Consider the following 446,812-nt stretch of genomic DNA (forward strand, 5'->3'; position numbering starts at 1 on the left):
CCGGGTTGCTTCGCTGCGCTCGCAATGACGAGCAACGGGCAGCCTACCCCGTCTTCCCCACCCGATAACCTGCCGCCGGATGCGGTGCGCCGAGCCTTGCGCGACCATCGCCGAACAGCTTCTCCCGCAGCGTGCCCTTCGCATATTCCGGCTTGTACCGTCCGCGCCGCGTCAGCTCCGGCACCAGCATGTCCGAGATATCCTCGAAATCGCCGGGCGAGATCGCGAACGCGACGTTGAGCCCATCGACGTCGGTCTGCTCGAACCAGTCCTCGATCTTGTCGGCGACGCTCTCGGGCGTGCCGACCACGACGGGGCCGGCGCCGCCGATGCCGACATGCTCGATGACGTCGCGCACGGTCCAGACGCGATCAGGGTCGCCGCGGGTGACGTTATCGAGCGCGCTGCGGCCGGCGTCGTTCTGGACGTGACGCACCTGCTGGTCGAGCTCGTAGCCGGAGAAGTCGATGCCGGTCCACCCCGACATCAGCGCCAGCGCGCCTTCGGGGCTGATGTGGCGGCGATAGTCGGCGTACTTTTCCTTCGCCTCGGCTTCGGTCCGGCCGAGGATGATCGTCATCATCGAGAACATCAGGATCTCCGCCGGGTTGCGGCCGATCCTGGCGGCTTCCTCGCGGATTGCCGCCACGCGCGGCGCGATGATCTTGGCCGACGGTCCCGACATGAACACGCATTCGGCATGCCTGGCCGCGAACTGCCGGCCGCGCGGCGAGGTGCCGGCCTGGTACAGCACGGGCGTGCGCTGGGGCGAGGGCTCGCTGAGATGGATGGTGTTGTTGATGCGGTAGTTCGCGCCCTCATGATTGACGCGATGAACCTTCGTGGGGTCGGTGAAGATGCCGCGCTTGCCGTCGCGCAGCACGGCGTCGTCCTCCCAGCTTCCTTCCCAGAGCTTGTAGACCACCTCCATATATTCGTCGGCGATGTCGTAGCGGTCGTCATGTCCGGTCTGCTTGTCCTTGCCGGCCCCGCGGGCGGCGCTGTCGAGATAGCCGGTGACGACGTTCCAGCCGATCCGGCCCTCGGTGAGATGATCGAGCGTCGACATTCGCCGTGCGAACGGGTAGGGCGGCTCGAACGACAAATTGCTGGTGACGCCAAAGCCGAGATTCTGCGTCACCGCGGCCATCGCCGAGAGCAGCAGCAGCGGCTCGTTCGACGGCGTCTGTGCTGCGTTGCGCAAGGCTGCGTCAGGGCTGTTGCCAAAGACGTCGTAGACCCCGAGCACGTCGGCCAGGAACAGCCCGTCGAAGCGGCCCCGCTCCAGCGTCCTGGCGAGATCAATCCAGTAGGGCAGGCGGTTATACTCGGCGGTGCGATCGCGCGGATGGGTCCACAGACCCGGCGACTGGTGCGCGACGCAATTCATTGCAAAGGCGTTGAGCCTGATCTGCTTGGCCATGATCGTTCCCCGGCGCTCTGTACTGCGCGCTCTTCGAATGGTAGACGTGCCGCCCGAACTTGGCGGAGTTCTTGCATATAACCTGCGCATGGCAAGGCCAAATCAGGTCCGCTGCTGCACTTGGCAAGCCGATCTCAAGAGAGCAAGAACGAAATCCCGAGAGAACTAGAAGCGAACGACCAGAGAACTACAAGAACGATCGAACTCCCCACCACTTTCGAAGGCCAACCCGTGCGGGTAAAGTCCTTCGTCTCAAAGTCTCGAAAAGCAAGTCATGACCAGAGCCGACGCCATCGCCCGCGCCCGTGAGGATTTCAAGTCCGGCGCGTTTCTCACCGAGCTCGACCGTCGCGTCGCCTTCAAGACCGAAAGCCAGAACCCCTCCCGCGACGCCGAGCTGCGCGCATATCTGGAGCAGGAGATGCAGCCGGCATTTGCTGCGCTGGATTTCACCAGCCGTATCGTCGAATCCCCCAGCGGCAAGGCGCCGTTCCTGTTCGCCGAGCATCACGAGAGCGCAACGGCGCCCACCGTGCTGATTTATGGCCATGGTGACGTCGTCGACGGCATGGAAGGCGAGTGGCGCGAGGGGCGCGATCCCTGGCGCACGACGGTTGCCGGCGCGCGGCTCTATGGCCGCGGCACCGCCGACAACAAGGGGCAGCACAGCATCAACATGGCGGCGCTCCGCGCGGTCCGCGACGCCCGTGGCGGCAAGCTGGGCTTCAATGCCAAATTCATCGTCGAAATGGGCGAGGAGATCGGCTCGCCCGATCTCGGCAAGGTCTGCGACCTCAATCGCGACGCGCTCAAGGCAGATCTGTTCATGGCCTCCGACGGGCCGCGCCTGTCCGCCGACCGCCCGACGCTGTTCCTGGGCTGTCGCGGCGGCATCCGCATTCATCTGGATGTGAACCTGCGCGATGGCGGCCACCATTCCGGAAATTGGGGCGGCGTGCTGTCCAATCCCGCGACCATTCTTGTCAATGCGATCTCGACGCTGGTCGATGGCCACGGCCGCCTCCGGCTCGACGCCCTGAAACCACCGCGGCTCACGAACCAGATCCGCAGCTATCTGGCCGATGTGCAGGTGGTCCCTACCGAGGACGAGCCGGCACTCGCGGAGGACTGGGGCGAGGAGGGATTGTCGGCGGCCGAGCGGCTCTACGCCTGGAACACTCTGGAAGTGCTGGCGATGTCGTCCGGCAATATCGAGAAGCCGGCCAACGCCATTCCCGGGCATGCCAATGCCGTGCTGCAATTGCGTTTCGTGGTTGGCACCAAGATCGACGGGCTGATCGAAGCCATCCGCGCGCATCTGGTTGATAAGGGTTTTCCGATGGTCGAGGTGCGGGCGGCCCAGAGTTTTGCTGCATCGCGCACAGACTTCGACAGCCCCTGGATCAAATGGGCGGCGGATTCGGTGCGAGAGACCACCGGCAAGCCGCCGGCGGTGCTGCCGAATTTCGGCGGCTCCTTGCCCAACGACGTATTTTCCGAGATCCTCGGCCTGCCGACGATCTGGGTCCCGCATTCCTATCCCGGCTGCTCCCAGCATGCGCCCAATGAGCACATCCTGCTGCCTCTGACCGAAGAAGCCTTGACGGTGATGGCCGGCCTGTTCTGGGATCTCGGCCAATTGCCAAAACCCCTAACCTGAGCCGTTAACCTGAGCCGCGATCCAGCCAAAAGTCACATTCTAATCCGGGCCGATTTGTGCTTGCATCCGGCCGCATCATCCTGAAAGGGGACAAAAAAGTGAAACATTTCCGTAGCATTGGGCTCGCGCTCGCCGCGACCTTCGCCGTCAGCCAGGCCGGAGCCCAGGAGCTGACCGGCACACTGAAGAACATCAAGGACACCGGCGCCATCACGCTCGGCTTCCGCGACTCCTCGATCCCGTTCTCCTATCTCGATGACAACCAGAAGCCGGTCGGCTTCGCCATGGACATCTGTTACAAGATCGTCGACGCCGTGAAGAAGGAGCTCAAGCTCGACAAGCTTGAGGTCAAGCTCAACCCGGTGACCTCGGCGACACGCATTCCGCTGATGGCGAACGGCACCATCGACCTCGAATGTGGCTCGACCACCAACAACGCCGAGCGTCAGAAGCAGGTCGCCTTCACCAACACCCACTACCTGACCGCCAGCCGCTACGTCTTCAAGAAGTCGAGCGGCCTGAAGTCGATCGACGATCTCAAGGGCAAGACGGTGGTCTCCACCGCCGGGACCACCAACATCAAGCAGCTCACCGAGGCCAACGTCGCCAAGAGCCTCGGCGCCAACATCATCCCGGCCAAGGACCACGCCGAGGCCTTCCTGATGGTCGAGACGGACCGCGCGGTCGCCTTCGTGATGGACGACATCCTGCTGGCGAGCCTCGTCGCCGGCTCGAAGTCGCCGGACGACTACGCCATCTCCAAGGATGCGTTCTCCAAGCCGGAGCCCTACGGCATCATGCTGCGCAGGGACGATGCGCCGTTCAAGAAGGTGGTCGATGCGGCAACCGCTGCGCTCTACACCTCCGGGGAAGCCCAGAAAATCTACGACAAATGGTTCACCCAGAAGATCCCGCCGAAGGGGCTGAACCTCAACACGCCGATCTCGGCCGAGTTGAAGAACGAGTTCGCCAAGCCGACGGATTCGCCGAACCCGGACGACTATAAGTAAGCAAAACCTCGAACTTTCGATCGAAATCATGTCCGGCCACTCTTGACACCAGGGTGGCCGGACATTTGCATAGGCGTCCGGGTCGTCCAATGACGGGCGCGTTCGCGCGGGGGATACGTGAACTACAACTGGAACTGGGGAATCTTTTTCCAGCCGAACCCGATGGGGACCGGTACCTATCTCGACATGCTGCTGTCGGGCCTGGTGCTGACCCTCAAGACCGCGGCGTTGGCCTGGGTCATCGCGCTGATCACCGGCTCGCTCGTCGGCGTGATGCGCACGCTGCCGTCGAAGGGGGCGAACTGGTTCGGCTTTGCCTATGTCGAGTTCTTCCGAAACATGCCGCTGCTCGTGCAGCTCTTCCTGTGGTACTTCGTGCTGCCGGAATTGCTGCCGAAAGCCGCCGGCACCTGGCTGAAACAACTGCCGAACGCCCCGTTCTGGACGGCGGCGATCGGCGTCGGCTTCTTCATGTCGGCGCGCGTTGCCGTGCAACTGCAGGCCGGCATCGGCTCATTGCCGCGCGGGCAGAAGATGGCCGCAACGGCGCTGGGCCTGACCACCGCGCAGGGCTATCGCTACGTGCTGCTGCCGATGGCGTTTCGCATCATCCTGCCGCCGCTGACCTCCGAATTCCTCAACACCATCAAGAACACCGCGGTTGCGATCACAATCGGTCTGCTCGAGCTGACGGGGCAGGCGCGCTCGATGCAGGAATTCTCGTTCCAGGTGTTCGAGGCCTTCACCGCCGCAACCATCCTTTATCTTCTCGTCAACGCCGTCGTCGTGACCGCCATGCGCTTCCTTGAGCGCTGGGTCGCGATCCCCGGCTACATCACGGGGAAATAAGCGATGTTCGGCAATCTCGATTTCGACGTCATCCGCCGCGCGCTGCCTTATCTGTTCTTCGAGGGCATGACGTTCACGCTGACGCTGACGGGCCTTGCAGCGCTCGGTGGTCTCGTGTTCGGCACAGCACTCGCCCTGATGCGGCTCTCCGGCTTCAAGATCCTTGGCCGGGTCGCCGGCGTCTACGTCGACTTCATGCGCTCGCTGCCGCTGGTGCTGGTCATCTTCTGGTTCTACTTCCTGGTGCCCTATATCGGGCAGTGGGTGACCGGTGCCTCGCGCCCGATCAGCGTCGGCGCCTTCGCCTCCTCGCTCATCACCTTCATCATGTTCGAGGCGGCGTATTTCTCCGAGATCATGCGTGCCGGCATCCAGTCGATCTCGCGCGGACAGCCGGCCGCCGCCAGCGCGCTGGGGCTGACCTACGCCCAGACCATGCGCTACGTCGTGCTGCCGCAGGCCTTCCGTAACATGCTGCCGGTTCTGATCACGCAGACCATCGTGCTGTTCCAGGACACTTCGCTGGTCTACGTCCTGTCGATCACGGACTTCCTAGGAGCGGCGAGCAAGGTGGCGCAACGCGACGGGCGTCTGGTCGAAATGTATCTGTTCGCAGCGGTCGTCTACTTCACCATTTCCTGTATCGCGTCCTTCGGCGTCCGCCGCCTGCAGGCGCGCATCGCCATCATCCGCTAGGGCTAGCCGCTCATGATCGAAATCAGCCACGTCAACAAATGGTACACGCCGAGCTTCCAGGTGCTGACCGATTGCACGACCAGCGTCACCAAGGGCGAGGTCGTGGTGGTCTGCGGTCCCTCAGGCTCGGGCAAATCGACGCTGATCAAATGCGTCAACGCGCTGGAGCCGTTCCAGAGCGGCGACATCAGCGTCGACGGCACCAAGGTCAACGACCCCAAGACCGACTTGCCGAAACTCCGCTCGCGGGTCGGCATGGTGTTCCAGCATTTCGAGCTGTTCCCGCATCTGAAGATTATCGACAACCTCTGCCTCGCGCAGCAGAAGGTGCTCGACCGGCCGCGCGACAAGGCGATGGCGAAAGGCATGCAATTGCTGGAGCGCGTGGGCCTCAAGGAACAGGCGCAAAAGTATCCCGCGAACCTGTCCGGGGGACAACAGCAGCGCGTTGCGATCGCCCGTGCGCTCGCCATGGATCCGATCGTCATGCTGTTCGACGAGCCGACCTCGGCGCTCGACCCTGAAATGGTCAGCGAGGTGCTCGACGTCATGGTGGACCTCGCTCATGAGGGCATGACCATGATGGTCGTCACCCACGAGATGGGCTTTGCCCGCAAGGTGGCCAATCGCGTGATCTTCATGGACCGCGGCGAGATCGTCGAGGACGCGGCGAAGGAAGACTTCTTCGGCCAGCCGCGCAGCGACCGCGCGCAGAAGTTCCTGTCGAAGATATTGTCGCATTAACCGGTCGTCATCCCGGGGCGCGCGTAGCGCGAACCCGGGATCCATCAGGCCGCGTGCGCGGGGCGAAATGGATTCTCAGGTGCGCAATTGCGCACCATAGCTCGTCGCTTCGCGCCGCCCCGGAAATGACGGGTTGAGGGTTTCGTGGCCCCAACAAATCCCGTATACGGGCAGGCAAATCCCTTTCCCTCCTCAGGAGATCTGCCTTGGACCCGATCGCCTACGTCAACGGCTCGTTCGTCCCGCTCTCGGACGCCAAAATCTCGGTCCTCGATCGCGGCTTCCTGTTCGCCGACGGCATCTATGAGGTCTCGGCCGTGCTCGACGGCAAGCTGGTCGACAACGCCTCGCATCTGGCGCGGCTCGAGCGTTCGGTCGGCGAGATCAAGCTGAAGCTTCCGGAGACGGTCGAGCGCATCACCGAGCTCCAGAAGGAGCTGATCGCACGCAACAAGGTCGAGAACGGCCTCGTCTACCTCCAGGTGACACGCGGCGCCGACACGGGCCGCGACTTCGCCTTCCCCAAGGGCGACATCAAGTCGAGCCTGGTGATGTTCACCTCGGAAAAGGACATCGTCAACGCGGCGTCGGCGAAGACCGGCATCAACGTGATCACCGTGCCCGACATCCGCTGGGAGCGGCGCGACATCAAGAGCGTGGCGCTGCTGGCGCAGGTATTGGCGAAGCAGGCGGCGGCCGAAGCCGGAGCGGGCGAGGCCTGGATGCTGGAGGACGGTTACGTCACCGAGGGCGGCTCGTCCTCGGCGTTCATCCTGACCAAGGACGACGTCATCGTGACGCGCAAGAACTCCAACGCCATCCTGCCCGGCTGCACCCGCAAGGCGGTGGTGGCGCTCGCCGAAGAGCGTCAGCTTCGCGTCGAGGAGCGCTCGTTCACGGTCGCCGAGGCACTGGCCGCCAAGGAGGCCTTTGCGACCTCGGCGTCGTTGTTCGTCCAGCCGGTGGTTGCGATCGACGGCAAGAAGATCGGCGACGGCAAGCCCGGCCCGATGGCAACGCGCCTGCGCGAGATCTACGTGGAATTCGCCAAGGCGACGGCGGTTTGAGCCGCAGGTGCAGCTGTCATCGCCCGGCTTGACCGGGCGATCCGTACGTCGTGACGACAGTGATGGGCCCGATGGGCCGCGGCGCACTGGATGCCCCGCCTTCGCGGGGCATGACAGGTGCGGATGCCTCACGCCGCCGACGCCTTCACCTTCACCGGATGGAGCGCACGGAACGCGATCGCGATCCTGTTCCAGGCGTTGATGGCGCCGATCAGCATGGTCAGGTTTACCGTTTCCTCCTCGGAGAACTGCGCACGGACCTGCTCATAGACATCGTCGGGCGCATGCGTCTGCGAAATCAGCGTTACCGATTCCGTCCAGGCCAGCGCGGCGCGCTCGCGGTCCGAGTAGAGCGGGGATTCGCGCCAGGCATTGAGCAGGTAGATGCGCTGCTCGGTCTCTCCGCGCTTGCGCGCGTCTTCGGTGTGCATGTTGATGCAGAAGGCGCAGCCGTTGATCTGCGATGCCCGGATCTTGACGAGTTCGATCAATGATTTCTCCAGGCCCGTCGACTGGATCTGCGTCTCTAGTGCCATCAGTGCTTTGATCGTTTCGGGCGCGGCCTGGTAGTAGTTCATGCGGGGCTTCATGGTCGTTCTCCTTGCTCTCTCTGGTTGGGATCAGTGGGCTCCGCCGGCCGAGGCCTGGCCGGGTTTCTTCAGGAAGAGGACGGCGGCCAAAGCCACGATTAGCGCCATGCCGAGCAGATAGAAGGTGTCGCTGAAGGCGAAGATATAAGCCTGCTTCTGCACGATACGCCCGATCGCGACATAGGCGCGATGCGCGGCGTCTGCACGGTCGAGGATGCCGTGATTGACGAAATACTGGGTGAGCTGCTCCAGCCGCGTGCGCGTCGCCTGCTCGAACACCGAGACCGACTGCATCAGCACGTTGGAGTGATACTGCTCGCGCTTGGTCAGTACGGTCTGGAGCAGTGCGATGCCGACGGCGCCGCCGAGATTGCGCATCATGTTGAACAGGCCGGAAGCCGAGCCCGCGTTCTCCGGCTCGATGCCTGCGGTTGCGACGGCCGACAGCGGCGCCATCACCAACGCCTGGCCGATGGCGCGGACGATGTTGGGCCACAGCAGCTGGTCTGCGGCATAGTCGCTGGTCATATAGATGTTCATGAAGTTGGAAGCGGCGAACAGCACGAAGCCGACACCGATGATGATCCGCGCATCGAACCTCTGCATCAGGCGCGGCACGAACGGGATCAAGAGGAGCTGCGGCAATCCAGTCCAGGCCAGCACCATGCCGATCTGTTCGGCATTATAACCCTGAATGCGCGAGAGATATTGTGGGAGGATGAACACGGAACCGTAGAGCGCAATGCCGAGCAGGAAATTTGCGAGCATGCCGAAGCCGAAATTGCGGCGAACGAGCAGGCGCAGATTGAGCAGCGGCTTCTTCACCGTCAGTTCGATGATAAGGAAGGCGGCCAGCGCAACGGCCGCGATCACTGACAGCTTGACGATGAAGGGTGAGCCGAACCAGTCGTCCTTGTTACCTTCCTCGAGCACGGTCTGGAGCGCGGACAGCCCGATCGCCATGGTGATGATGCCGGCCCAGTCGCCCTCGCGCAGCAGCGACAGCTTCATGGGCTGTGCGTCGAGCGCGTACCAGAGCATGCCGACCATGATCGCGCCGGGGACGAGGTTGACGTAGAAGATGTACTCCCAGCCGAAATTCTCGGTGAGATATCCCCCGATGGTCGGGCCGATCGCAGGAGCGAACGTCGCGGACAGCGCGAACAACGCAAGGCCGACCGGCTGTTTTCCGCGCGGCAGCAGCGTGATGATCAGCGTGAACGCCATCGGAATCAGAACGCCGCCGGTGAAGCCCTGCACGGCGCGCAGCACGATCATCTGCGGCAGGTCCTGAGCCAGGGCGCAGGCCGCCGACAGCAGGAGGAACAGGATCGCGTTGGTGAGCAGATAGATCCGGATCGAGAATACCTGTGCGAGCCAGCCGGAGAGCGGAATCACCACGATCTCCGCGACCAGATAGGAGGTGGAAATCCAGCCGCCGTCGTCGATGCCGGCGCCGATCGCGCCCTGGATGTCGGCCAGCGAGGCGTTGACGATCTGGATGTTCAGCACCGCCATGAAAGCGCCGAGCGTGGCGCCGATCACCGCGATCCAGGTCTTGGCCGACACCGCCGGTGCGGCGGGCGCTGCGGAGGCGGAGAAACCGGTAGCATTGACGGTCGGTTGGAGCGTGCTCATGGATTTCAGCCGCCATTGGCGCGAGACGTGGTGTCGGCCAGACGCTTGGCCGTCTCGCGCTCTGTCAGAACCGCCTGCTTGGTGTTCACGGTCGGCACCGCCGACATGCCGGGGCGCAGCAGGCCGGTGAGGCTGTGGTCGTCGAGCACGATCTTCACGGGAACGCGCTGCACGATCTTGGTGAAATTGCCGGTGGCGTTGTCCGGCGGCAGCAGCGCGAATTCGAGCCCGCTCGCCGGCGACAGGCTGTCGACATGGCCGCGCAGCGTCTTGTTGCGGAAGCTGTCGACGTGCAATTCGACCGGCTGTCCCGGTCGCACATGCGTGAGCTGGGTCTCCTTGAAATTCGCGACGACATAAACCGCATCGAGCGGCACCACCGCCATCAATTGCGTGCCGGCTTGCACATACTGGCCGACTCGCAAGCTCCGGGCGCCGACAGTGCCGTCGACCGGCGCATTGATCTCGGTATAAGACAGGTTCAGCGCCGCCTGCTGCGCGACGGCGCGGGCGCGTTCGAGCTGAGCGGTGGCCTGGGCGCGCTGGGTGGTGAGCACGTCGATCTTGCGCTGTGCGGCCAGAAGGCCGGATTTCGCGTGCTGCAATTGCGCGCTGCTGGCGCGCAACGCCGCGTCGGTCTGCTGCGCGCGCTGGATGGTGCCGGAGCCCGACTTCATCAGGTCGTCGTAGCGGGCGCGCTCCTCCTGAGCGAATTTCAGATTGGCGCCGGCGGAGGTGACATCGGCCGTGCTCTGCTCGATGATCGGCTGCTGCAGTTCGAGCTGGGCGTCGATATTGCGCACCGAGGCTTCGCCGGCGGCGACGTCGGCTTCCGCCTGGTCGAGCGCCGCCTTGAAGTCGCGGTCGTCGATCTTGGCCAGCGCCTGGCCTGCCCGAACCTTCTCGTTGTCGCCGACCAGCACCTTTGCGATGTAACCGGACACCTTGGGTGCGATGATCGTGGAATCGGCCTTCACATAGGCGTCGTCGGTGGATTCGAGGTAGCGGCCCGTCGTCAGATAGTCATAGCCGTAATGGCCGGCGGCGGCGACGCCGAGTGCCAATGCCAGGCCAAAGGCTGCGCGCTTGATGGCTTGGCGGGATGGGCGAAGGCTGGTTTGTTTATTGGTTTCAGCGACATAAGAGGCGTTCGACATGGCATCCTCAAGAACTTCACGGACGCCGAAAAGCGTCTGGACGACCCTAAGATGAGTTGTCCAGCCAATTGTGATAATCCCGGAATTGATGGAAGCATTATCCAGTCTTAGCGGATAATTGGAGCGTCGAGCCTTGGACCGCTTTACCAGCCTCACCGCCTTTGTCCGGGTGGTCGAAACCGGCGGCTTCTCCGCCGCAGCCCGTAAGCTCGACATGTCGACCACCATGGTGAGCAACCACGTGCAGGCGCTGGAGGACCGGCTCGGCGTGCGCCTGCTCAACCGCACCACGCGCAAGGTGAGCCTCACCGAAATCGGCAAGGCTTATTACGACCGTTCCACCCAGATTCTCGCCGATCTCGAACAGGCCGACGACATCGCCAGCGAATTGCAGTTGGTGCCGCGCGGTACATTGCGCATCCACGTGGCCACGCACATGGTGCCCTTCGTCGCGCCCGTCGCGGCAAAGCTCCTGTCGGCCTATCCGGAACTCAAGATCGATCTGCGCATGGGCGAAGCCGAGGTGGACCTCATCGAGGAGGGCTATGACGTCGCTCTGCGCATGACCTCGCCCCCGGACTCCAGCTTGATCGTCCGCAGCCTCGCCACCTGGCGCCACGTGCTGTGCTGCTCGCACGACTATCTCGAAAAGCATGGTCGTGTTCACAAGCTCGGCGAGCTTGCCGCGCACAATTGCGCGCGACATCTGAACTATCCCTTCGGTGACGATTGGCGCTTCTTCGATCGCAAGGGCTCGCCGGCATCGGTGCGCGTCTCCGGCAGCTTCATCACCAACAGCGGCGAAGCGTTGCGGAAGGTGGCGCTGGAGGGCGCGGCCGTCTGCCTGATGGCCGGCTTTCTCGTCCAGGGCGATCTCGACGCTGGGCACCTCGTTCGGCTGCTGCCCGAATATCGTCCGGTCGAGATGTCGATGAACGCGGTCTATCCACACCGGCATCACCTGTCGGCGAAGGTCCGGACCTTCATCGACATGCTGGTGCATCACAGCGCCGAGCAGAAGAAGCTGATCAATCCGTACGCATGAAGTCGTTATGTTGCAGCGCGACGCCGCCGGAAGGCTAGGCGTTTGAAAGCCCGCGCCTCGCGCTATTTCCCTCAGGAAGGCGGCGGCAGCCGGCCGAACACGCCGTCGAGCGCCATGCCGATCGCAAGCAGGTGGCGATCGCTTCCGGCAGGGCCGTCGAGCTCGAGTCCGACCGGCAATTTGCTGCTGGCGCCGAGCGCGATCGGGATCTGGATTCCGGGAATACCGGCATTGCTGCCGGGATCGGTGTTCTGGATGAAGAGTCCGAAGTTCTCGAGGCTGCTGGAGTCGGGGTTGGAGGCGATCGCGACCCGCGGCGTGGTCGGGAAAGCGATCGCGTCGAGCCCGTTGCTCGAAAATGTATCGCGGTAGAGCGCCTGAAGCGCGGGACGCGCCGTCTTGACCGCGGTATCATAGATCGGCCCGGCATCAACCAGCGTGCCGTCCGGACCCGGCAGCTTGCGCGGGATGACGAGGCCGTCATAGGTGCCCTTCACGTCGGGACTCGCGATTTCGCTCGCCAGCGCTTCGATGGTGATGCCCGTGCCGGTGTGCTTCAGATACAGGACCATGTCGTCATAGGCTTCATACAGGGCGACGGGGAAGCCGATCTGGCCGTTGAGTTCGGCGAGCTGTGGCATCTCGACCTCGACGATCATGACGCCACGTGCCTTCATCTGCACGATAGCGGCCTGGAATGCGGTTTCAGTATCGGCATCGAGATTGGTCAACATCGACTTCACGACGCCGATCCGTACCTGCTTCAGGTCGGCCGGCGCGAGCACATCGCCACCCGCGATCACGCGATCGATCAGCGCGACATCGGCCATGGTCGCAGCCATCGGGCCTGCGGTGTCCCGCGTATGCGAGATCGGCGCGATGCCCTCTTGCGGATAGCGCCCGACGGTTGGGCGCAGCGAAGCGCATCCGTTCAGCGCGCCCGGCACCCGGACCGATCCGCCGGTATCGGTGCCGAGCCCGCCCGCGACGATCCGCGCGCCGATGGCCGCACCCGTTCCGGACGAGGAGCCGCCCGCGATCAGGGCGCGGTCATAGGCGTTACGTACGCCGAACTCGGCGCCGGTCCTGAATGCGGTGTTGTAGCCCGAGATGCCAAAGGCCAGCTCGTGCATGCTGGTCTTGCCGATGATGACCGCACCCGCCGCGCGCAGCCTTGCCACGACTGGCGCATCGGCTTTTGGAACGTAGTCCTTGAGCGCGGGCGTGCCGGCGCTACAAGGCAGTCCCGCGACCTCGATGTTGTCCTTGATCACGACGGACACACCACCGAGCGGCTTGCTCGTGTCGCCCGTCGCATCGAATGCCGCGGCGGCCTTCAAGGCGCCGGCCTCGTCCAGCGTGACGAAGGCATTGAGATCGGGGTTGGCCTTGGCGCGGGCGAGAGCCTCCGTCGTCAGCGCGGTGCTCGTGACTGTCCCGGCCCGGAGCTCCGCGGCGGCCTGGCTGAGGGTCAACTGGTCGAAATCCATGATGCATCACCCGATGAGCGGGGCATCGGTGCCCCTCGGGCCTTGAAGCTGAAGCCTCGGCGGCTTCGCGTCAACCGGTGGCGGTCATCTTTGTCGGCGATGGCGTGTGGAGTTCGTCAAACAGCCGCTCGACCTCTGTCTTCACAGCCTTGATCGCGGTGTCCTTGACCGGGCCGTAGCCGCGGATCTCCATCGGCGCCTTTGCAATTGCGATGAGAGCCGGCAGCCGCGCGGGTTCGAGCTCGCCGAGCATCCGCTCGATTAGGCCTTGATACCACGGAATCAATTCGCGCTCGGTGCGCCGCTCCGCGGCGTAGCCGAACGGATCGAACGGCGTTCCGCGCAGCCCCTTCAACCGCGCCAGCAGGGTGAGAGGCGTCTGGATCCACTGACCGAACGCGCGCTTGCGCGGGCGTCCACGAGCGTCGTTGCGCGACGGCAGGAACGGCGGGGCGAGGTGATACTGGATCTTGAAGCCGTCCTCGAATTCGCGTTTGAGCTCGTCGAGGAATCCGCTCTGCATGTGCAGCCGCGCCACCTCGTACTCGTCCTTGTAGGCCATCAGCTTGAACAAGGCGCGGGCGACTGCCTCGGTCAGAGCCTCGCTGTTCAGAGCAGCTTCGGCCCGGCGGACCCTCGCGACGATCGTCCGGTACCTTGCCGCATAGGTACTGTCCTGATAGGCGGTGAGAAAGCCGGCGCGACGGTCGATGATCTGGTCGAGTGTCTCGGCCGCGAGCGTTTCGTTCACCTTTGGCAGGAAGTCCGGATCGGAAGCCGCAATCCGGCCCCAGGCAAAGGCCTGCTTGTTGTGCTCGACGGCGACGCCGTTGAGCTCGATCGCGCGCAGCAGCGCTGCAATCGAAATCGGAACCAGCCCCCGCTGCCAGGCAAAGCCGAGCATGATGATATTGGCATAGACGGCATCGCCGAGCAGCCGTTCGGCCAGCGCGTTGGCGTTGATCGTGCTGAGATTGTCTGCACCGATGACCCAGCCGATCGCGCGCAGGCGGGCAGGGGAGGCGAGATCGGCGTCACGGAAGCGGACGACGTCGCCGGTCGGCATTTCCGCGGTATTGACCGCGGCCCGCGTACCCTTGCGGAAGGTGCCGGACGCCTTGGGCGAAGAGCTGACGACGAGATCGCAGCCGATCAGGGCATCGGCGGCGCCCTGGTCGATACGCACCTGCTGCAGGGCCTCGGGACTTGGTGCAAGCCGGATATAGCTCAGCACAGGCCCGAATTTCTGCGCAAAGCCGGTGAAGTCCAGCACCGAGACGCCGCGACGTTCGAGGTGTGCGGCCATGCCGATCAGCGCGCCGACGGTGATGACGCCGGTGCCGCCGACGCCGGTCACGAGCAGGTCGTAGGGCCGGTCGAGCGTTGCGGTCGCAGGGAGGGGAAGCGTCGCGGCGTGGCCTACCGCGTCGATCCGACTCGCAGTCTTTTTCCGGCGCGTCGCGCCTTCGACAGTCACAAAACTCGGGCAGAAGCCGTTGAGGCAGGAAAAATCCTTGTTGCAGGATGAGAGGTTGATCTGGCGCTTGCGGCCGAACGGCGTCTCCTTCGGCTCGACGCTGAGGCAGTTGGATTCCACCGAGCAGTCGCCGCAGCCTTCGCAGACGAGGTCGTTGACATAGGCAAAGCGCTTGGGGTCGGCCATCTGCCCGCGCTTGCGACGGCGCCGCTTCTCGGTGGCACAGGTCTGCTGATAGATCAGGACGGAGACGCCGGAGACCTCGCGAAGCTCGCGCTGCACGGCATCCATCTCCTCGCGCGGATGGACGGTGACGCCGGACGGCAGGTCGCCAGGCGAGAACTGCGCGGGATCATCGGACACCAGCGCGATGCGCGTCACGCCTTCCGCGCGGACGCTGTGCGCGATCGCATGGACGCTGACGGGACCGTCGACCGGCTGGCCGCCGGTCATGGCGACGGCATCGTTGAACAGGATCTTGTAGGTGATGTTGGCCTTGGCGGCGATCGCCTGCCGGATCGCCATCGAGCCCGAGTGATAGTAGGTGCCTTCGCCGAGGTTCTGGAAAATGTGCTTATGGCCGGTGAATCGCGACGAGGCCGCCCAGTTGACGCCTTCACCGCCCATCTGGATCAGCGACGAGGTCTCGCGGTCCATCCAGCTCGCCATGAAATGGCAGCCGATGCCGGCCAATGCCTTCGATCCCTCAGGCACCTTGGTCGATGTGTTGTGCGGGCAACCCGAGCAGAAATAGGGCGTGCGGGTTGCGCCAGAGACGTTGATGGTGCGTGCTGCCTCCGGCAGGAGCGCGGCCGCGCGCGCGGCGAGGTTGAGGCCCGGGAACATCGGATCGAGCCGCCGCGCGAGCACGCCAGCCAGCGCGCGCGGCGACAATTCGCCGATCCACGAGATCAACCGCGCCCCTTGCTCGTCGTGCTTGCCGACCATGCGCTCGGGCTTCGCTCCCGGATAGTCGTAGAAATACTCCTTGAACTGGCTCTCGATGATGCCGCGCTTCTCCTCGACCACGAGGATCTCGCGCTTGCCCTTCACGAAATCCATGGCGTCATGCAACGCCAGCGGCCAGACCATGCCGACCTTGTAGACGTCGATGCCGATGCTGCGGCAGGCGGCTTCATCGAGACCCATCAGCCGCAGCGCCTCCATCAAATCGAGATGCGCCTTGCCCGTCGTAACGATCCCGTAGGTCGCGTTCGGAATGTCGTAGATGTGTCGGTCGATCGGATTGGCCTTGGCGAAAGCGTAGACCGCGTGCTTCTTCGCCTCGAGCCGCTCCTCGATCTGCGGGCCCGGCAAATCGGGCCAGCGATAGTGCAGTCCACCAGGCGGCGGCGTGAAGTCGGGCGTGCGGAAGCTTCGGGGCGAGCTCAGCGAGACGGAGGCGGCTGACTCTACGATCTCCGAGATCGCCTTGAAGCCGACCCACATGCCGGAGAAGCGGCTCAGCGCGTAGCCATATTCGCCGAACGCGAGATATTCACCGACGCTTGCGGGATGCAGCGTCGGCATGAACCAGCTCATGAAGGCGACGTCGGACTGGTGTGGCATTGAGGAGGAGACGCAGCCATGATCGTCGCCGGCGACCACCAGCACGCCGCCATGCGGCGAGGAGCCGTAGGCATTGCCGTGCTTGAGCGCGTCGCCGGAGCGGTCGACGCCCGGGCCCTTGCCGTACCAGAGCCCGAACACGCCATCGACCTCGCGGTCTCCTTGCGTTTCGACCTGCTGCGAGCCGAGCACGGCGGTCGCAGCTAAGTCCTCGTTCACGGCGGGCAGGAATTCGATGCGGTCCCGCTTCAAACGTTCCTGGATGCGCCATAGCTCGAGATCGATGCCGCCGAGCGGCGAGCCGCGATAGCCAGAGATGAAGCCGGCGGTGTTCAGCCCACGCGCGCGGTCGCGCCTCGCCTGGTCGAGCGCGATGCGGACGATGGCTTGCGTTCCCGTGAGGAAGACACGGCCGTGTTCGCGATCGTAGCGATCGGACAGTTCATAGGGGTCGAGTGACGGAATGGCGTCCATACGGACCTCCCGCGGCATCCCTGGATGGAGGAAGGTTAGGCCCGGGCGGCTGGTAGGTCTTACCTATCTTTCCTGAAAAGGCAGCCGTTCTGGTAGATCTTCCCGATTTGTCATATGGTACGGTAGAATCGTCCGATTTGGTGAAGTTCATGATCGAAGAGCAGGACAGGCGGATTCTCGCGCACCTCCAGAAGGACGGTCGCGCCACCAACCAGCAACTTGCGGACGAGGTCGGAATGTCGACCTCTGCCTGCTGGCGCCGGGTGCGCGCGCTGGAGGAGGCTGGGGTCATTCAGGGTTACGCGGCACTGGTCGCGCGCGAGCAGGCGGGCTTTGCGATGTCCGCCATCCTCCATGTCTCGCTGGAGCGGCACGACGCCAAATTCGTCGACGAGTTTGTGTCCCGCGTCACCAAACGTCGCGAGGTGCTGGAGTGCTTTGCGACCACGGGCGATGCCGATTATCATCTGCGCGTCGTCGTGCAGGACATGGCCGCCTACAACAGGTTTCTCGACGAGTTCATGTTCCGCATCCCCGGCATCCGCTACGTCCGCAGCAATGTGGTGCTGAAGGAGATCAAGACGGGGGTCGCGTTGCCGTTTTGAGTGCACGGCGCACACAAATCCATCTCCTCTCCTTGAGGGGCCGACACGACCGGGTCTTCGTTGTTGTCACTCCGCGGCGCCGCGCCGCTGCACCTTCCAGGCACCGGCGGCCGGCCGCTTCAGCCCGAGATTTTCACGCAATGTCTTGCCGCGGTATTCCCTCTGGAACAATCCGCGCCGCTGCAACTCCGGCACGACGTGCTGCACGAAATCGGCGTAGGAGCCGGGTACGTAAGTCGCGGCGATGACGAAACCGTCGGAGCCGCGTTCCACGAACATCTCCTCGAGCTTGTCCGCGATCTCCCTGGGTCCGCCCACCATCGCGTCCTGGACCTGGCCGCGGCCGGAAAAGGTGACGAAGTCGCGCGCACTCGGGTTGCTCTTGCCCGAAGTCTTCAGCACGCCATCGCGGATGCCCAGAATCCCCTGCATGCTCTTCAGCTCGTCCGTCGTCAGCGGCTCATCGAGGTCCTTGGAAGCGAAATCATAGTTGAGCGCTTCGGCAAGCAGCGACAGCGCGTCGATCTGCAGCGGCAGCTTGTTGATCAGCGCCATCCTGTCCTCGGCCTCGGCTTTGGTGGCCGCGCAGACCGGCGTCGTCAAATTGCAGAGAAACATCTGGTCGGGGTCGCGGCCGGCCCTGGCGGCTTCGTTACGCACGGAGGCATAGCCTTCCTTGGCCGCAGTGAGATTGCGCGCGGCGGTGAAGATCACCTCGCCCCATCGCCCCGCGAAACGCTGGCCGCGGCCGGACGCGCCGGCCTGGATGATCACGGGATGGCCCTGATCCGACCGCGGTACGGTGAAGGGCCCGCGCGACTTGAAAGCTGGTCCCTTGTGGTCGAGCCGCTTCACCTTGGTCGGATCGGCAAAGCGGCCGCTTTGCTTGTCCATGATGAGCGCACCGTCCTCCCAGGTGTCCCAATGACCGAGCACCACGTCCATGAACTCGTCGGCGCGGTCATAGCGGGAGTCGTGTTCGGGATGCGAATCCCGGCCCATGTTGAGAGCTTCGCCGTCGTTGAGCGAGGTGACGACGTTCCAGCCCGCGCGTCCCCCCGACATCAGGTCGAGCGTTGCGAAGCGGCGGGCGACGTCGAACGGTTCGTAATAGGTGGTCGAGCAGGTCGCGCCGAGGCCGAGCTTCTCGGTGACCATGCCCATCGTGGTCAGCACGATCAGTGGGTCCATCTTTACGCAGCGGATGCCGTATTCGACGGTGTGGGCGTGGTCGTTGCCGTAGCGGTCCGGCATTGCCAGGCGGTCGTCGAAGAAGGCCATGTGGAACTTGCCTGCTTCGAGGATCCTGGCGATCTCCTGATAATAGTTCGCCGACATCCAATCATTGCGCGAGTCCGGATGGCGCCAGGAGCTCGGCAAATTGGTGCAGTTCTGCGCCTGGAGAAAGCCGACCAGGACCATCTGTCGATTCATACTGCTGTTCTCCTGATGCCGCCGGGCCGGATCGAGGACCGGCCGGGCCTGTGCGCGCGCCAGCGGGCGCAGCCCGTTCCGGAAGCTCCGGCGGCACGGAGCAGAGCGGCGCCGATGCGCGTGGGGCGGTCGGCTCCGGCGATCGGCATGGCGTTCCCTCGGCCTGGTACCCTTGGCGGGCTGCTCGTTGGCTGCCATCGTCTCAAAGCGCCGCCGCGATATCAATCTCCCGTAAACCAATACAGCGCTGCAAGTTTGTACGGAGAAGGCGCCTTTGGCCAAAGATTCGTCCCGCGCGGCGGCATTTTCGAAAGTTTCGCACCCGTCGTTCGCAGCTCGTTCACTTTGATCGACGGTTTGCAGCGCGCAATAACGACCACTTAGGCGATCGCGCTTCATAAAGGCACCCGGGAGAAATAGGCAGAATGCCCGGGAGCTGAGATCGTGCCGACGACACTCGCGCGCACATTTGCGGCGTTGAGCGCCATTAACGAAGCGATCCTCTACGCGAAATCGCCGGACGAGCTGTACCAGAAGGTCTGCGACGCCGGGTTTTCGAGCGGGGACTTTTTGGCGGTCGCCGTGTTCCTGGTGGAGCGGGACGGCAATCGATTGCGGTTCGCGGCCGGCTGCGGTGACGACATTCCGCGACTGCGCTCGATCGTGATCACGACGGAAGCCGATACCCCCGAGGGATCAGGCGTCGGAGGCGAGGCGTTTCGCGAGCAGAAGCTGTGCATCAGCAATGATTATCTGAACGACCCGCGTTCGCTGGCGTGGCGCGCGGGCGCGGCTTCGGCCGCCATCGGCGCGGCTGCGGCGCTGCCGCTGCTCTGCAACGGCAAGAGTGTCGGCGTCCTCTACGTGACCCGCCGCGAAGCCGGCTCGCTGAACGAGCAGATGGTGTCGCTGTTCGAGCGAATGTCGGCCAACATTTCCTATGCGCTGGACAATTTCGAGCGAGAGGAAGCGCGCCGGGACAGCGAAGCGGCGATGCGGCGGCTCAATCGCATGTTTCGGGCGCTTAGCGCGACCAACGAGGCAATCCTCAAGGCCAATACCGAGTTGGACCTGTATCAGCGCGTCTGCGACGCGGCCGTGCACGGCGGCAAATCGCTGGCGACTTTCGTGCTGCTGCGCGAGCAGGAGTCGCACTGGCTGACGCCGGTGGCGGCGACCGGACAAAATCTCGACCTGATCAGGCAGGCGCGCTACTCGATCGATCCCGAAAATCCCCACGGGCGTGGCATCTCCGGCCAGGTCTTCCGGACGCAGAAGGCGATGGTCGAAGACGACCTTGTCAGTCGGACCAAGGGAACGACCTGGGAACAGGCCAACATCAACGCCGGGGCGGTCGCGTGTGTCGCGGCGCCGCTGATCAAGCGCGGAACCAGCATCGGGGTGATGTACTTCTTCGTCAGCAAGTCCTGGGCGAAGGACGAGGGCGTCGTCGCGCTGTTGTTGCGCATGACCGAGAACGTGTGCTTTGCGCTCCAGAACTTCGATCGCGACGAGGAGAAGGCGCAGATCGCGCACGAGGAGGAGCGGCTGGCGCGCATGTACGCCGCGCTGAGCGCTACCAATGAAGCGATCATCCGGGCGACGTCGCGTGCGGAACTGTTCGACCTCGTATGCGAAGCGTCCGTGCAGGGCGGCAAGTTCGGCTCGGCCACGATCGCGCTCGCCGAGCCTGCCTCCGAACTGCTGCGCGTCGTCGCCTCCGCAGGGCCGAATTCCGACGAAGTGCGAAGGCTCAAATTCGCCACGACCGACGAGGTGCCGGAAGGACGAGGCCTGACCGGCACGTGTTTCCGCACCAGACAGCCTTGCCTGACCAACGACCTGCTGTCCGATGATCGCCTCAAGCCCTGGTACGACAGCGCGCGCCGCACCGGCGTCAAGTCCTCCGCCGCGCTGCCGTTGCTGAACGGCGATCGCGCAGAGGGCGTGTTCCTGTTCAATTCCCTCGAGACCGGCACGTTCACGCCCGAGCTGGTCGAACTGCTGGAGCGCCTTGCGCGCAACGTGTCATTCGCGATTGCAAATCTCGACCGCGCCGAGGAGAAGGCGAAGGCCGACAAGCAGCGAGACCGGCTGAGCAGCATGTTCGCGGCGTTGAGCGCCACCAACGAAGCCATCATGCGCGCCGAGACTCGGGATGAGCTGTTCGACGTCGCATGTCAGGCGGCCGTGCTGGGCGACGTGTTCGCCTCGGCGACGATTGGAATCATCGACGAGACATGCGAGATGGTCCGGGTCGTCGCCGCGAAGGGGCGGCTTCAGGAGCGGATGGTCGGGCGCAGCTGTGCGATTTCCCCGGATCATCCCGAGGGCCAGGGAATCATCGGAACCTCGGTGCGGACGCGCCGGCCCAGCGTGATCAACGACTACATGAACGACCCACGCTCGGCACACTGGCACTCCAAGGCAGTCGAGGACGGGACCCGCGCCGCCGCAAGCTTTCCGCTTCTGCGCGCCGGTCAGGAGCCGGTCGGCATCCTGCTTTTCCTTGCTCCGGAGGAAGATACATTCACGCCCGATCTGGTCGAGCTGCTGGCCCGCCTCGCGGAAAACGTCTCGTTCGCGCTCGACAATTTCGATCGCGCCGAGGAAAAGGCCCGCACCGAGGCGCAGAAGGAGCGGCTGAGGCGCATGTTCGCCGCCCTGAGCGCGACCAACGAGGCGATTATGCGGGCGAAGTCGCGCGCCGAATTGTTCGACCTCGTGTGCCTCGCGGCGTCGGACGGCGCCAAGTTCACTTCGACCACGATCGCGCTCACCAGAGCCGGTACGGACCAGCTCGAGATCGTGGCCGCCGCCGGCCCGTCCGCCGACACGACACGCAACGTCCGTCTCTCCATCGATCCCGAGCGGCCCGAAGGGCGCGGGATGAGCGGTACGGCGTTCCGCACACGCCGGCCCTGCATCAGCAACGACTACCTCAACGACGATCGCGTACGCGCCTTCCATGCCGTCGTCCGCAGCGACGGCGCGCGGTCGGGCGCGGCATTTCCGCTCATCGTGCACGACCAGGCCGTCGGCGTCATGATCTACATGTCGACCGAGCCAAGTACCTTCACGGCCGAGTTCGTCGAGTTGCTGCAGCGTCTCGCCGACAACGTGTCGTTTGCGATGGAGAATTTCGATCGCGCCGACGCCAAGAGCGAGGCGGACGAGCGGATCGAATACCTCGCTTCGCATGACAGTCTGACGGACCTTCCGAACCGCGAGACCTTCAACGGGCTCTTGCGCGAGGCGATCAACAGGGCAGAGCGCCGCGATCGACATTTTGCGGTGCTGTTCATCGATCTCGACCGCTTCAAGGTCATCAACGATTCGCTGGGCCACGAGGCCGGCGATCTGCTCCTACTCGAAGTGGCGAACCGGCTGCGCAGCGCGCTGCGGGCAAGCGACGTCGTGGCGCGGCTCGGCGGCGACGAGTTCGTGGTGATCCTCGATCAATGCGGCGAGATCGATGACGTCCAGCGGATCGCGACCGGGCTCCTGACGGCACTCGCCGAGCCCATGGAGCTGGCGGGGCACGAGTGCCACACCACGGCTTCGATCGGCATCGCGATGTATCCGGCGAACGGTTCCGACGCACAGACGCTGACCAAGAACGCCGACATGGCGATGTATCTGGCCAAGGAAGACGGCAAGAACGGCTACCGCTTCTTCTCCAACGAAGTGAAGACGCAGTCGATCGAACGGCTCTCGCTGGAGAGCGCGCTGCGCCGGGCGCTGGAGCGCGAGCAGTTTTCCCTGAACTACCAGCCCAAGGTGGAGATGGAGACCGGTCAGATCACCGGCGTGGAAGCGTTGCTGCGCTGGACGCATCCCGACCTGGGCAACGTCTCGCCGGCCCAGTTCATTCCGCTTGCGGAGGAGACCGGCCTGATCGTGCCGATCGGCCGCTGGGTGCTCAACGAGGCCTGCGCGCAGGCCATGGCCTGGCAGCGCCGCGGCCTGTTGCCGTTGTCGATGGCGGTCAATTTGTCGCCGCGCCAGTTCGCCGACGAGCATCTGTTGCAGGACGTCGACGAGGCGCTGGCGGCCTCTGGCATGTCGCCGGTGCTGCTCCAGCTCGAGGTCACCGAGAGCATGATGATGCGCAATGTCGGACGCGCGCTCAAGGTGCTCGACGCCATCCAGAGCCGCGGCATTCGTCTTGCCATCGACGATTTCGGTACCGGCTATTCGTCGATGTCGCTGATGAAGCACTTCCCGATCGACACCATCAAGATCGACCGCTCCTTCGTGCGCGACCTGCCGCAGGATTCGGAGGATCAGGCGATCGCGCAGGCGATCATCAGCATGGGCAAGGCGCTCGGCATGACCGTCGTCGCCGAAGGCGTCGAGAACGTCGAGCAGGAAGCGTTCCTGCGCAGCCATGGCTGCGACGAGATGCAAGGCTTCCTCATCTCCAAGCCCTTGCCGGCGCGGCAGATGGCCGAGCTGCTGCGGCCGATGACGCTGCCCGTGGCGCCGCCGCTCCAGCCGGAGCAGGACCTTGTCGCGACCGAAGCCGTAGCGTTACGGCCGAAACGCGCTGTCGTCTGACGGCAGCGGGTGCAGCTCGCGAGTCTCGTCATCCTTGCTTTCCGACTTGCGCGGAAACTCTTCCGGCCAAGACACGAAGGTCTGATCCTCGAACAGCGCGAGAAGCAGGCGCGCGCCCCCGGCAAAGGTCGATCCGTCTTCGAGGCCGAGCGCGTGCGACCACGCAGCGGGCATCGGCTGGCGCAGGTCGAGCACCGCGATCGCGGGTCCCCACCACCAGGCCGGCGCCGGCGAGCGCTCGTCCTCGGGCACGGCGAGCCAGCGGGCGAACTCGTTCACCACGCGCTCGAATTGCAGGCTTGCTGCCTGATGCATTCGCTCGGTGCTCCTTGTCGCGCCTGAAACCAGGCCGATGCGCGCACTCGGTCGTGGTCGTGAAGTTTGGAAGAACGGCGTCTCTCGGAGGCCGTATGCCGCCCAATCGGGGTCACGAGCTAGCGACGGCCGGATAAGCGGCCAGCGTAGCTGTCATAGTCTCTTCATTCTCTTTAGCGGCTGAAGGTGCCTACCGGCAAGGAACAATATGGCCGACTAGCGCGGCCGGAACGGATGCGCCTTCTGGTGCCAGGCCCAGGCGGTGCGGATCACCGTCGGCAGGTCGGAGTGACGCGGCACAAAGTTCAGCACCTTTCGCGCCGCGGAGGGGTCGGCGACCAGATAAGTGGGATCGCCGGCACGGCGCGGCTTGACGCTGTGAGGCACCTCGCGCCCGGTCTCCTGCCTGATGGCATTGAGGATCTCGCGCACGGAAAAACCCGAGCCGGTGCCGAGATTGAAGCTGCCGCCGGCATGTCCGTCTTCGAGAAGCTTCAGGGCCGCCACATGTGCTGCGGCGAGGTCCGTGACGTGGATGTAATCGCGGATCGCGGTTCCATCGGGCGTGTCGTAGTCGTCGCCGAACACCGCGAAGTCGACATGGCCCTGTAGCGCCATCATGGCGCGAGGAATGAGGTGGGTTTCGTTGTCGCGCAGCTCGCCGATGCCGCCTGAGGGATCGGCGCCGCTGGCGTTGAAATAACGCAGGCAGAACGCGCCGAAGCCGTAGGCCGTGCGATAGTCGGAGAGCATGCGCTCGATCATCAACTTCGACGCGCCGTAGGGATTGATCGGGGTGCAGGGAAAGTCTTCCGGCAGTTCCTTGGAGTCGGCATTGCCGTAGACGGCGCCGGTCGAGGAGAACACGATGCGATGGCAGCCGGCGTTGCGCATCGCCTGCAACAGCGACAGCGTTCCCTGCACATTGTTGACGTAATATTTCTGCGGATCGGTCATGGATTCGCCGACCAGGCTCGCCGCCGCGAAATGCATCACCGCCGTGATTTTGTGGTCGGCGAAGGCGCGGGCCAGCGCCGTGCCGTCGAGCAGATCGCCCGTCACCAGGGGGCCGGTCACGAAGCTGCGATGGCCTGTCGAGAGATTGTCATAAACGACGGGCTGATAGCCGGCAGCAGTCAATGCGCGGCTGGCATGCGAGCCAATATAGCCCGCGCCCCCTGTGACGAGGACGGTCGGTCGGTCGGTCATGTCGTCTTCTGCTCTTCTCTTAGCGGAGGGGCCGTTTGCGGCTGAAGAGAAGATAGAGCGCGCGGGGGTTGGTGGTCAAATAGCGCCAGAACAGGCGGCGTGGCTCGAGCCAGGTGCGCCAGACCCATTCGAGCCCGATTCGTTGCATCCATTCCGGCGCGCGCGCGCGGCTGCCCGACAAGAAATTGAACAGGCCGCCGGATGTCTTGATGACGCCAACATTGGTGAGATGCGGCGTGAAATCTTCCACGAATGCCTGCTCGTTGGGCACGCCGAGCGCGACCCACAGGTAATCAGGCGCAAGCGCGTTGATCTCCTCGACCTTGGCGCGTAGCGCCTCGCCGCGCAGATAGCCGTGGCTGCGCCCGACGATCTTGAGCTTCGGATACATCTTCTGGACGTTCTCGACCGCAGCGAGGTTCTCGGCCTCGCTGGCGCCGAACATGTAGAAGGTGCGGCCGACCGCCTCCGCCTTGCGCGCGACGATGTGGAACAGGTCCGTGGTCGCGACGCGCTCGGGCAGCGGAAACCAGGATTGGAGCTTCGAGGCCGCGACCAGCGGCTGACCGTCGGCGTTGATGAGGTCGGCAGCACGGAACAGGCGTTCGGTCTGCGGCTCGGTCGAGCAGCGTGCCAGGACCTCGCCATTGGCCGAGGTCAGGAACAACGGACGGCCGATGCGATGATCCGGATTGGTCGCCTCGATCATGAAATCGGCGGTGGCTTCCAGGTCGAGCGCGGCCATGCGAAGCCCGCCGACGGTGGTCCGCGGCACGTCGGCAGTCGCTGCCCGTCCGTCGAGGTTGACGCGGCGCTCAAGCATATTGTCTGCCTCGCTGGCGCGTTTCGATTGCGGGGGTGAGCTCGTCGAGCACGACGCCGACGAGCTTGCGCTCGGCGCTGCCGAGCGCGGTCAGTATCTCTTCCAGGCTGTCGTTGATGTCGTGGCTGGTCGGCAGCACCGCCACCAGCGCGTCGGTGTCTTCGAGCAGCTTGCGGCCGGCGGCCGAGAGGGGCATCGCGGGGCCGTCGAGGACCACTAGGTCATAGCCGCCCGCGGCGCGCGCCTGTGCAATCGCCTTGCGGATCGCGTCGGCAGCCTTGCCGGCATCGCCGTCGCCGGCCGGCAACACCGAAATGCCGTTGATCGTCTTGATCTCACGCGCGGCCTTGCTGCCGATGGAGAGCCAGCCGAGCTTGCTCGGCTCGCTCTTGCCGGGACGGCTGACCTTGTTCGACAGCGCGTGGGCCTGATGGTCGGCGTCGATCATCAGCACGCGGACGCCGTCGCGCGCAGCCGCGAGTGCGAAATTCAAGGCGCTCACGTTGCGTCCGGTGGTCTCGCCGCCGCCGACGAGCGCGATGACCGGCATCGCCTTGCCGCCGGCACGCCGGGCCATGGCACTGCGCATGTCGCGCCAGGCGTTGAGTAGCCTCGTCATGGGAAAGCCCGGCCGCAATGTCGGCCAGCCCAGCCTTGTGAGATCGACGCCGCCGCCGGTGGCGAGAATGGCGCCGAGCGTGTGAATGACGTCGGCTTCCTGGAGACGCGCGATCAGCGGCTTTTCGATCAGGGGCCTTTCGACCATCGCGGGTTGCAGCGGCGGCGCGGCAAGTTCGGGCGGGATCTGCGCGACTTCCGGGCTTCGCGACACCTGCTCGAGCCGCGAGGCTTCCTGCGCCCGCGAAACTTCGGGAGCGCGCGGTTTCTCCGGCATCGGCTTGCGCGCGCGGCGGGCTGGTGCGGGTGCCGGTGCGGCTGCGCCGGCGAACAGGAGTTCGGCCGCAACGAACCAGCCCGACGCTGCGAGCGCGCCGAAGATGAAGCCGATCATGGCGAACATGCTCATCGCCGGCGGGAACGAGCGCCGTTGCGGCACCGTCGCCTCGCCGATGACCCGAGCCGCCGAGGTATTCAGGCTCTCCTGCTCTTCTGTCTCGCGCGAGCGCTTGAGGAAGGATTGATAGACGTCGCGGCTGGCGTCGGCTTCGCGCTCGAGCTCGCGCAGCCGCACGGCGGCCTGGCTGAGCTGGACGCTCTGCCGTTTCTGGGCTTCCAGCGCCCGGTTGAGCGAAGCTTCGTAGTCGCGGGCGCGCGTCAGATCGTTCTTGGCGGACTGGGCGAAGCGGTCGATCTCTTCGTTGATGGTGCGCTTGAGGTCCTCGACCTGCTTTTCGGTCTGGCGCAGCGCCGGATGACGCGGCCCGAGCTCGCCGGCCTGCTCCGCATATTTCTTGCGGGCGTCGGCATATTGCGCGCGCAGATTCGCAATCGTCGGCGACTGCAGCGCTTCCGAATTCGCGCCGGCATCGGCCGCGGTGCGGCGGCTCGCCTCGATCTGGTCGAGCCGCGCCTGCGCGTCCATCGTCGCCGCGCGCGCCGCGGAAAGCCGCTGGTTGCTGGCGGAGAGCTGCTGGTCGCTGATCAGCGCGTCCTGGGTGCCGACGAAATTGTTCTGGGCCTTGTAGGTGGCGAGCGCGGTCTCGGCGCCGCGCAGCCGCTCGCGCAGCTCCTTGAGGCGGCCGGAGAGATCGCTGGTGGCGCGCCGTGCGGCCGAGGCCTGCGAGTTGCGGGATTCGGCGAGATAGGCGCTGGTCAGGGTGTTGGCGAGCATCGCCGCCTTCGCCGGATCGATCGACCAGACCTCGATGTCGACGATGAAGCTCTTCTCGGTCTTGCGGATCGTGATGTGCCTGTTCAGCGCCTCGAGCGCCGCAAGCTGCACCTCGTTGTTGGCCGCAGCGAAGGGCGCCCGGGGCTGCAGGCCGATCAAGCCGAGCAGCGACGACATCAGGCTCCTGGCATCGCTGCCGCCGAATTCCGGATCCTTCTCGAGACCGGCCTGCTGGATCACCTTGAGCAGCACGCTGTTGGCGGTGATCAGGCGCGCCTGGCTCTCCACCACCATGGACATGCCGGAGACGTCCTGGGCGCGCGGCGTGAGCTCCCGGTCGACGAGCTGAAGCTCGCGCGGATCGACATAGAGCTGGGCGGTGGCGGTGTAGCGGGGCGTCAGGCTCTTGCCCACGGTGACGGCAAGCGTTGCGCCGAGCAGAGCGGCCGCGGCAATCGCAATCTTGCGCCGCCAGAGCAGGTTGGCGAGCTCCAGCACGTTGAAGCCGGCTTGAGGACTCTGTTGCTGGGGCTCCGGTCCGGTCCGATCTATCGGCTGGTTGTAGTCAAGCATGATCCCCAGCTTTCATTCCAATTGCCGCAGGCTGAGGGGTTACTCTTCGCTCTACGCCATGCACCCGGGATATAGGTGCCCAATCAACGCAACAGGGAAAATTAACCATACTCACTGAGGGACTATTCACCGAAATGGCAAACAAAGCGTTTAAGCCCATGCCATTCCGCGCTGCGTCCCCATGCCCCTCGGGGCGCGTGAGATTCCTGGAGATTAACGGTTCGTTACCGCGCACGGCGTGGCCGCGAGGCTCCGCTTGCTCCGTGATGGGCTGCGCACGCGCCATGATGATCAGCGTTTCCGCAGGATGACGTGGTAGTCGCCGCGGCGGACGTCGATGCCGCGCGGAAGCACGGCGTTCAGCATGGCGGCGCCGGTGTCCACGAGAGAGGCGAACAGCGGCTTGCGCCGACGCATCTCGGGATAGCGCGGGCTCTCGACCTCGCGGCGGTAGATCATCTCGAGGCCGTTGGCGGCCGCGAATGCTTCGAGCCGGGACAGCGTGACCAGCGGGTGAAAGAAGGTCGGGAATGGCGGCTCGCCGGGCAGGCCGGCGTCCTTGATGCCGCGGATGTGCCGGTAGAACCAGACGTGAAACCAGTGCGGCGAATATTTGGTGACGACGCCGGACAGCGAGCGCGGATTGGGCGCGCCGATCAGCACCATGCCGCCGCGCTTGAGCGCATCGCGGAAATTCAGGAGCGCGGCGTCGACGTTCGGCAGATGCTCGATCACGTTATAGCAGATCACCAGATCGAAGGTCTCGGGCTCGAAACGGTAGGTCTGCACGTCGCCGAGGATCGCCTCGTCCGCGTAACTGTTGTTGCGGACCTGGTCCTCGTCGATATCGACGACGGTGACCTTGCTGCGGTCAAGCATTTCCGGCGGCAGGACGCTGCATGAACCGCCGCCGGCTTCGTAGATGGCGAGCTGGCCTTTCGGCAGCTCGCGGCGCAGCGCGTCGTGAACGGCGAGCAGGCTGTCACGGGCTTCGCCGGGGACGAGGTCGTGGAGCGCCTGGACGGGTGCAACGGCCGTGGGGATATGGATCGCGGTGGCAGTCGCGAAATCGATCGTGGCTGGCTTGTTCATGTTTCTTGTCCGCGCTTGTTCTAATCAAATTTACAGGAAAAAACTCGCCTGGCCGAAGAGCAAATCTGATGCCGCGTCGTCTCACCGGTCGCAGTGCTTACGGCCGGGTTAATGCGCATGCGCATTAACTACGGCATTGTCCATGTTGGGTCGTCGTTCGCACATGGACCGCGAATTGCAGTATCACGCACGCATGATTTCGCGGGAGAAGCCGGTTAAAGCGCATGATGTCGGTTCAAGACGGCCGGGAGATCGGCGCGGGGCGCAGGCACGCGCTTCCGCTCATCCGTTCATTTCGGGACGCATCTGTCCCGCGGCGATGTGCCGTCGTGGGACGTGTGATGAAGCAGGGCTTTCTCAACATATCTCGGACATCTAGAGCGTCATGACATTGATCCCGACAGACCTGTCCGCCATGCGTATCTCGGATGCCGTGCGCGATCCCGACCGGGAGATCGTGGCGAGCTCCCGCGTCATCGACCTGTCGGTCGGCATCGTCGTCTGCATTCCCTGCTTCCGCCGGCCGCAGCATTTGCGGCTGACGCTGGAATCCCTGGTGAACCAGCGTACCCCGCGTTCCTTTGCCGTCGTCATGGTCGAGAACGACGCCGCACTGCGCGAAAGCGCGCCGGTCGCGGCTGAATTTCTGGTCGAAGGCAGGCTGCAGGGCATCTGTCTCGTCGAGAAGCGGCAAGGTAATTGCCAGGCGATCAACGCTGCGTTCGAGACCGCGCAGGCGCTGTTTCCCGCCGCGACCCGCTTCCTGATGATCGACGACGACGAGATCGCATCACCCGACTGGCTCGAGCTGATGGTCCGTACCGCGGAAGCAACCGGCGCCGAAATCGTCGGAGGGCCGGTGCTGCCGGTCTTCGACGACGACAGCAAGCCCTGGCTTTCGCGTCATCCCGCCTTCTGTCCGGCCTACGACTATTCCGGCGCGGTGCCGCTGATCTATGGCTGCGGCAATTGCCTGATCACGCGCGCGGCCTTCGAGCGTTTCGAGCGTCCCGCCTTCGACCTGCGTTTCAATTTCCTCGGCGGCGGCGATTGCGACTTCTTCGTGCGGTGCCGCGATGCCGGCGTGATCTTCCACTGGACGGCCGAGGCGGTGATCACCGAGACCGTGCCAACAAGCCGTACCACGTTCGGCTGGATCGCAAAGCGTGGCCTGCGGATCGGCGCGATCAACTATCGTGTGCAATACAAGGCCGCGCAGAGCCCGGCCGCGCGGGCGCGAGTGTTCGCGCAGATGCTCGGACGGTTGCCGCTGTCGCTGGTTCGCGCCGCAGGCCTGTTGACGTCGTCGAAGGCCGTCGTCGCAATGCATCCGGTCATGGTTGCATTTGGTGCCGCCCTGGCGGCGCTGGGTGTCGAGCCGAAGCCCTACGAGGCCTCGAAGATCGTGTCCTGACGCCGAAGCTGCCGGTCAGATGCCGAAACGGGCGAGGGCGACCCTCACCGTGGCACGCGGCAGCGATTTGAGCGATCGCCGGCCGATCATCGCGAGGTAGGCGAAGGCGTCGCGATATCTGCTGAAGCGGACCGCCTGCATCGCCGAATAGGTGACGAGATGAATCTCGGCGGCGAGGCGCAGCCCGGCCGTCATGCGCTCGGGCAGTCTCGCCAGGATCAGCCCATCATCGAACACCCGTGCGATTGCCGGGAAGAAATCCTTCGGCGTTCGCAGCGCCGCGTTCATGGTGTTGGCCGTGTGCAGGCGATAGTCGAGCAGCAGCTTCGGAGCGAACTCGAACTCGCCGATCGCGGCAAGCCGGCACCAGCAGTGCCAATCCTCGCAGTATCTGAGCGAGGTGTCGAAACCGCCGATGGCGCGGAAGGCCTCGGCACGCGCGAGCGCGATACCGCCGTTGACGATGAAGTTGCCGGCCGCGAGCCGGGCCAGCACGTCGCCCGACGGCTTGCGGCGCCCCTTCAGCAGGCCCCGCCGGCCGATCTGCCGTCCCTCGCTGTCGATCGTGTTGTAGTCGCCGTAGACGAGAACCGCGCGGGGCGCGCCGCGTGCGGCCGCCAGCAGTGCAGCCACCGCGCCGGGACGCAGGCGGTCGTCAGCATCGAGGAAGAGCAGCCACTCGCCGCTGGCAGATCGCGCGCCGAGATTGCGCGCCGCTGATACGCCGGCGGAATCATTCGTCATCAGGCGCAGTCGCGGGTCGCGAACCGCGCGGACGATCGCGGCGGTCTCGTCGGTCGAGCCGTCGTCCACCACGATCACTTCTCCCACCCCGCTTTGCGCCAGCGCGCTGGCGAGGGTTTCGCCGACATAGGCCGCAACGTTCTTGGCGGGAATGACGATGGATACCGACGTGCTCGAGCTCGACGGCAGCGGCTGGCGGGCCGGCGTAACGACGCGCGTGTTGGCCGGCAAATCGAGAACGTCTTCGGCGGTGATCTGAGCCACGGCTCGCCTTTAAGAGTCTGTTAACCAGGGCGCATCTGTTGAATGGACGATGCGATCGATCGCAACGTTGGTTGCTTGCGAATGATACCTGCATTGCGGCGAGATCGTTGCCGCGAAGGCACGCGTGAGCGTGGTTTCGTCAATTAGCGTTAAGCCGCTGGCATTAAGCCTGTGGCAAATTTGGAAGAGTGCGACAGCCGGTCCCATGCGAGAATGTGCATCCGGCTGCCGTGGATGGAATCCAGTGCCCGCAAAGACATTCAAACCCGACCCCGACGCGATGATCCTCAACCTGTTCTATGAGGACAAGGACGACCGCTGGTTCCCCGGCGACCGGCATCTGCGGCGCGTGGCGCGCCGCTTGCTGCTCGGCGAGCCGCGCATGAGCGGACAGCTTCGCGTGTTCCTCAATCTCTGCGCGGGGCTCGATCGGCTCGGCATCCGCTACCGCGTCAACGATTACGGCTACATCGCGCAGCACCCGGACGAGCTCGCCTGCATCGTCGGCCGCACCTTCCTGCTCGACAGGTTCGCATGGAAGAACCCGATCCTGCTCGGTGTCGCCGCCCATAATCATCCGCTCGACGACCCCGATTTGTTCAAGCGTCTGCCGGTCAGGAAGGTTGTGGTGCCCGGCCCCTGGTACGTCGACATGTACCGGCCGTATTGGCCCCAGACGGAGGCATGGCCGGTCGGCATCGACACCGATCTCTGGACACCGTCCGAGCGATCGCAGAAGACGGTCGACGTGCTGATCTACGACAAGGTCCACTGGGACCGCGAGCGCTATGCGGCGGAGCTGATCGAGCCCGTCCGCGCCCGTCTGCGAAAAGAGGGGCGCTCGTTCACGGAGCTGCGCTACGGCAGCTACAAGGAGGAAGACTATCAGGCGGCGCTGGCGCGCTCGCGCGCGATGATATTCCTGTGCCAGAACGAAAGCCAGGGCATCGCCTATCAGCAGGCCTTATCTTGCGGCGTTCCAGTGTTCGCCTGGGATCCGGGCGGTCCTTGGCGTGATCCCGATTACTATCCGCACCGCGTGCAGTTCGCGCCGGTCTCGTCGGTGCCCTATTGGGACGACCGCTGCGGAGCCAAGTTCCTGGACATCGCGGGATTCGAGGCGGGCTGGGACAAGTTCTGGGCCGGGTGTGCTGCCGGCGGATTCGATCCGCGCGGCTTTGTCCTGGACAGCCTCACGCTGGAGCAACGCGCGCTGCAGTATTACGAGATTGCGCGGAGCATCATGCGGCAACCGGCGGAGCAGACCCCCGGCACGCCTGTTGAGGAACGCTCAGCAGGGTTGAGCCAGGACCTGGAGCTTCACCGGCGTCATCAGATGTCTTGAGCCATGGACCGGAGCATCGACCGCAGCGCCGCTGACATGATGGACCTCAAGGCCCGGTCGTTCGGCCATGTCCTGCGCGATGGCCTGGAGCGGCTCAATGCCGGGCAGGCTGCGCGCTGTCTCGTCGCCGTCGCGTCGCTGCTGCTGGTGCTGGTGACGCTCGATCCCTTCCCCGACTTGCGCAACCCTGACATCAGCAATGTCGTCGGCGGACGAATGGCGCTGACCTATGTGTCCTGGGGGCTCCTGGCTGCGATTGCGGTGCTGTTCGTCGCCGCAACGGATGGACCGGCGCTGAAGAGCCTGGTGACGCCGCTTCACCTCTGTCTCGTGGGCTGGCTGATCATCAGCATCGTTCTCTCCGAAAGCCGAGGCGTTTCGATCCAGCGGTTCGTGCTCCTCGCAAGCGTGACGTCGCTCGCCGTCGTGCTGCCATTGCTGCCGCCGACGCAGCGCAGCTTCAACATGTGTCTGGGCGCCGCCGCGCTGGTGCTGCTCGCGCTCTGCTATCTCGGCGTCTTCCTGGCGCCGCAATATTCGATCCACACCGCGCTCGATATCGCCGAGCCGCAGCTCGCCGGCGACTGGCGCGGCAGTTTTGGCCACAAGAACGTCGCCTCACCCGTGATGACGATCCTGGTCTATGTCGGCATCTATCTGTCGGCCGTCGGATCGTTCGTGATGGGGCCCGTGATCGCGGCGCTCGCCGGCATCTTCCTGATCTTCACCGGCGGCAAGACGTCGTCGGTGCTGTGCCTTGCGATCTACGCTCTCGCATCGCTGGTCTACGTCACACCCGGCCTGTGGCTGAAGCGGATCATGTGCTTCGTGCCGCTGATCGCGATGAACCTGCTGACGGTCGGCAGCGTGTTGAGCCCCGCGCTCGGTGCCATGACGCGGCTGCTTCCGCTCGATCCCACCTTTACGGGCCGTTCCGCGATCTGGGAGTTCGCCCTCGCGGCCGTCGCCGAAAAGCCGATGATCGGTCACGGCTATGCGGCCTTCTGGGACGACGTGACGGCACGGCAAACCACCCAGGGCGCCGAATGGGCGACATCGGCGGCCCACAGCCACAACAGCTATCTCGACCTCGTGGTCACCATCGGCCTGCCGGGACTGCTGCTCGTGATTCTCGTCTTCGTGCTCGCACCGCTCGGCAATTTTCACGCAGCACAGGCTCACAACCGCAGTGGCGCTCTGGCAAAGCTGTTCCTGACCGTGTGGCTGTTCGGCCTCTATTATGGAGCGACCGAGACCTTTCTGCTCGAACGGCAGAATCCGATCTGGTTCCTGTTCGCTCTGGCGGTGGCCGGCCTGCACTACCTGGCGAGGTTCCAGTGCGTCACGCGGACGGAACCAGAGCAATGACGGCTTGCCCCATTCAGCGCTGTCCGCCGTGGCAATCGCTTAACGATAAGCGCCATTCCCCATGGTCTGCGACAAAACACAATCTATCTGGCTACATTCAGTAATCGTATGCCCCGCGGATGACGGTCCTCAGCGTCGAGCAACCAGATGGTCGGGTGTCCAGCACGTCGGGCATCGCGGTCGATTTCGTGCGTGACTGGGGCCAGGCTGCTTCGCGCCTGAACGCCGGGCATCGCACTGCTTTCCAGCATGGCTGCTGGCTGGGAGCCTGGTACCAGGCGTTCGATGACGTCGCGCCGTTGATCGCCGTGATCTCCGATGCCGCCACCGGCAAGGACATCGCGATCGTGCCGATGATCAGTCACGTCAGGCGCGGCATCCGCATCGTCGAATTCGCCGATCTCGGCGTCTCCGACAACAACGCGCCGATCCTGGCGCACGATGCGGTGGCGACGGATGCGATCGGCAAGGCGCTGGTCGAGGCGTTGCGTGCCTTGCCTGATGGCCTCGATCTCCTCCGCCTGAGGAAGATGCCGGCAAAGGTCGGCGGCAAGGCGAACCCGCTGGTGTCGCTCGGCCGGATGGGATCCTCCTCGCTCAACTGCAATCTCGTGCTGACGGGCGACGACTATCGAGTCTACCAGGCGTCGATCAAACGCATGCAGATGCCGCGCTGCTGGCGCGTCTTCACCCGCCACGCGGGCGCGCGGTTCGAGATCGCAACGGATGTCGCGCGCGCACATGAGCTGATGGATGTGATGGACGAACAGCAGCAGGCACGCATGCGAAAGCTCGGCTCGCCGTTCGTCCTCAACGATAAGGCCCATGCGCGGTTCTATCGCGAGGTCGCCCGCCAGGGCATTGCGGAAGGCTACGCCGTCGTCTCGGCCTTGGTCTGCGACGAGGGCATCGTCGCCACCACGCTCGGTGTCATGCACGGCGCGACCTATTACCTGTTGCGCATCAGCCATGGCGGCGATTCATGGTCGAGCTGCTCGCCGGGGCTGCTGGTCGCCGAGCGCACCATAGCGGGGCTGCATGCACGGGGCGTGCGCCGCTTCGACCTCAGCATCGGCAATCTGGACTACAAGCGCCGCTTCGGCGCCGAGCGGGTGCCGCTGACCGATGTCAGCGTCGCGCTGTCCTGGCGGGGCTTGCCCTTTGCATGGCGCGATCATGCCGCGCAGGGCCTGCGCCGCCACCCCAGGCTCGCCGCCCTCGCGGCGCGGGCCATGGGCAAGGGGAAACGTTGATCCGAGCGAGACTTGCGTGTGTCATCTTGGAAGGCCCGCACGAAAGGCCTCCAGCAGCGCGCGACCCTGCGGCCAGTCGCCGAGCCCGCTCGACGCATTGATGTGGCCTAGTGGGCCGAGCGCGACCAAACCGGACTGCCAGATGCGTGCCTGTCGCTGCGTGAACTCGATCGCGCCATAGGGATCGTTCGTGCTCGCGATGATCAGCGAAGGAAAGCGCAAGACGCGCTCCGGGACGGGCTTGAACGTGGCGGCTTCCAAAGGAAAATTGGCGCCGTCGGGATCGGGGACGGCGACCAGACATGCGCCGGAAATTGTGGTCGGGAAGCGAGCGGCCCAATGCGCCACCAGCAGGCATGCGAGGCTATGGGCAACCAGGACAGGCGGCTTCGGGCTGCGCACGATCGCTCGCTGCAGCGATTGCTCCCAGTCGTCGAGCTCCGGGCGGTCCCAGTTCGCCGGTCGAAATCGCGTGAAGCGCGGCTCGGAGCGTTCCCATAGCGTCTGCCAATGGGCGTCGCCTGAGCCGCCGAGGCCGGGCAATGTGATGATGTCGTGCATGATCGTCCCGTGATATCTGAGTTGAGGCCGCAGTGTGACGGATCCCGGTCCTGCATCACATGGCAAGTCATCGGCGCAATCGGCCGTTTACCGATGATCTCAAGGTGAAATGGAGAATTCGGTTGGATCGCTTCGGGAGCATCGATGCCAAGGACCTGAAGATCCTGGAGGCGCTGCAGGTCAACGCGCGCGTGCCGCTGTCCGAGCTTGGCCGTTCCGTAGGGTTGTCCCAGCCCGCGGTGTCCGAGCGCGTCAGACGGCTCGAGGACGCCGGGATCATCGAGGGCTACGGCGCTCGCATCAATCCGCGCGCACTCGGGCTTGGTCTGATGGCGCTGGTGCGTCTGCGGACCACGCATGAGCACATCAAGACATGCCTCAAGAGGTTCGCGGAGATTCCCCACATCATCGAAGTCCATCGTGTGACCGGTGATGACTGTTTCGTGCTCAAGGTGCTCGTTCCCGCTCCTGAGGATCTCGAGACGATCGTGGATCGCATTGCCGGATTCGGTGCCGTCACGACATCGCTGGTGCTGCGGAGCGAGCCGGTGCGGCCGATCGGCCGCGAGCTTGTCAGGAAGAAGAGCGTCTGAATGTCGGGCGGCGGCAATGCCGCCGCTGCACCAAACGGTGCGGCATTCCCGAACGGGAATGCCGCGATCCCCGTCAACCGTGCAGTTTTTTTGCCGTCTCCGCGATCTGGCGGCCCTGGTACCGCGCGCCGGCGAGCTCGTTGGCGCTGGGCTGGCGGCTGCCGTCGCCGCCGGTGATCGTGGTGGCGCCATAGGGCGCACCGCCTGTGACCTCGTCGAGCTTCATCTGACCGGCGAAGCCGTAGTTCAAGCCGACGACGACCATGCCGAAATGCAGCAGGTTGGTGATGATCGAGAACAGCGTCGTCTCCTGGCCGCCATGCTGGGTCGCGGTCGAGGTGAAGGCGCCGCCGACCTTGCCGTGCAGCGCACCCTTGGCCCAGAGGCCGCCGGCCTGGTCGAGGAAATTCGCCATCTGCGAGGCCATGCGGCCGAAACGGGTGCCGGTGCCGACGATGATCGCGTCGTAATTGGCGAGGTCCTCGACCTTGGCGATGGGAGCAGCCTGATCAACCTTGTAATAGGAGGCTTTGGCGACCTCGGCCGGCACCAGCTCCGGCACGCGCTTGATGTCGACGGTGGCGCCGGCCTCGCGTGCGCCCTCGGCGACGGCGTTGGCCATCGCCTCGATATGGCCATAGGCGGAATAATAGAGGACGAGAACTTTGGTCATGGTGGTCTCCGTTTCAGATTTGATGGATTGATCTTGTTGGGGTCGTCAGGCCGCGTCGACGAGCACGATCTCCGAATCTTCCAGCGCGGTGATCGTCAGCCTGGCCTCGTCGCGGATCGCGGCGCCGTCGCGGGCGTTGACGCGGACGCCGTTGATCTCGACGGCACCCGCCGCCGGCACGAGGTAGAGGTGCCGTGACGTCTGCGGCGCGTACTCCGCGCTCTCGCCCGCCTTCAGCGTGGTGGCTAGCACCCGCGCATCGGCGCGGATCGGCAGCGCGTCGGCATCACCTTCGATCCCGCTTGCGATGGTGACGAGCTTGCCGGAGCGGTCCGCCTTCGGGAACGGCTTGGATCCCCAGGTGGGCTGTCCCCCGCGCGCCGTGGGCTCGATCCAGATCTGGAAGATCCGCGTCTGCGTCGGCTCGAGATTGTACTCGGAGTGCCGGATGCCGCTGCCGGCGCTCATCACCTGCACGTCGCCCGCTTCGGTGCGGCCCTTGTTGCCGAGACTGTCCTGGTGGGTGATGGCACCCTCGCGCACATAGGTGATGATCTCCATGTTGGCGTGGGGATGGGCGGGAAAGCCGGTGTTCGGCGCGATCTCGTCGTCGTTCCACACCCGCAGGGCGCCATGACCCATGTTGTTGGGGTCATAATGGCCAGCGAAGGAGAAATGATGCTTGGCCTTGAGCCAGCCGTGGTCCGCGCCGCCGAGCTTTGCGAAAGGTCTGAGTTCGATCATGGACATGTTCCTGATTGGAGGAGAGGGCTCGGCGTCACGCGCCAAATCCGCCGTCGACATTGAGCACGGTGCCGGTGACGAAGGAGGCTTCCGGGCTTGCGAGAAAAACGACGCCGGCGGCCACTTCCTCGGGACGGCCGAAGCGTTGCAGCGCGTGCTGCTTGCGCTGGGTCTCGGCGAACTCGCCGCCATCCTTCGGATTCATGTCGGTGTCGATCGAGCCGGGCTGCACCACGTTGACGGTGATGCCGCGCGGGCCGAGATCCCGTGCCGCACCCTTGGTGTAGCCGACCACGGCTGCCTTGGTGGCGACGTAGTCGGCAAGGCCGGGGAACGAAGCGCGGTCGGCCAGCATCGAGCCGACAGTGACGATGCGGCCGCCTTCACCCATCAATTGCGAAGCGGCGCGGATCGCCGCGATCACACCATGCACATTGACCTGGTCCTGACGGGCGAGCGCTTCCGTGTCGGCATTGGCATCGTCGATCGCACCTCCGGCGGCGACGCCGGCATTGTTGACGAGGATATCGAGCTTGCCGAATTCCCTGGCGACGTCGTTGACCAGTTGCGTGACCTCCCTCGCGGAAGCCTGGTCGGCCTTGAAAGCGCGGGCCCTGACGCCCTTGGCCTTGAGGTCGGCGACGACGGCCTCCGCCTTGTCCGGCGAAGCGACATAGCTGATGGCGACATCAGCACCTTCATCTGCGAGCGCGCGGGCCGAAGCGGCGCCGATGCCGCGCGAAGCGCCGGTGACGAGGGCAACCTTGCCCGAGAGCTTCTTGGTCATTGGATTTCTCCATTCCTGAATGTCTGATGACCCCTTGGATAAGCCTCCGCCTGTGGTATAGAAATAGAAACTATCGAAACACATTGTTTCCTAAATTTCAGATCGGACCGGCTGCCATGGCAAAACTCCCCGATTTCGAGGCGCTCGCGATTTTCGCGAAAGTCGTGGAGTTACGGTCATTTGCGGGGGCTGCGAGCGAGCTCGCGATGTCGAAGGCGACGGTCTCGAAGGCCGTGACCCGGCTCGAGGAGCGGCTCGGGGCCCGCCTGTTCAACCGCACCTCGCGCCGCCTCGCGCTGACGGATGCCGGCCACAAGCTCGCCGACCGCGCCACGCGCCTTCTGGCCGACGGCGAGGCCGCCGAGAACGAGGCGCTGGCGCAATCGGTGGCGCCGCGCGGCCTGGTGCGGCTCGCCGTGCCCATGACGTTCGGCATCAAGGCGGTGGCGCCGCTGCTGCCGGAGTTCTTCGAGGCCTATCCGGAAGTCTCGGTCGATCTGCATTTGAGCGATGCGACCGTCGATCTGATCGGCGAAGGTTTCGACATGGCCGTGCGGATCGCGCGCCTGCCGGATTCCTCACTGATCGCGCGGCAGCTCTTCACCATGCCGCGCTACACCGTGGCCGCGCCGTCCTACCTGAAGCAACACGGACGGCCGACGCATCCGATGCATCTGGCCGAGCACAAATGCTTCAGCTACGCCTATCTGTCCACGCCCAACGTCTGGCACTACACCAATTCGGCCGGCGAGCAGGCCAGCGTGCGCCCGGGCGGCCAGCTTCGCGTCAACAATGGCGAGGCGTTGATGCCGGCGCTGCTCGCAGGCCTCGGCATCGCCGAGTTGCCCGAGTTCATCGTTGGTGAAGCGATTTCGTCCGGCGAGGTCGAAGTGATCCTGAAGGACTGGAAGCAGGCCGAAGGCGCCGTGCATCTGGTGTCCCCGCCCGGCGGCCCGCGCCCCGCGCGCGTCGAAGCGCTCGGTGATTTTCTCGCGGCCAAGCTGCCGGGCACATGCAAGCGGCGGACGCGCGGGAAAGCCAAGATGTCGTAGGAGCGCGCGCGGCTTCAACGCTCTCCGCCATTGCGAGCGCAGCGAAGCAATCCAGAATGTCTCCGCGGAGGGATTCTGGATTGCTTCGTCGCAAGGGCTCCTCGCAATGACGGTGTGTTTGACTACGACACCTTCACGCCGTCGATCGCGACGATGCGCAGGCTCGGCTTCAGCGTTTCCTCCAGCTGCGCCTTCAATTCGTGAACGCGCGGGTCGCTCGAACGCTTGGCGCAAACTGCATATTGATGGACCGATTGCGCCAGGGCGCGCCGCGCTTCCGGCGTCTGCGTCAATTCGGGCTTTGAAAGCCGCAACACGATCGCCGCGAGATTCACCAGCATCTCGTCCAGCGCAACGTCGATGGTCGCCAGATTCCGCATCATCCACTCTCCCTGAAAGGGCAACAGCGGGTCCGGACATGCGTTCCGGAAGGAGCCCGACATGGCTAACATTTCGTAAACGTCTTGTTCTTGCCGCCTGGCGCGTTAGGCTGGCAGCGAAAACAAGAAGAATCAGGGAGGGCATCATCATGGATCGACGCGGTCTCTTGCGTGCGGCTGCGGCATTGCCGTTGTTGGGGATTGCAGCACCGGGCCCGGTCTTCGCGCAAGCCTATCCGGCACGCAACATCACCCTGATCGTGCCGTTTCCGGCCGGAGGCCAGGCCGACCTTGCCGCGCGCCCCGTCGCCATGGCGCTGGAGCGTATCCTCGGCAAGCCCGTGATCGTCGACAACAGGGCCGGGGGCGGCGGCGGCTCGGTCGGCAATGCCGCGGCGGCACGCGCCGAGCCGGACGGCTACACGCTGCTGATGACGCTGTCCTCGCTCGCGGTGCTCCCCGAGGCCGACCGGCTGTTCGACCGCCCCGTCGCCTACGAGGTCTCGCAGTTCATGCCGATCGCGCGCGTGCTCGCCGATCCCACGCTATTGGCGGTGCCGGCCTCCGCGCCGTGGAAGACGGCGCAGGATTTCGTCGAGGATGCGAAGAAGCGCCCGGGTCAGATCCCCTACGGCTCGTCAGGGCCCTATGGCACGCTCCATGTGGCGATGGAGATGTTCGCAAGCAATGCCGGCATCAAGCTGCTGCACGTGCCGTTCCGCGGCGCAGGTCCGGCACTCACCGCGATCCTCGGCGGCACCGTGCAGGCGATCGCCGCGGCACCCGGCACGCTGAAGCCGCAGGTCGACGACGGCAAATTGCGCGTGCTCGGCAATTGCGGCGCGCAGCGCATCGCGAGCTTCCCCGACGTGCCGACCTTCCAGGAGCTCGGCTACAAGGACGTCGAGTTTTACATCTGGGCCGGGCTGTTCGCACAGAGCTCTCTTCCCGCGCCGGTCGCGACACGCCTGCGCGAGGCGATGGCGCAGGTGATGACGAGTCCCGACGTGCTCAAGGCGTTCGAGACCTCGGGCAGCCTCGTCGCCTATCAGGACGCGCCGGCCTTCGCCGAGTTCGTCGCGCTGGACAGCACGCGGCTGATCGCGGCCGTGAAGAAGATCGGTAAGGTGGAGTAGGTTCCAGCCCCGATTTCACATTTTTTTGTTGGTCCAAAACCGGCTCCCGCCTCATTGATTGATGAGAATTCGCGGGAATCGAGAAGGACTGAACATGCGAACAGAGCGGATTGCGCTGGGTGTGGCGCTCGCTGTCGGCGGCATCGTCGCGCAGGGCGCAGCATTCGCCGAAGAATATCGTGGAACCATGGAACAGCAGATGGCCTGCACACCGGATGTGTGGCGCCTGTGCAGCGACCAGATTCCGGACGTGAGCCGCATCACGGCCTGCTTGCAGCAGAACACGCCGCAGCTCTCGAGCGGCTGCCGCGCGGTGTTCCAGTCCAACAATCAGATGCCGCCGCAGCAGATGCCGCCACAGCAGATGCCACGCAATCGCGCCGCGCCGCCGCCGCGCTATAACAATGCGCCGCCGCCACCTTCCCAGGTGCAACCGCGTCCCTATGACGATAACGACGACTAGACTCTATTGAATGCATGATCCGGAGGCACGCGCAGCGCCAGGACGCTGTCGTGCCGCCTTGTTCAGCGCTCGCTTCTGCTGTCCGATTCAGGCCTGCTTCCAAGCACCATCCGCATGGCCATACCGAAGAGAATGGCTGCCACTGGCCAGTGGAACCAGATCTTGTTGCTGGTGAACAGATTGATCGCAATCAGGAAGGCCGACACGGTGAGGGCTGCTGCAACCGGGCGAGGCAGCTTTGCGAACCAGTTCAAGACGACGTTCGTCGGCGAAGATGGCACCCGCCTGTCGTCGATCCGCTGAGCACGCGCTCTCTCTGGGGACGTTGCGCTCTCCTCGATGGCGAAGCTCCCTGGTCCGGTGGCCTGGCTACCCAGGGTCAGCCGGTAACTGGTCAGGGGGGCGATGTTCTTCATCGGGCGCTGACCGAGGCAGTCGAAGCCCACGGACAGCTTGTTGTGCACCTGATCGTAGACGGAGCTCGAGATCACGACGCCGCCGGGCTCGGCAAGCTCTTGCAGCCGCGATGCGATATTGACCCCGTCGCCGTAGATGTCGGAGCCGTCCACCATGACATCGCCGAGGTTGATGCCGATGCGAAACTGCATGGGGGGCGTTCGGGGCGCGTCCGACGAGATTTCCTGCTGAATCTCGACTGCGCATTGCACGGCCTCGACGACGCTGGCGAACTCGGCGATTACGGCATCGCCCCAGGTATTCACGATGCGGCCGTCATGACGCTCGACCAGTCGCGCAATGGCCGCGCGGTAGCGGCGGAGCGTCTCCAGCGTCCCGGTCTCGTCTGCTTCCATGAGACGAGAATAGCCGTACACGTCAGCGCACAGCACGGTGGTCAGTCGTCGTTTCACCTTGTCGTCGGTCATCGCCGCCATGCTAGCCTGCCTCGCGGGCAAATGCATCAGGCATCGTATCCGGTGCCGCTTTACGGCCTGACCTCGCAGACATCGACCCATTCGGCCGCGGTGAGCTCGGCCATCCGCTCCGGCGTGATGCGCACCGCGCTGTGGGTCGAGCCCGCGGCCGGCACCACGACGTCGAAGGCCTTCAGCGAGACGTCGCAATAGACCGGCAGCGGCGCCTTCAGCCCGAACGGGCAGACGCCGCCGACCTCGTGGCCGGTGATCTCGGCGACCTCTTCCAGCCCCAGCATCTTCGGCTTGCCGCCGAATTGCGCCTTGACCTTCTTGTTGTCCATCCGCGAGGTGCCGGCGGCCACGATCAGGATCACGCGCTCGCCGACGCGCAAGGACAGCGTCTTGGCGATCATTCCGGGCTCGACGCCATAGGCTTCGGCGGCCAGCGGCACGGTGGCCGAACTGATCGGGGATTCGATGACGGAGATGTCGGGGGCTTTCTCGGCGAAGAAGGCGCGAACGGATTCCAGGCTCATTCCGGGCAGCTCATGTCAGACTTGCGGGCGGCGATGCCTAAGCAATCATTGGCAACTCGGACAGCGCCCTGACGCGGTGGTCCGGCGCAAAGCCAAGCTCGTCCATCTGGGTGCGGATCGCCCTGAACATCGTTAGCGGTGCCACGAGTTCGTTCTCGACGCAAGCCAGAGCCATGGCTTCCGGCGTCACCCGCTCGATCCAGGCGACATTCAGCCCAAACGACTTTGCGCCCGCCACGTCCCAGGGATTGGAGGACACGAACAGAACCTCGTTCGGCGCGGTCCCGAGCTCCTCGCCGATCAGCGAATAAGCTTCCGGGCTCGGCTTGAAGATCTTCCTGGCATCGACGCTGATGGTGGCATCGAGCAGGGCATCGAGGCCGGAGTTGCGCACCAGCGCATCGAGCATGGCCGGACTGCCGTTGGACAGGATCGCGAGTTGTCGCGGCTTCAGGGCCGCAAGCGCCGTTGTCGCGTCCGGATAGAGATCGAGATTCAGATATTTCTCGATCACACCCTCGAACGCCTCGCTCTCATAGGCAAGCCCGAGCACGCGCAGCGTATAGGCGAGCGAGTCGCGGGTGACCGCGGCGAAATCCTGGTAGCGCTGCATCAACGAGCGCAACCAGGTGTATTCGAGCTGTTTGATCCGCCAGACCTGCGTGATGATCTCGCCATAGCCCGGAAACGCATCCTCGGTGACCTCTGCGACGGACTGGATGTCGTAGAGCGTCCCGTAGGCGTCGAACACGACGGCTTTGGTGGGCATCGGCTGTCCTTCCAGGCAGTTGTGGTCACAACAAACTCCGCTTGGGGGAGTTCGTAAATCATCAGCTATACCATTAATTGCCCGTTCGCACTGGCGGTCTCATCGCAAAGTGCTAGGCTTTGGAGATCGACCGGCGTTTACTCCGCGGTGCTCAATGCGACGACGCGAGTTCATGGGGCTGATCGGCGGCGCGGCAGCAACGTGGCCGCTCGGCGCGCGTGCGCAGCAACCGGCAAGATGGGTCTACAGGATAGGATATCTCGCGAGCGCGTCGCGGGAGCAAACACTTCGCAATGTTAAAGCCTTCGAAGCCGGCCTGCGGAGTCTTGGCTATCGCGTCGGCGAGAATGTCGTCATCGAGTACCGCTTTGCCGACGGAGACGTGGGGCGGCTGGCGGCGCTTGCCGCAGAGGTGGTGGGGCTCGGCGTGGACGTTATCGTGTCCGGAACCAATGCGACCACGGTTGCAGCCATGAAGGCGACCCGGACGATCCCGATCGTGATGGCCAACAGTGCCGAGCCGGTCAGTGCAGGACTCGTCGCCAGTCTGGCGCGTCCGGGTGGCAATATCACTGGGTTTAGCTCCGAGCCCGGCGATGAGATCAACGGCAAGCGGCTCGAATTTCTGAAGGACACTCTGCCGAACCTCTCGCGTGGGGGCATTCTATGGAATCCGGACTTTCCGCCCAATCAGGACCGGCTGGCGTCGCTGCGGGAAGCTGCCAAGGCGCTGGGGTTGACGCTTGTTCCGGCCGAGGCGCGCGGCTCGGACATACTTGAACAAGCGTTCTCGACGATGGTGAGTGAACGCGCGCAGGTGCTCATCGTGCTGAGCGATGGAGTGCTGTTCAACCATCGCGGCCTGATTGGCGTCATGGCCATCAGACATCGGCTGCCTGCAATCTCTGCGGTGAGAGAATACGCCGAAGCGGGCTTCCTCTTGAGCTACGGAACTGACTTGTCAGATCAGTTTCGTCGGTCTGCGACCCTCATCGACAGGATTCTCAAGGGTACGAAACCTGGCGATCTGCCGGTCGAGCGGCCGACCAAGTACGAACTCGTAATAAACCTCCAGACTGCCAAAGCACTCGGCCTCAACATGCCACCGGCCCTGCTGACGCGGGCCGATGTGGTGATCGAGTAGGCGCTCCGACGTCGCTTATTGGCCCAATCCGAACTCAGGACAGTGGCAGGCGCGCAGTTCGGCTACTCGGGCAGTCCTGCTTTACGCATGGCGCTGATAAATTTCTCAAAGTGCTCCGGCCTCTTGAGGAATATCTGTTCATGAAGGTTCGATAGCCGCAATGTAGGTTGCATCGCTCGTAGCCGCGTCATCACTTCTTCTCTTGCTCGCTCACGGCCGGCCAGGGCGTGGCTCATCGCCAGGACACGCAGTGCAGCTGGCCAATCGGGTCGCATCTGCAGCGCACGATCAGACCAGGCGGAAGATTGATCGAGATCTCCAAGAAAGAAATATCCGTAAGCGATGGCGCAGTGTGCGAGATGCATCAGGGGGTCTAGTGGGCTGAGGCGCATGGCATTGCGGACGTGCTGGATCGCCACCTCGGGCTCTCCGGCATAGACGTGGATCCAACCGCTTCGCTGCCACGCAACCGACAGGTTCGGGTTCAATTGCAGGGCATGATCGATCAGGGCGATACCTGCCTTGATGTCACCGACGACGTGAGCAAGCGCGTGTGCGCACCAAGCGAGCGCGACGGCATCCGTGCGGCCCAGGTCTGCGCCCAGTCTCGCCAGGCGTTCGGTCTCGGCCATCTCCGTCTTGCGATCAACGACCCACCCGTTCGACTTCCGCATGAGATAGCACCCGGCGGCAAGCGCATGCGGCCTCGCGAAGGTCGGGTCGAGTTCAGTCGCGCGACGGAAGTGCTTGAGCGCCGCATCGTGACCGGACCTGGTCCAATCGTGCCAGTCCGCCATGCCGCGCAGGAAGCAATCATAGGCGGTCAGGTTTTCCGTGGGCTTTCGCTTCGCCCGTTCGATTTCTGCCTGTTCCAGCCGGGGCGCGATCGCGCCCACGACGCTATGCGCCATCTGATCCTGCATCGCGAAAATGTCCTCGACCGAGCTCTCGAAACGATCGGCCCAGATATGCTTTCCGCTTTCGGCGTCGATCAGCTGCCCGGTGATGCGAACGCGCTTTGCGGCCTTGCGTACACTTCCTTCCAACGCATACCGCACGCCCAGGTCGCGTCCCACGGTCCGGACATCGACGGCTTTGCCCTTGTAGGTGAAGCTCGAGTTGCGCGCGATGACGAACAATTCAGAAAATCGGGACAACTCGGTGATGATGTCGTCGACGACACCGTCAGTGAAATAGTCCTGCTGCGGATCACCGCTCAGGTTCGTAAAGGGCAGAACGACGATCGATGGCTGTTCCAGCGAGGCCGTGCCGGCGACCGGCGTTGGCGCAGTCGGAGTGACCGCCGGCTGCTTTTCCTCTCTTACCTCGCCTACAAAACGGACTCCTGCGCGGCGCAGAGTCTTGATCAGTCGCTGTGCCTCGCCCGTGTCGCCGATTGCCTTGCGAGCGCCGTTCAGCCGCGTCGTCAATGCGCTTTCCGATACAATGCGGCCGCCCCAGACCGCGCCGATGAGCTCGTCCTTGCTTACGACGCGGTGGCGATGGTGAATCAGAAAGACAAGGATATCAAAGACCTGAGGCGCCAGCGGTACCAGCTCGTCGCCTTTCCGAAGCTCCCGGCGGTCCGTGTCGAGCACGTACGTTTCGAACCGGTACAGCAAGTTTCACTCCGATATTCGCGGGAGCGGCCTGCCCCTCGAAATGAAGCTTAAGGTAAGGATAAAGTAAGCCAGCCGCAAAGCGGCAAACCAAGGCGCATGACACTGTCACAGCCATCAGTTGCAGCACAAGGACAGGAGTCATGACGGTCACCCGCCGCAGATTGCTTCAACTTGCCGCAGGACTTGCCACCCTCCCGGCTGTGGCCCTGACCGCGCGAGCGGAGACCTACCCGGCGCGGCCAATCCGCGTGATCGTCCCGCAAGCTGCGGGAGGCGCCGCCGACATCAGCGCCCGACTGATCGGTCAATGGTTGGGCGAACGCCTGGGGCAGCCCTGCACCATCGAGAACCGGCCGGGCGCGGGCGGCAACATCGGGACAGAGGCCGTCGTCGCGTCGGATCCTGACGGCTATACTCTCCTGCTCGCCGGATCGTTCAACGCCATCAACGCAACGCTGTATGAGAAGCTCAGCTTCAACTTCATCCGGGATGTCGCGCCGGTCGCTGGAATCATGCGAATTCCGCTCATCATGGTCGTGAATCCTTCGCTTCCAGTCAGATCCGTGGCGGAACTGATCGCGTATGCCAAGGCCAACCCGGGCAAGCTGAATTTCGGGTCTGCGGGCAACGGCAGTCCCCAACACATGGCTGGCGCGCTGTTCAAGATCATGGCGGACATCGACATCGTGCATGTGCGGTATCGAGGATCGGCGGCGATGTTGACCGACCTTCTGCGTGGCGAAATTCAGTTGGCGTTCGACCCGATTCTCTCGTCACTCGAGCATATCAAGTCGGCGAAGCTGCGCGCGCTGGCAGTAACAACGGCGACAAGGTCTCCCGCTCTGCCGGATATCCCGCCCGTGGGGGAGGTGGTGCTCGGCTACGAGTCGGTTGGCTGGGTCGGCATTGGAGTGCCCCAACGCACGCCGGTCCAAATAGTCGAGAAGCTCAACGTCCAGATAAATGCGGCTCTCGCAGATCCAGGCATCAAGGCCCGGCTGGCGGACCTCGGCGGAGCGCCGCTGCCCGGCTCACCGGCCGATTTCGGCGCGCTCATCGCCGAGCAGACCGAGCGCTGGGGCAATGTGATCCGTACGGCGCAGATCAAACCCGAATGACACCAAGGCATCGGAGATGTCCATTTGGCGCAGCAAGGACTGGCCAACTCGGTCCCCCCGCGGAGTCTAGGTGTCTGTCATGCTCGAGTTGGTGGAAACAATCGTGATCGGCGGCGGGCAAGCCGGACTGGCATTGAGTTATTACCTGGCGAAATCCGGAAGAGAGCACGTCATCCTGGAGCGCGGCCGTGTCGCCGAGCGATGGCGCAGCGAGCGTTGGGATTCCCTTCATTTCCAATTCCCCAACTGGATGATCCGGCTTCCGGGGAGGGCCTATGATGGAGACGACCCCGATGGCTTTTCTGAACGAGATGACATCGTTCGGTTTATCTCGGACTACGCTGCCCGCAATGTAGCGCCCCTGCGTTGCGGGGTGAATGTTACCGGGTTGAATCGAGACGAGAGTGGTCGTCTGGTTGTGAGCGCAGGCTCGATGTCCATGGCGGCGGCTAACGTCGTCGTAGCAACCGGCCCATATCAATTGCCGACACTGCCGCCCTGCGCTGCACATCTGCCGGCGAGCGTCCGCCAAATCACGGCGAGCCGCTATACCCGTCCGTCCGATCTGCCGCCCGGCAATGTCCTGGTCGTGGGGTCCGGCGCGTCCGGCTTTCAAATCGTAGAGGACCTGCTTCTCCAGGGACGGGGCGTATACTACTCCCTGCGCGGACACCGGCGTGTTCCAAGACGCTATCGTGGGCGTGACACCGGCAGATGGAACGAAGAGATGGGCCTCAACAATCGGACTGTTGACGTGCTCCAACCGGGTTTCAGGCCGCCTCTGGTTACTGGTTACAAGGGAGGCGCAACGGTTGATTTGCGTGACTTGGCGGAGCGCGGTGTGACGCTTCTCGGCAGTCTTCAGCATGTTGAAAAAACGTGCGTCTTTTTCGCAACGGATCTGAATGCAAACCTCGACGCTGGTGACGAGACGTTCCGACAAGCGGTTAGTGCCATCGACGCGCATATCGAGACTAATGGTATCGATGCCCCACCCGCTGGCGAGTTCTCAGATCTGATGGCCAAGCAGCCAAAGAGTCTTCCAGAAATCGCGATGCTCGATCTGAATTCCGTTGCGATAACCACTGTCATATGGGCGGTCGGCTACAGCTATGATTTCGGATGGATCAACTGCGATGTGCTGGACGCGCGTGGAGCACCCATCCAGCGTCGGGGAGTTACCGCAGTTCCCGGCGTTTATTTTCTCGGTTTGCCTCGAATGCACAAGGTCCAGTCGGCATTTCTCTGGGGTGTCGGTGAGGACGCCGAATTTTTATCTCAACACATCGACGGGTCGACGGGTGTCTCCTGATCAGCCTTGGCGGACCTGGCTGATCGGTACCGGCGAGGCTGCTGCTGATCCCAAGCCGGCATTGGCTAACGCATGAGGGTCAATTAGCATCTCCCCCAGCTTCAGTTGCTTTGGGTCTCTCTCAATGATCGGACGAAGCTTCAAACAGCTACTTCGCGTCGCCAGTGCGGTGGCATTTCCCCTCCTTCTGGAGGTGCTTACGCTGAATTCGCAGCGCGCCTTCGCCCAAGCAGAGCCGGCAACACAAGCCGCCGGTCCCCGCTTTCGTGCGGATGGACCGACTGCAGACGAATTTGGCCAGCAGGACGGATACCCGGCTTGCAAGGGTATCGACTATGTCGACCAAAAGCGCTGCCGGGTAGGCGCGCTGAGCCGCTATGACACGCTGTTTCCCGCACGCACCATCAGTGCTCCGAAACAGTCAATCCCGCTGGCTCGCGCAGCGCACGAACCCGTCATTCACTATGCCTTCGCCGGACTCAAGCTGACGCTCGATGACTACCTCGATCGGCAACCGGTCACCGGCCTGTTGATTGCGAAAGACAATACGATTCTGGTCGAGCGTTACCAGTACGGACGCACCGATCGGGATCGCCTGGCGTCGTTCTCGATGGCGAAGACCGTGCTTTCGCTGCTCATCGGGATCGCGGTCAAGGAGGGCGCCATCCGGTCCGTCGACGATCTCGCGGAAAGCTATGTCCTTGACCTGAAGGACACCGAATACGGCCGGACGCCGATCAAGGCTCTGCTGCTGATGTCTTCAGGTGTCGCGTTCTCGGAGGATTACGGCAGCAGATCCAGCGATATCAACAAGCTGGCCCGTATGACGGTTGAGCCGGGCTCTCCCGGCAGCCTCTTCGCGGTGAAGCAGTTCAATACGCGTCTCTCCCCGCCCGGCGTGCGTTTTTCTTATTCGTCCGCTGAATCGCTGGTGCTGGGCCTTGTGCTCGCGGCCGCCACCAAGCGCACCGTGTCCGACTATGCCGCCGAAAAACTCTGGCAGCCAATGGGGGCGGAAGCCGATGCGACGTGGATCGTCGATGCGACCGGGCAGGAAATCACGTTTGCCTATGTCAACGCGGTGCTGCGCGATTGGGCGCGCCTCGGCCTGATGCTGGCCAATCACGGCAACTGGAATGGCAAGCAGATCGTGCCTGCAGACTGGCTCACGGCATCGGCTGCTGATGCGCTTCCCACGGACTCCCCCCTGGCGAAGTACGGTTATCAAGTCTGGTTTTCCGCAGACACCAGGCGCTTCTCGCTCCAGGGTTTCCGCGGACAATTTGTCTTTGTCGATCCGGACCTGAAGCTTGTTCTCGTGCAGACCGCGCTCAGCGGTGACCGACCCGCGCCCGCTGAGCTGTTTGCTCTTTGGATCGCGCTGCGAGCGCAGGTTCGGTAGGGCGCGGGTGGCAAGTCGGCATTTCGGCTTGTGGCCCACCGCGCAAGCTAGATAGTCGGCTGACGTCCTCGCCGCGTCCACGTCGCCCGCTCGGCGAAGACTTGGCTGACCTCCGCCATGTGCTCCGTGCCCCACGTGCAGAGCGGCACGAGAGCCTGGGCGAGGCTATGGCCCAACGGGGTGAGGCTATAGTCCACCCGCGGCGGCACCTCCTTGTAGTCGGTCCGCTTCACGAGACCGTCGGCTTCCAATTCCTTGAGTTGCTGGATCAGCATCTTGTCGCTGACGTCGCGCACGGCGCGCCGCAGCTCGCCGTAGCGGGTCGGGCCGTCCTGGGCGAGGAAGTACAGGATCAGCGGCTTCCACTTGCCGGCGATGACCCGCAAGGTCGCATCGAGGCCGCATGTGAAGCCGGGCAAGGTCGGCGTGCAACGCTGGACATCCGGTGGAGACTGCGTGGGCGGAAAGGCTGGATCTGACATTTTTGGGCACTTACCAAAAGGTGCATACTTGTCGATAGGTGGGTACGCCGCCAGCTCAGTGCAACCTCAGTGAAGGAGCACATCATGAGCAGACTACAAGGCAAGACGGCAGTGGTGACCGGCGGCGGAACCGGCATCGGATTGGGAGCAGCGAAACGGTTCATTGAGGAAGGCGCGTTCGTCTATCTCTTCGGGCGGCGCCAGGAGCCGCTCGACGCCGCGGTGGCGCAACTCGGGTCCTCGGCGCGCGCGGTCAGGGGATCGGTCACAGACCTCTCCGATCTCGACCGGCTGTACGCGGCGGTGAAGGCCGAACGGGGAGGGCTCGACATTCTGTTCGCCAATGCCGGAACGGGGCTGTTTGCGCCGCTCGGGGAGATCACGGTCGAGCACTACGATCACATCTTCGACGTCAACGTGAAGGGGCTGGTGTTTTCGGTGCAGAAGGCGCTGCCGCTGATGAGAGAAGGCTCGTCGATCATCCTGACCGGTTCGAGCACGGGCGTGATGGGCACGCCGCAGTTCAGCATCTACAGCGCGACCAAGGCCGCGATCCGCAATCTGGCACGAAGCTGGGCGCTGGATCTGCGCGGCACCGGCATCCGCGTCAACGTGCTGTCTCCGGGGCCGATCAAGACGGAGCTGGCGCTGGAGATCGTCGGCGAGGAGGCATTTGATGCGCTCGGAAGCACCACGCCCATCGGGCGTGTCGGCGATCCCTCGGAGACGGGTGCGGTGGCCGCGTTCCTGGCGTCCTCGGACAGCAGCTTCATGACCGGCGGCGAAGTGTTCGCCGATGGAGGCCTGGCGCAGGTCTGAGTCTTGAGCGTTGAGGGCTTCGGTCATTCGATCGAAGCCCTCGATGCGCGACGCGATGAGGGGATGCGTTTAAATCCCCAGAATCTTCCTCGCGTTGGCCTTGAGCACCTTCGGCCGGATCTCGTCGCGGATGTCGATCTTGGCGAAATCCGACAGCCAGCGGTCCGGCGTGATCACCGGCCAGTCCGAGCCGAACAGCATCTTGTCCTGCAGAATCGAGTTGATGTAGCGCACCAGGATCGGCGGGAAGTACTTCGGCGACCAGCCCGACAGGTCGATATAGACGTTGGGCTTGTGGGTCGCGACCGACAGCGCCTCCTCCTGCCAGGGGAAGGAAGGGTGGGCGAGGATGATCTTGAGGTCGGGGAAATCGGCCGCGACGTCGTCCATGTACATCGGGTTGGAATATTTCAGCCGCATCCCCATGCCGCCCGGCATGCCCGAGCCGACGCCGGTCTGGCCGGTGTGAAACAGCGCGATCGCGCCGCCATTGTTGATCTCTTCGTAGAGCGGATAGGCCATGCGGTCGTTGGCGTAGAAGCCCTGCATGGTCGGATGGAATTTGAAGCCGCGCACGCCGTATTCCTCGATCAGCTTGCGCGCTTCGCGGACGCCGAGCTTGCCCTTGTGCGGGTCGATCGAGACGAAGGGGATGAGGACGTCGAGATGCTCGGAGGCGACCTCCAGCATCTCGTAATTGTTGTAGCGGCGGAAGCCGGTCTCGCGCTCGGCATCGACCGGGAAGATCACGGCGGCGATGTTCTTGGAGCGGTAATAGGCCGCGGTCTCCGGCACGGTCGGCGGATGCTTGTTCGGCGACTTGAAGTACTCCGCCATCTGCGCCTGGAAGTCGTCATAGCCGTCGTCGGCATGGCAGCCGCAAGGCTCTTCGGCATGAGTGTGGATGTCGATGGCGACGACTTTGTCGATATCAGGCAGCTTCAGCTTCGGCATGGGTGTCCTCCCGACGGGTTGCCGAATTGATTATATGATATAACGAATTTGGCAAGGTGTCCTTGAACGCCTTGGAACCCCCGGGATAAATCAGGCCGATCCGGCCCGTTCGACTGTGCATGGGGTTGTTTTCGCGAATTTGCCGGTTCGGGAGGCGGCAGTTAACATTGACAGCACCTGCCGCCATGCCTTAAGAACCGCCCCGTCCCGGGCGGTCGGTCCGCCAGCGGGAAAAATCTCATTTTGCCACATTCGCGCGTGCCGAAACGGTAGTGTCGAACACGGCCTTTCGAACGTTCAGGATTCTGCCATGAAGGTCCGTAACTCGCTGAAATCGCTGCGCGGTCGCCATCGCGCCAACCGCCTGGTCCGCCGCAAGGGCCGGGTCTATGTGATCAACAAGGTGCAGCGCCGTTTCAAGGCACGTCAGGGCTGATCTCGCCCTGCCGGACGCCCGCGCGCCCGCAAGACCACGATCTCACACGAGTTTGACGCCGCCCTGCTTTGCAAGGGCGGCTTTGCGCGTTTAGACTTCGGCCATGGCTTTGAGATTCCCGCATCCGCGCACCCTGTGTCTGGCACTTGTGCTGGGAAGTGTCGGCCTCGCTCCAGCTCTGGCGCAGCAGGTCGAGCCGCCCGGCAAGCAGAAGAAGCTTCCCGAGGCACCGGCCAAGCTGCCCAAGGTCGATCGCAGCAAGAATCTCGAGTTTCTGTTCGGCGCGCTGAAGGCGGCACCCGACGAGGCCAGCGCCAAGCATGTCGAAGCGCGGATCTGGGCAATCTGGATCCAGACCCCGAGCGACACTGCGGCGCTGCTGATGGCGCGCGCCAAGACCGCGGTCGACGCCAAGAAGATCGAGGTCGCGATCAAGCTGCTGGATTCGGTCATCAAGCTCAGGCCCGACTACATCGAGGCCTGGAACCGGCGCGCCACGCTCTATTACATGCAGAACGACTATGGCCGTTCGCTCGCCGATATCCAGCAAGTGCTGGTCCGGGAGCCGCGCCATTTCGGCGCGCTCGCAGGCCTCGGCATGATCATGCAGGAGGTCGGCGACGAGAAGCGCGCGCTCGAGGCCTATCGCAAGGCACTCGCGGTCAACCCGCACCTCGAAAAGATCCCCGACCAGGTCAAGGCGTTGACCGAGAAGGTCGAAGGTCGCGACATCTAGCGGATAAGTTGATCATTGCCTGAATGATTGCGGCCGGCGCGGGTTAACCACGTTCGAAGGCGCGGCGTCTTGCGGACTATTGCCGATGCCGCCGCAGGCCTACCTGCAATGGCAGGAGCCAAAGCCATGAAGCGTTTGATCTTTGCAGGGTGCTTGCTGCTGGCGTCGGGGGCGTCGAGCTTCGCCGACGGACTGTTCTGGGTGGTCGGCAACCGCGCCACCGGAAAATGCAATATCGTGACCAGCAATCCGGTCATCATCGGCGACATCTGGTTCGGCGACGGTCCCTACAAGTCCAGGGCCGATGCCAAGCTTGCCCGTTCGACGATCCGCGCCTGTCCCGCGCCCACGCCCGACGAGGAAAAGGCCGAGGACGGCTCGAACTAGGCTGCGCTTAATGCAGGACGCTGCCGCCGCGCTCGACCAGGCCGCGATCGGCGGCGGCGGCGTAAGCCTTTGCAAGCTCCGTCTCGAGGTGCTCGTTGATCAGGAGCAGTGCCCGCACGGCGCCGCGCAGGTCGCCGTTGCAGCTTGCGACGATCTCGTCGATCGCGCTGTCGTTCGATCTGATGCTCATCGAAAATCCTCCGGTTCAAACCAGGACAAATTCTGCCGGTCTTTCCCACATCCCCTGGGGCCTGCGAGGAGGATCGGCGCCCACCCGCGCCTAGATGGCGGAACCGACCATGGCGATTATATGGAAGCAGCGATGACGGCTGCATGAAGCTGTTCCGAGGCTTGCGTGTCGACTGAGAATACTGTTGATTCCATTGAGTTTTTACGTTCCTCAATTTTGCACATATCCACAGCCCCGGCGCTTTTGGTGGACATATGGAAAGCCGGTGGATCGAAACTGCCGCCGATCGGACCCGTAACTCCCCTGTGCCCAGGCTCTCCCGGATTCTCTCCATGATCGTAATGTCAGTCGTGGCGGCGCTGGTTCTGCTGGCGCTGGTCACGCAGGCCGGAATCGTCGCGGTGCAGCGGGCCTTTCCGCCGCAAGGCGGGATGGTCGAGGTCGACGGGGCGACGCTTCACGTCGTCGATATCGGTCCGCGCGATGCAGGCCTGCCGATCGTGATGCTGCACGGCGCAAGCTCCAATCTCGAAGCGATGCGGCGCCCGCTCGGCGATCTCCTCGCCAAAGACCATCGCGTCATCCTGGTCGACCGTCCCGGCCACGGCTGGAGCACGCGCGCGCGGCGCCAGGATTCCACCCCGCAGGTCCAGGCGCGGATGATCGACGATGCGCTTCACAAGCTGGGGATCGAGCGTGCGATCTTCGTCGTGCATTCCTGGAGCGGCGCGCTCGGTGCGCGGATTGCGCTCGATCATCCCGGCCGCGTCGCGGGCCTCGTCATGCTTGCGCCCGTCACCCATCCCTGGCGCGGCGGCGTCGGCCGTTACAACGAGATCATTGCAACGCCGGTGATCGGCCCGCTGCTCGCCTACACCGTCACGCTGCCGCTCGGCTATTTCGTCACTGAGGCCGGCGCGCGCAACGTGTTCCTGCCGCAGACGATGCCGGACGGTTTCGTGAAGGATTCCGCAACACCGCTGCTGTTGCGTCCGCGCGAATTCATCGCCAATGCCTATGATCTGGTGACGCTGAAGGAAGCGGTCGCCGCGCAAGCTCCGCGCTACGGCGAGATCAAAGCCCCGGTCACGGTCATCGCCGGCGAGCCCGACAAGACGGTTAGGACCAACATCCACGCCCGCCCGTTCGCGGCCATGGTGCCGAATGCGAAGCTGATCGTGCTGCCCGATCTCGGCCACATGGTGCAGAACGCGGTGCCGGATCGCGTCAAAGCGGAGATCGAGACGATGATCGGAAAAATCGCCTCGGCACAGGCGGCCGCCGATTAGAGCGTCTTCGAGCTCTCTTGGGGTGGGCAAAGGCGCATTTGCGCCGTGCCCACGATCTCTCGGCGACGGCAAAACACATGGACACCTTGGCTGTGTCGCCCGCTGTCAATCCATTCGCGCAAAAATATTCCACTTTACCGAAATTCGGTTTCGGCGTATGTGTCGCCCATCCCGGCTCACTCAAGAGGGGCGATCATGTGTCGTTACTTTCGCGAGCCGGGTCTGCGGTGGACGCGGCAGCGTCGGGCGCGAGAGGTGCGGGCAGGGAGGGTAGTCCCCGGTGAGCCCGTGGCCGCGCGCGGACGAACGGCGCTGCTAGGTTCGTCTCGACTGCAAGTTTTCGGCTTCGTCGACAGGGCCGGGAAAACTGCGGGCGAAATGGCGGGCCGTGCGTACGGCAAAACCGTGTGGTCCTGGCCGTCGTTGCTACGGTCAAGCTCTTGCGGAGGCGGCATCTGCGTCAACCGGCGCGGGTACCGGTGAATTCCGCGAGGACGAGGGAGGCCAAAGGAAAGTTCGGCTCCCGGGAGAGCACGGCATAAGCCGTCCGACCACCGCCCAGGGAAGGCCGAGTGATCGGCACCACCTGTATGCTGCTGTGCGGTTCTTCCTGCGTGTGCATTTCGCGCAGCGGACCGCGGGTGCGTTGTCGGCACCCGGCCTTCCCTGCGCCCTCTTGGATTAGAGGGTGAGAGATGACGCAAAGCTCGGGTGAATTCAGCCGCGAGAACGATAAGGCGTGTCTGCAAGCGAGATGTAGCGGGAAGAGCCATGCCCTTGCGTCATACTCCGTCATTGCGAGCGCAGCGAAGCAATCCAGAAGCCTCCGCGGAGAGGTTCTGGATTGCTTCGTCGCAAGAGCTCCTCGCAATGACGTGGAGAGAGTGAGACTATGCGTCACAAAAAATGCTGCAGCTTCGATCCTGATCCGATCAGAACCGAAGCTGCCGCGGCTACCTTGTGCAGGCTTACTGCTTGACCTTCCCGTCCTTGTCGTATTGGGCAATGAAGGCCCAGAGATTGTTGATCTCGGTCTCGTTCTTGATGCCGGCGAACGCCATCTTGGTGCCGGGGATCTTGGCCTTGGGGTCCTTGATGTATTCCTTGAACACGGCCTCGTCCCAGGTGATGCCGGAATTCTTGTTCGCATCCGAATAATTGTAGCCCTCGGTGGTGCCCGACTTGCGGCCGTTGAGACCGTTGAGCTCGGGACCGACCTTGTTCTTGGCGCCTTCGCCGATCGCGTGGCAGGCCAGGCATTTGTTGAACGATGTCTTGCCGGCCGCGACATCCTGCGCCATCGCGGCGGGTGCGGTGGCGATGAGGGTGAGGATCGTCAGCGCGCCGTAAGTCAGTTTTGTCATAAGTGTGCTCTTCGTCTCTTCCCGGGTCAGATGGAGGGTCGTGGTTTTGGCAGGTCCGATGTAAGTGGACAAGCCGCGAAACTTTGACAGGTTTCATGATAGCCGACTTGTCCCAGAGAGAACTTGCGCTGCAACAAAGCAATGCGACCTTCGGAGGACCTACCCAAAGACGGCAAGACATGATTGATTTGCCGAGACAATTCCATCCGTCGGACGAAGGCTTCTCAAAATGGCCATCATGATGCCAGCAAGCGACCAGGCCGTTTTGGCGCGTCGCAGCGAAATCGTCGCCGCCTTGCGCGCAATCGTGCCCGGCGAGGGCGTGATCGATACGCCTGCCGAGATGCGGGCCTACGAATCCGACGGCCTGACCGCCTATCGGCAGCCGCCGATGGTCGTGGTGCTGCCTGATACCACCGAGCAGGTCTCGCTGATCCTGAAATATTGTGCGGGGCAGAACATCAAGGTGGTGCCGCGCGGCTCCGGCACCTCGCTGTCAGGCGGGGCGCTGCCGCTCGAAGACGGCGTGCTCCTCGGCCTCGGCAAGTTTAAGCGCATCCGTGAGATCGATTTCGACAACCGCGTCGTCGTCACCGAGCCCGGCGTCACCAATCTGGCGATCAGCCAGGCGGTCGCCCATGCCGGTTTCTACTATGCGCCCGATCCGTCCTCCCAGATCGCCTGCTCGATCGGCGGCAATGTCGCGGAGAATTCCGGCGGCGTGCATTGCCTCAAATACGGCATGACCACCAATAACGTGCTCGGCTGCGAGATCGTGCTGATGAGCGGCGAAATCCTGCGCATCGGCGGCAAGTCCGCCGAGAACGCAGGCTATGACCTCATGGGCGTCATCACCGGTTCAGAAGGTCTGCTCGGCGTCATCACCGAGGTCACGGTCCGCATCCTGCAGAAGCCGGAGACGGCGCGCGCGCTGATGGTCGGATTTGCGCAAGTCGAGGCCGCCGGCGAATGCGTGGCGCGGATCATCGGTGCCGGCATCATTCCCGGCGGCATGGAGATGATGGACAAGCCCGCGATCCACGCCGCGGAGGCCTTCGTCCACGCCGGCTATCCGCTCGATGTGGAGGCGCTGCTCATCATCGAGCTCGACGGTCCCAAGATCGAGGTCGACGAGCTGATCACGCGAGTCGAGAGCATCGCCAATGCCTGTGGCTCGACCACCTGCCAGATCTCGACGTCCGAGGCCGAGCGCAACCTGTTCTGGGCCGGCCGCAAGGCTGCGTTCCCGGCGGTGGGCCGCATCTCGCCCGACTATCTCTGCATGGACGGCACGATTCCCCGCGGCGCGCTGCCGAAGGCGCTCGCGCGCATCCGCGAGCTCGGCGAAAAATACCAGCTTGGCTGCGCCAACGTGTTCCATGCCGGCGACGGCAATCTGCACCCGCTGATCCTCTACGATGCAAACAAGCCGGGCGAGATCGAGCGCGCCGAAGCCTTCGGCGCCGACATCCTGCGCGCCTGCGTCGAGTTCGGCGGCGTGCTCACCGGCGAGCACGGCGTCGGCATCGAGAAGCGCGACCTCATGCCTGATATGTTCAGCGAGATCGATCTCAACCAGCAGCAACGCCTCAAATGCGCCTTCGACGCGCAGGGCCTACTCAATCCCGGAAAGGTGTTCCCGACCCTGCATCGCTGCGCCGAGCTCGGCCGCATGCATGTGCATGCGGGCAAGCTGGCGTTTCCGGATTTGCCGCGGTTCTAGCGTCAACGCCAGATTTGCTTTCCGCTCTAAACTTGGATACCGGCTCAGTCGTGGATACGCTCAAGGTCAGAGACGCCAAAGACGTCGAAGAGGTGGTGCGCGCGGCGATTGCCAATGAGCAGCCGATCGAGATCATCGGTCATGGTTCCAAGCGCGGCATCGGCCATGCGATGGCGACCAATGCCGTGCTCGACGTCTCCGCGCTCAATGCGGTTACCTCCTACGAACCGAACGAACTGATCGTCACGCTCCAGGCAGGTGCGCCGCTAGACGACGTGCTGTCGCTGATCGACGCCAAGAACCAGCAATTCGCCTTCGAACCCGTCAACACCGCCCCGCTGCTCGGCACGCCCGTATCAGGCACCATCGGCGGCATGATCGCGGCGGGGCTCGCCGGCCCGCGGCGCATCAAGGCGGGCGGGGCGCGCGATCACCTGCTCGGGGCGCATGCCGTCTCCGGTTTCGGCGACAGCTTCAAGACCGGCGGCAAGGTGGTGAAGAACGTCACCGGCTACGACCTCTGCAAGCTGCTCGCAGGGTCCTGGGGCACGCTGTCCGTCATGACCGAGGTCACGCTGAAGGTGATGCCCAAGCCCGAGGCCGAGCGGACGCTGCTGCTGCGCGGGTTGGATGATGCCGTCGCCAACAAGGCCATGACCGCGGCGCTCGGCTCGCCCTTCGACGTCTCGGGTGCCGCGCATCTGCCGAAATCGATGCTCCGGGCCAAGACCGAGGGGCTTGGCGATCTCGGAGGGGAGGGCGAGGCGCTGACCATGCTGCGGCTCGAGGGCATCACGGCTTCCGCCGCCCACCGCGCCGGATCGCTGCGCGAATTGCTGGCGCCGTTCGGCACCGCGACGCTGGTCGAGGACATGGCATCCGCGGCACTGTGGGCGGCGATCCGCGACGTGCTGCCGTTCGCGGCCGGCGGCACGCTCGGCGCCTGGCCGGTCTGGCGCATCGTCTGCCCGCCGGCCTCGGGCGCCATCCTCGGCGCGCAATTGGCGCGCGAGACGGGGGGCGATGTGATCTACGATTGGGGCGGCGGTCTGATCTGGGCGGCGCTGCCGCCGAAGCCGGACGCGCATGCTCCGGCCGTACGCGCGCATGCGAACGCTGTCGGAGGGCACGCCACGCTGATCCGGGCGGCCGAGGATGTCAGGCGGGAAGTCGACATCTTCCATCCGCAAGCACCGGGGCTTGCTGCGCTGAGCGAGCGGGTGCGCGCCAGTTTCGATCCAAAGACCATTCTCAACCGGGGACGCTTGCGGCGGAGCGTTGGGGCATGAAGACCGAATTCTCACTGGCGCAACTCGCCGACCCCGATATCGCGGAAGCCGACAAGATCCTGCGCGCCTGCGTTCATTGCGGCTTCTGCACCGCCACCTGTCCGACCTATGTGCTGCTCGGCGACGAGCTCGATAGCCCGCGCGGCCGCATCTATCTGATCAAGGAGATGCTGGAGAAGGACCAGGCGCCGACGGCCGAGGTGGTCAAGCATGTCGACCGCTGCCTGTCGTGCCTGGCCTGCATGACGACCTGCCCCTCCGGGGTGAACTACATGCATCTCGTCGACCAGGCCCGGGTCAGGATCGAGCAGCGCTATCAGCGGCCGCTCACCGAGCGGCTGCTGCGCCAGGTGCTGGCTTTCGTGCTGCCGGATCCCCAGCGTTTTCGCGCGAGTATGGTGCTGGCCCGGCTCGCCCGTCCGCTTGCCGTGTTCCTGCCGACGCCTCGTCCCTCGGCCACGCCCGGCCTGATCGCGCGCCTCAAGGCGATGCTGGCGCTGGCTCCAGACCGGCTGCCGGCGCCGGGCCCTGCCGGCGGCAGCGTGTTCGCGGCGCTCGGCAAGAAGCGCGGCCGCGTTGCGCTGCTGCAAGGCTGCGCCCAGCAAGTGCTGGCGCCGCGCATCAACCAGGCTGCCATCAGTCTTCTCACCCGCCACGGCATCGAGGTTGTCCTGGTCCGGGACGAGCAGTGCTGCGGCGCGCTGACCCATCACCTTGGCAACGACCAGGATGCATTGGCGCGGGCCCGGGCCAATATCGCGGCGTGGCGGAGCGAAGCGGCCGGCGAGGGGCTCGACGCCATCCTCGTGACCGCGTCCGGTTGCGGCACGGTGATCAAGGACTATGGCTATCTCCTGCGCGAGGATGCTGCGTTCGCGGCCGACGCGGCGAAGGTGTCTGCGCTCGCCAAGGACATCACCGAATACATCGCCGGACTCGGACTCGAACCGACCGCGCGGCAGGACAACATCGTCGTTGCCTATCACTCAGCATGTTCGTTGCAGCATGGGCAGAAAATCACGAGCCTTCCGAAAGAATTGCTTTCCAAGAATGGATTCGTGGTGAAAGATGTGCCGGAGAGCCATTTGTGTTGCGGTTCGGCGGGGACCTACAACATTCTCCAGCCCGAGCTTGCGGGCCGGTTGCGCGATCGCAAGGTCGCCAACATCGCGAGCGTCAAGCCGGACATGATTGCCGCGGGCAATATCGGCTGCATGGTGCAGATTGCCAGTGGCACGTCAGTTCCGGTCGTACACACGATTGAGCTTCTCGATTGGGCTACGGGCGGGTCGCGGCCGGCATTGAACGCGCAAGTTTGAGCTTTCAAAGGCTTTGGCTTTCGTCCGGAGGTGACGGCTGAAATCGCCCGATCGACCATTGTTTGGCGGCAACAGGAGGACCACGATGGCGAAAGCGAAAAAGAAGAAAAGCAAGAAGGCCAAAAAGGCGAAGAAGGCTGTAGCGGCGAAGAAATCCGCCAAGAAGGCAGCCAAGAAGTCCGCGAAGAAGTCCGCGAAAAAATCGGCCAGGACGTCGGCCAAGAAAGCAACGAAAAAGGCAGCCCCGAAGAAGGCCGCCAAGAAGGCCGTGAAGGCCAAGGCCAAGAAGGCTGCGCCGAAGAAGGCCGCGAAGAAGGCGGCACCGAGGAAGGCGAAGGCAGCTCCCGCGCCGAAGCCGTCAGCGCCGGCGGCAAGTCCGGCTCCCGAGCCGGCGGCCGAGACGAGTTGGGCGATGCCTTCGTCTTCTGCGGAAGCGGCGCCGGCCGAGGGGCAAAACTAGGTCCTATCCAGCGACCGCGATCGACAACAGGAAGGCCGCTGCGGTGACGCTGCGGCCTTTTTGCATCGGCCAAGTACCCGCCGGAAGCCGCCTCTTTCCCGCGCCTGTCCGATTCGTAGCCCGGCTGCCACGTGACCCGCCTTGCCCGTACTTGCACGGTCCCTTCGTGCAGTTTGGAATGCAAATAATGTGATCGAGAAGACACACAGGCTGATAACCTTTCGTGGAAACGTCAAAACGCCTAAAAAGTCGGCAGATGCCCGCGCTTTTTGCTTCACGGATCGTGGCCTCCAATCCAGATTGTCGCAGTAACGCAATTTTGCACACAGGTCGTTCGCCCCGGGGGGCTTCCGGGATCCGACTAGTAAGAATTTGGCGATGGGGATCGAAATGAAAAAAGTGGCTTTGTTGGCAACGGCGCTGGCAATGGTGGCGACGGGTTCGGCTTTCGCGGCAGACATGCGGGTCAAAGCGCTGAAGGCCCCGCCGCCGCCGGCGTTCGATCCCTGGGATATCGCCTTCGGCGGCGCGATCATGAGCAACTACGTCTTCCGTGGTATCACTCAGTCGAACAACAAGCCGTCGGTCGCCGCCTATTTCGAGCCGCGCTACAACGTCACCAAGGACCTCCAGCTCTATATCGGCGTGGCCGGCGAGAGCATCTCCTTCCCGAACCGCGCCGCTGCCGAAATCGACGTCTACGGCGGTATCCGCCCGACCTTCGGCGCGTTCGCCTTCGACATCGGCGTCTGGGGTTACCTGTATCCGGGTGGGACCTGCTACTACGGTGCGCCTGCCATCGACTTCGCCGGCAACTTCCAGGGCGCCGAGTGCGCCGAGAAGGCCCTGTTGAACACCAACGTCATCAAGCGGGACCTGAGCTTCTTCGAAGTCTACGGCAAGTTCACCTACACGGTGAACGACAACTGGTCGTTCGGTGTCACCGAATACTACACCCCGAGCTTCCTGAACTCGGGCGCCTGGGGCAACTACACCTCGATCGTCGGCAAGTATACCGCGCCCAGCACGGTGTTCGGCTCGAGCGGCGTCGGCATGTACGTGTCGGGTGAGTTCGGCCGTCAGTGGCTCGGCACCTCCGACAGCTTCTATGGTACGGCGGCTTTCCCGAACGGCATCAACTACGCCGATTACAACACCTGGAACGTCGGCATCGGCTTCACCTACAAGGTGATGACGCTGGACCTGCGCTACTCGGACACCGATCTGTCGAAGGGCGACTGCAACGCCTTCACCAGCGATTATTCGGCGCGCGGCAACCTCACCGCTTCGACCGGCACGTTCCTGACGCCCATCAATCCCTCGGGCGTCGGCTCCAGCTGGTGCGGCGCTGCCGGTATTGCCAAGCTGTCGTTCGACCTGACGGCGATGACCAACCTGAAGTAAGTTTCTTCCGGAAACCATCTACGAGGGCGGCAGAGCAATCTGCCGCCCTTTTTGCTTTGGGGCTGGTGCCTGGCGCGACGCGAGGCCGAAATGCGAAGGGCTACGAGGCTTTGCCGAGGACGTGGATCTCGCCGTCCTCCACCAACGCCACCTTGCGGGTATGGAAAGCGTCCAGCGTCGAGCGGTGGCCGATCGAGACGATGGTGGCCTGTGGCAGCTTCTCCGTCAGCAGCCGATAGAGCCGATCCTCGGACGGCTCGTCCAGCGAAGCCGTCGCCTCGTCCAGGAAGAGATAGTCGGGCACGTGCAGCAGCGCGCGGGCAAGACCAAGGCGTTGCTGTTCGCCGAGCGACAATGTCCTGTTCCAGTGACCGTCCTCGTCGAGCCGGTCTGCCAGCCGCTTCATGCCGACCGCGACCAGGGCGTCGCGGATCTGCTCGGGCGGGAAGGTGCCGTGCTCGGCAGGGTAGATCACGGCGTCGCCCAGCGGGCCGATCGGGAAATACGGCCGCTGCGGCAGCATCATCAGCCTGGACTTCTCGGGAACGGTGATCGTGCCGGTGCCGAACGGCCAGACCCCGGCGATGGCGCGGAATAGTGTGGACTTGCCGGAGCCCGACGCGCCGGTGACCAGCACCCGCTCCGACGGCTGGATCGTGAAGCCGGCGGCTGCGACCAGAGGGGTCCCGTTCGGTAGCTTGACGAGGAGCCGCTCGAGCGCGATGGCCGTGCCCTTCGAGGGCGCGACCTCGATGGTCGGCTCCTGGGTCGCGCCGCGGGCGGCTGAGCTGACCGACATCTCGAAGCCGTCGAGGCGGGCGATCACCGCGCGCCACTCGGCGAGCGAACGATAGGCGGTGACGAAGAAGGACAGCGCATCCTGAACGCTTCCGAACGCCGAGCCGGTCTGCATCATGTCGCCGAGCTGGATGCGCTTGGCGAAGTAGGCAGGCGCGACCACCACATAGGGAAAGAGCGTTGCGGCCTGACCGTAGCTTGCCGTGAACGCGGTCAGGCGCTTGGTCCGGCTCATGATCTCGTACCAATTGCCGATGACGAAGCCGAAGCGCCGCAGCAGCCGCCCTCGCTCCGCGCTCTCGCCCTTCAATAGCGCGATCTGCTCGGAATTCTCGCGCACGCGGATGAGGTTGAAGCGGAAATCCGCCTCGAAGCGCTGCTGCTCGAAATTCAGGTTGACGAGCGGGGCGCCGATCCAGTGCGTCAGGGCGGTGCCCGCGATCGCGTAGGCCACCGCGCACCAGACCAGAAAACCGGGGACGATGATGTCGGTGCCGTAAATGTACAAGGGCGCCTTGTAGGACAGGCCCCAGAGGATGACGATGAACGAGGCCAGCGTCACGATCGAGGACAGAAGGCCGAGGCCGATGCTCAGCGTCTGTTCGACGAAGGTCTTGACGTCCTCGGTGATACGCTGGTCCGGATTGTCGGCGGCGTCGCCCTTGAGCTGCATGCGGTAATGCGTGGCGCCGTCGAGCCATTCGCCGAGATAGTGTTGCGTCAGCCATTGCCGCCAGCGGATCTGGAGCCATTGGTTCAGGTAGAGCTTGTAGACGGCCAGCGCGACGAAGGTGAAGGCGAGGCCAAGAAAGATCCAGACCTCCTTGACGAACTCGGGCAGATCGTAAGCCTGCAGCGCGCTGTAGAAGCGGTTCTGCCACTGATTGAGGAGCACATTGATCGCGACCAGCACCAGCTCCATGGCGACGACGACGGCGAGCAAGCCGCGGCCGGCCCATTTGTCCTCCGACCAGAAATAGGGAGCGGCGATTCGCCAGACGATCGCGAGCGTGGCGCTGATGTTCTTCACAGAGCAGGGTCTCCTAGGGGGATGTGCACAACCACCCGGAGCCAAGGACTTGAGGCCATGGCGGAAATGGGCGCGCTCAGACTAAAGTCGCAAGTTTCTGCAATTTGCGTTGCCTTGCCGCAGCTTGCAACCCTAGCACGGGGCTCCGCGGCGCGGGGTGGGCTGCTCCGCGATTTCGCGAGCTTGTGAGTGGACGGGAACCGCTGCATTCGCGAGGAATTCATATCCATCCTGGGGTTATCGCTTCGAGCATCAAGCAGGTTCGGCCGTCCACGCGGGCCGACCGCCATAACATGCGTGGGGAGAAGACTATGTGGAATCAAATCTATGATCCGTTGCACAGCCCGGTGTTGTCGACGATTGCGGCGGCGGTGCCGGTCGTCACGCTGCTGATCCTGATCGCGAGCGGACGCGTCCAGGCCCATATCGCCGCGGTCATCGCCGTGATCGTGACCAACCTGATCACCATCTTCGTCTTCACCATGCCGGCGAACATGTCGATCCGCGCTTCGGTGCTTGGCATCGTGACCGGCTTCTTCCCCATCGGCTGGATCGTGCTCAACGTCATTTTCCTCTACCAGGTAACGGTGAGAACCGGCCGCTTTGAATTGCTCAAGCGGGCGGTCGGCGGCGTCACCGAGGACCGGCGGCTGCAATTGCTGCTCATCGCGTTCTCGTTCGGCGCGTTCTTCGAGGGTGCTTCCGGCTTCGGCACGCCGGTCGCGATCACCGGCGCCGTGCTGATCGGCCTCGGCTTCTCGCCGCTCGCGGCATCCGGCCTGTCGCTGATCGCCAACACCGCACCGGTTGCCTATGGCGCGCTGGGCACTCCGATCCAGGGACTATCCTCGGTCACGGGGCTCGATCCCTACATTCTCGGCGCCATGGTCGGCCGGCAATTGCCGCTCTTCTCACTGATCGTGCCGTTCTGGGTGGTATGGGCATTCGCGGGCTGGAAGGGCATGAAGGATGTCTGGCCGGCGATCCTCGTCACGGGCCTGTCGTTCGCGATCCCGCAATTCGTGATCTCCAACTTCATCAATCCCTGGATCGTCGACATCGGTGCGTCGCTGATCTCGATGGGGGCGCTGATCCTGTTCCTGAAGGTCTGGCAGCCCAGGCAGCTCTGGCTGTCGCCTGCGTTGCGCGGCAACGATGAATCGGCCGCCACCATGACGGCGGCAAAGCCGCTCGACAAGACGCCGCTGACGCAGAGCGAGCTGTTCAGCGCGCTGCTGCCGTGGATCATCGTCTGCATCGTGATGCTGATCTGGGGCAACGGCGCCTTCAAAGGGTGGGCGAATTCGATCTTCGTCTGGAACTATCCGATTCCCGAGCTGCATCAGATGATCAACAAGATGCCGCCGGTCGCGCCAGGGCCGACCAAGGAGAGCGCGGTGTTCGCTTTCACTTACCTGTCCTTCACCGGCACGGGCATGCTGATCGCGGCGATCATCTCCGGCTTCCTGATGGGCGTCGGTCCCGGCAAGCTCGCGATCGAGTATGGCCGCACCATCCGGCTGTGCGCGATCTCGCTGATCACGATCTCGGCGATGCTCGCGATCGGCACGCTGACGCGGCTGTCCGGCGTCGACGCGACGCTTGGCCTCGCCTTCGCGGCCACCGGCGTGCTCTATCCCTTCTTCGGCACGCTGCTGGGCTGGCTCGGCGTGGCGCTGACGGGATCGGATACGTCGTCCAATATCCTGTTCGGCAACCTGCAGAAGATCACCGCCGAGCAGCTCGGCCTGTCGCCGATCCTGATGGCCGCGGCGAACTCGTCCGGCGGCGTCATGGGCAAGATGATCGATGCGCAGTCGATCGTGGTCGCTTCCACGGCCACCAACTGGTACGGCCATGAAGGCACGATTCTTCGCTTCGTGTTCTGGCACTCGATCGTGCTGGCCTGTCTCGTCGGCCTGTTCGTGACGTTGCAGGCCTATGTATGGCCGTTCACGGCGATGGTGCTGAAGTAGCAGGTCGCGCCAGGCTTCGACGCAAATCCCCGCGAGGCTCGCCTCCGCGGGGATTTTTGCATCTACGGCTGCAGCGGGAGAACTTCTCAAGGACGCCGCCGTCTTATAGAAGGTGCGGCAAATCAGGTCGGACGAGAGGTCTCATGGTTTTGCTCAAGCGATTGGTGTGTGCGGCAGTTGCAGTGCTCGCGATGTCCACGCTCGCGGGAGCGCAGGAGGGGTTCCCCTTCGGCACGGAGATGACGCTGGAAGCGCTGCCGCAAGCAGGCTCGAAGCGGATTCCGAACATCGAGATCGGCGACCATGGCGAAGTCGTGCTGGAGCTCTGGTGCAAGGGCGGCAAGGGCCAGTTCTCGGTCGCCGGCAACACCGTGATCTTCGTCCCCGGTCAGATCCAGGACCGTTCCTGCCCGCCGGCAAGGGCGCAGGCCGACGACGAGCTCGTCGCTGCGCTCTCCAGTGTCGAGACCTGGAAGCGCCAGGGCGACGTGCTGACGCTGATCGGCCCGAAGTCGCTGCGCTTTCGCACGACGGGGAATTAGACCTCTCGTGTCCCGGACAAGGCGCATCGCGCTGCGTCCGGGGCACGATTGATCAGCGGGTCACTTCCACACCGACTTGTCGGCATCCCAGCGCTGCCCCCTGAGCTCCCTGGTGAGCGCTTCGAACGAACCGTTGTCGTCGGGCTGCTCGCCTTCCTCGTCGATCGAGGCGTCGTCGGAGAGATTGAGCTTGGCGCCGCTGCTCTCGTCGGCGGTGGTCGTCGCGGGGCTGCCGATCCAGAGCATGAGCTTGTCGGTCGTGCCCGGCTTGTCGGGCGAGACGAGCCCCGCGACCTCGATCGTGTCGGTCAGCTCGAGCGCCGGAAAATCCTGGTTCGGCCGCTTGAAGACCAGCTTCAGCTTGCCCGTGGCGGGATTGAAGTTCTGCGAGACCGGCTTTGCCGCGAGCGTTCGGCTCAAGACGTTCGAGACCGCGGCTGCGAGCTTGTTGCGGTTGATCTTGTCGCCCTCGCGCCAGTCGGCCGCGGGAAAGCGGATGGTGCGGTCCATCTCGGTCATGCCGGCGGTCCAGCCCGCGGCGGTGACGCCCGGCATCGCCTTGAATTTCGCCAGCAGCGCGCTGGCGCGCTCGGGATCGACCGACATGTTGATGGTCTGCTCGCCTGCGCGCAGCGCGTCGCAGCCGACACTGAGGCTCGCCAGCGTGACCTCGATCTCCTGGCCCTTCAGGCTCTTCAGGAAGTCGGTCGCCGCATCGAGCTTGACCTTGACCGCGATCGCCTCCGGCGAGACGTCGGTGAAATCCTTCGGCTGCGGCGTGATGCCGTCGTCGGAGGTCTGGTTGTCCTGAAATTCCTTTTCGCTGAGGTCGGAATTATCGGGCGAGGTCACCTCGGTCACCACCTGGCCGATGCTGATCTGGCCGCGGAACTCGACGCTGTCCCCGCTCTGCTTTCGCAGCAGCTTGACGCTGACCGGAGCCTTCTCGCCGGTGCTCTGCGTGGTGCCGGTCAGCGTCTGGCCCGCGACCTGGAGATTGACGACGAAGCGGTCCTTGCGGTCGGAGTTCTTCGCGACGGGATAGCAGACGTCCAGCACCGCCGCCGTGACCGTCTTGCCCTGGCGCGTTTCCTTGAGGATCACGTCGGCATTGCCGTCCATCAGCCCGTCGATCGAGGTGAAATAGCGCGTCTCCACGCCACCGGGCGCCGCAGCCTTGGGCGACAGCTTCATCTGGGCGGATGCGGGTTGGGGCGCCACCGCAAGCAGCGCCGCCAAAACGACTGTCGGACAAACCAGAAGCGCGCGCATCGCGGAAATCCCTGATCAAGAATCGGCGCGCCACCGTAGTGGGTTTTCGCCGTCGGTTGAATCGGAAAGCGAAAGAGCAGGATGGGCAAAAAGAAGGCCGCCCAGAGGCGGCCTTCGCACAAAGCTACCCGCCTGGATTTCGAGCCGCCTCCTTGTGCCATTAAGGTATCGATAGGAGATTGGGATATTCGGCCGTCGCCCAATCCACGATATGTGCGGCATAGCTTGCATAAGACGTAGGGCCGTAACCACCTATTAGCATTCCGAACCACTCGTCTGGTAGTCCTGGGCGAAGAACCGCCGCTCCAGAATCGCCGGGGCGACTCAGTGAGGTTTGAAAATAGACTGGCTCGCGGAACCCAAGCTCAAAAATATCGCCGCAACAATACATTGTGCCGGTCTTAAATAGATCAATCTGCTTCCAGATTGTTGCTGAAATCACTTGAGCTTGCTTGGGGCCGCCCCTTCCTCTGATCTCGACCAGATCTCCCTGACTAATTGCAGCAACCGGATGTACTGTCCTGGGTGATCCTGCTTCAATTGAAACGTGCGGATCAATTTTGATCAATGCCGCATCAACACCGTTTGCGGTGGGGTCTGCATATCTATTGCACGGCCCTCTTCCCGTGGGAACGATCAAGGAATCAACCTTACCTAGTTTGATTGCTTTTCGTCGTTCAGGACTAGTAATGGACACGCCCTTTCTATGTCCAACGTGGCCGCACGTTAGGGCGTATGTTCTCTCTCCAGCCGTGTCACGAAAAAATCCACATATTGTACCGTAGCCCTTGGTCGCGCCCACCTTGATTGAATCTCCGCACATGTAGTGCGGTTGGATTGGCCCTGCGGCGCGGTACTTGATACGATAACCTTCGTATTGTGTCGGGCCCTCGGAAAAGAGTGGATGTTTCGGATCGGCTACATCGACGAGTATATTGATTGATTTCCGCTTTTCTCCGTTGTTTCGTTCGTACCACTGGCCCAGTGAATATCGTCGATGTTCAAAGATCGCTTTGCGATCCCCGTTCCAAATTTCTTGGATAGCCAGTGACACGAGTGTGCTCACCGGCCTGCCTTGGTACCAGTTCGTTATCGGTTCATATGAGGATTCTCGGGCACCCTCGAACGCGGCTCTCATAAAGTCATCGTCGAAACGTAGTTGAATCCCGTTTGCACCTCGCTCGATCAATGAAAGAGGGTCTTCGCGAAAAAACGAGGTTAGTTCGCCTGAAAAGGCCAGCGCCCGGAGAAAATCGAGTGACATTGAGAATCCGCTACTGAGCTACTGTTTTTACTGCCGCTTGAAATACCGACTGCCAGCCGAGGCCGGATACGAATAGCGCGCACAGCTGTACTGAGATTGGCCGGCTTGGGTCAAAGGCGTTTCTATAGACGGCGGGAAGCAAGACAATTGCGATCAGTAAGGCAAATATTGATCGTGCGCCGAGCGTTTGAAATGAAACGTTAAATGCTCCTGATGCGATGTAATTTCGGAGGAGTGGATCGACTAGAACACCGAGCGTAAGCGCGAAATACTGTGGCAATACTGGAGCATGGCCAGAGCCATCATCACTAAAGCCCGTTGGCCCCCGGGCACGTTTTTCGGATTGCAAATCAAAATAAGCGATTATGTTGTTTAGCATGCGCCCGCCCCTCCCGTTCGCAATCATAAGTTGCTGAAACTAAAAAGCAACTGCTCATGAAAAGGGGCGCGGCTCAGCCGCGCCCCTTCGAGCTTCCTCAATCGCCTAGCGGTATGGCTCAGAAGCCGCCCATGCCGCCGCCGGCGGGCATGGCGGGCGGAGCTTCCTTCTTCGGGGTCTCGGCGACCATGGCCTCGGTGGTGACCAGCAGGCCGGCCACGGAGGAGGCGTCCTGCAGCGCGGTGCGCACCACCTTGGCGGGATCGATGATGCCCTTCGCGACCATGTCGACATAGTCCTCGTTCTGGGCGTCGAAGCCGAAGGTCTCGGACTTGTTCTCCAGGATCTTGCCGACGACGATCGAGCCTTCCACGCCGGCGTTCTCCGCGATCTGGCGGATCGGGGCTTCAAGCGCCTTCAGCACGATGTTGATGCCGGCCTGGACGTCGTCATTGGCGTTGGTGAGACGGCCCACGGCCTTCTTGGCGCGGAGCAGCGCGACGCCGCCGCCGGGGACGATGCCTTCCTGCACCGCGGCGCGGGTGGCGTTGAGGGCGTCCTCGACGCGGTCCTTCTTCTCCTTGACCTCGATCTCGGTCGCGCCGCCGACGCGGATCACCGCGACGCCGCCCGCGAGCTTGGCGAGGCGCTCCTGGAGCTTCTCACGGTCGTAGTCCGAGGTGGTTTCCTCGATCTGGGCCTTGATCTGGCCGACGCGGGCCTCGATCTCCGGCTTCTTGCCGGCACCCTTGACGATCGTGGTGTTCTCCTTGTCGATCACGACCTTGCCGGCGCGGCCCAGCATCTTCACCGTGACGTTCTCCAGCTTCATGCCGAGGTCTTCGGAAATGAGCTGGCCGCCGGTCAGGATCGCGAGGTCCTCGAGCATGGCCTTGCGGCGATCGCCGAAGCCCGGCGCCTTCACCGCGGCCACCTTGAGGCCGCCACGGAGCCGGTTGACGACCAGGGTGGCCAGCGCCTCGCCCTCGACGTCCTCCGCGATGATGACGAGCGGCTTGCCCGACTGCACCACCGCTTCCAGCACCGGCAGCATGGCCTGCAGGCCCGAGAGCTTCTTCTCGTGCAGGAGGATGTAGGCGTCCTCGAGCTCGGCGGTCATCTTTTCGGGATTGGTAACGAAATAGGGGCTGAGATAGCCGCGGTCGAACTTCATGCCCTCGACGATGTCGACTTCGGTGTCGAGCGACTTGTTCTCTTCGACGGTGATGACACCCTCGTTGCCGACCTTCTGCATCGCCTGGGCGATCATCTTGCCGATGAAGGCATCGCCGTTGGCGGAGATGGTGCCGACCTGGGCGACCTCGGAGGAGGCGGCGACGGGCTTGGCGCGCTTCTCGATGTCCTTGATGACGGCCGCCACCGCGCTGTCGATGCCGCGCTTGAGGTCCATCGGGTTCATGCCGGCGGCAACCGCCTTGGCGCCTTCGCGCACGATGGCCTGGGCCAGCACGGTCGCGGTGGTGGTGCCGTCGCCGGCCAGGTCGTTGGTCTTGGAGGCGACCTCACGCACCATCTGGGCGCCCATGTTCTCGAACTTGTCCTCGAGCTCGATCTCCTTGGCGACGGTGACGCCGTCCTTGGTGATGCGGGGCGCGCCGAACGACTTCTCGATGACGACGTTGCGGCCCTTCGGGCCGAGCGTCACCTTGACGGCATTGGCGAGAATGTCGACGCCGCGCAGCATGCGTTCGCGCGCGTCTCCGGAAAACTTGACGTCTTTGGCAGCCATGTCTGCAATCCCTCGTGTTTCGTGCTGTGTCTTGTTTTGTGCTGTACAGCGGAATGATGGATGCCCGGATCGCGTGATCCGGGCATCACATTCAGCGGCTGTTCAGGCGGATGGCCTTAGGCCAGAACGCCCATGATGTCCGACTCCTTCATGATCAGGAGGTCTTCGTTGTCGATCTTGACCTCGGTGCCCGACCACTTGCCGAACAGCACGCGGTCGCCGACCTTGAGGTCGATCGGGGTCAGCTTGCCGGCTTCGTCCCGGCCGCCGGGGCCGACGGCGACGACCTCGCCCTGGGACGGCTTTTCCTTGGCGGTGTCCGGAATGATGATGCCGCCCTTGGTCTTTTCCTCGGCGTCGATACGTTTGACCACGACACGGTCATGCAGCGGACGAAATTTGGATTTAGCCATGACGTTTCCCTTTGGAGGCTCGCTTCGGAAGTAGTGGAAGTGGGTGGGGCGGCGCTTCCGTCCATCCCCTATCCCGAGAATCGAACGGCGCGCTTAGCAATCGGGCTTTCCGAGTGCTAATAGTGGGCTCGGAAATATGGCTTGGCCGCGATCCTGTCAAGCAAAGGTGGTTAAGCGATTGGTGAGGCGGATATAGGATGGTGGCATTGGAAACGTGTTCGGGGCGCCGGCGTGTCAAAGGACGTCATTGCTCCGGCAGCGGTTTTGCGCTTGGCTGCGGGAGGGGTGCGGCCATGGTTTTGTTCGGGGGAATGCCATGATCAGTTCGGCTCACGCGCGCACGGTTGCCAATCTGGCGGCCGCCTCTTGTCTGGCGCTGCTGCTGGGCGCTTGCGGCGGCGGCTTCAGCCTGCCATCTCTCACGTCGTCCGCGCCGCCGCCCGAAGCCGAGCCGGGAGTAGCCCCGGAAATGCCCGCGACCATTCGCGCCGACGAGATCGTGGGCCGCTGGGGCCTGGCCTCGTTCCAGAACCCGGCCGACCGCGCCCGCACCGAGGCTGCCGCCCGGGCCCAGTGCAAGAATCCCTATGTGATCACCGCCGGCTCCTCCGGCGGCGTGATCATGCATCTGGCCGATCAGGCAACGCCCCAGGAGCTGCGGCTGAAGGGGTCACCGAGCGGCAAGAACTACATCGGACCGGCGGGCCCGACCCCCGGCGACCAGGACCGCGAGATCATCTCCTTCGACGGCCGGGTCCTGATCACCCGCTTCATCGACAAGGACGCCGCCACCCGCTACGGCAACATGGTCTACGTCCGCTGCGCGCCGAGGGCGTAGCGAGGTTCCGGCCTAACCGTTCGTCATTGCGAGCGTAGCGAAGCAATCCAGACTGCTTCCGCGGAGGCAGCCTGGATTGCTTCGTCGCTTCGCTCCTCGCAATGACGGCAAACAAAAAACGCCGGCCTCTCGGCCGGCGTTTTGTTTTCCGTCTGTCGCGTCCGCTCAGTCGAACAGCGCGTCGATGTCGTCCTGCGAGGCATGGCCCACGTCGCCGGCGAGCTTCGGACCGTTGAGAAGCTTCTCGTCCTCGCTGCGGTTGTCGACATGCGCATGCGCAGGCACGTGGGACTTGATCGCGTCGACGCCGCCCCAGATCTCCATCATCGCATTGATGTGCTGCTCGATGAACTTCATCGTGGTCATGACCTTGCTGATGCGCTGGCCGGTCAGGTCCTGGAAGTTGCAGGCCTCGAAGATCGAGATCACGCGTTCCTGGATGTCGTCGGCGAGCCGCTTCTGCTGGTCGACCGAGTCCACCTTGGACATTGCGCTGGCGGCCTGGTCGATCGATTCCGCGGCTTCGAGGATCTGCTGGGTCGCGTGCTCGGTGCCGCCGACGACCGCGCCGAGTTCGCCGTTGACCTTGGCCATCTCGCCGCCGTCAAAGCTCTTGCCGTGCAGCGTGGCGATCTCGCGCTTGGTGCGGTCGATCGCGTCATGGATGAGGTCGAGCTCGACCTTCAGCTTCTCGCACTGCTCGATCTGGGCCCGATAGGTTTCGAGCATGGTGCGAGCCTCGGAGAGCTCGTGGGCGGTGGAGGCGTCGATTGCCGCCATGGCCGCGCTGCCCGATAGCGGCGCGCTGCCCTTCGCCATCTGTGCGCGGATCGCACGTAGCTCGGCCATGATCTCGCTATGCATCGGCATTGCCTCTTCGGTTACGTCCAAAATCGGCATCTCGCCACCAGCGATATCCTCGACGCGAAAACGTTTGCGGTGAACAGCCATCAGGAAACTCCCCCCACCTCACTCACGCGACTTTGTAGTCAGAAGCGATTTAACACGAAGTTCACAGCAGGAACTGTTGTGCGGCGTCGCGCGACCGCGCGCAAAGAAGCGATTAACCATGGCCGCGCCGCGTTCATCGAAAATAAACGCTGATCGCCAAATTGCCCCTCGGTTGACGACGTGGTGAATCCAAACGCCCGATACGTTTACCAAACAAAACGGCTTTTGCTTTTTATTGACCACGTCGAGGGGCGCGGACCGGCCATCAGCCCTCCACGGCGCATGTGATCTAGACGAAACAGTACAGAGTACGTCGATGTTCAAGAAAATGTCTGTTGCGCTGCTCGGCAGCGCTTGCATCCTCATTGCCGGCGCAACCAGTGCCGGCGCCTTCGACAATTCGGTGCCAAACGATCCGCCTGCGGTGCTCTACCAGCCGCGGGTGCCGCCGGCGCCGGTGCGCGTCGCATCCAATTCGAACATGGGCGGCGGCTTCATCGAGTTCCTGTTCGGCGACGGTCCCGGCCGCGGTCCGGCCTACGCGCCGGAGCAACCGGTGTATCAGCAGCAGCCCGGCTATTACGATCAGCGCCGCCTGCCGCCGATGGGCGAGCCGCAACTGCAAGGCGGATATCAGCAAAGCACGCTCCAGCAGGAGGCGGCCGATCCGCGGCAGCGTCCGTTCGATCCGAGGTTCGAGAAACAGTCTGTTGACTATAGCGGCAAGGAAAGTCCCGGCACGATCGTGGTCGATACGCCGAACAAGTTCCTCTATCTCGTCGAAGGCAACGGCAGGGCGATGCGCTACGGCATCGGCGTCGGGCGTCCCGGCTTCACCTGGTCCGGCGTGAAGTCGATCACGGCCAAGCGCGAATGGCCGGCCTGGACGCCGCCGCCGGAAATGATCGCGCGCCGCCCCGACCTTCCCCGGCACATGGAGGGTGGTCCGGACAATCCGCTCGGCGCCCGCGCGATGTATCTCGGCTCGACGCTGTACCGCATCCACGGCTCCAACGAGCCCTGGACGATCGGCACCAACGTCTCCTCCGGCTGCATCCGCATGCGCAACGAGGACGTCATCGACCTCTACGGCCGCGTCAATGTCGGCACCAAGGTCGTGGTGCTCTGACTCTTCACTCGTCTCCCGCAACGGGAGAAGCTGGTCATGAAAACGGCCGCCTCATCGGCGGCCGTTCTCGTTTGCAAAGGTACGGACTGGCCCTTACGCGTAATCGCTATCGCCGTCGTCTCCGCCGCCGAAATCGCTGTCGTCGGCCATGTCCATGTTGCCGTCGTCGTGATTGTCGCCGTAGTTCTGATCGTTGTTGTTCCGATCGTCGTTCGAGGCCTGGTCGAAGAAGCCCTGGCGGGAATCGCCCTTCGAGCCGATGTCGTTGACGCCCGCGTCACGCGCGAGCGATCCGCCGGATGACTGGTCGCCGCTTCCTCCCCAGGGGCTGCGATCGCCCGAGGCGTTGGTATCGCCAAACGCCTGCTGATTCGATCCGCCCATCATGCCGCGGATGCTGGAGAGCAGCAGCGAGCCGCCAACCACGCCGGCCGCCGCCGCCGCCGCCGTGCCGAGGAACGAGCCGCCGCCGCCGACCGGCGATCCTCCAAAGCCCTGACCGGGGCCTTGACCAGGACCTTGGCCATAGGGCTGTCCGTAAGGCGGTTGGCCGTAGCCCGGCTGGGACTGCTGCATGGCTTGGCCGGTGTTCCAGGCCGGCCGCGCGTCGCGCGGCGGCACGTTCGGAACCGAGCCCCGCGACGGACCGCCGCCGAAAAGGGACTCGCGCATGGAATCAAGGAAGCCGCCGGACTGTGCCTGCTCGGGGGCCTGCCCCGCTTCCAGCTCCTGGATGCGAGCATGGGCGCGCTTCAGCGCTTCGTCCTGCAACAGCGTGGTCTGCACCAGCGCGTAGATCGCGCTCGGCGCCTTGCGCAAGCCGCTGGAGATCGCGGCGGTCGCGTCGGGATCGCGTGGTGCGCTTTCCAGCTTTGAAAGCCGGTCGAAAAGGTCGTCAACGAGCTGGCGTTCCTGCGGCGTCATGATCTATCTCCTCTACGCAAACCAAGCGCGAGGCAGATGTAGGGTTCCATTGTGGCCCCAACAGTGCCGGCCGGATTAAATTTCGGTATGCGACAAGCTGCCCTCCCGCACCCTTTTCGCCGGTTTCATCCTAGCGTGGCGCCGCTGTCCGCGAGCAGGCGCGCGAAGGCATCGCCTGAGAGATACGCGTGCTCGCGTTCGCGGACATCGGTCATCGGGTCGAGGCCGGCGAGGACATCGTCGACGAAGCCGGGATGGCACATCACGAGGCCGCCGTCCGGCAGGCCTTCCAGGAATTGCCGCATCAGCTCGCCGAAATCGGCCACCCGCGTGAAGTCATAGGCACCGGCAAAGCCGGGGTTGAAGCTGAGGCCGGCGCTGCCGGCGCGGCGGCGGAATTGCGCGCTGAGGATATCGAGCACCATGGCCTTGGGAGAGGCCAGCCGCTCCCTGAGCGGCAGGTCTCGGCCGCCCTGACGCACCCAGGCGTTTGGCGCGACTTCGGCGACCGCTTCGACAAAGCCGTCGCGCACCTGCGGGTAGAGCTGCACGTGCTGATGACCGTCGACGAAATCAGGCGCGCGGCCGAACGCCTCCGCGAAGGCGGCGAGCTGCGCCTTCACTTCGTTGCGGAAGAATTCAGGGTCGAGCCGCCGCACCAAGCCGGCGCGCAACAGCTTCGGAAACGGCATGAACATGTCGCCGTCGAGCGGACGGAAGTGCATGGTCAGCGGCCGGAACGGCGCCGACAGCGTCACGTGCAATCCGATCGCGCAGCGCGGGCTCGTGGTCGCGGACGCCTGGAGCGCCTCGACCTCGCTGCGCGCGATCGCCGGGCCCACCATCATCACCGAGGTGGCGTTGAGGCGGCCGCGTTCGATCAGGTCGCGGATGGCGCGGTTGACGCCCGGGCTGATGCCGTAATCGTCGGCGCAGAGCCAGATCCGCCGCAGGTCCGCGGCCGCGTTCATTCGGCCGCCGTCCGCTTCGCGGCGTCGTCAGCCTTGTCCGCCTCGAAGTGCTTTTCACTGTGCTCGGCGACGAAGTAGATCGGGCGCGCCTTCAGCTCGGAGAGGATCTTGCCGATATATTCGCCGACGATGCCGATCATGATGAGCTGCACGCCGCCGATCGTCATCAAGCCGATCACCAGCGAGGGATAGCCGGGCACCTGCTTGCCGGTCGTCAACACCTCCCAGAGGATCGAAAGGCCGAACAGGAAGGCGCCACCGGCGAGTATGACCCCGAGCAGGCTCGCGAAGCGCAAGGGGGCGACCGAAAACGAGGTCAGGCCCTCGATCGACAGGCCAAGCAGGCTTGCGGCGTTGAACGTGGTGACGCCATGGGCCCGCGCCGCGGGCTCGTAGTCGACGCGGATCTGGCGGAAGCCGATCCAGCTGGCGAGTCCCTTGAAGAAGCGGTTGCGTTCCGGCAGCTGCCTGAGGGCGGCGACCGCGCGCGGCGAGAGCAGGCGGAAGTCGCCGGCGTCCTCGGGAATCTTCTGGCGCGCGCCCCAATTGATCAGCGCGTAGAAGCCGTGCACGGCAACGCGGCGCAGGAAGCCCTCGTTGTCGCGATGCGCCTTGGCGGTGTAGACGACGTCGTAGCCGTCATCGATCCAGTGCCGCACCAGCTGTTCGATCAGGGCCGGCGGATGCTGGCCGTCGCCGTCCATGAACATGACGGCGCCGAGCCGGGCGTGGTCGAGGCCGGCCATCAGCGCCGCCTCCTTGCCGAAATTGCGCGACAGCGACACCACCTGGACGCCGATCGAATCGGCCGGCAATGACCGCGCGATCGAGAGCGTCGCGTCCTTGCTGCCGTCGTCGACATAGACGACCTCGCAAGCCAGCCGATAGCGCTCCCGCATGGTCTTCGCGAGATCGCAGATTCGCTGGTGCAGGGCGGCAAGGCCCGCCGCCTCGTTGTAGACGGGGACGACGATCGACAGTCCCTTCGCGGCGGCGCTGCCCGCGGTGGTCGTCATGCCTGACACGTCAGAGCCCAGCGTCATCGATCAAGGTTCCAGAAGCGTTCAAAGTCATCTCAACAGCATATGGTAGCTGCCGTTTGCTGTCGCAAAGCTGAACGGAAAAGCCGAACGGACCCGGGGCTCATCGCCGCAGGAACGCCTCGAGCTTGGCGAACAGCGGGTTCTCCCGGTCGAACACATAGTCGAGCGAAACCACCGAGACGGTCTCGGCGCCATGCTCGCGCAGGAAGCTTGCCAGCGCATAGAGCTGCCCCGGGGGGCAGTGCAACGTCAGCATGCCTGACGAGGTCGGTCCGCCGAACGGGGTCTCGACGCCGTACCGGTTGTGGGCTTCGCCGAGCAGGGCAGCGTCGCATTGCCGGAAGCGGGTGCGGACCTCGCGGTATTTGTTGGCCCGCGCCCGCGCTGCGATGTGATCGAGAATGATTCGCGCCGTCTCCCGCGCCTGCGGCGACCAGTCGGCCTCCTTCGACGCAACGAGATTGGCCTGGCTGCGCAGGATCACGCCGTCGTCGAGCACCCGCAAGCCGTTGGCGGCGAGGGTCGCGCCGGTCGTGGTGATGTCGACGATCAGCTCGGCGCTGCCGGCCGCCGGCGCGCCTTCGGTTGCGCCGGCGCTCTCGACGATGCGGTAATCGCTGATGCCGTGGGCCTGGAAGAACGCGCGGGTGAGATTGACGAACTTGGTCGCGACCCGCATCCGCATGTGATGCTGCTCGCGGAAGCCGGTGGTGACGTCGTCGAGGTCGGCCATGGTGCGGACGTCGATCCAGGCCTGCGGCACCGCGACGACGACGTCGGCATAGCCGAATCCGAGCCCTTCGATCAGCGACACGCGCTTGTCGGCGTCCGCGATGGTCTCGCGCACGAGGTCCTCGCCGGTGACGCCGAGATGCGCCAGGCCGCGCGATAGCTGCGCGGCGATCTCGCTCGCCGAGAGATAGGCGACCTCGACATTGTCGAGGCCCGCGATGGTACCGCGATAGTCGCGGGCGCCGCCGGCTTTCGACAGCTTGAGGCCGGCGCGGGCGAAGAAGGCTTCGGTGTTTTCCTGCAGGCGGCCCTTGGAGGGAACGGCCAGAACGAATGGCGCGCTCATGATTTTACGCTCCCACCTTGCGGCCGATCCGGGTCAGCGCGTCCACCCAGACCGAGAAGCCGACCGCCGGGATCGGCTCGACTGAACCGAGCTGGGTCATCAGCCCGTCATAGCGGCCGCCGGCAACCAGCGGCTCGGCGCCGTTGCCCCGATGATGCAGCTCGAATTCGAAGCCGGTGTAATAGTCGAGGCCGCGTCCGAACGCGGTCGAGAAGCGCGTCTGCTTCACGTCGATGCCGCGTGCGGCCATGAAGCCGACCCGGCTCTCGAACTGATCGATGGCCGCGGCAAGGTCGAGCTTGGCATCAGAGGTGAGCGCGCGCAGCGCGGCGATGGCGTCGTCGGGATTGCCCGCGATCGACAGAAAGCGCTTGAGCACGGTGATCGCCTCGCGCGGCAGCGCGCCGCCCTTCAGCGTCGACTGCTCGAGGAAGCGATCGGCGATTTCGGCCGTGGTGCGCCCGCCGACATTGGTGGTGCCGGCGATCGACATCAGATCCGTGACGAAGGCGAGCGCCGCCTTGCGGTCGGAACCGGCGAGCGCGGCGAGCACGCCCTGGTATTCGCTGGGGCCAGCGGTGGTCGCGGCCGCCAGCCGCTCCAGATCCTGCTCCAGGCTGATCTTGCGGTTGAAATCCTTGACCAGGCGGCGGCGCCAGACCGGATAGAGGTCGAGCGCGTCGAGCAGCGCGTTGAACAGAGCCACGTCGCCAGTGCGGATCTCGACGTCGCGGACGCCGAAGGCCGCGGTCGCCTCCAGCGCCAGCGCCAGCATCTCGGCATCGGCCGCGGCGCGGTCCTGGCGGCCGAACGATTCGATACCGGCCTGGAGGAATTCGCTGGCCTGGCCGCTGCGGTAACGAAACACCGGGCCGAGATAGCTGAACCCCGCCGGCTGGCCGGCGCGGTCGGAGGCGAGATAGTCGCGGGCAACGGGAATGGTCAGGTCCGGGCGCAGGCACAGCTCCTCGCCGGACAGATCGGTCGTCAGGTACAGGCTTTTGCGGATGTCCTCGCCGGAGAGGTCGAGAAACGGCTCCGCCGGCTGCAGGATGGCGGGCTCGGCCCTGACGTAACCGGCCTGCGCGAACGACAAGAGCAGCGTATCCGCCCAGGCGGCGGAGCCGGCAGCATTCGTGGTGGCAGTCGCGGTCATAACGGGGTCCATCGTCCCGGTGGAACCGGGCAGGCAAGGGATAAGGACAGGATTGGCGCAGCCCTTAGCATGGCCGATGCGCGGTTTCGACCTCCAAAGGATCAATCGCTTAACGGGTGGGCAATGCCGGGATCAGTTGCCCCAATCGCCCAGCACCGCCTGCACCAGCGCCAGCGCCGCCACCGCGGCGGTGTCCGCCCGCATGATCCGGGGGCCCAAGGCCAGCCGAAGGATCTTGGGCTGCCGCAGCAGCAGGGCCCGTTCCTCTTCGGCAAAGCCGCCTTCGGGGCCGATCAGGACGTCAATACCTTGTCCAGCCGCCGGCGCGGCTTGCAGGCTCTGAACCGGGTTTTCGACCTCGGCCGCCTCGTCGCAGAAGATCAGCAGGCGGTCGGCCGGGCGCTGGCTGAGGAAGCGCTCCAAGGCTACCGGTTCGGCGACGCTGGCGATGCTCAAAATCCCGCATTGCTCGGCGGCCTCGACGACATTGGCCCGCATTCGCTCGGTATTGACCCGGGAGGCCTGGGTGAACCGGGTCAGAACCGGCTGCAGCGTCGCGGCGCCCATCTCAACGGCCTTCTGAACCATGTAGTCAAGCCGGGCGTGCTTGAGCGGGGCGAAGACGTAAGCGAGGTCGGCGAGCCGGTCCTGCGGCCGGGTCTGCTGAAGGATGACGAGGCCGTCCGGCCGCTTGCGGCCTTCAATGGCGGCCTGCCACTCGCCGTCGCGGCCGTTGAACGCCAAAACCTCCGCCCCCGCGGCAAGCCGCAGCACGTTGCCGAGATAATTGCTCTGGTCGCGGTCGAGCGCGACCCTGGCGTCCTGGGCCAGGGGAGCATCGACGAACAGGCGGGGAGCACGAAAATCGTGGGAAGGCATCGTTCAAAAGTCCAATTTGAGGCCGTTATTAACCGAAAGCAGCCATTTCGGGGGTAAATATTGCCAAGCTCGTGCGTCGGCGCGCCGCGCTCTTGCCCTATTCGACGGGTTGTTAAGGGCCGGCGGGAATCGTAAAATCGCGAGCACGCTGGTTGCGCTTCAATTGGGAAGACGCCGGACCCCGTAAGCTCCTGCCGGAGAGACCTTCTTGATGATCCGTCATTTGATGGTTCCGATCACTGCCGCCATGGTCACCCTGAGCGCCGCGGGCGCCTATGCGCAAAGCGCCTTCCCGGCGCCGCTGCCGAATCAGGCTGCCACCAGTTCCGCGTTTCCCCCCGTGAACGGCTCGGCGCCGACCGCTTCGGTCGGCACGGCGCCGTCGCAATCGTCCTTCCCCGTGAATGGCGCTGCGCCCCTCGGGGGCGCTGGCGCGTTCAGCGCAGCTCCGCCGACGCAAGCCGGTCCCGGCGAGGACTGCATGAAGGCGTTCATGCCCCTGCGCGAAGAAGCCGAGAAGCGCGGCAAGCTGATCAAGGCCGCGAGCGACCGTCATGCGGCGCCGGACGAGGCCTGCAAGCTGATCCGCAATTTCAGCCAGGCCGAGTCGAAGATGCTCAAGTACATCGAGGCCAATGCCGCCAAATGCGGAATCCCGGCGCAGGTCGGTGATCAGATGAAGGCCGGCCACAAGAACACCGAGGCCATGGCGACCAAGGTTTGCAACGTCGCGGCACAGATGCAGAACCAGCCTCGCGGTCCGGCCGGCCCGTCGCTGAGCGAGGTGCTGGGGTCGGGCTCCGCACCTGAGGCCAATGCCGGCAAGAAGGGCGGCAGCACCTTCGATACGCTCAACGGCAACGTCCTCACGCGATGATACACGTGCCGCCGATTTGAAGTTCCTACGATGCTCGTCGCGAGATCCTGATAGGAACTTCAAATCGATAAGCGGCACGTGAATTGAGATTTTCTGGCTAGTGCCCCTGTAGTTTTCGAAGTTCGTACCGGGATACGCCGCGATGGAATACGAACTTCGAAAACTGGGCACTAGCACATCCGCCCGCGTTGCCGATTCCACCGGCAATTGGGTCGATACGCGTGCGCCGCAATGGGCGCGGCCTTATTTGCGCCTGTCCCGCTTCGATCGTCCGATCGGCTCCTGGCTGCTGCTGATGCCGTGCTGGTGGTCGGCAGCGCTCGCGAGCGGCATGGCGCATGACGTCCGCGACCTTCCGCTCACCATCGTCCTGTTCCTCGTCGGCGCCTTCGCGATGCGCGGGGCGGGCTGCGCCTGGAACGACATCACCGATCGCGATCTCGACGACAAGGTCGAGCGCACCCGCTCGCGGCCGCTGCCCGCGGGGCAGATCACCGTGAAGCAGGCGCTGGCCTTCCTGGTCGCTCTGGCGCTGGTCGGGTTCGTCGTGCTGCTCCAGTTCAACCGCTTTGCCGTCATGACCGGCATCGCCTCGCTCCTGATCGTCGCCATCTATCCCTTCATGAAGCGCGTCACTTGGTGGCCGCAGGTCTTTCTCGGGCTCGCCTTCTCCTGGGGCGCGCTGATGGGCTTTGCCGTCACCTTCGGACGCATCGACGTCACCGCGCTGGTGCTCTATGCCGGTTCGATCGCCTGGGTGATCGGCTATGACACGATCTATGCGCATCAGGACGCCGAGGACGACGCGCTGATCGGTGTCAAATCCACCGCGCGCCTGTTCGGCGCCCATACGCATCAGGCGCTGATCCTGTTCTATGGCGTCGCGGTGATGCTGATCGGCGTCGCGCTGGCTTCGGGCGATGCGCGCTGGCCGGCCTGGCTCGGGCTTGCCGCCTTCGCCGCGCATCTGGCGTGGCAGATCGCGCGCTTGCGGATCGACGATCCCGAGCTGTGCAAGCGCCTGTTCTATTCGAACAGGGATGCCGGGCTGATGCTGTTCGCGGGGTTGCTGGCCGACGCGGTGATGCGGTCGGCGTAGCTCGCCGTGCCCACGATCTTTCAATGATCGATAGAAAGGTGGGCACGCTTCGCATTGCCCACCCTACGGCACCGTGATTGTCGTTCAATTCCTGGCGATGATCTCGCGCTCGCCCTGATGAACGGTGAGCTCGCGCGCCATCGCAACACGGCGGCGCATCAGGAATTTCGGACGGCGGGCTCGGATCGCATTGGCGCGGCGGCGGCGGGCTGCGGGCTTGCGCGCACCTTCGTCGAGCTGCGGAAGTGCGAAGAGCTCGCTCCAGACCGCCCAGGCTTCCGCGAGTTCTTCGCTATCAACGCCGACCAGCAGCGGCACCGAGAGCGAGGGATCGCGATGCACGAGCACGAGGGCTTGCGCCTCGTCATTGCCGCGCAGCGCGACACCGGTGAAGTCGCTGACGCGGACGTTGATCGCCATCTGCATGCCGCGGACGGCACGACGCAGCACGACACGCTCGCGATGAAGCTCGATCTGCCTCGTGTATCCGTCGGCGCGCGGATCATGCGCATCGAAGCGGACCGGGAGGGAAAGAGGGTCGAGCCGCAGAGAGCGGCTCGACCCGGCGGGACCGACCCCGCATGTTGCTGTTTGACGCCTCACGGCTCTAGTTCTCCCCGCCGGGATTATATTCCCGGTCGATGCGAGGACCTTAGCGCGCGCTCGTCCGAAACCGCTTAAAAAGGCTGGTTAATCCATCCTCACCGCTGCTCATGATTGACAAGAGCTTGGCGCGCATGATTGACGAGACGTTGCGCGCAACCGGCGAATCTGAGCTTTTGGCGGGCTGAAAATGCTTGAAGTCCGCGCCATTAGGGCACATCTGTGGGTTCCGGTCCCGAACCCCGCCCCAACAGGATTTCGTTCGTGAACTCTTCACCAAGCTCAACGCTTTCGCCTAAAGCCAATCGCGACCTGTTCGATCAGTCCGCGCTCTCCGATCTCGCGCAGCGGCTGGTGGAGGCTGCCAGGCGCGCCGGCGCGGACGCGGCCGATGCGGTCGCGGTGCGCGGCGTCTCGCAAGGTGTCGAGGTGCGCGACGGCCGCGTCGAGGAATCCGAGCGGTCCGAGGGCGATGATGTCGGTCTGCGCGTGCTGGTCGGCCAGCGCCAGGCGGTGGTCTCGACCAACGACGTCAGCGGCGATGCCGTCACCAAGCTCGCCGAACGCGCGGTCGCGATGGCGCGCGTTGCGCCCGACGACAAATATGTCGGCCTCGCCGATCCCGCGCTGCTCGCGCGCGACTTCCCCGATCTCGATCTGCTCGATCCCGACGTGCCTGCCACCAGCGAGCTCGAGCGCCGCGCGCTCGCGGCCGAAGCTGCGGCGCTCGGCGTGAAGGGCGTCACGAAATCCGGCGGCGCCTCCGCTTCCGCCGGCATCGGCGGCATGGTGCTCGTCACCTCGACCGGGTTTCACGGCTCTTATCTGCGCTCCAGCCAGGGCATCTCGGCCACCGCCATCTCGGGCGAAGGCACCGGCATGGAGCGCGACTACGACTTTACCTCGGCACCGCATGCCGCCGACCTGTTGTCCCCGGACGCCGTCGGCCGTTCCGCCGGCGAGCGCACGGTGGCGCGCTCCAATCCGCGCAAGGTGGAGACCTGCAAGGTGCCGGTCGTGTTCGATCCGCGCGTCGCCGGCTCCCTGGTCGGCCATGTCGTCGGCGCCATCAACGGCGCCTCGATCGCGCGCAAGACCAGCTTCCTGAAGGACAAGCTCGGCCAGCAGCTGTTCGCGAAGAACATCCGCATCATCGACGATCCCCTGCGCAAGCGCGGCCTGCGCTCGCAGACCTTCGACGCCGAAGGCGTCGCGGTGAAGAAGATCGCGCTGGTCGACGAGGGCGTGCTGACGACCTGGCTGCTCGACTGCGCCACCGCGCGCGAGCTCGGCCTCACCACCACCGGCCACGCCCATCGCGGCGTGTCGTCTTCGCCGTCGCCCGGCCCTTACAATCTTCATCTCGAGCCCGGCACACCGAGCCCGGCCGAGCTGATCTCCGACATCAAGCAGGGATTTTACGTCACCGATCTGATCGGCTCCGGCGTCAACGGCGTCACCGGCGATTACAGCCGCGGCGCCTCCGGCTTCTGGATCGAGAACGGCGAGATCACCTATCCCGTCAGCGAGGTGACAATCGCGGGCCACCTGTTCGAAATCTTCAAGTCGATGCAGCCGGCGAACAATCTCGAGTTCCGCTACGGCATCAATGCGCCGACGGTGCGCATCGAGGGTTTGACGCTTGGCGGACGTTGACGCGAACTCCCCTGGCGAAGCCATCCTGACGCGCGACGCGGCGCTGCTGCAAGACACGGTGCGGGAAGCGGGCGCGCTGGCGCAGTCGATGTTCCGCACCGAGTTGAAGAAGTGGACCAAGGGCGCCTCTTCGCCGGTGTCGGAAGCCGACATCGCCGTCAACGACCTGCTGGAAGCCCGCCTGCGCGCGGCGACTCCGGACTATGGCTGGCTCTCCGAGGAGAGCGCCGACGACGCGGCGCGGCTGTCGCGGCGGCTGACCTGGATCGTCGATCCCATCGACGGCACGCGCAACTATCTGGGCGGCCATGACGAATGGTGCGTCAGCGTCGCGCTGGTCGAGGATGCATCGCCGGTGCTGGCCGCGGTGTTCGCGCCGACGAGCGGGGAGTTCTTCTTCGCCGCGCGCGGCCAGGGCACCACGCTCAATGGCGCGGCCGTGCAGGCTTCGCCGGGATCCGGGCTGGATTTCGCGCGCGTCGCCGGCCCGAAACCGCTGGTCGAACGGCTCAAGCCATCACTCGGCGAGATCAAGCTGCATCCGCGAATCGGTTCGCTCGCGCTGCGCCTGTGCCGGGTCGCCCATGGCGCACTGGATGCGGCTTTTGCGGGCGGCAACAGCCATGATTGGGACCTTGCGGCGGCCGATTTGATCGTGCAGGAAGCGGGTGGTAGAATGAGCGACCTCTCCGGAGAACCCATCCTCTATAACCGCCGGGAAGTGGCGCACGGGGTGCTGGTGGCAGCGGGACGCGATCGTCATGCGGGCATTGTCGCGCATTTTCGAAACCGTCCCTTGGCCTAAGGCGCTTTTTGTCGTGCTTCTCGAACACTGCTTTGCCGGGCAGCCCGTTAGGAACAGAACTCATGCCAGATAGTGCCCCGCAACAACTGCTTCACCTCGTCATCGGCGGCGAGCTCGTCGATCTCACGCAAAACACCTTCAAGAATCTCGACGACGTCGAGATCGTCGGCCTCTATCCGAATTATGCGACCGCCCACGCCGCCTGGCGGGCCAAGGCGCAGAGCACGGTCGACAATGCGCAGATGCGCTACTTCATCGTCCATCTCCACCGGCTGCTCGACCCGAATCAAGAACCGGCACGTTGAAAAAACTGCTTCGCAATACGCTGCGAAGCAGCTGGTTTCAGCGTGCCGTCGGGGTCCTGGCGGCCGAATATCTGCGTCTGGTCTGGCGGACCAACAAATTCACGCTGGATCCGCCCGACGTCTATGCGCGGGTTGAGCCGCAGCTCCCTGCGATCTTCGCGTTCTGGCACGGCCAGCATTTCCTTACGCCCTTCATCAAGAACCAGAACAAGGCCTCCTATCGGGCCAAGGTGCTGATCTCCCGTCACCGTGACGGCGAGTTCAACGCCATCGCGGTGGAACGGCTCGGCATCGGCCTGATCCGCGGTTCCGGCGATCATGGCGGCGCATTCCACCGCAAGGGCGGGGTCGGCGCCTTCAAGGAAATGGTGCGGACGCTTCAGGACGGCTGTAATGTCGCGCTGACCGCCGATGTCCCCAAGCGCGCGCGCGTGGCCGGGCTCGGCATCATCATGCTGGCACGGGAATCGGGGCGGCCGATCATGCCTTTCGCGATGGCGACCAGCCGGTTCATCCGGCTGAAGAACTGGGACCGCACCACCATCAATCTGCCATTCGGGCGCGGCGCATTGGTTGGCATCAAGGAAATTCACGTTCCCCCGGATGCCGACGCCGCCGCGATGGAAGCGCTGCGGCTGGAGCTGGAAGAGACGTTGAACGAGGCGACCCGCCGCGCTTACGCGCAACTCGGCCGCCCGGGGCCTCAAGATGCCTAAATCGCTGCCCATTGCGCTGCCGATCACGCTGCGGATGTATCGGCGCCTGGCCTCTGGCCTCGTGCCGCTCGCGCCTGCGCTGATCAAGCGGCGACTGAAGCAGGGCAAGGAAGACCCCGCGCGCGTCGGCGAGCGCCGGGGCCTGTCCCGGGACGTGCGGCCGCATGGCCCGCTCGTCTGGATCCACGGCGCCAGTGTCGGCGAGGTGCTCGCCGCCGCGGCGCTGATCGAGCGCCTGCGCGATCTCAATTTGCGCATCCTGCTCACCTCAGGGACCGTCACCTCGGCCGCCGTCGTCGCAAAGCGCTTTCCGGCCGACGTCATCCATCAGTACGTGCCGTATGACTCCCCCCGCTATGTCGCGCGCTTCCTCGACCATTGGACGCCGTCGCTGGCGCTGTTCATCGAATCCGATCTGTGGCCGAACCTGATCCTCGCCGGCGCAGCGCGCCGGGTGCCGATGGTGCTGATCAACGGGCGGATGTCGCCGCGCTCGTTCCCGCGCTGGCAGCGTATGCACGGCACCATCTCGGCGCTGCTGTCGCGGTTCGACATCTGCCTGGCGCAGTCGAAGACGGATGCCGAACGCTTCTCCGCGCTCGGCGGCCGCGACGTCGTCACCACCGGCAATCTCAAGCTCGACGTGCCGGCACCGCCGGCCGATCCCGCCAGGCTCGAGCGGCTGATGGCGATGACGCGCGGGCGGCCGATCATCGTCGCGGCCTCGACCCATCCGGGCGAGGACGAGATGCTGGTCACTGCGCATCGCAGCCTCGTCGGTTTCTTCCCGCAGTTGCTCACCGTGATCGTGCCGAGGCATCCCGATCGCGGCTCCTCGATCGCAGGCCAGATCACGGCCTCGGGCCTGAAGCCGGCGTTGCGCTCACGCGAGGAACTGCCGACGGCGACGACCGATATCTATGTCGCCGACACCATGGGCGAGCTCGGCCTGTTCTATCGGCTCTCGCCCATCGTGTTCATGGGTGGGTCGCTGATCCATCATGGCGGGCAGAACCCGATCGAGGCGATCAAGTTGGGTGCTGCGATCGTCCATGGTCCGCACGTGTTCAACTTCGCCGATGTCTATGCGGCGCTCGATGCGAGCGGCGGCGCGCGGCAGGCCGACACGCAGGAGGCGCTGGTCAAGCAGCTCGGCCAGTTGCTGGCCGATCCCGTCACGCGCGACAAGATGCAGCGCGCCGGCAGCGGCGTGGTCGAACAGCTCGGCGGCGCACTGGAGCGCACCATGACGGCGCTCGAGCCCTATCTGCTGCAATTGCGGATCGAGATGGGGGCCGCCAATGCGTGAGCCGGCCTTCTGGTACCGGCCGCGCTCCTTCACGTCCTATGCGTTACAGCCGCTGGCTCTGCTCTACGGCGCGATTACCGAGCGGCGCATGGTGCGCAAAGGCGCGGACGCCGGCATTCCCGTGATCTGTGTCGGCAATTACCATGTCGGCGGCGCCGGCAAGACGCCGACCGTGCTGGCGCTGACCAGACTCCTGCGCGAGCTCGGTGAGACGCCGGTGGTGCTCAGCCGCGGCTATGGCGGCCGCCTCGAAGGCCCGGTCATGGTCGACCGCGCACGCCACACCGCGGCCGATATCGGCGACGAACCCCTGATGATGGCGCGCGACGTCCCTGTCGCGGTCGCGCGTGATCGCCTCGATGGCGCCGCGCTGGCGAAGTCGCAAGGCGCCACCGTTATCCTGATGGACGACGGTTTTCAGAACCCGCGCCTGCTCAAGGACGCCTCGCTGATCGTGATCGACAGCGAGCGCGGCCTCGGTAACGGCAACGTGTTTCCCGCCGGTCCCCTGCGCGTGCCGCTAAAGGCGCAGCTCGGGCGCACCGATGCGCTGGTGCTGATCGGCGATGGCCGCGCCGCCAACGACGTCGCGGCAGAGCTTGCCAAGCGCGACAAGCCGGAGCTGCGCGCGCACCTGAAGCCCGTTGCTGCATCGCTCGCGCAGCTATCCGGCAAGCGGGTCTTCGCCTTCGCCGGCATCGGCGATCCCGACCGCTTCTTCCGCACCCTTCGTGCCGGCGGCATCGACGTCGCGCGCACGCGTGCCTTCGCCGACCATCACAAGTTTTCGAATGAGGAGCTCGCCGCCCTCGCCGTCGAGGCCCAGCGCGAGCAGCTCACGCTGGTGACCACGGAAAAGGATCTCGCGCGTTTGCGCGGCCGTGAAGGCGTGTCCGACGGCATCGTGTCGTTCGCGGTGCAACTCGAGTTCGACGAGCCGGCAAAGCTGCGGCAGTTGATCAGCGATCATCTGTACAGGGCGCGCGAGCGGCGGTTCAGCGCGCGTTGATCTCGTGTATTAGGCAAGCGTCTCTGCCGTAGCTCGTAAAGCGCGGCGGACGAATTCTCTTCCGCACACCTGGCAACTGATGTAGCCTTCCAAGAGAGCCGTCACCAGGACGTGCCGAACTCCCGGCAATCATAGACGGCGTTTATGCCCACGGCGGGCGCGATCTTCATTATTTCAGGTGCGACGGCCGCAACGACCAGTTCGGAGCGGCACGGAGAGTCATTGCCAAAAGCAGAGGAGAACATGCCATGCATTTTTGCCTCACCGGCCAATACACACCACGCGCTCTCAACGCCATCTTGGAAAACCCGGCAACCAATCGCCAGGAGGCCGCCAGGAAGCTCATTGAAGCGGCCGGTGGAAAGCTGATTTCAATGTACAGCGTTGCTGCCGACGGTCCCGGCGTCCTGGTGATCTTCGATGTGCCTGATCCGAGTACGGCTCCGGCCATTTCCGGCCTGACCGTGACGGCGGGCACCCTGCAGAACGTGAAACTGGTTCGGTTGTTCACGCAGGACGAGATCAAGCATGTCCGCCAGAACGCGGCGAAGCTGCGTTCTTCGTATACCCCGCCTGGAAGCTGACGTCCGAATCTAACGCACAGCCGCCGCAGTCGAACGACGCAGCGGCTGTGCTCATGTCGAAATCGGAACCATGTCTGCAAAGAGGCATGGGAACCTGCTCACCACGCCCCGACGGCCATCAAACCGACAATGGTCAGGCACGAGATGCAGGTCGCGATGACGGCATACCACTCGGGTGTATTCATTGCTGACTCCCAAACTGCTGCCAGTTGCTTGGTCACTGCTACGCGGGAGAGATCGCCGTGTCGGGTCGCTTCAACTCGGCAGGACGTGACCGGTCTTGCGATGTGCCTCCGTGATCCCATCGTCATCCTGCTCCGCAGGGCGATGATCTGCTTCGAACGCTTCAGAGCGTTTAGCTGAGATCAGAAGCTGTTTGCGCATTTCAGCGAGACGGGCGCGGCAATATTCACGATAGAGCAGGTCTAATATGGTGGGCATGATCACCCCCATCGTTGCCTTCGATTTACAGATATTCCACCGCGAGTTTCCGAGGCGATCGTAGTCCGCCGATCGGCTCTTCCATATGAGGCCGTTCACAGACGGCGGCAAATCCGAAGCTCGATGGCCGTCCGGTCGCTCGATTCCCCAACGACCTGACCTGCAATATAGCAGTGCTGTGTTTCACCGAGACTTCGTCAAACAACTTAAGGGCGCCAAGGCGCGGCGCAAATCCAACTACAGCGCGAAATGAGTAACCACGGAGTGCACGCGCTCTTCGATGCAACGCAGGCCGATTCGACGGAGACCATTTCGGTCGCAGACGCGCAACCCAGGTGCGCGCGAGCAATGTCCGCATCTCGATGATGCCGAGAGAACTGCACCGCGCGTTCTGGCCGGCCGAAGCGTGCGCGTTGCCGGAGTTGCGGCATCCTCTCATTCAGGGGGCATTCATCGCAAAGAGTCTATCGCTTCCGGACCATCAGGAGAGTTCGATGAAGCTGCCGTCTGCCGCCGTCGCCGCGAGCCTTGTGTGTCTGAGCATTGCGCCGGTGCTTGCACAAGCGAGTCCGCCGACAACTCCGGCAAATCCGGCCGGCACGGTGCCCGTTCCCGCGACCAAGCGGGTCACGTGCCTGGCGACGACACAAGCTCTGCAGGGACAGGACAAGCGCGACCAGATGCAGCTCTGCATGGCGCAGGCGCGCCTGGATTGCCTGAAGCAGGCGATCGATCAGAAGATCGTCGGGAAGGCCCGGAAGGATTTCATCAACACTTGCGTAGGCTCGTCCGATGGCACGGAGCAGCGATAGCCGCGCGCCATGGGCCTCACGGCTGCGGCTTCGGCGCGCCGGGAAAATGCCGCTGCAGCACGGCGGCCGGGGTGGCGTAGGCCTCCTGCAAATCCACGCTCCAGTACTTCAGCTCGTCGAGCGGAATCCGCGTGTCGGTGATGGCACAACGCACGAAGGTCCCCGGCGAGATCACGCGGAAGTCGCCGTCGAGATACTGCACCTGCGCTTCGCCATGGCCCGAGGGGCCGAACTTGTTCAGCACGGTCGAAAGTCTCCGTGGAAGGCCGCTTCCGGGGCAACCCCTGGAGGGCACGATGTGTTGGACGGGATGTAGCATAGATAGGGCGGCTTGTCCGCCCGGTAAACCCACCGGTTTGTGATGTTTTGCAGCCGTTTCCGCGTGATGGCGCGTCGCGCCGGGGATCGCTGGTTCCGGCATCTCCTACGGCAGAGTCCGATGCGCCTTCGATTGACCGCCCTGTTCCTGTCGCTGCTGATGTCGGCCGCGCGCGCCGCGCCGGCGCCGCAAGCAGTCGACATTCCGCTGGCGTCCGGCATCCTCCATGCGCAGCTCTACAAGCCCGCAGGGGAGGGCCCGTTTCCGACCGTGATCGCGTTGCACGGCTGCGGCGGGCTCGGTAGCCATTCCGATCCCGTGCTGCCGCGCTATCGCGACTGGGCCGAGCGGCTGCTCAGGGCGGGCAATGCCGTGCTGCTGCCCGACAGTTACGGCTCGCGCGAGCTCGGGCCGCAATGCCGCGTCAGCGAGATGCACGTCAAGGCGCGGCGCGAGCGCGTCACGGATGTCGCAGCATCGCGTGCCTGGCTGATGAAGCAGTCCTGGGTGGCGCGCGACCGCGTCAGCCTGATGGGCTGGGCCAATGGCGCGAGCGCGCTGCTCTGGGCCGTGCGCCCGCAGAGCGCGGCGCGCGATCCGGGGCCCGATTTCCGCGCCGCGATCGCGTTCTATCCGGACTGCCGCATTTCCGCCGGCCTCGGCTGGAGCACGCGGGTGCCGACCCTGGTGCTGATCGGCGCCGATGACGACGTCTCGTCGCCGCCGGCCTGCCGCCAGATGGTCGAGGGCGCGCGTGGCCGCAGCGCACTGGCACGCATCGTGGTCTATCCCGGCGCCAATCACGATTTCGACCGCGCCAACGCGCCACGGCACGCGGCTGCCGGCAGCGACGATGCCGCCGCGTCCGAACGCGTCCATCTCGGCACGGATGCAGAGGCGCGCACGCAATCGCAGAAAGATGTCGCGGAGTGGCTGGCGCGTTAGGTCGGATGCGGACTTGTCGCGCCGTAGCTCGTTAGAAGCGAAGGCGGAAGCGGGGCCGCCCGAGGAACAACGTTGGGCGGACAGCCCCGCATCGACCACCGCCCTGCACGGAGAATGGCCGACCCAAAACCTACGAGTGGCGAGTGGCGCCGGTTTCAGCACGTGACGGCGCCTTAGTTCGACCACGATGTCGATTCAACGCAATCCTCATGCGCAACCGCATCGTCCTCTTCTCCTCCGCCCTGGTCGTCTTCACCGTCGCGATCTTCCTCTACGAGGCCCACGCCGGCGCCCCCTTGCGCGCGCCGGAACATTGCGGCTTCTGGACCACGATCGACGCGGGATTGTCCTGCCGGTAGGCACGCACGCTCCCTCCCAATACTCCGTCATTGCGAGGAGCTCTTGCGACGAAGCAATCCAGACTCTCTCCGTGGAGAAGATTCTGGATTGCTTCGCTGCGCTCGCAATGACGAGTTTGTGGCTGCACTCGCCCCACACACCCGGCGTCATCGCCCGGCCAGTGCGCAATTGCGCACAAGGCAGGGGATGACAGCGAGGGTGGAATGCCGCCTTCGCAGTCAGAACAAGCTGCCCTGATCCACAGGCTTGGCCACGCGCTTCGGTGCGGCCTTTGCGTCTTGCGCGGCCGGCTTGGCCTGCGACGGCGCGCGCTTGGCGGCAGGCGGTGGCCGATCCGCATCCGCCGTCGCCGCCACACGGCCATCGGCGAACTCGATCTCGAGCCGCGCGTTCGGCCCGACGCTGTCAGCCGCATGCAGCGGATGGCCCGCTTCATCGCGCACCAGCGCGAAGCCGCGCGCGAGCACGCTGCGATAGGACAGCGCGGAGAGCAGCTTGCCGCTGTTCTCGACGCGGGCCTCTAGCCGCTGCAGCAACGTGACGAGCGCGCGGCCGGCGCGCTCGCCGAGGCGATGCGTGCGCTCGCGCTGGCGGGCAATCGCATTGCGCTGCGCCTGCGCGTTGGAGAGCTTTGAGGCGCGCAGGCGCACCTCGAGCCCGGCAAAGCGGTCGCGCCGCCGCCGCAGCAGCGAGCGCGCGGAGAGGCCGAGCCGCTCGCCGCACACTGTCAGGCGATGGTCGGCCTGCGAGATCTGGCCGTGCAGCACCCGCAGCGTCAGCTTCGAACTCGCCGCGGTGAACCTTCGGAAATGCGCGTGCGTGTTGGCCTTGAGACAGCGGGGCAGGGAGGCGCCCGCCGAATCCAGCCGTTGCCGCGGGATCGCGAGCAGATCCCCGGCCGCCGGCAGCGCGCGCGCGGCGGCGCGCAATTCGCTGCGGCGGCTCTCCTGCGCGCGTTGCCAATAGGCGCGGGTGCGACGGCCGAGATCGGCGACCTCGACGAACAGATCGCTGCGCACCGGCACCGCCATCTCGGCCGCGGCCGTCGGCGTCGGCGCGCGTTTGTCGGCGACGAAATCGATCAGCGTGATGTCGGTCTCGTGCCCGACCGCCGAGATCAGCGGGATCATGCTCTCGGCCGCGGCGCGCACCACGATCTCCTCGTTGAACGACCAGAGGTCCTCCAGCGAGCCGCCGCCGCGCGCGACGATGAGCACGTCGGGCCGCGGAATCCTGCCGCCCTCGGGCAGCGCGTTGAAGCCGCGGATCGCGGCCGCGACCTGCTCGGCCGAGCCTTCGCCCTGCACCTTGACCGGCCACACCAGCACGCGGCGGGGAAAGCGGTCTTCCAGCCGGTGCAGGATGTCGCGGATCACGGCGCCGGTCGGCGAGGTCACGACGCCGATCACCTCCGGCAGCCAGGGCAAGAGCTGCTTGCGCGCCTCGTCGAACAGGCCTTCCGCAGCGAGCTTCTTCTTGCGCTCCTCCATCAGCGCCATCAGCGCGCCGATGCCGGCGGGCTCCAGCGCCTCGATCACGATCTGGTATTTCGAGGAGCCCGGATAGGTCGTGAGCTTGCCGGTGGCGATGACCTCGAGCCCTTCCTGGGGCTTGAAGCGCATCCGGCCGTGCACGCCCTTCCAGATCACCGCCTCGATCTTGGCGCTCTCGTCCTTGAGCGCGAAATAGCAATGGCCGGAGGAGTGGGCGCCGCGGAATCCCGAGATCTCACCCCGGACCCGGACATGGCCAAAGGTGTCCTCCACCGTCCGCTTCAGGGACTGGGAGAGCTCGGAGACGGTGAATTCGAACGCGTTGTTCAGTTGTTCCGCAGGCGGCATCTAGCAAACGATTCGGGTTGGGGGGATCGAGCCCGACGTTAAGGATTTTCGCCGCGCCGCGCCAATCGATTCGGTGCCTCGAGCAGGCCCCGGTGAGCGGGGCTTGACTCGTCTTGTATTTCATATATGAAAACTAAAAATCATATATGAATGAGGAAGCGGACCTGATGGCTGTGGTCACCGATCCCAACGACCCGCGCGGACGCATGTTCGGGCCGTACCGGCTCAAGCCGAACAGCGGGGTCAACCCGCCTTATTCGCCGGCCTATCCTGTCGAGTGGGGCTGCACCCTGCGCACCGTCGAGGTCATGACCCGCGTCGCGCCGGGCAAGGTCGCAGCGCTGCTTGCCGACACCCCGTTCGAGATCGCGAGCGATCGCGTCGCCTTCCGCTTCATGCGTTCGCCCGGGCATTCGCTGGCGGTGCACGCCGGCGAGATGTTCGACCTGATGATCTCCGTGCCGGTGCGCTACAAGGGGCTGTTCACCGAGACGCATATCTTCATGTATTGCAGCGATCCCATGGGGATCTGCGCCGGGCGCGAGGTGTTCGGCTACACGAAGAAGGATACCCACTACGCGTTCGATGAGCATCCCGACGGATCGATCACGGGGTGGGTCCGGCGCCGCGGCATTCCGCTCGCCGATTTCTCCTTCACGCCGGACAGTTCGGCACCTGTCATACGCATTGTTGATGGCGACGAACTGCCGGCGGGCGAGATCCACGTGCGTCGCCTGCCGGATCCCGAGCGGCTCGCCACCGCCTATGCCGACATCGTCTATCGCCGCACGCCGTTGAAATATTCCAAGCCGGCGCCGGGCCGCGCCACCATGACCCTGCACGCCAGCGCGTACGATCCCATCGCCGACCTCGATCCGGAAATCCTGGGCGCGCATTTCATGGTGTCGGACGTGTATGGCGGCGGATTCGAGGTCGAAGACCGGCGGCTCATCGAACGGCTCGTTCCGTAACGACAAGATCAGCCTGCGCGCAATGCACGTGCGGGCGGCAAATCAACGTGCAGAAGCACGGGCGAGGCAGGGAGGATTTGAGATGGTCGATCGATATCGGGTGAGCCGCCGTGGGCTGCTGGCCGGCGCTGGTGGCCTTGCCTTGGGCATGACAGGTCTCGGCGCGCAGGCGCAAGAGACGAAATCGCTTCGCATCGGCGTGCTGACGGACATGTCCAGCCTCTATGCGGATGTCACCGGTCCGGGCTCGGTGCTGGGGGCCAAAATGGCGGTCGAGGATTTCCAGGCGGCCCACAAGATGACCCGGCCGATCGAAATCATCAGTGGCGACCACATGAACAAGGCCGATGTGGGTGCCAATATCGCGCGCGAGTGGATCGACCGCCAGGGCGTCGACGTGATCGTCGATGCGCCGAATTCAGCCGTCGCGCTCGCGGTTCGCAACATCGTGCAGCAGAACAACAAGACGCTGCTGGTCTCCGGCGCATCCTCGTCCGACCTGACCGGCAAGGCGTGCTCGCCGAACCTCGTGCACTGGACCTACGATACCTACGCGCTCTCCTCCGGCGTCGCGCGCGCTGTCGTCGAGAGCGGCGGCAAGAGCTGGTTCCTGCTCACCGCCGACTACGCCTTCGGCCATGCCATGGAAGCCGATATCAAGAATGTCGTGCAGAAAGCCGGCGGCAAGGTTCTCGGCGGCGTGCGCACGCCGATCAATACGCAGGACTTTTCTTCGTTCCTGTTGCAGGCCCAGTCGTCGAAGGCGGAAATCATCGCCTTGATCAATGCCGGCGGCGACACCATCAATTCCATCAAGCAGGCGGTGGAATTCGGCATTCCGCAAGGAGGCCAGCGCGTGGTCGCGACGGTGCTGTATCTCAGCGACGTGCACTCGCTCGGCCTGAAGATCGCGCAAGGGCTGCAATTCACCGAAGCCTTCTACTGGGATCTGAACGACGACACGCGTGCCTGGACCAAGCGCTTCGCGCCGCGCAACAACGGCCGCTATCCGACCGCGCTGCATGCCGGCGCCTACGCAACGACGTTGCATTACCTCAAGGCGGTGGATGCGTTCGGCGCCTCCAGCGACGGCAAGGCCGTCGTCGAGCAGATGAAGAAGCTGCCGACGGATGATCCCCTGTTCGGCAAGGGCAGCGTGCGCGCCGATGGTCGCAAGCTGCACAACATGTATCTGTTCGAGGTGAAAAAGCCCGAGGAATCCAGGCAGCCCTGGGATTACTACAAGCTGGTCAAGACCATTGCGCCGTCCGAGGCCTGGCGGCCTCTGGCAGACGGCGGCTGCGAGTTCCTGAAGTCGTGACCGGAAGTGACCGGCGGCCGGTGGCGCTCGTCACCGGCGGCGGCGGCGATATCGGACGCGCCATCGCGCTGCGGCTGGCGCGGATGAGCGCTGCGGTCGCGATCGTCGACCGCGATGAAGCGGCCGCCAACGCTACTGCGCGGCTGGTCGAGCAGGCCGGGGCGAGGGCACTCGCGATTCCCGCCGATGTCTCGCTCGCTCGGGATACGGTCGCTTTCGTCGAGGCGACCGAAGAGCGCCTGGGACCGATCGGCATTTTCGCCAACAATGCCGGCATCGAGGGCGTCGTCGCGCCTCTCCACGAATATCCGGACGAGACATTCGATCAACTGCTGCAGGTCAACGTGAAGGGGGTCTTTCTCGGCCTCAAGCACGTGCTCGCACGCATGATGCAGCGTGGGACGGGCGCCATCATCAACACCGCCTCGACGTCTGCGATCCGGGGGCGTGCAGGGCTTGCCGGCTACGTCGCCTCCAAGCACGCCGTGCTTGGGCTGACGCGTACGGCGGCGCTGGATGTGGCCGGCACGAAAATCAGGGTCAACGCCGTTCTGCCCGGACCTGTGGAGTCGCGCATGATCCGGGAATTGGAAGGCCAGGCGCGCAACGGCGGCATTGCCTTGCGCCGAAGCGATGCGGGGGCTCATGGCCGGCCGCAGGATGTCGCGAACATCGTAGCGTTCCTCGCCTCCGACGAGGCGGCGCACGTGAATGGCGCCGCCTGGGTCGTTGATGGCGGAATGACGCTGGCCTAGGGTCTGTACGCATCAAGGCATGTCCGCCTCCGGAGCGAGGGGCGGAAATCTCATGATCGGCCAGGCATTGCTGCTTGTAGCCCAAGGCGGACCTGGGGGCGGACAGACGCGTTGTGCTCAGGTTGCACTGGCGTTGCAATGGAGCATGAGGAATGTTTGGGAAGTCTGCCGGCGTCTGGTTGAACGAGCCGGGAAAATGGTGCGAAACGGACAACTATCTCGGGCTGGAAACAGACCAGGCCACCGATTTTTGGCGCGAAACTCATTACGGCTTTATCCGCGATAGCGGGCACTTTCTCGCTTTTCAGGCGGGAGATGCGTTCACCGCCGAGCTTCGTGTCAGAGGTGATTTCAAAACGCTCTACGATCAGGCGGGCCTGATGGTGCGAATAGATGAACGACGTTGGCTTAAGGCTGGGATAGAGTTTTCGGACGGGCGCGCCATGCTGTCCAGCGTGCTGACCAACGAGCAATCCGATTGGGCAACAGCCCCCTATGAGCACGACCCCAGTGACTTCCGGCTGCGCGTCACGATTGCGCATGGCGTCCTTCGTTTGCAGGCATCCAACGATGGACAGACATGGCCTCTGATGCGGCTTGCGCCATTCGCCCGGAGTTCCTCCTATCTTGTCGGACCCATGGCCTGCACGCCGGAGCGGTCCGGGTTGGAAGTCGCCTTTTCCGATTTCCGCCTGGCGCCGCCGCTTGGCAAGGAGCTTCATGATCTCGGCTGAGAGCGCCGGCCAACGAGGCTGACGTCCGGGAGCAGGAACCATGTCCGGGTGATCTGATTGGAACGTTGGCACGTCCAATCCGGGATCAACCAGCGAGCTTCCTGGGAGGCGTCTTTATCAGGAAGGAGCCACCAATGGATGACAAACGAAAATCGTCGAAGGCGGGGGAGCAGGCTGCCGAAGACTTGCGAGAAGCAACCTCCAAGGACGAAGCGAAGAACGAGAGCAGGATGGGGCACGATCTGGCCAAGGGGGCCGATCGTTTCGAAGAGCGCTCGAAAAGCTCCGATGGAAAAAGCGCGGAAGACAAACAAAAGGCGTGAAAGCAGTCGAGCACGACCGGTCGACCTGCTTGCGCCATCGCGCGTGTTGGCTTCGGCTGAAGCGATTGCGGCTGGTTGAAAGACCTGAGCGCGCGCCTCGTCCTTCGAGACGACCGCTTTGCGGTCTCCTCAGGATGACGCTTGGCGGCATCGTGCCCGCTCACACTGCGGTCACACACTCCGTCCTCATCCTGAGGGCCCGCCGGAGCGGGCGTCTCGAAGGATGGCCTCAGGCGAGATCGCTCCAAATGCGATCGCCCTGCGCTTGTGGAAGTCGAGCGCCTACGTTGCAGCAATCAAACCTGATCTCATCACGGTTCAGGAAACGCCGCCGATCTTCTCGGAGACAATTTTGGCCGCGCTGCGCAGCTCGGCAGCGATGGTGCTGGCCTCGCTGGCGGGGATCTGATCCTGCCTCACCAGCGGGACGGTCATCGCAGCCACCGCGCGGCCGGAGGCTTCGATGATCGGGCAGCTATAGGCGAGGATGCGCGTATAGCCGTCGTCATTGGAGAAATTTCCTCCCTCCGAGGAAATGCGGTCGAGCGCCGCGAGCGCCTTCTTGGCGCTGATGCGGTCATTGGCGGCGATGACCTGCGCAAGCTCCTGGCGCCGGCCCTCGAGCTGAAAGGCCGTCAGGACCTTCGCCGAAGCATATTGCTGGGTGAGCGGAAACACCGCGCCGACCTTGACCGACCAGCCCATCAGCCATTCCGGCTCGATACGGGCGATCACCATGAACTGTTCGCCGTGCAGCACCGTGAGGTGGCAGGACAGTTGCACGCGGGAGGCCAGCTGCTCCATCACCGGCAGCGCGGCCTTCAATAGCCGCTCGGTCGGCGGGAATTGCGAGGCGATCCGGAACAGTTTCAGCGTCAGAGTATATTCGCCGGTTGCGGGGTCGCGCGCGACATAGCCCCGACGCTCCAGCGCCACCAGCATCCGGAAGATCTCGCTGACGGAGCGGCCGACGGCTTCGGCGAGCTGCTTCTGGCTGAGGCCGCGTGCGGCGCCCGCCAGCGCTTCCAGAAGATCGAGCCCTTTTTCCAGGGCGGGCGCGCCGGGCTGCTGTTTCTCTGGGGGCATGCATCAGGCCTTGTCGATCCGGCCACGTGTGCCGGGAGCGGAATGGCCTTCGATGTACCCGATCGGTCGCGCCGCGAAAAGTCGTCAGTCCGATGCGCGCCGGGAATGACGGGGAGCTCGACGAGTTCGTAGGATGGGTTGAGCCCTTGCGAAACCCATCGCTGCTCGATCCCCGCTCTCCGTAATCCCGGCCGTCATCCGACTGATCGCCGGCCCAATCAACCGGGTAATTGCCAAGCTCGACGTGGCGGTGAAACGAGGAGGGCGCCCAGTCACGCACCCGGTTGACGAGCCCGTGCTTGACCAGATTGATGTGAACAGTTGCGCGCGGTACGCGATCATGACGCGATTTTATCACGAAACAAGCGCGATGGGTTTCGCAAGGGCTCAACCCATCCTACGGCTCTCAGTGAAAACGGGCGGCATGATGCCGCCCGCCAACGCGTAGTTTACGCAGAACGCTTCGATGCTGCGACTTGCTTGCTTCCGATGTGGTCCTTCTCAGTCAGAATCTCGCTAACGCGCCCCGCATTGATGCGGTAGTCGGCAGCAATTTCATGCTGAAGCTGGCCACTCCAATAGCGCAACCAAACGTCTACAGCTTCGTCGGACGTAAACTTCGTCTTTCTCAAATTAGAATCCTTTGTGTTGGACCCCTTGACCGGACTCATACGTTCAGTATTACTGAAGCTACAAGAGACGGCCAAAAAGGGTCGCAGGGAGTTGCTGACATTCGCGAAGCCGGGCGTTCCTTGGGGAAGGGGCTAGCCCGGTTTTTTCGCCTTCAGACGAATCAAGTTCGGCTGACTTGCTCATCCTACAAAAAATTCGGACGTGACGCGGAGTCCAGCGACAAGCCTCCCGCAGTTATTCGACCTATTCACAGCGCCTTGACTCTGCGCGAATCAAATTAGCTCGTAGCTCGTAGGATGGGTTGAGCCCTCGCGAAACCCATCGCTGCTCGATCCCCGCTCACCGTAATCGCGGCCGTCATCCGACTGATCGCCGGCCCAATCAACCGGGTAATTGCCAAGCTCGACGTGGCGATGAAACGAGGAGGGCGCCCAGTCACGCACCCGGTTGACGAGCCCGTGCTTGACCGGATTGATATGAACATAGTCGACATGCCGCGCGAAATCGACGTCGTCACGAATGGTATGCTCCCAATATCTGCGTTGCCAAATGCCCCGCTCACCCTTGGCCGAGCGGCTTCGGGATATCCTCTCATTGCGCGGCAGACCGCGCGAAAAGGTGGATTTGATCAGCTGCCAACGCATTGCAAAAACGGCATCACCTTCCGGTAGCGTCCACACCGTGTGAAGGTGGTCAGGCAGCACCACGATGGCATCGATCGTGAACGGATGGCGCCGGTGCGTCTCGCGAAACGCCCCGCGCAACACCTCGATATGATCCGTCAGCAACGCCAGCCTCCGCTCCGCCAGATTGACGCCACCCGGAACGAAGTCGCGGCGGTACGCGGTCATGACGCGATCTTGTCACGAAACAAGTGCGATGGGTTTCGCAAGGGCTCAACCCATCCTGCGGGCTACTCGCGTGTGGGCAATCTGAGATTGAATTTCGCGTGATGGCGGGATATCCCATACCGGGGTTGGGGAACTAGCATGCGCTCATTCGTTTTCTTGTGTATTGCAGCTTTGTTGTTGTCCGGATGTAAGACGACGCAGGTGGGCGAGGCCACATCTTCGGGCGGTGCGACTGCGGCTCCCGTAACTGAAATTATCTCTCCGAGCGCCAAAGCGTTAATAACGCCAGAAGTAATCAAACAATGCGCTGACGAGATGGTCGAAAAGATTCCGACAGTCAAATTTCTCGGCCCGTTTTTTGTTGGCGCACAGCGGTTCGGCAATCTCTTTGCAAAGGGCGAGGAAGTCTTAATAGCGGTTCCGACGAGCACTGTTGGAGCGTTCAATGGAACGTACCATCAGTACTTGGCGTGTGCTTATGACTTCCATGACAATCAGTTGGAGTTTACGAAGAAGATATTCTCGTTCAAGAGATTAGCTCGTAGGATGGGTTGAGCCTTTGCGAAACCCATCGCTTTCCCAATCTTGGCTCTCCGCCTTCGGGACTATCATCCGATCTATAGTGACGATTAATCGCTCATAGCGCTCGGTCAGCTAGCTTATCGTGCAATGGGTTTCGCAAGGGCTCAACCCATCCTACGGGCTAGGGCCGGAAAATATTGCCGCTCGGCTGCCCGGACAGCGGCGCATCGAGGAAGTAGCTTCCGAGTTTGCGGTTCTCGCCGACGGTCGCCTTCAATTCCTCAACTGTACGAAAATCTCCCGGGAAGAAGCTAACAACCGGAAACACCGGCAGCTTGAGATAATAGATGTCCCAGGTGTTGATCGTCGTTTCGCCGAAGTGCCCAATGTTGCAAAGGTCTTTGTGTACCGGTTCCTCGCTGAAGCTCATGATGAGACCGAATGCGGAAAGGCGATCTCCGAAAAAAGGTGGTTGCTACCGCCCAGCGACATCATGCCTGTTACGCCCGATTGCCGGCTGGACGTCGACTCCGACGGATCATAAAGATAAGCCCAGACGCTGATGCCCCGCGGCAGTAACCGCCGTTCGCGATCAAGCACGAACTTCACCAGATCGGGATAATTCTTTTGCAGGCTCGGCCCGCATGCCGAGAAAAACATGACGCAGATCTGCTTCAATACCCGCAGCGGGAAGGCGCGACCGCTTCACCGAACGGGCAGTCTGTGCAGGGCTGCGGGAGTGTTGGACTTCAAATTGGAGCCCGTCCTCGCCATCAGGTCCTAGGGTGACAGTGCTGGAATGCCGGGGAGTCCGCCCCCACCCCCTTCACACCCGCCCCGATTCGTGCGACCTCCGCCCCCAGCAAACCCCTCATCCTTGAGCCCTCGATGCACATTCTCCTCCTCGGTTCCGGCGGCCGCGAACATGCTCTGGCGTGGAAGATCGCGGCGTCCCCCCTAGTGACCAAATTCTGGTGCGCGCCCGGCAATGCTGGGATCGCGAAGGAGGCGGAATGCGTAGGCCTCGATGTCGCCGACCATGCGGCGGTGATCGAGTTCTGCAAGACCAACAAGGTCGATCTCGTGGTGGTCGGGCCGGAGACGCCGCTGGCGGCGGGCATCGTCGATGACCTCACCGCCGCCGGCATCAAGGCGTTCGGGCCGAGCAAGGTGGCGGCGCAGCTGGAAAGCTCCAAGGGGTTCACCAAGGCGCTGTGCACCGAGTTCGGCATTCCCACCGGCGCCTATGAGCGATTCACCAACGCCAAGGACGCGCGCGACTACGTCAATAGCCAGGGCGCGCCGATCGTCGTGAAGGCGGACGGGCTCGCCGCCGGCAAGGGCGTCGTCGTCGCCAAGACCGTGCGCGAGGCGGAGGACGCCATCGCCATGATGTTCGAGGGCGCCTTCGGCGAGGCCGGCGCCGAGGTCGTGATCGAGGAATTTCTGCCGGGCCGCGAGATCAGCTTCTTCGCGCTGTGCGACGGCGAGACCGCCATTCCATTGGCCTCCGCGCAGGACCACAAGCGCGTGTTCGACCACGATGTCGGCCCGAACACCGGCGGCATGGGCGCCTATTCCCCGACGCCGCTGGTGACGCCCGCCATCCACGACGCGATCATGGCCAAGATCATTCTGCCGACGGTCGCGGGCATGAAGCAGCGCGGCACGCCGTTCCGCGGCATCCTCTATGCCGGGATCATGCTGACGACGCAGGGCCCAAAGCTGTTCGAGTTCAACGTCCGCTTCGGCGACCCTGAATGCCAGGTGCTGATGCTGCGCATGATGAGCGACATCGTGCCGGCGCTGCTCGCCGCCTGCGACGGGCAGCTGAAGAATTTCGACCTGCGCTGGCACAAGGAAACCGCGCTCACCGTGGTGATGGCCGCACAAGGCTATCCCGGCGACTATCAGAAGGGCACGCGCATCGAGGGGCTCGACGACGCGGCGAAGGTCGATACTGTCGAGATCTTCCACGCCGGCACGGTGGCGAAGGACGGCGCGATCCTCGCCAATGGCGGCCGCGTGCTCAATGTCTGCGCGCTGGGCGCGACCGTGACGCAGGCGCAGGCCCGCGCCTACCAGGCCGTCGACCGCATCCGCTGGCCGGAAGGCTTCTGCCGCCGTGACATCGGCTGGCAGGCGGTGGAGGCGGAGAAGGCCAGAAGCTGACAAGACCAGGAGCTGACAAGACCATGAGCTGACAGGCTTTTTTGCTCCCGCGCGTCATTTCGGCCGCGCCCGTCGGCACTCCAAAAAAACGCAGGCAGGGCTTGAACTTAGCTACTGTGCATGGGGTTGTTTTCGCACTTTTGGGGTCGAGGGCCGGCCCCGGCTGACCCAACAAGGATGCAACAAGATGTCCGATCTCGCCGACCTCTATCCGGGCTTTGCCTCCGAATGGATCGATACCTCGTTCGGCCGCATCTTCGCCCGCGTCGGCGGCAAGGGGCCGCCGCTGCTGCTCCTGCACGGCTTCTCCGAGACCAACGTGATGTGGCACCGCGTGGCGCCAGAGCTCGCCGACGCCTTCACGCTGATCATCGCCGATCTTCCCGGCTATGGCTGGTCCGACATGCCCGAGAGCGACGCGCTGCACATCCCCTACAGCAAGCGCGCGATGGCCAAGGCGATGGTGGAGGTGATGGAGCGCCTCGGCCACGTCCACTTCGCGCTGGCCGGCCACGACCGCGGCGGCCGCGTCTCCTATCGCCTCGCGCTCGACCATCCGGGCCGGCTGTCGAAGCTCGCCGTGCTCGATATCCTGCCGACCTATAATTACTGGGAGCGGATGAACCGCGCCTACGCGCTCAAGATCTATCACTGGACCTTCCTGGCGCAGCCCTATCCGCTGCCGGAGACGCTGATCTCAGGGCAGGGCGAGTTCTTCCTGCGCTTCAAGATGGCGAGCCAGACCAAGTCGAGGACGCTGGACGCGATCGACGCGCGCGCGCTCGAGCATTACATAGCCCCGTTCCGCGATCCCGCCCGGATCCATGCGATGTGCGAGGATTATCGCGCCGGCGCCTATTTCGACTACGACCTCGACAAGGCCGATTTCGAAGCTGGCAAGAAGATCACCATTCCCATGCTGGCGCTGTGGGGCAATGCCGGCATCGCGCAAGCCGCGGCGACGCCACTCGACACGTGGCGGCAATGGGCGACGAACGTGGTCGGCATGCCCGTGGATTCCGGCCACTTCCTCACCGAGGAGAATCCGGACGACACCGCGCGCGCGCTGCGCGAGTTCTTCGCGGACTAGCGCCGCTCCCGAAAGAACTCCCGCAGCAGCCGCGCCGCCTCGCTCTCGCCGACGCCGGAATAGACATCCGGCGCGTGATGGCAGGTCGGCGAGGCGAAGAACCGCACGCCGGACTCGACCGCGCCGCCCTTGGGATCGGCCGCGCCGTAATACAGGCGCCTGACCCTCGCAAAGGAGATGGCGCCCGCACACATGGTGCAGGGCTCCAGCGTCACGTAGAGGTCGCAGTCCACGAGGCGCTCGCTGCCGATCTTTTTCGCGGCCTCGCGCAGGGCGACGAGTTCGGCATGGGCGGTCGGGTCATGGTCGGTCAGCGTCCGGTTGGCGGCGGTGGCGATGACCTCGTGATCGCGGACCACCACGCATCCGATCGGAACTTCGCCCGATTTTCCGGCATTTTCGGCCGCCCGAAGCGCCAAATCCATGAAAGAAGGGGCTTTCATGCCTCGTATCATCGCCAGAAACCTGCTAGTAGCTGCGCCTTCAGCAGAAGTGCTTACCGAATTTGCCTGAGCGTGCGGCTCTGAATGAGCGCGCACAATGCTTTCCGGCTATCCCCTGAGTGAGATTATTCATGCCTCGCGACAGCGACAAAGACAACGATTCCCGCGGCCGGCGAGGCCCTCCCAAGGGATCGCCCAAGGGACCACCGAAGGGCCGGTCCGGCAAGCCGCGTGGCCCCGAGAAGAAATTCGCCAAGCGCGGCCCCGAGGGCAGGAGCGACGCCCGTCCGCCTCGTGGCGACCGCGACAGCCGCCCGCCTCGCGCTGATCGTGGCGACCGTCCGTTCCGCCGCCGCGAGGAGGGCGATGCCCCGCGCCGCGACTTCAGCGACCGTCCGAAATTCAAGCGCGACGACCGCGGTGGTGAGGGGCGCGGCGAGCGCAGCTTCAAGCCGCGTGGCGACCGTCCCTTCAAGCCGCGTGAAGACCGTCCGTTCTCCGATCGCTCCTCGCGCGACGGCGAGAAGCGGCCCTTCAAGCCGCGTAGTGATCGCCCGTCTTTTGGCCGTGACGATCGTCCGCCGCGTCGGGATCGCGATGAGTCCCGCCCCGCCGGCCGGAGCAGCGATCGCAAGTTTGGCGACAAGAAGCCCTACGCGTCGCGTGGCGATCGTCCCGAGCGCAAGTTCGACGGCGAGCGGAAGTTTTCGCGTGGCGGTCCCGATCGCGAACGCGACCGGGGGGATCGCGGGCCCCGCGAGGATCGTGGCGAGCGCAGCTTCAAGCCGCGCGGCGACCGTCCGAATTTCGACCGCGGTGATCGCGCGCCGCGCGGCGATCGCCCGGAGCGCAAGTTCGACGGCGAGCGAAAGTTTTCTCGTGGCGCACCGGAACGCGACCGTGGGGATCGCGGGCCGCGCAAGGATTTTGGCGGTCGTGACCGCGGCGAGGACAAGCCCTGGCAGAAGCGCGACGACCGTCGCGATGGTGGCCGCGGCGAAGATCGTCCGCGCTTTTCGCGCTCGCGCGACGACCGTCCGTCGGGTGATCGTCCGTTCCGTGACCGTCCGAAATTCGATCGTCCGCGCGAGCGATCGGAAGGCCGTTCCGACTGGCACGAGCATCCGCGCAGCGAAGGCCGTTTCGGCGATCGCCCGCGCCGTGAAAACGAGGACGACAGCAGGATCTTCGAGAAGCGTCCGGCCTTCGGCGGCCGCGGCGCCTATCGCCAGCGCGACCGCGATTTCGAGGGGCGGCCCCGTCGCGAAGAGGCGCCGAAGCCGAAGAAGGCCGGCGAGCGCATCGCCAAGGCGTTGGCGCGTGCGGGGCTTGCCTCGCGCCGCGACGCCGAGGAGATGGTCACGCAGGGCCGCGTCAGCGTCAACGGTCGGGTCATCAACTCGCCCGCGCTCGACATCACCAAGAACGACGTGGTCCTGGTCGACGGCAAGCCGTTGCCGGAGCGAGAGCGCACACGCCTGTTCCTCTATCACAAGCCGCGCGGGCTGATGACCACGCATGACGACCCCGAGGGGCGTCCGACCGTGTTCGACAATCTGCCGGAAGGCCTGCCGCGGCTGATCAGCGTCGGCCGGCTCGACTTCAACACCGAGGGCCTCTTGCTGCTCACCAATGACGGCGGGCTCGCGCGCACGCTCGAGCTGCCCGACACCGGCTGGCTGCGCCGCTACCGCGTTCGCGCTCATGGCGACGTCACCCAGGCGCAGCTCGACGAGCTCAAGAATGGCATCGAGGTCGAGGGCGTCAAATACGGCCCGATCGAAGCGACGCTGGAGCGCGACCAGGGCGCCAATGTCTGGCTGGTATTTGCCATCCGCGAAGGCAAGAACCGCGAGGTGCGCAACGTCTGCGCCCATCTCGGGCTCGAGGTGAACCGGCTGATCCGCGTCTCCTATGGTCCGTTCCAGCTCGGCGAAGTCCCCGAAGGCCAGGTCGAGGAGATCAAGTCGCGGGTGCTGCGCGACCAGCTCGGCGACAAGGTGATCGAGAAGTCCGGGGCGCAGTTCGACGTGCCGCAGAAGTCCGCTTCGAGCGACGACGATGCGCCGCGTGAGAAGAAGCCCGTCAGCAAGCGCGGCGTGATCAACGACCGCAAGGGCCGCCGCGTGCTGGTGCAGCGCACCGGGAGCGAGGAGGCGCGCGAGCGCAACGAGGAAGAGGCCAGCGGCTACGGCCCGCCGCGCCGTCCCAAGCGCGGCTATCACGGCAAGCGCGATCTGATGCCGCGGGAGGACTGACGTTGCGCGTCGTCGGCGGTCGCTTGAAGGGGCGCAATCTCGCCTCGCCGTCCTCGCGCGACATCCGCCCGACGGCGGACCGCTTGCGCGAGTCCGTGTTCAATATCCTCGCGCACGCCTATGACGATCCGATTTCCGACGCGCGCGTGCTCGATCTCTTCGCCGGCACCGGCGCTCTCGGCATCGAAGCATCCTCGCGCGGCGCGAAGTTCGTGCTGTTCGTCGACAATGGTGCGGAGGCGCGTGCGCTGCTGCGCAACAATGTCGAGACGCTGGGCTTGGGTGGCGTCACCAAGGTCTATCGCCGCGATGCCACCGATCTCGGGCCTGCGCATCCGGTCGAGCCGTTTTCGCTGGTGTTTCTCGATCCGCCCTACGGCAGGGGCCTTGCGGAGAAGGCGTTGGCCTCCCTGCGCGACGGCGGCTGGCTGACGCCGGGCGCGCTGCTGGTAGTGGAAGAGGCCAAGGCCGCGCAGTTCGTGACGCCGGAGGGATACGAGGAATTGGAGCGCCGGGCGTATGACGATACGGAGTTCGTGTTTTTGAAGAGGCCGTAGGGCCGTGCTGCCGTAGGGTGGGCAAAGGCGCGAAGAGCGCGCTTTCGGCCACCCTACCGGAACGTCGGCTCACCGCCGCCCGAACAGCTTCTCCACATCGCTCAGCTTCAGCTCGACATAAGTCGGCCGGCCGTGATTGCACTGGCCGGAGTTCGGGGTGTCCTCCATCTCGCGGAGCAGGGCGTTCATCTCCTCGGGCCGCAAGCGGCGGCCGGCGCGCACCGAGCCGTGGCAGGCCATGGTGGCCGCGACGTGCATCAGGCGGCGCTCCAGCGGCAGTGCCTCGTCCCATTCGGCCATGTGCTCGGAGAGATCGCGCAGGAGCCCGCCGGCATTGGTCTTGCCGAGCAGCGACGGTGTCTCGCGCACCGCGACTGCGCCGGGGCCGAAGGATTCGATGGCGAGGCCGAACGAAGCCAACTCCTCGCTGCGATCCAGGAGGCGCTCCACCGTCGCTTCGTCCATCTCGACGATCTCGGGAATGAGGAGGATTTGCCGCTGCACGCCGTTCGCGGCCAGCGAGGCCTTCAGCCGCTCATAGACGATGCGCTCGTGCGCGGCATGCTGGTCGACGATGATGAGGCCGTCGCGGGTCTGCGAGACGATGTAGGTCTCGTGGATCTGCGTCCGCGCCGCGCCGAGCGGGCGGTCGACGAGGTCAGCCACGGGCTGCGTCTCGAACCGCACGTCAGCGCTGGGCGCCCCGACGTCGAAGGCGGCTTGCGCGCGCTCGGTGAAGGCAGGCGCCGCGGTGCCTTCGAAGGACGGCATCGGCGCGACCGGGGCGGACGGCGAGGCGCGCCAGTCCCAGCTGGCCGGACGCTGTGGCGTGAAGGCGGGGCGGAAAGCGGACAGCGCGCTCTCGCCGCTGTTGGCGGCGGTGCGGCGGCCCTCGCGTGCGAGCGCCTCCTTCAATCCGTGCACGATCAGCGCGCGCACGAGGCCGGCATTGCGGAAGCGCACCTCGGTCTTGGCCGGATGCACGTTGGCGTCGACCTCGCGCGGATCGAGCGTAACGAACAGCGCCAGCACCGGGTGGCGGTCGCGCGGCAGATAGTCGGAATAGGCCGCGCGCACGGCTCCCAGGATCAGCTTGTCGCGCACCGGCCGGCCGTTGACGAAGAGATATTGCCCGAGTGCGTTGGCTTTGGTCAGCGCGGGCGCCGCGGCATAGCCGGCGACGACGATGCCCTCGCGCTCGGCGTGGACCTCGATGGCGTGGCTGCGGAATTCCGCGCCCAGGATGTCGCCGAGCCGGGTCAGCCGTCCCGCCGCGCCGGGCAGCGCTGCGGCCCAGGTCACCGGCGCGCGCTCCTCGCCGGCGAGGGTGAAGGCGATATCGGGCCGCGCCATCGCGAGGCGCCGGACCACCTCGCGGATCGCTTCGGCCTCGGTGCGGTCGGTCTTCAGGAATTTCAGCCGTGCCGGTGTCGCATAGAAGAGGTCATTGACCTCGACCCGCGTCCCATGCGCCAGCGCCGCCGGCATGATCTCGGATTTCTCGCCGCCCTCGACCGAGAGCGCCCAGGCATGGGACTCGCTGGCATGGCGGGTCGTGATCGCCAGCCGCGCCACCGAGCCGATCGAGGGCAGCGCCTCGCCGCGGAACCCGAGGGTGCGGATCTGGAGCAAATCCTCGTCGTCGAGTTTCGACGTGGCGTGACGCTCGACCGCAAGCGCGAGATCTTTCGCGGTCATGCCGCCGCCGTCGTCGGTAATGCCGATCCGCCGCCGCCCGCCACCATCGGTGAAGACGTCGATCCGGCTCGCGCCGGCATCGATCGCGTTCTCGACCAGTTCCTTGACCACGCTCGCCGGGCGCTCGACCACCTCGCCGGCGGCGATGCGGTTGACGACCTGTTCTGGCAATTGGCGGACGGGCATGAGGCTCTGACTTGGGCTTACGATCGGGATTCGCGGACAGCGCTATTCTAGGCCGTGTTGCGTCAAAAGCATGTGTTGGGCAACAGTGGTGTGAGGGCCTGGGGAAGAAGGCTCCCTATCACATTGAAGACATTGGGCGTTCGAGAAAAACGCGCGGTGCAGATGGACCGCCCTTTCGCCGTGGTCGAGATTGTGAGCCGCCGGGCAGCGGTGTAGCATCGTGAAAAAACGGCAACAGGACGGGAGGACGCCATGTGCCATCTCTTCGCGCATCAGCCCCAACGCGATTACGAGTCCCAGACCCGGTCTTTGCGGATCGACGGCCATTGCACCTCGATCCGGCTGGAAATGGCGTTCTGGGACACGCTGGAGGAGATCGCGGCCAAGGAGGGCATGAGCCTCGGCAAGTTCCTGACGACGCTCTACAACGAGGTGCTCGACCATCACGGCGAGGTCAATAATTTCGCCTCGTTGCTGCGTTGCTCGTGCTTGATCTATCGATCAAGGAGCATGGCGCCGGTGCAGGATTTCAAGGCCTCGGTGGCGCCCATCCTCGACGCGGCCGAGTAGCTGCGCCACCCTCGATGTCGTCCCGGCGAAAGCCGGGATACGCAATCTCGCCTCAATGCGTCTCGGCGATCGATGACGCCTACCCTAGATCTCCTTCTTCTGCATCGCGCCCGCGATGTAGTCCGCCTGCCGCATCGCGAGCGCGACGATCGTCAGCGTCGGGTTGCAGGCGGCGCCGCTGGTGAATTGGCTGCCGTCCGAGACGAACAGGTTCTTGACGTCGTGGCTCTGTCCGAACCTGTTGACCACGCCGTCTCGCGGCTTCTCGCTCATCCGGTTGGTGCCGAGATTGTGGGTGCTCGGATAGGGCGGCGTCGGATAGGTTACGGTGGCGCCGACGGCGTCGTAGACCGCGGCGCCCTGCTTGTAGGCGTGCGCGCGCATCGCGATATCGTTGGGATGGTCGTCGAAATGGACGCTCGCGACCGGCTGTCCGAACTTATCCTTGACGACAGGATCGAGCGTGATCCGGTTGGTCTCCTGCGGCATGTCCTCGCCGACCAGCCACATGCCGGCCATCCTGGGATAGCCGTCGAGCGCTGACGTGAACGGACGGCCCCAGGCGCCCGGGTTGAGGAAGGCCGCCATGAACGGCAAGCCGATCGACAGCGTCTCCATCTCGTAGCCGCCGACGAAGCCGCGCTTGGGGTTGTTGGCGGCCTCGTCGCGGATGATGCCGGCCATGGTGGTGCCGCGATACATGTGCACCGATTTCTCGAACACGGCGTAGACGCTGCCCGTCATGTGCCGCATGTAGTTGCGGCCGACCTGGCCCGATGAGTTGCCAAGGCCGTCGGGGAACATGGTCGAGGCGCTGTTGAGCAGCAGCCGTGGACTCTCGATCGAGTTGCCGGCGACCGCGACGATGCGTGCTTTCTGGCGCTGCATCGCGCCTGCAGCGTCGGCATAGACGACGCCGGTCACCTTGCCGCCGGCATCATGCTCGATCTTGACCGCCATGCTGCCGGGGCGGACCTCGAGATTTCCAGTCGCCTCCCCCTTGGGGATCTCGGTGTAGAGGGTCGACCATTTCGCGCCGGATTTGCAGCCCTGGAAGCAGAAGCCGATCTGCTGGCAGGCGCCGCGCCCGTCGCGCGGCTGGCTGTTGATGGCCATGTTGCCGGTGTGCACGGTCTTGTAGCCGAGCTTCTTCGCGCCGGCTTCGAGCACCTTGAAGTTATTGTTGCCGGGAAGCCCGGGAATGCCGTTGGTGCGGGTCACGCCCATCTTGTTCTCGGCCTTGGCGTACCACGGCTCCATCTCCGCAAGCGTGACCGGCCAGTCCAGGAGATTGGCGCCGGGAAGGTTGCCGTAGGTGCTCTTGACCCTGAACTCGTGCTCGTCGAAACGCAGCGAAGCGCCGGCCCAATGGGTCGTCGAGCCGCCGACCGCCTTGACGATCCAGGCGGGAAGGCCGGAAAAATCCTTGGCGACGCGCCAAGTCCCCGACGTGGTGCGGGCATCGGTCCAGGCGAGCTGGGAAAAACTCTCCCACTCGTCGTTGACGAAGTCGTGGTTCTCGATGCGAGGACCCGCTTCGAGGATGGCCACCTTGACGCCCTTCTGCGCGAGTTCGTTGCCCAGCGTGCCGCCGCCGGCACCGGAGCCGACGATCACCACAACGCTGGAATCGTTCAGATCGAATTTTGCCATATGCGTTCTCCTGAACCGTTGGGGTGGGTCTCAAGCCTTCGGCAGCCAGTCGATGTCGGCGAAGCCACGGTTGATGTAGCCGCCGTGCTCGGCCGACGATCCCTCGTAGCCGAACCGCGGCCAGACCTCTTTCTGATTGTAGAGCGAGACGATGAGATCGCCGCGGACCTTCTGGAAGAAGTCGCTCTGCTCGATTTCCTTCAGCAGCACGACCCGGTCGGCTTCCCAGGGCACTGCGGCGTAGGCCACCTTGTGGCGGTCCCGCGCGTTCTGATCGAGCCGCGTGATGCCGTCGCTGATCAGCGACTTGACGGCGGGATCCTTGGCCGCCTTGCCGTCCCACGGCTTGATTGCGGTGATGTAGTAGCTGTCACCGAGAACGTCGTGCGGATAGATGTCGCGCGCGACCTTCAGCAGCGTCTTCATCGTGGCGGGCGAGAGCGCGCTCGCTTCATCGGCCCACGCATCTTCGATGCTGATGGCGACGCTTGTCGCGACTGCAACGACCGGCACTGCGGTTGCGGCGCCCTTGAGAAAAACACGGCGGCTGTGCTTGCTTCGGCGATCGACTTCTCTCATGGCATTCCTCCGTCAATTTTGATTTCATGATTGAATCAGTTGAAACGTCCGCCCCGCTGGATCACCTCGATCTTGTAGCCGTCGGGATCACTGACGAAGAAGAAGCGCGCCAGCGTCCTGCCGTCGTGCTTGAAGTCGCGCAAGGGCCCCGGTGCGAGCTTCTCGCGCTCGAAGCGCGCATGCTCGGCCTCGAGATCCTCCACCACCACGGCGAGATGACCGTAGCCGTCGCCGAGCGCGTACGGCTCCTTGCGATCGAAATTCACGGTCAGCTCCACCTCAAACGACGAGGAGGGATGACGCAGATAGATCAGGGCAAAGTCGGAAAACTTCAGATGGTCGGTGACCTCCAGGCCGAAGGCGCGCCTGTAGAAGTCGAGCGAGCGCGCCTCGTCGATCACGCGGATCATGGAATGAACGGGCTTTGCCATTCAGTTCTGCTCCTTCAGGTAGGTGATGATCGCAGCGCGCGTTTCCGGCTTCGCCTGCCGGTAGACCATGGTCACGCCCGGGATGACTCCTTGCGGATTGGTCAGCCAGGCGTCGAGCTTCGTCTCGTCCCAGGCGAAGTCCGCCTTTGCGAGGCTCTCCGAATAGCGAAAGCCCTCGACCTTGCCGGCAGGCCGGCCCACGATCTTGACCAGCGGCGGACCTTGCCGCACCGGTTCTGACAGGCTCGTGGTGTGGCACACCGCGCATTGCTGCTTGAAGAGTGTCCCGCCATCCGGAGGCTTTGCGGCAGGCAAGGGCATCTGCGCATCGGCAACCCGCACCACCAGCACCATCGCGGTGCACAATCCCAGCACGACTGCGCGCATCGCCAAGAGCTCGCCCATCCAACATCGACATCAGCCTGTGCAAACTCTAGGCGGCGTCAGATGGACGGTGGTAGTAGCGGGCTGTTTTGCCGCGAGCGGAGACGCTCGCGTCGTGTGGGTGTTCCGCGCTGCCATATATGCGGAGCACAATTCCGCGAAACCGCCGTCAAATCCCTAAACGTTCACCACACCATGCGCATTGCATGACGATTGCGCCGCTTGATTTCTTTACGCGATGCGATGGGTCGGCGCAGGCAAGCGGCGTCGGGAACGGCCGAGCCATTCATCGCGAAACAATCCAGGAGAAATGGATGAAGTTGGTGAAGTCCTCGATGATCGCATGCGCTCTGTCGGCTCTCGTTGCCGCGCCTGCTCTCGCTCAAAGCGCGCCCCCCACCGCAAAGCCCGGCGGCACCGTGCAGAGCAAACCCATGCAAGGCAGCACGATGGGCAGCGGCGATGAGGAGATGAACGCTCAGCCGGGCGCGGCGGGCGAGAAGACCGGCATGAAGTCGACCAAGGGCAGCAAAGGCACGGGCACCACGGGCAGCGCCGCGCACAGGGGAACGGCCGACGATTCCACGACGGGCGGTGCAGCTCCGTCCAAGCGTTACTAATCCCGCCGGGAGAACGGCAAGACTCCGGCCGCCTGTCGGCCGGAGTCCTTCGGCTGCGTCTGCCCAAGCGCGATGCGATCAGGATGAATCGTCATCGCGCTTTGGGTTGTTATTGAACATGATCTTTTTGAAGAACCGCTGCGCACTTTTCCGGATCATGCTTTAGTCGTCGAAGCGACCGCCGCGTCCGGCCTTGACGTCGCCGCGGCGCTTCTTGCCGTCGAGCCGGCGCTGCTTGGAGGCAAAAGTCGGCCGCGTGGCGCGGCGGGGCTTCGGCCGGATCATCGCCTCGGACAGGATCTCGACGAGCCGGTCGATGGCATCCTGCCGGTTGCGCTCCTGGGTCCGAAAGCGCTGGGCGTGGATCACGATCACGCCGTCCTTGGTCATGCGCTGGCCGGCGATGCGGGCGAGCCGGATCGCGGCGTCCTCCGGCAGGGTCAGCCTGCGTGTATCGAAGCGCAACTGGGCCGAGGTCGAGACCTTGTTGACATTCTGCCCGCCCGGGCCGGAGGCGCGGACAAAGCCGATCTCGATGTCGTCCTCGTCGATGACGAGATCGCGGGATATCCGCAGCATGATGGCACCATTCGTGATGTCCGGACATATCGTGGACATTCACTTTCGGCAATGGCGCATCCCCGGAAACGCAAATGGCCGGGCGAGCCCGGCCATTTCAGGAAGACGTACCGAACCTGCGGCCGTCAGTTCGACTTCGTCGCCGGTGCTGTCGCCGGCTGCGCCGCGGCCTGCGGGGCGCGGCCGACGACGACAGTCAGCAGCCCCTGGCCCCACAGGCGCCTGGCGGCGGCTTTGGCGTCGTCCAGCGTCACGGCGTCGATGACGGCGTTGCGCTTCTCGATATAGTCGATCGGCAGCTTGTCCTGTTGGTACTGCAGCAGGGCCTGCGCCAGCTTGGAGGAGGTGTCGAGCGCCAGCATCTGCGAGCCCTTCAGGTAGGACTTGGCCTCGTCGAGTTCCTTCTGGGTCGGGCCTTCCTCGGCGATCCGGCGCACCTCCTTTTCGATGGCATCGATGGTGTCGCCGGCGCGGTCGGCGCGCGTGCCGGTGTTGCCGATGAAGAGCGCCGAATGCTCCATCCAGAGCAGCGCTTCGTACACGGAATAGGCGAGGCCTCGCTTTTCGCGGACCTCGCGATAGAGCCGGGAGGACAATCCACCACCGCCGAGGATGTGGTTGACGACATAGGCTGCCATGAAATTGGGATCGTTGCGCTTCACCCCGGGGCCGCCGAACGTGATCACGGTCTGCGGCACGTCGAGAGTCACGAAGGCACGCTGCGGCGGCTTTGCGGCCTCGACGTCGGGGACGGGTGTGAGATTGGCCTTGGCGGGCAGGCTGCCGAAGGTGTGGTCGAGCAGCTTGCCGAGCGTGGCCGGATCGACGTCGCCGACGACCGCGATCTTCAGCCCATCCTTGGCGAGCACGCGGCCCACATAGTCCTTCATGTCGGCGACCGTGATGGTCGGCACGCTGTCGAGGTTGCCGTTGCTCTGCCGGCTATAGGGATGATCGCCGAAGGCGACCTCCAGGAATTTGCGGCTCGCCAGCGATGTCGGGTTTGTGGTCTCGCGGCGCAGGCCCGAGATGACCTGCGAGCGGATGCGCTCGACATCGGCGGGGTCGAAATGCGGCGAGGTCAGCGCGCCCCTGAGCAGGTCGAAAGCCTCGTCCTTGTTGTCGCGCAGCATACGCAGGCTGCCGCGGAAGGTATCGCGGTTGGCGCTGAACGAGAGCTCGATGGCGCGGCGGTCGAGCCGCTCGTGGAACGTCTTGGAATCGAGATCGCCGGAGCCTTCGTCGAGAAGATCGCCGACCAGATTGGCAACGCCCGATTTGTCCTTGGGATCCTGGGCCGAGCCGCCGGCGAAGGAATATTCCATGGCGATCAGCGGCACGGTTGCGTCCTGCACGAACCAGGCCTCGATGCCGCCCGGCGAGACCAGGCGCTGGATCTTTGCGGCTGCATGCGACGGCGAGACCGCAGCGAATGCGAGGGCCGCGCCGGCGACGAAGGACAGCGCGAAATGACGCGCCCGAAGGGGATAGGTCACGAACGCTTCTCCTCGCGCTTGGCCGTGGTGGTGTCCTTGATCAGATAGCCCGTCACCGAGCGCTTCTTCTCGAGCCATTTCTGCGCGGCCGCGCGAACCTGCTCGGCGGTGACCGCGCGGATGCGGTCCGGCCAGCTCCTGATGTCCTCGATCGACAGGCCCGTGGTCAGTGCGCCGCCATACCAGCGCGCCAGCACCGCCTGGTTGTCCTGGGCATAGATCGCTTCCGCAATGAGCTGGGTCTTCACGCGTTCCAGATCCTCGGCGCGGATGGGGTTCTGCGCCACATTGGCGATGACGCCGTCGACCGCCTGCTCGACCTCGGCGAAGCTGACGCCGGGCTTCGGCGCGGCCGAGATCGCGAACTGCGTCGGGTCGAGCGAGATGCTCGAATAGCTGGCGTTGGCGGAGACCGCGAGCGGCTTGTCGACCACGAGCGCGCGGTACAGATAGGAATTGCTGCCGCTGCCCATCAACTGCGCCAGCACGTCGAGGGCGGCGCTCTCACCGGCCGCAGCCGTGGTCGCGGAGGGCACGAGGTAATAGCGCCGCATGCTCGGCTGCTCGACGCGCGGGTCGGCCAGCGTGACGGTGCGCGGCGCGGCCGGCTCGGGCTCCTGCGGACGAACGCGCCGTGCGGGAATTGCGGGCTGCGCCGGGATGGAGCCGAAATTGCGCTCGACCAGCGGGCGGATCTCGGCGGCGTCGACGTCGCCGGCGATCACCAGGATCGCGTTGTTCGGTGCGTAGAAGCGGCGGTAGAAGGCGAGCGCGTCCTCGCGATCCAGCTTCTCGATCTCCTGATGCCAGCCGATCACCGGCCGGCCGTAGGGATGATTGAGATAGAGCGCGGCCATGATCTGCTCATTCAGCCGCGCGTCCGGGTTGTTGGCGACGCGCATATTGTATTCTTCGAGCACCACGTCGCGCTCGGGCAGCACGTTCTCGTCCTTGAGGATGAGGCCGGTCATGCGGTCGGCCTCGAACTCCATCATGGTCGGCAGCTGCTCTTTCGGCACGCGCTGGTAATAGTTGGTGTAGTCGACCGAGGTCGAGGCGTTCTCGTTGCCGCCGACGCGGAGCACGGTCTGGGAGAATTCACCGGCCGGGTGCTTCGAGGTGCCCTTGAACATCAAATGCTCGAGGAAGTGGGCGAGGCCGGACTTGCCCGGCGTCTCGTCGGCCGAGCCGACCTTGTACCAGATCATCTCCGTGACCACGGGCGTGCGGCGATCCGGGATCACCACGACCTGCATGCCATTGCCGAGCGTGAAGCTGGCGGGCGGAGCCGATGTGACGGTGGTCTGGGCAAGGGCCGCGCCTGACGTCAGGACACTGGTCGAAAGCAGCGCGGCAAGGAGGCAGGCAGCCGATCGTTTTGCGGACATCATGATCCCTAGTGAAAGGCCGAGGTCCGGATGTCGGGCTCGGAGGCACGGCATCGTACACCGTGCGGCTGAGGCTTCGCGTCACGAAGCAGAGAACGCATCAACTCGGGAGCCGAGCCAGCAGCCGAAGCCGCACAAGGGCCGGCAGCCAGCTCCCAGCCCGCCGAAACGCCGGGGCGAAGCAGGAGCCCTATTGCTCCTTCTCCTTGCCGGATAGGACGTCGAAATAGGTTCGCTTCGAATTATCCGGCCCGGAGCCGTAGGCGTAGTTCGACGACGGCGTTTGATATCCCGGCGGCGGCTCTACCAGCGATTGGCGTGGCGGCTCCGCTGTGAACTGCTTTGATTCGGGATCGTTCCCCTTGAACAGCTTCCACAGGCCGCCGGTGTATCCGAGTTGGGCGGGGCTGAGCGTCGGATTAGCGGGGTTACTGCCCGGCTGGGCCGGCTCATTGCTCTGGCGGGACGGCGCGGCCGTCCTGGTGGCGTTCATCTCGCTCGGCGAGAGCGGCCGGCCTGCTTGCCAGCTTTCGGTCGGCTTGTTCGCTTTCTTCCGCGCGGCGATAGCTTCCTTGCGGCGCCTCTCGTCGGGATCTTTCGGCCAGTTGGGTGCGACTGCGGCCTCCGTCGCGGCCGGCGGCGGCAGGTCGAGCTTCGGGGGCACGACCAGCGGCGAACGCTCGCGGTACTCGATGCCGGGCTTCTCCATGCTCTTGGCGCCGAGGCCGGACATCAGATTGTCGATGAGCTTCTCTTCGAAGGTCATGTCGTCGTCCTCGTCGTCGTCACCGGCGCGGGCGGCGCCGGTCGACATGACGAGACCAATGCCGAGCGCGACAGCGGACAATTTCAACGCCCGCCAGAACCCCGATTGGGGGTCTCGAACCATCGAACCGCTGGTCTTCGAGCTGCGCATTACTGTACCTGTTCCATATTGTGGCAGATCGCCGCTCAAACGCGGCCCAACCCTCGCAAAAGCCGGGTTCCACCTGCCGGTCCGTATCGGCCGGGATCAGGGCGCTTTTGCGGCGGGTACCCCCAGGAAGGAATCATACAATAGCGCCGCCACCCCAGCAACGATCGCCACGTCCGCGAGGTTAAACACATACCAATTATAGGTATTTCCGCCGATCTCGATGTGGAACAGGGCGAAATCGACGACGGCGCCATAGGCCAGGCGGTCGATGCCGTTGCCGATGGCGCCGCCGATGATCAGGCCGAGCGCGATGGTGGCGAGGAGGGTGTGCGAGCGGGCCATCCAGATCGCCAGCGCGACCACGGCGAGGACCTTGACCGCCATCAGCGCGAGCTGCGCCGCCTGGCTGTCGTGCTGGAGCCAGCCGAAGCTGATGCCGATATTCCAGGCCAGCACCAGGTCGAAGAACGGCGTCACCTTCACCACGCCGCGACGGGCGAGGTCGAAGACGTTCAGCAGCCAGAGCTTTGAGGCCTGGTCGGCCACGAGCGTGATCACGGCCGCGAAGATGCCGGCGCCGAGCGGGGACATGGCGGGGATCAGACCGTCACTCCCAACGCCTTCCATTCGCGCAGCGCCTTCGCATCGCGCGGGGTGACGTCGGGGTATTCAGCGTCGTCGCCGACCATCGCGGAGATCTTCCAGGAGCGGGCGCATTTGGTGCCGACCGCCTTCTCCACCACGACCGCGACGCCGGGCACGGCATCGAGACGGAACGCAGCCGCCGGCGCCTCGCCCTCACGCACCTCGTAATTCGAGGTGATGCAGATCTCGGCGAGATCCGCATCGAACAGCGTGGCGAGCATGTCGCGGTCGGCGACATAGATCACCGGCGAGGCCTCCAGCGAAGAGCCGATATTCTTGGCGGCGCGTTCGAGCTCGAGCGCGCCGGTGACGACGCGGCGGACGTTGCGGATCGTCTCCCACTTCGCGGCGAGCTTGTCGTCGCGCAAGTCTTCGAGATCGGTCGGGAACAGCGTCAGGTGCACGGAGGGCTCGGCGTTCGGCCGGAACATGCGCCAGCCTTCCTCTGCGGTGAAGCTGAGGATCGGTGCCAGCCATTTCAGGACCGAGGCGCACAACAGGTCGATCGTCGTCAGCGCCGCCTTGCGCGTCGGCGACGACGGCGGATCGCAATAGAGCGTGTCCTTGCGGATGTCGAAATAGAACGCCGACAGCTCGCTGTTCAGGAAAGCGGACAGGATCGCGACCACGGTCTTGAAGTCGAACTCCCGATAGGCCTTGCCGATGGCGGCGGCGCGGATTGCGAGCTCGTGCAGCATCAGCCGTTCGAGCTCCGGCATCTCGGCGGGCGCGACCGCGTCGGCCGGCTTGTAATGATGCAGCGTGCCGAGCATCCAGCGCACGGTGTTGCGCAGCTTGCGATAGGTCTCAACCGTGTTCTTCAGGATCTCGGGGCCGATGCGCTGGTCGTCGGTGTAGTCGGCTGACGCCACCCAGAGCCGAAGGATATCGGCGCCGGACTCCTTGATGACCGCCTGCGGCTCGATGGTATTGCCGAGCGACTTCGACATCTTGCGGCCGTCCTCGGCCTGGGTGAAGCCGTGGGTCAGCACGATGTCGTAAGGCGCGCGGCCGCGGGTTCCGCAGCTCTCCAGCAGCGAGGAGTGGAACCAGCCGCGATGCTGGTCCGAGCCTTCGAGGTACATCACCGTGTCGGTGCCGCCGTCGACCTTGCGCTTGATGCCGGCGAGGCCAGGAAACTGCACGGGGTCTTCGAGCACGAAAGCGTGCGTCGAGCCGGAATCGAACCAGACGTCGAGGATGTCGTCGACCTTCTGCCAGTCCTCGCTCGCGCGGGATCCCAGGAAGCGCTCGCGGGCGCCCTTTGCGTACCAGGCGTCGGCGCCTTCCTTCTCGAAGGCGTCGCCAATGCGGCTGTTGACGGCCTCGTCCTGGAGGATTTCGGCGGAGCCGTCGCTCTTCTCGCGCACGAACACGGCGATCGGCACGCCCCAGGCGCGCTGGCGCGAGATCACCCAGTCGGGGCGCGCCTCGATCATGCCGTTGATGCGGTTCTCGCCCGACGGCGGCACCCATTGCGTCACCGAGATCGCGTGCAGCGCGCGGGCGCGCAGCGTGTCGCCGCTCTTCGCCTTGCCGCCCTGCGCGACGTCCTTGTCCATCGCGATGAACCATTGCGGCGTGTTGCGGAAGATCACCGGCTTCTTGGAGCGCCAGGAGTGCGGATATTGGTGCTTGAGCCGGCCGCGCGCGATCAGCATGCCGCGTTCGACGAGCGCCTTGATCACGGCCTCGTTGGCGTCGCCCTTCTCGCCCTTGTCGTTGATGACGCGCTTGCCGGTAAAGCCCGGCGCATGATCGGTGTAGGCGCCGTTCTCGTCGACAGTATAGGGGATCGCCGTGGTGATGCCGCGCGCTTCGAGATCGCGCGCCTGTGCCATCCAGACATCGAAGTCCTCGCGGCCATGGCCGGGCGCGGTGTGCACGAATCCGGTGCCGGTGTCGTCGGTGACGTGATCGCCAGCCAGCAGCGGCACGATGAAGTCATAACCGCCGGCGATGCCCTTGAGCGGATGCGCACATTCCACCGCATCCAGCGTATCGCCGGGGATGTCGCGCACCTTCTCATAGGACGTGACGCGCGCCTGCTTGAACACATCCGCGGCCAGTGCGTCGGCCAGGATCAGGAGATCGCCGGTCTTCGTCCAATTGTCCGCGGGCGCGTCCGTCACCTTGTAGAGGCCGTAGGCGATCTTCGGCGAGAACGAGATGGCGCGGTTGCCCGGCAGCGTCCAGGGCGTGGTGGTCCAGATCACGACGCTCGCGGAGGCGAGCGCGCCATGCGCGGGCGACGTGATGGGGAATTTCACCCACACCGTATCGGAGGTGTGGTCCTCGTACTCGACCTCGGCCTCGGCGAGCGCCGTTTTCTCGACCACGCTCCACATCACCGGCTTGGAGCCGCGATACAGCGTGCCGTTGGCGGCGAACTTCATCAGCTCGCGCGCGATCTGGGCTTCCGCCGGATAGCTCATGGTGGCGTAGGGATGATCCCAGTCGCCGATGACGCCGAGACGCTTGAACTCCTCGCGCTGCACGCCGAGCCAATGCGTGGCGTAGGCGCGGCATTCCTTGCGGAAATCGATCATCGCGGCACTGTCGCGGAAGTCGGGCTTCTGCTTGCCCTTCTTGCGATAGTGCTCTTCCTCGACCTTCCACTCGATCGGCAGGCCGTGGCAGTCCCAGCCCGGCACGTAGTTGGAATCGAAGCCGAGCATCTGCTGGCTCTTGGTGACGAGGTCCTTCAGGATCTTGTTCAGCGCCGTGCCGATATGAATGTTGCCGTTGGCATAGGGCGGGCCGTCGTGCAGCACGAACTTGGCGCGGCCCTTCGCAGCTTGACGCAGCTTCTCGTAGAGGCCGATCTCGTACCAGCGCTTGAGGATCTCCGGCTCGCGCTGCGGCAGGCCGGCGCGCATCGGGAATTCGGTCTGCGGCAGGAACAGGGTCTTGGAATAGTCTTTGGCTTCGGACTTTTGGGACTTCTGCGGCTTTTCGGACATGAGGCTGACTGGCTCGGAAGGGCGCGGGAACGAATGGCGATGCGGAATCGCGGGGTGAAACGACAAAATCCCGGTCTTGCGCCGAGCCGAAAGCTCAGGCGGAAGCCGGGCCGCTAATCCCTATGATGCGCCGCGCAAACATGGGCACTCCATAGCAGGGGGCCAAGGGAAGCGCAAAGGTTCGGGCAGACCGGGTTCGGCCCTCAATCGATCACGCCCAGCCGCGGAAACGCGTCCGGGGCGGCGGCCAGGATGGCGCGGGCGCGGGCGGAATCGTCGTCCATCTGGCGGATCAGGGCGTCCAGGCTGTCGAATTTCAGCTCCTCGCGGATGAAGCCGATGAAGGCACAGTCCAGCGCCTGCCCGTAGAGGTCGCCCTTGAAGTCGAACAGGAAGATTTCGAGCAGGGGAGCGCCATTGTCGAAGGTCGGACGGCGGCCGAAGCTCGCCACCCCGTCCAGCCGTTCAGGTCCGCGGCCAACCCGCACCGCATAGATGCCGTGCTTCAGGCCGCAATTGGCGTCCAGGCGGATGTTGGCGGTGGGATAGCCGAGGTCGCGGCCGCGCTTCTCGCCGTGGATGACCTCGCCGGTGATGAACCAGGGGGCGCCCAGCATGGTGGTCGCCTCATCCAACTGGCCCTCGGCGAGCGCGATCCGGATCGCACTGGAGGACACCGGCCGCTCGTCGATATCGACATGCGGCTGCACGTCGACCTCGATGCCGAGCCGGGGCGCCTCGTTGACCAGCAGGCTCGGCGAGCCGACGCGTCCTTTGCCGAAATGGAAGTCGTAGCCGACGGCGATGCCGCTGACCCCGAGCCGCCCGATCAGGTCATGGTGAATGAAATCTTGCGCGCTGGTTCCGGCGCGTGCCTTGTCGAAGGTCATGACCACGGCGCCGGCAAGCCCCGTGCCGGCCAGAAGCCGCAGCTTGGCCGGCTCGTCCGTCAGACGGAATTGCGGGGTGTTGGGGCTGAAGAACCGCCGTGGATGGGGCTCGAAGGTCAGCGCCAGCGCAGGGCGGCCCTGCGCCCGGCCCATTTCCAGGGCCGCTGCGATCACGGCGCGGTGGCCGAGATGAACGCCGTCGAAATTGCCCATGGCGACCACGGCACCCCTTGGAATGGCGGAGTCCGGCGTGGTGTCGCGGATAACGGTAAAATGCGGAGCCATCAGGGGAATTCTCGAACCGGCGGGACCGGCCGGGACCGTGGCTTGAGCCGCCCGGCGAAGTCAAGCGGGAGGGGGCAACCGTATCGAATGCGATTTCAGTTCTTTGGGGGCGCCCCCAATTAACGCGCTGTTTAACGCCTTGGTGCTAGTCCTTGAGCGTGGAACTGCCGGGCTCCCGGCCTGGCAGGTCCGATCGTAATATTCCTGCGTATGCGTTGGGGGAGTCGAGATGGCGGTTGATTTGTCGATGCCGGTTCTGGTGGTGGATGACTACAGCACCATGATCCGTATCATCAGGAATCTGCTGAAGCAGCTTGGCTTCGAGAACATCGATGATGCCAGCGACGGCTCGGCAGCGCTGAACAAGATGCGCGGCAAGAAGTACGGGCTCGTGATCTCCGACTGGAACATGGAACCGATGACGGGCTACGACCTGCTGCGCGAAGTGCGCGCGGATCCGAACCTCGCCACCACGCCCTTCATCATGATCACGGCGGAATCCAAGACCGAGAACGTGATCGCGGCCAAGAAGGCCGGCGTGAACAACTACATCGTCAAGCCGTTCAACGCGGCGACGCTGAAGACCAAGATCGAGGCGGTCTTCCCGGACATGGCGAGCGCGTAAGCGCGCGCCTCTCCGGATCAACAATTCTCCATCGAGGTCGTCATGCCCGGGCTTGTCCCGGGCATCCACGTTCTTGATGCTAGAAGTAAGACGTGGATGGCCGGGACAAGCCCGGCCATGACGACGTCTGGGCTGACGCGCCCGCGCGGTCAACCGCAGCCATCACCACTTCAATTCGCGCATCAGCGCCTTCGGCGGGTGCCCGAACAACTCCGCCACCGAATTCGGGTCGAGCTGGTCGAGACCCTCGAACTCCTCGGCATGGATGCCGCGGGTGACGAACAGGCAGTCGATGCCGAATTCGCGCGCGCCGGTCAGGTCGGTACGGACGGAATCGCCGATCGCGAGCACCTTTTTTCGGTCGATCTGGTGGCCCTGGCGTTCGCCGGCGAGCGCCATCGCGCGCTCATAGATCGGGCGGTGCGGCTTGCCGTAGAAGATCACTTCGCCACCGAGCTCGCGATAGAGTTCCGCGATTGCGCCGGCGCAATAGATCAGCCGGTCGCCGCGTTCCACCACGATGTCGGGGTTGGCGCAGACCAGCGTCAGCTTTCGCTCGCGCGCCTTCAGCATCATACCGCGATAGTCTTCCGCCGTCTCGGTCTCGTCGTCATAAAGGCCGGTGCAGACGATGTAATCGGCTTCTTCCAGCGGCGCGGTCACGGCATCGAGGCCCCGATAGATCGAGTTGTCGCGCTCGGGGCCGAGCCAGAACATCTTGCGTCCGGGATGCTCGGCCACATAGAGCCGCGTCAGGTCGCCCGAAGACACGATCGCGTCATAGGTCTCGTCGGCGACGCCGAGCTTGCGCAATTGCCGCTGCACCGAGTCGGCCGGCCGCGGTGCGTTGGTGATCAGGATCACCGTACCGCCGCGGCTGCGATAGGTGTGCAGCGCCTCGCAGGCTTCGGGGAAGGATTCGAGGCCGTTATGGACGACGCCCCAGATGTCGCTGAGAACGACATCGACGCCGCCCACGAGCTCGCGCAGGCTTTCGGCGAAATGCAGCGTGGTCATGATGCGCGCGGCCGGTCAGATCCGGCGCGCGAGCGCCGCGTTGCCGCTGATGCGTTGTGCCGGAGCTGCGGCTGATGTCGTGCCAGATGTCGTGCCTTGGCTGGGGGGAGCGGAGCCATTGGATCCCTGAATGTCCTGCGCCTGGTTCGGCGCGGCCCCGCCGGTAGCAGATGCCCCCTCCGGCCGCAATGGCCGGGGCGGTGCGAACAGGAAGCCCTGGCCGAACCGCACGTCATAGTCGAGCAGGTCCACGACCGCGCGCTCGCCTTCGATCCTTTCGGCGATCAGGTCGATGCCGAAGCGGCCGAGTAGGTCGGAGAGGTCGGAGGGATGGATGTCCGAGGCCGAGGACTGCCTGGGGTCGAGCAGCAGCGTGGCCGGAACCTTGATGAAGCGGACCCCGCGGTCGGCCAGCTCGCGCGGCTCGATCCTCAGATCCGTGACATGGTCGATCGAGAAACGGAAGCCGCGCTGGGCGAGCGCTGCGAGATTCTCGGTCTCGGCCGGGCCGAGATTGCGGAATGTCGATTGCTTGAACTCCAGCACCAGCGAGGGCGCCAGCGCCCGGTTGGCTTCGAGGAAGTCGAGGCATTGCGCGAAGATGGTGGAATTGCCGAGCGTTGAAGCCGCGACATTGCAGAACACGCCGACGTCCTTGTTGCGCACCATCAGGCGTCGCAGCACCTGCACACAGCGCAGCATCACCATGTTGTCGATCCGCCCGATCAGCCCGGAGGCCTCCGCGATGCTGATGAACTCCTCGGCTGCGATCAACTGGTCGCGGTCGTCGCGCAGGCGCGTCACCGCCTCGTAGAACCGCACCTTGCGCTGCGGCAGCGTCACCATCGGCTGGAGGAAGATGTCGATGCGGTTCTCCTCGACGGCGTTGCGGAGCGTCGCCAGCAGCTGAGTCTGGTTGCGTCCGGAGGCCGTCTGAGACGGGTTGATGGTCTGGGGCTGGACCGCCGGCGCCGGCCGCGGATGCGCCAGCGGAGGCGGAGGTGCTGCGGGTAGCGGGGGAGGGGCAGCCGGGCGTTCGTCGAGCGGCGCCGCCAGATCGATGGGCGGCTCCGGCTCGGACCAGGCCGCCGGGGCGGCAGCCGGCGTCGGTGCGCCGCCGGCCAGCAAGTCCTCATGGGCCGACACGGTGGTTGCGAGCTGCTTGACCAAGCCGCCGAGTTCATTGATCTCGCCGACCACGGACTGGATGCGGTCGGAGTTGGTCGAATTGGACGAGGCGATGCGTCCCTCGATCGCAGCTAGCCGGCGGCCGAACTCGGCGACCTGGCGGGCGAGATCGGCGGTGCCACGCGACAGATCGGCGATCTGGCCGCCGACGTCGCTGCGGTCGCGCAGCCGCATCGACACTGCGTTGTAGAGGATCAGGAAGGTCAGCACGGTCAGCGCCACGATCGCCGATTCGGTTCCACTGATGCCGGCGACGGCGTAGAGCACAAGCCCGAGCGAGGCCGCGACCAGAACCATGCAGAAGGCGATGAAGATCGTCGAAATGCGAATCATGCCGCGCGTTACGCCTTTAAGAGCTGACTGCCTCCCCCGGGAAAATACGGGTCACGTCGCGATCCCGTCACGCCTCGTGCTCCCCCTAGGCCGCATGACCCTAACATCATTGTTGATTCGAGGGGATAGCGGCCTGGTCGCGGCTCATGTCAATCCCGCCCGGCGAAAGCCATCGATGTAGCGGTCACGGTCGCGGACAAGCTTGACCGGCATGAACTCGGCGAGCCAGGCGAGGGAGATGTTCGGCTGGGCACGGCGCAGCTCCCTCAGCGCCGCCTGGGCGAGATCCGTCTGCCCAGCCATGCCGGCAGCCGCCGTCAGCACCCGGTGCGCGCCGACGAAATCGCTGCGCTGGCGCAGGGCCTCCTGGGCGAGCCGGATCGCCTCCGCGTCATCGCCGCCGAGGAAGCGGGCATAAGCGGCGATGCCGTAATAGACGGGCGCATAGGGATCGCGCGGGCTGAGGCGGATCGCCCGTCGAGCGGCCTCGTCGGCGTCCTGCCAGCGGCCGCAATAGCCGAGCGCCAATCCATAATAGCCCTGCGCCAGGGCGAAATTCGGATTGAGCCGCAACGCGGTCTCGAATTCGGCCAGCGAATCCTCGAACCGGCGTGCAAACAAATTGACGTGCCCGAGCGCGTTGTGAGCCCAGGCATCCTCGTTGTCGGCACGGATCGCGGCTCGTGCGGCGCGTTCGGCGCCGGGGATCGCAGTGCTCATCTCCATCCAGCCCATATGGGCTGTGAACATGTAGCTGGTGCCGAGCAGTCCGAGCGCCTTGCCGTAGTTGGGGTCGAGCGCGATGGCCTTCTCGAGCAGTGCCTGCGCGACGACGTGATCCTGCCGTGTCACACGCCAGTAATGCGAAAGCGCGCGCATCACGAGATCCCAAGCGTCCATGCTGTCCGGCGGCTTGCGTTGGGCGCGATAGCTTTCCGCGGCATAGAGCTGCGGCTCGATCGCGGCGACGATGGCCTCGGTGATCTCGTCCTGCACGGCAAACACGTCGGCGAGCTCGCGATCGTAACGTTCCGCCCAGAGATGACTGCCGGTGGCGACGTCGTTAAGTTGCGCGGTGATGCGCACGCGATCACCGTCCTTGCGGACGCTGCCTTCGACGACATAGCGGACGCCGAGCTCCTCCGCGACCTCACGCAGATGAACCGCGCGGCCCTTGTAGATGAACGAGGAGTTGCGCGCGATCACGAAGAACCAGCGCAGCTTCGACAGAGCGGTAATGATGTCTTCGCTCATGCCGTCCGAGAAATACTCCTGCTCGGCCTCGCCGCTCATATTCACGAACGGCAGGACCGCGATGGCGGGCCGGTCGGGCAGCGGCAAGCCCGCCGGTGTTGCGGTGGCCGGCCGGCTCGCCACTGCCGGCGTCGCCGCCTCCGAGAGCTCGGTGACCTCGCCGACAAACCGGACGCCTTTTCGCGCGATGGTTCGGATCAGCCGCTGCTCCTCACCACTGTCGTCGACCGCGCGCCGCGCGGCGTTGATCCGGCTGGTGAGGGTTGATTCCGAGACGACGCGGCCGTTCCAGACCGCGTCGAGCAGATTGTCCCGCGTCGCCACGCGCTCGCGGTTACGAACGAGATAAAGCAGGAGATCAAACACCTGGGGCTCGAGCGCGATCAGCGCCTTCGCGCGGCGCAGTTCGCGCCGCTCGGCATCGAGCACGAAATCCTCGAAATGAAACGGCACGCCAGTCTCGGCTCCGGCTCGGAAATCAAGGTGATCTCAGCGTAAAATAACGCCGCTCTCAAGGCCAGCGCGTCGCGCACACCCTATCGTCCCGGCGTTTTCAAACCCTGGAGAATTGCCATGTCGACATCCGCCGCACTCAAACAGGCTCCGGCTCAGCCCGATCTAGCCGCCGTCAAGCAGCGCCAGCATGGCGCCTGGTCATCGGGCGACTATGCCGTGGTCGGGACCACACTGCAGATCGTCGGCGAGCAACTCTGCGAATCCCTGGATTTGCGAGCCGGCAGCAAGGTGCTGGACGTCGCTGCCGGCAACGGCAACGCGACGCTGGCCGCGGCCCGGCGCTGGTGTGACGTCACATCCACCGACTATGTTCCGGAGTTGCTCAAGCGCGGGCAGGAGCGCGCGGCGGCGGACCACCTGACGGTCGAATTTCGCGAGGCGGACGCCGAAGCCCTGCCGTTTGCGGACGCGAGCTACGACGTCGTGCTCTCGACCTTCGGGGTGATGTTCACGCCGGACCAGGACAAGGCGGCCTCCGAGCTCGCACGCGTCTGCAAATCCGGCGGCAAGATCGGCCTGGCCAATTGGACCCCGCAGGGCTTCATCGGCCAGCTGTTCAAGACCATAGGCAAGCATCTGCCGCCGCCGGCCGGCGTGAAGTCGCCGGCGCTGTGGGGCACGCGGGCACGACTCGAGGAGATGTTCGCAAGCCAAGCCTCCGACATCTCGGCCGAGCCTCGCATGTTCGTGTTCCGCTACCGCTCGCCCGAGCACTGGCTCGATGTCTTCAAGACCTTCTACGGGCCGACACTGAAGGCGTTTGCCGCGCTCGACGAGAGCGGCCAGGCTGCGCTGAGACGCGATCTGCTGGCGCTGCTCGGCGAATTCAACCATGCCGATGACGGCACCATCGTCGTGCACAGCGAGTATCTGGAAGTCGTGATCACCAAGCGCTGAGATGCCGCTTGATCGGGCCGGGCAAGCTCCGGCCCGATCGTCCTCATCGGCTAGAATGGGGCGCTTGCACCGACCGTGTCGGCAGAGACCGCCTGGCGGGTGCCGAGCGGTTTCGGCTGCCCCTCGGTCGTATCCCGCAGGGTCTGCCGCTCGATCTCCGAATTCAGCTCGGCGCCGAACATGATGACGATCGCCGACATCCACATCCACGTCATCAGGCCGATCGCCGCTCCGAGCGAGCCGTAGGTCGCGTTGTAATTGGCGAATTCGGAGAGATACCAGGACAGGAGCGCCGAGCCGGCGATCCAGAGAAGGGCCGCGATCACCGCGCCGAGGCTCAGCCATTGCCAGCGCGGGGCATCGCGACTGGGCGCGAAGCGGTACAGGATCGCAAGCGCCACCAGCAGGATGAGGAACAGCAGCGGCCATCGCGCCAGCGCCACGATCAGCTTGCTTTCGGGCGCCATGCCGAGGTGATTGAGCGCGAGGGGGAAGGCGACGACGGCACCGACCATCAGCAGCAGCGCCACGATGCCGCCGACCGTGAAGGCCAGCGATACCATGTTGAGCTTGACGAAGCTCCGCTTCTCACGCTCCTCATAGGCGACATTCAGGGCATCGAAGATCGCCTTGACGCCCGCATTGGCGCTCCAGATCGCGAGCAGGAGGCCGAGCAGGAAGGTGGCGCCGAGCGTGGTATTGCCGTTCGAGACCACGCGCGCGACCTGATCCTCGACGATCTGGAACGAACCTTCGGGCAGCATCGTCGCAAGCGTGTGGAGATTGGAGCTGATCGTGGAGGGATCGGCGAACAGGCCGTAGGAGGAGACCACCGCCGTGACGGCAGGGAAAACCGCGAGCAGCCCAAAGAATACGACGCCGCCTGCGGTCGCCAGCAGCCGATCCTCGTCGATGCGTTGATAAGTGCGCCAGAAGATATCCTTCCAGCCCGCCCAGGGAATCGTGAACGGGCTCTTCGCATGACGGCCGCGGCCAGGCTGCACGGCCGCGCCCGCCGGATGGGTTTCCGGTGAATTCGCCTCGCCTTTGCGGCGGTCTTGGGGAGGTCCCGACCGGACCAGGCCGGAGTCCTGAAAGTAGCGCTCCGCCGTCAGCACGAAGACGGCGGTTGCCGCCACCAGCAGCCAGCTGTCGATCTGCTCGGAGCGCCGCACCAGCATCAAGCGTCCAATCGATGGCCGTGACGCCTGCGGCGTGCCGCAGTGAACCCCGCCAGTCCAATTGCCGCGAGCATCAGGCCAAGCTGCACGGGCCGGTTGGTGCGCGCTGGCAACGCTCTTGCGCCATGGCGGCGCTCGCCGGGCGCGAGCGGCGCAAGGGGAATGGCGGTCGCGACCTCCTTCACCGCCTCCTTGACCGTTCCGCGCGGAATTCGCGGGGTCGCTATGGCCACGCGCAAACGGCTGGCAAGTGGCACGATCGGCCTGGCTTTGCGCTTCATCTGAGCGGCCGCCACGCCGGCACAGATCGCGGCCAGCACCAGCAGCACCGCGCCGACGGCACCAAACCCCCAGAACTGCCCGTAAGCGATGGCAACCCAGCGGTACAGAGCCATCAGGCCGACGAAGAATGCCGCCACAACGAACAGGCCCGCGACGGCGAACAGCCCGCCGGCAACGGCGTAAGACGTCACCTTGCCGGTGGCCTGGCTGGTCTGGTCACGCAGATAGGATTGAGCGGCGCGTTTGACGTGGTTGAGCTTCAGCGCCATGCCGGCGCGTAGCAATTCGCCCGATGGCGCGAGCATCTGGACATCCTCCGAGAGCGAGAAAATTCGTCGGGGGATGAACGTGGCCGAATTTGACTTGTTCCGTTCGGGCCCGCGGCCGGGAGCGTTCAGTTGAGATCGGCGGCTGCGATCCAGAACACCTCGCCCTCGGATTCCTCGGTGTCGAGCCAGAGCAGCGGCAGTTCCGGAAAGGCCTCGTCGATCAGATCACGGCCGCGGCCGATCTCGCAGATCAGCCCGCCCTCCGGCGTCAGGTGCTCGGGCGCCTCGCGCAGGATCCGGCGCACCACGTCGAGGCCGTCGCGGCCCCCATCGAAGGCGAGCTTCGGCTCGGCCCGGCATTCCGGCGGCAGCGCCGCCATGCCTTCGGCATCGACATAGGGCGGATTGGTGATGATCAGGTCGTAGCGCGCATCGCCGAGCGGGGCGAACAGGTCGCCGCGATACAGGCTGATCCGGTCCTCGAGCCCGTATTCGCCGACATTTCGCGCGGCGACCTCGAACGCGCCCTTGGAGATGTCGACGGCATCGACGGTGGCGTTCGGAAAATGATGCGCGGCAAGGATGGCGAGGCATCCCGATCCCGTGCACAGATCGAGCACGCGCTCGACGGCCATGGGATCGTCGATCAGCGCGCCGACGCTTTCTTCGCCGCCGAAATGCGACTCCAGCAGCTCGCCGATGAAGGAGCGCGGAACGATGACGCGCTCGTCGACATAGAAGGGCAGGCCGCGCATGTAGATCTTGTTGACGAGATAGGCGGCCGGTTTGCGCGTGGTGACCCGCTGATGAATGAGATCGAGGACGGTCTTGCCCTCCGCGGCCGTGACGCGCGCGTTGGCGAACATCTCGAACTGTTCGGGATTGAGGTGCAGCGCCTCGCTGACCAGGAAGGCGGCCTCGGCAACCGGATCGGTCGTGCCATGGGCAAAGGCTAGCTCGGCTTCGACAAAGCGGCTCACCGCATAGCGGACGTAATCGAGCAGCGTGAGAAGTTCGCCCGGACCGATCTTGGCAAATTTTGGCGCGGCGCGGCCGCGCCCGGACTTTTTGGATGGTTTTGCCATCAGGATCGGGTCCAGCGTGCGGCGGCTTCGTCGTCGCGGGCCTGGGCCTCGACCCAGCCGGTGCCGGCGTCGCTTTCTTCCTTCTTCCAGAAGGGCGCGCTCGTCTTGAGATAATCCATCAGGAACTCGGCCGCCTGGAAGGCGGCCTGGCGGTGCTGCGAGGCGGCCAGCACCAGCACGATGTTCTGGCCCGGCATGAAGCGGCCGACGCGGTGGATCACCGTGACGCCGTTCAGCGGCCAGCGCGAGGTCGCCTCGTCGACATGACGCCTGATCTCTTCCTCGGCCATGCCGGGGTAATGTTCGAGCGTCAGCGCGGCGATGTTCGCGCTGTCCTCGTCGGCGCGGCAGATGCCGGAAAAGCTCACGACGGCCCCGATGTCGGTGCGGCTCCCGGTCAGGAACGCGATTTCGCGGGCGATATCGAAATCATCCTCCTGAATACGAATCGTGACGGGGCAGGTGGAGACAGGGGAGGCCATGGTCTAGCCGCCGGTCATTGGCGGGAAGAACGCGATTTCGCGGGCGCCGGTGATCACAGCGTCCGATTTGACATGGGCGTGGTCGATCGCGGCGCGGATCACCTTCGGCTTCTCGAACGCGTAGGCGTAGGCCTCGCTTTGGCTCGACAGCCAGGCGATCAGCTCCGCGACGGTGTGCACGGTCGCAGGGGGCTCGATGGTCTCCTCCGCCTTGCCGACGCGCTCGCGCACCCAGGCAAAATATTTCACCTTCATCCCTCGTCCTCCTTGATGAGGTGATGGATGCCGGCACGGAAATAGTCGTAGCCGGTATAAATGGTCACGATCGCCGAGGCCCACAGCAGCGCGAGGCCAATCATCGAGACGACGGGCACCACCTCGTCGCCGGCAGGTCCGGCGAGCAGAAAGCCGATGGCAACGAGTTGGACCGTGGTCTTCCACTTGGCAAGCTTGGTCACGGGCACGCTGACGCGAAGCGCGGCAAGATATTCGCGCAGGCCCGAGACCAGGATCTCGCGGCACAGGATCACGATGGCGGCCCACAGCGACCAGCCGTGGATGATGCCGTCGGCGGCCAGCATCAGCAGGCACGAGGCGACCAGCAGCTTGTCGGCGATCGGATCGAGCATCCGGCCGAACGCCGATTGCTGATTCCAGATCCGCGCATAATAGCCGTCGAGGTAGTCGGTCACCGCGGCGCCGATGAAGATGGCTACCGCCACCCAGCGCAGCCACAGCGGCTGATCCAGAATCGATTGCGCGTAGATGCATCCGACCACGACCGGGATCGCGGCGATCCGGCCATAGGTCAGAATGTTCGGGAGGGACATCGCGCGGCTGGTCGTCCCTCGTGTCGTGGCGATGTTCATCCGTCCTACCAATACCGCTGCGGCCTGAAGGTCAACCGTCCCGCTCCCAGATGGGGTGCGGGATGCGACGAGCATATGACCGCGACTCCTTTAGTTCATCCCGGCTGGGGATGGAAATACTCGAAAATCCTGCGGGCGCTCTCGGCGCTCACCCCCGGAACCTTGCCGAGATCGGCAATCGAGGCGCGTTCGATCTCCTTCAGGGTCCCGAAATGATGCAGCAAGGCACGTTTGCGTGACGGGCCGATGCCCGGAATCTCCTGCAAGCCGGCCTCGCGGATGTCCTTCTTGCGCAGCTTGCGGTGCGAGCCGATGACGAAGCGGTGGGCCTCGTCGCGCAAGCGCTGGATGAAATAGAGCACGGGGTCGCGCGGCTCCAGCTTGATGGCCTCGCGTTCCGGCATGAACAGGGTCTCGCGGCCGGCATCCCGGTCCGGCCCCTTGGCGACCGACATCAGCGACACCTGGGTCAGGCCGAGATTTGCGAAGATCTCGCGGACGGCGTTGAGCTGGCCGCGGCCGCCGTCGATGATGACGAGATCGGGCCATTGCGGGAAGTCGTCGTCCTTCGCCTTGACCGTGCCTTCCTCGGGGGGATTGATCAGGCGCTTGAAGCGCCGCTCGAGGACCTCGCGCATCATCGCGAAGTCGTCGCCGGGCGTGATACCTTCCGACTTGATGTTGAACTTGCGGTACTGGTTCTTCACGAAACCATCCGGGCCGGCGACGATCATGGCGCCGACCGCGTTCGTGCCCTGGATGTGGCTGTTGTCGTAGACTTCGATTCGCTTGGGCGAATGCGGCAGGCTCAGGGTTGCCGCTATGGCGTCGAGCAGGCGGCTTTGCGTGGCGGTATCGGCGAGCTTGCGGCCGAGCGCCTCGCGCGCATTGGTCAGCGCGTGAGCGACCAGCTCCTTCTTCTCGCCACGCTTGGGCGCGGCAACCTCGACCTTGTGGCCGGCCTTGATTGCCAGCGCATCGGCGAGCAGATCGCTCTCCTCGATCTCGTGCGAGAGCAGGATGTTCCTCGGCGGCGGCTTGTCGTCGTAGAACTGGGCGAGGAAGGAACCGAGCACCTCTTCCGGGGTGAAGGTCTTTTCCGCGCGCGGAAAATAGGCGCGGTTGCCCCAGTTCTGGCCGGTGCGGAAGAAGAACACCTCGACGCAGGAGAAGCCGCCTTCCTGGTGGATGGCGAACACGTCGGCTTCCTCGACCGTGCGCGGATTGATACCCTGCTGCGACTGGATCGCCGACAGCGCGGCGAGGCGGTCGCGGTAGAGCGCGGCGCGCTCGAACTCGAGCTCACCCGCCGCCTTTTCCATCTCGCCGGCAAGCTCCTGCTTCACCGCATGGCTTTTGCCCGACAGGAAGTCGCTCGCCTCGCGCACCAGCGTCGTATAGCCTCCGAAGTCGATCTCGCGGGTGCAGGGGCCGGCGCAGCGGCGGATCTGGTAGAGCAGGCAAGGCCGGGTGCGGCTCTCGAAGAAGGAATCGGTGCAGGAGCGGATCAGGAACGCGCGCTGCAAGGCCGTGATGGTGCGGTTGACCGCGCCGGCGGAGGCGAACGGACCGAAATAGCGTCCGGGCCGGCTCTGCGCGCCGCGATGTTTCAGGATCTGCGGCGCCCAATGGTCCCCGGTGATCAGGATATAGGGAAACGACTTGTCGTCGCGCAGCTGCACGTTGAAGCGCGGCCGAAGCTGCTTGATGAGGTTGGCTTCCAGCAGCAGCGCTTCGGTCTCGGTATTGGTCGAGACGATCTCCACGGTCACCGTGGCGGCGATCATGCGCAGGATGCGGGCCGGCTGCGGCGCGTTTTGCCGCGCGTAGCTGGACAGGCGCTTTTTGACGTTCTTGGCTTTGCCGACATAGAGCACGTCGGCATTCGCATTGAGCATGCGATAGACGCCGGGCGAGGTGGGGGCGAGGCGGACGGCGCGCTCGATCGCCTCGTGGCCGCTCGCCAGCGGGCCTTCGCCGACTGCGCCGCTCTCTTCCAGGATATCAGGCAGCCGCGCCTCGTCCTCATCGTCGCCGCCCGTGGTGGCAGGATCGAGGTCGGGCGGCGTGTCGCTCGCGGCAGCCCGCGGCAATTTGTGCGCGCGGTCGTCCGGATTGTCGGTGGAATCGTGAGCCATGGAGCGAATTTAGGCGCTGGGGGTGCCGATTTGAAGTTCCGGCCATGCGGCGCGCACAGGCCGCGACGCAGTTCCCGGTAACACTTGCTTAAGCCTGTTAACAGCGCGGTAACCCAGCTTAACAGGCCTTTAACTTAAAACTCTCGATAAATCTTACGCGAAAAGGTGGTGGTTCCGTAACCATGCGGTTTGCCGCGCGCGGCGGCGCGGGCATCGCACCGGTGGCGGCAGTTGCGTTGGAGTTAAGTGATGAAGAGGCTCGTTGTGGGCGCAGCCGCGTTGGTTGCAGCCGGCTGGACAGCTTCGGCAGAGGCCGCCGATCTCAGTTACGGGCAGCGTGCGCCCTATACCGTCAACCAGCCGCTCAATGCGTATAGCTGGGCTGGCCCCTATCTCGGCGGCAACATCGGCTATGAATGGGGCTCGGTCGACAACAATCCTTCAAAGCCGTCCGGCTTCGTCGGCGGCGTGCAGGCCGGCTACAACTTCCAGAACGGCCCGTTCGTGTTCGGCGTCGAAGGCGACATCCAGGCCGCCGGCGCCGACGATACCTTCGCGCCGTGGAAGTTCTCCAATCCGTGGTTCGGCACCCTGCGCGGCCGCGCCGGTTATGCCTTCAACAACGTGCTGTTCTACGGCACCGCCGGCCTCGCCTTCGGCGAGCTGCGCGCGCAGACCTTCGGCTGGTCTGAATCGCACACGACCGCCGGCTGGACCATCGGTGCTGGTGCGGAAGTCGGCCTGGCTCCGAACTGGAGCGCCAAGCTCGAATATCTCTACATCGATCTGTCGACCAGTCAGTTCGCAATTACGGGCGTGTCAAACGGCTATAGCGCCAACGTCGTGCGCGCTGGCGTGAACTATCGCTTCTGATAGCTGAAGAAGAAAATACCGGACAACAACTCCCGGCCGCTCGCGGCCGGGATTTTTTTGCGCGAAATGTTGCGCCGAATGTTGCTCGTCAGGCCCGCTAGGAGAGGATGACAAGGTTGACCGCCTTCGGTCCCTTCCCCTTCTTGTCCGGTTCGACTTCGAAAGTAATACGCTGCCCTTCCGCAAGGTCCTTCAGTCCGGCCCGCTCCACAGCAGTAATATGCACGAAGACGTCGCGGCCGCCGTCGTCAGGCTTGATGAAACCGTAGCCGCGTTCGCCGTTGAAAAACTTGACCGTTCCCGTCATGGCCATCGGGAAACTCCCCCTCATTGCTCCTCCGCCGCGACGCAGACTCACGTCACGACATGACCGGGCGTTACGAAGCCCGGGAGAGCTGGCCATCCTTGGGCGGACCGCTGGCGGTCCGGCCGGATCTTTCTTAGGCCTTCACTCCGCCGCAACCATTCGCGGAAGCGGAACGTAAAGCCAGTCACGGAAACAGCATAATACGGTTCTCTGCAGATTGACTACCGCTCCTGCATATTTTTCCCAAGAATGCCGGAGTGTTACGGCTTGCCTTCAAGGCTTGGGTACCTCCAATCGGAATCTGGCAGCACCGCCCTGGCCGAGCGGCATTTCCAGCTCGGGCAGGATCGTCTTGAGCTCGCTCTGCAGCGTGTAGGGCGGATTGACGATCAGGAGCCCGGTCGAGGCGAGGGCCCCGCCTTCGAGCTGGGGCGCGACACTGAATTCGAGGCGCAGACATTTTCCCGGTGGTTTTGCTGCAGCTGCGAGCCGCGCGACCGTTTCGGCCAGCATGTCGGTGGCACGGCGGTTCTTGGCCGGATACCAAATGACATAGATGCCGGTCGGCCATTTCGCGAAGGCCGTCGAGAAGGCTTCGCCCAGCCGCTCGAACTCGTCCTTTGCCTCGAAGGGCGGATCAATCAGCACGACGCCGCGCCGCTCCTTTGGCGGCACGAAGGCCGGCAGCGCCACCCAGCCGTCGAGGTCGACCACGCGGGCCTGTTCGTCCCGGCGCAGCACGCCGATCAGCGCTTTTCGCGCCTTCGGCTCGAGCTCGCAGGCGACGAGCCGGTCCTGCGGCCTGAGCAGACCGCGCGCGATCAAGGGGGAGCCCGGATAGGCCTTGAGCTCACCCTTCGGATTGAAGGCGCGGACGATGTCGAGATAGGGCTTGGCCAGCGCCGCGCTCTCGTTCGACAGGCGGGCCTGCAACAGCCGCGCGATGCCGGTCAGCCATTCGCCGCTCCTGCGCGCCTCGTCGCTGTCGAGATCGTAGAGACCGGCCCCGGCATGGGTGTCGATGACGCGGAACGCCCCCGGCTTGTCCTGCAGATAGGTGATGATGCGCGCCAGCACGATGTGCTTGATGACATCGGCGAAGCTGCCGGCGTGGAAGGCGTGACGGTAATTCATGGGAAGAGCACTACGCCACGTGATGGCTTGAGCAAAGAGGCACAATCACGTGTCCCGGACGCGGTGCAGCGTGTGACGCTGCGCCGCCGAGCCGGGATACAGCTTTTTCTTCTTGCGTGATGGCCCCCGGATCAGCAGTGCACTATGCCGCGTTCGCCGCGCATTGGACCGCATCCGGGGCAGGAGACCTCGGCCTATCCACCCCTGATCGGCGGCATGGTGACCTGATCGCGGCGGCAGGCGCGGCGTTCGATCTCGTCGCAGGCGCGGAATTGCAGGTCCTTGTTGAGGCAGATGCGGACCTCGGAGAGCCTGGTCCGGTTGCAGGTGACCGAGACCGCGGCGCTGCTCAGCCCGGGATTGGCCTTGATGAAGGCCTCCTCGACCTCCGCCGGCGCCACGGTCCTGGCCTGCGACAGATCGAGATATTCGGCCGGGATCTTGATCGCGGCGCGCGCCTTGCGGATCGTCTCGAAATAGCTGCGGCCCTCGAGGCCGGAGCAGGTGCCGTGCTTGTCCCATTCGTTGAAGATCAGGCCCGGGGCCGGCATCAAATCGAGCATCGAGGAGACGATGTTGCGGTTCAGTCGCGGCGCGGGCCGCTGGCAATATTCCGGAAAGCCATTCTCGTATTGCGGCCACAGCCCATGCACCACGAAGGCGTAGGGCCGTCCGCCGCACTGGATCTGCGACCGGCCGCCACGCTCGGCCGCCTCCTCACAGAACGAGGGCGACCACGACAGGGCCAGCACATAGAAGTCGAATTCGCCCGGCGCGTTCTGCCGTTTGTCCTGGGCCTTTGCGTCACCGGAGAACGAGGCCAGGCCCGCGGCAAGGATCAGGGAAAGGGCCAGTGAGATCACCAAGCGGGAGAACGAATGCAATCTGGAATGAAACATGGCAACGCCCCTCAACTAGACTGTGTGCGGAAGCCTAGCAGGCGATAAGAACATTTCAAGAACAAATTTCGTGCGGCTACTGCTGACGCCGCAAAGGGCCCGAATCAGGGCTCTTCAAGCTAGGGCCTCTCGAACTAAGGCTTGGCGGCTCGGCAGGCCGGATTGTAGGCCCAATTGCGGTCCACGCCGACCACGCACCACTCGACGCCATTGCCGTAAGCGGCGAAGCCGCCATCCTCGATGATCGAGAAGTGCACCTTGCGCATCTTGCCGTCGGTGAGCATGGCTTCGCCGGTGCAGTAGCGGCGCGGGATGTTGTCGGACTGCCAGGGCCGGAATGCGGTTTCGCGAACGGCCGCGAAGCCGGTGATCTTCAACGAGGAATTCCAGAATGTGGATTCCTTTTCGGCGAACTCGTTCGCGATCCGCGGGAGAGCCCAGTCGCAATCGGCAACGGCACCGTCATAGCGAGGGCCGCTCAGCCAGAAATTCAACTCCAGCGGATTGGCGGCCCTGGCCTCGCCGAGCGACAGCGCTCCGAACAGGAGGCCGAGCAAAGCGGCAAAGCGGAGCGATTTCAGGGAGGGGGCGCGCATGGTCAATCCAGACAGCTAAGGTCTTGCGAAGGTTGGACGGTGCCGCGAAGGCCGGGGGAGGTCAAGTGCAGCGCGGCAACACTTCGCCAGGAGTTGACTGCAACGCCCCCGCTGACGGGCCTTCAGTTCTTTTCACGGCGATCCCGGCACCGTAGACTGGCGCTAGCCAATTGGAGTGACGGTAATGCGAATCATTGCGGCCGCGGGTCTTCTCGCCAGCCTGGTTGTCTCGGGCCTGACGGCGAGCCAGTCGGCGCGTGCCGACTACGTGCCGGCGTTCAAGGGCAACGACACCGGCGGCATCGTCGCTTATTCCATGGCAACCCAGGTCGATGCGCGACAGGTCGCGGTCGATCATTGTGCGCGCTACGGCAAGGTCGTCAAATTCCTCGGCGTGCAGGCCTATGAGGGCGGTTACATTTCCTTCTCCTGCCGCTGGGTGCCCTATGGCGCCGCCGCCCAGCCGATCCGCACGCTGTACTGAAGCGCTTCGTAACGCCGCAATCTCTCAGCCGGGAGTCTCCCCCATGACGCGCAAACTCGCTTTGCTCGGCTCGGTCGCTTGTCTTGCGTTCTCGGCAGCCGGCGCCAGCGCCGACGATTTGCCGGTGCGCAAGGCCGGCCTTTGGGAAATGAAGCTGGTCACATCAGGCTCGCCGGTGCCCGAGATGACCATGCAGCACTGCACCGACGAGACAGTCGACAAGGAGATGAGCAACAACGTCTCGCCGATGGCCAAGCAGGTTTGCGCCAAGCAGGAGATCAAGAAGACCGCGACCGGCTATGTCAGCGATTCCGAGTGCAATGTCGCTGGGGTCAACACGACCTCGCATGCCGAGATCACGGGCGATTTCAACTCGGCCTACACGGTGAAGACCTCCTCGCACGCAAAGGGCGGTATCGCAGGTACGGCCGGCCGCGACAGCACCATGACGCTGCAAGCCAAATGGCTAGGGGCCTGCAAGCCGGATCAGAAGCCCGGCGACATCGTGATGCCCGGCGGCTTCAAGATGAACGTGCGCGATATGGACAAGCTGAAGGCACTGCTGCCGAAGTAGGTTCCTTCTCCTCCCAAGGAGAGAAAGGACGAGCGTCGAGTTTGTTGCAGCAGATTCTGCTACACCGGGATCCTCACACTCGCCCTTAGCCCCCCCATCGGACTGTCGCCAAGGGTGATGTCGCCGCCATGCGAGCGGGCGATGTCGCGGGCGATGGCGAGGCCGAGGCCCGTGCCGCCTTCGTCCTGGTTGCGGGCGTTGTCGAGCCGCAGGAACGGCTTGAACACCTCTTCGCGCAAATGCGCGGGAATGCCCGGCCCGTCATCGTCCACCGTGACGGTCAAATAACGGTGATCGCGCTGACCGGCGATGGCGATGCTCTTGCCGTAGCGCGCCGCGTTGGTGACGAGGTTGGCAAGGCAGCGCTTGAACGAGGCCGGCTTCACTGTCACGACGGGCAGGCCGTGGAAGGCAACGGTCGCGGTATGACCGTGGCGTTCGGCGTCGCCGCGCAATTCCTCCAGTGCCTGCGCCATGTCGGTCGGCTGCGACTGCTCGCCGGAATCGCCGCGCGCAAACGCAAGGTAGTCCTCCAGCATCATCGACATCTCGTCGACGTCCTTGCGCATCCCCTCCAGCTCCGGGCTGTCGCCGATCAGCGCCAGCTCGAGCTTGAAGCGGGTCAGGATGGTGCGCAGATCGTGGCTGACGCCGGCGAGCATCGCGGTGCGCTGCTCCATGGTGCGCTCGATGCGCGACTTCATCTCGAGGAAGGCGACCGAAGCGCGCCGCACCTCGCGCGCGCCTCGTGGGCGGAAGTTCGGCGCCTCACGGCCCTTGCCGAAACTCTCGGCGGCGTCCGCAAGCCGCAGGATCGGCTTGATCTGGTTGCGCAGGAACAGCACGGCGACGATCAGCAGGATCGAGGACGTGCCGACCATCCAGAACAGGAAGATCTCCGAATTCGAGGCGTAGGCTGCGCTGCGCTGCGCGAACACGCGCATCACGGCGTCGTCGAGCTGGATTCGGATCTCGACGAGATTGGAGCGGCCGACCGTGTCGATCCAGAACGAGCGTCCGATCTGGCGGCCGAGCTGCACCGACAGGGTCTGGTCGAGCAGCGAGAAGAACGGCTTTGGTCCCGGCGGCGGCATGTCGCCGGCGGGAAGGAAATCGACGACGAGGCCGAGGCGCTGCTGGGCGATGCGGCGGATCTGGTCGCGATCCCGGTCCTGCGGATAACCCTTGTAGACGTCGATCAGCGCGGCAATGTCCTGCACCACCGCGGCGGACAATCTGCGCGTCACCGTGTTCCAGTGCCGCTCCATGAACACGAAGGCGACGACCGATTGCAGCACCACCATCGGCACGATCATGATGAGGAGTGCGCGGGCGTAGAGGCCGGTCGGCATCCAGCCCTTGAACGCATTGCCCATCCAGCCATTGACGGCGGAGACGCGACCGGCCGCGCTCTTCAGAAGCGTGAGGCCGGTATCGATCGTGCTCATCTGGCGCGCTTCACTGTGTTATGGCGAGGCCACCAGCCGGTAGCCAATGCCGCGCACCGCCTGAAGAAACAGCGGATTGGCCGGGTCGGTCTCGATCTTGCGCCGGAGGCGGTTGATCTGCACGTCGACGGCGCGTTCATTGACGCTGCCATTGCCGGTCAGCGCGCTGCGCGGCACGGTCTCGCCCGGAGTCTCCGAAAGAATGCGCAGCATCTCGCGCTCGCGGTCGGTGAGGTGGATGACCTCCTCGCCCTGGCGCAGCTCCCCGCGCTCGAGATGGTAGATGTAGGGACCGAAAGCGATCTTCTCGATCGTAGCGGCCTGCGGCGGCGGGGCGGCGCGCTTGAGGATGTTGTTGATACGCAGCGCCAGTTCGCGCGGCTCGAACGGTTTCGCCACATAGTCGTCGGCGCCGATCTGCAGGCCCTCGATGCGGGCCTCGGCTTCATGACGTGCCGTCAGCATCACTATCGGCACCGAGGAGGATGTCCGGATGAAGCGGGCGAGATCGAAGCCGGTCTCGCCGGGCATCATCACGTCGAGGATCAGCAGGTCGAAATGCAGGCCCAGCAGTTTCGATCGTGCATCGCCGGCGCTTGCGGCGGTGGTGACGCGGTAGCCCTCTGCCGCGAGGAAGCGCGAGAGCAGATCGCGGATGCGGCGGTCGTCGTCGACGAGCAGCAGATGTGGTGCGTCATCGGCCGGGCGCGCCGGCGGGCGGGCGAGAGTGGCAGCGAGCGGCACGGTCACTCCTTGGCGTTGTTGACGGAAGCGAAGATCGTCTCGAGCACCTTGTCGGGATCGTCCCGATCGATCATCGCGCGCAGGAAGCGCTTGACGGTCTCGGCATCCTGCGGACTCATCTCGGCGAGCGCCTTGGTGATCCGCGTGGTCTGCAACCCGGCGAGCTTCTGCACCAGCGCTTCGCCCTTGGGCGTCGCGTAGAGCAGGCGCTGGCGGCGATCATTGTCGCCAGTCTTCTGCACGATGTAGCCCTCGTCCAGCAGCTGCTTGAGCACGCGGCCGAGCGACTGCTTGGTGATGCGCAGGACGTCGAGCAGATCAGCGACCTTCAGGCCGGGATAGCGGTAGACGAAGTGCATGACCCGGTGATGTGCCCGGCCGAAGCCGAAAGCCTCCAGCTCCTGGTCGGGATCGCCGACGAAGTCGCGATAGGCGAAGAACAGTAGCTCGATGATATCCCAGCGCAAATTGCCTCCACCGTCTGTGGCCGGCTTGGGCTCGGCGGCGTCGTGAGAGGAAGTCGCGAAATTTATGTCAGGCATATTGACGTATCTTGGGTTCAATGTTACAAAACGGTCAACCCACACGAAATTTTAGATCGTTTCGCGGCGGGTGGCGTCGAAGCAGGGACGGCGGAAAGGGCCGGACAGGCGACGACGGCCGGAGCAGGTCTACCGTGCGATTGTCGAGCGGCATTTCGGCAAAACATACTGGACTTCCGCGTTCCGCAAAAGCATGTCCTCGGCGACATGCTGGCCACGGGAAACCGGCCGTAACAAGGCTGGCGGTGGTTCAGCCAGACACCTAATGAAGCCAGCCGGCCCGAAACAGGGCGGCCGGCGCCAGAACAGCGCCGATACCGGCAGCGGGAGCCAAGGACATGAGCATGACATTCGACATCCAGCCCGCATCCAATCCGACACCCGAGAAGGATCGTGTCGCCAAGCTGGTGGACCCGGGCTTCGGCCGGGTCTTCACCGACCACATGGCGATCGTCCGCTACAACCAGGCCAAGGGCGGCTGGTACGAAGCGAAGATCGAGGCGCGGGCCAACTTCCAGCTCGATCCGGCCGGCGCGGTGCTGCACTACGCCCAGGAGATCTTCGAGGGCCTCAAGGCCTACAAGCGCGACGATGGCGGCGTGAACCTGTTCCGCCCCGACGCCAATGCGCGGCGCTTCAAGGACTCCGCCGACCGCATGGCGATGGCGCAGCTGCCCGAGGACGTTTTCATCGAGGCGGTCGAACAGGTCGTGCGCATCGACCGCGCCTGGATGCCGGGCGGCGAGGGCAGCCTGTATCTGCGCCCGTTCATGATCGCGAGCGAGACCTTCCTCGGCGTCAAGCCGTCGTCCGAATACATTTTTGCGGTGATCGCCTCGCCGGTGGGCTCGTACTTCAAGGGCGGGCCTGCGCCGGTTTCGATCTGGGTGTCGGAGAATTACACGCGCGCCGCGGTCGGCGGTACCGGCGCCGTCAAATGCGGCGGCAATTATGCCGCCAGCCTGCGCGCCCAGGCCGAAGCGATGCAGCATGGCTGCGATCAGGTCGTGTTCCTCGACGCGATCGAGCGCCGCTACATCGAGGAGCTCGGTGGCATGAACGTCTTCTTCGTGTTCGACGACGGCTCGCTCTCGACGCCGCCGCTCGGCACCATCCTGCCCGGCATCACCCGCGACTCCATCATCGCGCTGGCAAGGGATGCGGGCAAGACGGTGCGCGAAGAGCCGTATACGCTCGACCAGTGGCGCAAGGATGCGGCTAGCGGCAAGCTCAAGGAAGCGTTCGCCTGCGGCACGGCGGCCGTGATCTCGCCGATCGGCAAGGTGCGTTCGGTCAGCGGCGATTTCGAGATCGGCGGCGGCGCCGCCGGTCCCGTCGCCATGGGCCTGCGCAAGCAGCTCGTCGACATCCAGTACGGCCGCACCAACGATCCGCACAACTGGATCCGCAAGGTGTTTTGAGGCCTCGTGTCCCGGACGCGCAAAGCGCGAGCCGGGACCCAGAGTGCAGTTGGCTGGACCCGAGATCAGCAGCGCACCACGCCGCCAAGAGGCGGCGCGCTGCGCAGCATCCGGGGAACGCCGGTGGCGCCTAACTTCATGAACGCGCCGCCACAACTCCGCGACAAAGTCAGGATACATTGAGTCATCCTGGACATCGCGACCATGGCAGCAAAGCTCTCCCAACCCATGAAATGGGTCGTTCTCGCCGCAATCACCGGCGTTTCCGTCTTCGGCATCTGGGCCATCGGCCCCACGCACGAGGTCGTCGCGCAGGATCGCTCGCCGATCGTCGACGTCCGCACCGGCGATCCCGAGATGAATGCCGCGATCGCGCGCGCCCGTGGCTCGCTTCCCACCTTCTGGGCCTCCTATGACGCGCCAAAGCCGTCGGAGACGGGGCATTCCCTCAAAGCTCATTTTTCCACCCGCAAGGGCGGGGAGCACATCTGGATCGCCGAGATCAAGAAGCTACCCAACGGCAGTTATTCCGGCGTGTTCGCCAACGACCCGCGCGACCTGCCGGGCAAACGGGCCGGCGACGAGGTCAAGTTCGCCGAGGCCGACATCTCGGACTGGATGTTCATGCGCAACGGCAAGATCGTCGGCGGCGAAACCATCAAGCCGCTGCTCAAATCCATGCCGAAAGCCGACGCCGACGCGCTCCGGGCGCGGATGGAGCAGCCGTAGGGCAGTTGCCGCCTCGCGCCCCGGCTGGTAAACGCCGCGCATGGCCGAAAAACCCAAAAAACCGCAGAAACTGAAGGCGCGCCTGCCGCGCGGGCTCGAGGATCGCGACCCCGCAGCGATCCGGGCGACGCGCGAGATGGTCGAGAAGATCCGCGCCATCTACGAGCTCTACGGCTTCGAGCCCGTGGAAACGCCGGCGATGGAATACACCGACGCGCTCGGCAAGTTCCTGCCCGACCAGGACCGTCCGAACGAGGGCGTGTTCTCCTTCCAGGACGACGACGAGCAGTGGATCAGCTTGCGCTACGATCTGACTGCGCCGCTCGCCCGCTATGTCGGCGAACGCTACGGCACCGACGCCCTGGTCCTGCCCTACCGCAGCTACCGCGTCGGCTACGTCTTCCGCAACGAGAAGCCCGGCCCCGGCCGCTTCCGCCAGTTCATGCAGTTCGATGCCGACACGGTCGGCTCGGCGACGCCGGCGGCGGATGCCGAGATCTGCATGATGGCCGCGGACACGATGGAGGCGCTGGGCATTGCGCGCGGCTCCTACGTCGTGAAGGTGAACAATCGCAAGGTGCTCGACGGCGTGCTGGAAGCCATCGGTCTCGGGGGCGAGGAGAACGCGGCCCGCAGGCTCACCGTGCTGCGCGCGATCGACAAGCTGGACAAGTTTTCCGCCGACGAAGTGCGCAAGCTGCTTGGTCCCGGGCGGTGGGACGGCGGCGAAGAAGGCAAGGGCGACTTCACCAAGGGCGCCAATCTGAGCGCGGATGAAGCTGACGTCGTTCTCGCCATCACCAAGCCGCGCGAGGATTGGAAAGAGGCCATTGCCGCCGCAGAGACTTACCTCGCCAAGAGCGAAGTCGGTCAGGCTGGGGTGAGCGAGCTGGAAGAGATTGCCAAGCTCGTCACGGCGTCGGGTTACGGCGCGGACCGCATCAAGATCGATCCGTCCGTCGTGCGCGGCCTCGAATATTACACCGGCCCCGTCTACGAGGTCGAACTCCTGCTCGAGACCAAGGACGAGAAGGGCCGCCCGGTGCGCTTCGGCTCAGTCGGCGGCGGCGGGCGCTACGATGGTCTCGTCTCGCGCTTCCGTGGCGAGCCGGTGCCGGCAACCGGCTTCTCGATCGGCGTGTCGCGCTTGCAGGCCGCGCTGACGCTGCTCGGCAAGCTCGACACGCGGCCCGAATTCGGCCCCGTCGTCGTCACCGTGTTCGACCGCGACCGCGTCGCCGACTATCAGAAGATGGTGGCATCCCTGCGCACCGCCGGCATCCGCGCCGAGCTCTATCTCGGCAATCCCAAGAACATGGGCAACCAGCTCAAATATGCCGACCGTCGCAACAGCCCCTGCGTGATCATCCAGGGCTCGGATGAGAAGGCGCGCGGCGAGCTGCAGATCAAGGACCTGATCGAAGGCGCCAAGGCCGCCGCTGCGATCGCCTCCAACCAGGAATGGCGCGAGAGCCGGCCGGCGCAGTTCTCCTGCAGCGAAGCCGATCTCGTCGCCAGGGTGCGCGAGGTCTTGGCCCGCCATGACGTAAAGTGGGGATAGCCATTCCGCCAAGCCGTCATGCCCGGGCTTGTCCCGGGCAGCCACGTCTTGTTTGATGGCGGCCGTCAATGGCCGGTGTTCGGCCGGTAGGGAGAGAAATATGCCTGAGATCACCGTCAGCAGGGCCGAAGGCCGCACCGACGAGCAGAAGGCCGGCATGATGCGCGACATCACCCAGGCGCTGGTGAAGAATCTCGGCGTCGACGCCGATGCCGTCGTCATCCAGATCAACGAAGCCCCGCTCCGCCACAAGATGAAGGGCGGCAAGACGTTCGTGGAACGCGCGGCAGCGGCGAAGAAGTAGCCAGCGCAGGTTCGGCAAGTCCAGGTGTCGTCCCCGCGAACGCGGGGACCCATAACCACAGGGCGTGGTTGTGGGCGCGCCGGTAACGCCGAGTCTTCGTCAAACTACTCCCTGTGGCTATGGGTCCCGGATCTGCGCTTCGCTTGTCCGGGACGACACTGAGCAAGCACCATGGACGCACGCGATTTCATCACGATCGGCATGAGCGCCGAGCGCACGCTGGTGGTCCCGGCGGAGCGCACGGTCGGGCATTTCGTGCCCGGCATGCCGATGGTCTATGCGACGCCGATGATGATCCTGGAAATGGAGATGACGGCGGGCGATGCGATCCGTGTCGCGCTCCAGCCTGGCTGGGTCACCGTCGGCACCGAAGTCGACATCCGTCATCTCGCCGCGGCGCTGGTTGGGGCAACGGTGCGGACCACCGCGAGGGTCGTTGCAGTCGAACGGCGGGTGATCCGCTTCGAGGTCGAGGCGTTCGAGGGCATGCGCAAGCTCGGCGAAGGCCGCCACGCGCGCGGGCTCGTCAATGTCGAGATGTTCAATAAGCGGCTCGGGGCGTAGCCAGGAGTCGGTGCCGTAGGGGGAGCAAAGGCGCAAGCGCCTTGCCCGCGGACTTCTAGTGCGGTCCCTGCGACGCATAGAACGCTTCCTGCTCCTTGCGGATACGCACGGCGGGCAGCGTCTCGTCGATCGCCACATCGGCCCAGGTGATGCACGCGTCCTTTGCGACCGGCCTCGTCAATCGCACATTGTGCGCAAGCCCGAGCGGCAGATAGCCCTTGGCCAGCGACGTGCTCGCCGGCGTCAGCTTGCCGAAGACGGTGTAGCCACCTTCTCCGTCCAGCGAATCTCCCGCGCGCAAATCCTTCTTGGCCGTCGCGACGACATCGGCGTTGAACGTGGTCGCGACCCCCGTCGCCTCCTTGCGCAGCGCGATCGAGGCGACCGAAATTCCGAGCTCCAGACCGATGAGATGCCACTTCTTGTAGGAGCTCATGTAGCGGCCGCTGGGATCGGTGACGACACTGTATTCCTGGAAGCAGTTGCGGATGTACTCGCTGTCGCCCTCGAAACAGACCCAGACTCCCTTGCGGATGTCGTTGGGGATCGGTTTGCCTTCAGCCGTCAGGCAGGACACGACTTCGACCTGGCCCTTGCATTCCAAAATGCCGCCCTCGGAACGGGGACGCATCAGCGTCGGGATGTCGTCGACCGATCCCGGCGGGAACGCAAGGCCTTGCGAGGGCGCCTGCAGCCCGGTTGCGTTCGCGATTGCGGCGGATTCGATCGCCGGCTTGGAGCCGTCGAGGAACGCGTTGAACATTTTTGGATTCATGCCGCCCCGCGCAGCCTGCTCGGCGGTCAATCCCCAATGATCCCAGACGGTTTCGGGCGTCGACTCGCGATAATGCGGCAGCCATTTGTGGCCGCGGCCGGCCGCAACGACCGGGAAACCGCAAGCCCTTGCCCAATCGACGAGGTCGCAGGCGAGCGCCGGCTGATCGCCATAGGCGAGGCTATAGATCACGCCGGCCTGCCTGGCTCTTTGCGCCAGGATCGGTCCGCAGAAGGCGTCGGTCTCGACCGTGACATTGATGACCGCCTTGCCCGCAGCAAAAGCGCCAAGGCAGTGCTCGACCGCCGCCACGGCATTGCCGGTGCACTCGGCGATCATTTCGACGCCTTCGCACTTCACCAGCGCTTCCCAGTCGTCGGTCAGGAAGGTCGTGCCGGTCTTGAGCGCATCCTCGAGCGAGCTTGCTGCGAATTGCTCCGGACGCCAGCCAACCCGGTTCAGGTTTTCACGGGCACGCGACGGGGACAGATCGGCAATTCCGACGAGATGGATGCCCGGCGTGCGCAGAACTTGATGCAGGTACATTGCGCCGAACTTGCCCGCCCCGATCAACCCGATCTTGATGGGACGCCGCTCGGCCTGTCGTTCGAGAAGTTTTGCGTAGAGGTTCACGATCGCTCTCCCTTCCGGCAGCAAGTCGGGATCGGTTCGCGTCCGGCCACCCGGGAGGCCGAATCGCTTGTGATCTGCCTACTTCGCCAATTCCTTCGACCGCTTCGTCGCCGCTGCGATCGCGCGGATCATGAGATCGCGCAGGCCAGGCTCGCCCATCAGCACGCCGAGGGCTGCGGCGGTGGTGCCGCCGGGCGAGGTGACGTTCTGGCGCAGCGTGCCGGCCGGCAGCTCCGACTGGTGCAGCAGCTCGCCGGAGCCGGCGACGGTTTCGCGCGCAAGCTTCGTCGCCAGCGCCTCGGGCAGTCCGGCCTCGACGCCGGCGCGCGCGAGCTCCTCGGCGAGCAGGAACACATAGGCCGGGCCCGAGCCGGACACCGCAGTCACTGCGTCCATCAGGCCTTCATCCTCGACCCATTCGACCGAGCCGGTGGCGCGCAGCAACGCATCGGCCACCGCGCGCTGCGCGGCGCTGACATTGTTCGCGGCGACTGCAACAGTGATGCCGCGGCCGATCGCGGCCGGCGTGTTCGGCATTGCGCGCACCACGGCGCCGCCACAGACCTCCTGGAGCGAGGCAATGGTGGTTCCCGCCATGATCGAAACCAGTGAGGTGTTGTCCGAGACGAGCGCTTTCAATTTGGCGCCGGCCTCGCGGAACATCTGCGGCTTCACCGCGACGACCAGCGTCTCGACCGGGCCGACGGTCTTCATGTCCGGATTGAGTGCTAGGCCCTTGGCGGCAAGCGCAGTGATCTCAGGTGAGATGTGCGGATCGATTACCGCGACGCGGCGCGGGTCGAGCCCGCCGGAAAGCCACCCGGTCAGCATCGCGCCGCCCATCTTGCCGGCGCCGGCGAGGAGGATGGTGCCGGTGATGTTCTGGAGGGGGTTGTTTGCCATCGCTGCTGCCACAAGCTCGGTGTCGTCCCCGCGGAAGCGGGGACCCCCGCGCGAGCGCTTGCTCGTCGCGTTACCACAGGCGGTTCTAGTGGATGGCGGTGTTGGCAACAAGCCGCGTGCCACAAGATGAATCACGCGGTATGGATCCCGGATCTTCGCTGCGCTCGTCCGGGACGGCAGTGGAGAGAGGGCGCGACCTTACGCCTCTCCCACTGTATCGAACATCGCCGCGTCCATCGCCTCGGTCGTGGTCTTGCCGGCCCACACCACGAACTGGAACGCCGGGAAGTAACGTTCGCAGGCGTGGATGGCGCCGGCGAGCATGGCTTCGCACTGTCCGGTCGAGGCCGTGAGGCCGCCCGGCAGCACCAGCGCCTGGCGGTGCATGACCATGCCGGTGGAGGTCCACAGATCGAAATGGCCGACCCACAATTGCTCGTTCACGGCGGCGACGAGCCGCTGCACCTCGCCGCGCCGCGCGACTGGAATCTTCATGTCGAACGCGCAAGCCAGATGCAGCGCCTCGATCTCGCCCATCCAGGTGAAGGAGAGCTGGTAGTCGGTCCATTGTCCCTTCGAGACAATCGTGAGTTCGTCTTCGCCGGAGCGTTCGAACGGCCAGTTGTTGCTGGCAGCGATATCCTCGACCACCGCGAGCGGATGGCTTTTGGAATCGATAGTGCCTTCGAGCAGGGACATGCCGTCTCGACCTCTTGCCTTCTTGTTGTCTTTGATACGCACGCGGTTGGTCCGGCGCGCGCTCCCTAACGTCGCTGCGGCGATCCCTGGGATTGCTGTTGCGCTCCCCTCAGGGTCGCTCTTGCGATCCCAGGGTCGCACTTGCGATCCCTTGGATCAGCGCGGGCCTGTCGCGGATCAAGTGATGTGATTTGCGGAATCTGCGCAACGGGGTCCCGAGTCCGTCCACAAGCCATGACTCGTTCGTCCACAGCTCATCTCTGCCACAATTCTTAACGCCGGGAGTCCCCAATCCGGATGGAGGAGAACAAACCGGAATCGGATCCAAGGGGAGGGCGCCAATCGTTAATTCCGTGCCGCGAGGGCCGCTCCCACGGCGCTGGCATGGGACCATGCGATTTGCCCATGCGGAACGCGCTTGCCGCGACCGCGCGAGAGCTGCATATTTCCCGGTAGGCCGTTCATCCCGAACGGCCGATGTTCTCAGGGCGGGGTGAAAGTCCCCACCGGCGGTAAGGGCCGAAAGGCCTAAGCCCGCGAGCGCCTTCCGCGAGGGTTATCCCGAAGGGAAGGGTCAGCAGATTCGGTGCAACTCCGAAGCCGACGGTTAAAGTCCGGATGAAAGAGAACGGTCGGTGGCAGACGCATCGCAAGATGCGGCTGTTTGTCGTTCCGTGTGCCCTGATTCTGGTCCTTAAACGAGGAAAGCCATGAATCAGATGTTGCAAGATCCCCAAGCCGAAACGTCCGAAGTCGTCCAACCGCCGGTTCCGCAAGGACCCGCAACCGAGCATCCTCGCTTCGCAAAGCCGCAGCGGGTCGCCTTCGTGCAGGCCTGCTGGCACCGCGACGTGGTCGAGGAAGCCCGCATCGCCTTCATCAAGGAGGCCGAGGCGCGGCACCTCACCCATGTCGACGTGTTCGAGGTGCCGGGCTCGTTCGAGATCCCGCTGCACGCGCAGGTCCTCGCCAAGACGCGGCGCTACACCGCGATTGTCGCGGCGGGCCTCGTCGTCGACGGTGGCATCTACCGCCACGAGTTCGTCGCCGACACCGTGATCAAGGCGCTGATGGACGTCCAACTCCGCACCGAGGTGCCGGTGTTCTCGGCGGTCCTGACGCCGCAGCAATTCCACGAAACCGAGGTGCATTACGACTTCTTCCGCAAGCATTTCGCCATCAAGGGCGTCGAGGTCGCCGCCGCCTGTGCTGAGACCTTGCTTGGCCTGGAGCGCCTGCGCGGCCAGGTCGCGGCGGGAATCGTAGGGTAGGCTTGGTCATTCCGGGACGCGCGGAGCGCGAGCCCGGAATCCATCGACACGGATGGCTACGACATGGATTCCGGGGCCGGCGCTGACGCGCCACCCCGGAATGACGATCCTTTGCGTAGAGCAGGCGCGACGTCGATCCTGCGGCGCCGCTTGCTGTCGTCAGCCCAACGACACACCCGCCTTGGCCCGGCTGATCCCGAGGGTCAGGATGCGGTGCAGGAGGTCGGGGTATTCGAGGCCGGCATGCTTGGCGGCCGTGGCGAATTCCTGGCTTTTCGCGATCTCGGGGTTGGGATTGGCCTCGATGAAATAGGGCGTGCCGTCGGCAGCGAGGCGAAAATCGATGCGCGCGTAGCCGTCGAGGCCGAGCGCCCGGTAGATGCGCTTCGCGGCGCGCTGGATGCGTGCGGTGACTTCGGGCGCGAGGTCCTTCGCCGGCCCGTCGACGATGCCGACCTTCTCCTGATAATCGGTGTCGTGCTTGGCTTTCTCGGTGGCGATGTGTCGTGACCTGCGCCCGCCCATGGTGCCGAATTTCAGTTCCCAAACCGGCAAGACGCGCAACCGGTTGTTGCCGAGCACGCCGACATAGAGCTCTCGCCCCTCGATGAACTGCTCGGCGATGGCTGCGGATTCGACCCGCTCGTGGATGAAGGCGACGCGTTCGGCGAGCTTCTCGTCGGTATCGACGATCGAGGCCTGAGAGATGCCGAACGAGCCGTCCATGTTCAGGCTCTTGACGATCAGCGGCAGCGCAAGACGTGTCGGACGTTTCACCTTGCGGCGCATCGGGAAGACGGCGAAAGCCGGCGCCGCGATCCGGCGATGATGCACCAGCGTCTTCGACAAATCCTTGCCGCGCGCCAGGATCAAGCCGCGCGGATTGCAGCCGGTATAAGCGACCTTCATCAGCTCGAGATAGCTCGCGATGTGCTGGTCATAGGCGACGTTGTTGTGGAATTCCTCCAGCAACGTGAACACCACGTGCGGCTTGAACTCCTCGATCGCCTCGCGCACCGGCTTGATCTCGTCCTGTGCGCCGAGGGCGCGAACCTCGTGGCCGGCCGCGCGCAGAGTGCTCACGACGTCGTATTCCGTTTTCCACGTGTTGATTTCCTGCGCGCTGTATCCGTCGCTCGAGTCCGGAGGCATGAAGTCCGGATGCATGAGGACAAGAATCCGCAGGCGTCTCATAGCGCGATCCATTTGCGCCGAGACGGGCCAAACAGCGCGTGCATCGTCTTGGCGGTCACGAGGACTGTGAAATCGAGAACGAGCTTTGGTTCGGGGCCGACGGCGCGCAGGTCGAGCTCGCGGCAGCGGAAAATCATGTCGTCGAGCACGGCATCGAGCGTGAGCTGGTTCTCGCCGGTCCATCGCGCGACCAATTGCCTGATCTTGGCGCGGTGGCGCCTGATCAGGCTCGAAGCCGGCTTTGAGCGGTAATGGCGCGGATCAGCCGAGAACAGCCGGGAGAGGTCGCGGTCGTAAGTCTTCGGCGGCGTAAAGGCGTAGAACGCCTGCTTCTTCTTGTAGTGATCTTCGAGCGTCTGGTTCAGCCGGCTCAGCGGGTCCACGCGCTCCCGCGTCGTGATCTCCGGCCGCTTTCCCGCGATCTCGCCCATCAGCTCGTCGACATATTCGAGCTTCTTGAGCGCCGGCCAGCCGGCATATCGCGTCCGCCAGTTCGAGCGCGGCCGCAGCCACACTGCAAACGTCTCGGCGAAATCCTCGTCCGGGTGGCTCTGCGCGTACCACAGCCGGAGATGCTGAACGTAGCGTCTGCTGGCAGGGTTGGGCCGATAGTAGCGCGGGTAGTGTTTCGACGACGGGCCGAACAGCTGCTGCCATCGGCGTCGGCGCTGCAGCTGGTAGCCGTGTTGCAGGGCATGGCCGGCCTCGTGACGGAGGATAGCCATGCATTCGCGCCACGTCCCACCCTCGACGTCGAACATCATCCTCTTCTCGAGCTTCATCAGGCGCGGATGGGCGAGATAGAAGGGGATGGCGATGCCTGGGACATCGCCCGGACTGAACCACTCGCTCGAGATCCATGTGTGCGGCCGCAGCCGGATGCCCCGCTCTTCGAGCTCCTCATAGAGCGTGCCGACACAGTCCTCGAGCCAGGTGCCTTCGACTTTGACATTCAGGCTGCGGAGGCGTTGCTTGAGCAACGCGTCATCCGACAGCTTTTCCCAAGCATGTTTCCGGCGTGGCATCAGGCATCCAGAGGGCGGCGATGACTCGGCATCCGATGATGTCACGGGCCGCCGCCCGCAACAACCCGCGCGGTCAGTATGGCGGGACGGGGCGAGAGGTAGACGGGCCGTCATTCCGGGACGTGCGTAGAACGCGCCCGGAATTGATCGATCTACAGGATTGCAGATGGGTTTTCCGGCTCACCTCTCTGAGGCAAACCGGAATGACGGCTGTCAGAACAATCAGTCGAAAAGGCTGGACACCGACTCTTCGGCGGCCGTGCGCGCGATCGCGTCCGAGATCAGGCTGGCGATCGGCAGGGTGCGAATGTTCGGCGCCTTGGTCACCGCCTCGGTTGGCAGGATCGAGTCGGTGATCACGAGCTCCTTCAGCTTGGAGTTGGTGATGCGGGCGGCCGCGCCGCCGGAGAGCACGCCGTGTGTGATGTAGGCGTAGACCTCCTTGGCGCCCTTGGCGAGCAGCGCGTCGGCCGCGTTCACCAGCGTGCCGCCGGAGTCAACGATGTCGTCGATCAGGATGCAGGTATAGCCGGCGACGTCGCCGATCACGTTCATGACCTCGGACTCGCCCGCCCGTTCGCGGCGCTTGTCGACGATCGCGAGCGGGGTGTTGATGCGCTTGGCAAGGCCGCGCGCGCGGGCCACGCCGCCGACGTCGGGCGAGATCACCATCGTCTTGGAGAGGTCGAACTTGTCCTTGATGTCGCGCACCATCAGCGGCGCGGCGTAGAGATTGTCGGTCGGGATGTCGAAGAAGCCCTGGATCTGGCCGGCATGCAGGTCGAGCGTCATGACGCGGTCGACGCCGGCCTGCGTGATCAGATTGGCGACGAGCTTGGCCGAGATCGGCGTGCGCGAGCCCGATTTGCGGTCCTGCCGCGCATAGCCGAAATAGGGCAGCACCGCGGTGATGCGGCGTGCCGAGGAGCGGCGCAGCGCGTCGGTGATGATCAGCAGCTCCATCAGGTGATCGTTCGCGGGATACGAGGTCGACTGGATGACGAAGGCATCCGAGCCGCGGACGTTCTCCTGGATCTCGACAAAGATCTCCATGTCGGCGAAGCGCCGCACCACCGCCTTGGTCAGCGGCAGGTCGAGGCCTTGCGCGATCGCCTGGGCGAGGGCCGGGTTGGAGTTGCCGGCGACGAGCTTGATGGAGCCGTTTTTGGCCGACATGGACGCTTCCTCCCGCGCTTTGCTGGATACGACGTTCAACATCTCAGATCCCACTGGAAGCACGGTTACAACGGGCGAGGAAATATCAGGCCGGGGGCTGCAATGGCAACCCGGGATGCTACGTTTTCCCTTCGAAAATCCTGAGTCGGGCCAACGGCTTGGCCGCGACTTGAGGCCGTGGTTTAGCGGGGGTTATCGCTCGGCATAGCCGAGGGCCGAGGTCGGCATGTCCGGCGCGGGCGCAATCGGAATGACGCTCGCCACTGCCGGTCCCCGCAGCCCTGGAGCTGCGCCAGGCGCATCCGGCGTCCCGTTGATCATGTTGGAAAGGCCGCTGAATCCGGCCTGGGCGATCTTCCGCAGCACGAGATCGTCGGCTGCCGTCCATGCATCCCGTCCAGCCTTCGTGGAGGTCGGTTCCTCGCCGGAGAGGCGCAGCGCCCGCTGCTGGTTGGCGTCGTAGACGTCCCAGACCCAGGCGATCACGGTCTTGCCGCGTACCACCTGGGCAGAGAGGTAGCTGCGCACGCGGTAGGCAGCCGCGCCCTCGCGGGAGACGACGGACAGGCTGCGCAGCTTGGATTCGCTGTCGAGCACGCCGACCATGCGGTCGAAAACATGCGGCGGCGGGCCGTCGATCGATTCGAAGGCAACGGTTGCGCCGCTGCCGGTGCTCGACGCCATCGCATAGGAATTGGCAGCACCACCGCCGCCGGCGCAGCCGCCGAGCGCGGTCGCCGCCGCCAGCAGCGTGACCGCCAGCAGGCGCGAGCCCGTGCGGTCGAAGATGAATGACGCGTCCCTCATTATGGAGGGCAGCGATATCGTTAAAATCGATTAAGGTCTAGGGCGGGGGAGCCACAAACACGCTGTCATTCCGGGGCGCGCCACTTGGCGCGAGCCCGGAAACCATTTCGCGGCGTGAGTTGCTGCACGATGGATTCCGGGTTCTCGCTTCGCGAGCCCCGGAATGACGGCGTGTTGCCCGTGTGTTCACCCCTCCAGCGCGATCGCGTGAACGTGGCGGCCATAATCCGGCTCCTTGCGATGGACCGAACGGCGATAGCTGAAGAAGCGCTCGTCGGCGTAGGTGTCCACACCAAGATCGTCGATCATCAGGATGCCGGCGGCGTCCAGGCGCTTGCGGATCAAGCCGGCGAGATCGAACATCGCGTGTCCCTCGCGCACCGACGGAATGAAGAACATGGCGTTGTCCGCATCCGCTTCGATGAAGCGCGCGACGAACTCGTTGCCGACCTCGTAGCTCTCCTGGCGGATCAAGGGGCCGATCGCGGCGATGATGCCGCCGCGTGTGGCGCCGAGCCTCTCCATTGCCGAGATCGTTGCCTCCAGCACGCCAGTCAGCGCGCCCTTCCACCCCGCATGCGCGCCGCCGATCACGCGCGCGTTGGGGTCGACGAACAGCACGGGTCCGCAATCGGCGGTGGAGACGCCGAGCGCGATGCCGGGCGTTTTCGTCACCAGCGCATCGCCCTTCGGTCGCGGTCCACTCGGCCAGGGGGCCTCGGCGACGAGCACGTCGGGCGAGTGGATCTGGTGCAGGCTGAGGAAGCGTTCCGGCGCGACGCCGACATGCTCGGCCATGCGGCGGCGGTTCTCCGCGACCAGGGCCTGATCGTCGCTGGAGCCGAGCCCGCCGTTCAGCGCGGCATAGATGCCGCCGGAGACGCCGCCTTCGCGGGTGAAGAAGGCATGGCGCAGGCCGGGCACCGCCGACAGCAGCGGCGAAACGAGCGTCATGAGGCTTCTCCGGCCTGTTCGAGGTCGCTGAGGCCGGCAAGGCCCGTCAGCCGTGGCTCGGAGATGCCGAGCACCTTGAACATCGAGCCCATGCCGCTGCGCCCGGTGTCCGTCAGCCGCTTGAGGGCGATCGAAATGTCGGTGGCCACTTCCGGCGTTGCCTTCTGCATCAGGGCGGCGGCCCTTGTATCGATGCCGATCCGCTTGAGGAAGTCGCCTTGCGTCACCGGCCCGTGCACGCGTGCGCCGACATCCTCGGCCGCACGCGCCAGCGCCTGGAAGTCGACATGGGCGGTGACGTCGGCCTGACCCGGCGCCTTCAGGGGATCGGCGAAGGTGTGGCGTGCAATCGCCTGAAACGTATCGCCGGCATCGCTGCGCAGATGGCCGTAGTCGATGATCAGCGCCGCGCCGTCCTGGTCGCGCACGCGCGTGGCGAGCTTCATCATCTCGCTGTCGGGCCGCCATTCGAACACGGCGCCGACGGGTGCTGCGCGCACCAAGGGAGGCAGCAGCACGTCGAAGCGTGGCGTCGGCTCGGGCGCGGCGCCGAATTGAAGCTTGCCGTTGGGATCGATCTCGATCACGCGCTCGTGCCAGCCGTTCTCGAGCCTCACCATCTGGTGGATCGGCAGCACGTCGAAATATTCGTTGGCGAGGATGATGCTGGGACCATCGGGCACGTCGTCGATGCTGTCATGCCAGTCGATGTTGCGCACGGCGGACAGCGTCGCGCCTTGCCGTTCTCGCAAGACGGGATTGACCTCGACCATGTGGATATGAAGTGCCTGGTACAGTGGCGGGAGCACCCGGAGCGCGCGCAGCGCGTCCGCCATCATGGTGCCGCGGCCGGGCCCGAGCTCGATCAGCCGCAAGAATTGCGGCGAGCCCATCTGCTTCCACACCGAGGCGGACCATAGTCCCAAAAGCTCGCCGAACATCTGGCTGACCTCGGGCGCAGTGGTGAAGTCGCCCTCACGCCCGAGCGGATCGCGCGAGACGTAATAGCCATGGCGCGGGTGCATCAGGCACAGTTCCATGTACCGCCAGACCGGCATGGGGCCGGAGGATTTGATCAGCGCCTTGATCTCGTCGAGTAGCGGCTGGTCGGTCACGGCGTACTTTCTCGAAATGAATTAACGAACGGCCTCGATGGGCTTCGGAGCACCGCGCCTGACAGCCCATACAATAAGTATGAGGCCGACGATAAGCATCGGGATCGACAACAGCATGCCCATGGTTAATCCGCCCCAGAGGAAGCCGAGCTGCGCGTCCGGCTCGCGGAAAAATTCGCCGGCGATCCGGGCCAGACCATAGATCAGGATGAAGGCGCCGAGGATCATCCCGGGCCGCCTCAGGGCACCGAAGCGGATCATGATTGCGAGCACCGTGAACAGCAGGATGCCCTCCATACCGGCCTGGTAGAGCTGGCTCGGATGACGCGGCAGCTGCGTGGGATCGTTGGGGAAGATCATCGCCCAGGGCAGGCTGGCATCGGTGGCGCGACCCCACAATTCGCCGTTGATGAAATTGGCGATGCGCCCGAGCAGCAGCCCGACCGGGGCGACCGCGGTGGTGATGTCACCAAGCGACAGGATCGAGATGCCGTTGCGATAGGCAAATGCCATCACCGCGACGACGCAGCCGAGGAAGCCGCCGTGGAAGGACATGCCGCCCTCCCACAATCTGAAGATCGCGGCGGGATGATCGATGAAGAAGGGCAGATTGTAGAACAGCACGTAGCCGGTGCGGCCGCCGAGGATGATGCCGAGCGTGACCCACAGGATGAAGTCGTCGATCTGCACCAGCGAGATCGGCGCGGGCCCGCCCCACAGACGCGGGTTCTTCAGCAGCGAGCGCGCATAGAGCCAGCCGAATACGATGCCGCAGATATAGGCCAGCGCATACCAGCGGATCGCGAACGGGCCGATCTCGAGCGCGATCGGCTTGAAGGCCGGGAAGTCGATGAGCAGAAAGGGCATCGCGCCTTCTATGTCTGAGCGAGATTGCGGCGAAGGAGCACCAGCGGACGCCGTCTGATTCTTGTTATGCAGGGACGTTGAACACGATTGCAAGGAAACCGGGGCATGACAAGGATACCGCCGGTCGGCACTTGAACCGGTTTGATCGGATTGCCATTGTCTCCTCGCGAGTTCTCGCAAAGCTTATCGGAAGCCCGCCAGGAGACCGACATGACCCAGACCAACAACCGGTTTTTCGACGAGATCGGCCGCCTGATGAACGACGCCGCCGGTGCCGCCCAGGGCGTCAAGCGCGAGTTCGACACGGTGATGCGCACCCAGGCCGAAAAATTCCTGCGCGACATGGACCTGGTCAAGCGTGAGGAGTTTGAGGCGGTCAAGGACATGGCGCGCCTGGCGCGTGAGGAGAACGAGGCGCTGAAGGCGCGCATCGCGGCGCTGGAAGCCAAGCTCGGCGGGTAAGACCTCTCGGCGTCATTCCGGGGCGCGACGAAGTCGCGAACCATGGTGCGCAATTGCGCACCAATCTCTGGGTTCCGGGTTCGATGCTCCGCATCGCCCCGGAACGATGGATACCGAACGACCCTTACCACCGCAAAAAATCCCTGCATTTCCTTGTCATTTCCGCATCTTCCGGGTAAAAGCCCGCCACGTCCGCGGCCCCCGCACCCCTGGAGGCTTGCTGCGGCGTATGCCATGGGCCGCGTTGCGGCCCATTAACATTTGCAAAAACAAGGACTTAACGACATGGCGACGACCGTCAAGGAATTGAAGGCGACCGCACGTCCGAAGAGCGGCAAGGGGGCCGCCCGGGCTGAGCGTCGCGCCGGGCGCGTGCCCGGAGTGATCTATGGCAACAACCAGCCCCCCGTCACGATCTCGATCGAAGATCGCGAACTGCGCCAGCGCATCCTCGCCGGCCGGTTCCTGACCACGCTGGTCGACATCGATCTCGAGGGCAAGAAGCACCGCGTGATTCCGCGCGACTATCACCTCGATCCGGTCAAGGACTTCCCGATCCATGTCGACTTCATGCGGCTCGGCGAAGGCGCCACCATCCGCATCAGCGTGCCCTTGCACGTGGTGAAGTCGGAAACGTCCCCGGGCGTGAAGCGCGGCGGCACCGTCAACATCGTCGCCCACGCGATCGAGCTCGAATGCGGCGTCGAGAGCATCCCGCAATTCATCGAGGCCGATGTCGGCTCGCTCGAAATCGGTCACTCGCTGCATCTGTCCGACGTCAAGCTGCCGGCCGGCGTGAAGGCGCTGACCCGCGAGGACGCGACCCTCGTCACCATCGTGCCGCCGTCAGGCTACGCCGAGGAGCAGAAGGCCGCGGCTGCGGCTGCAGCTCCTGGCGCTGCCGCGGCAGCTCCGGCGGCTGGCGCTGCGGCTCCGGCCGCTGCGGCTCCGGCCGCTGCTGCCAAGGCTCCCGCCGGCGGCGACAAGAAGAAGTAATCTCTCAAAGAGCTGGCGCGCGGTCCTTGATCGCGCGCCGAGCGAGGGGCGCGCTGCGTCATGCGACTCTTTGTTGGGCTCGGCAATCCCGGCGCGAAATACGCACGCAACCGGCACAATATCGGCTTCATGGCCGTCGACGAAATCGCGCGGCGTCATGGTTTCGCACCATGGCGCCGTCGTTTTCAGGGCGAGACCTCGGAAGGCACGCTTGGACCTGAGCGCGTGATCCTGCTCAAGCCGACGACCTACATGAACGATTCCGGCCGCAGCGTTCAGGAGGCGGCGGGCTTCTTCAAGATCGCTCCTGGCGATGTCACCGTGTTCCACGACGAGCTCGAACTGCCGCCGGGCAAGGTGCGGGTGAAGATCGGCGGCGGCATTGCCGGACACAACGGCCTGCGTTCGATCTCGGCGCATATAGGCAATGACTATCGCCGGGTTCGTCTCGGCATCGGTCATCCCGGCGTCAAGGAACTGGTGCACGGCCACGTGCTGTCGGACTTCGCCAAGGCCGACAACGACTGGGTGGCGACGCTGTGCGAGGCGGTGGCCGAGCACGCAGGCCTGGTTGCCAAGGGCACGGACGCGACCTTCGCCAACAGGGTCCATCTTGCCATGCAGGCGAAGGGATTTTTGACCAAGGACGAGAACGGTAAGGAATAGCGCTCGTGGGATTTAAATGCGGGATCGTCGGGTTGCCCAATGTAGGCAAGTCGACCTTGTTCAATGCGCTGACCGAGACGGCCGCGGCGCAGGCCGCGAATTATCCGTTCTGCACCATCGAGCCGAATGTCGGCGAGGTCGCCGTGCCCGATCCCAGGCTCGACAAGCTTGCGGCGATCGCCAAGTCGGGACAGATCATCCCGACCCGGCTGACCTTCGTCGACATCGCGGGCCTCGTCCGCGGCGCTTCCAAGGGCGAAGGCCTCGGCAATCAGTTTCTGGCCAACATCCGCGAGGTCGACGCCATCGCGCATGTGGTGCGCTGCTTCGAGGATTCCGACATCACCCATGTCGAGGGCAAGATCGCCCCGCTCGCCGACATCGAGACCATCGAGACCGAGCTGATGCTCGCCGACCTCGACAGCCTCGAGAAGCGGGTCGACAACCTCACCAAGAAGGCCAAGGGCAACGACAAGGACGCCAAGGAGCAGCTCGACCTCGTCAACCGCACCCTGGTGCTGCTGCGCGAGGGCAAGCCCGCGCGCCTCGTCGAGCGCAAAGCCGAGGAGGAGCGCGCCTTCGGGATGCTGGGCTTGCTGTCGTCCAAGCCGGTGCTCTACGTCTGCAACGTCGAGGAAGGCTCGGCCGCAACGGGCAATGCGTTCTCCAAGGCCGTTGAAGAGCAGGCCGCCAAGGAAGGCGCCGTCGCCGTCGTCATCTCCGCCAAGATCGAATCCGAGATCGCGACCATCTCACGCGAAGAGCGCGCCGACTTCCTGGAGACGCTGGGCCTGGAGGAGGCCGGCCTCGACCGCCTGATCCGCGCCGGCTACACGCTGCTCGACCTCATCACCTACTTCACCGTCGGTCCGAAGGAAGCGCGCGCCTGGACCATCTATCGCGGCACCAAGGCGCCGGGCGCGGCCGGCGTGATCCACACCGATTTCGAAAAGGGCTTCATCCGCGCCGAGACCATCGCGTATGAGGACTATGTTGCGCTGGGCGGCGAAGCCGGCGCACGCGATGCCGGCAAGCTCAGGCTCGAAGGCAAGGAATACGTCGTCGCCGACGGCGACGTGATGCATTTCCGGTTCAATACGTAAGGCTTGTCATTCCGGGGCGCGCGAAGCGCGAACCCGGAATCCATCGGGCGTCAGAACCAATGGATGAATGGATTCCGGGTTGGCCTCTTCGAGGCGCCCCGGAATGACGGGCTAGCGCATCCCCCCGCCCTGGTCCCGGATCGCGCCGAGATGCTCGTTGATGCGGAACACGATCAGGATCAGCTCCGCGACGATGCGCGAGAACACGATACCGACGACGACGCTGGCGATCGACGACAGCAGCATCAGGAAGCCGCCGAACGGGCTGATCGCCATTGCAGCGAGCCCTGAGAAGATGCCGGAGAGGCCGAACAGGCAGATCAGCGCGATCACCAGCCAATAGAAGGTCTTGATGATCGTCGGCGTGATGAAGCGGTCCCATTGGAAAAGGTCGCTGAATGAAAACATTGCTCTCCCCAGGGCAAATCGGGCCCGCAAAGCGGCCTTAGTAATCGGGTCCTGGCCCTCGATTGGTCCGACTCAAGGCCGCCGCCACCCCGTATGTAGCACGAGCCATGCGGGCCGGCGGGTTGAGATTGCCGCAAAGTGCGGCCACAATCTGTCATTCCCGCAAAGCTTTCCCGAGATGACCCTGACCTTCGAAGATTTCCCGCCCGGCCGGTTCGGCACATTCGGCCCGCGCCATGTCACCCGCGACGAGATTTTGGCCTTCGCCGCCGAGTTCGATCCGCAGCCCATGCATCTGGACGAGGAGGCCGCAGCCAAAAGCATGCTGCGCGGCCTGTCCGGCTCGGGCTGGCACCTCTGCTCGCTGATGATGCGGATGATGGCCGACGGCTTCATCACCCGAGCCGCATCGCTAGGGTCTCCCGGTGTGGATGAGGTCCGCTGGCTGTCGCCGCTCAGGCCGGGTGACGACTTGACACTCGATGTCGATGTGCTGGAAGCGCGTACCTCGAAGAGCCGGCCCGAGCTCGGCATCGTCACGTTCAAATGCACCGCGCGCAACGCGGCGGGGCAGGCGCTCGCCGAGATGACCTCACCGATCCTGATCAAGCGGCGCGAGGGGACGGCCTGATGCGGTTCTTCGAGGACATCGAGATCGGTCAGCGCCGCGAGATCGGCGCCTACACGTTCACGGCGCAGTCGATCAAGAATTTCGCCGCCAGGTTCGATCCGCAGCGTTTTCATCTCGACGAGGAGGAGGGCAAGAACTCGCTGTTCGGCGGGCTCGCCGCCTCGGGCTGGCATGTCGGCTCGGCCTGCATGAGCCTGCTAGTCGCCGACGGCCAGCGTCTGGCGCGCGAGGCCGCGGCGCGCGGCGAGGTGGTTGCGGTGTGGGGCCCGTCGCCGGGATTTCGCGACCTGCGCTGGATCAGGCCGGTGCTCGCTGGCGATGTTGTCTCTTACGTCAATGTCGTCATCGACAAGCGCACCTCCGCCTCGCGTCCCGGCTGGGGCATCCTGACCGCCCGCACCACCGGCACCAATCAGCGCGGCGAGGACGTCTACTCCATCACTGCCAGCGCCTTCGTGCCGACGCGCGTGGAGGCCGGTTAGATCTGTTCCAGGATGAACGGTCCCAAATGTGCGCGAGTGTTGCCCGCGCGCTATGGACGCGTTTTGGGACGGCTGCCATAAGCCTGCGCAACATGGTTAGCGCGAAGCAGTTTGGCGGAACCATCGAGTTGCTAACTAATTATGAACCTGTCGCTGTCTATTTGAAACGAATGGGCAGAGACAGGGGACGAGGACCATGGCAGATCGCGGCGCACTCAAGTTTGTTGGATTCATCTTCGCGACCGCGACGCTGGCAGTGATGCTGGTCGCCGGCATGGTGGTGAAGGGCTATGCCGATGGCGCCTACACCCTGGAAGCCTCGACCGTCGACGCGAGCCGGTAAGAGTTCGTTAATTTTCGCGGCCGGCCTCCGGCCGCACCTCAGCGGCTATAGACGAACGCCAGGATGGCGATCGCAACCGTCAGCAGCCCGACAAAGCGAAGCATGATCGTGCCGATTTGATTCGGCGCGGGCCGCAGCGGTATCGGGTCCGTGGTGTCGGGCCGAATGCTTTGCATGTGAAAATGTCCCCAGGCCCGGCCGAACAGGCCACGGGCGCTTGGCATTGGTCGCCGGGAAGAGGGTGAGGGTTCAAAGGCGCACGGGTGGTGGCCGCGTTGACGATGTGAACGCATGTCCACAGCCGCGATGTAGTCGCCCGTGCTCCGACACCCTCCGCTGTCATGCCCCGGCTTGACCGGGGCATCCAGTACGCCGCGGCGTCTCGGGCCTTGCTTTGCTGTCTCTGGAATACTGGATCGCCCGATCAAGTCGGGCGATGACACCATTGCTGAGGAGCGAGTGCATCCATCGCAGCACTCCCCAGAATCAAAACCGCCGCGCTCCCTTTCGGGAACGCGGCGGTTCGGTGATGCTTTCGTCGAGCGATCAGCTGTTGCGCAGGCCGTCGGCGGCGCGCTTCCACTGCGCGACGTTGTCGGCGATCATGCGGGTCGACTTCATCGCGGCCTGGCTGAGCTGGGCATAGCCGGAGATCTCGCGCTGGACGCGCTGGCCTTCGGCGTGGAGCAGGTCGCGCAGGCTCTCAAGCTCGGAGATCAGGTTCTCGATCTCGGCGAGCGAGGTGCCGGCGACGCGCTGGATCAGCGAGTTGACGTTGGTGACCGTGGCTTCCGCGCTCGGGTCGAGCGGGGGCGCGTCGGCGGTGGTGGTGGCAGCCGGACGACGCAGATAAGCGATATCGTTGCGGACGAAATCGCGGATGCCGGCTTCGACTTCCGTCACGGCGGCGAGGTTGGTGTCGACCGTCTCGGTCTCGGTGGCTTCGATCTTTTCGGGACGCATGGCGTTCATCGTTGTTCCCCTGTTCGCGTTGAGCGCAGCGCGAGTGTCCCCCGCACGACGACGTCTGTGAGGCTTCCCTATCAGGGCGTCCGATTTTGACCGCAAATGGGCCGAGATGCGGCAAGGGCGGACCATTCGGGGGTTTTGCCGTGGCGCATGGTTAGGAGAGTGTGAATGCGGCGGCGACGAGCCTCTATATCTCCTCATGGTGAGGAGCGCGCCCTTCGCGCGTCTCGAGCCATGAACGGCCCGGCTCCCGCAGCAGGGCTCTTTCCTTCGGGACACGCTCCTTCGGAGCGTCCTCCGGATGAGGAGATAGAGCGGGGTTCGCCCTACCAGCTCTTCTTGAAGCCGGCCGTCAGGCTCTTGTTGATCGCGCCTTGCGAGGTTTCGCCGACCGAGCCGGAGACGGTGACGTTGTCGAACAGCTTTTGCTCGGCGCCGACCTTGCGCAGCCATTTGTCGTCGGTGGTCGACAGCGTCTGGCCGGCGGTGATGCTGGTGCCGGTGTCGCCGAGGGTGACCTTGGCGGACTGGTCGGTCTCGTAATTGCGCGTGGTGATGTGGCCGCCGATGCCGGGCACGGCGGTGGTGCCCTGCTGATTGACGCTGTAGCCGTTCTGGAGCGTCAGAGAGGTGTCGCCCGACAGCGGCACCGATTTGATCAGCGACGCCCCGATCTTGCTCTGCTCCGCGCCGGGATCGACGCGGGCTTCCACCGCGGTCTTGTCCCAGATCGAGCCCGCGCCGGGCGCTGTCGCCGCCGCCCAGGCGCTGCCGGAGGATTGCGGCAGGTTGCCGCCATTGGTGGCCTTCTGCGCCAGCAGCTCGGACATCGTTCGCGGCTCGCTGGTCACCGTCATGTCGGCGCCGATCCTCGTATCCCAGAACGAGAATACGGACTGCTTGACCGTCACCGCCGAGGAGCCGTTTGCATTGGCGTTCGACGACCAGTCCAGTCCGTCCTTGGCGGCGGACTGGGCGCGCTTCCTGGCGGCCATCGGATCAATGCCGGTGCCGGCGTCGACCGCGAGCTGACTCCAGTCGAGCTTGTCGACGTCGATGCCTTTGAGCACGTCCGGGTCGTTGACGTCGGGGGCCTCCGCCACGGCCTGGATCTCGGCCTCGTCATCAGGCGCGGCTGCTGGGGAGGAGAAGGGCGGAATGATCTGCGCCGAGACCGTCAGCACCGAGCCCAAAACGAACGCGGCCGCCAGCATCGGCAGCCTTGTCCAGCCAAACCCTGTCGAGAATTCCATCGTCCTGCCCGCAAGCCCCAGCGCATGCTTTCCGATAATATATATCGGCCGTCAGCAAAGACCATGCGCCATTCCGCGCTGAAAATGCTGATGCATCGTTGCGAAATTGTGGCGGGTCTTCGAGGCGGCGAACCAACGGGCCGCGCGCAAGGCGCGCGCCCGATGACGATCTTGTGACGCGACGGCATCCGGCGGGGCTGGAGGCCAGGACGTCGCGGCCGGCATCGTCATCGGTCCCGAACGACGGGGCCCGTTGGCGTCCCCCCTGAAGCGCGATGATCGCGCTTCAGGTTGTTGTTCGCATGATCTTTTCGGACCCTTCGGGTCCGGATCATGCGTTAGCCGACGCTGGTCATCTTCGGCAGATGAATGGCGCGGCCGAGTGCCTGCTCGACCAGGTCGAACGTGTCGATCAGGACGCGCATGCTGACGAGCTTGCCCGCCCTGAACTGGGCGAACTGCGCGACCCGCAAGCTGATCGGCTTGTTCGAATCCAGTGCCGTCAGCGAATAGCGCACCATCGAGGCCGCGGAATCGACGCCGAGCATGATGCTCTCGCGGTCGAAGCGGCGGACCTGGAAATTGTCGGCGAGCTGTCGGATGACCTCGAGCACGGCGTCCTTGCCCTGGCGCGCGCCGAGGAACGGAAACATGTCGATCGGGCCGTAGAGCGCCCATTCGACGTCCTCGTCGATCAGGGCCTCGATATCAGCGAAATGCCTGTCGTTGATCGCGCGGTGCAACGCGCGCGAGAAACGCCAGAGGCTGTGCTCTGTCATTTTGGGCAGTCCTGAAGCTGGCTTGCGAAAGAAACGGAAAACAACCCCATGCACAGTCAGGTGCCGAGGCTCAACTCGTTTGTATACGAACAAAATAGGGGGTTTCGGCCAAAACGCAATTCACGTTTTCGCAATGCACAATTGCGCGCAATTTGTGAGAATTGCAACAGAACCCCGTATTTTCCCGGTTTTGGCCGGCGCGGGTTCCCATCGAGACGGCGGGCTACCCGTCCAGCCCCGCCCCCATGATCAACGGTCCGATCTCGCGTTCCAGCACCTGCTGCACCAGATCGTAGGAATCGATGATCTCGCGGATCTGCGCCACCAGCCCGCCGCGGAAGCTGTAGAACACCGCCATGTCGAACTGCACGACCCGGCCGTTGCTGCGTTTCCTGAAATAGGTCTGTATGTAGGTCGCGACCTCGTCGCCCTCGGCGACGATGACGGGCGCCTTGTAGCGGACTTCCGAATAGCGCGACCAGATCGTCTGCCAAAGTTCGCGCAACTCCGCCTTGCCGTGGCGCGGCACCATGTGCGGCAGGACGTCGATGGGCGCGTGGGTCAGGAAGTCGACGTCGTCGGTGCAGCACGCCAGCGCGGCTTCGAGATCGCCGCGCGCGAAAGCATCGAGCAGTTGCACGACGCGCTGGCGATTCAGCTTCTCGACCGTCATTCCGCCCGTCCTTGTTGGTATTGTGCGTTACGCAAGGCTAACGCGTGGGCTCACGCACCGGCAATCCGGACGATCACCGGGATGTTCCAACCGGTATGACGCGCGAGTGCAATGCCAGGTTCATGGTGTGCAATTGCCGGTTGAGCCGGAGCTTCGTCGCCCGGTTCCCCGTTGCAGTCAGCCGCGTGGCGCGCAGGCGCGCATGGACGAACGCGCAATGCCGGAGCTCACGCATGGACCGGCGACCACCCGCACCCGCCAAGCTTGGGCTGACAAGCGCGGGGCGAGGTGAAGGGGCCGCGTGACCCATCTCACATCACCGCTTCGACGTCCCGCCTAACGTCATTGCCATGTCATCAGGGAGACGTGCCATGGCCGCCATCGCCACCGCCAGAAAGTCCCGCCTGCACAACGCGCTCGAAGGCCTCGCGCTGACCGCGACCCTGCAGAGCTTCCCGACCTTCGCCGCCGCCGCCTTCCTGCTCAAGCTCTGCGGCGACCACGACCTCTCCGGCGATCCCGGCGTCGCCATCTTCGTCGCCGTCGCCTCGTTGACCCACGCCCTGATCGCGGTAGCCCTCGGGCCGAGCTTCCCCGTCTTCTTCAAGACCGTCTATGAGCCGAAGTTCTTCGAGGCCCATCTGTCGCTGTCCGACAAGATCACCGCCTGGCGCACCCAGCCGGTCGCCTCGCTCCAGCTCGTCACCATCGTGCTGCTGCTGTCGGTGATGGCGGTGGTGACGGCGAGCGTGGGGTGAGGGGGCAGCCCTTCCGAAATCCGGCCCCCTCAACTGCCTCGAAGGCTTGGCGCTCACCACAATCCTTCAGAGTTTCCCGATCTTCGCCGCGGCTTTGCTGATAGTGAAGCTCCCGGGAGATGACCACAGCGGCAGTCACGCCATCACGATTGTGTCCTCTACGGCATCCTCGTCGTCTCGAGCGGGCGGCTTTTTCCGAGGTATTTCAAGAACGGCTACGAAGCGCGATTCCCCGACGCGAGCCTGTCATTCTCCGGAAAGATCGCCCGCTGGCGTGCCAAGTCGGCGACGTCGCTGCAGCTCATGGCATCGGTGCTGCTGCTGTCACTGCTGGCGACGGTCGTGGGGTGAGGGAGCCCGTCATGCCGGCACACTCAGCCGGTTGCCTTGCTCCGGCTCATGGCCATCGTGGGATAGAGCCGATAAATGGCGGGGTCGTGAAGGTTGTAAGAACAGTGTTTTTCCTGATAGCTATGCCTTCCTATCCAATCAGGATCAGCGCGCTATAGCCTTGAACGCCTTTCCCAAAGACCTCGCAAAAAAAGTCGTTGATCGCTGGTCGAACATGGTTGCCGGCGACTATGTGACGCCGCCTCTCCCGTCGGCCGGCCTCCTCCGCCAATTATTTGAGGTCGCATATTTGACTGCAGCAGCACCCGAGGAAGCGCGATACCCTCAGTTCAATCTTCTTGCTGTGCCCAAAGAAACCCCAGAAGAGGGGCGGGCCGGAAATACTTGGAAGCTAACTCATCCTCGTCCTCTTTCGATCGATGAGCTAAGACGCATAGCTCCATCAGTAGATTTCAAGAAATCAGCTGTTCTAGTTGAATGGGACAATCGTGATTGGCAGATTACCGGGTTGGTTGACCTAGGCACATCATGGGGACGTGCGCGAATAGGTCTTCAATATGAGTACGATCATCCCAAGGCACTTTTCGTTCAGGTCGAACGTCCGGGCAAGATTAAAGTCTATCAAGGAGAGTTTCTTGTAGCGTCTCTCTCCGACGGAAAACTACCTCGCTTCGATGGCATTGATTCTCATCTTGCGCTGCATAGACCGGTGCACAGGGGGCTCGAGAAACTTGCGGAGCGGATTGTACCGCCTGAGGAAGAGCATCCGCGCGAATACCACAATTTCATTTTTACGGCTCATTGGAACATCTTTGCGGCAATATCGAATTGCATCAGCGATGAGGCACATGGTGGCGCCCTCATCATAATTCCTCCGGGGACCATCCCCTCGGAGCATGAGGTTCGAGTAAAGTACCGCCAGAATTCTGAAAACCTCGCGGACGCGTTTGTTGAATTCATAAATGAGAGAAATCGGTGTGTCGATTTTATCATTCGGGTTGAGAGCGGCCAGTCTTCTGAGGCTCTTCAAGGCGCATGGGCCCAATCAGAATTGAGATTGGCAAAGGCCCAATCGAAGCTTGTTGAAGCAATACGTTTTGTTGCTCGTTTATCGGGATGTGACGGAGCGCTTCTGATTTCAGAGGATCTACGATTCTTGGGATTTGGTACCGAAATTCGAGCTGAGTTCGAACCGAAATCCAAAGTTTGGGAGGTTCTTGAAGAAATGCGGAACACTGGTCGCGAAATGGATGTCGAGCAATTTGGATTGCGTCATCGATCTGCAATTAAGCTAGTCAGCAAGCAACCAGGGTACACGGCAGTAGTCGTTTCGCAGGATGGCCCAATCAGTGTTGTATGGTCCGATCGGGAACGCATTAATGTGAGGAAGGGAGTTCCATTCACCAACCTCAATATGCCATGGGCATAAACGACGAATCCTCCTACCTCTTCTTCCACCCACCCCGTCGCCCCGGCTGCCCACCCGTCGACTTCGGCGCAGGCCCGAACTCCGGGCCCGACTGCCGTGAATCCGTCGGCTGGATGATCCGGCTGTTCCCGCCGAACGGCTTCGCCGGCAGGGTCTGCTTCTCGCGATAGGGCAGCGACTCCGGGCCGTGCATCTCGTCGAGGTGCGGCTTGTGCACGCGTGAGCCCTTGCCGGCGCCGGCCTTGAGTGCCGTTGCGGCGCTCTTGTTCTTCATCGCGCTGACGGGCAGGTTCGCGGCCTCGCCGTACTTCTTGGTGCCGGCATAGGCGCCGGCCTTGCCCGCGACGGTCCGTTGCTTGACCGTGGGGTCGTCGACCACCGCGAGCTCGGTGGCACGCAGGCGCTTGACTTCGTCGCGCAGGCGGGCGGCTTCCTCGAAGTTCAGATCTGCGGCGGCCTCGCGCATCCGCGTTTCCAGATCGGCGAGCACGGCCTCGAAATTGTGGCCGATCGAGATGACGTCGTCGGTCATGTCGTGGCCGCCGACCTCGACCAGCACGTGGTCGCGCTCGTAGACGGAGTTGAGGATGTCGCCGATCTGCTTCTTCACGCTCTCCGGCGTGATGCCGTTGGCGGTGTTGTACTCGACCTGCTTCTCGCGGCGGCGGTTGGTCTCGGCGATGGCGCGCTCCATCGAGCCCGTCATCTGGTCGGCATAGAGGATCACCTTGCCGTCGACGTTGCGCGCGGCGCGGCCGATGGTCTGGATCAGCGAGGTCTCGCTGCGCAAAAAGCCCTCCTTGTCGGCGTCGAGAATGGCGACCAGCGCGCATTCCGGAATGTCGAGGCCTTCGCGCAGCAGGTTGATGCCGACCAGCGCGTCGAAGGCGCCGAGACGCAGATCGCGGATGATCTCGATGCGCTCGATGGTGTCGATATCGCTGTGCATGTAGCGCACGCGAATGCCCTGCTCGTGCAGATATTCGGTCAGGTCCTCCGCCATGCGCTTGGTGAGCACCGTGATCAGCGAGCGGTAGCCCGCCTGCGCCGTGGCGCGGACCTCGCCGACGAGATCGTCGACCTGGGTCCGGGCCGGTCGGATATCGACGGGAGGATCGATCAGTCCGGTGGGGCGGATGACCTGCTCGACGAACACGCCGCCGCTCTCGTTCAGCTCCCAGCCGCTGGGCGTCGCCGACACCGCGATGGTCTGCGGCCGCATCATGTCCCATTCCTCGAAGCGGAGCGGGCGGTTGTCCATGCACGACGGCAGGCGAAAGCCGTACTCGGCCAGCGTCGCCTTGCGGCGGAAGTCGCCGCGGAACATGGCGCCGATCTGCGGGATGGTGACGTGGCTTTCGTCGGCGAAGATCAGCGCGTTGTCGGGGACGTATTCGAACAACGTCGGCGGCGGCTCGCCGGGGCGGCGTCCGGTGAGATAGCGCGAATAGTTCTCGATGCCGGCGCAGCTTCCCGTCGCCTCCATCATCTCGAGGTCGAAAGTGGTGCGCTGCTCCAGCCGCTGCGCCTCCAGCAGGCGTCCCTGATGATGGAGCTGGTCGAGCCGCTGTTTCAGCTCTGATTTGATCGACTTGATCGCCTGCACCAGCGTCGGGCGCGGCGTCACATAGTGCGAATTGGCGTACATCTTGATGAATTCGAGCTCGTCCTGCTTGTGGCCGGTGAGCGGATCGAACTCCTCGATGGTCTCGATGGTGTCGCCGAACAGGTTCACGCGCCAGGCGCGGTCCTCATAGTGCGCCGGGAAGATGTCGATGACGTCGCCGCGCACGCGAAAGGTGCCGCGGGTGAAATCGGCCTGGGTGCGCTTGTACTGCAGCGCGACGAGGTCGGCGATGAGCTGGCGCTGGTCGATGCGCTCGCCCTTCTTCAGGGCGAAGGTCATCGCGGTGTAGGTCTCAACCGAGCCGATACCGTAGATGCAGGACACCGAGGCGACGATGATGACGTCGTCGCGTTCGAGCAGCGCGCGCGTCGCCGAGTGGCGCATGCGGTCGATCTGCTCGTTGATCGAGGAATCCTTCTCGATATAGGTGTCGGTGCGCGGGACGTAGGCTTCCGGCTGGTAGTAGTCGTAATAGGAGACGAAATACTCGACGGCGTTGTCCGGGAAGAAGTTCTTGAACTCGCCGTAGAGCTGGGCGGCGAGCGTCTTGTTCGGCGCCAGGATCAGCGCCGGGCGCTGCGTCTTCTCTATCACCTGCGCCATCGTGTAGGTCTTGCCCGAGCCGGTGACGCCGAGCAGCACCTGGGTGCGGTCGTTGCGACCGATACCCTCGACCAGCTCAGCGATCGCGGTCGGCTGATCGCCGCGCGGCTCGTAGGACGATTTGATCTCGAAGCGCACGCCGCCTTCGGACTTTTCCGGGCGCGGCGGCCGGTGCGGCGTCCACACTTTGGTGGAGCCGTCGTCCTTGCGGAACTCCGGACGGCCCTCGCGGATCAGCGACTCCAGCGCATCGGCGGTCGCCTTGACGCCGAGCGCCTCCATCTTGCTGCGCGGCGGACGCGCCAGCGCCTCGGCGTCGTCTTCCTCCGTGGGCAGTCCGAGCTGCCGCGCCAGTTCCGGATCGAGCGTCGGGATCGTGGCGGCGGTTCCGTAATTGGCCTGCGGCGCTTCCTCCAAGCCCGCCAGTTCGGATGACGAGCGCGCGCCGGGCGGCTGCGGATGGGGCCGCAACGGCATCGGCCGCGTCACATCCTGCGGAAACTCCTTGGGCGTCGAGGCCCGCGCCCGATGCGCCGCGGCCTCGCCGCCGGATCGCCGGTCGCGCGAATTGTCCGGCGGCGGCTGCAGGCCGGTGCCGGATCCAAGCCCCGCATCGCCGCGGTTGATCGCGGGATTGAGCAATTCGGCCAGCGCCGGCCCGATCGGCTGCACATCGGGGCGATGTGCCTTCGAGTTCGGAGCCTTGGTCTTGGGGGATTTGCCGGATTTTTCGGAGGATGCAGGTTTCTTCGCCATGAAGCGAATATGGGACGAGTCCGGCCCGCGATAAAGGGCGAATGCCCGTCGTCATGCAGGCTGCTGACAGCAGGTTGGCAGCAGCCTCGAGCCTCACGCCGCCGGCAGCGGCCCCTCGTCGTCCTGCGCCGTGACATGCGGCTTCAGGACGTCGAGGTGGATGCCGCCGCAATCGGTGCAGCGCATGGTCCAGTACTCGCATCCAGCCCGTCCGCTGATCACGCGGAGCACCGAGAGATCCCCGTCGCATTCGGGGCAGTTGGAGAGCACGGCGCGGGTGTAGATCCTCGGTTGCGAGGTGTCTTCGATTTCGATGACGGACATGACCGGTGGCCCCCTTGTGCTGTCCCTGGTTCGCTTGCCGTTCTGCTCGCTTATTCGTCGTCGCTATCGGCCCGCCGGCGGAAGCGGTCGATATGGTGCTTGGCGTCGGCGATCGCGGCGTTCTGGTCGGGCCAGGCGAAACCGACTTCCATGGCCGGAAACAGGACGCCGTCGATGGCGAGGGGGCTGAGATCGGCGCGGCGGATGCGGGCGTGCCAGAGGCCTTTGCCGGCCTCGAAGGATTCGATGTCAAAGCCGTCGTAGATGGTCGTCATGGTAGTCCCCAAAGTGTTCCGTACGTGTCTTGTTGGAGGGTTAGGGGACCACGAATGCGGAATTTGGGATGTGAAGCCGTTCACAAGTGGCCGGCTTTTTGTCTTTGGACGCAGTCTTGGGACGTCGGTCTTGGGGCGTCAGTTCCGAGCGGCGGTGCGGCCGCTCCGTTTCACGGGGCGGGCCGCGGGTTCCGCCGCCGCGCGCATGATCCAGCGGCGGAACGCGGCAAAGTCGCGCTGCTCGGTCTGGAAGCTGCGATAGAGCAGGTACCAGCGCATGCCCTTGGGGACCGAAAGGTCAAATGGCGCGACCAGCCGGCCGGCGGCGAGGTCGTCGTCGATATAGGGCCGGATCCCCATGGCGATGCCGAGCCCGTCGGCCGCGGCCTGCAGCGCCTGGCCGTAGAACTGGAACTCCGGCCCGCGCGCGTTGATACGAGCGAGGTTCGCGGCTTTCAGCCAGATCGGCCAGTCCTCGGGTGAGTGCGCGACACGGATCAGGCTTGGTCCCTTCAGGTCGGCCGGGCGCTTCAGGCCGCTCGCGAGGCGGGGCACACAGACCGGCGTGAGGTCGCCGGCGAACAGCGGCTCGGCGACGAGGCCGGGCCAGTCGCCGGTCCCGAGCTTGATGCCGCAGCTCCAGTCCTCCCCGAACGGTACTGCCGCGCCGCCGGTGGTGAAGCGAACCTCGATGTCGGGCTCCTCGTTACGGAATTCCGACAGGCGCGGGATCAGCCACCGCATCGCAAAGGTGTGGCCGACGCCGATGGTGAGCACGCGGACGCTCGAGGGCGCCGTCACCTGCGCGGTGAGGCTCGCCAGCGCGTCGAAGATCGGCGTCAGCCCGCTTTGATAGGCGCGGCCGGCCTGGGTCAGCACCAGGCGATTGGCCTTGCGCTCGAACAGCGCGACGCCGAGCCGCTCTTCCAGGAGATGGACCATGCGGCTGACGGCGGCCGCCGACACGCTCAGTTCGAGTCCGGCCGCAGCAAAGCTGCCGGTCCGCGCCGCCGCCTCGAATGCCTTGATGCCATTGAGAAACAGCAACCGCCGCAAATGCCAGACCCTCAGGAAAGCTGATGCCAGGCCAAGATAACTCAGTTTGCGGGAGATGAGCAAGCAAGGCACATTTTCCTTCACCGCACACCGACAGGAGACGTTCGTGACGCCCATCATGACCGCTGCCCTCGGGTTGCTGATGGTCGCCACCGCGTTTCTGTCGGGGCTGTTCGGCATGGCGGGCGGGCTGATCCTGATCGGCGTGCTCCTGGCCTTGATGCCGCTGCCGGCCGCGATGGTGCTGCACGCGATCACGCAGATGGCCTCGAACGGATGGCGTGCGTTTCTGTGGCGGGCGCATATTCGCTGGCGGCCGGTCGCGAACTATCTGGTCGGCGCGGCGGTCGCGCTCGCGGCCTGGTCGCTCACCCGCTACGTGCCGGACAAGCCGATGGCGCTGCTGCTGCTGGGCATCACGCCGTTCATGGCGCGGCTGCTGCCGGCGAGCATCAAGCCGGATCCTGACAGGCTCTGGCAAGGCACGGTCTACGGCACGATCTGCATGGGCCTGATGCTGATGACCGGCGTCTCCGGCCCGCTGCTCGACACTTTCTTCCTCGGCGGCGATTTCGGCCGCCGCGAGAAGGTGGCGACCAAGGCGATGTGCCAGCTCGTCAGCCACTTCACCAAGCTGATCTATTTCGGCGGCATCATCGACCAGGCGGCGAGCCTCGACCCCGTGCTTGCCGGCGTCGCGATTGCCGCCTCGATGCTCGGCACCACGCTGGCGCGACGCATCCTCGAAGCCATGACCGACCAGCAATTCTTGGCCTGGTCGAACAAACTGATCACCACCATCGCCTGCTACTACATCGCCTATGGCGGCTGGCTCATGCTGCGCACGGAGGTAGCGGTCGCCTTCGACAAGGGAGTTTTGCAATGAGCGAGACAGCCGATCCGCTGGTGCTGGACTTCGTCGAATGGGTCGCGCGTGAGCCGCGCGCCTATGCCGAGGTGGTCGCGACCTGGAAAACCTCGTGCCCGCGCCTCACCATCTGGGAAGACGCCAGCGAGCGCGGGCTTGTTACGCGTGAGACACTGCCAGGCCTCGGGCTCGTCATCGCGGTGACCGAGCATGGCGAGAGGTTGCTGCGCACCAACGGGCGGTGACCGGCACTTCCGCTCCACATCGTCATTGCGAGCGCCAGAGAAGCAATCCAGAATGTCTTTCGCGGCGGCAGTCTGGATTGCTTCGCTGCGCTCGCAATGACGGAACAGCATATGTCGCTCAAACTCTACGAACTCGTCGGCACAGACCCCTCGCGCCCGTTCAGCCCGTATTGCTGGCGCACGAGGATGGCGCTCGCGCACAAGGGTCTGTCGGCGGAATCTCTGCCCTGGCGCTTCACCGAGAAGAGCACGCTTGCGCCGCACGGCTCCGAGAAGGTGCCGGTGCTGCTGCATGACGACAAGGCGGTGGTCGATTCCTGGACGATCGCGAACTATCTCGAGGACAGTTTCCCGGACGGTCGGTCGCTGTTCGGCGGGGAGGGCGGCCGCGCCATGGCGCGCATGATCAACGCCTTCGGCGACATCGCCATCGTCGGCGGCATCTTTCCGCTGATTGTTGCCGACATCCCGAAAAATCTGGCCGAGACCGACGCGGACTATTTCCGCAAGTCGCGTGAGGCGCGGTTCGGTGGCAAGAGCCTGGAAGAGGTCATGGCGAGCCGCGACACCGGCGTGGTCGCCTTCCGCAAGTCGCTCGAGATCATGCGGCAGACGCTGAAGAAGCAGCCCTATCTCGGCGGCGAGGCGCCGAACTACGCCGACTACATCGTGTTCGGCGGCTTCCAATGGGCGCGCGTGGTGAGCCCGTTCAAGCTGCTGGAGGCGGACGATCCGGTTTATGCCTGGCGCGAAAAACTGCTCGACGCGTTCGACGGCATGGCAAGGCGATCGCCGGGGCATCCAGTGTAGGGCTAACTCTCTCCCCCCGGTCGTCCCTGCGAACGCAGGGACCCATACCGCGTGATGTATCGAGTGCGGATGGTCGGAGTACTGCACGACCAGTCTTCGCCAAACGTCTCCCCGGGGTTATGGGTCCCCGCGTTCGCGGGGACGACACCGAGGGTGTGGCCCGGGCTCCGGCATCACCCAGAGCGTTACACCCTTACTCCGCGCTCGCTGCCTCTGCCGCCGCCTTTCTCAGACAGTCCCGGCACAGGCAATCCTCGCCCTTGACCGGCATCGGCAGGCGCGCCGTTTCCTCCGCGCACCAGCAGGTGCCCGAGAGGTCGCAGCCGAATTCGGTGCCGCAGCGGGAGCAGGCGAGGCGGCGTGGTTCCTGGGACGAAGATTCTTGCGGATTTGTCATGATTTACGTCGAAGCTTCGCCGTGATTTTCATGTCGGGTTCATCGGTCGTTGCGGTATATTAGGCATCGCGCGCGGACTCGGAAAGCGGCTCCCGCCACGCGAAGGACAAATCGATGGCCCGCGATTCGCAAGCCGCGCTCGTCGCGCTCAACCGTTTTGGCTTCGGCGCCCGCGGCGGCGCCTCGGGCGATCTCGTCAACGCAAGCTCCGATCCGCGCGGCTTCGTGAAGGCCGAGCTCGCGCGTGCGAGCGGCGTGCTGCTGGAGGCGCCCGGCCTGCAATCGACTCAGCAGCTCGGGCAAGCCGTGTTCGCCTATCAGGATCAGGTCAGGCAGGCGCGCGAAGCCGCGAAGGCCGCCGGGCCGGCCGAGACGCCGCCGGTTGCGCCAGCCGAGCAGAAGCCCGCCCTCCGCCGCAATCTCTCGCTGAATGCGGCAGCAACGGAGGTCGCCGGCCAGATGACGGAGGCAAAGCCGGCGGATAACGCGGCGAAGCCGGAGGCGATGCAGCCCAACGCCGCTGCGCCGCCGGCCGCAAAGCCGGCTCCGCAGCCGCTCAACGTCATCCAAAAGACCTTCCGCGCCGAGGCGCTGGCGCGGCTGCAGCGCGCCACGCTGGCCGAATGCGGCTTCACCGAGCGCCTCGTCGTGTTCTGGTCCAACCATTTCTGCATCTCAGCGAGCAAGGGCGAGCTGGCGCGGATCTGGGCCGGCGCGTTCGAGCGCGAGGCGATCAGGCCGCACGTGCTCGGGCGCTTCGCCGACATGCTGAAAGCCGTCGAGCAGCATCCGGCGATGCTGTTCTTCCTCGACAACCAGCAATCGCTCGGCCCGGATTCGCGCGCTGGCCAGAACCGCAAGCGCGGGCTCAATGAGAATCTGGCGCGCGAGATCATGGAGCTGCATACGCTCGGCGTCGGCGGGGGATACACGCAGGACGACGTCACCTCGCTCGCGCGCATCATCACCGGCTGGACTTTCGCCGGCCGGCAAGGGCAGCTCGGCGCCCCCGGCTCCTTCGTGTTCAACTCCAATGCGCACCAGCCCGGGCCGCAAATGCTGCTCGGCAAGACCTATGAGCCGACGGGGCTCGCGCAAGGCGAGGCCGCGCTCGCCGACATCGCGCGGCATCCGTCGACCGCGAACTTCATCGCCGCCAAATTCGTCCGCCACTTCGTTGCCGACGATCCGCCGCCGGCACTCGTCGCGCGCCTGCGCGATGTCTTCGTCAAGACTGATGGCGACCTCAAGGCGCTTGCCATGGCGCTGGTCGATTCCGAGGAAGCGTGGCAAGCGCCGCTGACCAAGATGCGCTCGCCTTACGAGTTCCTCGTCGCGAGCGGCCGGCTGCTCGCGCGGGTGCCGGAAGATCCGAGCCGCTATCTCAATGGCCTCAATCTGCTGGGGCAACCGCTATGGTCGCCGGCCGGGCCCAACGGCTTTCCCGACACCAACGCAGCCTGGGCCGCGCCCGAGGGCATGAAGCTCAGGCTCGACATCGCGGCGCAGATTGGCTCGCGGCTCGGCAGCAATATCGATCCGATCGACCTCCTGGAATTCGCGGCAGCCGATGCGGCCTCCATCGAGACGCGGCGAGCGGTCGAGCGTGCGGAGTCGCGACAGCAGGCGCTGACGCTGCTGTTGATGTCGCCGGAAATGCAACGGAGATGACGATGATCGATTGCGTCGAGAACCGGCTTCTCACCTCGCGCCGCGGTCTGCTGCTCGGCGGCGCCTCGTTCGCGGCCTGGGCTTACCTGCCGAAATTCGCACGCGCCGCCGATGGGCGCGATCCCCGCCTGATCGTGGTGATCCTGCGCGGCGCGCTCGACGGGCTGGCGACCGTGGCGCCGCTCGGCGACCCCGACTATGCCAGCCTGCACGGCTCGATCGCGCTCAGCGCAGATGGGGCGCATCCCGCGATCATGCTCGGTAGCTTCTTCGTGCTGCATCCGGCCATGCCGGAATTTGCGCGCATGTACCGCGACAGGCATGCCGCGGTGATCCACGCGGTGGCGACGCCCTATCGCGACCGCTCGCATTTCGACGGCCAGGACGTGCTCGAAAGCGGCTACGCCGGCCCGGGACGCGTGCAATCCGGCTGGCTCAACCGCGCGCTGGAAGCGCTGCCGCGCGGCGAGCGCGTATCGAGCGGCCTTGCGGTTGGGCCCACCACGCCACTGGTGCTGCGCGGCAATGCGCCGACGGTCGGCTGGGCGCCGGTGGCGCTGCCACAGGCCGACGACGACACCGCGATGCGCCTCGTCGATCTCTACCGCCACCGCGATCCCGCATTGGCCATGGCGCTGTCGCAAGGCCTCCAGCTCGACAAGGCCGCCAGCGGCGACGACATGAAGCGGAAGCCCGGCAATGCCGTCGCGCAGATGCGCCAGGTGGCGCGTGGCGCGGCCAAGCTGATGGCGGCGGACGACGGCCCGCGCATTGCCGCACTTGCTTTCGACGGCTGGGATACGCATGCCAATGAAGGCGGCCCGGTCGGCCGTCTCGCCTTCCTGCTCGGCGGGCTCGACGGCGCAATCGCCGAATTCGAAAGCGGCCTCGGCGATCGCTGGCGCGACACCGTCGTTGTGGTCGCCACCGAATTCGGCCGCACCGCGCGCATCAATGGCACCGACGGCACGGATCACGGCACCGGCACGATCGCGCTGCTCGCCGGCGGCGCCGTGACGGGCGGCCGCGTCATCTCGGACTGGCCGGGCCTCAAGCTCGCCAACCTCCATGAAGGGCGTGACCTCAAGCCCACAACGGATCTGCGTTCGGTCATCAAGGGCGTGCTGCAGGATCAGTTCGGCCTGTCCGACCGCGTGCTGGCCGAGACGGTGTTCCCGGACAGCGCGAGCGCAAGGCCGATGAAGGGATTGGTTGCCTAACCCACTGCCGTCATTCCGGGGCGCGCGTAGCGCGAACCCGGAATCCATCTCCCCGCTGGCTCTGCTGCAAAATGGATTCCAGGTCTGCGCCTTGCGGCGCATCCCGGAATGACGAGATAATCGCCCGAACACCAGGAGAACCACACCCATGTACATCGCCATGAACCGCTTCCGCGTCGCCAAGGGCTCCGAGGCCGCCTTCGAGCAGGTCTGGCTTTCGCGCGACACGCATCTGGACAAGGTGCCGGGCTTCGTCGAATTTCATCTGCTGCGGGGCCCCGAGCTCGAGGACCACACGCTGTATGCATCGCACACGGTCTGGGCGAACCACGCCGCGTTCGAGGCCTGGACCAAGTCGGAAGCATTTCGGGCCGCGCATCACCGGGCCGGTGACAACAAGCCGCTCTACCTCGGCCATCCCCAGTTCGAAGGCTTTGAGGTGATGCAGACGGTCGGACGCGGCGCCAAGTAACGCGCCGCGTCGAAGATCAGCCCAGAGTGATCTTGTCGATCTCGGCCATCTCCTCGGCGCTGAGCTTCCAGGAGATCGCCTTGACGTTCTCCTCGATCTGCTCGACGCGCGTGGCGCCGGCGATCACGCTGGACACCTGCGGGCGCGCGGCAAGCCAGGAGAAGGCGAGCTCGAGCATGCTGTGACCACGGGCCTTGGCAAAGGCCTGGAGCTTCTCGACCATGTCCTCGTTGCGCGGTGTGACATAGCGGTCGCGCAGGGCCGGTGCCTTGGCAAAGCGGGTGTCGGCGGGTGCGGCCGCGCCACGCTGATACTTGCCCGTGAGCAGGCCGCTTGCGAGCGGGAAGAACGGCAGCAGGCCGAGCTTGTACTCTTGCGCCGCCGGCAGCAGATCCTTCTCGATGTCGCGCACGACGAGGCTGTATTCGTCCTGGCACGAGACGAAGCGGCTGACGTTCATCGCGCGCGCGGTGAACTCGGCTTCGGCGATGCGCCAGGCCGGGAAGTTGGAATTGCCGATGTAGCGCACCTTGCCCTGGCGGACGAGGTCGTCCAGCGCGCGCAGGCTCTCCTCGATCGGCGTCAGAGGGTCATAGTCGTGCTGCTGGTAGAGATCGACGTAGTCGGTCTTGAGCCGTTTCAAGCTGGCCTCGACGGCGTCCATGATGTAGCGGCGCGAGGCGCCCTGCCTGGTGCCGTCGGTCGCCATCGGCTTGGCATATTTGGTGGCGAGCACGATGTCCTTGCGGCGGTCGCCGAGCACGGTGCCGAGCACCGTCTCCGAGCAACCCATGCCGGCATAGATGTCGGCGGTGTCGAACAACGTGATGCCGAGATCGAGCGCGCGATGGATCACCTTGCGCGAGGTCTCCAGATCCGTGCGCTGGCCGAAATTGTTGCAGCCGAGTCCGACCGCAGACACGCGAAGGCCGGAGGCGCCGAGATTGCGAATTTCCATGGGAGATCCTGTCGGAGATGAGCAGCCACTCATTGTGACCACCGCGAGCCGCCCCAGCAAGGCGCTCGCCGCGCTGCTGCCATGCCGGCAAGGCGGACAAAAAAATGCGGCCCCTGTCAGACGCGGCGACTGACGGGGACCGCTTTGGGGCGCTTGATCGGTGACGGGGGGGCCAGATCAGACGCAGGTGCAGCGTAGCCGCGCTATGTTACGCGCGGGTGACAGGCGGAGTTATCCACAGGATGCGTGCTGCGATCAGAACAGCTTGCGATAGACGATGAAGCCGGACCGCTCCGCGACCTTGTCGTACAGGCGCTGCGCCGTGAGATTGGTCTCGTGCGTCTGCCAATAGACGCGTGGCGATCCCGCCAGTTTCGCCCGCTCATACACGCCGTGAATCAGCGCCGAGGCGACGCCCTTGCCGCGTGCGGCTTCAAGCGTGAACAGGTCCTGCAAATAGCAGGACGGCTCGATCGCGGTGGTGCTGCGATGAAACAGATAATTCGTCATGCCGAGCAGCTTGCCGTCGCTCTCGGCGACCAGCCCGTGCACCGGCTCATAGGCGTCGAAGAAGCGCTGCCACGTCATCCGCGTGATCTCCGGAGCGAGCGCGGTCGGGCCGGCGCGGCCGTAGAAGGCGTTGTAGCCGTCCCACAGCGGCAACCATTGATCGTAGTCCTGCCTGGCGACGGAGCGAATGGTGAGCGACATGGGAAATTCCGCGATCTCGGGGCACGACGAAGCGATGTCCTTCATACGTGATGATCGCGTTGCCGATCAATCGTGTCGTTACATCACTCCGCGACCCGCAGATACCGGATCAGCTTGCGGCCTGCGGGATCGCGCAGCGAGCGGTAGTAGTCGGCTCGTGACGGCGCGTCGGTGTGGCGGACCAGATCGGTCACCGGCGTGTAGCTCAGCATCCGGCCACCGTTGGGCAGCGCGGCGCAAACGAAGCGCAGCACCTCGCCGTTGCGCAAGGCGATGTTGATTGGCGTAGCATCGCCGATCCGCACCATCTCCATTCGCTGCGCGATGAAGGTCCCGAGCTCGTCTTCGGGCAGCTCGAACGCGCCGGTGTCGCGGCCGTGATACATCAGCGCGATGAAGGGCGGCTTGCCGTCGGCGATCTCGTCCGGCACCGCAAAGTAATCGCGGAACGCGCGGTTGATGAACTCGGCCCGCGTCTCGGCATCGAGCAGCACGATGCCGATATCGACCTGGTCGAGCGCGGCCGACAGCCGTGCGGCGGTGGCGTGGCTTCGGCGCTCGGCCGCGAACGTGCCGAGCAGCCGCTCGCGCATCAGGCCGGTAATGGCTGCGGTGCCGGCAGCGGTGATGGCCAGAAGGCCGAGCCGGACCAGATCGGGGTTGCCATATCCGGCGATGCCGTGCTGGTTGAGGAAGAGCAGCGCGGCGCCGATCACCGCGACGGCTGCGCTGGTCATGGCCGAGGCGAGACCCGACAATGCGCCGGCAAGCGCCACGATGCCGACGAGCAACGGCGAGGGCGAGGGAGTGGGGACAAAGCGATCGAGGAACATCGCCAGCAGCAGGGTTGCTGCCGTCAGCACCGGACCGGAGATCGCACGCCATCCGAACCGCATGGACCAGTCTCGCTCCTCCCGAACGAGGTAAGACCGCAACTCTGACTGATCGTTGCGCCACAGCGGTGCGTTTTCGCGCGGCGTGCTTAAGGCCCGCTTGTCGGCAAGTGTAAGGCTTTCGGATGATTTTAGATCAGATGCGCGAGCTTGAAGGGTTGTTGCGGCGCAGGCGCATTCAGCGTCGACGTTCCCGGGCCCTTGCGGGTGCCGACGACAATCAACAGTGATGCCGCGACCAGGATGGCCGCGGTCAATGTGATTGCAACGACTACCACAGGTGATTTCATCGACGTCCCGTTGCGATGCCGGTCGGCCCGGGGCATGCAGCGCCTTGACGGCTGGACCAGGATGAAACGGGAATCAGACCGGCAGGCCCATCGCCATGGTCGCCTTGGTCGACAGCACCGTCAGGGTGACGATCAGGCACAGCGAGAGCGCGGCGACGGCGAGCGAGGCCGCGACCGCGTTGGTCAGCCGGGAAGACGCGACGGTATCGGGATGGCCGCGAAAGCCTGCCGTGCCGGACGCCCGTATCATGGTCTAAATCCTTCAATGCGCGAGCGAATCACCCGCGACTTTCCACAATTTCCCAGTTTCAACCGGCAACATTGCGGCGGCTCTCGTGCTGAAAATGGCCATATTGCGGCAAATATTACCTTTATACCCGCTATTCCCTGGAGCCGGGTAGGGCGGGCGCCGTCAGGCGCTGGCGGCGATGCTGGCGGGGTCGTCGATATCGGCTGGCCGCCAGTCCATCGATACGAAGCCGGGAGCGGCTTCCACCCGCTTCAGCCAGTCCCGGATCGCAGGGAAGGCCTCGAGATCGAAGTCGCAGCGGTCGGCCAGGTGGGTATAGCCGTACAGCGCGATGTCGGCGACCGTGAGCTGGCGCGCGGCGAAATAGGCGTTGGTCTTGAGGTGGTTTTCCATCACCTGGAGCGCGCCATAGCCGCGCTCCATCCAATCTTCCAGCGAATGGGTCTGGAGGTCGCGGCCGCCCTTGACCAGTGACAGCCAGAAATAGGCGGCGCCGATGTTCGGTTCGAGCGCGTGCTGTTCGAAGAACATCCATTGCAGCGCCTCGGCGCGGTCGATGCGGTTCTCGGGCGCAAGCGGAGTGCCGACGGCGACGTACCAGAGGATGGCGTTGGACTCTGCGAGATAGCGGTCGCCGCCGACCTCGAGCAGCGGCACCTGTCCCGACGGGTTCTTGGTCAGGAAGTCCGGCGTGCGGCTTTCGCCGCGCAGAATGTCCACCTCGATCGCTTCGTAAGGCAGGTTGAGCAGCGCCAGCGCAAGGCGGACCTTGTAGCTGTTGCCTGAGCGTTGCATCGAATAGAGCTTGTACATTCTGGGAAGTTCGGATCCGAGGATGGGAAGGCGCGGCGCTCGTGACCTCGCGACGCGGCTAAACAATGATGCCGATGCGAATCCGCCGCAAGGGCCGGCCAATAGAAAAACTCGAAAACCCTACCGCACTGCAGCGGTGCAGAAGATCATTTTCGCGCGACGCTGCAAATCGGATCACGCTTGCGTCAATGCCCCGGCGCATTGCCCTGCGAGATCGTGAAGCAGGCAGAGCATCGTATCGACGAACGGGCGGGACCAATGCCTCCGCATCGTCATAGCCGGGCTCGCTTCGCCAAAGCGGTATCGCCCGGGCAGGCGGGACCAGCCGGGCAGGACGGCGTGTTGGTTTCTGCGCGCATTCCAACGTGCAAAATTGCTCCGAGGACAGGCCTTGCCGGATATGAGCAAATCCGGAGGCAAAGTTGCGGAAAATTGCGGGAAGTCTCGCCTCGAAACGCGTTCCGCCCGTAAGTTTTTCCGGGATCGGGCCGAAGTTTCTTGCGGTGCAGTGACTCACGTTTTAGGGTAGCTGCATTCCCACAATCGGAGTCGTGAGGCGAAAGGTTTCACGACGCTTGTCAGGAGATGACGATGTCCTTCCTTGCCGCTGCGCTCGACCGTGTGAAGCCGTCCGCGACCATCGCGGTCACGGATAAAGCACGCGCGCTGAAAGCGGCGGGCCGCAACGTCATCGGCCTCGGCGCCGGCGAGCCCGACTTCGACACGCCCGCCAACATCAAGCTGGCGGCGATCCACGCCATCGAGGCCGGCAAGACCAAGTACACCGCGGTCGACGGCATTCCCGAGCTGAAGGACGCGATCATCGCCAAGTTTCAGCGCGAGAACGGCGTCACTTACAAGCCGAACCAGATCATCGTCGGCACCGGCGGCAAGCAGGTGCTGTACAACGCGCTGATGGCCACCATCAATCCGGGCGACGAGGTGATCATTCCCGCGCCGTATTGGGTCAGCTACCCTGAGATGGTGGCGCTCGCCGGCGGCGAGCCGGTGCCGGTGGTCTGTACCGCCGCGACCGGTTTCAAGCTCCAGGCCGAGGCGCTGGAGCGTGCGATCACGCCCAAGACCAAATGGGTGATCCTGTGCTCGCCGTCGAACCCGACGGGAGCCGCCTATACGCGTTCGGAACTGAAGGCGCTCACCGACGTGCTGGTGAAGCATCCCCATGTCTGGGTGATGACCGACGACATGTACGAGCACCTCGTCTATGACGACTTCCAGTTCACCACGGTCGCGCAGGTCGAGCCGAAGCTCTACGACCGCACGCTCACCGTGAACGGCGTATCGAAGGCCTATTGCATGACGGGCTGGCGCATCGGCTATGCCGGTGGCCCCGCGCAGCTGATCAAGGCGATGTCGACGATCCAGTCGCAATCGACTTCGAACCCGTCCTCGATCGCGCAATGGGCCGCGGTGGAAGCTCTGAACGGTCCGCAGGACTTCATCCCCGCCAACAACAAGGTGTTCAAGGAGCGGCGCGACCTCGTCGTCTCCATGCTCAACCAGGCCAAGGGGATCGAATGCCCGCGTCCCGAGGGCGCCTTCTACGTCTATCCGTCCTGCGCCGGCACGATCGGCAAGACCGCGCCGTCGGGCAAGGTGATCGGCAATGACGAGGACTTCGTCACCGAGCTCCTGGAAACCGAAGGCGTCGCCGTGGTGCAGGGTTCGGCCTTCGGCCTTGGACCCGCCTTCCGCATCTCCTACGCGACGAAGACCTCGGACCTCGAAGACGCCTGCAAGCGCATCCAGCGCTTCTGCGGCAATCTGCGGTAAGCACGCTGCAAGGCCTCGCGAAACGGCCCGCCACTGGCGGGCCTTTTTGTTGCGCGCACGCTTATCGCCGCGCGCGATCTGGCACCATTGAGCCTCTTGTGGCATAGACGCTCCACGCGGGGCGGGTGATCTCTGCTCGCATCACATCATCGCCGGAGACATTTCATGCGCCGTTCGTTCATCCTCGCCGGGCTCGCCGCCGCCAGCCTCGTTGTCTCCGTCGCTGCGGCCGGCGCGCAGCAGCGGATGGCGCGGGTCGGTGTGCTCGAATGCCGTGGCGGCGCCAGTGTCGGCTTCATCGTGGGATCGGTGACCCATCTCGGCTGCGTGCTGCGTGCCGACGGCCTGCCCGACGATCGCTACGTCGCGACGATCCGTAAAGTCGGTCTCGACATCGGCATCACCCAGGAGACGGCTTTGGCGTGGGGCGTGTTCGCACCGGTCGACCGGCTCGGCCCCGGCGATCTCTCCGGCAACTACGCGGGCGCGCAGGGCAGCGCCTCGGTCGGCGTCGGCCTTGGCGGCAACGTGCTGGTCGGCGGCTCCAACAATTCGATCTCGCTCCAGCCGCTCAGCGTGCAGGGTCAGGTCGGCCTCAACGTTGCCGCTGGCCTCGAGAGCCTGGAACTTCGTCCGGGCCGCTGACGCCCGACGACGGCAGTGCTGCTTGCCTCTCTCGGGAGAGGTGGAACACCATCGACGCACCGCAGCGACGTTTGATGCTTGCCAAATCTCGGGGACGGGCAGAGCATCTCCGTTTGCCGACCCAATCATGGGCCGAGCTCCACAAGAAGGAGGCGGCGAATGGGACAAGACGTCAGAAGTCCCCGAGGTCCACGGTGCATCGCGCTGGTGGGCCCTTTCCAAAGCGGTAAAACCACACTTCTCGAAGCAATACTGGCGCGAACGGGCGCAATCCCGCGCGCCGGCAGCGTCGACGCCGGAACGTCCGTCGGCGACGCCACCCCGGAGGCCCGTCATCACAAGATGACCGTCGGGCTGACTGCCGCCACCACGAGTTTCATGGGCGACAGCTATACCTTCCTCGATTGTCCCGGTTCCGTCGAGTTTGCCCACGACATGCGCGCCGCGTTGCCCGCGGTCGATGCGGCGATCGTGGTCTGCGAGGCCGACGAGAAGAAGCTGCCGCAGCTTCAGATCATCCTGCGCGAGTTGGAGGAGCTGAAGATCCCGCGTTTCCTGTTCCTGAACAAGATCGACCGCGCGAGCCAGCGCATCCGTGAGACGCTCGCGATGCTGCAGCCCGCCTCCCGCGTGCCGCTGGTGCTGCGCCAGATCCCGATCTGGAAGGGCGAGCTGATCGAGGGCTTCGTCGATCTCGCGCTGGAACGCGCCTTCATCTATCGCGAGCACAAGGCCTCCGAGGTGATCGCGCTCGAAGGCGGCGATCTCGATCGCGAGAAGGAGGCCCGCTTCTCGATGCTGGAGAAGCTCGCCGATCACGACGATGCGCTGATGGAGCAACTGCTCGAGGACATCCAGCCGCCGCGTGATGCCGTGTTCGACGATCTCGCCCGCGAGTTGCGCGAGGGGCTGATCTGCCCGGTGTTGCTGGGCGCCGCCGCGCGCGAGAACGGCGTGCTGCGCCTGATGAAGGCGCTGCGTCACGAGGCGCCGGGCGTCGCGGAGACCGCAAGACGTCTCGGCGTGCCCGAGAGCAAGGATGCGCTCGGCTACGTCTTCAAGACACTGCATTCGCAGCATGGTGGAAAGCTGTCGCTGACGCGGCTGCTTGCCGGCCATCTCGACGACGGTGCCACGTTGCAATCCGCCTCCGGCGGCTCCGGGCGCATCTCCGGCATCCTCGCCGTCAACGGCGCCTACGACACCAAGCGCGCTATGGCCGAAGCCGGTGACACCGTGGCGCTCGCCAAGCTCGATCCCGTCAGGACCGGCGATACGATATCGAACGGCAAGACCCCGCCGGCCGCGCTGGCCGTCACGGAGCCGACGCCGCCGGTGCTTGCGATCTCGATCGCCGCCACCGACCGCAAGGACGACGTCAAGCTCGGCCAGGCGCTGGCGCGGCTGCACGAGGAGGATCCCTCGCTCGTCGTCGTGCAGAACGCCCAGACCCACGACACTGTCTTGTGGGGGCAGGGCGAGATGCATCTGCGCGTCGCCAGCGAGCGGCTGCGCGACCGCTTCGGTATCAAGCTCACCTCGCATCCGCCCGGGATCGGCTATCAAGAAACCATCCGCAAGCCGATCACCCAGCGCGGGCGCCACAAGAAGCAGTCCGGCGGCCACGGCCAGTTCGGCGACGTCGTGCTCGACATCAAGCCGCTGCCGCGCGGCGACGGCTTCAAATTCACCGAGAAGGTGGTGGGCGGCGCCGTGCCGCGCAACTACATCGGCGCGGTGGAGGAAGGCGTCGTCGACGGACTGGCGCGCGGTCCGCTCGGCTTCCCCGTCACCGACGTGCAGGTGACGCTGACCGACGGCTCCTACCACAGCGTCGACTCGTCCGACCTTGCCTTCCGCACGGCGGCGCGGATCGGCCTCAATGAAGGCCTGCCGCAATGCCAGCCGGTGCTGCTGGAGCCGATCCACGTCGTCGAGATCGTCTGCCCGACCGATGCGACCGCCAAGATCAATGCGATCCTGTCGGCGCGGCGTGGCCAGATCCTCGGCTTCGACACTCGCGACGGCTGGAGTGGCTGGGACTGCGTCCGCGCCATGATGCCGGAAGCCGAGATCGGCGAGCTGATCGTGGAGCTGCGCTCGGCCACCGCCGGGGCCGGCAGCTTCACGCGCCAGTTCGACCACATGGCCGAAGTCACCGGCCGCGCCGCCGACCAGATCATCGCCGCGCATCAACACGCCGCGTGATCGGTTTCGCGCGGTAAGGGACGCACCGCCCTCTCACTCCCTCTCCCCGTTCTTACGGTGAGAGGGAAGCGTGAGCGGCTGCCTCCGCGCGTGCGGAGCTTCCTTAAGGCTGCGGTTTCTCCAAGCGTCATTGCGAGCGCAGCGAAGCAATCCAGGGTCTTTCCGGGGAGGAATTCTGGATTGCTTCGCTGCGCTCGCAATGACGGAGGAGGCGCTTGCATTCGTCGTAAGATGATGTATTTTACATCATTGTATATGTTTAGGATATCACTTATACTATCTCATACGTGAGGCCAAGGTGATTACCTCGTTTCAAATGCGGGCAGCCCGCGCGCTGCTCGGCATTGACCAGAAAACCCTGGCCGAGCTCGCCGGCGTTTCGTTGCCGACCATCCAGCGGATGGAGGCCAGCACCGGCAACGTGCGTGGCGTGGTCGAGACCCTGATCAAGGTGGTCGAGGCGTTCGACCGGGCCGGCGTCGAGCTCATCGGCGAGCAGGTCCGCAGCGACAGCGGCGGGCGTGGCGTTCGCTTGAAGGAGCCCGGGCCGCCGCGCCGCGTCGGGGCATGATCGGGACGTTGATCGTGCTCGGGATCAAGATGGGCTAGTGCATCGTCGCACCTCGGCAACAGGGACGCGCACGATGTTTTGGAGCATCGTGGGGCAGCGGAGCACTTTGCCGAGATGAGCATCACAAGCGATCACGCCAGCCGGCTGCATCAGCTGCGTCAGCCGACCTTTGCCGAATTGTATCTGCCCAAGCTCGTCACCGTCTGGCGGGAGGGCTACGGCCTTGCGGATTTCCGCGCCGACGTCTTCGCGGGCCTGACCGTTGCGATCGTGGCACTGCCGCTGTCGATGGCGATCGCGATCGCCTCGGGCGTGACGCCGGACCGCGGCCTCTACACCGCCGTCGTCGGCGGCTTCATCGCCTCGCTGCTCGGCGGCAGCCGGTTTCAGATCGGCGGACCTGCCGGCGCGTTCATCGTATTGGTCGCAGCGACCGCGGAGCGCCACGGCGTCGACGGCGTCATTCTCGCCACCATGATGGCGGGCCTGTTTCTGATCGCCGCGGGCCTGCTGCGGATCGGGACCTACATCAAGTTCATTCCCTATCCGGTGACGGTCGGCTTCACCGCCGGCATCGCCGTGATCATCTTCGCCAGCCAGCTCCGCGATCTCGCAGGCATCACGCTCGCCGGGAAAGAGCCGAGCGAATTCGTGCCGAAGCTCGTTGCGCTCGCCGGTGGCATCAATACCGTCAATCCCTCAGCCGTCGCGGTCGCCATCGTCAGCGTCGCCATCATCGCGATTTTGCGCCGGTGGCGGCCGTCCTGGCCTGGCATCCTGATCGCCGTCGTGTTCGCGGCTGTCATATGTGCGGTGTTCTCGCTCCCGGTCGAGACCATCGGCTCGCGTTTCGGCGGCATTCCGCGCGAATTGCCGTCGCCAGCCTTGCCGGCGTTCTCGATCGCGAAGGCGAGCGCCGTGCTGCCGGATGCGATCGCGTTCGCGCTGCTGGCCGCGATCGAATCGTTGCTGTCCGCGGTGGTCGCCGACGGCATGACCGGGCGCCGCCACCGCTCCAATTGCGAGCTCGTGGCGCAAGGCGCCGCCAATATCGGCTCCGCGCTGTTCGGCGGCATTTGCGTCACCGGACTGATCGCGCGCACCGCGACCAACATCCGTGCCGGCGCGCGCGGGCCGCTCGCGGGCATGCTGCATTCCGTCTTCCTGTTGCTGTTCATGCTGATCGCGGCGCCGCTCGCGAGCTACATCCCGCTCGCCGCGCTTGCCTCGGTGCTGGTCGTGGTGGCCTGGACCATGGCGGAGAAGCACGAATTCGCGACGCTGCTGCGCTCGTCATGGGGCGACGCCGTCGTGCTGCTCGCGACGTTCCTGCTGACGATCTTCCGCGATCTGACCGAGGGCATCCTGGTCGGCTTCGCGCTCGGCGCGGTGCTGTTCATCCATCGCATGGCGGAGATGACGGGCATCGAGGAGCGCTCTCCACTGGTCGCCGGTGATCGTCCCGACGACGGCAATGGCGATCGCGTGCCCTACGATCCTGCGCTTGCGGTCGATCGCGACGTGCTGGTCTATCGCATCACCGGTGCGTTCTTCTTCGGCGCGGCCTCCGCGATCGGAGGGGTGCTCGACGGGGTCGCCGACAAACGCAAGGCCTTCGTGGTCGATTTCTCCGCGGTGCCGTTCCTGGACTCCACGGCGGCCAACGTGCTCGGCCGCGTCGCCGCCAAGGCGCACCGCCAGGGCATCCGGCTGTTCATCACGGGGGCTTCGCCCACGGTCCGCAGGGCGCTGCTCACCCATGGTGTGACCCCGCCGCGCGCGCGCTATCGCACGACCCTCGAGCGCGCGATTGCCGACATCAAGGGCGGCGCGGGCGAGGAGGCGGCTGCGAGTTGACGGCAGGCACCTCCCGCCGCCACCGCGCTTGACAGGCCGGGCGCGACACGAAATGGATCGCCTCGGGAACACGACCCTCGAGGGAAAGATGACCGCGCCCAAAGCTCCTGCAGCCTGTCTGATCGGATGGCCCGCCGCGCATTCGCGCTCGCCGCTGATCCATCATTACTGGCTGCGCACGCTGGGCATTGAAGGCGGCTACGTCATCGAGGCGGTGCCGCCCGACGACTTGCGCGATTTCGTGCTGCGGCTGTCGTTGCGCGGCTTCGTCGGCGCCAACGTCACCATTCCGCACAAGGAGGGCGTGCTGGCGCTGTCGACGCCCGATGCCCGTGCAAAGGCGGTGGGCGCGGCCAACACGCTGTGGTTTGCCGACGGCGAGCTGCGCTCGACCAACACCGATGTCGAAGGCTTTATCAACAATCTCGACGCCAGCGCGCCCGGCTGGGGAGCGGCCGAGGAGGTGCTGGTGCTCGGCGCCGGCGGTTCCTCGCGTGCGGTCATATTCGGGTTGCTCGACCGCGGCATCAAACGCGTCCATCTTGCCAACCGTACCCTCGCGCGGGCCGAGGCGCTGGCAAGGCAGTTCGGGCCAAGCGTGCATCCGCTGCCGTGGGACGGCATCGACGATGTGCTGCCGCGCGCAAAACTTCTCGTGAACACGACCTCGCTCGGCATGCATGGCCAACCATCACTCGATGTTGATGTCGCACGCCTGCCGCCGGCGGCGGTCGTTGCCGACCTCGTCTATGTCCCGCTGGTGACGCCGCTGCTCGCCGCCGCCGCGGCGCGTGGCCTGAGGACCGCCGACGGGCTCGGCATGCTGCTGCATCAGGCGGTACGCGGCTTCGAGCTGTGGTTCGGCCGGCGGCCTGAGGTCACGGCCGAGCTGCGCGCATTGGTCGAGGCCGATCTCACAAAGACTTGAGAGAATAGCGCACGGTGTCTCGGAGTTCTCTATCCGTGGGGACAATCGGAGACCGTCATGTCTGTTCAACGTGCAACTTTCACACGTCCGCTGATCGCCGTCGCGATGGTGGCCGTCTCGACTTACTGCGCCTTCGCCCAGAAGGCGCCGGTGCCGACGCGCGTGCGCGGCACCATCGAAGCCGTCAATGGCGACATCATGCAGGTGAAGTCGCGCAGCGGCGAGGACGTCAAGCTGCGTATCGCTCCTGACGTGAACGTCTCGGGCATTACCAGGATCTCGCTCGCCGACATCAAGCCGGGTTCGTTCATCGGCGCGACCACGGTGCCGGGGCCGGACGGCGGCCAGAACGCCGTCGAGGTGCATGTGTTTCCGGAGAGCATGCGCGGCACCGGCGAGGGCTCGCGACCCTATGATCTCAAGCCCAACTCCAGCATGACCAATGCGACGGTGGCGGAAAGCGTCGTCGGCAATGACGGCCATACGCTGCTGGTCAAGTACAAGGACGGCGAGAAGAAGGTGTTCGTGGCCGACAACACGCCGGTGGTGACCTTCGTGCCCGGCGACAAATCCGAGTTGAAGGCCGGCGCCAAGGTCATCGCCTTCATGAAGCAATTGCCGGACGGCTCGTTCGAGACCAACCGCGTCAGCGTCGGCCGTGACGGCCTGACGCCGCCGATGTGAGCAGGAGCGGGTGTAGCGCGCACACGCGCCCCGATCTCTGCCGTCGTCCCGGACAAGCGCCAGCGCGGATCCGGGACGACAGTGGTGTCGAGGCGGGCCTTTCGCGCCTCAATCCTCACATCGCAATCACATGATCGTCGATCTCGTCGATCCGGTTGACGCCGCACAGGCCCATGGTGGTGAGCAGCTCTTTCTGGATGATGTCGATCGCCTTGGCGACGCCGGCCTGGCCGCCGGCGCCAAGGCCGTAGGCATAGGCGCGGCCCAGCATGCAGGACTTCGCGCCGAGCGCGAGCGCGCGCATCACGTCCTGGCCGGAGCGGATGCCGCCGTCGAACATGATCTCCATCCGGTCACCGACCGCGTCGGCGATCTCGGGGAGCACCTCGATCGAGGAGGGCGCGCCGTCGAGCTGACGGCCGCCATGGTTGGAGACGACGAGGGCCTGCGCCCCGGTCTTGACGGCCTCCTCGGCATCCTCGACGTCGAGGATGCCCTTGATGACGAGCTTGCCCGGCCAGATGCTGCGGACCCACTCGACGTCCTTCCAGTTCAGGGACGTATCGAACTGTGAGGCCGTCCATTCGGCAAGGCGGTTGAGATCCTCGGTGTTCTTCACGTGACCTGCGATATTGCCGAAGGTGCGGCGCTTGCCTTGCAGCACACCGGAGACCCAGGTCGGCTTGCTGGCGAAATCCAGCAGCTTCGACAGCGACCATTCGGGGGGCACCGTCATGCCGTTCTTGATGTCGGCATGGCGCTGACCGATCACCTGGAGGTCGACGGTGAGCACGAGCGCGCTGCACTTGGCCGCGATCGCGCGCTCGATCAATTCCTTGATGAAGCCGCGGTCCTTCATGACGTAGAGCTGGAACCAGAACGGCTTCTCGACATTGGCCGCGATGTCCTCGATCGAGCAGATCGACATGGTCGATTGCGTGAACGGGATACCGGCGGCCTGCGCGGCGCGACAGGCGTGGATCTCGCCGTCACCATGCTGCATGCCGAGCAGGCCCACGGGGGCCAGCATCAGCGGCATGGTCGAGGGCTCGCCGAGGATCGTGGTCGAGGTGTCGCGCTTGGAGACGTCGACCAGGATGCGCTGGCGGAACTTGATCGCCTGCATGTCCTCGCGGTTGGCGCGCAGCGTTTCCTCGGCATAGGAGCCGCGGTCGCAATAGTCGAAGAACGCCTTCGGCACGCGGCGCTTATGCAGGGCGCGAAGATCGTCGATACAGGTAATATGCTTCATGCTCGTTTCCCCGGCCCGTCTCACTCGGAAGTCTTGCATCGGAAGATTTCGAGGTCATCTAGCATGGTTGGATGCACAGCCAAATCGTTTGCAGAACGTTTTGCAGGAGAGCGCCATGACGAGGCCGCACGCTCAACCTTCCCCGGAAGAGATCAAGGAAAAGCGCGATCTCGAGGCTGCGCTGGAAGAGGGGTTGGAGGAGACCTTTCCGGGGTCCGATCCCGTCAACGTCACCCAGCCGGCGCCGAGCCGCGGGGATGGCCATGTGAAGCGCAGCGATTAGCGGGTTCCGCGCTGTTTCGGCGCGATGGGCAGGAAATATAATGTTAACAAGACGTTATCGCGCCGGTGGCAGCCCCGGTTCCGTAACGATTCATCATATTTTTTGAAGCCAAGTTAGCCGCACAGGCATTATATAGGCCCCAGCAAATCAGGGATGCGGGCCCCGTTCGGGCAGCCCGTGGTTGTAGAGGGGATCCCCTGGTTGTTGCTTGGGGGACGATATGAGCCGCAAATATTTCGGGACCGACGGGATACGGGGCCGCGCCAACGGACTGATCACGCCGGAGCTCGCGCTCAAGGTCGGTCAGGCCGCAGGCCTTGCATTCCAGCGCGGTGATCACCGCCACCGGGTCGTGATCGGCAAGGACACCCGCCTGTCCGGCTACATGATCGAATACGCCATGGTCGCGGGCTTCACCTCGGTCGGCATGGACGTGCTGCTGGTCGGCCCGATGCCGACGCCGGCGGTCGCGATGCTGACCAAGTCGATGCGGGCCGATCTCGGCGTGATGATCTCGGCCTCGCACAATCTGTTCGAGGACAACGGCATCAAGCTGTTCGGGCCGCAGGGCTTCAAGCTCTCCGACGACGTCGAGCGGCAGATCGAGCAGCTGCTCGACGAGCCCATCGACAAGCGGCTCGCACAGAGTGCGAGCCTGGGGCGCGCCCGCCGCATCGACGGCGTGCATGACCGCTACATCGAATTCGCCAAGCGCACCCTGCCGCGCGATCTCTCGCTCGATGGCCTGCGCGTCGTGATCGATTGCGCCAACGGCGCGGCCTACAAGGTGGTGCCGGAAGCGCTGTGGGAGCTGGGCGCCGACGTGGTGCCGATCGGCGTCGAGCCCGACGGCTTCAACATCAACAAGGATTGCGGCTCCACCTCGCCGGAAGCGCTGTCGAAGAAGGTGCGCGAGATGCGCGCCGACATCGGCATTGCGCTCGACGGCGACGCCGACCGCGTCATCCTGGTCGACGAGCGCGGACATGTCGTGGACGGCGACCAGTTGCTCGCTGTGATCGCGCAGAGCTGGAAGGAAGACGGCCGGCTGTCGCGTCCGGGCATCGTCGCCACCGTGATGTCCAATCTCGGCCTCGAGCGCTTCCTGAAAGGGCAGGGGATCGATCTCGTGCGCACGCCGGTCGGCGACCGCTACGTGCTCGAGCAGATGCTGAACGGCGGCTACAATCTCGGCGGCGAGCAGTCCGGCCACATCATCCTGTCCGACTACGCCACCACCGGCGACGGCTTCGTTGCCGCCCTGCAGGTGCTGGCGGTGGTGCAGAAGCTGCGCCGCCCCGTCTCCGAGGTCTGCCACCGCTTCGATCCGCTGCCGCAGATCCTCAAGAACGTCCGCCACAAGGGCGGCAAGCCGCTCGACGATTCCCAGGTGAAGTCCGCGATCTCCGACGGCGAAAATCGCCTCAACGGCCACGGCCGTCTGCTGATCCGCTCCTCCGGTACCGAGCCGGTGATCCGCGTCATGGGTGAAGGCGAAGACCGGGTCCTGGTCGAGGATGTCGTCGACACCATCGTCTCCGCGCTGGGCCAGGCGGCGGCGTAAGGTTTTTCAAGCGCGAGCGGGGTGAGGTGATCGCACCCCGCGGGCAGTATCGTACGCAAGAGCGCCTTTGCCCACGTGATACTGGACTCATGGAGAGGGTAGACACGCATCCCAGCCATCAGCGATTGGCGGTGGCCTGGCCGCCGCTTGCATCGTAATCAGCACGTCGCGGCAATCTGCCGCGCCGGGATCGTTGCATTGAACAAGCCTGTCGTCGTCTCCGAGGAAACGCTGACCGAGCCGGTCGTCGTCGCTGACGTGGCACCCGCCGCCAAGGCGGCAGGGCCGGCCTATGTCGTGCTCGCCGGCATCAGCGTCTCGCACTTCCTCAACGATACCATGCAGTCGTTGATCGCGTCGGTGTATCCGATCCTGAAGGACACCTACGCGCTCGACTTCGCGCAGATCGGCATGATCACGCTGGCCTTCCAGTTCACCGCCTCGCTGCTGCAGCCGGTGGTCGGGCACTACACCGACAAGAAGGCGCAGCCCTATTCGCTGGCGATCGGCATGGCCTCGACCTTCTTCGGCCTCTTGCTGCTCAGCGCCGCGCATCAATATCTCGTCATTCTCGTTGCGGCCGCGCTGGTCGGTCTCGGCTCTGCGGTGTTTCACCCGGAGTCCGCACGCATCGCGCGGCTCGCCTCCGGCGGTCGCTACGGTTTTGCGCAATCGGTGTTCCAGCTCGGCGGCAGTTTCGGCACCTCGATGGGACCGGTGCTGGCGGCGCTGATCGTCGTGCCGTTCGGGCAGGGCAGCATCGCCTGGTTCTCCTCGATCGCGTTCCTGGCGATCCTCATCCTCTGGCGCATCGGCCGCTGGTATGCGCCGCAGATCAAGGCGAAGAAGTCGGTGGCGCTTCAGTCCCATCCCGACGCGCCGAGCCCGCGACGCGTCGCCGTTGCGCTGCTCGTTCTGGTCGCGCTGCTGTTCTCAAAGCAGCTCTACGTGTCGAGCCTGTCGAGCTACTATATCTTCTATCTGATCGACCGCTTCGGCGTCTCCACGCAGGCGGCGCAGATGTATCTCTTCATCTTCCTCGCGGCGAACGCGGTCGGCGCGTTTCTGGGAGGTCCCTTGGGCGATCGTTTCGGCCGCAAGATCGTGATCTGGATTTCGATCCTGGGCGCGTTGCCGTTCACGCTGGCGCTGCCCTATGCCGGGCTCGCTGCGAGCGCTGTGCTGTCAGTCGTCATCGGCTTGATCATCTCCTCGACGACGTCGTCGATCATCGTGTTCGCGCAGGAGCTGGTGCCACATCGCTTCGGCATGATCTCCGGCGTGTTCTTCGGCGTCGCCTTCGGCATCGGGGGGCTGGGAGCTGCCGTGCTCGGCAAGCTCGCCGATCACACCTCGATCGAGTTCGTCTACCAGGTCTGCGCCTATCTGCCGGCGATCGGCCTGCTTGCGGTGTTTCTGCCCAGGCTGCCCCGGCACACCCGTTAACAAATCCTGCTTCGCTGCATTGCGGCTTCATCAATCGTTAGCAATTGCGGCGCGCGACCGCCGCATTTTTGCAACGCTCCAGCCGCATCCGCGTGTGAGGTGAGAAAAAATCAACCTTAAAAATTAGGGTTAAGTGGCGCTTAAACATTTGCTGGCATCGTCCCTCCGTGAGTTTCCAGAACGTGAGGCCTGCGTATTTGCCTCACCGGCCAAAAGGACGAAGCCAATGCGTAGCGTTAAGTCTCTCCTTGCCGCGGGTGCGGCAACCCTGATCTCGTCGATGGCGTTCGCCGCCGATATGCCGATCGCGGCGCCCCCTCCCATGTACGCGCCGCCGGCTCCGCCCGCCGATTTTGGCGGCTGGTATCTCCGTGGCGATATCGGCATGACCAACCAGAGCGCCAAGCGCATCGAGAGCGCCCTGCCGGCTGGATTTTCGAAGACAACCGAGGGCGTCGGCTTTGACTCTTCGCCGCTGTTTGGCCTCGGCGCCGGCTACCGCTTCAACAACTGGTTTCGTGCCGACGTGATCGGCCAGTACCGCGGCAAGGCTAACTTGCACGGCAGCGACAACGTGGTTGGACCCGGCTTCGTCGGCGTCAACAATTACAGCGGCAGCAAGTCCGAGTGGGTCGTCATGGCCAACGCCTATGTCGATCTCGGCACCTGGTGGTGCATCACCCCGTTCATCGGCGCGGGTGTCGGTGGCTCCTACAACAAGATCAGCGGCTTCCGCGACGACGGCGTGTCCTACAACCCGCTGCTCAACAACAGCGTTGCCTACTTCGGCGACCACGGAAAGTGGAACCTCGCCTGGGCCGCTCACGCCGGTCTCGCCTACAAGGTCAATCCCGGGTTCACCGTCGAACTCGCCTACAGCTACATGAACCTCGGCGACGCGGCGCCCGGCAACTACCGCTTGTTCGACAACAGCGCCTCGGGCCCGACGTCGATCAAGATCAGGGACATCACCTCGCACGACGTCAAGATCGGCGTCCGCTGGGATCTCAACAGCCCGCCGGCCTACATGCCGCCGCCGCTGGTCACCAAGGGCTGATCGAAACTTCGATCGGTTAGGACTTCTTAACGGCGCGGGATCATCCCGCGCCGTTTTGCTTTGCGGATTTTTCATGGCCTGGTCGCGACGAAGGCGGCCGGCGCAACCATTGGTTAAGGTTAACAGGCGATGATCATCGCAACAGTTCGAGTCCGATGGAGCGTTGCGATGCGTAGGCTGATCTTGGCGGCAGCGATGTTGGGGACGGTGTCTGCCGCGCACGCGGCCGACATGCCGGACCTGCCGATTCTGCGCGGCGGCTTTACCGACGGTCTGTCGAAGTCCTCAGTCAATTGGGAAGGCTTCTATGTCGGTGGTCAATTCGGTTTCGCCACGTCCGAGATGGACTTCAGCCGCGCCCCGAAATCGATGACGGATTTCATGCTGCGCGACAGCATCCTGCAGGCGCCGGTTGGTGGTTGGTCGCTGCTGCCGAAGAACCACGTTCAGGGCACGGGATTCGGTGCCTATGTCGGCCGCAATTGGCAGTTCTATGACGCCGTGATGGGCGTCGAAGCCAACTACAGCTACATGAACAATCACGGGAGCAGCGCGAGCGATTCCATGACGCGGTTGATCCCAGGTGAAACCGCGCCTACGAATCACGTCTACACCTACGATACGACGCTCGGCGGCGGCGCCGCGTTGCAGCTCAAGGACTATGCGACCTTCCGAGGTCGGGTTGGATGGTCCGGCGGAGACTTCATGCCTTATGCGTTCGGCGGCCTTGCGATCGGACGCGTCGATGTGTCGAGGTTCGCGACGGTGTCGTATCTGAAATACGACGACTTTACGGATCCGAACACCGGCGTCACGACGCGCACGACCATCGATTCAGGTACGATGACGCAGACTGAGCGGCGTGCGAACAGCTTCATCTACGGATGGACGGCGGGCATCGGTATCGAATACGCTCTGCTCAACTGCTTGATCCTCCGCGGCGAGTGGGAGCATGTCGGGTTCTCGAACGCCAAGAACATCTCGGTCAACTTGAACAATTTCCGCGTGGGTGCCGGCTACAAATTCTAAGCCCGCGTTCGCAGCCGGTTGACACAGCTTCGTCGTCCTGATGCTCTGTCGCTGCAAAGCGGGGCGGCAGCGATGAAGATCTACGGCGACAGCAATTCCGGCAATTGCCTCAAGGTGAAGTGGGTCTGCGACAAGCTCGCATTGCCCTATCAGTGGATCGAGATCGACACCCGCAAGGGCGAGACCCGCACGCCGCAATTCCTTGGGATGAACGGCGCCGGCCAGGTGCCGACGATCGCCTTCGACGACGGCCGCGCGCTGGCGCAATCCAATGCCATCATCCGCTATCTCGCCCGCGACAGCGCGCTCGTTCCGCGCGATGCCTTCGCTGCGGCCAAGATGGATGAATGGCTGTTCTGGGAGCAGTACAGCCACGAGCCCTATATCGCGGTGTGCCGCTTCGGTCTCGTCTATCTCGGCAAGGATGCGTCCGAGCTGGATCCCGAGAAGGTGAAGCGCGGCTATGCGGCGCTCGACCGCATGGAGCAGCATCTGGCTGCCAGCAGCTTCTTCGCCGGCGAGGATGTTTCACTCGCCGATGTCTCGCTGCTCGCCTATACCCGCGTGGCGCATGAAGGCGGCTTCGACCTCGGCCGTTATGCTTCCGTCCGCCGCTGGATCGGCGAAGTCGAAGCGTTTCTCGGCCTTCCGCCGGCGCGCTGACGTGGAGTTTTCGCCATGAGCGCCGAGTCCGTCTCCATTCGCCGAGCGCGCCGCGACGACGTTCCCGCGATCGTGGCGATGCTCGCCGACGATCATCTCGGCCGCGGGCGCGAGCGTGTCGAGGATCCGTTGCCCGCTGCCTATTACGACGCATTCGCGCGGGTCGCGCGTGATCCGAATCTGGCGCTCGTGGTGGCCGAGATCGAGGGCAGGGTGGTCGGCTGCCTGCAACTCGCTGTTCTGCCGGGCATCAGCTCGCAAGGCGGCGTGCGCGGCCTTCTCGAAGACGTGCGGGTTGCCACTGATTGTCGCAGCCGCGGGATCGGCGAGCGCTTGGTGCAGTGGGCAATCACGGAAGCAAAGGCGCGCGGCTGCAGCCTGGTCGAACTGCTGACGCATCAGACGCGCGTCGATGCGCAGCGATTCTACAAACGGCTCGGATTCACAGCGAGCCACGTCGGCATGACTGTCCGCTTTTGAGCCAGTTGCTTGCGGGCCTTGCGCAATCAGCAAATTCAGGTCGCGCATTCGTTCATGTTAAGAGGCGGTAAACTACCCGTCGGTCGTTCACGTTGATGAAGGAACGATCGGTGCTACGGCGGCATCTAGCCACCGGGCTCGGCTCGGTTCGGGGATTTCAATGACAAGCTATTCGATGGTCAAGGTCGGCAACGACTATGTCGTGCAGGCTAATGACCAGTGCATTTTGAAAGTCGGCAGCCGCCGCAAGGCCGCGCAATTGATCAGTGAAGCCACGGACTTGCTCAATGCGCTCGCCGTCGTTGAATCCCCTGGTATCGCAGCGGAATCACCGTCAAGCCGCCGTGAGGCGCCGGAACTTCCTTGACTGCCCCTCCCGATTCCCGTATCAGCCGCGGCGGGACACCTCCCCCCAACGGGAGGCTTACTATCTGGAAGGGTAGATCATGACTGTAGCGAAGCCCGCTTCGCGGCCGAACGTGCCGCATTTCTCCTCCGGCCCCTGCGCCAAGCGCCCCGGCTGGAACGCACAAAATCTCAAGGACGCAGCGCTCGGCCGCTCGCATCGCGCGAAGGTCGGCAAGACCAAGCTCAAGCTCGCGATCGATCTGACGCGCGAAGTGCTCGAGGTGCCCGCCGATTACCGCATCGGGATCGTGCCGGCATCCGATACCGGCGCGGTCGAGATGGCGCTGTGGTCGCTGCTCGGTGCACGGCCCGTCACCACGCTCGCCTGGGAATCCTTCGGCGAAGGCTGGGTCAGTGACATCGTCAAGGAATTGAAGCTCAAGGACGTCGCCAAGCTGAACGCGGCTTACGGTGAGATTCCCGATCTGTCGAAGGTCGATCCCGCGAGCGACGTCGTCTTCACCTGGAACGGCACCACCTCTGGCGTGCGCGTGCCGAACGCCGACTGGATCAAGGCGGATCGCGAAGGCCTGACCATCTGCGACGCGACGTCGGCCGCATTCGCCCAGCCGCTCGACTGGGCCAAGCTCGACGTGGTCACCTTCTCCTGGCAGAAGGCGCTCGGCGGCGAGGCTGCGCACGGCATGCTGATCCTCTCGCCCCGCGCCGTGGAGCGGCTCGAGACCTACAAGCCGGCCTGGCCGATGCCGAAGATCTTCCGCATGACCAAGGGCGGCAAGATCAATGAAGGCATCTTCGTCGGCGAGACCATCAACACGCCGTCGATGCTCTGCGTCGAGGATTATTTGGACGCGCTGAACTGGGCCAAGTCGATCGGCGGCCTCAAGGCGCTGATCGCGCGTGCCGACGCCAACACCAAGGTGCTCGCCGACTGGAAGGCGAAGACGCCGTGGATCGACTTCCTGGCCAAGGATGCCGCGATCCGCTCCAACACCTCGGTGTGCCTGAAGTTCACCGATCCCGCCATCACCTCGCTCTCCGAGGACGCGCAGGCCGACTTCAGCAAGAAGCTGGTCGCGCTGGTCGAGAAGGAAGGCGCCGGCTACGACTTCGCCTATTACCGCGACGCGCCGGCCGGTCTGCGCATCTGGTGCGGCGCCACGGTGGAGGCCAAGGACGTCGAGCTGCTGACGCAGTGGATCGATTGGGCCTTTGCCGAGACCAAGGCCGCGCTCGCCAAGGCGGCCTGAGTTCTTACCCTCCCCTGGAGGGGGAGGGTCGACGCACCGTTAGGTGCGGCGGGGTGGGGTGATCTCTCCACACGGCGCACCGGCAATTTTCTTTGTTGCAGCTTCACCCCACCCCGGCGCTTCGCGCCGACCCTCCCCCTCCAGGGGAGGGTGTGAAGGAAAACACCCCCCATGACCAAACCCAAAGTTCTCATTTCCGACGCGCTCTCCCCCGCCGCCGTGCAGATCTTCAAAGACCGCGGCGTCGAGGTCGACTTCCAGCCCAACCTCGGCAAGGACAAGGACAAGCTCGCCGAGATCATCGGCAACTATGACGGCCTTGCAATCCGCTCCGCGACCAAGGCGACCGCCAAGATCCTGGAGAAGGCGACCAACCTCAAGGTGATCGGCCGCGCCGGCATCGGCGTCGACAATGTCGAGATCCCCGCCGCCACGGCCAAGGGCATCATCGTGATGAACACGCCGTTCGGCAATTCGATCACGACTGCCGAGCACGCCATCACGCTGATGCTGGCGCTCGCCCGCGAGATCCCGCAGGCCGACGCCTCGACCCAGGCCGGCAAGTGGGAGAAGAACCGCTTCATGGGCGTCGAGATCACCGGCAAGGTGCTCGGCGTCGTCGGCTGCGGCAATATCGGCTCGATCGTGGCCGACCGCGCGCTCGGTCTGCGCATGAAGGTGATCGCGTTCGATCCGTTCCTGTCGCCCGAGCGCGCCAGGGACATCGGCGTCGAGAAGGTCGAGCTCGACGATCTGCTCAAGCGCGCCGACTTCATCACGCTGCACACACCGCTGACCGAGAAGACGAAGAACATCATCGATGGGGCCGCAATCGCCAAGATGAAGAAGGGCGTGCGCCTGATCAACTGCGCCCGCGGCGGTCTCGTCGACGAGCAGGCGGTGGTCGATGCGCTCAATTCCAAGCACATCGCCGGCGCCGCGTTCGACGTCTTCGTCGAGGAGCCCGCCAACAAGAACGTGCTGTTCGGCCATCCCAATGTGATCTGCACGCCGCATCTCGGCGCCTCCACGACGGAAGCGCAGGAGAACGTCGCGCTCCAGGTCGCCGAGCAGATGTCGGATTACCTGCTCACCGGCGCGATCTCGAACGCGGTCAACTTCCCCTCGATCACTGCGGAAGAGGCGCCGAAGCTGAAGCCGTTCATCTCGCTCGCCGAGAAGCTCGGCTCGTTTGCCGGCCAGCTCACCGAGAGCGGCATCCTCAAGGTCGAGATCACCTATGAGGGCCACGTCGCCGAGATGAAGATCAAGGCGATCACCTCCGCCGTGCTGTCGGGCCTGCTGCGGCCGATGCTGGGCGAGGTCAACGTGGTGTCGGCGCCCGTCGTCGCCAAGGAGCGCGGCATGGTGGTGGACGAGATCGTCCGTGCCGCCCAGAGCGACTATGAAAGCCTGATCACCGTCACGGTCACCACCGAGCGGCAGGAGCGGTCGGTCTCGGGCACGGTCTATGCCGACGGCAAGCCGCGCCTCGTCGATATCAAGGGCATCCGCGTCGATGCCGAGTTCGGCAAATCGATGATCTACGTGACCAACGAGGACAAGCCGGGCTTCATCGGCCGGTTCGCGAGCCTGCTCGGCGACGCCAAGCTCAACATCGCGACCTTCCATCTCGGCCGCGTCGCGCCCGGCAGCGATGCCATCGCGCTGGTCGAGGTCGACGGGGCGGTGCCGCCGGATCTGCTCGCCAAGGTGCAGGCACTGCCGCAAGTCAAGCAGGCCAAGGCGCTGACGTTCTGATCAACTCTCACCTTCGTCATGGCCGGGCTTGACCCGGCCATCCACGCCTTGCTCGCGGAACGAAGAACGTGGATGCCCGGGACAAGCCCGGGCATGACGAGCGGATAGAGTGACGCCCGCATCCAAATTCCGACCCGCGGAACATCGCCGCCTCCTTACCGGAGGCGGCGATTTTATTTCTCCCTCAGCCTTCCAACTTTGTGTACCAATGGCGTCAGGACGCTCCGTTCAAATCGTTCGACAAGGGAGAAAACACATGCGTGAAGCCGTCATCGTTTCCTATGCGCGCACGGGCCTCGCGAAGTCAGGCCGCGGCGGGTTCAACATCACGCCGCCGATGTCGCTCGCGGCCCATGCCATTCATCACGCGGTCGACCGCGCCGGCGTCGAGAAGGATTACGTCGAGGACTGCTATCTCGGCAATTGCGCCCATGGCGCGCCGAATATCGGCCGTCAGGCCGCGCTGCTCGCGGGCCTGCCGAAGACCACGGCCGGCGTCTCGGTGAACCGTTTCTGCTCCTCGGGACTGCAGACCATCGCGATGGCCGCCAACTCGATCCGCTCGGACGGCGCCGACTGCATCGTCGCCGGCGGAGTCGAGAGCATCTCGATGCCGGGCGGCGGCACGCCGAAGGAATCGATCGATCCTGAATTGCTCAAGGTCGCGCCTGATATCTTCATGGCGATGATCGACACCGCCGACATCGTCGCCGAGCGCTACAAGCTCAGCCGCGAATACCAGGACGAGTTCTCGCTCGAATCGCAGCGCCGCATGGCGGCATCGCAGCAGGCGGGCAAGTACAAGGACGAGATCGTCCCGATGAAGACCAGGATGAAGGTCGTCGACAAGCAGACCAAGGCGGAGTCGATCGTCGATTACGTCGTCGACCGCGACGAATGCAATCGCCCCGAGACCACGCTGGAGGGGCTCGCCAAACTCGAGCCGGTGAAGGGCCCCGGCAAGTTCGTCACCGCCGGCAATGCCAGCCAGCTCTCGGACGGCGCCGCCGCCGTCGTGCTGATGGAAGCCAAGGATGCCGAGAAGCGCGGCCTCAAGCCGCTCGGCCGTTTCGTCGCCTGGGCGACCGCCGGTTGCGAGCCAGACGAGATGGGCATCGGTCCGGTGTTCGCGATTCCGAAGCTGCTCAAGCGCACCGGCCTCAAGGTCGACGACATCGATCTGTGGGAGCTCAACGAAGCCTTCGCCAGCCAGTGCCTGTACTGCCGCGACCAGCTCGGCATCGACCCCGCCAAGTACAACGTCAATGGCGGCTCGATCGCGATCGGCCATCCTTTCGGCATGACCGGCGCCCGTCTCACCGGCCACCTGCTGCAGGAAGGCGCGCGCCGCAAGGCCAAGTGGGGCGTGGTGACGATGTGCATCGGCGGCGGCCAGGGCGGCGCCGGGCTGTTCGAAATCTACAGCTGAGACGATCCGCTTTCCAAGGAAAGACGACAGGAAACACGGCGCCCGCACGCGCCGTGTTTCTTTTTTGGAACCGGCTTGTGCATCTCACCGTGCACAAGGGCGAGCGCTGTGACGAATACACGTATTCGTACGTGCCCGCAAATTAACGGAAGCTTTCACCCCTTGGGGCTTCATCAACCGCATTTGCCACCATCGGGTTTATCAGATGCGGTTCCTTTCCCTCCGTCTCACTCACAAGATCACGGCAATCGGCGTGATCGGCGTCGTTGGCGTCGTCCTGATCGGCGGCATCCATCTCTATGGCGAGCGCGCGATGGCGGTCTATCGCGATGCGGCCGAGAACGCGCGCGCGATCCAGGAGCTGAACAGCAGGATCGCGATCGAGCTGCTCGAGGCTCGCCGCGCCGAGAAGGATTTCCTGCTGCGCAATGATGCCGGCAAGGCGCAGCGCCAGGTCGAGATCGGCAGGGAGGTTGCCGTCGACATCGAGAAGATGCGCGGCAGGATCGCCGCGCTCGGCAAGCCCGACCTGGTGCGCCAGATCGACGCGATGAATGCCTCGCTGAGGGATTATCAGGCGCAGTTCGTCGCCGTGGTCGAGACCAAGCAGCGGCTTGGGCTCGACGAGAAGTCCGGCCTCGAGGGACGCCTGCGCGCCTCCGTGCACGACATCGAAGCCAGGGTCGATCAATTGCACAATACGCCGCTCCGCGTGACCATGCTGATGATGCGCCGTCACGAGAAGGATTTCATGCTGCGCCGCGACGCCAGATACGGCGAGGACATGAAGAAGCGCGCGGGCGAGTTTCTCTCGGGCCTCGATGCTGCCGATATGTCCGATGCCGCGAAGACGGAGATGCGCGCGAAACTTGCCGATTATCAGCGCGATTTTTCCGCCTGGATGGACGCAGCGCTCACGCTCGCGGCCCGGCAGAAGGCGATGTCCGAGGCGTTCGCCGCCGTCGAGCCGGTCATCGAGCAGGTGTCGAAATCGGTTGATGGGATCCGTGTCGAAGCCGACCGGCTGAACGATGTCGAGCGCGACGGCATTCAATGGTGGATCGGCGTCGCCATCGCGCTGATTGCATCCGGCGTGCTCGGCCTCGGCGTGTTCATCGGGCGATCGGTCTCCAGGCCCCTGTCCGCGATGCGCGCTGCGATGATCGAACTCGCCAACGGCAATTTCGCCGTCGTTCTGCCGGGGCTCGGCCGTCCCGATGAAATCGGCGAGATCGCGCAAGCGGTCGAGACGTTCAAGATCAATGCCGAGCGGAAGGCGCAGGAAGAAGCCGAGGAGAAGATCAGGCAGGACAAGCTCGCCGCCGAGCGCCGCCGTGCCGACATGATCAGGATGGCCGATGATTTCGAGGGCGCGATCGGCGAGATCGTCGAGACGGTGTCATCTGCCGCCAATGAGCTCGAGGCCTCGGCCACGTCCCTGACCACCACCGCCAGCCGCTCGACCGAGCTTGCTACGCTGGTGGAGGCTGCCTCGGAAGAGGCCGCGACCAACGTGCAGTCGGTTGCTTCCGCCGCGGAGGAGCTCACGGCCTCCGTCAGCGAGATCAGCCGGCAGGTGCAGGCCTCCGCCCGCATGGCCGGCGAGGCCGTCAGCCAGGCCGGGCAGACCAACGATCGTGTCGGCGAATTGTCGAAGGCGGCCGCCCGCATCGGCGACGTGATCGAGCTCATCAACGCCATCGCGGGCCAAACCAACCTGCTGGCGCTGAATGCCACCATCGAGGCCGCCCGCGCGGGCGAAGCCGGGCGCGGCTTTGCCGTGGTGGCCTCGGAAGTGAAGGCGCTCGCCGCGCAGACCGCGAAGGCGACGGGCGATATCGGTCAGCAGATCTCGAGCATCCAGATCGCAACGGAGGATTCGGTCGGCGCCATCAAGTCCATCGGCGGCACGATCGAACGGCTGTCGGAGATTTCATCCACCATCGCCGCCGCGGTGGAGGAGCAGGGCGCCGCGACCAGCGAGATCTCGCGCAACGTCCAGAACGCCGCCGCCGGCACCACGCAAGTCAGCGCCAACATCAGTAGCGTGCGCCAGGGCGCGACCGAGACCGGCTCGGCCTCCTCGCAGGTTCTCTCCGCGGCGCAGTCTCTGTCGAACGACAGCAGCCGCCTGAAGATCGAGGTCAGCAGGTTCCTGGATACGGTGCGCGCGGCGTAAGCAACATCCCAACCGGTCGTCATTCCCAGGCGTCGCGGAGCGACGAGCCCGGAATGACGGCTCGGGCGTTTGATCTATTGCATCCGCCCTACGCCCCCGCCAGCGCCGGCGCGAACACCACTTCGATCAGCGTGCCGTGGCCGGCGCTCTTGATGTTGAAGCGGGCGCGGTTGGCTTCGACCAGGGCCTTGGTCAGCGACAGGTTGAGCGCCGCGCTGTCCGCGGCATCGCCCGGCGGCGGGGTGTGGAACGGCTCCATCGCGGCGGCGACCTCGCGCTCGGTGAGGCCATGGCCGGTGTCGCGGATGCGCAGCGCGATCTCGCCGCGGTCGGACAGCGCGGTCGAGACGATGACCTGGCCGCCGGCGCTGGCCAGCCGGATCGAGTTCGAGATCAAATTCATGGCGATCTGCCGCATCGCGCGCGCGTCCACGCTGACCTGCGGCAGCGCATGCGCGAGCGAGGTGCGGATGATGATGCGCTCGCGATTGGCCTGCGGCTGCATGATGGTGACACAGGCTTCGACGAGATCGTTGAGGTTCAGATTCGCAAAATTCAGGTCGAGCTTGCCGGTCTCGATCCGCGACAGCTCCAGCAGATCGTCGATGATGGCGATGACGCGCTCGCCGGAGGCGCGAATGTCCTTCATGTATTCGCCGTAGCGCTCGTTGCCGAGCGTGCCGAAGCGTTCGGAGATCATTACCTCGGCAAAGCCGATGATGGCGTTGAGCGGCGTGCGGATCTCGTGGCTGATCCGCGCCAGCATGTCGGCTTTCGCGTTGGCCGCGCTGTGGACGAGGCGGCGGGCCTGCGTCAGCTCGCTCTCGCCCTTCTTGCTCTGCGAGAGATCGCGGAACACGGCGAAGAAGTTCGGCCCGTCGGGCCGCGTGCGGCCCATGATCATCGCGAGCGGAATGGCGCCGCCCTTCTTCTCGCGCCCCAGCACTTCGCGGCCGTGGTCGAGCAGGCTCGCGATGTCCTGGCTCTTCAGGCTTTCGAAATAGTCGGCGACGATCTGCTGGCTCTCGGGCGCGAACAGCGTCACCAGATTCTGCTCGAGCAGCGCTTCGCCGTCATAGCCGAACAGCGCCTCGGCGCTGCGGTTGCAGGCGTGGATGTTGCCTTCGGCATCGAACATCACGATGCCTTCGGCCGTGGTGTCGAGGATCGCGGCGAGATCTTCGGCCTCGGTCTCGCCGGCGGCGGGCTCGAGCTCGGGCGCGAAAGGGAAGGACTCCGGGGCAATTGGCTCGGCGACGACCGCCGCGGTGACGACGGGCTCGGCAATGCCGGGCGCGGTGACGGCAGGTGCGGCCTGCGGCAGCGCGCAGATCAGCGCATGCGCGCTCTCGCCGTCCCAGTCGATCGTGTGCAGATGCGCTTCGGTGGTCGCGAGCGGCTGCTCGCCGTTCGCCATCGTCGCGCTGATCGTCACCGGCGTGCCGGCTTGCGAGGTGCTGCTCGCGGAGGACACGCCGGGCTCGACATAGAGCGCATCCAGCCCGCCGGCATCCTCCAGCGCATGGATGTCGGCATAACCCATCCGCGCGAGAAACGCCGTGTTGGCGTAGAGCAGGCGGTCGAGCCGGTAGATCAGGATGCCCGTCGGCAAGAGGTCGAGCAGCGTGCGGTCGCGCGCGCTGGCGCCGCGTGGCGGCGGCGCGGGCTCGGTCAGCCATTGGGCCGCAGCTTGCGGCGGCTCGGGCTCGGGTTCGGGCACCGGTGGTTCGGGGGTGATCTCCGCCGTCGTCTCGGCGCTATCTGCCGCGATCGTCTCGCGCTCGCGCTCGAGCCGTTCGGACAATTGCCGGGCGAGCTCGTTGAACGCGCTGTTCTCGACCGGCGTCAGCGTCGGCGCTCTCTGGTCACCTTGTGACCTCTGGTCACCCTGTGACCGGACATCGCCATGCGGGCGGAACGGCACGACATTGGGAGGTGTTTCCAGGGGAGTCTCCACGGGCGTTTCCACTGACATGTCCGGTTCGGTTGGAGGTGAACTCGCGTCGCTTGTGGGTTCGGGCAGTTCGGGCTCGGGACCCGGCTCAGGCTCGGATGCCGGCGGCTCGATCGGCGGAGGCGGCGGTTCGGCCAGCAATTCGAAACGCCTGAGCGAATCGAGCCGGTTGAGGGCATCGAGATCGCGGCAGACGCCAAAGCCCTTGAAGCCGGCAAAGTTGCGCGCGTGATCGTAGACCGGCAAGCCTGCGAGCTCGACCGGCAGATGCTCGCCGCCGTCGGTCGGCCAGTTCACGGTGATTCCGGCCCAGGTGTCGTGGCTCGCCAGCGCCTGCGCGACGCGGCTATCAGGATCGAGCGAGAATTGCTCGGCGATCTCGCGCCAGGGGCGGCCGAAGCCTGCGGCGGTGCGCGCGCCGATCAGGCGGATGAAGTCGTCGGAGAGAAGCACAAAGCGGCCCTCTGCATCCATCTGCCAGAGGAAGCGCAGCGGATGCTGACGCGGTGCGGGCGGCTCGTGGCCCGACGAGTCTTGGCCCGACGGCGGCTCAACCATGACTGATGTGATCGGCGCGGCCTGCGGCGACACAATGGCTGCCGGCGGGTTTTCAACCGGAGTTTTGAGCGCGGTTTCGCCGGCCGCGTCTCGAACAGTCTCCTCGGCCGCGGCCTTAACCGTCGCGGCTGGCTGCGGTTCGCCCGCGATCGCCTCATTGCTCGCGGGCGCCTCGACCGGCTCCGCGAAAGCGTCGAACAGGGCGATGCCTTCCGGCGCCTCGTGCGAGGGCGGTGGCTCGTTTGGCATCGCCGCCGCGGGCTCCGTGATGCTGGCCGGCGTCGCCTCGCTTGGCGCGCCCTCAGCCACATGCTCGGCAGGCGCGGCTTGCGCGGCGGCGGCCGGCTCGATCAACGCGACCAGGCCGACATCGGCGCCCGTGCCGACCCGTTGCAGCACCATCTGGCCGATTCCGATCGGCGTCTCGGCGCGGCCTTCGCGCAGCGCATCGCTGCGGGCACGGTCGAGGCCGGCCTCGCCGAGATCGCGAAAGCCGAGCAGGGAGCGGGCGGCCTCGCTGGCGCCGACGAACAGGCCGTCGGGCGCGAAAGCGGCCATCGGCACCTTGGCGCCGTCGACCAGACGAAGGAGCCGCTCGACCAGCGGCATGGTGCGCAAGCTCGGGTCCATCGCGGTGACGAGCACCGCATGACTGCCGTCGGCAAAGTCGAGCCGTGCGCAGGCGCAGGTCATCAGCGTGCCGAGCCGGGCGCCGAAACCGCGCAGACGTTCGAGCCTGATGGAGCCGTTCGCCGGCAGCTGCCGGGCAAGCCTGATAACCTGACGCCGATGGCTGTCCGCCGGGCCAAACATCCGGTCCGCGAGCGCAGCGCTGTTTGCCGCGCCGAACAGTCTTGCGCCGACCGGATTGGCCCACAGCACGCGCGCGCCGTCGGTCGACCACAGCCAGGCGGGCTGCTGAGAGGTCGCATGCACGGCCAGCCGGGGATCGCCCACACCTCGCAACTGGAAATCCGAACTCGTCATAAGGCCGGCTGTATCTCACGCATGAAGCTGGCGGCTGCCGGGAATGACAGCCTTAAGAAAGGGTTAGTATCGCCCGCGGGCGCGGGCAGGTCCACGGCCCGGCCCTTCGGAGGTCACCCAAAGCCGCGATAACCTTAATCCGGCCAACCCCGCAAGCCGCCGCCCGGTTCATCCAAGGGATTCGAAAGTCTCTCCCCCGTCATTCCGGGGCGCGCTCCTCCGTCATTCCGGGGCGCGCGCAGCGGGAGCCCGGAATCCATCAGGCCGCAGAGACGGTGGAGGAATGGATTCTCAGGTGCGCAATTGCGCACCATAGCTCGCGACTGCGTCGCGCCCCGGAATGACGGCGGAGTGTTCGCCGTGATCCGTCTCCCAAGCCTCAACCCCCGGTTCCCCCATACCGGAACCTCGCCCTCACCTAGATTAAATTTCGCAACGCACCCTGTTGGCGCGTTGCGCTGCACAATGTTGACACGATAGGCTGCCATAATCCTGGGCACTGGGCGAGCCACATCGTTTGTTTCGCGTTGCCAGTCTTCGTTCCCGCCATCAAATGGCCCCGGTTGGCCGGCGGGCGCGCCAGAAGGCTCACTCCATTATTTTCATTATCGTGAGGGACGACCATGACAGGTGCGACTGATCCGTTTTCTGCCTCGATCATTCCGTTCGAGGTTCCCGAGCAGATGCGTGCGTTCGCCGAAAAGGGCGCGGCGCAGGCCCGCGAGAGCTACGCCAAGTTCAAGGACGCGGCCGAGACCCACAACGGCACCGTCGAGGCCGTGTTCACCTCGGCCTCCAAGGGCGCGAGCGAGTACACCGCCAAGCTGGTCGAGTTCATGAAGGCCAACAGCAACGCCCAGCTCGACTTCGCCCAGCAGCTGTTCGGCCTGAAGTCGCCGACGGAGGCGCTGGAGCTGTGGACCGGCCACACCCGCACCCAGTTCGAGACCTTCCAGGCCCAGGCCAAGGAGCTGGTCGAGCTCACCCAGCGCGTCGCCGCCGAGACCGCCGAGCCGATCAAGGCGAGTGCCTCGAAGTACTACAAGCCCGCCGCCTGAGCGGTGAGGCCGGTTTGAGTTGAGAGAAGCCCGGGCCGAAACGCCCGGGCTTTTCTTCGCCTCGCGCGCTTCCAGAAGGTCGTCATGCCCGGGCTTGTCCCGGGCATCCACGTTCTCAGTGCCGCGGGCAAAGGCGTGGGTGGCCGGGGACAAGCCCGGCCGCGAGGTTGTGGAAGCTTGAACGCCCTAAGCGCCAGCGCATAGGGCGATTTCACCCGGTTTTTCACCCCATTGCGGCCTTGCCAAACCGGGCCGTTGCACCTAGTTTCCGCCCCGTCCAGCCCCCTCAGGCGTCAAGCCTTTTCAGGCACCCCTCCAAGGCGGCTCGCAAGGATGCAGTTGTAGCTCAGTTGGTTAGAGCGCCTGTCTGTGGAACAGGAGGTCGGTGGTTCGAGCCCACCCAACTGTACCAGCGATGATTGCGTCCAGACATGACGTAACGGACGGTGCCTGCAAGCTGATACTAGTTGTGCACGATCTGCCTCTAGCCATGGAAGCTCCGGTATTCGTCTTGCGAACCATTGGCCCTTGGTGACGCCGGTCGGATCAACGGATACTTTCATCGAGAGTATGAGTCATTTGCCGCACATAATTAGATCGCGACCCGCGAGCGGAGAACCGCATGGAAATTTCACAAGAAAGGTTCTTGCTTGCTCTAAGTGGGCTCAAGCCAAGCGACTGGGAACGCTTTGAGCGTCTCGCATCCACGTTTCTTGTATCTGAATGGCCAAAACTTAGAACCATGGCGAGTCCAAGTGGGGACGGTGGTCGCGATTCCGAACTGTTCTGTGCCGACGGTGCTCCGAACTTAGCTATTCAATATTCCGTCCAACTAGATTGGGCAGAAAAGATTCGTGCAACAGCAAAACGCCTGGCTGAAACCTTCTCACAAGCTAGCATCTTCGCGTTGTACCATGTCACCCTCCCTGCAACACGTGTCAGGCCTGCCTAGCGACCATAGACAACCAACCCAGGCCGAAAACATCGTGACCTTCTTCGAGCGTCTCAAGACAGCAGCATCCGCTGAGTGGCGGGCCTACACCGAACATCCCTTCACGAACGGGCTCGCGGACGGCTCGCTTCCCGAAGCGGCGTTTCGTCACTATCTCGTTCAGGACTATCTGTTTCTCATCGAGTTTGCGCGCGCCTACGCGCTCGCGGTCTACAAGTCGCCCAGGCTTGACGACATGCGTGAGGCCGCGGCCGGCCTCTCGGCCATCCTCGATGTCGAGATGAACCTGCATGTGAAGCTCTGTGCCGATTGGGGTCTGTCCCCGGCCGACCTCGAACAGGCTCCTCCGGCGGCCGAGATGCTGGCCTATACGCGCTACGTGCTGGATGCGGGAATGCGCGGCGATCTGCTGGCGCTCAAGGTGGCGCTTGCGCCCTGCGTGATCGGGTACGCGGAGATCGCAACGCGGCTTGCCTCGCGACCCCATGCGGACGCCGCGACCAATGCCTATCGCGTCTGGGTCGCCGAGTACGCCGGCGCGCCGTACCAGGAGGTCGCTGCCAAGGCGCGGGCGCACCTGGATCATCTCGCCGATCTCTACGCCACGCCGGCCCGCGAGGGGGAGCTGATCGCGATCTTCAAGGAAGCCACCCGCCTTGAGGCAGACTTCTGGGAGATGGGCTGGCGCGTGGGCCAGCGCACTCAATAGCGCTCGGCAGTCATCAGAATGACGGCGACAGTGTACGCGGGCCCGTGCTTCACCCAATCATCGCCTTGATCTGCGCCGTATCCGCAAATTCAATCAACTCCACGATCTTTCCATCCTGAAATCTGAACAGGTCCAGTATCTCGGTGCCCACCGCTTTTCCGGTCGGGTGGTATCGCACATTGACGCGCGAATGGACGGCGACGCGGTCTCCGTCGACCAGCTCGCTCAGGATTTCGCGGCCTTCGAAGCCGAAGCCGGCGGTGAACTGAGTGAAAGCCTCGCGCAGGGTCGGGTGGCCCTGCATTGTTCCTGTCAATTCGAGCGCGCTCTTGTTGCCCATCAAGGTGAACACGCCCTCGGGATGAAAAGCTGACACCAGGCTATCGGTGTCACCGCCGTCGCGCGCGGCGTAGCCGGCCCTGATCAATGCGAGCATGTCTTCGCGCTGTCCCATGTCAGCCCTCCCTGAAAGACGTATCAGGCAAGCCTAGCGACCTTTGCGTGTAAAGGCAAAATCATCGCGCGGCGCCCAGCGCGCCGAAGCAGGATGGTTCGTTTTCGTTCCCCGGTTTTGGCAGAAAACGGCAGCCGGCATCGGCGAACCTTTTCATGTCCCTGAGTGTTTGTAGCTGCGGCAGGACTGACAACGCTGAGGGAGTGGAGCTATGAACGGTATCATCTATATCATCGGGCTGATCGTCGTGATTGCTGCGGTGCTCTCGTTCTTCGGCCTGCGCTGATTGGCAATTCGACGCGGGGAGGCCGTGCGGCGTTGCCCGCAAAGCCCCGGACGCCTCACCGCGTTACCACCCACACCACCACCGGCAATGTCAGCGCCGCCAGCAGCGTGCCCAGCGCGACCGCGCCTGAGACCGGGTTCACCAGCCGCTGATACTGCACCGCGAAGATGTAGGCGTTGGCGCCGGTCGGCATCGCCGCGAACAGCACGATGACGCCGGCGGCGATCGGCGGCAGGTCGAGCATCCTTGCCAGCACGAACGCGGCGGCCGGCATGGCTGCGAGCTTGAGCGCGCACATCACCAGGATACTCAGCTTCTCGCCCTTCACCTCGAAGCGAAACAGATTGATGCCGAGCGCGATCAGCGCCGTCGGCGAGCCCGCCTGCGCCAGCAGCTCGATGGTGCGGTCCACCACCGGGGTGAGGCCGAGGCCGGTGAAGCGCCAGATCACGCCGAAGCCGATCGCCAGCATCAAGGGGTTGCGCGCGAGGTCGGCGATCACGGGCCAGACGATCGCGAGCGGCGAGCCCGCCTGCTTGCGGCTGACGAACTCCATCTGCAGCGTGCCGCACAGCCAGAGCAGCGGCGTGTTCACCGACAGGATCAGCGCCATCGGTCCCGCGGCCTCGTTGCCGAGCGCGGAGAGCACGAGCGGAATGCCGAGCATCACGATGTTGCCGTAGACCGAGCCGATCGCGAACACGACGCCATCCTCGCTGCCGCCGCGCCCGCGGCGCAGCAGCGCCGAGACGGCCATCGCCGCGATCCAGGTCAGCGTCAGCGCGCCGTAATAGGCGCCCCACATTCGCCAGGGACTGACATCAGGGAATTCCGAGACGACGATGGTGCGGAACAGCAGCGCAGGGATCGCGATGCTGAAGGCGAATTCGCTGATGCCCTTGTGCGCGCCCTCCGAGACGAAGCGAAACAGCACCGAGGCATAGCCGGCCGCGATCAGCACAAACACCGGCGCGACGATCAGCAAGGTTGCCATGCGCGCCTACGATCCCAGCTCGATGATCCGGCGCGCCATCCGCACATTGGCATAGTCGATCATCTTGCCGTCGAGCGTGACCGCGCCCTGGCCTTGCGCCTCCGCGGTTTCCATGGCCTCGACGACGCGCCGCGCCTGCGCCAGCTCGTCCTCCGACGGCGTGAAGGCGCGCAGCGTCGGCTCGATCTGATCGGGGTGGATCACCTGCTTGCCGTCGAACCCCATCGCGGCGGCCTTCTGTGCGCTGGCCTCGGTCAGCCTGGCGTCGCGGAACGCGCCGCAGGGGCCGTCGATCGCGCGCAGGCCAAAGGCGCGCGCGGCCACCAGCACGCGCATCATGGGATAGGCGAACAGGTCGAGCGGCGCTGAGGCGTAGCCGCTCTGCGCCGATCCGAGATGGCGATAGCCGTCCGGCGAGATCCCGATGTCGGAGGTGCGTGCGCCGAGCGAGGCCGCGAGATCGCCGACGCCGAGATGCAGCGCAGCGACGCTTGGGTGCGCGGCGGCCAGCGCATCGACATTGACGAGGCCGAGCGCGGTCTCGATCAGCAGGTCGAGCGCGACGGGCGCGTCGCGGTCCGGCCCGGCGGCGTGTAAGCGATCGGCGATGGCGACGATGTCGCCGGCGCGCTCCGCCTTCGGCACGATCACCGCATCCAGCCGGGGCAGGGCGGCCAGCGTGCGGATCTCGTTCGCGATGAACGGGCTGTCGACCGCGTTCAGCCTGACCGCGACGCGCTTGTCGCCCCAGTCGAGCGATGACAGCGACCGCACCGCTTCTTCCAGCGCGGCGCCCTTCTCGGTTGGCGGCACGGCGTCTTCGAGATCCATGAACACTGCGTCTGCCATGGATGCCGCCGCCTTGGCGACGAGACGGGCGCGATGGGCGGGAACAGCCAGATAGGCCCGGCTCGGCCGCAGCGAGGCCATCGTCAATTCTCCCCGCCGAGGCCGAGCTCGCGCAGGATGGCCTCGTTGTGCTCGCCCAAATCAGGCACCGGGTCCATCCGCGGCGTAAGGCCTGGAATGGTCAGCGCCGGCAGGAAGCTCGTCACCGGGCCGTTGGGAGAGCCGACGCTCTGCACGCGCCCGCGCGCATGCAGCTGCTCGTGCTTCAGGAAGGCCTCGACCGAGTTCAGATGCGCGTTGGCAATCGCGGCCTCGTCGAGCAGCCGCAGCACCTCGTCGCCGGTCATCGCCGCAAAGCGCTGATCGATATGCGCCTCCAGTTCGGTCCGGTTCTGCATGCGCAGCGGATTGGTGCGGAAGCGCAGGTCGTCGGCGAAGCCGGCGTCGCCGAGCACGACGCGGCACAGCGACCGCCATTCCCGGTCGTTCTGGATGCCGAAGAAGATCGTGCTGCCGTCGCCGACCCGGAACGGGCCGTAAGGCGCGATGGTCGCGTGCCGCGCGCCCGTGCGCGGCAGCGGCCGGCCGGTGCTCTCGGTGTAGAAGGCGGGATAGCTCATCCAGTCCGTGATGGAATCGAACAGCGAGGCCTGGAAGGCCGTGCCCTTGCCGGTCCGCTCGCGGCGATACAGCGCCATCAGCACGCCGTTCAGGATGTACATGCCGGTGGCGATATCGACCACTGATAGCCCGACCTTGGCCGGCTCCGCCTCGGTGCCGTTGACGGCGAGCACGCCGGCCTCGCACTGGACCAGGAGATCATAGGCCTTCTTGTCGCTGTAGGGGCCGCCGCTGCCATAGCCCGAGACGTCGCAGGCGATGATGCGCGGATATTTGCGCAGCAGCGATGCGGCATCGAGGCCGAGCCGCTCCGCCGCGCCGGGAGCGAGATTCTGGATGAACACGTCCGCCTGCGGCAGCAGGGCGTCGAGCACCTCGCGGCCGTCCTCGCTCTTGATGTCGATGGCGAGGCTTTCCTTGGAGCGGTTGGTCCAGACGAACTGGCTCGACATGCCGTTCATCACGTGGTCGTAGTCCCGGCAGAAATCTCCAGTGCCCGGCCGCTCGATCTTGATGACCCGCGCGCCCCAGTCCGCCAGGTGCCGGCTCGCCAGCGGCGCTGCGATTGCCTGCTCGAGCGAGACCACCGTGACACCCGCCAGCGGCAGCTCCGCCTCATTCCCGTCCATGCGACCGTCCTCCTCCGTGCGCTTTTCGACAAGCGCAGGAGACGAGCCAACCACCTCACGCGCATCTGCTTGATGACGACATGATGCCCCTGTTTTGCCCGACAAGTCAAACGCGGTTCGCTTAATCCTAAGAGATGAAATGCGAGGGATTACCGTGGCTTGGCTACTGTGCATGGGGTTGTTTTCGCGATTTTTGCGAGGGCGCCCCGGGAACTGCGGAGCCCTAGCTGGTGCCGGGCTGGCCCGCCTGTTGCCGAGACCGCACAGCTCGGACCTTTCGCGTCCCCCCTCGTTGCCAACGAACCGCCGTTCACCCACTATTCCCTCTGACTCGACATGTGGGGGTTTCAATGCCGGCGCTTCGCTTCAAGACATCCTTGGCTGCTGCCACTCTCGGCATGGCCCTCGCCGTGCTGATCCAGCCCGGTGCCGGCTTCGCCTACACCCAGGAGGAGCAGCAGGCCTGCACGCCGGATGCGATGCGGCTGTGCGGCGAGTTTGTGCCGAACGTCGACGCCATCACCGCCTGCATGATCAAGAAGAAGGCGCAGCTCTCGCCGCCATGCGCGGTGTTCTTCCGCCGCGGACCGGAGCCAAGCGAGCAGCGCGCCGGCAGGCCGACCAACATCGCGCCCAAAACCGCGAAGAAGACCGCCAAGCCGGCGGCCAAGAAGAAAAAGACCAGCGACGGCTGAGGCTATCCGCGTTCCTCCTGTGAAACTTGGTAAGGTAACGGACTCCTTTTGTTCGCGCCGACTGGCGTGAGGCCTGCGACGCAAGCGCGACGGAAAAGAGTCGGATGCCGGTTTGCGCGGCGAGGTTGCATTCCGCTCTATCCCGAACGACTGCTCAAGAAACGCACACACGCGCGCGCACGTCCATTGCAGCTCTCGTCGCGCCCCGCACATCACAGTGTGACTCAAAAGCCAGCCCGCCTTGTTATTTCGTGACCGTGGCGCCACTCCCGATAAATTTATCTTTCACGAATCAGCGTCGTGATTCATTTTCGCGGCCTGGGGTCAATCTGGAGGCCGAAGGTATGAACGTTATTGTTTTTGCATCGCGTAAGGGCGGCTCGGGCAAGAGTACCCTGGCTGCACATCTCGCCGCGCAGATCAAGGCGAGTAAACAGGTCATGCTGGTGGACGCGGACCCTCAGGGCTCGCTGACGCTGTGGCACAAGCTGCGTGGTACCAACGAACCGCCGATCAAGGCGGCCGTGAACTCCGTCAGCGGCATCGTCTCCGCTGCCAAGCGCGACGGTTATGAATGGGTCTTGATCGACACGCCGCCGAACCTGTCGGCCGTCGTCGACGACGCGATCCGCAACGCCACCATGGTCGTGATTCCCGCCCGTCCCGGCGTGTTCGACGTCAATGCGGTGCAGGAAACCATCCAGATGTGCCGCGCCGCGCGCAAGCCCTACGCGGTCGTGCTGAATGGTGCGCCGGCCAAGCGCGACGAAGCCGAAAGCCCGATCGTCACCATCGCCCGCGAAGCGCTGGCGAAATTCCGTGCTCCGGTGTGGGGCGGCCAGATCACCAACCGTTCGGATCTGCTGATGGCGTTGAGCCACGGCGAAGGCGCGCGGGAGTATCAGGCCGAGAGCCGTGCGGCTCAGGAAATCGCAAGGCTGTGGGCGGCGATCGAGCGTTCAGTGAAGGCTATTCGCGGCACGGCGTCGGCATCCGGCGCAATGCACAAGCAGGCTGCATAATTTTTTAAATCATTCCCCGGACGAAAAACGCGCGGATGTCCGCGCGTTTTGCGTTTGTGGCCTTCGTCCGCTCCGGAATGACGAAATGAAGGTTACGCCACCATCAGCATGTAGAACACGATGACCGGCGACAGAGTCAGGATCACAGACCAGATGCCGACGGCCCAGAGAATGTCCTCGGTGGTAAAGTTCTGTTCGGTGGACAGCTTCTGGTGTCCGGCGCCGAAATGCGACGCCATTTCATTATGACTATTCACAAACGCCCCCGCGATTTCTTCGCTTATGGGCGTGGACGATACGCGGGATGCTTTAAGATTCCGGCTTGCAATCCCGCTCGCATTTTGAGCGCATTTGCGACCTCCGCTTAACCATCTGCGCGAAGAGCCGCCTCAGGCGAGCCAGACCCGAAACAGCAGCACCGGCATCAGGCCTAGCATCACCGCCCAGAACCCGAACGACGATACGACGAGAATTCCCTGCAAGAGATCGGCGGGCGCGAACTGGCTCGCGGCCGTAGGCCGGGTGCGATGCCCCATGGTCATTCCCCCTATGAGAAGGCTTCGAAGGGACAACGATAGGCACCAGTGCGTAAACGAGGCGTGGATGCACCGTGCGGCGGGAGCGAAGGGCGTTGGGGTCCGGTTAACCAAGGGAGCGCTCACCCTCCCCTGAGGGGGAGGGTGATCGCGCGCAGCGCGAGCGGGGTGGGGTGATCTCTCAACTCGGGCAGCGTTGGACGTGGAGGGACCGTCCCGCCCCGCTACGCATTCCGCTTCGCTGCATGCGTAGCGACCCTCCCCCTCCATGGGAGGGTGAAGGAAGCGCTACGCCGCGACCTGCATGCGTCGCTCGATTTCGCGATCGATCATCGCCGCGAGCTCGCTGCTGACCTCCACCATCGGCAGTCGCACTTCGGGGCTGTCGATCAGGCCGACCCGCCACAGCCAGTACTTTGCCGGCGCCGGGCTCGGCTCGGTGAACAACAGCCGCGTCAGCTCGGCAACCTCCTGCCAGCGCGCCAGCGCCGCGTCGTGATTGCCGCGCTTGTGCTCGGCGTAAACCGCCGCAAACGCCGCGGTCTCGACATGGGCCGACAGCACGATGCCGCCGTCGGCGCCGTCACCAAGCGCCTCGAAATAGTTCGCGTCCTCGCCGGTGAGCACGCGAAATTCCCTCGGCCTGTCGCGCAGCAGCGCGATCGATTGCTCGCGGCTCGCACCGCAATCCTTCAGGCCCACGATATTCTTGTGCTCGGCGAGCCGCAGCATGGTCTGGTTGGTGATGTTCACCGCGGTGCGATAGGGAATGTTGTAGAGCGCGAGCGGCCAGGCGGCGTGATCGGCGAGCGTCTCGAAATGCGCCAGCAGCCCGCGCTGCGAGGGCCGCACGTAGTAAGGGCTTGCGATCAGATAACCGTCGATCGGCCAGTCCGCGGTCTCGTCGAGACGTTCCTTGAGCCGCGAGGTGTCGGCGCCTGATAGTCCGAGGCAGACCGGAACGTTGCGGCGGCCCGCCGCCATCTCGTCGCGCACGACGGCGACGAGCCGTTCGAGCTCGGCCTCGCGCAGCGTCATGCCTTCGCCGGAGGTCGCCCCCAGGATGAAGCCGTCGATGCTTTGCGCGCTGTAGTGCCGCGTCAGCCGCCGCAGCGACCGCTCGTCGAGCGCGCCGCCCTGAAACGGCGTCACCAGCGGCAGCCACAGCCCGTGCAATTGTTCCTGTAGACCAGTCATGTTTCCATCTCCTTCTCGGGAAAAAAACCTGAGACGGAGGGCACATGAAAAAACCCCGTCCAGGCGGCGGGGTTTTCGGGATTTGCAGCGATGACGAAGCTTAGCTAGTGCGCGCAAAAATCCGAGGCCCCGGGATGGGGGCCCTTTTTCGAGATTGCTGCGCACGGCTTCGTGATCATCTGTAAATGATGCGGGGTATGCGTGGAACTGTCAATACACGCGGAAGGCGACGGCCGATTTGAACGAAAAAAAGCCGGGCTCAAAGAGCCCGGCTTAAGGTATTGGCCACGTGAGGCCGACACAATCACCTTCCAAGAGGGATTACTGAACTCCCGCGCCACTGGAGGAGGGGGACAAATGCGCAACGCGAAGGCTCAGCGTGCAAACAGTATGAGCTTGACGAGCGTCCTGCAGCAACAGCCGAGGCCGCATGTCAGTCATGCGGAAATCAGGACGGCCAGCGCTGCGCCTTGCTGACCACGAAGTCGCGGAACACCTGCACGCGCGCCACCGTCTTCAACTCCTCGGGATAGACAAAATAGGTGTCGAGCTGGATCGAATCCGACTCGCCGAACAGCTGCACGAGTTTGCTCTGTTCCTCCACGAGGTAGTCGGGCAGCGCGGCGATGCCGAGGCCCTGCTGACAGGCGCGCACGAGACCGAGGATGTTGTTCACCCTGAAATAGGCCTCGCGTGGACCGGAGCCGTTGCGGCCGGCTTCGACGAGCCAGTTGCGGTTCTGCAAGTGCGGCGCGAAGTTGCCGTCGGCGAGCGTGATGATGCGGTGGGAGTCGAGCTCCTCCAGCGTGCGCGGCGTACCGAAGCGCTTGATGTATTCCGGCGAGCAATAGGCGTGGAAGCCCATCGCGAAAAGCTTGCGCTGGATCAGATCCGGCTGCGTCGGCTTGCGGGTGCGGATCGCGACGTCCGCCTCGCGCATCGACAGATCGAGCTCCTCGTCGGTGACGATCAGCGAGATCCGGATCTCCGGATACAGCGCGGTGAACTCGCCGAGCCGCGGGATCAGCCAGTTGATGCCGACGCCGGGCGTGGTGGTGATCTTGAGGTCGCCGCTCGGCCGCTCGCGGCTGTCGGTCAGCTTGGCGCGCGCCGCCTGGAGCTGCATGAAGACGTCATGCGCGGTGCGGAACAACAGGTCGCCCTGCTCGGTGAGGATCAGGCCGCGGGCGTGGCGGTGGAACAGTGAGACCGAAAGCTCCTGCTCCAGAGCCGAGACCTGGCGCGACACCGCCGATTGCGACAGGCCGAGCTGCTCGCCCGCATGCGTGAAGCTGCCCGCTTCCGCTGCCGCGTGAAACACCTTCAGCTTGTCCCAGTCCATATCCGTAAATCCGTCGCGTGTTCGAGGCATGATCTTTATTCCGCTGCCGCGCGCTCGCTGGCGCGCAGGGCCAAGAAACGTTCGGCCTCGAGCGCTGCCATGCAGCCGAGGCCTGCGGCCGTCACGGCCTGGCGATAAGTCTCGTCGGCGACGTCACCGGCGGCGAACAGTCCGGGCACCGAGGTGGCGGTCGAGTTCGGGGCGACCTCGACATAGCCCGAGGGTTTCAGCTTGACCTGATCCTTGACGAGCTCGGTCGCCGGCGCATGTCCGATGGCGATGAAAACGCCGTCGGTCTTCACGTCGGTGAGCGCGCCGGTCTTGACGTTCTTCAGACGGACATGGGTGACCTTGTTCGGGTTCTCGGTGCCGCAGATCTCGTCGACCGCGCTGTCCCAGATCACCTTGATCTTCGGGTGCTTGAACAGCCGCTCCTGCAGGATGCGCTCGGCGCGGAAGTGATCGCGGCGATGCACGATGGTGACCTGCGAAGCATGGTTGGTGAGGTACAGGGCTTCCTCGACCGCGGTATTGCCGCCGCCGACCACCACGACGTTCTTGTTGCGGTAGAAGAAGCCGTCGCAGGTGGCGCAGGCCGATACGCCGCCGCCCTGGAACTTCGTCTCGGACGGCAGCCCGAGCCAGCGCGCTTGCGCGCCGGTGGCGAGAATTACGCTGTCGGCGAGATAGACGTCACCCGAATCGCAGGTGAGGCGGAACGGCCGCTGCGAGGTGTCGAGCTTGATCACGAGGTCGGAGACGATTTTGGTGCCGACATGGACCGCCTGCTTCTCCATCTGCTCCATCAGCCATGGGCCCTGGATCACGTCGGCAAAGCCCGGATAGTTCTCGACATCAGTGGTGATGGTGAGCTGGCCGCCGGCCTGGATGCCTTGGATCAGGATCGGCTCGAGCATGGCCCGCGCGGCGTAGATCGCCGCGGTATAACCGGCGGGACCGGAGCCGATAATGACGACCTTTGCATGAACAGGAGCGGACATTTCGATGGACGCCTTTCACGGGGGATTTGCAGCGCGGGCGCGGAACATGCCGGGAGGCCTCGCCGAGGCGCTGAAATATCAGAGCTAATCTAAGCCTTCTGGTGAGCTATGCAAGAATTGCATTCCCTATCGGCGGATTTTTCCAACAGGGAACAAAAGTCCCTTGCGGTGCGCGCGCAATAAAATTGCGCTAAGGTTGCGGACTGGGCTATGAGGATTGCGAAAACCCACCAGTACCGCCGTACAGGCCAGGAGTTCCAATCACGTGTCGCGGAACCTAGACGAGATCGACCTGAAGATTCTCACCGAGATTCAGGCCGACGGTCGAATCACGAATGTCGAGCTGGCCAAGCGAGTTGGCATCTCGCCGCCACCTTGCCTGCGCCGCGTTCGGGCGCTGGAGGAGGAGGGCTACATCCACGGCTATCGGGGCCTGCTGGACGCCCGCAAGCTCGGTTTCGACGTCACCGTGTTCGCCGCCGTGCACCTCTCCAGCCAGGCCGAGGCGGATTTGCGCGCGTTCGAGGCGTTCGTCCGCGCCGAGCCCCTTGTGCGGGAATGCTGGATGCTGTCGGGCGAGGTCGATTTCATCCTCAAATGCGTCGCGCCAGACATGGCGACCTTCCAGGATTTCGTCACCCACCTCACTGCCGCGCCCCACGTGCGCAATGTCAGGACCTCGCTGGTGCTCCACAATTCGAAGTATGAAGCCGCCGTGCCGCTTGATGTGAAGGGGCGGCGGTAGATTCGCCGGTCTCGTGCTCCGGCTCCGCGCCGCAACGCTGAAGCATTGCAGCGTGTCCGGGACGGGCAGCTTGCTGCATCAACACCGTCATTGCGAGGAGCCCTTGCGACGAAGCAATCCAGACTGCCTCCGCGGAGGGATTCCGGATTGCTTCGCTGCGCTCGCAATGACGCGCGGTGAGAATGCGTGTCCACTCACGCAGGCAACAGGCGGCAACAAAAAGGCCGCGCAGTGCGCGGCCCTTTCGAAATCTCATCACGTGCGGCGGCAGATCGTTACCGCCACTCCACCTTGGTGATCTCATACGCCTTGGCGCCGCCGGGTGCATTGACCTCGACGGTCGAGCCCTTCTTCTTGCCGATCAGCGCGCGCGCGAGCGGCGAGGTGATGGAGATGCGGCCCTTCTTGGCATCGGCCTCGACCTCGCCGACGATCTGCCACACCGTCTTCTTCTCGGTGTCCTCGTCGACCAAGGTCACGGTGGCGCCGAACTTGATGGTGTCGCCGGACAGTTTCGAGATGTCGATGATGTCGGCGCGCGCGAGCTTGTCCTCGAGCTCGGCGATGCGGCCTTCATTGTGGGACTGTTCTTCCTTCGCGGCATGATATTCCGCGTTTTCCGACAGGTCTCCGTGCGAGCGCGCCTCGGCGATATGCTCGATGATCCGCGGACGATCTTCCGACTGGCGCTTCTTCAATTCTTCCCCGAGCGCGACAAAGCCGGCCTGGGTCATCGGAACCTTTTCCATCTCTTCTCTCGTCCTTCAGCTGCGCGCCCCCAAAGACCGAGGGCGCGGCAACCTTGATTGGTCGGTATTCCCGGGGCTGAACACGCGCCCGCCGGGATGTTATGTGGGCTCTGGCGCCGGAACAGAACCGCCACCTGGCCGGATCAGTTCCTCCGGCCATTGTGGCTTCATTGCCAATCACTTAGCGGAAGCGTTGCCGCCGCTAGCGATCAGGTTTCCGAAAAGTAGCTCTGCAGGGTACGAACCTCAAGGTCCCCGCCAAGATAGGCGCGGATGCCCTGCGCGGCCGCCACGGCCCCGGAAAGAGTGGTGTAATACGGCACTTTATGCAAGAGGGCCGCGCGCCGCAGCGATCGGCTGTCGGCCAGCGCCTGCGGGCCTTCGGTGGTGTTGAAGACGAGCTGAACGTCGCCGTTGGTGATGGCATCGACGATGTGCGGACGGCCCTCCAGCACCTTGTTCACCTTCTCGGTCGGGATGCCCTGATCGGTCAGGAAGCGCTGGGTGCCCGAGGTCGCCAGCACCTTGAAGCCGAGTGAATGCAATTCGCGAACCGCCTCGGCAATACGCGTCTTGTCGCTCTCGCGCACCGAGACGAACACCGTGCCCTTGCGCGGTACTCGCGTGCCGCCGCCGAGCTGGCTCTTGGCGAACGCCACCGCGAACGACCGGTCGATGCCCATGACCTCGCCGGTCGAGCGCATCTCGGGGCCGAGCACCGTGTCGACGCCTGGGAAGCGCGCGAACGGGAAGACCGATTCCTTGACGCCGACGTGCTTGAGCTGCGCCTTCTTCAGCTTGAAATCGGCGAGCTTCTCGCCGGCCATGACGCGCGCGGCGATTTTCGCGACCGGCGTGCCGACCACCTTGGCAACGAAGGGCACGGTGCGCGAGGCGCGCGGATTGACCTCCAGCACGTAGATCTCGCCATCCTTGATGGCGTACTGCACGTTCATCAGGCCGACCACGTCGAGGCCGAGCGCGAGCTCGCGGGTCTGCCGCTCCAGCTCCTCGATCATCTCAGGTTCGAGCGAGTGGGGCGGAAGCGAGCAGGCGCTGTCGCCGGAATGGATGCCGGCTTCCTCGATGTGCTCCATGATGCCGACGATGAAGGTGTCCTTGCCGTCGCAGAGGCAATCCACGTCGATCTCGGTGGCATCGGACAGATAACGGTCGAACAGCAGCGGGTTCTTGCCGAGCACGGTGTTGATCTGCCCGGTCTTGTCGTTCGGATAGCGCGCCTTCACGTCCGCCGGCACCAGCTCCGGCAGCGTGCCGAGCAGATAGTCGCTGAGCTGGTTCTCCTCGCGGATGATCTGCATCGCGCGGCCGCCGAGCACGTAGGAGGGACGCACCACCAGCGGCAGGCCGAGATCGGTTGCGACCAGGCGCGCCTGCTCGACCGAATAGGCAATGCCGTTCTTCGGCTGCTTCAGCCGCAGCTTGTCGAGCACGCGCTTGAAACGGTCGCGGTCCTCGGCAAGGTCGATGGCATCAGGCGAGGTGCCGAGGATCGGCACCTCGGCAGCCTCCAGCGCGCGTGCCAGCTTCAGCGGTGTCTGGCCGCCGAACTGCACGATCACGCCGTGCAGCGTGCCCTTGCTGCGTTCCTTGGCGATGATCTCCAGCACGTCCTCGGCGGTGAGCGGCTCGAAATAGAGCCGGTCGGCGGTGTCGTAGTCGGTCGACACCGTCTCCGGATTGCAGTTGACCATGATGGATTCGTAGCCGGCATCGTGCAGCGCGAAACAGGCGTGGCAGCAGCAATAGTCAAACTCGATGCCCTGGCCGATGCGGTTGGGACCGCCGCCGAGAATGATGACCTTCTTCTTGTCGGACGGCGTGCTCTCGTCCGCCGGCGCGCCCGCAAACGGCGCCTCGTAGGTCGAATACATATAGGCGGTGGGCGAGGCGAACTCGGCCGCGCAGGTGTCGATGCGCTTGTACACCGGGCGAACGCCGAGTGCGTGGCGCTTTGCGGTCACCTCGGCCTCCGTCGTCTCGGCGAGCACCGCGAGCCGGGCGTCGGAGAAGCCCATGGCCTTGAGGGTGTGCATGCCGAAGGCGTTGCCGGGCAGGCCGTTCCTGCGGACCTTCTCCTCCATGTCGACGATGCCGCGCATCTCGCCCAGGAACCACGGATCGATCTTGCAGGAGTTGAAGATGTCCTCGTTCGACCAGCCGAGCCGCATGGCCTGGGCGACCTGGAGCAGCCGGTTCGGCGTCGGCGTGCCGAGTGCGGCACGGATCGCGTTCTTGTCGTCGTCGCGACCGAGCCCCTCGATCTCGATCTCGTCGAGGCCGGTCAATCCGGTCTCGAGTCCGCGCAGCGCCTTCTGCAGGCTCTCCTGGAAGGTGCGGCCGATCGCCATGACTTCGCCGACCGATTTCATCGAGGTCGTCAACGTGGTCGAGGCGCCCGGGAATTTCTCGAAGGCGAAGCGCGGCACCTTGGTGACGACGTAGTCGATGGTCGGCTCGAAAGAGGCCGGCGTGGCGCCGCCGGTGATGTCGTTGGCGATCTCGTCCAGGGTGTAGCCGACCGCGAGCTTGGCGGCGACCTTGGCGATCGGAAAGCCGGTGGCCTTCGACGCCAGCGCGGAGGAGCGCGACACGCGCGGATTCATCTCGATCACGACCATGCGGCCGTCCTCGGGATTGACGCCGAACTGCACGTTGGAGCCGCCGGTCTCCACCCCGATCTCGCGCAGCACCGCCAGCGAGGCGTCGCGCATGATCTGGTATTCTTTGTCGGTCAGCGTCAGCGCCGGCGCCACCGTGATGGAATCGCCGGTGTGCACGCCCATCGGATCGAGGTTCTCGATCGAGCAGACGATGATGCAATTGTCCTTCTTGTCGCGCACCACCTCCATCTCGTACTCTTTCCAGCCGAGCACGGATTCTTCGATCAGCACTTCGTTGGTCGGAGACGCATCGAGGCCGCGCTCGATGATGTCGAGGAACTCTTCCTTGTTGTAGGCGATGCCGCCGCCGGTGCCGCCCATCGTGAAGGAGGGGCGGATGATCGCGGGCAGGCCGATCTCGGACAGCGCCATCATGGCCTGGCCGAACGCGTATTCCTGGTAGCGCTTGCGACGCTCGCTCTCGCCCAGCGTCCACTGCCGGTCGTGCTCATCGAGAGCTGCGCCCGACAGCTTCGCACGTTCGGCCTGGTGCTTGTCGCGGAACGACTTCTTCAGCTCGGACGCGTTGGCGAGCCGCGACTTCGGCGTCTCGAGCCCGATCTTGGTCATGGCCTCGCGGAAGAGCTGGCGGTCCTCCGCCTTGTCGATGGCGTCAGCGGTGGCGCCGATCATCTCGACGTCGAACTTCTCCAGCGTGCCCTGCCGGCGCAGCGACAGCGCGCAGTTCAGCGCGGTCTGTCCGCCCATGGTCGGCAGCAGCGCGAAGCCGCCGGGAATGACGTGACGTTCCTTCTCGATGATCTTGGCGACGATCTCGGGCGTGATCGGCTCGATATAGGTCGCATCGGCCAATTCCGGGTCGGTCATGATCGTGGCCGGGTTGGAATTGACGAGGACGATGCGATAGCCCTCTTCCTTCAGCGTCTTCACCGCCTGGGTGCCCGAATAGTCGAACTCGCAGGCCTGTCCGATCACGATGGGACCGGCGCCGATGATCAGGATGGTGGTGATGTCTGTACGTTTGGGCATCAACTCTCGCCGGACTGGAATTTGGGCACAAAAAAAGGGCGCGCGGCTGCGCGTCCCTGTGGCCGAGAGCGCGGTGGTCTCCCTCGCGCGCGGGTGGGTCTTAGACCAGTTTTTGGGGCGGCGAAACCCCGAAAAACGCCCATCAACCGCCAATTTTGACCGATTAGGGGAGGGGTGGGCTGCTTGGGGGGCGTGGCCGCGCCACGCGTAGCCCCGGATGCGATCAGTGGGGGAACGCCCGTCTTCGCTTCCGCTGCGCTTCAGGCGTACCGAACCACGCCCGGCTTCGCCCTTCGGGCTTCGCCGCGGCAGCCTTCGAACGATACGGCTTGCCGAGCCGAAGCTGGCGGAGCCAGCGAAGGCTGGAGACCCGGCCTGGATTTGAACCAGGATGTAGAGCGTTGCACCGCCCTCGCGTAGACGCTTCCGCCACCGGGCCGCGGCGATCATGTCTGATTGCAGCGCGACAAGCCACAACGGCTAATTGTTATGCTTAACGAACCAGCGGCGGCCGCGCGATGAAGGTCATGCGCCAGCGATTGTGGCCGATATTGGTGTGGGCGCGCTGGACCGCGAACCCGGCCGCCCTCAGCTTGGCGGTGATCTCGTCCTCGCTGTAGCGTTGCAGCCCGATCCGTGTGCGCAGCTGACGGTAATCCGACAGCGCGGTGCTGATCAGCCCGATCAGCGCGTCCTTCAGGAAGCCGTGGCGCAGGCCGAAGCCGAGCAGCGCCATGACGTCCCTGAACATGCCGACATTGGGCTGGAGAATGTCCCCCAGCACCAGCTTTCCGGAGGGCTTCAGGATGCGGTGGACATTGAGGAGCGCGGCATCGAGCTCGTCCGGCGCCATGTATTGCGCGACCGAGTTCATCACCACGAGGTCGATCGACTGGTCCTGCATGTTGCGGACGTCGTCGAGCGAGCGGACGCGGATCCTGGTGTTCGGGGCAAACCGCGCGATCAGCCGGCCGCGGACGCCGGGCGCCGGCTCGGCGAGGATCAGCTTGCCGCAGCGAGCGGCCACCTGGTTCGCCGACAGGGCTTCGCCGCACGCATAATCCAGCACGGTCGCGTCCGGCGAGGAGATGTAGCCGATGATGTCCCGCGCGATGATCTGGAAGTGCAAGTCGCGATGCAGCTTGCTGACATAGATCGTATGCGTGGAGTCGTAATAATCGATCCAATCGTCCATGGTATTCGAGGGCCCCGGCCAAACGGTTCCGTTGGAGGAACCGGCGCTGTCCGCCTTGCGTTAGGGGTGCGACGGCGCGCCGTCAATGTCCGCGTCCTAACAGGAAGGTCTCCCGTGAGCAAAACCAACAATAAGATCTCCCCCGATCTCGATACCCCCACCGATTTGTCGCCCGACGGAGTGAAGAAGGTTTCGGAGGCGCTCAACGTGCTTCTGGCCGACGCCTTCGCGCTATATCTGAAGACCAAGAATTTCCACTGGCACATCAGCGGGCGCCACTTCCGGGACTACCATCTGCTGCTCGACGAGCAGTCGGACCAGATCTTCGCCACCACCGACCAGCTCGCCGAGCGCGTCCGCAAGATCGGCGGCACCACGCTGAAGTCGATCGGCCAGGTCGCAAAGCTCCAAACCATCAAGGACAACAACGAGGACTACGTCCCGCCGCGCGAGATGCTGCGCGAGCTGATGCAGGACAACAAGCATGTCGCCGCCGCGATGCGGAAGGCCCATGATGTCTGCGACGAGGCCGGCGATGTCGCCAGCGCCAGCATCTTGGAAAACTTCATCGACGAGACCGAGCGCCGCACCTGGTTCCTGTTCGAAGCCACCCGCCAGGAGGGCGGCAACGAGGCGTAACCCGGATGTCGTAGCTCTTTGTAGGGTGAGCGAAGCGACTTGTCCGCCGTGGCTCGAAGAGCGAAGGCGGAAGCGTGCCCACCAGCTGGAAGTGGTGGGCACGGCGCGCTAGAGCGCGCCTTTGCCCGCCCCACGGCATCGCGCTTATGGCTGGCTCCACAACCGCATCAGCGCCCCGTCCTTCCCCGTCACGGGATCGGCCGGCGGCAGCGCGACGTGCGGAATCGTCTTCAGCGCCTTGGCGTGGTTCTCCGGCGTTGCCCTCGTGATCTCCATCTTCGCGCCTGGCGGATAGGCGCCGATCACGCAGAAATCGTGGCTCGCCTTGATGCATTGATGCCCGGTGCCGGCAGGCAGGATCGCGACGTCGCCGGCCTTGATGTCCAGCTCCTGGCCGTGGTCGCCGCCGAAGCGGACCCGTGCGCTGCCGCGCGCGACGCCGAGCACCTCGTGCACCGTCGCGTGATAATGCAGATAATCGTAGACGCCGTTGCGCCAGGTGCCGCCCCAGCCGTTCGCCTCGAACAGATCTTCGATGGTCGCTTCCGGCTGCTTCGGATCAAGCTTCACCGCGGCTTGGTAGACCAGGAACGGACGGATGTTGTTCGGCGTAAGGCCGTCGTCCTCGAACACGATGGCGATTGGCTCGGCGTTGTCGCGGACGACGGACATGGCGGGGCTCCTGCGCGAATCTAGCAGGGATCAACGAGGGGCGTGAGGCGGCGTTCCTCGCTCCTCCGTCAATCCGGGGCGACGCGTGAGCCCGGAATGACAAGAGCCCGGGACAAGGCCCGGGCTCGATGTCGTCAAAGCAGTTGCGGAAGAGCGCGCCCTACGCGCTCTTCTTCTGCCGCATCAGGTCCGCAAAGCGCTGGAACAGATAGTGCGAGTCGCGCGGACCTGGTGAGGCTTCGGGATGGTACTGCACCGAGAACACCGGCTTGCCGTCGAGCTGGATGCCGCAATTGGATCCGTCGAACAGCGAGATGTGAGTCTGCGTCGCGCCCTTCGGCAGCGTGGTCTCGTCCACGGCAAAGCCGTGGTTCATCGAGGTGATCTCGACCTTGCCGGTGGTCTCGTCCTTCACGGGGTGGTTTGCACCGTGATGGCCCTGATGCATCTTCTTCGTCTTGGCGCCGACGGCAAGGCCCAGCATCTGGTGACCGAGACAGATGCCGAAGGTCGGCGTGCCCGACTTGATCACGTCCTGGATCACAGGCACGGCATATTTGCCTGTTGCGGCCGGATCGCCCGGACCGTTGGACAGGAACACGCCGTCCGGCTTCATCGCCAGAATGTCTTCGGACGAGGTCGTCGCCGGCACCACCGTCACCTTGCAGCCGACGCCGGCGAGCAGGCGCAGGATGTTGCGCTTGATGCCGTAGTCGATGGCAACGACGTTGAATTCCGGCTTGTCCTGCCTACCGAAGCCCTTGTCCCACAGCCAGGGCGTCTCGTCCCAGGTGAAACGCTGGCCCGAAGTGACCATCGGCACGAGGTCCATGCCCTCGAGGCCCGGCCATTCGCGTGCTTCTTCCTTCAGGCCGTGCAGGTCGAACTCGCCGGTCCTGGAATGCGCGATCACGGCATTGGGCATGCCCTTGCTGCGGATCAGCGCGGTCAGGGCACGGGTGTCGATGCCGGAGAGGCCGATGATGCCGCGCGCCTTCAGCCACTGGTCGAGATGCTTGGTGGCACGGTAGTTCGAGGGATCGGTGATCGCGGTGCGCAGGATCACGCCGCGCGCCCCCGGCGTCGCGGCCATGTTCACCGTCTCGATGTCGTCATCGTTGGTGCCGACATTGCCGATATGCGGGAAGGTGAATGTGATGAGCTGGCCGGCATAGGAGGGATCGGTGAGGATCTCCTCATAGCCGGTCATCGCGGTGTTGAAGCAGACTTCACCGACGGCGTGGCCTTCGGCGCCGAGACCGAAGCCTTCGAGCACCGTGCCATCGGCGAGCACGAGGAGCGCGGTCGGTTTATGGTCCGGCCAGGCGGGATCGTTGTCATGTTGTGTCATGAGCGCGTTTCATAGTCCCCGCGGGCGTCGCCGTCAAAGCGGGAGAGGGCGGATTCACATGCGTTTTTGCATATTTGACAGCCCGTCTCCCGCACTTAAGCTCGGCCGCACAATTTCCGGCAATTTGAGGGGCTTGCGAGGCAATAATGGACCAGACCACCCCACTTCTGCTGGTTCCGGGGCTGGCCTCATCGGCCCGGATCTATGTCCCGGTGATCCCGGCGCTGTGGCGGCTCGGCCCGGTGATGATTGCCAACCATATCCGCGACGACAGCATGGCGGCGATGGCCGCCCGGGTGTTGGCCGAGGCGCCGCCGCGCTTCGCGCTCGCCGGCCATTCCATGGGCGGCTACATCGCACTCGAGATCATGCGTCAGGCACCCGAGCGCGTTTTGAAGCTTGCGCTGATCAACACCCAGGCGCGGCCCGATACGCCGGAGGCGACCGCGCGCCGCCGCGGCCTCATGGAGCGCGCGAGGCGCGGCGAGCTCCGCGCCGTCCGCGAGGAGAGTTTTCCGGAGCTCGTGCATCCGTCGCGGCGCGACGATGCCGATATTCTCGAGCTCGTGCATGCACAGGATGAGGATGTCGGCGTCGAGGGTTATCTGCGGCAGCAGACCGCGATCATCGCACGGGTGGATTCGCGACCGACGCTGCCGGCCATCAGGTGCCCGACATTGGTGCTGACGGGCGATGCCGACAACACCATCCCGAATGCGTTCTCGAGGGAGATGGCGGACGCCATCGCCGGCGCAAGGCTGGTGGTGCTCCAGCGCTGCGGGCACCTGCCGCAAGCCGAGCAACCGGAAGCGACAGCACGAGCGCTGACCGAATGGCTTGGAACCGAGGTTGTCTCAGGGGCGCGAACGGCCTAGATCAGGCCTCGGATATTCCAGGAGAGCACGACCATGCTGCGCGACGACATCAACAATGCGGTCAAGGAGGCCATGAAGGCCAAGGACGAGCGCAAGCTGTCCACGCTGCGCATGGTCAACTCGACCATCAAGAATGCCGACATCGACGCCCGCGGGCAGGGCAAGCCGCCGCTGTCGGACGCCGACCTGCTCGGCGTCTTTCAAAAGATGATCAAGCAGCGCCAGGAGTCCGTGGAGCTCTACGAAAAAGGCGGCCGCGCCGAACTCGCGGCCCAGGAGCGCGAGGAGATCGCGGTGATCTCGGCGTACCTGCCGAAGCAGATGGCCGACGACGAGGTGAAGAAGGCGATCGCGGATGCGATCGCCGAAACGGGCGCGAGCGGCATGAAGGACATGGGCAAGGTGATTGCCGTGCTGCGCGCGAAATACGCAGGCCAGATGGATTTTGGGAAGGCCAGCGGCTTGGTGAAGGCGGCGTTGTCGGGCTAGGCCGTCATTCCGGGGCGACGCGAAGCGTCGAGCCATGATGCGCAATTGCGCATCAGAAAATCCATCAGGCCGCCAGCTCTGTCGCTCAATGGATTCCGGGTTCGTGCTTCGCACGCCCCGGAATGACAAAAGGAAACTGGGAGGCACGATGATCGCGATCAAACCGTTCCGCATCGCCATCAGCGACGACATCCTCTCGGACCTCAAGTCGCGCCTCGCCCGCACCCGCTGGCCGGAAGCCGAGCTCGTCGATGATTGGAGCCAGGGCGCGCCGCTGAAATGGATCCGGGAGATCTGCACCTATTGGGCTGATGGCTACGATTGGCGGGCGCGCGAAGCCAAGCTCAATCGCTTCGAGCAGTTCACCACCGAGATCGACGGGCTCGACATCCACTTCATTCACGCCCGCTCGAAAGAGCCCTCGGCACTGCCGCTGATCATCACCCATGGCTGGCCCGGCTCGATCGTCGAATTCCAGAAGGTGATCGCGCCGCTGGTCGATCCCGCCGCGCATGGCGGCAATCCCGCGGATGCGTTTCACGTCGTCTGTCCCTCGCTGCCGGGCTTCGGTTTCTCCGCCAAGCCGAAGACTACCGGCTGGGGCGTCGATCGCATCGCCGCGGCCTGGGCCAAGCTCATGGAGCGGCTCGGCTATATCAGCTACGGCGCGCAAGGCGGCGACTGGGGCTCTGCGGTGACGACCTCGCTCGGCGCGCAGGATGCGGCGCGCTGCGCCGGCATCCACATCACGCTCGCCTTCAATGCCGCACCAAAGGTCGAGGGCGAGCCGACGGCCGAAGAGAAGCGCGCGCTTGCCGGCCTCAAGCACTATGCCGATCTCGACTCCGGCTACTCCAAGCAGCAGTCGACGCGACCGCAGACGCTCGGCTATGGCCTGACGGATTCGCCGAGCGGGCAGGCGGCCTGGATCCTGGAAAAATTCTGGGCCTGGACCGATTGCGACGGTCATCCCGAAAACATCTTCAGCCGGGACGAGCTGCTCGACAACGTCATGCTCTATTGGGCGACGGAGACGGCGGCCTCCTCGGCGCGGCTCTACTGGGAGAGTTTTGGCAAGCGCCGCACCACGCCGGTCGTCAAGGTGCCGACGGGCGTCGCTGCCTTCCCCAAGGAGATCATCACGCCGGTGCGGCGCTGGATGGAGCCGAACTTCCACAACATCACGCATTGGAGCGAGATGGAGAAGGGCGGCCATTTCGCCGCGTTCGAGCAGCCGGAGCTGTTCGTGCGCGATGTCCGGAAATTCTTTGCGACGGTGAGGTAGCCACCACTTAGTCGTCATGCCCGGGCTTGTCCCGAGCATCCACGGCCTTAAACTGACGGACCAAGCAAGAAGAACGTGGATGGCCGGGACAAGCACGGCCATGACGGAGTTGCTGGGAAGCGCCAAGCCATGCTCACCGAAGCCAAGTCTTACGACGAACTCGCGCGCAACTTCCGCTGGGACATTCCCGCGCGCTTCAACATGGCGGAAGCGTGCTGCGATCGCCATGCCGACGGCACCGGCCGGCTCGCGCTGATCTATGTCGACGAGAACGGCGCGACCAGCCGCACCTCCTTCGACGACGTCGCCGGGATGTCGCGCCGCTTCGCCAATGTACTGAAGGCGGGCGGGCTTTCGCGCGGCGACCGTGTCGCGGTGTTTCTGTCGCAGTCGTTGGAACTGCCGATCGCGCATATGGCGGCGTTCCGCTCCGGGATGATCTCGATCCCGCTGTTCGCGCTCTTCGGCGAGGACGCGCTGGAATTCCGCCTGTCGAACTCCGAGGCCAAGGCCATCGTCACCGACGAAGGCGGCTGGGAGAAGCTCGCGAAGATCCGCGACCGCCTGCCTGATCTGAAGACCGTCTATGTCGTCGGCGAGCGGGCGCCGGCAGGCACGACGTCGTTCTGGGATGCGGTGAAGGCCGCTTCGCCCGACTTCGCGCGGGTCGACACCTCCGCGGACGATCCGGCGCTCATCATCTACACCTCGGGCACCACAGGCAACCCGAAGGGCGCGCTGCACGCGCACCGCGTCGTGCTCGGCCATCTGCCGAACGTGGAGATGTGTCACAACTTCCTGCCGCGCCCCGGCGATCTCATGTGGACGCCGGCGGATTGGGCGTGGATCGGCGGCCTCGTCAACGGCCTGCTCGCGTTCTGGTATCACGGCATCCCGCTGGTCGGTCACCGCGCGCGCAAATTCGAGCCGCAGGCGGCGATGCAGATGATGGCCGATCTCGGAATCCGCAACGTCTTCCTGCCGCCGACGGCGCTGAAGCTGATGCGGCAGGCCGGCGTGAAGCATCCGGACGTCAAGCTCCGCAGCATCTTCACCGGCGGCGAATCTCTCGGCGGCGAATTGCTGGGCTGGGTGCGCGAGACCTTCGGCATCGACGCGCACGAGGTGTTCGGCCAGACCGAGTGCAATCTCGTGATCGGCAGCAACTCCAACCTGTTTCCGATCCGCCCGGGTTCGATGGGCAAGGCGACGCCGGGCTTCGACGTTCGCATCGTCAACGACAAGGGCGAAGAATTGCCGCGCGGTCAGCGCGGCATCATCGGCGTGCGCCAGCCATGCCCCGTCACCATGCTCGAATATTGGCGCAATCCTGAGGCGACGGCGAAGAAATATGCCGGCGAGTTCCTGCTCACTGGCGATCTCGGCGTGCAGGACGAGGACGGCTATTTCTGGTACGTCAGCCGCGAGGACGACGTCATCACCACCGCCGGTTATCGCGTCGGCCCGTCCGAGATCGAGCATACGCTGATGAAGCATCCCTCGGTGGCCATGGCCGCGGTGGTCGGCATCCCCGATCCGATCCGTACCGAATCGATCAAGGCCTGGATCGTGCTGCGCCCCGGCTTCACCGGCACCGACGCGCTCGCGCGCGAGATCCAGGAGTTCGTCAAGGTGCAGCTCGCCGCGCACGAGTATCCACGCTTTGTGGAGTTCGCCGAGACGCTGCCGATGACGGCGACCGGGAAGGTGCTGCGGCGCGAGCTGCGGGCGAAGGGTTAACTGCGACAATGGCAAAGACGCCTCAAGCCGCGGGGCTTCACCGCGCCTCGCTGACGAAGCTGCATGAGCTCGATGCGGCGCTCGAGCTCATGTATTACGGCTGGCGCGGCATGACGCTGGAGGCCGACGCATATCTTGCGAAGCAGGGCCTGTCGCGTCCGCACCACCGCATCCTCTACGTGGTGGCGAGGCGGCCCGATATCGCGATCGGCTCGCTGCTCGAGGTTCTCGGCATTTCCAAGCAGGCACTTAGCCGGCCGCTCAACCTGCTGCTGGAACGCAAGCTGCTGACGTCGAAGCGCTCGCCCGAGCAGCATCGCTCCAAGCTGCTGCGCTTGACGGAGGCCGGGCGTCGCATCGAGCAGCGGGCCTCGGATCACGAGCGCAAGGTCCTGCGCGAGGCGTTTGATCGCGCCGGCGCGTCGGGGGCGGCGGCATGGATGGCGGTCATGGGGGCGATCGCCGACCACAATTGACGAAACCTCAAGTCAACATAGTTGACATGAGGGGCCGGCTTTGCCACCTTCCTCGCCGCGAGGGAGGGTCGTGTCATGAGCGCACAGAAGATGAACCGCGCAGCCGCCGAACGTTTCGTCGCGGCGTGGTGCGCGAGCTGGTGCAAGGTCGATATCGACGCCGTCGTGGCGCATTTTGCCGAGAATGCGCAAATGCGGAGCCCCTTGGCGCTGACGCTGACCGGTTCTCCCGTCATCACCGGCATCGATAATATCCGCGACTATTGGCGCAAAGCCTATGGCCACATCGAAAGTGCCGACCTCAGAATTCTGAGCTGGAGCTGGGACGATGCGATCGCGCGGCTGACGGTGTGGTGGCAGCTCGGTGACACCCGGGCCAGCGAGTTCATGGATTTCGACGATGTCGGCCGCGTCGTCCGCAGCGAAGCCTTCTACGGAAAATGATAATGCGCCTTTCGGATATCGTTCTGCTGCTCAACACGCTCTGGTTCGTCGGCGCATTCGTCCAGTTCAGCATTGCCCAGCGCAACACGCTGAAGATATTGCTGCCGCGGGAAGAGCGCGGCAATCCGATCGCGCCGACCCTTGCGGCCAGCGTTGCGTTCCTCGGCGCGATGAATCTGCCCATCGGGCTCTTGTCGTTCTATCTTCTGGTCGCGCGTCCGACCTTCTTCCAGCCGGTCGAGGCGCAGCTCGCGCTGTTCCTGTTCTTTGCCGCCTGCCATTTCGGCCAGTTCGCCTACAATCTCCCGGTGCTGATGCGCGGAGGCCGGGTCGGGGTTGCGTACTGGCCGGTGCTGAAGGGTCCGATGCTCCGGATCTTCGTGATAGACGCAGGCTTGTTCGCGGCCAATCTCGCAGTGGCTCTCCGGCTCGCGATGGCGTCCTGATCTAGCGCGTTGGCTCCGAGAGGGCGGAGCGCAGCATCGCGGCAAGGTCCTTTCGCCGGAACGGCTTGGTCAGAATGCGGGCCTCGCCGACCCCGTCGGGCGTCTTGACGGGATCCTGGCTGTAACCGGAGGTGAAGAGCACCTTGAGCCCGGGCCGCAGCTTGGTCGCCTGCCTCGCCAGCTCCGGCCCGAACATGCCGCCGGGCATGACGACGTCGGTGAACAGCAGGTCGATGCCTTCGGTCTGGCGCAGCACGTCGAGCGCCGCGGGTCCGTTCGACCTCGTGATGACGCGGTAGCCGAGCGCCTTCAATTCACTCTCGACATAGGCGCAGACCATGTCGTCGTCCTCGACGACGAGAATGGTCTCGTGTCCGTCGGCTGCGGTGACCCGCTCCGGCGGCGGCGGCTCCTCGGTCGGCGCCGTCGCGAGGCGGGGAAAGAACAGCCTGACGACGCTGCCTTGGCCGGGTTCGGACTGCATCTGCACCAGCCCGCCGGATTGTTGGGCAAACCCGTAGACCATGCTGAGGCCGAGGCCTGTCCCCTTGCCGACCTCCTTGGTGGTGAAAAACGGCTCGAACGCGCGCCCCAAGACCTCGCTGCTCATGCCGCTGCCGGTGTCCGTGACGGCGACCATGACGTAGTCGCCCGGCCGCGGTTCGCCGTTGACGTCGAGGTCGGTTTCGCCGAGCGATGCGTTGCGCACTTCGACCATCAGCTTGCCGCCGTCAGGCATCGCATCGCGCGCGTTGAGCACGAGGTTGAGGACGGCGGTCGCCAATTGGCCGGGATCGACGCTGGCGAGCCATAGGTCCGGCGCGAACGTGAAGCTGGACTCGATATGCTCGCCCAGCGTCCGCCGCAGAAGCTGCTTCATGCCGGTCACCTGCTCGGCGATGTCGACCTCCCGCGGCCGCAGCGGCTGCTTGCGCGCGAAGGCGAGCAGGCTTCGCGTCAGGTCGGAGCCGCGCTCGGCGGCGGTCGCAATGTCGTTGGCGATCCGGTGCAGTTCCGTGTTGCCCGCGAGCCTGTCGGCGAGGTGCTCCGAATTGCCGAGAATGACGGTCAGGAGATTATTGAAGTCATGCGCCACGCCGCCGGTGAGTTGGCCCATGGCTTCCATCTTCTGGGACTGGCTGAGCTTTTGGCTGAGATCGGCGATGGCGGCGCGCTGTTGCTCGAGCGATTCGGCCGTGCTGTTGAGCAGCGTCATCAATCCGCCGAGCTCGCCGCCCGGATGGGGCTCTGGAATGCGTGCGCTGAGATCGCCGCGACCGAGCCTTTTTGCCATGGCTGCGAGTCGTCCGATCTGGCGTCCGACGCTTACGGTCGCGAGCATCAATAGGCCGGCCAGAAGCAGCAGCAAGGCCACCGCAAGAATTGCCATGTCCTCGTAGAGCCGGCGGTTTGCCGCCGCGACCAGTCCATCCTTGGATCGTCCGACCATGATGGTGAGGCCGGCCTTGCGGATCGAGGGCGAGCGGGCGACGCCCCAGATGTGCGTGCGGCCCGCGCTGTCAGTGATCTCCCGAAACGGCTCGCCATCGGGTGCTGCCGCGAAGCGGAACAGGTCGGAGCCCGCAATGGATCCGCCGACGGGCACGCTCCAGCCGCCGCCTTTGGGGGCGGCCAGGACCGTTCCCTTGGCGTCGACGAACAGGATGTCCTTCTCGGCGAGCAGCCGCTTGTCGTGGAATTCCGCGAATTTGTTCAGGTTGAAGGACGCGAGCAGCACGAATTTCAGCGCGCCCGCCTCCGATCGCACGGGATAGGCGATCTGCAGTACCGAGAGCCCGGTGAGACGGCCGAACACCGGCTCCACCGCGGCGACGCCTCGAAGATTCTTGACCTCTTTGAAATAGCCGCGGTCGTTCAGGTCGAGCGTGCGGTTGGTCCGCAGCGAGTCGCAGAACAGTCTGCCGTCGGGATCGATGGTCAGGATGCCCGTGAACTGCGGGTATTCTTCGCGCACTTCCGACAGAAACGCCGAGCACGCCGCCTTGTCGCGCGTGTCGAGGTCGCGGGCACGGGCGAGACCATAGTGAAGCTGGGTGGTGCCCTGAATCTTCTCGTCCAGATCGCTCGCGATGTCGTCGGCGGCTGCGGCCAGATTGGCCAGGGCGGCGTTGATTTCGCTGGACCTGTTCTGCACGAAGCGCAGCCCGACGAGGGTCGCCGGCACCAGCATGGCCGCGATGACGAGGATCAGTAACCGGGTACGCAGGCTCATCGATGGGTGGTCCGCTCAGGTCGTCGCGTGTGCTGGTCCGAAGGTACAATTTGCGGCACCGTCGTTGGCCCAGTCCATAGCAATCGGCCCGAAAACCAGACCAAGCAACAAAGATTTCGAGCCGCGAGCGTTGCGGTGGCCAAGAGGAGGCTGGCGCCGCTTTCGCGTCATCCGGCATCAAGTTGCGCCGGCGCGCCGCGGCGTTAAGATCGTGGTCGATCCGTGCGCCGAAAGATCGCGCCGATGTGTGGAGGAAGCTGATGTCCATCTCGGGCAAGGTTGATCCGGTGGTGCGTCCCGTCGCGGCGACCGACATCGCCGAGGCGCTGGTCGAAGGCCTGCGCGATTTCCAGGCGCTACCGCTTTACGGCCTCTGCTTCGGCGCGCTCTACGCCGCCGGCGGCATCGGCATCATGCTGTGCCTCACCGCCTACGGCATGATCTATCTGGTCTATCCCCTGGCGGCCGGCTTCGCGCTGATCGGACCGTTCGTGGCGATCGGCCTCTATGAGGTCAGCCGCCGCCGCGAGCGGGGCGAGCCGGTGTCCTTCGGCGCGATCTGGTCCGCCGTGCGCTCGCGCAGCGAGATCGGCTGGATGGCGTTCGTCACGCTGTTCGTATTCGTGGTCTGGATGTACCAGGTGCGGCTTCTGATCGCGCTACTGCTCGGCCTCAACGCCTCCTTCTCCAGCCTTCAGGAATTCATGACCGTGGTTCTGACCACGAATGAAGGCCTGCTGTTCCTCGGCATCGGCAATGCGGTCGGTGCCGTGCTGTCGCTGCTCCTGTTCTCGCTGACCGTGGTGTCGTTTCCGCTGCTGCTCGATCGCGACGTCGATTTCGTCACGGCGATGGTGACGAGCGTGCGCGCGGTGGTGACGAGCCCGCTGCCGATGATCTCGTGGGCCGCCGTGATCGTGATGCTGCTGGTCGTCTCGGCGCTGCCGTATTTTCTGGGGCTGATCGTGACGCTGCCGGTGCTCGGGCATGCGACGTGGCATTTGTATCGGCGGCTGGTGGTGCCGCTGCCGCAACTCTGACGTGGTGCGGACGAAGGCCGGACGAATACGTGTGATGCATAGATTTGCAGCGCCTAAGGTATCTTGATCCCCATCGCCTTCAGCGCTTCCAGCAGCTTCACTGGAGGCGACATCGCGATCTGCGGCGCCTTGCCGGTCTCCAGCAGACTTTTCAGCCCCGACAGGATCGCGGGCCAGCCGGTGCGGCCGCCGGACAGGATGTCTTCGCTGAGCGGGCGATCATGGCGCTGGCTCAGGGTGACGCGGACGGCTTCGCCGGCCGGCTCGATCTCATAGGTGACGACGGTGATGCCAAGTTTCTCGACGAGGCTGGGCCAGTTCACGTTCCACGTCACCGTCAGTTTCCTGGGTGGATCGTATTCGAACACCTCGCCGGAGATGTGCTCCGAACCGTCTGGCGCGCGCACGATGAAGGTGCCGCCGAGCTTCGGCTCCATCTCCACCGCGAAGCCGGAAAAGTACTCGCGGCTGAACTCGGCCGAGGTCAGTGCCTCCCAGACCTTCTCCGGCGTAGAGACGATGTAGATGGTGTAGACGGTGAGCGGCTTGAATTGGTCGAGGTTCATCGTGCATCAAATCCTTCGTTGAGCGGACTCACTCATCGCGCTTCTCCAACTGACGTTTCAACTCGCCGAGCGCTGCGAGCTTGCCGCGCTCGAATTTCTTGATCCATCGTTCCCCAATCTGATGGATCGGCACGGGGTTGAGATAGTGCAGCTTCTCGCGGCCATGCCTGATCGTGGTGACGAGATTGGCCTCCTCCAGAATCGTAAGGTGCTTGGTCACGGCCTGACGCGTCATCGCAAGGCCCTCGCAGAGCTCGTTCAGCGTCTGGCCGTTTCTGGCGTGAAGCCGGTCCAGCAGCGACCGGCGTGATGCGTCGGCGAGCGCTTTGAAGACCTCGTCCATGGCAGTGATATTATGCAACCAAATGGTTGCATGTCAAGTGCGGCTTGGCGGGCAGCAACGCGCGGCTTCCGTTCCCGCCGCGGCCATGCATTAATGGGCGCAAAACCGCAGCGAGTCCCCCATCATGTCCATGCAAGCCTATCTCGCCTTCGTCGCCGCCTGCATCGCGCTGGCGCTGCTGCCGGGGCCGATCGTCACTCTCGTCATCGCCAACGGCCTGCGTCACGGCACGCGTGCCGCGCTGACCAACGTTGCCGGTGCGCAGGCCGGGCTTGCCATCGTCATCGGCATCGTCGCGGTCGGCCTGACCTCGCTGATGTCCACCATGGGCTACTGGTTCGACTGGGTGCGCTTTGCCGGCGCCGCCTATTTGATCTGGCTCGGCATCAAGCTGGTCTGGACGCCGGTCGAGGGCGTCGATGTCGACGCGCCGCCTCCGCCGCCGCGCGGCGGCTTCTTCCTGCAAGGGTTCCTGGTGCTGCTGTCGAACCCGAAAGTGCTTGTGTTCTTCGGCGCCTTCATCCCGCAGTTCATGGACATGAACCAGCCGCACTTTCCGCAAGTCGCGCTGCTGGGCGCGACCTTCATGATCACCGCCGTGGTGACTGATGCGCTCTATGCCATTGCCGCCGGCCGTGCGCGAAAATTCTTCTCGGCGCGCCGCACTCGGATGATGTCGCGCATCTCCGGCGGCTTCATGATCGGCGGCGGCATCTGGCTGGCGCTGACGCGGGCGAAATGACGCCTAGGCCAGTTGCACCGGCTTCAACTCCGCCGCGATCTCGCTGAGGATCCTCGCCAGCCGTTCGGCCCATTGCTGCTGGCCGGACTGGTCGGCGATGAGATCCTGCCGGATCTCGATGCCGGTGTTGACGAGGCCGCGCGCCTCGCCGTGCACGGGAATCGTGTAGTCGGTGAGGTCGTTCACCGCATAGGGCTCGTTGTCGCCGACGACGAGATCGCCTTCGGCGCGAAGGTGTCTCAACAGCAGTTGCGGCAGCACGGTGTCGCGGTTGTACAGCGCGCCGATGTGCCAGGGCCGCGTGACGCCGGCATAGACGGGCGTGAAGCTGTGCAGCGACACCAGCACCGTCGGCTGCTGCTGGTGTTGGCGGCGGCTGATCGCGGCATCGATGCGATCATGATAGGGCTCGAAAATTTCGCGACGCCGCGCCTCGCGTTGCCATTCCGAAATCCCTTCGTTGCCCGGGATCGCGGTGGCCTCGGAGACGACCGGGATCGAGCTCGCCGCTTCGGGCGGGCGGTTGCAGTCGATCACGAGCCGCGAATAGCGCTGCGCGATCAGATGCGCATCGAGCAGTTGGGCCAGCCGCTCGGCGACGCCGGCGATGCCGATGTCCCAGCCGATGTGCCGCGTCAGCTCGGCCTCGGTGACGCCGAGGCCGCCGAGCGCGCGCGGCAGCATCCGCCCGTAATGATCCGCGGTGAGCAGGAAGGGCGATGTCGCTTGCGCATTCACCTCATGCACGGGCGGAATGTCGCCCTCGCCGAGCAGTTGATCGGTCGCCTCGGCCGTGTGCTGGTCCATCCTGATTGCCTATGAAACGATTACGTGTCTAAACGGAGTATCGATATTGCACCGACGTCGCAACGTTAGAACAGCATGACCTCCGATCGCCTCTTCGTCTACGGCACCTTGATGCGCGGCTTCGACCATCCGATGGCGCGGCTGCTGGCGGGGCATGCGGATTTCCTGGGCGAAGCGACCTGCCGCGGCCGGCTCGTTCTGGTGAAGCATTATCCAGGATTGCTGCTGTCGGAAGCGGCCTGCGACATCGTCCATGGCGAACTCTTTCGGATGCACGTGCCGGGCGAGCTGCTGGGCGAGCTCGACATGTACGAGGCCTGCGGCGAAGGCTTTCCGGAGCCGACCGAATATCTGCGCCGGCTGGTCGACGTCACGCGCGCCGACGGCGCCGCCGAGAAGGCCTGGACTTATGTCTACAACTGGCCCGCCACCAGCCTGCCGGTCATTGAGTCCGGGCGCTTTCTGGAACACTAGGCCGACAGCACCTCCTTCACCACGCGCACGTCGACTTCGTGCTCGACGTAATTCCACTCCTCAGTCCGCCTGAGCATCGCGACCAGCTCCTCGAACAGCGAGGCATCCGCGGGGGCGAATTCGAACCAGGTCAGGAAGTCGAAGGGGCCGCCGAGGTCGCGGCAATGGTAGAGCTGGCGCGCGATGGCGGGCAGGTAGCGCATGCTGCTCGCGATGTGGTGCGATCTGTCCTCGAAGATCTTGCGGCGCTCTTCCTGCGTCAGCTCCCACCAGGCCTGCGACTTGCGGATCGGGATCAGCGCCGCGGAGGTCGCCTCGATCCGGCCGAGCCCCGCTTGCACGGCCACGAGCTGCTGCTTCTCGGGCCTTTCGGTGTAGCGCAGGCTGCTCGCCACGCCGACCAGCCGCCACGCATTGCGCGAGGGCACAAGCGGCAACGAGACCGCCTCGCTGTCGGTCACCGACAGCGCCGGTACGAAGGGCAGGGGCTCGCCCGTCACTGCTGAAATCGAGGTCACCCGCCAGCCCCCGCTCTGGCCGCCGCGAAACGTCCTGAACATGGCCCATGGAAGCGTGGAACCGGGCGCGGTTCAAGCGTTTCGTCATTCCGGGGCGCGCGAAGCGCGAACCCGGAATCCATTTCTCCCAGCATTCCGGCGGCCCAATGGATTCCGGGCTCGCCCCTTCGGGGCGCCTCGGAATGACGGGATCCAAGCCCTGTGCATAGGTCGAATAACCCGGATAACCCGGACAAACCTGACTTCTGGCGAGGCCGCACCTATATGCCTGATCCCAACCCGACTCACAGGGTTTCGCGCTACACAGGCCCCATGCGCTTCACGCCCCAATTCCTCGACGAGCTTCGTGCCCGGCTTTCGGTCTCCGAAGTCGTGGGCAAGCGCGTGAAGTTGAAGAAGGCGGGGCGGGAGTGGAAGGGGCTGTCGCCGTTCCAGCAGGAAAAGACGCCGTCCTTCTACGTCAACGACCAGAAGGGATTTTACCACGACTTCTCCTCCGGCAAGCACGGCGACATCATCAGCTTCGTGATGGAGACCGACGGCCTGCCGTTCGCCGAGGCCGTCGAGCGGCTCGCGAGCATGGCCGGTCTGGCGCTGCCGGCGGTGACGCCCGATGCGGCGCGGCAGGAGCAGCGGCGCCGCACGCTGCACGACGTCATGGATCTTGCCGCGACCCATTTCGCGGAGACGCTGGCCTCGCGCGTCGGGGCGAAAGCGCGTGGCTATCTCGCCGACCGCGCCATCTCGCCGGCGACGCAATTGCAGTTCCGGCTCGGCTATGCCTCGCCCGATCGCTTCGCGCTGAAGGAGCATCTCGGCAAGCTCGGCGTTTCCGTCGAGGACATGGTCGAGACCGGGCTCTTGGTGGCCGGTGACGACATTCCCGTGCCTTACGACCGCTTCCGCGACCGCGTGATGTTTCCGATCACGGATCTGCGCGGCCGCGTCATCGCCTTTGGCGGGCGCGCGCTGGAGAAGGACGTTCCGGCCAAATATCTGAACTCGCCGGAGACGCCGCTCTTCCACAAGGGCGACAATCTCTACAACCACCAGACCGCGCGCAAAGCCACCCATGACGGCAGCGTGCTCGTCGTGGTCGAGGGCTATGTCGACGTCATCGCGATGGTGACCGCGGGCTTTGCCGGCAGCGTCGCGCCGCTCGGCACCGCGCTCACCGAAAGTCAGCTCGCGCTGCTCTGGAAGATGGCGGACGAGCCGATCCTCTGCTTCGACGGCGACCGCGCCGGCCAGAAGGCCGCGTATCGTGCCGCCGATCTCGCGCTGCCCTTCCTCACACCCGGCAAGAGCCTGCGCTTTGCGCTGCTGCCGGAGGGACAGGACCCCGACGATCTCGTCCGCTCCGGGGGGCGCGGCGCGATGGAGGAGGTGATCGGGGCTGCCCGTCCGCTCGCCGACATGATCTGGTCGCGCGAGCTCGAAGGCGGCAATTTCGCCACCCCCGAACGCCGCGCCGCGCTGGAAGCGCGCATTAGGGAGCTGACCAACGGCATCCGTGACGAGGTGGTGCGGCGCTATTACCGCGACGAATTCGTCGAGCGGCTGCAGCGCGCCTTTGCCCCGGAAGGCGGGCGCGGCGGCTTCGGCGGCCGGAGCAATTTCCGCCAGGGCGGCGGCCGCCAATTCCAGCCCAGAGGCGGGGGAGGCGCGAATCGATTCGGCGGTCAGGGCTTCGGTGGTCAGGGATACGGAGGCCGCCGCGGTCCGTCTGGCCCTACCCCGCTACCTTCTGGCCCCTATCAGGCGGCGAGCCCCCAACTGGCGGCCAGCCCGATCATGAAGGGTCAGCGCAGCGCCATCTCCCGCCGGGAGGCCCTGATTCTGCAAAGCCTGATCAACCACCCCTGGCTGCTACACGACCATCTCGAGGAGGTCGCGGCCCTGGAGCTCGCCCATCCCGAGGCCCACAAGCTCAGGGCCGGCATCATCGCCGCCTTCGCCAACGATCATCACCATTCCCCGGACCCCGGCGAGCTCGCCGAGAAGATGCGCAGCGATCTCGAGAAGGGCGGATTTTCACAAGTCCTTCAAAGAGTTGAGGCCGGTATCACGACCGCGGCGGTGTGGGGTGCCCGCGAAGGCGCGGCCAGGGACGACGTTCTCTCCACCTGGCACCAGCTCGTTGCCTTGCATCGGCAATACCATTCACTACTTAGAGAGCTGAAGGACGCCGAGCTGGCCTTGGGGGAAGACCCCAGCGAGGCCAATTTGGCGTGGCTGCGTGACGTCAAGGCGCGTCTGGCCGAGGTCGACGGCACCGAAGCCCTGATCGAGGGTTTTGGCGAGCTGTCGGGCCGGCTCCAGAAGAGCATGTGATGAAAGAATCATGCGGACGGCCGGGGCCGGAACCGCTAAAAGACTCGCCAAATCGTGGGTTTGGCGACAAAAACAGGGTTAATCGAGGCTTAACGGTCTTGTAGCACTTTGGCCCAGAGGCGGCCGCAGGCAGAACAGACGCGTCAGGATGAATCCGCGCAATCGCTGTTGGCACTACACCTGCAACCGCTGCGACAAAGAAGCTGACGAAGCGTTAGGCAATTCCGGCGAGAGAGAGTTGGGGGTGGCGAGAGACATGCGCGCCGCCCTTTCCGTGTCGAGAGCTGCCGAAGCGAGAGCGTCGGGCAACAGGTTCATGTGAATTCACGCGGACGCGGCGCAGCGTCTCGCATGAAGCGCGTTTAGGAGCAATGGATGGCCACCAAGGCAAAGACGCTGCAGGCGAAGGACAAGGAAAAGGACGACAAGGCAGCGGATGCGCCGGAGAAGGACTCCCAGGACGCGCCCTCGCCGTTGCTCGACCTGTCCGACGCCGCCGTGAAGAAGATGATCAAGCAGGCCAAGAAGCGCGGCTTCGTGACCTTCGATCAGCTCAACGAAGTCTTGCCGTCCGACCAGACCTCGCCCGAACAGATCGAGGACATCATGTCGATGCTCTCCGACATGGGCATCAACGTCACCGAAGCCGACGACAGCGAAGGCGAGGAAGAGAAGGACGAGGGCGGCGAGGACGAGACCGACAACGAGCTCGTCGAAGTCACCCAGAAGGCCGTCACCGAGGTCAAGAAGAGCGAGCCGGGCGAGCGCACCGACGATCCCGTTCGCATGTATCTGCGCGAGATGGGCACGGTCGAGCTGCTCTCCCGCGAAGGCGAAATCGCGATCGCCAAGCGCATCGAGGCCGGCCGCGAGGCGATGATCGCAGGCCTGTGCGAAAGCCCGCTGACCTTCCAGGCCATCATCATCTGGCGCGATGAGCTCAACGAAGGCAAGATCTTCCTCCGCGACATCATCGATCTCGAAGCCACCTATGCCGGTCCCGACGCCAAGGCCGGCATGAACAATGCGATGATATCAGGTCCCGCCGGCGAGAACGGCGAAGCGCCCGCCGAAGGTGGCCAGGCCGCCGCGGCAGTCGGCGCCCCCGCGCATGTCGCCCCGCCCGCCGCGCCGCCCTCGCCGACCCCGTTCCGCGCCGCGCCTGCCGCTGGCAATGTCGGTGAAGGCGTGAAGGATCCGGGCGAATCCGCCGCCGAAGCCGACATGGACGAGGACGACGAGTTCGAGAACCAGATGTCGCTGGCGGCGATCGAGGCCGAGCTCAAGCCGAAGGTCGTCGAGATCTTCGACAAGATCGCCGAGAGCTACAAGAAGCTGCGCAAGCTGCAGGAGCAGGACATCCAGAACCAGCTCGATAGCAGCACGCATGGTCCCTCGCTCTCGCCGCCGCAGGAGCGCAAGTACCGCAAGCTGAAGGACGAGATCATCGTCGAGGTGAAGTCGCTGCGCCTCAACCAGGCGCGTATCGACAGCCTCGTCGAGCAGCTCTACGACATCAACAAGCGCCTCGTCTCGCACGAAGGCCGCCTGATGCGCCTCGCCGACAGCCACGGCGTCGCGCGCGAGGATTTTCTGCGCAACTACACCGGCTCGGAGCTCGACCCGCGCTGGCTCAACCGTGTCTCAAAACTCTCGGCCAAGGGCTGGAAGAACTTCGTCCACCACGAGAAGGACCGCATCAAGGACCTGCGCCACGAGGTGCATCAGCTCGCGGCCCTGACCGGTCTCGAGATCGTCGAGTTCCGCAAGATCGTGCACTCCGTGCAGAAGGGCGAGCGCGAGGCACGTCAGGCCAAGAAGGAGATGGTGGAAGCCAACCTCCGTCTCGTGATCTCGATCGCCAAGAAGTACACCAACCGCGGCCTGCAGTTCCTCGACCTGATCCAGGAAGGCAACATCGGCCTGATGAAGGCGGTCGACAAGTTCGAGTACCGCCGCGGCTACAAGTTCTCGACCTACGCCACGTGGTGGATCCGGCAGGCGATCACGCGCTCGATCGCCGACCAGGCCCGCACCATCCGCATCCCCGTGCACATGATCGAGACGATCAACAAGATCGTGCGCACGAGCCGCCAGATGCTCAACGAGATCGGCCGCGAGCCGACCCCGGAAGAGCTCGCCGAGAAGCTCGGCATGCCCCTGGAGAAGGTCCGCAAGGTCCTCAAGATTGCGAAAGAGCCGCTGTCGCTGGAGACGCCCGTCGGTGACGAAGAGGATTCACACCTCGGCGATTTCATCGAGGACAAGAACGCGATCCTCCCGATCGACGCCGCGATCCAGTCCAACCTGCGTGAGACCACCACGCGCGTGCTCGCCTCGCTCACGCCCCGTGAAGAACGCGTCCTGCGCATGCGCTTCGGCATCGGCATGAACACCGATCATACGCTGGAGGAAGTGGGCCAGCAGTTCTCGGTGACGAGAGAGCGTATTCGTCAGATCGAAGCGAAGGCGTTGCGGAAGCTGAAGCATCCGTCGAGAAGCCGGAAGCTGCGGAGCTTCTTGGACAACTAGGATCGAGTAAGATTGGGGCGACGACCATGCGCAGTTTATTGTGAGAAGCTGCCATGGTTGATTTCTCTGATCGGCGCGCTATTGCGAATTGGATATCTGGCACTAGCGATCCCCGGCAAACCGCTGTTGTGCTTGCTGCGAGGGCGGCTCTTCGTGCGCTGCCCTTGGCTGCCAACGCTGCCATTTTCAAGCCGACGAAGAAGAAAACTTCAAACGCTAGCTCAGATTATGCCTTCTCTATTTTTCGAGCGGCTAGCATTGTTTGGGTCATAGCGAAGTATCCTGAGGAACGTCGGCGCCTTCGGCCGTTGGCTTCTGTCTCAGGCGTTAGTAATTATGACTCCGTAACCAGCCCGCTGTCATTTGCAATGGGGACCGCCTCGGACGCGGCGGGTACAGCGGATTTCGCAGCCGCAGCAGCCGCGGCAGATTACGCTTCCGGCACGATTGAAGTCGCTCGCATTGCATTCTCAGGCGGCGGTGACTTATTTCGTTCTGAAGCGACGCCAGACATGAAGAAGCTTGCTGCGGCTGCTGAGCGCGCTCTGATGGCTGACGTCGATCAGCTAGAGAAGTGGCTAACTCCTACTGAACTGGCGTCGCTTCCGCTTTGGCCGGATGGAGTGCCGTCTGCCATACGAAAGCTACAACAGAAACTTCAGAGGGTGCTCCCGCAAAAGGAAGGCTGGGAAACTTGGATCGATTGGTATGACCGCCGTCTTGACGGCAGCTATACCCTCCGTGCGACCGAGCTGAAAAGGATCGAGTTAGTCGAAGGCTTTCCGCGAAATGACCCAGCATTTATCAATGCGCAGATCAAACGTCTGCTCGTCGAGCAGCCCAGAGCGCCCAATTGGGTTAACAGGCTAGCGACGCTCAAGCAGGCTTCGCTGGGCGCGACATTCGTTCAGAGGGGCGACAAGCTTACAATTGATTACGCGGACGACAAATCGGATGCCGCCGCAGCCGCCGACGCAATCACAATTCAGCTCCACGCTGGTGTACAGAAAAGAGCTTACGAATTCTCCGAGATAGCGAAGCGTGTCGATAATCAAATCGGTTGGAGTGGGTTGGGTGCTGCAGCACGTCAATTTTCCCATGCTGTTGATTGTCGCACTTACGAGGTGCCATCTCGAATTGGCACAGTTTATGACACAATCATTACCTTGGGGTCGTTCCTGGAATTGGATGCTCGGTTGCGTAAGTCGCAAGATAGGAGTATCGCCGATCCACTCGATCCAGAAGTTGAGCGTGCCTTTTTCGATCTAATTCGCGCGGCAGCTCCGTGGGTCAGGCGATTTCCTACAGCAAGGAGTCTCGATGACGAGGCAGGCGCCTTCCTGCAACGTCCCGACCTTTACGGCCCCGCCGCAGAAATTATCGATACTGCGCAGGCGGTTCAGGTGATTTCGCCAGACGATGGGGAATTGCTGCGCGCCCTTTCTCAGGCAGCTCGCCGCGGTGAATTCCAAGGTCAGAAGGCCGGTGCGAGAAGCATTTGGTCCTCCAAGAACTTGGTCACAGCTATCGGAATGCTCTTGTCGCTAGAGATCGGGATGATCGGAAATGAAGCCGCCACAAATTCGTTGATAGCTAAAAAGGGAGCCGATTTTTATCTGAAAGCTGAGGCGCAGGTTTTGCGCCTATTCAAGGACGGCGCTCCCGATGTGCTGCTCGCGGTTCAAGCGCTCATAGATGATCTTAAAGAAAAATCGAAGCAGAACGTCCCCGTTATCCCGGAGCCGCCCAAAGAAATCCGCGATCGAGCGAGGCGTCGATCAGATAATTGATCTACTGAGTACCATAATCTTAAGCGAGTTGAATTTTACGAGTGAGCCGTCCTGATTCAAGCAGTGACTGTCTTGTCGTTAGTTGATCGCGATCATGCCGGCTGCCAATTTCACCATCTACTACAAGACCCGCTGCCCCGTCTGCGACGCCGGCATCGACTGGCAGCGCAACAAGTTGCTGGCTCTGGTGCGCGCGGGCATTGTTGAGTTCAAGGACATCAACGAGCAGCTGGATGCGCTGGCGCACTTCGGTGCCACGCTCGACGACATCAGGCGCCGCCTGCATGCGACCGATGAAGCTGGACGGCTCATCGTCGGCGCGGATGTCGCGATTGCGTTGTGGAGGCTGACGCCGGGGGAGGGGCGGCTCGCTGCGCTGTTCGGCAATCGCGTGGCGCTGCCGTTCACGCGGTTTGTCTACGACCGGTTTTCCGATCTGCTGTTCGCCTGGAATAAGAGGAGCGGGCGCTGGTGAGCGCCTGCTCATGTCGTCTTACTTCTTCTTCGCCCCGACCCGCTCCAGCCGCTTGATCTCCAGCGCCGGGCGGCCGCTCTTTTCCGCGATCTCCCGGTCCTGCTCCATGATGAAGCCGCGGGCGGGTTCGTCGCCGTCGAGGCCGCCGAGCAGCTCTGAGGGCACGCGGCGGTTGGAGCGTTGGGAATCGTCTTCATAGAAGACGTTGAAGAAGGCGAATTCGCCTTTGGGATTGGTCCCGGGTTTTTTGGCCATGGCGGCTTGTCGTCGATCAGGGCGCCGCAGTCAAATGACTTTGCGCGTCGCATGCCAGGAGCCGCGGTTTTCACCGAGCAATCGATCGAAAAAGCACGTTGGGGGATGGAAGCGCCCTGGCGCTTCGGGTCCGATGCGGCCCCCTCAATAAACGGCGGGCCGCAAAGCCCGCCGTTTATTTTGGTCTTCAGTGTCACCCGGGGCTGGCGGGGCGACAACCTAGAATAGAATGCTATAACCTGCGCTCTGCGATGGCAAGGCAAATCATGGTGGCGCCGATGTCGCAGCGTGCGCGCCTGATATGCATTGGTTGCGATGTGCGATGTGGAACCGCATCGACGCAAATGTTTGGATTCTCGAACCACTTTGTTCATCCACGCGGCCCGCGATGCAGCGCATGGCGCGCGCTGTGTTGGAAGATGCACGTGCCTGCAAATATTCCCGGCCGCGTGCAGATACTGTGATCGAATGTGCGCCAAGTGTGTTCCGCGCGTATCTCAATGCGAGCGCGTGCGCTGCACCACCTCCTGTGCGGCGAGCCGCGCTCCGTGTCCGCCGCCTTTGCCGCTGTCCTCCTTGCGTCCCTGCGCCATGATCGCGCTGCCCATCGCGGCCGAGCCGAACGTGATGAGGAAGGAGGCGAGCAGCAGAGCCAGCGCGATGCCGGGCGAGCGATCGGCGAAGATCAGATCGCGCAGATGTCCGGGGTTGAGCCAGAGCAGTCCGCCGACGAGTAGCGTCGCGGCGCAGGCGCCGATCGCGAGGTTGATGGCAAGCAGGCGGAACAGGGGAATGCGGAGGAGAGTGAGGCGCGGAGTTCGAGTGGGCTGATGGTTGGGCATGCTGGTTGCTTCATGCTGGCTTGGAGCGCTATCGCCGCGCAAGTATCAATATCATAGCGCGATCTCTCTCCCGTCGTCATTCCGGGGCGCGCGAAGCACGAACCCGGAATCCATCAGGCGGCAGAAATTGTGGCAAAATGGATTCCGGGCTCGCGACCTCGTCGCGCCCCGGAATGACGAGGAGAGAGTGTCGCCACCTCACGCCGCCGGCGCGGCCTGGCCGCTCGCCTCACTCTTCTGCGCCGCCTGTTGACGCTCCATCATGGTCTGCCACAGCGTTGCGATGCTCGCTTGCGTCTGCGGCGCGATCAGGCAGTGGCCTTCATGATCGAAGCCGCAGAACCGCACCGATGGGTCCTTCTTCACCTCGATCAGCGCCTGGTTGATCATCTCCAGGCAGGTGATGACGCCATTGATGTCGGGCAGGCGGGTGTGATGCAGGATGTCCATCAGGCGGAACGTCATCACCGCAGGTTTGCCGAAGCTGATGCCGGGACGGCCGAGCTCGAGCAGCACGTTGACCGCAGGAAGCACGCCCCTGATGTGCTCGAGCACGCCGGCGACGTCCTCCACGCTGCAGGCAACGAGATGGGAGGCCTGCGGCGGGATCGTCACGGGCGCGCGCGGCGCGAGGCCCAGCGAGCTGATCACCTCCTGCTCGATCCATTGCCGCACCGCTGCGGGCGCATTGCGGATCTGCTCGGCGGTCAGTGTAATTCCGGTCATGGACGCTTCTCCTCGACTGCTCTCCTGGTCGCTGCAATCTAGGCAGCGGGCCGCGAGACAGTTTGATGCGGATCAAGCGTTGCGCGTCGAGCTTTGCGCTTTGACGCTCGCTTCGTTCCCGGGCATGATCCGCGCACTGCTTCGCGCAAGGTTTTTTGGGGATTGCTCCGCATGCTGAGACTGCTTCTGGCCGCCGCGTTCGTCATGGGTCTGACCGGCGGGGCGGCGCGGGCCGCGCGCTGCGGCGGCGACTTCAACAGCTTCGTCGCCAGCATGGCCCAGGAAGCACAAGCGGCCGGCGTCTCGGCGAGCGTGACCAGCGCGGCGCTCTCCGGCGTCACGCCCGATGGCGCGGTGCTTGCCTTCGACCGGCGCCAGCGCCACACGTTCAACAAGACATTCGAGCAATATGTCTCGACCCGCGTCGGCCCGGGCCGCATCAATGGCGGCCGCGCAATGCTCCAGCGCCACGCCGTGCTGCTCTCGCGCATCGAGCAGAAGTTCGGCGTGCCGCGCCACATCCTGGTCGCGATCTGGGGCCTGGAGAGCGATTTCGGCAAGGGCGACGTTGGCAAGATGCCGGTGGTCCGCACGCTGGCAACCCTGGCGCATGATTGCCGCCGCACCGACCTGTTCCAGGGCGAGCTGCTCGCCGCGCTCAAGATCGTGCAGCGCGGCGACCTGCCGCTGCGCGACCTCGTCGGCGCCTTTGCCGGCGAGATCGGCCAGACCCAGTTCCTGCCGTCGTCCTACATCAAATACGGCGTCGATTTCGACGGCGACGGCCATGTCGATCTCCGCCACAGCATCCCCGACGTGCTCGCCTCCACCGCGAACCTGCTCCACACCAGCGGCTTCAAGATGGGCCAGCCCTACGGCGAAGGCACGCCGAACTTCGAGGCCATGCGCGAGTGGAACAGGGCGGTGGTCTACAGGAAGACGATCGGCTATTTCGCGGACCGGCTGGCAGGGCAGTAGGGGCGGGCGCCGAACTCGGAGGGTGGCAAAGGCAGGCGCCTTTGCGCCGTGCCCCCCATATCTCTCGATCGCGAAAAATGCGTGAGCACGAGGTCGCGCTGTCGCGCCCCCGACTCACTTCCCCTTCGCCATGCGCTCCAGCTTCCGTTGCAGCGGCGCCCAGTACGTCCCCGGGCGGAAGCGCTGCAAGAGGTCCATGAAGCGGGCGTCGTTGCCGATCAGGATGCGCGGCTCGTTCTTCTCGATCCCCTTGATGATGCGCAGCGCGGCATCTTTCGGCGCCGTCTTCGCCGCGTTCTCGAACCGCTCGATCGACTGTGCGCGGCGGGCATTGTCGGTGACGCCGACGCCGGTGCGGGAGTTGCGCGCGATCGCGGTGGCGACGCCGCCGGGATGCACGACCGACAGTCTGACGGGGCTGCCCGCCACCGCGAGCTCGTGCCGCACGCTCTCGGAAAAGCCGCGCACCGCGAATTTCGCCGCCGCATAGGCCGCTTGGCCCGGCGGCGCGATGATGCCGAAGATCGAGGAGAGGTTGACGATATGCGCTTCAGGCCTCGTCTTCAGATGCGGCAGGAAGGCGCGTGTGCCGTGCACCACGCCCCAGAAATTGATGTCGAACAGCCAGTCCATCTGCGCCTGGTCGACCTCCTCGAACGAGCCCATCAGCGCCACGCCGGCATTGTTGACGACGATGCCGAGCGCGGGATGCGCCGTGATCGCCTCGCTCGCGAACTGCATGACGTCGTCGGCCTCGCCGACATCGACGCGGTGCAGGCTGACCTTGCGCGTTGCGCCAATCTCCGCAGCGAGGCTCTTCAGCCCCGCCTCGTCGCGATCGGCCAGCGCGAGATCGCAGCCGCGCTGCGCAAGCGCGATGGCCAGCGCGCGGCCGATGCCGCTGGCGGCTCCCGTGATGGCGGCGGCGCCGCGAATCGCAGTCATGATGTTCCCCCGTCAAGCCCTCGGTCGTGGAACTATGATTTACATTTTTTCAGAATGGAACCGAACCGAGAGCGAATTGGCCCCTTAACCTACGTTACGCAAGCAAGCATTGGGAGACGCTGATGGGACAGGCACAGCCATTTCGTGCGACGGCGCTGATCGTCGAGGACGACGTCATGCAGCGGGAGATGCTATGCCTGCTGCTGGAAGAGAGCGGCTACCAGGTCATCCAGTGCGAAAGCGCCGAGGCCGCCGAGCGCGTGCTCGACAAGAGCGCCGGCGCGCTCTGCCTGATGCTGACCGACGTCCAGCTTGCCGGCCGCATGAACGGGGTCGAGCTCGCCCATGTCGCCAAGGACCGCAATCCCAGGCTCGACATCGTCGTCACCTCCGGCCGCCCCCTGATGCAGGCCTTGCCCGCAGGTGCCAAGTTCTGGGCCAAACCCTGGGCGCCGCTCGACGTCCTGCGCGAGGCCGAGATCGCGCAGCTGTCTTGAGGCGCGCCGGGCCGGCCCGGCTTTCTCATCGCGGGGCGGCCTGATAAAGTCCGCACATGACCTGGTCCTTCCTGCTCACCTCGTTGATCGTCGTCGCCTCGCCCGGCACCGGCGTGCTCTATACGCTGGCCGCGGCGCTCACCCGGGGCTCACGCGCCAGCATTGCCGCGGCCTTCGGCTGCACGCTCGGGATCGTGCCGCACATGTGTGCTGCGATGCTGGGCCTTGCCGCCGTGCTCCATACCAGCGCGCTCGCCTTCGCTGCGTTGAAATGGTGCGGTGTCGCCTATCTGCTCTACATGTCCTGGCAGGCGCTGCGCGAGAGCGGAGCGCTGGCGGTCGACGGTGACATCAGGGAGCGTTCAAGCGGCCGCGTCATCGTCACCGGCTTCCTGATCAACATCCTCAATCCAAAACTGTCGATCTTCTTTCTCGCCTTCCTGCCGCAGTTCATCGCCGCGGACGAGGCCCATGTGCTGGCGCGCATGCTTGAATTGAGCGGCGCCTTCATGGCGATGACGTTTGCGGTTTTCGCCGTCTACGGCCTCTGCGCCGCCTCCGTGCGCGAGCGCGTCATCTCCCGTCCCGGCGTCATGACGTGGCTGCGCCGCAGTTTTGCGGCGGGCTTTGCCGCGCTCGGCGCCAAGCTGGCTTTCGCGGAGAGGTAGCTTTCGTTCTTACCTTTCCCCACAAGAGTGGGGCGGGGGAGTAAAAGAGCAGCGTAAGCCAACAAGCCAATAAAAAAGCGGGCCTTGTGCCCGCCGTCTTCAAACTCGTTCGATCCTTACCCGACGCCCGGGCGGAGCGAGGCTCCACCCGGGCAAAGAAAAAGAAGCCTCGTTACTTCTTCTTCGCCTTCTTGGCCTTCTTCGCCTTCTTCTTCGCCGCCTTCTTCGCTTTCTTAGCCATAGGATCCTCTTAAGGGTTAATGGTGGAACGCGACACGAGGGATGCTCGGCGGAGGGCCAGCCTCGCAACATCCTCGACGACGAACTCAGCAGATTCGCAGGTCTCTGCCCCGCGCTGTCACATCGATGTCATCGCGTTATCCACAGCTCAGATGCATTTTCGGGTGATTTTGGTGCGCGAATCCGCATCGAGGCTTCGGCGATGCCGTCGCCGGCGACAAGCTTAACGATCCGCCAACGACCCGCGCCCTTCATGAATCCAAAACCAAGGCGGAACTTTCGAGGGTCGCAGTGAGACTCCATTAAGCGCGTCACGCGCATGCTCGCCCGCAAGAACACGGGAGCGGGTATGTACGGACGTTTACCAAGCGAAGAGGGCGGGACCATGCGCGTCCCGCAGTCGCCATGCTGAGCGTGTCGACACTCTGGACGGTATTCGTCGCCAACTTCCTCGCGCTTGGCCTGATCTGGGCCTACGTGGCGCGTTCGTATCCGAAGTTCGCGGCGGCCCGGTTCTGGACGGGATCGGCCTTCATCGGCGCCGCCGGCGCGATGGCCGCGCTGCTTCGCCTGTTCATCGCCTCGCCCATACCGACCGTCGTCGGCGCGGCCGGTATCATCGCGGCCTGCTGCTTGGCGGCGATGGGCATCCAGCGCTTCTACGACCGGCCAGTGTCGTGGCGCCTCATGTCCGCGACCACGATGCTGAGCATTGCCGCCATCGTGGTCTTCCTGCTCGGCTTCGATCAGGTCCAGTTGCGCATGGTGAGCTACACGCTCGGCCAAGCGGTGCCGCTGGTGCTGGCGTTACCCTTGTTGCTGTCGCGGCCCGAGGGCCGCGTCAGTCCGGGGGCTCGGCTGTCCGCCATCGTCATCCTCACCATCATAGGGATGTTCGTGGTGCGCACTGCGGGCCATTTGATCGGCTACGATTTCTCGGCGCAGAGCGGTGGTCAGGTCCACAGCTTGCTGGTGCTGGTTCTGCTGTTTCTGTCGATGACGCTCAATTTCGGCTTCCTGCTGATGGCGATGGACCGCCTGCGCGGCGAGGTTGCCGATCTCGCGCTGCTCGACGATCTCACCGGCGTGGCCAACCGGCGGCATCTGCTGCAGCGCCTGACCGAGGAATGCGCCCGCTCCGCGCGCAACGGCGTGCCGTTCTCGCTGCTGGTGATCGATCTCGACGGCTTCAAGACCATCAACGACACCCACGGCCATGCCGCCGGCGATGCCTGCCTGCAGCACTTTACCCTGATGGCGCAGACGCGCCTTCGGCCCGGCGACATGCTCGCCCGCACCGGCGGCGACGAGTTCTGCGTCGTGCTGCCGTCCTCGTCCTTGCGCGAGGCCGCCGCGATCGCCCGCCGCGTGCTCGAGGTTTGCCGCCAGGATGCCGAGGCCTGCACCGGCGACGAGATCCCGATCGCGATCTCGATCGGCGTCGCGCAATGGGATCGCGGCATCGGCGCATTCCCGGACCGCTTGATGGCCAACGCCGACCATGCGCTCTACGCGGCCAAGAAGAACGGCAAGAACGACTTTGCCGTCTACGATCCGCCGCCGCCGCTCTCGCCCGAGCCGGTCGGTCCTCACGAGGGCGGGCACAAAATTCGCCTGGAGCCGTGCTAGACCAGCGTCCGTGATTGGATCCGGATGATGATGTCTCGCCTGCTCGTAGCCGTTCTCGCCGCCCTGTCTCTGATCGTCCCCGCCGGTGCCGAGGATGCCGAACTGACAAAGCTCGCGCGCGCCTCCGGCACGCCCGACATTCCTGGTCTAAAGATCGTCTGGTTGGCGCCGTGGGGCGACGTCCGCGACGCAAACCCCTGGCGCAACATCATCGTGCACCAGACCGAGGGACCTGCGGGCTCGGCGCGCGGCGGCGCGCAGGCGCAGGCGAAGGCCCCGACGCGGCGCGGCGTCACGGTGTGGGTCGAGACCGACGGCACGGTCTATTGGGCGGTCGCCGAAAACCTGGTGCCGACCCATGGCGACGGCGCCAACCGCAACGACAATAAGTACATCGACAATCGTGCGACCTACCGGCAGGTGCTGCGCGACAACTCGATCGGCGTCGAATTCGCCGGCAATTATCCGGACGTGGCGACCGGTCCGACCGAAGCGCAGGTCGCGGCGTGGAAGATCCTCGTGAAGGTGTTGCGCGCCCGCTACGGCATCCCGCTCGATCGCGTCTACGCGCACAACTGGATCGACTACAAGGACGCGCGCTATTGCGAAGGTTGCTGGCTCGCGACCCTGGCGCGGGTGTGGGGGGAGTAGAGCTGCCTGTCATTCCGGGGCGCGCTTAGCGTGCGCTGAGAGGCACGCCTGCGGCGCCGACTGCAGCCACAACCATAGCTGTCATCGCCCGGTTCAACCGGGCGATCCAGTATTCCAGAGGCCGGTGTTGAAGATCTCGCCGCTACGACAACTGCTGCGGTGTACTGGATGCCCCGGTCCCGGCTCCGCCAAGGCTACGCCGAGGCCCGCAGAGTTGCTCGGCGCGCCGGAGCTTCAGCGAAGGCGGCAAGCCGGAGCATGACACCGAGAGCTGGCTGCGCTGTGCCTCGTTCGAACAGAGCATCACACAGGCAACAAAAAAAGCCGGCGTTGCCGCCGGCTTTTTCGTCTTTTCGATCCGCCAATCTCTTACTGCGGCGAAGCCCCGCTTAGTGCGCGGCTTCCAGCGCGGCCTGCTCGGCCCTTGCGATCGTGCCCTTGACCGCGGACTGCACCTTCTCGAAGGCGCGGACCTCGATCTGGCGGACGCGCTCGCGCGACACGCCGAACTCGGCGGCGAGGTCTTCCAGCGTCATCGGCTCATCGGCGAGGCGGCGGGCCTCGAAGATGCGGCGTTCGCGCGGGTTGAGCACGCCCATGGCGCCGTTCAACGCGTCACGGCGTTCGTCATACTCCTCGTGCTCGGCCAGCATGGCTTCCTGGTTGGGCGTATTGTCGACCAGCCAGTCCTGCCATTCGCCGGCTTCGCCGTCGTCGCGGATCGGTGCGTTGAGCGACGCGTCGCCGCCGAGGCGGCGGTTCATGTCGATCACGTCCTGGTCCGTGACGCCGAGGCGCTTGGCAATGACCTTCACCTGGTCGGGGCGCAGATCGCCCTCGTCCAGCGCGTTGATCTTGCTCTTCGCCTTGCGCAGGTTGAAGAACAGCTTCTTCTGGTTCGCGGTGGTGCCCATCTTCACGAGCGACCAGGAACGCAGGATGTACTCTTGAATCGACGCCTTGATCCACCACATCGCGTAGGTGGCGAGACGAAAGCCCTTCTCGGGTTCGAAACGCTTGACCGCCTGCATCAGGCCGACATTGCCTTCCGAGACGACCTCGGAAATCGGCAGGCCGTAGCCGCGATAGCCCATGGCGATCTTGGCCACGAGCCGGAGATGGCTGGTGACGAGTTGGTGTGCCGCGTCGCGATCGTCATGCTCGCGCCAACGCTTGGCGAGCATGTATTCCTGCTGGGGTTCCAGCATTGGGAACTTGCGGATCTCGGCGAGGTAGCGAGAGAGGCCGGATTCTCCGTTGAGCACCGGCAAAGTAGCGGTACGGGCCATACTGAAGCCCTCCAAAGGTTCAGGCCCCCGATAGCGGCGGGCCAGGCAGACGACCGCTTTGTTAAAGCCGGCCGTAGCTGCGATGTTCCGCGTTGGTCATTTCCAACGCAGGCGCAATATACCCCATGGGGGGTCAAAAAGGGAAGGATTGCTGACGTCACGACCCCGTGTGGCAGCTATAACTTTTTGTAATGTAACGCTTTTCCTAACGGGCCTGCGTCATAGCGCCGCTTTCAGCGCAGCTTGAAGGAGAAGCAAATCCTCCGGCAAAGGCGCCTCCCAGTGGAGTAATTCTCCGGTCCTCGGGTGCTCCAATACCAGCAAATAGGCATGCAAGGCCTGCCGCCCCAGCGCGGCCAGAGCGGCCTGCGATTCTGGGCCAAGCTGGTTCGCCTTGGTCTTGAAATGCGGGCCATAGACCGCATCCCCCATGAGAGGGTGCCCGATATGGGCGAGGTGGACCCGGATCTGGTGGGTGCGCCCGGTCTCGAGCTCGCAGGCGAGCAGCGTTGCGATCGGCTTGCCGTCGCGCCCCGGAAAACTCTCCAAGATCTCCCAATGCGTCACCGCCTCGCGGCCGCCCTGGCGCACCGCCATCTTCTCGCGCGCATGCGGATGGCGGTCGATCGGCGCATCGACGGTGCCGCGATGCCGGCCGGGCACGCCCCAGGCGAAGGCCATGTAGCCGCGGCGCATCGCGCCGGCGCGGCCGTGGTCGGCGAATTGCGCTGATAGCGAGGCGTGGGCGAGGTCGTTCTTGGCGACCACCATCAGCCCTGTGGTGTCCTTGTCGAGCCGGTGCACGATGCCGGGCCGGCGCACCCCGCCGATGCCTGAGAGCGAGGTGCCGCAATGGGCGATCAGGGCATTCACCAGCGTGCCGGTCTCGTGGCCGGCGGCGGGATGCACCACCAGCCCCTTCGGCTTGTTGAGCACGACGATGTCGTCGTCCTCGAACACGATGTCGAGGGCGATATCCTCCCCCTTCGGCTCCGGCGCAGCCGCCTCCGGCACGTCGATTATGATCGTATCGCCGGATGCGACGTGATAAGCGGGGTCGCGGACCGCGGAGGCCTTCAGGTGTACTGCGCCCGCCAGGATCAGGGCCTTCAGCCTCGATCGCGACAGCTCCGGCAGGCGCGCCGCCAGCACGCGGTCGAGCCGGGTCGAGCCCTCGTCACCGGCGACCACGACCTCCAACCTTTGCGCAGAGCCTGAGCTTTCCATGACGACGTCTGATACCGCTGTTCCCGAACCGACCCCCGAGCAGGCCGCGCTGTTCGCGCGGGTGCGGCGGATGATGCTGATCGCGGGGTTGACCACGGCGCTGGCGATCTGCGCCGTGCTGATCGCGGTGGGCTACCGCCTTTTCAAGTCGGAGGGAAGGGCGACAGAGCCGGTGGGCGACGTCACCGCCACCCTGCCGAAGGGCGCCAAGATCGTCTCGACCGGGGTCGCGGGCGACCGCCTCGTGGTCACGCTGGATCTCGGCGGGGTCATCGAGATCCGCACCTTCGACGCCCACACCCTGAAGCCGGCCGGACGGCTGAAATTCGCCAACGAGCCGTAAAAGGCACGTCGGGGTCCTTGCGGCGGACAAATTTCGAGGTTATTGGCTAGCCCTCACGCTCCCTTCGTCTAGCGGTTAGGACGCGGCCCTCTCAAGGCTGAAACAGGGGTTCGATTCCCCTAGGGAGCGCCATTTGTCTTTTAAGACAATCTTTCCCTTGATCTCCACTTGATTGTTCCACCCTTCGGGTGAGCCTTTGGCATTGGCGATCAATATCCGGGCCGACGACGAGTCAGCAGGCGAGATCGAGCGGCCGTGGGATCAGGTTGCCGTGTTCGGCCACATTTCACATTCGCGATCTACGACGAGCCTGCGGTCGACAAGAAGGCCGCGTGGGACGTCATGCTGGCAGCTGTCGCCGGCGAGACGCAGTTGCGGATCGCGTTCAACCAAATTCGCTGGTTCGAAGGTTCTCCGCCGGCCCGGCGCTTGGACGCCCCATTGCTCGCTCGGCACTGCCATTGCCGACGAACGGCGCGATGATGTGATTGCCTTTGCACGGCGTTTTTGATCGCAGATTTCAAGTGCTGTTCGACGTGGTGGATTGCGTCGCCGCTCCGCCGGTGCGGGTTATCGCCGAGCGCAAATTACCATCTTAGCTGGTCGTCGTCCGCCGCCAATATCACGCCTTGCGAGCGCTCCCTTACGCCGTCGTCCCATCGATCGACCGCCGGATCACCTTCTGCACATCCGCATTCGACAGGAACAGGTCGTGGTTGACGATGCCCCAGCCTTCCGCTGACGCATCGACCACGCGCACGCCGAGCCGCGCGATGGCGGCTTTTTCCGCTGCGCCGACCCGGGTCATTCCGCCGGCGAGCTGTCCCGACAGCGCCAATGCGCGGTCGTTGGTCGAGGCGATCACGGTGATCTTGCCGGCCAGCGGGCCGATGCGTTGCACCGCCGACGAGAACACGTCCATGTCGATGTCGGGTGCGGCGAACACCACCGCGCCGATCTTGCTCGTGACCGTGTCGCCGTATCGCCCATAGAGCTGACGCAGGCTCTCCAGCGTCAACATGGTTCCCATGCTGTGCGCGACGATGTGGACGCGGCCGCCGCTCGGCGCGGACACCAGCGCAGAGAGCACGCGCTCGAATTCGTCGCGCGACCACATCGCGCTGTCGCGGTCATAGGCGTAGTCGAACAATCCGGCCTTGGAGGGCCAGGCGAATACCATGGTCCGGCCGCGGAACTTGATCGCATCGGAGAGATAGGCGCCATCCAGCACGGCCGTCTCGAACGTCTGCTTGAAGCCGTGCACATAGATCAGCACGTCGCCTCCGCCGGCCTGCGTCGCGAGATCGCCGGCGTCGGCTGGGGCGGTTTCGATCCGATCCAGACGCCAGCCCCCGAGCCCAACCGAGGCGAGAGACAGGCGGCTCTCATCGGGCGCCACCAGCTTGGCCCGCGCCACCGTCATGCTCGTCGCGCGCTCCGGACCGAACCAGGGTTTGGCGCGGGCGCCGTTCACGGGCTTGCGCGTGGTCGCGACGAGCAATGTGGAATCAACGGAGAGCGACGATGCATCGTAGCGCGCGCCGGTCGCACCGAGCCCGGCGCATCCGCCGAGCGCGAGCGCGCTGCCCGCCGACATGAGGCCGCCGAGCAGAGCACGGCGTGACATGGAATGACGGGGGTCGCGTTGCGGAAGATCTTGCACGATCACACGGAACCTTCGGGAACTTTGCCCACATAACGCCGCCCCGCCTCGTCCCTGAATGACAATGGGGGCGAGAAGACGGCGAAGGAGCGTCGTGGATGCAGCGACTGGCATCCGCGCCCAGCGCCGGTTCGGAAGCTCGCCGAGCCTGGAGTGCGTGCCGGCACCGACGGGGAGTTCCTGACGTCAAGCGAAACACCCCGATCCGCTGTCAACCCCTTTTGCCGAAAATATTCCACTTTACCGAAATTCGGATTTGTCGTATGTGTCGGCCATCCCAGCCCACCAAAGGGGCGGTCGTACGTCGTTTCGAGCGCGGGCTGGGAGTTGCGGTGGACGCGGGCGGCGTTGAAGGCGGAGCTTGCGCGTGCAGGGCGGGATGAACCTCGTGAGCATGCGTGGCCTGCGAAGACGAACGGCGCCCCTGCGTACGGCGAAACCGTGTGGTCCTGGCCGTCGTTGCCACGGTCAAGTCTGGCGGAGATGCCAGCGAGCCCAACCGGGCAGACTGCATCATCCAATCCGCGGGGCGAGGGAGGCCAAAGGAAAGGTCGGCTCCCGGGAGAGCGCGGCATAGGCCGTCGAACCATCGCGCAGGGAAGGCCTGGTTTCGGCTGCCCTGTGTCTCCCTGTGCATTGCGTGTGCATCTGTTCAGCACGGGGGTCTTTACGGGTGCCAGCCGGCGCCCGGCCTTCCCTGCGCCCTTTCTTTCCGAGAGGGCAAGGAGAAAAGCAAAGCTCGGGCAAACCATGCCGCGAGACCGCGAACGCGTGTTTGCGATGTGCCTGCAAATTGACCTCCCTTGCGAGCATGCTGCGTCGGCATTGGCGAAGGTAGTCGCTGCTCCCAAAATCTGCCTTGATGCGATCTCTGCTTTCGGGAGTCTTGATATGAGCGGCTTGGTGATCTCTGGCGGCCGGGTGGTGGATCCCGCGAGCGGGATGGATGCTGTCGGGGAGGTGGCGGTGGCGGACGGCAAGATCGTTGCCGTGGGCACGGGCCTTGGTGGCGCCGAGCGGGTGATCGACGCCACCGGCCTCGTGGTCGCGCCCGGCTTCATCGATCTGCACGCACACGGCCAGTCGCTTCCGGCCGACCGCATGCAGGCCTTCGACGGCGTGACGACGACGCTCGATCTCGAGGCCGGCGTGCTGCCGGTCGCCTCCTGGTATGAACGCCAGGCGCGGAAGGGACGCGTGCTGAACTACGGCGCGGCCACCAACTGGGCCTTTGCGCGCATCGGCGCGATGACGGGCTCGAACGCGGAGAGCTCGCTGGAAGCGTTCGGCAATGCCATGCGCGACCGCCGCTGGATGGACAACGTCGCGACCGACGCGGAGGTCGCCGGCATCCTCGATCGGCTTTCGCGCGGCCTCGACGAGGGCGGCATCGGCATCGGTATCCTGAACGCCTATGCGCCGGGCGCCGGCGTGCAGGAGCTGACGGCGGTGTGTCAGCTCGCTGCAGCCAAGGACGTGCCGACCTTCACCCATGTCGCCTTCATGTCGCGTATCGACCCCGAAAGCGCGGTGGAAGCCTATATCCGCCTGATCGGCTATGCCGGCGCCACCGGTGCGCACATGCACATCTGCCATTTCAACTCGTCGAGCAAGACCGACGTCGAGCGTTGCCGCGCGCTGATCGCAAAGGCGCAAGGACAGGGCCTGCCGATCACTGTCGAGGCCTATCCTTACGGCACCGGCTCCACCGTGCTCGCCGCCGCCTTCTTCAGCGACCCCGAATTCGTCGAGCGCAACGGTACCGGTTACGATTCCGTGCAGCGCGTCACCGACGGATATCGCTTCCACGACCGCGAGGAGCTGTTGAAGGCGCAGGCCGAAGAGCCGTCCTCGCTGGTGCTCTGGCACATCCTCGACACCGAGAACAATGCGCATCATCGCGACCTGCTCGACATGTCGGTGCTTTATCCCGGCGGCGCCATCGCTTCCGACGCGATGCCGTGGACGACCTCGGACGGCAAGACCTACACCGGCGATGCCTGGCCGCTGCCTGACGATGCCACCTCGCATCCGCGCTCGGCCGGCTGCTTCACGAAATTCATCCGCGAATGGGTGCGCGAGCGCAAGGCCGTGTCGCTGCTCGAAGGCGTGCGCAAATGCGCGCTGATCCCGGCAGAGATCCTGTCGCAGAGCACGCCCGCGATGCGCGCCAAGGGCAGGCTCGCGAAAGACGCGGACGCCGACATCGTCGTGTTCGACTACGAGAAGCTCTCGGATCGCGCGACCTTCACGGCGATGAACCGTCCGTCGGAAGGCGTGCGGCATCTCGTTGTCAGCGGCCAGGTGCTGATCGGCGATGGCGTGCTCGATGTGACGGCGCGGCCCGGAAAGCCCGTGCGCCGTCCCGTCGTCGAGGGTTGACTATGCCGGTCCCCATTCTCCTGGTGACGGGCTTTCTGGGGGCGGGCAAGACCACGGTGGTGAACCATCTGCTGGCGCACGCGGAGGGGCGGCGCATTGCCGCCGTCGTCAACGATTTCGGCGCCATCAACATTGATGCGGAGCTGATCGCGGGCGCCAGCGACGGCGTGGTCAGCCTCGCCAATGGCTGCATCTGCTGCTCGCTCGAAGGCGATCTCCTGCGTACGCTATCGAGCCTGCTGCGGCGGGATCCGAAGCCGGAATACATCGTCATCGAGACCAGCGGCATCGCCGATCCCGCCGACATCGTCCGCAATCTGATGGACCCCGTGATCCTGCGCGAGGCGCCGCTGGAGACGGTGCTCTGCGTGATGGACGCGGCAGCGCCGCCAGCCGCCCTGGACGATGCCCTCCAGCGGTCGCAGCTGCGCGTCGCCGATATCGTGGCGCTGACCAAGCTGGATCTGGCGGAGGAGGGCGCAGACGTCCGGATGCGCGCGGCCATTCGCGCACAACGCGTTCCCGCCGTGGTGGTCGATGCGCCACATGGCGAGATTCCGTCCGCGCTGCTGTTTCCCGCGCATGTCGATCGCGCGCCCTCTCTGCGCGAGGCCCCGCCGAAACGCCCGGCGGAGGACCGCTTCGAGACGCTGAGCTGGACCTCGGACCAGCCGCTCTCGCTGCCCCGCTTGCAGCAGGCGATCGGGCGGCTTGCGCCAAAGCTCGCGCGCGCAAAAGGCCTGTTCGAGACCGTCGAGCAGCCCGGCCGCCAGATGGTGTTTCAGTTTGCCGCTGGCCGCGCCACGCTTGCCCCGGGCGATGCGCCGGCAGCAGGCGTGCCGCGATCACGGATCGTCTTCATTGCCGAGCTCGGGCTGCTCTCGACGGCGGAGCTCGATGAAATCATGGAGGCGTGCGTTGCGGGCGAGAAAGGCTCTGAAGGCGGAATAGGATTTGGATGACTCTCTCCCCGCCGGGGAGAGGTCCCCCAAACGGCGGATCGAACCAGCCCCATCGCACCTTGGTCGGCGCTATCCAAAACGACGATCCCAGCGGTGGTTGCGCCGGGATCGTCTGGAGGTTTTATGGAGGGCATCGAGCTTTGCGTCTCCATGGGGAGGTGATAGCGCAAGGCTGCTCCGGATGCGACTAGAACCGCTCAAAGCATCAGCAGAAGGCAAGCGCGTTGACCGCGCGCGTCGTCGCATCCTGCTCGCAGGAGCCGACGAGCTCGCAGACGATGGATTCGAGTTCGCCCGGCTGCTTGCGGCGCGCGACCGCCAGCAAGCGCATCAATGCAGCCTCGTCATTCGACAGGCGGCGGCAGGACGGCGGCATGAAGCACAGCCCGCATGGCCGGCCGCTGCGCAGGATTCTGACGAGCGCGGCTGTCCGGGCTACCAGCAGGGGACTATCGGAAATGCCCGGCGCCTCGTCGGCAAAGCGATAGGCAGCTTCCCAGCAATCGGACGCGCCGGTCGTATAGGCCGCCCCGATGAACCGGAACAGCGACAGCGCGACGCGGCAGAAATCATCATAGCTGTCGACGCAGGGGCGCGACGCAAGCGCGGCCTGGAGCGGACAGAGCCGCATCTGGCCGGCATCCGGGATCGCCGCAGAACCGCAAACTTCTGGAACCATGAACGATCTCGTCAATGCAACGTCGGACTTCCGACCAGCCAGCTCTTCATCGCCATGGTCCGGTCATGGTCGAAGGGGCGCACGTGCCGGTCGGGCAGGATGAGACCTGCCGTGCGGAAGATCGTCGCCAGGCCCCGCACGGGCGCGAGCGCCCAGTCGGCACCGACCGGCGGCAGCCAGCTCTCGAACCGTTCGCGCACGATTTCGAGGCGATCCTGCTGTGCCGCGGCAATGGCGTGCAAGATGGCGTGCTCGCTGTCCGACATGCGCGGGCAAGTCGGGCAGTGCACTTCGATCGCCGTATGGGCCGTGCAGGCGAAGATCTCGATGATGGCTTCCAGCGAGAGCACCGCATCGCCGACGCGAAAATGGTCGTACACCTGCTGGATGTCGGCGGCTGTCGGAACGGCGCCTCCGCTGCGCGCCTTCGCCCTGAAACCCCAGATGAAGAGCCGTTCCGCCGCGCTGAGCGCGGGAAGGTCGAGAGACCCCTGTGATATCGATGAATGCATGAAGCCTCTGGCCCTTGGCTGCGCGCACGCCACAGCTCGCGCTGATGTCTGCATCGATCGTTCTGCCAGAGCCATCTCCAAGTCAACGCGCGGAAGGGCGATATCGAGGTGTTCTAGATTTGAAGAGCTCGCATCTCCGATGCGAGGCCGTGCTGGAGGAGGACGAAGCGGAGCGCCTTCGGAGGGCGCTTGGGGAACCGGAATGCTTAAGGCTTTGCTAAGAGGATCAGGATAAATTGGCATATCTGTACCGCCAATTTTGCGAGCCCCGATGATTTTCTCCCGCATCAGTTTCAAGCTGGTTCTGATTGTCGGCATCAGCCTCCTCGGCATGATCGCGCTGGCGCCGATCGCGCTGTCGACCCTGCGCGCGCAGATGGTGACCGATCGCCAGGTCAAGACGCAGCACATGGTCGATGTCGGCTACGGCATCCTCGCCCACTATCAGAAGCTCGAGAGCGAGGGAAAACTCTCGCGCGAGCAGGCCCAGGCCGCCGCGATGGCTGAAATCAAGAGCCTGCGTTACGACAAGGTCGAGTATTTCTGGATCAACGACATGACCCCGAAGATGGTCATGCATCCGATCAAGCCCGAGCTCGACGGCAAGGATCTCTCCGGCATGAAGGATCCCGCCGGCAACGCGCTGTTCATGGGCTTCGTCGACGTCGTCAAAAAGCACGGCGCGGGCTTCTACGGCTATCTCTGGCCGAAGCCGGGCTTCGACCAGCCGGTCGGGAAAATCTCCTACGTGAAGGGCTTTGCGCCCTGGGGCTGGATCATCGGCACCGGCATTTATCTCGACGACGTCGACGCCGTCTTCCGCCAGGCCGCGACGACGTTCGGCTACGTCTGTCTGGCCGTGCTGGTCCTGGTGCTCGGCGCGTCCTTCGTGATCGGTCGCAGCGTGACCCGTCCGCTTGCAAAGATCACCGCGCTGACCGAGCGCCTTGCCGCCGGCGACAGCGCCTTCGAGGTGCCCTACACCGATCGCAGCAACGAGGTCGGCGGGCTCGCCAAGGCGCTTGCCGTGTTCAAGGACAACGCGTCGGCGGTCGGCCGGATGCATGCCGAGCAGCAGGAGCTGAAGCAGCGGGCCGACGAGGAGAAGCGCAAGGCGATGGCCGATCTCGCCGGCAAGTTCGAGGCGAGCGTCCAGGCCGTCGTTCGCGAGGTCTTCAGCGAAGCGCGCGCGATGCAGCAGGCCGCGCAGGGCATGTCGGAGACCGCGAACAAAGCGAGCGACCGCGCGAGCTTCGTCGCAACCGCCTGCCAGCAGGCCTCGACCAACGTGCAGACGGTGGCCTCCGCCGCCGGACAATTATCGTCCTCGATCTCGGAGATCAGCCAGCGCGTGGCGCAGGCCGCGACCGTGGCCGACAAGGCCGCCGCCGACGGACAGCGCACCAACGACACCGTGCAGGGGTTGGCTGCGGCCGCGCACAAGATCGGCGAGGTCATCGACCTCATCAACCAGATCGCCTCGCAGACCAATCTGCTCGCACTCAACGCCACCATCGAGGCGGCGCGGGCCGGCGAAGCCGGCAAGGGCTTTGCGGTGGTCGCGAGCGAGGTGAAGTCGCTGGCGAGCCAAACCGCGAAGGCGACCGACGAGATCGGCGCCCAGATCACCGCGATCCAGGCCGAGACCAATCAGGTCGTCGGCAACATCGAGAGCATCCGCGCCACCATCATGGAGGTCAACGAGATCTCCTCCTCGATCGCCGCCGCCGTCGAGGAGCAGGGCGCCGCCACGCAGGCGATCGCCCACAGCGTGCAGGAGGCGGCGTCCGGCACCGACCAGGTCTCGCAGAACATCTCCGGCGTGACCGATGCGACCGCGGAGACCGGCCAGGCCGCCGGCCTCGTGCTGCAATCGAGCGGCCGGCTGACACAGAAGCTGCAATCGCTCGAGAACGAGGTCAGCACTTTCGTCGCGGGCGTGCGCGCGGCCTGATCGACGCCAATCCCGTCTGCCGTGACGTGGATTATTGGCCTCGTCACGGCACGTGCGGCGAAGGGAAATTCCGGCCTGCGGGAGCGGTCATCGCGACCGGCTACCTCGCTCTTGACGGCTACGGCTAAAGTGGAGAAGCAGGATCATCGAACCTGCCGCCCCGCGCCCGGCCTCGCGGGCATGGAGACCGCTGTATGTCGTTCAAGAAACTCCTGATTGCCAATCGTGGCGAGATCGCCATCCGCATCGCGCGCGCGGCGGCCGATGCCGGCATCGCGACCGTTGCGATCCATCCCGCCGACGATGCGCTGTCGCTGCACGTGCGTGTCGCCGATGACGCGGTCGAAATCCCCGGCCGCGGCGCCCGGGCCTATCTCGACATCGATGCGGTGGTGAAGGCGGCGAAGGGCGTCGGCTGCGACGCCGTGCATCCCGGCTACGGTTTTCTCAGCGAGAACGCGGCGTTCGCCAGGGCCTGCGGCGATGCAGGCATCGTTTTCGTCGGGCCGAAGGCTGCGGCGCTGGACCTGTTTGGCGACAAGGTCGCGGCCCGGCAACTGGCAAAGCGCTGCGGCGTTCCGATCATCGCCGGCACCAGCGGGCCGTCCTCGCTGGAGGAGATTTCGGCGTTCTTCACATCGCTCGGTGGCAATGCGGCAATCGTGATCAAGGCGATGGCCGGCGGCGGCGGCCGCGGCATGCGCGTGGTGGAGAACGCGTCCGACCTCGCGGAAGCCTATGCGCGCTGCCAGTCGGAGGCCAAGGCCGCGTTCGGCTTCGACGGCGTCTATGCCGAGCGGCTGATCCGGCAGGCGCGCCATATCGAGGTGCAGATCATCGGCGACCACTTTGGCGCGATCTCCCATCTCTGGGAGCGCGAATGCACCATCCAGCGCCGGCACCAGAAGCTGATCGAGGTGGCGCCGAGCCCCTCGCTGAGCGATCCCTTGCGCGGCCGCATCATCGAGGCTGCGAAGCAGCTCGCGACGGCGGCGTCCTACGACAATCTCGGCACCTTCGAATTCCTGGTCGACGGCACCGCCGAGGACAGTTTTGCCTTCATCGAGGCCAATCCGCGGCTTCAGGTCGAGCACACCGTCACCGAAGAGGTGCTCGGGCTCGACCTCGTCCGCGCCCAGCTCGCGGTTGCCGCGGGCGCTTCGCTGGCCTCGCTCGGCCTTGCACAAGGCGCGATCCCGAAACCGCGCGGCCACGCCATGCAGCTTCGCGTCAACATGGAAACGCTGGACGAGACCGGCGCGACGCATCCGACCGGCGGCGTGCTCGCTGTGTTCGAGCCGCCGTCGGGGCCCGGTGTTCGCGTCGATAGTTTTGGTTACGCCGGCTACAAGACCAGCGCGGCCTTCGATTCGCTGCTGGCCAAGGTCATCGTGCATAGCCCGGGCGAGACCTGGCATGACGTCGTTGCCAAGGCCTCGCGCGCCTTGCGTGAGTTCCGGATCGACGGCGTCGTCACCAACATCGCCTTCCTCCAGGCCGTGCTCGCGCATCCCGATTTCAGGACCAATCGTATCGCGACCGACTTCATCGATCGCAATATCGCCAAGCTCGTCGAGGCGGCGGACGGCGCGGCCAAGCCGCTCTACTTCGCCGCGACCGAGCGAAGCGGTGGCCACAGCGCGGAGGCGCAAATTGCGCAAATCGTGCCCGAAGGCACGGTGATGGTCGCCGCGCCTTTGCAGGGAACCATCGTCACCATCCAGGTGAAGGAAGGCGAGATCGTGCGCCCGGGCCAGCAGCTCGCCGTGATCGAGTCCATGAAGATGGAGCATCTCGTGATGGCCGAGCAGGGCGGCCGTGTCATGAAGCTCGCGGCCGGCGACGGCGCCACGCTGATGCATGGCGAGGCGATCATGTATCTCGAGCCGCTCGACGTTGCGGCTGACAGCACGGCTGCGGAAACCGACGTCGATCTCGACCATATCCGTCCCGACCTTGCTGAGCTGATCGCGCGCCAGGCCAATACGCTGGATGCGAGCCGCCCGTCTTCGGTCGAGCGCCGCCGCAACACCAACCAGCGTACTGCGCGCGAGAACGTCGCCCAGCTCGTCGACGACGGCTCGTTCATGGAATATGGCAGCCTCGCCATTGCGGCGCAGCGGCGCCGGCGCAAGCTCGACGATCTCATCAAGAACACGCCGGCCGATGGCCTCGTCATGGGCGTCGCCACGGTGAATGGCGAGAAGTTCGGCCCGGAAGGCGCGCGTTGCATCGTCGTGGCCTACGACTACACCGTGCTCGCGGGCACGCAGGGCCACATGAACCACAAGAAGATCGACCGCATGCTGACGCTTGCGGAAGACTGGCGCGTGCCGCTGGTGTTTTATGCCGAAGGCGGCGGCGGGCGGCCCGGCGACACCGATCGGCTGGGCATGACCGGGCTCGACGGCCCGTCCTTCGTGCAGTTCGCAAGGCTCTCCGGCCTGGTCCCGGTCGTGGGCGTGGTTTCCGGCTATTGCTTCGCCGGCAACGCCGCGATGCTCGGCTGCTGCGACGTCATCATCGCGACCAAGAACGCCTCGATCGGCATGGGCGGCCCGGCCATGATCGAGGGCGGCGGGCTCGGCGTCTATCATCCGGCCGAGGTCGGACCTGTTACGTTCCAGTCGCCGAACGGCGTCATCGACATCCTGGTCGAGGACGAGGAGGAGGCAACGCGCATCGCGCAGAAGTACCTGTCCTATTTCCAGGGTGCGGTGAGGGAGTGGCAGGCCGCCGATCAGCGCCTGCTCCGCCGCGCGATCCCCGAGAACCGGCTGCGCGTCTACGACATCCGCAGCGTCATCGATCTGGTCGCCGACAAGGACAGCGTGCTGGAGTTGCGGCGCGACTACGGCGTCGGCATGGTCACTGCGCTGATCCGGATCGAGGGCAAGCCGTTCGGCCTGATCGCCAACAACCCGCGCCACCTCGGCGGCGCGATCGATGCCGATGCCGGCGACAAGGCCGCGCGCTTCCTGCAGCTCTGCGATGCCTTCGATCTTCCGATCGTCTCGCTCTGCGACACGCCCGGCTTCATGGTCGGCCCGGAGGCCGAAAAGACTGCGATCGTGCGCCATGTCTCGCGGATGTTCGTGACGGGCGCGAGCCTCACCGTGCCGCTGTTCGGTATCGTGCTGCGCAAGGGCTATGGGTTAGGGGCGCAGTCGATGATCGGCGGCGGCTTCCATGCCTCGTTCTTCACCGCGGCCTGGCCGACCGGCGAGTTCGGCGGCATGGGCTTGGAAGGCTATGTCCGCCTCGGCTTCCGCAAGGAGATGGAGGCGATCGCCGGCCCCGAGGAGCGCGAGACCTATTACCGCAACAAGGTCGCCGAGCTCTACGCCAACGGCAAGGCGGTCTCGATCGCCTCGGTGTTCGAGATCGACAACGTCATCGACCCCGCCGAGACGCGGCGCTGGATCATGGCCGGCTTGCGGTCCGTGCCGAAGCCGCCCGCCAGGACGGGAAAGAAGCGGCCGTGTATCGATACGTGGTGAGGGCGGTGCAGCAACGCCCGCCAATTATCCGGGCGAGCCGCTTCCATACCGTCATGCTCGGGCTTGTCCCGGGCATCCACGTTCTTTCGCACGCGCGGTAACGCGTGGATGGCCGGGACAAGCCCGGCCATGACGAGGAGGAGAGAGTATCGCCTCCCGGTTCCCGATTGACATCCCCGCCCGTGCTGCCAGACTTTGCACAATAATACAGGGTGGAGACGTCTGCGATGGCCAGCCTGTCGGCCTCGAACCATGTCGCCCGGGTCTTGTCCGTCGCCAATCATGTGGCCGACGTCGATGCGTCTTCGCGGATTGCCAATTCCTGGCGGCGCTCCTTGATCAGCCACAAGCTCGATCCCGCCCGCCAGGGCCCGCCACAGACGCTGACCGAAGCCGAGTTCCGGCATGTCGCCCAGCCTATGGAGCAGACGATCCGGCTCGCCACGTCCGAGCTCGAGGATCTCGCCCGCGTGCTGCGGGAGGCCGGCTATTGCGTCAATCTTGCTGATGCGAACGCGACCATGCTGTTCAGCCGCTTGCCGGGCGAGGCCGACACTGAGATCTTCCTGCGCTGGAAGGTCTACACCGGCTCGAATTTTTCGGAGGCCCATGAAGGCACCAACGGGCTCGGCACCTGCCTTGCAGAACAAAAGCCGATCCTGGTTCACCGCGATGAGCATTTTCGCGAACAGTGGGGCATCTTCTCCTGTGCAGTGACGCCGCTGTTCGACCAGGCCGGCCGCATCGCGGGCGCGGTGAACATCACCTCGTGCCGCGACGACCTCAGCCGCGCCGCGCATCAGCTCGCGCTCGCGATCACGATGCAGGCCACGCGCCGGATCGAGGGCGCGATCTTTCGCGACCATTTTCGTGACGCCTGGATCGCCACTGTGCCCGGTGATGGCGGCAGTGGCCTGCTCGCCTATGACGACGACCGCCGCGTCGTCGGCGCGTGCCGGTCCGCCCGCGCACTCCTGGGCCTCACCGACGGCTTGATCGCTTCCGGCATCGACCTGTCGCGCTACATCAAGTTCGACCATCACGCTGCGCGCGACGAGGGCGACATCGTCCAGCTGCGCCGCGCCGATGGCAGTCCGTTGGGACGGGGTCAGATCGCGCCGCCGCGGCGCGCGCGGCCGCTCAGCAAGCGCCGCGATCCGCCCGTTGATCGCTTCGATGCGCTGCACCGGCTCGCCGGCGGCGATCCCGGCCTGATCGGAAGCGTGAGACGGCTGAAGCGCATCGGCGACCACAATCTGCCGGTGCTGCTGCAGGGCGAGACCGGCGTCGGCAAGGACGTGTTCGCGTGTGCCATTCACGCGGCGAGCAACCGGGCGCGCAACAATTATGTCGCGCTGAATTGCGCGGCGATGCCCGAGAGCCTGATCGACGCCGAGCTGTTCGGCTACGAGGCCGGTGCCTTCACCGGCGCGCGTCGCGACGGCTCGAAGGGCCTGATCGTGCAGGCCGACGGCGGTACGCTGTTCCTCGACGAGATCGGAGACATGCCGATCGCACTGCAGACGCGCCTGTTGCGCGTGCTGGAAAACCGCGAGGTCTGGCCGCTCGGCGCGCTCAAGCCGGTCGCGGTCGACATCCGCCTCATCAGCGCCACCCACCGCGATCTCGGCCGCCTGGCGGAGGAGGGCGCCTTCCGCGCCGATCTCTATTTTCGCCTGCGCGGCCTGGAGGTGCGTTTGCCGGCGCTGCGCGAGCGCGCCGACCGGGAGGACATCATTCGCCAGATCGCGCGCGAGGAGGCATCGAACTGCCGCTTCTCGGACGAGGCGTGGTCGCAGCTCTCGGCATATCCCTTTCCCGGCAATATGCGCCAGCTTCGCCACGTGCTGCGGCTCGCCGGCTGCACCGCGGAGAACGGCGTCATCACCGATGCGGACCTCGATCTGCCGCCGTTCGGCGGACAGGCGACGGAGCCGGATCTTGCGAGTGCCGAACGCGCCACCATCGTCGAAGCCTTGCGCCAGCATGGCGGCCGCGTCACTGAGGCGGCGCGCGCCCTGAAGCTCAGCCGCGCCACGCTGTACCGAAAGATCAAGCAACTGAAGATCTAGACGGCGCAGTAGCGGCCAATTGCATGCGGCACGCTTTCCCCTTGCGGAAGCAGGGTCTCTTCCGCGAAACGCGGATATCGCAGGTGGCAAAGCGAAGCGTGCCCACCACCTTTATTGTGGTGTCTGACGGATGGTGGGCAAGGCCTACGAAAAATCTGTCCAGCTCAGATGGCGCGAATCGATGTCGCCGACCGTCACGGTCTCGCGCATCTCTTGCGGCGTGTGAAAACTGCTGCGCAGGTACACGAGCGCCCGTGCCGCCTCCTCATGCGACACGCCGCGCACCTCGCCAACGAAAATCGAATGCGTCGCGGTCTCGAACTCCCGCGCCAGAACGCAATCGAACGCGGCGACGGCGTCGGCCAGCATCGGGGCACCGGTCGCGCCGCGCGTCCACTGCCCGAAGGTGAAGCGGTCGTCGCCGTTGACGCCCTTCTGGCCGCTGAAGGTGAGCGCGAGCAACGCGTGATCCTCGTGCAGGAAATTGATCGCGAAGGCGCCTTCCTCGCGGATGCGTGCATGTGCGCTGGCGTTGCGGTTGACGCAGACGATCAGCGAGGGCGGCGAGTCCGACAGCGAGCAGGCCGAGGTCACGGTCAATCCCGTGCGCTTGCCGTGTTCGGCGCCCACCGTGACCAGCGCGACGGCGCCGGCGCATTGGCGCATCGCCTGCTTGAAATCCTTGGCGTCGACAGGTTTGGCGTCCACGGAAATCTCCGAAATTGCTGCGGGTGCGGCACGATCGTGCCGCACCCGCGTCGGGTCAAGCCGCCTTCTTCGCGGAGCCGAGATGCTTCAGGCGCGGCATCACCTCGTTCTTCAGCAGCGACAGTGAATGGTGCCAGGCCTCGGCCTTGTGCTTGTAGTCGAAGCCGAACACCAGGAGCACGCCGAAGCCGCCGACCTCGTCGTAGATCTTCTCGATCTTCTCGGCGACGGTCGCGGGCGAGCCGACGATCCAGTTCCGCTTGGCGCAATATTCGACGGTGACGTCGCTGTCGGCCACGTCTGGCGCGTGCTTCAGATAGTCCTTGAAGCCGAAATGACCTAGCAGCGGCAGGAAGTACTCGCTCATCATCCGGCCCATCATGTCGCCGGTCGAGAGCCTCCAGGCCTCTTCATCCGTGTCGGCGACGAACACCTCGCGCACGAGGCGCCAGTCCGCGCGGTTCGGCTTGCGCCCGGTCTTGGCGGCGCCGATCTCGACGGAGTCCCAGTGGCTGCCGACATAAGCCGGGTTGAGGTTGAGGCTCATCGGGATGAAGCCGCGCTCTCCCGCGAGCTTCAGCGTGTCCGAGTTCTTCGAGAGACCAGCGACGCCGATCGGCGGATGCGGCGCCTGCAACGGCTTGATGTGCGGCTTGAGGAAGTCGAACATCGTGTCCGGCTTGGTCACCGTCCAGAACTTGCCCTTGTAGGTGAAGGGTGCGGGATCGGACCAGAGCTTCAAAATGATCTCCAGCGCCTCGCGGGTCATGTCGCGGTTCTGCCCGCTCATGCCGTCGACGTTGAACATCGCCCAGTCGCTCGGCAGGCCCGACGCTGCGACGCCGAAATTGAGCCGGCCCTCGGAGAGATGGTCGAGCATCGCGACGCGGTTGGCGAGCTCGGCCGGGTGATGGTAGGGCAAAAGGAACCCGCCCGGCCCGATGCGAAGCTTCTTGGTCTGCATCAGCGCCTGCGCAATCAAGAGGTCCGGTGTGGGATTGGGTTCCCAGGGCGCGGTGTGGTGCTCGCCGACCCAGGCCTCCTGATAGCCGAGCTCGTCGAGCCAGCGCATGACCTGCAGGTCCCAGTCGTGTCCTTCCTTCAGGCCGCACTCCGGCGGATGCGAAGGCATCGTGAAATAGCCGATCTCCATGGGTTTCCTCATCTGGTGTTGACGCGTCTTGTCGCGCGTTGACGGATGTCAGTGCCGACCCATGAGCAAGCGGTGTGCCAGCGCGGCAGCGTCTCCGGCCTGCCAGAAAAGGCTGGTTTGCGGCGGCAATAGCCGATATCCCGGGGCGGATTTGCCAAGCGTCCGTCTCATTGTCGCGAGACGGCGTCTTGTCGGTGAGACAAGAATTTGGCGTTGAGACGAGGACACGCGTTGAGATGACCGAACCCGCTTATGTCGCGGTGGATTGGGGCACCAGCAGTTTTCGCTTGTGGCTGGTCGATCGAGCCGGCCAGGTGCTGGCCGAGCGCCGCAGCGATGAAGGCATGCTGGCGGCGGCGAAGACCGGCTTTCCTGCCGTGCTGCAAGCGCATCTTGCGGCGGTCGAAGCGCCGGATCATCTGCCGGTTCTCGTCTGCGGCATGGCCGGTGCCAAGACCGGCTGGGTCGAAGCCGGCTATGTCGACACGCCGGCGCCGCTCCCGACAGTCTTGAAGCAGGCCGTGCGCGTCCCGGGCGAAGCCCGCGACATCCGGATCCTGCCGGGCATCGCGCAGCGTGACGCCGGCGCGCCGGACGTCATGCGCGGAGAGGAAACGCAGCTGCTCGGCGCGCTCGGCTTTGAAGCCGCCGGCGAGGCGCTGGTGTGCATGCCCGGCACGCATTCGAAATGGGTGCGCGTCAAAGGCGGCATTGTCGAACGTTTCTCCACCTTCATGACCGGTGAGCTTTTCAGCGTGGTCTCGCGCGAGACCATCCTGTCGTTTGCGGTTGCGGGCGCTGACGAAGCCGAGGACGTGGCGAGCTTCAAGGCGGCGGTCAAGGCCGCATACGCGGCGCCGGCCTTCACCGCCAATCTGTTGTTCGGTGCGCGGTCGCGCCAGCTTCTATTCGGCGGCACGCCGGCTGCTGCGCGCGAGACGCTGTCGGGCACGTTGATCGGTGTCGAGCTCGCGGCCGGGCTCTCCGGCACCGTGCCGCAGGCGGGCGTCAAGCTGATTGCCTCGGGGCGGCTGGCGATGCTGTACCGCCACGCCTTCGACGCCTTGTCGGTCACCGCGCATCCGGTCGATGCGGATGAAGCGGTCCGCCGCGGCCTGTCGATGGCGGCTGCCGCGATCTGGATGAAATAGAAGGATCTCGAGATGACCGTCCCCTTTCCGCCGATGCAGCGGCCGCTGGTCGCGATCCTGCGCGGCATCAAGCCCGAGGAGACCGAGGCCATCGTCGGCGTGCTGATAGAAGCCGGCATGACCGCGATCGAGATCCCGCTGAACTCGCCCGATCCATTCCGCTCCATCGGGGCGGCCGTGAAGCAGGCGCCGGCAGGCGTGCTGATCGGCGCCGGTACGGTGCTGACCACCGCGGATGTCGATCGCCTCAACGACGTCGGCGGCAAGCTGATGGTCTCGCCGAATGTGGACACCCAGGTGCTGGTGCGTGCCCACCAGTACGCCATGGTGACGCTGCCCGGCGTGTTTTCGCCGACCGAGGCGCTGCTTGCCGCACGCTCCGGTGCGTCGGGGTTGAAGTTCTTTCCGGCGAGCGTGCTGGGCGCCTCCGGCATTGCGGCGATCAGGGCGGTGCTGCCGTCAGGCGTGATGATCGCCGCCGTCGGCGGCGTCTCCGACCAGAACTTCGCCGAGTACATCAAGGGCGGCGTGACCGCGTTCGGGCTGGGCTCCAGCCTCTACAAGCCCGGCATGAGCGCAACGGATGTAGCCGCTCGCGCAAAGGTGACGATCGCGGCTTACGATCGGGCGATCGCGAAAGACTGAGCCGGCAATAAACAAGCCGTGATGCCGTCACGGTCGCGCGTTATCCTATCTTGCCGGACCAGCGAGATCAGGAGACCGACATGGCGATCAACAACGTGGCCGATTTGTTCGTGGCAACGCTCGAACAGGCCGGTGTCAAGCGCATCTATGGCATCGTCGGCGACAGCCTGAACGCCCTGACCGAGGCGCTGCGCCGCCGCGGCACGATCGAATGGATCCATGTCCGCCACGAGGAGGTCGCCGCGTTCGCCGCCGCCGGCGAAGCGGAGATGACCGGGAGCCTTGCGGTCTGCGCGGGCTCCTGCGGCCCCGGCAATCTGCATCTGATCAACGGGCTGTTCGATGCGCATCGCAGCCGCGTTCCCGTGCTCGCGATCGCCGCTCAGATCCCCACGGCCGAGATCGGCAGCGGCTATTTCCAGGAGACCCATCCGCAAAACCTGTTCCGCGAATGCAGCCATTATTGCGAGCTGGTCTCCGATCCGAGCCAGCTTCCCTTCGTGCTGGAGAACGCCATCCGCGCGGCGGTGGGCCTGCGCGGCGTCGCCGTCGTCGCCATGCCCGGCGACGTCGCGTTCCGCAGTCCCCCGAAGCGCGCGCTGTCGACGACGCGCGGCCTCAACGTGCCGGCGCCCAAGGTGGTGCCGCAGGCGGACGAGCTGCAGGCGCTCGCCGATTTCCTCAACGGTGCCGAGCGCATCACGTTGTTCTGCGGCCGCGGCTGCGCCGGCGCGCACGCGCCCTTGATGCAGCTGGCGGAGGCGCTGAAGAGCCCGATCGTGCACGCGCTCGGCGGCAAGGAGCATGTCGAATACGATAATCCCTACGACGTCGGCATGACCGGCTTCATCGGCTTCTCCTCGGGCTACGCGGCCATGCATGCCTGCGACGCGCTGGTGATGCTCGGCACCGATTTTCCCTACAAGCAGTTCTTCCCGACCGACTGCCAGATCGCGCAGATCGACATCCGGCCGGAAAATCTCGGCCGGCGCTGCAAGATCGATCTCGGCCTCGTCGGCGACGTCAGGCTCACCATCGAGGCGCTGCTGCCGCTGCTGAAATCAAAGGCGCAGCGCAAGCATCTCGACGACGCGGTCACGCATTACAAGAAGGCGCGCGAAGGTCTGGACTCGCTCGCCAGGGGTACGCCGGGAAGCAAGCCGATCCACCCGCAATATCTCGCAAAGGTCATCAGCGACCATGCTTCGGACGACGCCGTCTTCACGGCCGATGTCGGCACACCGACGGTATGGGCCGCGCGCTATCTCGGCATGAACGGCCGGCGACGGCTGATCGGCTCCTTCGTGCACGGCTCGATGGCCAACGCGATGCCGCAGGCGATCGGCGCGCAGGCGTCGCAGCCCGGCCGACAAGTGATCTCGCTCTCCGGCGACGGTGGCTTCACCATGCTGATGGGCGATCTGATCACGCTGACGCAGGAGAAGCTGCCGGTGAAGGTGGTCGTCTTCAACAACGGCGTGCTCGGCTTCGTCGCGCTGGAAATGAAGGCGGCCGGCTTCGTCGACACCAATGTCGACCTGGAGAATCCGGATTTCGCGGCGATGGCGCGCGCGATGAACATCTTTGCCAAACGCGTCGAGGATCCCGGCGAGCTTCCCGGTGCTGTCAAGGAGATGCTGGCGCATGACGGCCCGGCGCTGCTCGACGTCGTCACCGCCAAGCAGGAACTGTCGATGCCGCCGACCATCACGGCCGAACAGGTCAAGGGTTTCAGTCTCTGGGTGCTGCGCGCGGTGATGAACGGCCGCGGCGACGAGGTGCTGGATCTCGCGAAGACGAACCTCTTGCCCCGTTAGCCCCGCTTCACTGAAGGCGCGGGCAGTTGCTCATGGCGGTGCTGGAAGCGTTGCCAGTGCAGCACGCTGCCGATCAGCAGCGCCGGCAGGAAGCCGAGCACGATCAGGAAATGCGGGAGCTGCGTCGGCGAAACAAAGGCGATGGCGATGTCCGAGATCAGCCAGAGTGCTGAGAACATCACCGCAAAGTCGGTTCGCGCGCACCGTAAATAGTAGAACACGGCAGTGACGACCATCGCGGGGCCGATCGCAACGCCGATCATGATCGCGGTCAGCTCCTTCGGCGTCAACGCGTCGAGCATCATCGAGGCCAGCAGCCAGAGTGCGGCGAACATGGCAACGATGTCGAGCGGGTGCCGCAATCCAATACCTCTCGCAGGGACGCGCTATCGTTGTGGCCGGAACTGCGGCCGTCAAGTCAAAAGCCGCTTATTCCTCGTCACTTCCCGGCGTCGGGCGCAGCATGAAGTGACCGAAGGCGGTGGCGATCGGCTTGTTCGCATCGTCCTGCCAGGCGCGCGCCTCGAATGCGACGATGCGCCGGCCCTGCTTCACGATCGAGACATCGGCGAACGTATCGAGTGCGCGGCCGGAGCGCAGGTAGTTGACGGTGAGCCCGATCGGCTTGGGCGGTGCGGCGATGCCGAGCTCGCGCCCGACGCCGATGACGGCCGTCGTCTCGAGAAAGGCGCCGGTCATGCCGCCATGGATCGCGGGCAGGATCGGGTTGCCGATGATCTTTGGCGAGAACGGCATCGTCAGCGTGCCGTCGGCGTTGACGCGGATGCCGAGCCAACGCGCGAACGGGCTGCGCGCGAACGGCCCGTCCGGATCCTCCGGCGTCTCCAGCGCCGGTATGTCCAGCGCATTCATCCTGCGATCGGCGAGCATGTTGGTGCGGTTGGCGCCGATCATGAAGCAGGCGGTCGCGGTCGCCACCGGATCGTCCTCGGACTCCTGGTAGGCCGTCGAGCGCACGAAGGCGATCGAGCGCGTGGTGCGGTAGCAGACCGAATGCGCCTTGATGTCGAGGCCCGGCGTCGCCGGCTTCTGGTAGTCGATGCGCAGGTCGAGTGTCGCGATCGCGCGCGTGCCGTCGAGCGCGAGCTGCACCGCCATGCCGCAGCTCTCGTCCAGCATCGCGGTGACGACGCCTCCGTGCAGCACGCCGGTCTCGGTGTCGCCGACGAAGACGGGCCGGTAGGGCAGGCTGGACCATGCTTCAGCCGGCGCGAAACGGTCAAGCTGGAGCCCGCTGATATGGCCGTAGTCGGAACGCCGGCCGCGGATCGCCTCGGCGAGTTCCTCGAACTGGAGCGTGGTCGGTATGGTGCTCATGGGAACGTTCTAGACCAGTGTCGGGCGCCGCGCAAAACCCCTGAAGGGGCCTCGACAGAGCGGGCCGAAGCGTCGATGGTGGGCGCTTCGTTCGTCGTTTAGCTGCAAGGAGCGCCCATGGCCGACCCCGAAACGCCCGCCGCCAATCAGGGGCCCGTCACCATCTCGAGCTCCAGCTCGGAGCGGGCGCCGATCATCTATTTCGACGGTGCGTCCTGCTTCGGCCATCACAACGGCGCGATCCAGATCGAGCTCGCCGCGAACCTCCTGATGCCGGTCGGCGCCGCCGTCAGGGTCGACGTGGTCCAGACCGCGCACCTGCGTTGCAGCGTCGCCGCAGCGCTGGCGCTGCGCGAAGCGCTCGAAAAGGCGCTGGCGATGTACAAGCAGGGCCAGCAGCAGCCGGCGGCGGAAGAGATTCCGGCGGTGAAGAACTGAGTTCGGAATTGACAGGCATTTGTCTTTGCGTCACCCTCCGTGCTGGTTGATACGACCTGCCGGTTGCACCCTTCGTGGAATGGTGAACGTATCGAGCCTTCATCGGCCCTCCCCTTTGCCCGAGCGTCCGGGTCAGCAACGCAACCGCCTGATACATCTGGATCGCTCATGCAGAGGACGAACCGATGCGCGATTTTCGCGATGCCAAGGCTATGGCGCAGACCCTGCGCGAATCTCTGACCACCAAAGCCGTCATCATCAGCCACAGCGAAAGCCTCGAAATGGTGTCGAGGATGTTGGGCGTTGCCGACTGGAATACATTGTCGGCAATGCTCCAGACCGGGCGTCGTGACACGTCCGTGCCGATCGCAAGGCTCAAGAGCTCGACCGCGGTCTATCCGGCGGTCCCGTTGCGCGATTTCGTGCCATTTCCCGGCGCGACCTTTCCATTGTTCGTTGGCCGCGAGAACACGGTGCTGGCCCTCAACCATGCATTCGAGGGCGAGCGCGAGATGGTCTGCGCGATCCAGCGCGATGCGGCCGTCGATGAGCCGCAATTTGCCGACCTCTACGAGGTCGGCGTGCTCGTGCAGCTGGTCGAGCTCGAACGGCTCCAGAATGGTTCGATCAGGGTGCTATCGCGTGTCCTCCGCCGCGTCGCACTGCGCAGCTTTACAGCGCTATCGAGCGGGTATCGGTCGGAGGCATCCGACTTGCCCGAGGGGACGCCGGTCGACTCGCCCGAACTGATCCGCCGGGCCATTCAGCGTTTTGAGGACTACGCAGCCGCGCACGGCTTGCTGATGCCGGATATCTGGTTGTTCTTCGATCAGACGCGCGACGTTGGCCGCATAGCCGACACGATGGCGATGCGCATGAAGTTGCCGATCAAGGACAAGTACGAGCTACTGGCCATGCTCGATCCCGTAAAGCGGCTGGAGAAGATCGACGGGCTGCTGGACGTGTCGTCTCGCCCATTCAGCGTGGCCTATGATGCGACCCGACGCCGGGCCCTGGCTCTTGCCGATCAGCGCCGCCATCAGTTTGCGACGCTGGAGCACCTGTTGCTGGCGCTGACCGAAGACGGTGATGCCGCACCTGTCCTGCAGGCCAGTAACGCCGACCTCGGCGTGCTCAGGCGAAACCTCGCTGACCATCTCGACAAGGGGCTCGCGCACACGGTGATCGAGACGGGAACAGCGGCGCCGACCGCCGCGTTCCGGCGCGTCGACCGCCGCGCCGCATTGCACGCTCAGGAAATTGGTAATCCGGCCGTGACGGGCACCAATGCGCTCGTCGCTCTCCTTCCGGAGACGCGAAGCCTCGCGGCGCGCCTGCTCGCCGAGCAAGGTGTGTCACGCTGGCGCGTGGACAAGGCCATTGCGAAAGCGAGTGCCAAGGACGAGGGCTAGAGGAGCGCGTGGCCTTCGCCTACGCCTTCGTCACATGCACCTTCGCGGTCTTGCCGCCGTTCCACTTGCCGTCGAGCGCGCGCTCGATCTGGGCGGCGAGTTGCAGCAGCAGGCCGTCATTGGCCTGCTTGGCGATGGCCTGGATGCCGAGCGGCAGGCCGTGGTCTTGAGCCGCCATCGGCATCGAGATCGCCGGCATGCCGCAGAGATTGGCGAGCGGCGTGAAGGCGAAGAAGCGCCAGAGATTGCCGAACCAGTCGCGCACATCGGGATTGTCGGAGATGGTGAGATACTCCTTCGTGCCGACCTTGGGCGTCGGCAGCGCGGTGATCGGGGTCAGGATCACGTCCCACTGTTCGAAGAAAGCGCCGAAGCCGCGTGACGTCGTGTTGAACACCCCCTGCATCTTCGCCCGCTCGGCAAAGGTCGTGTGCCGGCCGGCTTCCCAGATCCGGATGTTCATGGGCTCGATTAGATCCTCCGGCGGGCTCGTGAGCCCGCGTGCGGCGAGCATGTTGGAGATCACCACCGCGAAGTTCGAGATGTAGCAGGTGGTCTGCGCCTCGAAGGCGCCGGGGAGGTCGATCTCCGGCAGTGCGTAATCGACGTGATGGCCAAGGCCTTCGAGGAAGCGGCCGGCTTTCTCCAGCTCGGCTGCGAGCTCAGGCGTCGCGGTGTAGTCGCCCCATGTGTGCGACAATGCGATGCGAAGCTTGCCGGGATCGCGCTTGATCATCTCGGAATAAGGCTGCGCCGTGGTCCAGAACGGCATGAACTCGCCCGGCGCGGGTCCCCTCGCATGATCGACGAAGGCGGCGGTGTCGCGCACCGAGCGCGACTGGCAGCCCTGGATCGAGACGAGGCCGGTGAGGTCGGACATGTGCGGTGCCAGCGAGAACACGCCGCGCGAAACCTTCAGCCCGATATTGCCGTTGACGCCGGCGGGAATGCGGATCGAGCCGCCGCCGTCGGTGGCATGCGCGATCGGCACCACGCCGGCCGCGACCATCGCGGCGCTGCCAGCCGACGAGCCGCAAGTGGTATAATCGGTATTCCAGGGATTGCGGGTGACGTAGACGGCAGGATTGTCGGCCGAAGAGCACACGCCGAATTCCGGCGTCGTGGTCCGTCCGATCAGGTTGAGCCCGGCCTGGCGGAATTTACCGGTGAGGAAGGTGTCGGCCGCGGCGCGATTGCCGCGCATCAACAGCGAGCCCATTTCCTGCAGCCGGCCTTTCATGGTCGGCCCGAGATCCTTCATCAGGAAGGGCAGGCCGGCGAAATGACCTGCGAGATTGGCACCATCCTTGGCGGGATCGGCGATCACGTCCTCGAACAGCTCGACCACGCCCGACAGAGCGGGATTGACCTTGGCGACACCCGCGGCCGCCTGGCGCGCGAGCTCCTTCGCCGTCAGCTCGCCCTTGCGGACGCGCGCCGCGAGGCCCACGCCATCGTGCTGCGCCCATTCGTTCCAGCTCATCGGCAAAGTCATGTGGTCCAATCCCTTCGTGCGGCGCCACCTTAGTTTCGCACAGGAACACTTTAATCAACTGATTCAGGGCGAAGGGCAGGGTTGCGTCGGATGGAGAGGTCGGCTGCAAACCTATGCTACATGCGCACGCATCAACCCGAGAGCCGTGCGATGACCGCAACCGGGCCGCCGCCTGCCGGCCCCTGATGCTCGGCGCCACCGGAAACATAGACCGCCCCGGTGCCGGCGAGGCCTGCGATCAGGCCGCCGACGGCGGCGCGCGCGTGGCGGGTCGAGCTGATGTCGGTATCCTCCAGCATGGTGTGGCGGAAGCCGCGCACGCTGCCATCGGGCGAGGCCTCCGCCTTGGCGAAGATGTTGACGAGCTTGCGGCCCGCGTTCGCTTGCGGCGCCACGCCAAGTCCAACGCTCGTCAATGCCGACATCACCGCTGCGGCGTCGATGGCATCGTCCATCACGGCATGACCGATCTCGAAGTCGCTGACTGATGCCGCCGAATTGCCGAGCACGATGACGACGTTGCCCATCAGCTCGATCCCGGACGAGGTCGAGGCCACTTTCGAAAACAGATCGTAGCGCCGCAGCACGTCCTCATCGCGGACATCAAAGGCGATCTCGCCGAGCGCAACGGCAACGCCGAGCGCGGACGCACCGCGCGAATAGGCCATCGAGCTGTAGGCGCTCGTCGTCACCGTCTTGTTGCCGCGCGCGTTTGCCGCCGCGACGCGATCGCTGGTCAGCAGCGGGCACTTGATCTGCACGAAATGGACGTCGGCGGGATCGGTGATGCCGGCATCTACCATCGCGGCTTTCACGGCCGTGGCCGTCTCCGTGATCTGCGCGGAGCGGCCGAGCTCCTCGGGCAGGAAATCGCGGGTGTGTGCCATGCCGATGCTCAGGCGCTTGCCTGCGATAGCGGCAGGCCGCTGCGGGACGTCCTGGCGCGTGAACACGGTGATGTGCGGGCTGAGAACGCCCTCGGTGCCGCCTGACATCACGAAGGCGATCCGCTGCTCGACCTCCTGCGCGGTCAGGCCGAGCTTCGGCGCCAGTGCCGCGCACAGCGCGGCCACCGCATACTCGCGCGTAAAATCATTGACACCGCCATTGCCCTCGGTCTTGCCCAGGATCGCGAGGATCGATTTGGGATCGATCGCGCCGGAGTCGATCCTAGCCATGAGGCCGGAGACGTCGCCGGGGCCCTTGGTAACGAGCTTGAAGACGCCAACCGATGTGGTGCGCATGGAGTGTCCTCGTAGGAAGTCTGCTGGTCCGGCCGGTCAACCAGCCGTGGAACAGCGTCTTCTGTCAAGCCATTGGCATACGCCGACATCCGCACGAATGTGGCGAGATCGCATCAGTTCGACAAAAAATCCTCTGTCGACGATGCTCAGCCGCACCTTGATGAATCAACCCCGGTTGGTCCATAAGCGGCGTCCCGTGGTCGGTGGTTCGCCGCCGTATTGCGTGCTTGGATAGAGGAATTCGCGCGTGGCAAACATCAACCAGAAGATTGCGCAGGAGCTTGGGGTTCGCGCCGAGCAGGTCGAGGCGGCAGTGACGCTGCTCGACGGCGGTGCCACGGTTCCCTTCATCGCACGCTACCGCAAGGAAGCGACCGGTGCGCTCGACGACGCGCAATTGCGCACCCTGGAGGAGCGCCTGGTCTATCTGCGCGAGCTCGAAGACCGCCGCAAGGCCATCCTCGAATCAGTTCGCGAGCAGGGCAAGCTCGATGCCGCGCTCGAAGCCGCCATTCTCGCCGCCGACAGCAAGGCCCGGCTCGAAGACATCTATCTGCCGTTCAAGCCGAAGCGCCGCACCAAGGCGGAGATTGCCAAGGAAGCCGGCCTCGAGCCGCTCGCCAATCAGCTGATCGCGGAGCCGACCAACGATCCGAAGGTGGTGGCCGAAAGCTTCGTCAACGCCGAGAAGGGGGTTGCCGATGCCGCTGCTGCGCTGGATGGCGCCCGCGCCATCCTTGTCGAGCGGTTCGACGAGGACGCCGATTTGATTGGCGCGCTGCGCGAGGAGATGTGGACCAATGCGCGCATGGCCTCCAAGGTGCGCGACGGCAAGAAGACCGAGGGGGAGAAATTCGCCGACTATTTCGAGTTCTCGGAGCCGCTGACCAAATTGCCGTCGCACCGCATCCTCGCGATGTTCCGCGGCGAGAAGGAAGAGATCCTCGACCTCCAGATTCAGGCCGAGGCTGAGGCGCCGCCCCCGGGCGTGCCCAGCGCCTACGAACTGAAGATCATGAAGCGGTTCGGCATCGCCGACCTCAAGCGCGCCGGCGACCGCTGGCTGATCGACACCGTGCGCTGGGCCTGGCGCACCAAGATCCAGGTGCATCTCAACATCGACCTGCGCATGCGGCTGTGGAACGCCGCCGAGACCGAGGCCGTGCGCGTGTTCGCTTCCAACCTGCGCGATCTCCTGCTGGCCGCGCCGGCCGGCACCCGCGTCACCATGGGGCTGGATCCCGGCTACCGCACCGGCGTCAAGGTCGCCGTCACCGATGCCACCGGCAAGGTCGTCGATACCGCGGTGATCTATCCGCACGAGCCGCAGCGGCAGTGGAACGAGTCGCTCGCGATCCTCGGCAAGCTCGCGTTGAAGCATCGTGTCGAACTGATCGCGATCGGTAACGGCACCGCCTCGCGCGAAACCGACAAGCTCGCAGGCGACCTCGTCAAGGGTCTGGCCGAGCTGAAGATGACCAAGATCGTGGTGTCGGAGGCCGGTGCGTCGGTCTATTCGGCCTCGGCTTTCGCCTCGGAGGAATTGCCGGGTCTCGACGTCACCCTGCGCGGCGCGGTCTCGATCGCCCGGCGTCTGCAGGATCCGCTCGCCGAACTCGTCAAGATCGAGCCCAAGGCGATCGGCGTCGGCCAGTATCAGCACGACCTCGGCCAGGCCAAGCTGGCCAAATCGCTCGATGCCGTGGTCGAGGACTGCGTGAACGCGGTCGGCGTCGACGTCAACACGGCGTCCGCGCCGCTGCTCGCGCGCGTGTCCGGCGTCGGCTCTGGTCTGGCGCAGAGCATCGTGGCGCATCGTGATGCCAACGGGCCGTTCAAGTCCCGCAAGGCGCTCAAGGACGTGCCGCGGCTCGGGCCGAAGGCGTTCGAGCAGTGTGCGGGCTTCCTGCGCATTCTCGGCGGCGAGGACCCGCTCGACGCGTCTGGCGTGCATCCCGAGGCCTATCCGGTGGTGCGGCGCATTCTCAGCGCCACCAAGAGCGACATCAAGGCGCTGATCGGCAGCAGCGAGATCGTGCGCACGCTCAAGCCGAAGGATTTCGTCGACGAGACCTTCGGTCTGCCGACCGTCACCGACATCTTGCGTGAATTGGAAAAGCCGGGCCGCGACCCGCGTCCGGCGTTCAAGGCCGCGGTGTTCAAGGAGGGCGTCGAGGAGATCAAGGATCTCAAGAAGGGCATGATTCTCGAGGGCACCGTGACCAACGTTGCTGCCTTCGGCGCCTTCGTCGACATCGGCGTGCACCAGGACGGTCTCGTGCACATCTCGGCGATGTCCAAGACCTACATCAAAGATCCGCGCGAGGTGGTGAAGCCCGGCGACATCGTCAAGGTGAAGGTGCTGGACTTCGAGGTCGCGCGCAAGCGCATCTCGCTGACGCTGCGCCTCGACGACGAGGTCGGCGGCAAGAAGGACGCCCCCGGCATGCAGCGCGACAACAGCTCACGCAACCCTGCCCGAATGACGTCGTCCGCACCGCGCAAGCAGGAATCGTCAGGCGGCGGCGCACTCGCCGAAGCGCTGCGCCGCGCGGCGGAAAAGAACGGCGGCAAGCGGGTGTAAGGCAGCCCTCAATGCGATCCGATCGCACTCTCTGGGGAGCCAAGACCCGCTTAGAGCTCGATCACGCCCCGCCGCGCCGCATGTGCGACCGCATCGGTGCGGCCGGTGGCATCGAGCTTGTCGAGCAGCGAGCCAACGTGGAACTTGACGGTGTGCACGGAGATGCCGAGCCGGCGCGCGATCATCTTGTTGGAGGCGCCCTCGGCCATCAGCGCCAGCACGTCGAGCTCGCGCTGCGTCAGCGCGATGTCCTCGGGCATGCGGCGCGGATCGCGGGCGACGATCGCGGCAGCAGCCTGCTCGCCGGGCCCGGCAAGACGAAGCCCGGCGATGTTGCCGAGCAACGCCGCCAGGCGATCGGCGAGCGCGGGGTCGTCGATCTCCAAGGCGAGCACGATCTCTGGCATCTTGTCCTCGCTCACGCCTCCGGCCTCTCGCCGACCGTGACCTTGAAGCTGACCGGTTCGCCGCCGCGGCGCGCGGCGACATCGACCACGGTGCCAACGCTCGACGGACCCAGCGTCCGCGACAACGCGCGCACGCCGGACAGCTTCTGATCGTTGACCGCGACGATCACATCGCCCTGGCGGATGCCGGCGGCGGCCGAAGGTCCGGCCTTGTCCACATTCATCACCATCGCGCCGATGCCGTCGTCGAGCCGGACCGGCTGCAGCCCGAGGCCGAGATAGCCGCGCGCGATGCGGCCGCGCACCTCCAGCTGCGCGGCGACGCGCTCGATCGTCGCTGTCGGGATCACCAGCACGCGCCGCGGGCCGAGCACGGCCATGCCGAACGCCTCACCGGATGCGTCGAGCGCGACGCCGCCTTCTTGGCTGGGACGCAGGCGGACGTCGAGCTCGATCCGCGCATCGATGTCGCCGCCGCGCAACGAGCGCCAGCTATTGCCGGACGCCGATACCATCCCGAGCGCCGCGCTCGGCGTATCGCGGTGGGTCGCGACCACCACCGACAAGGCGCCCAGCGGCGGGACGGTCGCGGCGAGCTTGACCGGGGTCGTGGCAATGTCGGCGCGGAGCAGCGCGATGTCGGTCGTGTGGTCGCGGCCGGCGATCGTGGCGGCCACGCGGCTGCCGTCGGGAAGGCCGATCTCGACCTCGCCCTCGTCGGCCAGCGCCTCGTCGGCGGTGACGATCAGGCCTGCCTTCCAGACGAAGCCGGTCGCACGGGAGCGATGCGAGTGCACGGCGACGACTGAGGGCGCGGTGCGCGCCACCATTGCCGCGAGCAGCGAGGACAGGGCGGTTAGGTCAGTCATGGTGGGCTCCTGTAAGTTGTCCTCAATCTGGGATGTCGCGGGCGATTGCGAAACTGGCCGGGTGGCCAGGACCAGGGCGGCTCGCCGCATGAGCGGCCGACGAACATGTGATTGGGAGCGCTTCACGGGAACGTGTAGCAATCGGCAGAACATTGCGCCCCACGGCCTCGAGCCTTTTCAGCGAGTCCCGACCGATGACCATCGATCTCACCCGCCGCACCTTGCTGCAACTCGCCGGCGCCACCTCGCTTGCAATGGCAGCCGCGGCCGCAGCGCGTGCCGAGGGGACACCGCAGGGCAGCGGGCCGACCTATGCCAGCCGCACGCCGATGCGGGTCGGCATGGTGACGCTCCGGGTGAAGAATCTCGACAAGGTTGCGGATTACTACCGGGACGTGATCGGGCTCACCGTGATGGAGCGATCGGCGGCCGCCGCAAGGCTCGGCACATCAGGCATTACGCTGCTGGTGCTGGAGGCCCGCCCCGATGCGGCAATCGAGCCGCGCAACGCCGCCGGCCTCTATCACACCGCCTTCCTGATGCCGACCCGCAAGGACCTGGCGCGGTGGTTGGTGCACGCGGCTTCGCACCGCGTGAAGCTGTCGGGCTTTGCCGACCATCTCGTCAGCGAGTCCGTTTATCTCGACGACCCGGAAGGCAACGGCATCGAGGTCTATGCGGACCGCGATCCCTCGCAATGGCAATGGAGCGAGGGCAGCGTGAAGATGGCGAGCGACGAGCTCAACATTCCCGATCTGCTGTCACTGACCAACACGCGCGTGCCTGATTACGCCAAGGCGCCGGACGGAGCGCGCATCGGCCACATGCATCTGCGTGTCGGCGATCTCACGCAGGCCGGAAACTTCTATCATGGCACGATCGGCCTCGATCCGACCCGCAGCCGCAGCGGTGCCGCGTTCCTGTCGTCGGGCCGCTATCATCATCATCTCGGCATCAATGTCTGGCAGAGCCAGGGCGCGGGCCAACGCGACGACCAGATGACCGGCCTTGCCTGGTTCTCGCTGGTGACGGAGAAGCCGGACATTCTCGCCGCGCAGGAGGAGCGCCTGCGCAAGGGCGGTGTGCAGATGACGACGATCGCAGGCGGCGTGGAGGCCGCCGATCCCTGGGGCACGAAGGTGCGGCTGCTCAGGGTTTGATTGCCGGCGCGCGCGTTGGTAAGACCGGTCGGGCGCAAACCAGCGCTCCGGGGTCTCACCGACATGGCCGAATTCCACGGCGTCTTTCCCTATCTCGTCTCGCCCGTCGATGCCGACGGCGCGGTACGGACCAACGTGCTCGCAAAGCTCTGCGACGATCTGATCGACGCCGGCGTGCATGGGCTGACGCCCCTGGGCTCGACCGGCGAATTCGCTTATCTCGATGCCGTGCAACGGACCGCGGTCGTGCAGACCACGATCGAGGCCGCGAAGGGCCGTGTGCCCGTGATCGCGGGTGTCGCCTCGACCTCGACAGGGGATGCAGTCGCCCAAGCGAAGGCGTATCAGAAGCTCGGCGCCGACGGCATCCTGGCGATCCTGGAGGCCTATTTCCCGCTCACTGACGCCCAGGTCGAATCCTATTTCCGCGCCATCGCCGATGCCGTCGACATTCCCGTCGTCATCTACACCAATCCGCAATTCCAGCGCTCCGATCTCACCCTCGACATCATCGCACGTCTCGCCGAGCATCCGCGCATCGGCTACATCAAGGACGCCTCGACCAACACGGGCCGGCTGCTCTCGATCATGAACCGCTGCGGCGATTCCTTGCGCGTGTTCTCGGCCTCCGCCCATATCCCGGCTGCGGTGATGCTGATCGGCGGGCTCGGCTGGATGGCGGGCCCGGCCTGCATCATCCCGCGCCAGAGCGTCGCGCTTTACGACCTCTGCAAGGCGGGTCGTTGGGATGAAGCCATGGCGCTGCAGCGCCGGCTATGGCGGATCAACGAGGCTTTCGCCCGCTTCAACCTCGCCGCATGCATCAAGGCGGGGCTTTCGATCCAGGGCTATGACGTCGGCGATCCCGTTCCCCCGCAGGCCCCGCTGACGGCGGATGCGCGCAAGGTGGTGGAGGGGGCGCTGCGCGAGGTCGCGTAGCCGAGTGTCACGCGGCAATATGTCCCTGAATATCCTGCGGAAAGCCAAACCGGGCCCTATGTGCCTCGATCAGGAAACTTCCAGCCGTCTGCGACGTTGCTGCGTGAGCGAGGTCCGCAATCCATGCATGTGCATTCCGAACACTATTTTCAGCACGCATCGCGGTGATCATCCATGAATCGTCGCTACGCAATCGGCGCGGCAGCCTTTGCCGCCCTGCTGCTCGCCGTCACCGCCGCGAAGATCCTGCATGTCCCGATGCTACATGTCCCATGGGCGGCGTCCTCCGCGCGTGCGGTCGAGCAGCGCGGGCCGCTGTCCGATGGCGAAAAGGCGACCATCGACATCTTCGAACGCGTCTCGCCTTCGGTGGTCCAGGTTGCGGCGAAATCAGCAGCCAGTCCCCTCATGGGAGAGGAAGGCCAGGGCGGCTCTTCCGGCACGGGATTCGTCTGGGATCGCGACGGCCACCTCGTGACGAACAATCACGTCGTCGCCAATGGCGGCGAGATCGCGGTACGCTTTGCGTCGGGAGAGGTCGCCGAAGTGGACCTTGTCGGCACGGCTCCCAATTACGACCTCGCGGTGCTGCGAATCCGGAGTGTGCGCGAGCTGCCGCAGCCGGTGGCGCTCGGCAGCTCGAATGACCTGAAGGTCGGACAGTCCGCGTTTGCGATCGGCAATCCCTTCGGGCTGGATCAATCGATGACCAGCGGCATCATCAGCGCGCTCAAGCGCAGGCTTCCGACCCATGGCGGCCGGGAGATCGCCAATGTCATCCAGACCGATGCCGCGATCAATCCGGGGAATTCGGGTGGACCGCTGCTGGATTCCGCTGGCCGGTTGATCGGCGTCACGACGGCGATCATATCGCCCTCGGGTTCGAACGCCGGCATCGGTTTTGCGGTGCCGGTCGATGTCGTGAACCGGATTGTCCCCGAGCTCATCCGCAACGGCCGGGTGCCGACGCCCGGCATCGGCATCGTGGCGGCCGGCGAGGACGTTGCGACGCGGCTTGGCGTCCAGGGCGTGATCGTGGTGCGCACGGCCCCCGGCAGCCCCGCGGAGCGGGCGGGGATTCGTGGTGTCAACATGACGACCGGCGCGGTCGGAGACATCATCACTGCCGTCGAAGGCAAGCCGGTGCGGCGCCTCGCCGACCTGACCGATGCGCTGGAGCAGGCCGGTGCCGGGAAGACCGTTCGGATCACGGTCAAGCGGGGCTCGGACAGCCGCGACGTGAACGTGGGCATCATCGACATCGAGCGTTCCTGACATCCCGCAATCTGCGCCAGCAAGGGCCTTGAGGCGCATTGCAGATGTGCCGCGGCTCGGTTGTCTCATCCGTAAAATCCGCTAAAACCCCCGCGGTCGTTTTCCGGATTTCGAGGATAGAGCGGAATGAACATTCTTCCCGGCAATTTGCGTTTCGGTGCGAGGCAGCCCGTCAAGCGTTTGGAAGACCAGCGGCTGCTCACCGGGAAGGGACAGTTCATCGACGACAAGCCGCAGGACGGCGCGCTGTGGTTGCACGTGCTGCGCTCGCCGCACGCCCACGCGAAGATCGTCTCGATCGACGCCAGCGCGGCGGCCGCGATGCCCGGCGTCACCGCGATCTACACCGGTGCCGACCTCGTCAAGGACGATATCGGCACAATTCCGACGCTGAGCATCTTCAAGCGCCCCGACGGCAAGCCGATGACGGTGCCGCCGCGCCGGCTGCTGGCCTATGAGGTCGTGCGCTACGCCGGTGAAGCCGTGGCTGCCGTGGTGGCGTCGTCGCGCGTGGAGGCGCAGACCGCGGCCGAGGCGATCGTGGTCGAATATGACGTGCAGCCCGCGGTGGTCGATCCGGTGGAGGCCGTCAAGTCCGGCGCGCCCGTGGTATGGCCCGAGGCGCCGGACAACATCGTCGGCGCCATGAGCTATGGCGATGCGGCCAAGGTCGACGAGGCCTTCGGCAGGGCCGCGCACACCGTCGAGCTCGACATCGTCAGCCAGCGCCTCGTGCCGTCCGCGATGGAGCCGCGCTCGACCATTGCCGAGATCGACAAGAAGACCGGACGTCTTCTCCTGCACGTGCAGTCGCAGACCCCGGCCTCGACCCGTGACGTGCTGGCGGAGGCGGTGCTGAAGCGTCCCAAGGACAGCGTCCGCGTGCTGGTGGGCGATATCGGCGGCGGCTTCGGCCAGAAGACCAACCTCTATCCGGAAGACGGTATCGTCGCTTACGCGGCGACCAAGCTGAACAAGAAGATCCGCTGGCGCGGCGACCGCACCGACGAGTTCGTCGGCGGCACCCACGGCCGCGATCTCACCTCGACGGCCTCCTTCGCGCTGGATGAGAAGGGCAAGGTGCTGGCCTATCGCGTCAAGTCGATCGGCTGCACCGGCGCTTATTCCTCGGGCGCGGCCAACATCATTCCGCTGGTGCTCGGACCGTTCGTGCAGACCGGCGTCTACGATCTGCCGCTGGTGCATTTCGAGGTGAAGTCGGTGATGACCCACACCGCGCCGGTCGGCGCCTATCGTGGCGCCGGCCGTCCTGAGGCGGTGTTCATCGTCGAGCGCCTGTTCGACGCGGCTGCGCGAAAGGTCGGCATGGATCCGCGCGCGATCCGCAAAGCCAACTACATCAAGCCGGCGCAGCTGCCCTACACCAATGCTGCAGGCCAGGTCTACGATTCCGGCGCCTTCGCCCACATGCTCGACCGTGCCGTGAAGCTGGCGGACTGGGACGGCTTTGCCGCGCGCAAGAAGGCGGCGAAGAAGAAAGGCCTGCTCTACGGCCGCGGCCTCACCTCCTACATCGAATGGACCGGTGGCCGTGCGCACACCGAGAAGGTCAGCCTGCACGCGACCTCGCAAGGCCGCGTCGTGCTGCATTCCGGCACCATGGCGATGGGGCAGGGGCTGCAGACCACCTACACGCAGATGATCTCCGACACGCTCGGCATTCCCATGGAGAAGATCGACGTGGTTCAGGGCGACACCGATCTCGCGCAGGGCTTTGGCAGCGTCGGCTCGCGCTCGCTGTTCGTCGGCGGCACGGCCGTTGCGGTCTCGTCCAACGATCTGATCCAGAAGGCGCGCGAGAAGGCGGCGAACGTGCTGGAAACGTCGATCGAGGACATCGAATACCAGGGCGGCATGCTTACCGTGGTCGGCACCGACCGCCGTATCAGCCTGTTCGATCTCGCCGAGAAGGAAGGCGGCGCTAAATTGAGCGTCGATTCCGAGGGTGAGGTCGACGGTCCGAGCTGGCCGAACGGCACGCATATCTGCGAGGTGGAGATCGATCCCGAGACCGGTGTCTCCAAAGTGGTGCGCTACACCACGGTCGACGACGTCGGTGTCGCCGTGAACCCGATGCTGGTCACCGGCCAGATCCATGGCGGCGTCGCGCAGGGCATCGGTCAGGCGCTGTATGAGGGCGTCTCCTACGATGCCGACGGCCAGCTGCTCACCGCCAGCTACCAGGACTATTGCATCCCGCGCGCCGACGACGTCCCGCCGATCGTGGTGACGCTGGATGATTCCGCGCCCTGCCGCACCAATCCGCTCGGCGCAAAAGGCTGCGGCGAATCCGGCGCGATCGGCGGCCCTCCTTGCGTCACCAACGGCGTGATGGACGCGCTCGCCGAACTCGGCATCAGCCAGCTGAACACGCCCCTGACGCCGCAGAAGATCTGGCAGGCGATCCGGGACGCGAAGGCGGCGGGGTAAGCGTTGCGCGTTGTTGCGCAGGCTGCTGCCTCAAACTCAACTCGTCGTCCCGGGGCGCGCGCAGCGCGAGCCCGGGACCCATAACCACAGGAAGTGGTTTGGGCAAAGTGGTAACCCCGAGTCTCCGTAACCACATCTCCCTGTGGCTATGGATCCCCGCCTTCGCGGGGATGACAGCGGAGAGTGCCGCGTCAGATCGCATGAACTTCGTTTCTCAAATCCCCAGCATCATCTTCGCGATGATATCGCGCTGGATCTCCGAGGTGCCGCCGAAGATGGTGTAGGCGCGGCCGTTGAGATATTCCGGCACCACCGTCAGCATCTCCTCCGGCGTCGGCGGCTCGTGATTGAGCTTGTAGAGCGGGCGCATCGGCTCGACCGCGAGAGCGTCGTGGCCGATCACGTCGGCCCCTAACCGCGTCACGGCCTGGCGGATCTCGCTGTTGCGCAGCTTCAGGATCGACGATACCGCGCCGGGATTTTGTCCCGTCTGCAGCGCCGAGAGCACGCGCAGCTCCGTCATCTCGAGCGCATCGATGTCGACCTCGACCTCCGAGATGCGCGTCGCGATGTCGGGGCTGTCGATGGCACGGCCGGTCAGGTCGGATTCAGCGAGATCCGCGATCGCCTTCAAGCCTTCGCGAAGTTTCGCCGACGCAATGCCCGAGCCGCGCTCGAATTCGAGCAGGTATTTGCCGTAGGTCCAGCCCTTGCCTTCCTCGCCGACGCGGTTGGCGACGGGCACGCGGACGTCGTCGAAGAACACCTGGTTGACCTCGTGGTCGCCGCCGATGGTGAGAATGGGTCGCGTGGTGATGCCCGGGGTCTTCATGTCGATCAGGATGAAGCTGATGCCGTCCTGCTGCCGCGGCCCGTCGCTTGTGCGCACCAGCGCGAACATGCGGTTGGCATGATGCGCATGCGTAGTCCAGATCTTGGTGCCGTTGATGATGTAATCGTCGCCGTCACGCACCGCGCGCGTCTTCAGCGAGGACAGATCGGAGCCGGAGCCAGGCTCGGAATAGCCCTGGCACCAATAGTCTTCGCCGGAGAGTATCCGCGGCAAGTAGAAGTTCTTCTGCTCAGGGCTGCCGAAACCGATGATCACGGGCCCGACCATCTTCACGCCCATCACGTTGACATTGGGCACGCCGGCGCGTGCGGACTCCGTCTCGAAGATCCAGCGCTGCGCCGGCGTCCAGTCCGGCCCGCCATGCTCGACCGGCCAGCCCGGCGCGCCCCAGCCCTGCCGGTGCAGCGCACGCTGCCAGGCCATGCCGATGTCGGGGTCGGAGAACACCGACGGCGTCAGCGCGGTCGCGCGCTTCATCTCCTCGGTGAGATTCTTCGCGATGAAAGCGCGCACCTCGCTCTGGAAGGCGCGCTCCTCGGCATTGAACGTGAGGTCCATGAGGCTCTCCGGGTGTCAGGCTCTGCGGCCAAGCTCCGCGTGGCGGGTGTAGTGGTGCGCGCTGCCGCCGAACAGCGTATCGAAGGCGACGAGCCGCTTGAAATAGGCGCCGACCTCGAGCTCCTCGGTGACGCCCATGCCGCCATGGAGCTGGATCGATTGCTCGCCGACGAAGCGGGCGCATCTGCCGATCTTCGCCTTAGCGCCGGAAGCGGCCCGGGCGCGCTCGACCGGCGGGCTATCGGCTTTCAGCGCGGCCCGAAGCGCCATCGACCGCGATTCGTCGACCTGCATCGCCATGTCGGCGAGGCGGTGGCGGATCACCTGGTTGGCCGAGAGCGGCCGGCCGAACTGCTTGCGGATCTTGGTGTATTCGAGCGTCGTGTCGAGCAGCGTCTGCATGATGCCGACGGCTTCCGCAGCCAGCGCGGCCATGGCGCGGTCGACGGCCCATTCGATCGCGGGCAGCGCATCATGGCCGTCGCCGAGCAGGGCGTCCTCGGGCAGATGCACGTCGGAGAGCTCGATGTTGCAGGCGCGTCCACCGCCCAGACGCGCATAGTCGGAGATGGCGAGGCCATCCGCCGTCGCCGGCACCACGAACAGGCCGATCCGCCCCGAAGGGCCGTGATGATCATGGATGAGGGCGGAGACGATGATCTCATCGGCGGCATGCCCGTCGAGTACGGCGATCTTGCTGCCGGACAGGCGCCAGCTCTGCGCGGTCTTGGTGGCGCTGGTGGCGACCTTGGCGAGGTCGAACCGTGCGGCGCGCTCGGAATGTGCAAACGCAAGCTTCAGTGATCCGTCGGCGACCTTGGGCAGGCTCGCCTGTTTCTGCTCATTGGTGCCGCATCTGGCGATCAATGCGGCTCCCAGCACCACGGTCGCGACGTAGGGCTCCGACACCAGTCCGCGCCCGAAGGCCTCCATCAGGATGCCGATCTCGACCGCGCCGCCGCCGAGCCCGTCGAACTCTTCGGGCAGCGGCAGCGCCAGCCAGCCGAGTTCGGCGAATTGTTTCCACACCGAAGGGCTGAAGCCGAGCGGATCGTTCGCCATCCTGCGGCGGTGATCGGCATCGTAGCTTCCGGCCACGAAGCGCTCCGCGCTCTCGCGCAGCAGCCTTTGCTCGTCGCTGAGATTGAGGTCCATGTTGTCTACTCCGCCGCCGCCGGCGGCTTGCGCACGGAGGGATGCAGGCCCGAGGGATCGACGATCATGCCGAACTCCTGAAGATTGTGCGCGTGGCAGAGCTGATGCAGCGCAAAGGCCTGGTCGATCGCGGCGGGCTGGCCCATCACGTCGACCGAGCGGTTCACGGCTTCCTTGGTCATCTTCAGCGCGAAGGACGGCTTTGCCGCGATTCTGCGCGCCAGCTCCAACACATGAGACGACAGCTCCGCGCGCGGGACGATTTGATTGACCATTCCGAGCTGGTGCGCTTCCTGCGCGCTCCAATTGTCGGCCGTGAACAGGAACTCCTTGGCCTTGCGCGGCCCGAGCTCCCAGGGATGCACGAACCATTCGACCCCGCAGACGCCCATGGTGACGACAGGGTCGCAGAACTGCGCGTCGTCGCTGGCGATGATGAGATCGCAGGCCCAGGCCAGCATCAGCCCGCCGGCGATGCATTTGCCGTGGACCTCGGCGATCGTGGGCTTGGCGAGGTTGCGCCAGCGCCGCGTGATCTGGAGATAAATCTCCTGTTCGCGGGCGAAGCGGCCATGGGCATTAGGCTCGGCAAAACCGCCCCAATTTCCGATGGGTGGAAAATCGACGCCGGCGGTATTCTTGCCGCCGGGACGCAGATCATGGCCCGAGGAGAAGTGCGGGCCATTGCCGGCGAGAATAATCACCTTGACCGAATCGTCCTGCACCGCCGCGTCGAAGGCGGCATTGAGGTCGTAGGTCATTTGCAGGTTCTGCGCGTTGCGCGCCTCAGGCCGATTCATCACGACCCGGACGATTGCCGGGTCCGGCCGTTCCACGAGGATGGTCTCGAACGAGCTCATCGCGTTTTCCCTGGCGCTTCCGCTTATGTTTTGCCGGAGTTGACTATGTCGGCCTGCGATAGGCAAGAGGCTTGCGTCAGCCGGCTGGACGCGCTCATCCATGCCGTCATTCCGGGACGCGAACCGAACCCGGAAATCCCGACATTCTCAGGTGCGCGCAATTGCGCACCATAGTTCGCTTCGTGCCCCGGAATGATGGAACAAATCTCGACACTCCGCGTGTCCGATCTGGTAGTTTGCGGCAGATTCCACCGGGAGAAATTTAATGCGCAAGATCCTGACCGTGCTGGCGGCGCTGGCCTCGCTGAGCCTCACCAATTGCGGCTACAACGCGATCCAGAGCGAGGACGAGCAGATCAAGGCCAACTGGTCCGAGGTCGTGAACCAGTATCAGCGCCGCGCCGATCTCGTGCCCAACCTCGTCAATTCGGTGAAGGGCTTTGCGCAGCAGGAGAAGGACGTGCTCCTCGGGGTCACCAATGCGCGCGCCAAGGTCGGCAGCATCCAGGCGACGCCGGAGGTGCTGAACGATCCCGCCGCGTTCCAGAAATTCCAGGCGGCCCAGGGCGAACTCTCCAGCGCGCTGTCACGGCTGCTGGTCGTCACCGAGAACTACCCGCAGCTCAAGTCGGACGCCCTGTTCAAGGACCTGATGTCGCAGCTCGAGGGCACCGAGAACCGCATCACGGTGGCGCGCAACCGCTACATCAAGGCGGTGCAGGATTATAACGTCACCATCCGCTCCTTCCCGAGCAACCTCACTGCGATGATGTTCGGCTACAAGGAGAAGCCGAACTTCTCGGTCGCGAACGAGAAGGAGATCTCGACCGCGCCGAAAGTGGACTTCAACCCGGCGCCGGCGCCGACGCCGTCGAAGTAGCGCACTTCCCATATGTCCGCCGCACCCACCGCAGTCATTCCCCGCGACCCGGCTGCGCCAAGGCTTCGCCGCGGTTTCGGTTTTGGGCGCGCCGAAGCTGCAGCGAAGGCGGCAAGCGGTGAATCCAGTACGTCGCGGCCTTTCCGTAGCCCGCTGGCCTCTCTGGAATACTGGGTCGCCCGGTCAAGCCGGGCGATGACACTGAGGTTGTGGCGCGGGCGTTCGGACTTCTCTGCGTTTGTCCTGGCCGTCGCACTCGTCTTCGCTTTTGCTTTCCCCGCTTCAGCTGACGTCGCCGTGCCCCCGCTCACGGGCCGCGTGGTCGATCAGACCGGCACGCTCTCCAGCAGCGACGTCGCCTCGCTCACGCAAAAGCTGCGCGACTTCGAGGCGCGCAAGGGCAGCCAGATCGCCGTCCTGATCGTGCCGACCACGCAGCCGGAGACGATCGAGCAGTTCTCGATCCGCGTCGCGGAGGCCTGGAAAATCGGCCGCAAGAAGGTCGACGACGGCGCGATCCTCGTCGTCGCCAAGAACGACCGGCATTTGCGCATCGAGGTCGGCTACGGCCTCGAGGGCGCGCTGACCGATGTCACCTCGCGGCGGATCATCGACGAGGACATCACTCCCAAGTTCAGAAGCGGTGACTTCGCCGCAGGCATCGGCGCCGGCGTCGATCGCATGATGCGGGTGGTTGATGGTGAGCCGTTGCCGTCCCCCTCGCGCAGCGTCAACTTCTCTCACAATCTGGACGACATCGCGCCGGTGCTTGCCGTGTCGCTGTTTGCCTCGATTGGCGTCGGCGGGTTCTTCCGGGCCATGCTGGGACGGCTGCTCGGATCACTGGTGACCGGGGGCATCATCGCCGCGATCACCTGGCTCATTCTCGGCTCCGCCGCGCTTGCCGCGGCCGTCGGGGTGCTCGGCTTCATCATCGGATTTGTCGCTGATCTGTTTTCGGCGATCACGCCGGGCACCGGCCGCTCGCGCGGCGGCTCGTGGTCGAGCGGTTCATCGGGCGGCTGGAGCAGCGGATCGTCGAGCGACAGCGGCAGCTTCAGCGGCGGCGGCGGCAGTTTTGGCGGCGGCGGCGCCTCGGGGAGCTGGTAGCGGTCATGAGCATCAAGCGCATTGCCAGGCATCTCCTGCAGCATCATTGGCGGGCGAAGCAGATTTTTCCGCAAGCCGTGCTGGAACGCGTCGGGCAGGCGATCAAGCGGGGCGAGGCCACCCACTCGGGCCAGGTCCGCTTCGTGGTCGAAGGCGCACTCGACGGTGCGCCGCTCTTCCGCAACCAGCCGGCGCGCGAGCGCGCGATCGACGTGTTCTCGCAGCTGCGCATCTGGGACACCGCGCACAACAACGGCGTCCTCATCTATCTCCTGCTTGCCGATCGCGACGTCGAGATCGTCGCCGACCGCGGCATCCACGCCATGGTCGGTGCCGAAGGTTGGGAAAGCATCTGCCGCGCCATGGAGGCCGAGTTCGCTGCCGGCCAGTTCGAGCGCGGCGTCATCGCCGGCATCGAAGCAGTGTCGCGCGAGCTGGCGCGGCATTTCCCGCCGGGCGCGTCGCATCCGAACGAGCTGCCGGATGCGCCGGTCGTGATGTGACGGAGCGCACGTCGCGCGCTCCGTCATTGCGAGGAGCTCTTGCGACGAAGCAATCCAGAGTATTTCCGCGGAGGGGATTGCTTCGCTGCGCTCGAAATGACGGTGAGGGAGCGTCATTGCGTCTCATTCCGCGGCCGTTCATCTTGCCCAGATTACAAATTGTTTCACGCCCGCCACACCGGTTCCATCTTCCCGGCTCAATTCAGCCCCTGATGACTTCCTAAAATTTCGGTAAGCGGGTCCGCAAGTAAGGATTTCGCAAGCAATGAAAGTTACCAAAAGGTCAACCCCGACTGGAGTATTTGAGCCGTGAGCGAACCAATGCCCGAGCAGGCTGCCCAGAACACCGGCGTCGTCGAAGCCGCAGCGACCGCGCCGCAGGCCGTCGAGGCCGCTGGGATCGATGCCCCCTCGATCGCGCCCGACCACGAGGCTCCGCCCAAACCCGACCCGGTGAAGGTCGAGCCGCCGAAGATCGAAGCCAGGGTTGAGCCCAAGGTTGAGCCCAAGGTCGAACCCCAGCCCGAGACCAGGCCCGGCAAGCTCATCGTCATGGCGCCCTCGGGGCGTAGCTGGGACCGCGAGGATTTTGCCCCGCATGTGAAGGAGGACGAGCCGCGTGAGACCGGCGGCAAGCGGCGCTTGTCGGCGATGGTCGCGGTGGTGGTGATTGCCGCTTGCGTCGGCGCGATCAGCGGCGCGCTTGCGACCGCCGGCATGATGCGTTTCGCTGCCCCGGCCCAGGCGCCGGTCCAGGTCGTCGACACGAGCGCGCTGGATGCTTCGGTCGCGCGGATCGATGCCGATCTCGTGGCGCTGAAGGCCAGTGTCGAGCAAGGCTCGAAAACCGGCGTCAGCCAGTTCAATCGCGCCAACGACCGCCTCGACAAGCTCGAGAAGGCGCAGGCCGAGCCGCTGGCGAAGATCGCAAAACTGTCCGAGACCGTCGACAAGCTCCGTGCCACACCGCCTGCCGCCCCGGCGCAGGCTGCGGCCGCCGCACCCGCCAAGGAGACCACCGGCTCGATCGCGCCAACCCAGGTTGCGACCGCCGCCGCCGCACCGGCCCCGGTGCCGGCCGCGCCCAAGACCGAGGTCGGTCGCCTTCCGACGATCGAAGGCTGGAGGCTGCGCAATGCCGGCAATGGCGGCGCGTTGATCGAGGGCCGCGACGGCCTCTACGAGGTCTATCCCGGCGATCCCATCCCCGGCGTTGGCCGCGTCGACGCGATCCGCCGCCAGGACGGCCGCTGGGTGGTCGTCACCAGCAAGGGCCTGATCGTCGGGCGCTGAGCGTTCGACATCCGTCACCAAAGAGGCGCTTCACCGCGATGTGAAGCGCCTTTTCGCTTGAATAGGTGTCCTCGCGCGGTGTTACCTGAGGCATGAGCCGCGCGCTGCGAATTCTCGTTGCTGCCGCCGTGTTGTTTGGCGGCGCCGGCTCGCTGTCGGCAGCGGAGATCGCGCCGCTGACGCGCGGCACGGCCATCACCGATCCGGAGTTGCTGCGCAGGCTCGACGAGGGCGACGCGCTCACGATCCCGCGCCTGTTGTCGCCGGAACGGGAGGCGGGCCGTCCGCTGACGACCGACCTGCTGTTTTCGGAGCTGCCGCAGCTCAAGGATATTCCGCCGGCAATCAATGCGGAGCTCGACCGCTACATCATCAGGCGGAAGGCGGAATATCCGACCGAGACCATCGGCGTCGGCGAAGGCTTTGACGTCCAACTGTTCGACCGGACCGTGCTGACATCTCCCAACACGCGTTTCGTGCTCGCCGGCATCGTCAACCGGATGGATCGCGCCTATGTCGCCGAAGAGTCCTGCGGCGAGATCCGGCTGATCTACCGGCTCGTGCGTTTCGACGGCGGCAAGACCGCGACGCGCCTGCCGATGACGTTCAATCTGGTGATGAAGGCGAGGGATGCGCGCCAGACGGCTACGAACGGCAAACCGGTCAGTTGTGCCGAGATCGCCCGACGCTGGCTCGACAATGGCGATTGGCAGGAGCTGATCCGCGGCCGAGACGACGCCAGGCTAGATAGCATCGAGACCAACATCCAGCTCTCGGTCGCCGCGAAGTCGGCGCTGCACGACTTCCGCTCCGACTATCTGCTCAAGGTGTTCAAGTACGATGCGGCGACGAAACAGTTCGTCGAAACGGTGCTGGAGAACCAGATCGACCGCGACCGCATCCTCTCCGACGATGCGCTTCGGCGCGACTTCAAGGCCTGGCTGCTCGCACCCGGGAATTTGCGCGAATTCGATCGCGGGACGGTGCTGATCCCGGAAAAATTCCTCGCCAAGGCAGCGGTGGTGCCCACACCCGCCGGTCTCGATGCCTCGGCGCTGCAGCCGGAGTTCGGCATGGTGCAAGGAGAAGGTAAAGGCGAGGGCCGGGACGACCCGGTCTTCACCGAAAACGATGTGGTTGGCGCGCTCAAGCAGGCGGCCGCGCGCGGGGAGATGCAGAACATCCGTTCGATCGCAGGGTTCCAGCGCCGTCTCAACGACGTCACCTGCTCAGGCTGCCACCAGACCCGCGGCGTCGGCGGCTTCCATTTCCCCGGTGTCGACTGGCTCGCGGACACGCCGTCGAATTCCACCATCGTGCCCGCCTCGCCGCATTTTGTCGGTGACCAGCTCCGCCGACGCGACATCCTGACCGCGTTCGCCGCGGGCAAACGCCCTGATTTCTCGCGCGGATTTGCCAGCCGGCCGCAGACCCGCGGCAGCCGGGAGCTCGCCGGGAGCGAGTATCAGGACGGCTGGGGCGCGCATTGTTCCCTCCATGATGCGGGATCGGGAACGCGAGATGCGAGTTTTACGTCATGGAGCTGTGCTAACGGTCTCACCTGTCAGGCTGCCGCGGCCTCACGCCGCATCGGCATGTGCTTCATCAAGACGCGTTAGGCCTAACCAAGCGATTTGGATGGTTCATGACGGATACAGGCAACGCCAACAAGGCGCGCAATCGCGAGATCGCGCGCAATGAGGAAGCCAAGCAGGTCACCGGCAGCGCCCGCGTCAGCATCTGGGCGATCGCGATGGCCGTCATCGTCGGCGGGGTCTTGTTTACGCTCGGCTGGCTGTCGATGAGGTAGCCCTCACGTCGCGTAGTTCGTCATCCGCTTCCCCGGCAGCAGCTCATAGGCCGGCTTCAAGCCGGGCAGTGCGGCTATGCGCCCCAGCCACGTGTGGATGGCGGGATGGCTCGCCGCAAAGTCAAAGCCGTGCTCGTCGCTGGGATAATGCAGATAGGCCATCATCGAGATGTCCGCGACCGTCGGCTTCGTACCGATCGCGAAGGCGTTGTGCTGGAGATGTCCATCGAGAATGCCGAGGAAATCCTCGAGCCGGCGGCGGAAATGCTTCAGCACCTGCGGGTCGTTTGTCTCGGTGAAGGCGCGCATGAAGCGATAGGTCGCCATGTAGCCGGTGAGCTTGTGATTGTCCCAGAACAGCCAGCGCAGCAGCTCGAATTTCTCGTCCTCTGTTTCGGCGCCGAAGCGGCCGTATTGCTCCGCGAGCTTGAGCAGGAGGGGCGCGGTCTGCGTCATCTTCACGCCGTCGACCTCGAGCACGGGAATCTCGCCCATCTCGTTCACGGAATTGCGCCACTCCGCCGTGCGCGTGACGCCGCCGCCGAAATCGGTCCACACCGGCTCGAACGTCTCGCCGCAGAGCGTCAGCATCAGCGCCAGCTTGTAGCTGTTGCCGGATTCGGGGAAGTAGTGGAGGCGGTAGCTGGGCATTGAACGCTCCTTGCCTTCGGGGGCCTGGATCACGATAATACATATGATCCGCATAACAGAACATTTGATCTGTCGCGGGTCAAGAGCTGGATACTGGGCCGGATGAGCAGGGATTCAAAAATAGAGTCGGGCGAGCGCGAGCGGCCGTTGATGCAGGCTACACTGCGCATCATCGGGCGACATGGGCTCGACGGCGTGACCCACCGCGCGGTCGCGACCGAGGCCGGGGTTTCGCTCGGTGCGGTCACGCATCATTTCGGAACCCGTGATGCGCTGGTTGAGGCGGCTCTGCAGTTCGCTCTGGCGCGCGAAGTCGGCAGGCTGCGTGCGTTGGCTCTCAGCCTTCAGGACAAGGCGTTCGAGGTGGAGGCCTGGATCGACGCGCTGGTCGATTTCTACGTCCGCGAACTCGGCATAGAAGCCGAGACGCATATTGCCTGCTATGAGGCCTTCCTGGCCGCCGCGAGGCAAGAGCACTATCGGCCCGTGGTCGCCGAGTGGTTTGACACGTGGCGGCAGAGTGCGGAGCTTGCGCTGAAAGCTGCGAAGTCACCAAACCCACGCCGCCACGCCGAGTTGTTCGTCTCGGTGCTGATTGGCTTGCTCTTTCGCCAACTCGCCACGCCCAGAGCCGGCTTCCGCCGTGAGGCGAAGGCGGAGCTGTTGGAGCTGGTGCGCGGCTTGATCGCGCGGAAGTAACGCCGGCGCGCCGGCCTACCCCACCGCCCCGTTCGACCGCAGCTGCTTGATCGCCGCCTCGTCGTATCCCGCCCCGCGCAGAATCTCGTCACTGTGCTCGCCGACGGAGGGCGGCTTGCGCGGCTGGACCTTCTTGGCGCCGTCGATCCAGATCGGGCTGTTGATGGTGAGCATGGTGTCGTTCTCGAACGGCACCAGCACCTCGTTGTCCAGCATCTGCTTGTCGTTCGGGATGTCGTCGAGAATGGCGACGACGCCGAACACGAGGCCGCTGCCGTCGAGGATCTTGCGCCACTCGGCGAGATCTTTGGTGGCGAAAGTGTCGTCCAGGATCTTGATCAGCTCCACCGAGCGGGCGTGGCGATCCGCCTTGGTGGCGAAGCGGGGATCATTGATCAGGTCCTCGCGCCCGAGGCACTTGGCCAGCGTCGGAAACTGCTTCTCCTCGCTCAGCAGCGACAGGATCAGCCAGCGGCCGTCCTTGCACTGGTAGTGGTTGGCGACCGCGTTGAGCGCGCGCTCGCGCGGACGCCGCTCGCCGAACTTGGCGCCGCAGAGCTTTGCCTGCGCCAGCACGCTCGCCGCCCACACCCCGTTCGCCATCAGGTTAGAGGCGACATGCGACCCCTTGCCCGTCTTCTCGCGCTGATAGAGCGCGGTGACGATGGCACCGTAGAACGCCATCGCGCAGGGATGATCGCCCATGCCCGCGACCGAGCGGGCCGGGGTCGTGTCGGTGTCGGCGCGCACGAGGTCCATCAGGCCCGAGCGCGCCCAATAGGCGTTGCTGTCGAAGCCGGGCTTGTTCGCCTCTTCGCCCTTCTCGCCATAGCCGGTGAAGGAGGCGTAGATCAGCCGGTCGTTGAGATGGGCGAGGTGGTCATAAGTGATGCCGAGCTTGGCGCGCACAGGCGGCGGCATGTTGGTGATGAAGACGTCGGCCTCTTCGACCAGCTTGTAGAGCACGGCCTGCGCGTCCGGCTTGGAGAGATCGAGCGCGATGCTCTTCTTGTTGCGGGCTTCCAGCAGCCAGGCGAAATTGTGCTCGCCTGAGGGATAGCCCGGCAGGTTCGGCAGGTTGCGATAGGGATCCCCAGCGCCGGGCGGCTCGATCTTGATCACATCGGCGCCGAAATCCGACAGCACGGTCGCGGCCGCGGGCGCTGCGATGAAGCTCGCGCAGTCCAGAACTTTCAGGCCTGAAAAGATGCCTTTTTCCATCGCGGCGTCGCTCCCTCGCTCTTGTCGTTTCCCGCGCGCTGGAATTGGCGCGGGCAGGTGGTGGGCGCAATTAGACCGATGTTCTGCGGGGATGCAACGGCGCCTGGCGCAGGGCCTCACTCCTCTCCCGCAAGCAACGCCGCATTGCCACCTGCGGCCGCCGTGTTGATCGTCACCGTCTGCTCGGTCGCAAAGCGCGCGAGATAGTGCGGGCCGCCGGCCTTGGGGCCAGTTCCGGACAGGCCGTTGCCGCCGAACGGCTGCACGCCGACCACGGCGCCGATCATGTTGCGGTTGACATAGATGTTGCCGACCTGGACGCGGTCGATGATGGCTTCGATGGTGTCGTCGATGCGGGAGTGGACGCCGAGGGTCAGCCCGTAGCCGGTGCGCGCGATGGCCTGCAACACGCCTTGGAGATTTTCCGCGCGGTAGCGCACGACGTGCAGGATCGGACCGAAGACTTCCTCCGTCAGCTGGGCGGCCTCCTTCAGCTCGAAGATGTGCGGTGCGACGAAGCAGCCCTGCGGTGCGTGGCCTGCGAAGTGTAGCCGCGTCTCGTTCTTCATCCGCGTAATATGCGTATCGAGTCGCTGCTTGGCCTCCATGTCGATCACCGGGCCGATATGGGTCGCGACATCTGCGGGATCTCCGATCTTCAACTCGCGTGCCGCGCCCGCGATCATCTCGATCATGCGGTCGGCCACGTCCTCCTGCACGAACAGCAGCCGCAGCGCCGAGCAGCGCTGGCCGGCGGATCTGAAGGCGGAGGTCACGACGTCGTCCGCAACCTGCTCCGGCAGCGCGGTGGCATCCGCAATCATGGCATTGATGCCGCCGGTCTCCGCGATCAGCGGCACGATCGGACCGTCCTTGGCGGCGAGCGTCCGGTTGATCAGGCGCGCCACCTCGGTCGAGCCGGTGAAGACGACGCCGGCAATATCGGGATGTGCCGTCAGGGCTGCGCCGATGTGGCCGTCGCCGGTGACGAGATGCAGCGCGCTTCGGGGGATGCCGGCCTCGTGCAGCAGGGCTACGGCCTCGCGCGCGATGCGCGGCGTCTGTTCGGCGGGTTTTGCCACCACGCTGTTGCCGGCCATCAGCGCGGCGGTGACCTGGCTCAGGAAGATCGCCAGCGGAAAATTCCACGGCGAGATCGCAACGAAGACGCCGCGGCCGCGCATCGCGAGCGCATTGCTCTCGCCGGTCGGGCCCGGCATGGCGGCATCGCTTCCGAACAGCTTGCGGCCCTCTGCGGCATAATAGCGGCAGAAGTCGGCGGCCTCGCGCAGCTCGGACAGCGCATCGTCGAGCGTCTTGCCGCCCTCGGCTTGCAGCAGCGCGATGAAATGGCCGCCGCGGTTCTCCAGCAGATGCGCGGCCTGCTCCAGCGCTGCTGCGCGCATGGCTGCCGGCGTTCGGCTCCAGGCGGCAAAGCCGGCGCGCGCAGCCGTCACCGCCGCGTTGGCCTGATCCGGTGTTGTGTCGGCGATGGGCTCGAGGTTCGCGGCTTCGGCCTTTACGTCAGCCAGAAGCTGGCCGAGCGCGGCCCGTTCGCCGAATTCGACGCCGCGCGAATTGCGCCGCTCCGGCGCAAAGAGATCGCCGGGCAGCGGAATCCTGGAATGGGCCGCCGCTTGCGGCCGGACGATCGCATCCGCCGGTCGCTGCAACAACGCCGGAACCGGCACGCGGTAATCTGCGGCCTGCGCCACAAACGAGGAATTGGCGCCGTTCTCCAGCAGCCGCCGCACCAGATAGGCCAGCAGGTCGCGATGGCTGCCGACCGGCGCATAGGTGCGGTAGGCGACTTCGGGGTGGTCCTTGGCAAGCTGCTCGTAGAGCGCTTCTCCCATGCCGTGCAGGCGCTGGAATTCGAAGCCGCCGCTGGTCCTGGCAAGCTCCAGCACGGTTGCGACCGTCAGCGCATTGTGGGTGGCGAATTGCGGGAAGATGCGCGGCCGCAGGGCCAGCAGTTTCGTCGCGCAGGCGACATAGTTCAGATCCGTCATCGCCTTGCGCGTGAACACGGGATAGCCGTCGAGCCCGCGCTCCTGCGCGCGCTTGATCTCGGTGTCCCAATAAGCGCCCTTGACGAGGCGCACCATCAACTTGCGATCATGCGCGCGGGCAAGTTCGTCGACATAGTCGATCACCGCGCCGGCGCGTTTCTGATAGGCCTGGATCGCGAGGCCAAATCCGTCCCAGCCGGCAAGCGAGGGATCGGCAAGCGTCGCCGCGATCACGTCGAGCGACAGCTCCAGCCGGTCGGCCTCCTCGGCATCGACGGTGAAGTTGAGGTCATGCGCCCTGGCGCGCTGCGCCAGATCCAGCAGCAGCGGCACCAGCTCGGCCATCACCCGCTCGCGGCTGATCGCCTCGAAGCGCGGATGCAAGGCAGAGAGCTTGACCGAGATGCCGGGCCGGCCGGGCAGGGGATGGGGGCCGGCCGCCTTGCCGATGGTTTCGATGGCGCTGGCATAGGCGTCGAAATAGCGTTTGGCATCCGCCGCCGTGCGCGCGCCTTCGCCCAGCATGTCAAAGGAATAGCGCGGCTTCTGGCCGGAGCGCGGCCGGCCCCGCTCCAGCGCCTGCTCGATGGTCTCGCCCAGCACGAAATGATTGCCCATCAGCCGCATCGCCTGGCGCGTTGCGGTGCGCACCGCCGGCGCACCGAGCCGCTTCACGAGGCGGCCGATGGTGCCGTCAGGCGTCTCGCCGGGCTGGATCACCCGCGCCGACAGGCCGAGCGCCCAGGCGGAGGCATTGACGAGGAAGGCGGTGGACTTGGTCTCGTGGTGGATGAAGTCGCCCTCACCGAGCTTGTCCTCGATGAACTGGTCGGCGGTGCGCGCGTCGGGCACGCGCAGCAGGGCCTCGGCCAGCACCATCAGCGCGAGCCCCTCCTTGGTCGAGAGCGCGAACTCCCGCAGCATGTCCTCGACCCCACCAAGCCGGTCGTCGCGCTTGCGGATCGCCTCGATCAGCCGCGTCGCGGTGCGGTCGATCCGCGCCTCCTGCGGCGGGGCCAGATGCGTCGACAAGAGGAGTGCGGCGATCTCGGCGTCATCGGGTGCGTAGGGGGCGGTGAAGGGCGGCGGGATGTTCGGCATGGCGTGTCCTGTGGCTGAAATCCAGGATAATGCCGGTGTTACCGTAGCTCGATAGACAATTTATCAAATCTGCCTTAGAAAATGAAGAGTATGAGCCACTTGACCAGATAAATCATGGAACTCGACCGAACCGACCGGAAAATCCTCTCCATTCTGCAGGAGGACGGGCGCATCGCCAATGTCGACCTCGCCGAGCGCATTGGTCTGTCGCCCACCTCGATCGGCGAGCGGCTGAAGCGGTTGCAACGGGAGGGCTTCGTCGAGGGTTATGGCGCGCGGCTCAATCCGCACCGGCTCGGCCTCGGGCTCCTGGTGTTTGTCGAGGTGCTGCTCGACAAGACCACGCCGGACAATTTCGAGCGGTTTGCGCGCGCGGTGAAACTCGCGCCGGAAGTGCTGGAGTGTCACATGGTTGCCGGCGGCTTCGACTATCTTGTGAAGGCGCGGCTGGCAGACATGACCGCCTATCGACGCTTCCTCGGCGAGACCCTGCTGTCGATGCCGGGCGTGCGCGAGACGCGGACCTATGCGGTGATGGAGGAGATCAAGCGCGACGCACCGTTGCCGGTGGGCTGACGAAATGCCGTCGCGATTGTCATTGCTGTGGCGTTGAACGAGCGGTCTTCATGCGAAAAATAGTTCACCGTGTGCAATCGCAACGCCTGTCGTCGAATGCACTCACCGTCTTCTAAATTTTTTTGGCCCGGCTCCCGGACAATTCCGGGAGGCAGCAAAAGCTGGCGGGCTTAGACTTTGAGGTTCTCTGCGGAGGTCTTGCCCCGGTTTGCGATCTCTTCGTATTCCACCGTCTGCCCCTCATTGAGGGAGGACAAACCGGCTTTCTGCACTGCCGAGATATGCACGAACACATCCTTGCCGCCCGACGCAGGCTGGATAAATCCATAACCCTTCGTCGGGTTGAACCACTTGACCGTACCTTTAGCCATCACGACTTCTCCGCGGGTCTTCCTCCGAGATCTCGAACCGCCAGTCCCCGCCAACCGGCCGGTTCGGTCCTAACAGGATACGCGGAATGTGGCGGGCTTGGTAGCTCAAACCACATCGGCATTTCGCCGAATTCCGCTCAACTTCGCGGCGCTTTTACCGGTTTTGCCCGTTTTGCGGTCAAATGGCCCGATGCTGCGTGCCTCCGTCAATACGTCGCGGCCAGATAATCGACGATCTTGCCGACATCGGCATCGTCGATCGGTGCGCCATAGACCTTGATCATCTTGGTCACCTCGGCCTGCCAGAAGCCTTTCTTGTCTTTCATCGGCGGCTGCGTGGCGATGTAATCCGCCGAGTGGCAGGCGCTGCAATTGCCCTGCACGACCTCGAGGTTGGGCCCGGGCTTGAACGCGGCGACTTCATCGGGGGTCTTGTAATTGACCGGCGCTGCAGGGGCCGAACCCACGGCGAGGGCGAGGGGGACGGCGAGGAGAACGGTGCGCTGCATGCTCATTCTCCTTCAGGCCACGGTCACGCGGACGGTTTCGACGACGTTGCGCAGATAACCCGCCGGGTTCCAGCGCGGCGTGTCCGGCTGCGTCTCGCCGCCATTGCCGGTGGCGCGCACCTTGAGCTCAAGGCTGCCTGCCGCAAGCTTCACCGGCAGCTTCCACTCGCGGAACGAATATTTGCCGAGATCCTTGCCGAGTTTTGCGTTGGTCCAGCTCTTGCCGCCGTCGGTGGAGACCGCGACGTCCTTGATGCCCTTGCCGCCGTCGAAGGCGATGCCGCGCAGCGTCACAGCGCCCGCCTTGAGCTTGGCGCCGTCGGGGACGCTGGTAATGAAGGAGCGGATGGTGAAGCGGTTGATCGGGATCGTCGCCTTCGGCGCCGTGCCGGGCTCGATCGCATTGTTGGGCGTATCGGGAATGCGATAGGCCGATTTCATCCAGAAGCCGTCATAGACATTGTCGATGACGGTGATCTCGTTGAGGTGCTTGACCCAGTAGGTGCCGTAATAGCCGGGCACGATCAGGCGCAGCGGGAAGCCGTTGAGGAACGGCAAATCCTCGCCGTTCATGCCATAGGCCAGCATCACCTCGCCATCCCTGGCGTGATCGATATCGAGTGCCTTGACGAAGTCAGGCGTCTTGTCGCTGACCGGCCCATCCATGCCGTTGAATGTGACCTGCCTCGCGCCGCTCTGCACGCCGGCCATGTCGAGCACCGCCTTCAGGGGCACACCGCGCCAGCGCGCATTCCCCATGGCGCCGTTGGCGAGCTGGCCGCCGGCGACGCGCGGCTCGACGAAGCCACGGCTGTTGCCGGAGCACTGCGCGACGGCGACGAGCTCCGTCGCCTTCATCTTCCGGATGTCTTTCAGCGAAAGTTTCAGCGGCTTGTCGACCTTGCCCTTCACCTCCAGCGTGAACTTGTCGGGATCGAGACTGTAGGGGAGGTCGGAGAGGTGATAGCGCACGAAGAACGCGTTGTTGGGCGTGATCGGGCCGTCGTTGAAGATCGCGAACGGCGTCTCGAGCTGCGGCGGCCGGCTGGTCAGGCCGATCAGCGGCCGCTTCTGCGGATATTTCACCAGCGGCCGTTCGCCATTGGCGAATGGGAGCGTGACGGTGTCGCGTGCCAGAGCTTTGGTGGGATTGAGTGTGGCCGCAATCGCGGCAAAGCCCGCTCCCTTGAGCAGGTCGCGTCGATCGAACATCTGTCCCCTCCCGGAGCTTTGCATGGGACCAGCGGTCATCACCGCGGACCCGCGCTCATCTGTCGCAACGATCTCGACGAAGTCAATTCGCGCTTTCGCAGCGGCGCCATGCCGCTGCGTTGCAGCAGGCCGGTGTTGCGCAGTGACGATTTGGTTGTTTGACTCGATGTCGCCGCGGGCTTTTCACCTCTCCCGCTCACGTCACGCGATATCGCTCGATCACGCCGCGATCCGGCTCATAGCCGAGTCCCGCAGCTGAGGGCACCGCGACATGGCCGGTGGCGTCGCTGTCCGCGCGTCCGCCCCAGAGACACGCTTCGCGTTTCAGATGGAACATCTCGACGAGCCCGTCGTCGCGCGTTGCGAGCAAGTGCAGTGTCGCGAGCAGGCCTGGACCAAAGTACGGCGAGTGCGGGACGATCTTGACGCCGAGCCGATCGGCCAGCTCCGCGACCTTCAGAAATTCGGTGATGCCGCCGACCTTGGTCACCGACGGCTGGGCGTGGCTCACCGCGCCCGCTTCCATCATCTGGCGGAATTGATACTCCGTGCAGGCATTCTCACCGGCGGCGATGTCGAGCCCGCCCTTGCTGCGGACCTCGGCGAGTCCGGCGAAATCCTCCGGCGGCCACACCGGCTCCTCCAGGAACATCGGTTGCGCGTCGCGGCAGCTCGTCGCGAACGCGATCGCCTGCTCGCGGGTCAACGGGCAGTTCATGTCGACCATCAGCGGAATGCTGGGGCCGATCGCCTTGCGCGCGGCGAACACCGCCTGTGTCGTGGTCTCGTGCAGCTTGATGGCGCCATAGCCGAGCGCGAGGGCCTTCCGGCATTCGGTTGCGATGTTCTCGGGCGAGCCGATCCGCAGCAGGCTCGCGTAAGCCGGAATGGCCGTGCGCCTGGTCTCGCCGAGCAGGCGATGCAGGGGCACGCCCTTGATCTTCGCAGCAAGGTCCCAGAGCGCGATGTCGAGGCCGGAGATGGCGAACATGGTGATGCCGTAGCGGCCGAACAGATGCAGGTTGCGCTGGATCTGCTCCATCATTGCCGGGATGCCGGCCGCATCGGGCACCTTCAGCCCACGGGCCTGCGGCGCGATCATCTCCTCGACGGCGCTGCGCGTGGTGCGCGGGCAGACATAGGCGAAGGCATCGCCCCAGCCGGTCAGCCCGGCATCGGTCAAGACCTCGACCAGCACCATGTCGAGCGCCGTGATTGCGGATGCGCCCTGGCGGAAGCTCGCGACACCGGCGTCATAGGGGATGCGGATATGGTGCGCACGCACATCGGTGATTTCCATGGCGCGGTTCCCCTTTCTCGTGAGCGGTTCGGGGAGTTTAGCCACGAACGCCAAGGCGTTGCCAGTGGCCATTCCCGGATTATCCTCCAGCGCGGACAGCAACGCCGATCAAGCGACGCGGCCGCATGCCGCGCATCATGACGGCGCTTCGAACGAGGACGACCGCCATGAACCCGGCCCAACGCGCGCTTTGGTATATCGAGAGCCATCTGGCCGAGCCGATGACGCTCGACGAGATCGCTGCGATCTCGGGCGTGTCGCGGTTCCACATCGTGCGTGCGTTTGCCGCGGCAACCGGACTTCCGGTGATGCGGTACGCGCGCGCGCGGCGGCTGACGGAAGCGGCGCGTCTTCTCGCGAACGGCGCGCCGAACATCCTCCGCGTCGCGCTGGAGGCCGACTACGGCTCGCACGAAGCATTCACCCGCGCGTTCCGCGATCAGTTCGGCGCCACGCCCGAAGCGGTGAGGGCGACAACGTGCGTCAGCCAGCTCAAGCTACAGGAGCCGATCCTCATGGACTCCACCATGCTCGACCATCTCGCCCCGCCGCGCTTCGAAACCGCCAAGGCCTTTCTCGTCGCCGGTCCTGCCGAGCGCATCACCTGTGACAACGGCGCCATGATCCCCGGTCTGTGGCAGCGCTTCCATCAGGCGGTCGCCGACATTCCTGCGCGTGTCGGCCAGGAGAAAGATCAAGTCGCCTATGGTGTTTGCTGCAACGGCGATGATGCCGGCAATTTCGACTACATCGCCGGCGTCGAGGTCGCCGATTTCTCCGACCTGCCGCGCCGCTTCGGCCGCATCCGCATCCCCGAGCAGCGCTACGCCGTCTTCACCCACACCGATCACGTCGCCTCGGTCCGCCGCACCGTCAACACGATCTGGAATCAGTGGCTGCCGGCATCCGGCCTGAAGGCCGCAGACGCACCAAGCTTCGAGCGCTATGACGAAAAGTTCGATTCGGCGACCGGAATTGGCGGCTTCGAGATCTGGGTGCCGGTGAAGGAGTAGCACGCAACGCTGGCATACCGTCCGTCTTGCTTGGCAAGCCCGAGCGACTTTGTCATAACCGCAGGCAAATCTTGCCTGCGGGGCCCGTGCCGGACATCCCGTGCAAGCCATAACAAGCAGCCGGGAGGGTCCCCTCATGTCCAACGTCCGCGTTCTCGCCACGGACCTCGAATTTCCCGAAGGGCCGGTCGTGATGCCGGATGGATCGGTCGTGCTGGTGGAAATCCGCGGCCAGCGCCTGACCCGCGTTTATCCCGACGGACGCAAGGAGATCGTCGCGAAAATTCCGGGCGGCCCGAACGGCGCCGCGCTTGGCCCGGATGGCAAGATCTACATCTGCAACAATGGCGGCTTCTCCTGGATCCCGACCCGCAACATGATCATGCCGGGCCCGCAGCCGGACGACTATCTCGGCGGCTCGATCCAGCGCGTCGACCTGCAATCCGGCAAGGTCGAGACCGTGGTGACCAAATGCGGCGCGCACGATCTGCGCGGGCCGAATGATCTCGTGTTCGACAAGCAGGGCGGTCTGTGGTTCTCCGATCTCGGCAAGCGCCGCGCCCGCGAGATGGACGTCGGCGGCATGTATTACCTCAAGCCCGGCATGAGCGAGCTCGTCGAGATCGTGCACGGCGTGCTGCCCGCCAACGGCATCGGGCTGTCGCCGGACGAGAGCACCGTCTACATCGCGGAGACGCCGACCGGACGGCTGTGGGCCTACGAGCTCTCCGCGCCCGGCACGCTCAAGCCGCGCGATCCGATCTATCGCGGCGAGCGCGGCAAGCCGATCTGCGGCCTCGGCGGCTACCAGATGTTCGACTCGCTCGCGGTCGAGGCCGGCGGCAATGTCTGCGTCGCCACCCTCGTCTCCGGCTGCATCTCGGTGATCGCGCCCGATGGCACGCTGGTCGAGCAGGTCCCGACCGGCGACCGCGTCACCACCAACATCGCCTTCGGCGGCCCCGGGCTGAAGACGGCCTACATCACGCTGTCGGGCAAGGGCGAGCTCGTCGCCATGGACTGGCCGCGCGGCGGATTGCCGTTGAATTTCTTGAATAAGTGAGCCAAGCCGTCATTGCACGGGAGGCGGGGCAACTCCCAGACCCTCATCCTGAGGAGCGCGCCCTCCGCGCGCGTCTCGAAGGGCGAGGCCACCAGCCGGGCCTTCATCCTTCGAGACGCGCGAAGTCGCGCTCCTCAGGATGAGGAGTTGGCAGTCTGGATTGCGTCGCTTCGCTTCGCTCGCAATGACGTAAGGAGAAAGTTTCGATGCCCTGGCCTGATCCCATCACCCTGCGTGGACAGCACGCCCGTCTCGAGCCGCTGTCGCATCAGCATCGCGAGGGGCTGGTCGAGGCCGTCAAGGACGGCGAGCTGTCAAAACTCTGGTACACGGCGATTCCGCTGCCGGAGAACATGGACAAGGAGATCGACCGCCGCCTCGGCCTGCAGGCCGCGGGCTCGATGCTGCCGTTCACCGTGTTCGATGCCGGCGGCAACATCGTCGGCATGACCACCTACATGAACATCGATGCCGCCAACCGCCGCGTCGAAATCGGCTCGACCTGGTATGGCAAGAGCGCGCAGCGCGGCCCGCTCAACACGCAGTGCAAGCTCCTGCTGCTGCGGCACGCCTTCGAGACCCTGGACTGCATCGCGGTCGAATTCCGCACGCATTTCTTCAACCACCAGAGCCGCCGGGCCATCGAGCGCCTGGGCGCCAAGCAGGATGGCATCCTGCGCAGCCACCAGGTCGCGCCGAACGGCACGCTGCGCGACACGGTCGTCTACAGCATCACCGCCGCCGAATGGCCGACGGTGAAAACGCATCTCGAATTCCAACTCAACGACAAACCGCGCTAGGGGCGGCCGAGGCACCATGGACAGATTTGATTATGTGATCGTCGGCGCGGGCTCCGCCGGTTGCGTGCTCACCAGCCGGCTCAGCGAAGACCCCGACACCAGCGTCTGCGTGCTCGAAGCCGGCCCATCCGACTGGCACCCCTACATCCACCTGCCGGCGGGCTTCATAAAAACCTTCCACATGAAGAGCATCAACTGGGCCTACCAGCAGGAGCCGGGGCCCTGGACCGGCGGGCGCAGCATCTACGCGCCGCGCGGCAAGACGCTCGGCGGCTCGTCCTCGATCAACGGCCACATCTACAACCGCGGCCAGCGCATGGATTTCGACACCTGGGCGCAGATGGGCAATCGCGGCTGGGGCTATGCCGACGTGCTGCCTTACTTCAAGCGGCTGGAGAAGAGGGTCGGCGAGGGCGACAACACCTTCCGCGGCCGCGACGGCAAGCTCACCGTCACCACCATGGACTGGCGCGATCCGCTCTGCGAAGCCTTCATGGAAGGCGCGGTCTCGCTCGGCATTCCCCGCAACCCTGACTACAACGGCGCCATACAGGAAGGCGTCTCCTACTGCCAGCGCACCATCGACAAGGGCCTGCGCGTGTCCGGCTCGACCGCATTCCTCAAGCCCGCGATGAAGCGGCCCAACGTGCATGTGCACACGCACGCGCATGCGACCGAGATCATCTTCGAAGGCAAGCGCGCCGTCGGCGTGCGCTACACCAAGGGCGGCCGCGGCGGCACGCCGGTGGAAGTCCGCGCCAACAAGGAAGTGATCCTGTCCGGCGGCACCTATAATTCGCCGCAGCTGCTGCAGCTCTCCGGCATCGGCTCGCCCGATCTGTTGCAGCAGCACGGCATCGCCGTGCGTCACGCGCTCCCCGTCGGTGAAGGCCTGCAGGACCATTACGCCCCGCGCACGGTGGCGCGCGTGAAGGACATCAAGACCATCAACGAGCTTCGCCGCGGCGTCTCGCTGTGGATCGAGGCGCTGAAATGGGCGACCGCCCGCCGTGGCCTGCTCTCGCTGTCGCCGACCATGGTCTATTGCTTCTGGCATTCCGGCGAGAGTGCCGAGAGCTCCGACCTGCAGCTCACCTTCACGCCGGCAAGCTACAAGGAAGGCGTACAGGGCCAGCTCGAGGACGAGCCCGGCATAACCGTGGCCTCCTGGCAGCAGCGTCCGGAGAGCCGCGGCTATGTCCGCATCCGCTCCTCTGATCCGTTCGCGCCGCCGATCATCCAGACCAATTACCTCGACGCCGAGCTCGACCGCCGCGTCATCGTGGGCGGCATGAAGCTCGCGCGGCGCCTCCTGAAGAGTGCGCCGCTGTCGCCCTACTACGCCTACGAGGATTTCCCCGGCCCGAACGTCAACACCGACGACGAATTCCTGCATGCCGCCACCGAGCGCGGCACCACCACCTTCCACCCCGGCTGCACCTGCCGCATGGGCCCGGCCGACAGCACGTGGGCGGTCGTCGACGACCAGCTCCGCGTCCACGGATTGGAAGGCCTGCGCGTGATCGACGCCTCGGTGATGCCGCTCATGATCTCGGCAAACTTGAATGCGTCTACCATGATGATCGCCGACCGGGCCTCGGATCTCATCCGCGGCAAGCAGCCGATGGAAGCCGCGCGCATTCCGGATGCGGCGGTGGCGTAGGAAAGTCTCGTGCCCCGGACGCAGCGCAGCGTCACTTCGACGGTGCGCTGCAGAGCCGGGGCCCATCTCTCCGAGCAATCCGTGTTGCGTGGGTCCCGGCTCTGCGCAGCAGCGTTGCATGCTGCAGCGCGTCCGGGACACGAGAGGGCGGTGTGTCGCAAAACGATACGTCGGGCAAAACACCCGCCGCCCCCGTCAACCCCTCTCCACAAAAATATTCCACTTTACCGAAATTCGGAATTGCGGCATAGATCGACGCAGCCCGGCCCGACGAAGAGGGGCGGTTCGCGAGTCGTTCGAAACGCGGGCCGGGTTGCGGTGGACGCGGCAGCGTTGGCACGAGGAGTGCGGGCAGGGCGGGTAGTCCCTGTGAGTCCGACACCTGCGTGTAGACGAACGGCGCTGCTAGGCTTCGTCTCGCCTGTAAGTTTCCAGCTCCGTCGACAGGGCTGGAAATACTGCGGCGACATGGCGGGCCGTGCGTACGGCGAAACCGTGTGGTCCTGACCGTCGTTGCTACGGTCAAGCCGTTCGAAGATGCGCGCGAGCCCAACCGGGTGGACGTCATCGTCAATTCGAACGGCGAGGGAGGCCAGAGGAAAGTTCGGCTCCCGGGAGAGCACGGCATAAGCCGTCCGACCATCGCGCAGGGAAGGCCGAGTGTTCGGCAACACCTGTATGCTGCTGTGCGGCTTCTCTGCGTGTGCTTTTCGCGCAGCGGACCGCGGGTGCCAGTCGGCACCCGGTCTTCCCTGCGCCCTCTGATCGAAGAGGGAGCGAGACTGAATCAAAGCTCGGGCGAAACACGCCGCGAGGCTGCGAAGCCGTGTGTGCGATCCAAACTGCGAATGGGAAGAGCGAGTTGTCGCCTCAGACTCCGTCATTGCGAGCGGAGCGAAGCAATCCAGAATCTCTCCGCGGAGGGATTCGGGATTGCTTCGTCGCAGGGGCTCCTCGCAATGACGTGGAGAGAGCCTGCCCCCACACTACGCTCTCGTGCCCCGGACGCAGTGCAGCGTCACTTCGACGGTGCGCTGCAGAGCCGGGGCCCATGTCTCCGCGTCATCCGTGCGGGGTGCGTCCCGGCTCTGCGCAGCAGCGTTGCACGCTGCAGCGCGTCCGGGACATGAGCCTCACACTTCCCGTCGGCTCAAGAACGCCAGCCGCTCGAACAGGTGCACGTCCTGCTCGTTCTTGAGCAGGGCCCCGTGCAGCGGCGGGATCAGCTTTCGCGGATCGCGTTCGCGCAGCTGCTCGACGCTCATGTCCTCGTTGAGCAGCAGCTTGAGCCAGTCCAGAAGCTCCGAGGTGGAAGGCTTCTTCTTCAGGCCGGGCACCTCGCGCACCTCGAAGAAGATGCGCAGCGCTTCCTCGACCAGGCGCTTCTTGATGCCGGGGAAGTGGACGTCGACGATGCGGCCCATCGTGTCGGCGTCCGGGAACTTGATGTAGTGGAAGAAGCAGCGGCGCAGGAAGGCGTCCGGCAGCTCCTTCTCGTTGTTGGAGGTGATCATCATGATCGGGCGCTGCTTGGCCTTGATCGTCTCGCCGGTCTCATAGACATGGAATTCCATGCGGTCGAGCTCGAGCAGCAAGTCGTTCGGGAATTCGATGTCGGCCTTGTCGATCTCGTCGATCAGGAGCACCGGGCGCTGCTCGGCGGTGAAGGCCTCCCACAGCTTGCCGCGCTTGATGTAGTTCTTGATGTCGGAGACGCGGCTATCGCCGAGCTGGCTGTCGCGCAAGCGCGACACCGCGTCATATTCGTAGAGGCCCTGCTGCGCCTTGGTGGTGGACTTGATGTGCCAGGTCAGCAGCGGCGCGTTCAGCGCCTTCGCCACTTCTTCCGCCAGCACCGTCTTGCCGGTGCCGGGTTCGCCCTTGATGAGCAGCGGGCGCTCGAGCACGATCGAGGCATTGACGGCGACCTTGAGATCGTCGGTCGCAACATAGTCCTTGGTGCCGGTAAATTTCATTGCGTGTCCTTGGGTCATCGTCGGCGAGAAGGCTGTCGCCCCGTCGCGACAAGCGAACGGCCGCTCGCGGCGGCCGTTCCTGGTTCGGTCAGGCTTTCAGACCCGTTTTATCAGCGAAAGGATGACCAGCACAATCACCGCGCCGATGGTGGCGTCCACGATCGCGCCGATCGTGCCGGTGGCGAGCTGAATGTGCAGCTGGGGCAGCACCCAGCTTGCGACCAGCGCGCCGATGATGCCGACAACGATGTTGCCGATCAGCCCAAATCCCGCCCCGTGGACAATCTTGCCCGCAAGCCAGCCCGCGATCGCGCCGATGATGAGCGCTGCGACAATTCCCATTGCAAACGTTCCCAAAACAAACCCCTGAGGGCGCCAATTCTAGAGCAAAAAGCACCCGGGTCCAGCGCAGAGGGATGGCCTCCGCCCCTTGACGTCAGCCATCCGACGGGCAATCTGTCACCCATGTTCCTGCAATTCTTCACCTCTCTGCGCGACGCGCAGGTCCCCGTGACGCTGCGCGAATACCTCACATTGGTGGAGGCGCTCGACGCCGACCTTGCGGACTACTCGGTCGAGAATTTCTACTATCTGTCGCGCACCGCGCTGGTGAAGGACGAGCGCAACCTCGACAAGTTCGACCGCGTCTTCGGCACGGTGTTCAAGGGGCTGGAAAACCTGCTCGACGCCATGGAGAAGGCGGAGATCCCCGAGGAGTGGCTGAAGAAGCTCGCCGAGAAATACCTGACCGAAGAAGAGAAGAAGCAGATCGAGGCCATGGGCTGGGACAAGCTCATGGAGACCCTGAAGAAGCGCCTCGAGGAGCAGAAGGGCCGCCACCAGGGCGGCAACAAGTGGATCGGCACGGCCGGCACCTCGCCGTTCGGCGCCCACGGCTACAATCCCGAAGGCGTGCGCATCGGCCAGGAGAAGAACCGCAACAACCGCGCCGTCAAGGTATGGGACAAACGCGAATTCAAGGACCTCGACGGCAATGTCGAGCTCGGCATCCGCAACATCAAGGTGGCGCTGCGGCGCCTGCGCAAATTCGCCCGCACCGGCGCGCCGGATGAACTCGATCTCGACACCACCATCCGCGAGACCGCCAATCACGGCTATCTCGACGTGCACATGCGGCCCGAGCGGCGCAACGCGGTGAAGCTCCTGGTGTTCTTCGACATCGGCGGCTCGATGGACGCGCATATCGAGCAGGTCGAGGAGCTGTTCTCGGCGGCGAAGAGCGAGTTCAAGCACATGGAGTATTTCTACTTCCACAACTGCCTCTATGAAGGCGTGTGGAAGCAGAACAAGCGCCGCTTCACCGACCGCACGCCGACCTGGGACGTGCTGCACAAATACCCGCACGACTACAAGGTCGTGTTCGTCGGCGACGCCTCGATGTCGCCTTACGAGATCATGGTGCCCGGCGGCTCGGTCGAGCACGTCAACGAGGAGCCCGGCTCGGTCTGGCTCGACCGCATCATCCGCACCTATCCGCATTCGGTGTGGCTGAATCCGGTCGCGCAGAAGCATTGGGACTATTCGGAATCGACCACCATCATCAAACGCATCTTCGCCAACAGGATGTACCCGATCACGATCGAGGGGCTGGAAGGTGCAATGAAGGAATTGACGCACTGATGTCTCCCGTCGTCATTCCGGGGCTCGCGCAGCGAGAACCCGGAATCCATCGGGCGGCAGAGTTGGTGGCGGAATGGATTCTCAATTGCGCACCGTAGCTCGATGCTGCGCATCGCCCCGGAATGACGAAAGAGAAGGGAATGGATATGCCCCAGAACATCACCCGCGGCATCAAGGCGCTGATCGACGAGGCCAATGCCGAGATCGAGACGCTCAACGCCAAGGACGCCATCGAGATCTCCAAGAACGGCGACGTCGTCATCGTCGACATCCGCGACCCCCGCGAGATCGAGCGTGAGGGGCGCATCCCCGGCGCGTTCGCCTGCACCCGCGGCATGCTCGAATTCTGGATCGATCCGCAGAGCCCGTATGCAAAGCCGATCTTCCAGGAGGACAAGAAGTTCGTCTTCCACTGTGCCGGCGGCCTGCGCTCCGCGCTCGCGGCCAAGACCGCGCAGGACATGGGATTGAAGCCCGTCGCCCACATCGCCGGCGGCTACGCCGCCTGGCGCGATGCCGGCGGGCCGACTGAGCAGTGGGAGCCGAAGAAGAAGGGGTGAGCCTCTCTCGTCATTCCGGGGCACGCGAAGCGTGAACCCGGAATCCATTCATCCACCGACTCTGCCGCACGATGGATTCCGGGTTCGTGCTGCGCACGCCCCGGAACGACCCCTCGGAGACTGATCACATGACCACCGCCCCCGACCCCCTCGTCTCCACCGAATGGCTCGCCGCCCATATCAACGGCGCCAACGTCAAGATCCTCGACGCCAGCTTCAAGCTGCCGGGCGTGCTGCCGCTGCCGAAGGACGATTATCTCGCCGCGCATCTGCCCGGCGCGGCCTTCTTCGACGTCGATGCGGTGTCGGATCATTCCAACCCGCTGCCGCACATGTATCCGAACGCCCTGCAGTTCGGCCGCGACATCGGCAATCTCGGCATCTCCAACGCCGATACCGTGGTGCTCTACGATGCCGGCGGCTGGGTCGCGGCGCCCCGCGCGTGGTGGATGTTCCTCGCCTTCGGCCACGGCAATGTGCGCATCCTCAACGGCGGCCTGAAGAAGTGGCGCGCCGAAGGACGTCCGGTCGAGAGCGGCGAGGTGAAGCCGAAGCCGCAAACCTTCAAGGCGAGCTACGATCCAAAGCGCGTTCGCAGCATGCAGCAGCTGATCGCCAACGTCGAAAGCAGGAAGGAGCAGGTGATCGATGCGCGCGCCGCCGAGCGCTTCGAGGGCCGCGCGCCCGAGCCGCGGCCGGGCATCCGCTCCGGCCACATCCCCGGCGCCCGCAACGTGCCCTACAATCTCCTGTTCGATGCCGCGACCGGTGAGATGAAGCCGCTCGACGATCTCCGCGCCGCCTTCACGGGCGCCGGCGTCAAGTTCGACGCGCCGATCGTGACGAGCTGCGGCTCCGGCGTGTCGGCCGGCGTGCTGACGCTCGCGCTCTATCGCCTCGGGATCACCGACACCGCGCTCTATGACGGCTCATGGTCGGAATGGGGCCAGGAGAAGGGCCCGGCCATCGCGATCGGGCCGGCCTAGCCTACTGGCGGGACCTCGTGGCCGTCGTCGTCGCAAATGTCTGCGGCTGCCCGAACGGATCGAGCTGTTGCTGCAGCTGCTGAGGCGGCGGACGGCGCACCACCCGGTGCTTCGCCTTCGCCTTGCGCTTGGCCGCCTTATCGTCGGCCTTGCTCACAGCCTTGGCCTTCACCGGCTGATCCTTCACGGTCGTCGTCGCCGGCTCGTTCAGTGCGGCCAGCTTGGCCGCGGCGACGTCGAGCGCAGAGGAGGCCAGGGCCGCGCTGGAGTCAGCCGGCGCCGGCTCGCCGGCGGTTGCGACAGCGGCAGGCGCGAGGTCAGGCCTGGCTTCGGGAATGGAGGCCGTGGTGTCGGCGGGCGTGAGCGTGTCAGCGGGCGCCGGTGCGGTGGCTTCCGTCGCCGTCTCGGCCTTGGCCGGTTCGGTGGTCACGGGATCGCTTGCGGGTGCGGCGGCCTGCGTCGGTACGTCAGCCTCGCTTGTCAGCGCGGCGATCTGCTCGGGCTCGGTGCCCGGCAATCCGATGGTCGGCACTTGGTCGCGCAATGAAGGCTCGGGCTCGGCCGTCACCTCCGGCTCTACACGGAGGACCGCGAGCACCGGCGGAGCGGGCTCGGGCGCCTGCGCGAACCTCTGCTCCTGCGGGCCATTCCGCCAGGAGGGGTTGTTGGCATACTGCTCATGGCTCGCCCGCAGCAGCGCGGCGGCGCCCAGGCCGAACACCAGGAGGGACGTTGACAGCAGGATCGCGGCAAACAGGAAGCGAAAGCCGGGAAGCATCGAGGGATTGCGAATTTCCGCCCCGGCGGCGAAGGTGCCAGGGCCCATGAGCCATCTGAACGCGGTGACGGTACTGTTTGCCGCGTTCGCCACGCGGTGATCGGAGCTCAAATTGATGGCGAATCAGGCTGATTCGAACATACCGCAACGATTCCGACCCGTTTCCTTAAATTCGGGGCCGTTGTGTCAGGCAATCCACCGCGCGATGCGATTTCCGCCCCGTGATGCAACGGGGCAACGGTAGTCTTGCGGATCACAAATCGGCAAATCCGGCGCAAATAAGCCTGATATGTCTTGAATGTGCCGCTATCTTCGGCCATCTGGCCGTTAACGGTCCGATCGGGCTTGAGGACTATACAAGAGCGATGATGATCAAACATTTTCTGACGATATGCGCTGCCGCAACCGTCGCTGCGGCGGGAACCTCGCTCGCGCAGGCTCAGAGCTATCCGATCCAGCAGGTGCCGAGCTACGGCGCCCCGGCTGAATACCGGCCCGGCGATCGCACACCGAGTTTCGACGCGCTCGAAGATGACGACGACGCGATGCCGCAGGCATCGTTGCCGCCGCCCGGCCCGGGCGACGATCCGCGCTATGGCCGTCCGCTCGGCGCGCCTCCGGTCTACTCGGCAGGGCCGCCCCAGGGTCCGGTGATGTCGCCGGATGATCCGCGGTATGGCCGCCCGGCGGGCAGCCCGGTCTACTCGGCCGCCCCGCCGCAGGGCCCGGTGATGTCGCCCGACGATCCCCGCTATGGCCGCCCCGCCGGTCCGCCGCCGGTGATCTATGCCAATCGCCCGGGTCAGCAGGGCCAGGCACCGGCCAATGACGGCCTGCGTCCGCCGGAGTCCATCGGTGGTCCCGCCGCAACCGGAACGGTCCAGTCCGGCCAGCCGCCCGTCGGCGCCGATGGCCGGCCGTTGACGTTGGCCGCGCTACCGCCCGAGGAGCAGCCCGATGCTGCGCCGGTGCAGTTGCCGCAGAACCTGCGCCGCCAGGAAGTCGCGTTCCAGACCAAGGAGCCGGCCGGCACGCTCGTGGTCGATACGCCCAACACCTACCTGTATTACGTGCTCGGCAACGGCCGTGCGATCCGCTACGGCGTCCGCGTCGGCCGCGACGGCTTCACCTGGACCGGCGTGCAGAAGATCACCCGCAAGGCCGAGTGGCCGGATTGGCATCCGCCGACCGAGATGATCGAGCGCCAGCCCTATCTGCCGCGCTTCATGGCCGGCGGCCCCGGCAATCCGCTCGGCGCCCGTGCGATGTATCTCGGCGCGACCGTCTACCGCATCCACGGCACCAACCAGCCCTCGACCATCGGCAAGTTCGTGTCTTCGGGCTGTATCGGCATGCTGAACGAGGACGTCTCCGACCTGTTCGATCGCGTCAAGGTCGGTACCCGCGTGGTGGTGATGCCGGGCGGCCCGCCGCCGGGAACGGCGACTGCCTCCGCTGCGCCGACGCCCGGTGCTGCCGGTCCGGCCCCGATGGCCGCGCAGGCCGGTCCCGTTCCGGGCACGCAGCCGACCGTGGTGCCGCCGCTGCCGGCGCCGGTCACCGTGCGCTAAGCTCCGAGAGACAATTCAGTTCGTGAAGGGCGTGCCATTGGCACGCCCTTCATCGTTTCAGACGAGCCTGCGCGGCAACTCGCCGCCCTTGGTCCAGGCGTCGATCGCCTCGACCATCTGACCGTAATGGATGCGCAAGCCGTCCTCGGTGGCGTAGCCGAGATGCGGCGTCAGCACGAGATTGTCGAGCTTACGGAAAGGATGGTCGACCGGCAGCGGCTCGACCGCGAACACGTCCAGGCCGGCGCCCGCGATCCTGCGCTGCTGCAACGCCTCGAGCAGCGCCTGCTCGTCCACGATCGGCCCGCGCGCGGTGTTGACGAGAAACGCCGTCGGCTTCATCCGCGCGAGATCGGCAGCGCCGACGAGGCCGCGCGAGCGCTCGCTCAGCACCACATGGATGGTGACGATATCGGCCTTGGCGAACAGCTCCTCCTTGGAGGCGTAGCCGACGCCGGCCGCCGCACACTTCTCCGGCGTGAGGTTCGGGCTCCAGGCGATCACGTTCATGCCGAACGCCTTGGCGATCCCGGCCATCTTGCTGCCGAGCTTGCCGAGCCCGACGATCCCGAGCGTCATGCCCTCGATCTCGACGCCGGCAAAGCTCTGCCAGGGCTCGCGGGCATGCATGCGCGCGTTCTCGCGGCCGATGCCGCGGGTCAGCTCCAGGATCAGGCCCATGGTGAGCGGTGCGGTCGGGTCGCGGGAATATTGCGTGCCGCCGACGGCGACATTGCGCGCCTTCGCGGCTTCCATGTCGATCGCGGCGTTGCGCATGCCTGACGTGAGCAGCAGCTTCAGCTTCGGCAAGCTCTCGAACAGGCTCTTGGGGAATGCGGTGCGCTCGCGCATCGCGCAGATGATCTCGAAATCGGCCAGCGCGCTGGCCGCCGTCTGTTCGGAGGCGAAGGGATGGCTGAACACGGTGACGTCGAGGCGGTCGGACAATTTCTGCCAGTCGGCGACGTCGAGCGCGAGGTTGAAATAGTCGTCGAGAATTGCACAGCGCAGCCGGCTCATCAGCGTTCATCCAGGGCCAGAGGTGATGGCGAGAGGTGAGGGCGCAAGGCGAGCGCCACCGTCGGAACCAGGCCATGGTTGCGCGCAATCGGACGGCGCGCAAGCCGCCCGCGTCTTCAAAAATCCGACAGGAGAGAGGCGCTTAGAGGTCGCGGGGCTTCAGGCGGAACGGAGCATCCATGCCGTGCTTGGCACGCCAGGCGGGGCCGGGGCCGCGCATGTAGTGCAGTTCGGGCCGGTAGGGGTTGAAGGCGGTGGCGAAGAAGCGCTTCCAGAAGCCCTTGATCTCCGAGGCGAAGTCGGAGACGTGGCCGGCTTCTGCCGGAACAGGAAGAGAATGGGTCTCGATCAGAGCCATGATGCGGCCTCGCTGTGCTCCCGTTCGTTCTGGGCGGGCGGCGCTGTTTCCGCGCGAAACCGAGCTTTCGGCCTGATTTATTAAAAGATGGTTTCAATTGTCCGGATCGGTGTCCGGATGGTGTCCATTCCGTATTCGTCCGTGGTGAACGGACGGAAAACGTTGCCCTTTAGGGACGGGATCGCTACATCGGCGGCGAAGCAAATTTCCTCAAATCGAAGGTTTTCGGGACCGATGGCGCGCCAGTTCATCTATTTCATGCAGGGCCTGACCAAGAGCTACCCGACCCGGAAGGTGCTCGATAACATCCATCTGAGCTTCTACCCGGACGCCAAGATCGGCGTGCTCGGCGTCAATGGCTCGGGCAAGTCGACGCTGCTCAAGATCATGGCCGGCCTCGACAAGGAGTATAACGGCGAGGCCTGGGTCGCCCAGGGCGCCCGCGTCGGCTACCTCGAGCAGGAGCCGCAGCTCGACGCCAAGCTTTCGGTGCGCGAGAACGTCATGCTGGGCGTCGCCAAGCAGAAAGCCATCCTCGATCGCTACAACGAGCTGGCGATGAACTATTCCGAGGAAACCGCCGACGAGATGACCAAGCTGCAGGACGAGATCGAGGCCCAGGGCCTCTGGGATCTCGACAGCAAGGTCGACCAGGCCATGGACGCGTTGCGCTGCCCGCCCGACGACGCCGATGTGACCAAGCTCTCCGGCGGTGAACGCCGCCGCGTCGCGCTGTGCAAGCTGCTGCTCGACCAGCCCGATCTGCTGCTGCTGGACGAGCCGACCAACCATCTCGACGCCGAATCCGTGTCGTGGCTCGAAAGCCATCTGCGCAGCTATCCCGGCGCGATCCTGATCGTCACCCACGATCGCTACTTCCTCGACAACGTCACGAGCTGGATCCTCGAGCTCGATCGCGGCAAGGGCATTCCCTACGAGGGCAATTACTCGTCCTGGCTGGTTCAGAAGCAGAAGCGGCTGGAGCAGGAGGGACGCGAGGACGCCGCGCACCAGAAGACGCTGGCCCGCGAGCAGGAATGGGTCGCTTCGTCACCGAAGGCGCGTCAGGCCAAGTCCAAGGCGCGCTACCAGCGCTATGAGGATCTGCTCAAGCAGGCGAGCGAGAAGCAGACCCAGACGGCGCAGATCATCATTCCCGTCGCCGAGCGGCTCGGTGCCAACGTGGTCGATTTCGAAGGCCTCAGCAAAGGCTTCGGCGACCGCCTCCTGATCGACAACCTCACCTTCAAGCTGCCGCCCGGCGGCATCGTCGGCGTGATCGGCCCCAACGGCGCCGGCAAGACCACGCTGTTCAAGATGATCACCGGCCAGGAGAAGCCGGATTCAGGTTCGATCACGGTCGGTGAGACCGTGCATCTCGGCTATGTCGACCAGTCGCGCGACGCGCTCGACGGCAACAAGAACGTGTGGGAGGAGATTTCCGGCGGCAACGAGTTGATCCTGCTCGGCAAGAAGGAAGTGAATTCGCGCGGCTATTGCTCGGCGTTCAACTTCAAGGGCGCCGACCAGCAGAAGAAGGTCGGTGCGCTCTCCGGCGGTGAACGCAATCGCGTGCATCTCGCCAAGATGCTGAAGTCCGGAGCCAACGTGCTGCTGCTCGACGAACCGACCAACGACCTCGACGTCGACACGCTTCGCGCGCTCGAAGAGGCGCTGGAGGACTTTGCCGGCTGCGCCGTCATCATCAGCCATGATCGCTGGTTCCTCGACCGTATCGCGACCCACATCCTGGCCTTCGAGGGCGACAGCCACGTCGAATGGTTCGAAGGCAACTTCCAGGACTACGAGAAGGACAAGATGCGCCGGCTCGGCCAGGACAGCATCATTCCGCACCGCGTGAAGTACAAGAAGCTGACGCGGTGATGGCGGCATGATGCGGCGGGCGCTCATCGCTGCGGTGATCGTGGTCACCTGCGGCTTGTCGTCCGCCCGCGCCGCCGATGCCGCCTTCACGCAGTTCATCGCCTCGCTCTGGCCGGAGGCACAGGCCGAAGGCGTCTCGCGCAAGACGTTCGACGAGCAGACGCGCGGGCTCGAACCTGACTACAAGCTGCCCGATCTGCTTCTGCCGGGCCGCCCCGCAACCGGGGCGCCGTCGCAGGCCGAGTTCGTGCAGGTGCCGGCCGACTACGTCAAGGAAGCCTCGATCGCGCGGCTTGCGGGCGAGGGGCAGCGGCTGCTGCAAAAATACCGTGCCTCGCTGGCTGAGATCGAGAAGAAGTCCGGCGTGCCGGCGACCGTCATGCTCGCGATCTGGGGCCGCGAGACGGACTATGGCCGCCATACGCTGCCCCATGATCTGCTGCGTGTGCTGGCGACGCAGGCCTATGTCGGACGGCGCAAGGATCAGTATCGCAACGAATTCATTGTCGCGCTCAAGATACTCGACGAAGGCGTCGTCACACGCAAGGATATGCGCTCCTCCTGGGCCGGTGCGACCGGCCTCACCCAGTTCCTTCCATCCGAATATTACAAGCATGGTGTCGATTTCGACGGCGATGGTCGCGTCGACATCTGGCATTCGGTGCCGGATGCGCTGGCATCAGCCGCGCAGCAGCTCGTCAACAAGGGCTGGCAGAGCGGCGTGCGCTGGGCCTATGAGGTGCAGGCGCCGGCGAAGGTCGATTGCACCACCGGCGTGCCGGAGGTGACGAAGCCGATCGGACAGTGGCTGCGCGAAGGCTTCGTGCCGGTGCGTGGACAAAAGCTAGGTGCCGCCGAGCAGGCGCAGCCGGCTTCGCTGCTTCAGCCGGAAGGCATCTACGGTCCGTCGTTCCTGACCACGAAGAACTACTTCGTCATCAAGGAGTACAATTTTTCGGACCTCTATGTGCTGTTCGTCGGTCATCTCAGCGATCGCATGACGAGCCCGCAGTCATTCGCAACGCCATGGGCGGCCTCCAAGCAGTTGCGCACCAAGGATGTCGAGACGATGCAGCGCGGGCTGACGCGCGTCGGGCTCTACAAGGACAAGATCGACGGCAAGGCCGGCATGCTGACGCGCGCCGCGCTCGGCGCCTATCAGAAATCGGCCGGCCTCAAGGTTGATTGCTGGCCGAGCGAAGAGGTGCTCCGCTCGATCCAGGCGGCGCGATAGCGGGCCAAAAGAAAAAGCCCGGCCGATGGTCTCGGCCGGGCTTCGATCGCGGCGCTGGCGCCGTGCGATCAGATCAGTAGCAGACGCGAACCGGGCGAACGACCCAGCCGAAGCCGTCCCAGTAACGCTGGCGCTGCCAGTAGCAGGGCGGGGGCGGCGGGCCGGGCTCGGCTACGTAAACCGGACCGCCATAGGCCGGACGGCTCGACGCGATGGCGCCGCCGACGATCGCACCGCCAATCAGGCCAGCCGCGATGCCGGCGCCGATGCTGCCGTCATGCGCCTTGGCGGACGGAACGGCAGTCACCAGCGAACCGGCGACCGTCGCAACCGTGAGGGCGGCAACAAGAATCTTCTTCATGCTCAGGACTCTCCTGGGAGATGGGTTCCTCTTGTTAGAGGCGCCCGGGTTTCAAAGGTTCACGCAGGCTCCAATGGAATTGGCCTTGCAGCTAGGAAGCGCGCAAATGGTCAATCCACGGTAAACGCACACGGAGCTGTGACGAGAAAAAGCGGTCTTTTTCAGGCCCCAAGATGAACGGCGAGTCTGGAGTAAATCGGTCGGACGATTCGGCCCGCAGCGCCTTCAGCCGCAGACTCTGACGCGGCGGATGCGCCAGTCGTAGCCGTCCCAGAAGCGCTGCTTCTGCCAGACGCAGCCGCCACCGTAATAGCCGTCGGAGACATAGCCCGGACCCGGCGCGTAGTAGCGGGGCGGGTAATAACCGGGTTGGTAATAGCCCGGGCCGGGTCCGTAATAATACGGAGAGGCCAGTGCGCCGCCGACAATTGCGCCGCCGATGATCCCGGCCGCCACACCCGCCGCGACGCCGCGCTGCGCATTGGCCGGTGTTCCGGCCGCGAGGGCCAGGGAGGCGACGGCAGCGACCGTCAGGAACAGCTTCTTCATCGGGAGGCCTTTCGTAGGACCACGCGGGAACTCTTTGGGAGCAGAGTTCCACACTTCGCTTGAATGATCAATGAACGGCGCCTTTGGCGGGCGCGACCAATGGATTATCGGGCACCGATGTGCCCGGGAGGCGAGTTGGACAACGCGATGATAGGTGCATTGATTGCTGCTGGAGTTGTCTTCGCGATCGGCTTCGGCTGGATCGCGCACCTTCAGAACCGGAGCCAGCGCCGCTCACGGATCGCGGCCGGCGACGGCAATAGTGGCGGCGGCGACACCTATACGAGGACGAACGACGGCTTCTGGCTGGGGAGCTGGTTTTCCGGCGGCAGTTCGGGGAGCTCGAGCGACGCTGGCGGCTGTTCCAGCAGTGATAGCGGCGGCGGTGGCGGGGATTGCGGAGGCGGCGGTGATGGTGGTGGAGGCGGCGGCGGCGACTAGATCCCCTCTAATCTTGATTCAGCGCAACGCCCGGTTTTGGAGCCGTTCTAGGCTGCTATCGGGCCAGTTTGGAATAGCTTCAAATACTGCTTTTTCCTTTTGCATCCGGCCGGCCCGTTAAATATCGATGGTGACGCATCACCGAAGGGCCTGCCGCTTCCATGATCGTTTGTTCCTGTAACGTGCTGAGCGATGACGACATCCGCGCCGCCGTCGCCGAGTCCGACGACGCCGTGCGCCATGCCAAGCAGGTCTATGGATGCCTCGGCTGTAGCGCCGAATGTGGCCGATGTGCCCGGACGATCAAGACCATCATCGACGAAGCGCTTGGCCCCTGCGCCCAGTCCTGCTGCTCAGGCTGCCCGCACAGCCACACCGTGGCCGCGAATGACGAGGCGGCCGAGACCCGCCAGTTCGCCCTCGCGGCTTGCTGAAATCTTCATCCGATCGGCTGAGCTTTTCCCCGGCTGCATCTCCGTGGCTGGTTGCCCTCGCCCGCAAACTGATTTAGAAGTATTCTAAATTCGGTTTTGGGCCGATTTGGACTGCAAGAGCTGGAGTGGACCATGCAGGGCGACGCAAAAGTCATCGACTATCTCAACAAGGCACTGCGTCACGAACTGACTGCGATCAACCAGTACTGGCTGCACTACCGCTTCCTCGACAATTGGGGTCTCCTCGACATGGCCAAGGTCTGGCGCAAGGAGTCCATCGAGGAGATGGAGCATGCCGACAAGCTCACCGCGCGCATCCTGTTCTTCGACGGCTTCCCGAATATGCAGGTGCTCGATCCCCTGCGTATCGGCCAGAACGTCAAGGAGATCATCGAGTGCGATCTCGCCGCCGAGATGAGCGCGCGCGCGCTCTACCAGGAAGCGGCGACCTACTGCCACGGCGCCAAGGACTACGTCACGCGAGACCTGTTCGAGAAGCTGATGAGCGACGAGGAGCACCACATCGACTTCCTCGAAACCCAACTCGATTTGATCGGCCGCATCGGCCTCGAACTCTACACCCAGAAGCACGTCGGCGGGCTCGAGGGCGAGGGGCATTAAGCTCCGGCCTTAGCCACGCACCCGGTGTCGTCCCTGCGCAAGCGGGGACCCATCCCACGTGATCTATCTGCAAGTGTCGGTGTTCGTACCGGCGGATAGGTTCTTCACTGCGAGCCTTCGCCAAACCACTCCCTGTGGTTATGGATCCCGGATCGGCGCACGCTAAGGCGCGCTTGTCCGGGACGACACGGTGATTGCCGCGCCAGCTACAGCTGCGACTTGTAGAGCTCCTCAACGACCTCCTGGCTCTGCCGTTCGCCCAAGCCGGTCTGGTCGTGAATGACCTCGATGATGCTCGGCATCACCGAGCGCTGCACCTTCTCCGGCGACCACAGCTTCGAGCGCATCAGTGCCTTGCCGCAGTGGAAATAGACTTCGCTGACCGCGATGTTCAGCACCGCGCGCGGCGGCTTGCCGAATTCCACCATGGAGGCGAGCAGATCCGGATCGGCCGACAGCGTGCCGCTTCCGCCGACGCGCAGCGTCTCGTCGATCCCGGGCACGAAGAACAGCAGATGCACGAAGCCCGAGCCTTCGACGACATTGCGAAAACTGTCGATCCGGTTGTTGCCGGATCGGTCAGGCATCAATAGCTGGTTGGGACCTGCGACGTGGACGAAGCCGATGCCGCCGCCGCGTGGCGAGGCATCGACGCTGCCGTCTGCGCCCGACGTCGCGAGCACGCAGAACGGCGACATCTCGATGAATTTCCTGGCATGCGCATCGATCGCGGGACGCGCTTTCGCGATCACGCGCGGGCTCGGCTTGGCATAGATGGTGGCGAGGTCTTCGGCGCAAAGATCGGTCAACGGCATGCCTCCGCATCAGCTTTGCGACAAGCTACCCGATCGGGCCGCCTCAGCCAACGAAATCCATCATGCTAGACTGCATCCGCCGGCACGAAGCAGCTGATGATGATGGCGCCGCGGTGGTGAACGTACCAGACCACGGCCTGGCCGACCGGATTGCCCTGGCCGCGGATGATGGCGCGTTCGGGCACCTCCATCCATTGTCCCTCGATCGGCACCCAATAGGCGCCGCTCCGCACGTCGTAATCGGTGCGATGGCCGTCGGAGATGTCGCAACAGGGCACGCCGTTCGGCGCGATGACGCTCTTGAACCAGGCCCGGATGTCGGGCGGGACGTGATCATATTGCCCGTTGTCGAACGCGAATGCGGCGCTCGTCAGCGCCGTCATCGCGGTCAGCCAAACGCACAGTGCGAGCCTGTGCATGCGATCCTCCTCGTCGCGCCGTCCCATTCGCGCGAGTTCTTGCTCGCGTCGATTCCATCGTCGAGGCGATTAAGCCCGAGCTGTCAGCGCATTGCATGCTCAAATAATATGCGGCGTGAAGGCGTGGCATATGATGCGTTGCGATATCGGGGCGCGACGCCGCGGAACTCAACAGAAGTGTGGGAAGGATGTAGGATTTCGCTGCCGCCGATCGTCTTTGAGGGAAACATCCGGAGAGACTGCATGTGCCGCAACATCAAGACGCTGTTCAACTTCGATCCGCCGGCGACGGAGGATGAGATCCACGCCAGCGCGCTCCAGTTCGTGCGAAAACTGTCCGGCTTCAACAAGCCGTCGCAGGCCAACGAGGCGGCGTTCGACCGTGCGGTGGCGGAGGTCTCGGAGGCCGCGCGGAAACTCCTGACGTCGCTGCACACCCATGCGCCGACGCGCGACCGCGAGGTCGAGGCGGAAAGGGCCAGGGAACGCTCACGGCTGCGGTTCGGCTAGCGATCGTCGAAAGCCATTCCGTGATCTGGCTCACGGAAGAAAGCCGCTTGCTGCGTGATGATGTTCGCCGGGGTTTTGACAGCCCGGAGCAGAGTCATGAGCCGCCCCCTTCTTCCGCTGAAAGCTGGTGCCATCATCTTCACGTTGCTGTGGACGGCGTGGATGATGTGGTGGAGCGGCTCGTTCTCGAGCGCAAACGTGATCATCCTCGCTCTGTGCGGCGCGGCGGTCGGCTATCTCTGGTATCGCGCCATGCGCTGGCAGTTCGAGCGCATGGGCATGCTGCCGCGCAAGGACGATGCTTCCGGCACATCTTGATCTGGCGTGTCCCGCAGGTCTCGGAGACATGGGCCCCGGCTCAGCAGCGCAGCATGGCATGCCGCGCTGCGTCCGGGGGCAGGAGAGCGGTCACTGATCCTTGCCGTGCTTCTTCTTTTTCTTCTTTTTCTTGTGATCATCGCCTTCGCCGGCATCGCTCTCGTCGTCGACTATAAGCTCGTCAGTTTCCTGCACGGCGGCCTCCAGCGCTTCGCGTTCGGCGGCTTCGCGCTCGCGTTGGCGGCGACGCTCGTCCCAGGCGTCGAACAGTTGCTCGAGCCACGGCAGCACCTGTTCTATCGATGGCAACTGACCGGGCGGCCCGGCCTCGCCGCGCGGGCCTTGCGGACCCGCCGGCCCCTGCGGTCCGGCAGGCCCCTGCGCGCCAATTGCCCCGCGCGGACCCGCCTCGCCCTGCTTGCCTTGCGGACCGGGCTTACCTTGCGGCCCCGCCTTTCCGATCGGCCCCGGCTTGCCCTGCGGACCAGGCTTGCCGCGCGCGCCGTCCGGCCCGCGTCGGCCGGGATGACCCTGCGGCCCCGGCCGTCCCGGCTCGCCCTGCCGCCCGCGCGGTCCCTGAGGTCCCTGCCGTCGTCCCTGATCGTCTGCCACGCCGCTGCTCCCTTTAACGGACGCAAGCTACTTAGCGGCGTTTGACGACAGCAGCAATTCCGCCCGTGTTTCGCAGGGGATCAGTCAACATCAATCGGCCCGCAACCGCGCGCCCTAATCCTGATAGGCGGGCACGTCGATGCCGGAGGCGGCATAGATCCTGATCTTGTTGCGCAGCGTGCGGACCGACAACCCGAGCACGCGCGAGGCGCGGGTGCGGTTGCCGTCGCAGCGCGCCAGGGTCTGGAGCACGAGCTCGCGCTCGACCTCGTCGACGGTCGCACCGATCAGCAACGGAACGATCTGGTTAGGAGCAAGAAATTGTGCGCCCGGCTCGGACGCAGCGACATGAACAGTGGTCATCAACACACTCCCCGATCAACGCCCGCTACCATCGTTGGAAGCGGATCGAGAACAAACGACCCCCAAGCCGTAGATCCACGGTGGTCGGGTTTGGTTAATGAAAGGTTAACCGCGCACGAACGCACCAGATGACCCCAGGAATGCCGCGAAGCCGCCGCGATTGGCGGAGGACTGAGTGACGTTCTCACACCGTTCGATAGCCGCCATCCACCATCACGATGGTTCCCGTGACATAGGCCGACAGATCCGAGGCCAGGAAGAGTGCAGGGCCGACGATGTCCTCGGGCTTGCCCGTGCGCGCCAGCGGGGTGTGGTCGACGAAGGCCTGCACCAGCGCCGGATTGGTCGCGCGCACATTGGCGTTGATGTTGGTCTCGATGAAGCCGGGCCCGATCGCGTTGACGCGCACGCCTTCCTTGCCGAGTTCGACCGCGAGTGCCTTGGTGAAGCCGAGCACGCCGTGCTTCGAGGTCGTATAAGCCGCCGAGCTCGGCGTACGCAGGTGCACGAAGGACTGGATCGAGCCGATATTGACGATGCGGCCCTTGCTCGCGCGCAAGGGTGCGAGGAAGGCCTGCGTCATGTTGAAGACGCCGTTGAGGTTGAGCGAGATGATGTCGTTCCAGTCCTTTGCCACCGTCTCCGTCTCTGCGGTGAAGGCGTTGCGGCGGGTGATGCCGGCATTGTTGACGAGGATCGAGACCTGCCCGACCTTGTCCGCGACTTGCCTTGCGAGCGCGAAGCAGTCGTCACGCCTGGTCACATCGAGCGCGAAGCTCTCGGCCTTGCCGCCCGATTTTCGGATCTCCTGGGCGGCCTCCGCGACGGTGTCGGAATTGACGTCGAGCAGCACGACCTGCGCGCCCTCGCGCGCATAGCCGGCGGCGATCGCGCGGCCGATGCCGGAACCGGCGCCGGTGACGACGGCGATGTGGTTTGCGAGCAGTGCCATGACATATTCCTCCCGATTTCTTTTCGAAGTTTCACGAAACGCTAACTCGAAATTAAGGGGTCGGAAACGGCGGCCTTGGCATACTGATCTCGATTGCTAAACGTTGCGCGCATGATGGAACGGCTCGACGCCCGGCTCGACTCCTGGAAACTGGCCCTTGAACGCCTTCGGTCGGCGCAATCTGCCGACTTCGCCGAGGCGGGCCGGCTCGTGGCCGAGATCGCACGGACGAGCACGGACACCATGCTGCGCCAGGCCGCCGAGCAGGCGCTTCCGGTGCTGCGCCAGGCCGCGGGCAATGACGATCACGGCGTCACGCTGGCGGCCCAGCGCCGCCTCGGCGTGGTGCTCGAGGTCGTCCACGATCTGACCGCGCCGCGCTTCGGCCGCCGCAACGCCATGCCGAAGAAGCTGTCCACCGAAGATCGCGCGCGCAAGATGCTCGGCCTGCCGCTCGCGGTGCAGCTCACCTGCGAGGACATCAACCAGGCCTATCGCCGCGCCGCCAAGGGCCTGCATCCCGACCACGGCGGCAGCGCGCAAGCCTTCATCGACCTCGCCGCCGCGCGCGACGTCCTGATCCATCCCGGCGCGCACAAGGACGTGTGAGAGCACGTCAACGTTCGTTCACGCGGAGCACAAAAAAACCGGGCAAGGACGCTGGCGCCCTTGCCCGGCCTTTCGTCCGCCGATCGAAATCCTACCAGGTGCACTTGCCGGTCTTGAGCGCGGTATCCTTCATCGCGAGCGCGTCGATGAATGTCGGCACCGAGGCGCTGGCGCGCTGATAACCGGCGGGCCACGGCGTGGTCGGGATGCTCTCGTCCCAGATCTGGCAGAAGCCGCTGTCCTGCCAGCGGACCAGGTGATACCCGGCCTCGGCGGGGCTCGCGGCGACGAATGCAGTGACGGCAAGGCCTGCGGCAGCGCACAGCACGGAAATACGACGCATGATCAGCTCCTCAAAATGAATGATGTGATGCGCCTCCCGGCAATGCGGGGAGGGCTGGTGCCGGACGCTCTGAGAATGCGCCCCGGACAAGATGTGAGTAGTTCAGCCTGCCCGTCAGGTTCAATGCGCGCGGGCGGGAAAATGCGTGATTTCGGCCGGAAAACGCCGGGCCGCGGCAAAAGGAAAGGGCGGATCGCTCGCGCGACCCGCCCTTCAAATTCGATCCGTCGCTCGAGCTCAGAGCGTGCAGCGGCGCTCGCCGCGCAACTTGATCTGGAGGTCGGAGGCTTGCTGGAACGTCGGGAAGGACTTGCTGACGACCTTGTAGGTCGACACGCCGAACTGGAACGGCTTGTGCTGAAGGTCCTCGTTCCAGATTTGGCAGATGCCGGTGTTATCCCAGCGGATCACGTAATAGCCGACCTTGGCCGAGGCCGGCACGGCAAAGACGGAGGTGGCGATGCCGGCAACGGCACAGAGGGCGAGAACGCGACGCATGAAATATCTCCTTGTGGGGAAGTAGGACCTGAAAATTCGTGCGGTAAAAGCAGCTTCTTTGCAAGCCGGGGAGCGGTGTTTCACGGATATGTCAGTCGCGCCCGCACATTTGGTTTGGCCGCGTGCCCGACAAGTCACAGGCAGGCTCACTTCGACAGCGAGGCCACTGCCTCGATCTCGATCAGCATCTTCGGATCGGGCAGGGCCTGCACCACGCACGTGGTGCGCGCGGGGTAGGGCGGCGGGCCGAAGGCGCCGGCATAGAGCGCGTTCATGGCGGCAACGTCCGTGGCGCGGGTCAGAAGCACGTTGACCTTGGCGAGGTCGGCCGTGGTGGCTCCGGCCTCGCCCAGCACGCGGCGGATGTTGACGACGACATTGGCGAACTGCGCCTCGAAACCATCCGGCAGCGCGCCGTTCGCATCGAAGCCGGGAATGCCGGAGACGAACAGGAGATCGCCGACGCGCGTCGCAAAGGACAGCGGCGGCGCCTTGACGTGTGGCGGGGGCGCGAAATGCTGGATCGGCATGGGGTCACCTCGAAAACGGTCGCGGACGCGGCAAACGTAGCGGCAGGCGGAGGCGGCTCAAACCAAAAAATGCGAAAACAACCCCATGCACAGTAGGGATGAGGTGGAAATCGTTGGGGTTTTTGAGGTTCGGGAAGGGCGAAAATGATCGTTTGCTTCGCCGGGCAAAACACGGGCAGGATGGGATGATGCGGTTGCCTGGGCTCCCGCTAAGAGCTCGACTGTCATGCCCCGGCCTTGACCGGGGCATCCAGTACGCTGCAGCCTCTCGGTTCGATCACTGCTGTCGCGGAGTACTGGATCGCCCGGTCAAGCCGGGCGATGACAGTTGAATGCCTGGCGACGAGCGCGCCCCACGCCTCATCCATCATGTTGCCGCCCTGATCCATCAAGTACATTCCCTTCGTCTGATTCGAATCCTTCCCCCAAAGAAAAACAGCCCCCGGAGACACTCATGAAGCTCGCATCCACCTTCCGCGCCGCGCTGGTTGCCATTGCCGCCCTGGCCGGGCTCTCGACTTCGGCGGTGGCCGACGGCGGCACGGTGACGCTGACGATCTACAAGGCGGGCTGGATCATCGGCGGTTCCGGCGGCTCGGGCGTCCTCAACTTCCGCGGCCGCTCCTACGGGCTGTCCACCGGCGGGCTCGACTACGGCCTCGTCTTCGGCGGCTCGAAGACCGTGCTGCGCGGCCGCGTCTCCAACATCAACCGTCCCTCCGACGTCGCCGGCGTCTACGGCGCCGCCGGTGCCGGCATCGCCGTCGGCTCCGGCGCCCGCGCCATCGTGCTGACCAACCAGAAGGGCGCGGTGCTGGAACTGTCGGGCAGGCAGGTCGGCCTGATGGCGAACGCCGATCTCAGCGGGCTTGCGATCACGATGCGGTAGGGCGCTTTCGCCTCGTCCGTAGTCCGCATCAGTTCACGCCCGAAGGCCTCGAGCGCGCGAAGCCGCTGTTCGAAAAATTGTTCGAGGAATGAGGCCTCGCCCATGACCCGCGACGAACTGGCCGCCGCCTATGCGGCGCCCGGCCGCCACTATCACAATCTCTCGCATATCGAGGATTGCCTCGCCGCGCTCGCGCGCGTCGAGGGTCTCTCGGCCGCCGAGCGCGAGACGCTGTCGGAGGCGATCTGGTGGCACGATGTCGTCTACGACCCGACCCGGTCGGACAATGAGGAGCGCAGCGCGGAGCTCGCCGAGCAGCACGTCCGCGCCGAGCTTCGTCAGGAGGTCGGCCGCCTGATCCGCCTGACCAGGACGCACGACGTTGCCGCCGGCGACCGCCTCGGGGCGATCCTGATCTCGATCGACCTCAGCATTCTCGGCGCCGCCCCCGCGCGCTACGACGCCTATGCCGCCGCGATCCGCCGCGAATTCATCCATGTCGGCGAGAACGACTATCGCGTCGGCCGTGCCCGCGTGCTCCGCCATTTCGCGGCACGCGAGGTCATCTTTCCCGATCCGGACTTCGCCGCGACCTTCGACCGCCAGGCGCGTGCCAACCTCGCGCGCGAGCTGGCGTCGCTGAGCTGAGCGGCTACTCCGCCTGCGAACGCGATGCGGCGTTGAACACCGAAAGCTGCGCCTCGAAGGCACGCTTGAAGGCCGGCCGTGCCTCGCCGCGGGCGACATAGGCGGCGATGGCGGGATGCTCATCGAGCACGCCGGACGTATTAAGCCGGCGCAGCACCGTCACCATCATGAGATCGCCGGCACTGAACGCGCCGTCGAGCCAGTCGGCACCACTGATGCGAGCGGACAATTCGCCGAGCATGGTGCGGACGCGATCCTGCAGCATGGGCAGCCGCTCCGCGTGCCAGCTCTTGTCGCGCTCGAGCAGCATGGCCATCGTGAGCTCGACGATCGGCGGCTCGACCGTGCTCAGCGCGGCGAACATCCACGCGATCGCGCGGGCGCGCGCATTGACGTTCTTGGGCAGCAAGCCATCATGGCGTTCGGCGATATGCAGCACGATCGCGCCGGATTCGAACAGCACGAGATCGCCGTCCTCATAGGTCGGGATCTGCCCGAACGGATGCAGCGTGCGATGCGCGGGCGCCTTCATCGCGGCGAACGAGACGAGCCGGACGTCATAGGGCTGCCCGACCTCTTCCAGCGCCCAGCGCACCCGCATGTCGCGCGCCTGCCCGCGGCCGCGATCGGGCGAGGATTCAAAGGCGGTGATGGTGGGCATGAGGGGCTCCGGGGGACATGCTGTGTGCAGAAGACGAAGGGGCGGTCGGGATTCCGACAACGTCCGCGCTTCGACTGGGTTGTACCCGGTTGCGCCACCCTCGGTGTCGTCCCGGCGAAGGCCGGGACCCATACCGCGTGATCTCTCTATTGCGGACGGTCGCAGTACCGAACGACGAGTCTTCGCCAAACTACTCCCTGGGGTTATGGGTCCCGGCCTTCGCCGGGACGACGGCGGAGTACGAGGCGCTATTGTCGGCTGCCCCTATGAATTGATCCATGCCGCAAGCTCTCGCCACGGCTCCAACGTCCAGCTCCCGGACGCCGCACCCGACGGCGAAGGCAGCACGAATATCTCCGGCAAGCTCGCATCGCGCGGCTGCCGCCCCAGCGCGATCGCAGCCGACGGTCTGCCGTAAAACAAGCTAGCCGCCTTCTTGCTCGTGAACGCGATCGTCCGCGGCCGATACTTTTCCATCTTCGCCTTGAAGCCCGGCACGTCGATAGTCTTCGCCGCGATCTGGTGATCCATCCCCGCGCCCGTCTTGGAGAGATCGGTGAAGCCGATCCCGAGCTCGATCAGGCCTGCGAACTCGCTCGGCTGATAGCGCCGCCGCGTGATGCCGGCCTCATGGATCGCGCGCCAGAAGCGGTTGCCGGGATGGGCGTAGTAGTGCCCAAGCTCGGCCGAGCGCGTCGAGGCGGCGGTGCCGACGAAGACGAGGCGGAGATTGGGACGGAGCTGGTCGCGGAGGCGGTGGAGGGTGGTCTCAAGTGCACAATCGTCGACGTGGTCAGCGCTCATCGCCTACGCCGTAAAGGGGTTGCGTGTAAGACTAAATACTCGTTAAAGGAGTGTGTAAGCCAAGGGGGTTAAGGTCATGGGTGACTTTATCAAGTGGATTGGCGAGAACAAGGATACGGTAACGGGGATCACGGCTATCTTGGCGATAGTCGCATCAACGATATCCATTCTCCTCGCGATCATGAACATGAGGTGGCAACGAGTTCACTATCGAAAGACTCTCATGCCTATAGGAAGCATCAGCATGGGAGACTATGAAGATAGCATCTTTGTTCGATTGCGCAACGATGGCGCGGGACCAATGATTATGGACGAGATTGTCGTCTTTAGGAACGATGAGAAGGTTGGGGCGGCTTTGATAGACTTGATGCCGCGAGGGCTGCTCTGGACGACCTTTGTCAAGGACATCTCGGGACGAGCATTCGTATCTGGTAAGGAAATAGATCTTATTTCGATTTCGGGTGACACAGAAGACCCCGAGTACCTGGAAGCTCATCGTAGCGTTCGTGAAGCGCTATCCACCCTTTCAATCAGGGCGAGCTATCATAGCATCTATGGGGACAAGCAGCACTGCCGGCGATCGCTAGACTGGTTTGGCCGTCATGTCAGAGCGGACAAGGGCCCTTGATCTCACGTCCTTGGTTTAGACCAGCCGGGAGAAGCTATTGACCGATCAGCCTATTCCAGATTCTAGGGCGCCACTATCGAGATTGATAAACCAGCGGCTTGCCCATTCGCGATATGACGCCATCTACTCCGATTGGCAAAAAGCAATTGGTCGATTGGAGGATGATCGCGATGGTGCAGTAACAGCAGCTCGCGCGATGCTCGAAACTATGTGCAAGACTGCGCTAGATGAGCTTGAGATTCAATATGACGATACATGGGATTTGCCGAAGCTATATTACCTCGTGGCATCGAATCTCGGAATCGCTCCAACTCAGCATACCGACACCTTGTTTAAGTCAGTTTTTGGGGCAAGCCAGACGATTGTTACCCGCGTAGGCGAGATGCGCAACAAACTGGGAGATGCGCACGGGAAGGCGAACTTGAACCGAGAGGTGCCACTCCATCATGCTGAGCTGGCGGTAAATCTCTCCGGAGCGATATGCTGCTTTTTGGTCGCCTGCTTGGAAAGTACTGTTGCCGCAAAAAAGCTTCGAGCACCGGATGGAAGCGTTGTTCTAAAGTTTGATGTTGCAACCGTGTGGCGTCTCGTTGATCACGCCAGAAATGCTCCAACTTCTCTCCCTTGGTATGGAAGGAAAGGTCCGAAACGAGCGCTTTGGCTTGTGGGAGATGCTGGAATTTATTTGATGAGTAACGGTAGCCCGGCAATGGATCAGAACGGAGCGTTGATCAAAAAGAAGAAGAATACAGGGGTTCAGCGCTTAGTGGCTCCGGCGCTTGGTTGCGATCCGGCACATAATGCGTTCGAAGATTGGTGGCCGGTCCACAATGCGGTTGATGATGGGAGCGACTTCAGCATTCCAATAGCGATCAAGCAATTCGAGGTGGTTCTGCCATTGTGCAGGTCACAGATTGTGATTCTGCTAAGTCCGAAAAAATACACGATACTAAGTGACGCCGAGTATCTGAATCTTTGATGAGATGATGCCGCGCGTTTCGAATGGTGGGTGTCCGGAATTGGTCCGGACACCCTGGAGAAGCCCCATCACAACACCCGATTACTCTCCTTCACCTTCTCCGCATCCAGATAGACGCTGCTGCCCATCTCCTTGAACTTCGCGCTCATCTTGGCCATGCCGTCTTCGGCAGTGCCCTGCATCGACATGCCCACGCTGTTCGGATCATTCAGCGTTGCCGCATAATCCCGCACGTCCTGCGTGATCTTCATCGAGCAGAATTTCGGGCCGCACATCGAGCAGAAATGGGCGACCTTGTGGGCTTCCTTCGGCAGGGTCTCGTCGTGGAAGTTCTTGGCGGTCTCGGGGTCGAGGCCGAGGTTGAACTGGTCGGTCCAGCGGAAGTCGAACCGGGCGCGGGAGAGGGCGTCGTCGCGCAGTTGCGCGGCGGGGTGGCCCTTGGCGAGATCGCTGGCATGGGCGGCGATCTTGTAGGTGATAACGCCGGTCTTGACGTCGTTGCGGTCGGGCAGGCCGAGATGCTCCTTCGGCGTGACGTAGCAGAGCATGGCGCAACCGAACCAGCCGATCAAAGCCGCACCAATCCCTGAGGTGATGTGGTCATAGCCCGGCGCGATGTCGGTGGTCAGCGGTCCAAGCGTGTAGAACGGCGCCTCGCCGCATTCCTTGAGCTGCTTGTCCATGTTGATCTTGATCTTGTGCATCGGCACGTGGCCGGGGCCCTCGATCATGACCTGGCAGCCCTTGTCCCACGCGATCTTCGTCAGCTCGCCGAGGGTTTCGAGCTCCGCGAATTGCGCGCGGTCGTTGGCGTCGGCGATCGAACCGGGGCGCAAGCCGTCGCCGAGCGAGAACGAGACGTCATACTTGCGCATGAGGTCGCAGATCTCGTCGAAATGCGTATAGAGGAAGCTCTCCTTGTGATGCGCCAGGCACCACTTCGCCATGATCGAGCCGCCGCGCGAGACGATGCCGGTGACGCGGCTGGCGGTGAGGTGGATGTATTGCAGGCGCACGCCGGCGTGGATGGTGAAATAGTCGACGCCCTGCTCGCACTGCTCGATCAGCGTGTCCTTGTAGAGCTCCCAGGTCAGCTGCACGGGATCGCCGTTGCACTTCTCCAGCGCCTGATAAATGGGAACGGTGCCGATCGGCACCGGCGAGTTGCGCAAAATCCATTCGCGCGTGGTGTGGATGTTGCGGCCCGTCGAGAGGTCCATCACGGTGTCGGCGCCCCAGCGGATCGCCCACACCATCTTCTCGACCTCTTCCTCGACCGACGAGGTCACCGCCGAGTTGCCGATATTGGCGTTGATCTTGGTCAGGAAGTTGCGGCCGATGATCATCGGCTCGAGTTCGGAATGGTTGATGTTGGAGGGGATGATGGCGCGGCCGCGCGCGATCTCGTCGCGGACGAATTCCGGCGTGATGAAGGCGGGCACAGCGGCGCCAAAGCTCTCACCATCGGCGAGGGCTGCTTCGGCGCGCTCGAGCTGCTGCTTGCGGCCAAGGTTCTCGCGGGCGGCGACGTAGATCATCTCCTTGGTGATGATGCCGGCGCGGGCGAATTCGAGCTGCGTGATCTTGTGGCCGTCGAGGCCGCGCAGCGGCTTGTGATAGGCGCTGAACGCGCGCGCGGCCTTGTCGGCAGAGACGCCGCCATTGTCCTCCGGCTTGATCTGGCGGCCCTCATACTCCTCGACGCCGCCGCGCTCCAGCACCCATTGCTTGCGGCTCCGGGGAAGGCCGGCATTGACGTCGATGGTGACGGAGGGATCGGTGTAGGGGCCGGAGGTGTCATAGACCGGCAGGTTGGGCTCGCCGGCGCCTTCGGAGAGAATGATCTCGCGCAGGGGCACGCGCAGTTCGGGCGCGGCGTCCGGGGATGCGAAGATCTTTCGCGAGGAGGGAAGCGGGCCGGTGGTGACGGCGGGGACGGTTTTTTCGGGATTGGAGCGGATGTTCATGGGGATCCTCCTTTACAGGGCGTCGTTCCGGACGGACCGCATTGCGGTCCGATCCGGAACCTCGAGGTTATTGAGCGAGATTCCGGGTTCACGCTTCGCGTGCCCCGGAATGACGCCGGTGGGTAGGCTCGCTGTCATCCCCGCGAAAGCGGGGATCCAGTATTCCAGAGACCGTAGTGAGCTACGGAGAAGCCGCGGCGTACTGGATCGCCCGGTCAAGCCGGGCGATGACATTGGAGGATGGGGTGAGAGCACCGAGTGCATCACGCCTCCTCCTCCAGGCTGAGCCATTGCCGAACCCGCGCATCGGGGTCGGGGTTTTGCGTGACATCGGAGACCACCGCGATCGAATCCGCCCCAGCCGCAAAAATCTCCGCGGCGTGCTCGAACTTGATGCCGCCGATCGCGACCAGCGGGATCGATCCGATGCGCTTCTTCCATTCGGTGATCTTCGGAATACCCTGCGGCTCGAAGCGCATCGACTTCAGCGTGGTGAAGAAGATCGGGCCGAGCGCGACGTAATCGGGCTTCGCGGCCAGCGCGGTCTCAAGCTCGGCATCGTCATGGGTGGAGATGCCGAGGGACAGGCCGGCCTCGCGGATCGCCTTGAGGTCGGCATCGGCAAGATCCTCCTGGCCGAGATGCAGATATTTGGCGCCGGCGACGATCGCGGCGCGCCAATAGTCGTTCACGACCAGCTTGGCTTGGGTACCTTCGGTGATCGCCAGCGCATCGGTGACCATCTGCAAGGCCTGCCCGTCGTCGAGCTCCTTGGCGCGCAGCTGAATGGTGCCGACGCCGAGCTTGGTCAGGCGCTCGACCCACGCAAGGCTGTCGACGACGGGATAGAAGCGATCAGGATACGGCATGCCAGAACGGGGTCCCAACGACAGGGGTGGAGGGGGAGGCGAAGTCGCGGGCGTTCATCAGCCCGGCTTCATAAGCGGTGCGGCCGGCCTCGATACCGAGGCGGAAGGCGTTGGCCATTGCGACGGGATCTGCGGCCTTGGCGATCGCGGTGTTGAGCAGCACGGCGTCATAGCCGAGCTCGAGCGCCTGCGCGGCGTGCGAGGGCGCACCGAGGCCGGCGTCGACCACCAGCGTGATGTCGGGCAGCCGATCGCGCAGTAGCTTCAGCGCATCGCGATTGGTGATGCCTTTCGCGCTGCCGATGGGGGCCGCCCACGGCATCACCACCTTGCAGCCGGCATCGACCAGGCGGTTCGCGACCGAGAGATCCTCGGTGCAATAGGGGAATACTTCAAAACCGTCCTTGACCAGGATGGTGGCGGCTTCGACCAGGCCGACCACGTCGGGCTGCAGCGTGTCGTTGTCGGCGATGACTTCGAGCTTGATCCAGGTCGTGCCGAACAATTCGCGGGCGAGCTTTGCGGTGGTCACGGCTTCGCGCACCGTGCGGCAGCCGGCGGTGTTCGGCAGCACGGTGACGTCGAGCTCGCGGATCAGATTCCAGAACGCATCGCCGGTCTTGCCGCCGGCGGATTCGCGCCGCAGCGACACCGTGACGATGTTGGCGCCCGAGGCGCGGATCGCGGACTGCATGATCGCAGGCGAAGGATAGAGCGCGCTGCCGATCAGGAGGCGGGAGGCGAAGGTCTTGCCGTAGAAGGTCACCATGTGGAAGGTGTCTCCTTGAAGAATGGTGTCAGCCAAAACGAAGCTGTCATCCCCGCGAAGGCGGGGATCCAGTACGCCGGGGCCGTCCGGCTGGAAACGTGAAGCCGCGGCGTACTGGATCGCCCGGTCAAGCCGGGCGATGACAGCGGAGTGTTTGGTGAAAGCATCCCGCTCACCCTCCCTGCCGCGGCGTGATGATCTCGATCTCGTCGCCGGCCTTCAGTGCCGTCTCGGCCCAGCGGCTTTTCGGCACGACGTCGTAGTTCAGCGCGATGGCGAAATGGGTGCCCTCGTAGTCGAGCTCGGCGAGCAGCGCGTCGACGCTGGCCGCGCTGATCTCCCGCGCCTCGCCGTTGACGATCACGCGCATTGCATCACCTCGTTGTCGATCTGGCCGCGCTCGACATAGGCGAGCGTCAGCTCGGCGAGCGCGGGCGCGATCAGGAAGCCGTGGCGGTAGAGACCGTTGACGGTGATCCTGCGGCCGCGGATGCCGATGCGCGGCAAATTGTCGGGAAAAGCAGGACGAAGCCCGGAGCCGAATTCGACGATGCGGGCCTCGCCGAACGCGGGGTGCACGGTGTAAGCCGCGCCGAGCAGCTCCAGCGCGGAGCGGACGCTGACGCCGGTGTCCTCGGCCTCGATCGAGGTCGCGCCCAGCATGAACAGATTGTCCTCGCGCGGGATCACGTAGAGCGGCCAGCGCGGATGCATCAGCCGCACCGGGCGTGCAAGCTGCACCTCACTGGTCTCGATCAGGATCATCTCGCCCTTGACGCCGCGAAGCTCCGGCTGTTCGTCGCGCGCGCCGAGGCCGCGGCAGTCGATCACGATGCCCTCGGAATCCTGTGCGAGATCGGTGGCTGAAACGTCGCTGCAGAATTTGATGGTGCCGCCGGCGGCGCGGATGCGCTCGTGAAGCTGCGGCAGCACGCGGCGCGGCTCGACATGGCCCTCGGCCGGGAAGAACAGCGCGTCGCGGAAGCGGCCCTCCAGCGACGGTTCGAGCTCGGCGAGGCTGGCTGCGTCGAGCCGGCGGTGATCCTCGGTCATGCGGGCGAAACGCTCGAAATCGCTGCGTTCGCGCGGATGGGCGACCACGAGCGAGCCGTTGAACGGCGTGTCCGGCAGCTCGCGCCGCCAGATGTCCAGCGAGCGCAGCCCCAGGCGGCTGATGATGGGTTCGGCGACCTCGGCCTCGCAATAGGGCGCGAGCATGCCGCCGGCCCAATGGCTGGTGGCGTCCGTCATCGCCTCGTCACCGCGCTCGTGCAAGGTCACGGCATGGCCGGCCTGTGCGAACAGCAGGGCCTGCCAGGCGCCCGCAATGCCTGCGCCGATGATGGATACCGGTGAATCCGGCCGCTTGGTCGTCTGCAACATCCCTGTCCCTTCGCCGGCATGACCCGGATCAGGTTCAAAGGGTCACCGCGGTCCTGGCAAGCCGGTCGATCGGCATTGCCCATTTAGCGGTATCTCAGCTCCTCCTCGGAGCACCCCTCGGAACGGCTCTAATGTAGGACAGTGACAGGCCGTGTCAACGCGTCTGCCACAGGGCAGTCATTCCGGGATGGTGCGAAAGCGCCAGCCCCGGAATCTCGAGATTCCGGGTTCGGTCCTGCGGACCGCCCCGGAATGACGTCGGTTAGTGGGGAACCTGCGCCCGCGCATTGCGGACGCGTTGCGCCAGCTTGCGCTGCGGCGGTGCGCCGAACATCGGCTGCGGGTTGCCGTTGGGCTCCAGCCAAGCCTGCGCGTTCGTCTCGAAGCTGGCCTGCTGCAGCGTCTCCTGCCGCTGCCGCTTGGCTGCGTAGTAATAGCCGCCTGCGAAATAACGCACGGCCCGGGCGTGGTCGCCATTGGCGGCGCGGTAGGCGCCGGCGAGGTATTTCACGGCATAGGTGAGGTTGGTGTTGGGATCGCGCAGGCCGGCTGCATCGCCGGTGTAGCCGACCCCGCGGGCGGTCGCGAGCTTGATCTGCATCATCCCGATGGTGCCGCCGCGGCCGACGAGATGGGGCTGATAGCGGCTCTCGCGCATGATCACGCGGTGCACCAGCGCTTCCGGCACGCCGTTGGCGCGGGCATGGGCCGCGACCATCTCGGCATACTCGGCCTGGCCGGCAAATGCGGCCTGCGGCAATGTCAGTCCGGCCGCGAGCAGTGCGGCAATGCGTAAAATTTTCATCAGATATCCCAGAGGTCGTTGGAAGTGACCTGCACCGGTTGCCGTTAGGCCCCCGGAACGCGGCGATGATGTGACCAAACGCCGCCATCGTCCGATTTTGCGGTGCCGAGCCGCCATTACGACCCAAAGCCGGCGCAAGAGGCCTCCAAGCGGAAGCTTCGGGGCCGACGACCCCACTCGCGGCAGCACGCCTGTCTATTCGCGCGTGCCGGCGAAAGCGAGTAGGAAGATGCTGCAAATCGGGAGAGGTGCCATGACAAAAGCAATCCTCAGCGACATCCCCAGGCAAAACCCCTGCGCCCAATGCGGCACGCCGATTGCGCAGCCCGACTGGATCGAGCCGGGCGAAGGCCGCGTGTCCTACCTCTGGACCTGCCACGCCTGCAACTATCGCTTCGAGGCGGTGGCGATCTTCGACGAGGTGGCCGTCGAGCACCCGCCGCTCGCGGCCTGAGGTGCTTCATAGGGCATGATCGCCGCGCAAATGCGTGCGGTTCTGTCGCGAAGAAGAACCGCGTCACACTTGCGCTATCGCCGCAAAGCCGTGCGCCGCAAAATGTTCCTGGGTAACGCAGGAACATGCCTCGCGTGCTCGCGCGTTACGCGACGAAATTGCGGCGCGCACGGAACTGCGCTTCATCAGCGCGGTTTTCTCCCCACGAGTTTTCGATGAAGGAGAGGACAACATGATGAAGTCGATCGTCGCCGGCCTTGCCGGCACAGCACTGCTCACCACCGTTGCGTTCGCGCAAGCGCCGACCGCCACCACCGACAAGGCGGCGCCTGCGGCCACGACCTCCACGTCCACCACCGCCACCACTACTGCGAGCGGGCAGTGGCGTACGTCCAAGATGGACGGCCTCAAGGTCTACAACGAAGCCAACGAGAACATCGGCACGATCAATGATCTGCTGATGGACAAGAACGGCGACATCAAGATCGCAGTGATCGGCGTCGGCGGCTTCCTCGGCATGGGCGAGCATCTCGTCGCGGTGCCGTATGAGAAGCTGAAGTTCGTCAACGAGGCCGTGGCCTATACCGGTGCCGGCACGAACCCGGGCGCCAAGCCCGCCGCGAGCACGACGACGGGCGCTGCGACCGGTACCGACAGGCCTGCTGCGACTGCGACGTCGACCACGTCGAAATGGTACCCGGACCACGCCGTGTTCAATGCGAGCAAGGACGAGCTGAAGAACATGCCGGAGTTCAAGTACTCGGAGTAATGCGGCTCGCCTAACCACCTGAACGAAGCGCGCCCGGTTTTCACCGGGCGCGCTGTCGTGTCGTTTTCTGACCTCTCCCCGCAGGCGGCGAGAGGGAGAAGGAAGCCGTTCAGCCGCCGCCACCCTTGAGCCGTTCGTTGCGTCGGCGCAGGCCTTCCATGGTGGCGAGGAGGATGATCGAGACCGTCGTCAGGATCACCGCCGCTGCCGTGATGGTCGGGCTGATGTTCTCGCGGATGCCGCTGAACATCTCGCGCGGCAGGGTGCGCTGCTCGGGGCCTGCCATGAACAGCACGATGACCACCTCGTCGAAGCTGGTCGCGAAGGCGAACAGCGCACCCGATGCGAGGCCGGGCAGGATCAGCGGCAGGATCACGCGGCGGAACGCATACAGCGGCGAGGCGCCGAGCGAGGCGGCGGCGCGCGCCAGATTGGTGTCGAAGCTTTGCAGCGTCGCGCCGACCGTGATCACCACGAAGGGCGTCGCCAGCGCGGTGTGGGCCAGGATCAGGCCGAGATAACTGCCGGTGAGGCCAATCGGCGCGAAGAAGAAATACAGGCCGACCGCGGTGATGACACCGGGCACCACCACCGGCGACAGCACGAAAGCCAGCACGAGCGGCTTGAAACGGCTCTTCCACTGCGCCAGCCCCAGCGCGGCCAGCGTGCCGAGCACCATGGACAGCGCCGTCGAGGCGACGCCGATGATCAGGCTGTTTTTCAGCGCATTCATCCAGCGCGGCGACGTGATGAAGTCGTCGTACCAGCGCAAGGACAGGCCGGGCAGCGGATAGGTGAGGTAGGAGCCCGAACTGAAGGACAGCGGCATGATCGCCAGGATCGGCGCGATCAGGAAGATGAACACCAGCGTGGAGACAACAATGGTCCCGGTCCACGCGATGCGCTGGCTGGTCGTGCGCAAGGAGGAATTGTCGCTCAATTCTTCATGCCTCCGGTGACCTGCTGGCCCTGCACCAGCTTGCCATAGACGAGTGCCAGCAAAAGGGTGGCCAGCAGCAGCACCGCGCCCAACGCCGAAGCGAGGCCCCAGTTGGCGGTCTCGGTCGTGTACAGCGCGATGAAGTAGCTGATCATCTGATCGGCGGCGCCGCCGACGAGAGCCGGTGTGATGTAGTAGCCGAGCGCCAGGATGAAGACGAGCAGGCTTCCCGCACTGACGCCGGGCAGCGTTTGCGGCAGGTAGATCCGCAGAAAGGCCGTGACGGGCGCCGCACCGAGCGAGGCGGCGGCCCGCATGTAAGCGGGCGAGATCGCCTTCATGCTGCTGTACAGCGGCAGGATCATGAAGGGCAGGAGAACGTGGGTCATCGCCACGCAGACGCCGAAGCGGTTGTAGATCAGGCGCAGCGGCTCGTCGATGACGCCAAGCCAGTGCAGGCTGTCGTTCACGACGCCCTTGCTCTGCAACAGCACGATCCACGCGCAGGTACGGACCAGAAGCGAGGTCCAGAACGGCAGCAGCACGAAGATCATCAGGAGGTTCGACCGCCCCGGCGGCAGCGTCGCCAGCAGGTAGGCGACCGGGAAGCCGAGGATCAGGCAGAGGACGGTGACGCTGAGGCTGATGAGGAAGGTGCGGGCGAACAGGCTGCGGTAGATCGCCTGGTCGGGTGGTGCGGCGACGACCGCGCCGTCCACGTTCCGTGTCAGGTCGAGCGCCGCCAGAAGGTAGAAGCCCGTAACGGGGCCGCCGGCGTCCTTGATCGTCGTCCACGTCGCGCGTTCGCGCCAGGCCGGATTGATCTTGCCCAGCGTCTCCCTGGCCGTGCCGGGCTCGGGCATCGCCTTCAGATTGCGTGCGGTGCTGGTCAGGATCGTGCGAAAACCGTTCAGCGCGTAGTTCAGCCGCTTGGCCGCAATCGCAATGGTGCCGGAGGCGCGAGCCGCCTGGATGTCGCTTGCCAGCGCTGCGTACGCCGTTTCGTCCGGCAGGTCCTTGCCGTCCCAACCGGCGAGAGCCGCGATAGTTTGAGGCAGAACCTGGCGCACCTCGCGGTCGTCGACCGAGCGCCACAGCATGCCGGCGATGGGCCCGGCGAAGGTGAAGAGCAGGAACACTAGAAGCGGCGCTACCAGCGCCAATGCCTTGACCTGGCGCGTTCGCTCAGCGCGCCTCAATCGGCGCTTGAGCGGCACCTCGGTCGACGCATTGGCGCCGGTCAGCAGCGCATCCGTCATGGGGCGAGCCTTGCCGATGCGCTGTTTATTTCGCCGCCCATTTGTTGAAGCGCTCGGTCAGGCGGTCGATGTTCTCGAGCCAGAAGGCAACGTTGATCTCGACCGCGTTCTTGATGTTGTCGGGCGCCGTCGGCAGGTCCTTCAGAACGGCGGGGGCGAGCCTGCCGGCTGCGTCCTTGTTCGAAGTGCCATAGGCGATGTTCTCCGACAGTTTTGACTGGTTCTCCGCCTTGCCGACGAAGTCCAGGAACTTGTAAGCGGCATCCTTGTTCGGGCTGCCCTTCAGGATGACCCAGCTGTCGAGCGTGAACAGCGCCCCGTCCCACACCATGCCGAAGTTCTTCTTCTCGTTCTTGTTCGCGGTGTCGATACGGCCATTGTAGACCGAGGTCATCGCCACCTCGCCGGAGGCGAGCAGTTGCGGCGGCTGGGCGCCGGCCTTCCACCAGACGATGTCGCCCTTGATGCTGTCCAGCTTCTTGAAGGCGCGCTCGATGCCCTCGTCGGTCGCTAGCACCTTGTAGACGTCCTTCGGCGCGACACCGTCGGCCATCAGCGCGATCTCCAGCGTGGTCTTGGGGCCCTGACGCAGGGCGCGCTTGCCCGGAATCTTCTTGGTGTCGAAGAAATCGGCCCAGCCGCTGGGGGCTTCCTTCAGCTTGTCCTTGTCGTAGCCGAGAACGAAATCGTAGAGGATGGCACCGACGCCGCAGGGATTGACGGACGGCGGGATATAGGCCGCCTCGCCGCCGATCTTGGAATAGTCCAGCTTCTCGAACAGGCCTTCCTCGCAGCCGACCGCGAGCTCGTCGCTCTCGACCTGGACGACGTCCCAGGTGGCGGCGCCGCCCTGCACCTTGGCGCGCAACACGCCGACGCCGCCGTCCCAGGACTCGTCGTTCATGGCAATTCCGGCCGCCTTCTTGAACGGTTCGAAGTAAACCTTCTTCTGTGCATCCTGATAGGCGCCGCCCCACGACACGACGGTGAGGTCACGCGCCTGCGCGACGCTCGCGAGCGCAGCGCTGGCACCGAGCGCCGCGGCGAAACCCAGAGCAATCCGGCCAATCTTGCACTTCAGCATGGTCTTGGTTCCTTCTTCATGTCAGTTGCGTCGAGGTTGATTTGTTTCAGGTCGGCTCGCGCTGGCGAAATCCTGCAATGGGTCAGACGGGATCGAGGGCCAGGCAGTCCTCGGGGCGAAATGCGATGAACACGCTTTCACCATGTCTCAGGTTGTCATGCGCGCCCGGCTGAAGCTTGACCATGAACTCCCCGTTGCCGGCGACATCGAGCACGGCCAGCACATGGTCGCCGAGATAGATCGCGCTCTGCACCTTGGCCGGCAGCCGGTTCGGTCCGTCGCTGGAAGTGCCGTCGGAGACAATGGAGATCCGCTCCGGCCGTACCGACAGCGAGGTCGACGCGCCCGCGCCCGATATGTTGACCGCGCGTGCGGTCACGGTGCCGCCGCCCGCCAGCGCGACGCGGCAATAATCCTTGTCGACCGTCTCGACCGTGCCGGCCAGAACGTTGTTCTCGCCGATGAAATGGGCGACGAAGCTGTTGACCGGATGCTCATACAGCGCGTCGGGCCTGTCGATCTGCTGCACGACGCCGTCATTGAACACGGCAATGCGGTCCGACATGGTGAGCGCTTCGCTCTGATCGTGGGTGACGTAGACCACCGTGATGCCCATCCTCTCGTGCAGTTGCTTGATCTCGAGCTGCATCTGCTCGCGCAGCCGCTTGTCCAGCGCGCCGAGAGGCTCGTCCATCAGCACGAGCTGCGGATTGAAGACCAGCGCACGGGCCAGCGCCACGCGCTGCTGCTGACCGCCGGACAGTTGTCCGGGCCGCCGGTGCGCGAGGGCTTCCATCTTGATCATGCGCAACGCCGATTTGACGCGCTCCTGCGCTTCCGCCTTGCCCGTCTTGCGAACGGAGAGCGGGAAGGCGATATTCTCCGCGATCGTCAGGTGCGGAAACAAGGCATAGTTCTGGAATACCATGCCGATGTCCCGCTTGTGCGGTGGCATGTTCTTGATCGGCCGGTCCGCGAGGTAGATCTCGCCGTGGGTCGGAACCTCGAAGCCGGCCAGCATCATCAGCGTTGTCGTCTTGCCCGAGCCCGACGGCCCGAGCAGGGTGACGAACTCGCCCTTCCTGATGTCGAGATCGAGGTTCTTCACCACGAGGTGCTCGCCATCGTAGGTCTTCTGAATGCCGGAAAAGCGCACCAGTGCCGGCGCGGGCGTGACCATGCCGGCTTCCATGTTGTCCTCGGCTTGCCTCTACGATGCTGTCAACACTGCGAGCAACAGCTTAGCACCCTGCGATGAGAATGCCAGCGGCGCAAGCGATGAAGGCGTAGGCGGACCCGCGCTACATCTAAGGCAGCTTCGTCACCGACACGTTCAGCGTGCCGCCGGCTTCCGCGACCACGCGTAGCATCTTGGAATCGAAGGCGATGTCGGCAAGCGTCAGGCTGTCGATCCTGGCGTCGACCTTGAGGCCGTCCTCGCTCTTCTGGTAGTCGGCGATCGCGGCGGCGATCTTCTCGCGCGCGTTGGCGGCGATCGGCTTCAGGTCGAGCGTCGCCTTCTGCAGCAGCGCCTGCTGCATTTGCGGCACGACGGCGCGCGCAGCGGCGCCGAGCAGGCCAAAGGCGGCTTCCGATTCCACCGCGAGCTGGATGTCGGTGAGCCGGAGCGTCTGCTGCGCCTGGTCGAGCACCGGCCGGCCCCAGATGTGCACGGTCGCCTCGGCGCCGAGGCCGAGCCAGCTCTTCTTTTCCTTGGCGCGCACCAGAAGCGAGATCAGCAGGCGCTCGCCCGTCGGGATCATGTTGGCGCTCTTGACGGTGACGTCGACCGGACCCGAGCCGTCCTCGGGATAGGTGCGGCCGACCATCTGCGCCGTGATCAGCTTGTTGATCTCGGTGAACGGCACGTCGATGGGAACGCCGATGTTCACGCCGGTGCCGGTCGGCGGCACGATCGAGATCTTGTCGGGGAACGGACAGTCCGGCTTGGTCGGCGTCGAGGTGACGCGCGTCTCCGCTTCCAGGCCCATCAGCAGCGTCACGGCCTGCGCGTCGACGCGCGGCTGGGCGGCAATGGCGCGGATCGGCTTCATCTCCAGCCAGAGCGGCGGAAGCCCGGCCGAAGAGCCCGAGCCCTGCAGCGGGATCGAACGGCACGCCTTGGCCCATTGCAGCTTCGCATTCTCGCGCAGGCTCGGATCGTTGCGGATGCGTTCGGACACGGCATTGATCTGCTCGCCGACATTCTTGTCGATCAGCGGCTTGACCTGCGCCGGTACGTTGACCTTGGCGCCCGAGACGTTGAGGTTGGTATCGCCGAGATTGACCTGGGCGCCGAGATTGGGCTCGAGGTACCAGTTGGCCGCGAGCTTCGGACGCGAGGTGACGACCACGTTGCCCTTGATCTCCGCGCTCGCGTTCAGATTCTTGATGTTGACGGCGCCGATCCGTTTCGCGGCGTCACCGCCGAGCACGCTGCCGAGCGCGTCGCCAAGCGCGCCTGTGGCTTTCGAGGACAGCGAGCCCGTCACGTTCAGCTTGCCGCTGAGCGGCGTCGAGATCGTCAGCACGTCCTTGTCACCGGCGGCTGCCATCGGCCCGCGCACCGCGGTCCAGCCGATGTCGGCATTCTCCAGGATCTGCGAGATCGGGTTGTCGGCCTTGCCGGCGAAGTTACGTGGTGCGGCCTTTTCGGCTTGCTCGCGGATCGCCGATATCGCAATGGCGACCGGGGCGATCACGATCGAGCTCTTCGCGACCGGCGGCAGCGGCGGCAATTGCGCCACCGGCGGCGCCGAATTCGTCGCGCGCGGCGACAGCAAGTCCATCGCCTTCAAGCTGATGAAGAACGACGCCGCGAGCACCGCGACGGCGATCAGGATGGTCTTCAGATTCAACGTCAGTCGCATCAATCCCCCAAGCCGCCCGACGGGGATTTTACAGGGCGGGCGAGGAGGGCGCTAGAGCGCACCGGTGGGGTGGAATTGCGGCGGACAGGTTAATGGCCACAAACCCACATTGTCCCCAATTCAAGCCGTTATCCGCCAGCCTGACCGCGCTTCGGACGGCGGATTGCCCGAACATTGCCGCGACCGCCGCCGCCGCAGAAAAACTGGTCGGCGCCATCGGACTCCAGCCCGGACACGCCCGTGCCGGCGGGCAAGTCGAGCTGCTCGAGCACCTTGCCCGTCTCGGGGTCGATCCGCCTGATGTCGCTCTCTTCGTTCTCCCAGGTGCCGTGCCAGAGCTCGCCGTCGACCCAGGTCACGCCGGTCACGAAGCGCTTGCTCTCGATGGTGCGGAGGACCTTGCCCGTCTCCGGATCGATCTGGTGAATCTTGCGCTCGCGATACTGCCCGACCCAGAGCGAGCCCTCGGCCCAGGCCAATCCGGAATCCCCGCCGGCGCCAGGCGACGGGATCGTGCCGAGCACCTTGCCGGTGGCGGCGTCGATCTTCTGGATGCGGTCCTCGGCGATCTGGAACAGGTGCCGGCCGTCGAACGCCGTTCCCGCATGCGCGGCGACATCGATGGAGCGCGCGATTTTGCCGTCAGCCGGATCGACCGCGTTCAACTTGTCGCCGGACGCGAACCAGACATGCTTGCCGTCATAGGTGACGCCATGCACGGCTTCGACGCCCGCAAACGGCCCGTATTCCCTGACGATTTCGGCGGCTGAACGCTTCATGTGCGCGATCCCTCGTGGATGTGAACTCATCTCATCCTACGTGTTCAGGAGTGGGCCGGGGAGTAACAAGCCTGTCGGGAAACCCGGGACGGGCGGGGTCAACCAGCGCCGCGCCCGTCCATGTCCGAAGCACTGCACCTTGTTCGATCGCGCCAGCTCTTCGAGCGCGCGCTGGACCGTCCGCGCGCTCGTGCCTAGCGCCAGTGCGAGAGCCGAGCTCGACCACGGCTCGCCGTCGGAGAGGAAGGCGAGGACGGTGGCGTGCTTCTCCTCGACCGGCCGTGCCAGCACGAGAACGTCGCGCGTCTTGTGCGGTGTCAGCGCAAAGCCTTGCTTCGTTGCGCTGACATCCGCCAGCGGCCTGAGCTTCGCCCGCAGCCGTCCGATCTCGACCCGCAGCCGGGCGCGATGCGATTCGTCGGCGTGCCTGGCGTGAAACGCCGCGGTCATCAGTGCTTCCCGGGACACGTCCGCAGGCCAGGCCTGCGCCAGGTGGCGCGCAAGCGCGAACAGCACCGGCCGCGTTCCGAGCGGCACGACGATGCCATTCCTGCGAACGCTGTGATGGAAGGTGTCCACTACAAGCGCCTTGGACCGCGCCAGCGCTTCGACCTGGCCCAGCAACAGGGGATGCTCCCTGCCGCGCGTGATCAGGCGCGCCGCGGGCGTGTCGAGCACGAGGTTGGCGCCTTCGACCTCGGATGCGAGCGCAGCGATGCCGGCGAGGCGCGCCGCACGGGCCGCACGGTCGAGCGCTGCGCGCGCATCCTTCGTTTTGAGCCGCCTGATGGCAATGCCGGCGACCACGAGCTCGCGGACGACCTGCGAGGCGGGCGGCAGTGGAGAGGTGACGACCTCGGCCAGTGCATCCTCGGCTTCGTCGTGGCGTCCCAGGAGAAGCAGGCGGCGTGCCTCGACGTGGCCCGCATGGGCGGCATTGACGAGATCACCGTGCTTCTCGAGCGTCGCGCGCGCCGCCGCGAGCGTTCTCACCGGCCAGTTCAGCTCGCGCGAGACGAGCGCGATCTCTGCCTCGGCCACGATGCACCTTGCGCGCGGCACCGCCTCGCTCGGACCGAAGGCACGCGCGGCGCCGCGCAGCAGAGACTTCGCCTTCGCGAGATCGCCGAGCTGCGCCATCGCGATGCCGCGGAGTGCCAGCGACGGCGCATCGTTACGCAGGGCGACGCGATTCAGCGCGCCGAGCGGATCGCCGGCCTCCAATGCCCGTGCGGCGGCCGTGATCAGCGACTCCATGTCAATCCCGTCACACTTGTTACTCCCACCGCGCAACCGCGAGATGCCAGAAATCGTTGACGGCCGAAGATGTGCGGTGAGTGGGCGCGGGTGGTTCCGCGTCCGCCACGGCGCGGCAAGGAACGGCGGCCGAAGCAAGAGATCTGGAGAGCCATCATGACATCAGTTCAAAACACAGGGGCGAGCGGACAGCCCGCCATGCTGACACCGCCGGTGGTGTCGCCGCAGGACTGGGAGGCGGCCCGTCAGCAACTGCTCGTGAAGGAAAAGGCGCATACCCGTGCCCGCGACGCCCTGGCGGCCGAGCGCCGGCGCATGCCGTGGATGGAAGTAACCAAAACTTATGCGTTCGAGGGGCCCGGCGGCAAGCTCAGTCTGCCCGACCTGTTCCAGGGACGGCGGCAGCTGATCGTCTACCGCGCCTTCTTCGAGCCCGGCGTGTTCGGCTGGCCCGATCACGCCTGCCGGGGTTGCTCCATGGTGGCCGACCAGGTCGCCCATGTCGCACATTTGAACGCCCGCGACACCACGCTCGTGTTCGCATCGCGCGCACCTCAGCCCGATATCGTCGGACTGAAGCAGCGGATGGGCTGGACCATGCCGTGGGTCACCGTCACCGACAGTTTCGATGCCGATTTCGGCGTCGACGAATGGCACGGGACGAACGTGTTCTACCGCGACGGGACGCGCATCTTCCGCACCTATTTCGTCAAGAGCCGCGGCGACGAGCAGATGGGCGGCACCTGGAACTATCTCGACATCACGCCGCTCGGCCGGCAGGAGGTCTGGGAGGATTCGCCGCCAGGCTATCCGCAGACACCGACTTACAAATGGTGGAACTGGCACGACAGCTACGCGGAAGGCGCGGCGCCGGACCAGCAGTGGGTCGAGATCTCGGATGCCGGCGAGAAGGCGTTTCGCGAGGAGGCGGCGGGAGAACGGAAATGACTCCCGCTGCGAGCACGGCCACCGGCCGCGATGATGGCGTCGCGGCCGTGCGCCACCTCGCCAGATGGCTTGCTCTGGCGGCCACGCCGACCTTCGCGATCATGGCGCTGCTGACGGCCGTGCTCGGCAACGGAACGGCAGACATGCTGTGTGTCACCGGGCATGGTTCTCCGCTCGGCGGGATGGTGCCGATGTATCTCTTGATGAGCGCGTTTCATTCGGCGGCATGGCTGAGGTGGATCGCGGAGCGGCGGGAATAGGCAGCATCCGCCGGAGTGACCGCCTCGTCCTTCGAGACGCGCGCAAGGGCGCGCTCCTCAGGATGAGGCTAACCGGCAGTCGTGCCGCAGCCAAAGCGTTACCGCACACTCTGCCCTCATCCTGAGGAGCCCGCCGCAGGCGGGCGTCTCGAAGGATGATGTGATCCGCGCTTTGCCAACTCATGCAGCTCGGCAAAATCGTCACGCATGAAGGCTTCCTTCTTGGCGCGGCTCCATTTTTTGAGCTTGCGCTCGCATTCGATCGCGTCGGTGATACGATCGAACCATTGCGAGAATATCAAAGTCACAGGGCGGCGCGACTTCGTGTAGCCATCGAACGTGCCGGCGTTGTGCTGCGCGATTCGGATCTCGAGTTCGGTGCGCGTCGTGCCGATGTAGTAGCTGCCGTCGGCGCATCTGAGAATGTAGAGCCACGCGCCTTCGGTCATCGTGAACGCCTCGTCCTTCGAGACGACCGCTTCGCGGTCTCCTCAGGATGAGGCTATCTGGCAGTCCCACCTTGGCGCAAGAGCTTCGGATGGATTGGCAGCCGCGCACTCCGTTCCTCATCCTGAGGGCCCCGCCATAGGCGGGCGTCTCGAAGGATGCGCCACAATCACCGACACCTCACGAAAGCAGCCGTGGCGTTGTCACTGCGAGGCCGCCTGCAGATACGCCACCACTTTGCCCGCTTCCTCCGTCGAGATGCCGCCATAGGGCTGCATCTTGTGGCCGGACACGACTTCGTCGGGCTTGACCAGGAAGCGGGTGAGCTTGTCCTGGTCCCAGTCGAAGCCCGCCTCTTTCATCGAGGACGAATAATTGTAATTCGGCAGCGAGCCGGCCTTGCGTCCGACGATCTTGTTGAGGTTGGGCCCGAGGCGGTTGTCGCCTTCCTTCACGGAATGGCACGTGCGGCAGGAATTGTTGAAGGCCTGGTGGGCTGCGTCGCCGCTCGCGGGCTGCTGCGCGAACGATGACGCCGCGGACAGCAGCAGCGTCAGGACTCCGGCGCCGGCGACCGCGCGCAGCCATGGATACGGCGAGGATTGCAGGCGTGGTTGCATTTGCGCCTCCATCGAGATCGCGCCGCAGCAAAGCGCGCGTCGACATGTCGAGGGCAAACGAATCCGGCCCCGGTGGGTTCCGGGGCCGCTCGCGTCAGAATGTCCTGTGCTCAGCGCGTTGCGCCACCGAGTTCCGCCCTGCGCTCCGTCATCGGCAGCACGATCACCTTGGTGCCGACGTTGACGCGGGAATAGAGGTCGGTGACGTCCTCATTGGTCATGCGGATGCAGCCGGAGGAGACGCGCTTGCCGATGGTCTCGGGCGCATTGGTGCCGTGGATGCGGTAGATGGTGCCGCCGAGATACATGGCGCGGGCACCGAGCGGATTGCCCGGGCCGCCGGCCATGTGGCGCGGCAGATAGGGCTGGCGGGCGATCATCTCGGGCGGCGGGGTCCATGCCGGCCACTCGGCCTTGCGGCTCACCGACTGGATGCCGGACCAGGTGAAGCCATCGCGGCCGACGCCGATGCCGTAGCGCAGCGCCTGGCCGTTGCCGAGCACGTAATAGAGATAGGTGTTGGGCGTATCGATGATGATGGTGCCCGGCGCCTCGCGCGTCGCGTAAGAGACGGTCTGGCGGCGGAAGCGGGCCGGCATCTCGATCGCGTCCTGATCCTCGGACGGCTCGGTCTGATAGCTCGGCGCCTGATAGGGCTGATAGGGCTGGAACGGCTGCGGCGCGGCCATCGGCGGCAGCGGCTGGAAGAACGGGAATATCTGCACCGGCGCTGCGTTGGCTGCACCAGCGAACGCGATTGCGGAGATCGCCACTGCACCGAACGTAACGGCGCGCGAATAGGTCTTGAACATATCCAGATTGAACATTTGATCGCCCCTGTTTGCTCGGTGTCGTTGATCACCGCGGCACCGTTCGGTGCTCCGTTGCGTCAATCACTAACGGCGAAACGTTTCGGGACATTTGCGCGGAAAACCGAAAACGGTTTCATGGCGGCAAGGATTGTTTCATGACAGTTTCGTGGCCGCGGGGGTGCGTTAACGAACAAAACGGCCCGCCGACACTTCCATGACGTCACACGCCTGAAATATCCTTCGTTGATGGTCGATGCCTGAGAATCATCAAACTCTCGGGATTTTCCCATGCGGGTATTAATCGCGACTGACGCCTGGCATCCGCAGGTCAACGGCGTGGTGCGGACGCTGACCTCGCTGGCGAACGCGGCCAAGGCCCTCGATGTCGAGATCGACTTCCTCACGCCGGACGGCTTTCCGTCCTGGCCGCTGCCGACCTATCCGGGCCTGCGCTTCGCGCTGCCGAGCAGCAAAGAGATCGCACGGCGGATCGAGAGCGCTGCGCCGGAAGCCCTGCACATCGCAACCGAAGGCCCGATCGGCTGGGCCGCACGCGCCTATTGCCGGCGCAACCGGCTCGCCTTCACCACCTCCTACACCACGCGTTTTCCGGAGTATGTCTCGGTGCGGACCGGCATCCCCGCGAGCGTCGGCTATGCCGTGCTGCGCCACTTCCATGACGCCGCCGCCATGACCATGGTGGCGACGCCTTCGCTGCGGCAGGAGTTGTCCGAGCGCGGCTTCAAGCGGCTCGGCTTCTGGACCCGCGGCGTCAACACCGAACTGTTCCATCCCGACGCTCCGGCCAGGCTCGACCTGCCGCGCCCGATCTTCATGACGATGGGGCGCGTGGCGGTGGAGAAGAATCTTGAAGCATTCCTCTCGCTCGACCTGCCCGGCACCAAGGTCGTCGTCGGCGACGGTCCGCAGAAGGCGGCGCTGGAAAAGAAATACCCCGACGCGGTCTTCCTCGGCGAGAAGAAGGGCGCGGACCTCACCGCGCATCTCGCCGCGGCCGACGTGTTCGTGTTTCCGAGCCTGACCGATACGTTCGGCGTGGTGCAGCTCGAGGCGCTCGCCTGCGGCACGCCGGTTGCGGCGTTTCCGGTGACGGGTCCGAAAGACGTCATCGCCGATCATCCCATCGGCGCGATCGACCACAATTTGCGCACTGCGTGCCTGCGCGCGCTCACCATGTCGCGCGAGACCTGCCGCAACTTCGCGCTGGAGCGCTCCTGGGAGAACAGCGCGCGCCAGTTCGTCGGCAATCTCACCTCACTTCAGCCCAGTCGCGCCTTGCGCGCCTCGCCTCGGATGGCGCGGCGGCCGGTGCGCGGTTGACCTCTTCATTTTGACCACAGCGAGACCTCACCGATGGCTAAGATCATGAACCTTGATGGCACCCAGCAGCTCGACCTCACCCGTGGCACGGTCGAGCAGGCCTATGACCGCTGGGCGCCGGTCTACGACCTGGTGTTTGGGGGCGTGTTCGCCAAGGGCCGGCAGGCTGCGATCGCGGCCACCAACAAGATCGGCGGCCGTGTGCTCGAGGTCGGCGTCGGCACCGGCATCTCCCTGCCGCTCTATGCCCCGAACCTGCGCATCTTCGGCACCGACATTTCGGAAGCAATGCTGGACAAGGCGCGCCAGCGCGTCGCCGAGGGCGGGCTGAAGAACGTCGAGGGCCTCGCGGTGATGGATGCCGAGAATCTCGAATTCCCCGACAATTCCTTCGACGTCGTGATGGCGCAATATGTCGTCACCGCGGTGCCGAATCCCGAAAAGGCGCTCGACGAGTTTGCCCGCGTGCTGCGCCCGGGCGGCGAGCTGATCATCCTCACCCGCGTCAGCGCGGATGCGGGCATGCGCCGCTTCATCGAGCAGAAGCTGCAGCCGGTGGTGCGTCCGCTCGGCTTCCGCACCGCCGAGTTCGCCTGGTCGCGTTATGCGAAGTGGCTGGCCGGTGCGCACGGCATCGAGCTCGCCGAGCGCCGCTTGATTCCGCCGCTCGGTCATTTCTCGCTGGTGCGCTTCCGCAAGGTCGACGTCGCCAAGGCGGCGTGACCTGAAGCCGGCGCGTCGCGTGCGTCATCGCGCCTCTGCACGTCGTCACATGACACAATGATGATGTCATACGGCCTACATCGAATCCCTGTAAATCCCGGACCCGAAAGCATTTGGGGGAGAGCATGATCAAGAATTATCTCGAGCAGCTGCGGATCCAGCGCTGGGACGACCATCGCTACTATCACCACAGCCGCATCAATCAGAGCCTGCACTTCGTCAGCGCGCTGAGCTTTCTCTTCGCCTATGTCTGGCTGTTCATCGATCCCGTGGTCTCCGCGCTGGTCGGCTGGCTGGTCTCGATGACCTCGCGCCAGGCCGGTCACTTCTTCTTCGAGCCGCACACCTACGATCACGTCAACCAGGCGACGCACGAATACAAGGAAGAGATCAAGGTCGGCTACAACCTTCAGCGCAAGGTGGTGCTGATGTCGATCTGGGCCCTGTCGCCGCTGGTGCTGGTCGTCGATCCCTCGCTGTTCGGCCTGTTCACGCCCTGGGCGAGCGCGACCGACTTCATGCGGCAGGTTGCCAAGATCTGGCTCGTGGTCGGCGGCGGCGGTCTGCTGTTCCGCACGGTGCACCTGTTCTTCATCCGCGACGTCGAGACCGGCCTCGTCTGGATGACCAAGATCCTGACGGACCCGTTCCACGATCTGATGCTCTATCGCAAGGCTCCGCTGGCGCTGATGCGCGGCGAGCTGATGGACCCCGGCCTGCACCTCAATCCCGAGCACACGCTGGGCCTGATCGGCGAGCCCACGCTCGAAGAGCAGCACGCCTGAGCGCGCCGCGCACATCAGAAACTCCGATGTCGAACAATTACGTCATGCCCGGGCTTGTCCCGGGCATCCACGTCTTGGGGACCCCCGTGAGCATCGTCATTCCGGGATGGTCCGGAGGACCAGACCCGGGATCTCGAGATTCCGGGCTCGGTCCTGCGGACCGCCCCGGAATGACTGGACTGATGGGGAAAGAGCAGCCCTCAGCGCCCGAAGCGCTTGGCCAGCATCTCTTTCAAGATCTGCCGCTTGATGTTCTTGTTGGTGAGCACGCCGTCGTGCCACCAGAAGCCGTCGGCCTTCATCTTTTCGGAAGCACGGACGAAGCGTTCGGCAACCTCGGTGAAGTCGGCGTCGGTGTAGTTGAGGCTGAAGATCAGCCGGCCGGTGCCGACCCAGCTCAGCGCGAGGCCCTCTGCGCGAAGGTAATATTGCAGCATCCAATTGTAGCGGGACGGGGTGGTGTATTTCACCGTCCAGATCGTCGAGAAATTGGCGAACCGCACCGGCAGCTCGGCGTCGGTCATCATCTGGTTGAGTTTTTGGACGCGGCCGTTCCAGGTCTCCTCGAGACCGTCATAGACCGCACGAAAATTCGGACTTGCCAGCCGGCTCAAGAACTCGTCCATCGCCGTCATGACGTAGGGGTGCGAGTTGAAGGTGCCGCGGGCAAAGCAGATGTCGGCGGGACGATCGTCGCGGAAGCGGCGCATCAGCTCGCGTCTGCCGCAGACCACGCCGACCGGCAGGCCGCCGGCGAGACTCTTGCCGTAGGTCACCATGTCGGCCTTGACGCCGAAATATTCCTGGGCGCCGCCGGCGGCGAGGCGGAAGCCGACGAACACCTCGTCGAAGATCAGCACGATGCCGCGCTCGGTGCAGACGTCACGAAGCTTCGTCAACCATTCGGTATAGCCCGCGCGGTCGAAATGGCCGCCGCGGGAGGAATCGACCAGCGAGGAATCGCCGGACGCGTTGGCATTGGGATGCAGGCCCTGCAGCGGGTTGACCAGCACGCAGGCGATGTCTTTGCGCGTGCGCAGGACATGCAGCGTCCTCTCCGACACCTCAGCCAGGGTGTAGGTCTCGTGCGCGGCAATGGGATTGCCAACGCCCGGCTGCACGTCGCCCCACCAGCCGTGATAGGCTCCCGCAAATCGCACAAGATGGCTGCGCTTGGTGTGGTAGCGCGCCAGCCGCACCGCCTGCATCACGGCCTCGGTGCCGGACATGTGGAAGGACACCTCGTCGAGTCCCGAGATCTGGCGGAGCCGGCTCACGTTGTCGAGAATGACGGGATGGTAGGGGCCGAGCACGGGGCCGAGCGCATGCGCGCGCTTCTCCGCGCCCTCGATGCACTCCTTGTAGAAGTCGTTGCCGAAGATGTTGACACCGTAGGATCCCGTGAGATCGTACGAGGTGTTGCCGTCGACATCAGTGACGGTGACACCGCGCGAGGATTCCACGAAGGTCGAGGTGCCCAGATGCTCGCGGACGAGGCGCGAGAACTGGAACGGCACCCGGTAGCTTTCAGTGAAGTTGAGATCGGAGATCGTCTCGGCCGCCTCCTTCGTCATCGCGCGGCCCTTGGGGTACCGCTCGGCGTAGAGGCGTGCAAGGCGGAAGAAGGCGTCCTTGCGCTGCGCCACGATGTTCGCCGGCGCGCCGTCGCAACCGAAATATTTGTCGCCTTCGAATTCGTAGAACGGCAGCAGCCGCGCCACCCGGCGCGACATCTTGGAGTGCCCGGCGAGCGAGCGGTGCTTGGCGCGGGACAATTCGACCCGTGCCTTGATCTTCGGGAGGACGGCGGCAGCGGACGCTGCGGCGGCCACGGACATCGAGAGAATCGGGAGTGTCGTTTCCATGTCAACAAGCGCTAATACTGTGAGCTAACAGATTCATGACAGTCAAAGCCCTCATCGCCTCTTTCACCCAGCAGGAAGACCTCAACTTCCTGTTGACCAACCGCATCCCCCGCGCCGCGCTGACCCGATTCATGGGCTGGTTCTCCAAGATCGAGAACCCGCTCGTGCGGGACTTCTCGATCGCGCTGTGGAAGCTGTTCTCCGATCTCGACCTGTCGGAGGCGCGCAAGACTCATTTCAAGAGCCTGCACGACTGCTTCACCCGGGAGCTGAAGCCGGGCCTGCGGCCGTTTGATCCGGACCCCTCGGTCGTCGCCAGCCCCTCGGACGGCATCGTTGGCGCCCATGGCCGGATCGCCGACACCGAGCTGTTCCAGGTCAAGGGCGCGCCCTATTCGCTGCTCGACCTCGTCGGCGATGCCGCGCTGTTGGACCAGCACCGCAATGGCTCCTTCGTCACGCTGCGGCTGACCTCGAGCATGTATCACCGCTTCCATGCCCCCTACGACGCGCATATCGAGCGGGTCTCGCTGATCCATGGCGATGTCTGGAACGTCAACCCGATCGCGCTGAAGCGCGTCGAGCGGCTGTTCTGCAAGAACGAGCGCGCGGTGATCCGCACGCATCTTTCGACCGGCGAAGCCGTGACGCTGGTACCGGTCGCCGCAATCCTGGTCGCGAGCATCCGCCTGCACTTCCTCGATATGGTGCTGAACGCCCAGACGCGCCGCCCGGTCAACTTTCCCTGCGACGTCAGCGTGACCAAGGGTGAGGAGCTCGGCTGGTTCGAGCACGGCTCGACCATCATCATCCTGGCGCCCGGCGATTTCGCCTTCTGCGACGGCATCGCCGAGGGCACGCGCATTCGTGCAGGTCAAGCTCTGTTGAAGAGAAAGTAGCCTTCAATCCGCCGTGCCCGCGGCCTATATCGTCCGCGGGGTCGATTCTAGACGACGGATCTGGTGATGGCGCGGGCGCCGGTGATGGCGGCGGGTGGTATTGTGCTGCGGCGGGGCGCTGAGCCGCTGATCGCTATCGTGCGCCAGCGCAAGCGCAACGAATGGGTTCTGCCCAAGGGCAAGCTCGACGACGGCGAGACGCCGAAGGAAGCTGCGCATCGCGAGGTGCTGGAGGAGACCGGCCACGACGTCGCCGTGCACGAATTCCTCGGCACGCTCGTGTACCAATCCGGCGGGCGCTCGAAGGTCGTGCATTTCTGGCGGATGGAGGCCGAGGGCGGCCCGGTCCGCAAGCTGATGAACGACATCAAGGCGGTCGAGTGGTTGACGCTGGACGATGCGATCGCGCGGCTGTCGCGCGAATATGAACGCGTGTTTCTCACGCAAATCGGCCCGATCGCGCTCGCGGCTGCGGGGCTGGTGGCTGCATCGGCGCCGGAGCCCGTGCCAATGGCAGCCCCTGACGATCTCGATGCAGCCTTGCAGACGCTGACGCCGGCTGAGGCGGCCTCGGTCGACGAGCTGCGGCACGGTCTGTTGCAAAAGGTGAAGGCCTGGCTCCGCGGGGAGGCGTGAGCCCCGCGCTTGCTGGTCAAATCGGCATCTGCAGGTTGGTGTAGCCGCGGTAACCCAGCTCCTTCCAAGTCGTCATTGCGAGCGGGCGCTCTTTGGCGCTATCGCGCGGATGCGGCCGCCGCGCCGAGGATCATCGCCGCTCCCTGTCCTTCGGAGTGGGCGGCGGCCTGCGCGGCGCGGCAGGACGTTGCGCGGCAGGGAGGCGCTGCTGGAATCCGCCGGGGTGCTGCAGGCCTGGCTGTTGAGCCGCAGGTGGCTGCCCCGGCTGCATGCCGGTGCGTGGCAGCTGCGGCTGTGGACTGGGCTGCGGCGTCGCGCCCGGCTGCGGCGTAGCTCCGCCAGGCTGAATTTGCCCGCCGCGTTGCGGTTGGGTTTGCGGCGTGCCGTTCGGCAAGGGGCCTCGTCCGGGGCGCGCTGGACGCCCCACGCCTTGCTGCGGGCCCGGCTGCCTCTCGCCGCGCTCCTCTTGACCGCGCGGCCGTTGACCCTGACCCGCGCGCGGGTTGCCCGGCTGCATTGTGCCACCTTGTTGTCCCTGTCCCTGTCCCTGCCGCTGGGGCGGCTGGGCGCCTTGCCGGCCCGGCGTGCCCGGTTGCTGCTGACCCGGACGGTTGTTCAGGCCGGGCTGGCCGTTCGGCCGCAATTGCTGCTGCTGCGGCGGCTGGGCGGGCCGCGGAATGCGGCTGAGCGCGGTCGGATTGGCGCGGCGGAAGTCGCGCTGCTCGATGACGATCTGGCGGCCCGTGGTTTGCGCCAGATGCACCTGGCCGACGAAGCCGCGGTCGCGCGCGATCTGCTGCGGCGCAATCGTGATCGGTACCGCGGCGAAGCGCATGATCCCGGCAGCGGCTGCGCCAGGCCGGATCGCAAAGCCGCTCGATGCCTGCGTCAGCGCGCCGAGCCGCGTGCCGCTGGCGCGGTCGTCTACGTCGATGTGACCGACGCGGCCGTCGGCGTCGGGATAGAGCTTGATGTTGACGTTGCGCGTGCTGCTCGATGCCGCGTTTTCAGGGACGTCGACGACGCCGGTGGTGCCGCGGATGCCGAGCGTCGCCGTCGGCGTCGTGATCTTCATGTTGCCGGTCTTTGCCACCGCCGCCGCGACGAAGGCGACCGTGCCCTTGCCGACGTCGAAGATCCCGGAGTTCTGCTTGCCGCCGTCCTCATAGACGTAGTTGTCGATGGTGATCCTGGCGCTGGCCGAAAGATTGAACGTGGTCGCGTCGTTGAAGGTGATGCCGAGCGAGGAGTTCGACGACGTCTGCACGACGTCGTTGAGATAGATGTCGTCGCGCACGCGCAGCGGATAGGAATTCTTGTCGCGGATCACGGTCGCGATTCCCGTGACGGTCGCGACGTTGCCGATCGGTTCGATGGCGGTGGATTGTGCGTCCGGCGCCGGGGTGGGGGAAGCCAATGGTGTCGGCGAGGAATCCGGTGTCGGCTGCGCTTGTGGCTGCGCCTGCGCAAGCTCCATCGCGTCGGATGCCACGCTGTTGCCCACCAGCGGCAAGGCCAGAGCAAACGAGAGGACGAAGCGGCGCCAGGCCACCAATGCAGTCACGAGGATGTCCCGGTGAGAAATGCGAGGCGAGATGGGGCGATATCAGCCGGATCAGGCTGAATGGCGGATGAACATAGGTGGCAGGAGGGAGTGTTCAAGGCCAGGCGAGGCTAGCGAGGAGGGGGTGAATGTCTCCACGCCGTCATGGACGGTTTGTCCCGGCCATCCACGCCTTGTTTTGCGGCACCAAGAACGTGGATGCCCGGGACATCTAGCGCGAAGACCCGCTTCGCGCTTCTGCCCGGGCATGACGAAGATTTGCGAGCATGTTGGAGATGACGCGCTCCGCTGGTCAGCTCACGCGCTTCCAGGTCTGGCCGCCGCAGAACATGCCGCCGAAGGCGCAGCCCTGCACGCGCATCGCATTCGGGCCCTTCATGGCGATCGTGGAGTCGTAATTGCGGCCGGAGTCGGGATCGTGGATCCGGCCGCTCCACTTCGAGCCCTGGGGCTTCATGTTGATCAGGATGCGCGCGTTGGTCTTCTCGGCATAGCCGCAGAGATTGGCGCCGCACTGCTCGACGCGGACGTTGCCCTTGTTCTCTTCGGTCGCCCAGACGCCGATCGGCGAGTTTGGCGCGGCCACGGGCGCAGCGGCCGCCGGAGCCGGAGCAGGCGCGGGAGCAACCGCGATTGGCGCGGGTGCAGGAGCAGGAACCGCAGCCGGTGCGGGCTGCGTCGCGTTGTCGAAGCTGGCGGACGGCGCGGCCGTTGCGGTCGTCACGGGCGCGGCGGGAGCTGCAGGTGCAGTCGCCTGGACCGGCGCCTGCTGCACGGGCTGCTGCTGCAGCGGAGCCGGCGCGGGCTGGGCGGTCGTGGGGGGAGCCGGCGTGGTGTCGACGTCGTCGTCCTTGGAGCCGCCGAGACCCTTGAGGTTGATGTTGTTCAGCTTGATCGGCTTGTCCGACAGGCCCGGCGCGACGATGGTCACGCAGTTGAGCGAGGCGCAGTTGCGCGGCGTCTCGATGCGGATGTGCTGGCCCTCGATCTGGAACGAGATCGAATTGCCGCCGGCATGGGCTGCGGCGGTCGAAGCGAGGAACAGCGCGGTGGCGGCGATGGTGAGCTTGTTCATGACAACCTCCGAAAATGGCGTAGCCCCGATATGGACCGGAGTCGCTGGTGGATGAAGCGTGGTTCGACCCTACGCTTCGCCGCTCAGCCTCTCTGTGATGGGCGTCACAAGGGGGCGCCAGCGCCTGGGTGAGGCGGCGCACATTCAGCCGGGGCTCATTCCGTCTAACTTGCCGCGACACGACAGGAGGCGCCGATGACCCGGCTTGCGACTTCGCTTGGTACATTGATCGCGTTGATGGCGGTCGTGCCCGCGGCCGAGGCCGGCTCTTATTCCTTCTCGATCGGCGGCCACCGCCTCCGCGTCGAGTCGCCCAGGAGTTGCCGATCCGCGTCCTGCGTTTCAATTTCCTCCAATCGCAGCCTTCGGCCGACGGAGGATGTCGCCACCAGGCCCCTTCCGGCGCCGGCGTCCGCGCCGGTCGTCCAGGCCCCGCAGCCGGCCTATCCAATTCCTCCCGTCCGGCTGCCACAGGCGGCCGTCGTCGCGGCACCGCCGGCAGCTCCAGCCCCCGTTCTTGCCGCGACGACGTCGCAGCCGGTTGTGCCGCCGCCCGCGGCGCCGCCGCGGATCGAGTTGCCCCGCGTCGATCCGCCGAAGACTATTGCGCTCGATCCGCCGCGCATGGAGCCGCCGGTCGTTGCGCCGAGGCCCGAGATCGAGCAGACGGCACCGGTCGCACAGCGCAGCGACGACGCGCCGGCCTCTTCGCCGCTCGGCGAATGGGAAAGCCCGGGTGCCAAGGGCACGGTCCGGATCGAACGCTGTGGACCTGCATTGTGCGGTTTCGCGCTCACCAAGGCGTCGAACAGGGGTGAGAGCGTGCTCGTCAACATGAAGCCGAAAACGCACGACGTCTGGACCGGCAGCATCTACAGTCGTTCCAGCGGCAGCACCTATTTCGGAACGATGACGCTGAAGAGCTCCGGCACACTTCATGTCGAGGCCTGCGCGATCGGCCGCTTCTGGTGCTCGGGCAACGACTGGAGGCGGGTCGAGGCGCCGCGCGAGCAACTGGTCACGACATCGCGGCAGTGGGGCGCAAGGTCGTAGCTCGTTGCGATGGCCCGTCTTCGACGCGCTCGATGAGTCTAGATCATGCCGAGCACGATGGCGCCGACGAAGGCCATGGCGAGGTACGCGGTGACAACGCTCAGTCTCCCGGCGAACGTCATGAGGTCCCTCCCTCAATGCGCGCTGGCTGACGCGCGATCTCATGGTTAACAGAAAGTGTCTGTCTGAAAAAGTCAGCCTTGCTGTCGCTCGGTTCTGACGAGGCTTCGGCGCGCGCCAGCCGGCATGGTTAAAGAACCGTGAAATCAACGTGTTGAAGAGTCTTTAAGTAAATTCACCGAACGTGCGTTCATGACGCGCGGAGTTCGTTTGTATCTCGTCGGCTCCATCGTCCTTGTTTCGCTAGCGGGTTGCGGACGCGGCTTCTTCCAGGCCGAACGCGAACCGTGGCGGGCCGAGGCGGAAGCCGCTTGCCTGAAATCGGGCGTGGTGAAGGAGGGGCCGGATCTCGTCCGGATCGACCCCATTTCGGGCCCTGGTCAGTGCGGCGCCGAATTCCCGCTCAAGGTCGCCGCCATCGGCGAAGCTTCCGGCACTTACGGTTTTGCCGACGAGCAACTGCGCCCGCCCGGCAGCATCGGCAACCAGCCGCGCTGGCCGGTGACGCAGCCGCGATCGAACTATCCGCAGAGCCAGAATTATCCGTCATCCTCTTATCCGTCGCGGTCGAACTATCCCGAAAGCGCGGTGCGCCAGCCGTCCGGCTACGGCACCTCAAACGGGCCGATGTCGCTGAACGCGCCCGGCGTCGTGCCGGAGGAAGACGAGATCGATCTGCCGCCCGAGGGCACCGATGCCGCGGGGGCCTCCCGCTACATGAATGCGCCGAGCTATCCTGCACGGCCGGCAAATCCCGCGCCTTACTCGCAGGCGCCCGCACAGCAGCCGCTGCCGCGCTTTGGCCCGGCGCAGGGCAATCCCGTCACCGCGGTCGGTCCCGTTGCGATCAAGCCGACGGCGACGCTGGCCTGCCCGATCGTGTCCGAGCTCGACCGCTGGCTCGCCGACACGGTGCAGCCTTCGGCCATGCGCTGGTTCGGCGTCCGCGTCGCCGAGATCAAGCAGATCTCCGCTTATTCCTGCCGCGGCATGAACGGCAACTCGCGCTCCCACATCTCCGAGCACGCCTTCGGCAATGCGCTCGACATCTCGGCCTTCGTGCTCGCCGATGGTCGCCGTGTCACCGTGAAGGACGGCTGGCGCGGCATGCCGGAAGAGCAGGGATTTTTGCGCGACGTGCAGGCGGGTGCCTGCGCGCATTTCACCACGGTGCTCGCGCCGGGGTCGAACGTCTATCACTACGATCACATCCACGTCGATCTGATGCGCCGCGCCAGCCGCCGCCTGATCTGCCAGCCGGCCGCCGTCTCCGGTGACGAGGTCGCCTCGCGCGCGAAATCGCGCAGCCCCTATGCCAACGCGCGCGATCCCTCCGTCACAGGCTCGCTCGGTGCACGCAAGAGTGCCGCTCAGAAGCGCGAGGAAGACGACTACGCCAACGAATAGGCGCGTGCGCCGGATCGGAAGCGGCTTCCACGCGCTGCGGCTGGTCTGTCCAGCCGGCGCTGCGTCTTCGGCAAAGCGCAGCTGACGCGCAAAAATTTGCGCAGTCGCGATTCTTCTCCAAATCATTGAATAGCAATCAATATTCGCATCCAGGCGGGCTGTCCTGGCGATTGGCACATTCGCTGCAATGAGGGTGCTGCAACGAAGCGGCGCGGCCGGCGCTGTGAGCCAACGGAACCCGTCATGCAGATGTCTGTCGCCCCGCCTATCTCCGATCTCGAGCAGCGCGTGCTGTCGCGCATCACGGAGGAACGCTGGCTCGACCTTGCATCCGAATTGATCCGCACCGGTCAGCCGCGTTCCGGTAATCCGCTCGATCCCGATTTGCCGGCCGCCGAGGAGGAGGCGATCTCGATGCTGGTCGCGGGCAAGCTCGAAGCCCTCGGCATGGAGGTCACCAAGCACAGTGCGCAGCCGCACCGGCCCAACGTGCTCGGCGTGCTGAAAGGGCGGGAAGGCGCGCCGTCGCTGATCCTCAACGATCATCTCGACACCTATCCGGTGGTCGAGCCCGAGAAATGGCACATGACGGATTTCGATCCGTTCAAGGCGACGCGCCATGGCGATCTGCTGTATGCCCGCGGCACCTCCGACACGCGCGGCAATCTTGCGGCATCGCTGCTCGCGGTGCAGGCCCTGATCGAAGAGGGCGTGAAGTTTGATGGCACCTTGATGTGCTGCTACACCGTCGACGAGGAGCGCAACGGCACCGAGGGCTCGATCTACATGCTCAACAAGGTCGGCCTTACTGCCGACTACGAGATCACGGCCGAGCCGACCGCGTGGGGCGATGTTAGTAAAGAATGGGGCATGAACCTCTCGGTGGCCAATTCCGGCCATTGCCTGATCGAGGTCACGGTCCAGGGCATCAAGTCGCACATCTGGCGGCCCGACATCAGCGTCAACGCCATCATGGAGGCGGCGAAGCTGCTGCCGAGGCTGGAGGAGATGGCGTTCACGCATGTGCCCAGCAAGTTCATGGGGCATACGCCGCCGTGCTGCTCGGTGGTACGTATCCGTGGCGGACTTCCCGGCGAGATGCAGTTCTCGCCGGATGCCTGCACCATCACGCTCGCGGTGGTCGGCATCGTGCCGGGCATGACGCTCGCCAGCGTGGTGTCCGACATCGAGCGTCTCGGGCAGGCGACCTTTGCAGGCGCCAACGACGTCAAGGTCGCAGTGCGCCAGGTGCCCGGCTCGCTGTTCGTCAACGCGACCGAGCCCGTGCCGGTCGAGGAAGAGCCATGCCGCTCGCTTCGCGCGGTCTATCGACGCCTGATGGGCCGCGAGCCCGGGGTCAATCGCAAGAATGCCTTCAACGACACCATCCGCTTCCGCGAAGCCGGCATCAACGCGGTGACATTCGGTCCGGGTGAGGACGGCTGGGCCGTCGACAACGAGAACATCTCGATCACCAAATCGGTGATGGCGACGCGGATCTACGCGCTGACCATCATGCAGATCTTGGGAGTGCGCACGTGAGTGTCGAGGCAGGTCCCATGGCCATTCCGATCTCGGCCGATCGTACGCGGCGGGGCAGTTTGCGGCTGCCAACCGTCTCGCGATCGGTGCTGCTCTCGACGCTCACCGTCGCCGTGCTGTTGGCCGCCTGGGCCATCGTCACGGGGGTGGGCTGGGCCAACGAGCTGTTCCTGCCGAAGCCGCAGGCGGTCTGGGCCGCGTTCGTCAAGACCATGACGAAGGGTTATCAGGGCGCGACGCTGTACCAGCATCTCGGCGCGAGCCTCTCCCGCATCCTCACGGCCTTCGCACTGGCGTGCCTCATCGGCATCCCGCTCGGCGTCCTCATGGGGGTCTCGCGCAATGCACGCGCGCTGCTCAATCCCCTGATCGAATTCTACCGGCCGCTGCCGCCCCTCGGGCTCTACACGCTTCTGGTGATGTGGCTCGGCATCGGCGAGAGCTCGAAGCTGTCGTTGCTGTTCCTCGCCGGCTTGCCGGGCATCGTGATCTCTACGATCCAGGCCGTTACCAGCGTCGATCCCGTCTTTGTGCGGGCCGCGCAATCCCTCGGCGCGACCCGGCGCCATCTGCTGTTCCACGTCTATCTACCTGCGGCGGGCCCCTTGATCCTCGCCGGCATGCGCATCTCGCTCGGATTCACCTACACCGTTCTCGTCGCCGCCGAGATCGTCGCGGCCTCCGCAGGCATCGGCTGGATGATCTGGGATGCTGCAAAATTCCTGCTGTCCGACGTCGTGATCATGGGCCTGATCGTGCTTGGCCTGACCGGCGTGGCGCTCGACCTGATGATGCGCGGAATGGCCAGACTGTTGATGCCGTGGGCCCGAAACCAGTCCTGATCGAGGAGAGATCGACATGATGAAGAGACTTGTTGCCACGCTCGCACTTGCTACGTTGGTGCTCACGGCTACCGCTCGTGCCGAGGACAAGCCGGCCAAGGTGACCGTCGGCTATCTGAATCTGGTGAACGCACAACTCGTCACCAAGCATCTCGGCCTGCTCGCCAAGGAGATGCCGGGCGTCGAGATCAAATACGTCAAGGTCGGAGGCGGCGGCGACATGCTGCGCGCGATCGCAGGCAATGACGTCGACTTCGGCGGTCTCGGCAATCCGCCGACCGCGATCGGCGCGACCCGCGCGCTTCCGATCAAAGGCATCCTGGTGATCAATCTGCTCGACTATGTCGAGTCGATGGTGGTTCGCAGCGACAAGAACATCTCCTCGCTCAAGGACCTGAAGGGCAAGACCGTGGCTGCCCCCTTCGGCTCGACGACACATTACCTGCTGCTTCAGGCGCTGAAGGACGAAGGCGTCGATCCCGCCTCGATGAAGATCATCGATCTCGCGCCCTCCGACATCGCGGCCGCCTGGCTGCGCGGCGACATCGACGCCGCCTGGTTCTGGGAGCCGAACCTCGACAAGGCCGTGAAGAACGGCGGCAAGATCCTCATCACGTCGGGCGATATGACCAAGCGCGGCTATCCGACCTGGGACATCGGCGTCGTCATGAACGCATTCGCGCAGAAATATCCATCCTACGTCGAAAAGTTCATCAAGGCCGAGTGCGAGGGAATCGACTTCTGGCTGAAGAATCCGGAGAAGACGGCCGAAATCATTGCGGAGGAGCTGTCGCTGCCGCTGGCCGACGCGACGCGGATGATGAAGGGCACCGGCATGGTCCCGTGCAACCAGCAGCTCACCGAGGAGTATTTCGGCACGAGCGCGAAGAAGGGCAAATTCGTCGACACGCTGGTTGCGACCGCCGACTTTCTGGTGAAGCAGGAGCGCCTGCCGAAGTTGCTGCCGCGTGCCGACTTCGAGGCCTTCATCCAGCCGGCCTATATCGAGAAGGTGATCGGCCGCTGAGGGCCCGTGCCGGCGGGCTCGCGTCGGCGGCGGTGCGTTGAGCATTTGCGCCGCGTTGCAATCCGACCGGAGACCTCCTAGCCTTCGAGCCGTCACTCGAAGGGAGACTGATCGTGGGGCGCGGTCATGCGCACGAGGTGGCCAATCCAGGTGAGCCGTGCGCAGAGGTGCGAAGGGCGGGGACCGGACGATACGTGTTGAACGCCCTGGACAAGCCCGATCTGGATCTTGTGATGCGGACCGGCAGGTTGGCGACCTACCAGAACCGCGAATATCTGCTGCGGGAAGGTGAGCCCGCCAACGGCATCCACGTCATTCTGAGCGGGATCGTCGAAAGCACTCATGCCGGTACGCAGGGGCGTGAGCTGATGCTGGCGACCTGGGAGGCCGGTGACTTCGTCGGCGCCCCCTACATTCTCGGCGATCACCGGCATAGCTGGTCGGCGCGCGCGCTCGGACGGGTCGAGGCGCTGCATCTCGACCAGGATGCGATCCGCCGGCTGATCGCGCAGTCGCCCTCGTTCGCCGTCGCGCTGATCGAGTGTCTCGGCTTCAAGGGCGAGACCTATTCGATGCTGGCGCAGACGCTGGCGGGGCAGAAGGCGGCGGAACGGCTGGTGCTGCTGCTGGTAAAGCTGTCCGAGAATGCGGCGCAGGACGAAGGCGGCTCGATTTCGCTCGGCCGCATCACGCAGGCCAATCTCGCGCGCATGATCGGCGCGACGCGCCAGTCGATCAGCCTGATCCTCAATCGTCTCCAGGACGACGGCATCATCTCGACCGGTCCGACCAAGATGGTCGTCAATGATCTCGCGGCGTTGAGGAAACAGGTGACCGAGTAGCGCCCGCTGCCGGCGTCATGACGAGCCTCGCTTCGACGGTGCGGGACCCGGCCCCATGCAGAGCTGCACCTCGCCCGGGACGTCGTAGGTGCGCATGATGTGGCGGCTGTCACGCAGGCCCGATGCCTCGCGTTGCACGACCAACATCCAGAGTGCCTGGCCGGCTTCCATCACCAGTCTGCGCCTGGCCGGCTGCTGCGATGCCGGCACTTCCGCGGACGCGTGGGCGGCGTCGAACTCGCGCAAACGCGCCAGCGCCTGTTCGAGTGTGCGGCCCATCCGTCCAAGCGCCGAGACCTGTTCCTGGACGATCTCATAATGGAGGATATCGACTGGCGGGCGAAGATCACGAGACATGAGCGCAATATAGGGCAGCCAGTCAGGCCCGCGCAACGCGCGGACTGCCTGCCGCTACTTCGCCTTATACGCCGCCAGGAACATCCGCGTCGCGCTGTCGATGACTTCGGTCATGCGCTCTTCCGACGGTGCTGGGGCGGCCTGGAAGACGAAAGGCAGGAAGAGTGAAGCCTTGCACAGTTCCATGAACTGCGACGCCGCAAGATCGCAATCGTCAATCCCGAGATCGCCGCAGGCGACACGCGTCTTGAGATAGTCGGAGAGGAGGTTGATGCTCTTGTGCAGCACCCGCGTATAATAGCGGCGGCCGACATCGGGCATGCGCTCGGCGATCGCCATCACGGTGCGGATCGCCGATCCGCCGCCGGGCCGGCAGAGCAGGTGGATGTAGGCCCGGCCGAACTCCTTCAGCGTGGTCTCGGCATCACGGGCAGGATCGAAATTGAACACGACCTGGCCGTGCTGGAGCGCCTCCTGCTCCAGGATGGCCTCGAACAGCGCGCCTTTGTCGGCGAAGTAGACGTAGAGCGTGCCCTTGGAGACCTGCGCCGCGCGCGCGATCTCGCCCATGCTGGCGCCGTCAAAGCCGAGATCCATGAACACCTTGCGAGCCCCGTCGAGGATCTGGCGGCGTTTGGCGTTGTCCTCCTCCTGGACGACCTGCAGATGTTCGCTGGCAGCTGCAACCATTGGTTTAGGGTCTCGCAAGGTTTTTACGTTGAGTGGTGACCATGAAACTCGGATAAAAGAGTCCCGTCCGTAGGATACCGGCCGGGATCATGATGTGATGTAATATTGACCGAACCGTTCGGTCAATGATATTTGATCATGGGTGGGGAAGGCCGCACGCCTGCCGTCTCCTTGATCGCCTTTTTGGGGGAGGCCTTTATGGCCGTATCGAGAGACCAGGCCGCGCGCGTCCTTCGCCCGGAAGAGGGGAAGGAGCACGCGGGCGGTGACGCTGCGATCGAGAGCTCAGCACCTCTGCGCGCGCATGTGTCCGAGGAAGCCAAGCGCCGCGTCGCCGAGGCGCCGGAGAAGCCCGCGACCGACAAGCCGTCCGCACCTGCGCCCGACGCAGAAGCCGCCGGCGCTCCCAAATCCGGCAAGCGCAAATTCGTCCTGATGGGCGTCGGTCTGGTGCTCGCGCTCGCCGCCGCGAGCTATGCCGGCTATTACACGCTGGTCGGCCGCTTCTACATCTCAACCGATGACGCCTATGTCCGCGCCAACAACACCATGCTGGGCGCGCGCGTTGCGGGCCACATCTCCTCGATCCTCGCCGGCGACAACACGCCGGTGAAAGCCGGCGACATCGTCCTCCGCATCGACGAAGGTGATTACAGGATCGCGGTCGACGCCGCCGCGACCAGAATCGCGACCCAGCAGGCCACCATCGATCGCATCGGCCGCCAGGTTGCCGCGCTCGACAGCCAGGTTGCGCAGGCAAAGGCACAGCTGGTCTCGGCCGAGGCGGGGCTCAAGCGGGCCGATCTCGATTACGAGCGGCAGCAGGCGCTGAGCACCAAGGGCTTTGCCTCGCGTGCCGTGTTCGAGAGCTCGGAAGCCGGACGCGACCAGGGCGCCGCCGCGGTCAAGGCCGCACAGGCCGCCTATGAGGTCGCCGTGAGCAACGTCGACGTGGCGAAGGCGCAGCAGGCCGAAGCGCAGGCCCAGCTCGCCGAGCTCAAGACCACGCTGGCCAAGGCCGAGCGCGACCTGGCCTTCACCGCGGTGCGTGCGCCGGTCAACGGTACGTTCTCCAATCGCCTGGTCAACACCGGCGACTTTGTCGCGGTCGGCCAGCGCCTCGGCAACGTCGTGCCGCTCGACGACGTCTATATTGACGCCAATTTCAAGGAAACCCAGCTCAAGCGTATCCGTCCCGGCCAGCCGGTGACGATCAAGGTCGATGCCTACGGCATGCGCAAGTTCTCCGGTATCGTCGACAGCATCGCCGCGGGCGCGGGTTCGGTGTTCACGCTGCTGCCGCCCGACAATGCCACCGGCAATTTCACCAAGATCGTGCAGCGCGTGCCGGTCCGCATCCGCGTGCCGAAATCGGTGGCGAAGCAGAACCTGCTTCGTGCCGGCATGTCGGTCTACGCCACCGTGGACACCAACAAGGGCGCGGCCGACGCCGACAGCGAGGTCGACCTCGACGATCCCACCCCGGTCCATCCGCAGTAGGATTGGCCAGGGATGAGGCCTTCCACCTTCATGCTCCGAGCGCAGGTGCGCTCCCTCTCCCGCAAGCGGGAGAGGTGCATCGCCCCCGCGGCTTCCTCGAGCCCGGGCTGACACATGGCCAACGCCACCACGGCGTCACCCGGCATGATGGCGGATCCCGCTTCGGAGCGCATCGCGCCGAAGCGGCTGTTCGCGTTCATCATCATGGTGTTCGGGATGTTCATGTCGATCCTGGACATCCAGATCGTCTCGGCCTCCTTGAGCGAAATCCAGGCCGGCCTGTCGGCGAGCTCCAGCGAAGTGGCCTGGGTCCAGACGGCCTATCTGATCGCCGAAGTGATCGCGATCCCGCTGTCGGGATTCCTGTCGCGCGCCTTCGGCACGCGGCTGTTGTTCGCGATCTCGGCGGCCGGCTTCACCGCCTCGAGCCTGCTCTGCGGCTTTGCCACGACCATCGAAGAGATGATCCTCTGGCGCGCGCTGCAAGGTTTTCTCGGCGCCGGCATGATCCCGACGGTCTTCGCCTCGGCCTATACCGTCTTCCCGCGAACGAAATTCCACATCGTCGGCCCCATCATCGGGCTGGTCGCGACCCTGGCGCCCACGATCGGCCCGACCGTCGGCGGCTACATCACTGACCTGATGTCGTGGCACTGGCTGTTCTTCATCAACGTGCTGCCCGGCATCGGCATCACCCTGGGCGTTCTGGCGCTGGTCGATTTCGACGAGCCGCATTTCGAATTGCTCGACCGTTTCGACTGGTGGGGCCTGTTGTTCATGGCCGGCTTCCTCGGCACGCTGGAATATGTGCTGGAGGAGGGTCCGCTGCATGAATGGATGCAGGACACCTCCGTTGCGATCTGCGCGTGGATCTGCGTCATCTCGGCGATCGCGTTCTTCTGGCGCGTCTTCACGGCGGCCGAGCCGATCGTCAATTTGCGCACCTTCTCCGACCGCAATTTTGCCGTCGGCTGCACTTTGCAGTTCTGCATCGGTATCGGGCTCTATGGCCTGACCTACATCTATCCGCGCTATCTCGCCGAAGTGCGCGGCTACAGCGCGCTGATGATCGGCGATACCATGTTCGTCTCCGGCATCACCATGTTCCTGGTCGCGCCGCTGGTCGGCCGGCTCATGGCGAAAGTCGACATGCGCTACATGATCGCATTCGGCCTCGTCGTGTTCGCGCTCGGCTCCTACCAGATGACCTGGATGACGCGGGACTATGATTTCTATGAACTGCTGGTGCCGCAGATCCTGCGTGGCGTCGGCATGATGTTCGCGATGGTCCCAACCAACAACGTCGCACTCGGCACGCTGGCGCCTGACAAGGTGAAGAACGCGAGCGGCGTGTTCAACCTGATGCGCAATCTCGGCGGCGCGCTCGGCCTTGCCGTCATCAACACCGTGCTCAACGACCGCACCGACCTCCACATCAGCCGCCTGCAGGAGCGCGTGACCTGGGGTAACGCGACCGCGACCGAAACCCTGAACATGTTCATGCAGAAGTTCCAGGGGCTTGGCGATTCCACGCTGATGGCCATGAAGCAGCTTTCCCAGCTGGTTCATCGCCAGGCCGTGGTGATGAGCTTTGGCGATGCCTTCTTCATCCTGGCGGTGTTCTATCTCGCTCTCAGCTTCCTGGTGCTGCTGCTGAACAGGCCGCCGTCGCCGTTCGGTGCTGGTGGCGACGCGCACTAGCGCTACGCTCCCGCTGACGTCGCTTGCGCAGGTCGTCGATCGAGGCGGAGGCACCGATTTGCAACACTCGTGCGTGATCTCGCGCGAGCCCCGTTGCAAAGCGCGAGCGACGCATCTATAAAGCGCACCTCATTCAATCGAACCGGGAGGGATTTGCATGATTTCGTCGCATTCGCAGATCGTACGCCCGCGCTCGATGATGTTCTGGCTCGGTATGTACGCGGCCTGTTAGAGGCCTCTTCCGCCAGCTTCGATTGGGCCAAGGTTTCGACCAGGCGTCCCGATCGCCCCGCTTCCCAAGTCAAAGTCAGTTCTGAGTGACGCCGTTTCGGCCATCGCGGCCGGCCCGCGTCCATCGATGGAGCCGGCCCGCGCGAGCGGCCGGATGATGTCATGACCACTCTGTCCAACAAGCCCGCCGCAATTCGCGTGGTGCTGCCCTTCGTATTCCGGCACTGGCTGAAGCAGCCCGGGCGCGGGCTCGTCGTGGCCGGCGGCCTGCTGGGTGCGACCGTCGCCGACCTGTTCATGCCGGTCTTCTCGGGACATCTGGTCGATGCGCTGACGCGCGGCCCGTCCGATTCCGACGCGCGCCACGCGGCGCTCACGGCATTCGGCGCCATCGTGGCGCTCGGCGCCGTCTCGATGGTGCTGCGGCTCATCGGCCTTCAGGCGATCGTGCCGTTCACGCTGAAGATCATGTCCGAGGTCGCGCAGGACACGTTCACGCGCGTGCAGCGCTTCTCCACCGACTGGCACGCGAACTCCTTTGCAGGCTCCACGGTGCGCAAGATCACCCGCGGCATGTGGGCGCTCGACCTGCTCAACGACACCATCCTGATGGCGCTGGCGCCCTCGCTGCTGGTGCTGGTCGGCTCGATGATCCTGATCGGCGTGCACTGGGCCCCGCTTGGCCTCGTGATCGCGATCGGGGCGATCATCTACGTCGCCATCACGGTCGTGTTCTCGACGCGTTACATCGCGCCGGCCGCACGAATCTCCAATGCATGGGACACCAAGGTCGGCGGCACGCTGGCGGACGCGCTGACCTGCAACGCCGTGGTGAAGTCGTTCGGCGCCGAAGGGCGCGAGGACACGCGGCTGGCCCGCGTCATCAATCGCTGGCGCGTGCGCGTGCGGCGGACCTGGTATCGCTACAATTACACGTCCATGTCGCAGCTTGCCTTGCTGCTGTGCCTGCGCGCCGCCGTGATCGGCGGCTCGGTGCTGCTGTGGATGTCCGGGCATGCCTCGCCCGGCGACGTCACCTACGTGCTGACGAGTTACTACGTCATCCACGCCTATTTGCGTGACGTCGGCATGCACATCAACAACCTCCAGCGCTCGGTCAACGACATGGACGAGTTGGTGGCGATCCATGCCGAGCCCATCGGCATTGCCGATGCGGCCCACGCGCGGCCGATCGCGATCGAGGGCGGCGAGATCGTCTTCGACGACGTCACGTTCCACTATGGCGGTCATCGCGCGCCGCTCTACGACGCCCTGTCGGTGACGATCCGGGCCGGCGAACGTGTGGGTCTCGTCGGACGCTCCGGGTCCGGCAAGACCACTTTCGTCAAGCTGGTGCAGCGGCTCTACGACGTCAGCGGCGGCCGCGTGCTGATCGACGGGCAGGACATCGCGCACGCCACGCAGCAATCGTTGCGCAGCCAGATCGCGATCGTGCAGCAGGAGCCGATCCTGTTTCACCGCTCGCTCGCCGAGAACATCGCCTATGGCCGGCCCGGCGCCAGCCCGGAGGCGATCGAGCACGCCGCGCGGCTGGCCAACGCGCACGACTTCATCCTGCGCCTGCCGAAGGGCTACGGCACGCTGGTCGGCGAGCGCGGCGTGAAACTGTCGGGCGGCGAGCGGCAGCGCGTGGCGCTGGCGCGCGCGTTCCTGGCGGACGCGCCGGTGCTGATCCTGGACGAGGCGACCTCGAGCCTCGATTCGGAATCGGAGGCGCTGATCCAGCAGGCGATGGAGCGGTTGATGAAGGGCCGTACCTCGATCGTGATCGCGCACCGGCTGTCGACGGTGCGCAGCCTCGATCGGATCCTGGTGTTCGACCGCGGCGAGATCGTCGAGCAGGGCACCCACGCCGTGCTCGCAGGCAAGCCAGGAGGCCTCTATCGCGGCCTGTTCGAGCGCCAGGTGGTGGAGCTCGAACGTGTCGCGGCGGCGGAATGAGGCGCGGGGACGGCGGGGTGAATGCCCCGCCGCCACTCCGCCCGGGGTGAAGACATGAAAGACCTGACGAACGGCTCCATCGTGAGACACATCCTGGTCATGGCACCTCCGATCATGGTCGGCATGGTCACGATCATGCTTTGCCAACTGGTCGACCTCTATTTCGTATCGGGCCTGGGCGATGCCGCCGTCGCTGGCGTTGCCGCGGCCGGCAATGCCGGCTTTCTCATTAACGCGCTGCTGCAGGTGCTCGGCGTCGGGACGGTGGCGCTGATCGCACATGCCGTGGGGCGCAAGGACCGGCCGGATGCGAACCTGATCTTCAACCAGGCGATAACGCTGTCGGTGCTGTTCGGTCTGCTGACCCTGGTCATGGGCGCAGCTCTGTCGCGTCCTTACATGCGCTCGATTGCCGCCGACCAGGCCACGATCGAAGCGGGGACGACTTACCTGTTGTGGTTCATGCCGGCACTCGCGCTGGAATTCGCCATGCAAGTATTGGCGTCCGCGCTGCGTGCGACCGGCAGCGTGGGTCCCGCGATGCTCGTGCGGGTGCTCGCCGTCGTGATCAACATCGCGCTGGCGCCGGTGCTGATCTCGGGCTGGGGCACCGGTTACGCGCTCGGCGTTGCCGGAGCCGGGCTGGCAAGCTCGATCGCGGTGGCGATCGGCGTCGTGACGCTGCTGGCGTATTTCCGCAAGGTCGAGCGCTACGTCGCCTTCAACTCGGCGCAGTGGCGGCCGCAGGCGCATCATCTGAAGCGGATACTCAATGTCGGCCTGCCGGCCGGCGGCGAGTTTGCGATGATGTTCATCTTCATGGCGGTGGTCTACTACGTGCTGCGTGATTTCGGCGCGTCGGCGCAGGCTGGATTCGGCATCGGACAGCGCGTCCTCGCCCTGATCCAGATGCCGGCGCTTGCGGTCGCGCTCGCGGCCGGGCCGATCGCCGGCCAGAATGTCGGTGCGGCAAACGACGCGCGCGTGCGCGAAACCTTCGTGCAGGCAGCGCTGATCACGACCGTCGTGATGATCGGCTTCATGTGCCTGGCGCAATTCAAGCCCGAACTCTTGCTCGCCGGATTCTCCAACGACCGGGAAACGATGGAGGTTGCTTTCTTGTTCTTGCGGATCATCTCGCTCAACATGGTCGCGCAGGGTCTTATCTTCACCTGCTCGAGCATGTTCCAGGGGCTCGGCAATACCAGGCCGGTGCTCTTGAGCTCGGCGACGCGCGTGTTCACCTACTCGCTGCCGGTGATCTGGCTCTCGACGCGGCCGGGCTTTCGCATGGAGCACGTCTGGTATCTGTCGATCGCGGCGACCACGTTCCAGGCGGGCTTGAGCCTGTGGCTGCTGCGCCGCGAGTTGGGCAAGCGCCTGCCGCCAATTCGGCAGGCGGACGCTCCGGCACTGGCGGGGCCTGATTCCGCGACGCCTCCCGCGCGTGCGCCGGCGTAGCGGCGCTTGGCACCAGCCCGCGGCTCCGGCTAATTTGCCGCGCCGTGGGCTGGCCAAGGGGCGCGATGACCGAGGTGTCGAACGAACAGCAGGCAGCGTCATGGCTCTCGGCGATCTGGGCGGCGCGCTATCGCACGCCGGCCCGCTTCGTCGCGCTGATCGCGCTGCTGCTGCCGTGGACGACGACCGGACTGATCTTTGCGCTCATACCCTGGCTGATCGCATTCGCGTTCGTCGATCTCCGCGAGTTTCCGCGGTCGCTGCTTCGTCCGATCTGCCTGCTGCCGATCGCGCTGGTCGCGCTCGCCGCCGTCGGAACGCTCTGGTCGGACGCGCCATGGCCGGAGCGAGTCCACGCGATCGGCCCGGCAACGAAGCTGCTGGTGATTCCGCTCCTGATCTACCAGTTCGAGCGCTGGCCCTGCGGCCATTGGGTGTTTTCCGCCTTCCTGCTGTCCTGCACGGCCTTGATGCTCTATTCCTTCGCCGTTGCCATCGACCCGGCACTCTCGCTGAAGCTCTACCTGTCGCGGGGGCCCTACAAGGTCGAAAGCGGGATCGCGGTGCGCAACTATATCGACCAGAGCCAGGAGTTCGCGCTCTGTGCGCTCGCGCTGGTCTATCCGATCGTGGGGCTGCTGCGACAACGCCGCCTCGGCATCGCGGTGCTGCTTGCGGCGCTCGCGTTCGGATTCCTCGCCAACATGATCTTCGTCGTGGTCTCGCGCACGGCGCTCCTGACTTTGCCGATCCTGATCCTGATGTTCGCGCTTTTGTACCTGCATCGGCGTACGGCGCTGCTCGTCGCGGGCGTCGTGGCGCTATTGGCGCTGCTGCTCTGGATCGTCTCGCCGAATCTGCGCATGACGGTGGCCAAGTTCAGCGGGGACTATGAGATGAGCGTGCAGGATGGTCGGGTCAGTGGAATGGGCTCACGTCTCGAGTACTGGCGAAAATCCCTGGGCTTCGTCGCCGATGCGCCGTTCGTCGGACATGGCACCGGCTCGGTCCGCGGCCTGTTCGCACGCGTGGCTGCCGATGCGCAGACCGATCCACTGCGCGGGGAGGTCGTCAGCAACCCGCACAATCAGACCCTCAGCGTCGCCGTGCAGTGGGGCGTCGTTGGCGTCTTGATCCTCTATGCGCTCTGGTTTGCGCACCTGTCGCTGTTTCGCGGCGAGGGATTGGCCGCTTGGATCGGCCTGCTGGTCGTGGTCCAGAGCATGCTGACCTCGTTGTTCAACACGCATCTGTTCGACTTCGCGCCGGGCTGGATCTATGTGCTCGGTGTCGGTGTCGCCGGAGGCATGGCGCTCGCCAGAAAGGCACAAGGCTAACGCGCGCCAAAGCTGTTCCAGACGAGACCGAGGCCCGACAGGAACAAGAGGCCGAGCACGACATCGCCAAAATGCTTGTCGCTCAGCGCGTGATAGACGCGCGCGCCGGCCCATGCGCCGATCAAAGTGCCCGGAAACGCGATCAGCGCGAGCCAGACAACTTTCAGTTCGACCAGGCCTGAGGCGGTCTGCAACACCAGTGCGGTGGCGAGCACCGTGAAATTGAAGAGCTGGAAGATGCCGCGCCGTTCGTGCTTGTTCCAGCCGCGGATGTTGGCCCACAGGATCGGCAGCGGGCCTGACAGTCCCGCAAGCCCGCCCAGGATGCCGCCGGCGAAGCCGATTGCGCCGTCGGCGATGCGGCCGCCGAACTTGATGGCGAGCGGCTTCTTGTTCAGGTACAGCGCGCTCGAAAAGATCAGAAGCAGTACGCCGACGCTCAGCTTGAACACTTTGGGATCGGCGGAGGCGACCATCGTGGTGCCCAGCGGTACTCCGATCAGCCCTCCGATCAGGAACGGCCACACCAGCGAGAGATCGAAACTCTTCCACATCGAGGGCAGCGTCGAACTCTGCGCGATCACGGAGCAGATCAGCACCAGGGGCACGGCGAGCGAAGGCGGCAGCACGTAGAGCCAGATGCCGAGCGCCATCAGCGCCGTGCCAAATCCGGCCAGCCCCGAGACGAAGCCCCCGGCCAGCGCGCCGAACAGCAGCAGGACGTAGGTGAGTGTTTCCAACAGATTGTCCTTTTCGCCGGAGCGATTCCGATGAGTTGACGGCCGTCGCTCGCATAGCATGCTTGCTGCCGTGCGGGTCAATCCACGCTGCGCTGATGATGCCCATGCATCGAGGGCCTATCCGTTGCCGCGGCACCGGTCGTGCGCGCCGGCCATCGCCGTCAGTCGATGATCTAGACGATCTGCCTGGTGTCGGCGGGCTTGTGCAGTGCGCCGACCAGGATGCGCAGCGCTTCCGTCAATTCCGATCTGTTCCGAGCCGCTCCCAGCGAGACGCGCGCCGCGTGCGGCGGTGTCCCATCGACCGTGAAGGCATCGCCGGCGACGACCGCAAGTCCATTCCGCAGCAGATGTGCGGCGACATCGGGCCGGCCCTCGGGCAGCCGCAGCCACAGGTGATGCGCCGCGGGCTTGGCCAGGAACTGGAAGCCCTTCAGCGCGCGTTGCGCGAGTTGTTGACGTCCGAACGCCTCGTTGCGGATGGCGGTGATGATGCGATCGGCGATGCCGCTTTCGATCCAATGCGTCACCAGCGCGACCATCAGTGGCGCCGGCATCTGCACGGTCGCCTGCAAGTATGTGCGCAGCTCCCGCTGCGCGCCGCTGTCGGGCGTCACCAGATAGGCAACACGCAGTGCCGGTGCGATGCATTTCGACAGCGTGGTCGCAAGATAAGTCCGCTCCGGAATGAGGCTCGCGATCGGCGATGCCGAGCGGTCGAGCAGGCCATAGGCGTCGTCCTCGATCAGGATCGTGTCGGTATCGCGGATGATCCTTGCGATGGCGCCGCGCCGCTCCGGGGAAAGCGTCGCAGTGGTCGGATTGTGCAGCGTCGGAATGAGATAGACGGCCCTTGGCCGGTGCACGCGGCAGGCCTTTGCCAGCGCGTCGGGCAGGATGCCGCCATCATCCATGGCGACGCCCACGAGCCTGACGCCGAGCCGCAATGCTGCGGCCTTGATGCCGGGAAATGTCAGCGCCTCCGTCAGCACGATATCACCAGGCCTCGCAAGGTGTGCGAGCAGGTTGAAAAGGATCGTCTGCGTGCCCGGAAAGATCACGAGCTTGTCGGCCTGTGCGTGCGGCACCCGTGCACGCATCCAGCGCGCCGCGACTTCGCGCTCATGCGCGCTGCCGCCGGGCGGCAGATAGTTGAGATACGCCGTCAGGCCCGATTGCGCGCGGATGGCCTCCATTCCGGCCATGATGCGCTCGTCGAGCTGCGCCTCCAGCGGGTGCGGCGGCACGTTCATCGAAAGGTCGATCGCGACGGGGTGCGGCAGGTCGACCGCGCGGCGCGCGCTGGTCTCCGACACAAATGAGCCCTGTCCGACGCGGGCTTCCATGATGCCGCGGCGCCTTGCCTCGGTGTAGGCGCGTGTCACCGTGGTGAGGTCGACATTGAGTGCCTTGGCCAGCGCGCGCTGCGTCGGCAGTTGCTGGCCGCGCACCAGCCTCCCCGCGGCAATGTCGGCCTCCATGGCCTCGACGATGCGCTGGTAGCGCGGGCCCGAGAGCTCGGAGATTGTAGGAGTCCAATCCATGCAATTTAGGCCCATATCCTTTGAATGTATGGATACAAGATAATATTGTATGGATCGTTGGAAAGGAAGAGGTGTGGTCATGGCGGTCTCTCTGGCAAAGGCGATGTGGCGCGGCTTCAGCGGCAAATGTCCAAATTGCGGGGAAGGGCACATGTTCGGCCGCTTCCTGAAAGTGACGGACGCTTGCGATCATTGCGGCGAGGAGCTGTTTCACCAGCGCGCCGACGACTTTCCGGCCTATCTCGTCATGGTCGTGGTCGGCCACCTCGTGGTGCCGGCGATCCTCGCGGTCGAGACCGCCTACGCGCCGCCGGAGTGGCTGCAACTCGCGGTGTGGCTGCCAGTCACCCTGTTCGCTTCGCTCGCATTGTTGCAGCCGACCAAGGGCGCCATCGTCGGGCTGCAATGGCAGCTCGGCATGCACGGATTCGAGGCGAGCAAGCTGCGGCGCGAGGCGGATGAGCTTGCGCCGGTGCTGGTGAAGGCGGACACGCGCGCCGCTTGAGCAGAAGCAGCGTTTACATCGCGCGTCCGGCCGCTACACTCCATCGGATCAAGCAAGAACGATGGAAACGCCAATGGCCACGGGCGCGAAGACCTTCCTGCTCTGTCATGGCGCCTGGTCCGCCGGCTGGGCCTGGAAGAAGATGCATCCGCTGATGGCCGAGGCCGGTCACCGCCTGGTGGCGCCGACCTACACCGGCCTCGGGGATCGTGCGCACCTGGCCAGTCCCTCGATCGACCTCGAGACGCATATCCAGGACATCCTCAACGTCATCAGATTCGAAGATCTGAGCGACATCGTGCTGCTCGGCCACAGCTATGGCGGCATGGTCGCGACCGGCGTCGCCGATCGCGCCCGCGAGCGCGTGACGCAGTTGATCTATCTGGATGCCTTCGTACCGCGTAACGGCCAGTCGCTGTTCGATCTCCACGAGGGTGGACGCGAGCCGATGCGCAAGGCCGCAAGCTCCGGCGACGGCTATCGCGTTCCGCCGAACCCGCCGCCGCCGGATACGCCGCAAGCTGATCTCGACTGGCTCAATGCGCGCCGGGTCGACATGCCGATCAAATGCTTCGAGACGAGATTGAGGCTCGCGCATGGCGAGCCATCGATGCCGCGCAGCTACATCTATTGCACCCGCATTCCACCGGGCGACGTGTTCGGGCAATTCGCGGCACGGGCGAAGAGCGAGGAGGGTTGGCGCTATTTCGAGCTCGACGCCAGCCATGCACCGAATGTCACCGCACCGGCGGCGCTGATGGCGACGTTGGAGAAGATCGTCGCGTAAAATCCTCGCTGTCATTCCGGGGCGTGCGCAGCACGAGCCCGGAATCCATTCATCCACCAACTGTGCCGCGCGATGGATTCCGGGCTCTCGCTTCGCGAGCCCCGGAATGACGACCGGTTGAATGACTGCGCTGGGCTCAAATGGTGAGGGGTCCGATGCGCTGAGCATCGAACCCCTCGTTGCAAGATATCAGCCGGCCTGTAAGCCGGGTTCTGTAGGGCACCGTCCGCTTGCGCGCACGATACGTGACGGCCATTCCTCTGGGACCATGTTTGCACGTGGCCTCGAGCAACCTACCCGGACGGCGGGCCTGACATCGCCCCGCGGCGTTATCGCTTGCGCGATCGGCCCGCATTTGCCGTCCCTATTCGGTTTTGCTCCCGGTGGGGTTTGCCATGCCGGCTCCGTTGCCGGAGCCGCGGTGCGCTCTTACCGCACCTTTTCACCCTTACCTGCCTACGCAGCTTGCGCTGCTACGGCACGGCAGGCCCGAGGGCTTGTCGCGCCGAAGCCCAAAGGGCGAAGGCGGGCGGTTCGTTCTCTGTGGCACTTTCCCTGGGGTCACCCCCGCCGGACGTTATCCGGCACCGCATGTCAAGGGAGCCCGGACTTTCCTCCCCGGCGGCCTTTCGGCGCTTGCCGGAGCGGCCGTCCGGCCGACTGACCGACAACGCATGGGGCATTTGTGACGGTTCCGTCAAGCCGGATCGCCTTTCGTGAGGCGCGGCGGATCTGCGTCTACGACAAGTGCCGGCGAAGCCGTCATTCCGAGGCACGCGACGCGAGGACTTGGAAATCCCACACGACCTCGAGATTCCGGGTTCGCGACTGCGTCGCCCCCGGAAAGAGCTCCTCGCATTGACGAGTACGTGGTTAGCGCCGTCACTTCGATGCGACGGTCGTTCCCTCCGCCGGCAGGCTCGCCAGCAGCGCCTGCAAGGTCGCCAGCGTCGAATGGTCCGCGACACCATCCAGCCGCGCCGGGCGGAAATGGCGCTGGAAGGCCGTGACGACTTCCATGGTCGCGGCGTCGTATTTGCCGGTCAGCGGCACACCGTAGCCGTATCTGGCGAGCGCCTGCTGCATGCTCAGCACTTCGTCGCTGATGGTGCCGAGCATCAAAGTCTCGCCTCGCACGATCGGGGCGGGCGTTACCCAATGGCCGACGCCGGAATTGGCCAGCGAGTGCCACGGAAACTTTTCGCCGGGGTCTTTCTTGCGCGCGGGTGAGACGTCGGAATGGCCGAGCACCCGGTGGGCCGACACCTTGCGGCGGAGCATGATGCCGCGGCACAGCGCGATCACGGCGGCGATCTGGCGAAGCGGAAACTCGGGATAGCCCCAGTCGTGGCCGCGATTGACGATCTCGATGCCGATCGAGCAGGAATTGATGTCGTCCTCGCCGGCCCAGGACGAGACGCCGGCGTGCCAGGCGCGCCTGGTCTCCTGCACGCATTGCACGATGCGGCCGTCCTCCAGCACGACGTAATGCGCCGAGACGTCGGTGCCGGCCGTGCAGAGCCGGGCCAGCGCACCCTCGACATCGGGCATGCCGGTGTAGTGCAGCACGATCATGTCGGGCTGCCGGCCCTTGTTGCGCTCGCCATGGTTCGGCGACGGGATGATGTCGGAGACGATCGAGGAGTCAGGCTCGAACGTCCGCATGTTCGCCGCGGCCTTGGGAACCGGGAGAACGCGTTGGCGCTTCGAATCAGATCCAGACGGTGTGGACGAACCGGACGGCGGCATAGACAAACCAGGTCGCGAGAGAATGGGCCAAGCCCTTCTCTTTACTATTCCTTTACCGCCCACCGCGCGCAATCGCGCGGCGCAGTTAACGGCTGCATTTTGGCGCATGTGTGTGGATGAAGCATCACCGCCGCTGCACCTTTTCGTCTTGTAACGAGCCGATCAACGCTTTCTTAACGCTAAGGGCCGTTACTGAGGGATGAAGAGCCGACCCGTGCCCGGAGGCGGCCAAAGCGCATTTTGGCTCGAAATCCCATGGCTGCCCGACAAATTGCACTGGCAACACTGGGGTTGCAGCCCGGGACGACCGGGTTCGGTAACCATGCTGGACTGGGGCTTTGTCGTGGAACCGCCGCGACGCGGAATGATTCGAGGCGCTATGGGCTTGTTCGTCCCCGATCTCGCTTGGACGTCAGGCTGGACTTTCGGCCGGCGTGGCGCATGAGCTCGGTTCCGCACATTCCCGTTCTTGGCCGTGAGGCTATCGCCCATCTCGCCCCGCGCGAAGGCGGCATCTATGTCGACGCCACTTTTGGCGCCGGCGGCTACAGCCGTGCGATCCTGGAGGTGCCGGGAACCCGGCTCATCGCCATTGACCGCGACCACACTGCGATCACGGGCGGCGCTGAACTGGTCGAACGATCGGCAGGCCGGCTCATGCTGGTCGAGGACCGCTTCTCCAACCTCGCCGAGGTCTGCGCGGCGCAGGGCACCGATGGCGTCGACGGCGTCGTGATGGATGTCGGCGTGTCCTCGATGCAGCTCGACCAGGCAGCCCGCGGCTTCTCTTTCCGCCTCGACGGTCCGCTCGACATGCGGATGGGGCAGGCCGGGCCGACTGCGGCCGACGTGGTGGCCCGTGCCTCGGAAGGCGATCTCGCCGACATCATCTATCTGTTCGGTGAAGAGCGGCATTCGCGCCGCGTCGCCCGCGCCATCGTCGCGGACCGCCAGGAGACCCCGTTCACGACAACGCGTGCGCTCGCCGATCTCATCGGCAGGGTCATACGCTCGAAGCCCGGAGATATTCATCCGGCGACGCGGACGTTTCAGGCGCTGCGCATCTTCGTCAACGAAGAGCTCGAAGAACTCCAGACCGCGCTTGCTGCAGCCGAGCGCGTGCTCAAGCCGGGAGGCCGCCTCGTCGTTGTCTCGTTCCATTCGCTGGAAGACCGCATCGTCAAGAACTTCCTCTCCGAGCGTTCGAAGACCGGAGGCGGTTCGCGGCATCTGCCGGAGGTGGCGCAAGTTCCGCCGAGCTTCCAGCTGCTGACCCGGCGGCCCGTCGTCGCCGGTGAGGACGAAGTCGCGCATAACCCGCGCGCGCGCTCCGCAAAATTGCGCGCAGCCGAGCGCACCTCCGCGCCGGCGCATGACGATCGCGAGACATCGTCCTGGCCCAGGCTCTCCGACGTGATGAGGGGCGGCTAGAGCATGCGCATCATCCACCTCCTCGTCATAGGCGCGCTGATCTTCGCCGCGGCCTATGTTTACCGGATCAAGATGGACTCCACGGCGCGCGTCGAGAAGGTGCTGCGGCTGCATGCGGAGATCCGCGAGCAGCGCGACGCGATCGCGTCGCTGCGTTCCGAATGGGCCAAGCTCGATGCGCCACACCGGCTGCAGGGCCTGTCCGACCGGCATCTGCAGCTCAAGCCGGTCAACGGCACGCAGTATGATTCGCTGAAGAATCTGCCGGAGCGTCCGCCGCGGATGTTCAGGCCGGGCGAGCCCGATCCGATCGGAGCCATGCTCAACACCATCGAAGCCGCGAGCGATCCCGACAATGTGACGGGCTCCGTGCCTCAGCCCGAGGACAAGCAATGAGCGCTGCGCCCCCGGTCATTGCCACAGAACCCTGGCGCCAGCGGCTGATCCGCAGCCTGCTCTACGGGCGGAATGTCGATCGCGCCGCGAAGGCGCGTGCACGCGTCGGCCTCGCGATGCTCGCCTTCGCTTCGGTCTATGCCGTGATCGGAGGCCGGCTCGTGATGTTTGCGATCGGCGCCGATGCCCACGGCGCGCGCCGCGCCGCGGCGCAGGAGGTGGTCGCGACCGCGCGACCCGATATCGTCGACCGCAACGGCGCGATCCTTGCGACCGACGTCAAGGCGTCGAGCCTGTTCGGCGAGCCGCGCCGCATCATCGACAAGGACGAGGCGATCGAGCTCCTGACAGCGACCATTCCCGACCTCGACGAGGCCGAGGTGCGCGAGCGCCTGAAGACGCGCAAGGGCTTCGTCTGGCTCAAGCGCGAGGTCACGCCGGCGCAGCAGCAGGCCGTCCACAAGCTCGGTATTCCCGGCATCGGCTTCCTGCGCGAGAACAAGCGCGTCTATCCGACCGGCAACGAGGTCGCCCACCTCATCGGTCTCGTCAACATCGACAACCAGGGCATTGCCGGTCTGGAGAAGTGGCTCGACAACCAGGGCCTCGCCGATCTCCATCGCGCCGGCTTTGCGACCGACCGGCTGCAAAAGCCGATCGAGCTCGCGGTCGATCTGCGCGTCGAGCACGCGCTGCGGGACGAACTGTTGAAGGCGAAGGACAAATTCCACGCCAAGGCTGCCTCCGGTCTCGTCTCCAACGTCAAGACCGGCGAGATCGTGGCGATGGTCTCGCTGCCCGACTTCGATCCCAACAATCCGAAGGAAGCGCACGACCCGGATCGCATCAACCGCTTGACCACCGGTGTCTACGAGATGGGCTCGACGTTCAAGGCGTTTACGCTGGCGATGGGGCTCGATTCCGGCAAGATCAATCTGAACTCGATGTGGGATGCACGCGGGAACCTGCACTATGGCAAGTTCACCATCCACGACAGCCATCCGCTCGGGCGCTTCATCAACACCAAGGAAGTGTTCACCTACTCGTCCAACATCGGCGCGGCACGGATCGCGCTCAACCAGGGGGTCGAGGCGCACAAGGCGTTTCTCTCCAAGATGGGCCAGATGACGCGCCTGCGCACGGAATTGCCGGAGAGCGCGGCGCCGCTGCTGCCGCGGCGCTGGAGCGAGCTGAACACGGTCACCGCCGCGTTCGGCCAAGGTCTTTCGGTGGCACCACTGCAGGCGGTGATGGGAATCAACGCGCTGGTGAACGGCGGCTATCTGATTCCGCCGACCTTCATGAAGCGCAGCGAAGCGGAAGCTGCGGAGCTGGCCAAGCGCGTCATCAAGCCGGAGACCAGCGACAAGATGCGGTTCCTGATGCGGCTCAATGCCGAAGTTGGTTCGGCGAGAAAAGCAGATGTCAAAGGATATTACGTCGGCGGCAAGACCGGCACGTCCGAGAAGGTCGTCAACGGGCGCTACGCCAAGAAGCGCGTGCTCAACTCCTTCACCGCCATCCTGCCCTGCGACGATCCCAAATATCACGTCCTGATCATGCTGGATGAGCCGCAGGCGCTGCCCGAAACGCATGGTTTCATCACCTCGGGCTGGAACACGGTGCCGACCGGCGGCAAGGTGATCGAGCGGATCGCGCCGTTGCTGGGCATCGAACCGCGGTTCGACCTGCCGCCTGCGGAACGCCTTATTCTTGCAGCATCCAGGACAACCCAGTAATCAACGGGGGGGCGGGCCATCGCCGCTGCTGAGTCGGGTTTTCCCCGGGTCGGCCTACGGCAGGGCATGTCGACTGGAAGACCATGAAGCTCTCCGACCTGCTAGGCAATGACGCCGCGATCGAGCCTGCTGTCGCGGCGCTCGATGTGAGCGGCCTTGCGCTCGACAGCCGCGTGGTCAAGCCGGGCGACCTCTTCTTCGCGCTCGCGGGCAGCAAGACCGACGGCGCGCGATTCATCGATGCTGCGATCGCCGCAGGCGCGGTGACCGTCGTCGGTGACCATGCGCCCGACGGCAGCAAAGTGCCGTTCGTCACGGTGGCCAATCCGCGCCGCGCGCTGGCGCGGGCCGCGGCCAGATTTTTTCCCGCCCAGCCCGCCACCATCGCCGCCGTGACCGGCACCAGCGGCAAGACCTCGGTCGCAGCCTTCACCCGCCAGATCTGGGAGCGGCTGGGACACGTCTCCGCCAGCATCGGCACCATCGGCCTCGTCTCGTCCAGGCGCACGGTTTATGGCTCGCTGACCACGCCGGATCCGATCGCGCTGCACCGGCAGATCGACGAGATCGCGCGCGAGGGCATCACGCATCTCGCCTTCGAAGCGTCCTCGCACGGGCTCGACCAGTACCGGCTCGACGGTGTGCGCGTTTCTGCCGCCGGCTTCACCAATCTCTCCCGCGACCACATGGATTATCATCCGACAGTCGCGCATTATCTTGCCGCGAAGCTCAGGCTGTTCCGCGAACTGGTCGCCCCTGACGGCGCGGCGGTGATCTCGGCCGATCATGACTGCTCGGCGGAAGTCATCGACGCAGCGAACGCGCGAGGCCTGCGCGTGATGGCGGTCGGTCGCAACGGCGACGGGGCAGGCGAGGGCATCCGTCTCACCGAAGCTGTGGTCGAAGGTTTCTCGCAAAGGCTTACGGTCGCACATCGTGGCAAGGGCTATGCGATCCGGCTGCCGCTGGTCGGCGAATTCCAGATCGAGAACGCGCTGGTGTCCGCGGGGCTTGCGATCGGCACCGGCAGCGATGCGGCCGATGTGTTCGCGAGCCTGGAGCACCTCGAGGGCGCCAAAGGCCGGCTCGAACGCGTCGGCGAGCGCAATGGCGCGCCGATCTTCGTCGACTACGCGCACAAGCCCGACGCGCTGGCGAAGGCGCTGCAGGCGCTGCGTCCCTATGCCAAGCGTCGGCTGGTCGTCGTGTTCGGCGCCGGCGGCGATCGCGATGCCGGCAAGCGGCCGATCATGGGCGAGATCGCGGCGGAGAACGCCGACGACGTCATCGTCACGGACGACAATCCGCGCAGCGAGAAACCGGAAGCGATCCGTGCGGCGATCCTCGCCACGGCGAAGGGCGCCCGCGAAATCGGCGACCGTGCCGTCGCGATCCGCGCGGCGATCGAGAACTTGCAGGAGGGCGATGCACTGCTCATCGCCGGCAAGGGACATGAGACCGGGCAGATCGTCGGCGGCCAAGTGCTGCCCTTCAGTGATCACGAGGCGGTCGCCGCCGCATTAGCGTCGAGGGTTGCATGAGCGCGCCGATATGGACGGTTGCCGAGGTGGCGCGTGCGCTGGGCGTTGCCGGATCGTTCCCGAACACGCCGATCGACTTCGTCACCCAGGACAGCCGCCTGGTGAAACCGGGCAGCCTGTTCGTCGCGCTGAGCGGCACGCCGAGCGGCGGCTTCGTCTCGGCCTTTGCCAGCGCGCGCGACGGCTGGGAGTTCGCGGACAAGGCGGAAGCTTCCGGCGCGGTCGCGATGATCGTACCGCACGAGATCGCGGGCAGCCGCATTCCCCAGATCGTGGTGAAGGACACGCTGATCGACGGCCTCTGGAGCCTCGCGCGCGCCGCACGCGCACGTTTCAAGGGGCCGGTGATCGGGCTCACCGGCAGCGCCGGCAAGACCAGCACCAAGGAATTTCTGGCGGCCTATCCGAACGCCTATGCGAGCCCGTCGAGCTTCAACAATTTCTGGGGTGTGCCGCTGACGCTGTGCAACGCCAGGCCCGACGCCAGCCTCTGGGTCGTCGAGATGGGCATGAACCAGAAGGGCGAGATCGCGCGGCTCAGCGAGCTGACGCGGCCGACGGTGGCGCTGGTCGTCAACGTCCAGCCGGTGCATCTGGAAAAGCTCGGCTCGCTCGACGCGATCAGGCGCGAGAAGGTGTCGATCGCGCTTGGCCTGCCCGAGGACGGGGTGCTGGTGCTGCCCGCGGGGCTCAAGGCATCGGAATGGAAGGGCAAGGTGGTGCGCTTCGGCGAGCATGCCGAGGTGCATGAGGTCGCGCATGCGCCGCATGGCGAGAGCTGGCAGGTCGTGGCCATGATTGGCAAGAAGGAGATCGCCTTCAGCCTGACGCCGGGCGCGCCGCATCGCGTGCAGAATGCGCTGGCCGCGCTCGCCGCGGCCCGTGCGGCCAATCTCGATGCGGCGACGCTCGCGATCAAGCTCGACCGGGTCGGCATCATGACCGGCCGAGGCGTCGAGCAGGCGGTCGGCGGTATCACCGTGATCGACGACAGTTTCAACGGCAATCCGGCCAGCGTTACTGCCGCGCTGCAAAGCCTGCAGGCGCGCAACGTGACCGGCGGCCGCCGCGTTGCGGTGCTCGGCGACATGCTGGAGCTGGGCGAAGATGCGCCCGATTATCACACCGCCCTCGCCAAGCATCTCGACGGTATTGACGCCGTCTACTGCGTCGGCCCCCTGATGCGTCACCTCTACGAGGTGCTGCCATCAGGCAAGGGCCTCGGCTGGCACGACGATCCCGCCACGCTGAAGCCGGGCGAGGTCGCAAATCTGCTGAAGGCGGGCGATGTCGTGGTTGTCAAGGGCAGCAAGAAGATGTTCTGGGTCAACAAGTTTGTGCCCGGCCTGGTGGCCGCCTTGCAGGCAAAGGCGTAAACTGCTTGGAAGGCGCTGTTTCCGAATCTCAACCCTTTGCGGCGCGAGGCCGTCCGGTTTCCCCAGAGGTCGCCCGACCCGTGATGAAGACCAGCGAATGCGCGTGAGACGCGTTGAGGCCAAGATCGCTGCCAAGATCAAGGCCAAAACCGCGTGCATAGGCGCCATAGGACCGACTGAATGTTTTACTGGCTGATCGAGCTCTCCAACACTTTTCCGGGCTTCGGTGCCGTTCGCACCTTCCTGAACGTCTTCCGCTACATCACCTTCCGCACCGGCGGCGCCGTCGTCACCGGCGCGCTGTTCGTGTTCCTGTTTGGGCCCTGGATCATCGATCATCTGCGCATCCGCCAGGGCAAAGGCCAGCCGATCCGGACCGACGGTCCGCAATCGCATCTCGCCAAGAAGGGCACGCCCACCATGGGCGGGCTGATGATCCTGTCCGGCCTCACCGTCGGCACCGTGCTGTGGGCCAATCCACTCAACCCCTATGTCTGGATCGTGCTGGCGGTGACGCTCGGCTTCGGCTTCGTCGGCTTCTATGACGATTACCTCAAGGTGACCAAGCAGACCACGACCGGGTTCGGCAGCAAGCTTCGCCTGCTGATCGAGGCGGCGATCGCGCTGGTGGCCTGCTACGCGCTGGTGCGGCTGAACCGCGATCCCGCCTCGACCGCGCTGACGATTCCGTTCTTGAAGGACACCGTGCTGCATTTCGGCTGGTTCTTCGTCGTGTTCGGCGCCTTCGTCATCGTCGGTGCCGGCAATGCGGTGAACCTCACCGACGGTCTCGACGGCCTTGCCATCGTTCCCGTGATGATCGCAACCGCGAGCTTTGCGATGATCGCCTATCTCGCCGGCAACGCGGTGTTCGCCGATTATCTCCAGATCAAATATGTCGCCGGCACCGGCGAGCTCGCGGTGCTCTGCGGCGCGCTATTGGGCGCCGGCCTCGGCTTCCTCTGGTTCAACGCGCCGCCGGCCTCGATCTTCATGGGCGACACCGGCTCGCTCGCCCTCGGCGGCATGCTGGGCGCCATTGCGGTCGCGGTGAAGCACGAGATCGTGCTCGCGGTAATCGGCGGCCTGTTCGTGCTGGAGGCGGTCTCCGTCATCGTCCAGGTGGTGTCGTTCAAGCTCACGGGCAAGCGCATCTTCCGGATGGCGCCGATCCATCACCATTTCGAGCAGCTCGGCTGGACCGAGCCGCAGATCGTGATCCGCTTCTGGATCATCTCGGTGATGCTGGCGCTCGCCGGCCTGTCGACACTGAAGCTGCGGTGATCGCTCGATGATCCCCGTCACGTCCTTTGCCGGCAGAACCGTCGCGGTGTTCGGCCTCGGCGGTTCGGGGCTCGCCTCCTGCCACGCGCTCAAAGCCGGCGGCGCCGAGGTGATCGCGGCCGACGACAATGCCGAGAACGTCGCCAAGGCGGCGCAGGCCGGTTTCATCACTGCGGATCTGCGCAATGTCTCCTGGGCCAATTTCGCGGCCCTCGTGCTCGCGCCGGGCGTGCCGCTGACCCATCCCGTGCCGCACTGGAGCGTGCTGAAGGCGCGCGAGGCAGGTGTCGAGGTCATCGGCGACATCGAGCTGTTCTGCCGCGAGCGGCGGCGGCATGCGCCGGATGCGCCGTTCGTCGCCATCACCGGCACCAACGGCAAGTCGACGACGACGGCGCTGATCGCGCATTTGACGAAAGTTGCCGGTTACGACACCCAGATGGGCGGCAATATCGGCACCGCGATCCTGTCGCTGGAGCCGCCGCGCATGGGCCGCGTCCACGTCATCGAGATGTCGTCCTACCAGATCGACCTGACGCCTTCGCTCGATCCCTCCGTCGGCATCCTGCTCAATGTCAGCGAGGACCATATCGACCGTCACGGCACCATCGCGCATTACGCCGCGGTGAAGGAGCGCCTCGTCGCCGGCGTGCAAGGTGGCGGCACTGCGGTCGTCGGCGTCGATGACGGCTTTTGCCGCGACATCGCCGACCGGCTCGACCGCGCCGGCAAGAACGTGGTGCGCATCTCGGTCAAGAATCCGCTGGCTTCAGGCATCCATGTCGAGCACGGCACCATCGTGCGCACGGCGGGCGGCGCCCGCAGCGAGATCGCCGCGCTCGGCGGCATCGGCTCGCTGCGCGGCCAGCACAACGCGCAGAACGCCGCCTGCGCCGCCGCCGCGACGCTCGCGATGGGCGTCAGCTTAGAGGTGCTGCAGAACGGCCTGCGCAGCTTTCCGGGCCTTGCGCACCGCATGGAACAGGTCGGCCGCCGCGGCAACGTGCTGTTCGTCAACGATTCCAAGGGCACCAACGCGGACGCCACCGCGCATGCGCTGTCATCCTTCTCGGATATTTTCTGGATCGCCGGCGGCAAGCCCAAGGCGGGCGGCATCACTGGCCTCACCGGCTACTTCCCGCGCATCCGAAAAGCGTATCTGATCGGCGAGGCCGCGCAGGAGTTTTCGGGAACGCTGGGCACAGTCCCGCACGAGATCAGCCAGACGCTGGACGTCGCGGTCGAGCACGCCGCGCGCGATGCGGAAGCCTCGGGCCTGCAAGATGCGGTCGTGCTGCTGTCACCCGCCTGCGCCTCCTTCGACCAATATCGTAATTTCGAAATCCGCGGCACCAAGTTCCGCGATCTGGTGCAGGCGCTGCCGGGCGTGAAGCCGGTGGTGTGAGGGCACGCATCTTCACAACCTCCGCTGTCGTCGCCCGGCTTGACCGGGCGACCCAGTATTCCAGAGACGGTGCTTGAGCCGAGCGGCCGCGGTGTACTGGATGCCCCGGTCAAGCCGGGGCATGACACCGTATTTAGCGCGGCAGCGGGGATCATCTCGAAACATCCCCGTTTCCTTAACCCCCCGGTAACCAACCTCGGCGACCAATGGGGCGACCTCTGTCCGAAAGCGGCCGCCCATGCTCTCTCGTGAAGAACGCACCCCCTTTTCCGAGTGGTGGTGGACCGTCGACAAGCCGCTGATGGGCGCCATCCTGGCGCTGATGCTGACCGGGGTGATCCTGTCGCTGGCGGCGAGCCCGCCGGTTGCGACCCGCATCGGGCTCGATCCCTTCCATTTCTTCGGCCGCCACGTGCTGTTCCTGTTGCCGTCCTGCATCGTGCTGCTCGGTGTCTCCTTCCTGTCGCCGCGTGCGATCCGCCGTTCGGCCCTGATCATCTTCGCGGCCAGCATCGTGCTGATTGTGCTCACGCTTGCCTTCGGCCCGGAGGTGAAGGGCTCGCGGCGCTGGATCACGCTGCTCGGCATCAACATCCAGGCCTCCGAAATTGCAAAACCCTCCTTCGTCGTCATCGCCGCCTGGCTGTTCGCGGAATCGACCAAGCGGCCGGAGATGCCTGCGACCTCGATCGCGCTGGTGCTGCTCCTGATGCTGGTCGCGCTGCTGGTGATGGAGCCGGATTTCGGCCAGACCATGCTGATCCTGATGGTGTGGGGCTCGCTGTTCTTCATCGCGGGCATGCGCATGATCTGGGTGTTCGGCCTTGCGGGTCTCGGCGCGGCCGGCCTGTTCAGCGCTTATCTGTTCGTTCCGCACGTCGCGGGCCGCATCAAGCGCTTCATGAACCCGGCCTCCGGCGACACCTTCCAGGTCGATACCGCCATGGAGGCCTTCTACAACGGCGGCTGGTTCGGCCTCGGGCCGGGCGAGGGCATCGCCAAGCGCAGCCTGCCGGACAGCCATACCGACTTCGTGTTCGCCGTTGCCGCCGAGGAGTTCGGCATCATCCTGTGCCTCGCCATGCTGACGCTGTTCGCCTTCGTCGTCATCCGCACGCTGTCGCGCGCCTATGCCAATGAGGACATGTTCTCGCGCTTTGCCGCCTCGGGCCTTGCAATCCTGTTCGGCGTGCAGGCGGCGATCAACATGTCGGTGAACCTGCAGCTTATCCCCGCCAAGGGCATGACGCTGCCCTTCATCTCCTATGGTGGCTCCTCGATCATCTCGCTCGCCTATGGTGTCGGCATGATGCTGGCGCTGACGCGGCTGCGCCCGCGCACCGAGGTCGAGGCGAGCGGCCACGCCGAGGCGATGCGCAGTTACGCGTAAGTCGTCATTGCGAGGAGCGCTTGCGACGAAGCAATCCAGGTTGCCTCCGCGGAGGCAGTCTGGATTGCTTCGCTGCGCTCGCAATGACGGAGGATAGGCTGTAAAACGCCTCTACCATGGACAATTCTCCTCTGATTCTTCTCGCCGCGGGCGGTACCGGCGGCCATCTGTTTCCGGCCGAGGCGCTCGGTGTCGAGCTGATCCGGCGCGGCTATCGCGTCCGCCTCGTCACCGACGAGCGCGCGCTGCGCTATAGCGGGCTGTTCAGCAAGGACATGATCGACGTCGTCAGAAGCGAGACCGCCCGCGGCCGCAATCCGTTTCAGCTCGCCTATGCCGGCCTCACGCTCGCCGCCGGCACGCTCGCGGCCTACGCGCTGATCAAGCGATTGAAGCCGGTCGCCGTCGTCGGCTTCGGCGGTTATCCGACGCTGCCGCCGCTGGTCGCTGCGAAATTCGCCGGCGTGCCCGGCATCATCCACGACGCCAACGCGGTGCTCGGCCGTGCCAACCGGTTCCTGTCGGGCCGCGTGCGCGCCATCGCGACGTCCCTGCCCGGCGTGCTCGACCGCGATCCGGCGCTGTCAGGCAAGACCACGACGGTCGGCACGCCGATGCGGCCCGCGGTTCTCGCAGCCGCCGCCGTGCCATATACCGCGCCCGAGGTGAACGGACCGCTGCGGCTACTCGTGGTCGGCGGCAGCCAGGGCGCGCGCATCATGGCCGACATCGTGCCGGGCGCGATCGAGCGCCTCGAGCCCGCGCTGTGGAGCCGGCTCGTCCTGACCCAGCAGGTGCGCGACGAGGACATGAGCCGCGTCCGCGCGATCTACGACAAGCTCAAGATCAAGGTGGAGCTCGCGCCGTTCTTCACCGATCTCCCGGCGCGGCTTGCTTCCAACCACCTGATCGTGTCGCGCTCCGGCGCCGGCACGGTCGCCGAGCTCGCCGCGATCGGCCGGCCCTCGATCCTGGTGCCGCTGCCGGGCTCGATCGACCAGGATCAGTTCGCCAATGCCGGCGTGCTGGTCGAGGTCGACGGCGCGATTCGCATCCCGCAGACCGAGTTCAGCTCGGACCGGCTGGCGTCCGAGATCTCCGCTTTCGCCGCCGAGCCCGCGCGCCTCGCCGCCATGGCCGAAGCCGCGAAGGGGGCAGGGCGGCTCGATGCCGCCGAGCGGCTGGCCGATCTGGTGGTCAAGGTCGCGGGAATCTGACGCGAAAAAGCCCTTGTCTTCGCCTTCTAAAGCGGGGCATCCAGTAACAAGGCACGCGGCTGATTTGGCCGTGACCTTCGCCAGATACCGCCTGTGCAAGGCGGCGAGGTCGGGGAACAGAGCATGAGACTGCCGCGCGAGATCGGACCCATCCACTTCGTCGGGATCGGCGGGATCGGCATGAGCGGGATCGCCGAGGTGCTGGTCAATCTCGGCTATGCCGTGCAGGGCTCGGATGCGTCCGACAATTACAATCTCGACCGTCTGCGCAAGAAGGGCGCGAAAGTCTCGGTCGGCCACAAGGCCGAGAATGTCGACGGTGCCGAGGTCGTCGTGGTCTCCACCGCGATCAAGCGCGACAATCCGGAGCTGATGGCGGCGCGCGAGCGGCGCATTCCCGTGGTGCGCCGCGCCGAGATGCTCGCCGAACTGATGCGGCTGAAGAGCTGCGTCGCCATCGCCGGCACCCATGGCAAGACCACGACGACCACGATGGTCGCAACGCTGCTCGACGCAGGCGAGCTCGATCCCACCGTCATCAACGGCGGAATCATCAACGCCTACGGCTCCAATGCGCGGCTAGGGGCCGGCGACTGGATGGTGGTCGAAGCCGACGAAAGCGACGGTACCTTCCTGAAGCTGCCGACGGATGTTGCGATCGTCACCAACGTGGATCCTGAACATCTCGATCATTTCAAGACCTTCGAGGCCGTGCAGGACGCCTTCCGTCATTTCGTAGAGAACCTGCCGTTCTACGGCTTTGCCGTGATGTGCATCGATCATCCCGTGGTGCAGAGCCTCGTCGGGAAGATCGAGGACCGCCGCATCATCACCTACGGCGAGAATCCGCAGGCCGATGCGAGGCTGGTCGATCTCACCGCGGGCGGCGGCGGCTCGAAATTCAAGGTCGTGATCCGCGATCGCAAGAGCGGGGCCGTGCACGAGATCGCCGACCTCGCGCTGCCGATGCCGGGCCGGCACAACGCCTCGAATGCGACGGCGGCAATTGCGGTCGCGCATGAGCTCGGTGTCTCGGACGAAGCCATCCGCAAGGCGCTGGCCGGCTTCGGCGGGGTCAAGCGTCGCTTCACCAAGACCGGTGAATGGAACGGTATCAGCGTCATCGACGATTACGGCCATCACCCCGTGGAGATCGCGGCGGTGCTCAAAGCGGCGCGCGATTCCTACGACGGCAAGGTCATCGCCGTGGTGCAGCCGCATCGGTTCACCCGCCTGCAATCGCTGTTCGAGGAATTCTGCACCTGTTTCAACGATGCGGATGCGGTTGTGGTCGCTGATGTCTATGCCGCCGGCGAAGCGCCCATCGACGGCATCGACCGCGACCATTTCGTCGAAGGCCTGCGCGCGCACGGGCATCGCGAGGTGATCCCGCTGCCTGGCGCATCGGAGCTCGCGGGCATCGTCAAGGGACTGGCGAAATCCGGCGATCTCGTCGTGTGCCTCGGCGCCGGCAACATCACGCAATGGGCGTATGCGCTGCCGGATCAGTTGAAGGCGCTGGGGTAGGGTGGTGACCTTCCCCGACATCACCCCCGACCTCAAAGCTGCGATGCCGCAACTCCGCGGTCGGCTGCTCGCCAACCAGTCGCTCGCCGAGCTCACTTGGTTTCGCGTCGGCGGGCCCGCGCAGGTGCTGTTCACGCCGGCGGACGAGGACGATCTCGCTTACTTCCTCGCGCGTCTCGCCAGCGACATCCCCGTCCATGTCGTCGGCGTCGGCTCCAACCTGATCGTGCGCGACGGCGGCATTGCGGGCGTCGTGATCCGGCTGGCGCCCCGCGCCTTCGGCGAAGCGAGCGCGAGCGGCGATGTCGTCACCGCAGGTGCTGCCGCGCTCGACAAGCGCGTGGCGGAGGTCGCCGCGTCGGCCAATATCGGCGGGCTTGAATTCTACTACGGTATTCCCGGTACGATCGGCGGCGCGCTGCGCATGAATGCGGGCGCCAATGGCGGCGAGACCAAAGACGTGCTGATCGAGGCGCGAGGGGTTGGGCGCGACGGCAGCAAGCACGTGTTCTCCAACGCCGACATGAAGTTCGTCTATCGCAATAGCGGCGTCGATCCCTCCACCATCTTCACCTCCGCGCGCTTTCGCGGCGAGATCAGGGATACGGAAGCAATCCGCGCGCGCATGGCGGAGGTGCAGACCCATCGCGAGACCGCGCAGCCGATCCGCGAGAAGACCGGCGGCTCGACCTTCAAGAATCCGCCCGGCCATTCCGCCTGGAAGCTGGTCGACGCCGCAGGCTGCCGCGGTCTGCGTGTCGGCGGCGCGCAGGTTTCCGAGATGCACTGCAATTTCCTGATCAACACGGGCGATGCCACCGCGCACGACATCGAGACGCTGGGCGAGACGGTGCGCGAACGCGTGAAGGCAAATTCCGGAATTGAGCTTCACTGGGAGATCAAGCGGATCGGGGTTTCATGATCACCGTCATTCCGGGGCTCGCGAAGCGAGAACCCGGAATCCATCGGGCGGCGGAGTTCGTGGATGAATGGATTCCGGGTTCGCGACTGCGTCGCGCCCCGGAATGACGGAACGAGAGAGACTATGACCATGCGCATCACCATCCTCTTCGGCGGCTCCAACCGCGAACGTCTCGTCTCGGTCGCCTCGGCCCAGGCGCTGCATCAGGCACTTCCCGAGGCCGATCTCTGGTGGTGGGACGTCGAGGACAAGGTGCATGTCGTGCAGTCGAAGCAGCTGCTCGAACATGCCCGTCCGTTCGAGGACGAGTTCAAGCCCGGTACATCGGGCATTCCGTTGCCGCAGGCACTCGACCAGGCCAAGGCTGAGGATCGCGTGCTGGTGCTCGGCCTGCATGGCGGACGCGCGGAGAACGGCGAATTGCAGGTGATGTGCGAGGCGCGCGGCGTCCCCTTCACCGGATCGGGCTCGGCCTCCTCGCATCTCGCCTTCGACAAGATCGCGGCCAAGCACTTCGCCGCCCTCGGCGGCGCGACGCCGCCGCTGAGCGTTGCGCTCGACGACATCGACGAAGCCTTCGCCGAATACGGGAGGCTCATCGCAAAGCCGGCGCGCGACGGATCGAGCTATGGCCTGATCTTCGTCAACGCCAAACAGGATCTCGTCGCCGTCCGCAATGCGGCCAGGCAAGAAGAATATGTGATCGAACCCTATATCGCCGGCATCGAGGCGACCTGCGGCGTGCTGGAGCGCACCGACGGGTCGATCATCGCGCTGCCGCCGATCGAGATCATTCCGGGCGAGGGCAGTTTCGACTACGCCGCGAAATACCTTCTGAAGTCGACCCAAGAGATCTGTCCCGGCCGTTTCGCACCCGAAATCACCGCCGCGCTCAAGGAGCAGGCGATGCTGGCGCACCGCGCGATGTCCTGCACCGGCTATTCCCGGTCGGACTTCATCGTCTCGGACAGGGGCCTGGTCTATCTCGAGACCAACACGCTGCCCGGGCTGACCAAGTCCTCACTCTACCCCAAGGCGCTGAAAGCAGAGGGGATCGAGTTCGTCGACTTCCTGCGCGACCTGGTGGAGCTCGCCGAGCGGGGCGTGCGGAAATAATTAGGACTGGTTAACGGCCGAATAGGCGAAACGGGCCGGTTTGGCGTCCAAAACCGGTAAAATGCCAGACATCGCGGCACAAATGCCTCACATAGCGGGGCAAAATGCGCCGGACGTTAACGAACTTTACCTTTTGTTTACCAGGACGTCCGAAGGTTAACGCTGGCGGCGCATATGGCGCTTTGGCTGCCGGCGCGTGAGCTGTCGCGGGTGATGTCACCTCCAGCGAACGCTTTGAAGGGGAGAGGTTTTCTTCTGCTGAAGACCAGCACCCGACCCGGCATGCCCAAGACGTCATGTTCGCCAGGATCCGCGCGATGTCGCGGGCAAACTGTTGACGAGCTCGTGCAATGGATGGAGCAGGAAGCCTCACCCGGTCGCTTTTCAGATCGCTGAGGCCCCAAGCCGACCTGAAGGCGGCCGCGATCGGAGCGGTCGTGCTTCTGCGCGAGTGGCTGCAGGACAAGCGTGACGAGAAGCGCGCTGCGGCCAAGATCAGGACCAGAGCAAAGGCCGTCGTCGAGCGCGAGCCGCCGCCGCGCGTGGTCGCACTCATCGAGCGCTACCTGCCGCGCCGGGTCGGGATCACCATGACCGTGCTGCTGCTGATCGGAAGCTGCGGCTTCGGCATCGTCAAGGGCGGCCATCTCCAGGATTTCATCACCGCGGTCAGTGACGCCCGCAACGCGTTGGCCAATTCCGCCGGGTTCCGCATCACCTCCGTGGTGATCAACGGCCGCAAGCAGCTCACCCAAGACGAGATCCTGGCGATCGGCGGCGTCAGCGGCCGCTCCTCGCTTCTGTTCCTCGACGCCGAAGCGGTGCGCGACAAGCTCAAGGCCAATCCCTGGATCGCGGATGCGACCGTGCTGAAGCTCTATCCGGGCCAGCTGATGATCGAGCTCACCGAGCGCAAGGCGTTCGCGCTGTGGCAGGAGGCCGGCCGGCTCTCGGTCATCGCCGACGACGGCGCCGTGCTCGAGCCCTACGTCTCGCGCCGGTTCCTGTCGTTGCCGCTCGTGGTCGGCAAGGGCGCCGAAACCCAGGCCCGTGATTTCCTCGCGCTGCTGGCGCGCTATCCGCAGGTGAATGCGGTGACGAAGGCAGCGATCTTCGTCGGCGAGCGGCGCTGGAATCTGAGACTCAAGGACGGCCTCGACATCCGCCTGCCCGAGCAGGACGTCGGCAACGCACTTGCGATGCTGTCCAGGCTCGACAAGGAGGACCGGCTGTTCTCCCGCGACATCGTCGCCGTCGACATGCGCCTGGCCGATCGGTTGGTGGTGCAGCTGTCCGAGGACGCCGCCAAGGCGCGCGAGGATCTGTTCAAGGACAAGAAGAAAAAGAAGGCCGGGGATTCCGCATGACCGGTCTTGATCGCACCCAGACGCCGAAGACACGCCCGATGCCGCACAAGCGCGGCGGCCTCGTCGCCTGCCTCGACATCGGCACCAGCAAGATCGCCTGCATGATCGCGCGGCTGAAGCCGTCGCCGCCGAGCGATGCGCTGCGCGGCCGCACCCACGCGGTGGAATTGATCGGTTACAGCCAGATCCAGTCGCGGGGCATGAAGGCCGGCGCGGTGATCGATCTCGGTGAATGCGAGCAGGCGGTGCGCCAGGCCGTCGGGCTTGCCGAGAAGATGGCCAAGGTGCGGGTCGAATCCGTGCTGCTCTCGGTCTCCGGCGGCAGGCTGTCCGGCCAACTGGTCGAAGCCGCCGCCGACATCCGTGGTGGCGCCGTGACCCAGGCCGATGTCAGCCGCGTCACCTCCACCGGCATGCGTCACGCCACCGGCGAAGGCCGCACCGTGCTGCACGCGCTGCCGGTCGGCTACACGCTCGACGGCGTCAAGGGCATCCGCGACCCCCGCGGCATGGTCGCCCATCAGTTCGGCATCGACATGAACGTCGTGACTTGCGACGCCACGGTGGCGCGGAACCTCATGCTGGCGGTGGAGCGCTGCCACATCAATGTCGAAGCCATGGCCGCGAGCCCCTATGTGGCCGGCTTGTCGGTGCTGACCGACGATGAGGCCGATCTGGGCGCCGCCGTCGTCGAGATGGGCGCGGGCACCACCACGATTGCCGTTTATTCAGGCGGCCGTTTCGTGCACGCGGCCGGTTTTGCGGTCGGCGGGCAACACATCACGATGGATCTGGCGCGCGGACTCTCGGCGACCATTGCCGATGCCGAGCGAATCAAGACGTTATACGGGACCGTCATCACCGGCGGATCGGACTCGCGTGAGCTGATGTCTGTGCCGACAGCCGGTGACGAGCAGGATCTGCCGCAGATCGTCTCCCGCGCCACCATCGCCAACATCGTCAAGCACCGTGCCGAGGAAGTCTTCGAAATGGTTCGGGACAAGCTGAAGGATTCGCCCTTCGCCGCAGAGCCCAACGGCCGCGTCGTGCTTTCGGGCGGCGCCTCGCAGCTCACCGGCCTCGTCGAACTCGGTACCCAGATTCTCGGCCGGCCCGTGCGGGTCGGACGTCCGCTCGGCTTTGGCCGGCTGCCGAACGAGGCGAAGAACGCCGCGTTCGCGGTGCCGGCCGGACTCCTCGTCTACCCGCAATATGTTCACCTCGAACATGTCGAACCGCGGCATACGCGGCAGCAGGTCAGGACAGGGACGGGCGGTTATTTCGGAAAGGTCGGACGATGGCTACGCGAGGGCTTCTGATGACTCCTTTCCGCAATTATCGATTTTCACCAACTCCCGCGGCCATTGGCCGGGGCGAACCCACGCGCGCGTGATCGAGAGGCAGCAACCATGACCATCAGCATCAACGTTCCTGATATTCACGAACTGAAGCCCCGGATCACCGTGTTCGGCGTCGGCGGCGCCGGTGGCAACGCCGTCAACAACATGATCACGGCGGGCCTTCAGGGCGTCGACTTCGTGGTCGCCAATACCGATGCGCAGGCGCTGACGATGTCGAAGGCGCAGCGCATCGTGCAGATGGGCACGGTGGTCACGCAGGGCCTCGGCGCAGGTTCGCAGCCGAACGTCGGCGCCACCGCGGCGGAAGAGGTGATCGACGAGCTGCGCGACCATCTCTCCGGCGCCAACATGGTGTTCGTCACCGCCGGCATGGGCGGCGGCACCGGCACGGGTGCTGCTCCCGTGATCGCCAGGATCGCGCGCGACATGGGCATCCTCACCGTCGGCGTCGTGACCAAGCCGTTCCACTTCGAAGGCGCCCGCCGCATGCGCACGGCGGAAGCCGGTATCGCCGAGCTGCATAAAGTGGTCGATACCCTGCTGATCATCCCGAACCAGAACCTGTTCCGGGTCGCCAACGAGAAGACCACCTTCGCCGACGCCTTCGCGATGGCCGACCAGGTGCTCTACTCCGGCGTTGCCTGCATCACGGACCTGATGGTCAAGGAAGGCCTGATCAATCTCGACTTCGCCGACGTGAGAGCGGTGATGAAGGAGATGGGCAAGGCGATGATGGGCACCGGCGAGGCCTCCGGCGACAAGCGCGCGCTGACCGCCGCTGAAGCCGCGATCGCCAACCCGCTGATCGACGATAGCTCGATGAAGGGCGCTAAGGGCCTCCTCATCTCCATCACTGGCGGCAAGGACCTCACTCTGTTCGAGGTCGACGAAGCCGCGACCCGCATCCGCGAGGAAGTCGACCAGGACGCCAACATCATCGTCGGCGCGACCTTCGACGAAGCGCTCGACGGCCTGATCCGCGTCTCCGTCGTTGCCACCGGCATCGAGCAGGCCGCGATCGCCCGCAACAGCCAGGCGACCTCCGCTCCCGTCGCGAACGCGGCCCCGCAGGCGCCCGCAGCGCCGGCCGTGGCTGCCGAGAGCCGTCTTGCCGACCTGACCGCGCGGCTCCGCGCCGACAATCAGCGCATGGCCGAGCGCGCCCAGAAGCTGGAAGCGCAGCTCCCGGCCGCAGCACAGGCTCCGGCCGCTGCCGCGCCGATGGCGCCCCGTCCGAACGTCGAGCGCGCCGCACTCGCCGCGATCGCCGCCGCCGTTGCGGAGGTTCCGCAGGCGCCGGCGCCGATGCAGACCTACGGCGACGTCACTGTGCGCCCGATCGCCCAGAAGCCGACCCTGTTTCCGGAGCCCGAGCAGGCCCCGGTCGCGATGCAGGAGCCGATGACGCCCGAGACCTTCATCCCGCCGCAGGCCGAGCGCCCGGTCCGCGCCCCGCGGATGCCCCGCATCGACGAGCTGCCGATGCCGGCCCAGGCTGAGCTTCGCCAGGCTCGCGGTGAGGTCGAGGAAGAGGCGCCGCAGAAGAGCCGCCTGTCGCTGCTCCAGCGCCTGGCCAATGTCGGCCTCGGTCGTCGCGACGAGGAAAGCGAGCCGCCGGTCGCGGCCCGCACCGCGGGTCCCGCAATGCCGCCGCTGCCCGAGCGCCGCCAGCAGAAGAGCGTGGCGCAGCAGATCGCGTCGAGCGAGCCGGTATCCGAGTATGCCCGTCGGCCCGCGCCGCAGGGCTTGGACATGCATGGCCGTCCCGCGCCTGTTGCGCCGGCGCCACAGGGCGACGACCATCTTGATATCCCGGCCTTCCTGCGACGTCAGGCGACCTGAGGATTGTTACAATAAGGCGGACCAAAAAAGGTCCCGGCAACAAGCTTGCCGGGACCTTTCCTTTTGTCCCGTGCATGCCCGGATTGCGCAGACAAACAACTGATTTTAAATCATTAATTACGTGTTCGGGTGTTCAGTAAAACTGCCGACGGCGGCCCCAAACCTCGGCGTAATTTGGTTAAGCCTTGGCGCGAATACGGCGGGTTTGGGGTAACAATCGGTAAAAAAGCGTGAGTTGGCGCTGTTTGAGGCAGTGACTATGGTTTGCCGTGACTTGGGGATACGGATTCGCAGCGTCGGCACTGACCGGCCAAGTGGGTCTAGTATAAGTCGCAGTGGGTCGTAGTGGGGCGGGTTCCTGATGAAATTTAGCCGGCAAACAACGCTTCGTGCGCAAGCCTCTGTGGCAGGCGTGGGCGTTCATTCCGGTCTTCCCGTCACCCTCACGCTGGGGCCTGCGCCTGTCGACGCAGGCCTTGTTTTTGTCCGGACGGGCCTCGAGGGAAGTGACCGCGAAGTTCAGGCGACCGCTGACCAGGTGATCGCGACCGATTTCGCCACCGTCCTCGGCGATCGCAACGGCCCGCTGGTCTCTACTGCCGAGCACGTGCTTGCTGCACTGCGGGGCATGGGTGTCGACAATGCCACCATCGAGATCGACGGCCCGGAAGTGCCGATCATGGACGGCAGCGCCGCGGCCTTCATTGCGGCGATCGACCAGGCCGGTATCGTGACCCAGCCGGCACAGCGCCGCTTCATTCAGGTTTTGAAGCCGATTTCGGTCAAGATCGGCGACTCCTTCGGCGAGATCAGGCCCTACGCCAACGGCTTCTCCGTCGAGGTCGAGATTGACTTCACCAATCCCGTCATCGGCCAGCAGGCTTACGCTTTCGAGCTCAACCCGGAACGTTTCCGCCGCGAAGTCGGCCGGGCCCGGACCTTCGGTCTGATGTCCGACGTCGCGCGGCTCTGGAGCGCGGGTTATGCCCTCGGCGCCTCCTTCGACAACACCGTCGTGTTCGACGAGGAGCGGCTGCTCAACACCGAGGGCCTGCGCTACGCCGATGAATGCGCCCGCCACAAGGTGCTGGACGTGATCGGCGATCTCTCGCTGGCCGGCCTGCCGCTGCTGGGCGCCTACCGCTCGGTGCGTGGCGGCCACAAGCTCAACCACGCCGTCCTGACCGCGTTGCTCGCCGACCGTACCGCCTGGCGGGTGGTCGAGGGCGAGGCGGCTCGCCGCACCACGCGTCCCCAGGGCGAAGTCGGTCGCGGCATCGTCGGCGGACGGATCGCCGCGGCCTACGGGCCGGACGTGTCCTGACGGCCTTGCCATCGCAGGATCCTGCCGCGGCTTACCCCGGGAAACTCCTGGTAACCATGATCGACTAGCATTGCGGCAACTTCGCCTTAATCCGGGCGGAATGCCTGCCTATCCGGTTGGTTAAAGATCGCTTTTCGGATACATCAGCGTGGTCGCATGGCAGGCACCACGATTATGTTTAGCGCCCGTGACGGGGTTCATGGGCTGGCGGGCACCGCATCACAGGGCGTCAGGGCTTAAAGTCATGTCGGCACAGCGTATGACGCGCGGATATTTCTCGGTCTCGTCGCGAGCCCGTGGGCCGCTTCAAGCCGTTACCTTCATCATGCTCGCGCTGCCGCTGGCCGGCTGCGGCACCGGTTCTCTCTGGGACAAGTTCACCGCCAAGGACGACACCTTCGTCGAGGAGCCCGCCGACAAGATCTACAATGAGGGCCTGTACCTCATGAACGAGAAAAAGGACATGAAGGCGGCGAACAAGAAGTTCGAAGAGGTCGACCGCCAGCATCCTTATTCCGAATGGGCCCGTAAATCGCTGCTGATGTCGGCCTATGCGTCCTACCAGAGCGGCGATTATGACGGCTGCATCGGCGCCGCCACCCGCTACGTCACGCTGCATCCCGGCAGCCCGGATGCGGCCTATGCGCAATATCTGGTCGCGGCCTCCCATTACGACCAGATCCCGGACATCAGCCGCGACCAGACCCGCACCGAGAAGGCGATCGCCGCGCTGGAAGAGGTGGTACGCAAATATCCGAGCTCGGAGTATGCGACCTCGGCCAAGGCCAAGATCGAGGGCGCGCGCGACCAGCTCGCCGGCAAGGAAATGAACGTCGGCCGCTACTACGCGCAGAAGCGCGACTACACGGCGGCGATCAACCGCTACAAGACCGTCGTCACGCAGTACCAGACCACCCGCCATGTCGAGGAGGCGCTGTTCCGGCTCACCGAAGCCTATATGGCGATCGGCATCGTCGGCGAGGCGCAGACCGCGGCGGCTGTGCTTGGGCACAATTTTCCTGACAGTCGCTGGTACAAGGACGCCTATAATCTTGTAAAATCCGGCGGTCTCGAACCGAGCGAGAATCAGGGGTCCTGGATCAGCCGGACCTTCAAGAAGATGGGTCTCGGCTAGGAAATCTGGTTCCATGCTGGCGCGTCTGTCGATCCGTGACATCGTCCTGATCGAACGGCTCGATATCGAATTCGCCACTGGGCTCGCGGTTTTGACCGGCGAGACCGGTGCGGGCAAATCCATCCTGCTCGATGCCTTTGCGCTGGCGCTCGGCGGCCGCGGCGATGCCGGCCTCGTGCGCCACGGCGCTGAGCAGGGGCAGGTCACTGCCGTATTCGATGTCCCCAAAAATCATCCCGCGACCAAGATTCTCGCCGAGAACGGTCTGGACGACACCGGTGAGATGATTCTCCGCCGGGTGCAGCTCGCCGACGGCCGCACCCGCGCCTTCATCAACGACCAGTCGATCAGCGTGCAGACGCTGAAGGCGGTCGGCGCCGCCCTGGTCGAGATCCACGGCCAGCACGACGAGCGCGCGCTGGTCGATGCCGCCACCCACCGCCGCCTGCTTGATGCCTTCGCCGGCCTGGAGAAGGACGTCGCCGCGGTCGAAACATTGTGGGACGCGCGCCGCACCGCCAACACCGCGCTGGAGGAGCATCGCGCCGGCATGGAGCGAGCCGCGCGCGAGGCCGATTATCTCCGCCATGCCTCCGGCGAGCTGAAGCAGCTCGCGCCCAAGGACGGCGAGGAGACATCGCTGGCCCAGCGCCGAACCACCATGATGCAGGGCGAGAAGATCGCCTCCGATCTGCGCGAGGCGCAGGAGGCGGTCGGCGGCCATCATTCACCGGTCTCGACGCTGTCGGCCGCGGTACGCCGGCTGGAGCGCCGTGGCGTCAATTCACCGGCGCTGGTCGAGCCCGCCGTGAAGGCGATCGACGCCGCGATCAACGCGCTGGAAGAGGCGGATCAGCATCTTCAGGCCGCGCTTGCCGCGACCGACTTCGATCCTTCAGAGCTGGAACGCATCGAGGAGCGCCTGTTCGCACTGCGGGCCGCCTCGCGCAAATATTCGACCCCGGTTGACGGGCTCGCCGCGCTGGCCGCCAGATATGCCGCCGACGTCGTCCTGATCGACGCCGGCGCCTCGCAGCTGAAGAAGCTGGAGCAGGCCGCGATCGAGGCAGATAGCCGCTATGCCGCCGCCGCCAAGAAGCTGTCGCTGGCGCGGCAGAAATCGGCGGAGAAACTCAACAAGGCGGTGAATGCCGAGCTCGCGCCGCTCAAGCTCGAACGCGCCAAGTTCATGACCCAGGTCGCGACCGATGAGGCAGCTCCGGGGCCGCAAGGCTTCGACCGCGTCGAGTTCTGGGTGCAGACCAATCCGGGCACCAAGCCGGGACCAATGATGAAGGTCGCCTCCGGCGGCGAGCTGTCGCGCTTCCTGTTGGCGTTGAAGGTCGTGCTGTCCGACCGCGGCTCGGCGCCGACGCTGGTGTTCGACGAGATCGACACCGGCGTGGGTGGTGCGGTCGCCGACGCCATCGGCGGGCGCCTGGCGCGGCTTGCCGGCAAGGTGCAGGTGATGGCCGTGACCCACGCCCCGCAGGTCGCCGCCCGGGCCGACCAGCATCTGCTCATCTCCAAGGACGCCCTCGACAAGGGCAAGCGCGTCGCCACCCGCGTCAACGCGCTAGCCGCCGACCACCGCCGCGAGGAAATCGCCCGCATGCTGGCCGGCGCCGAGATCACGGCCGAGGCAAGGGCAGCCGCGGAACGGCTGCTCAAGGCGGCGAGTTAGCTTTAGGGTTGCGCCGTCATTCCGGGGCGATGCAAAGCATCGAACCCGGAATCTAGAGATTCCGGGTCTGGTCCTTCGAACCATCCCGGAATGGCTCTCTCAATTGCAGATCGACTCGTACAGATCATCCCAGTTTCGATTGTCCTTCTCGATCAGCTGGATTTTCCAGGCCCGCTTCCACTTCTTGAGTTCTTTCTCGCGTGAGATTGCTGAGATCGGATCGTCGTAGACCTCGAACCAAACTAGCTGCGTGATGTTGTATTTCGCCGTGAAGCCTGGGACGGCCTTGATTCGATGCTCGTAGACGCGGCGCACAAGGTTATTGGTGATGCCGACATAGATTGCTCCGTCGCGCCGGCTTGCTAGGATATAGACACAGTATGCCATGGTCTCTCCCCCCAACCGTCATTCCGGGGCGCACGAAGTGCGAACCCGGAATCTCGAGGTTCCGGGTCTGGTCCTTCGGACCATCCCGGAACGACGAGCTAGAACCTTAAGCATGATGGCAAGAGCAGCAAAATCCAAAGCAACACCGCCGCGCGACGTCGCCGACCTCACCAAGGCGCAGGCCAAGGTCGAACACATGCGGCTCGCGCTCGAGATCGAGGGGCACAACGAGCGCTACTATCAGGAGGATGCGCCCACCGTCACCGACGCCGAATATGACGCGCTGCGACAGCGCTTCAACGCCATCGAGAAGCGCTTTCCGGAATTCGTCACGGCGGACTCGCCCTCGCAGAAGGTCGGCGCGGCACCGTCCGGGCGCTTCAAGAAGGTCCGGCATTCCGTTCCGATGCTGTCGCTCGACAACGCCTTTGCCGAAGAGGACGTGCGCGACTTCGTCGGCCGCATCGTGCGCTTCCTGAAGCTCGGCGACGACGAGGTCAATTTCTCCGCGGAGCCGAAGATCGACGGCCTTTCGATGTCGCTACGCTATGAGGGCGGCGAACTCGTCACCGCGGCGACGCGCGGCGACGGTGCGGTCGGCGAGGACGTCACCGCAAACATCCGCACTCTCGAAGACGTGCCGCAGAAGCTGAAGGGACGCAACGTCCCTGATGTCTGCGAGGTCCGCGGCGAGGTCTATATGACCAAGAAGGCCTTCTTGGCGCTCAACGAGCGGCAGAAGGCGGCGGGCGATACCATCTTCGCCAACCCGCGCAATTCGGCGGCGGGCTCGCTGCGGCAGAAGGACCCGACCATCACCGCTTCGCGTCCGCTTGGCTTCTTCGCCTATGCCTGGGGCGAGATGAGCGCGATGCCGGAAGAGACGCAGAGCGGCATGATCGGCTGGTTCGAGCGTTGCGGCTTCAAGACCAACCCGCTGACCAAGCTGTGCCACTCCGTCGAGGAGTTGATCGCGTTCCACCAGAGCATCGAGGAAGAACGCGCGGAGCTCGACTACGACATCGACGGCGTCGTCTACAAGGTTGATCGCATCGACTGGCAGGAGCGACTCGGATTCGTCTCGCGCACGCCGCGCTGGGGCATCGCGCACAAATTCCCGGCCGAGCGCGCCATGACGGTGCTGCGCGACATCGAGATCCAGGTCGGTCGCACCGGCTCGTTCACGCCGGTCGGCAAGCTCGAACCGGTCGGCGTCGGCGGCGTGATCGTGCAGAACGTCACGCTGCACAACGAGGACTACATCAAGGGCATCGGCAACAAGGGCGAGGTGCTGCGCGAGGGCCGCGATATCAGGATCGGCGACACCGTCGTGATCCAGCGCGCCGGCGACGTCATCCCGCAGGTGGTCGACGTCGTACTCGACAAGCGGCCGAAGAGCGCCAGGGAATTCCACTTTCCAAAGAAGTGCCCATGCCCGCTCCACACCGACGTCACGCGCGAGGAGACGGCGGCGGGCGAGGAGGGCTCGCGCGCCCGCTGCACCGGCGAGTTCGCCTGTCCCTACCAGAAGATCGAGCACCTCAAGCTGTTCGTGTCACGCCGCGCCTTCGACATCGACGGTCTCGGCGAGAAGCAGCTGCAGTATTTCTTCGACGAGGGATGGGTCAAGGACCCCGCCGACATCTTCACGCTGGAGAAGCGCAACTCCAAGCTCAAGCTCGAGGAGGTCGAGGGCTATGGCGCGACCTCGGTGCGCAATCTGTTCGCTGCCATCGAGAGCCGTCGCAATATCGCGCTCGAGCGCTTCATCTATGCGCTCGGCATGCGCCATGTCGGCGAAACCACTGCGCTCGCGCTCGCCCGCGGCTACGGCTCCTGGGATGCCTTCCACGACGCCTGCCTCAAAGTCGCCAAGGGCGACGAGGAGGCCATGGCGGACATGGACGCGCTCGACCAGATCGGCGATACCGTGATCAAGAGCATCGCCGATTATTTCGGGGAGAGCCACAATCGCGGCATCGTCGAGCGGCTGACCAGCGAGGTCGAGATCGTCGACGCCGAGAAGCCGAAGAGCAACTCGGCCGTCGCCGGCAAGACTGTCGTGTTCACGGGATCGCTGGAGAAGATGACGCGCGACGAGGCCAAGGCGACGGCAGAGCGTTTAGGAGCAAAGGTGTCCGGTTCGGTGTCGAAGAAGACCGATCTCGTCGTCGCCGGCCCCGGCGCGGGTTCGAAGCTTGCCGAAGCCAACAAGCACGGCGTCAAGGTGCTGACCGAGGACGAGTGGCTGAAGCTGATCGGGGAGTGAGGGGTCGCGCATTGCGTCAAACACTCCGCCGTCATCGTCCGGCTTGACCGGACGATCCAGTACTCCAGAGACCCGTGTTCGAGATTTCGCAGTTGTTACGCGCGCCGCGGCGTGCTGGATGCCCCCGGTCAAGCCGGGGCATGACAGCGAGATTTGGGCACGCGCATAGCCACCCCTCACATCATCCCGCTCTCTTCCTCTTCCGCCTGCTTGATCAGCGTCTCGCTCACCGTCACCTCGCGTCGGGGAACGACGAAGAACATCATGCAGGCACAGAGCAGCGAGATCGCCAGCACCGCGGCGGTGAGCGGCAGCGTCGTTGCGGAGTGTCCGCCGAGATAGGCGCCGAATTGCGACATCAGCGCGCCGATCCCCTGTTGCAGAAAGCCCATGGCGCCCGATGCGGTGCCGGCGGCTTCGGGGCGGATGCTGATCGCGCCGGCCGCGGAATTCGCCATCACGAAGGCATTGCCGACCATCACGATCATCTGCGTGCCGAAGAGCCAGGCGGGCGCTTCGTTCCAGCCGGTAAAACTCCACAGCAGGTTCAACAGACTGCCGGCGAGCTGGAGCGCGAGCCCGAACCAGATCAGCTTTGCCAGCGAGTGCCGCGGCGCAAAGCGCACGCAGAGCAGATTGCCGACCAGAAACGCAAAGCCCGAGGTCGCAAACCAGGCGCCGTATTCGGCGCTGGTCCGGCCCATCTGCGTCACGACGATGTAGGGGCCGCCGCCGGCGAACGTGAAGATGATCTGCGAGGCCAGCACCTGGCACATCACATAGCCGACGAAGGCGCGGTTGCGAATCAGGATGCCGATGTCGCCACGGAAGCCGCTGCCGGCGGCGCGGCTGCGCCGCGTTTCGGGCAGCGCCAGCGCAATGCCGACGGCGACAATGATCGCGGCGGCGGTGATGGCGTAGAAGATCGCGCGCCAGCCGAACGCTGTCTCGATCAGGCCGCCGGTGAGCGGCGAGACCATCTGGCCGATCATGAGCGCTGCGACCACGAGGCTGATCATGGAGGCGACGCGGTCGCGCTCGTAGATGTCGCGGATGATGGCGCGGCTCACCACCATGCCGGAGGCGCCGCCGAGCGCCTGGAAGAAACGCGCTGCGATCAGTTGCGGCAGGGTTTCGGCGAAGATGCAGGCGATGCTCGCCGCGACCATCAGCGCAAGGCCGCCGAGCAGCACAGGGCGCCGGCCGAACTTGTCCGACAACGGTCCCATGACGAGTTGCGACAGCGCGATGCCGACCATGTAGAGCGACACCGTCATCTGCGCGATCGAGATGTCGCTGCCGAAGTTCGTCGCCAGCACGGGCAGAGCCGGAACCAGGATGTAGAGCGAAATCGGCGCGATCCCGGTCATGACGACGAGCAGCAGCAACACCACGCGCGAGGTCGCAAGGTTGGTTGCCGCTTTCGGCGGCTTGCTGATGATGCCGTGCATATTTGTCCGTATCGTTGAATTCAAATCCGACTGTAGCCTGCTCGCGCAAGACCGATATCGGCGTTTCGGAATGCGGCTATACGGATTTCGGGACGGTTATGCTGACGGCGCGACAATGCTGGATGCCCCGCTTTCGCGGAGGATGACAGTCGTGTCGGAGAAGCCTTGCGCAAATCGCGTAGTGCTATGCGCGCTCCGAGGCAGGGACCTTAACCCTCGAGCTCGGCCGTCGCTTGACCGAGCCATGCCTTGGTCGCCTCATCGAGCGCCGGCCCGACTTCGGCCCTTACGCGCGCATGATACGCATTGAGCCAGACGAGCTCATCCCTGCTCAGCATCGCGACATCGATCAGCCGGCGGTCGATCGGTGCCAGGGTCAGCGTCTCGAACGCGTTCATCGATTTCTCCGCGCCCTCGATGTCGGCGGCGACGACCAGCTCGAGATTTTCGATGCGGATGCCGAAGCCGTCGGTCTTGTAGTAGCCGGGCTCGTTGGAGAGGATCATGCCGCGTTTCAGCGGCGTGATCCCGAGCTTCGAGATCCGCGCCGGGCCTTCGTGCACCGAGAGATAGCTGCCGACGCCATGACCGGTGCCGTGCTCGAAATCGACGCCAGCGGCCCAGAGATATTGCCGTGCCAGCGTATCGAGCTGCGCGCCCGTGGTGCCGTCCGGGAAGATCGCGCGGGCGATCGCAATATGGCCGCGCAGCACGCGGGTGAAGCGGTCGCGCATCTCGTCCGTCGGCTCGCCCACGGCCATGGTGCGCGTGACGTCGGTGGTGCCGTCTTCGTACTGCGCACCGGAATCGATCAGCAGCAGGTCGCCGGCCGCGATCCGCCGGTTGCTCTTGCGCGTGACGCGGTAGTGCACGATGGCGCCGTTCGGGCCGGTGCCGGAGATGGTCGGAAACGACACGTCCTTCAGCGCGCCGGTGTCGCGGCGAAACGTTTCCAGCGCCTCGACCGCGTCGATCTCGGTGAGCTTGCCGCTTGGGGCCTCGCGATCGATCCATGCGAGGAAGCGCGCCAATGCAACGGCGTCGCGCACATGGGCCGTCTTGGTACCCTTGATCTCGGTCGGGTTCTTGACCGCCTTGAGCAGGGCAATCGGATCGCTGCCGCGCACGGGCTTGCCGCCGGCGCCCGCGATCAGCCGGCTGAGTGCGTCGGCCGCGGTGGCGCTGTCGAGCGCGATCGATCCGCCGCTCTTGGCCAGCGCCATCAGCGTCGGCGCCATCGCGTCGGGCTCGCGCACGTCGGCGGCCTGCTCGAGATGGTCGCGCGTGAGGTTGGAGAGCTTGCGATGGTCGATGAAGATGGTGGGGCGTCCGTCTTTCGGCACCAGCGCGTAGGACAGCGGCAGCGGGGTATGGGCGACGTCGGCGCCGCGGATGTTGAAGGTCCAGGCGACCGCGTGGCTGTCGGACAAAACCAGCGCGTCGACGCCGAGCTTGGCGATCTCGCCTCTGATCTGCGTCAGCTTCTCGGCTTCAGTGACGCCGGCATTTTGTAGTCCGTGCACGACGACGGGGGCGAGCGGCGGCTGCGGACGATCCTGCCAGATCGCGTCGATTGGATTGCTGTCGACGGCAACCAGCTCGGCGCCAGCCCTGGCGCACGCGGCCGACAGGCGTTCGGCTGCCGCAAAAGTGTGCAGCCACGGATCAAATCCAAGGCGGTCGCCGGCTTTCAGATGCGTCGAGACCCAGCTCTCGGGTGGCGGGTCGATCAGCGATTCCACGGCCCAGGCCTTTGCGTCGACCTGCTTGGCGGCCTGAAGCGTGTAGCGGCCGTCGACGAACAATGCGGCTTCCTGGGTCAGAACAACCGCGAATCCTGCCGAGCCCGTGAACCCGGTCAGCCAGGCCAGCCGCTCTTCCGACGGCGGCACATATTCGTTCTGCTGCTGATCGGCGCGCGGAACGACGAAGCCGGTTAGCTTGCGACGGGCGAGTTCTTCGCGAAGGGCGGCCAGCCGTGCGGTCAATGCGACGCCGGCCTCCGGCTCCTCGAATGTCTGAAAGTGTGCTTCGAACATGGTGGATCACTTTAGGATCATGGGGACGAGTCCGCAATCTGGGCGCATTTACGTCGCATCTGGCATGGACCGTGCTTGAAATGGTTCCACTCGAGTCGAGTGGAGTAAGGATGCGGCAGTCGCGCTTTGTCCGGATAACAGGGAAATTCGAGCAGGTGGTTCATCTCAACGACGAGGGGACACACGATGCCAGCATTCACGTTCGAGAAGATTTCGCCGCCGGTGCGCCGAGCGCCGACCGCGGCGGTACCGAAGAAGCCGCGCAGCGTCATCAGTCAGGTGATCGACCGCATCGCCGTGCGCCGCGCAAGGCGGACGTTGCAAGACGAGCACGCCGTGCGCCAGGACGAGAAGCCGGCAGAGTAGCGGCGGTGTTTGCTCACCTCGCCCCGCTTGCGGCGAGAGGTCGGATCGCATCGTAAAGATGCGGTCCGGGTGAGGGGGCCCAGGTCTCCCGACGATCCCGGGCGTGGAGACGTGGTTATCCTATCTTCCGCAGCAACAGGCTGCTCCATCCCTCGATCCGCAGATGCTTCAACGGCACGAGGCCGCGCGCGCGGTAGGCGGCGATCACGGCGGGCGCCTGGTGCGTCAGCAGGCCGGAGAGGATGACGCGTCCGCCGGGCGCAAGATGCCGCGCCATCGGGCCCGCCAATTGCCTGAGCGGGTTGGCAAGGATGTTGGCCAGCACCAGGTCGAATGGGCCGGCCTTTCCAAAATCCGGCGCGGCGAAGCCGGTGGCGCGGATCACCCGCACATGATTGCCCACTTCGTTCAGCCGGGCGTTTTCGCTCGCCACCCGTACCGATGGCGGGTCGATGTCGGAGGCGAGCACGTGGCGGTGCAGCGCTTTCGCCGCGGCGATGGCCAGCACGCCCGTGCCGGTGCCGAGGTCGAGGAGGTTCCGCGGACGGGAACTCTTCAGGACATGGTCAAGCAGCAGTAAACAGCCGCGGGTGGTGCCATGGTGGCCGGTGCCGAAGGCGAGTGCCGCCTCGATCTCAATCCCGAGCTTGTTCGGCGCCACGCGGTCGCGGTCGTGGCTGCCGTGCACGACGAAGCGCCCGGCCGGCACTGGGACGAGGTCTTCCAGGCTGGCCTTGACCCAGTCCTTGGCTTCCATCGTGTCAAAGATAAGGGTGTCGGCGACCGCATTTCCTGCCGAATTTACAACGAGTTCTCGCAGGAGCGCCTGGTCGGGCGCCTCGGCGAAATGAAGCGTGACGTCCCATTGCCCGTCCGGCCCCTCGAAGGCGGCGACCGCCGCATCGCTCTCGAAAAACACCTCGGTGAGCACGTCGACGACACGCCTGGCGTCGGCCTCGCTGCTTATGGAAAAGCTGGCGCGATGGGTCGGAGAAGGCTGCATCAGGGTTCCATTGAGTTTAATTTTGGGAACTTTTGTTCCCGATTTACCGCATAACTTGCGGTTCCCCGGTTAACTCGGGCGAAGGCTGTGTCCCGTACATTTCCGAGTGTCAAATTAAGTCATCGCATCTTTTAGTTGAAACGGAGGCTAACCTTGAAGAGCATGATTCAGAAGTTCTGGTCGGATGAGTCCGGTGCAACGGCGATCGAATACGGTCTGATTGCGGCGGGCATCGCCCTGGCGATCATCACCGTGGTGAACAACCTGGGCACCACCATGAACGAGAAGTTCACTTCGATTAGCACCTCCTTGAAGTAATTTCCGCCTCCATTTCCCAGCGAGGCTGCTTTTCTTCCGAGGCTATTCCTGATCACCGCCCGCGAGGGGAATTCCCCTGGCGGGCGAGGTCGTTTCTGGCGAGCGCTTTCGATATTCACAGATTGTCCGCAGCTTGCCGGGACGTTATCCACCGGCTTTTCCCGCCAATGGCCCACCGATTTCCACCGACTTTCCTCAGTTCGTCCCAACGTTCTCGCCCAAGCCATCCTCGGTCTGTCCACAGGCCGTTCAACAGCCCGTCCACACCCTATCCACAGACCTATCCACGGCTTCCGAGCAGCGACCGGTGATCCCTCAGGATCACCTGCGCCGCGTTATGGCCGGGAGCGCCGGTGACGCCGCCGCCGGGATGGGCGCCGGAGCCGCAATGGTAGAGGCCCCTCAACGGCCCGCGATAATCCGCATGGCCCAGCATCGGCCGCGCCGAGAACAACTGGTTCAAGCTCAGCGCGCCGTGGAAGATGTCGCCGCCGAGAAGCCCGAACTGCCGTTCGAGATCGAGCGGGGACAGGATCTGGCGGCCGCGCACGCTTCCCGCAAAACCCGGCGCGTATTGATCCACCGTCGCGATCATGAGATCGGCGACCTCGTCGCGATGGTCGTCCCACGACTTTCCATCCGGAAGGTCCGGCGCGACGTGCTGGCAGAACAGGCTCGCGACGTGCTTTCCCGCGGGCGCCAGCGTGTCGTCGAGCGTCGAGGGGATCAGCATCTCGACCACGGGCTCGCGGCTCCAGCCCTGCGCGCGGGCATCGAGATAGGCGCGGTCCATGTAGGGAAGGCTCGGCGCCAGGATGATGCCGGATGAGAGATGATCGCCTTCGCCCGGCAGCGCCGTGAAGGAGGGCAGGCGGTCCAGCGCCACGTTCATGCGGAAGGTGCCGGAGCCGTTCTTCCAGTGCCGGATGCGCGCGAGGAAGTCCGCAGGCAGGGCCTCGGCCGCGACCAAATGCGTGTAGAGCAGCTTTGGATTGACGTTGGCCGCGACATATTTCGCGCGGATCGTCTCGCCGTTCTCCAGCACGATTCCGGCGGCGCGGTCGCGCTCGACGATGATCTCGCGGACGCCCGCGTCGGTGTCGATCACGACGCCACGATCGCGTGCCGCGCGCGCCATCGCCTGCGTGATCGCGCCCATGCCGCCGATGGCGTGGCCCCAAACACCCTTCTTGCCGTTCACCTCGCCGAAGGCGTGATGCAGCATCACATAGGCCGAGCCGGCCGCGTAGGGACTGGCATAGTTGCCGACGATGGCGTCGAAGCCGAACAGCGCCTTGACCAGATCATGCTCGAAGCGCTCGTCCAGCATCTCGCCGGCGGAGCGGGTGAAGAGATCGAGCAGGCTGCGGCTCTGCTCCAGCGTCAGGCCGCGCAGGATATTGGCGGTCGTCCAGGCGTTGACGCCTTCGCGCAACGCCGCCGTGCCAAAGCCGTCGACGAGGTTCGGTGGCGCGCGGAGCACGAACTGCCTGAGCACGTCGGAGATGTCTTCAAGCTCGCGCGAAAACCCGTCGAGCGCAGCCGCGTCATGCGTGCTCAGCCGCGCGACCGATGCCTTCGTCCGTCCCTCGCCGGTGAGAAGATAGCTGCCGTCAGGTGCGGGCAAGAAATTCTGGGCGCGCCGTTCGACGATCCGCAGGCCCTGTTCAGTGAGCTTGAGGTCACGGATCACCTGCGGATTGAGCAGGCTTACCGTGTAGGCTGCGACCGAATTGCGGAATCCCGGGTGAAACTCCTCCGTGACCGCGGCACCGCCGACCACCTTGCGGCGCTCGACCACGCGCACGCGCAGGCCCGCCATCGCGAGATAGGCCGCGCAAGTGAGGCCGTTATGGCCAGCGCCGATGATGACGACGTCGGTTTCGTTCATGATGTCCCTGGCGTCCTTCCGGGGCGATGCGCGGCATCGAGCCCGGAAATCTTGAGGTTCCGGGTTTGCCTCCTCGAGGTGCCCCGGAACGACATCTGTATATCAGGCATTTCTCGCGGCAACATCACGCGCCCCTTTATTGCCCGTTCAGGCGCCTTATGCTCCATTGCGCGCGTCCGGCGCCCGCCGGAGAATTGTTCGCCGGAGCGCTCATGGATTCGATCGTGCAACCCGCCGCCACGGAGCAGCCGTCTTCGTCGCGCAACCGGCTGCTGCTGACGGTCTACACCGCGGCGATCTTCGTCAGCGCGCTGCTGCTGTTCTCCGTGCAGCCGCTGTTCACGAAGATGGTGCTGCCGCGGCTCGGCGGCTCGCCGGCGGTGTGGTCGGTGGCGATGGTGTTCTTCCAGTCGCTGCTGCTGGCGGGCTACGCCTATGCTCATCTGTTGATGCAGGTCAGAAACCGCATCGTTCCGGTCGCAGTGCATCTGGTGCTGCTGATCGCGGCGTTCGTCACGCTGCCGCTCGGCATCGCCTCCGCCTATGGCGAGCCTCCCGCTTCGGGCTATGCGCTCTGGCTGCTCGGCCTGTTCGTGGTTTCGATCGGCTTGCCGTTCTTTGCGCTCGCCGCCAACAATCCGCTGCTGCAGGCCTGGTTCGTCCGCACCGGCCATCCCGCCGCGCACGATCCGTACTTCCTCTATGCCTCCTCCAACATCGGCAGCTTCCTTGCGCTGTTGTCCTATCCATTCCTGCTGGAGCCGATCTTCACGCTGCACACGCAGAACCGGTTCTGGACTGCCGGCTATGGCCTCCTGATCCTGCTAATCGCTGCCTGCGGCGCGTTGCTGTTGCGTTCGCCGAAATTGGCCGAGGTCGACGCGCGAACCGAGGAGGTGAATGCGCCGGCGCCCGCTCTGCTGATGCGGCTGCGCTGGATCTTCCTGGCTGCGGTGCCGTCCGGCCTGCTCATCGCGGTGACGGCGCACATCTCGACCGACGTCGCGGCGGCGCCGCTTCTGTGGGTGCTGCCGCTGTCGCTGTACCTGCTCACCTGGGTGGTCGTGTTCCAGTCGCGTCCGCTGTTGCCGCACAAATGGATGTTGATGCTCCAGCCGGTCGCGATCGCGGGCGTGGTTGTCCTGCTGGCCTATGGCGGCGAGCAGAACCTGCTGCTCACGCTCGGCGGCCATCAATTGTGCTTCTTCGTCATCGCCATGGCCTGCCATGGCGAGCTGGCGCGGACGCGGCCGGCCGCCAAATATCTCACCGGCTTCTATGTGGCGCTGTCGTTCGGCGGCATGGTCGGCGGTCTCTTTGCCGGCCTGGTTGCGCCATTCACCTTCTCCTGGATCGCCGAATATCCGATCCTGATCGCGCTCGCAGCGCTGTGCCGGCCGCCCGCGAACGAACGTCTCGCCGGTATCGTCAAATGGTATTGGCTGGCACTCGCCGCGCTCGCAGTGGGGCTCGTTGCGCCCTCTATCATGACAGGCGATCTTTCAACGTGGTTCGAGGACCACCGCGTCTGGATCGCCGGCTTCGTCGGCGCACTCGCTGCGCTGCTCGCGCTGGTGCTCAATGCCGGTCGCTGGAAAATCTTTGCGACCGTCGCACTCGCGCTGGCGCTGATCCGAATCTATCCGGCGGACGAAGGGCGCGTCACCACGGTGCGAAGTTTCTTCGGCGTGCACAAGATCGTGGAGACGCCCGGTGGCTATTTCCACGTGCTGATGCACGGCACCACCATTCATGGCGCCGAACGCTTCCGCAACAATGACGGCACTCAGGTCACCGGCCGGCCCGAGCCGATCACCTATTACCACAAGGACGGCGGCATTGGTCAGGCCGTCACCGCCATCCGCGAGCGCAAGGGCGCGCCGCTGAAGGTCGCCGCGATCGGCGTCGGCTCGGGCACGCTCGCTTGTGCTGTCGAGCACGGCGAAGACTGGAAGTTCTTCGAGATCGACCAATCCATGGTGGACGCGGCGCGCAACCCCAGGAATTTCCGCTACATCTCGAGCTGCATGCCCGACATGAAGCCGGTGATCGGCGATGCGCGGCTGACCTTCGCCAAGGAGCCCGACGGTGCCTACGACCTCATCATCGTCGACGCCTACTCGTCCGATGCGATCCCGATCCATCTTGCGACCAAGGAGGCGATGAAGATCTACAAGGACAAGCTGGCCCCGCACGGCGCGGTGCTGATGCACGTCTCCAACCGGCATCTCGATCTCGAGACCGTCGTGGTCGGCATCGCCGATTCAAACGACCTCAAGAGCTGGGTCTTCAACGAGGATTCGGGGCGCGATGGTGACTACATTTTCTCGACCGACGTCGTCATCTCCGCAAGGGAGGAGGCTGATATCGGCAGGCTCGCCTCCAACAAGTCGTGGGAGCAGACCGAGGCCGACGACAGGGTGCGGGTCTGGAGCGACGACTATTCCAACATCCTGGGCGCGCTGTACCGGCGTTATCGGGACGGGGAGTAGGGAAGCCCGAATGCATCCCGTGCCCCCGGGCGCTGCGCAGCACGAAATGATGCGCAGCAGATACTGGGTCCATGACGCGGCGTTCTGGGTCCCGGCTTTGCGGAGCAGCGTTGCACGCCGCACCGCGTCCGGGACGCGAGACTGCCTTACGGTGCCACCGGCGTTCCCGCCGGCAACGCAATTCCCTTCTCACCGGCGACCTGCCGCAACAGGTCCGGCCGGTCCGAGATGATGCCGTCGACGCCAAGCTCGATCATGCGCGCCATGTCGTCGGGCTTGTTGACCGTCCAAACCACCACGCGCAATCCGAGTCCGTGCGCTTCCGAGATCAGCGCCGCCGTCACGTCGCCGAAATGAGGCGACCACACTGCGCCGCCCGCGGCCTTGATGGTGCGCGGCAGCGAGCCACCATGATCGGCCGGATTGAAACCCGCCGTCCAGCTGGTGGCCTTGTCCAGCGCCACTGTGGCTGTGCCGCGCTGGAGCGTGAGGTACGCCGTCGGCATCTTCGGCGCCTTCTGCTGCACGAGCTGCAACGTTCGCCAGTCGAATGACTGGATCATGACGCGGTCGGAAAATCCTTCGGCTTCGATCAAATCCAGCAGGCGGGTGACGAAGGCCTGCGGGGTGAGGGATTCATCCGGGCGGTTCGGATCGATCTTGGTTTCGATGTTGAAGCGCACGCGCGTGTTGCCGGACTTGCGCGCTAGCGCGAACAGCTCGCGCAAGGTGGGGATGCGAGCTCCCGGGACGCCGCGCTGGTCGGGGAATTGTTTGGCGTAGGCGCTGTCCGGCCGGATCTGACCGACGTCATAGGTCCTGACCTCGTCGAGACGCAGCTTCACGAAGGGCGTGCCGGGCGGCGCGATGTAGGCGCCGCCCGCATCGCGCGTGAGATCGGGATTGAGCCTGCGGTCATGCGAGATGACGACTTCGCCGTCTGCGGTGACGCCGGCGTCGAGCTCCAGCGTGTCCACGCCCATCGACAGCGCGTTGGCGAAGGCCGGCAGGGTGTTTTCCGGCAACAGCGCCCGACCGCCGCGATGCGCCTCGAGATCGAAGCCCATGGCTTGTCCCGCTATCAGGGCCAACAACACGGTCAGAGTGGTCGCGGCACGTGATGGCATGGTGCCTCGAAGGGACATCTATTGTTCGTGCTGGTCGGCGAGGGCCGTATCAATTCTGGTAGTAATAGCCGCGCGGCTGGTAAAGCTGTCGGGGCTGTGGCTGATGGTAGTAGTCCTGCTGGCCATAGCTCTGGTCGTAATAGGGCCGCGGCTGCTGCTGATACACTTGGGCGTCATAGAGCGGGCGGCCGGCCGAACGCGGCGCCGGATAGCGTGCGCCGGTGTCGCTGCCGTCGGCGGGATAGATGTAGTTGTCGTCCTGCGGCATGTAGCGACGGACGGGCTGCGCCGGCGGCGCCAGGTTCACCGGATCGCTTGTCGTGGCATATTGCTCCTCAGTGGGCTGCTGCGGTGCCCGCGCCACCGCAGTGCTGGTGCGGCCGCGTGGATTGCGGGCGAGCGCCACCTGCGCCGAGCCGGTCAGCGTCACCGTGGTGTTGAGCACGCCCTGCTGCTGCACCAGCGCATAGAGCGTCGAGGCATTCTGGCGCGACAGCCGCACGCAGCCGTGGGAGGCGGGTGAGCCGAGCCGGCCGACCGAGTCCGTGCCGTGGATGGCATGCCCGACCTTGGTGAAGAAGATCGCGTGCGGCATCGGGGCGTCGTCGAATTCCTTGGAGTAGTGGTCCTCTTCCATGCGGAAGGCGCGGAAGGCGCCGTTCGGCGTCTCGCGCGAGGGGAGGCCGGTCGAGACCGGCCAGCGATAGCGCGCGACGCCGTCGACGGCGACGGTCATCTGCTGATTGTCCTTGTCGACGGTGATCTCGACCTTGGCCTGCGCGGCGCCAGCGCTCAAAAGCATCAGGGATGTGAAAGCAATCAAAAACGAACGCATCGGACTACTGGCCTCCGGCCTGTTCATGCTAGCGCCGCGGCTCTCCGTCCCCCGGCGTGCAATATGCCTGCAATCCGGCTTTCGTTCCAGCGGCCTGGCCCCCCATCGTTAACGCGGCGGCGGGCGTAAGCAAGGCCGCTTTGTGCCGCGTGGCTGGCGGCGGCGCTGACATTTTCGCGAGCCGAACGGGCGTTCACGACGCCGACAATTCGTCACAAAGGCGCAACCATTCCGCCGCGCCGCGCGTTGATCGCAGCTCTCGACAGGCGGCGTCCGCCGTCGGTTATTCCTTTCAGCCTTTTGGGACCGAAGATGAACAAAGCCCGTGTCGCCGCCTTGCCGGCCGGTTTGCCTGTCCGCCTGCTTTTCGCGGCCGCCGCCATCCTGCTCGCGCTGTTGTCGCTACCGCAAGCCGGCCACGCCCAAGGCATCGTGCGCGGCGCCCAGGAAGGCTCCTATGAGGGCAACCGTATCGCAGGTCCCGTGGGCGGCGCAGTTGGCGGTGTCGTCGGTGCCGGTGTCGGCGGCGCCGTTGGCGCCGTCGAGGGCGTGCTCGGCATTCCCCACCGTCATTATCGCCACCGCTGTCGCGGTTATTATGACGGCTACCACCGTTTTCACTGCTATCGGTGACGTCGTTATTCCGGGGCGCCCGAAGGGCGAACCCGGAATCCATTGGGCGGCAATATCCAGTGGATGACGATTCCGGAGTCGCGCTTCGCACGCCCCGGAACAACGGAGCAATCAATTCTTCAGTCGGTATCCGGTGCGGAAAATCCACCAGATCACGACCAGGCAGATCACCAGGAACGCCACAGTCATGCCGATGCTGACGGATACGCTGACATCCGCGATCTCATAGAAGCTCCAGCGGAAGCCGGAGATCAGATAGACGACCGGGTTGAGCAGCGCCACCGTGCGCCAGGTGGGCGGCAGCATGTCGATGGAATAGAAGCTTCCGCCGAGGAAGGTCAGCGGCGTCACCACCAGCATCGGGATCATCTGCAGCTTTTCGAATCCGTCGGCCCAGATGCCGATGATGAAACCGAACAGGCTGAACGTCACCGCCGTCAGCACCAGGAAGGTCAGCATCCAGACCGGATGCTGGATGTGCAGTGGAACGAAAAGCCCGGCCGTTGCCAGGATGATGAGGCCCAAGATGATCGATTTGGTCGCGGCGGCGCCGACATAGCCGAGCACGATCTCGAAATAGGAGATCGGTGCCGACAGGATCTCGTAGATCGTGCCGGTGAATTTCGGAAAGTAGATGCCGAACGAGGCGTTGGCGATGCTCTGGGTCAGCACCGAGAGCATGATCAGGCCCGGCACGATGAAGGTGCCGTAGCTGACGCCCTCGACCTCGCTGATGCGCGAGCCGATCGCGGCGCCGAACACCACGAAATAGAGCGAAGTGGAAACCACCGGCGACACGATGCTTTGCAGCAGCGTGCGCCAGGTGCGCGCCATTTCGAACAGATAGATGGCGCGGATGGCGCGGTGGTTCATGACGTCCTCACGAGATCGACGAAGATGTCCTCGAGCGACGATTGCGTCGTGTCGAGATCATTGAAGCGGATACCGGCGGTGCGGAGATCGCCGAGCAGGCTGGTGATGCCCGTGCGCTCGCCCTTGGTGTCGTAATCGTAGACCAGCGTTGTGCCTTTATCGCAGAGCTCGAGCTCGTAATGGCCGAGGCTCTCCGGCAGCGCGTCGAGCTTGCCCTGCAGATGCAGCGTCAGCCGTTTCTTGCCGAGCTTCTGCATCAAGGTCGACTTGTCCTCGATCAGCACGATCTCGCCCTTGTTGATGACGCCAATGCGGTCGGCCATCTCCTCGGCTTCCTCGATGTAATGCGTGGTGAGGATGATGGTGACGCCGGATTGCTGCAGACCGCGCACCACCTCCCACATGCCCTTGCGCAGCTCGACGTCGACACCGGCGGTGGGCTCGTCCAGAAACAGGATCTGCGGCTCGTGCGACAGCGCTTTCGCGATCATCACGCGGCGCTTCATGCCGCCGGAGAGCGTAATGATCTTGTTGTCCTTCTTGTCCCAGAGCGAGAGGTCTTTCAGCACCTTCTCGATATGGGCGGGATTCTTCGGCTTGCCGAACAGGCCGCGGGAGAAGCTCACGGTGGCCCATACGCTTTCGAAGGCGTCGGTGTGCAATTCCTGCGGCACGAGGCCGATCAGCGAGCGGGCCTTGCGGTAGGAGGTCTGGATGTTCTCGCCGCCGACGAGGACGCGCCCTTCGCTGGGATTGGCGATGCCGCAGATGATCGAGATCAGCGTGGTCTTGCCGGCGCCGTTCGGGCCGAGCAGCGCGAAGATCTCGCCGCGCTTGATGTCGAGATTGACGTTCTTGAGCGCCTTGAAGCCGGACCCATAGGTCTTCGACAAATTGGCGACGGAGATGATGGAGGACATGGATGGCCGTAAGGCTGAGGGCAAAAGCTGGGGAGGGAGGCTGGAACCTGCCGGATGGGCGGTCAGCGGAGCCCTGAGATAGGAATGCCTTTGCCAGGCCGCAATTGCCCGGAGAAAAATGGTCTCAAAACAGGCCCTTCGGTGGCAGGTTTCGGGCAGGTGTTGCGCGATGGTCACGGGTTGTGGGTAAGATTGGCCGTTCACGTGCCTCTTTGTTGCGTCTGCGAGCAGGCCGTGGCTACGATTCCGGCCAATCGCAAAGCGCATTGTCCCCAAGGAATAGATCGATGAGACCGAACGGCCGTCACACCGCTGGCGCCAACCAGTTGTCAGCCCTCCGGGTGTGGGCGACGTGCCTGCTCCTGCTGTCAGCAATTGCCATCAACCCGACCACTGCCAAGGCTGCGCCCAGCCAGGCCGCGGCGGCGACCACGCATGTCTATCTGCTTCGCGGGGTACTCAACATCTTCTCGCTCGGGCTCGACACCATCGGTGCCCGGCTCCAGGCGCAGGGCGTCCCGGTGACCGTCGCCAACTTCGTCTCCTGGTCCTCGCTCGCCGATGAAGCTGCGGCCGCCTACAGGGCAGGCCGGCTCAAGACCATCGTCCTGGTCGGCCATTCCTCCGGTGCGACCGCGCTGCCCGACATGATCGCCAAGCTCAACCAGCTCGGCGTACCCGTGAAGCTCGCCATCGGCCTCGACTCCGTGTTCAAGACCAAGCTCTCGACCGGCGCCGAGCGCTACATCAACATCTATATCGGCGACGGTCCGGGTGAGCCGGTGCGCGCTGCGGCGGGCCTGCGCGGCAAGCTCGACAATGTCGACGTGCGCGGCACCGGCGTCGGCCACGTCTCGATCGACAAGAACGAGGCGATCCAGCGCCGTGTCATTGCCGAGATCAACGCCGCGATCATACGCTCGCGCGCTCCGGCAGCTCCGGTCGCCGTCCGCGGCGCGCCGCAGCAGGCCCACTCGGCGGCAGCGGCCTCGACACGGAATTAGGCCGCCGTCACTCGCACGGGCATGCTCTCCAGCCCGCGGAGCGAATTGTTGAGCCTGCGCTTCGGCTCCGCCGTGAGCTCGATGGTCTTAACGCGCCTTGCGAACTCGCTGAAGATCAATTCGCCTTCCAGGCGCGCGATCATCTGACCGACGCAGGCGTGGATGCCTGCGCCGAAACCGACGTGGCCGGTCGCGGTCCGTTCCACCTCGAAGCAGTCCGGCCTATCCCAGCGTGCGGGATCGCGGTTGGCCGAGGCCATGAACAGCAGCACCTTGCGATGCGCCGGGATGACGCCGCCGCCGATCTTCACGTCGCGCGAGGTGGTGCGAAAGAATGTCTGTATCGGTGAATCGTAACGCAGGCCTTCCTCGAAAGCGTTGCGCGCCAGCTCCGGCTTGTGGTGCAGCTTGCGATATTCATCCGGATGGGTGGCCAGCGCGAGCAGGGTGTTGCCGATGCCATTGACCGTGGTGTCGATCCCCGCCGTGAGGAACGGCCGCACCAGATGCGTCGCCTCGTGTTCGGTGATCTCGCCGTCGTCGGCCGCCTGGTAGATCATCATGCCGAGGCTGTCGGGCCGCAACGCATCTCGCGCGCAACAATCCATGATCCAGCTCTGGGCCGCGAGGCCCGCCTTGCGCGAGCCGGCCTGGATCTCGTTCTCAGGGCCGAAGCTGTCGAACACGAAGGTGCTCCAGGCCAGCAGCTTCTCGCGACCGTCGGGCCGGATGCCGATCGCATCCGGAAACACCTTCATCGGATAGGCCTCGGCAAGATCGCTCACGGCATCGAACGTGCCTTTGTCGATCAGCTCCGAAACCTTCTTCTCCGCTTCCTTCTGAAACGTCTCGCGCAGCCTCCTTGCGACGCCCGGAGACAGCGTGCGGCCGAGCACCCGCCGGCCCTTGTCGTGGTCCGGCGGGTCGATCTGCAGCGTGAGCGGCTTTGGCAACGCCGGGTTCATCCCGTGGAGCCCGACGCCTTCGCCACTGATGAAGGTCTTCCAGTCCTTCAGGGCCGCTTCGACCTCGCCATAGCCTGCCATGGCCCACACGCCGTAACGCTCCAGCGTGAATACGGGCCCGAGCGCACGCAGCTCCTCATAAGCAGGATAAGGCTCCATCAGGAAGTCAGGTGCGAACGGGTCGAGGGGGCTGGATGCAATGCCGCTCATGGTCAGCTCCCGGCGGCTATTGCTTCGCCAGCGGGCACTGACCGTCGCCCTCGGAGCGGAACGCGTCCTCGCCCTTGATCGTAGCGACGACCTTCAGCATATCCCAGGTCGACGTGGATTCGTCCGGAGCCTTGACCTGCAAGAGGTAGAGCGGGTGGATCTTGCGTCCGTCCTTGCGAATGTAGCCCTTGCCGAACAGGGGGTCGTCAGTCGGCAACGCCTTCATCGCCGCGACCACCGCCTTGCCGTCCTTGGCGCCGCCGACCTTGTCGACGGCCTTGAGATAGTGAATGACCGAAGCATAGACGCCGGCCTGCATGTCGTTTGGATAGGCCTTCGAGGGAATGCGTTCGGCGAAGCGTTTGGCGAAAGCCCGCGTGCCGTCGTTCAGATCCCAGTAGAACGGGTTCATGATCTGAGCGCCTTGCGCAAACTTCAGGCCAAGTGCGGGCAGGCCGTTCATGCCGAGGATCAATCCGACCAGCTTGCGGTCCTTGGTCAGCCCGAACTCGGCGGCCTGCTTCATCGAGGTGATGGTATCGTCGCCGGCATTGGCGAAACCGATGACGTTCGCGCCCGACGCCTGGGCCTGGAGCAGGAACGAGGCGTAATCAGCCGTTCCCAGCGGATGCCGCACGTTGCCGAGCACCTCGCCGCCGGACGCCTTCACGGCCTCCGCGGCCTGCTTCTCAAGATCATGGCCGAAGGCGTAGTCGGCGGTGATGAAGAACCATTTCTTGCCGCCCTGCTGCACGATCGCCTTGCCGAGACCACGCCCATAGGCATAGGTGTCGTAGGTCCAGTGCACGGTGTTCGGCGTGCATTTCTCGCCGGTCAACAGCACCGTTCCGGCGCCCGATCCGACGAAGACCTTGTTCTTCTCGGCGCTCATGCCGGCCACCGCAAGCGCGATCGACGAGTTCGGAAGGTCGAAGATCGCATCGACACCCTCGTTCTCGTACCAGCGCCGGGCGATGCCGATGCCGATATCGGTCTTGTTCTGATGGTCGGCTGCGACGACCTCGACCGGCTTGCCGGCGGCCTTTCCGCCATAGTCTTCGACCGCCATTTTGGCGGCGACGACCGAGCCGATGCCCTGATAGCTGGCGAACGGACCCGATTGGTCGTTCAGGATGCCGATCTTCACCGCGTCCTCGGCGAACGCCGGTGCAGCCGTCAGCATCGCCGCCAATATGCATAATTTGTGCAGGAATTTGCTGTTCATTGTCTCCCTCCCATGGGCGGTCTTGGTGCCGCTGTATAATAGTTATATTTTATAGCTATTTTTGGGAGTGTCAATTCGGCCGTCTTCCGGCCGCCGCGGATTGAGGATCATGAGCGCGAAAGCAGTAAGACCCGGAGCCAAGTCCGCGCAGTCGCCGGAGACGTCGCTGAACCTGCGCGCGCTGCAGCGGACGCCAGGCTTCATGCTGCGGCTCGCGCAGCTGAAGTTCTTCGAAGGCTTCTACGAGGAATTCGCGGCATTGGGTCTGACGCCCGCCACCTATGCGATCTTCGCGATCATTCGGGACAATCCCGGCGTTCCCCCGAGCAGCATCGCCAGCGTGCTCCGCCTCCGCCTGCCGAACCTGATCAAGATCCTGAACGAGCTCGAATCGACCGGCTTGATCAAGCGCAGCCGTTCGAAGTCCGATCGCCGCGCGGTGGAATTGATGCTCACGCCAAAGGGTGCAAAGCTCATTGCCGAGGGCGTAAGGCTGACGCAGCCCTATAATGAAAGGATGCTGGCCTCGCTCAGCGAGGCCGAGCAACGGACGCTGCTCGAACTGTTGAACCGGATTCTGCCGTTCTAGCCTCGGGGCCGGCCTGAGGCCGATCGTCCGTGATATGCCGCGATGGGCGGCGGGTTGGCGGGCTGCTGGGAAAGGCAGTCGGTTCCGTGCCCCAAAATCCACCCAATCGGTGGTCACTAAGCCCCGGAGGGGGCCATTGGCTCCGTGGTGGGACTGCTGGACTGATGATTGATCTGAGGCGACTAGTCGCGCTGGCAGCCGTTGCACTGCTCGCCTTGAGCCCCGGCGTAGCCGCTGCCTCACCCGCCAAATCCAAGCCCACCGCGGCCGTGCCTGCCGCGCCGCCGCCTCCGCCTTTCGAGCCGCTGGCGCCGCCAAAAATCTACCTGTTCCGCGGCGCCATGGGCCCGATTTTCTCGACCGGCATGGATCGGCTCGAAGAAAAGCTGACGAAGGCCGGCTTCTCGGCCAATGTCTATGAGTTCACTATCTGCCGGTTCATCGGCGACCGCGCCATCGCCAGCTACAAGGAAAGCCCCGCGCCGATCGTGCTGATGGGCCACTCCATGGGCGGGCTGTGCTCGATCATCATCTCCGAGATGGCGGCCAAGGAGAACATCCCGATCAGCCTCGTCATCGCCATCGATCCCGCGCATGCGACCGGCGACGTGCCGCTCAATGTCGAGCGCTTCATCAACATCTTCCTGTCCGACAGCGTGCTCGGCGGCGGCGATGTCGTTGCGGTCCCCGGCTTTCGCGGCCATTACGCGAGCTACGACCTGAAGCAGAACGCGCGCGTCTCGCACATCAACATCGAGAAATCCGACGACATCCATCGCCAGATCGTCGAGATGGTGACGAAGCTGCCGCGCATTCCGCCGCAAACGCAGGCCGACGCGGTGCCGCTGCGTTATCTTGTGCCGGCCGATACGTTGGTCGAATTGTGGGACTCCGGTGTACGAGTGCCGGTGCGCAAGGGCGACACCATGGAAAGCATCGCCGCCGCCAATCGCGTGCCGCTGTGGACGCTCGCGCAGAGCAACTCGCTCGCAGAAAATGCACCGCTCACCCCGGGGCAAACCCTCGTCGTTCCCCGTCACCTGACCCCGCCCGAGCCGGCGGCGGCGATGGCAACGCCGCCGTCAGGGCGGAAATAGGCCGAGATCGTTACAGGCCTCGGGCTTGCGGGGCTCGCGAGATTTAGCGATGCATTCCCGCCATGTGCATCTTCAATAGACCACGGTCACACCAGGAGATCGTGCGGCACATGATGCCCGGCTGCGCCGCCCGCAACGTGAATGCCGAGGTCGGGATGCGATAACTCGCTCGCCATCGCGGGAGCGCCGTGAACGCGGGCCTCCGCCGCGATTTCTTGATGGCCGGGCGGGATATCGTTCGCAAATGCGACGCTCGGCCTCTCGATCGTAGGCTTCAGGAAGTTGAAGGAATCGCCCGGCTCATGCGGATTGCCCTTCGGGCTTGCCGGTTCGCCATCTCCTGCAGAGAGCAGATGAGAATGAGAGCCGCCGGGCGCTTCCGCCGGAGCATGCTCGTGCGCGCTTGCCTGAGGCGTCATCGAGCGAGGGTTGTCTCCGTCCCCGAGCCCTTTCCATGGCGTAGCATCAAGCACGTTCTCGCTGTCGGCCAGGCTGGCGCGGCCATGGCTCTCCGCGGCCTTGCCTTCATTGACATGCTGGTCGGCCGCCAGAAGCGCATCCGGCGCGAACCAGAACACGGGATGGCTCTCCACCGCCGCCTCGGCCGTGTGGATTCCTTTCAGATAGGCGCCGTCATCGGCTTTGGTCTGCTCGAAGACAAACTTGAAGGAATCCATCGGTCGCGAACCGATGGCCGTTTCCCACAGGGTGGATTTCGTTTCAATCTCGCCCGAGGTGGAAGGCGCCGTCTCGGTGGTCCTTCCGCTGTGATCCAAATCGGCATCGAGGAGATAACTCACCTCCACGGCGGTCGAACCGCCGTCGAGCGAAGAAGTGCTGGCACTTTCCGACGTGTCGGCAGAGGTGTCGGACGTGCTGAGCGTGATGACAGCCGCTTCACTTTGTATAATTGCGGACGGATCGAGGGTGTCGCTCACCGCCATGACCGGTGCCACGGCTTCATCCACGATGAAGTCCGACGAAGCAATGGTCGCGACACCTTGGAGATGAACCTCCAGCAGGCTGGAATCACCGATCTGGAGAGTTTGATCGGTCGGATTCACATACACGATGGTCTCGTTGGCCGCGCTGTCGTAGATCCAGGCGATGGTGTGGGGCGGCACGGAGGAGCTTGACGGGCTCAATGCCAGGATCACGAAGCCGAGCGCGCCGACCGCCCTCAGATCGATCTTGTCGGTTCCCGATATGAAATCGGTAATCGTGTCGAACCGGCCGGCTCTGGAATCCACTGCCGAGAGGTAAGTGAAGACATCAGCACCGTTGCTGCCCGTGAGCGTATCCGCGCCGAACCCGCCGACGATGGTGTCGTTATCGTTGTTGCCGTTGATATCGTCCTGTCCGGAGCCGCCGTAGATGAGGTCGTCACCGTTATTGCCCTTGATCGTATCGTCGCCGGATCCGCCGTAGAGGGTGTCGGTCACGCCGGTCCCGTTCAGGTTGTCGTCGCCGGCGCCACCGTAGACGATCTGGGAAATGCTGCCGCCGCCGGCGACGCTGTCGTCACCGGGCGTGCCGTAAACAAACGGAGGGTTGGATACGACGGTGCTTCCCAGCGCCAGATTGTCGAAGTCGTTGGGGTCCGCATCGCTGGCGCCGTGGATGGTGATCGCCACCTCCTGCGTGGTGCCGTCGATGGACGTTACCGTGAAGTGGTCGGTGAGCGTATCGCCGGCGCCGAGCGCGTCCACCACGCTGTTGTTATTGTCCAGTGTATAGGTCCACACCCCCGATGCCGTCATCGTGAAGCTGCCGTAACCGCCGTCGCTTGCAGTGGACGAGGTCACCGCCGTGAAGGTGTTGGCGAGGTTGTCCAAGTCAGTATCAGTGAGCGTGCCGGTCGCAACCGGCGTGCCGGGGGCGATGCCGCCGGCCTCGAGCACCGAGCCTGTCGTGGTCCCGGAAATGATGGCGGCGTCATTGGTGCCGTTGATCGTGATCGTCACCAGTTTCGGCGTCCCGTCGATCGTGGTCACGGTGAATTGGTCGGTCAGCGTATCGCCAGCATTGAGGGCCTGCACCGTGGCGTTGGCATTGTCGAGCGTGTAGGCCCAAACGCCCAGTGCGGTCATCGTGAACGTGCCGAAGCCGCCTGCGCTCGGCCTTGGCGTGATGACCGGCGTGAAGGTATTGGCGGTGTTGTCGGGATCGATATCGGTCAATGTCCCCGTCGTCGTCGGCAAGCCGGACGTGCCATTGGCCACCCCGCCGGCCTCGGTCACGGCACCTGTCGCCGTTCCCGAGATGACCGCGCTGTCGTTGCTGCCGTTGATTGTGATCGTGACCGTCTGCGGCGTGCCGTCGGCTGCGATCACCGTGAAGCTGTCCGTTAGCGTGCTTCCGTTGTTGAGCGCCTGTACCGCGTTGTTGGAGTTGTCGAGCGTGTAGGTCCACAGCCCGGACGCGGTCATCGTGAACGTGCCGTAGCCACCGTTGCTGGATGTGGGCGAGATCACCGCCACGAAGGTGTCGGCCGGATTGTCGACGTCGGTATCGGTGAGCGTGCCGGTCGCCACCGGCGTGCCGGAAGAGATGACGCCGGCTTCGAGCACCGAGCCTGTCGCGGTTCCGGAAATGATGGCGGCGTCATTCGCGCCGTGGATCGTGATTGTCACCGTCTGCGGCGTGCCGTCGACCGTGGTCACGGTGAACTGGTCGATCAGCGCATCGCCGACATTGAGGGCCTGCACCGTGACGTTGCCATCGTCGAGCGTGTAGGTCCAGGTCCCAAGCGCGGTCATCGTGAAGGCCCCGAAGCCGCCTGCGCTCGGCGTTGGCGTGGTCACCGGCGTGAAGGTGTTGGACGCGTTGTCGGGATCGACATCGGTCAATGTCCCGGTTGCAGCCGGCGTGCCGGGCGTACCGTTGGCCACACCTCCGGCCTCCGTCACCGCGCCAGTCTTCGTTCCGGAGACGTCCGCCCCGTCGTTGCTGCCGTTGATGGTGATCGTCACGATCTGCGTCGTGCCGTCGATCGTGGTCACCGTGAAGCTGTCTGTCAGCGTATCGCCGTTGTTGAGCGCCTGTACTGCGGCGTTGGTATTGTCTAGCGTGTAGGTCCACACGCCGGCCGTGGTGATGGTGAAGCTGCCATAGGCTTGCGCGCTCGCCATCGGTGTGTTGACTTCCACGAAAGTATCGGCCGTGCTGTCCACATCCCCAGCGAGGAGCGTGCCCGTCGCGCTCGGTGTGCCGGGTGAGGCGCCGCCCGCCTCGACGACCGAACCGGCGGTAATCCCGGAGACGACGGCGGCGTCGTTGCTGCCCTGGATCGCGATCGTCACGACCTGGGGAGTGCCGTCGATACTTGTCACGGTGAACCGATCGATCAGCGTATCGCCGGCATTCAGGGACTGTACTGCGGTGTTGCTATCGTCGAGCGTGTAGGTCCACACGCCGCCGGCCGTCATCGTGAAAGTGCCGTAGCCGCCCGTGCTCCTGGCGGGCGAACTCACCGTCGTGAACGTGTCGGGCGGATTGTCGACATCCGTGGCTGTCAGCGTGCCGGTTGCGCTCGGTGTTCCCGGTACCACATTGGCGACACCGCCGGCCTCCACTACCGTGCCTTCGGCGTTGCCCGAGATGATGGCGGTGTCGTTGACGCCGTTGATGGTGACGACGAAGCTCCGGCTCGTCGAGACGAAGCCGTCCGAGACCGTGATGACGAAGCTCGTGGTCGTCGGCGACAACAAGGCGTTGATGGCATCCGCATTCGGAACGAACGTGTAGGCGCCGGATGCGCTGTTGAGATAGAGCGTGCCAAAAGGACTGCTCTGCCAAAGATCGTATGTCTCTCCGTTCAGAACCGCGGTGCTGGCCGTGCCGCCGGCGAGACCATAGGTGAGGGTGTTGTTGAACGGGCTGCTGGCGGTGAAGGTGCCGGTTACCGTGGCGAACGTATCGTCGAACCTGAACGTGTCGATTTCGATCGGGCCGGCCGGCAGGTTCAATTCGGGAAGCGGCACCACGATCAGGGGGAACTCGATCGGGGGAGCGACCGGAAGCACGTTGGGTGCCGCAGTCCTATTCTCCGACGTGAAATTGATGTGCTGCAGTGACGGCGTGGAGGCAAAGGGCGGCGTGCCGGAGCCCGTCGGGCCGCGCGTGAGATTGGCAAGCACGTCCTGTTGAGCGGCGTGCAGCTCCTCCATGCGAGCGGCGCTGTTGGCGACCTGATTAACGCTGATCGAGGAGCCTACCCTGTTCAGAACAACGGTTTCGCCTGGATCATCGACAATGATGTGTCGCGGCACCCGCTCCTTGGTGATGAGCTCGAACGCGCCGTGCTGAAGGTCCTTGTAAGAGAGCGTGTCGTTGTCCAGAGACGCGCCGTCGGGATCCGCGCCTTGCGCCCGGTCCATCATGGCGAAGGTCAGCGCCGTCATCGTCAGAATGCCAAAGCCGGTTGCATGGGAGCGGCTCCGAACGCTGCCGAGGGGCGTGTCGATCGTCAGGGTGCCGCCATCCGCCAGCCGGCCGGCCGCGAACGCAAAGCTTCCGCTGCTGATCGCAACGATGGTCGAGCGCGACGCGGCGTCGGAATCGGAGGCGAACTCCCGCAGTTCGACGCGCGCCCCGCCGGCGATGTTGAATTCGGTGTCGTCGAGGAGGCGAATTCCGACTTGCGCATCCGCAGCCGTTTCGATGACGTCCAGCCGGTAGACAAGGTCGCCAATGCTGACTTGCACGCCTGGGCCGCCATCGCGCGTGAGGGTTACGCACCCCAACGTGCTTTGGACGATGCCGACGATCTGGAGGGGGGAGGTTCTAATGCCCCAATTGTGGGGCTCAACGCCAAAAGCAACTGACATGACTGTGGCCTCGCGTGCCGAATAATTCGGGCTCGGCGCGGTGCTGCGGTCTTGTATCGGTTTTGCTAAGCCACGGGCTCAATATGCAATTTTTGGCGTTAGCAACCCCAGGCCTGCACGCCGAAGAAGTTCTGTAAAAAATCGATCTCTATAGGTATGGCCAAGACGATGGCCGGTTCAGCGGAGATGTCTCTCCGCAGCAACAATTTGCGCTCTCTAGAAGTTGACGATCAAGCAACGTGACATTTAGCTCAATTTCGCTGGTCAAGCAAACGGCTTGGGCCTAACATCAATTTCGGAGATACTTTGTCTGGAAGGCAGGTCCGTTAGGACCGATCCAGGTTGTAGAAATTGGCAGTGCACGAATTGCGAGC

At 64.9% G+C, this 446,812-nt stretch carries 428 protein-coding genes, 3 tRNA genes, 1 other RNA gene and 2 riboswitches; of the genes, 224 read left to right on the top strand and 208 right to left on the bottom strand.

Annotated elements, in window-relative coordinates:
* Positions 1-43: 43 nt before the first annotated feature.
* Positions 44-1,423, bottom strand: coding sequence for an LLM class flavin-dependent oxidoreductase (locus tag RX330_RS05110; RefSeq protein WP_317242272.1), 1,380 nt, complete (start codon positions 1,421-1,423; stop codon positions 44-46).
* A 274-nt stretch (positions 1,424-1,697) separates the two neighbouring features.
* Between RX330_RS05110 and RX330_RS05115 the strand changes: the two genes are divergently transcribed.
* The 6 genes from RX330_RS05115 to RX330_RS05140 all read left to right on the top strand — a co-directional run bounded on the left by RX330_RS05115 (position 1,698) and on the right by RX330_RS05140 (position 7,449).
* Positions 1,698-3,083, top strand: a complete 1,386-nt coding sequence (locus RX330_RS05115; RefSeq protein WP_317242273.1) for a M20 family metallopeptidase — start codon at positions 1,698-1,700, stop codon at positions 3,081-3,083.
* A 98-nt stretch (positions 3,084-3,181) separates the two neighbouring features.
* Positions 3,182-4,093 carry an amino acid ABC transporter substrate-binding protein gene (locus tag RX330_RS05120; protein WP_212080038.1) on the top strand — a complete coding sequence of 304 codons (912 nt, stop codon included), beginning with the start codon at positions 3,182-3,184 and terminating at the stop codon, positions 4,091-4,093.
* 117 nt (positions 4,094-4,210) lie between these two features.
* Positions 4,211-4,942 (top strand): amino acid ABC transporter permease, encoded by a 732-nt coding sequence (locus RX330_RS05125; protein ID WP_212080040.1) that lies wholly within the window; start codon positions 4,211-4,213, stop codon positions 4,940-4,942.
* Positions 4,943-4,945: 3 nt separating this feature from the next.
* Positions 4,946-5,638, top strand: a complete 693-nt coding sequence (locus RX330_RS05130) for an amino acid ABC transporter permease (RefSeq protein WP_212080041.1) — start codon at positions 4,946-4,948, stop codon at positions 5,636-5,638.
* 12 nt (positions 5,639-5,650) lie between these two features.
* Positions 5,651-6,382: an amino acid ABC transporter ATP-binding protein gene (locus RX330_RS05135; RefSeq protein WP_212080042.1), complete on the top strand. Its 732-nt coding sequence runs from the start codon at positions 5,651-5,653 to the stop codon at positions 6,380-6,382.
* 206 nt (positions 6,383-6,588) lie between these two features.
* Positions 6,589-7,449, top strand: a complete 861-nt coding sequence (locus RX330_RS05140) for a D-amino-acid transaminase (RefSeq protein WP_317242274.1) — start codon at positions 6,589-6,591, stop codon at positions 7,447-7,449.
* A gap of 128 nt (positions 7,450-7,577) precedes the next feature.
* Here RX330_RS05140 and RX330_RS05145 read toward each other — a convergent pair whose 3' ends face one another.
* Genes RX330_RS05145 through RX330_RS05155 form a run of 3 tightly spaced genes read right to left on the bottom strand, consistent with a single transcriptional unit; the run spans position 7,578 to position 10,834 of the window.
* Entirely contained in the window at positions 7,578-8,039 is a 462-nt protein-coding gene (locus RX330_RS05145; protein WP_317242275.1) for a carboxymuconolactone decarboxylase family protein, read from the bottom strand.
* A gap of 30 nt (positions 8,040-8,069) precedes the next feature.
* Positions 8,070-9,677 (bottom strand): MDR family MFS transporter, encoded by a 1,608-nt coding sequence (locus RX330_RS05150; RefSeq protein ID WP_317242276.1) that lies wholly within the window; start codon positions 9,675-9,677, stop codon positions 8,070-8,072.
* A 5-nt stretch (positions 9,678-9,682) separates the two neighbouring features.
* Complete coding sequence (locus RX330_RS05155; RefSeq protein WP_317242277.1) at positions 9,683-10,834, bottom strand: HlyD family secretion protein; 1,152 nt, start codon at positions 10,832-10,834, stop codon at positions 9,683-9,685.
* Positions 10,835-10,967: 133 nt separating this feature from the next.
* Between RX330_RS05155 and RX330_RS05160 the strand changes: the two genes are divergently transcribed.
* Positions 10,968-11,879 (top strand): LysR family transcriptional regulator, encoded by a 912-nt coding sequence (locus tag RX330_RS05160; RefSeq protein ID WP_317242278.1) that lies wholly within the window; start codon positions 10,968-10,970, stop codon positions 11,877-11,879.
* Between the two features lie 71 nt (positions 11,880-11,950).
* On the opposite strand, the gene iaaH is transcribed toward RX330_RS05160, so the two are convergent.
* Together iaaH and RX330_RS05170 are read right to left on the bottom strand one after the other, a co-directional pair.
* Positions 11,951-13,369: an indoleacetamide hydrolase gene (gene iaaH, locus RX330_RS05165; RefSeq protein WP_317242279.1), complete on the bottom strand. Its 1,419-nt coding sequence runs from the start codon at positions 13,367-13,369 to the stop codon at positions 11,951-11,953.
* Positions 13,370-13,439: 70 nt separating this feature from the next.
* Positions 13,440-16,889: an indolepyruvate ferredoxin oxidoreductase family protein gene (locus tag RX330_RS05170; RefSeq protein WP_317242280.1), complete on the bottom strand. Its 3,450-nt coding sequence runs from the start codon at positions 16,887-16,889 to the stop codon at positions 13,440-13,442.
* A 149-nt stretch (positions 16,890-17,038) separates the two neighbouring features.
* Here RX330_RS05170 and RX330_RS05175 point away from each other — a divergent pair, with 149 nt between their 5' ends.
* Positions 17,039-17,494 (top strand): Lrp/AsnC family transcriptional regulator, encoded by a 456-nt coding sequence (locus RX330_RS05175; protein ID WP_317242281.1) that lies wholly within the window; start codon positions 17,039-17,041, stop codon positions 17,492-17,494.
* Between the two features lie 66 nt (positions 17,495-17,560).
* On the opposite strand, the gene RX330_RS05180 is transcribed toward RX330_RS05175, so the two are convergent.
* Positions 17,561-18,928, bottom strand: a complete 1,368-nt coding sequence (locus tag RX330_RS05180; protein ID WP_317242282.1) for an LLM class flavin-dependent oxidoreductase — start codon at positions 18,926-18,928, stop codon at positions 17,561-17,563.
* A gap of 444 nt (positions 18,929-19,372) precedes the next feature.
* Between RX330_RS05180 and RX330_RS05185 the strand changes: the two genes are divergently transcribed.
* On the top strand, positions 19,373-23,488 hold the full coding sequence (locus RX330_RS05185; RefSeq protein WP_317242283.1) for a GAF domain-containing protein: 4,116 nt from the start codon (positions 19,373-19,375) through the stop codon (positions 23,486-23,488).
* Here RX330_RS05185 and RX330_RS05190 read toward each other — a convergent pair.
* The 5 genes from RX330_RS05190 to RX330_RS05210 all read right to left on the bottom strand — a co-directional run bounded on the left by RX330_RS05190 (position 23,462) and on the right by RX330_RS05210 (position 29,292).
* Positions 23,462-23,803, bottom strand: a complete 342-nt coding sequence (locus tag RX330_RS05190) for a hypothetical protein (RefSeq protein WP_212080067.1) — start codon at positions 23,801-23,803, stop codon at positions 23,462-23,464. The two genes, RX330_RS05185 and RX330_RS05190, sit on opposite strands and share 27 nt — an antisense overlap.
* Positions 23,804-24,019: 216 nt before the next feature.
* Positions 24,020-25,012, bottom strand: coding sequence for a UDP-glucose 4-epimerase GalE (gene galE / locus RX330_RS05195; RefSeq protein ID WP_317242284.1), 993 nt, complete (start codon positions 25,010-25,012; stop codon positions 24,020-24,022).
* 19 nt (positions 25,013-25,031) lie between these two features.
* Positions 25,032-25,835 (bottom strand): WecB/TagA/CpsF family glycosyltransferase, encoded by an 804-nt coding sequence (locus RX330_RS05200; protein ID WP_212080071.1) that lies wholly within the window; start codon positions 25,833-25,835, stop codon positions 25,032-25,034.
* Positions 25,828-28,200 (bottom strand): exopolysaccharide transport family protein, encoded by a 2,373-nt coding sequence (locus RX330_RS05205; RefSeq protein ID WP_317242285.1) that lies wholly within the window; start codon positions 28,198-28,200, stop codon positions 25,828-25,830. Before RX330_RS05205 ends, RX330_RS05200 begins: the two co-directional genes overlap by 8 nt.
* 291 nt (positions 28,201-28,491) lie before the next feature.
* Entirely contained in the window at positions 28,492-29,292 is an 801-nt protein-coding gene (locus RX330_RS05210) for a class I SAM-dependent methyltransferase (RefSeq protein WP_317242286.1), read from the bottom strand.
* A 385-nt stretch (positions 29,293-29,677) separates the two neighbouring features.
* Between RX330_RS05210 and RX330_RS05215 the strand changes: the two genes are divergently transcribed.
* Positions 29,678-30,706, top strand: a complete 1,029-nt coding sequence (locus RX330_RS05215) for a glycosyltransferase family 2 protein (protein ID WP_317242287.1) — start codon at positions 29,678-29,680, stop codon at positions 30,704-30,706.
* A gap of 15 nt (positions 30,707-30,721) precedes the next feature.
* Here RX330_RS05215 and RX330_RS05220 read toward each other — a convergent pair whose 3' ends face one another.
* Positions 30,722-31,714, bottom strand: coding sequence for a glycosyltransferase (locus RX330_RS05220; protein ID WP_317242288.1), 993 nt, complete (start codon positions 31,712-31,714; stop codon positions 30,722-30,724).
* Positions 31,715-31,958: 244 nt separating this feature from the next.
* Between RX330_RS05220 and RX330_RS05225 the strand changes: the two genes are divergently transcribed.
* From RX330_RS05225 to RX330_RS05235, 3 genes are all read left to right on the top strand, one after another.
* Entirely contained in the window at positions 31,959-33,059 is a 1,101-nt protein-coding gene (locus RX330_RS05225; protein WP_317242289.1) for a glycosyltransferase, read from the top strand.
* A gap of 3 nt (positions 33,060-33,062) precedes the next feature.
* Positions 33,063-34,427 (top strand): O-antigen ligase family protein, encoded by a 1,365-nt coding sequence (locus RX330_RS05230; protein WP_375847583.1) that lies wholly within the window; start codon positions 33,063-33,065, stop codon positions 34,425-34,427.
* A gap of 119 nt (positions 34,428-34,546) precedes the next feature.
* The gene (locus RX330_RS05235; RefSeq protein ID WP_212080082.1) at positions 34,547-35,680 is read left to right on the top strand and encodes a GNAT family N-acetyltransferase; all 1,134 of its coding nucleotides are present in this window, start codon (positions 34,547-34,549) and stop codon (positions 35,678-35,680) included.
* A gap of 21 nt (positions 35,681-35,701) precedes the next feature.
* Here RX330_RS05235 and RX330_RS05240 read toward each other — a convergent pair whose 3' ends face one another.
* Complete coding sequence (locus RX330_RS05240) at positions 35,702-36,241, bottom strand: RBBP9/YdeN family alpha/beta hydrolase (RefSeq protein ID WP_317242290.1); 540 nt, start codon at positions 36,239-36,241, stop codon at positions 35,702-35,704.
* Positions 36,242-36,363: 122 nt separating this feature from the next.
* Here RX330_RS05240 and RX330_RS05245 point away from each other — a divergent pair, with 122 nt between their 5' ends.
* Positions 36,364-36,834 carry an Lrp/AsnC family transcriptional regulator gene (locus tag RX330_RS05245; RefSeq protein ID WP_317242291.1) on the top strand — a complete coding sequence of 157 codons (471 nt, stop codon included), beginning with the start codon at positions 36,364-36,366 and terminating at the stop codon, positions 36,832-36,834.
* Positions 36,835-36,907: 73 nt separating this feature from the next.
* On the opposite strand, the gene wrbA is transcribed toward RX330_RS05245, so the two are convergent.
* The 3 genes from wrbA to RX330_RS05260 are packed head-to-tail and all read right to left on the bottom strand — an operon-like array spanning position 36,908 to position 39,038.
* Entirely contained in the window at positions 36,908-37,507 is a 600-nt protein-coding gene (gene wrbA, locus RX330_RS05250) for an NAD(P)H:quinone oxidoreductase (RefSeq protein WP_212080085.1), read from the bottom strand.
* A 45-nt stretch (positions 37,508-37,552) separates the two neighbouring features.
* Positions 37,553-38,251, bottom strand: coding sequence for a pirin family protein (locus RX330_RS05255; RefSeq protein WP_212080087.1), 699 nt, complete (start codon positions 38,249-38,251; stop codon positions 37,553-37,555).
* A gap of 34 nt (positions 38,252-38,285) precedes the next feature.
* A complete protein-coding gene (locus RX330_RS05260) occupies positions 38,286-39,038 on the bottom strand; it encodes an SDR family NAD(P)-dependent oxidoreductase (RefSeq protein WP_317242292.1) in 753 nt (250 codons plus the stop codon).
* A 116-nt stretch (positions 39,039-39,154) separates the two neighbouring features.
* Here RX330_RS05260 and RX330_RS05265 point away from each other — a divergent pair, with 116 nt between their 5' ends.
* Entirely contained in the window at positions 39,155-40,090 is a 936-nt protein-coding gene (locus RX330_RS05265; RefSeq protein ID WP_317242293.1) for a LysR family transcriptional regulator, read from the top strand.
* 122 nt (positions 40,091-40,212) lie between these two features.
* On the opposite strand, the gene RX330_RS05270 is transcribed toward RX330_RS05265, so the two are convergent.
* Positions 40,213-40,470, bottom strand: a complete 258-nt coding sequence (locus tag RX330_RS05270; RefSeq protein ID WP_212080769.1) for a hypothetical protein — start codon at positions 40,468-40,470, stop codon at positions 40,213-40,215.
* A gap of 149 nt (positions 40,471-40,619) precedes the next feature.
* Here RX330_RS05270 and RX330_RS05275 point away from each other — a divergent pair, with 149 nt between their 5' ends.
* Both RX330_RS05275 and RX330_RS05280 read left to right on the top strand, forming a co-directional pair.
* On the top strand, positions 40,620-41,606 hold the full coding sequence (locus RX330_RS05275; protein WP_317242294.1) for a tripartite tricarboxylate transporter substrate binding protein: 987 nt from the start codon (positions 40,620-40,622) through the stop codon (positions 41,604-41,606).
* Positions 41,607-41,700: 94 nt separating this feature from the next.
* Positions 41,701-42,069 (top strand): hypothetical protein, encoded by a 369-nt coding sequence (locus tag RX330_RS05280; RefSeq protein WP_212080095.1) that lies wholly within the window; start codon positions 41,701-41,703, stop codon positions 42,067-42,069.
* A 62-nt stretch (positions 42,070-42,131) separates the two neighbouring features.
* Here RX330_RS05280 and RX330_RS05285 read toward each other — a convergent pair whose 3' ends face one another.
* The 3 genes from RX330_RS05285 to RX330_RS05295 are packed head-to-tail and all read right to left on the bottom strand — an operon-like array spanning position 42,132 to position 44,249.
* On the bottom strand, positions 42,132-42,953 hold the full coding sequence (locus RX330_RS05285; protein WP_317243844.1) for an adenylate/guanylate cyclase domain-containing protein: 822 nt from the start codon (positions 42,951-42,953) through the stop codon (positions 42,132-42,134).
* 59 nt (positions 42,954-43,012) lie between these two features.
* Positions 43,013-43,480: a YbaK/EbsC family protein gene (locus tag RX330_RS05290; protein WP_212080097.1), complete on the bottom strand. Its 468-nt coding sequence runs from the start codon at positions 43,478-43,480 to the stop codon at positions 43,013-43,015.
* Positions 43,481-43,517: 37 nt separating this feature from the next.
* Positions 43,518-44,249, bottom strand: a complete 732-nt coding sequence (locus tag RX330_RS05295) for a haloacid dehalogenase type II (RefSeq protein WP_212080102.1) — start codon at positions 44,247-44,249, stop codon at positions 43,518-43,520.
* 172 nt (positions 44,250-44,421) lie between these two features.
* Here RX330_RS05295 and RX330_RS05300 point away from each other — a divergent pair, with 172 nt between their 5' ends.
* Positions 44,422-45,393, top strand: coding sequence for an ABC transporter substrate-binding protein (locus RX330_RS05300; RefSeq protein ID WP_317242295.1), 972 nt, complete (start codon positions 44,422-44,424; stop codon positions 45,391-45,393).
* A 62-nt stretch (positions 45,394-45,455) separates the two neighbouring features.
* Here the strand turns inward: RX330_RS05300 and RX330_RS05305 are convergent, their stop codons facing one another.
* Positions 45,456-47,015 (bottom strand): winged helix-turn-helix domain-containing tetratricopeptide repeat protein, encoded by a 1,560-nt coding sequence (locus RX330_RS05305; protein ID WP_317242296.1) that lies wholly within the window; start codon positions 47,013-47,015, stop codon positions 45,456-45,458.
* A gap of 140 nt (positions 47,016-47,155) precedes the next feature.
* On the opposite strand from RX330_RS05305, the gene RX330_RS05310 reads away from it, so the two are divergent.
* The 3 genes from RX330_RS05310 to RX330_RS05320 all read left to right on the top strand — a co-directional run bounded on the left by RX330_RS05310 (position 47,156) and on the right by RX330_RS05320 (position 50,847).
* Complete coding sequence (locus RX330_RS05310) at positions 47,156-48,133, top strand: Bug family tripartite tricarboxylate transporter substrate binding protein (RefSeq protein ID WP_317242297.1); 978 nt, start codon at positions 47,156-47,158, stop codon at positions 48,131-48,133.
* A gap of 79 nt (positions 48,134-48,212) precedes the next feature.
* Entirely contained in the window at positions 48,213-49,445 is a 1,233-nt protein-coding gene (locus tag RX330_RS05315; protein ID WP_317242298.1) for an NAD(P)-binding domain-containing protein, read from the top strand.
* 124 nt (positions 49,446-49,569) lie between these two features.
* Complete coding sequence (locus RX330_RS05320; protein WP_317242299.1) at positions 49,570-50,847, top strand: serine hydrolase domain-containing protein; 1,278 nt, start codon at positions 49,570-49,572, stop codon at positions 50,845-50,847.
* A 47-nt stretch (positions 50,848-50,894) separates the two neighbouring features.
* Here RX330_RS05320 and RX330_RS05325 read toward each other — a convergent pair whose 3' ends face one another.
* A complete protein-coding gene (locus RX330_RS05325; RefSeq protein ID WP_375847584.1) occupies positions 50,895-51,329 on the bottom strand; it encodes a winged helix-turn-helix transcriptional regulator in 435 nt (144 codons plus the stop codon).
* An 84-nt stretch (positions 51,330-51,413) separates the two neighbouring features.
* Here RX330_RS05325 and RX330_RS05330 point away from each other — a divergent pair, with 84 nt between their 5' ends.
* Positions 51,414-52,148: an SDR family NAD(P)-dependent oxidoreductase gene (locus RX330_RS05330; protein WP_317242300.1), complete on the top strand. Its 735-nt coding sequence runs from the start codon at positions 51,414-51,416 to the stop codon at positions 52,146-52,148.
* A 69-nt stretch (positions 52,149-52,217) separates the two neighbouring features.
* Here RX330_RS05330 and RX330_RS05335 read toward each other — a convergent pair whose 3' ends face one another.
* The gene (locus RX330_RS05335; protein ID WP_212080114.1) at positions 52,218-53,102 is read right to left on the bottom strand and encodes an amidohydrolase family protein; all 885 of its coding nucleotides are present in this window, start codon (positions 53,100-53,102) and stop codon (positions 52,218-52,220) included.
* A gap of 310 nt (positions 53,103-53,412) precedes the next feature.
* On the opposite strand from RX330_RS05335, the gene ykgO reads away from it, so the two are divergent.
* From ykgO to RX330_RS05350, 3 genes are all read left to right on the top strand, one after another.
* Complete coding sequence (gene ykgO / locus RX330_RS05340) at positions 53,413-53,538, top strand: type B 50S ribosomal protein L36 (RefSeq protein ID WP_006611362.1); 126 nt, start codon at positions 53,413-53,415, stop codon at positions 53,536-53,538.
* Between the two features lie 103 nt (positions 53,539-53,641).
* Positions 53,642-54,274 carry a tetratricopeptide repeat protein gene (locus RX330_RS05345; RefSeq protein WP_212080116.1) on the top strand — a complete coding sequence of 211 codons (633 nt, stop codon included), beginning with the start codon at positions 53,642-53,644 and terminating at the stop codon, positions 54,272-54,274.
* 126 nt (positions 54,275-54,400) lie between these two features.
* The gene (locus tag RX330_RS05350; RefSeq protein ID WP_212080118.1) at positions 54,401-54,661 is read left to right on the top strand and encodes a hypothetical protein; all 261 of its coding nucleotides are present in this window, start codon (positions 54,401-54,403) and stop codon (positions 54,659-54,661) included.
* 7 nt (positions 54,662-54,668) lie between these two features.
* On the opposite strand, the gene RX330_RS05355 is transcribed toward RX330_RS05350, so the two are convergent.
* Positions 54,669-54,851: a hypothetical protein gene (locus RX330_RS05355; RefSeq protein WP_212080120.1), complete on the bottom strand. Its 183-nt coding sequence runs from the start codon at positions 54,849-54,851 to the stop codon at positions 54,669-54,671.
* Positions 54,852-55,183: 332 nt separating this feature from the next.
* Here RX330_RS05355 and RX330_RS05360 point away from each other — a divergent pair, with 332 nt between their 5' ends.
* Positions 55,184-56,140 carry an alpha/beta fold hydrolase gene (locus tag RX330_RS05360; protein WP_317242301.1) on the top strand — a complete coding sequence of 319 codons (957 nt, stop codon included), beginning with the start codon at positions 55,184-55,186 and terminating at the stop codon, positions 56,138-56,140.
* 968 nt (positions 56,141-57,108) lie between these two features.
* On the opposite strand, the gene cycA is transcribed toward RX330_RS05360, so the two are convergent.
* The gene (gene cycA / locus RX330_RS05365; protein ID WP_212080124.1) at positions 57,109-57,504 is read right to left on the bottom strand and encodes a cytochrome c-550 CycA; all 396 of its coding nucleotides are present in this window, start codon (positions 57,502-57,504) and stop codon (positions 57,109-57,111) included.
* A gap of 229 nt (positions 57,505-57,733) precedes the next feature.
* Between cycA and RX330_RS05370 the strand changes: the two genes are divergently transcribed.
* The 5 genes from RX330_RS05370 to RX330_RS05390 all read left to right on the top strand — a co-directional run bounded on the left by RX330_RS05370 (position 57,734) and on the right by RX330_RS05390 (position 63,699).
* The gene (locus RX330_RS05370) at positions 57,734-59,227 is read left to right on the top strand and encodes an FAD-linked oxidase C-terminal domain-containing protein (RefSeq protein WP_317242302.1); all 1,494 of its coding nucleotides are present in this window, start codon (positions 57,734-57,736) and stop codon (positions 59,225-59,227) included.
* A 50-nt stretch (positions 59,228-59,277) separates the two neighbouring features.
* Positions 59,278-60,516, top strand: a complete 1,239-nt coding sequence (locus tag RX330_RS05375; RefSeq protein ID WP_212080129.1) for an FAD-binding protein — start codon at positions 59,278-59,280, stop codon at positions 60,514-60,516.
* Positions 60,513-61,835: a glycolate oxidase subunit GlcF gene (glcF, locus tag RX330_RS05380; protein ID WP_317242303.1), complete on the top strand. Its 1,323-nt coding sequence runs from the start codon at positions 60,513-60,515 to the stop codon at positions 61,833-61,835. The genes RX330_RS05375 and glcF overlap by 4 nt, the downstream gene beginning before the upstream one ends.
* Before the next feature lie 85 nt (positions 61,836-61,920).
* Positions 61,921-62,295, top strand: coding sequence for a histone (locus tag RX330_RS05385; RefSeq protein ID WP_317242304.1), 375 nt, complete (start codon positions 61,921-61,923; stop codon positions 62,293-62,295).
* 390 nt (positions 62,296-62,685) lie between these two features.
* Complete coding sequence (locus RX330_RS05390; protein WP_317242305.1) at positions 62,686-63,699, top strand: TorF family putative porin; 1,014 nt, start codon at positions 62,686-62,688, stop codon at positions 63,697-63,699.
* A gap of 100 nt (positions 63,700-63,799) precedes the next feature.
* Here the strand turns inward: RX330_RS05390 and RX330_RS05395 are convergent, their stop codons facing one another.
* Positions 63,800-65,527, bottom strand: coding sequence for an ABC transporter ATP-binding protein/permease (locus tag RX330_RS05395; protein WP_317242306.1), 1,728 nt, complete (start codon positions 65,525-65,527; stop codon positions 63,800-63,802).
* 311 nt (positions 65,528-65,838) lie between these two features.
* Between RX330_RS05395 and RX330_RS05400 the strand changes: the two genes are divergently transcribed.
* Both RX330_RS05400 and RX330_RS05405 read left to right on the top strand, forming a co-directional pair.
* Positions 65,839-67,503, top strand: coding sequence for an L-lactate permease (locus RX330_RS05400; RefSeq protein WP_317242307.1), 1,665 nt, complete (start codon positions 65,839-65,841; stop codon positions 67,501-67,503).
* Positions 67,504-67,646: 143 nt separating this feature from the next.
* On the top strand, positions 67,647-68,045 hold the full coding sequence (locus tag RX330_RS05405; RefSeq protein ID WP_212080136.1) for an META domain-containing protein: 399 nt from the start codon (positions 67,647-67,649) through the stop codon (positions 68,043-68,045).
* Between the two features lie 60 nt (positions 68,046-68,105).
* On the opposite strand, the gene RX330_RS05410 is transcribed toward RX330_RS05405, so the two are convergent.
* From RX330_RS05410 to groES, 5 genes are all read right to left on the bottom strand, one after another.
* The gene (locus tag RX330_RS05410; protein WP_317242308.1) at positions 68,106-69,317 is read right to left on the bottom strand and encodes a hypothetical protein; all 1,212 of its coding nucleotides are present in this window, start codon (positions 69,315-69,317) and stop codon (positions 68,106-68,108) included.
* Between the two features lie 160 nt (positions 69,318-69,477).
* On the bottom strand, positions 69,478-70,581 hold the full coding sequence (locus RX330_RS05415) for a hypothetical protein (RefSeq protein WP_317242309.1): 1,104 nt from the start codon (positions 70,579-70,581) through the stop codon (positions 69,478-69,480).
* Positions 70,582-70,591: 10 nt separating this feature from the next.
* Complete coding sequence (locus tag RX330_RS05420; protein ID WP_317242310.1) at positions 70,592-70,960, bottom strand: hypothetical protein; 369 nt, start codon at positions 70,958-70,960, stop codon at positions 70,592-70,594.
* Positions 70,961-71,078: 118 nt separating this feature from the next.
* Complete coding sequence (gene groL, locus RX330_RS05425) at positions 71,079-72,710, bottom strand: chaperonin GroEL (protein WP_317242311.1); 1,632 nt, start codon at positions 72,708-72,710, stop codon at positions 71,079-71,081.
* A 116-nt stretch (positions 72,711-72,826) separates the two neighbouring features.
* Positions 72,827-73,123 carry a co-chaperone GroES gene (groES, locus tag RX330_RS05430; protein ID WP_212080141.1) on the bottom strand — a complete coding sequence of 99 codons (297 nt, stop codon included), beginning with the start codon at positions 73,121-73,123 and terminating at the stop codon, positions 72,827-72,829.
* A gap of 316 nt (positions 73,124-73,439) precedes the next feature.
* On the opposite strand from groES, the gene RX330_RS05435 reads away from it, so the two are divergent.
* Entirely contained in the window at positions 73,440-73,961 is a 522-nt protein-coding gene (locus RX330_RS05435; RefSeq protein ID WP_212080142.1) for a hypothetical protein, read from the top strand.
* Positions 73,962-74,126: 165 nt separating this feature from the next.
* Here the strand turns inward: RX330_RS05435 and RX330_RS05440 are convergent, their stop codons facing one another.
* Positions 74,127-74,912: a protein phosphatase CheZ gene (locus RX330_RS05440; protein ID WP_212080143.1), complete on the bottom strand. Its 786-nt coding sequence runs from the start codon at positions 74,910-74,912 to the stop codon at positions 74,127-74,129.
* A 316-nt stretch (positions 74,913-75,228) separates the two neighbouring features.
* On the opposite strand from RX330_RS05440, the gene RX330_RS05445 reads away from it, so the two are divergent.
* Positions 75,229-76,041: a L,D-transpeptidase gene (locus RX330_RS05445; protein WP_212080144.1), complete on the top strand. Its 813-nt coding sequence runs from the start codon at positions 75,229-75,231 to the stop codon at positions 76,039-76,041.
* Positions 76,042-76,134: 93 nt separating this feature from the next.
* On the opposite strand, the gene RX330_RS05450 is transcribed toward RX330_RS05445, so the two are convergent.
* The 6 genes from RX330_RS05450 to RX330_RS05475 form a co-directional block, all read right to left on the bottom strand.
* The gene (locus RX330_RS05450; RefSeq protein ID WP_317242312.1) at positions 76,135-76,965 is read right to left on the bottom strand and encodes a DUF2076 domain-containing protein; all 831 of its coding nucleotides are present in this window, start codon (positions 76,963-76,965) and stop codon (positions 76,135-76,137) included.
* 125 nt (positions 76,966-77,090) lie between these two features.
* Positions 77,091-77,936 carry a ChbG/HpnK family deacetylase gene (locus RX330_RS05455; RefSeq protein WP_317242313.1) on the bottom strand — a complete coding sequence of 282 codons (846 nt, stop codon included), beginning with the start codon at positions 77,934-77,936 and terminating at the stop codon, positions 77,091-77,093.
* Positions 77,933-78,979 carry a glycosyltransferase family 2 protein gene (locus RX330_RS05460; RefSeq protein ID WP_317242314.1) on the bottom strand — a complete coding sequence of 349 codons (1,047 nt, stop codon included), beginning with the start codon at positions 78,977-78,979 and terminating at the stop codon, positions 77,933-77,935. Before RX330_RS05460 ends, RX330_RS05455 begins: the two co-directional genes overlap by 4 nt.
* A 100-nt stretch (positions 78,980-79,079) precedes the next feature.
* Positions 79,080-80,057 (bottom strand): ATP phosphoribosyltransferase, encoded by a 978-nt coding sequence (gene hisG, locus RX330_RS05465; protein ID WP_212080149.1) that lies wholly within the window; start codon positions 80,055-80,057, stop codon positions 79,080-79,082.
* Positions 80,058-80,061: 4 nt separating this feature from the next.
* Complete coding sequence (locus RX330_RS05470) at positions 80,062-81,213, bottom strand: ATP phosphoribosyltransferase regulatory subunit (protein ID WP_317242315.1); 1,152 nt, start codon at positions 81,211-81,213, stop codon at positions 80,062-80,064.
* Between the two features lie 132 nt (positions 81,214-81,345).
* Entirely contained in the window at positions 81,346-82,092 is a 747-nt protein-coding gene (locus tag RX330_RS05475) for a 16S rRNA (uracil(1498)-N(3))-methyltransferase (protein WP_317242316.1), read from the bottom strand.
* Positions 82,093-82,303: 211 nt separating this feature from the next.
* On the opposite strand from RX330_RS05475, the gene RX330_RS05480 reads away from it, so the two are divergent.
* Together RX330_RS05480 and ubiA are read left to right on the top strand one after the other, a co-directional pair.
* The gene (locus RX330_RS05480) at positions 82,304-82,969 is read left to right on the top strand and encodes a hypothetical protein (protein WP_317242317.1); all 666 of its coding nucleotides are present in this window, start codon (positions 82,304-82,306) and stop codon (positions 82,967-82,969) included.
* A 142-nt stretch (positions 82,970-83,111) separates the two neighbouring features.
* Entirely contained in the window at positions 83,112-84,068 is a 957-nt protein-coding gene (ubiA, locus tag RX330_RS05485; protein WP_317242318.1) for a 4-hydroxybenzoate octaprenyltransferase, read from the top strand.
* Positions 84,069-84,152: 84 nt separating this feature from the next.
* Here the strand turns inward: ubiA and RX330_RS05490 are convergent, their stop codons facing one another.
* Positions 84,153-84,671 carry a DUF6101 family protein gene (locus RX330_RS05490; protein ID WP_317242319.1) on the bottom strand — a complete coding sequence of 173 codons (519 nt, stop codon included), beginning with the start codon at positions 84,669-84,671 and terminating at the stop codon, positions 84,153-84,155.
* 264 nt (positions 84,672-84,935) lie between these two features.
* On the opposite strand from RX330_RS05490, the gene RX330_RS05495 reads away from it, so the two are divergent.
* The 7 genes from RX330_RS05495 (at position 84,936) to RX330_RS05525 (ending at position 91,055) form a co-directional block, all read left to right on the top strand.
* On the top strand, positions 84,936-86,327 hold the full coding sequence (locus RX330_RS05495) for a TldD/PmbA family protein (RefSeq protein WP_317242320.1): 1,392 nt from the start codon (positions 84,936-84,938) through the stop codon (positions 86,325-86,327).
* 58 nt (positions 86,328-86,385) lie between these two features.
* Positions 86,386-87,132, top strand: coding sequence for a 3'(2'),5'-bisphosphate nucleotidase CysQ (locus tag RX330_RS05500; protein WP_410707527.1), 747 nt, complete (start codon positions 86,386-86,388; stop codon positions 87,130-87,132).
* A 62-nt stretch (positions 87,133-87,194) separates the two neighbouring features.
* Positions 87,195-87,437, top strand: a complete 243-nt coding sequence (locus tag RX330_RS05505) for a DUF4170 domain-containing protein (RefSeq protein ID WP_063197361.1) — start codon at positions 87,195-87,197, stop codon at positions 87,435-87,437.
* Complete coding sequence (locus tag RX330_RS05510; protein ID WP_212080168.1) at positions 87,434-88,153, top strand: lysophospholipid acyltransferase family protein; 720 nt, start codon at positions 87,434-87,436, stop codon at positions 88,151-88,153. Before RX330_RS05505 ends, RX330_RS05510 begins: the two co-directional genes overlap by 4 nt.
* A complete protein-coding gene (locus tag RX330_RS05515) occupies positions 88,146-89,462 on the top strand; it encodes a 3-deoxy-D-manno-octulosonic acid transferase (protein ID WP_317242322.1) in 1,317 nt (438 codons plus the stop codon). Before RX330_RS05510 ends, RX330_RS05515 begins: the two co-directional genes overlap by 8 nt.
* Positions 89,455-90,471, top strand: coding sequence for a tetraacyldisaccharide 4'-kinase (lpxK, locus tag RX330_RS05520; RefSeq protein ID WP_212080170.1), 1,017 nt, complete (start codon positions 89,455-89,457; stop codon positions 90,469-90,471). Before RX330_RS05515 ends, lpxK begins: the two co-directional genes overlap by 8 nt.
* A 248-nt stretch (positions 90,472-90,719) precedes the next feature.
* Entirely contained in the window at positions 90,720-91,055 is a 336-nt protein-coding gene (locus RX330_RS05525; protein ID WP_212080172.1) for a GYD domain-containing protein, read from the top strand.
* 255 nt (positions 91,056-91,310) lie between these two features.
* On the opposite strand, the gene RX330_RS05530 is transcribed toward RX330_RS05525, so the two are convergent.
* A complete protein-coding gene (locus RX330_RS05530) occupies positions 91,311-91,508 on the bottom strand; it encodes a hypothetical protein (RefSeq protein ID WP_212080174.1) in 198 nt (65 codons plus the stop codon).
* Positions 91,509-91,990: 482 nt separating this feature from the next.
* On the opposite strand from RX330_RS05530, the gene RX330_RS05535 reads away from it, so the two are divergent.
* Complete coding sequence (locus tag RX330_RS05535) at positions 91,991-92,308, top strand: hypothetical protein (RefSeq protein WP_212080176.1); 318 nt, start codon at positions 91,991-91,993, stop codon at positions 92,306-92,308.
* Positions 92,309-92,324: 16 nt separating this feature from the next.
* Here the strand turns inward: RX330_RS05535 and RX330_RS05540 are convergent, their stop codons facing one another.
* Positions 92,325-92,552 (bottom strand): DUF2093 domain-containing protein, encoded by a 228-nt coding sequence (locus tag RX330_RS05540; protein WP_212080178.1) that lies wholly within the window; start codon positions 92,550-92,552, stop codon positions 92,325-92,327.
* A 195-nt stretch (positions 92,553-92,747) separates the two neighbouring features.
* On the opposite strand from RX330_RS05540, the gene RX330_RS05545 reads away from it, so the two are divergent.
* Together RX330_RS05545 and RX330_RS05550 are read left to right on the top strand one after the other, a co-directional pair.
* The gene (locus RX330_RS05545; protein WP_317242323.1) at positions 92,748-93,572 is read left to right on the top strand and encodes a dienelactone hydrolase family protein; all 825 of its coding nucleotides are present in this window, start codon (positions 92,748-92,750) and stop codon (positions 93,570-93,572) included.
* Positions 93,573-93,781: 209 nt separating this feature from the next.
* Complete coding sequence (locus RX330_RS05550) at positions 93,782-93,931, top strand: hypothetical protein (protein ID WP_212080182.1); 150 nt, start codon at positions 93,782-93,784, stop codon at positions 93,929-93,931.
* A gap of 219 nt (positions 93,932-94,150) precedes the next feature.
* Here RX330_RS05550 and xseA read toward each other — a convergent pair whose 3' ends face one another.
* Positions 94,151-95,773: an exodeoxyribonuclease VII large subunit gene (xseA, locus tag RX330_RS05555; protein ID WP_317242324.1), complete on the bottom strand. Its 1,623-nt coding sequence runs from the start codon at positions 95,771-95,773 to the stop codon at positions 94,151-94,153.
* A 167-nt stretch (positions 95,774-95,940) separates the two neighbouring features.
* On the opposite strand from xseA, the gene RX330_RS05560 reads away from it, so the two are divergent.
* From RX330_RS05560 to RX330_RS05580, 5 genes are all read left to right on the top strand, one after another.
* Positions 95,941-96,744: an acetoacetate decarboxylase family protein gene (locus RX330_RS05560; RefSeq protein WP_317242325.1), complete on the top strand. Its 804-nt coding sequence runs from the start codon at positions 95,941-95,943 to the stop codon at positions 96,742-96,744.
* Between the two features lie 148 nt (positions 96,745-96,892).
* On the top strand, positions 96,893-98,065 hold the full coding sequence (locus RX330_RS05565; RefSeq protein WP_317243846.1) for an ABC transporter substrate-binding protein: 1,173 nt from the start codon (positions 96,893-96,895) through the stop codon (positions 98,063-98,065).
* A complete protein-coding gene (locus tag RX330_RS05570; RefSeq protein ID WP_317242326.1) occupies positions 98,062-98,820 on the top strand; it encodes an SDR family NAD(P)-dependent oxidoreductase in 759 nt (252 codons plus the stop codon). The genes RX330_RS05565 and RX330_RS05570 overlap by 4 nt, the downstream gene beginning before the upstream one ends.
* Positions 98,821-98,972: 152 nt before the next feature.
* Positions 98,973-99,554 carry a DUF1349 domain-containing protein gene (locus RX330_RS05575; RefSeq protein ID WP_317242327.1) on the top strand — a complete coding sequence of 194 codons (582 nt, stop codon included), beginning with the start codon at positions 98,973-98,975 and terminating at the stop codon, positions 99,552-99,554.
* A 134-nt stretch (positions 99,555-99,688) separates the two neighbouring features.
* Positions 99,689-99,877: a hypothetical protein gene (locus tag RX330_RS05580; protein WP_317242328.1), complete on the top strand. Its 189-nt coding sequence runs from the start codon at positions 99,689-99,691 to the stop codon at positions 99,875-99,877.
* Between the two features lie 318 nt (positions 99,878-100,195).
* On the opposite strand, the gene RX330_RS05585 is transcribed toward RX330_RS05580, so the two are convergent.
* Positions 100,196-100,963, bottom strand: coding sequence for an IclR family transcriptional regulator (locus RX330_RS05585; RefSeq protein ID WP_317242329.1), 768 nt, complete (start codon positions 100,961-100,963; stop codon positions 100,196-100,198).
* A gap of 905 nt (positions 100,964-101,868) precedes the next feature.
* Positions 101,869-102,447 carry an REP-associated tyrosine transposase gene (locus tag RX330_RS05590; RefSeq protein ID WP_317242330.1) on the bottom strand — a complete coding sequence of 193 codons (579 nt, stop codon included), beginning with the start codon at positions 102,445-102,447 and terminating at the stop codon, positions 101,869-101,871.
* Between the two features lie 138 nt (positions 102,448-102,585).
* Here RX330_RS05590 and RX330_RS05595 point away from each other — a divergent pair, with 138 nt between their 5' ends.
* A complete protein-coding gene (locus RX330_RS05595; RefSeq protein ID WP_317242331.1) occupies positions 102,586-103,002 on the top strand; it encodes a hypothetical protein in 417 nt (138 codons plus the stop codon).
* 148 nt (positions 103,003-103,150) lie between these two features.
* On the opposite strand, the gene RX330_RS05600 is transcribed toward RX330_RS05595, so the two are convergent.
* Both RX330_RS05600 and RX330_RS05605 read right to left on the bottom strand, forming a co-directional pair.
* Positions 103,151-103,399 (bottom strand): hypothetical protein, encoded by a 249-nt coding sequence (locus RX330_RS05600; RefSeq protein WP_317242332.1) that lies wholly within the window; start codon positions 103,397-103,399, stop codon positions 103,151-103,153.
* A complete protein-coding gene (locus RX330_RS05605; RefSeq protein ID WP_317242333.1) occupies positions 103,396-103,629 on the bottom strand; it encodes a hypothetical protein in 234 nt (77 codons plus the stop codon). The genes RX330_RS05600 and RX330_RS05605 overlap by 4 nt, the downstream gene beginning before the upstream one ends.
* A gap of 228 nt (positions 103,630-103,857) precedes the next feature.
* Between RX330_RS05605 and purD the strand changes: the two genes are divergently transcribed.
* Both purD and RX330_RS05615 read left to right on the top strand, forming a co-directional pair.
* Complete coding sequence (gene purD, locus RX330_RS05610; RefSeq protein WP_317242334.1) at positions 103,858-105,141, top strand: phosphoribosylamine--glycine ligase; 1,284 nt, start codon at positions 103,858-103,860, stop codon at positions 105,139-105,141.
* 187 nt (positions 105,142-105,328) lie between these two features.
* On the top strand, positions 105,329-106,231 hold the full coding sequence (locus RX330_RS05615) for an alpha/beta fold hydrolase (protein WP_317242335.1): 903 nt from the start codon (positions 105,329-105,331) through the stop codon (positions 106,229-106,231).
* On the opposite strand, the gene RX330_RS05620 is transcribed toward RX330_RS05615, so the two are convergent.
* Entirely contained in the window at positions 106,228-106,686 is a 459-nt protein-coding gene (locus tag RX330_RS05620) for a nucleoside deaminase (RefSeq protein ID WP_317242336.1), read from the bottom strand. The two genes, RX330_RS05615 and RX330_RS05620, sit on opposite strands and share 4 nt — an antisense overlap.
* A gap of 119 nt (positions 106,687-106,805) precedes the next feature.
* Here RX330_RS05620 and RX330_RS05625 point away from each other — a divergent pair, with 119 nt between their 5' ends.
* Together RX330_RS05625 and rsmD are read left to right on the top strand one after the other, a co-directional pair.
* Entirely contained in the window at positions 106,806-108,932 is a 2,127-nt protein-coding gene (locus RX330_RS05625; protein WP_317242337.1) for a pseudouridine synthase, read from the top strand.
* A gap of 2 nt (positions 108,933-108,934) precedes the next feature.
* On the top strand, positions 108,935-109,489 hold the full coding sequence (gene rsmD / locus RX330_RS05630; protein ID WP_317242338.1) for a 16S rRNA (guanine(966)-N(2))-methyltransferase RsmD: 555 nt from the start codon (positions 108,935-108,937) through the stop codon (positions 109,487-109,489).
* A gap of 69 nt (positions 109,490-109,558) precedes the next feature.
* Here rsmD and mutL read toward each other — a convergent pair whose 3' ends face one another.
* On the bottom strand, positions 109,559-111,373 hold the full coding sequence (gene mutL, locus RX330_RS05635) for a DNA mismatch repair endonuclease MutL (RefSeq protein ID WP_317242339.1): 1,815 nt from the start codon (positions 111,371-111,373) through the stop codon (positions 109,559-109,561).
* Positions 111,374-111,625: 252 nt separating this feature from the next.
* Here mutL and RX330_RS05640 point away from each other — a divergent pair, with 252 nt between their 5' ends.
* Complete coding sequence (locus RX330_RS05640; protein WP_212080226.1) at positions 111,626-111,943, top strand: ribbon-helix-helix domain-containing protein; 318 nt, start codon at positions 111,626-111,628, stop codon at positions 111,941-111,943.
* Between the two features lie 84 nt (positions 111,944-112,027).
* On the opposite strand, the gene RX330_RS05645 is transcribed toward RX330_RS05640, so the two are convergent.
* The 4 genes from RX330_RS05645 to RX330_RS05660 are packed head-to-tail and all read right to left on the bottom strand — an operon-like array spanning position 112,028 to position 114,993.
* Positions 112,028-113,596, bottom strand: coding sequence for a GMC family oxidoreductase (locus RX330_RS05645; protein ID WP_317242340.1), 1,569 nt, complete (start codon positions 113,594-113,596; stop codon positions 112,028-112,030).
* Positions 113,597-113,626: 30 nt separating this feature from the next.
* On the bottom strand, positions 113,627-114,175 hold the full coding sequence (locus tag RX330_RS05650) for a gluconate 2-dehydrogenase subunit 3 family protein (RefSeq protein ID WP_317242341.1): 549 nt from the start codon (positions 114,173-114,175) through the stop codon (positions 113,627-113,629).
* A 35-nt stretch (positions 114,176-114,210) separates the two neighbouring features.
* Positions 114,211-114,606, bottom strand: coding sequence for a VOC family protein (locus RX330_RS05655; protein WP_317242343.1), 396 nt, complete (start codon positions 114,604-114,606; stop codon positions 114,211-114,213).
* On the bottom strand, positions 114,607-114,993 hold the full coding sequence (locus RX330_RS05660) for a c-type cytochrome (protein WP_317243847.1): 387 nt from the start codon (positions 114,991-114,993) through the stop codon (positions 114,607-114,609).
* Between the two features lie 311 nt (positions 114,994-115,304).
* On the opposite strand from RX330_RS05660, the gene RX330_RS05665 reads away from it, so the two are divergent.
* Entirely contained in the window at positions 115,305-115,610 is a 306-nt protein-coding gene (locus tag RX330_RS05665; RefSeq protein WP_317242344.1) for a hypothetical protein, read from the top strand.
* A 162-nt stretch (positions 115,611-115,772) separates the two neighbouring features.
* Here the strand turns inward: RX330_RS05665 and arfB are convergent, their stop codons facing one another.
* From arfB to RX330_RS05700, 7 genes are all read right to left on the bottom strand, one after another.
* Positions 115,773-116,189 carry an alternative ribosome rescue aminoacyl-tRNA hydrolase ArfB gene (arfB, locus tag RX330_RS05670; protein ID WP_317243848.1) on the bottom strand — a complete coding sequence of 139 codons (417 nt, stop codon included), beginning with the start codon at positions 116,187-116,189 and terminating at the stop codon, positions 115,773-115,775.
* A gap of 125 nt (positions 116,190-116,314) precedes the next feature.
* Positions 116,315-117,763, bottom strand: coding sequence for a M16 family metallopeptidase (locus RX330_RS05675; RefSeq protein WP_317242345.1), 1,449 nt, complete (start codon positions 117,761-117,763; stop codon positions 116,315-116,317).
* Complete coding sequence (locus RX330_RS05680) at positions 117,682-119,073, bottom strand: M16 family metallopeptidase (RefSeq protein WP_212080240.1); 1,392 nt, start codon at positions 119,071-119,073, stop codon at positions 117,682-117,684. Before RX330_RS05680 ends, RX330_RS05675 begins: the two co-directional genes overlap by 82 nt.
* Before the next feature lie 190 nt (positions 119,074-119,263).
* Positions 119,264-119,989, bottom strand: coding sequence for a hypothetical protein (locus RX330_RS05685; protein WP_212080241.1), 726 nt, complete (start codon positions 119,987-119,989; stop codon positions 119,264-119,266).
* Between the two features lie 96 nt (positions 119,990-120,085).
* A complete protein-coding gene (gene lspA / locus RX330_RS05690) occupies positions 120,086-120,580 on the bottom strand; it encodes a signal peptidase II (RefSeq protein ID WP_212080242.1) in 495 nt (164 codons plus the stop codon).
* Positions 120,581-120,588: 8 nt separating this feature from the next.
* Positions 120,589-123,597 carry an isoleucine--tRNA ligase gene (ileS, locus tag RX330_RS05695; RefSeq protein ID WP_317242346.1) on the bottom strand — a complete coding sequence of 1,003 codons (3,009 nt, stop codon included), beginning with the start codon at positions 123,595-123,597 and terminating at the stop codon, positions 120,589-120,591.
* Between the two features lie 203 nt (positions 123,598-123,800).
* Positions 123,801-124,772: a bifunctional riboflavin kinase/FAD synthetase gene (locus RX330_RS05700; protein WP_317242347.1), complete on the bottom strand. Its 972-nt coding sequence runs from the start codon at positions 124,770-124,772 to the stop codon at positions 123,801-123,803.
* Positions 124,773-125,001: 229 nt separating this feature from the next.
* On the opposite strand from RX330_RS05700, the gene RX330_RS05705 reads away from it, so the two are divergent.
* Positions 125,002-125,397: a response regulator gene (locus RX330_RS05705; RefSeq protein WP_008567674.1), complete on the top strand. Its 396-nt coding sequence runs from the start codon at positions 125,002-125,004 to the stop codon at positions 125,395-125,397.
* A 162-nt stretch (positions 125,398-125,559) separates the two neighbouring features.
* On the opposite strand, the gene RX330_RS05710 is transcribed toward RX330_RS05705, so the two are convergent.
* From RX330_RS05710 to RX330_RS05720, 3 genes are all read right to left on the bottom strand, one after another.
* Positions 125,560-126,414 carry a TIGR01459 family HAD-type hydrolase gene (locus RX330_RS05710; protein WP_212080245.1) on the bottom strand — a complete coding sequence of 285 codons (855 nt, stop codon included), beginning with the start codon at positions 126,412-126,414 and terminating at the stop codon, positions 125,560-125,562.
* A gap of 15 nt (positions 126,415-126,429) precedes the next feature.
* Positions 126,430-127,935, bottom strand: coding sequence for an EAL domain-containing protein (locus tag RX330_RS05715; RefSeq protein WP_317242348.1), 1,506 nt, complete (start codon positions 127,933-127,935; stop codon positions 126,430-126,432).
* A gap of 144 nt (positions 127,936-128,079) precedes the next feature.
* A complete protein-coding gene (locus RX330_RS05720) occupies positions 128,080-129,642 on the bottom strand; it encodes a winged helix-turn-helix domain-containing protein (protein ID WP_317242349.1) in 1,563 nt (520 codons plus the stop codon).
* A 120-nt stretch (positions 129,643-129,762) separates the two neighbouring features.
* Between RX330_RS05720 and RX330_RS05725 the strand changes: the two genes are divergently transcribed.
* Positions 129,763-130,602 carry a class I SAM-dependent methyltransferase gene (locus RX330_RS05725; protein ID WP_317242350.1) on the top strand — a complete coding sequence of 280 codons (840 nt, stop codon included), beginning with the start codon at positions 129,763-129,765 and terminating at the stop codon, positions 130,600-130,602.
* Between the two features lie 50 nt (positions 130,603-130,652).
* Here the strand turns inward: RX330_RS05725 and RX330_RS05730 are convergent, their stop codons facing one another.
* The 7 genes from RX330_RS05730 to uvrC all read right to left on the bottom strand — a co-directional run bounded on the left by RX330_RS05730 (position 130,653) and on the right by uvrC (position 136,908).
* Positions 130,653-131,783, bottom strand: a complete 1,131-nt coding sequence (locus tag RX330_RS05730) for a YihY/virulence factor BrkB family protein (RefSeq protein ID WP_212080251.1) — start codon at positions 131,781-131,783, stop codon at positions 130,653-130,655.
* On the bottom strand, positions 131,783-132,370 hold the full coding sequence (locus RX330_RS05735; RefSeq protein ID WP_212080253.1) for a phage holin family protein: 588 nt from the start codon (positions 132,368-132,370) through the stop codon (positions 131,783-131,785). The genes RX330_RS05730 and RX330_RS05735 overlap by 1 nt, the downstream gene beginning before the upstream one ends.
* Before the next feature lie 89 nt (positions 132,371-132,459).
* Complete coding sequence (gene prmB, locus RX330_RS05740; RefSeq protein ID WP_317242351.1) at positions 132,460-133,419, bottom strand: 50S ribosomal protein L3 N(5)-glutamine methyltransferase; 960 nt, start codon at positions 133,417-133,419, stop codon at positions 132,460-132,462.
* Positions 133,419-133,901 (bottom strand): molybdenum cofactor biosynthesis protein MoaE, encoded by a 483-nt coding sequence (locus RX330_RS05745; protein ID WP_317242352.1) that lies wholly within the window; start codon positions 133,899-133,901, stop codon positions 133,419-133,421. Before RX330_RS05745 ends, prmB begins: the two co-directional genes overlap by 1 nt.
* Positions 133,902-133,904: 3 nt before the next feature.
* On the bottom strand, positions 133,905-134,156 hold the full coding sequence (moaD, locus tag RX330_RS05750; RefSeq protein ID WP_212080259.1) for a molybdopterin converting factor subunit 1: 252 nt from the start codon (positions 134,154-134,156) through the stop codon (positions 133,905-133,907).
* A complete protein-coding gene (gene pgsA / locus RX330_RS05755) occupies positions 134,153-134,770 on the bottom strand; it encodes a CDP-diacylglycerol--glycerol-3-phosphate 3-phosphatidyltransferase (protein ID WP_025033832.1) in 618 nt (205 codons plus the stop codon). The genes moaD and pgsA overlap by 4 nt, the downstream gene beginning before the upstream one ends.
* A gap of 95 nt (positions 134,771-134,865) precedes the next feature.
* Positions 134,866-136,908 (bottom strand): excinuclease ABC subunit UvrC, encoded by a 2,043-nt coding sequence (gene uvrC, locus RX330_RS05760; RefSeq protein WP_212080260.1) that lies wholly within the window; start codon positions 136,906-136,908, stop codon positions 134,866-134,868.
* A gap of 249 nt (positions 136,909-137,157) precedes the next feature.
* On the opposite strand from uvrC, the gene RX330_RS05765 reads away from it, so the two are divergent.
* Complete coding sequence (locus RX330_RS05765) at positions 137,158-137,781, top strand: outer membrane protein (RefSeq protein WP_212080262.1); 624 nt, start codon at positions 137,158-137,160, stop codon at positions 137,779-137,781.
* A 97-nt stretch (positions 137,782-137,878) separates the two neighbouring features.
* On the opposite strand, the gene RX330_RS05770 is transcribed toward RX330_RS05765, so the two are convergent.
* From RX330_RS05770 to RX330_RS05785, 4 genes are all read right to left on the bottom strand, one after another.
* On the bottom strand, positions 137,879-138,094 hold the full coding sequence (locus RX330_RS05770; RefSeq protein WP_008544396.1) for a cold-shock protein: 216 nt from the start codon (positions 138,092-138,094) through the stop codon (positions 137,879-137,881).
* A 267-nt stretch (positions 138,095-138,361) separates the two neighbouring features.
* Entirely contained in the window at positions 138,362-139,222 is an 861-nt protein-coding gene (locus RX330_RS05775) for a 23S rRNA (adenine(2030)-N(6))-methyltransferase RlmJ (protein WP_212080264.1), read from the bottom strand.
* Between the two features lie 194 nt (positions 139,223-139,416).
* On the bottom strand, positions 139,417-140,121 hold the full coding sequence (locus RX330_RS05780) for a ribonuclease T2 (protein ID WP_317242354.1): 705 nt from the start codon (positions 140,119-140,121) through the stop codon (positions 139,417-139,419).
* 134 nt (positions 140,122-140,255) lie between these two features.
* The gene (locus tag RX330_RS05785; RefSeq protein WP_317242355.1) at positions 140,256-140,717 is read right to left on the bottom strand and encodes a hypothetical protein; all 462 of its coding nucleotides are present in this window, start codon (positions 140,715-140,717) and stop codon (positions 140,256-140,258) included.
* A gap of 184 nt (positions 140,718-140,901) precedes the next feature.
* Here RX330_RS05785 and RX330_RS05790 point away from each other — a divergent pair, with 184 nt between their 5' ends.
* A complete protein-coding gene (locus tag RX330_RS05790) occupies positions 140,902-141,201 on the top strand; it encodes a hypothetical protein (RefSeq protein ID WP_212080269.1) in 300 nt (99 codons plus the stop codon).
* Between the two features lie 43 nt (positions 141,202-141,244).
* Positions 141,245-141,775: a DUF3617 domain-containing protein gene (locus RX330_RS05795; protein ID WP_317242356.1), complete on the top strand. Its 531-nt coding sequence runs from the start codon at positions 141,245-141,247 to the stop codon at positions 141,773-141,775.
* 59 nt (positions 141,776-141,834) lie between these two features.
* On the opposite strand, the gene RX330_RS05800 is transcribed toward RX330_RS05795, so the two are convergent.
* Genes RX330_RS05800 through RX330_RS05810 form a run of 3 tightly spaced genes read right to left on the bottom strand, consistent with a single transcriptional unit; the run spans position 141,835 to position 144,509 of the window.
* Complete coding sequence (locus tag RX330_RS05800) at positions 141,835-143,223, bottom strand: ATP-binding protein (protein WP_317242357.1); 1,389 nt, start codon at positions 143,221-143,223, stop codon at positions 141,835-141,837.
* A gap of 18 nt (positions 143,224-143,241) precedes the next feature.
* Positions 143,242-143,973 (bottom strand): response regulator transcription factor, encoded by a 732-nt coding sequence (locus tag RX330_RS05805; protein ID WP_317242358.1) that lies wholly within the window; start codon positions 143,971-143,973, stop codon positions 143,242-143,244.
* Positions 143,970-144,509 (bottom strand): MarR family winged helix-turn-helix transcriptional regulator, encoded by a 540-nt coding sequence (locus tag RX330_RS05810; RefSeq protein WP_249152868.1) that lies wholly within the window; start codon positions 144,507-144,509, stop codon positions 143,970-143,972. Before RX330_RS05810 ends, RX330_RS05805 begins: the two co-directional genes overlap by 4 nt.
* Positions 144,510-144,847: 338 nt before the next feature.
* On the opposite strand from RX330_RS05810, the gene RX330_RS05815 reads away from it, so the two are divergent.
* From RX330_RS05815 to RX330_RS05835, 5 genes are all read left to right on the top strand, one after another.
* Entirely contained in the window at positions 144,848-145,930 is a 1,083-nt protein-coding gene (locus RX330_RS05815) for a branched-chain amino acid aminotransferase (protein ID WP_212080277.1), read from the top strand.
* 204 nt (positions 145,931-146,134) lie between these two features.
* Positions 146,135-146,659: a YegJ family protein gene (locus tag RX330_RS05820; RefSeq protein WP_317242359.1), complete on the top strand. Its 525-nt coding sequence runs from the start codon at positions 146,135-146,137 to the stop codon at positions 146,657-146,659.
* Between the two features lie 40 nt (positions 146,660-146,699).
* A complete protein-coding gene (gene hisS / locus RX330_RS05825) occupies positions 146,700-148,220 on the top strand; it encodes a histidine--tRNA ligase (RefSeq protein WP_317242360.1) in 1,521 nt (506 codons plus the stop codon).
* A 100-nt stretch (positions 148,221-148,320) separates the two neighbouring features.
* Entirely contained in the window at positions 148,321-148,524 is a 204-nt protein-coding gene (locus RX330_RS05830; protein WP_317242361.1) for a tautomerase family protein, read from the top strand.
* A 171-nt stretch (positions 148,525-148,695) separates the two neighbouring features.
* Complete coding sequence (locus tag RX330_RS05835; protein WP_317242362.1) at positions 148,696-149,088, top strand: thioesterase family protein; 393 nt, start codon at positions 148,696-148,698, stop codon at positions 149,086-149,088.
* Between the two features lie 55 nt (positions 149,089-149,143).
* Here the strand turns inward: RX330_RS05835 and RX330_RS05840 are convergent, their stop codons facing one another.
* The 3 genes from RX330_RS05840 to RX330_RS05850 all read right to left on the bottom strand — a co-directional run bounded on the left by RX330_RS05840 (position 149,144) and on the right by RX330_RS05850 (position 152,098).
* Positions 149,144-150,496 (bottom strand): NAD(P)H-dependent oxidoreductase, encoded by a 1,353-nt coding sequence (locus tag RX330_RS05840; RefSeq protein WP_317242363.1) that lies wholly within the window; start codon positions 150,494-150,496, stop codon positions 149,144-149,146.
* Between the two features lie 78 nt (positions 150,497-150,574).
* Entirely contained in the window at positions 150,575-151,399 is an 825-nt protein-coding gene (gene proC, locus RX330_RS05845; RefSeq protein ID WP_317242364.1) for a pyrroline-5-carboxylate reductase, read from the bottom strand.
* 198 nt (positions 151,400-151,597) lie between these two features.
* Entirely contained in the window at positions 151,598-152,098 is a 501-nt protein-coding gene (locus RX330_RS05850) for a YbjN domain-containing protein (RefSeq protein WP_212080297.1), read from the bottom strand.
* 475 nt (positions 152,099-152,573) lie between these two features.
* Positions 152,574-152,732, top strand: a riboswitch (FMN riboswitch).
* Positions 152,733-152,808: 76 nt separating this feature from the next.
* On the opposite strand from RX330_RS05850, the gene RX330_RS05855 reads away from it, so the two are divergent.
* On the top strand, positions 152,809-153,369 hold the full coding sequence (locus RX330_RS05855; RefSeq protein ID WP_212080298.1) for a 6,7-dimethyl-8-ribityllumazine synthase: 561 nt from the start codon (positions 152,809-152,811) through the stop codon (positions 153,367-153,369).
* A 159-nt stretch (positions 153,370-153,528) separates the two neighbouring features.
* Here RX330_RS05855 and RX330_RS05860 read toward each other — a convergent pair whose 3' ends face one another.
* The 7 genes from RX330_RS05860 to lgt all read right to left on the bottom strand — a co-directional run bounded on the left by RX330_RS05860 (position 153,529) and on the right by lgt (position 160,507).
* On the bottom strand, positions 153,529-154,563 hold the full coding sequence (locus RX330_RS05860; RefSeq protein ID WP_212080299.1) for an ATP-grasp domain-containing protein: 1,035 nt from the start codon (positions 154,561-154,563) through the stop codon (positions 153,529-153,531).
* A complete protein-coding gene (locus RX330_RS05865; protein ID WP_317242365.1) occupies positions 154,560-155,588 on the bottom strand; it encodes a putative zinc-binding metallopeptidase in 1,029 nt (342 codons plus the stop codon). The genes RX330_RS05860 and RX330_RS05865 overlap by 4 nt, the downstream gene beginning before the upstream one ends.
* A 222-nt stretch (positions 155,589-155,810) precedes the next feature.
* The gene (locus RX330_RS05870; protein ID WP_212080301.1) at positions 155,811-156,764 is read right to left on the bottom strand and encodes a ribose-phosphate pyrophosphokinase; all 954 of its coding nucleotides are present in this window, start codon (positions 156,762-156,764) and stop codon (positions 155,811-155,813) included.
* Positions 156,765-156,956: 192 nt separating this feature from the next.
* Positions 156,957-157,571: a hypothetical protein gene (locus RX330_RS05875; protein ID WP_317242366.1), complete on the bottom strand. Its 615-nt coding sequence runs from the start codon at positions 157,569-157,571 to the stop codon at positions 156,957-156,959.
* Between the two features lie 186 nt (positions 157,572-157,757).
* Positions 157,758-158,525: a peptidoglycan editing factor PgeF gene (gene pgeF, locus RX330_RS05880; RefSeq protein ID WP_317242367.1), complete on the bottom strand. Its 768-nt coding sequence runs from the start codon at positions 158,523-158,525 to the stop codon at positions 157,758-157,760.
* On the bottom strand, positions 158,522-159,640 hold the full coding sequence (locus RX330_RS05885; RefSeq protein ID WP_317242368.1) for a class I SAM-dependent methyltransferase: 1,119 nt from the start codon (positions 159,638-159,640) through the stop codon (positions 158,522-158,524). Before RX330_RS05885 ends, pgeF begins: the two co-directional genes overlap by 4 nt.
* 21 nt (positions 159,641-159,661) lie before the next feature.
* Entirely contained in the window at positions 159,662-160,507 is an 846-nt protein-coding gene (gene lgt / locus RX330_RS05890) for a prolipoprotein diacylglyceryl transferase (RefSeq protein ID WP_212080315.1), read from the bottom strand.
* A 210-nt stretch (positions 160,508-160,717) separates the two neighbouring features.
* Here lgt and RX330_RS05895 point away from each other — a divergent pair, with 210 nt between their 5' ends.
* The 4 genes from RX330_RS05895 (at position 160,718) to ychF (ending at position 163,734) form a co-directional block, all read left to right on the top strand.
* A complete protein-coding gene (locus RX330_RS05895; RefSeq protein WP_007596812.1) occupies positions 160,718-160,969 on the top strand; it encodes an accessory factor UbiK family protein in 252 nt (83 codons plus the stop codon).
* 285 nt (positions 160,970-161,254) lie between these two features.
* Positions 161,255-161,965, top strand: a complete 711-nt coding sequence (locus RX330_RS05900) for a 50S ribosomal protein L25/general stress protein Ctc (RefSeq protein WP_212080317.1) — start codon at positions 161,255-161,257, stop codon at positions 161,963-161,965.
* 60 nt (positions 161,966-162,025) lie between these two features.
* A complete protein-coding gene (gene pth / locus RX330_RS05905) occupies positions 162,026-162,631 on the top strand; it encodes an aminoacyl-tRNA hydrolase (RefSeq protein ID WP_317242369.1) in 606 nt (201 codons plus the stop codon).
* A gap of 5 nt (positions 162,632-162,636) precedes the next feature.
* On the top strand, positions 162,637-163,734 hold the full coding sequence (ychF, locus tag RX330_RS05910) for a redox-regulated ATPase YchF (RefSeq protein WP_317242370.1): 1,098 nt from the start codon (positions 162,637-162,639) through the stop codon (positions 163,732-163,734).
* A 111-nt stretch (positions 163,735-163,845) separates the two neighbouring features.
* Here ychF and RX330_RS05915 read toward each other — a convergent pair whose 3' ends face one another.
* Entirely contained in the window at positions 163,846-164,142 is a 297-nt protein-coding gene (locus RX330_RS05915; protein WP_212080329.1) for a DUF4282 domain-containing protein, read from the bottom strand.
* A gap of 178 nt (positions 164,143-164,320) precedes the next feature.
* On the opposite strand from RX330_RS05915, the gene RX330_RS05920 reads away from it, so the two are divergent.
* From RX330_RS05920 to RX330_RS05930, 3 genes are all read left to right on the top strand, one after another.
* Complete coding sequence (locus RX330_RS05920; protein ID WP_317242371.1) at positions 164,321-164,773, top strand: MaoC family dehydratase; 453 nt, start codon at positions 164,321-164,323, stop codon at positions 164,771-164,773.
* Positions 164,773-165,255: a MaoC family dehydratase gene (locus tag RX330_RS05925; RefSeq protein ID WP_212080331.1), complete on the top strand. Its 483-nt coding sequence runs from the start codon at positions 164,773-164,775 to the stop codon at positions 165,253-165,255. The genes RX330_RS05920 and RX330_RS05925 overlap by 1 nt, the downstream gene beginning before the upstream one ends.
* 196 nt (positions 165,256-165,451) lie before the next feature.
* Positions 165,452-165,598 carry a hypothetical protein gene (locus tag RX330_RS05930; protein WP_212080335.1) on the top strand — a complete coding sequence of 49 codons (147 nt, stop codon included), beginning with the start codon at positions 165,452-165,454 and terminating at the stop codon, positions 165,596-165,598.
* A 38-nt stretch (positions 165,599-165,636) separates the two neighbouring features.
* Here RX330_RS05930 and RX330_RS05935 read toward each other — a convergent pair whose 3' ends face one another.
* The 5 genes from RX330_RS05935 to RX330_RS05955 all read right to left on the bottom strand — a co-directional run bounded on the left by RX330_RS05935 (position 165,637) and on the right by RX330_RS05955 (position 169,272).
* Complete coding sequence (locus RX330_RS05935) at positions 165,637-165,774, bottom strand: hypothetical protein (RefSeq protein WP_317242372.1); 138 nt, start codon at positions 165,772-165,774, stop codon at positions 165,637-165,639.
* Between the two features lie 370 nt (positions 165,775-166,144).
* The gene (locus RX330_RS05940; protein WP_212080337.1) at positions 166,145-166,570 is read right to left on the bottom strand and encodes a hypothetical protein; all 426 of its coding nucleotides are present in this window, start codon (positions 166,568-166,570) and stop codon (positions 166,145-166,147) included.
* A gap of 323 nt (positions 166,571-166,893) precedes the next feature.
* Positions 166,894-167,820 (bottom strand): hypothetical protein, encoded by a 927-nt coding sequence (locus RX330_RS05945; protein WP_317242373.1) that lies wholly within the window; start codon positions 167,818-167,820, stop codon positions 166,894-166,896.
* A gap of 338 nt (positions 167,821-168,158) precedes the next feature.
* Positions 168,159-168,599 carry a nuclear transport factor 2 family protein gene (locus RX330_RS05950; RefSeq protein ID WP_212080341.1) on the bottom strand — a complete coding sequence of 147 codons (441 nt, stop codon included), beginning with the start codon at positions 168,597-168,599 and terminating at the stop codon, positions 168,159-168,161.
* A gap of 223 nt (positions 168,600-168,822) precedes the next feature.
* Positions 168,823-169,272 carry a nuclear transport factor 2 family protein gene (locus RX330_RS05955; RefSeq protein WP_317242374.1) on the bottom strand — a complete coding sequence of 150 codons (450 nt, stop codon included), beginning with the start codon at positions 169,270-169,272 and terminating at the stop codon, positions 168,823-168,825.
* Positions 169,273-169,643: 371 nt separating this feature from the next.
* Between RX330_RS05955 and RX330_RS05960 the strand changes: the two genes are divergently transcribed.
* Complete coding sequence (locus RX330_RS05960; protein ID WP_317242375.1) at positions 169,644-170,030, top strand: hypothetical protein; 387 nt, start codon at positions 169,644-169,646, stop codon at positions 170,028-170,030.
* A gap of 511 nt (positions 170,031-170,541) precedes the next feature.
* The gene (locus tag RX330_RS05965; RefSeq protein WP_317242376.1) at positions 170,542-171,810 is read left to right on the top strand and encodes a putative sensor domain DACNV-containing protein; all 1,269 of its coding nucleotides are present in this window, start codon (positions 170,542-170,544) and stop codon (positions 171,808-171,810) included.
* A gap of 13 nt (positions 171,811-171,823) precedes the next feature.
* Here the strand turns inward: RX330_RS05965 and uvrB are convergent, their stop codons facing one another.
* From uvrB to RX330_RS05985, 4 genes are all read right to left on the bottom strand, one after another.
* The gene (gene uvrB, locus RX330_RS05970; protein ID WP_317242377.1) at positions 171,824-174,796 is read right to left on the bottom strand and encodes an excinuclease ABC subunit UvrB; all 2,973 of its coding nucleotides are present in this window, start codon (positions 174,794-174,796) and stop codon (positions 171,824-171,826) included.
* A gap of 93 nt (positions 174,797-174,889) precedes the next feature.
* Positions 174,890-175,120, bottom strand: a complete 231-nt coding sequence (locus RX330_RS05975; RefSeq protein ID WP_317242378.1) for a hypothetical protein — start codon at positions 175,118-175,120, stop codon at positions 174,890-174,892.
* Positions 175,121-175,170: 50 nt separating this feature from the next.
* On the bottom strand, positions 175,171-175,395 hold the full coding sequence (locus RX330_RS05980; protein WP_317242379.1) for a hypothetical protein: 225 nt from the start codon (positions 175,393-175,395) through the stop codon (positions 175,171-175,173).
* Between the two features lie 138 nt (positions 175,396-175,533).
* Positions 175,534-176,451 carry a LysR substrate-binding domain-containing protein gene (locus RX330_RS05985; RefSeq protein ID WP_212080776.1) on the bottom strand — a complete coding sequence of 306 codons (918 nt, stop codon included), beginning with the start codon at positions 176,449-176,451 and terminating at the stop codon, positions 175,534-175,536.
* Between the two features lie 106 nt (positions 176,452-176,557).
* On the opposite strand from RX330_RS05985, the gene RX330_RS05990 reads away from it, so the two are divergent.
* The 3 genes from RX330_RS05990 to RX330_RS06000 all read left to right on the top strand — a co-directional run bounded on the left by RX330_RS05990 (position 176,558) and on the right by RX330_RS06000 (position 178,374).
* Entirely contained in the window at positions 176,558-177,337 is a 780-nt protein-coding gene (locus RX330_RS05990) for a sulfite exporter TauE/SafE family protein (RefSeq protein ID WP_317242380.1), read from the top strand.
* Entirely contained in the window at positions 177,334-177,564 is a 231-nt protein-coding gene (locus tag RX330_RS05995) for a hypothetical protein (RefSeq protein ID WP_194406123.1), read from the top strand. Before RX330_RS05990 ends, RX330_RS05995 begins: the two co-directional genes overlap by 4 nt.
* A 111-nt stretch (positions 177,565-177,675) precedes the next feature.
* Positions 177,676-178,374 carry a glutathione S-transferase family protein gene (locus tag RX330_RS06000; protein ID WP_317242381.1) on the top strand — a complete coding sequence of 233 codons (699 nt, stop codon included), beginning with the start codon at positions 177,676-177,678 and terminating at the stop codon, positions 178,372-178,374.
* A 193-nt stretch (positions 178,375-178,567) separates the two neighbouring features.
* Here the strand turns inward: RX330_RS06000 and RX330_RS06005 are convergent, their stop codons facing one another.
* Complete coding sequence (locus RX330_RS06005) at positions 178,568-178,771, bottom strand: cysteine-rich CWC family protein (RefSeq protein WP_317242382.1); 204 nt, start codon at positions 178,769-178,771, stop codon at positions 178,568-178,570.
* A gap of 114 nt (positions 178,772-178,885) precedes the next feature.
* Between RX330_RS06005 and RX330_RS06010 the strand changes: the two genes are divergently transcribed.
* The 3 genes from RX330_RS06010 to RX330_RS06020 all read left to right on the top strand — a co-directional run bounded on the left by RX330_RS06010 (position 178,886) and on the right by RX330_RS06020 (position 182,134).
* Positions 178,886-180,442 carry a DUF1800 family protein gene (locus RX330_RS06010; protein WP_317242383.1) on the top strand — a complete coding sequence of 519 codons (1,557 nt, stop codon included), beginning with the start codon at positions 178,886-178,888 and terminating at the stop codon, positions 180,440-180,442.
* On the top strand, positions 180,439-181,662 hold the full coding sequence (locus RX330_RS06015; RefSeq protein ID WP_317242384.1) for a DUF1501 domain-containing protein: 1,224 nt from the start codon (positions 180,439-180,441) through the stop codon (positions 181,660-181,662). Before RX330_RS06010 ends, RX330_RS06015 begins: the two co-directional genes overlap by 4 nt.
* Before the next feature lie 148 nt (positions 181,663-181,810).
* Positions 181,811-182,134, top strand: a complete 324-nt coding sequence (locus tag RX330_RS06020) for an antibiotic biosynthesis monooxygenase family protein (protein ID WP_212080358.1) — start codon at positions 181,811-181,813, stop codon at positions 182,132-182,134.
* Between the two features lie 16 nt (positions 182,135-182,150).
* Here RX330_RS06020 and RX330_RS06025 read toward each other — a convergent pair whose 3' ends face one another.
* The 6 genes from RX330_RS06025 to RX330_RS06050 form a co-directional block, all read right to left on the bottom strand.
* Positions 182,151-183,092, bottom strand: coding sequence for an aldo/keto reductase (locus RX330_RS06025; protein WP_317242385.1), 942 nt, complete (start codon positions 183,090-183,092; stop codon positions 182,151-182,153).
* A gap of 255 nt (positions 183,093-183,347) precedes the next feature.
* The gene (locus tag RX330_RS06030; RefSeq protein WP_317242386.1) at positions 183,348-183,803 is read right to left on the bottom strand and encodes a GNAT family N-acetyltransferase; all 456 of its coding nucleotides are present in this window, start codon (positions 183,801-183,803) and stop codon (positions 183,348-183,350) included.
* Positions 183,804-183,886: 83 nt separating this feature from the next.
* Positions 183,887-184,699 (bottom strand): PAS-domain containing protein, encoded by an 813-nt coding sequence (locus RX330_RS06035; protein WP_317242387.1) that lies wholly within the window; start codon positions 184,697-184,699, stop codon positions 183,887-183,889.
* Positions 184,700-184,827: 128 nt separating this feature from the next.
* Positions 184,828-184,986, bottom strand: a complete 159-nt coding sequence (locus tag RX330_RS06040; protein WP_317242388.1) for a hypothetical protein — start codon at positions 184,984-184,986, stop codon at positions 184,828-184,830.
* 73 nt (positions 184,987-185,059) lie between these two features.
* On the bottom strand, positions 185,060-185,236 hold the full coding sequence (locus tag RX330_RS06045; protein WP_212080375.1) for a hypothetical protein: 177 nt from the start codon (positions 185,234-185,236) through the stop codon (positions 185,060-185,062).
* Between the two features lie 162 nt (positions 185,237-185,398).
* The gene (locus RX330_RS06050; protein ID WP_212080377.1) at positions 185,399-186,049 is read right to left on the bottom strand and encodes a glutathione S-transferase family protein; all 651 of its coding nucleotides are present in this window, start codon (positions 186,047-186,049) and stop codon (positions 185,399-185,401) included.
* 591 nt (positions 186,050-186,640) lie between these two features.
* Between RX330_RS06050 and RX330_RS06055 the strand changes: the two genes are divergently transcribed.
* The 7 genes from RX330_RS06055 (at position 186,641) to RX330_RS06085 (ending at position 194,736) form a co-directional block, all read left to right on the top strand.
* Positions 186,641-187,843 (top strand): pyridoxal phosphate-dependent aminotransferase, encoded by a 1,203-nt coding sequence (locus RX330_RS06055; RefSeq protein ID WP_212080379.1) that lies wholly within the window; start codon positions 186,641-186,643, stop codon positions 187,841-187,843.
* A 165-nt stretch (positions 187,844-188,008) separates the two neighbouring features.
* Positions 188,009-188,488: a DUF992 domain-containing protein gene (locus RX330_RS06060; RefSeq protein ID WP_212080382.1), complete on the top strand. Its 480-nt coding sequence runs from the start codon at positions 188,009-188,011 to the stop codon at positions 188,486-188,488.
* 159 nt (positions 188,489-188,647) lie between these two features.
* The gene (locus RX330_RS06065; RefSeq protein WP_317242389.1) at positions 188,648-190,696 is read left to right on the top strand and encodes an elongation factor G; all 2,049 of its coding nucleotides are present in this window, start codon (positions 188,648-188,650) and stop codon (positions 190,694-190,696) included.
* Between the two features lie 298 nt (positions 190,697-190,994).
* A complete protein-coding gene (locus RX330_RS06070; protein ID WP_026201995.1) occupies positions 190,995-191,267 on the top strand; it encodes a helix-turn-helix domain-containing protein in 273 nt (90 codons plus the stop codon).
* Positions 191,268-191,381: 114 nt separating this feature from the next.
* Positions 191,382-193,124, top strand: a complete 1,743-nt coding sequence (locus RX330_RS06075; protein ID WP_317242390.1) for a SulP family inorganic anion transporter — start codon at positions 191,382-191,384, stop codon at positions 193,122-193,124.
* An 88-nt stretch (positions 193,125-193,212) separates the two neighbouring features.
* Positions 193,213-194,052 carry a shikimate dehydrogenase gene (locus RX330_RS06080; RefSeq protein WP_317242391.1) on the top strand — a complete coding sequence of 280 codons (840 nt, stop codon included), beginning with the start codon at positions 193,213-193,215 and terminating at the stop codon, positions 194,050-194,052.
* A 57-nt stretch (positions 194,053-194,109) separates the two neighbouring features.
* Positions 194,110-194,736 carry a hypothetical protein gene (locus RX330_RS06085; protein ID WP_317242392.1) on the top strand — a complete coding sequence of 209 codons (627 nt, stop codon included), beginning with the start codon at positions 194,110-194,112 and terminating at the stop codon, positions 194,734-194,736.
* A gap of 115 nt (positions 194,737-194,851) precedes the next feature.
* On the opposite strand, the gene RX330_RS06090 is transcribed toward RX330_RS06085, so the two are convergent.
* Complete coding sequence (locus RX330_RS06090; RefSeq protein WP_212080392.1) at positions 194,852-195,988, bottom strand: alpha-hydroxy acid oxidase; 1,137 nt, start codon at positions 195,986-195,988, stop codon at positions 194,852-194,854.
* Positions 195,989-196,103: 115 nt separating this feature from the next.
* Between RX330_RS06090 and RX330_RS06095 the strand changes: the two genes are divergently transcribed.
* From RX330_RS06095 to RX330_RS06150, 12 genes are all read left to right on the top strand, one after another.
* Positions 196,104-196,271, top strand: a complete 168-nt coding sequence (locus RX330_RS06095) for a hypothetical protein (protein ID WP_212080394.1) — start codon at positions 196,104-196,106, stop codon at positions 196,269-196,271.
* Positions 196,272-196,491: 220 nt separating this feature from the next.
* Positions 196,492-197,835, top strand: a complete 1,344-nt coding sequence (gene glmM / locus RX330_RS06100) for a phosphoglucosamine mutase (RefSeq protein ID WP_212080396.1) — start codon at positions 196,492-196,494, stop codon at positions 197,833-197,835.
* 198 nt (positions 197,836-198,033) lie between these two features.
* Positions 198,034-199,281, top strand: a complete 1,248-nt coding sequence (locus RX330_RS06105; protein ID WP_212080398.1) for an MFS transporter — start codon at positions 198,034-198,036, stop codon at positions 199,279-199,281.
* 226 nt (positions 199,282-199,507) lie between these two features.
* Positions 199,508-200,338, top strand: coding sequence for an outer membrane protein (locus RX330_RS06110; RefSeq protein WP_317242393.1), 831 nt, complete (start codon positions 199,508-199,510; stop codon positions 200,336-200,338).
* A gap of 168 nt (positions 200,339-200,506) precedes the next feature.
* On the top strand, positions 200,507-201,367 hold the full coding sequence (locus RX330_RS06115) for an outer membrane protein (protein ID WP_317242394.1): 861 nt from the start codon (positions 200,507-200,509) through the stop codon (positions 201,365-201,367).
* Between the two features lie 72 nt (positions 201,368-201,439).
* Positions 201,440-202,030 (top strand): glutathione S-transferase family protein, encoded by a 591-nt coding sequence (locus RX330_RS06120; RefSeq protein ID WP_317242395.1) that lies wholly within the window; start codon positions 201,440-201,442, stop codon positions 202,028-202,030.
* A 15-nt stretch (positions 202,031-202,045) separates the two neighbouring features.
* Positions 202,046-202,510 (top strand): GNAT family N-acetyltransferase, encoded by a 465-nt coding sequence (locus RX330_RS06125; protein WP_317242396.1) that lies wholly within the window; start codon positions 202,046-202,048, stop codon positions 202,508-202,510.
* A gap of 160 nt (positions 202,511-202,670) precedes the next feature.
* Entirely contained in the window at positions 202,671-202,877 is a 207-nt protein-coding gene (locus RX330_RS06130) for a hypothetical protein (protein WP_212080406.1), read from the top strand.
* A gap of 79 nt (positions 202,878-202,956) precedes the next feature.
* Positions 202,957-204,129, top strand: coding sequence for a phosphoserine transaminase (locus RX330_RS06135; RefSeq protein WP_317242397.1), 1,173 nt, complete (start codon positions 202,957-202,959; stop codon positions 204,127-204,129).
* A 171-nt stretch (positions 204,130-204,300) separates the two neighbouring features.
* Entirely contained in the window at positions 204,301-205,890 is a 1,590-nt protein-coding gene (serA, locus tag RX330_RS06140) for a phosphoglycerate dehydrogenase (protein ID WP_212080410.1), read from the top strand.
* A 256-nt stretch (positions 205,891-206,146) separates the two neighbouring features.
* Complete coding sequence (locus RX330_RS06145; protein ID WP_212080412.1) at positions 206,147-207,319, top strand: thiolase family protein; 1,173 nt, start codon at positions 206,147-206,149, stop codon at positions 207,317-207,319.
* Positions 207,320-207,524: 205 nt separating this feature from the next.
* A complete protein-coding gene (locus tag RX330_RS06150; protein WP_317242398.1) occupies positions 207,525-209,498 on the top strand; it encodes a methyl-accepting chemotaxis protein in 1,974 nt (657 codons plus the stop codon).
* An 88-nt stretch (positions 209,499-209,586) separates the two neighbouring features.
* Here the strand turns inward: RX330_RS06150 and RX330_RS06155 are convergent, their stop codons facing one another.
* On the bottom strand, positions 209,587-212,997 hold the full coding sequence (locus RX330_RS06155; protein WP_317242399.1) for a PAS domain S-box protein: 3,411 nt from the start codon (positions 212,995-212,997) through the stop codon (positions 209,587-209,589).
* Between the two features lie 623 nt (positions 212,998-213,620).
* Between RX330_RS06155 and RX330_RS06160 the strand changes: the two genes are divergently transcribed.
* The 4 genes from RX330_RS06160 (at position 213,621) to tenA (ending at position 215,716) form a co-directional block, all read left to right on the top strand.
* Positions 213,621-214,055, top strand: coding sequence for a phasin (locus RX330_RS06160; RefSeq protein ID WP_317242400.1), 435 nt, complete (start codon positions 213,621-213,623; stop codon positions 214,053-214,055).
* A 335-nt stretch (positions 214,056-214,390) separates the two neighbouring features.
* Positions 214,391-214,467: transfer RNA gene (locus tag RX330_RS06165), tRNA-His, on the top strand.
* Positions 214,468-214,677: 210 nt separating this feature from the next.
* Positions 214,678-215,007, top strand: a complete 330-nt coding sequence (locus RX330_RS06170) for a hypothetical protein (RefSeq protein WP_317242401.1) — start codon at positions 214,678-214,680, stop codon at positions 215,005-215,007.
* Positions 215,008-215,041: 34 nt separating this feature from the next.
* Positions 215,042-215,716: a thiaminase II gene (tenA, locus tag RX330_RS06175; protein ID WP_317242402.1), complete on the top strand. Its 675-nt coding sequence runs from the start codon at positions 215,042-215,044 to the stop codon at positions 215,714-215,716.
* A gap of 49 nt (positions 215,717-215,765) precedes the next feature.
* On the opposite strand, the gene RX330_RS06180 is transcribed toward tenA, so the two are convergent.
* From RX330_RS06180 to RX330_RS06195, 4 genes are all read right to left on the bottom strand, one after another.
* Positions 215,766-216,170 carry a nuclear transport factor 2 family protein gene (locus tag RX330_RS06180; RefSeq protein WP_317242403.1) on the bottom strand — a complete coding sequence of 135 codons (405 nt, stop codon included), beginning with the start codon at positions 216,168-216,170 and terminating at the stop codon, positions 215,766-215,768.
* Between the two features lie 341 nt (positions 216,171-216,511).
* Complete coding sequence (locus RX330_RS06185) at positions 216,512-217,450, bottom strand: AEC family transporter (protein WP_317242404.1); 939 nt, start codon at positions 217,448-217,450, stop codon at positions 216,512-216,514.
* A gap of 6 nt (positions 217,451-217,456) precedes the next feature.
* A complete protein-coding gene (locus tag RX330_RS06190; RefSeq protein ID WP_317242405.1) occupies positions 217,457-218,380 on the bottom strand; it encodes an HpcH/HpaI aldolase/citrate lyase family protein in 924 nt (307 codons plus the stop codon).
* A gap of 2 nt (positions 218,381-218,382) precedes the next feature.
* On the bottom strand, positions 218,383-219,549 hold the full coding sequence (locus RX330_RS06195) for a CaiB/BaiF CoA transferase family protein (protein ID WP_317242406.1): 1,167 nt from the start codon (positions 219,547-219,549) through the stop codon (positions 218,383-218,385).
* 350 nt (positions 219,550-219,899) lie between these two features.
* Between RX330_RS06195 and RX330_RS06200 the strand changes: the two genes are divergently transcribed.
* Both RX330_RS06200 and RX330_RS06205 read left to right on the top strand, forming a co-directional pair.
* Positions 219,900-220,244: a hypothetical protein gene (locus tag RX330_RS06200; RefSeq protein WP_317242407.1), complete on the top strand. Its 345-nt coding sequence runs from the start codon at positions 219,900-219,902 to the stop codon at positions 220,242-220,244.
* A gap of 344 nt (positions 220,245-220,588) precedes the next feature.
* A complete protein-coding gene (locus RX330_RS06205) occupies positions 220,589-221,266 on the top strand; it encodes a ParA family protein (protein WP_200457091.1) in 678 nt (225 codons plus the stop codon).
* Positions 221,267-221,358: 92 nt separating this feature from the next.
* Here RX330_RS06205 and RX330_RS06210 read toward each other — a convergent pair whose 3' ends face one another.
* From RX330_RS06210 to trxB, 5 genes are all read right to left on the bottom strand, one after another.
* On the bottom strand, positions 221,359-221,505 hold the full coding sequence (locus RX330_RS06210) for a hypothetical protein (protein WP_212080444.1): 147 nt from the start codon (positions 221,503-221,505) through the stop codon (positions 221,359-221,361).
* 150 nt (positions 221,506-221,655) lie between these two features.
* The gene (locus tag RX330_RS06215; protein WP_008135850.1) at positions 221,656-221,802 is read right to left on the bottom strand and encodes a hypothetical protein; all 147 of its coding nucleotides are present in this window, start codon (positions 221,800-221,802) and stop codon (positions 221,656-221,658) included.
* Between the two features lie 288 nt (positions 221,803-222,090).
* Positions 222,091-222,999, bottom strand: coding sequence for a 4-hydroxy-tetrahydrodipicolinate synthase family protein (locus RX330_RS06220; protein ID WP_212080451.1), 909 nt, complete (start codon positions 222,997-222,999; stop codon positions 222,091-222,093).
* Between the two features lie 448 nt (positions 223,000-223,447).
* Positions 223,448-224,371 (bottom strand): LysR family transcriptional regulator, encoded by a 924-nt coding sequence (locus RX330_RS06225; RefSeq protein WP_063197141.1) that lies wholly within the window; start codon positions 224,369-224,371, stop codon positions 223,448-223,450.
* A gap of 5 nt (positions 224,372-224,376) precedes the next feature.
* On the bottom strand, positions 224,377-225,342 hold the full coding sequence (gene trxB / locus RX330_RS06230; protein WP_317242408.1) for a thioredoxin-disulfide reductase: 966 nt from the start codon (positions 225,340-225,342) through the stop codon (positions 224,377-224,379).
* Positions 225,343-225,607: 265 nt separating this feature from the next.
* Here trxB and RX330_RS06235 point away from each other — a divergent pair, with 265 nt between their 5' ends.
* Positions 225,608-226,087, top strand: coding sequence for an Lrp/AsnC family transcriptional regulator (locus tag RX330_RS06235; RefSeq protein WP_212080454.1), 480 nt, complete (start codon positions 225,608-225,610; stop codon positions 226,085-226,087).
* 275 nt (positions 226,088-226,362) lie between these two features.
* On the opposite strand, the gene greA is transcribed toward RX330_RS06235, so the two are convergent.
* The 4 genes from greA to RX330_RS06255 all read right to left on the bottom strand — a co-directional run bounded on the left by greA (position 226,363) and on the right by RX330_RS06255 (position 231,705).
* The gene (gene greA, locus RX330_RS06240) at positions 226,363-226,836 is read right to left on the bottom strand and encodes a transcription elongation factor GreA (RefSeq protein WP_018643807.1); all 474 of its coding nucleotides are present in this window, start codon (positions 226,834-226,836) and stop codon (positions 226,363-226,365) included.
* A 209-nt stretch (positions 226,837-227,045) separates the two neighbouring features.
* A complete protein-coding gene (gene carB, locus RX330_RS06245) occupies positions 227,046-230,510 on the bottom strand; it encodes a carbamoyl-phosphate synthase large subunit (protein ID WP_317242409.1) in 3,465 nt (1,154 codons plus the stop codon).
* A gap of 363 nt (positions 230,511-230,873) precedes the next feature.
* Positions 230,874-230,949, bottom strand: a tRNA-OTHER gene (locus RX330_RS06250).
* A 54-nt stretch (positions 230,950-231,003) separates the two neighbouring features.
* A complete protein-coding gene (locus RX330_RS06255; protein WP_212080456.1) occupies positions 231,004-231,705 on the bottom strand; it encodes a class I SAM-dependent methyltransferase in 702 nt (233 codons plus the stop codon).
* 114 nt (positions 231,706-231,819) lie between these two features.
* On the opposite strand from RX330_RS06255, the gene RX330_RS06260 reads away from it, so the two are divergent.
* A complete protein-coding gene (locus tag RX330_RS06260; protein ID WP_212080457.1) occupies positions 231,820-232,344 on the top strand; it encodes a Dps family protein in 525 nt (174 codons plus the stop codon).
* Between the two features lie 144 nt (positions 232,345-232,488).
* Here the strand turns inward: RX330_RS06260 and RX330_RS06265 are convergent, their stop codons facing one another.
* Together RX330_RS06265 and carA are read right to left on the bottom strand one after the other, a co-directional pair.
* Positions 232,489-233,016 (bottom strand): hypothetical protein, encoded by a 528-nt coding sequence (locus RX330_RS06265; protein ID WP_317242410.1) that lies wholly within the window; start codon positions 233,014-233,016, stop codon positions 232,489-232,491.
* Between the two features lie 160 nt (positions 233,017-233,176).
* On the bottom strand, positions 233,177-234,367 hold the full coding sequence (gene carA / locus RX330_RS06270) for a glutamine-hydrolyzing carbamoyl-phosphate synthase small subunit (RefSeq protein ID WP_212080459.1): 1,191 nt from the start codon (positions 234,365-234,367) through the stop codon (positions 233,177-233,179).
* A gap of 146 nt (positions 234,368-234,513) precedes the next feature.
* Between carA and RX330_RS06275 the strand changes: the two genes are divergently transcribed.
* The 7 genes from RX330_RS06275 to RX330_RS06305 all read left to right on the top strand — a co-directional run bounded on the left by RX330_RS06275 (position 234,514) and on the right by RX330_RS06305 (position 240,122).
* The gene (locus RX330_RS06275) at positions 234,514-235,242 is read left to right on the top strand and encodes an alpha/beta fold hydrolase (RefSeq protein WP_317242411.1); all 729 of its coding nucleotides are present in this window, start codon (positions 234,514-234,516) and stop codon (positions 235,240-235,242) included.
* 33 nt (positions 235,243-235,275) lie between these two features.
* A complete protein-coding gene (locus RX330_RS06280) occupies positions 235,276-235,731 on the top strand; it encodes a GatB/YqeY domain-containing protein (protein ID WP_317242412.1) in 456 nt (151 codons plus the stop codon).
* Positions 235,732-235,879: 148 nt separating this feature from the next.
* Entirely contained in the window at positions 235,880-237,016 is a 1,137-nt protein-coding gene (locus RX330_RS06285; protein WP_317242413.1) for an epoxide hydrolase family protein, read from the top strand.
* A gap of 129 nt (positions 237,017-237,145) precedes the next feature.
* Complete coding sequence (locus tag RX330_RS06290; protein ID WP_317242414.1) at positions 237,146-238,756, top strand: acyl-CoA synthetase; 1,611 nt, start codon at positions 237,146-237,148, stop codon at positions 238,754-238,756.
* A gap of 8 nt (positions 238,757-238,764) precedes the next feature.
* The gene (locus RX330_RS06295) at positions 238,765-239,232 is read left to right on the top strand and encodes a MarR family transcriptional regulator (protein ID WP_317242415.1); all 468 of its coding nucleotides are present in this window, start codon (positions 238,765-238,767) and stop codon (positions 239,230-239,232) included.
* A gap of 75 nt (positions 239,233-239,307) precedes the next feature.
* A complete protein-coding gene (locus RX330_RS06300) occupies positions 239,308-239,676 on the top strand; it encodes a nuclear transport factor 2 family protein (RefSeq protein ID WP_212080466.1) in 369 nt (122 codons plus the stop codon).
* A 2-nt stretch (positions 239,677-239,678) separates the two neighbouring features.
* A complete protein-coding gene (locus tag RX330_RS06305) occupies positions 239,679-240,122 on the top strand; it encodes a hypothetical protein (protein WP_317242416.1) in 444 nt (147 codons plus the stop codon).
* A gap of 1 nt (position 240,123) precedes the next feature.
* On the opposite strand, the gene RX330_RS06310 is transcribed toward RX330_RS06305, so the two are convergent.
* A complete protein-coding gene (locus tag RX330_RS06310) occupies positions 240,124-242,355 on the bottom strand; it encodes an ATP-binding protein (RefSeq protein WP_317242417.1) in 2,232 nt (743 codons plus the stop codon).
* 260 nt (positions 242,356-242,615) lie between these two features.
* Between RX330_RS06310 and RX330_RS06315 the strand changes: the two genes are divergently transcribed.
* Positions 242,616-243,395, top strand: coding sequence for a DUF2189 domain-containing protein (locus tag RX330_RS06315; protein WP_317242418.1), 780 nt, complete (start codon positions 242,616-242,618; stop codon positions 243,393-243,395).
* Positions 243,396-243,448: 53 nt separating this feature from the next.
* On the opposite strand, the gene RX330_RS06320 is transcribed toward RX330_RS06315, so the two are convergent.
* Both RX330_RS06320 and RX330_RS06325 read right to left on the bottom strand, forming a co-directional pair.
* Positions 243,449-243,961, bottom strand: a complete 513-nt coding sequence (locus tag RX330_RS06320) for an SRPBCC family protein (protein WP_317242419.1) — start codon at positions 243,959-243,961, stop codon at positions 243,449-243,451.
* Between the two features lie 28 nt (positions 243,962-243,989).
* The gene (locus RX330_RS06325; protein WP_317242420.1) at positions 243,990-244,304 is read right to left on the bottom strand and encodes an ArsR/SmtB family transcription factor; all 315 of its coding nucleotides are present in this window, start codon (positions 244,302-244,304) and stop codon (positions 243,990-243,992) included.
* Between the two features lie 124 nt (positions 244,305-244,428).
* On the opposite strand from RX330_RS06325, the gene RX330_RS06330 reads away from it, so the two are divergent.
* Positions 244,429-245,046: a LysE family translocator gene (locus RX330_RS06330; protein WP_317242421.1), complete on the top strand. Its 618-nt coding sequence runs from the start codon at positions 244,429-244,431 to the stop codon at positions 245,044-245,046.
* A 3-nt stretch (positions 245,047-245,049) separates the two neighbouring features.
* On the opposite strand, the gene RX330_RS06335 is transcribed toward RX330_RS06330, so the two are convergent.
* Positions 245,050-245,853: an N-formylglutamate amidohydrolase gene (locus RX330_RS06335; protein ID WP_317242422.1), complete on the bottom strand. Its 804-nt coding sequence runs from the start codon at positions 245,851-245,853 to the stop codon at positions 245,050-245,052.
* A 75-nt stretch (positions 245,854-245,928) separates the two neighbouring features.
* Here RX330_RS06335 and RX330_RS06340 point away from each other — a divergent pair, with 75 nt between their 5' ends.
* Positions 245,929-246,327, top strand: coding sequence for a gamma-glutamylcyclotransferase (locus RX330_RS06340; protein ID WP_212080473.1), 399 nt, complete (start codon positions 245,929-245,931; stop codon positions 246,325-246,327).
* Here RX330_RS06340 and RX330_RS06345 read toward each other — a convergent pair.
* Positions 246,324-246,887: a chlorite dismutase family protein gene (locus RX330_RS06345; RefSeq protein WP_317242423.1), complete on the bottom strand. Its 564-nt coding sequence runs from the start codon at positions 246,885-246,887 to the stop codon at positions 246,324-246,326. The genes RX330_RS06340 and RX330_RS06345 overlap by 4 nt on opposite strands.
* Positions 246,888-247,157: 270 nt before the next feature.
* Between RX330_RS06345 and dnaG the strand changes: the two genes are divergently transcribed.
* From dnaG to RX330_RS06365, 4 genes are all read left to right on the top strand, one after another.
* A complete protein-coding gene (gene dnaG / locus RX330_RS06350; protein WP_317242424.1) occupies positions 247,158-249,179 on the top strand; it encodes a DNA primase in 2,022 nt (673 codons plus the stop codon).
* 375 nt (positions 249,180-249,554) lie between these two features.
* Complete coding sequence (rpoD, locus tag RX330_RS06355) at positions 249,555-251,711, top strand: RNA polymerase sigma factor RpoD (protein WP_317242425.1); 2,157 nt, start codon at positions 249,555-249,557, stop codon at positions 251,709-251,711.
* 53 nt (positions 251,712-251,764) lie between these two features.
* Positions 251,765-253,501 (top strand): hypothetical protein, encoded by a 1,737-nt coding sequence (locus RX330_RS06360; protein WP_317242426.1) that lies wholly within the window; start codon positions 251,765-251,767, stop codon positions 253,499-253,501.
* Positions 253,502-253,595: 94 nt separating this feature from the next.
* On the top strand, positions 253,596-253,976 hold the full coding sequence (locus RX330_RS06365; protein ID WP_317242427.1) for a thiol-disulfide oxidoreductase DCC family protein: 381 nt from the start codon (positions 253,596-253,598) through the stop codon (positions 253,974-253,976).
* 18 nt (positions 253,977-253,994) lie between these two features.
* Here RX330_RS06365 and RX330_RS06370 read toward each other — a convergent pair whose 3' ends face one another.
* The 3 genes from RX330_RS06370 to RX330_RS06380 all read right to left on the bottom strand — a co-directional run bounded on the left by RX330_RS06370 (position 253,995) and on the right by RX330_RS06380 (position 255,799).
* Positions 253,995-254,231, bottom strand: coding sequence for a hypothetical protein (locus tag RX330_RS06370; RefSeq protein WP_317242428.1), 237 nt, complete (start codon positions 254,229-254,231; stop codon positions 253,995-253,997).
* A gap of 497 nt (positions 254,232-254,728) precedes the next feature.
* Complete coding sequence (locus RX330_RS06375) at positions 254,729-255,073, bottom strand: hypothetical protein (protein ID WP_317242429.1); 345 nt, start codon at positions 255,071-255,073, stop codon at positions 254,729-254,731.
* Between the two features lie 198 nt (positions 255,074-255,271).
* Positions 255,272-255,799: a hypothetical protein gene (locus tag RX330_RS06380; protein ID WP_317242430.1), complete on the bottom strand. Its 528-nt coding sequence runs from the start codon at positions 255,797-255,799 to the stop codon at positions 255,272-255,274.
* Between the two features lie 171 nt (positions 255,800-255,970).
* Between RX330_RS06380 and RX330_RS06385 the strand changes: the two genes are divergently transcribed.
* The gene (locus RX330_RS06385; protein ID WP_317242431.1) at positions 255,971-256,777 is read left to right on the top strand and encodes a lytic transglycosylase domain-containing protein; all 807 of its coding nucleotides are present in this window, start codon (positions 255,971-255,973) and stop codon (positions 256,775-256,777) included.
* Between the two features lie 114 nt (positions 256,778-256,891).
* Here RX330_RS06385 and RX330_RS06390 read toward each other — a convergent pair whose 3' ends face one another.
* The gene (locus RX330_RS06390; RefSeq protein ID WP_317242432.1) at positions 256,892-257,722 is read right to left on the bottom strand and encodes an SDR family NAD(P)-dependent oxidoreductase; all 831 of its coding nucleotides are present in this window, start codon (positions 257,720-257,722) and stop codon (positions 256,892-256,894) included.
* 122 nt (positions 257,723-257,844) lie between these two features.
* Here RX330_RS06390 and RX330_RS06395 point away from each other — a divergent pair, with 122 nt between their 5' ends.
* From RX330_RS06395 to RX330_RS06410, 4 genes are all read left to right on the top strand, one after another.
* Complete coding sequence (locus RX330_RS06395; protein WP_317242433.1) at positions 257,845-258,219, top strand: response regulator; 375 nt, start codon at positions 257,845-257,847, stop codon at positions 258,217-258,219.
* 56 nt (positions 258,220-258,275) lie between these two features.
* Positions 258,276-258,887 carry a LysE family translocator gene (locus RX330_RS06400; RefSeq protein ID WP_317242434.1) on the top strand — a complete coding sequence of 204 codons (612 nt, stop codon included), beginning with the start codon at positions 258,276-258,278 and terminating at the stop codon, positions 258,885-258,887.
* A gap of 645 nt (positions 258,888-259,532) precedes the next feature.
* Positions 259,533-260,756 (top strand): GGDEF domain-containing protein, encoded by a 1,224-nt coding sequence (locus tag RX330_RS06405; RefSeq protein WP_317242435.1) that lies wholly within the window; start codon positions 259,533-259,535, stop codon positions 260,754-260,756.
* A 24-nt stretch (positions 260,757-260,780) separates the two neighbouring features.
* Positions 260,781-261,407 (top strand): N-acetylmuramoyl-L-alanine amidase, encoded by a 627-nt coding sequence (locus RX330_RS06410; protein WP_317242436.1) that lies wholly within the window; start codon positions 260,781-260,783, stop codon positions 261,405-261,407.
* Between the two features lie 389 nt (positions 261,408-261,796).
* Here the strand turns inward: RX330_RS06410 and rpoH are convergent, their stop codons facing one another.
* Both rpoH and RX330_RS06420 read right to left on the bottom strand, forming a co-directional pair.
* On the bottom strand, positions 261,797-262,696 hold the full coding sequence (gene rpoH / locus RX330_RS06415) for an RNA polymerase sigma factor RpoH (protein ID WP_212080488.1): 900 nt from the start codon (positions 262,694-262,696) through the stop codon (positions 261,797-261,799).
* Positions 262,697-262,915: 219 nt separating this feature from the next.
* Positions 262,916-263,923: an RluA family pseudouridine synthase gene (locus RX330_RS06420; RefSeq protein ID WP_317242437.1), complete on the bottom strand. Its 1,008-nt coding sequence runs from the start codon at positions 263,921-263,923 to the stop codon at positions 262,916-262,918.
* On the opposite strand from RX330_RS06420, the gene RX330_RS06425 reads away from it, so the two are divergent.
* Positions 263,922-264,266 (top strand): hypothetical protein, encoded by a 345-nt coding sequence (locus RX330_RS06425; RefSeq protein WP_212080490.1) that lies wholly within the window; start codon positions 263,922-263,924, stop codon positions 264,264-264,266. The genes RX330_RS06420 and RX330_RS06425 overlap by 2 nt on opposite strands.
* 57 nt (positions 264,267-264,323) lie before the next feature.
* Positions 264,324-264,398 (top strand) — tRNA-Glu (locus RX330_RS06430).
* A gap of 511 nt (positions 264,399-264,909) precedes the next feature.
* Here RX330_RS06430 and RX330_RS06435 read toward each other — a convergent pair.
* Positions 264,910-265,893: an alpha/beta hydrolase gene (locus RX330_RS06435; RefSeq protein ID WP_317242438.1), complete on the bottom strand. Its 984-nt coding sequence runs from the start codon at positions 265,891-265,893 to the stop codon at positions 264,910-264,912.
* Between the two features lie 927 nt (positions 265,894-266,820).
* Between RX330_RS06435 and RX330_RS06440 the strand changes: the two genes are divergently transcribed.
* Entirely contained in the window at positions 266,821-268,311 is a 1,491-nt protein-coding gene (locus tag RX330_RS06440; RefSeq protein WP_317242439.1) for an amidohydrolase family protein, read from the top strand.
* A 2-nt stretch (positions 268,312-268,313) separates the two neighbouring features.
* Positions 268,314-269,273, top strand: a complete 960-nt coding sequence (locus RX330_RS06445) for a CobW family GTP-binding protein (protein ID WP_317242440.1) — start codon at positions 268,314-268,316, stop codon at positions 269,271-269,273.
* Positions 269,274-269,478: 205 nt separating this feature from the next.
* On the opposite strand, the gene RX330_RS06450 is transcribed toward RX330_RS06445, so the two are convergent.
* Positions 269,479-269,952, bottom strand: coding sequence for a hypothetical protein (locus tag RX330_RS06450; protein ID WP_317242441.1), 474 nt, complete (start codon positions 269,950-269,952; stop codon positions 269,479-269,481).
* Between the two features lie 11 nt (positions 269,953-269,963).
* A complete protein-coding gene (locus RX330_RS06455) occupies positions 269,964-270,464 on the bottom strand; it encodes a hypothetical protein (RefSeq protein WP_317242442.1) in 501 nt (166 codons plus the stop codon).
* A 271-nt stretch (positions 270,465-270,735) separates the two neighbouring features.
* On the opposite strand from RX330_RS06455, the gene RX330_RS06460 reads away from it, so the two are divergent.
* From RX330_RS06460 to RX330_RS06470, 3 genes are all read left to right on the top strand, one after another.
* On the top strand, positions 270,736-272,418 hold the full coding sequence (locus RX330_RS06460; RefSeq protein WP_317242443.1) for a methyl-accepting chemotaxis protein: 1,683 nt from the start codon (positions 270,736-270,738) through the stop codon (positions 272,416-272,418).
* A 194-nt stretch (positions 272,419-272,612) separates the two neighbouring features.
* The gene (locus tag RX330_RS06465) at positions 272,613-275,918 is read left to right on the top strand and encodes an acetyl-CoA carboxylase family protein (RefSeq protein WP_317242444.1); all 3,306 of its coding nucleotides are present in this window, start codon (positions 272,613-272,615) and stop codon (positions 275,916-275,918) included.
* Positions 275,919-276,145: 227 nt separating this feature from the next.
* Positions 276,146-277,990, top strand: a complete 1,845-nt coding sequence (locus tag RX330_RS06470) for a sigma-54-dependent Fis family transcriptional regulator (RefSeq protein ID WP_317242445.1) — start codon at positions 276,146-276,148, stop codon at positions 277,988-277,990.
* Between the two features lie 144 nt (positions 277,991-278,134).
* On the opposite strand, the gene RX330_RS06475 is transcribed toward RX330_RS06470, so the two are convergent.
* Both RX330_RS06475 and RX330_RS06480 read right to left on the bottom strand, forming a co-directional pair.
* A complete protein-coding gene (locus RX330_RS06475) occupies positions 278,135-278,704 on the bottom strand; it encodes a flavin reductase family protein (RefSeq protein ID WP_317243849.1) in 570 nt (189 codons plus the stop codon).
* Between the two features lie 49 nt (positions 278,705-278,753).
* Positions 278,754-279,851 (bottom strand): LLM class flavin-dependent oxidoreductase, encoded by a 1,098-nt coding sequence (locus RX330_RS06480; protein ID WP_317243850.1) that lies wholly within the window; start codon positions 279,849-279,851, stop codon positions 278,754-278,756.
* Positions 279,852-280,087: 236 nt separating this feature from the next.
* Here RX330_RS06480 and RX330_RS06485 point away from each other — a divergent pair, with 236 nt between their 5' ends.
* From RX330_RS06485 to poxB, 3 genes are all read left to right on the top strand, one after another.
* The gene (locus RX330_RS06485; RefSeq protein ID WP_317242446.1) at positions 280,088-281,002 is read left to right on the top strand and encodes a 2-dehydro-3-deoxygalactonokinase; all 915 of its coding nucleotides are present in this window, start codon (positions 280,088-280,090) and stop codon (positions 281,000-281,002) included.
* Between the two features lie 12 nt (positions 281,003-281,014).
* Positions 281,015-281,647, top strand: coding sequence for a 2-dehydro-3-deoxy-6-phosphogalactonate aldolase (locus RX330_RS06490; protein WP_212080500.1), 633 nt, complete (start codon positions 281,015-281,017; stop codon positions 281,645-281,647).
* An 80-nt stretch (positions 281,648-281,727) separates the two neighbouring features.
* Entirely contained in the window at positions 281,728-283,464 is a 1,737-nt protein-coding gene (gene poxB / locus RX330_RS06495; RefSeq protein ID WP_317242447.1) for a ubiquinone-dependent pyruvate dehydrogenase, read from the top strand.
* On the opposite strand, the gene RX330_RS06500 is transcribed toward poxB, so the two are convergent.
* Positions 283,461-283,826, bottom strand: a complete 366-nt coding sequence (locus RX330_RS06500; RefSeq protein ID WP_317242448.1) for a hypothetical protein — start codon at positions 283,824-283,826, stop codon at positions 283,461-283,463. The genes poxB and RX330_RS06500 overlap by 4 nt on opposite strands.
* Before the next feature lie 67 nt (positions 283,827-283,893).
* A complete protein-coding gene (locus RX330_RS06505; RefSeq protein ID WP_212080503.1) occupies positions 283,894-284,802 on the bottom strand; it encodes a PaaI family thioesterase in 909 nt (302 codons plus the stop codon).
* 117 nt (positions 284,803-284,919) lie between these two features.
* Between RX330_RS06505 and RX330_RS06510 the strand changes: the two genes are divergently transcribed.
* Together RX330_RS06510 and RX330_RS06515 are read left to right on the top strand one after the other, a co-directional pair.
* On the top strand, positions 284,920-285,240 hold the full coding sequence (locus RX330_RS06510) for a hypothetical protein (RefSeq protein ID WP_212068073.1): 321 nt from the start codon (positions 284,920-284,922) through the stop codon (positions 285,238-285,240).
* Between the two features lie 185 nt (positions 285,241-285,425).
* The gene (locus RX330_RS06515) at positions 285,426-286,652 is read left to right on the top strand and encodes an LON peptidase substrate-binding domain-containing protein (RefSeq protein ID WP_212080504.1); all 1,227 of its coding nucleotides are present in this window, start codon (positions 285,426-285,428) and stop codon (positions 286,650-286,652) included.
* Positions 286,653-286,671: 19 nt separating this feature from the next.
* On the opposite strand, the gene RX330_RS06520 is transcribed toward RX330_RS06515, so the two are convergent.
* Together RX330_RS06520 and RX330_RS06525 are read right to left on the bottom strand one after the other, a co-directional pair.
* Positions 286,672-288,147 (bottom strand): amidase, encoded by a 1,476-nt coding sequence (locus RX330_RS06520; protein WP_317242449.1) that lies wholly within the window; start codon positions 288,145-288,147, stop codon positions 286,672-286,674.
* Between the two features lie 131 nt (positions 288,148-288,278).
* The gene (locus tag RX330_RS06525) at positions 288,279-289,391 is read right to left on the bottom strand and encodes a ring-opening amidohydrolase (RefSeq protein WP_317242450.1); all 1,113 of its coding nucleotides are present in this window, start codon (positions 289,389-289,391) and stop codon (positions 288,279-288,281) included.
* Between the two features lie 247 nt (positions 289,392-289,638).
* Here RX330_RS06525 and RX330_RS06530 point away from each other — a divergent pair, with 247 nt between their 5' ends.
* Positions 289,639-291,975, top strand: coding sequence for a Tex family protein (locus RX330_RS06530; protein ID WP_317242451.1), 2,337 nt, complete (start codon positions 289,639-289,641; stop codon positions 291,973-291,975).
* Positions 291,976-292,025: 50 nt separating this feature from the next.
* Here RX330_RS06530 and RX330_RS06535 read toward each other — a convergent pair whose 3' ends face one another.
* Complete coding sequence (locus RX330_RS06535; protein ID WP_212080508.1) at positions 292,026-292,397, bottom strand: response regulator transcription factor; 372 nt, start codon at positions 292,395-292,397, stop codon at positions 292,026-292,028.
* Entirely contained in the window at positions 292,394-293,251 is an 858-nt protein-coding gene (locus RX330_RS06540; RefSeq protein WP_212080509.1) for a S1C family serine protease, read from the bottom strand. Before RX330_RS06540 ends, RX330_RS06535 begins: the two co-directional genes overlap by 4 nt.
* Positions 293,252-293,445: 194 nt before the next feature.
* On the opposite strand from RX330_RS06540, the gene RX330_RS06545 reads away from it, so the two are divergent.
* The 4 genes from RX330_RS06545 to RX330_RS06560 all read left to right on the top strand — a co-directional run bounded on the left by RX330_RS06545 (position 293,446) and on the right by RX330_RS06560 (position 299,076).
* Entirely contained in the window at positions 293,446-294,411 is a 966-nt protein-coding gene (locus RX330_RS06545) for a VOC family protein (RefSeq protein WP_317242452.1), read from the top strand.
* Positions 294,412-294,474: 63 nt separating this feature from the next.
* Positions 294,475-295,350: a dihydrodipicolinate synthase family protein gene (locus RX330_RS06550; RefSeq protein ID WP_317242453.1), complete on the top strand. Its 876-nt coding sequence runs from the start codon at positions 294,475-294,477 to the stop codon at positions 295,348-295,350.
* A 174-nt stretch (positions 295,351-295,524) separates the two neighbouring features.
* A complete protein-coding gene (locus RX330_RS06555; RefSeq protein WP_317242454.1) occupies positions 295,525-296,625 on the top strand; it encodes a S1C family serine protease in 1,101 nt (366 codons plus the stop codon).
* A gap of 126 nt (positions 296,626-296,751) precedes the next feature.
* Positions 296,752-299,076 (top strand): xanthine dehydrogenase family protein molybdopterin-binding subunit, encoded by a 2,325-nt coding sequence (locus tag RX330_RS06560; RefSeq protein ID WP_317242455.1) that lies wholly within the window; start codon positions 296,752-296,754, stop codon positions 299,074-299,076.
* 214 nt (positions 299,077-299,290) lie between these two features.
* On the opposite strand, the gene RX330_RS06565 is transcribed toward RX330_RS06560, so the two are convergent.
* The 3 genes from RX330_RS06565 to RX330_RS06575 are packed head-to-tail and all read right to left on the bottom strand — an operon-like array spanning position 299,291 to position 302,502.
* Entirely contained in the window at positions 299,291-300,487 is a 1,197-nt protein-coding gene (locus RX330_RS06565; protein WP_212080515.1) for an acyl-CoA dehydrogenase family protein, read from the bottom strand.
* 15 nt (positions 300,488-300,502) lie between these two features.
* Entirely contained in the window at positions 300,503-301,642 is a 1,140-nt protein-coding gene (locus RX330_RS06570) for an acyl-CoA dehydrogenase family protein (protein ID WP_317242456.1), read from the bottom strand.
* A gap of 5 nt (positions 301,643-301,647) precedes the next feature.
* A complete protein-coding gene (locus RX330_RS06575) occupies positions 301,648-302,502 on the bottom strand; it encodes an enoyl-CoA hydratase (protein WP_317242457.1) in 855 nt (284 codons plus the stop codon).
* A 265-nt stretch (positions 302,503-302,767) separates the two neighbouring features.
* Between RX330_RS06575 and RX330_RS06580 the strand changes: the two genes are divergently transcribed.
* The 6 genes from RX330_RS06580 to RX330_RS06605 all read left to right on the top strand — a co-directional run bounded on the left by RX330_RS06580 (position 302,768) and on the right by RX330_RS06605 (position 308,098).
* Complete coding sequence (locus tag RX330_RS06580; protein ID WP_212080518.1) at positions 302,768-303,382, top strand: LemA family protein; 615 nt, start codon at positions 302,768-302,770, stop codon at positions 303,380-303,382.
* 195 nt (positions 303,383-303,577) lie between these two features.
* Entirely contained in the window at positions 303,578-304,492 is a 915-nt protein-coding gene (locus RX330_RS06585; protein WP_317242458.1) for a TPM domain-containing protein, read from the top strand.
* Positions 304,493-304,497: 5 nt separating this feature from the next.
* Complete coding sequence (locus RX330_RS06590; protein ID WP_317242459.1) at positions 304,498-304,995, top strand: TPM domain-containing protein; 498 nt, start codon at positions 304,498-304,500, stop codon at positions 304,993-304,995.
* Positions 304,996-305,316: 321 nt separating this feature from the next.
* Positions 305,317-306,288, top strand: a complete 972-nt coding sequence (locus RX330_RS06595; RefSeq protein WP_317243851.1) for a hypothetical protein — start codon at positions 305,317-305,319, stop codon at positions 306,286-306,288.
* 92 nt (positions 306,289-306,380) lie between these two features.
* On the top strand, positions 306,381-307,907 hold the full coding sequence (locus RX330_RS06600) for a hypothetical protein (RefSeq protein WP_317242460.1): 1,527 nt from the start codon (positions 306,381-306,383) through the stop codon (positions 307,905-307,907).
* A 26-nt stretch (positions 307,908-307,933) separates the two neighbouring features.
* Entirely contained in the window at positions 307,934-308,098 is a 165-nt protein-coding gene (locus tag RX330_RS06605) for a hypothetical protein (protein ID WP_212080522.1), read from the top strand.
* A 3-nt stretch (positions 308,099-308,101) separates the two neighbouring features.
* Here RX330_RS06605 and RX330_RS06610 read toward each other — a convergent pair whose 3' ends face one another.
* Positions 308,102-308,749: a glutathione S-transferase family protein gene (locus RX330_RS06610; protein ID WP_317242461.1), complete on the bottom strand. Its 648-nt coding sequence runs from the start codon at positions 308,747-308,749 to the stop codon at positions 308,102-308,104.
* A gap of 102 nt (positions 308,750-308,851) precedes the next feature.
* Here RX330_RS06610 and RX330_RS06615 point away from each other — a divergent pair, with 102 nt between their 5' ends.
* A complete protein-coding gene (locus RX330_RS06615) occupies positions 308,852-309,448 on the top strand; it encodes a TetR/AcrR family transcriptional regulator (protein WP_317242462.1) in 597 nt (198 codons plus the stop codon).
* A gap of 15 nt (positions 309,449-309,463) precedes the next feature.
* Here the strand turns inward: RX330_RS06615 and RX330_RS06620 are convergent, their stop codons facing one another.
* Together RX330_RS06620 and putA are read right to left on the bottom strand one after the other, a co-directional pair.
* Positions 309,464-310,669, bottom strand: coding sequence for a CaiB/BaiF CoA transferase family protein (locus tag RX330_RS06620; protein ID WP_317242463.1), 1,206 nt, complete (start codon positions 310,667-310,669; stop codon positions 309,464-309,466).
* 116 nt (positions 310,670-310,785) lie between these two features.
* The gene (gene putA, locus RX330_RS06625; protein WP_317242464.1) at positions 310,786-313,782 is read right to left on the bottom strand and encodes a bifunctional proline dehydrogenase/L-glutamate gamma-semialdehyde dehydrogenase PutA; all 2,997 of its coding nucleotides are present in this window, start codon (positions 313,780-313,782) and stop codon (positions 310,786-310,788) included.
* A 114-nt stretch (positions 313,783-313,896) separates the two neighbouring features.
* On the opposite strand from putA, the gene RX330_RS06630 reads away from it, so the two are divergent.
* Entirely contained in the window at positions 313,897-314,358 is a 462-nt protein-coding gene (locus RX330_RS06630) for an Lrp/AsnC ligand binding domain-containing protein (RefSeq protein ID WP_212080526.1), read from the top strand.
* A gap of 170 nt (positions 314,359-314,528) precedes the next feature.
* Here RX330_RS06630 and RX330_RS06635 read toward each other — a convergent pair whose 3' ends face one another.
* The 4 genes from RX330_RS06635 to RX330_RS06650 form a co-directional block, all read right to left on the bottom strand.
* Positions 314,529-314,729 carry a cold-shock protein gene (locus tag RX330_RS06635; protein ID WP_008134691.1) on the bottom strand — a complete coding sequence of 67 codons (201 nt, stop codon included), beginning with the start codon at positions 314,727-314,729 and terminating at the stop codon, positions 314,529-314,531.
* A gap of 206 nt (positions 314,730-314,935) precedes the next feature.
* Complete coding sequence (locus RX330_RS06640) at positions 314,936-315,238, bottom strand: cytochrome c (protein WP_212080527.1); 303 nt, start codon at positions 315,236-315,238, stop codon at positions 314,936-314,938.
* 12 nt (positions 315,239-315,250) lie between these two features.
* The gene (locus RX330_RS06645; RefSeq protein WP_317242465.1) at positions 315,251-316,450 is read right to left on the bottom strand and encodes a molybdopterin-dependent oxidoreductase; all 1,200 of its coding nucleotides are present in this window, start codon (positions 316,448-316,450) and stop codon (positions 315,251-315,253) included.
* 196 nt (positions 316,451-316,646) lie between these two features.
* On the bottom strand, positions 316,647-317,750 hold the full coding sequence (locus RX330_RS06650) for a mandelate racemase/muconate lactonizing enzyme family protein (protein ID WP_317242466.1): 1,104 nt from the start codon (positions 317,748-317,750) through the stop codon (positions 316,647-316,649).
* A 167-nt stretch (positions 317,751-317,917) separates the two neighbouring features.
* On the opposite strand from RX330_RS06650, the gene RX330_RS06655 reads away from it, so the two are divergent.
* The 4 genes from RX330_RS06655 (at position 317,918) to RX330_RS06670 (ending at position 322,289) form a co-directional block, all read left to right on the top strand.
* Positions 317,918-318,763, top strand: a complete 846-nt coding sequence (locus RX330_RS06655) for an AraC family transcriptional regulator (RefSeq protein WP_317242467.1) — start codon at positions 317,918-317,920, stop codon at positions 318,761-318,763.
* A gap of 136 nt (positions 318,764-318,899) precedes the next feature.
* Positions 318,900-319,826 carry an SMP-30/gluconolactonase/LRE family protein gene (locus RX330_RS06660; protein WP_212080531.1) on the top strand — a complete coding sequence of 309 codons (927 nt, stop codon included), beginning with the start codon at positions 318,900-318,902 and terminating at the stop codon, positions 319,824-319,826.
* A gap of 206 nt (positions 319,827-320,032) precedes the next feature.
* Positions 320,033-320,626 carry a GNAT family N-acetyltransferase gene (locus tag RX330_RS06665; protein WP_317242468.1) on the top strand — a complete coding sequence of 198 codons (594 nt, stop codon included), beginning with the start codon at positions 320,033-320,035 and terminating at the stop codon, positions 320,624-320,626.
* Positions 320,627-320,642: 16 nt separating this feature from the next.
* Complete coding sequence (locus tag RX330_RS06670; protein ID WP_317242469.1) at positions 320,643-322,289, top strand: GMC family oxidoreductase; 1,647 nt, start codon at positions 320,643-320,645, stop codon at positions 322,287-322,289.
* Between the two features lie 1,133 nt (positions 322,290-323,422).
* On the opposite strand, the gene RX330_RS06675 is transcribed toward RX330_RS06670, so the two are convergent.
* Positions 323,423-324,265: an AAA family ATPase gene (locus tag RX330_RS06675; protein ID WP_063201884.1), complete on the bottom strand. Its 843-nt coding sequence runs from the start codon at positions 324,263-324,265 to the stop codon at positions 323,423-323,425.
* 96 nt (positions 324,266-324,361) lie between these two features.
* Positions 324,362-324,607 carry a GlsB/YeaQ/YmgE family stress response membrane protein gene (locus tag RX330_RS06680; RefSeq protein WP_212080783.1) on the bottom strand — a complete coding sequence of 82 codons (246 nt, stop codon included), beginning with the start codon at positions 324,605-324,607 and terminating at the stop codon, positions 324,362-324,364.
* Between the two features lie 123 nt (positions 324,608-324,730).
* Between RX330_RS06680 and RX330_RS06685 the strand changes: the two genes are divergently transcribed.
* The 3 genes from RX330_RS06685 to sseA all read left to right on the top strand — a co-directional run bounded on the left by RX330_RS06685 (position 324,731) and on the right by sseA (position 327,452).
* Positions 324,731-325,906: a vWA domain-containing protein gene (locus tag RX330_RS06685; protein WP_212080534.1), complete on the top strand. Its 1,176-nt coding sequence runs from the start codon at positions 324,731-324,733 to the stop codon at positions 325,904-325,906.
* 146 nt (positions 325,907-326,052) lie between these two features.
* Positions 326,053-326,466 carry a rhodanese-like domain-containing protein gene (locus RX330_RS06690; protein WP_212080784.1) on the top strand — a complete coding sequence of 138 codons (414 nt, stop codon included), beginning with the start codon at positions 326,053-326,055 and terminating at the stop codon, positions 326,464-326,466.
* A 128-nt stretch (positions 326,467-326,594) separates the two neighbouring features.
* The gene (gene sseA / locus RX330_RS06695) at positions 326,595-327,452 is read left to right on the top strand and encodes a 3-mercaptopyruvate sulfurtransferase (protein ID WP_317242470.1); all 858 of its coding nucleotides are present in this window, start codon (positions 326,595-326,597) and stop codon (positions 327,450-327,452) included.
* 1 nt (position 327,453) lies between these two features.
* Here the strand turns inward: sseA and RX330_RS06700 are convergent, their stop codons facing one another.
* Positions 327,454-328,278, bottom strand: coding sequence for a hypothetical protein (locus RX330_RS06700; protein WP_317242471.1), 825 nt, complete (start codon positions 328,276-328,278; stop codon positions 327,454-327,456).
* A 320-nt stretch (positions 328,279-328,598) separates the two neighbouring features.
* Here RX330_RS06700 and RX330_RS06705 point away from each other — a divergent pair, with 320 nt between their 5' ends.
* On the top strand, positions 328,599-329,801 hold the full coding sequence (locus RX330_RS06705; RefSeq protein ID WP_317242472.1) for a L,D-transpeptidase: 1,203 nt from the start codon (positions 328,599-328,601) through the stop codon (positions 329,799-329,801).
* Between the two features lie 57 nt (positions 329,802-329,858).
* Here the strand turns inward: RX330_RS06705 and RX330_RS06710 are convergent, their stop codons facing one another.
* Both RX330_RS06710 and RX330_RS06715 read right to left on the bottom strand, forming a co-directional pair.
* A complete protein-coding gene (locus RX330_RS06710) occupies positions 329,859-330,821 on the bottom strand; it encodes a D-2-hydroxyacid dehydrogenase family protein (RefSeq protein WP_317242473.1) in 963 nt (320 codons plus the stop codon).
* Positions 330,822-330,963: 142 nt separating this feature from the next.
* A complete protein-coding gene (locus RX330_RS06715) occupies positions 330,964-331,179 on the bottom strand; it encodes a hypothetical protein (protein WP_063201904.1) in 216 nt (71 codons plus the stop codon).
* A 234-nt stretch (positions 331,180-331,413) separates the two neighbouring features.
* Between RX330_RS06715 and ettA the strand changes: the two genes are divergently transcribed.
* Complete coding sequence (gene ettA / locus RX330_RS06720; protein WP_317242475.1) at positions 331,414-333,063, top strand: energy-dependent translational throttle protein EttA; 1,650 nt, start codon at positions 331,414-331,416, stop codon at positions 333,061-333,063.
* Between the two features lie 7 nt (positions 333,064-333,070).
* Positions 333,071-334,297 carry a lytic murein transglycosylase gene (locus tag RX330_RS06725; protein ID WP_317242477.1) on the top strand — a complete coding sequence of 409 codons (1,227 nt, stop codon included), beginning with the start codon at positions 333,071-333,073 and terminating at the stop codon, positions 334,295-334,297.
* A gap of 73 nt (positions 334,298-334,370) precedes the next feature.
* Here RX330_RS06725 and RX330_RS06730 read toward each other — a convergent pair whose 3' ends face one another.
* A complete protein-coding gene (locus RX330_RS06730; protein WP_317242478.1) occupies positions 334,371-334,658 on the bottom strand; it encodes a hypothetical protein in 288 nt (95 codons plus the stop codon).
* 225 nt (positions 334,659-334,883) lie between these two features.
* Complete coding sequence (locus tag RX330_RS06735; protein ID WP_317242479.1) at positions 334,884-335,207, bottom strand: hypothetical protein; 324 nt, start codon at positions 335,205-335,207, stop codon at positions 334,884-334,886.
* Between the two features lie 135 nt (positions 335,208-335,342).
* Here RX330_RS06735 and RX330_RS06740 point away from each other — a divergent pair, with 135 nt between their 5' ends.
* The 3 genes from RX330_RS06740 to bfr all read left to right on the top strand — a co-directional run bounded on the left by RX330_RS06740 (position 335,343) and on the right by bfr (position 336,703).
* Entirely contained in the window at positions 335,343-335,648 is a 306-nt protein-coding gene (locus RX330_RS06740; RefSeq protein ID WP_317242480.1) for a hypothetical protein, read from the top strand.
* A 161-nt stretch (positions 335,649-335,809) separates the two neighbouring features.
* Positions 335,810-336,082 carry a bacterioferritin-associated ferredoxin gene (locus tag RX330_RS06745; RefSeq protein ID WP_212080543.1) on the top strand — a complete coding sequence of 91 codons (273 nt, stop codon included), beginning with the start codon at positions 335,810-335,812 and terminating at the stop codon, positions 336,080-336,082.
* A gap of 132 nt (positions 336,083-336,214) precedes the next feature.
* The gene (gene bfr, locus RX330_RS06750) at positions 336,215-336,703 is read left to right on the top strand and encodes a bacterioferritin (protein ID WP_008556076.1); all 489 of its coding nucleotides are present in this window, start codon (positions 336,215-336,217) and stop codon (positions 336,701-336,703) included.
* Between the two features lie 206 nt (positions 336,704-336,909).
* Here the strand turns inward: bfr and RX330_RS06755 are convergent, their stop codons facing one another.
* Positions 336,910-337,512, bottom strand: a complete 603-nt coding sequence (locus RX330_RS06755) for an MSMEG_1061 family FMN-dependent PPOX-type flavoprotein (RefSeq protein WP_317242481.1) — start codon at positions 337,510-337,512, stop codon at positions 336,910-336,912.
* A gap of 71 nt (positions 337,513-337,583) precedes the next feature.
* Entirely contained in the window at positions 337,584-337,937 is a 354-nt protein-coding gene (locus tag RX330_RS06760; protein WP_212080545.1) for a hypothetical protein, read from the bottom strand.
* Positions 337,938-338,180: 243 nt separating this feature from the next.
* Here RX330_RS06760 and RX330_RS06765 point away from each other — a divergent pair, with 243 nt between their 5' ends.
* Positions 338,181-338,447, top strand: coding sequence for a DUF2277 domain-containing protein (locus RX330_RS06765; RefSeq protein ID WP_212080546.1), 267 nt, complete (start codon positions 338,181-338,183; stop codon positions 338,445-338,447).
* A gap of 96 nt (positions 338,448-338,543) precedes the next feature.
* The gene (locus RX330_RS06770) at positions 338,544-338,765 is read left to right on the top strand and encodes a hypothetical protein (RefSeq protein WP_212080547.1); all 222 of its coding nucleotides are present in this window, start codon (positions 338,544-338,546) and stop codon (positions 338,763-338,765) included.
* A gap of 90 nt (positions 338,766-338,855) precedes the next feature.
* Here RX330_RS06770 and RX330_RS06775 read toward each other — a convergent pair whose 3' ends face one another.
* The 3 genes from RX330_RS06775 to RX330_RS06785 all read right to left on the bottom strand — a co-directional run bounded on the left by RX330_RS06775 (position 338,856) and on the right by RX330_RS06785 (position 340,692).
* Positions 338,856-339,377, bottom strand: coding sequence for a collagen-like protein (locus RX330_RS06775; protein ID WP_317242482.1), 522 nt, complete (start codon positions 339,375-339,377; stop codon positions 338,856-338,858).
* Positions 339,378-339,491: 114 nt separating this feature from the next.
* Positions 339,492-339,740 carry a helix-turn-helix domain-containing protein gene (locus RX330_RS06780; RefSeq protein ID WP_063201937.1) on the bottom strand — a complete coding sequence of 83 codons (249 nt, stop codon included), beginning with the start codon at positions 339,738-339,740 and terminating at the stop codon, positions 339,492-339,494.
* A 184-nt stretch (positions 339,741-339,924) separates the two neighbouring features.
* The gene (locus RX330_RS06785; protein ID WP_317242483.1) at positions 339,925-340,692 is read right to left on the bottom strand and encodes an SDR family NAD(P)-dependent oxidoreductase; all 768 of its coding nucleotides are present in this window, start codon (positions 340,690-340,692) and stop codon (positions 339,925-339,927) included.
* Positions 340,693-340,803: 111 nt separating this feature from the next.
* Here RX330_RS06785 and RX330_RS06790 point away from each other — a divergent pair, with 111 nt between their 5' ends.
* On the top strand, positions 340,804-341,301 hold the full coding sequence (locus tag RX330_RS06790) for a J domain-containing protein (RefSeq protein WP_317242484.1): 498 nt from the start codon (positions 340,804-340,806) through the stop codon (positions 341,299-341,301).
* Positions 341,302-341,392: 91 nt separating this feature from the next.
* On the opposite strand, the gene RX330_RS06795 is transcribed toward RX330_RS06790, so the two are convergent.
* The 4 genes from RX330_RS06795 to RX330_RS06810 all read right to left on the bottom strand — a co-directional run bounded on the left by RX330_RS06795 (position 341,393) and on the right by RX330_RS06810 (position 343,061).
* Positions 341,393-341,644 (bottom strand): hypothetical protein, encoded by a 252-nt coding sequence (locus RX330_RS06795; RefSeq protein ID WP_212080551.1) that lies wholly within the window; start codon positions 341,642-341,644, stop codon positions 341,393-341,395.
* A 237-nt stretch (positions 341,645-341,881) separates the two neighbouring features.
* On the bottom strand, positions 341,882-342,142 hold the full coding sequence (locus tag RX330_RS06800) for a hypothetical protein (protein ID WP_212080552.1): 261 nt from the start codon (positions 342,140-342,142) through the stop codon (positions 341,882-341,884).
* A 146-nt stretch (positions 342,143-342,288) separates the two neighbouring features.
* Positions 342,289-342,672 carry a RidA family protein gene (locus RX330_RS06805; protein WP_317242485.1) on the bottom strand — a complete coding sequence of 128 codons (384 nt, stop codon included), beginning with the start codon at positions 342,670-342,672 and terminating at the stop codon, positions 342,289-342,291.
* 224 nt (positions 342,673-342,896) lie between these two features.
* Positions 342,897-343,061, bottom strand: coding sequence for a hypothetical protein (locus RX330_RS06810; protein WP_317242486.1), 165 nt, complete (start codon positions 343,059-343,061; stop codon positions 342,897-342,899).
* Between the two features lie 65 nt (positions 343,062-343,126).
* Between RX330_RS06810 and RX330_RS06815 the strand changes: the two genes are divergently transcribed.
* Both RX330_RS06815 and RX330_RS06820 read left to right on the top strand, forming a co-directional pair.
* A complete protein-coding gene (locus RX330_RS06815) occupies positions 343,127-343,561 on the top strand; it encodes a hypothetical protein (protein ID WP_212080554.1) in 435 nt (144 codons plus the stop codon).
* Between the two features lie 102 nt (positions 343,562-343,663).
* Positions 343,664-344,209, top strand: coding sequence for a phosphohydrolase (locus tag RX330_RS06820; protein ID WP_317242487.1), 546 nt, complete (start codon positions 343,664-343,666; stop codon positions 344,207-344,209).
* A gap of 4 nt (positions 344,210-344,213) precedes the next feature.
* Here RX330_RS06820 and RX330_RS06825 read toward each other — a convergent pair whose 3' ends face one another.
* A complete protein-coding gene (locus tag RX330_RS06825; protein WP_317242488.1) occupies positions 344,214-344,870 on the bottom strand; it encodes a glutathione S-transferase family protein in 657 nt (218 codons plus the stop codon).
* 264 nt (positions 344,871-345,134) lie between these two features.
* Positions 345,135-345,674, bottom strand: coding sequence for a mismatch-specific DNA-glycosylase (locus RX330_RS06830; protein WP_317242489.1), 540 nt, complete (start codon positions 345,672-345,674; stop codon positions 345,135-345,137).
* A gap of 76 nt (positions 345,675-345,750) precedes the next feature.
* Here RX330_RS06830 and RX330_RS06835 point away from each other — a divergent pair, with 76 nt between their 5' ends.
* The gene (locus tag RX330_RS06835) at positions 345,751-346,302 is read left to right on the top strand and encodes a hypothetical protein (protein ID WP_317242490.1); all 552 of its coding nucleotides are present in this window, start codon (positions 345,751-345,753) and stop codon (positions 346,300-346,302) included.
* A 37-nt stretch (positions 346,303-346,339) separates the two neighbouring features.
* Positions 346,340-347,281: an abortive infection family protein gene (locus tag RX330_RS06840; RefSeq protein ID WP_317242491.1), complete on the top strand. Its 942-nt coding sequence runs from the start codon at positions 346,340-346,342 to the stop codon at positions 347,279-347,281.
* A 68-nt stretch (positions 347,282-347,349) separates the two neighbouring features.
* Here RX330_RS06840 and thiC read toward each other — a convergent pair whose 3' ends face one another.
* The 6 genes from thiC to RX330_RS06870 all read right to left on the bottom strand — a co-directional run bounded on the left by thiC (position 347,350) and on the right by RX330_RS06870 (position 353,074).
* Complete coding sequence (gene thiC / locus RX330_RS06845) at positions 347,350-349,248, bottom strand: phosphomethylpyrimidine synthase ThiC (protein ID WP_317242492.1); 1,899 nt, start codon at positions 349,246-349,248, stop codon at positions 347,350-347,352.
* 263 nt (positions 349,249-349,511) lie between these two features.
* Complete coding sequence (locus RX330_RS06850) at positions 349,512-350,117, bottom strand: thiamine phosphate synthase (protein WP_317242493.1); 606 nt, start codon at positions 350,115-350,117, stop codon at positions 349,512-349,514.
* A complete protein-coding gene (locus RX330_RS06855) occupies positions 350,104-350,886 on the bottom strand; it encodes a thiazole synthase (RefSeq protein ID WP_317242494.1) in 783 nt (260 codons plus the stop codon). The genes RX330_RS06850 and RX330_RS06855 overlap by 14 nt, the downstream gene beginning before the upstream one ends.
* Positions 350,887-351,058: 172 nt before the next feature.
* Positions 351,059-351,256, bottom strand: a complete 198-nt coding sequence (gene thiS / locus RX330_RS06860) for a sulfur carrier protein ThiS (protein ID WP_317242495.1) — start codon at positions 351,254-351,256, stop codon at positions 351,059-351,061.
* On the bottom strand, positions 351,247-352,269 hold the full coding sequence (locus tag RX330_RS06865; RefSeq protein ID WP_317242496.1) for an FAD-dependent oxidoreductase: 1,023 nt from the start codon (positions 352,267-352,269) through the stop codon (positions 351,247-351,249). The genes thiS and RX330_RS06865 overlap by 10 nt, the downstream gene beginning before the upstream one ends.
* Positions 352,257-352,397: riboswitch (TPP riboswitch) on the bottom strand. Its footprint overlaps the gene before it by 13 nt.
* 134 nt (positions 352,398-352,531) lie before the next feature.
* Positions 352,532-353,074 carry a lytic transglycosylase domain-containing protein gene (locus RX330_RS06870; RefSeq protein ID WP_317242497.1) on the bottom strand — a complete coding sequence of 181 codons (543 nt, stop codon included), beginning with the start codon at positions 353,072-353,074 and terminating at the stop codon, positions 352,532-352,534.
* Between the two features lie 253 nt (positions 353,075-353,327).
* Between RX330_RS06870 and RX330_RS06875 the strand changes: the two genes are divergently transcribed.
* Positions 353,328-353,528: a hypothetical protein gene (locus tag RX330_RS06875; RefSeq protein ID WP_212080565.1), complete on the top strand. Its 201-nt coding sequence runs from the start codon at positions 353,328-353,330 to the stop codon at positions 353,526-353,528.
* Positions 353,529-353,760: 232 nt separating this feature from the next.
* The gene (locus RX330_RS06880; protein WP_212080566.1) at positions 353,761-354,297 is read left to right on the top strand and encodes a PRC-barrel domain-containing protein; all 537 of its coding nucleotides are present in this window, start codon (positions 353,761-353,763) and stop codon (positions 354,295-354,297) included.
* A gap of 109 nt (positions 354,298-354,406) precedes the next feature.
* Here the strand turns inward: RX330_RS06880 and RX330_RS06885 are convergent, their stop codons facing one another.
* The 7 genes from RX330_RS06885 to RX330_RS06915 form a co-directional block, all read right to left on the bottom strand.
* Positions 354,407-355,237, bottom strand: a complete 831-nt coding sequence (locus tag RX330_RS06885; RefSeq protein ID WP_212080567.1) for an ABC transporter permease — start codon at positions 355,235-355,237, stop codon at positions 354,407-354,409.
* The gene (locus RX330_RS06890) at positions 355,234-356,496 is read right to left on the bottom strand and encodes an ABC transporter permease (RefSeq protein ID WP_317242498.1); all 1,263 of its coding nucleotides are present in this window, start codon (positions 356,494-356,496) and stop codon (positions 355,234-355,236) included. Before RX330_RS06890 ends, RX330_RS06885 begins: the two co-directional genes overlap by 4 nt.
* Before the next feature lie 25 nt (positions 356,497-356,521).
* The gene (locus RX330_RS06895) at positions 356,522-357,580 is read right to left on the bottom strand and encodes an ABC transporter substrate-binding protein (RefSeq protein WP_317242499.1); all 1,059 of its coding nucleotides are present in this window, start codon (positions 357,578-357,580) and stop codon (positions 356,522-356,524) included.
* Positions 357,581-357,662: 82 nt separating this feature from the next.
* Positions 357,663-358,772 (bottom strand): ABC transporter ATP-binding protein, encoded by a 1,110-nt coding sequence (locus RX330_RS06900; RefSeq protein WP_317242500.1) that lies wholly within the window; start codon positions 358,770-358,772, stop codon positions 357,663-357,665.
* A 115-nt stretch (positions 358,773-358,887) separates the two neighbouring features.
* Positions 358,888-360,450, bottom strand: a complete 1,563-nt coding sequence (locus RX330_RS06905) for a DUF4403 family protein (protein WP_317242501.1) — start codon at positions 360,448-360,450, stop codon at positions 358,888-358,890.
* A 128-nt stretch (positions 360,451-360,578) separates the two neighbouring features.
* Positions 360,579-361,229: a glutaminyl-peptide cyclotransferase gene (locus RX330_RS06910; protein ID WP_317242502.1), complete on the bottom strand. Its 651-nt coding sequence runs from the start codon at positions 361,227-361,229 to the stop codon at positions 360,579-360,581.
* Between the two features lie 36 nt (positions 361,230-361,265).
* Positions 361,266-362,486: a helix-turn-helix domain-containing protein gene (locus RX330_RS06915; protein ID WP_317242503.1), complete on the bottom strand. Its 1,221-nt coding sequence runs from the start codon at positions 362,484-362,486 to the stop codon at positions 361,266-361,268.
* 156 nt (positions 362,487-362,642) lie between these two features.
* Between RX330_RS06915 and RX330_RS06920 the strand changes: the two genes are divergently transcribed.
* Together RX330_RS06920 and RX330_RS06925 are read left to right on the top strand one after the other, a co-directional pair.
* On the top strand, positions 362,643-363,434 hold the full coding sequence (locus RX330_RS06920) for a DUF899 domain-containing protein (RefSeq protein ID WP_375847590.1): 792 nt from the start codon (positions 362,643-362,645) through the stop codon (positions 363,432-363,434).
* Positions 363,431-363,694 (top strand): hypothetical protein, encoded by a 264-nt coding sequence (locus tag RX330_RS06925; protein WP_317242504.1) that lies wholly within the window; start codon positions 363,431-363,433, stop codon positions 363,692-363,694. The genes RX330_RS06920 and RX330_RS06925 overlap by 4 nt, the downstream gene beginning before the upstream one ends.
* Positions 363,695-363,810: 116 nt before the next feature.
* Here the strand turns inward: RX330_RS06925 and RX330_RS06930 are convergent, their stop codons facing one another.
* The 3 genes from RX330_RS06930 to RX330_RS06940 all read right to left on the bottom strand — a co-directional run bounded on the left by RX330_RS06930 (position 363,811) and on the right by RX330_RS06940 (position 365,588).
* A complete protein-coding gene (locus tag RX330_RS06930) occupies positions 363,811-364,143 on the bottom strand; it encodes a GIY-YIG nuclease family protein (RefSeq protein WP_317242505.1) in 333 nt (110 codons plus the stop codon).
* A 201-nt stretch (positions 364,144-364,344) separates the two neighbouring features.
* The gene (locus RX330_RS06935) at positions 364,345-364,761 is read right to left on the bottom strand and encodes a c-type cytochrome (protein WP_317242506.1); all 417 of its coding nucleotides are present in this window, start codon (positions 364,759-364,761) and stop codon (positions 364,345-364,347) included.
* 110 nt (positions 364,762-364,871) lie between these two features.
* Positions 364,872-365,588 carry a L,D-transpeptidase gene (locus RX330_RS06940; protein ID WP_317242507.1) on the bottom strand — a complete coding sequence of 239 codons (717 nt, stop codon included), beginning with the start codon at positions 365,586-365,588 and terminating at the stop codon, positions 364,872-364,874.
* A 273-nt stretch (positions 365,589-365,861) separates the two neighbouring features.
* On the opposite strand from RX330_RS06940, the gene RX330_RS06945 reads away from it, so the two are divergent.
* From RX330_RS06945 to RX330_RS06955, 3 genes are all read left to right on the top strand, one after another.
* Positions 365,862-366,914: a glycosyltransferase family 4 protein gene (locus tag RX330_RS06945; protein WP_317242508.1), complete on the top strand. Its 1,053-nt coding sequence runs from the start codon at positions 365,862-365,864 to the stop codon at positions 366,912-366,914.
* Between the two features lie 33 nt (positions 366,915-366,947).
* Positions 366,948-367,637: a class I SAM-dependent methyltransferase gene (locus RX330_RS06950; protein WP_317242509.1), complete on the top strand. Its 690-nt coding sequence runs from the start codon at positions 366,948-366,950 to the stop codon at positions 367,635-367,637.
* Positions 367,638-367,762: 125 nt separating this feature from the next.
* Positions 367,763-368,422: a hypothetical protein gene (locus tag RX330_RS06955; protein ID WP_317242510.1), complete on the top strand. Its 660-nt coding sequence runs from the start codon at positions 367,763-367,765 to the stop codon at positions 368,420-368,422.
* A 200-nt stretch (positions 368,423-368,622) separates the two neighbouring features.
* Here RX330_RS06955 and RX330_RS06960 read toward each other — a convergent pair whose 3' ends face one another.
* Entirely contained in the window at positions 368,623-370,287 is a 1,665-nt protein-coding gene (locus RX330_RS06960) for an aminotransferase class III-fold pyridoxal phosphate-dependent enzyme (protein ID WP_317242511.1), read from the bottom strand.
* Positions 370,288-370,322: 35 nt separating this feature from the next.
* Here RX330_RS06960 and asd point away from each other — a divergent pair, with 35 nt between their 5' ends.
* Both asd and RX330_RS06970 read left to right on the top strand, forming a co-directional pair.
* A complete protein-coding gene (gene asd / locus RX330_RS06965) occupies positions 370,323-371,186 on the top strand; it encodes an archaetidylserine decarboxylase (RefSeq protein ID WP_317242512.1) in 864 nt (287 codons plus the stop codon).
* 66 nt (positions 371,187-371,252) lie between these two features.
* Positions 371,253-371,822 carry an NUDIX hydrolase gene (locus RX330_RS06970; RefSeq protein WP_317242513.1) on the top strand — a complete coding sequence of 190 codons (570 nt, stop codon included), beginning with the start codon at positions 371,253-371,255 and terminating at the stop codon, positions 371,820-371,822.
* 130 nt (positions 371,823-371,952) lie between these two features.
* Here RX330_RS06970 and RX330_RS06975 read toward each other — a convergent pair whose 3' ends face one another.
* Positions 371,953-373,377: a FecR domain-containing protein gene (locus RX330_RS06975; protein ID WP_317243853.1), complete on the bottom strand. Its 1,425-nt coding sequence runs from the start codon at positions 373,375-373,377 to the stop codon at positions 371,953-371,955.
* 301 nt (positions 373,378-373,678) lie between these two features.
* The gene (locus tag RX330_RS06980) at positions 373,679-374,461 is read right to left on the bottom strand and encodes a DUF2147 domain-containing protein (RefSeq protein WP_317242514.1); all 783 of its coding nucleotides are present in this window, start codon (positions 374,459-374,461) and stop codon (positions 373,679-373,681) included.
* A gap of 195 nt (positions 374,462-374,656) precedes the next feature.
* On the opposite strand from RX330_RS06980, the gene RX330_RS06985 reads away from it, so the two are divergent.
* From RX330_RS06985 to RX330_RS07010, 6 genes are all read left to right on the top strand, one after another.
* A complete protein-coding gene (locus RX330_RS06985) occupies positions 374,657-375,514 on the top strand; it encodes a DUF2147 domain-containing protein (protein ID WP_317242515.1) in 858 nt (285 codons plus the stop codon).
* Between the two features lie 312 nt (positions 375,515-375,826).
* On the top strand, positions 375,827-377,041 hold the full coding sequence (locus tag RX330_RS06990) for an extensin family protein (RefSeq protein ID WP_317242516.1): 1,215 nt from the start codon (positions 375,827-375,829) through the stop codon (positions 377,039-377,041).
* 243 nt (positions 377,042-377,284) lie between these two features.
* Positions 377,285-378,583: a M20 family metallopeptidase gene (locus RX330_RS06995; RefSeq protein WP_317242517.1), complete on the top strand. Its 1,299-nt coding sequence runs from the start codon at positions 377,285-377,287 to the stop codon at positions 378,581-378,583.
* On the top strand, positions 378,580-379,425 hold the full coding sequence (locus RX330_RS07000) for an ABC transporter permease subunit (RefSeq protein WP_317242518.1): 846 nt from the start codon (positions 378,580-378,582) through the stop codon (positions 379,423-379,425). Before RX330_RS06995 ends, RX330_RS07000 begins: the two co-directional genes overlap by 4 nt.
* Positions 379,426-379,441: 16 nt before the next feature.
* Positions 379,442-380,452, top strand: a complete 1,011-nt coding sequence (locus RX330_RS07005; RefSeq protein ID WP_212080588.1) for an ABC transporter substrate-binding protein — start codon at positions 379,442-379,444, stop codon at positions 380,450-380,452.
* Between the two features lie 194 nt (positions 380,453-380,646).
* Positions 380,647-381,294: a Crp/Fnr family transcriptional regulator gene (locus tag RX330_RS07010; protein WP_317242519.1), complete on the top strand. Its 648-nt coding sequence runs from the start codon at positions 380,647-380,649 to the stop codon at positions 381,292-381,294.
* Positions 381,295-381,309: 15 nt separating this feature from the next.
* Here RX330_RS07010 and RX330_RS07015 read toward each other — a convergent pair whose 3' ends face one another.
* Together RX330_RS07015 and RX330_RS07020 are read right to left on the bottom strand one after the other, a co-directional pair.
* Positions 381,310-381,651, bottom strand: a complete 342-nt coding sequence (locus tag RX330_RS07015; protein WP_317242520.1) for a hypothetical protein — start codon at positions 381,649-381,651, stop codon at positions 381,310-381,312.
* Between the two features lie 54 nt (positions 381,652-381,705).
* Positions 381,706-382,341 carry a TetR/AcrR family transcriptional regulator gene (locus RX330_RS07020; protein ID WP_317242521.1) on the bottom strand — a complete coding sequence of 212 codons (636 nt, stop codon included), beginning with the start codon at positions 382,339-382,341 and terminating at the stop codon, positions 381,706-381,708.
* A 198-nt stretch (positions 382,342-382,539) separates the two neighbouring features.
* Between RX330_RS07020 and RX330_RS07025 the strand changes: the two genes are divergently transcribed.
* From RX330_RS07025 to RX330_RS07045, 5 genes are all read left to right on the top strand, one after another.
* The gene (locus RX330_RS07025; RefSeq protein ID WP_317242522.1) at positions 382,540-383,841 is read left to right on the top strand and encodes an HlyD family secretion protein; all 1,302 of its coding nucleotides are present in this window, start codon (positions 382,540-382,542) and stop codon (positions 383,839-383,841) included.
* Between the two features lie 114 nt (positions 383,842-383,955).
* The gene (locus RX330_RS07030) at positions 383,956-385,542 is read left to right on the top strand and encodes a DHA2 family efflux MFS transporter permease subunit (protein ID WP_317242523.1); all 1,587 of its coding nucleotides are present in this window, start codon (positions 383,956-383,958) and stop codon (positions 385,540-385,542) included.
* Positions 385,543-385,935: 393 nt separating this feature from the next.
* On the top strand, positions 385,936-387,735 hold the full coding sequence (locus RX330_RS07035; RefSeq protein ID WP_317242524.1) for an ABC transporter ATP-binding protein: 1,800 nt from the start codon (positions 385,936-385,938) through the stop codon (positions 387,733-387,735).
* A 54-nt stretch (positions 387,736-387,789) separates the two neighbouring features.
* A complete protein-coding gene (locus RX330_RS07040; protein ID WP_212080595.1) occupies positions 387,790-389,196 on the top strand; it encodes an MATE family efflux transporter in 1,407 nt (468 codons plus the stop codon).
* 65 nt (positions 389,197-389,261) lie between these two features.
* Positions 389,262-390,533, top strand: coding sequence for an O-antigen ligase family protein (locus RX330_RS07045; protein WP_212080596.1), 1,272 nt, complete (start codon positions 389,262-389,264; stop codon positions 390,531-390,533).
* Here RX330_RS07045 and RX330_RS07050 read toward each other — a convergent pair.
* Both RX330_RS07050 and RX330_RS07055 read right to left on the bottom strand, forming a co-directional pair.
* Entirely contained in the window at positions 390,530-391,273 is a 744-nt protein-coding gene (locus RX330_RS07050) for a sulfite exporter TauE/SafE family protein (protein ID WP_212080597.1), read from the bottom strand. The genes RX330_RS07045 and RX330_RS07050 overlap by 4 nt on opposite strands.
* 173 nt (positions 391,274-391,446) lie before the next feature.
* Entirely contained in the window at positions 391,447-392,817 is a 1,371-nt protein-coding gene (locus tag RX330_RS07055) for a PLP-dependent aminotransferase family protein (protein WP_317242525.1), read from the bottom strand.
* Positions 392,818-392,866: 49 nt separating this feature from the next.
* Between RX330_RS07055 and RX330_RS07060 the strand changes: the two genes are divergently transcribed.
* Together RX330_RS07060 and RX330_RS07065 are read left to right on the top strand one after the other, a co-directional pair.
* Entirely contained in the window at positions 392,867-393,322 is a 456-nt protein-coding gene (locus RX330_RS07060; RefSeq protein WP_375847591.1) for a DUF983 domain-containing protein, read from the top strand.
* Between the two features lie 73 nt (positions 393,323-393,395).
* Complete coding sequence (locus RX330_RS07065) at positions 393,396-394,109, top strand: alpha/beta fold hydrolase (protein WP_317242526.1); 714 nt, start codon at positions 393,396-393,398, stop codon at positions 394,107-394,109.
* Between the two features lie 185 nt (positions 394,110-394,294).
* On the opposite strand, the gene rnpB is transcribed toward RX330_RS07065, so the two are convergent.
* Both rnpB and RX330_RS07075 read right to left on the bottom strand, forming a co-directional pair.
* Positions 394,295-394,773: RNase P RNA component class A (gene rnpB, locus RX330_RS07070), an RNA gene on the bottom strand.
* Between the two features lie 218 nt (positions 394,774-394,991).
* Positions 394,992-395,774 carry an N-acetylmuramoyl-L-alanine amidase gene (locus RX330_RS07075; protein ID WP_212080601.1) on the bottom strand — a complete coding sequence of 261 codons (783 nt, stop codon included), beginning with the start codon at positions 395,772-395,774 and terminating at the stop codon, positions 394,992-394,994.
* Between the two features lie 525 nt (positions 395,775-396,299).
* Between RX330_RS07075 and rsmH the strand changes: the two genes are divergently transcribed.
* The 18 genes from rsmH (at position 396,300) to recN (ending at position 419,915) form a co-directional block, all read left to right on the top strand.
* A complete protein-coding gene (gene rsmH / locus RX330_RS07080; RefSeq protein WP_317242527.1) occupies positions 396,300-397,289 on the top strand; it encodes a 16S rRNA (cytosine(1402)-N(4))-methyltransferase RsmH in 990 nt (329 codons plus the stop codon).
* A 3-nt stretch (positions 397,290-397,292) separates the two neighbouring features.
* On the top strand, positions 397,293-397,685 hold the full coding sequence (locus tag RX330_RS07085) for a hypothetical protein (RefSeq protein WP_212080603.1): 393 nt from the start codon (positions 397,293-397,295) through the stop codon (positions 397,683-397,685).
* Positions 397,682-399,424, top strand: a complete 1,743-nt coding sequence (locus RX330_RS07090; protein ID WP_317242528.1) for a peptidoglycan D,D-transpeptidase FtsI family protein — start codon at positions 397,682-397,684, stop codon at positions 399,422-399,424. The genes RX330_RS07085 and RX330_RS07090 overlap by 4 nt, the downstream gene beginning before the upstream one ends.
* A gap of 83 nt (positions 399,425-399,507) precedes the next feature.
* Complete coding sequence (locus RX330_RS07095) at positions 399,508-400,965, top strand: UDP-N-acetylmuramoyl-L-alanyl-D-glutamate--2,6-diaminopimelate ligase (RefSeq protein WP_317242529.1); 1,458 nt, start codon at positions 399,508-399,510, stop codon at positions 400,963-400,965.
* Positions 400,962-402,341 (top strand): UDP-N-acetylmuramoyl-tripeptide--D-alanyl-D-alanine ligase, encoded by a 1,380-nt coding sequence (locus RX330_RS07100; protein WP_317242530.1) that lies wholly within the window; start codon positions 400,962-400,964, stop codon positions 402,339-402,341. Before RX330_RS07095 ends, RX330_RS07100 begins: the two co-directional genes overlap by 4 nt.
* A gap of 180 nt (positions 402,342-402,521) precedes the next feature.
* A complete protein-coding gene (gene mraY, locus RX330_RS07105) occupies positions 402,522-403,625 on the top strand; it encodes a phospho-N-acetylmuramoyl-pentapeptide-transferase (protein WP_014492955.1) in 1,104 nt (367 codons plus the stop codon).
* Between the two features lie 7 nt (positions 403,626-403,632).
* On the top strand, positions 403,633-405,030 hold the full coding sequence (gene murD / locus RX330_RS07110; RefSeq protein WP_317242531.1) for a UDP-N-acetylmuramoyl-L-alanine--D-glutamate ligase: 1,398 nt from the start codon (positions 403,633-403,635) through the stop codon (positions 405,028-405,030).
* Positions 405,031-405,268: 238 nt separating this feature from the next.
* Entirely contained in the window at positions 405,269-406,420 is a 1,152-nt protein-coding gene (ftsW, locus tag RX330_RS07115) for a putative lipid II flippase FtsW (protein WP_317242532.1), read from the top strand.
* A 116-nt stretch (positions 406,421-406,536) separates the two neighbouring features.
* Complete coding sequence (gene murG, locus RX330_RS07120) at positions 406,537-407,637, top strand: undecaprenyldiphospho-muramoylpentapeptide beta-N-acetylglucosaminyltransferase (protein ID WP_317242533.1); 1,101 nt, start codon at positions 406,537-406,539, stop codon at positions 407,635-407,637.
* A gap of 123 nt (positions 407,638-407,760) precedes the next feature.
* Positions 407,761-409,164 (top strand): UDP-N-acetylmuramate--L-alanine ligase, encoded by a 1,404-nt coding sequence (murC, locus tag RX330_RS07125; RefSeq protein WP_212080611.1) that lies wholly within the window; start codon positions 407,761-407,763, stop codon positions 409,162-409,164.
* A 4-nt stretch (positions 409,165-409,168) separates the two neighbouring features.
* Entirely contained in the window at positions 409,169-410,086 is a 918-nt protein-coding gene (gene murB, locus RX330_RS07130; protein WP_317242534.1) for a UDP-N-acetylmuramate dehydrogenase, read from the top strand.
* Between the two features lie 129 nt (positions 410,087-410,215).
* Entirely contained in the window at positions 410,216-411,202 is a 987-nt protein-coding gene (locus RX330_RS07135) for a D-alanine--D-alanine ligase (RefSeq protein ID WP_317243854.1), read from the top strand.
* 350 nt (positions 411,203-411,552) lie between these two features.
* Positions 411,553-412,569, top strand: a complete 1,017-nt coding sequence (locus RX330_RS07140) for a cell division protein FtsQ/DivIB (RefSeq protein ID WP_317242535.1) — start codon at positions 411,553-411,555, stop codon at positions 412,567-412,569.
* On the top strand, positions 412,566-413,888 hold the full coding sequence (gene ftsA, locus RX330_RS07145; RefSeq protein ID WP_317242536.1) for a cell division protein FtsA: 1,323 nt from the start codon (positions 412,566-412,568) through the stop codon (positions 413,886-413,888). Before RX330_RS07140 ends, ftsA begins: the two co-directional genes overlap by 4 nt.
* A 90-nt stretch (positions 413,889-413,978) precedes the next feature.
* Entirely contained in the window at positions 413,979-415,772 is a 1,794-nt protein-coding gene (gene ftsZ / locus RX330_RS07150; RefSeq protein ID WP_212080615.1) for a cell division protein FtsZ, read from the top strand.
* Positions 415,773-416,133: 361 nt separating this feature from the next.
* Entirely contained in the window at positions 416,134-417,096 is a 963-nt protein-coding gene (gene lpxC / locus RX330_RS07155; protein ID WP_212080616.1) for a UDP-3-O-acyl-N-acetylglucosamine deacetylase, read from the top strand.
* A 244-nt stretch (positions 417,097-417,340) separates the two neighbouring features.
* Positions 417,341-418,231, top strand: coding sequence for an outer membrane protein assembly factor BamD (locus tag RX330_RS07160; RefSeq protein WP_212080617.1), 891 nt, complete (start codon positions 417,341-417,343; stop codon positions 418,229-418,231).
* A gap of 13 nt (positions 418,232-418,244) precedes the next feature.
* The gene (gene recN / locus RX330_RS07165; RefSeq protein ID WP_212080618.1) at positions 418,245-419,915 is read left to right on the top strand and encodes a DNA repair protein RecN; all 1,671 of its coding nucleotides are present in this window, start codon (positions 418,245-418,247) and stop codon (positions 419,913-419,915) included.
* Between the two features lie 99 nt (positions 419,916-420,014).
* Here the strand turns inward: recN and RX330_RS07170 are convergent, their stop codons facing one another.
* Positions 420,015-420,302 (bottom strand): GIY-YIG nuclease family protein, encoded by a 288-nt coding sequence (locus tag RX330_RS07170; protein WP_317242537.1) that lies wholly within the window; start codon positions 420,300-420,302, stop codon positions 420,015-420,017.
* Between the two features lie 115 nt (positions 420,303-420,417).
* Between RX330_RS07170 and ligA the strand changes: the two genes are divergently transcribed.
* The gene (gene ligA, locus RX330_RS07175) at positions 420,418-422,571 is read left to right on the top strand and encodes an NAD-dependent DNA ligase LigA (protein WP_317243855.1); all 2,154 of its coding nucleotides are present in this window, start codon (positions 420,418-420,420) and stop codon (positions 422,569-422,571) included.
* A 176-nt stretch (positions 422,572-422,747) separates the two neighbouring features.
* On the opposite strand, the gene RX330_RS07180 is transcribed toward ligA, so the two are convergent.
* Positions 422,748-424,022: a multidrug effflux MFS transporter gene (locus RX330_RS07180; protein ID WP_212080619.1), complete on the bottom strand. Its 1,275-nt coding sequence runs from the start codon at positions 424,020-424,022 to the stop codon at positions 422,748-422,750.
* 209 nt (positions 424,023-424,231) lie between these two features.
* The gene (locus RX330_RS07185; RefSeq protein WP_317242538.1) at positions 424,232-426,061 is read right to left on the bottom strand and encodes an aminopeptidase P family protein; all 1,830 of its coding nucleotides are present in this window, start codon (positions 426,059-426,061) and stop codon (positions 424,232-424,234) included.
* Between the two features lie 186 nt (positions 426,062-426,247).
* On the opposite strand from RX330_RS07185, the gene RX330_RS07190 reads away from it, so the two are divergent.
* Positions 426,248-426,427 (top strand): hypothetical protein, encoded by a 180-nt coding sequence (locus RX330_RS07190; protein ID WP_212080621.1) that lies wholly within the window; start codon positions 426,248-426,250, stop codon positions 426,425-426,427.
* A gap of 115 nt (positions 426,428-426,542) precedes the next feature.
* On the opposite strand, the gene RX330_RS07195 is transcribed toward RX330_RS07190, so the two are convergent.
* Positions 426,543-427,430: a 50S ribosomal protein L11 methyltransferase gene (locus RX330_RS07195; RefSeq protein ID WP_317242539.1), complete on the bottom strand. Its 888-nt coding sequence runs from the start codon at positions 427,428-427,430 to the stop codon at positions 426,543-426,545.
* Positions 427,431-427,592: 162 nt separating this feature from the next.
* Here RX330_RS07195 and RX330_RS07200 point away from each other — a divergent pair, with 162 nt between their 5' ends.
* Entirely contained in the window at positions 427,593-427,748 is a 156-nt protein-coding gene (locus tag RX330_RS07200; protein ID WP_375847607.1) for a Flp family type IVb pilin, read from the top strand.
* Positions 427,749-428,028: 280 nt separating this feature from the next.
* Here the strand turns inward: RX330_RS07200 and RX330_RS07205 are convergent, their stop codons facing one another.
* On the bottom strand, positions 428,029-429,639 hold the full coding sequence (locus RX330_RS07205) for a phytoene desaturase family protein (protein WP_317242540.1): 1,611 nt from the start codon (positions 429,637-429,639) through the stop codon (positions 428,029-428,031).
* Between the two features lie 212 nt (positions 429,640-429,851).
* On the opposite strand from RX330_RS07205, the gene RX330_RS07210 reads away from it, so the two are divergent.
* Positions 429,852-432,131, top strand: a complete 2,280-nt coding sequence (locus RX330_RS07210; protein WP_317242541.1) for a fused MFS/spermidine synthase — start codon at positions 429,852-429,854, stop codon at positions 432,129-432,131.
* Between the two features lie 146 nt (positions 432,132-432,277).
* Here RX330_RS07210 and RX330_RS07215 read toward each other — a convergent pair whose 3' ends face one another.
* Both RX330_RS07215 and RX330_RS07220 read right to left on the bottom strand, forming a co-directional pair.
* Positions 432,278-433,258: a glycerophosphodiester phosphodiesterase gene (locus RX330_RS07215; RefSeq protein WP_317242542.1), complete on the bottom strand. Its 981-nt coding sequence runs from the start codon at positions 433,256-433,258 to the stop codon at positions 432,278-432,280.
* 49 nt (positions 433,259-433,307) lie between these two features.
* Entirely contained in the window at positions 433,308-434,120 is an 813-nt protein-coding gene (locus RX330_RS07220; protein ID WP_317242543.1) for a L,D-transpeptidase, read from the bottom strand.
* 285 nt (positions 434,121-434,405) lie between these two features.
* Between RX330_RS07220 and RX330_RS07225 the strand changes: the two genes are divergently transcribed.
* The gene (locus tag RX330_RS07225; protein WP_212080628.1) at positions 434,406-434,726 is read left to right on the top strand and encodes a hypothetical protein; all 321 of its coding nucleotides are present in this window, start codon (positions 434,406-434,408) and stop codon (positions 434,724-434,726) included.
* Positions 434,727-434,837: 111 nt separating this feature from the next.
* Here the strand turns inward: RX330_RS07225 and RX330_RS07230 are convergent, their stop codons facing one another.
* Both RX330_RS07230 and RX330_RS07235 read right to left on the bottom strand, forming a co-directional pair.
* On the bottom strand, positions 434,838-435,599 hold the full coding sequence (locus RX330_RS07230) for an ABC transporter permease (RefSeq protein ID WP_212080629.1): 762 nt from the start codon (positions 435,597-435,599) through the stop codon (positions 434,838-434,840).
* Positions 435,596-436,519 carry an ABC transporter ATP-binding protein gene (locus RX330_RS07235; RefSeq protein WP_212080630.1) on the bottom strand — a complete coding sequence of 308 codons (924 nt, stop codon included), beginning with the start codon at positions 436,517-436,519 and terminating at the stop codon, positions 435,596-435,598. The genes RX330_RS07230 and RX330_RS07235 overlap by 4 nt, the downstream gene beginning before the upstream one ends.
* Positions 436,520-436,806: 287 nt before the next feature.
* Between RX330_RS07235 and RX330_RS07240 the strand changes: the two genes are divergently transcribed.
* Positions 436,807-437,523, top strand: a complete 717-nt coding sequence (locus tag RX330_RS07240; protein ID WP_317242544.1) for a hypothetical protein — start codon at positions 436,807-436,809, stop codon at positions 437,521-437,523.
* On the opposite strand, the gene RX330_RS07245 is transcribed toward RX330_RS07240, so the two are convergent.
* The gene (locus tag RX330_RS07245) at positions 437,520-438,698 is read right to left on the bottom strand and encodes a cytochrome P450 (RefSeq protein WP_317242545.1); all 1,179 of its coding nucleotides are present in this window, start codon (positions 438,696-438,698) and stop codon (positions 437,520-437,522) included. The genes RX330_RS07240 and RX330_RS07245 overlap by 4 nt on opposite strands.
* Before the next feature lie 16 nt (positions 438,699-438,714).
* Positions 438,715-439,923 carry an ABC transporter substrate-binding protein gene (locus RX330_RS07250; RefSeq protein ID WP_317242546.1) on the bottom strand — a complete coding sequence of 403 codons (1,209 nt, stop codon included), beginning with the start codon at positions 439,921-439,923 and terminating at the stop codon, positions 438,715-438,717.
* Positions 439,924-440,032: 109 nt separating this feature from the next.
* Between RX330_RS07250 and RX330_RS07255 the strand changes: the two genes are divergently transcribed.
* A complete protein-coding gene (locus RX330_RS07255) occupies positions 440,033-440,512 on the top strand; it encodes a MarR family winged helix-turn-helix transcriptional regulator (RefSeq protein ID WP_317242547.1) in 480 nt (159 codons plus the stop codon).
* Between the two features lie 164 nt (positions 440,513-440,676).
* On the top strand, positions 440,677-441,609 hold the full coding sequence (locus RX330_RS07260) for a LysM peptidoglycan-binding domain-containing protein (RefSeq protein ID WP_317242548.1): 933 nt from the start codon (positions 440,677-440,679) through the stop codon (positions 441,607-441,609).
* An 86-nt stretch (positions 441,610-441,695) separates the two neighbouring features.
* On the opposite strand, the gene RX330_RS07265 is transcribed toward RX330_RS07260, so the two are convergent.
* Positions 441,696-446,315, bottom strand: coding sequence for a VCBS domain-containing protein (locus RX330_RS07265; RefSeq protein WP_317242549.1), 4,620 nt, complete (start codon positions 446,313-446,315; stop codon positions 441,696-441,698).
* Positions 446,316-446,812 lie beyond the last annotated feature (497 nt).

Source organism: Bradyrhizobium sp. NDS-1 (assembly GCF_032918005.1).
GTDB lineage: Bacteria > Pseudomonadota > Alphaproteobacteria > Rhizobiales > Xanthobacteraceae > Bradyrhizobium > Bradyrhizobium tunisiense.

What these genes read in the sequence shown, in the direction of transcription:
- RX330_RS05110 (WP_317242272.1), bottom strand. Translation starts at nt 1,423, where the DNA reads ATGGCCAAGCAGATCAGGCTCAACGCCTTTGCAATGAATTGCGTCGCG.
- RX330_RS05115 (WP_317242273.1), top strand. Translation starts at nt 1,698, where the DNA reads ATGACCAGAGCCGACGCCATCGCCCGCGCCCGTGAGGATTTCAAGTCC.
- RX330_RS05130 (WP_212080041.1), top strand. Translation starts at nt 4,946, where the DNA reads ATGTTCGGCAATCTCGATTTCGACGTCATCCGCCGCGCGCTGCCTTAT.
- RX330_RS05135 (WP_212080042.1), top strand. Translation starts at nt 5,651, where the DNA reads ATGATCGAAATCAGCCACGTCAACAAATGGTACACGCCGAGCTTCCAG.
- RX330_RS05145 (WP_317242275.1), bottom strand. Translation starts at nt 8,039, where the DNA reads ATGAAGCCCCGCATGAACTACTACCAGGCCGCGCCCGAAACGATCAAA.
- RX330_RS05150 (WP_317242276.1), bottom strand. Translation starts at nt 9,677, where the DNA reads ATGAGCACGCTCCAACCGACCGTCAATGCTACCGGTTTCTCCGCCTCC.
- RX330_RS05155 (WP_317242277.1), bottom strand. Translation starts at nt 10,834, where the DNA reads ATGTCGAACGCCTCTTATGTCGCTGAAACCAATAAACAAACCAGCCTT.
- iaaH (WP_317242279.1), bottom strand. Translation starts at nt 13,369, where the DNA reads ATGGATTTCGACCAGTTGACCCTCAGCCAGGCCGCCGCGGAGCTCCGG.
- RX330_RS05170 (WP_317242280.1), bottom strand. Translation starts at nt 16,889, where the DNA reads ATGGACGCCATTCCGTCACTCGACCCCTATGAACTGTCCGATCGCTAC.
- RX330_RS05175 (WP_317242281.1), top strand. Translation starts at nt 17,039, where the DNA reads ATGATCGAAGAGCAGGACAGGCGGATTCTCGCGCACCTCCAGAAGGAC.
- RX330_RS05180 (WP_317242282.1), bottom strand. Translation starts at nt 18,928, where the DNA reads ATGAATCGACAGATGGTCCTGGTCGGCTTTCTCCAGGCGCAGAACTGC.
- RX330_RS05190 (WP_212080067.1), bottom strand. Translation starts at nt 23,803, where the DNA reads ATGCATCAGGCAGCAAGCCTGCAATTCGAGCGCGTGGTGAACGAGTTC.
- galE (WP_317242284.1), bottom strand. Translation starts at nt 25,012, where the DNA reads ATGACCGACCGACCGACCGTCCTCGTCACAGGGGGCGCGGGCTATATT.
- RX330_RS05200 (WP_212080071.1), bottom strand. Translation starts at nt 25,835, where the DNA reads ATGCTTGAGCGCCGCGTCAACCTCGACGGACGGGCAGCGACTGCCGAC.
- RX330_RS05205 (WP_317242285.1), bottom strand. Translation starts at nt 28,200, where the DNA reads ATGCTTGACTACAACCAGCCGATAGATCGGACCGGACCGGAGCCCCAG.
- RX330_RS05210 (WP_317242286.1), bottom strand. Translation starts at nt 29,292, where the DNA reads ATGAACAAGCCAGCCACGATCGATTTCGCGACTGCCACCGCGATCCAT.
- RX330_RS05215 (WP_317242287.1), top strand. Translation starts at nt 29,678, where the DNA reads ATGACATTGATCCCGACAGACCTGTCCGCCATGCGTATCTCGGATGCC.
- RX330_RS05230 (WP_375847583.1), top strand. Translation starts at nt 33,063, where the DNA reads ATGGACCGGAGCATCGACCGCAGCGCCGCTGACATGATGGACCTCAAG.
- RX330_RS05235 (WP_212080082.1), top strand. Translation starts at nt 34,547, where the DNA reads ATGACGGTCCTCAGCGTCGAGCAACCAGATGGTCGGGTGTCCAGCACG.
- RX330_RS05240 (WP_317242290.1), bottom strand. Translation starts at nt 36,241, where the DNA reads ATGCACGACATCATCACATTGCCCGGCCTCGGCGGCTCAGGCGACGCC.
- wrbA (WP_212080085.1), bottom strand. Translation starts at nt 37,507, where the DNA reads ATGACCAAAGTTCTCGTCCTCTATTATTCCGCCTATGGCCATATCGAG.
- RX330_RS05255 (WP_212080087.1), bottom strand. Translation starts at nt 38,251, where the DNA reads ATGATCGAACTCAGACCTTTCGCAAAGCTCGGCGGCGCGGACCACGGC.
- RX330_RS05260 (WP_317242292.1), bottom strand. Translation starts at nt 39,038, where the DNA reads ATGACCAAGAAGCTCTCGGGCAAGGTTGCCCTCGTCACCGGCGCTTCG.
- RX330_RS05265 (WP_317242293.1), top strand. Translation starts at nt 39,155, where the DNA reads ATGGCAAAACTCCCCGATTTCGAGGCGCTCGCGATTTTCGCGAAAGTC.
- RX330_RS05270 (WP_212080769.1), bottom strand. Translation starts at nt 40,470, where the DNA reads ATGCGGAATCTGGCGACCATCGACGTTGCGCTGGACGAGATGCTGGTG.
- RX330_RS05275 (WP_317242294.1), top strand. Translation starts at nt 40,620, where the DNA reads ATGGATCGACGCGGTCTCTTGCGTGCGGCTGCGGCATTGCCGTTGTTG.
- RX330_RS05280 (WP_212080095.1), top strand. Translation starts at nt 41,701, where the DNA reads ATGCGAACAGAGCGGATTGCGCTGGGTGTGGCGCTCGCTGTCGGCGGC.
- RX330_RS05285 (WP_317243844.1), bottom strand. Translation starts at nt 42,953, where the DNA reads ATGACCGACGACAAGGTGAAACGACGACTGACCACCGTGCTGTGCGCT.
- RX330_RS05290 (WP_212080097.1), bottom strand. Translation starts at nt 43,480, where the DNA reads ATGAGCCTGGAATCCGTTCGCGCCTTCTTCGCCGAGAAAGCCCCCGAC.
- RX330_RS05295 (WP_212080102.1), bottom strand. Translation starts at nt 44,249, where the DNA reads ATGCCCACCAAAGCCGTCGTGTTCGACGCCTACGGGACGCTCTACGAC.
- RX330_RS05300 (WP_317242295.1), top strand. Translation starts at nt 44,422, where the DNA reads ATGGGGCTGATCGGCGGCGCGGCAGCAACGTGGCCGCTCGGCGCGCGT.
- RX330_RS05310 (WP_317242297.1), top strand. Translation starts at nt 47,156, where the DNA reads ATGACGGTCACCCGCCGCAGATTGCTTCAACTTGCCGCAGGACTTGCC.
- RX330_RS05315 (WP_317242298.1), top strand. Translation starts at nt 48,213, where the DNA reads ATGCTCGAGTTGGTGGAAACAATCGTGATCGGCGGCGGGCAAGCCGGA.
- RX330_RS05320 (WP_317242299.1), top strand. Translation starts at nt 49,570, where the DNA reads ATGATCGGACGAAGCTTCAAACAGCTACTTCGCGTCGCCAGTGCGGTG.
- RX330_RS05325 (WP_375847584.1), bottom strand. Translation starts at nt 51,329, where the DNA reads ATGTCAGATCCAGCCTTTCCGCCCACGCAGTCTCCACCGGATGTCCAG.
- RX330_RS05330 (WP_317242300.1), top strand. Translation starts at nt 51,414, where the DNA reads ATGAGCAGACTACAAGGCAAGACGGCAGTGGTGACCGGCGGCGGAACC.
- RX330_RS05335 (WP_212080114.1), bottom strand. Translation starts at nt 53,102, where the DNA reads ATGCCGAAGCTGAAGCTGCCTGATATCGACAAAGTCGTCGCCATCGAC.
- ykgO (WP_006611362.1), top strand. Translation starts at nt 53,413, where the DNA reads ATGAAGGTCCGTAACTCGCTGAAATCGCTGCGCGGTCGCCATCGCGCC.
- RX330_RS05345 (WP_212080116.1), top strand. Translation starts at nt 53,642, where the DNA reads ATGGCTTTGAGATTCCCGCATCCGCGCACCCTGTGTCTGGCACTTGTG.
- RX330_RS05350 (WP_212080118.1), top strand. Translation starts at nt 54,401, where the DNA reads ATGAAGCGTTTGATCTTTGCAGGGTGCTTGCTGCTGGCGTCGGGGGCG.
- RX330_RS05355 (WP_212080120.1), bottom strand. Translation starts at nt 54,851, where the DNA reads ATGAGCATCAGATCGAACGACAGCGCGATCGACGAGATCGTCGCAAGC.
- RX330_RS05360 (WP_317242301.1), top strand. Translation starts at nt 55,184, where the DNA reads ATGATCGTAATGTCAGTCGTGGCGGCGCTGGTTCTGCTGGCGCTGGTC.
- cycA (WP_212080124.1), bottom strand. Translation starts at nt 57,504, where the DNA reads ATGACAAAACTGACTTACGGCGCGCTGACGATCCTCACCCTCATCGCC.
- RX330_RS05370 (WP_317242302.1), top strand. Translation starts at nt 57,734, where the DNA reads ATGGCCATCATGATGCCAGCAAGCGACCAGGCCGTTTTGGCGCGTCGC.
- glcF (WP_317242303.1), top strand. Translation starts at nt 60,513, where the DNA reads ATGAAGACCGAATTCTCACTGGCGCAACTCGCCGACCCCGATATCGCG.
- RX330_RS05385 (WP_317242304.1), top strand. Translation starts at nt 61,921, where the DNA reads ATGGCGAAAGCGAAAAAGAAGAAAAGCAAGAAGGCCAAAAAGGCGAAG.
- RX330_RS05390 (WP_317242305.1), top strand. Translation starts at nt 62,686, where the DNA reads ATGAAAAAAGTGGCTTTGTTGGCAACGGCGCTGGCAATGGTGGCGACG.
- RX330_RS05400 (WP_317242307.1), top strand. Translation starts at nt 65,839, where the DNA reads ATGTGGAATCAAATCTATGATCCGTTGCACAGCCCGGTGTTGTCGACG.
- RX330_RS05405 (WP_212080136.1), top strand. Translation starts at nt 67,647, where the DNA reads ATGGTTTTGCTCAAGCGATTGGTGTGTGCGGCAGTTGCAGTGCTCGCG.
- RX330_RS05410 (WP_317242308.1), bottom strand. Translation starts at nt 69,317, where the DNA reads ATGCGCGCGCTTCTGGTTTGTCCGACAGTCGTTTTGGCGGCGCTGCTT.
- RX330_RS05415 (WP_317242309.1), bottom strand. Translation starts at nt 70,581, where the DNA reads ATGTCACTCGATTTTCTCCGGGCGCTGGCCTTTTCAGGCGAACTAACC.
- RX330_RS05420 (WP_317242310.1), bottom strand. Translation starts at nt 70,960, where the DNA reads ATGCTAAACAACATAATCGCTTATTTTGATTTGCAATCCGAAAAACGT.
- groL (WP_317242311.1), bottom strand. Translation starts at nt 72,710, where the DNA reads ATGGCTGCCAAAGACGTCAAGTTTTCCGGAGACGCGCGCGAACGCATG.
- groES (WP_212080141.1), bottom strand. Translation starts at nt 73,123, where the DNA reads ATGGCTAAATCCAAATTTCGTCCGCTGCATGACCGTGTCGTGGTCAAA.
- RX330_RS05435 (WP_212080142.1), top strand. Translation starts at nt 73,440, where the DNA reads ATGATCAGTTCGGCTCACGCGCGCACGGTTGCCAATCTGGCGGCCGCC.
- RX330_RS05440 (WP_212080143.1), bottom strand. Translation starts at nt 74,912, where the DNA reads ATGGCTGTTCACCGCAAACGTTTTCGCGTCGAGGATATCGCTGGTGGC.
- RX330_RS05445 (WP_212080144.1), top strand. Translation starts at nt 75,229, where the DNA reads ATGTTCAAGAAAATGTCTGTTGCGCTGCTCGGCAGCGCTTGCATCCTC.
- RX330_RS05450 (WP_317242312.1), bottom strand. Translation starts at nt 76,965, where the DNA reads ATGACGCCGCAGGAACGCCAGCTCGTTGACGACCTTTTCGACCGGCTT.
- RX330_RS05455 (WP_317242313.1), bottom strand. Translation starts at nt 77,936, where the DNA reads ATGAACGCGGCCGCGGACCTGCGGCGGATCTGGCTCTGCGCCGACGAT.
- RX330_RS05460 (WP_317242314.1), bottom strand. Translation starts at nt 78,979, where the DNA reads ATGACGCTGGGCTCTGACGTGTCAGGCATGACGACCACCGCGGGCAGC.
- hisG (WP_212080149.1), bottom strand. Translation starts at nt 80,057, where the DNA reads ATGAGCGCGCCATTCGTTCTGGCCGTTCCCTCCAAGGGCCGCCTGCAG.
- RX330_RS05470 (WP_317242315.1), bottom strand. Translation starts at nt 81,213, where the DNA reads ATGACCGCGACTGCCACCACGAATGCTGCCGGCTCCGCCGCCTGGGCG.
- RX330_RS05475 (WP_317242316.1), bottom strand. Translation starts at nt 82,092, where the DNA reads ATGCCTTCCCACGATTTTCGTGCTCCCCGCCTGTTCGTCGATGCTCCC.
- RX330_RS05480 (WP_317242317.1), top strand. Translation starts at nt 82,304, where the DNA reads ATGATCCGTCATTTGATGGTTCCGATCACTGCCGCCATGGTCACCCTG.
- ubiA (WP_317242318.1), top strand. Translation starts at nt 83,112, where the DNA reads ATGGAATACGAACTTCGAAAACTGGGCACTAGCACATCCGCCCGCGTT.
- RX330_RS05505 (WP_063197361.1), top strand. Translation starts at nt 87,195, where the DNA reads ATGCCAGATAGTGCCCCGCAACAACTGCTTCACCTCGTCATCGGCGGC.
- RX330_RS05515 (WP_317242322.1), top strand. Translation starts at nt 88,146, where the DNA reads ATGCCTAAATCGCTGCCCATTGCGCTGCCGATCACGCTGCGGATGTAT.
- lpxK (WP_212080170.1), top strand. Translation starts at nt 89,455, where the DNA reads ATGCGTGAGCCGGCCTTCTGGTACCGGCCGCGCTCCTTCACGTCCTAT.
- RX330_RS05525 (WP_212080172.1), top strand. Translation starts at nt 90,720, where the DNA reads ATGCATTTTTGCCTCACCGGCCAATACACACCACGCGCTCTCAACGCC.
- RX330_RS05530 (WP_212080174.1), bottom strand. Translation starts at nt 91,508, where the DNA reads ATGGGGGTGATCATGCCCACCATATTAGACCTGCTCTATCGTGAATAT.
- RX330_RS05535 (WP_212080176.1), top strand. Translation starts at nt 91,991, where the DNA reads ATGAAGCTGCCGTCTGCCGCCGTCGCCGCGAGCCTTGTGTGTCTGAGC.
- RX330_RS05545 (WP_317242323.1), top strand. Translation starts at nt 92,748, where the DNA reads ATGCGCCTTCGATTGACCGCCCTGTTCCTGTCGCTGCTGATGTCGGCC.
- RX330_RS05550 (WP_212080182.1), top strand. Translation starts at nt 93,782, where the DNA reads ATGCGCAACCGCATCGTCCTCTTCTCCTCCGCCCTGGTCGTCTTCACC.
- xseA (WP_317242324.1), bottom strand. Translation starts at nt 95,773, where the DNA reads ATGCCGCCTGCGGAACAACTGAACAACGCGTTCGAATTCACCGTCTCC.
- RX330_RS05560 (WP_317242325.1), top strand. Translation starts at nt 95,941, where the DNA reads ATGGCTGTGGTCACCGATCCCAACGACCCGCGCGGACGCATGTTCGGG.
- RX330_RS05565 (WP_317243846.1), top strand. Translation starts at nt 96,893, where the DNA reads ATGACAGGTCTCGGCGCGCAGGCGCAAGAGACGAAATCGCTTCGCATC.
- RX330_RS05575 (WP_317242327.1), top strand. Translation starts at nt 98,973, where the DNA reads ATGTTTGGGAAGTCTGCCGGCGTCTGGTTGAACGAGCCGGGAAAATGG.
- RX330_RS05580 (WP_317242328.1), top strand. Translation starts at nt 99,689, where the DNA reads ATGGATGACAAACGAAAATCGTCGAAGGCGGGGGAGCAGGCTGCCGAA.
- RX330_RS05585 (WP_317242329.1), bottom strand. Translation starts at nt 100,963, where the DNA reads ATGCCCCCAGAGAAACAGCAGCCCGGCGCGCCCGCCCTGGAAAAAGGG.
- RX330_RS05590 (WP_317242330.1), bottom strand. Translation starts at nt 102,447, where the DNA reads ATGACCGCGTACCGCCGCGACTTCGTTCCGGGTGGCGTCAATCTGGCG.
- RX330_RS05595 (WP_317242331.1), top strand. Translation starts at nt 102,586, where the DNA reads ATGCGCTCATTCGTTTTCTTGTGTATTGCAGCTTTGTTGTTGTCCGGA.
- RX330_RS05600 (WP_317242332.1), bottom strand. Translation starts at nt 103,399, where the DNA reads ATGAGCTTCAGCGAGGAACCGGTACACAAAGACCTTTGCAACATTGGG.
- RX330_RS05605 (WP_317242333.1), bottom strand. Translation starts at nt 103,629, where the DNA reads ATGTTTTTCTCGGCATGCGGGCCGAGCCTGCAAAAGAATTATCCCGAT.
- purD (WP_317242334.1), top strand. Translation starts at nt 103,858, where the DNA reads ATGCACATTCTCCTCCTCGGTTCCGGCGGCCGCGAACATGCTCTGGCG.
- RX330_RS05615 (WP_317242335.1), top strand. Translation starts at nt 105,329, where the DNA reads ATGTCCGATCTCGCCGACCTCTATCCGGGCTTTGCCTCCGAATGGATC.
- RX330_RS05620 (WP_317242336.1), bottom strand. Translation starts at nt 106,686, where the DNA reads ATGATACGAGGCATGAAAGCCCCTTCTTTCATGGATTTGGCGCTTCGG.
- RX330_RS05625 (WP_317242337.1), top strand. Translation starts at nt 106,806, where the DNA reads ATGCCTCGCGACAGCGACAAAGACAACGATTCCCGCGGCCGGCGAGGC.
- mutL (WP_317242339.1), bottom strand. Translation starts at nt 111,373, where the DNA reads ATGCCCGTCCGCCAATTGCCAGAACAGGTCGTCAACCGCATCGCCGCC.
- RX330_RS05640 (WP_212080226.1), top strand. Translation starts at nt 111,626, where the DNA reads ATGTGCCATCTCTTCGCGCATCAGCCCCAACGCGATTACGAGTCCCAG.
- RX330_RS05645 (WP_317242340.1), bottom strand. Translation starts at nt 113,596, where the DNA reads ATGGCAAAATTCGATCTGAACGATTCCAGCGTTGTGGTGATCGTCGGC.
- RX330_RS05650 (WP_317242341.1), bottom strand. Translation starts at nt 114,175, where the DNA reads ATGAGAGAAGTCGATCGCCGAAGCAAGCACAGCCGCCGTGTTTTTCTC.
- RX330_RS05655 (WP_317242343.1), bottom strand. Translation starts at nt 114,606, where the DNA reads ATGGCAAAGCCCGTTCATTCCATGATCCGCGTGATCGACGAGGCGCGC.
- RX330_RS05660 (WP_317243847.1), bottom strand. Translation starts at nt 114,993, where the DNA reads ATGCGCGCAGTCGTGCTGGGATTGTGCACCGCGATGGTGCTGGTGGTG.
- RX330_RS05665 (WP_317242344.1), top strand. Translation starts at nt 115,305, where the DNA reads ATGAAGTTGGTGAAGTCCTCGATGATCGCATGCGCTCTGTCGGCTCTC.
- arfB (WP_317243848.1), bottom strand. Translation starts at nt 116,189, where the DNA reads ATGCTGCGGATATCCCGCGATCTCGTCATCGACGAGGACGACATCGAG.
- RX330_RS05675 (WP_317242345.1), bottom strand. Translation starts at nt 117,763, where the DNA reads ATGGCTCGAGAAGAAGCGCTCGGTGACGGGCTATCTGATCAAGGACAC.
- RX330_RS05680 (WP_212080240.1), bottom strand. Translation starts at nt 119,073, where the DNA reads ATGTCCGCAAAACGATCGGCTGCCTGCCTCCTTGCCGCGCTGCTTTCG.
- RX330_RS05685 (WP_212080241.1), bottom strand. Translation starts at nt 119,989, where the DNA reads ATGCGCAGCTCGAAGACCAGCGGTTCGATGGTTCGAGACCCCCAATCG.
- lspA (WP_212080242.1), bottom strand. Translation starts at nt 120,580, where the DNA reads ATGTCCCCGCTCGGCGCCGGCATCTTCGCGGCCGTGATCACGCTCGTG.
- ileS (WP_317242346.1), bottom strand. Translation starts at nt 123,597, where the DNA reads ATGTCCGAAAAGCCGCAGAAGTCCCAAAAGTCCGAAGCCAAAGACTAT.
- RX330_RS05700 (WP_317242347.1), bottom strand. Translation starts at nt 124,772, where the DNA reads ATGGCTCCGCATTTTACCGTTATCCGCGACACCACGCCGGACTCCGCC.
- RX330_RS05705 (WP_008567674.1), top strand. Translation starts at nt 125,002, where the DNA reads ATGGCGGTTGATTTGTCGATGCCGGTTCTGGTGGTGGATGACTACAGC.
- RX330_RS05710 (WP_212080245.1), bottom strand. Translation starts at nt 126,414, where the DNA reads ATGACCACGCTGCATTTCGCCGAAAGCCTGCGCGAGCTCGTGGGCGGC.
- RX330_RS05715 (WP_317242348.1), bottom strand. Translation starts at nt 127,935, where the DNA reads ATGATTCGCATTTCGACGATCTTCATCGCCTTCTGCATGGTTCTGGTC.
- RX330_RS05725 (WP_317242350.1), top strand. Translation starts at nt 129,763, where the DNA reads ATGTCGACATCCGCCGCACTCAAACAGGCTCCGGCTCAGCCCGATCTA.
- RX330_RS05730 (WP_212080251.1), bottom strand. Translation starts at nt 131,783, where the DNA reads ATGCTGGTGCGGCGCTCCGAGCAGATCGACAGCTGGCTGCTGGTGGCG.
- RX330_RS05735 (WP_212080253.1), bottom strand. Translation starts at nt 132,370, where the DNA reads ATGCTCGCGCCATCGGGCGAATTGCTACGCGCCGGCATGGCGCTGAAG.
- prmB (WP_317242351.1), bottom strand. Translation starts at nt 133,419, where the DNA reads ATGGCAAAACCATCCAAAAAGTCCGGGCGCGGCCGCGCCGCGCCAAAA.
- RX330_RS05745 (WP_317242352.1), bottom strand. Translation starts at nt 133,901, where the DNA reads ATGGCCTCCCCTGTCTCCACCTGCCCCGTCACGATTCGTATTCAGGAG.
- moaD (WP_212080259.1), bottom strand. Translation starts at nt 134,156, where the DNA reads ATGAAGGTGAAATATTTTGCCTGGGTGCGCGAGCGCGTCGGCAAGGCG.
- pgsA (WP_025033832.1), bottom strand. Translation starts at nt 134,770, where the DNA reads ATGAACATCGCCACGACACGAGGGACGACCAGCCGCGCGATGTCCCTC.
- uvrC (WP_212080260.1), bottom strand. Translation starts at nt 136,908, where the DNA reads ATGGCTCACGATTCCACCGACAATCCGGACGACCGCGCGCACAAATTG.
- RX330_RS05765 (WP_212080262.1), top strand. Translation starts at nt 137,158, where the DNA reads ATGAAGAGGCTCGTTGTGGGCGCAGCCGCGTTGGTTGCAGCCGGCTGG.
- RX330_RS05770 (WP_008544396.1), bottom strand. Translation starts at nt 138,094, where the DNA reads ATGGCCATGACGGGAACGGTCAAGTTTTTCAACGGCGAACGCGGCTAC.
- RX330_RS05775 (WP_212080264.1), bottom strand. Translation starts at nt 139,222, where the DNA reads ATGAATTACCGTCACGCCTTCCACGCCGGCAGCTTCGCCGATGTCATC.
- RX330_RS05780 (WP_317242354.1), bottom strand. Translation starts at nt 140,121, where the DNA reads ATGTTTCATTCCAGATTGCATTCGTTCTCCCGCTTGGTGATCTCACTG.
- RX330_RS05785 (WP_317242355.1), bottom strand. Translation starts at nt 140,717, where the DNA reads ATGCGCGCCCCCTCCCTGAAATCGCTCCGCTTTGCCGCTTTGCTCGGC.
- RX330_RS05790 (WP_212080269.1), top strand. Translation starts at nt 140,902, where the DNA reads ATGCGAATCATTGCGGCCGCGGGTCTTCTCGCCAGCCTGGTTGTCTCG.
- RX330_RS05795 (WP_317242356.1), top strand. Translation starts at nt 141,245, where the DNA reads ATGACGCGCAAACTCGCTTTGCTCGGCTCGGTCGCTTGTCTTGCGTTC.
- RX330_RS05800 (WP_317242357.1), bottom strand. Translation starts at nt 143,223, where the DNA reads ATGAGCACGATCGATACCGGCCTCACGCTTCTGAAGAGCGCGGCCGGT.
- RX330_RS05810 (WP_249152868.1), bottom strand. Translation starts at nt 144,509, where the DNA reads ATGCCTGACATAAATTTCGCGACTTCCTCTCACGACGCCGCCGAGCCC.
- RX330_RS05815 (WP_212080277.1), top strand. Translation starts at nt 144,848, where the DNA reads ATGAGCATGACATTCGACATCCAGCCCGCATCCAATCCGACACCCGAG.
- RX330_RS05820 (WP_317242359.1), top strand. Translation starts at nt 146,135, where the DNA reads ATGGCAGCAAAGCTCTCCCAACCCATGAAATGGGTCGTTCTCGCCGCA.
- hisS (WP_317242360.1), top strand. Translation starts at nt 146,700, where the DNA reads ATGGCCGAAAAACCCAAAAAACCGCAGAAACTGAAGGCGCGCCTGCCG.
- RX330_RS05830 (WP_317242361.1), top strand. Translation starts at nt 148,321, where the DNA reads ATGCCTGAGATCACCGTCAGCAGGGCCGAAGGCCGCACCGACGAGCAG.
- RX330_RS05835 (WP_317242362.1), top strand. Translation starts at nt 148,696, where the DNA reads ATGGACGCACGCGATTTCATCACGATCGGCATGAGCGCCGAGCGCACG.
- proC (WP_317242364.1), bottom strand. Translation starts at nt 151,399, where the DNA reads ATGGCAAACAACCCCCTCCAGAACATCACCGGCACCATCCTCCTCGCC.
- RX330_RS05850 (WP_212080297.1), bottom strand. Translation starts at nt 152,098, where the DNA reads ATGTCCCTGCTCGAAGGCACTATCGATTCCAAAAGCCATCCGCTCGCG.
- RX330_RS05855 (WP_212080298.1), top strand. Translation starts at nt 152,809, where the DNA reads ATGAATCAGATGTTGCAAGATCCCCAAGCCGAAACGTCCGAAGTCGTC.
- RX330_RS05860 (WP_212080299.1), bottom strand. Translation starts at nt 154,563, where the DNA reads ATGAGACGCCTGCGGATTCTTGTCCTCATGCATCCGGACTTCATGCCT.
- RX330_RS05865 (WP_317242365.1), bottom strand. Translation starts at nt 155,588, where the DNA reads ATGCCACGCCGGAAACATGCTTGGGAAAAGCTGTCGGATGACGCGTTG.
- RX330_RS05870 (WP_212080301.1), bottom strand. Translation starts at nt 156,764, where the DNA reads ATGTCGGCCAAAAACGGCTCCATCAAGCTCGTCGCCGGCAACTCCAAC.
- RX330_RS05875 (WP_317242366.1), bottom strand. Translation starts at nt 157,571, where the DNA reads ATGAGGGACGCGTCATTCATCTTCGACCGCACGGGCTCGCGCCTGCTG.
- pgeF (WP_317242367.1), bottom strand. Translation starts at nt 158,525, where the DNA reads ATGACGCTCGTTTCGCCGCTGCTGTCGGCGGTGCCCGGCCTGCGCCAT.
- lgt (WP_212080315.1), bottom strand. Translation starts at nt 160,507, where the DNA reads ATGCCCTTTCTGCTCATCGACTTCCCGGCCTTCAAGCCGATCGCGCTC.
- RX330_RS05895 (WP_007596812.1), top strand. Translation starts at nt 160,718, where the DNA reads ATGACCCAGACCAACAACCGGTTTTTCGACGAGATCGGCCGCCTGATG.
- RX330_RS05900 (WP_212080317.1), top strand. Translation starts at nt 161,255, where the DNA reads ATGGCGACGACCGTCAAGGAATTGAAGGCGACCGCACGTCCGAAGAGC.
- pth (WP_317242369.1), top strand. Translation starts at nt 162,026, where the DNA reads ATGCGACTCTTTGTTGGGCTCGGCAATCCCGGCGCGAAATACGCACGC.
- RX330_RS05915 (WP_212080329.1), bottom strand. Translation starts at nt 164,142, where the DNA reads ATGTTTTCATTCAGCGACCTTTTCCAATGGGACCGCTTCATCACGCCG.
- RX330_RS05920 (WP_317242371.1), top strand. Translation starts at nt 164,321, where the DNA reads ATGACCCTGACCTTCGAAGATTTCCCGCCCGGCCGGTTCGGCACATTC.
- RX330_RS05925 (WP_212080331.1), top strand. Translation starts at nt 164,773, where the DNA reads ATGCGGTTCTTCGAGGACATCGAGATCGGTCAGCGCCGCGAGATCGGC.
- RX330_RS05930 (WP_212080335.1), top strand. Translation starts at nt 165,452, where the DNA reads ATGGCAGATCGCGGCGCACTCAAGTTTGTTGGATTCATCTTCGCGACC.
- RX330_RS05935 (WP_317242372.1), bottom strand. Translation starts at nt 165,774, where the DNA reads ATGCAAAGCATTCGGCCCGACACCACGGACCCGATACCGCTGCGGCCC.
- RX330_RS05940 (WP_212080337.1), bottom strand. Translation starts at nt 166,570, where the DNA reads ATGAACGCCATGCGTCCCGAAAAGATCGAAGCCACCGAGACCGAGACG.
- RX330_RS05945 (WP_317242373.1), bottom strand. Translation starts at nt 167,820, where the DNA reads ATGGAATTCTCGACAGGGTTTGGCTGGACAAGGCTGCCGATGCTGGCG.
- RX330_RS05950 (WP_212080341.1), bottom strand. Translation starts at nt 168,599, where the DNA reads ATGACAGAGCACAGCCTCTGGCGTTTCTCGCGCGCGTTGCACCGCGCG.
- RX330_RS05955 (WP_317242374.1), bottom strand. Translation starts at nt 169,272, where the DNA reads ATGACGGTCGAGAAGCTGAATCGCCAGCGCGTCGTGCAACTGCTCGAT.
- RX330_RS05960 (WP_317242375.1), top strand. Translation starts at nt 169,644, where the DNA reads ATGGCCGCCATCGCCACCGCCAGAAAGTCCCGCCTGCACAACGCGCTC.
- uvrB (WP_317242377.1), bottom strand. Translation starts at nt 174,796, where the DNA reads ATGGCGAAGAAACCTGCATCCTCCGAAAAATCCGGCAAATCCCCCAAG.
- RX330_RS05975 (WP_317242378.1), bottom strand. Translation starts at nt 175,120, where the DNA reads ATGTCCGTCATCGAAATCGAAGACACCTCGCAACCGAGGATCTACACC.
- RX330_RS05980 (WP_317242379.1), bottom strand. Translation starts at nt 175,395, where the DNA reads ATGACGACCATCTACGACGGCTTTGACATCGAATCCTTCGAGGCCGGC.
- RX330_RS05995 (WP_194406123.1), top strand. Translation starts at nt 177,334, where the DNA reads ATGAGCGAGACAGCCGATCCGCTGGTGCTGGACTTCGTCGAATGGGTC.
- RX330_RS06000 (WP_317242381.1), top strand. Translation starts at nt 177,676, where the DNA reads ATGTCGCTCAAACTCTACGAACTCGTCGGCACAGACCCCTCGCGCCCG.
- RX330_RS06005 (WP_317242382.1), bottom strand. Translation starts at nt 178,771, where the DNA reads ATGACAAATCCGCAAGAATCTTCGTCCCAGGAACCACGCCGCCTCGCC.
- RX330_RS06010 (WP_317242383.1), top strand. Translation starts at nt 178,886, where the DNA reads ATGGCCCGCGATTCGCAAGCCGCGCTCGTCGCGCTCAACCGTTTTGGC.
- RX330_RS06015 (WP_317242384.1), top strand. Translation starts at nt 180,439, where the DNA reads ATGACGATGATCGATTGCGTCGAGAACCGGCTTCTCACCTCGCGCCGC.
- RX330_RS06020 (WP_212080358.1), top strand. Translation starts at nt 181,811, where the DNA reads ATGTACATCGCCATGAACCGCTTCCGCGTCGCCAAGGGCTCCGAGGCC.
- RX330_RS06025 (WP_317242385.1), bottom strand. Translation starts at nt 183,092, where the DNA reads ATGGAAATTCGCAATCTCGGCGCCTCCGGCCTTCGCGTGTCTGCGGTC.
- RX330_RS06030 (WP_317242386.1), bottom strand. Translation starts at nt 183,803, where the DNA reads ATGTCGCTCACCATTCGCTCCGTCGCCAGGCAGGACTACGATCAATGG.
- RX330_RS06035 (WP_317242387.1), bottom strand. Translation starts at nt 184,699, where the DNA reads ATGCGGTTCGGATGGCGTGCGATCTCCGGTCCGGTGCTGACGGCAGCA.
- RX330_RS06040 (WP_317242388.1), bottom strand. Translation starts at nt 184,986, where the DNA reads ATGAAATCACCTGTGGTAGTCGTTGCAATCACATTGACCGCGGCCATC.
- RX330_RS06045 (WP_212080375.1), bottom strand. Translation starts at nt 185,236, where the DNA reads ATGATACGGGCGTCCGGCACGGCAGGCTTTCGCGGCCATCCCGATACC.
- RX330_RS06050 (WP_212080377.1), bottom strand. Translation starts at nt 186,049, where the DNA reads ATGTACAAGCTCTATTCGATGCAACGCTCAGGCAACAGCTACAAGGTC.
- RX330_RS06055 (WP_212080379.1), top strand. Translation starts at nt 186,641, where the DNA reads ATGTCCTTCCTTGCCGCTGCGCTCGACCGTGTGAAGCCGTCCGCGACC.
- RX330_RS06060 (WP_212080382.1), top strand. Translation starts at nt 188,009, where the DNA reads ATGCGCCGTTCGTTCATCCTCGCCGGGCTCGCCGCCGCCAGCCTCGTT.
- RX330_RS06065 (WP_317242389.1), top strand. Translation starts at nt 188,648, where the DNA reads ATGGGACAAGACGTCAGAAGTCCCCGAGGTCCACGGTGCATCGCGCTG.
- RX330_RS06075 (WP_317242390.1), top strand. Translation starts at nt 191,382, where the DNA reads ATGAGCATCACAAGCGATCACGCCAGCCGGCTGCATCAGCTGCGTCAG.
- RX330_RS06080 (WP_317242391.1), top strand. Translation starts at nt 193,213, where the DNA reads ATGACCGCGCCCAAAGCTCCTGCAGCCTGTCTGATCGGATGGCCCGCC.
- RX330_RS06085 (WP_317242392.1), top strand. Translation starts at nt 194,110, where the DNA reads ATGTCTGTTCAACGTGCAACTTTCACACGTCCGCTGATCGCCGTCGCG.
- RX330_RS06090 (WP_212080392.1), bottom strand. Translation starts at nt 195,988, where the DNA reads ATGAAGCATATTACCTGTATCGACGATCTTCGCGCCCTGCATAAGCGC.
- RX330_RS06095 (WP_212080394.1), top strand. Translation starts at nt 196,104, where the DNA reads ATGACGAGGCCGCACGCTCAACCTTCCCCGGAAGAGATCAAGGAAAAG.
- glmM (WP_212080396.1), top strand. Translation starts at nt 196,492, where the DNA reads ATGAGCCGCAAATATTTCGGGACCGACGGGATACGGGGCCGCGCCAAC.
- RX330_RS06110 (WP_317242393.1), top strand. Translation starts at nt 199,508, where the DNA reads ATGCGTAGCGTTAAGTCTCTCCTTGCCGCGGGTGCGGCAACCCTGATC.
- RX330_RS06115 (WP_317242394.1), top strand. Translation starts at nt 200,507, where the DNA reads ATGCGTAGGCTGATCTTGGCGGCAGCGATGTTGGGGACGGTGTCTGCC.
- RX330_RS06120 (WP_317242395.1), top strand. Translation starts at nt 201,440, where the DNA reads ATGAAGATCTACGGCGACAGCAATTCCGGCAATTGCCTCAAGGTGAAG.
- RX330_RS06125 (WP_317242396.1), top strand. Translation starts at nt 202,046, where the DNA reads ATGAGCGCCGAGTCCGTCTCCATTCGCCGAGCGCGCCGCGACGACGTT.
- RX330_RS06130 (WP_212080406.1), top strand. Translation starts at nt 202,671, where the DNA reads ATGACAAGCTATTCGATGGTCAAGGTCGGCAACGACTATGTCGTGCAG.
- RX330_RS06135 (WP_317242397.1), top strand. Translation starts at nt 202,957, where the DNA reads ATGACTGTAGCGAAGCCCGCTTCGCGGCCGAACGTGCCGCATTTCTCC.
- serA (WP_212080410.1), top strand. Translation starts at nt 204,301, where the DNA reads ATGACCAAACCCAAAGTTCTCATTTCCGACGCGCTCTCCCCCGCCGCC.
- RX330_RS06145 (WP_212080412.1), top strand. Translation starts at nt 206,147, where the DNA reads ATGCGTGAAGCCGTCATCGTTTCCTATGCGCGCACGGGCCTCGCGAAG.
- RX330_RS06150 (WP_317242398.1), top strand. Translation starts at nt 207,525, where the DNA reads ATGCGGTTCCTTTCCCTCCGTCTCACTCACAAGATCACGGCAATCGGC.
- RX330_RS06155 (WP_317242399.1), bottom strand. Translation starts at nt 212,997, where the DNA reads ATGACGAGTTCGGATTTCCAGTTGCGAGGTGTGGGCGATCCCCGGCTG.
- RX330_RS06160 (WP_317242400.1), top strand. Translation starts at nt 213,621, where the DNA reads ATGACAGGTGCGACTGATCCGTTTTCTGCCTCGATCATTCCGTTCGAG.
- RX330_RS06170 (WP_317242401.1), top strand. Translation starts at nt 214,678, where the DNA reads ATGGAAATTTCACAAGAAAGGTTCTTGCTTGCTCTAAGTGGGCTCAAG.
- RX330_RS06180 (WP_317242403.1), bottom strand. Translation starts at nt 216,170, where the DNA reads ATGGGACAGCGCGAAGACATGCTCGCATTGATCAGGGCCGGCTACGCC.
- RX330_RS06185 (WP_317242404.1), bottom strand. Translation starts at nt 217,450, where the DNA reads ATGGCAACCTTGCTGATCGTCGCGCCGGTGTTTGTGCTGATCGCGGCC.
- RX330_RS06190 (WP_317242405.1), bottom strand. Translation starts at nt 218,380, where the DNA reads ATGGCCTCGCTGCGGCCGAGCCGGGCCTATCTGGCTGTTCCCGCCCAT.
- RX330_RS06195 (WP_317242406.1), bottom strand. Translation starts at nt 219,549, where the DNA reads ATGGACGGGAATGAGGCGGAGCTGCCGCTGGCGGGTGTCACGGTGGTC.
- RX330_RS06200 (WP_317242407.1), top strand. Translation starts at nt 219,900, where the DNA reads ATGCCGGCGCTTCGCTTCAAGACATCCTTGGCTGCTGCCACTCTCGGC.
- RX330_RS06205 (WP_200457091.1), top strand. Translation starts at nt 220,589, where the DNA reads ATGAACGTTATTGTTTTTGCATCGCGTAAGGGCGGCTCGGGCAAGAGT.
- RX330_RS06210 (WP_212080444.1), bottom strand. Translation starts at nt 221,505, where the DNA reads ATGGCGTCGCATTTCGGCGCCGGACACCAGAAGCTGTCCACCGAACAG.
- RX330_RS06215 (WP_008135850.1), bottom strand. Translation starts at nt 221,802, where the DNA reads ATGGGGCATCGCACCCGGCCTACGGCCGCGAGCCAGTTCGCGCCCGCC.
- RX330_RS06220 (WP_212080451.1), bottom strand. Translation starts at nt 222,999, where the DNA reads ATGACTGGTCTACAGGAACAATTGCACGGGCTGTGGCTGCCGCTGGTG.
- RX330_RS06225 (WP_063197141.1), bottom strand. Translation starts at nt 224,371, where the DNA reads ATGCCTCGAACACGCGACGGATTTACGGATATGGACTGGGACAAGCTG.
- trxB (WP_317242408.1), bottom strand. Translation starts at nt 225,342, where the DNA reads ATGTCCGCTCCTGTTCATGCAAAGGTCGTCATTATCGGCTCCGGTCCC.
- greA (WP_018643807.1), bottom strand. Translation starts at nt 226,836, where the DNA reads ATGGAAAAGGTTCCGATGACCCAGGCCGGCTTTGTCGCGCTCGGGGAA.
- carB (WP_317242409.1), bottom strand. Translation starts at nt 230,510, where the DNA reads ATGCCCAAACGTACAGACATCACCACCATCCTGATCATCGGCGCCGGT.
- RX330_RS06255 (WP_212080456.1), bottom strand. Translation starts at nt 231,705, where the DNA reads ATGGACGATTGGATCGATTATTACGACTCCACGCATACGATCTATGTC.
- RX330_RS06265 (WP_317242410.1), bottom strand. Translation starts at nt 233,016, where the DNA reads ATGTCCGTCGTCCGCGACAACGCCGAGCCAATCGCCATCGTGTTCGAG.
- carA (WP_212080459.1), bottom strand. Translation starts at nt 234,367, where the DNA reads ATGACACAACATGACAACGATCCCGCCTGGCCGGACCATAAACCGACC.
- RX330_RS06275 (WP_317242411.1), top strand. Translation starts at nt 234,514, where the DNA reads ATGGACCAGACCACCCCACTTCTGCTGGTTCCGGGGCTGGCCTCATCG.
- RX330_RS06280 (WP_317242412.1), top strand. Translation starts at nt 235,276, where the DNA reads ATGCTGCGCGACGACATCAACAATGCGGTCAAGGAGGCCATGAAGGCC.
- RX330_RS06285 (WP_317242413.1), top strand. Translation starts at nt 235,880, where the DNA reads ATGATCGCGATCAAACCGTTCCGCATCGCCATCAGCGACGACATCCTC.
- RX330_RS06290 (WP_317242414.1), top strand. Translation starts at nt 237,146, where the DNA reads ATGCTCACCGAAGCCAAGTCTTACGACGAACTCGCGCGCAACTTCCGC.
- RX330_RS06295 (WP_317242415.1), top strand. Translation starts at nt 238,765, where the DNA reads ATGGCAAAGACGCCTCAAGCCGCGGGGCTTCACCGCGCCTCGCTGACG.
- RX330_RS06300 (WP_212080466.1), top strand. Translation starts at nt 239,308, where the DNA reads ATGAGCGCACAGAAGATGAACCGCGCAGCCGCCGAACGTTTCGTCGCG.
- RX330_RS06305 (WP_317242416.1), top strand. Translation starts at nt 239,679, where the DNA reads ATGCGCCTTTCGGATATCGTTCTGCTGCTCAACACGCTCTGGTTCGTC.
- RX330_RS06310 (WP_317242417.1), bottom strand. Translation starts at nt 242,355, where the DNA reads ATGAGCCTGCGTACCCGGTTACTGATCCTCGTCATCGCGGCCATGCTG.
- RX330_RS06315 (WP_317242418.1), top strand. Translation starts at nt 242,616, where the DNA reads ATGTCCATCTCGGGCAAGGTTGATCCGGTGGTGCGTCCCGTCGCGGCG.
- RX330_RS06320 (WP_317242419.1), bottom strand. Translation starts at nt 243,961, where the DNA reads ATGAACCTCGACCAATTCAAGCCGCTCACCGTCTACACCATCTACATC.
- RX330_RS06325 (WP_317242420.1), bottom strand. Translation starts at nt 244,304, where the DNA reads ATGGACGAGGTCTTCAAAGCGCTCGCCGACGCATCACGCCGGTCGCTG.
- RX330_RS06330 (WP_317242421.1), top strand. Translation starts at nt 244,429, where the DNA reads ATGTCCATGCAAGCCTATCTCGCCTTCGTCGCCGCCTGCATCGCGCTG.
- RX330_RS06335 (WP_317242422.1), bottom strand. Translation starts at nt 245,853, where the DNA reads ATGGACCAGCACACGGCCGAGGCGACCGATCAACTGCTCGGCGAGGGC.
- RX330_RS06340 (WP_212080473.1), top strand. Translation starts at nt 245,929, where the DNA reads ATGACCTCCGATCGCCTCTTCGTCTACGGCACCTTGATGCGCGGCTTC.
- RX330_RS06345 (WP_317242423.1), bottom strand. Translation starts at nt 246,887, where the DNA reads ATGTTCAGGACGTTTCGCGGCGGCCAGAGCGGGGGCTGGCGGGTGACC.
- dnaG (WP_317242424.1), top strand. Translation starts at nt 247,158, where the DNA reads ATGCGCTTCACGCCCCAATTCCTCGACGAGCTTCGTGCCCGGCTTTCG.
- rpoD (WP_317242425.1), top strand. Translation starts at nt 249,555, where the DNA reads ATGGCCACCAAGGCAAAGACGCTGCAGGCGAAGGACAAGGAAAAGGAC.
- RX330_RS06360 (WP_317242426.1), top strand. Translation starts at nt 251,765, where the DNA reads ATGGTTGATTTCTCTGATCGGCGCGCTATTGCGAATTGGATATCTGGC.
- RX330_RS06365 (WP_317242427.1), top strand. Translation starts at nt 253,596, where the DNA reads ATGCCGGCTGCCAATTTCACCATCTACTACAAGACCCGCTGCCCCGTC.
- RX330_RS06370 (WP_317242428.1), bottom strand. Translation starts at nt 254,231, where the DNA reads ATGGCCAAAAAACCCGGGACCAATCCCAAAGGCGAATTCGCCTTCTTC.
- RX330_RS06375 (WP_317242429.1), bottom strand. Translation starts at nt 255,073, where the DNA reads ATGCCCAACCATCAGCCCACTCGAACTCCGCGCCTCACTCTCCTCCGC.
- RX330_RS06380 (WP_317242430.1), bottom strand. Translation starts at nt 255,799, where the DNA reads ATGACCGGAATTACACTGACCGCCGAGCAGATCCGCAATGCGCCCGCA.
- RX330_RS06385 (WP_317242431.1), top strand. Translation starts at nt 255,971, where the DNA reads ATGCTGAGACTGCTTCTGGCCGCCGCGTTCGTCATGGGTCTGACCGGC.
- RX330_RS06390 (WP_317242432.1), bottom strand. Translation starts at nt 257,722, where the DNA reads ATGACTGCGATTCGCGGCGCCGCCGCCATCACGGGAGCCGCCAGCGGC.
- RX330_RS06395 (WP_317242433.1), top strand. Translation starts at nt 257,845, where the DNA reads ATGGGACAGGCACAGCCATTTCGTGCGACGGCGCTGATCGTCGAGGAC.
- RX330_RS06400 (WP_317242434.1), top strand. Translation starts at nt 258,276, where the DNA reads ATGACCTGGTCCTTCCTGCTCACCTCGTTGATCGTCGTCGCCTCGCCC.
- RX330_RS06405 (WP_317242435.1), top strand. Translation starts at nt 259,533, where the DNA reads ATGCTGAGCGTGTCGACACTCTGGACGGTATTCGTCGCCAACTTCCTC.
- RX330_RS06410 (WP_317242436.1), top strand. Translation starts at nt 260,781, where the DNA reads ATGATGATGTCTCGCCTGCTCGTAGCCGTTCTCGCCGCCCTGTCTCTG.
- rpoH (WP_212080488.1), bottom strand. Translation starts at nt 262,696, where the DNA reads ATGGCCCGTACCGCTACTTTGCCGGTGCTCAACGGAGAATCCGGCCTC.
- RX330_RS06425 (WP_212080490.1), top strand. Translation starts at nt 263,922, where the DNA reads ATGACGACGTCTGATACCGCTGTTCCCGAACCGACCCCCGAGCAGGCC.
- RX330_RS06420 (WP_317242437.1), bottom strand. Translation starts at nt 263,923, where the DNA reads ATGGAAAGCTCAGGCTCTGCGCAAAGGTTGGAGGTCGTGGTCGCCGGT.
- RX330_RS06435 (WP_317242438.1), bottom strand. Translation starts at nt 265,893, where the DNA reads ATGTCACGCCGTGCTCTGCTCGGCGGCCTCATGTCGGCGGGCAGCGCG.
- RX330_RS06440 (WP_317242439.1), top strand. Translation starts at nt 266,821, where the DNA reads ATGAGCGGCTTGGTGATCTCTGGCGGCCGGGTGGTGGATCCCGCGAGC.
- RX330_RS06445 (WP_317242440.1), top strand. Translation starts at nt 268,314, where the DNA reads ATGCCGGTCCCCATTCTCCTGGTGACGGGCTTTCTGGGGGCGGGCAAG.
- RX330_RS06450 (WP_317242441.1), bottom strand. Translation starts at nt 269,952, where the DNA reads ATGGTTCCAGAAGTTTGCGGTTCTGCGGCGATCCCGGATGCCGGCCAG.
- RX330_RS06455 (WP_317242442.1), bottom strand. Translation starts at nt 270,464, where the DNA reads ATGCATTCATCGATATCACAGGGGTCTCTCGACCTTCCCGCGCTCAGC.
- RX330_RS06460 (WP_317242443.1), top strand. Translation starts at nt 270,736, where the DNA reads ATGATTTTCTCCCGCATCAGTTTCAAGCTGGTTCTGATTGTCGGCATC.
- RX330_RS06465 (WP_317242444.1), top strand. Translation starts at nt 272,613, where the DNA reads ATGTCGTTCAAGAAACTCCTGATTGCCAATCGTGGCGAGATCGCCATC.
- RX330_RS06470 (WP_317242445.1), top strand. Translation starts at nt 276,146, where the DNA reads ATGGCCAGCCTGTCGGCCTCGAACCATGTCGCCCGGGTCTTGTCCGTC.
- RX330_RS06480 (WP_317243850.1), bottom strand. Translation starts at nt 279,851, where the DNA reads ATGGAGATCGGCTATTTCACGATGCCTTCGCATCCGCCGGAGTGCGGC.
- RX330_RS06485 (WP_317242446.1), top strand. Translation starts at nt 280,088, where the DNA reads ATGACCGAACCCGCTTATGTCGCGGTGGATTGGGGCACCAGCAGTTTT.
- RX330_RS06490 (WP_212080500.1), top strand. Translation starts at nt 281,015, where the DNA reads ATGACCGTCCCCTTTCCGCCGATGCAGCGGCCGCTGGTCGCGATCCTG.
- poxB (WP_317242447.1), top strand. Translation starts at nt 281,728, where the DNA reads ATGGCGATCAACAACGTGGCCGATTTGTTCGTGGCAACGCTCGAACAG.
- RX330_RS06505 (WP_212080503.1), bottom strand. Translation starts at nt 284,802, where the DNA reads ATGAGCACCATACCGACCACGCTCCAGTTCGAGGAACTCGCCGAGGCG.
- RX330_RS06510 (WP_212068073.1), top strand. Translation starts at nt 284,920, where the DNA reads ATGGCCGACCCCGAAACGCCCGCCGCCAATCAGGGGCCCGTCACCATC.
- RX330_RS06515 (WP_212080504.1), top strand. Translation starts at nt 285,426, where the DNA reads ATGCGCGATTTTCGCGATGCCAAGGCTATGGCGCAGACCCTGCGCGAA.
- RX330_RS06520 (WP_317242449.1), bottom strand. Translation starts at nt 288,147, where the DNA reads ATGACTTTGCCGATGAGCTGGAACGAATGGGCGCAGCACGATGGCGTG.
- RX330_RS06525 (WP_317242450.1), bottom strand. Translation starts at nt 289,391, where the DNA reads ATGCGCACCACATCGGTTGGCGTCTTCAAGCTCGTTACCAAGGGCCCC.
- RX330_RS06540 (WP_212080509.1), bottom strand. Translation starts at nt 293,251, where the DNA reads ATGACTGACCTAACCGCCCTGTCCTCGCTGCTCGCGGCAATGGTGGCG.
- RX330_RS06545 (WP_317242452.1), top strand. Translation starts at nt 293,446, where the DNA reads ATGACCATCGATCTCACCCGCCGCACCTTGCTGCAACTCGCCGGCGCC.
- RX330_RS06550 (WP_317242453.1), top strand. Translation starts at nt 294,475, where the DNA reads ATGGCCGAATTCCACGGCGTCTTTCCCTATCTCGTCTCGCCCGTCGAT.
- RX330_RS06555 (WP_317242454.1), top strand. Translation starts at nt 295,525, where the DNA reads ATGAATCGTCGCTACGCAATCGGCGCGGCAGCCTTTGCCGCCCTGCTG.
- RX330_RS06560 (WP_317242455.1), top strand. Translation starts at nt 296,752, where the DNA reads ATGAACATTCTTCCCGGCAATTTGCGTTTCGGTGCGAGGCAGCCCGTC.
- RX330_RS06565 (WP_212080515.1), bottom strand. Translation starts at nt 300,487, where the DNA reads ATGGACCTCACGTTCAATGCCGAGGAGCGCGCCTTCCAGAGCGAGGTG.
- RX330_RS06570 (WP_317242456.1), bottom strand. Translation starts at nt 301,642, where the DNA reads ATGGACCTCAATCTCAGCGACGAGCAAAGGCTGCTGCGCGAGAGCGCG.
- RX330_RS06575 (WP_317242457.1), bottom strand. Translation starts at nt 302,502, where the DNA reads ATGAGCTCGTTCGAGACCATCCTCGTGGAACGGCCGGACCCGGCAATC.
- RX330_RS06580 (WP_212080518.1), top strand. Translation starts at nt 302,768, where the DNA reads ATGCGCAAGATCCTGACCGTGCTGGCGGCGCTGGCCTCGCTGAGCCTC.
- RX330_RS06585 (WP_317242458.1), top strand. Translation starts at nt 303,578, where the DNA reads ATGACACTGAGGTTGTGGCGCGGGCGTTCGGACTTCTCTGCGTTTGTC.
- RX330_RS06590 (WP_317242459.1), top strand. Translation starts at nt 304,498, where the DNA reads ATGAGCATCAAGCGCATTGCCAGGCATCTCCTGCAGCATCATTGGCGG.
- RX330_RS06595 (WP_317243851.1), top strand. Translation starts at nt 305,317, where the DNA reads ATGCCCGAGCAGGCTGCCCAGAACACCGGCGTCGTCGAAGCCGCAGCG.
- RX330_RS06600 (WP_317242460.1), top strand. Translation starts at nt 306,381, where the DNA reads ATGAGCCGCGCGCTGCGAATTCTCGTTGCTGCCGCCGTGTTGTTTGGC.
- RX330_RS06605 (WP_212080522.1), top strand. Translation starts at nt 307,934, where the DNA reads ATGACGGATACAGGCAACGCCAACAAGGCGCGCAATCGCGAGATCGCG.
- RX330_RS06610 (WP_317242461.1), bottom strand. Translation starts at nt 308,749, where the DNA reads ATGCCCAGCTACCGCCTCCACTACTTCCCCGAATCCGGCAACAGCTAC.
- RX330_RS06615 (WP_317242462.1), top strand. Translation starts at nt 308,852, where the DNA reads ATGAGCAGGGATTCAAAAATAGAGTCGGGCGAGCGCGAGCGGCCGTTG.
- RX330_RS06620 (WP_317242463.1), bottom strand. Translation starts at nt 310,669, where the DNA reads ATGGAAAAAGGCATCTTTTCAGGCCTGAAAGTTCTGGACTGCGCGAGC.
- putA (WP_317242464.1), bottom strand. Translation starts at nt 313,782, where the DNA reads ATGCCGAACATCCCGCCGCCCTTCACCGCCCCCTACGCACCCGATGAC.
- RX330_RS06630 (WP_212080526.1), top strand. Translation starts at nt 313,897, where the DNA reads ATGGAACTCGACCGAACCGACCGGAAAATCCTCTCCATTCTGCAGGAG.
- RX330_RS06635 (WP_008134691.1), bottom strand. Translation starts at nt 314,729, where the DNA reads ATGGCTAAAGGTACGGTCAAGTGGTTCAACCCGACGAAGGGTTATGGA.
- RX330_RS06640 (WP_212080527.1), bottom strand. Translation starts at nt 315,238, where the DNA reads ATGCAGCGCACCGTTCTCCTCGCCGTCCCCCTCGCCCTCGCCGTGGGT.
- RX330_RS06645 (WP_317242465.1), bottom strand. Translation starts at nt 316,450, where the DNA reads ATGTTCGATCGACGCGACCTGCTCAAGGGAGCGGGCTTTGCCGCGATT.
- RX330_RS06650 (WP_317242466.1), bottom strand. Translation starts at nt 317,750, where the DNA reads ATGGAAATCACCGATGTGCGTGCGCACCATATCCGCATCCCCTATGAC.
- RX330_RS06655 (WP_317242467.1), top strand. Translation starts at nt 317,918, where the DNA reads ATGAACCCGGCCCAACGCGCGCTTTGGTATATCGAGAGCCATCTGGCC.
- RX330_RS06660 (WP_212080531.1), top strand. Translation starts at nt 318,900, where the DNA reads ATGTCCAACGTCCGCGTTCTCGCCACGGACCTCGAATTTCCCGAAGGG.
- RX330_RS06665 (WP_317242468.1), top strand. Translation starts at nt 320,033, where the DNA reads ATGCCCTGGCCTGATCCCATCACCCTGCGTGGACAGCACGCCCGTCTC.
- RX330_RS06670 (WP_317242469.1), top strand. Translation starts at nt 320,643, where the DNA reads ATGGACAGATTTGATTATGTGATCGTCGGCGCGGGCTCCGCCGGTTGC.
- RX330_RS06675 (WP_063201884.1), bottom strand. Translation starts at nt 324,265, where the DNA reads ATGAAATTTACCGGCACCAAGGACTATGTTGCGACCGACGATCTCAAG.
- RX330_RS06680 (WP_212080783.1), bottom strand. Translation starts at nt 324,607, where the DNA reads ATGGGAATTGTCGCAGCGCTCATCATCGGCGCGATCGCGGGCTGGCTT.
- RX330_RS06685 (WP_212080534.1), top strand. Translation starts at nt 324,731, where the DNA reads ATGTTCCTGCAATTCTTCACCTCTCTGCGCGACGCGCAGGTCCCCGTG.
- RX330_RS06690 (WP_212080784.1), top strand. Translation starts at nt 326,053, where the DNA reads ATGCCCCAGAACATCACCCGCGGCATCAAGGCGCTGATCGACGAGGCC.
- sseA (WP_317242470.1), top strand. Translation starts at nt 326,595, where the DNA reads ATGACCACCGCCCCCGACCCCCTCGTCTCCACCGAATGGCTCGCCGCC.
- RX330_RS06700 (WP_317242471.1), bottom strand. Translation starts at nt 328,278, where the DNA reads ATGGGCCCTGGCACCTTCGCCGCCGGGGCGGAAATTCGCAATCCCTCG.
- RX330_RS06705 (WP_317242472.1), top strand. Translation starts at nt 328,599, where the DNA reads ATGATCAAACATTTTCTGACGATATGCGCTGCCGCAACCGTCGCTGCG.
- RX330_RS06710 (WP_317242473.1), bottom strand. Translation starts at nt 330,821, where the DNA reads ATGAGCCGGCTGCGCTGTGCAATTCTCGACGACTATTTCAACCTCGCG.
- RX330_RS06715 (WP_063201904.1), bottom strand. Translation starts at nt 331,179, where the DNA reads ATGGCTCTGATCGAGACCCATTCTCTTCCTGTTCCGGCAGAAGCCGGC.
- ettA (WP_317242475.1), top strand. Translation starts at nt 331,414, where the DNA reads ATGGCGCGCCAGTTCATCTATTTCATGCAGGGCCTGACCAAGAGCTAC.
- RX330_RS06725 (WP_317242477.1), top strand. Translation starts at nt 333,071, where the DNA reads ATGATGCGGCGGGCGCTCATCGCTGCGGTGATCGTGGTCACCTGCGGC.
- RX330_RS06730 (WP_317242478.1), bottom strand. Translation starts at nt 334,658, where the DNA reads ATGAAGAAGATTCTTGTTGCCGCCCTCACGGTTGCGACGGTCGCCGGT.
- RX330_RS06735 (WP_317242479.1), bottom strand. Translation starts at nt 335,207, where the DNA reads ATGAAGAAGCTGTTCCTGACGGTCGCTGCCGTCGCCTCCCTGGCCCTC.
- RX330_RS06745 (WP_212080543.1), top strand. Translation starts at nt 335,810, where the DNA reads ATGATCGTTTGTTCCTGTAACGTGCTGAGCGATGACGACATCCGCGCC.
- bfr (WP_008556076.1), top strand. Translation starts at nt 336,215, where the DNA reads ATGCAGGGCGACGCAAAAGTCATCGACTATCTCAACAAGGCACTGCGT.
- RX330_RS06760 (WP_212080545.1), bottom strand. Translation starts at nt 337,937, where the DNA reads ATGCACAGGCTCGCACTGTGCGTTTGGCTGACCGCGATGACGGCGCTG.
- RX330_RS06765 (WP_212080546.1), top strand. Translation starts at nt 338,181, where the DNA reads ATGTGCCGCAACATCAAGACGCTGTTCAACTTCGATCCGCCGGCGACG.
- RX330_RS06770 (WP_212080547.1), top strand. Translation starts at nt 338,544, where the DNA reads ATGAGCCGCCCCCTTCTTCCGCTGAAAGCTGGTGCCATCATCTTCACG.
- RX330_RS06780 (WP_063201937.1), bottom strand. Translation starts at nt 339,740, where the DNA reads ATGACCACTGTTCATGTCGCTGCGTCCGAGCCGGGCGCACAATTTCTT.
- RX330_RS06785 (WP_317242483.1), bottom strand. Translation starts at nt 340,692, where the DNA reads ATGGCACTGCTCGCAAACCACATCGCCGTCGTCACCGGCGCCGGTTCC.
- RX330_RS06790 (WP_317242484.1), top strand. Translation starts at nt 340,804, where the DNA reads ATGATGGAACGGCTCGACGCCCGGCTCGACTCCTGGAAACTGGCCCTT.
- RX330_RS06795 (WP_212080551.1), bottom strand. Translation starts at nt 341,644, where the DNA reads ATGCGTCGTATTTCCGTGCTGTGCGCTGCCGCAGGCCTTGCCGTCACT.
- RX330_RS06800 (WP_212080552.1), bottom strand. Translation starts at nt 342,142, where the DNA reads ATGCGTCGCGTTCTCGCCCTCTGTGCCGTTGCCGGCATCGCCACCTCC.
- RX330_RS06805 (WP_317242485.1), bottom strand. Translation starts at nt 342,672, where the DNA reads ATGCCGATCCAGCATTTCGCGCCCCCGCCACACGTCAAGGCGCCGCCG.
- RX330_RS06810 (WP_317242486.1), bottom strand. Translation starts at nt 343,061, where the DNA reads ATGGATCAGGGCGGCAACATGATGGATGAGGCGTGGGGCGCGCTCGTC.
- RX330_RS06815 (WP_212080554.1), top strand. Translation starts at nt 343,127, where the DNA reads ATGAAGCTCGCATCCACCTTCCGCGCCGCGCTGGTTGCCATTGCCGCC.
- RX330_RS06820 (WP_317242487.1), top strand. Translation starts at nt 343,664, where the DNA reads ATGACCCGCGACGAACTGGCCGCCGCCTATGCGGCGCCCGGCCGCCAC.
- RX330_RS06825 (WP_317242488.1), bottom strand. Translation starts at nt 344,870, where the DNA reads ATGCCCACCATCACCGCCTTTGAATCCTCGCCCGATCGCGGCCGCGGG.
- RX330_RS06830 (WP_317242489.1), bottom strand. Translation starts at nt 345,674, where the DNA reads ATGAGCGCTGACCACGTCGACGATTGTGCACTTGAGACCACCCTCCAC.
- RX330_RS06835 (WP_317242490.1), top strand. Translation starts at nt 345,751, where the DNA reads ATGGGTGACTTTATCAAGTGGATTGGCGAGAACAAGGATACGGTAACG.
- thiC (WP_317242492.1), bottom strand. Translation starts at nt 349,248, where the DNA reads ATGAACATCCGCTCCAATCCCGAAAAAACCGTCCCCGCCGTCACCACC.
- RX330_RS06850 (WP_317242493.1), bottom strand. Translation starts at nt 350,117, where the DNA reads ATGCCGTATCCTGATCGCTTCTATCCCGTCGTCGACAGCCTTGCGTGG.
- RX330_RS06855 (WP_317242494.1), bottom strand. Translation starts at nt 350,886, where the DNA reads ATGGTGACCTTCTACGGCAAGACCTTCGCCTCCCGCCTCCTGATCGGC.
- thiS (WP_317242495.1), bottom strand. Translation starts at nt 351,256, where the DNA reads ATGCGCGTGATCGTCAACGGCGAGGCGCGGGAGATCAGCGCGGCCAGC.
- RX330_RS06865 (WP_317242496.1), bottom strand. Translation starts at nt 352,269, where the DNA reads ATGTTGCAGACGACCAAGCGGCCGGATTCACCGGTATCCATCATCGGC.
- RX330_RS06870 (WP_317242497.1), bottom strand. Translation starts at nt 353,074, where the DNA reads ATGAAAATTTTACGCATTGCCGCACTGCTCGCGGCCGGACTGACATTG.
- RX330_RS06875 (WP_212080565.1), top strand. Translation starts at nt 353,328, where the DNA reads ATGACAAAAGCAATCCTCAGCGACATCCCCAGGCAAAACCCCTGCGCC.
- RX330_RS06880 (WP_212080566.1), top strand. Translation starts at nt 353,761, where the DNA reads ATGATGAAGTCGATCGTCGCCGGCCTTGCCGGCACAGCACTGCTCACC.
- RX330_RS06890 (WP_317242498.1), bottom strand. Translation starts at nt 356,496, where the DNA reads ATGACGGATGCGCTGCTGACCGGCGCCAATGCGTCGACCGAGGTGCCG.
- RX330_RS06895 (WP_317242499.1), bottom strand. Translation starts at nt 357,580, where the DNA reads ATGCTGAAGTGCAAGATTGGCCGGATTGCTCTGGGTTTCGCCGCGGCG.
- RX330_RS06900 (WP_317242500.1), bottom strand. Translation starts at nt 358,772, where the DNA reads ATGGAAGCCGGCATGGTCACGCCCGCGCCGGCACTGGTGCGCTTTTCC.
- RX330_RS06905 (WP_317242501.1), bottom strand. Translation starts at nt 360,450, where the DNA reads ATGCGACTGACGTTGAATCTGAAGACCATCCTGATCGCCGTCGCGGTG.
- RX330_RS06910 (WP_317242502.1), bottom strand. Translation starts at nt 361,229, where the DNA reads ATGAAGCGTTCAGCCGCCGAAATCGTCAGGGAATACGGGCCGTTTGCG.
- RX330_RS06915 (WP_317242503.1), bottom strand. Translation starts at nt 362,486, where the DNA reads ATGGAGTCGCTGATCACGGCCGCCGCACGGGCATTGGAGGCCGGCGAT.
- RX330_RS06920 (WP_375847590.1), top strand. Translation starts at nt 362,643, where the DNA reads ATGACATCAGTTCAAAACACAGGGGCGAGCGGACAGCCCGCCATGCTG.
- RX330_RS06925 (WP_317242504.1), top strand. Translation starts at nt 363,431, where the DNA reads ATGACTCCCGCTGCGAGCACGGCCACCGGCCGCGATGATGGCGTCGCG.
- RX330_RS06930 (WP_317242505.1), bottom strand. Translation starts at nt 364,143, where the DNA reads ATGACCGAAGGCGCGTGGCTCTACATTCTCAGATGCGCCGACGGCAGC.
- RX330_RS06935 (WP_317242506.1), bottom strand. Translation starts at nt 364,761, where the DNA reads ATGCAACCACGCCTGCAATCCTCGCCGTATCCATGGCTGCGCGCGGTC.
- RX330_RS06940 (WP_317242507.1), bottom strand. Translation starts at nt 365,588, where the DNA reads ATGTTCAATCTGGATATGTTCAAGACCTATTCGCGCGCCGTTACGTTC.
- RX330_RS06945 (WP_317242508.1), top strand. Translation starts at nt 365,862, where the DNA reads ATGCGGGTATTAATCGCGACTGACGCCTGGCATCCGCAGGTCAACGGC.
- RX330_RS06950 (WP_317242509.1), top strand. Translation starts at nt 366,948, where the DNA reads ATGGCTAAGATCATGAACCTTGATGGCACCCAGCAGCTCGACCTCACC.
- RX330_RS06955 (WP_317242510.1), top strand. Translation starts at nt 367,763, where the DNA reads ATGATCAAGAATTATCTCGAGCAGCTGCGGATCCAGCGCTGGGACGAC.
- RX330_RS06960 (WP_317242511.1), bottom strand. Translation starts at nt 370,287, where the DNA reads ATGGAAACGACACTCCCGATTCTCTCGATGTCCGTGGCCGCCGCAGCG.
- asd (WP_317242512.1), top strand. Translation starts at nt 370,323, where the DNA reads ATGACAGTCAAAGCCCTCATCGCCTCTTTCACCCAGCAGGAAGACCTC.
- RX330_RS06970 (WP_317242513.1), top strand. Translation starts at nt 371,253, where the DNA reads ATGGCGCGGGCGCCGGTGATGGCGGCGGGTGGTATTGTGCTGCGGCGG.
- RX330_RS06980 (WP_317242514.1), bottom strand. Translation starts at nt 374,461, where the DNA reads ATGAACAAGCTCACCATCGCCGCCACCGCGCTGTTCCTCGCTTCGACC.
- RX330_RS06985 (WP_317242515.1), top strand. Translation starts at nt 374,657, where the DNA reads ATGACCCGGCTTGCGACTTCGCTTGGTACATTGATCGCGTTGATGGCG.
- RX330_RS06990 (WP_317242516.1), top strand. Translation starts at nt 375,827, where the DNA reads ATGACGCGCGGAGTTCGTTTGTATCTCGTCGGCTCCATCGTCCTTGTT.
- RX330_RS06995 (WP_317242517.1), top strand. Translation starts at nt 377,285, where the DNA reads ATGCAGATGTCTGTCGCCCCGCCTATCTCCGATCTCGAGCAGCGCGTG.
- RX330_RS07005 (WP_212080588.1), top strand. Translation starts at nt 379,442, where the DNA reads ATGATGAAGAGACTTGTTGCCACGCTCGCACTTGCTACGTTGGTGCTC.
- RX330_RS07015 (WP_317242520.1), bottom strand. Translation starts at nt 381,651, where the DNA reads ATGTCTCGTGATCTTCGCCCGCCAGTCGATATCCTCCATTATGAGATC.
- RX330_RS07020 (WP_317242521.1), bottom strand. Translation starts at nt 382,341, where the DNA reads ATGGTTGCAGCTGCCAGCGAACATCTGCAGGTCGTCCAGGAGGAGGAC.
- RX330_RS07025 (WP_317242522.1), top strand. Translation starts at nt 382,540, where the DNA reads ATGGCCGTATCGAGAGACCAGGCCGCGCGCGTCCTTCGCCCGGAAGAG.
- RX330_RS07030 (WP_317242523.1), top strand. Translation starts at nt 383,956, where the DNA reads ATGGCCAACGCCACCACGGCGTCACCCGGCATGATGGCGGATCCCGCT.
- RX330_RS07035 (WP_317242524.1), top strand. Translation starts at nt 385,936, where the DNA reads ATGACCACTCTGTCCAACAAGCCCGCCGCAATTCGCGTGGTGCTGCCC.
- RX330_RS07040 (WP_212080595.1), top strand. Translation starts at nt 387,790, where the DNA reads ATGAAAGACCTGACGAACGGCTCCATCGTGAGACACATCCTGGTCATG.
- RX330_RS07045 (WP_212080596.1), top strand. Translation starts at nt 389,262, where the DNA reads ATGACCGAGGTGTCGAACGAACAGCAGGCAGCGTCATGGCTCTCGGCG.
- RX330_RS07055 (WP_317242525.1), bottom strand. Translation starts at nt 392,817, where the DNA reads ATGGATTGGACTCCTACAATCTCCGAGCTCTCGGGCCCGCGCTACCAG.
- RX330_RS07060 (WP_375847591.1), top strand. Translation starts at nt 392,867, where the DNA reads ATGGATCGTTGGAAAGGAAGAGGTGTGGTCATGGCGGTCTCTCTGGCA.
- RX330_RS07065 (WP_317242526.1), top strand. Translation starts at nt 393,396, where the DNA reads ATGGCCACGGGCGCGAAGACCTTCCTGCTCTGTCATGGCGCCTGGTCC.
- RX330_RS07075 (WP_212080601.1), bottom strand. Translation starts at nt 395,774, where the DNA reads ATGCGGACGTTCGAGCCTGACTCCTCGATCGTCTCCGACATCATCCCG.
- rsmH (WP_317242527.1), top strand. Translation starts at nt 396,300, where the DNA reads ATGAGCTCGGTTCCGCACATTCCCGTTCTTGGCCGTGAGGCTATCGCC.
- RX330_RS07085 (WP_212080603.1), top strand. Translation starts at nt 397,293, where the DNA reads ATGCGCATCATCCACCTCCTCGTCATAGGCGCGCTGATCTTCGCCGCG.
- RX330_RS07090 (WP_317242528.1), top strand. Translation starts at nt 397,682, where the DNA reads ATGAGCGCTGCGCCCCCGGTCATTGCCACAGAACCCTGGCGCCAGCGG.
- RX330_RS07095 (WP_317242529.1), top strand. Translation starts at nt 399,508, where the DNA reads ATGAAGCTCTCCGACCTGCTAGGCAATGACGCCGCGATCGAGCCTGCT.
- RX330_RS07100 (WP_317242530.1), top strand. Translation starts at nt 400,962, where the DNA reads ATGAGCGCGCCGATATGGACGGTTGCCGAGGTGGCGCGTGCGCTGGGC.
- mraY (WP_014492955.1), top strand. Translation starts at nt 402,522, where the DNA reads ATGTTTTACTGGCTGATCGAGCTCTCCAACACTTTTCCGGGCTTCGGT.
- murD (WP_317242531.1), top strand. Translation starts at nt 403,633, where the DNA reads ATGATCCCCGTCACGTCCTTTGCCGGCAGAACCGTCGCGGTGTTCGGC.
- ftsW (WP_317242532.1), top strand. Translation starts at nt 405,269, where the DNA reads ATGCTCTCTCGTGAAGAACGCACCCCCTTTTCCGAGTGGTGGTGGACC.
- murG (WP_317242533.1), top strand. Translation starts at nt 406,537, where the DNA reads ATGGACAATTCTCCTCTGATTCTTCTCGCCGCGGGCGGTACCGGCGGC.
- murC (WP_212080611.1), top strand. Translation starts at nt 407,761, where the DNA reads ATGAGACTGCCGCGCGAGATCGGACCCATCCACTTCGTCGGGATCGGC.
- RX330_RS07135 (WP_317243854.1), top strand. Translation starts at nt 410,216, where the DNA reads ATGCGCATCACCATCCTCTTCGGCGGCTCCAACCGCGAACGTCTCGTC.
- RX330_RS07140 (WP_317242535.1), top strand. Translation starts at nt 411,553, where the DNA reads ATGGATGGAGCAGGAAGCCTCACCCGGTCGCTTTTCAGATCGCTGAGG.
- ftsA (WP_317242536.1), top strand. Translation starts at nt 412,566, where the DNA reads ATGACCGGTCTTGATCGCACCCAGACGCCGAAGACACGCCCGATGCCG.
- ftsZ (WP_212080615.1), top strand. Translation starts at nt 413,979, where the DNA reads ATGACCATCAGCATCAACGTTCCTGATATTCACGAACTGAAGCCCCGG.
- lpxC (WP_212080616.1), top strand. Translation starts at nt 416,134, where the DNA reads ATGAAATTTAGCCGGCAAACAACGCTTCGTGCGCAAGCCTCTGTGGCA.
- RX330_RS07160 (WP_212080617.1), top strand. Translation starts at nt 417,341, where the DNA reads ATGTCGGCACAGCGTATGACGCGCGGATATTTCTCGGTCTCGTCGCGA.
- recN (WP_212080618.1), top strand. Translation starts at nt 418,245, where the DNA reads ATGCTGGCGCGTCTGTCGATCCGTGACATCGTCCTGATCGAACGGCTC.
- RX330_RS07170 (WP_317242537.1), bottom strand. Translation starts at nt 420,302, where the DNA reads ATGGCATACTGTGTCTATATCCTAGCAAGCCGGCGCGACGGAGCAATC.
- ligA (WP_317243855.1), top strand. Translation starts at nt 420,418, where the DNA reads ATGGCAAGAGCAGCAAAATCCAAAGCAACACCGCCGCGCGACGTCGCC.
- RX330_RS07180 (WP_212080619.1), bottom strand. Translation starts at nt 424,022, where the DNA reads ATGCACGGCATCATCAGCAAGCCGCCGAAAGCGGCAACCAACCTTGCG.
- RX330_RS07185 (WP_317242538.1), bottom strand. Translation starts at nt 426,061, where the DNA reads ATGTTCGAAGCACACTTTCAGACATTCGAGGAGCCGGAGGCCGGCGTC.
- RX330_RS07190 (WP_212080621.1), top strand. Translation starts at nt 426,248, where the DNA reads ATGCCAGCATTCACGTTCGAGAAGATTTCGCCGCCGGTGCGCCGAGCG.
- RX330_RS07195 (WP_317242539.1), bottom strand. Translation starts at nt 427,430, where the DNA reads ATGCAGCCTTCTCCGACCCATCGCGCCAGCTTTTCCATAAGCAGCGAG.
- RX330_RS07200 (WP_375847607.1), top strand. Translation starts at nt 427,593, where the DNA reads ATGATTCAGAAGTTCTGGTCGGATGAGTCCGGTGCAACGGCGATCGAA.
- RX330_RS07205 (WP_317242540.1), bottom strand. Translation starts at nt 429,639, where the DNA reads ATGAACGAAACCGACGTCGTCATCATCGGCGCTGGCCATAACGGCCTC.
- RX330_RS07210 (WP_317242541.1), top strand. Translation starts at nt 429,852, where the DNA reads ATGGATTCGATCGTGCAACCCGCCGCCACGGAGCAGCCGTCTTCGTCG.
- RX330_RS07215 (WP_317242542.1), bottom strand. Translation starts at nt 433,258, where the DNA reads ATGCCATCACGTGCCGCGACCACTCTGACCGTGTTGTTGGCCCTGATA.
- RX330_RS07220 (WP_317242543.1), bottom strand. Translation starts at nt 434,120, where the DNA reads ATGAACAGGCCGGAGGCCAGTAGTCCGATGCGTTCGTTTTTGATTGCT.
- RX330_RS07225 (WP_212080628.1), top strand. Translation starts at nt 434,406, where the DNA reads ATGAACAAAGCCCGTGTCGCCGCCTTGCCGGCCGGTTTGCCTGTCCGC.
- RX330_RS07230 (WP_212080629.1), bottom strand. Translation starts at nt 435,599, where the DNA reads ATGAACCACCGCGCCATCCGCGCCATCTATCTGTTCGAAATGGCGCGC.
- RX330_RS07235 (WP_212080630.1), bottom strand. Translation starts at nt 436,519, where the DNA reads ATGTCCTCCATCATCTCCGTCGCCAATTTGTCGAAGACCTATGGGTCC.
- RX330_RS07240 (WP_317242544.1), top strand. Translation starts at nt 436,807, where the DNA reads ATGAGACCGAACGGCCGTCACACCGCTGGCGCCAACCAGTTGTCAGCC.
- RX330_RS07245 (WP_317242545.1), bottom strand. Translation starts at nt 438,698, where the DNA reads ATGAGCGGCATTGCATCCAGCCCCCTCGACCCGTTCGCACCTGACTTC.
- RX330_RS07250 (WP_317242546.1), bottom strand. Translation starts at nt 439,923, where the DNA reads ATGAACAGCAAATTCCTGCACAAATTATGCATATTGGCGGCGATGCTG.
- RX330_RS07255 (WP_317242547.1), top strand. Translation starts at nt 440,033, where the DNA reads ATGAGCGCGAAAGCAGTAAGACCCGGAGCCAAGTCCGCGCAGTCGCCG.
- RX330_RS07260 (WP_317242548.1), top strand. Translation starts at nt 440,677, where the DNA reads ATGATTGATCTGAGGCGACTAGTCGCGCTGGCAGCCGTTGCACTGCTC.